This window comes from Paenibacillus sp. PvP094 (assembly GCF_040546835.1).
GTDB lineage: Bacteria > Bacillota > Bacilli > Paenibacillales > Paenibacillaceae > Paenibacillus > Paenibacillus illinoisensis.
Genome location: NZ_JBEPOM010000001.1, coordinates 2,295,687 through 2,757,059 on the forward strand (window position 1 = coordinate 2,295,687; position 461,373 = coordinate 2,757,059).

Consider the following 461,373-nt stretch of genomic DNA (forward strand, 5'->3'; position numbering starts at 1 on the left):
TCACGGTAGAAACGTTCATATTGCTCATCGGTCAGAAGATACTTGCTCTCATATCGGTTGAATACTTCAATCGCCATTTAAGATTCATTCCTTTCATCCATGGATTGTATGTTTTGTTTCATCGTGTATCGCTTCCATGTCTGTATCTTAGAGCGTCAACCTTGAATGAATCTTAAATGATTTTACATTCCGTTGATCTTTTTTTACCTTCCTATAATACTTCTCGTAAATTCAATGAATTAAGATTGATTCAAGGTTCCGCAGGTAGAATGATTGATATAATAAAAGAAAGTCGCGACGAACAATTCAAGGCAGAGGAATGAATAGATCATGAGAATATTAATTGCGGAAGATGAGGTTCATTTGGCAGAGGCCGTATCCCAGATATTGAAGAAAAACAATTACTCCGTGGACATGGTCCATGACGGCAGATCAGGACTCGATTATGCGTTAAGCGGTATATACGATCTGCTGCTGCTCGACATCATGATGCCGGAGATGGATGGGATCAGCGTGCTGAGGAAGCTGCGTAGTGAGGGAAACCACACGCCTGTCATCCTGCTGACTGCCAAGGGAGAGCTATCGGACAAAGTAACCGGACTCGATTATGGGGCGGATGACTATATTGCTAAGCCGTTTGCGACAGAGGAACTTCTGGCCCGGATTCGGGCAGCCCTTAGAAGAAAAGGCGAGGTTGTACCTGAGGATGGGTTGAAGTTTGGCGATATTGAACTGAACACAACGCAGCTGAAGCTGGCCGTGCAGGGCAAGGAGATGAAGCTTAATCTGAAAGAGAACGAGCTGCTGGAGCTGCTAATCACACGCAAACAGGCCATCACATCCAAGGAGCAGATCATCGAGAAGCTGTGGGGGTTCGATTCTGAAGTGGAGTATAACAATGTGGAGGTATATATCTCATTTTTGCGCAAGAAGTTGACCTTCCTGAATTCCAAGGTCCGCATTAATACCATCCGGGGTGTAGGTTATGTACTTGAGGTGACGGCCTAATGTTTAAGAGACTTCGAAACCGGTTTTTGGTCGTCAATCTGGTATCGATCTCCATCATGATGCTGGTTGCCTTTGCGACGATCTATGTCATTACGTACCAGAATGTGCAGCGGGAAACCAATATGGAGCTCTTCAAGGTATCCGATTTCTATCACAACCCATATAATTCGTCCAAGATGCCGCGTGGGGATGATGCAATCGCGGGTAATCCGCCAACGGACATGCAGCAGAACGGACCAGGCGGAGATCCCAATTCGCCGCCAGGGCGTTCGGTTTCGTTCATGGTTAAGACGGATAATGAGTGGAATATTACGGATTCACAATCCAGATTCAGCATGGAGGAACCATTTTACGCAGAGGCACTGGAGAAGGTGGACAAGGCTGATCATGCGGAGCGTAAGACCGGACAATTTGCGCTAAATGGAACGAACTGGGCGTATGTCATTGATCCGAGCAGCGATGGACATATGATTGTGTTCATTGATGTAACTGCCCAGCAGGGCATTCTTACGAATCTCATCTATACCTTTACCATCGTAGGCCTGTTCATGTTAATCGTCATTTATTTCCTGAGCCGTTACTTTGCCAATCGTTCCATTGCTCCGGTCAAGGAAGCGTTCGATAAACAGAAACAGTTCATCGCGGACGCCTCCCATGAGCTGAAGACACCTCTGGCCATCATTAATACCAACACCGACGTGCTGCTTGCCAATCGGGAGGATACTATTGATAACCAGTCCAAATGGCTGCATTATATCAAGTCGGAGACGGAGCGCATGTCCCGGTTGACAAGTGATCTGTTATATCTGACCGAGATCGATGATTCACGTTCCACGATGATCCACTCCAAGTTTGATATGAGCGATGCGGTAGAGACCATTATTTTGACGATGGAAGCTGTTATTTTTGAGAAAAATATATCTCTCGACTACAGCATTGAGCCGGAGCTCATGGTCCATGGCAATAGTGAACAGATCAAGCAGGTCATTCTGATTCTGCTGGATAACGCCGTGAAATATTCCAAAGCCAAAGGCGCGGTTAATGTTTCACTGAAGAAGCAAAATCATGAGGTAGTACTAGCCGTCTCCAATACAGGGGAAGGTATTGCGCCGGAGCATTTGGACCGTATCTTCGATCGGTTCTATCGTACGGATGCATCCAGAGCACGCAAGCATGGTGGACACGGTCTCGGTCTAGCGATTGCCAGATCGATCGTGGACCAGCACAAAGGTCAGATCTATGCTCGTAGTGTAGTAGGAGAGGGAGCGACGTTCTATGTTCGTCTAACTTAGATCTGAATAAGGCATGTCTGTTATGGGTTAACCTATGCTACAATGGCAACAGTATGTATGAACCAAGGAGCTGAACTGAACGTGACGGAAGCGAATTCGATTAATGAGCAGGAAATGATGCAATATATCGCGGACAAAACCAAAGCGAGCCAGGCGAATATTTCGCTTGTGCTGAAGCATGAGCAAGCCTATATCAACAAAGCGCATGAAAATGCCAAAGGCGAAGTGGACATCGACGGCGATGATCTGGCCGACTATATCCTGAGTCGCAAAGATGTGAAGCTCGATGAATTGACGGTAGAAGGTATCCTGGATGCCGAAATGGATTATCTCATGGAAAAAGGCCACGCTGGATACGTGGACTAAGATCTGAATTATTGTAGGTACTATCCACATCGTAAACAATGTACCCAAAAAAGACCCCAACCTCCACGTAACAGTGGATGTTGAGGTCTTCTTTTATATTACTGTGATGGGGTCTTTAATGGATAACCCGATCTTTATGGTAAAACATTCGTACAGCTTATTATTGACCCATCATGCCGCCATCTACAGTGTAGAGGGAAGCTGTTACATAGGAAGCTTCTTCAGACAAGAGGAAGTTCATTACAGCTGCCACTTCTTCTGGTTCGCCATAACGTCCCATTGGAATGCTGGCTACAGTAGCATCTTGATAGTTTTCCACGTCACCGGAGTTTGCTTCGATTTGACGCATCATGCGAGTGTTAATCGTTCCTGGCAATACCGCGTTTACTCGGATATTGTAAGGTGCAAGTTCATTTGCTGCAGTACGTGTGAGACCTACTACGGCATGTTTGGACATAATATATGGGGATACGGCTGGAGCACCCATCAGACCTGCAAGGGAAGATGTGTTTAGAATCGCACCGGATTTTTGTTTTTTCATTACTGGAATGACATTTTGCAGACCAAGGAATACACCACGAACGTTAACGTTATATACTGTATCCAGTGCTTCAACGCTGAGGTCTTCGATCAGGCCGGTAGGACCTTCGATACCCGCGTTATTGGCAAAGTAGTCGATTCTGCCAAAAGCATCGAGTGCTTTTTGAACATAGTTTTTCACGTCTGCTTCTTGGGATACGTTTGCTTTTACCGCAATCACATGCTCTTTGTCGAGGTTCAGTTCAGTGATTGTTTTTTGAATGGCTTCTTCGTTCAGATCCACCAGAACCAGATTGACTTTGCGTTCAGCCAGTCTGCGTGCCAATTCTTTACCAATGCCTCCGGCAGCCCCTGTAATAACTGCTGTATGTGTATAAGTACTCATAATATATTCGCTCCTTATTTATTATTGGCAGGTTTTTCTTTAAAAAAAGTTTCAACCTGTCGTCTATCTTTCCTGTCTCAATGTTAAGATATACATAACGGTGTGACAATAATCATTGACAGCGTATATGTCTGGTATCGGACACAGATGTAAGCGGTGTTCATTTAGGTTACAATAATGGACAAAGGAGGCGAAAATGTTGATTATCGAACACCCCCAGGACCGGAGAGCACGAAGAACGCAGGATGCGATTATCGCTGCGACGGTTTCATTAATATTGGAAAAGGGAGCCGACGCCGTCACCATTCGTGACATTACAGAGCGTGCAGATTACAATCGGGGCACTTTTTATTTGCATTTTCCTGGCAAGCCGGAACTGCTTGATTTCATTTTGGAGGATTTCATGCAGGGAGTGGGTCAAGCCTATGCCAAACCGTATGCTGAATTAACGGAAGTGGATATGACCGGATTGCTTCCTTCGACTATGCCGGTATTTGAGTATATCGAAGCTCATCAGGATGTCTTTCGCGCCTTGATGACCATGCATGGTGATATGGCCCTAAGGCTCTGCAATATGTTCCGGACTTACTTGACCGAGGATTTCGTGCTGGTAACTGAAGATAGTGAGTACACAATCAATTACGATATTATGCTGAGCTACCTGATATCTGCGACGGTGGGTGTCATCATGCACTGGGCAGAGATAGGATTCAAATATTCTGCGCATTATATGGGGGAGCAGTTGACGGCATTAATAAACATCAAACCGACCCGTCTGCTGATAGAACCAGGACAGAAGGGTCGGACCATTCACGAACGTATGCTGTTAGATTGAGAAAAGGGAAGCGGCAGCTATCCCGTCATAGAGGTGTCTGCTGCTTGCTGGAGCTGAATCAGTTGTTCGCGTACGAGAACGGCTTCGCCAATGATGATTAGCGCAGGATTATTAACCTTTTCCGAAAGGGAAATAGCGTGAAGCTGGCCGAGTGTGCCGGTAATGATTCGTTCGTTCGCGGTGGTTCCGCGTTCAATCAAGGCTGCTGGTGTACTGCTGCTCTTGCCGGATTGCAGCAATTCACGTTGAATGAGGGGTAATTGGCTGATACCCATGTAGATTACCAGTGTGTCAACACTATGGGCGAGCAGATCCCAGCGAACGGAAGATACACGGCCATCACTGCCTGTACCCGTGACACAAGCGAAGGTTGAAGCCACTCCCCGATGGGTTAACGGAATCAGGGATGAGGCGGATGTGCCCACAGCGGAAGTGATGCCAGGAATGACCTCAAACGGAATTCCGGCTTCAGCCAGCACGAGTGCTTCTTCACCGCCGCGCCCGAAGATGAACGGGTCACCGCCTTTGAGCCGAACCACCTGTTTGCCTTCAGCAGCGTGAGTAACCAGTAACCGACCAATCATCTCCTGACTCATGGAATGCAGCCCAGGGGCCTTCCCGCAATAGATCCGGAGTGCTGCTTCAGGAGCTTCGGCAAGCAAGTCATTATTCACCAGTCGGTCATACAGCAGTACATCTGCTGTTTGAATGCGTCTCAGAGCTTTCACCGTAATGAGCTCCGGATCCCCAGGTCCAGCGCCTACGATACTTACCAGGCCCCGGCTCATGATCGTGTCCCCAGTTTGGACGCAGACTCGGCATTTGCCAATCCTGAACGACCGCCATGGATGGTTGCGAGTTTGGATGCGGCCGGAATTGGGCTTCCCCAACGGTGTGCAGCGTACAGCCCTAACCCGGTAAATAGGGCACCACCAATGAAATTGCCGAGCAGCACCGGAATCTGATTCCACAGCCACCAGTCGGCAAGACTGACGTCAGCACCCAGCATCATGCCCGCCGGGATGACAAACATATTTACAACAGCGTGTTCGAATCCTTGAGCAAAAAATATCGTAATCGGCAGCCACATGGCCACGATTTTACCGAGTGTGGAGGTGGACGTCATCGCCATGACTGCACCTAGTGTCACCATCCAGTTACATAAAATAGCCTTAATGATGACCAAAACAATACCTGCGCCGCCCAGATGCTGATATCCGAGCGTCTTGGCTTCGCTGGTCTGAATCAGCGTTTGAACGAGGGGACTGCTCATATCGGTTCCCATCTTCGTCAGCGTGAGTTCATATAACAGAACGTAGAACAGGCATCCCAGTATATGGCCTGCAATTACCCAGAAGTAATTACGCAGCATATCCATCAGTGTGACTCTGCGTTTCATCACCGCGAGTGGTATCATGGCGAAGCTGCCTGTCACCAGCTCAAGTCCGAGCAGAATAATGATCACGAACCCTGCAGGGAATATCAGTGCACCTGCCAAACCAACGGAAGTTTGAGATACAGCGGTATATGCCAGCGTTGTTGCAAAAGCGAGAATCGCCCCGGCCAGAAAACCACGGATTAACATCTGCACCCGGTTCATTCTGGCTTTAGTCTCACCTGCGTCCACCATCGATTGCAGTACTTCTGCCGGTTTAACAAAATCCATCGTGCACACCTCCCTGATTCATGATGTCAGACATATGAAATGGTTAAAGACTAACCTGCAATGGTAATGTAGATCTCACCGCTGTGATCATCGACCTCGGTTTTATAGGTGTTCAGACATCCATCATCCGGCTCATGTACCTTGCCACTGCGAAGGTCGATTTTCCAGTCATGCAGCGGGCAGTGAACAGCCGTTCCGCATACCATGCCTTCTGACAGCCTGCCGCCCTTGTGAGGGCAGCGATTCTCTACGGCGTGCAGCGTTCCATCACTCAATTTGAAGACGGCAATCTCGGTATCCAAGACCGTAAACGTCCGAGCTCCCTTTTCGTCAATATCCGCCAGATGTCCAATTCGCAATCGATTCATCGCTGATCCTCCTCTTCTAGTGTGCTGCCGGCTGGGTGCCAGCGAGTGGGGTGAAGTTTTTACGCAATTTTTCGTCTTCAATAATTTCCTTCCAAGGGTCAACAGTGCGGCCCAGTGTCAGTTCAAGCCGTTCGACCAGAGCCAGGCGCTCTTCACGGTCCTCGAGTGCCTTCTTCACATGGTCCAGACCGACACGTTCAATCCAGGCTGCCGTTCTCTCATTCCAGCGTGCGTTTTCTCTATAATATTGAAGGTAAGCATAAGTCCACTCTTCGACTTCAGCATCGGTTTTCACGGTGCACAGTAATTCTGCTGCGCGGACCTTGACCCCGCCGTTGCCGCCAACGTGCAGTTCCCATGCACCGTCAATCGCGACAACCCCCAGATCCTTAATGGTGGCTTCCGCACAGTTCCGCGGGCATCCAGAGACTGCAAGCTTCACTTTGGCTGGAGCAACCATTTTGTCGAGTTTCTTCTCCAGACGAATGCCCATCTCAATGGAATCCTGAGTTCCGAAGCGACAGAAGGTGTTGCCGACACATGTTTTCACCGTGCGGAGTGCCTTCCCGTAGCCAAATCCGGAAGGCATATCGAGCTCTTCCCAGATCTTCGGCAAGTTTTCCTTTTGAACACCGAGCAAGTCAAGCCGCTGTCCACCTGTAAATTTCACCATCGGCACATCATATTTCTCGGCAACGGTTGCGATCTTGATCAGTTCTGCCGGGGAAGTGACACCTCCATAAATTCGCGGAATAACCGAATAGGTTCCGTCTTTTTGAATATTGGCGTGGTAGCGTTCGTTCGTGAACTTGGATACCCGCTCATCCTCGTACTCAGCTGGCCAGATCATGCCAAGGTAGTAGTTAAGGGACGGACGACATTTGGAGCAGCCCTCTGGTTCGTTCCAGCCAAGCACATTCATGACTTCCTTGACGGTTTTCAGCCCCATCTCTTTGATCTGGGCAACGATCTCATCGCGGTCGTAGGAGGTACAGCCGCAGATGCCTTCCTTCACCTGTTCCAAGGCAGCATCCCCTGCATAATGGACGAGCAGCGATTCAACAATGGGCTTGCATCCCCCGCAGGAGGCGGAAGCTTTGGTACAGGACTTGATGGCCCCAAGGGTGTTGCATCCTTTGTTCAGCACCGCGTCTCCGATGGCAGATTTGGTAACACCATTGCAACCGCAGACGATCTCATCGTCTGGCATGGCTGCCATCCGCTCGGCTACCGACGGGCCGGACCCTGAACCGCCGGCGGATACCCCGAGCAAAATTTCCTTTTCACGTCCACTGATATTCTTTCCACTTTTAATGAGGGAAAAGAGGGAGGCACCGTCTGAGGTATCTCCGAACAGTACAGCTCCGATAAGCTGTCCGTCCTTCATAACCATCTTTTTGTAAACCCCGTCTACGTCATCCTGTATACGAATGCTGCGGGTATCTGCCGCATCCTTGAATTGGCCTGCAGAGAATACATCCACACCGGATACCTTCAGCTTGGTGGACGTCACAGACCCTTCATATCCCTCTGTTGCTGCACCTGCCAGGCGTTTGGCCAGAACCATGCCCTGTTCGTACAGTGGGGCTACCAATCCATACGCGATGCCGCGGTGCTCTGCACATTCGCCGACTGCCGAGATGCCAGGAATACTGGTGTTCATGTAATCATCCACGATGATGCCGCGGCTCACATTCAGGCCTGCCTGACGGGCCAGTTCAACCTGAGGGCGAATGCCGACAGCCATAACAACCAGATCGGTCTCGAGCACTGTCTGATCCGTGAAGCGCAATGATTTCACGCGATGTTTGCCCGTAATTTCTTCCGTATGTTTGTTGAGAAGAAACTTCATGCCCTGCTCCTCAAGCTCCCGTTGAAGCATCAGGCCTGCAGGCAGATCCAGATTTCGGTCCATCAGATGTCCGTTAATATGAATCACCGTGACATCCATTCCCAGATTGAGCAGCCCGCGTGCGGCCTCCAGCCCAAGCAGTCCACCACCGATTACGGCGGCTTTGCGATACTTTTGCGAGGCTGCCATCATCGTCTCACAGTCCTTGATATCACGGAAACCGATGACGCCTTCCTTGTCTGCTCCGGGTAAAGGCAGAATGAATGCCTGTGATCCGGTAGCCAGAATCAGCTCGTCATATGAAGTACGGACACCAGCCTGGGACACCACTTCCTTGCGCTCGGCATCGATCCGAATCACGGGATCACCTGGGTGCACCCGAATGCCGTTATCCTCGTACCAGCTCCATTCGTTGATTACGATATCTTCAATGCTCGTGCCGCCTGCAAGTACAGAGGAGAGCATGATGCGATTGTAGTTGGGGTGCGGCTCAGCACCAAAAACCGTAATTTCATAAGCATGCGGAGCGAGTTTAAGAATATGTTCAATTGTACGAATACCTGCCATACCATTGCCGACCAGCACCAGTTTTTTCGTTGTACTCATTGTGATTAGCCCCCTTGGATCCATTCTGCGAACTGCTTCGCTTTTCGTTCCGGAAAAATAGAAAAAGCCTGTTATGCCTCGGAGGACTGCGCATATGCATACGCATGCCATGGATCCGAGATTGCAAAACAGGCTTCATTGCCGTTTCAACCAGCTACGCCGTTGTAACTGTGATCGTTTAAATATGGAGTTGTTATGGCCTAACTATAAAAGATCCTTCCATTCATGTCAATATAGTTAACACAAAAAAGTATTTGAAATTTGAAGTTAATTATGTTTACATGTGTGTAATAGAAACAAGAACTGAACGATGAACGAGCAGCGTGTGTACCATAACATGAAGTCAACAGCCGCAGCGGTTACAGGGAAGAAGAGGCATGCAACCCCTCGGCAACAACAAGAGACGGAGTTAGATAAGAACCCTATTTATCATCATGGAAATTAGCCCGGTAGGTTACCGACATGCATAATTGGTTTCAAACTTGTATATTTTCAACTTAAGATATTGTCAGGTTATATAACATGTTAACTTGATGAACTATTTTAGGTGCTTAAGCTAACCATTCTGCCTATGCATTAGGGAGGGATTGATCCATCATGCGATCATTATTGGTCATCCGTGTAGAACCAACGATAGCGGCCTCATCCGATGCAATCCCTCTAACTCCTGAGAGATTGCTGGGGGCGAACGGGTACCATGTGCAGGTGACAGACAGTGAGACGGAGGCTCTGAGGCTGGCAGCTGAAGCAGAGGCATCCATCCTGCATCTGTCGCTGGCCGATGTGGAATATTGGGTACGCTGCCTGGGAAAGGGGAAGGTGAACACCCCATTGATATGGTGGTGCGCACCGGATACAGCCTCTTCCTCGGTGGAATCCTGCGAGGTAGAGACTTCAATGGATGGAATACTGACCCCATCCATGATTGGGCCTGAGATACACTGGACGCTGCACTTTGCCGCCAAGCGTTATATGGAACGCAAGCAGTGGGAGCAGGAACGGAAACAGCTGCAGTCCCGGCTGGAGGATCGAAAGTGGATAGATATGGCGAAGGCCATTTTATGTGATCTGAAGCAAATCTCCGAGTCGGAAGCTTATGACTTGTTACGCAAGAGAGCCATGGATGAACGTAAACGGATGGTGGATGTCGCCACGGCAATCGTAAAGGCGCATCAACTGCTCCAGTCGTAATTGAAAGGAGGATGCATCATGGATATGTCTGAGATTCTCAGGGAGGTTGGACGTGGAAAACGTGGTTCACGTGATCTGAATTATGCCGAAGCGCTGGCTGTTGCCGAGCATATTCTGAGACAGGAGGTATCACCTGCTCAGACGGCCGCTTTTCTTATGGCGGAGCGGATGAAAATGGAGAATGTCGAGGAGCTGGAGGCCTTTGTCCACGCATGCCGGAACAGCGCAGATCGCCTGTCCGTATTCCAGGATGGACTGGACTGTGCAGGTCCGTATGATGGACGGACCAAATCGTTCATGGCTACCTTTCCGGTTGCCTTTGTACTGGCAGCAGCCGGGCTTCCGGTGACATTGCACGGAAGCGAACCTCTGCCGCCCAAGTGGGGGGTAACCCTGTCCATGCTGCTCAGGGAAGCAGGTATTGATACAAGGAAAATGAATCGGGAAGAAGCCAGAGTGGCTGCGCAAAGAACGGATGTTATGTACGTATCTTCCGAAGACTGGTGTGCTCCGCTTCGGCAGCTTAGACCGCTTCGAGAAGAACTTGGCTTTCGTACCGTGTTTAACACAGCGGAGAAGCTGATTGATTTTAACCATTCACCGTATCTTGTTTTTGGCGTATTTCATAATACATTTCTGGATCGGATCGCGAAGCTGCTAACCCGCTTTGGATACCGCCGTGCTTACGTGGTGCAGGGAATGGAGGGTTCGGAAGACCTCTATATTGATCGGCCTACACGTGTGTATGCTGTGGAAAACGGAGATACAAGACTGGAGCTGGTGGACCCTGCCGCTTATGAGCTGGATATTCCTGTACCCGAGATAGCATGGACAGCTGCGAAACAGCTTGAAGTGGCACAATCGGTGCTCAGCGGAGAGGGGCATATCGCTTTTGTGAATCAGGTGTTGTTAAATGGTGGCTTCCGTCTGTATGCGACAGGCCGCGTGGATTCAATTGAAGAGGGTATTTATACCTGCCAAAGTCTACTGGATAGCGGAGCAGCTTACCGGAAGTATCAGCAATGGACTGTCTCCATGGGTGGGGAACTACCGGATAGCAGAGCAGTGTCCACGTATCCGGCTACCTCCAGCTGATGTTGTAACTACTCCCAAGGATAGGTAACGGTAAGGAAGTCGGCAAATTTCTTGCTCTCTTCCCGCCGCTGCTTCCGCATGGCCGCCCGATCCGGAGCGGTCTCATATAGTTTCTTCTCTTCTTCCGTTTCCGGAATGAGACGGGGGACAATGAGTTTTCGATTATTTTCATCCAACGCCACAAAGGTTAAAAATGCTGTTGCCGCAATCTTTTTCTCCCCTGTCTTCAAGTCCTCACGGATTACCTTCACAAATATCTCCATGGAGCTGCGTCCCGTCCAGGTGGCAAAGGATTCCAGTGTAACGGAATCGGTTGGGTTAATGGGATACAGAAAGTCGACTGAGTCGGTTGAAGCCGTTACTGTATTGACCCGGCATAGTTTGGAAGCGGCAATGGATGCAATATCATCAATATAGGACATCAACTTGCCGCCGAATAAAGTGTTATGGTTGTTCACATCGGTCGGAAATACTCGTGCAGTCTTGAAACAGCGCGTCTCGCGCACATATTTTTTCTCCGCCTGTTCGAACTCCGTAGCTTTAGGTATCTCTCTCATGTTTCTTCCTCCTGACCCTCTGGCTGCTGCGTCTCTGAAGCATGTGCCAGGTCTATCGTCTATTCATGTTATTCCTAGTATAGGTGCCCACCAAGTTCATATTCCAATGATTGCATGATTGTCAAAAAAACCGCCAGGCGCGGACCGGCGCGCGGGCGGTTTGGTGCTGCTGTATATTAAGCCTTGGCTTTGAAAATGCCGGACGGTTTGCCGATGGGCAAAAACGTATAGCCAAAGTGAGCGTTCAGTACAGAAGCTCCTGTGCCGTAGAGCGACACGATACCGATACCCATTTCAGCATATGCTGCGATGGTATGGAACACGTGAGGAGCTACGCCGAAAGCATCGAACGTCAGGCCAAGGAACAGGAAATCAATCAGAATGAAAATGATGAGCAGTACTTTATTGGCTTCCACAGCGCCCAGTGTCATGAACAGGGTGAATACGAGGTATCCGGCAAAAGCAAATCCGAGCTGTTTACCGTCAGCCTGTTCTGCCAGGGTGGAGCCAAACACGCCCATTTTGATCAGCCAGTTGGCACCCATTGCAAACCAGAAGAATGCGTATGCGCCAAAAGCAGTCGTGCCAAATGTATTATTGCGTTTAGAATCTTGGATACAGGCGAACAACTGTGCAAATGCACCCAGGAAGATCGCCCATGGGATCGCATAGCTGAGCCCGTCTGTAATGCCAAGTTTCTGGGAGGATGCGACCAGGGTCACAATAGCCAGCCCAAATAATCCCATTGCGCTGGGATCGGCGTTTATGATTTTAACTTGAGTCCGTGAATCGGTTTGCATGGTGTTGATGAGCCTCCAATGATATCAAATCAGGATGTAAACAAGAATACAATCCTCTAGTAACTTTCGTATCCGCCGGGTCCGGACACACACATCGCCCTATTGTACCTGAATGGCCCGGTTATGGAAAGGAATTTGTTCACCGCACGAATCCGATATCCTGAACGCTCAAACACCCCTCAATAGCATGCAGGTTGGCCTCTTTTGCTCAGTTTGCCTGCCAAAGGGGTGTTTTTGTTGTTCATTTTCCAAAATACACAATAAAGACACATTCATACAAGAAGTAGGATAGGGGGAGAAAATATGGATGCGAAACATTCATCTCACTGTAAAAATGGCTTGGCAGCGCCACTTTTGCGGCATCCGGGAAAACATGGTCATTCATGACTTTCAAAAACTGGGGAAGGATACAAAACATCCATGCCGACTATGCCATATGTTAATCCAACTATAGATTGACAGTAAAAACTAAAATATAACACAGAAATAAGGAGGTCAAAGGCATGGTTATGAGTTTGGATTTAAAAAATCAAATCGAAAAAGCCAGACATAACCTTCATATGTTGGTAGAACATCACGAGGGTGGGCTTGGGCATCCGGATGTCATCAGACAATCCATGGCATTGGATGAATTGATTAATGAATATAATCGAATGAATCGAAACCAGACAAGAGCTTGAGGGATTCATATAATAGTAGGACAACCATAGATGAGTACATACGACGATGCGGGCATGAACATAACCGGAAGGACAGCTTTTTTCTCGAAGCTGCTTTGATTCCTGTTAATTCATGCCCGCATGTATTTTGGCAGCTGATCAGTGCAAAAGCCGCTTGGCTTCCATATACAGTACCTGAACAAATTTTTTGGTATTTATTCGAGTCTGGGACAAGGAAGGCTCCACATTGTTCTGCAGCTCCAGCATTTTCTTGCGAATTTCCGTGAAATCGAAGAATTTAGACGCATAGTTCTCGAATTTGGGATGTGTATAGTCGGTTAATCCCAGAGACACCACATGACTTAAGGTCTGAAATATCGCCCGGCGAACACGCTGCTCTGAGGCCTTGACCTCTTTGGTTATCTCGGTGGCCGAGGCATCCGTTCCCAGTTTGCGTATGGCGATATTCTGAAAAATATCCTTGAGCGACGGGAATGTATAAGGCGAGATGGTGTGATCTTCAGCTTCAATCTGTTCCAGATATTCGAGCATGTCCAGCAGATCCTTGCTGCCTGCTTCACCAATCATGCCCATTTCCGAGAGAAGGAAATGTCCTGCGGTGGCAATCGTTTGGTTAGGGGCAGGCACGGTTTGGCGTCCGGCAGATTGAATGCCGGTCAATCCCTGCAATGTCCGCTGAATATCCTGAATGGACTGCTGCATCCGCAGACGTTCTTCGACCAGACGGAGAACGGATAGAATCTCCAGCCGATTAATCGGCTTCGTAATGTAGTATTCGATGCCTAACGAGTAGGCTTCACCGATCATGTTTTTCGATTCAATCTGGGAGATCATCACGATCTTGCCCTCGAATCTTCCCTCCAGTGCGCGTACGGTCTGAATTCCGTCCCGATGGGGCATGAGCAGATCAATCAGCAGTACGTCTACCTTCTGTAATTCCAGCAGCTCGGCATGAATGTGAGCTCCGTCCTCTGCTTCTCCGGCAATCTCACCCAATCCTTCATCTTCAATAATATCCATCAGCATGGAACGAACGCCAGGATCATCATCCACGATAAAATAACGCATATTTTCGGTATCCTCCTCTCCTCAGCGGATGTAATTGGGCCAATGTATGTTCAGACAGATGAACTGCCCTGAGTCGTGGTCAATTTAATTCCTATCATACTTCGTTGTTTCCTTTCTGCATAGAACCAGCCATGCAGTAATAAGCCAATATGTCAGATAACGTAACAGAGTTTCGCTGAAAACAGCCTTTTCATAAAAAAAATCCAATGTTTGTTGTAGGAAAGTGTCGTTTTTCGTAGATAGGACTGTAGTATAAGTAACATCTGAATGAGCTGGCTATGAATTGTGTGGAATGGTACAAATGCTAAACGGAACGAAAGATCATCATTCAGAAGTATGCCATGAGATTCTATATGCAATAGTATGGGAATTTTACGCTCAGACATGCAAATGGAATGGTGTTTAACAATAGTTGAATAAAAGGAGTATTGCCAATGGAGCAAACGATACAAGATATTGTCGTTGTTTTCAACGATTTTTTATGGTCCAAGCTGTTGATCCTATTGCTGGTAGTATGCGGGATTTACTTCACGACCAAGACCCGTTTCATGCAGTTCCGCATGATCGGAGACATGGTCAAGGTGCTGGCTGAGCCCAAGAGCAAGGAAGCGGATAAAATCTCGCCTTTTCAGGCGTTCTGTATTAGCATGGCTGCCCGTGTAGGTACCGGTAATATTACGGGAATTGCGCTGGCTATTGCTCTTGGGGGACCGGGTGCTGTGTTCTGGATGTGGATCATTGCAATTATCGGCTCAGCCTCCAGTTTCGTAGAGAGTACACTCGCACAGATCTATAAAGTGAAGGATAATGGGGGATTCCGCGGAGGACCGGCTTATTATATGGAACGTGGGCTAGGCAAACGGTGGATGGGGGTATTGTTTGCCATTCTCATCACACTCTCGTTCGGCCTTGTCTTTAACGCTGTGCAGTCCAATACGATCACTGTGGCATTCCAGAATTCGTTCGGCCTCGATCGGTTGACGGTAGGTATTGTAATGGCGGTGATCTTTGCCGGAATCATTATGGGCGGTGTGAAACGGATTGCCAAGGCTTCCGAATACATTGTGGTGGTCCTTGCTGTGCTGTATATCGGGGTTGCTGCATTTGTAGTGCTGGCGAATATCACCCAGCTTCCAGCCATGATCGTGCTAATCGTAAAAAATGCCTTCGGCATTGAGCAGGTCGCCGGCGGTACATTGGGTGCTGCGCTGATGAACGGCGTCAAGCGTGGATTGTTCTCCAATGAGGCGGGGATGGGTAGTGCGCCTAATGCCGCAGCTACGGCGGATACGACACATCCGGTCAAGCAGGGACTTATTCAGGCTTTTGGCGTCCTGACCGATACACTTGTCATCTGTACAAGTACGGCCATGATTATATTGCTGTCCGGAGTCTACGAAGGCTCCAATCTGGGGGGCATCGAATTGACCCAGGCGGCATTAAGTGTGCATATCGGATCTTGGGCATCAGGCTTTTTGGCTGTTATGGTATTCCTGTTTGCCTTCAGTACACTCATCGGGAATTATTATTACGGGGAGACCAATATTGAGTTTATCAAGTCCAATAAAATGTGGCTGTGGGTGTACCGGATTGGCGTTATCGCCATGGTGCTGTTTGGTGCAATAGCCAAAGTCCAGCTGGTCTGGGATCTGGCGGATCTCTTTATGGGGCTGATGGTCGTCGTCAATCTGATTGCGATCCTCATGTTGTCCAAGGTCACGTTTGAGGCGCTGAAGGATTACAAAAGACAGAAGGCTGAGGGGCGTGACCCTGTCTTTACCCGTGACCTTATTCGTATTCCGGGTGAGGTGGAGTGCTGGGAGTCTGAAGCGGGCGTAACAGGAACCCAAGAGATGAAGATTGCAAAATAGGATTAGTGAAGCTCGGGTGATAAGAGCCGGGTAATATAAAAAACAAAAAACAGGACACCGACGATGCCAATAGGGCGCGCGGGGTCCTGTTTCATTATTCGATATATTTTTAGTACTTATTGATCGCTCAGGATACCATTTTTACTTTGTATGAACAGAGTAACTGATCAGTTGATCCGCCAGCATCTTCATGCGGTTACCTGTTTCATTCAGTTTCTCAATGACATCGGTGAAGGAGGATACAAGGGTAGCTTGTTCCTGGGAAGAGGCAGCAATCTGTGAAACTTCCACTTCCATCTGTTTAATGACCTGTTGGACGTCTTTCAGACTTGCATCAATATCGGTTGTGGCCTGTTTGGCGTCCACGGAGAGCTTGCGCACTTCGGAAGCAACAACGCCAAAGCCTGCACCAGCCTCACCTACACGTGCTGCTTCAATAGCGGCATTGAGGCCGAGCAGATTGGTTTGTTCGGAGACTTCCCGGATGAATCCGGCAACCTTATTGATTTGAGCGGAGTTTTGGACTGCAAGGCGTGTGTTCTCCAGAATTTGTTCACTGGTCGCCTGCAATTCCTCGGCATGAGCTGCCACATGCTGAACCATCTCCACCAGGTTGCTATTAATGGTTTGATTTTCTTGTATAATGGCTTCTAGCTGATTCTGATTGGATTGATCGTAAGATATGCAGAAAATGGCGACAACTTCATTATTGTCATCAAAGATAGGAATGTTCAAAATATCCAGCTCTATTCCGTAGACTTCTGCGGGCAGTTTGGTGAGCGAAGGTTCGCGCCCGTTGGTCAGAGCTGTAAAGTTTTTATAATCATCCAGCAATGGCTCTCCTTTTTGAAAACCGAGATTGAATCTCTCAGTGGGGACTGCGTACAATACTTTCTCATGATCATACACGGTCAATCCGGCTGGTTCTCTAAGAATCAGGCTAATATAAGGCATAACTTTCAGAAGTGCATCTACAACATTCATGGGGTCGAACCATCCTTTCATTATTCCTAATTTGCGATTAAATTCATAAAACGTACATAATGCTTTAATTATCATCGGATAAGATTGCGCTATCATTAACTCCATTTTGAAATAAAATGATGACGAATTACGGACGAAATCTGAGAATTTTCCCATGTAAAATGATTTACTGGATATAAGTGCTAGTTGTAACTATTTTTATATCAGGATATTGGAGCCGTCTGATGCCGAAATTGGGACATATGTCCATTTCTATACGTTAAATACTTGGGTGGGGGTTACCGGGAATGAGAGAAATCATGGATTTTGGGCGAATGCGTCAGCTGGCACGGGAACATGGCTTGGATCAGGTGCTGGATGAGCCTGCACTTGCGGAATTAAGACTACTGGAAGCGTCCAAAGGTGAAATTATATGTGCGAAGGGAGAACGGCCGGAACGGTTCTATTTTCTTGTTGAAGGCAAACTGAAGATTTATACGACACTGCCAAACGGCAAGTCACTGCTGCTCCGTTTCAGCACGCCGCCAGCCCTCGTAGGCGATCTGGAGCTGGTCAATGGAAAGGAAGCCAAGAATACGGTTGAATCTGTCAACAAAAGTCTGCTGCTGGGCGTTAGCTACCGTTACCTTCAAAACACGTATGCAGATAATCCGAGATTCCTTCATTTCATGCTTAGTCATGTGACCCATAAACTGTATACGTTCTCCAATTTATCAAGCCTGAATCTGCTGTACCCGGTGGAAAGCAGGTTTGCCAGCTATCTGTTGTCAACGATGGAACAGGGCGAGCAGGTGACGGAAGAGATCCAAACGTCCAAGCTGACAGAGCTGGCAGATATGCTGGGGACGAGCTACCGACATCTGAACCGGGTAATTCATGACCTCTGTGATCGGCAGATTATCCGTAAGGAACAGCGCAAGATTGTCATCTGCCATCTGGAGGAACTGCGCGAGATTGCCGGAGGGAACATGTATGAATGAGATCGGTCCCATGGACGTGAAAGTCTCAAATGTAGCGCAAAGAGCACCCTATGCTTCAAGCAATGGGTGCTCTTTGCTATCTAAACAGTGTAATGATGGACGGTGCCGATGATTAAATGTCGCCGCGTTCTTCAAATAATTGAGCGATCCCCACGATAACCTGAGTGGCTTTCACCATGTTATCAACCGAAACATATTCGAATTTGCCGTGGTAGTTTTCGCCGCCTGTGAAGATGTTTGGTGTAGGCATGCCCATATACGAGAGCTGGGAACCGTCAGTTCCTCCGCGGATGGGGCGAATAACGGGCTCAATGTCCAGACGAGTCATGGCTTCATGCGCAATATCAACAATTTGGCGCACAGGTTCGATCTTCTCACGCATATTGTAATATTGATCATTCAGCTGAACGGTGATGCTCTTCTCGCCATACTTGCCTTGGAGTTCTTCCGCAACCTTCATTACATAGGCTTTGCGCTCTTCGAACTTCGCCCGGTCAAAATCACGAATGATATAGCTGAGCTGCGTTTGCTCAACATCGCCTTCAATGGATATAAGATGGTAGAATCCTTCATACCCCTCCGTGAATTCGGGAGCTTCTTCCGCAGGCAGACGGCGGTTGAATTCCATGGCGATTTTGGCCGAATTGACCATTTTGTTTTTCGCGGTTCCAGGGTGAACATTCGTACCTTTGACTGTAATTTTGGCTGCAGCCGCATTGAAGCTCTCATATTCAAGTTCTCCCAGTGGTCCGCCATCTACCGTGTAGGCATACTTGGCTCCAAAAGCAGGCACGTCGAACTTATGCGGTCCGCGTCCAATCTCTTCGTCGGGAGTGAAGGCAACCCTGATCTTTCCGTGTTTGATCTCCGGGTGATCGATCAGATAGGCCATTGCCGTCATGATTTCGGCAATACCTGCCTTGTTGTCGGCACCCAGCAATGTTGTCCCGTCTGTTGTTATGAGGGTGTGGCCCTTGTATTCACGCAGTTCGGGAAAGTCAGTGGTAGACAGTACCACATCCAGCGCCTGGTTCAACACGATATCCTGACCATCATACTGGTCGATGACCTGTGGCTTTACATTTTTGCCAGTGAAGTCTGTCGCTGTATCCAAGTGAGCCAGGAAGCCAATTACGGGAACCTCCTTGTCCGTGTTGGAAGGCAGAGTAGCCATGACATAGCCATTCTCATCCATCGTTACGTCCTGTAAACCAATGGCTTTGCATTCCCCTACAAGGTATTCGCCTAAGGCGAGTTGGCCCGGTGTGGAGGGGCAGGTTTCACTGTTTTCATCGGATTGAGTATCCATTTGAGCATACGTTGTCAGTCGCTCGATTAAAATATCTTTCACCATCATCGCTCCTTCAGTTGGGTTGATATATAAGTTATCACTAATCTTGGAACGAATCACTACGAGGTCAGAACAACCCTCTGATCGCAGTTATCCCCAGATTTTTTGATTAAATATAAAGGTGAAAATCCGGTTATAAAGGCGATGTGTATGCTTCCGACGCAGCTTTCTTTCAGAAAGCTTTTAGCTTCGCTTCTACAGGTTGTTTCTGCCCTCTCCGTTTTCGTCTAAGGGTTAGATACAACTTATATTATAGGTTGGGTATATTATCTCCTGTGTATGAAAGTATCATATCATGTTTTGGATCAACTTCGTGTAGGGACTGAAAGTGCAGTTGGAGTAGTTATAGGTATAAAAAAGGGTACTATGGCACAAAAATGTACGTACTTGCATTCAGGGGAGGCTGCTTCATAATAGAGAATGGTCGTCGGATTGATGAGAAAGACTGACAAGATTGGGTAACTGTTTTTCATGTTGAAAAACAAGCGATTGCCTCAACATATATCAATATATTGAATAGGAGATGTAACCATATGTCAGAGAAATTATTTTCCCCCTATCAGTTCAAGGGGCTTCAACTGAATAACCGTGTAGTTATGGCGCCAATGTGCCAGTACTCGGTAACGGCCAAGGATGGCATCCCGAATGATTGGCATCAGGTTCACTATGTAAGTCGTGCGGTTGGGGGTACAGGTCTGATTGTTATCGAAATGACAGACGTTGAACCGGATGGCCGTATTACCGATAACGATCTGGGCATCTGGTCGGACGAGCATATTCCGGCTTTTGCCAAGCTGGTGGATGGCATGCATGCCCATGGCTCGAAAGTGGCGATTCAAATTGCACATGCTGGGCGAAAAGCGGAGGATGCAGAGCAGCCGGTAGCTCCATCCGTGGTCACTTTCCCGGGTGAAGACTTTAGGGAGCCTCGTGCGTTGACTACCGAAGAAGTAGAAGCGATGGTCCAGAAATTTGCGGACGGTGTTCGTCGCGCAGTGCAGGCTGGAGTGGATGCCATTGAGCTGCACGGAGCACATGGATATCTCATTCACCAGTTCCATTCCAAGCTGATGAATCATCGTGAGGATGTATATGGACAGGATCTGGCTCGATTCGGCGTCGAGATTATTCGTGCAGTGAAAAAGGAAATGCCGGAAGACATGCCGCTCATCATGCGCATATCTGCAGTTGAATACGCTGATGGCGGCTACGATATTGAGCACACCTTGGATATGGCTCGTGCCTATCAGGCAGCAGGTGTAGACATATTCCACATCAGCTCTGGCGGAGAAGGACCTGCAGGACAACGGAAGCCGGGTAACTACCCAGGTTATCAAGTTCCATTTGCCCGTCGTTTCCGCGAAGAACTGAACATTCCGGTGATTGCAGTAGGGCTGCTGGATGATCCAGCTCTCGCTCAAGCCGTTATTGGCAACGGCGATGCCGATCTGGTTGCAGTGGGCAGAGGCATGCTGCGCGATCCGTACTGGGCTAACCATGCGGCTCTGGAGCTTGGTGTCAGCAAGGATAAGGCAGCGATTGCGGAGCAATATTCCCGCGGTTATTAATTTTATCTAAAACATATATCAGCTCGTAAGACAGGCCGCGGCAAGGGTGAACCTTAGCTGCGGCCTGATTTTGCATTTTGATAGCCAATCGGTGACGGTTGGGATTCCATCGTTCAGTGCAGACTAAGACGGGAGTTACACATCTTTTATATATGCGTTTCAAGATGAGGTTCGTTTAAGAGGAGATCCAATGCTAGATTCGGTTGTTAAATGAATTCATTTGACACCTATCTTCATATCCCGAACAATGAGTAATATCTATTCAAGGAGGCGATGGTTATGACATCATCATCGAGCGCACTGCCGGACATTCGGCAGCAATTGGTGCTTCGTGCACCGCTGGAAAAGGTATGGGAGACCGTCTCAACAGCAGAAGGCATGGAGGCCTGGTTTATGCCAAGTAATCTGGAGCCGGTGGAAGGACATGAATTCGTGCTGGAGGCTGGACCTTTTGGCAAATCACCATGCCGGGTTACGGAAGTTCAGCCGCTTCATAAGCTATCCTTTCAATGGGGCAAGGATTGGGCACTTACCTTCGAACTACAGGAACAGCAAGAAGGTACGGCATTTACGTTGATTCACAGCGGTTGGGATGCCGATAAACTGACTGAATTTGGACAGGCTCATGCCATCGTGCGCGAGCGAATGGAGCAGGGCTGGTCAGGCATCGTGCAGAAGCTGGCACAGGTTGTAAGCGAGTAAGAGAGGATTGTCAGTTGCGATCAGGGTCATTTCCTGATTGAACAGCTGGCAGTCCTTTTTTTATTTTTTGAGCTTTTAATGGAGGGTTCACCCGAGATGGTGAACCGCCTTAAAAAATGTGATTCTTTTTAGTTTCCTTCTATTTCCGTGGGCAGCAGAAACGTGTAACATGGATCATGAAGATAAAACGACAAAAAGTGACGCCTATCGTCACGTGTCAGAAGGATTTCATCGATGAAAAAACACTGGATTATGCTGACGATTAGTTTCATTTGTATTGTTGTCTTCCCTGTGGGGTGGATTGTGCAGAGTATTATAACTGAACGCGGGAATCCGGTAGTTAAACAAGGCCTAATCGATTTGACCACATGGGATTTCACCAAAAAGGGTGCAGCCACATTGGACGGAGTCTGGGACTTCTACCCGAACCAATTACTGACCCCGATTGATTTTGAGGCTGATGTGTCCGGACGCAAACCACTTGGGCCACCTGCAGCTCTTCAAGTCCCGGCCAGGTGGAATAAGACGATGGGTGAAGCTCATGGCTACGGAACATATCACCTTCGTGTCAAACTCAGGCCCAGCTCCGAGAAGAATGACTATGGCATTCGTACAAAGAATATTCGTATGGCACACCGTATTTTTATAGATGGCAAAGAGATCGGAGGCAAGGGACTGCCTGGCGAAACAAGGGAAACGGATCTCCAGTACAACTTGCCGTTCACCGGGTTTACCTCGATTGAGGGAGACCGTGCAGATATCATCATTCAAGTTTCCAACTATACATACTCTTCCGGAGGAATCGTAGCTTCACTGTTATTTGGAGATGAGCATAGCATTCTGTACAGCCAGCAGTGGGACTGGCTCAAGGATCTGATGACCCTTTTCGGATTTATCCTCCCTGCGGCGTTTTTCCTGCTGCTGTTCAGGCTGCGCCGAAGTGAGAAGGAGCTTCGTTACCTGGGCTTGTTCAGTCTCTCCGGAGCCATGTATGCACTGACGCATGGGGAGAAACTGCTGGGCACCTTTGTACCGTTTCTACCGAATACTGAAATTTTAAGGCTTCAATTAATAAGTTCAGCACTAGCCTATTACTATTTGCTTCGCTATATGGATGCGCTTGTTCCGGGTGCAATTCACAAATGGTACGTACGCCTGGGAATTACACTGGTGATTCTGCAATGCGCTATCGGCCTTACTTTGTCACCGGTACTATTCTCGCAACTGGAGCCTCTAATGCTGATGGTGTCGCTTAGCGTCATTGTATACACTCTTCGAGCGATGTTTTATTGGTTGAAAAAGAGGCCCAATGACAGCCATTACGTGCTGATCAGCATGATGAGCATCCTCATGGTTGTTATTTTGTATACCATCGGCGCATTCACGACGCAGGATACGGCCTTTCTCGCCCTGTATGAGCTATTGTTATTTGTTTTTGCTCAGATGATTCTTACGGCGATCCGGTTCGCGCAGTCCTTTCGTGAAGTTGAGGCATTATCCGAGCGCTTGCTTGTGATCGATAACCTGAAGGATGAATTCATGGCCAATACGTCGCATGAACTGAGGACCCCGCTGCATGGCATCATTAATATTGCCCAGTCCATGCTGGAAGGAGCGGCAGGGGCTGTGACGCCGAAGCAGGCCAGAAACCTGTCCATGATCACGTCTACCGGTAAAAGGCTCTCACTGCTGGTCAATGACATTCTGGATTTCTCCAAGCTCAAGAATAGTGAGATCGAGCTGAAGCGGGAAGCGGTGGATCTGGAGTCCGTTGCCCGCACCGTGGTTGAAGTATCGGGATTTACCTTCGGGGATAAGCCTATTGTGTTAATACAGGACTGGCCTCCATCCATGCCATTGGTCGAAGCAGATGAGGATCGGTTACGGCAGATTCTCTATAATCTGATTGGCAATGCATACAAGTACACGCAGCAAGGCGAGATACGGCTATATGCAATTGTGCAGGGGGATCAAATCCGAATGTCTGTGGCGGATACAGGGGTTGGCATTGCTCCAGAGAAGCTGGAGGATATATTCCAGTCCTATGAGCAGGAGAATGGTACAAGTGGAAGAATTAACGGCGGGACAGGGCTTGGTCTCAGTATTACGCGTAAACTCGTAGAGCTGGGCGGAGGCATGATCTGGGCCCAGTCAGAACCGGGTCAGGGGTCTATTTTTCACTTCACCCTGCCAGTTGCCAAAACGCCGCTGCTTCATACTGTTTCCAGACCGACTGCAGCGAGCTACGTGCCTGCCGAGCGTGCTAATCCATCTGGAGGGCTTCCTACAGAACTCGATGAATCAGAAGAGGGCCCTGCAGCAGAGCATACGATTCTGATTGTGGATGACGATCCGGTAAATCTCCAGGTATTGTATAATCTGTTGTCAACAGAGCGATACCGGGTCATTTCTGCCGATAGTGGTGCTGCAGCCTTGAAAATGCGAGAACAACACCCTGGAATCGACTTGGTGATTACCGACTGGATGATGCCGCAGATGTCCGGAATTGAATTATGCCGCAAACTGCGTGAGCGTAATACCCTGTCCGAACTGCCGATCCTGATGCTGACGGCGCGTGGATTGCCTGAGGATATCAGGCTGGGTTTCCAGGCTGGTGCCAATGATTTCCTAAGCAAGCCAGTGGATGCGGGGGAGCTTCGTGCGAGGGTTCGCACCCTGATTGAAATGCGGGCCTCCGTTCAAGGCGCCATTCGGACAGAGATGGCTTTTTTGCAGGCACAGATCAAGCCCCACTTTTTATATAACGCACTTAATGTCATTATCGCTACTTGTGCCGTTAACCCGGACAAAGCTACAGATTTATTGATCGAACTGAGTCACTATCTGCGTGGGAGCTTCGACTTTCAGAACCGGGATCAGCTGGTGCCGCTGACCAAGGAACTTGAGCTGGTGGAGTCCTATGTACATCTGGAACAGGCCCGGTTTGAAGAACGGCTGGTGGTCAACTATGAAGTGGAACCGGACGTTCGGATCTATGTGCCGCCTCTCAGCATTCAGCCACTCGTTGAAAATGCCATTCGTCATGGTGTGATGGAGCGGGCTGCGGGTGGAACCGTGACTCTGAAAATTGCCAGAGAGAATGATCGTATCATCGTTCAGGTTGAAGATAATGGGGTGGGCATCCCTCCGGAGCGTTTGGCCCAGGTTCATTCGGGAAGGACGGAAGGACCGGGAGGGGTGGGCCTGCAAAATATCAACCGGCGTTTAATGTCCTTATATGGCGAGGGATTGAATATTCAAAGCCATGTGGGCAAAGGAACGCAAATTCGTTTCCGTATTCCTCTGCCCAGAGGTTAATTATCCCAGAATTGTGCCGAGACCGATCATAATGGTTAACAGACTAATAAGTTGATAAAGTCTATTCTGTAATTCCTTTGATATAGAACGAAGAAGAATAAGTAAGGGCAGGAGGCTGGAAGAACAGTGAGAGCCATTGTAATCGATGACGAGAAGCCGGCGCAGCTCCACCTGGAGCGCCTGTTATTGTCGGACGGACGGATTACACCCGTGCAGTGTTTTTCAACAGCTCGTGATGGACTGGATTTTCTGGCAAAAGAACGTGCCGATGTGGTGTTTCTGGATATTGGCATGCCAGAAATGAACGGACTGGAAGCGGCTGAGTATATACAGCAGCTGGATAACAACATTCGAATTATATTTGTAACAGCGTACGCCGATCATGCAGTCGAAGCATTTGAACTGCATGCACTGGATTATGTTCTGAAGCCGGTAAGCTCGGCAAGATTGGGCAAAACCATTGACCGGATTGCTGCTTGGAAGTCTGCTATGCCGGAAATGGCAGCGGCTGCTGAAGTAAAGGAACCCGTTTCCAATGCTGCCGAGGATGACATCCAGTTACCGGGACTACTCACCTTCAAACATTTGGAGATCTATAGAAGCCTGAAACCGGAGGCAACCAAGCATAAATGGAGGACGACCAAATCCCAGGAGTTATTCGCATTTCTGTTTCACCATCGTGGAGAATGGGTAAGCAAAGAGATTCTGCTTGATAAATTATGGGCCGATGTCACCTTGGAAAAAGGGTTAACCCATCTGCATACATCCGTATACCAGATTCGAAAACTGCTGAAGGAATGGAGTATGACAGGCAAATTGGAATACAACATGAATCGTTACCGTTTGCTGCCCGGCAATCTGGTGAGTGACGTGGAGCAATTTGAATTGGGAGCGGGATATGCAGAAGTCACTTCTACCAATGTGGAAGAGCTGCGGGAGATCATGTTGTTATATCGCGGAGATTATCTTGAAGAGCATGACTACCCTTGGGCACAATCGAAGGCCCGTGAGCTAAGACGAAAATATATACGATTGGTCATGGACCTGGCTGAATGGAACATGAAGCATGGACGCGGCAAGGACGCCATTGAGCAGTTACTCGATTTACAGGAAAGAGAGCCTTATGCTGAAGAGATTTGCCGATTAATGATGAGGGTGTATGCATCCATGGGTGATGGATCAGCCATACTCCAATTATATTCATCATTTGCCAAGACACTCTTGGAGGATTTGGGGCATCAGCCGGAACCGGAAACGAGCCGCCTCTTTCAGGAACTAACGGCGAAGTAGGCACAGGCCGGGCGGGAGGATTGTAGTGAAATTATTCATACATCGCAAGGATTTGCGTACGGAGGATCTGCACGCTTTTGATTATTTGCAGAACCAGGAAGATGAGAGTTTGCACCTTTTTATCTACGACCCCTTTTTGCTTCGTCAGGGACGCGATAAGGAACACAGCGGCATCAACTTTCTGAGGCATGCAGCCGGGCTTGCCAGACAGTACCAGGAGGCAGGCGAGCTGCTGCATGTGGCACATGGCAACCCAGCAGAAGTTGTCGATTACATATTGGGCCACACGGAAGAAATCATCGATGAAGTGGTAGTTCACCGGGATATGACACCTTACGCGATCGAAAGGGATCGCAGTATACGCAAGGTTGTAGACAAATACCAGGCCAAGTTCACACAGCTGACGGATCATCTGCTGATCGATCTTCCGCGGTTCGCTGACTTTACAGGCAAATCGGAGCCCTATAAAGTATTCGCGGCTTTTCACCGACGCTGGGTGGAGTTTATGAATGAATTCCCAAACCCTCCTTCGGTACTAACGGTAGCTGATCTTAAGATCAGTAAGCTGTCCATCGAGTTTCCTGATTCGTTCAGGGTTCCCGCAGCGCTTATGGATGTCGACCCCGCAGAAGAGCCTTATGGGCTGCTCGATGCGTTCCTGAAGGAGCGTATTGCCGAGTACGGGGAGCAACGGGATCAATATGAAGCATACGAGCCAAGCCATTTGAGTTCCTATGTGGCGGTAGGAGCCATCTCGATCCGCAGAATGTACGATGCGGCTTACCGGGCAGAACAGCCGGACGAATGGATTAGACAGCTGTGCTTCCGTGACTTTTATCTGTACCGTGCAGTATATGAGAGTCACTTTTTTACATACGAAAAGGTATACGATCTGTCACCGTTAAGTGATTATCACTTCGAACGCTGGTGCAAGGCAGAGACGGGAATACCGATTATTGATGCTGCGATGACCGAGCTGAATGAGACGGGGCGCATGCCCAATCGATTGCGTATTCTGACGGCGATGTTCCTGACCAAAAACCTGCAGTGTCCGTTTCCCCTGGGTGAGGCCTACTTCAGACGCAAGCTGCTTGATTATGACAACATTCAGAACCGGGGGAACTGGTTATGGTGTGCATCCCTTGGTGAAAATGCTGCTCCGTATTTCCGGGTAAACAATCCGGTAACACAGTCGGAGAAGTATGATCCCCAGGGAGATTATATCCGGAAATGGCTGCCTCATCTGAAGGATCTGCACAGCAAGGATATCCATCAACCACGCGAGGGTGCGATTGTGGATCTGAAGACATCCAGGCAGGCGGCTATAGAGGTCTATAAACAAATTCTGGCGAGTCGTCAGAAGGATTAGAAGGAGACAGGATGGAACAATCCCGGCCTGATTAGGGAGACCCAAGATGTGTGTTCACACAGACAGGGAGCCCGAGTTTACCATTTTCATCCCAGTGAACCAGAAATAAATACTGCCGAGGCAGCATTGCTCGAAGACCGCATTATAGCGGTCTTTTTTACATTTATAGACATGAAAATAGTGTGAAATCCACTGAAAATTTAGGAATTGTTAAGAAAATGGACTACCCATCTTAAGCATTATGCCTTTTAATAGATAGTGAGCTTATCGTACTAAGTCATATCTGACATATTGACGAACACATTAAGGAGAAACGCTAAACATGAGTGAGACATTGAAAAGAGAGCGAATACCGGAGCTGAACCTGGTACGTGCCATGGCGATTATCGGCGTGCTGTGTGTGCATTCCACGTCTTATGCGACAGTGGACATGACGGGTTCGGGCTACTACTGGCTGTACAACTTTATTAATATCTTCATGAAATATGGTACGCCAACTTTTATTTTCATGAGCAGCTTCGTGTTGTTCTATAACTATTATTCACGTCCCTTGGACAAGAAATTGGTCAGCAATTTTTATAAAAAGAGATTCGTTTACATTCTGCTGCCGTATTTCCTGTTTTCCCTGTTTTATTTTGTTATTCTGCATTTCACCCATTATCAAGGCCGTCCGTTTGGTGAATCTGCCATCAGCTTCATTACCAAACTGTTCACGGGTAAGGCATATACGCATCTGTACTTTGTATTCATCAACATGCAATTCTATCTGTTATTCCCGCTTGTTCTGTGGCTGCTGAAGAAGTATCCTACGGTGGTAAAGTGGTCTGTACCGATTGGCCTGCTGATCCAGTGGGCATTTATCGTAAGTAACAAATACGGCTTCCAGGTGCCGAACAAGGGAAGCTGGGCCTTCTCATACTTCTCCTATTTCATGCTGGGAGCGTTCATCGGGGTCTATTTTCCAAAGATCAAGCAATGGTTTGTCATCAGCCGTGAAAATGCAACCAAAGGTCGCGTAGCATCCTGGATTCTGCTGTGGGCAGTCTGGATTGCTGCCGGACTCGGACATGTATATATTTATTACCTGCTTCGTATGAAGATTGCCACGTATAACACACTGTGGTATGAGTTTTTCTGGAATTTGCATACCTTTGCTTGTGCGCTCGTACTGATTCAGATTGCATACCTGTTGTATCGCAAGGGGCCTGCATTGATTGCCAAGCCGCTTAATCGACTTGGTGCGCTGTCCTTCGGAATTTATCTGATCCATCCATTTTTCCTGCTGTTGTATCGGGAATTCCCACCGCAAACCGGGGTGTCCTGGCTGGTTCACCTATGGTATGCCGGAGGCTTTGCTGTAGCGCTGTTCGCTTCATGGATTGTAGTAGGGCTGACTGCAAGGTTTGTTCCGTTTGCCTGGGTCATCTTCGGCAATCTGCCGAAACCAAAACCACGGGTGATCCCGCAATCCAATTCGGGCCAGCTCGATGTTCGTTAATATTTAATTGCCATTATAGGAATAATAAGCCGTTTCTTGGTCGACCTTAGGGTTGAGCGGGGAACGGTTTTTTTCATGCGATCAATGAGCATCATGTGGGAACGAATGTTTCTTTTGGAGCTGCCAGGGGTAATGAGAAGGCGGAACACAAATCAAAATGCAGAGACTTACAGAACAGGATCAAGGTGAGATGAATGAAAACATGTGAACAATGCGGGAAACCGATGCAAGATATATTGGAATATGTAGAGCACATTCTTCATGAATGCAATGGACAGACAACAGAGTACAGCGCAGATGGCTATCCGGCACAGACACAGGGGTATGAGTGCGTCCGCGAGCAGATGTGATACAATAGAAAGAAACCGGATTCATACGGAACCGAGGTGACAACATGGAGACGGGCTCAGCCCCTTTCCGGCAGGATATGACGGAACATGAAGCGCAACAGACCAAGGTATGCATGCATTGCGGGCAACAGCGTCCGTTGTCTGAATTTCGGCGCAGAACCGGAAAGAGGGCGGGTCCCGGTTCCAGACGAGGAGCCTGTCGTCGCTGTCGTCAGCGCAGTGGACAGGCTGACGTTAGCGGCATCCCGGTGCAGCAGGGTCAGAGTCTGCACATACGGATGCCAAGACCGGAGAACATTACAAATGAGTCGAGTGCTGCAGCCAATCAACAGGTGATTCAAGAGACAGTGGATGAAGGTTCTCAGAAACAGCACAGTGAAGCTGAGCCTCTATCTTCATCCTCCTCGGAGCCATCAGGTGATCGGAAGAAAAGGAGACGGAGACGAAAGTCCAAACCGCAGCAGGCACAGCCAGTCCTTGAGCCGTCTGAACGGATCACGGAATCAAGCGCCGCAGGCCAGGAAGATCGTGATCCGAAGGTTGGTGGACGCACCGTATCCAATGTGCGTGCTGAACAGGCCGCCGCGCAGGCTGCTGTGGCGGCCAGCGAGGCTTCGCTGCCGGAAGAACCGCAGGATCCGGCAGCGGGAACAGCAGCTGCGGGTCAGCAGACCGCAGCGGGGCGCAAGCGCAAGCGGCGCCGCAAACGCTCGGCGCCGCCTGGCGCTGGCACTGGACCGGACCGCATCGCGGTCAAGTCCGAGGTGCCAGCAAGCGACCGTGGGGCTGCGGCCACGGTCGACGGGCCTTTGGCGGCAGCTGCACAGCCTGCCGCTCCAGGGCTGGACCCGGGCCAGGCAGCTTCTGCTGCGGCCGGGACAGCCGAATCTGCTCCCATGCGGCCACAGGGTCCGCAAGGGAGCAGGGCGCGGCCAATGCGCAAAGAACGTGCGCATAAGGCCGCCAGTGAAGACGGTGCCCGGGCAACGACTTCCGGGCACCGTCCCCATTCCCATCATGCCCGCAGCCGAAGCGCGGGCGCAGATGGCCGGCCGCGCCGCCAGACTCCGGCGGTTCCGGCAGCCATTGATCCGGAAGATCCGACATCGCTCCGTACGAACAGGCAGGGCATGGTCCGCATGCGTGGCAAGACGGATAAAGGCCGCCGCTGGCATCAGGAGATTGACATGGAGCTTGCGGTCACGCTGGTCAAGGAAAAAGCCGCAGTTGTTGTTAACCGGTACACCATTCGCCGATTATTCAGCAACAAGGATTTCAAACGGTACATCATGACCCGGGATCAATATACCTGCTACTTCTGTGGATCATATGGTGATACGATCGATCATCTTCTGCCTCGGGCCAAAGGCGGTCATACAACTCCGCTAAACTGTGTATGTGCCTGCAATCTGTGCAACCAGTCCAAAGCTGCAATGGATGCAGACGAGTTCATGCGGTCCGGCATACCTGAATGGAATGCCGCTCATCAGGAGGAACTGAACGAACTGCAGATACAGGAAGCTCAGCTGGAATAGAATATGTTTATTTCTTCTCCTGTTAGGGGGAGGGATACCAATATAGCAAAGCACATCAAGACTTGTTGTACAGGTCAGGGTGTGCTTTTTGTTATGTTGGTCTCATCTGTGAATATTTCTTCAAATTAACAACGGTTTGGTGTGGATTCGTACGTTATACTGTGAGAAGAAGATGAACTGTACCCAGATCATTCGAGCACAGGAATTGTGGTGTAAACGGATGGAGACTGAATAGATTGGAAGGATGCACATGACCCCGGTACCTCTGGACATCATGTCCTATTTTACGGAAGAGAATATTCGTTATTGGCTGGAGCAGTTTCGTTCCCTGGGGCCGCTTCCGGGTATACTGCTTACCTTTATGAAGTCCTTTGTGCCACCGCTACCAACCCTGCTGATCGTGGGGGTTAATGGGGCGGTGTACGGACTATGGGCGGGATTTTTGTACTCGTGGATTGGGATGGTGCTGGGTTGTACCCTGACCTTCTTGCTGGTCCGAGAGATTGGGAAATCTGCCTTCGTGGAACGATGGTCCAGCAAACCGCGTGTTCAGCGGAGCATGGTATGGATTCGGCGGAATGCCTTCAGTTATGTATTTTTGCTGAGCATCTTTCCGGTCGGACCGTTTGTCATCATTAATGTGGCGGCAGGTATTGCCCGAATGAGACTCATGTCTTTCCTGCTCGCCGTAGGGTTTGGTAAGGGCATCATGATATTCTGCGTGACCTACATTGGCTCCAATGCGGCCCAATTCCTGGAACATCCTATAAGGTGGATCGGTGTATTGCTGTTTATCGCTGTATCATTGTGGGCCAGTCGGAAGCTGGAGAGACACTTCACCCGTTCATCGTCCGAGGAGAAACGGAACGAATCCAATCCCTCTTCAGGGAATACCATTTCTTCCTGATCAGCAGCATGCAACACGGTTCTACGGTATCCGGTTACGCGCATAAGCTAAACAGACTGTTATCGAGGATATGATTTTTCTCGTTAACAGTCTGTTTTTCTGTTTGGTTCACTCATATGCAGGCACCCTCTTATTTGCCTTTATTCCATAATTCCAACAAGGGTCCCTCGTTCCCGTAGACTGGATCTGTATCAGGGAGGGGCACACCCTGAATCTCCCGGAGCACTTCAGGACGTTCTCCCGGATCACCTGTACGGGTATTGTAGCTTGTGCCGCCAGGGTAAGCACCTGCTATACGAAAATCAGAGCTGGCTTCCAGACGCTTATGTCCTGTTCCTGCAGGAAGCACAACAATATCTCCCGTTTGCAGATAAACTCGTTGTCCCTTTTCCCCGCCCAGAATCAGCTGAACGAAACCGCTAACCACTGCTAGTGCTTCATGGGCATTGCTATGAAAATGATGATAGTCAAACACACCATTAATCCAGCTGTTTCCCCATTGATTTCTGTTCAGCAGCGACTCTGCTCGGGACGGGTCTTTTGCCCATACGCCCTTATACAACAGTACTGGCAAGTTTGGATTGTTGGGAATCACGCCATCGTCTTTGAAGTAAAAGGTCTCTATATTCTCTCTGGGTTCATTCATTTTCATCACCTCACTGATTATTACCCTCATTAGCTGTCTGCTCTGCGGAAAGAAAAATAAAAAATGAATGGAAAATGATACAAAACGTATCAATTTAAGGTTATACTCAATACATACGCTCGCCTCAAGAGCCTGCCTGAGTAAAAATCCAAGGAGGAATGGTTTGGTGAACATTGTCATTACAGGGGCTTCCGGATTTGTGGGATTCAATCTTTCTCATTATTTGGCGCAAAAGGGCCACTGCATTACCCTGATCGACCGGGATGACTATTGTCAGAGACTTGTTCACAGCTCCCCGCTGCATGAGATGACCTTCACTTGTTGTGACCTCGCTTCAGACCGCTTCAGCTTGCCCCAGGGAACCGATTATATTATTCACCTGGCAGCCATGCCGCATGTGGATTATTCCTACCATCACCCAGGAGAAGTGTTTCGTAACAACACGCTAAGCACACAGGCCGTTTTGCAATATGCAGCCGATCATCGTATTCCGGTTGTACTGGCCTCCTCGGTAGAAGTCTATGGAGGCGAGTTTGGCAGAGTGTACTCCGAATCAGACGTATATGCTCCAGTATCACCCTATTCGGCATCCAAAGTAGCCTGTGAGACGCTGGCTCATTCCTATGCCCAATGTTACAACCTCCCCGTCAAAATCTTCCGCTTAACCAACCTTTATGGGCCATGGCAGCTGCCTGACCGAATCATTCCCCGCAATTTTGGCCGGATGATGGATGGCTTGCGGCTGGATATTCAAGGATCTGCTGTACGTGATTTTCTGTATATCGATGATGCAATGAAAGCCATTGAACAGATTATGCTGCATGGACAAGATCGGCATACGTATAACATCTCGACAGGACAAGGCACAACGATGCAGGAGATCGGCGAGCTGCTGCTATCACTGCAGCGCTCCACAGGAGATGTCGAGATTCGGGATCAGGAACCGACCCAGTCCAGAGGCTCCAGTTTGGTCGTTTATTCGGGCAAGTTAAGAGAAGAACTGGGCTGGAAACCGCAGATTACATTGGAACAGGGGCTGGAAAAGACATACCGCTGGTATCAGGAGCATCCGGATTGGGTGCGACAATTCAGCAGACAGTATCAAACATCGAGAGGAAGTCATGAGTTTATCGTGGATATGGCTAGATATGTGGCCCCAGCGATTTGATACAACGTATTACAATCAAAAAAAGCCAGGGAAGGGTGATTGGAATAGCACCTTCCTTGGCTTTTTCCTGCCCCGTAGGTACAGGCATGTTCATGCTGTATGTCTACGGGCCGACATCATGACGTATATAGTGCACGACTTGATCGTGCGAAGCATATGAGACCAAATCCTAGTGGCGATCTTTTACATCGGCAATTTTATCTTGAACCGCGCCTTTCGCCTTGTCCTTTTTACCCTCAGCCTGAAGGGATCTGTTGTTTGTTGCGTTACCGATCTGATCCTTCACTTCGCCTTTAGCTTTATTCACGCCTGCTTTGATTTTATCGCTAGTTGAATTACTCATATCGAACATCTCCTTCATTTCTGGTGTAGTCCTTATTAACCGGGTTCCTGTAATTTTAAACTTCGTCTGTCAGAAGAAGCGGTCGTAAGGGCCTGAAATAAGGTCAAGATTCTCATCGGGAAGAATTGAGCGAATAGGGAATAAGCCAGCATGACAAGCTGCATAATAACGATAGTGACCAAATTCGTTGCATGGAATTCATGATTTTGGAAAACACTTCCTAAAAATAAGACTGAAAAAATCCTCTATATGTACTTTTTCGCACATATGGACGTATGTGATCTTGTCTTAATACCACATGTGGTAGGAATGCAGATCTGGAACAGAACGATAAGCGGTTACATTCCGACCGCGAAGCTTGACAAAAAAATCGGATTTGTTACAATGTTCACAATATCTTCACAAGTGTAAAAAATTTCTTTTTCATGTTCATGTGTAAGAGGTGTAATATAAGGGTATAGAGTTCGGTTTCGGCCTGCTTGTCGTTTTGCGTCAACACATGTTGTCCGCAATAGACCCAATACAATACATGATCCGAGAGCGGCCCTTGGGCTTCGCTCTTTCTATTGTGTGAAATTTGGTACATTTCAATGTATCCCTTGTATTCGTGGTTCGGCTCTGCTCTTGACAGGCATCATGAAAGTCGCGGACTTCTATCCCAAAGTAAAGGAGGACTTTCTCTTATGTCACAATCGCCTACTCAACAAGAGGTGCCAGTTACAGAAGGTGCCAACGTTTCCGAGCGCCAGTCCTTGGACGTGCTCGATCAACTGATGAAGCCTGAGGTACAGGAGTCTCTGACCGTTCTGGTTGAAAACCTGCCTAAACTGGCTGAAATGGTTACTGCCATGACCAAAGCTTATGACTTTGCACAAAGCGTAGCTACAGACAAAGTTCTGATCAGCGACACAATGAGCGCAATGGGTGAATTCGCTAAACCAGTTGTAGACAAAGCCAAAGGTGTAGCTTCCGCTGCAATCGAAGCAAATGACCGTGCGCAAGCAGAGCAAACTTCGGTTGGTCTGTTCGCTATGCTCAAAATGCTTAAAGATCCAAACGTACAACAAACGCTGCGTTTTGCTCAATCATTCCTGAGCATTCTGAACGAGCGTCAACAACAGCAACGTTAAGATTAGAAGAACGGAGGATGGATATGTCGAAGCAAATTTTGATCTTGGGCGGAGGTTACGGTGGTCTTTTGACTGCGCTGACTGCGCGTCAATACCTGACACCGGAAGAAGCGACAATTACAGTCGTTAACCGTTACCCTACGCACCAAATTATTACGGAACTGCACCGTCTTGCAGCAGGAAGCATTGCTGAAAAGGCAGTTGCTCTTCCGCTTGAAAAATTGCTGCGTGGTAAAAACGTGAACTTGAAAATCGATACGGTGGACACAATCAAGCCGGACGAGAAAAAAGTTCTGATGACCAGCGGCTCTACTTACTCCTATGATGCACTCGTCGTTGCCCTGGGTAGCGAAACGGCATTCTTCGGAATTCCGGGATTGCAGGAGTACAGCTTCACGCTGAAATCCGTTAGCGATGCTAACCGCATTCGTGCACACGTTGAAGCACGTCTGGATGCTTACAAACAATCCGGCAACAAAGCAGACGCAACGTTTGTTATTGGCGGCGGCGGTTTGACAGGTATCGAGCTTGTCGGCGAATTCGCAGACCTTCTTCCAGGCGTATGCCAAGAGAAAGGTATCGATTTCAACGATATCTCCCTGTACACAGTTGAAGCAGGTCCTTCCATCCTGGCAGGATTCCCGCCAGAACTGGTTGACCGTGCAAAATCGAGTCTCGAGAAACGTGGCGTTAACTTCATCGTTGGCGTAGCGATCACAGAGATGAAAGAAAACGAAGTATTGCTGAAAGACGGCAGCTCGATTCCTACGAACACACTCGTATGGACAGGTGGCGTACAAGGTAATGCGGTTGTTGCTAACAGTGGAATTGAAGTGGATCGCGGCCGTGCTAAAGTTACGGAAGTTCTGCAATCCACATCCCACAAAGATGTGTTCGTTGCTGGTGACAGCGCAGTGGTCTTCCCTAGCGAAGGCGCTCGTCCATATCCTCCAACTGCACAACTGGCTTGGCAAATGGGTGAAACCATTGGTCACAACCTGGGCGTAATGTTCAAAGGTGGCGCAATGGAATCCTTCACACCAGTATTCTCCGGTACACTGGGAAGTCTGGGTCGTAAGGATGCTGTCGGCATGATCGGTGGCAACCAGACTCGTCTGAAAGGTCTGCCAGCAACCATGATGAAAGAAGCAAGTAACATCCGTTACCTGTCTCACATCCACGGATTGTTCGCACTGGCTTACTAATTTAGTAGCTATCCATATAAGGGTGCCCCTAGGGGCACCCTTTTTGTGTTGCTTCAGCCAGGGTTGAAGGCTTAGGAGTAAGTGAGGTTAAAAGGGCTGCAGAAATGGATAAACATCGTCAGGTATAGACAGTACAGGGTGTATGGTATATTAAGATGTATATGGAAGCAGTATTCATGCGCTGACAATGCGCTAAACGGATGAGATCACAGCAGCCGGCGCTTAGAAGCGCCGGCTTTCGTTTAAATTAAAGACAAGTCCAGAGAAGGAAAAAACTACACGGGGATACCCGTTTAACCGAGAGGAGCATGACATATGAATGTATTGGTTATTGGAGCAAACGGACAAATCGGCAAGATGCTTGTGGAACAGCTCGCCCAGGAAGGCAAGCATCAGGTGACGGCAATGATTCGCAAACCGGAACAGGCAGATGCACTGAAACAGCTGGGTGCAAATGTAGTCATGGGTGATCTGGAGGGCAGCGTGAATGATCTGGCTGAAGCAATGAAGGATCATGATGCCGTCGTATTCACGGCAGGATCCGGTGGTTCTACAGGTGCAGACAAGACACTCCTTATTGATCTCGACGGGGCTGTAAAAACAATGGAGGCTGCGCTGCAGCAAGGTATTTCCAGATACATTCTGGTCAGTGCTTTTGGTGCAGATCAGCGGGAGAAATGGTCGGATGCCATCAAACCATATTATGTGGCGAAGCATTATGCCGATCGCGCGCTGTTTGCGAGTGAGCTGAATTATACGATTATTCGTCCTGGCGGCTTGAAAAACGAACCAGGAACAGGCAAAATCGCCGTAGGAACAGACTTGAAACCAGGAAGTATACCGCGTGAGGATGTGGCTCGTGTTATTGCGGCATCCCTGCAGGAAGAGAAGACCTATCGCATGGCATTTGATCTGATTGCAGGGGATGACCTCGTGGAGGATGCATTGGGCAAACTGTAGAGTTCTATTGTAAGATATCGGGAGAATGGAACGAGGGGGAACTCGGTATGAATGAAGCCGTGCTGGTGATTGAAGATGAACCCAAAATCGCACGCCTGCTTGAACTTGAATTACAGTATGAGGGGTATCAGGTGGGTAAGGCAGGGAGCGGTACGGAAGGGCTCGAAATGTATCATGGCGGCCAGTGGGATCTGATTCTGTTGGATATTATGCTGCCAGGCCTGAGCGGAATTGAGGTGTTGCGGCGAATTCGTGCCAGAGATGCCTTGGTTCCCATCCTGATGCTGACAGCGAAGGATTCGGTAGAGGACAAGGTGTCGGGACTTGATCTCGGTGCTAATGATTACATTACTAAACCTTTCCGAATCGAAGAACTGCTTGCCAGAGTACGGGCAGCGCTCCGGCTGAGTGCCGCAGCTGCTTCTTCATCTGGGTTAGTACGACATGCCAATCAAGACACAACAAGCCAAATGACTGAAGAAGAAACAGGCTGGCTTACTGCCGCTGGATTGAGGTTGAATGAGGGGACAAGGGAGGTATCCCGGGATGGAATACCTATCGAACTTACTCCACGTGAGTTCGATCTTCTCGTGTATCTGCTGCAGAATCAGCGTCAGGTATTGAGTCGTGACCAGATTGTACAGGCCGTTTGGGGTTACGATTATTATGGAGATACCAATGTCGTGGATGTGTATATCCGTTATGTGCGCAAAAAGGTAGATAACGGATTCACTCCACCCTTAATACATACCGTTCGTGGTGTTGGATATGTCCTGAAGGAGCAATCATGAGTCTGCGGAGCAAAATCTATGGATACTCCTCCGTATTGTTTGCGGTACTGCTCATCGCTGTAAACCTGTCCGTGTATATCGTATTTGAACGAATTTCAATGTCTAATGAGATCAAGCGTGTCGAAGCTGAGGCCGGCTCGATCGTAACAGGAGTGCGGGATTCTGCCGAATCCATTCCACCGGATGATCTGCTGCGTGCTTATGCGCCGGTGGAAGGAATGCTGCGCATTGTCAATGAGGATGGTACCAGTTCCGATCCGGTAACGACAGCGACAGAGCCCCAATTGAACGAGATGCTAAGCAAATTGCCCTATAAGTACGAGAGCCAAAAGAAATCAGAGTATACCCGGGTTGGAGAGCTGGAGTATGTCTGGGTGTCCGTGCCCGTAATCTGGCCTGATGGTGAAGTGGTGAATGTACAAGTCACCGAAAGTGTCGCAGATACCGAGAATGGCCTGTCTGTACTGCGTACGGTTCTGGTCGTTGTAACGATTATCGCATTGATCCCTGCGATTATTTCGAGCCGGATTCTGGCCAACCGGATGACAAGACCGATTCAGCAGATGACGCGCACCATGAGTGATATTCAGTCAAGTGGCCAGTTCAAGCGGCTTCCGCTGGCTGCCCAATCGAAGGATGAACTGAGTACCATGGGGCAGACGTTTAACCGCATGATGGATTTGCTGGAATCCAACTTCGAGCGGCAGGAGCGTTTCGTATCGGATGCCTCGCATGAGCTTAAAACGCCGCTGACGATTATTGAGAGTTATGCCAGTCTGCTGCAGCGACGGGGCAAGGAGCGACCTGAGGTGTTCGATGAGGCTGTTGAAGCCATACTGTCCGAATCCGTTCGCATGCGGGAGATGACCGAACAGCTGCTCTTGCTGGCCAAGCAGCCAGAGCAATGGAACATACAGCTGGAAAGGCTTGATATCACACGTTTGGCTCAGGAATCCACTCGAGCTTTCCGGGAAGCCTATCACCGGGAAGTTTATTGTGATGATCCAGGCAGTATCTGGGTGATCAGTGATGAAAGTAAGCTGAAGCAGATGTTGTTTATTCTGCTGGACAATGCCCGTAAGTATAGCGAGGATGCCATTGAAGTCAGACTGGAATCCAGAGGACAGGAGTGCCGGATATGCATCGTTGATACGGGGATTGGAATGCGGGAGGAAGAGCTAACCAAAGTATTTGACCGTTTTTACCGTGTGGACCCGGCAAGAACCCGCAGCGGCGGAGCAAGTGGATCGGGCTTGGGATTGTCTCTCGCGAAGGACATCGCAGGGGCTATAGGGGCACGTGTTGAACTGAAGAGTGCCGAAGGTGTAGGCACCGAGGCTTCGATTATTTTGCCAGTATCCGTTCAGACGACCCTGTTCTCATGAAATTCTCATTCTTCTCTTGTATACTGATGCCAAGAGTGTCACGGGAGCAGATGCACGTGTGAAAAGGGGGAGGCAGATTGGAAAAGTCAAAAGTACCACCGGAAATGAAACGGGAACAGCAGCAGACGAGCGGAAGGTCAAAGCGACCGATATGGTGGGGAGCAGGGATTGTGGCTGTGCTGCTTGTCGTAATCGTAGGCTGGTGGCAGCCATGGCAATCCAGCCGTGTGATGCTGAGTGAGGATGCAGCGGCTCAGGCCGTATTGGAACAATACCCTGGAGAAATTGTGAATTCCACGTTGAAGGACGGTACGTATATCATGCAGCTTCGATCCGAAACGGGGCTATATGATGTACAGCTGGATGCGGTAACTGCTGCAGTCAATGCCATCAAGCGGCTGGAATCCAATCCTGAGGCTGAAGAAAAAACACTGCTCAGCCGGGAGCAGATCAAGACGGAGTTACGGAAGCAAACCGATGAGCAGCTGGTATCCCTGGAACTGGTGGAACAGCAGGGAAGTCCGGTTTATCTGGCTGTATTGAAAATGAAGGATAATCGCCGGGAGCAGTGGACGGTTGATCCATATAACGGGGAGAAGCAATCTTCCCAGACGCTGGATGCTCCAGCTTCGGAACCGGGAAAAGAGAATGATACTCCGCAGTTTCTTAGTGAGAAGGAAGCTGAGCAAAAGGCACTTGCCAGAGTTCCCGGGGAAGCGGATGACACGGAGCTTCGTGGAACGAATAGTGGGAATCCCTATTACCTGGTTGAGATTGATCTGGAGGACGGCAGGGAAGCTATCGTGCAGGTGAACGCTATATCCGGAGCGATCCGGTCCGTGACCTGGGATGAAGACGAAGAAGATTAAGTAACTTCAACAATAGAGATGCAATAATGCAATAATACTGTGAATGTTCGTCTCATTTTCTCATCAAATTCTAATCTGACTCTCGCTGATCTCTCATACGCACAGGTTATTCTATAACTGTAGACGAGAACGAGAACAACAATGAGGAGATGAAACATGATGATGAACAAACACAAACTATGGATTGGCAGCATTTCGGCAGCGGTACTTCTTGGAGGGTCGGCGGTAGCAGCGAGCAGCAGCGTAAACGGACAGTCGGTACAAACCACACCATCATCGACTTCGCAGTCGGTCACACAGGATCAGAGCAGTACTGGCAAATTGCTGACTGGAGCGCAAGCCAAAGCAGCGGCATTAAAAGCGGCTGAGGGTAAAGTTGACGATATTGATCTGGAGCGCAGAAACGGCCAAACGTTCTACGAAGTCGAAATTGACCGCAAAGGAAGCAATGACGTTGTGGTACGTCTGGATGCCTACACAGGCAAGATCCTGGCGGTTGTGGATGATGAAGACTATGACGACGATGATGATTATAATTACAATGGCTCTGCCACAAGTACTTCCAACCAGTCTGCCGCAAAACAGGTTAAATTGACCGAAGCACAAGCCTCTGCGATTGCCCTGAAGCAGGTGACAGGTGGAAAAGTAACCGAAATTGAGCTCGACCATGATGACGGACGTTATGTCTATGAGATCGAGATCAGAACCGCGGATGGGGAAGCAGATGTTGATGTGGATGCCAATACAGGTAAAGTGCTGTCCTTTGACCAGGATTTTGACGACGAGGATTAAATGAAGGACCGTTAAGACACCGATAAAAATAAATACAAGTTAGCATGCTCACACACCTTAAGAGAACATCTCTGGAAAGCTGCATGCTCATGGTAAAGGACGCTTCATATGAAGCGTCCTTTTTGCTGCCTTTTCATCATAATCTTAGAGTTCTGTTGTTAGATATGATATTCATCCAGATCACAATATCCTAAACTGTGGTAAACTAGTAGAATTATAGAAAAGGATAGAGACAGGAGCTGGATAACGAAGTGAACGAAGAACAAGTACTTTCCATTGAAGGCTTGCGGATGCGTTATAACGGACGTTATGTCCTGAACGGAATTGATCTTGAGGTGAAGCGGGGAGAGATGATCGGGTACATCGGTCCGAATGGGGCCGGCAAAAGCACCACGGTCAAAATCCTGCTGGGACTGGTTGAAGGATATGTGGGCAAGGTTTGCATCTTTGGCAAGGATATCGCAGATGGTGATACGGAATATAAACGCAGAATCGGTTATGTACCTGAAGTTGCAGAGCTGTATGAACAACTTACGCCAGCAGAATACCTGACGTTCATTGGAGAACTGTATGGGTTGTCTTATGCGGATGCCGATTACAAGGCGAAGCTGCTGATGGATTGCTTTGGACTCGAAAAATCCTATCATTCCCGCATTGCCTCTTTCTCGAAGGGGATGCGCCAGAAGGTGCTGCTCATCTCAGCATTGCTGCATGATCCGGATCTGCTGTTTTTGGATGAACCGCTCAGTGGGCTCGACGCCAACAGCGTGATGGTGGTCAAGGAGATTTTGTCGCAGCTGTCGGCCAAAGGTACAACCATCTTCTATTCCTCGCACATCATGGACGTGGTCGAGAAGATCAGCAGCCGGATCATCCTGATTGCGGAAGGAAGAGTGATGGCAGACGGAACATTCAGGCAGCTGCAGCAGCAGTCCATGGAAGGCACGCTCGAAGAGGTGTTTAACCAATTGACGGGCTTTAATGAGCATAAGGCGATTGCTGAACGCTTTGTATCGATTGTGCAGGAGGTGTATTGATATGGCGGAATCCTCCGAATTCCGTACGCTGAAGATCCTGGATCATTTTCGCCATATCATTGCCAAGACAGGGGCGGATTATGATGTGCTGTGGCTCATTTTGCGGGTGAAATTTCAAATGGATCAGCGCAGGGTACCGACAGTATTGTCGTCGCGCAGTGGTAATAAGGAGCAGAAGGAAGGTAACCTGTACCTTCGATCCCTCTGGTTGTACGGATTGATGGGTTTGCTTCTGGTGCCATTTGTCGTCTGGGATACGGGTCATTATATGCTCCAGATGGGTCTGGTCACCGCTGTGCTGATGTTTATCATCATGACATCCATGATCTCGGACTTTTCCTCTGTGCTGCTGGATATCCGGGATCGGAATATCATTATGACCAAGCCGGTGAATGCCCGTACGGTTGGCATGGCCCGGGCTATTCATGCCGGAGTGTATTTGCTGCTGCTGACAGGTTCCCTGACAGCCGTACCACTGGTTGCGGGCTTAATCACACATGGCATCGGATTCTTCCTGTTATTCATCGCGGAACTCATTCTGATCAATATGTTCATTCTGGTCACTACATCTCTAGTTTACTTGTTCATGATGAAGTTTCTGGATGGAGAGAAGCTGAAAGACATGATCAACATGGTACAGATTTTGTTATCCGTTGGCATCGCTGTTGGATATCAGCTGGTTGCACGGTCATTCAGTATCATTGATTTTGACATGGTCTTCACGCCAGCCTGGTGGCAGCTCTTACTTCCTCCCGTGTGGTATGCAGCTGTATATGAATGGCTGTTCGCTGGTGGTGGGGATGTATGGCTGTATACCTTCAGCACGTTGGCTGTTGTTGTTCCAATGATCAGTTTGGTTATCTATGTGAAGCTGATGCCTTCCTTTGAATTGTATTTGGAGAAAATGGCCTATTCCGGATCGACCTCGGGACGAAGAAAAGGGTTGTGGGATCGTACACTTGCCAGGGTATTCTGCCGTTCCGGGGAGGAGCAGGCCTGCTTCCGGTTGTCAGCAAGCATGATGCGAAGTGAACGGGAATTCAAGCTGAAGGTATATCCATCCATTGGATTATCCTTTGTTTTGCCTTACGTCTTCTGGTTCACCCAGCTGCAGTCATCCACGTGGGCGGAACTTAGAGAGAGCTCGTTCTTTTATACACTGTACATCATGCTGATTCTCGTGGTTTCGGTAATCATCATGCTAAAGTATTCGGGCCATTACAAGGCATTCTGGACCTTCCGGGCTGCCCCGATTGCGAATGAAAATGTGCTCTATAAGGGTGCACTGAAGGCATTTATGTGCAATATGTTCTTGCCTGTTTTTCTGCTGAATGCCATTGTATTTGCCTGGACATTCGGGCTGCGGATTCTGCCTGATCTGGCTGTGATCCTGCTGGTGGGTACGGCGCTGATTCCGTTAACAAGCAAGCTGTTATTGCGCAAGCCGCCGTTCTCTCTATCCTTTAGTATTGCCCAGCAAAGTGATGGCTGGTTTGTATTCGCGGCATTTCCGGTGATTGCCTTGCTATGGGGGATCCATGTTTTCTTTCGTACGCTGCCAGGAGGCATCTGGATCTTCGGTGGAGTTCTGATCGTGGCTAATTTTCTGCTCTGGAGCATGTTATACCGGGTCAAGCGGGTGAATGTTCAGGTTTCAAGTGAGTGGGGAGCAAGCAAGGAACAGAACAATTCACGATAGTACACCATAAGAATGAAGGCCAACCCGTTCATCTGAACAGGTTGGCCTTTTGCCTTTGAAGATCATTCGGTAAAGAAAGAAGAAGGAGAATTCATGGCTGAGCAAGTCGGGCCTCAGCCATCCGGTCTGCTGCATCAGCAGTGGAGATGCTTGATGCTGCAGCTAGTTGGTAGACCTGGGTGAGTGTATCCGCGATTTCCGCCACCCGCTGGCGGATCTGGTCCGGCCCTTCACCCTCCAGCTCGTAGGCGGTGCTGATGATGCCGCCTGCGTTAAGCACATAGTCAGGCGCGTACAGAATGCCCCGCGCCTGCAGGCGGCGAACAACCGGCTCCCGCTCGCTGAGCTGGTTGTTCGCCGCCCCGGCAACAATGGAGCAGCGCAGCTCCTCCACCGTTGCCGGGGTCAACACGCCCCCCAGTGCACAGGGGGCGAACACCTTGCAGTCAGCGGCGTGAATATGGGCCGGATCGGCCGGGGTAGCGCCGCTGAACTGCACAAGGGCACGTTGTACACGTTCCGGTACAACGTCTGCCACAATGAGCCGTGCCCCGGCTGCATGCAGGTGGCGGCACAGGGCATGCCCAACCTTGCCCAGTCCCTGGACGGCAACGGGAATGCCCTGAAGAGAAGTGACCCCCTGATGCTGCAGCGAGGTCACAATGCCTGTATACACCCCGTAGGCAGTCATCTCGGCGGTGAAGTCATTTTGTGCCCCCAGTGACCCGGTCGTATCCGTCACATAGGTGGTCTCCAATCGGATCTGGTCCATGTCCGCTGCCGTAGTCCCCAGATCAAGGCCTGTAACATAGCGTCCATTCAGCCGTTCCAGGAAGCGTCCCAGCGAGCGGAAGATATGCGCACGTTGTGAGACACTCAGGTTCAAGCTGTTATTGCCTGATGGCTCCACTCCCGATACTCGCTCTGCCGCCGGCAACTCCCAGACCACGGCTTTTCCGCCGCCATACGGCAGATTGGAAACGGCATTCTTGTAGGTCATGCCTTTGGCCAGCTTGATTGCATCGCGTATGGCCTCTTCCTCCGAAGCATACGCCCAGTAGCGGCATCCTCCCAGCGCCGGCCCGAGCACGGTGCTGTGGATGGCAATGACAGCCTTTAGCCCACTTTGCGGATCATGACAAAATAGGAGTTCTTCCAGGCCTTCACGCTCCATCTCCTGCCATAGCTGCATGGCCCTTCCCCCTTATGTCACCTTGTACCCATCTTGTCGTCTTAGCATTTGCTCTCCATTTATTGACCCTTCATTCTATTCACAAAAATCTGGTTTCGCCCCTGGGTCTTCGGCCGGGTTGATAATCGGGACAAACGGTTCTATAATGGCAATTCCAGTGTGTCATTCGACAGGAAAGAACCGAGATTTGCATTTAACGGTTTAAAATGATCGCATAACGTCCAATGATGGAGATATGGAGAAACGTACAGGAAACAGACCGAAGCTTGTATAGAGGGTCCAACCGGTGTGCGTGCCAGGAAAGAGGGATTGCCATTGCTTAAAATATTGTTGTTTATCTTCTTGATCCAAATCGTCTATGTGTCGGCCTATACACTGCGGATGATTCTGACGCTCAAAGGACAGAAATATATCGCTGCGCTCATCAGCATGGGCGAGATCGTCATTTATGTGCTGGGGCTGAATCTGGTCCTCAAGTATTTGACTCAACCATCCGCACTGATCGTTTATGCCGTGGGCTACGGCCTGGGTGTATTGCTGGGTGCCTGGATCGAAGAAAAAATCGCGCTCGGTTACGTTACGGTTAAAGTGATCTGTAATCAGATGGGCGGGAACGTAGCCAATGCTCTGAGGGATAAAGGTTATGGTGTCACCGCATGGGTGGGCAGTGGACGTGACGGAGATCGTTTGGTCATGGAAATTCTGGCGAAACGGAAAAATCAGAAACTGCTCTACCAGACCATTCTGGAACTGGATCCGAAGGCATTTGTTATTACCGTAGAACCGAAGCAGTTCCATGGCGGATTTTGGACACGCTCGATCAAAAAATAGGATAAGACAGGCATGCCGTGCTGCAGGCCTGTTTTTTTTTGTGAGCAGTTTTGGTTTCTTTGCTTTTTCCTTACCCCTGAAAAATATTCCTTAGAAGTTAATTGCGTACGATTGGTGGTTGCCTAGAGTACACTCCATGCAGCATCCATGCAGCTCCGACAACGGTTATCACGAACCTAAAATAGGGATTATTGTTGTAATCGCTTCCAGGATGTACATTGTGGACATGTTCTTCATGAGATGTGCTGGCAGCAGTGGAGGAACATATCATTATAATTCAGGGAGGAATGGTTTGATGAAAAGCAAGATTCGAACATGGTGCAGTGCCGCACTGGCTCTTACATTGGGGCTGACCCTACTGTCTGGCCCAGCAAGTGTACAGGCAGCAGGAAACGCAGATTACAATCTTACAGGTTTCTCCCAAGGGAACACGGGCGGGGGTTTCATCAGCGAGTCGGATACGTCCAAGTATAAAAAGGTCTATAATGCAGCGGATCTGGCTGCGGCGCTAAAAAAGAACTCCGGTGTCAAAGTCGTCGAGATCATGAACGACCTGAATCTGGGGTGGAACGAAATTCCGAGCGCCGCCCAGACTTCCCCTTTTGCGAAGCATAATGATGCACTAACTCACCCGGTACTGAAACAGACGGGCGTCAGCAAGCTGACGATCGACAGCTTCAATGGCCTAACCATTTTCTCCGCTAACGGGGCGAAGATCAAACATGCAGCCATCAGCGTCAAACGCAGCTCCAATGTTATCATTCGTAACCTTGAATTTGACGAGTTATGGGAATGGGATGAAGCAACCAAGGGCGATTATGACAAAAACGACTGGGATTATATCACCCTTGAAGAGAACAGTAACGTGTGGATTGACCACTGCACATTCAATAAAGCCTACGACGGGCTTGTTGATTCGAAAAAGGGAACCAGTGGTGTGACCATTTCCTGGTCTCTCTTCAAAGGGGATGACGGCAGCGCGAACAGCTGGGTTACCCAGCAGATCAACGAATTGGAGGCGAACAAGGCTTCCTATCCAATGTACAACTACCTGCGGAGCAGTGCGGTTGGACTCAGCAAAGCCGATATCATTGCCATTTCGTCCCCTCAGAAAAAAGGGCATTTGGTCGGCTCAACGAGCTTCGAATCAGCGAATGCCAACCTGTCCATAACCCTGCACCATAACCTGTACAAGGACATTCAGGATCGCATGCCACGCCTGCGTGGAGGGAACGCACATGCCTACAATATCGTGATGGATGCGACAGGGGCGCGTGCAGCCAAATCCAAAATCACTTCGGCGATGGCTGCTGCGATCTCGTCCAAAGGCTATCATTTTGATATCATCAGCAACGGGGCCATCTCCACAGAGAGTGGGGCGGTGCTGGTGGAGAAATCGGTGATCCAGGACGTACAGTTCCCGGTCCGCAATAACCAGACGGATCCGGCCGATGCCACGTATACAGGCAAGATTCGGGTGACGGATACGATGTATTCGCTGGATGGAAGCTCATTCCGCGGCAGCAGTGATACTTCAGGCAGTCCGCTCAGCCCGGTACCGGCTGCAGTGAAGAGCTTCTCATGGAACGGATTTTCGTCCCTTCCTTACAGCTACACTACGGATGATCCGGCGACGCTGAATGCCCGACTAACGGGATCAAGTGGAGCGGGTGCAGGCAAATTAATCTGGTCTAAAGACAACTGGCTGAAGACGAGCTACTAGATAACCCAATGCAGCAGGTAATGAGATGTGTGACTGAGCGGAGGGGGGATGTCAACCGCTCCACCGCTTATAAACAAAGAGTGCTCCTGCAGCCACCATGGCCGGGAGCACTCTTTTTAAGCAACAGAAGTCCTTAGTTAAACCAATCCATCATCCTGAGAGGCAGGTGCAGCACTCACGGAATCACGATAAATGATGTTGCCCTTCACGTGTACGCGGCCGAAGCTGCGACTTGGGTTATCAATCTTTTTGAGCATGGATTGAACTGCCGTGCGTGCCATCTGTTCCACGTCAACCTCAACCGTAGTTAATTGGGGATCGGAGAGGGTCGCATAGATATCATTATCGAACCCAACCACGGAGCATTGTGCGGGCACCTGTATCCCCAAGGAGGTCAGTTTCTGAACGAGTAAATGAGCGACCTGATCGCAGTTGCATACAAAAGCCGTTGGCAGCTGCTCTGGCAGATCGATCTCAATGAACGTACCCCGCTCATCACGGTCGTTAAGCACAAGCTCCTGATTCATCGGCAACCGATGCTCAAGCAAGGATTTATAATATCCAAGGAATCGATCCTGAATGCTGCTTGTAGAGTACAGATTCCCGACATATGCAATCCGGCGGTGTCCCTGCTGGATCAGAACGTTGGTCAGCTCGTACGCAGCGTAAAAGTTATCGGTAACGACCGAATCGATATCCGAGTGCTCATCGTAGAAATCGAGAAACATTTTGGGAACGTCCATCGATTGCACCAGTTCAATATACTCTTTGCTGATCTGCCCAAGCACAATGAAACCATCCACTTTGCTATCGCTGTATAGCTTGGGCAGTGTTAAATCTTCTTCGTCCTGACCATTCAGAATGTGCAGAATACCATAGTATCCTTGGTCCTCCAAATGCTTGGTGATGCGCTGGAATACACGTACGTAGAACGATTGGGTAGGACCGGTAAAACGCTCCGGGATAATAACGCCTATATTATGAGTCAAGCCTTCCTTCATCGAGCGGGCTGCAGCATTATACCGGTAGCCCATCTGGACGGCAAGCACTTTGATTTTTTCCTTCAATTCGCCACTGACGCCATCTTTGTCATTTAATGCTTTCGAGACCGTCACACTGCTAACTCCGAGCTTGTCGGCGATATCCCGCATGGTGATATTGTTCTTCAGCTTTGGTCGCCTCCTTCAAGCCGGTTTAAGTACAATGTGCAGCCATTATGATTAGCGCTTACTTAACCATAATAACCATCCATATTAGTATACATCGTTACCCACATGGAATAAAGGCATTCTGGCTAGGCTAGCGCTAATTTTTCAGCATGCTGCACTTTGCGGTCGAAGGCTGCTCTTCACATTAAACCAGTTGTTTTTGCAGGAGCTCTTCATTCCGCTGGATCAGGTCACCACGCTGGCTGGCACAATCCAGGGAACGATACGGATCGGCCGGTGTATTAAAGGTGTAATCGACCAGTTGATCAAGCGTTGTAGTGGCCACATGACAGCGGGTATCGCTGGATGCGTAATAGATGAAGACCTTGCCTTGTTCATTGACCACTGCACCGTTGCAGAAAATAACATTGGATACATCGCCTACGCGCTCGTCGTCATAAGGTGCAATGAAATGCCCGCTCGGCTTGGCGATGATTCGTGCCGGATCATTCAGATCCGTGGCGAATGTGTACAGTACATAACGCAGACCTGCCGCCGTGTTGCGTACCCCGTGCGCAATGTGAATCCAACCGCGATCTGTCTTAAGCGGGGCAGGTCCCTGGCCGTTTTTCACTTCGTATACCGTATGATATTTGCGCTCATCGATAATGGTTTCTTTGGCAATGACCGGATTCAGAATATCATCGCATAGACCGAAGGCGATCCCGCCGCCGCTGCCGGTGGAGATGAATCCGTCCTGTGGGCGAGTGTAAAATGCATATTTGCCATCTACAAACTCCGGGTGCAGAACTACATTCCGCTGTTGTGGTGAGCTTGTCGTAATGTTGGGCAGGCGCTCCCAGCTAACCAGATCGCGTGTGCGAACAAGACCTGCCTGCGCCACCGCGCTGGACGTATCAAATGCCGGAGCTTCGGGATCTTTGCGCTCAGAGCAATAAATGCCGTAAATCCAGCCATCTTCATGCTGCACCAATCGCATATCATATTGGTTGGTCTCTTCTGCATCGATGTCTTCCCACACTAATGGCTTGCCCGTGAAACGGAACCCGTCGATGCCGTTGTCGCTCTCAGCCAAAGCAAAGATCGATTTGCGGTCCAATCCCTCGGTTCGGATGACCATCACGTATTTGCCATTGAAGTAGATGGCTCCCGGATTAAGTGTAGCGTTAATGCCCAGGCGCTCCATGAAAAAAGGGTTAGTCGTTTCGTCCAGATCGAACCTCCAGTGGAGCGGGACATGGTGGCGAGTAATCACCGGATAACGATATCGATCATATACACCGTTGTAGAATGTAGGATCGATCTCATTTTGGCGTGTAAGCAGCTGCTCCTGTTGCTCCAATAACTCCTTGTATTTGGGGTGTATCATCGTTATCCCATCCTCTCGATTAGTTCAATACAAAACCTGCTATTGTGATACGGGCATTTCCATGGTCCTGCAATTTCACTCTGATCCGGAACGCCGTCCCCATCCACCGACCAGTACCACTCCCCGCCAGCACGGTGATCAATAATATGTTCCTTCGTATATGTCCACAAGCGGTTCACTCTCTCCAGAAACATAGGGTCGCCTGTACGCTGATAGGCGTTATAGAAGCCGACCATCGCCTCTGCCTGCACCCACCATATCCGTTTCTCATCCACATGAGTTCCCTCTTGTTCGTTCATAAGAGAGCCGTCGGTCTGTACGGCCACATTGGAGATGTTATAGGCAATATCCGTCACCATCGCGGAGTACTCCGGGTGTTGATCCAGCCCCAGCACTCTCAATGTGTCGTCAATTAACCAGCTGGCTTCAATGTCATGCCCGAAGGATTTCAGATCGATAATGGATTCCCATGCCTTGTTGAAAAATACCCCGAGAAACTTCGTGTCCTTGTTATACACGCGTTCATATAAGATGCCGAGCAGGCGTTCCAGTGCCGCTCTCACCTGCTGATCCGGCCACACTCGGTAGAGGGTGGTGTAGGCCTCCAGCACATGGATATGCGTATTCATCGTGTAATCGGCAATCACGCCGTTCTCGCTCAGCATTTCATTCGGCTGTTCATTCCAGAAGCGGTCGAATTGTTCCTTATACGCAGGTAATTCGGCATTCAGGCCTTGATCCTCAATCAGGACAAAAAGCGTTTTCGCTAATTCCAATGCAGAGGTATCCCCTGTTGCGCGGTAGTACTCGCTGAGTGAATACACACCGAAGGATTGCGTATAGACATGTTTGCTTGTATCCAGTGGTTCTCCTTTGGCATCAACCATCCAATACATACCGCCGTATTCCGTATCAATGATATGGCCCGCAAGAAAACGGTAGGCGTGTTCTGCGTGATCGCGCCAGACTTCATTTCCGGTCACCCGGTAAGCTGCTGCAAAAGACCACAGCTGTCGTGCTGTAGCGATGCCGCCTTTGGGAGCGAGAGGGTCAACCTGAAGATCATTGCCGACCCACCCGTAGAATCCGCCGTGGTTATGGTCTTTGAGGGCAGACCAGAAGGGCAAAATATGTCCTTCCCAGTGTTCTTTTATTTCAGTCCGGATGTCACTGCTGTTCGTCATAAGTAAGCGCCCCTTCGAAATACAGGATCAAGTTTAGTTAAGTTATCGGTAACTTTATTTAATAATATTAGATTCGGATATAGACGTTGTCAACGAATCGTTTGAGAAAAACTTTTGTTAAGTAATAAATAATTTAATTGACAGGTAAGCGTTACCATAATAAAATCCATTTTGTAACCTTAACGATAACTTAAATTAACTTAGCAAAGGGGTCGAATCGATTGAAGAAAAACAAAGGCTGGATGCTTCTGCTTACCATGCTGCTCATTACTTCTCTACTCGCAGCTTGCTCTTCTGGAGGCGAATCTTCACAGGCAGGGGAGGATATCAGCACAGATCCTGCGGATATCAAGGGTGAAATTACCGTTTTGACACAGCGTACGGATATTGTTGATACCGTATTCAAGGATTATGCAGCAGCATTTAACAAGGAGTATCCGGATGTCAAAGTTAACTTCCAGGCACTGGCCGATTACGAGGGCCAAGTGAAAATCCGGATGAGCACCAAAGACTACGGTGACGTGTTGATGATTCCGACCAGCGTACCTATCGCAGATATCCCGGACTTTTTTGAACCGCTTGGCACGTATGACGAGTTGAAAGACAAGTACACAGGGATTGAAGAACGTATGGTCGATGGCCAGGTATATGGTATCCCTACAGTTATCACGTTCTCTGGAATTATCTATAACAAGCAGGTATTCAAGGATGCCGGCATTACGGAAGTGCCCAAGACGCCTGAGCAGTTCCAGGCAGCCCTCCAACTTGTGAAAGACAACACGGATGCAATTCCTCTGTACACCAACTATGCGTCCGGTTGGGCTTTGACGCAGTGGGAATCCGATCTGGCGACGGTTGCAGGCAGTGTGGACTACGTTAACATTGATCAGCCGAACACGGATGAGAACTTTATGGCTGGTAAGCCGCATTATGAATTGTACAAAGTGCTCTATGATGCAGCCAAGAATGGCCTGATCGAGAAGGATCCAACCACAACCGATTGGGAAAGCTCCAAGGCTGACCTTGCAAATGGCAAAATTGCAACGATGGCGCTGGGATCATGGGCGATTACGCAAATCCAGGGCTTGACGGATACACCGGATAATATTGGATTCTTGCCATTCCCTACAAATGCAAGTGATGTAGTCGTTCCGCTCGCTGCAGACTATAACATCGGCATGAACGTGAATAGCGAGAACAAGCCTGCTGCGAAAGCGTGGATTGACTGGTTCCTCGCGAAATCAAACTATGCGGTTGAGCAAGGCGGAGGCATGAGTGCAGACAAAAGTGCGGAGCTGCCACCCATTTTGGATCAATACAAGGACGTTACATTCTCCACATTAACCCCTGCCAAAGAAGGACAGGAAGGCCTGGTTGATAAAATCGACAATGAAGGCGAGATCGGCCTCTGGCAGCCAGACTTCAAGAAACGCATTATCGAAGCAGCCATCGGTAACCGCAGCGAATCGTATGATGACATCATGAAGGACCTGAATGACAAATGGGTGAAAGCGCGAGCAGAACTCACGAAGTAAGCAGTTTGCAGCAGATGCAACGTTGTCACTGCAATACGTACGTCTGACCAACCGTTGACATACAGCGAGGCATTGCACACGGACTGAAGGAAGAAGGGATTCCCTTTTTCATCAAGGCATTTTGCATCTGATTAACGGATGTGAAATGCCGTCTTCAGTAATGTATTTATCAGCGTAATTGGGCGGGAGTCTTTCGATATAAAAGCGGCAGAACCGCTTGGAGGTGTGGAGAGCATGAAATACTTAAAGATTTCGAATTGGGGTTATTCAGCACAGCGCATATTTATCATCTGTGCCTTCTCAATTATTCCGTTGGCACTGCTGTTCACGTTTGCCTATTTACCTGTCATTAATATGTTCAAATACAGCTTCACCGACTGGAACGGATACAGCAAAAGATTCGACTATGTTGGGTTTGAGAACTACACTCGGATATTCAGTGACCCTGAATATTTTAAAGTGTTTATTGTCAGTCTCTACTATTTTGTTGCCACGTTCATACAAATGGGCCTGGCCCTTTACTTTGCAACAATCCTGAGTTTCAAAATTCGAGGCAAAAACTTTTTCAAAGGGATATTATTCTTTCCCTATCTGCTGAATGGCGTAGCTATCGGATTTATCTTCCTCTTTTTCTTCAAACCGGACGGAACCCTCGATACGCTCATGCAGGCGGTTGGACTTGGGCAGTATACCCAGCTCTGGCTGGGGAATCCGAACATTATTAACGTTTCACTTGCAGGCGCATCCGTATGGAGATACATGGGCTTCAACTTCATCATCTTCCTCGGTGCGATCTCTTCCATACAAAAGGATGTCTATGAAGCTTCGGATATTGACGGGGCCAATCGCTGGCAGCAGTTCCGCCATATTATCCTGCCGAGCATTACGCGTATCCTGCAGCTCAACCTGATCTTGGCGATTAGCGGCGCAATCAGTGCGTTCGATATTCCATACATTATGACCGACGGCTCCAACGGAAGTGAGACCTTTGTCATCCAGACGGTCCACTTGGCATTCAAGTACGGCAAACTGGGCTTGGCATCGGCAATGGCCGTTGTGCTGCTGTTCATCGTCATTCTCGTTACGCTCGTTCAGCGTGTCACCATGAAAGGGGAGGAATGAACGTGCATCAACTCAAATATACCCTTGCGAGTCTACTCAAATATGCCTCACTTATTCTTGCCGCGTTCATTGCGCTTGTACCCATCGTTGTGGTGCTGTTTGCATCGCTTAAGACCAACGCCGAATATGCAACGAGCAGTCCGCTTGCCCCGCCAGCCAACTGGCTGAACTTTGCGAACTATACCAAGGCTTTTGTGGACGGCAACATGCTGGTCGGTTTCAAAAATACGATTATTATCCTGATCATTTCCATCGTGGGTGCGACTTTAACGGGCTCCATGATCGCTTACGTGCTGGATCGTTTCAAGTTTAAAGGTAAAAAAATCATGGTTGCCGCGTTCCTGCTCGCTACCCTGATACCCAGTGTTACGACACAGGTCGCCACGTTCCAGATTATTAACGCCCTGGATCTGTTCAACACCCGCTGGGCAGCCATTGTGATGTACCTGGGGACAGATATCATTGCGGTGTATATTTTCCTCCAGTTCCTGGGTTCCATCTCCAATGCACTGGATGAATCCGCCATGCTTGATGGGGCCTCCTACTTCACGATCTACTGGAAAATCATCTTGCCCCTGCTGAAACCGGCGATTGTTACGGTCATTATCGTAAAAGGGGTCAACATCTACAACGATTTCTACACGCCGTTTCTGTATATGCCCAAGACAGACCTGCAGGTGATATCCACGGCCCTGTTCAAATTCAAGGGGCCATTTGGTTCCCAGTGGGAGGTCATCAGCGCAGGCATCATGATCGCCATCATTCCAACAATGATCATCTTCCTGCTATTACAGAAGTACATCTACAACGGCTTCGCACAAGGCTCTGTGAAATAAGTTGCGAAGGTTGTACGAAATGGTATGGACATGCATAGGAACGGAGAGGGCAGAAAAAACCTGGATAAACGTAGTGTTCGCCTTTATCACCGAAGGGAGAAATGAAACGATGACAGTAGTTAATACGAAAAACGTACACATTGTTGGAGATGCCTTGTCCCATATGCCTTGGGAGGATAAACCGGAGGGGACAGAAGGGCCGGTCTGGAGACATTCAGCCAATCCGGTCGTGCCGCGTAACCCGGTCAAGGGGGTTGCCCGCATTTTCAACAGTGCCGTTGTTCCTTATGAAGGAAAGTTCATTGGTGTGTTCCGCGCCGAAACGATTAATGGCCGTCCGCACCTGCATATGGGTTCGAGTGAAGACGGTCTTACATGGACCATTGAAGAGGAGCGTATTTCTTTCGTAGATGAGAATGGCGATCCCTTCATGTCGAACTATGCGTACGATCCGCGTCTGGTTAAGGTGGAAGACACGTATTATATCATCTGGTGTACTGATTTCTACGGTGCAGCCCTAGGCTTGGCCAAAACGGATGATTTCAAAACGTTCGTGCGCCTCGAAAACCCGATGCTGCCGTTTAACCGAAATGGCGTGTTGTTTCCACGCAAAATCAATGACAACTACGTCATGCTGTCCAGACCAAGCGACAGCGGCCACACGCCGTTCGGCGACATTTTTCTGAGTGAAAGTCCGGATCTTGTGTACTGGGGCAAGCATCGCCATGTCATGAGCAAGGGCGGCCAGGGCTGGTGGCAATCGGTCAAGATTGGCGGCGGTCCTGCTCCGATTGAAACATCTGAAGGCTGGCTGATGTTCTACCACGGTGTCACCGGAACGTGCAACGGTTTTGTATACAGCATGGGTGCAGTCATTCTGGATCTGCATGAGCCATCGAAAGTGAAATATCGTTCCTCCAATTTCGTACTTACACCGGAAAAATGGTACGAGGAGCAAGGTTTTGTGGACAATGTCATCTTCCCATGCGCCACACTGCATGATGCGGAGACAGGACGAATCGCCATTTATTATGGAGCTGCTGATACGTATGTTGGCGTGGCGTATACCACCGTGGAAGAGATCGTACATTACGTCATCGAGACTGACGAAGTCATCGCCGGAGACCGTGAGGAAGGCAAGCTGTAATTGAACATTTTTATAGATTGAAAGGGGTTCTACAAGGCTATGCAAATGGAGTACATTAAGGGGTTTACATTTGGCTGGATGAGCGGCAGAGGGGAATTCCGTAAACCGGAAGCCAAAGAGTCCCTGCGCCTGATGGCTGAACGAACGGGCAGTTCGCATGTCATTTTTGCACTGGCGGCACTTCAGGATCACCCGCAGGCGGTAGAAGTCAAGTATCGGGGAGAGCATATGGTGGAGGATGACGAATTACTGGATATGATTCGTTATGCTCGCACGCTTGGGCTGCGCGTGATTTTGAAACCAACGGTTAATTGCACCGATGGCACGTGGCGTGCACACATTAACTTTTTTGATATCGATGTGCCGTGTGAGCCGAAGTGGAAGGACTGGTTCCGCAGTTATACCGCTTATCAGAAGCACTATGCAGCCATTGCGGAGCAGGAGAAATGCGAGATGTTTATCGTTGGCTGCGAGATGGTACAGTCCGAGCGTCGAAGCGCGGAATGGCGCGAGGTGATTGCAGCTGTACGTGAAGTATACTCCGGACTTGTGTCGTACAATACGGACAAGTATCAGGAAGGTCATGTGACATGGTGGGATGCGGTGGATGTGATTTCATCGAGCGGATACTATCCCCTCGGAGACTGGGAAGCGCAGCTGGACCGGATCGAACAGGAGATTGCCCCTTACGGAAAACCGTTTTTCTTCGCGGAAGCAGGCTGTCCCAGCCGCAGCGGTTCGGCGCAGGTGCCGAACGATTGGGGCCTGGAAGGTGCGGTCAGTGCGGAGGAACAGGAGCGTTTCTACGAGGCCATGTTTAGGCATGCCAGCCAGCGGGAATGGGTGCGGGGATTCGGTCTATGGGACTGGAGTGCGAGCCTGTATCAGGAAAAGAATGCCCTGACCGATGATGGTTACGGCGTGTATGGTAAACCGGCAGAGCGTGTTATTCGTCGCTTCTATGAAAGGTTGTCGGTCGAAGTTTAGCCTCTCTAGCTATAGGGAAGTCACGAACTGCGGCATTGATGATGAAGCAGAGCGAGCAATGACGAAGAAAAAGGCGTACATGTAGATAATCTTGGATTATCCTCATGTGCGTCTTTTTTTGTTTTCCTTAGGGGCAAGAGTACTTCGTTTCACGCTTGCGGGCATGTGCGCAGCAACGTATGATGGATAGAACATATTAATGAGCAGGTACGGAAAGACGAATGGACGGTGTTGATCATGAACAAACATGCACATGGCTGGGTCACGGCTGAAGGGACCCTGAATGAACAGGCTATAACCAGCCGGGAGCAACTCTACAAGGGGATGAACGGCAGATATGTGGAGCGATTTACGGTCCACACCGGAGAGAGTTACATTTTCAAACCACTCACGAATCTGGGACAGCATGGGCGTGAACGGTGGATATCCATGCATGTGCTGTCCTTACTGCCTTCCATTTATCCGAGGCTAATAGACTCCTCTGACGAAGCCATCGTTCCGGAACAGAGCTGGCTGATCTACGAGGACCTGGGGCCGCTTGTGCATGATTTGCAGGAAGGTGCGATGCTGTCCGCAGCTGTACATATGGCGGAATGGCACACGCTCTGGGCACCCCAATGGGACGAGCTGCCGCGTGTGGGCCAGAAGCCGTCCATTGGCAACATGCTGCAGGAACTCCGGGATGCCCAGGAATCAACGGATGAATTGCTGTCCAAGCTGGGAATGACGCTCTCTGCACCTGCTTGGGACGAGATCAGGGCGCTTATTCAAACAGCTGACCAAGAACTTCCGCTTGTCCTGTGTCACGGGGATCTGCATCCCGGCAATATGGCCGATGTGAATGGCAGACTGGTCATTATCGATTGGGAACATGCTCATCTGAATACACCCCTCTGGGATGTATATCATCTGGCGGATCTGTCTCATCCGCTGTTTCCGAGACACGTTACACCACAGCTTCGGGAGCGGATCATTCAGACGTATCTGAACGAGCTGGAGCAGCGCGGGCAGCGGGTCGAAAGAATTCCTTTTCGAAGATGGTATGCCGCGTATGCCATTGTATTCTCGCTCTGGATGCTGCGCTTGATCGATTCGGATCTGCAGAAGGAAGACTGCGTATGGCCGGAGGAGCAGCTGCGCAATCAATGGAATGAGACGGCAACCACGTTGGAACAGTGCATGAACCAGCTATTTACCGAATAGACATGAGGGGGCAGAACATGCGTAAAGTAGGACTCGTTATGCGCAAAATTCAATTCACCGAGGCGCAGGGCCCACGCGTATTCGCTGATCGGCTGAAGCAGATCGGTCTGGAGCTTGGGGTAGATATTGTGTTTATATCGCCGGAGCGCCATGTGAGCGGGTATGACTGGCTGCCCGGTTATGAACACGAGAAGGGAGATCTGGTAAACTACGATATCGTGCTTGACCAGATATATAGCCAAAATATAGAGCATGTCATCTACACGGTATCCGGGTTTACGTTTTTGAAGATGTTTTTGCCCAAAAGTGTACTGTTTCCGCACAGCTTCCCTGACCCGGCACTGACGGGGTATGAGATGATGAAGCCATTCTATAGCATGGTGGATAAAGCCATTGTGCAGACAGAGTTTTTGAAAACAGAACTCGGACGCAACTTCGGCGTACATGACGTGAGCGTCATTCCGATCGGCTTCAATGAGGAACTGGCACACCGCCATTATGACCCAAGTCAGGTCGTGCACAACCGCGTGCTCTGGATCGGCCGGGATGAAGCGAATCGTCGCCCGGATCTGGTGCTGGAATATGCCCGGCAGAACCCGGACAAGGAAGTGTACATGGTATTTGGCGGACGGCGTTATGAGGAGAGCATGAAGAAGTACGACATACCGGACAATGTGAAACTTCAGTTTGCATTGACCCAGGATGAAGTCTTTACTCTGATGAACTCTGCCAAGGTGTATTGGAGCTGCTCTGCGTTTGATACGTTTGCGATGCCCCTGACGGAAGCGATGGCTATGGGCAAAATGATCGTGAAGCCGGAGCATGCATGCTACGGCCATATTCGTTCTACACATGCCTTTGCAGGCAATGAGGATAACTGGTTTGAACTGGTGAACATGGCTGCGGCAGCCCCGCGCAGTGTATCGGAGGACAACCGGGAGTATGCGTTTGGAGCCTTTTCGCGCACAATTATGAAAGAAGGGTACCGGAACTTTTTTGCAGACTGGTTGAAGTAAGGGACTGCGGTATTAATATCCGATCGTAAGGAGAGGATTTTGTGGATATCGTTATTCTGTGGACGGTTGGCATGTGGTTGGTGCAGCTGCTGATAGAATGGATGGTGTATCGGATGCAAGGGCGCAGAATGACGTGGATTCAGTCGATCCTGCCGTGTCTGACGCTGCTTGGCGGGGCCGTTGTCATCATGATCAGCATCGATATTGGTGGATGGAATGGTATCGGATATGCACTGCTTGGTGCAGCTCTGGGTACATCGGGCTTATTGACGTTGATCACGGTCGCCATTACCGCTCTTGTGCTGCAGCGTCGGAGAAGGAAATGATCAGGTCTAGGGGGAAAGAGCCACGGACTTGATGCAATAACTGAAAGGATAACATAATGAACAGTCTAATCATGAAACACTGGTCTGCTGAACAACGTGAGTTACCCGGAATGAATTGCATTGCTTTTGCAAATGGAGACATCATCATCTTAAATATCAGCAAATATTACAACCCTAACAATAATGAGCGCACAATCTCCTGTACTCCCCTGTGTGATACAACCATCGAGAGCATTGTTAAATATAACGATGATTATTGGACCGCAGTTGATGCTTGGACAAGTATGGACTATCAGGGTGGAAAAATCTATGGCGGGGATGGCCAAATGGGGAATGAAGGCTTCATTGCCTGCACAGACGCAAACGACAGTTTGATCTGGAGTATTTTTTTGGATGAAACCAATCCTATAAAAAAATTAAGTGTTAGAGGTAAAACGTTGATTGCCATTAATGAACATGAAGACATGAGTATTGAAATAAATTTGGATTCCCTAGTTGATATTAAGATGACATATCTTAGGTAATAACTGTAGCCGTCTGAGGTGACGTCTACAAAAGGGACGAGGATGATAGGCGCATGACATGGTTGCAGAGATGCAATCGTCTGTGATATATTGGCATTAATTATGACAAGGGAGGTGAAGACAGGTGAATCACGAGATGCTTAACAACCGTATTAGCCAGCTGCCGATTGCTATGGCTGGCATTGTTCACACTTTTCGCTACAACGGGAGAAGTCTGTCCAATTTTGAATATACGGAAGTTAACCATTGCGAGAAGATGCCTGCCTTGACCTCATTCGGACGATAAGCGATTAAGCTTGAATTCTGAAGGGCCGCGGAGCTAACCTCTGCGGCTCTTTTTGTGTTGCGGTCAGGATCTTCCATACCATAGGAGGAACCTTATTATGATGATCATTAGCGCGCAACAACTGACTCAATATCACGGAGCACATCTGGTGCTGGACGGCATTACTTTTGAGATTATGGAGGGGGACAAAGTCGCCCTCATCGGCCGCAACGGAAGCGGCAAAACGACACTGATGCGTCTGATGGCCCGGCTGAATCAGCCGGACGAAGGGCAATTAATGATCAAAAAAGATACACGGATCGGCTATGTAGCGCAGGTGCCGGAGGGACTGGATGATTATACGGTACTGGATGTGCTGGCTCTGGGATTCAAAGCGCTTATGGAGTGCCGCAGCCGCATGAAGGAAATGGAGCAGCAGATGTCTGATCCAGACTATGCAGCAGATCCAGACCAATTGGAACGCTTGTTGAAACGATATGCCGCACTGCAGGAGCAGTTTGAACGTGAGGGCGGGTATGAGATGGACGCACGGATTGATCAGGTGGCGGACGGGCTGGATATTGCCAAAGCACACTATGGCTGGAGGTTCGGTTCCCTCTCCGGAGGAGAGCAGACCCGCGTCGTACTTGCTTCGCAGCTAATCGTCCGTCCAGATCTGCTGCTGCTGGATGAGCCGACCAATCACCTTGATCTGGAGCGGGTGGAATGGCTGGAAGGCTATCTACGGGAGTACACAGGCACGATCGTGCTGATCTCCCATGACCGTTATTTTCTGGACCGGGTGGTGACCCGAACGCTGGAGCTGGAAGATGGCGAAGCGCAAACGTCAGCAGGCGGTTATACGGAATACATGAAGGTGAAGGAACAACGGCTTCTGCAGCAATTTGAGGAGTTCAAGGAGCAGCAGAAGGTCATGAAGAAAATGAAGGAAACGATCCGTCAGTTGGAGGAATGGGGACGCATTGGCGGGAACGAGAAGTTCTTCCGGCGGGCCGCTTCGATGCGGAAGGCACTGGAGCGGATGGAGCAGGTGAAGCGCCCTGTGCTGGAGCGGCGCAATGCGGATTTTGATGTGCGTCCTACAGACCGCACGGGCCGCCGCGTGGCGGTAATTGAACAGGTGGAGAAGGCTTACGGAGAACGTCCGATCCTGCGCGGCGTTTCAGCGCTACTGGAGTTCGGAGACAAGGTGGCCCTGATTGGCCGTAATGGCTCAGGCAAGACCACATTGTTCAAGCTGCTGCTGGGAGAAGAGCAGGCTACTTCTGGTCAGCTTGAATGGGGAGCCCGCGTGGATGTCGGCTATCTGGCACAGCAGGAGGAGCCTTCCAATCCGAAGCTAAGTGTGCTTGAACATTTCCGCCTGGAGGCAGGTGTGGAAGAAGGCGAAGCACGTGGCATTCTGGCAAGGTACCTGTTCTATGGGGCAGATGTATTCCGCTCGGTTGGGCAGTTATCTGGCGGGGAGTGGACCCGTCTACGGTTATCCCTGCTGGTGCATCGGAAGCCGAACGTACTGCTGCTGGATGAACCAACCAACCACCTGGACATTGCTTCAAGAGAAGCACTGGAAGAATCCTTGGTTGACTTTGAAGGCACGGTGCTTGCGATCTCTCATGACCGCTACTTCGTGAACCGTGTGGTTTCACGTGTCTGGGAGCTGGAGAATGGTGAGATGACCACCTATCTCGGGGATTATGAAGCCTATCGGGAGAAAAAGCTTGAACTGCAAATGCGAGCAGGTGAAGCGGCCCAGCATGCCGTTCCTATTCCGGCCCTTCCTCGTGAGCGTGCCGAATCTAAGGAACAACGTAATTCTCGCCAAGGAGAGAATGGAACGGGGAAACGACAGTCGGCCGAGCAGCTCGAACAGAAGCTGGCTCGTCTGGAGGCACAGATTCAGGAGCTCGACCACCAGCTTGAAATGCAGGCGAGCTCTGCTGAGCTGGAACAGCTGTGGAATGAACGTGAGCAGCTGTCGGGTGAATACAACGAGCTATTGGCCCAATGGGCTGAATTATGATCGTTCGTCAAAGCAAGGACGAACTTGAAAGGTCGGAGAATGGTCTCCGGCCTTTTTGTTTTCCGGATGGTGAATCCAGTCATCCTACACTGCAATAGGCTTCAAAAGGTGCATTGCGAATGTCCTTATTTACATGTCATAGGGAATAGTGTAACTTTTTCCCTTCTCATGCGTTAAATACGTTTGTATGATTTGAAGCGGCTCAACTTAGAGCTACACAAAAGGGAGGTTATCGTTATCTATTACGCATTGACTTATCGAAGCTGGTCGGACGATCGGCAGGCTGAGACCGGGCAGCTGGAGCACGTATCTGTTACCCGGGATGAACTGTTTATGCGCAAGCTGGTGGATGCAACCCTGATGAAAAACAAACTGTGGGCCCACCTGTCCAATGAATGTGAGGATCTGCGGGATCATGCGATCTATGTGACTGCGTACGAAAGCCAGATGCCTGCAGATTACGGTACAGCGATTGCGGACGCTGCACTGGCCATGTGCAAAATGTCCTCGATGTACAGCGCAGAGTACATGCTGTGGAATGGAAAGGCATTTCAGGAGTTGGAACTCGCAGACTCTTCCTCGTACACGATGGAACTCGCCGAACGGCTGCTGGACCATTATATGGTTCGTAACGGAACGACGTATGAATTCGTGTATTCGGTGCTGGATGCGGATCGCCGGAAAGTGTTGTTTTTTATGAAGGAGGTAGACCTGTAATGACAGAAGAAGAGCGGCACCATTCATCAAAACCCGGATCAAAGGCAAAGCTGGTTGCCTTTTCCCTGATGCTGGCTGTACCTGCGGTATTGTCGGGCTGCGGCAGCAATGACGAGTGCGACCCGGATTATGACACCGGATGTGAGTATGATTCCAGCAGTGGGCATTATTATTATGGCGGTTCATACGGTGGAAGCAGCAGTAGTAGTAAGAACAGCTCGTATAGTAACTCGAAGTCCAAATCGAGCGGATTTGGCAGCTTCTTCCGCAGTTCGGGAGGCTAAAGGATATGAGGCATATTCACTCATTGCCCTATGGTCATGAAGAGGTGTTTGCGGGCGAGGCGGGGAAGCATGTGTCGTATCACCGGATGTATGGCAAGCAATATTGTGTACCCTCACTAACCCTGTATACTCCAGAAGAGATGCAGGAATTGCAGCGTGCAGTTGAGCTGATCGACGGCATATACTGCAAAGTCATGCGGTTCATCCAGCAGTATATGCCGGATAGCTTTTTGGAACAGCAGCTGGGTATTCATCCAGGGCTCATTGCAACAGCCAGGATGGAGACAGTGACTGGGGGCATTACGCGTCAGGACTGGATTATCGGTGAGGCCGGGTTCAAGTGTATCGAAAATAATACCGACACCCCAACTGGTATACCCGAAGCAGCGATTCTGGAGCGCATTTTGGTAGGCATGGCTGAAGATGATGCATACACTGCGCCGTCAGCGGACATGAATGCCTGCATCCGGGAATGCTTCCGCAGGTGGCTGGAGTCTTATGCCGAGCAAGGGCTGCGAGGACCAGTGACATTTACCTCATTTGGTGAGCATGTGGAGGATCGGACCAATACGGAGTATCTGATGAGACGCTGCCAGGAGGCTGGATATGAGGTGCGTTATGCTCCTCTGGAGGAACTTGAGATTGTTCCCGGAGAGGCACTGTATCATGATGGGCACGAGATTCAGCTGCTGTATCGTCTGTATCCGCTGGAGTATCTCGTTGATGATCGGGATGAGACAACAGGTGTGGACATCGGTGCAGCACTGCTTGCACTGGTACAGGAAGGCCGGCTTGGGCTGATGAACCCCGTTCAGCATGTCCTGATGCAGAGCAAAGGCTTCATGGCTGCGATCTGGTCACTCTATGAGCGCAACGAACAGACGCCAGAGTACTGCGGTTTTCGGCTGTTTACTAATGCGGAACTGGATTCGATTTCCCGGTATCTTCTGCCCACCTATTTCGAAGCAGGCCCTTTTGAACTGGAGTCCACTCCCTATGTGGAAAAAAGCTACTGGGGTCGTGAGGGCCGGGGCACTCAGCTGCTGGGTGAAGGAACGGAGAGTAGCGCGGCTGGAGCAGGACTGGACGAGGATGAAGATATCGCGGCTTACTATAACAACCAACCAAAGATTTATCAGCAGCTGGTTCCGATGGAACAGGCCAGCATCGTGACAGAAGACGGGGAATATAGCGGTTATCTGCTGACAGGCGTGTTTGTCATAGGTGGACGTTTTGCCGGTGTACTGCCCCGGATTGGGGAGAAAGTGACCGGAGATATGGCCTATTATTGTGCGGCCGCAGTAAATGGAAGTAATGGATGATGAGGAGGAGTAGGAATGGATAATTTGGGTTTGAACCTGCTGAATGTAGCGGTAGGCGTCGGCATTCTGCTGGTTGTATTGGTATGTGGGTATTTTGCTTTTAGCAAATTAACCCGGTATAACGATAGTGAGGAAATCGCCAAAGGTAACGAAGCGGCGGGAATGTATATGGGCAGCAAGCTGCTGGGACTGTGCATCATTGTCGGTATGGTGTCCTTCTCCACGCATTCATGGCTGGATATGCTGTTATGGTCTGTACTGGGAATCATTATTCTGTGTCTGGTCTATATTATATTTGATTTCCTGATTCCCAGAATGCGTGTATGCGATGAGATTGCAAGAGGCAATCTGGCGGTAGCCCAGCTGCTGCGATCCATTATCATCGGCGTTTCCATCGTCATCGGTACATTTTTGATGTAAAATGTACCCTAGCGATAAATGATAATTTAGAGGGAATATAATAATTACACATGTACGAAGAGGACAGAAAGAATCTGGAGAAGCGAAGCGTTCGCCTTTATCATCGGATTTTCACCTTTTCAGAAGGTATAAAAAAATCTGAGGATAACAGCGATCGTAAGATTGTTCTGTACTTGGAGTGCGAGTGTGTATTTCTTATATGTTCGTTCTAAATGAATTTCAAACTGAAGAAGGAGCGCAGCATCATGAGAAAAGTCATCATTGATACAGATACAGCAGGAGACGATACGATTGCGATCCTGACGGCACTGCACCACTTTCAAGTGGAAGGCATCACCATTACGGGCGGTAACGTCCAGTTTGACCAAGAGGTTGAAAATGCCCTGTACACCGTGCAGGTTGCTGGACATGGCGGCAAGGTGCCTGTGTACAAAGGATGCGAACGACCGCTGATGGCCTACGGGCAGGCGCAGCACCGCACAGTGGAAGATGTGCATGGCGACGACGGCATGGGCGGCGCGCATTTCCCCAAGGCAGATCAGCGTCCCGAAAGCGGCCACGCGGTTGATTTTATTATCGAGAAGGTTCATGCCAATCCGGGAGAGATTTCTCTTCTGGCGATTGCACCCCTGACCAACATTGCGATGGCGATTCAAAAGGACCCGACGATTATTCCGGAGATTGCTCATCTCTACATTATGGGCGGTACGAATAATGCGCTGGGCAACATTACGCCAGCGGCAGAGTACAACTTCTACGTTGACCCCGAAGCAGCTAAAATTGTACTGCATGCCGGCATTCCAACAACGATGGTTGGCTGGGAGATGTGCACCCAATACTCCGTCATGGATGATGATGATCATGCAGAGATAGCAGCGCTTGGAACATCCGGGGCTGATTTCTTCACAGCGATCAACAAAGTCGTTATGCAGTTCAACAAGTCGGTACATAAGCTGAATGGAACCACACACCCGGATACACTGCTGATGGCGGTAGCGGCAGACGAATCGCTGATGACGAAGTCAGGCCAGTATTACGTGGATGTGGAAGCCGCAGGAGAACTGACGCGTGGATACAGCGTGGTGGATATCAACGGACGTTTCGGCAAGGAACCTAACGTGCGCGTATGTGAAGCCATCGATCGGCCGAAGTTTAAATCCATGCTGTTGGATGTTTTGTCAGCTATTCAATGAACCAAGGAATGATCTAAACACGGCAAGCCCACCTGGGTCCGCAAGGACCAGGTGGGCTTTTCTTGTTACATTTCGTTAGCCTTGCTGCAGCAAAAATGAACGGATTCCAGTGGTGACCAGGTCGTGGTCTTCCTCATCGGGCAGACCCGATACCGTAATTGTTCCGATCTGTCCCTGACCCTCCACAATCAATGGAAAGGCACCACCAGCCAGTACAAAGTCAGAGGAAGGCAGGCTGAAATCCTGCTCAAGCGTTTTATTCTCGCTGCGCAGACGTAGAGCGGTATGCCATGAACTGGAGGAGAAGTGGTTTACCACGTTGTTTTTACGCCGGATCCAATCCTCGTTGTCCGGATGAGTGCCTTCCATGGCATGCAGGAAAAGGCGATGTCCACGGAGGGTAATGTCGATGGTTACGGCCTGTGAACGACGTTTCGCCTCCTCGATCAGATGGAGTCCAAGCTGTAGGGCCAGTTCAGAGTCAAATGTACGGAATACCAAGTCCTTTTCTTCCTGCTGCATTTCCTTTAATCTCTCTGTCATCGTCAGGTTCAATTTACAGGCAGCCCCTTTTCATGTGTAGTTCATATCTACATTCGACATAGGGTAGGGTGGTCCCTCCCGGATGCAGTGGGTTATCGTTTGGCTCTAAATATGCCTTTCACCGGAGCCCATTTGGAGACACGACTTCGGCTGTGGTAAAGTGAAGGGAACGTAACTTTGGACATTCCACAGGTTTACATAGGATAGGGCAAAACGAGTTGGGCAGGAGGAGAGACAATATGCTGTTTTATTTTATAGCACTACTGGTTACGCTGGTGGATCAGGGTACCAAGCTGGCCGTGAGAATGTATATGGAAGTCGGCGACATGATGAGACTCGGTGACTCGGGCATGCAGCTGCAGCATTATGAGAATAGCGGGATGGCGGGAAGCATGTTTCAGGGAAATGCGCGTCTGTTCGGCGTTGTCGCCATTCTGTTCATTGCCGGCATTCTGTATTATCGGAGAAAAGGTGAAATTCGCGGTTTCTGGATGCAGGCAGGAGCAGGCTTCATGGTCGGTGGAGCCTTGGGAAATGCAATTGACCGTTTTGTATTTGCAAAAGTAACGGATTTTCTAGTATTTCCATCTGGCCGGGGCATTCTCAACCTGGCTGATGTAGCGATTAACATTGGGGTGATACTCTTGGTGATCGGAATGTTAATCCGTGCATTTAAGAGCTACCGGGCCAAGCGATCGCGCAATGCCTTGCCCAAAATTGAACGTTGGTAATGCGACATTAATCAAGTGTTGCAATTACGCACAATGGAAAAAAGAAGGACATTGGATATAGGCCGATGTCCTTCTTTTTGTTGTGCAGCAAGCAGTGCTGGAAAATAACGCCGTGATTCATTTTTATCGAAACCGTTTTAGAAATAATAAAGGGTTGAATAGCCCGCCCTTATGTCATGCTCCACGTGGAAGAATTAACCAAATGGTTATTCCACCAATTTAATGGGTATATCTTTACTTATATAATGCTGAGGGAGGTACAACATGAGAACATCGCTTACCAAGGCACTCGGGACAATGTTGCTATGTGGATTAATGGCTGTGCTCCTATCTTCTTGTACAAGCGGGGAGAGCGCAAGCGGCAAAGTGCAAATCGAATTCTTCCAGAACAAACCCGAAGCCAAAGGAACCTTTGACGAATTGATCAAGACATTCAATGCGGAGCACTCCGATATACAGGTCACTCAGGTGAATCCGCCAGATGCGGAGACGGTGTTGAAGACTCGCGTAGTCAAAAACGATGTGCCTGATATTATGGCCATGGGTGCAACCGATACATATTCGATACTGGCCCAAAGTGAAATTTTCGCTGATCTGACGGACAGCTCGCTGACCAAGACGATTGATCCGAATTACATACAAATGCTGAAGGATGTCACAGGCATGGAGGAAGTGACAGGCATTCCTTACGCAACAAATGCAAACGGCATCATGTACAACAAAACGCTGTTTAAGGAAATGGGACTCGACGTTCCCAAGACATGGGACGAGCTGATTGCTACTGCTCAAAAGATCAAGGACGCGGGTAAAATTCCGTTTTACTTCACGTACAAGGATGACTGGCAGACGAATCTGCCGTTCAATGCTCTTGGACCTAACTTGGTTGGTATCGATTTCTATCTGGATCGTCGCGAGAACAAGGTGACCTTCAAGGATAAATATCGCGAAGTGGCAGAGAAACAGCTTGAACTGATGAATTACGGTCATGGCGATAATTTCGGTAAGGCCTATTCCGATGGTAACCGGGCTTTTGCCAACGGCGAAGCATTCATGTATATCCAGGGAACCTGGGCGATCTCCGAGATTCGCAAAGCCAATCCGAATGTGGATATCGGCTTCTTCCCGTTCCCGACCGGAAATGATCCAAGCCAGATCAAGCTGGTGAACGGCATCGACTCCCTGTTTACGATCTCGGCAGATACGCCAAACCGGGAACAGGCTGAAGAGTTTATCGCATTCCTGCTGGAACCCGAAAATATCGGGAAATACATTGAAGAGCAAACGTTGTTTGCGGCGGTCGAAGGCGTTGAACAGGACGACCCTGCGGTGCAGGAGCTGACGCCATATATCGAGCAGGGCAAAGTTATTGATTTTGCCGATCACTATATTCCGGCTGCGGTGCAGCTGAATTCCATCGTACAGTCCTTTTTGCAGAACAAAGACATCGACAACTATCTGGATACACTCGACAAAGAATGGGACAAGGTTGCAAACCGGCGTTAAGCCTTGTCCGAAGGAGGATGGAGTATGAACAAACGTATGGCACCCTATTACTGGATGACGGTTCCGGCGGTGGTATTGTTCTTCGTGTTTATGACGCTGCCGGCTCTCCAGGGGATTTATTATTCCTTTACGAACTACAACGGTTTTGGGAAAAGCTATGATTTCGTCGGTTTCAAAAACTATTTCAACCTGTTTCAGGATGATAATGTCGGCAATGCCTACTGGTTTACATTCAAGTTTGCGATTGTGGTGACCATTCTCACCAATATTCTGAGCCTGCTTATCGCTCTCGGGCTGAATGCCAAGATCAAGTTCCGTAACTTTTTCCGCGGCATCTACTTCCTGCCCAATATTTTGAGCGTATTGATTGTAGGTTACATATTTAACTACCTGTTCTCCAATGTATTCCCGATCTGGGGGCAAAATCTAGGCATCAACGCGCTATCCACGAACATACTTGGTAGCGAAAGTTTGGCATGGATCGGGATCGTTATCGTAGCCGTATGGCAATCGGTAGCACTCAATACGATTCTCTATCTGGCCGGACTGCAAACGATACCAACAACGCTGTACGAGGCATCCAACCTCGACGGTGCAGGCAAATGGCGTGAATTCTGGAGTATTACCTTCCCGCTGATTGCACCATTCTTCACCATTAATATGGTACTGGCTATGAAAAACTCCCTGATGGTCTTCGATCAGATCGTTGCCTTGACCAATGGTGGACCCGGACGGGCGACGCAATCCATCTCTCACCTGATCTATACGGGTGGATTTGAAGGTGGAGAATACGCGTATCAATCTGCGAACTCGGTTATTTACTTCATCGTGATTGCGGTAATCTCGATTCTGCAAATCCGGTTCCTGCAAAGAAGGGAGATGGATCTGTAATGAGAAGTCGTACACGCACCAACTGGCTCGTTATGCTGCTCGTTATTCTGGGTACATTGTTTATCCTGTTTCCGCTGTATATGACGGTTACGATCGCATTGAAAAATCCGGAGCAAATGGCCCAGTCGGTATTTGCCTTCCCGACCGAATTGCACTGGGAGAACTTCGCAAGCGCCATCGACATGACGAACTTCTTCCAATCGTTCCGTAACAGTGCTGTCGTTACTGCATCAACCGTCATTTTGACGCTCCTTAGTAACTCCATGGTAGCTTACGCTATCGCGCGCAATATGGAGAAACGCAAGTTTTTCAAAGGGCTGTATTATTACTTCGTCAGTGCGATGTTCATTCCGTTTCCGATCATCATGCTGCCGATTGTCAAACTGACATCTTCACTGGAGATGACGAACCTGCTTGGCTTGACCTTATTACATACGGTGTATGGACTCGCCTTTAACGTCTTCGTGTATGTCGGATATATCCGGTCCATTCCGGTGGCACTGGAGGAGGCAGCTTTTGTGGATGGAGCAACAACCTGGGGCACATTCTGGAAAATCATTTTCCCGCTCATGGCACCAATCAGTGCTACGGTTGGTATTCTGACATGTCTGTCCACCTACAATGACTTCCTGCTGCCGCTCATCATTATCAGTGATCCGGCACAGTACACGCTGCCGCTGGTGCAATACGTCTTCCAGGGTCAGTTCAATACCGACTTTAACCTGGCGTTTGCATCCTACCTGCTGGCCTTGCTGCCGATGATTATCATCTATCTGTTTGCTCAGAAGTGGATCATTAACGGGGTAACCCAAGGTTCTGTAAAATAAAGCTTTGTGAATATAGAGAGGTGGACCTAAGAGTCCTCCTCTCTTTTTTATTTCAAGGATGCACTACGAACGTTTCGAACGGATTGATTAACCCGGGAAACTGTGCTATTTTTTATTCGTTAGTTTAATCATTAAACAAAGAAAGCGAGCGTTGTCTTTTGCAAGCGCTTTAATTAAATAAGTGAATGAAACCAGCATCGGTGTACTCAATCTCAAGAGCAAGGGAGTAGGATGGTGGTTTTTTTACATGCAGAAAGGAGAATGGACAGAGTTGCAGGGGAAACCAGGGCGCTATAACTCGCTTCGCAATCAGATCTTTGTCGGTTTCGTCATGGTGATGCTTATTGTGCTGCTGCTCGCAGGTGTAACGGCCTATGACCGGGTGGCTGCGTTGCTAAAGAGCAATGCCGAGAAACATATCCATCAGACTGCAGTGCAGGCCAGTGGTCGATTGGACGCGCTCATTGCACAGGTGAACTCGTTGACGGCCCAAGTCGCGGATGATTCGTATGTGCAGCGTCTGCTCAGTGACGAGAAGCATGGTAAACCGGCCACCTTCAATCAACGTCAGGCACTGCTTCAGATTGCAGGCAGCTATCAATCTTTTATTAACGGGGCGCAAAGTATGGAGATCTACACAACCGGATACAACCGTATATTCCCGATGGATGACCGATCCCTGGATCTCCGAGTGGAGCGCAGCTGGATCACCCAAGCGGATGAAGGCAAAGGCAGATTAGTGTGGGCAGGCTCTGACCCTGAAGACCCGGGTGTACTTCTCGCCATTCGTCGAATCAACCTGCTGGAGCATTCTTTTGAACATGGGGGCTATGTTGTGGTGCGGATGCAGCGCAGTTTTTTCCAACTGAATGATTCGAATGAGTCAGAGGGTTTGCAGGATTCCATCCTGCTGCTGGACGGCGATGGTGAAGTGGTGACTTCCAATCTGCAGATTAACCTTGATCCCAAGGCCATTTTGGACAGTGGGTCCGTCGTTCAGAATGGAGAGGAATCCTATATCGTTGTTCGACATAGGTCCGAGCTGACGGGATGGACACTTGCTGTGCTGACACCGCTAGGAGAAACAACCGAAGGTGTATCGATCCTGAGAACGGCGCTGCTCGTTTCGGGAATCATTGGTGTGGGGCTGTTTCTTGTGATGTCCTTTTTTCTGTCCACCATGATCACACGTCCGTTGATTCGGCTGATGCGGGCCATGCGCGGGGCACAGCCCGGAGCGATGAGACCGAATCTGATGGTCAGTTCCACCATGGAGATCAATGAGCTGAATGATGTGTATAACCAGATGGTGTACAGGCAGAACGAATTGACACGTGTGGTGCACGAGAAGGAAGTCATGCAGTCCCGGGCCGAGCTGAAGGCGCTACAATCGCAGATTAATCCGCATTTTCTGTTTAACACCCTGGAGGCATTCTATTGGTCTTTGGAGGAAAAAGGAGAAGAGGAGCTGGCACTTAGGGTTATTGCCATGTCCCGGTTATTTCGCTACATCATCCCGGGTCCTCATCAGGATGAATGGGTCACGATCGCGGACGAACTGGAGCATGCGGAGCGGTATTTAAACATTATGCAGATGCGGCTGGGCGAGAGAATGCAGTGGGAGATCAGGCTGAGTGAGGAACTGCGCAGCGTACCTATCCCCAAGCTGCTGATCCAGCCATTGGTGGAAAACGCGATACTGCACGGGATTGAAAACACGTTAAAACCGGGAAAGGTGGAGATTCGTGTTGAACCTTCCTCGGTAGAAGGTCGTGTACGCGTCAAGGTCCAAGATAATGGGCCGGGCATGGATGAGGGACGTCTGCTATCCATTGTTCAAGCTCTGGACGGCGGGCCTGCTGCATCCACCAAGGGAACGGGAGTCGGGCTGATCAATGTGCATCGCCGGCTGAAAGTCTACTTTGGCAGCCAACTGGGCGATGCAGCCAAACTTGTGGTGGAGAGCGAAGTAGGGAGAGGGACCATCATATGTTTTGAAATTCCGAGGGAAACGGGGGCTGCACATGATTCATGAGAAAACCATTCTGATTGTGGATGACGAGCCGCGTACAAGAGAAGGCATACGCAAAACACTTGAGGCCTGGTCTACTGGGCGGAACCGGATTCAGACGGCCGCAAGCGGTGTTGAAGCCAGGGATTGGCTCGCCAGTCAGCCTGCAGATCTGCTGATCACCGATGTTCGCATGCCGGAATTCTCGGGCTTGTCGCTGGTGGAGGCCATTCAGCATTTTCCCAGCAAGCCGGCTGTCCTGATTATGTCGGGGTATGCGGACTTTAATTATGTCCACCAGGCGATCAAGCTCGGTGTGGTCGATTATCTGCTCAAGCCGATTGACAAAGAACAGCTGCTCCAGACGGTACAGAAGGCACTGCACGTCCATGAACAGCAGCGGCGCATCCAAACGATACAGGAGATGGTTGATCCGAAGCTGTTCGAGGTCAAGGAGCGAGAACAGCAGGGCAATACCCCAATTGGCGAGGCTTTGGCGTACATTGAGGCACATCTGGGTGAACCGATGACCATGCGTGAGCTTGCCGATTCGCTGCATCTGAACTCCAGTTATTTCAGCGTGCTGTTCAAGGAGCAGGTCGGGCTGAATTTTAGTGAGTATCTCATGCGTAAACGGGTACAGCGGGCCAAGGAATTGCTGGTGCAGACAACGATGCCCATCTCGGAGATCGCGGAGAGCGTTGGCTACCAGACCGATAAATATTTTATCAAAGTCTTCAAAAGCCTGGAGGGGCTCAGTCCAAGCAAATACCGTCATGCCGTAAATGAAAAGAGTTAACAAGTTCACCTTAAAATAGTGGAGTTTTACCAAATCGTCCTGACCTTATAGCGTGATGATGCCCGTGCTACAATTTTAATAAAGCGGTTACATTAACCGAAAAACCACTATTGGGGGCTGGGATTATGAGCAAAAAAACGCTGGCAATGCTTCTGTCATGGACGCTGGTTCTCGCTGTCATATTGTCGGGGTGCAGCAGCACGGGTTCCGGTGGAGATAACGAATCCGGCAGTAATGGCGGCGGAGAGGGCGGTACCACAGACGGAAAGGTCACGCTGAAATTTATGCATCTCTGGCCGGCTGGCAGTTCTGCACAGCAGAACAAGCTGGTCAATGATATTATCCAGCAGTATCAGACGGATCATCCAAATGTGACGATCAAGCAGGAAGTACTGGAGAATGAACAATACAAGAACAAGCTGAAGATTCTGTCCGCATCCAATGAACTTCCCGATGTCGGGGTAACCTGGGCCGCAGGCTTCCTGGAGCCTTATGTAAAGGGCAATCTGTTTGCGCCGCTCGATGAACTGCTGAATGGATCCCTTGGTGAGAAGTTCATCGCCGGAACGACAGAGGCTTACGCGGTAGACGGCAAAACCTATGCGCTTCCGATTGAGCTCAATATCTCACCCATTTATTACAACAAAGCGATCTTTGCCAAATATAATTTGCAGCCGCCAGCCACATACGATGAATTCCTGAATGTGCTGAAGACGCTGACTGAGAACGGCGAAGTGCCGATTGCACTCGGGAATAAAGACCGCTGGACCGGTTCACTCTGGTATATGTATCTGGCGAATCGTCTAGGCGGGGATGCGCTGGAGAAAGCGATTAGTGGATCAGGCAAGTTTGAAGATCCTGCCCTGACCCAGGCTGCGGCAGAAGTGCAGAAGCTTGTCGATATGAACGCATTCAACAAGGGCTTTAACGGGTTGTCCAACGACGAAGGCAAATCCGAATTCATGAATGAGAAGGCTGCCATGTACCTGATGGGAACGTGGGAACTACCGAACTTTACTACGAACCCGGATATTCCGCAGGAATTCAAGGATAAGGTTGGATTTTTCAAATTCCCGACGATTGACGGCGGCAAAGGGGATATCAACAGCTGGGTAGGCGGACCGGGCGTAGGCCTGTTTGTGGCCCAGAACTCCAAAGTGAAGGAAGAAGCGCAGAAGTTTGTGCAGTATTTTGTGGAAAAATGGGGTGAAAGCTCCGTGACCGAAGCCGGGGTCATTCCGGCAACTAAAGTCGATACGGCGGCAGTACAGCTGCCACAGCTCTATATCGATCTGCTGAACGAGTTGAATCAGGCAAGCAGCCTGACACTCTTTGCAGATGTGCAGATGAAACCGGCTGCTGCTCAGGCGCACCTGGACATGATTCAGGCATTGTTTGGCAAGGCGGTCACTCCTGAAGACTTTGTGAAGAATCATCAGGCTGCAATTGATAAAGGCAACTGATGTACACCTCACCTAGACCATTTGAAGGTTTGAACGTATGAAGGGAGGATCACGTCTTGGACAAAGTCATGTCGAACCGTCTGGTTGCTGCGCTGTATGTGCTGCCTGCGCTGCTTCTGCTGCTGGTTCTGGTCTATATCCCGATTGTGCTCACCGGATATTACGGTTTGATGCAATGGGATGGGATTGGGGCGATGACGTTTATTGGTTTGGATAACTACGCCAGATTGATTCAGGACAGTACGTTCTGGCAGAGCGCCAATCATACTTTTTTGCTCGCCTTGTTCTCTGCGCTGAGCCTGATTGGTTATCTGATGATCGCACTTGTGCTGTCAGGCAAGATCAAGGGCGCGAATCTATTTCGAAAAATATATCTGATCCCGATGCTGCTGTCTTCTGTTGCGATTGCCCAGTTATGGCTGAAAATTTATCATCCCAGCAACGGTGTATTAAACAGCTTTCTGGAAGCGATCGGATTCAGCAATCCGCCGGCCTGGCTGGCGGAGCCATCGCTCGTGCTGTATGCACTGTTCGTGCCGATTCTGTGGCAGTATGCGGGCTTCTATATTCTGATCTATTATGCCGCGCTGAAGAACATCCCGGAATCTCTGGTCGAGGCTGCCCGAATTGATGGTGCGAATCCGTGGCAGATTGCCTTTCGGATCAAGCTGCCACTCATCACGGAAGTCATCAAGGTAACCGTGGTGCTCGCCGTGGTGGGTTCGCTCAAGTATTTTGACCTCATCTATGTGATGACCGATGGGGGTCCAAATGGCTCCAGTGAAGTTATGGCCTCCTATATGTATCGTCAGGCTTTCCGAAGCTTCGACTTTGGTTACGGCAGTGCTGTAGGGTTTTTCCTGCTCTTGATCTGTCTGGTGGTCACATGGTTGCTCCGCAAGGCGACGGCTTCCAAAGATACGATCGAGTATTCCTGACGTGAACGTAAAATGAAAGGAGGTCTATCCTGGTGAAGACGGATACGGCTGTTCGGCTGCCCGTACATCCGGAGACGGGCCAAGGCTCAGCATGGTTAAGAAGGTTTGGATATGTGCTGCTGTATGTGCTCTTGTCTCTGGTGGCTGTGCTTCAGATATTGCCCTTGGTCTGGCTGCTGTTATTCTCGCTCAAAAATAATCAGGAAGTATTCGACATGGCTCCTTTTGCCCTCCCGGCTACGCCGCGTTGGGAGAACTATGTCAAGGTATGGACGGAAGGTAATATCAGCTTATACTTTTTCAACAGTGTATGGATTACGGTGGTTTCTGTAGTGTTCACGGTTCTGTTTGCCAGCCTCGTCACGTTTGCCATTACACGGATGCGCTGGAAGGGACGTTCGCTGGTGCTGGGGCTGTTCATGGTGGGTCTGATGATCCCGGTGCACTCCACACTGATCCCACTGTTCAGCCTGTTCCTGAAGCTGAATCTCACAGACCATCCGTTATCGGTCATTCTGTCTTACATTGCATTTAATATGCCGATCACGATTATGATCCTGCTTGGATTCTATTATTCACTTCCGAGAGAGGTCGAAGAGGCCGCGGTGATGGACGGTTGCTCCGTCAACCGAATCTTCTTCCGCATTGTACTGCCGATGACCGCTTCCGTAATTGCGACAACTGCCATCATTAACATGATCTATGACTGGAACGAATTTATTTTCGTCAATACCTTCATTAGCTCGGATGCGTATAAAACGCTGACGGTTGGTGTACAGAACTTTATTGGGCAGTATACCACCGATTGGGGTGCCATTGGGGCTACGCTGATGATCAGCATCCTGCCGATCCTGATTGCATTTCTGGTGCTGAGTGAACGGATTGTCGAAGGGATCGCGGCCGGTTCGGTCAAAGGATGATGGTCCGGTAATTGGTCCGGTAATGCCCTTCTATTAGACGCATCGTCTGCGTTTAATAGAAGGGTTTTGCTATGTCTCGGCATGTCTACAGAGCAATGTGGCGGTGACTGCAAGACAGGTTTTATGAAACAAATAAATCCCTTTTTCTGGTATTTCAAAAATCTTTCAATTATTTTCACAAAACTACTGCATTTTCAAATTACCTGTGCTAACATACCCTATGAAATCAAGCCCACGTTAGAAAGGTGAGAAAATGACAGCAATATCCTCGACCAAAGAGTCCCTCCGTTCAGATGCCAAGGATCTGAAGCTGATTCGGCTGACCTGGCCGATTTTCCTGGAACTCTTCTTGTTTATGTTGATGGGGAGCGTAGATACGCTCATGCTTAGTTCGGTATCAGATAATGCAGTCTCCGGGGTGGGCGCAGCCAACCAGATTATCTCGATTGCCATTCTTGTACTCGAAGTCATCGGACATGGTGCTGCGATTGTCGTAGCCCAATATATAGGTTCCAAAAAACTGAGTGAAGCAGCACAGGTTACAGGGAATGCGATTACGCTGAACCTTATGGTTGGGCTGATCCTAAGTGTTATTTTTCTGGTGTTTGGTGGACATTTACTGACACTTCTGAATATTCAAGGCGAAATCTACGATTACGCCCGTTCGTATATAAGCATTGTCGGGGGCGGGATTTTCCTGCAGGCTCTTATCAATGCGCTGGCTGCAACCATTCGTACACACGGGTATACTAAGGAAACGATGTACGTATCCGTGTTTATGAACGTCATCCACGTGATTGGTAACTATGCCCTGATCTTTGGACATTTTGGCCTGCCCAAGCTGGGCGTGGAAGGGGCAGCGATCTCGACGGTGGGAAGCCGTTTCATCTGCCTGCTGATCTTCTTCTGGCTGTTGTACCGTGTGAGTGAGGTTCGGGTAGAGTTCGGTTATTACATTAAATTGTCCAAAAATTTTATCGGCAAAATTCTGCGAATCGGCATTCCGTCTGCGATGGAATCCATGGTGTATCATTCCTGCCAACTCATATTTACGTTGTACGTGACCTATCTTGGTGCGGAAGCCATGGCAACCAAGCAATATGCCGGCAATATCTCCAGCTATATTTATCTGTTCAGCATGGCGATCGGCATGGGAACATCCATCATTGTTGGTCGTCTCGTGGGTGCACGCCGCAAAGATGAGGCATACAAACGGGTATTCGACAGTGTAAAATGGGCCCTTCTGGCCACCGTTATTATTGACGTGATCATTATTATTTTCCGCGTACCATTAATGGGCATCTTTACGGAAAACCCGGAGATTATCAAGCTGGGCGCTCAGGTACTCCTGCTTAGTCTTTTGCTTGAAACCGGACGTACCTGCAACATTGTCATTATTGGTTCCCTGCGTGCGGCAGGGGATGCCAAGTTCCCGGTATATATGGGGCTGATCTCGATGGTATGCATGAGTCTGCCTCTCGGATATCTGCTGGTGTTCCAGCTTGATCTGGGGCTGGCGGGTGTGTGGCTTGCCATTGCGGCAGACGAATGGACACGTGCAGTCATTATGTACTTCCGCTGGAAGAGCCGGGCGTGGGAGAAACATGAACTGGTGGAGCATGATGAGGACGAGGTTGGTGCAGAGCCGGTTCCGGCTGTCTGATTCGTTTGCCACGATTGGATATACAGCACTCAAGAAAGAGTCGGTCAAGGACATGGTTGTCCCTGATCCGGCTCTTCTTTTTTATATTTTCCGCAAAAATGATCAAAACGGCCGATTGGCGAACACGTATAGTAAGGATATGGAAGGGGGTTAATCTCCACTTGAGCCGTTATCAGGAGATGATTCAGGACAGCTTGTTCTATATTGAGACACATCTGCATGAGGAGATTGGGCTGGAAGAGGTGGCGTCGGAGGCTTTGTTATCCCCGTATCACTATCACCGGGTATTTCGGGATGAGGTGGGCATGACCGTTATCGATTACATTCGTCATCGCCGGATGAGTTTGGCCTCTACCGCACTGCGCTCCACGGATGCAGGCATTTTGGATATTTCTCTCGCCTGCGGCTTCGAAAGTCAGGAAGCATTCACCCGGGCCTTTCGCAAAATGTATGGCATGCCGCCCGGTCGTTTTCGCAAGGTATTCAATCTGAAACTATTTACCGGAAAAACCAGAGGAGGAGAAGTACAGATGAATTCTGCAACTGCAATCAAAGGCTGGATGTTAACCGGAAGCCACCCGCAAAATTATGAGATGGGCATTGACCCTGCCGAAGTCCATCATGGGAAGGCCTCGGGGTATTTGAAGGCTGTAACACCCATGGAGCCGAATGAGTTTGCCACGATGATGCAGCAATTCCGTGCAGACAAGTATGTAGGGAAACGGATGAAGCTGTCCGGCTTTGTCAAAACCGATCGTGTGGACGCATTCTGCGGATTATGGATGCGTGTGGATAATCATGTCCAGGACGTGCTGCAGTTTGATAATATGCATGACAGGCCGATCACGGGGACACAGCCCTGGAATCAATACAGCATTGTGCAGGATGTTCCCGCAGAGAGCGCAATAATCTCGTTTGGCGTGATCCTGAACGGTAAGGGCAAGGTCTGGGTAGACAGCTTCCGCTTCGAGGAAGTGGACCTGAATACACCCTTGACCCATATGGAGACGGAAGCTGAGATGTCGGACGAGCCGATGAACTTGTCGTTTGAAGAATAGTTTGATCGTTCGCATGCTTGTAAGCTTAAAAATGGTAGAAGACGAAGGCCGATCCATTTCCAGGTGAGGTCTTTTTGCCTTGTACGGGTATAAAAAAAGTGGAGCGAAGTCCAAGCTTAGAGAATACGGCTTGTTGTATAAATCATATCGTCCTCCATGGATTATCCGGCCAGACCTTGTTAACATAGATCCAGGAATAATGAACTTATGACATCAATAAAGAGGATGAATCCGATGACTAAAAAAGTGCTTGTGGTCGATGACGAGTCAAGCATCGTCAGTGCCATTGCTTATGCGCTCCGGCGCGAAGGATATGAAGTAGAGACAGCAAATGATGGCGAGGAGGCACTGGTCAAGGTGGCGTCATTCCATCCGCAGGTCATGATTCTGGATGTCATGATGCCAAGGCTCGATGGATACGGCGTATGCCGCAGACTGGAGGACCGCGAGGATATCGGTATTATTTTGCTGACCGTGAAAAATGATATCGTGGACAAAATCGTCGGACTGGAAATGGGCGCCGATGATTACATGACCAAGCCGTTCGAGATTCGCGAGCTGCTAGCGCGGGTGAAAGCGCTCATGCGCCGGGTGGAGAAGAGCAGTCCACCGCCAGATGAGCAGAAGAATCAGGCCATCGTTAATGGGGACTTGCGCATTCATGTGGCTCACCGAACGGTGACGGTAAAGGAAGAGAAGCTGGATCTGACGCCCAAGGAGTTCGACCTGCTCACCATCCTGATGTCCAATCCGGAGCGGGTGTACACCCGTGATGATCTGCTGGATCGGGTATGGGGCATGGAATACGCAGGAGGCACACGCACAGTGGATATTCATATTCAGCGTTTGCGCAAAAAAATCGGGGATACGGATCAGCAAAAGCTGCAGACGGTGTACGGCATTGGCTATAAAGCGTCAGCTCCTGACCCCGGCGGTTCGGCATGAGGGTCAGCATCAAGCTGAAATTCAGCGTGTTTCTCGCGGCATTGCTCATCTTGACCGTTGTGGTGCTCAGTTCCCTCGTCCTGCGAGGTATTGAACGCAACCAGCAGTCACAGATCGAGGGCATTTTGTCACAGCAGACGCGTCTGGTCAATCTCAATGTGCGTCAGGCCTACTATACGGAAGCCATACGGCTGGAGACGGATGCCTTTCTGAAGCAAAATGGCCGCAGGCTGGCCCAGGAGCTGGCGAACTCCACAGGACTGCCCATTGCGCTTTATGACATGAATGGGACACAGGTAGGCTCGTCCATTACACCGGGTGAGAGTCTGGAGATCCAGAAGACGCTGAACTATGCTCTGCAAAATAAAATCGCCTACCGTGAACAGGGTGACACGCTGCTCTATGCAGCACCGCTGGATGGTCCCGATGGTCAGATGGGTGCAATATGGATGCAGTATTCGGTCCAGAGCTACCATGAATTCTACGCACGCATTTTACAGTTGTTCCTATGGGCGGGAATTGCCGTCGTTGTCTTGAGCTTTATTCTCGGGTACCTGTTCTATAATCGCTTCGCAGTCGCGATAACCAAGCTGAAGAAATCAGCGGATTCCATTCGGGAAGGCGAGTATATCACCGAATCCCCTGTTAAACGCAAAGATGAACTGGGCGAACTGGGGCAAGGCATTTATTACATGAGCACGTCGATTCAGCAAAATATTACGGACATGCATGCAGAACAAGAGAAGCTGCAGCTGGCCATTAAGAAGCTGCAGGCACTGGAGCAGCAGCAGAAACAATACATCGGCAACATCAGCCATGAATTCAAAACGCCGCTCACCTCGATCAAGGCCTATGTGGAACTGCTTGATATGTATCGGGATGACCCTCAGCTGCTGGAGGATGCATCGAGCAACATTGGCAAGGAAACGGAACGGTTATACGAGATGGTCGAGAAGGTGCTGCATTTATCGGCATTGGAGAAATATGATTTTGAGAACCAGGCGGAGGATGTAGAGGTTGGTGCGCTGCTGGAGGACGCCTGCGGACGCATGCGAGGCAAAGCCGAGAAGTTTGCGCTTCGCATGGAGCTGGACATTCAGCCTGCCGTTATCCGCAGTGATCGGGAGAGCCTCATGCATATCTTCATTAATCTGCTTGATAATGCGATCAAGTATAACGTGCCTGGCGGCGTCATTCGGGTACAGAGCGAGCAGCGGCCACAGACGCGTGAAGCGGTGATTCGCATCTTCAACTCGGGTCTGCCGATTCCGGAAGAGGCAAGAGAGAAGATCTTTGAACCTTTTTATACCGTCAATAAGGACCGGGCGAGAAAAACAGGCGGAACCGGACTCGGTCTGTCACTCGTGAAGCAATTTGTAGAGAAACAGGGCGGGACGATCACCCTGCTGCCGGGTGAAGTGAATAATGAGGAAGGAACAACATTCCAGCTTGTTTTCCCGCTCGCCGATTCAAGTTTACAAGTTGGAAACAAGTCTGAATAACTTTGGAAGTATGGCATGTGTATGCTTGGTCTATAGCAGAGAAACCAGGGGGGACCATGATGAATTGGAAACAGGCGGCATTGGGTGCATTAGGAGCGTTAGCTCTCTTGTCGGCAGCGGCTTGCGGGGGAAGCACTGAACCGGAAGGGAATGCGGGAAGTGGGAAAACGGGCACAGATATTACGGTAAAAGACAATACCAATACATCGGTGTATCAGAGCTTCAAACTCGAGAAAATTGATAAATTGCCCAATATGCGCGGCGTGGCCTGGCTAAGTGATGACTGGATCGTATCGGACAAAGAGAACACGTCGATGAAACCCGTCATGGTTGAAGGCCAGGAGAGATACCCGCATAACTTATATATGTACGATCTGGCGAAAGGAACCGATACACCGCTCAAGGAGAGCGAAGTCAGTCTGAGCTCGCCGATGGTCTCACCGGATGGGCAGTACCTGTTCTACCGTGAGCCGGAGGAATCGACAGGCAAAGGTTTCATTTTGAATTTGCACAACGGCGAGTCGGTGAATGCGGGTGAGGAAGATGGTTTCGTTCAGGAAGGCGCATGGCTGGATAATGAGCATGTTGTCTTTCCGAATATGAAGGGAGAACTCGTCTCAGCCAGTATTGATGGAACAACCAAGGTGTTGGTGGAGACCGGCAATTTCAACGTGCGCAGCGTCAGGGTTTCGGGCAGTATGATCTACTATATTACCGGTGAAGACGGACAATTGAATGCCTATGATACAACTACAGGTGATGTAAAACAGGTCCTGAAGAGCGTGGAGTGGGTCATTCCGTCCAATGATGGAACCAGGCTGGCCATTGTGAAAAAAACAGCGGATACGAAACGGGCGCTGGTGCTTACCGATCTGGAAGGCAACGAGAAGGCGACGCTCGCCAGAGGCACCCAGATCTTCGGGACCAGTTGGTCCGGGGATGATTCCAAGATCGCGTACACCATTAACTCGGAGAGCGATGATGAGAAAGGGCTGTTCGTCTCCAATACGGAATCAGCAGAGCAATTCCAGATTTCGGCCGACATGGACGACATCTCCGATCCGCTTGCCTGGAGCCCGGAAGGCAATAAGATTCTGCTGTCCCAAGCGGTGCTGCAGAATGAATCATATCACTTTGTCACCTCTGTTATTACGATCTCGGAGTAACGGGTGACTATACAAGAATGAGCCTGTTCCCAGGAGGAACCAGGCTTTTTTCTTATGCACTTTTTGAAAAGATAGAAATACGCTGTTCCTTACGGAGAAGCATCGGTATGTAGAATAACGGATAGATCATCAAGTAAAGGTTGGGAACCCACCAGCCCCAATCGAGCTCTCCACGGAATGACCAGAACGCAATCGCTTGGAGCCCGGAACAGAAGGTCAATACCAGGGAGATAAGGGCGATCATCCGCGAGCGTTGATCCGAACGGCGAAGAAGGAACAGACTATAGAATCCTGTAGCGGAAATGAGCAGATCAAGCGGAAGAAACGACAGGTTCCAAGCGACCAGCAGAGGGTTAGTATAGTCCTGATATAAGTATTCCTTAGGAATCCATGAACCCCAAGTCACCGCCCAATACAGAATAAAGCCGATATCTGTGAGCAGGAATAAGGTTTTTAACGAACGACTCAATGTTATCCCTCCTTATCGGGTTGGAATTCAGCACCATGATGCAGTGAAACATCCTGTGCCAAAACAGAAGGTGAGTATTCTGCTGCCAGCTGAAGAGACCCGTTACTCGGTACTTTCGCTTCTGTGCTTCCCATACGTAATCCAGCCACACCAAGGATAATCAGCAGCAGGGATCCGGCTTTCAGCCAAGTCATCGGTTCCTGAAACGCGAACAGCCCAACCACAGCCAGAATGGTGATCCCAGCTCCAGACCATATGGCATAGGCGATACTGACTGGAATTTCTTTTAGCGCAAGACTCATGACCCCAAAACTAATCAGATAAAAAATACCCATAAGTACAGCGAGCCCGGGTTTACTTAATCACTTCTTTAATGCTGCAGTAAGTTATACTGAAGAGACGAGAAGTGAAGGGGGAAGTGTGCCATGGATGAAAAGGACTGCCGTTTACTGCTAAGCGTATCCGAAGAGAGCAGTCTGACCCGTGCTGCGGAGCGCATGTTTATGACCCAGCCGGCCTTGACTTACCGATTGCAGCAGCTGGAGAAAGAGTTTGGCGTACCGCTCATCGACAAAACGCTGAAAGGGGCCAAATTTACACCGGAAGGTGAACATCTAGCGATCTATGCCCGGAAAATGCTGCGTGACCTCCATCAGGTGAAAGAGCAGCTCTCAAATATTCGCAATGAAGTCAAGGGAACGCTGCGCCTGGGGATCGCCAATCATTACTCCTTGTATAAGCTCCCGCCTTTGTTAAAACAATTTCAGGAGCAGTATCCTGAAGTGAAGTTTGCCGTTACCTGTGCACTAAGTGTTGAAGTTATTGAACTGCTGACGCGTGATGAAATTCAGGTAGGGGTGATTCGGGGAGAGCATCCCTGGTTTGATTGCAAGCATCTGCTGCACGATGAAGCAGTCTGTATCGTATCCAGGGAACCGATAGATCTGGATGAACTCCCCGGTCTGCCGCAAATCGCTTTTCAGGAACCTGTAACTAAGGCAGGAGGAGTGGCGATAAGTCCATTTCGTGAGGCGGTAGCCTCTTGGTGGTATGAACGTTATGATCGTTCACCTACGGTGGCGATGCGGGTGGACAGCTATGAAACCTGCAAAGAAATGGTGCGCTATGGCCTTGGTTACGCGATTATCCCGGGGATCTTCGTTACAGATGAGGACGGGCTTCACCAGCAGGAGCTCATTCGTCTTGACGGTCAGGGCGTGAGACGCAATACATGGCTGGTTTATAAGAAAAGTGTGCTGCAGCAAGCTACAGCAGACCGCTTTATCGATTTGATGAGATCGGAAAGGACTCAGGCTGATAGGGGTGTAGATAATAGTTAAACCTCAGGTGATATGTGCATGATATATATGCATAATTATTCGGATTGATTTGGAGTTGAACGGCGTCTCTTGCAGGTTGGTATGGTATGGGGATTACGCATGTTCTTGTTTTAAAGGGATGTGGATACGGCTGGATTGCTCATTAAGCAACTCCATATGGATGTTGAAATATTCCGTTTATGCTTACACATCATAATATCCATATGTGAATAATCCAGGCCCATAAAATTTTTTATGGGTTTTTCCTTAATTTTTTTGAATTTACTAATGGCATAGTCACACATACAATATATGAAAATCACACTGTATATTTATTCAGCAGAATTGAATATATAAATATGTTGTTCGGAGAAAGGTGGTAAGCATTCATGAATCATGACCATGCCCATATGAAGCAGAGCATAAAGGACATTGTGGATCAGCTGGACCCTCAGCTGCGGGAGCTGTCCCTTCGTATTCATGCCAATCCTGAGCTTAGTTTCGGGGAAGTTCAAGCACAGCAGTGGTTAACAGAACCACTTGAAGCGGCCGGATTTCAGGTGGAAAAGGGGATTTCCGGACTTCCGACTTCGTTTCGAGCTGTATGGGAAGGCCAAGCAGATGGGCCTACCATCGCTCTGCTGGCCGAATATGATGCTTTGCCTCGTATTGGACATGCCTGCGGACATAATCTGATCGGCACTTCGGCAGTAGGTGCCGCCATGGCTCTTAAGAAGGCTTTTCCTGAACTGCCTGGGCGAATCATTGTTCTTGGTACTCCGGCTGAGGAAGAGGGCGGCGGTAAGATTATCATGGCGAATGATGGTGTATTTGACGGGATCGATGCTGTCATGATGTGCCATCCGCAGCAAAAAACGATGGTACTCCGGGGAGCACTGGCTTGTGTGGACGCAACCTTTACGTTTCATGGCAAACAGGCGCATGCAGCTTCTTCTCCCGAAAAGGGAATCAGTGCGCTGGATGCACTGGTAAATGCCTATGCGGGCATTAACTCGCTTCGCCCCTATTTGAAGGATGACGTCCGGGTAAACGGGATTATCACCAAGGGTGGAGATGCACCAAACGTTGTGCCTGAGCTGGCAGAGGCGGTGTACATTATCCGGGCAAAAACAGTTGAGGAACTGAAGACGGTTATGGATAAAGTGTACCGCGTCGTGCGTCATGCTGCCGAGGGAGTTGGTGCCACGGTAGATATTTCGGAAGGACTGATCTATGCCGAGCGCAATAACAACAAGGCGCTGGCGAGCCTGTTTCAACAGAATCTGGAGGACATGGGCATTGAGGTCCATGATCCGCCGCAGACAGGTGGAGTGGGTTCATCGGATATTGGCAATGTAAGCCAGGTAACAGCAGCGATCCATCCATACATCCGGTTGGGAGATGCAACGACCCATACCCCTGAGTTTGCCCGGCTTGCCGGAGCGGAAGAGGGCATGATTGAGCTGAATCTTGCAGCCAAGGCGCTGGCACTGACAGCGTACGATCTGTATGCGGACAGAGCTGCTTTGCAGCAGGTGCGGAATGAATTTGAAGAGTGGAAACAACAGAAGGACGAGGGATGATCAATTGGAAAACATAACAAAACCACCACAACAACCACGCAAATGGTTCAAAATGCCGCATACCTTCGTCATCTTGTTTATTCTGGTATTGGTTGCTACCGTACTGACGTACATTATTCCCGCAGGGGAATTCGACCGGGTGAAGGATGAGGCCACAGGCAAATCTCTGCTCGTTCCGGGTTCATATCATCATGTGGAGGCCAATCCGACGAGCCTGTGGGATATTCCCAAATCTATCGTCCGCGGGCTGGTTGATTCCGCTGACGTCGTATTCTTTATTTTCATCATTGGCGGGGCATTTCAGATCATTACAAGCACGGGTACGATTGAGGCACTGACGGGCCGGGTAGCGCGTTCGTTCGCCAACAAGGGATTGTGGGTCATTCCAGTGTTTATCACCTTATTCTCTGTGGGTGGGTTTACAATGGGGATGTCTACAGAGGTCATGGTTTTCGTACCCATTGGTATCGCTATTGCTCGGGCACTGGGATATGACGCACTTACCGGTACAGCGATGATCTCGCTGGGAGCCTCTTGTGGTTTCACCGCTGGATTGCTGAATCCGTTCAATGTGGGCCTGGCTCAGGCCATCGCCGAAGTTCCGATTTTCTCCGGCATGTGGCTCCGTGCGATCATCCTGGTATGCTTGATTGCTATAACAAGTATCTATATCATGCGTTATGCTTCGCGGGTGAAATCTGACCCGACTCGAGGGTTGGTTCACGAGCTTGAGCTGGAGCAGGCTGCGGATACACCAGCCGTGGATCTGAACAAGCTGCCAACCATTCGCATTACACATATCCTTACAATCTTTACGATTGTTGCCGGGTTTGCCCTGTTGATCTGGGGCGTATCGACAGAAGGCTGGTGGATGGAGGAGCTTGCGGCCCTTTTCCTGAGCATGGGCGTCATTTCCGGACTGGTTTCCGGATTCGGACCGAGCCGAATTGCGAGTGAATTTGTTAAAGGGGCAAGTGGTATCGCGTACGGAGCCTTTATCATTGGTCTGGCCAGAGGTATTATGGTTGTTCTGGATCAGGGGAATGTTATCGATTCGGTTGTGTACGGAATGTCTACTGCAGTGAGTGAACTTCCGTCATCTGTTCAAGTATTGGGCATGTACTTCTTCCAAAATATAATGAATGTCTTCATTACATCGGGTACAGGCATGGCGGTAACAACGATGCCGATCATGGTTCCACTATCCGATCTGCTCGGCATTACCCGTCAGACTGCCGTGTTGGCATTCCAGTTCGGTGATGGTTTCACCAACATGATTCTGCCAACATCTTCTGCATTAATGGGCAGTCTTGCCGTATCGGGTATTCCGTATCAAAAGTGGGTTAAATTTTTCTGGCCTCTAATGGTAATGTGGATAGCACTGGGGATCATCTTCATGCTAATCGCAAGTACCATTCAGTATTCCTAATAAAATAAAGAGCCTGTGTTCTGAGGCAGCTCCTCTCCAACTGTTTATACAGTTCAGAGGGGCTACCGCCCGAACACAGGCTTTATTTATGGAAATTTAATTGGGCATACTCATGAGCAGCTTCACTGCTTCGGCACGCGTCGTGTTGTCTCTTGGAGCAAAGGTGTTCAATCCCTTACCATTCAACAGCCCGGACTGTTGCATTCCAGCCACCGCTGCTCTCGCCCATACAGGAATCTGTTCGTTATCTGCAAAGGTTGAGCTGGTTCCGGATCCTGCCTTCAATTGCAGGGCATTCGCTACCATCACGGCCATTTCTGCACGGGTTACGGCATCATTCGGACGGAAGGCACCGCTCAAGTCCCCCTGAATGAATCCGGCCTGCACGGCACGGGCTACAGCAGACTGTGCCCAGGTGCCTATGTTTGAGCGGTCGGTAAATGATAAAGGTGCTTCTGCATAATCGGTTTGCAGTGCATTCATCAGCATTACTGTGAACTCGGCACGTGTAACGGATGCGTTTGGTTTAAACGATCCATCCACATATCCCTTCACGATGCCATCACGGACAGCCTGCTGAATGAGCTCTTCCGCCCAGTGACCTTTTATATCATGTAATGCGACTTCTACTGGGGCGTTAGGCTGATCAACCGCAAATACAGCAAATTTGGTGAAATGATCTACGTCGACTTGGATCAGATCGCCATCCATAGAGGATTTTCCAGCAGAAAGCCATTTCTTTTCTTGTTCATCAAAATAAAATAGTTCAGCCCGCTGATTGCTTCGCAAGCTTGATCCGTCGAAGGCCATCTTCAAGGTTACGGGTTTGTCGAAATTCTGAGTCACATTCTTGAGCAGTTCATATACCGGGCTTAGCAGCTGGGCTTGATTGGTCAGCAGATCGAGTGAATCTTCAACCTGGTCGACGGTGATCTTCAGTTCCTGATTCATTGCCCCGGCAGGGATAATTAATGTCATGCCATTTCCTAAACTTACTTGACCGGCCTGCCCCGCTGCCAGCGTTAAACGGCCGTTTGTTGATGAGTTCGCCGAGTTGGGTGACGAGGAATTATTGCTCGATCCGTTGCTGTTCTGGCTACCGGAACCATCGCTGTTATTGCCATTGCCGCCTGATGGTGGAGAAGAAATCACGTTCCATTTCGCATATAAAGTAAGATCGGCGATAATCTCCGTTTGATCAAAGTCGAACGGTGTCTTCAACTCAGGATCGACGTACCATCCACTAAACGTGTAGCCTGAACGGCTTGGTGAAACCGGAGCTGTAAGCTTATTTCCGTGCTCAACCGATACATCATCTACGGCAGATCCACCAAGAGTATCGAAGGAGATGGTGTATTTGTCAGCAGTCCATTTCGCATACAGAGTAAGATCGCCAGTTACAGTTGTGTTGTCAAAGTCAAAAGCCTGACTCAAACCTGAATCGGTGAACCACCCAGCAAAAGTGTGTCCCACTTTGGTTGGATCAGCAGGAGCCACTGCCAACTCGCCATATTGAATAGACTGGTCATCAACCGCCGTACCGCCATTAGAGTTGAAGTTGACAGTGTAGGAGTTGATCGTCCATTTCGCATATAGGGTGAGATTGCCAGTTACAGGTGTATTGTCAAAGTCAAAAGCCTGACTCAAACCTGAATCGGTGAACCATCCAGCAAAAGTGTGTCCTGCTTTGGTTGGATTGGCAGGAGCCGCTGCCAACTCACTATATGGAACGGACTGGTCATCGACGGCCGTACCGCCATTAGATTTGAAGTTAACGGTGTAGGAGTTGATCGTCCATTTCGCATACAGGGTAATATCGCCGGTTACAGGTGTGTTGTCAAAGTCAAAAGCCTGACTCAAACCTGAATCGGTGAACCATCCGGCGAATGTATGCCCATCTTTGGTTGGGGCATCAGGAGCCGCTACCAACTCGCTATATGGAACAGACTGATCATCGACCACTGTACCGCCGTTAGAGTCAAAGCTGACGGTGTAATTGTTGATCGACCATTTTGCATAAAGAGTGAGGTCACTAGTTACTGTTGTGTTGTCAAAATCAAAAGCCTGACTCAAACCTGAATCCGTGAACCATCCAGCGAAGGTGTGTCCAGCTTTGGTTGGGGTATCAGGAGCCGTCGCCAACTCACCATATTGAATCGATTGAGTATCGATCGCTGTACCACCATTGGATTCAAAGTTAACAGTGTAGGAGTTGATCGTCCATTTCGCATGCAGGGTGATATCGCCAGTTACGGCTGTGTTGTCAAAATCAAAACGCTGACTCAAACCCGAATCGGTGAACCATCCGGCGAACGTGTGCCCAGCTTTGGTTGGGGCATCAGGAGCCGTTGCCAACTCGCTATATGGAACGGACTGATCATCGACCGCCGTACCGCCGTTAGAGTCGAAGTTGACAGTGTAGGAGTTGATCGACCATTTCGCATACAACGTAAGATTGGTAGTTACAGATGTGTTGTCAAAGTCAAAAGCCTGACTCAAACCCGAATCGGTGAACCATCCAGCGAACGAGTGCCCAGCTTTGGTTGGATCGGCTGGTTTGGTAGATTGGTCACCATAATTCACGTATTGTTCAGGTACATCCGAACCGCCATTACTGTCAAAATGGATCGTCCGTGGAGCATAAAAGCTAAATTGAATTGTTGTCGTGTTGCCTGCACGATCCGTAACAATCAGGAGTTGCTCTCCTTCGGTTTGGACCGTGCCCCCATTATTGAATGGGAAACCATTGAGGGTCGCTGTTCCTTCATTAAAGGTGATTACGGGACTAACGTTATAGACGCCGTTCTGGGTCACGCCTGTGACAACAGGGGGATGGGCATCTACCGTAAAGTGAATCGTTGTTGTACCAATGCTATTGGTAACTGTCAGGGTATAATCTCCATCTGCCGTGACGGTAGTGCCACTTGTAAATGCAGCGCCATTCAGCAGCGCCGTACCACTATTAAAGCTAGGTGTGACGGCTTGATTGTACACTGTGCCTTCAACTACACCGCTAATGATTGGAGCTGTAGTTTGCTCAATAGTTATGGAAACTGTCACCGGAACACTGGTGCCCCATTCATTGTTAGCACTATAAGTGAAACTGTCAGTTCCTACATAATCAGTCATCGGAGTATAAGTAAACGAGCCGTTGGCATTCATAACGAGTGTTCCGTACATCGGCCCACTCCTCAAGATAGCAGTAGAAGCATCCCTATCATTGGCTAGCAAGCCTGGTGCAGGAACAACCAAAGCGGCGTTTTGGTTGGTGGTATAGGTGTCTTCGATTGCTTCCGGCAGCTGTCCGAAGTCCAGAATGGGGAATTCGCCCCCATTTACAATATAATAAACCAAAGTTGATTGGTTTCGGTTGAGATCAGGTACTTTAAAATTCACCTGGCCATCACCACCAAACTTGGTGCCGAGTAGACTAAATAAAACCTGATTCTGGTTGATGGTCAATGTTGATCCATCGGCTGGTATCCAACGGGTTGTCGGAAGGCTAACCAGCATGGGAATGATCTCGCCTGAATACTCGCTACCAGTCCCATTCTCGGCACGTCGGGTTGGATCCGTGGATATGACATAGTTAATATTGTTTTGTATTTTAGGTAAATTCGGAAGTTGAAATGAGGTATTCTCGTCACCGCTGTAGGTCGTGCCAATCATCTTATATAAGTCACTGTATGTAGATGTGGAGACCTCCTGACCATTCGCAGCTACCCAGCCCGGAGGGGTAAACTGATACGGAAACAGACGAACTTCTCCAAGAACAGATGGTCCCGCGCCATAAATACTCTCATCACGCGAAGGGAAAATTCCGTTTAACGCTATGTAATAGCCCATGCCATCAGGTGCAGCACCGGATAGATTGGGCAATGAGAAGGTTGTTTTTCCATCACCCCCAAAATTCAGACCCAGCAGAGAGTAAAGAGCGGTATTCTGAGTGATAGACATGGTCTGTCCTCTGGCAGGCATCCATCCTCTGGGTGTTGCATTGTATGGAAATAATTTGATCTCACCAAGATAGGGTTCTACTGCTGCCGCGTTAGCCCGTTCTAGACTGAAATTATTCCACAGACCACTCAGTCCAATCAGGAATACCAACCAGATGATACTGACTTTCTTGAATAAAGGTAGACTCACAATTTCATCCCCATTTTCCTCATGTAATATATTCACGTTATGCTTATCCCCATCCACTGCACTTTCGTGTTTTACAGTGGTAAGCCATATAATGATGAGCATAGTGTACTGGATACGAAGGCAAAAATGAATATGATTTTTCTTCAAATTTAAAATAAATTTTGATATCTTCCAGAGACAACTCAATTATGGTTGAAATGTTCCATAACTTTCATCCCTTTCTATACATTTATATTGACTAAGCCCTTCCGATTCCGATAAACTAGAGTGCAGGAATAAAAGTCGTATGTTGGGCAGCAGTTCGAGACGATGTTTCGGGCGGCTGTTTATTTTCTTTTTAATGAGCAAGGTTGCAACGTTGTAGGCTTGTCGGATGATCCGGCCAATATCAACATGGAATAGGAACAGGTGATACACATGTGTAACAGCGCGTACCGCGTGCTTTTATATTATAAGTTCGTGAAGATTGAAGACCCCGAGACATTTACTCAAGAACATCTGCAATACTGCAAGGACCTGGGTGTAAAAGGCCGTATTCTAATTGCATCGGAAGGTATTAATGGTACGGTATCCGGCACGCCGGAGCAGACGGAGCAATACATGAAGGACATGCATGCCAATCCGCTGTTCAGCGATATGGTGTTCAAGATTGATGACGTGGAAGAGCATGCATTCAAAAAAATATTCGTTCGTCACAAAGCGGAGCTGGTAACCTTCCGCGTGGACGAAGAACTGGACCCGAACGTGACTAGCGGCAAACGTCTATCGCCAAAAGAGTTCCACGAGCATTTGCAACGGGAAGATGTCATCGTCATCGATGGCCGCAATGACTACGAATATGAAATCGGTCATTTCCGCGGAGCCATTCGTCCGGACGTTGAGTCGTTCCGCGAGTTTCCGGAGTGGATTCGGGAGAACTTGGGCGATATGAAGGACAAAAAGATCATTACCTACTGTACTGGCGGCATTCGCTGCGAGAAGCTGACCGGTTTCATGATCAAAGAAGGTTTCCAGGATGTGGCTCAACTGGAAGGTGGCATCGTAACCTACGGTAAGGACCCTGAGGTACAAGGTCGTCTGTTCGATGGTAAGTGCTACGTGTTTGACGAACGTATCTCCGTGCCGATTAACCGGACAGATGAGGATATCGTTATTGCCAGCTGTTATCACTGTGGAACGACACATGACCGATATATTAATTGTCCAACCTGCAACCTGCAGCATGTGTGCTGTGAGGATTGCGAAGAGACGCATAACCGCTTTTGCTCGGATGCCTGCCGGGAGGCAGCACCGGTACACGCATAAGCAGGAGAGCAGGTGCTGCACGTGAAGCGTGAAGACGAAATGACGACGCGTGAACGGATTTTGTTCATGCTGAAGCGGCAGGGCACGATGACCGCAAGAGAAATGACGGCCGAACTTGAACTGACCGGCATGGCGATTCGCCGTCACCTGACGGCACTGGAGCAGGATGGACTAATTGAAGTCCGGGAGGCTCGGGCCACAGCTGGACGTCCATCTTCGGTGTACCATCTGACCGCACGCGGAGATGGTTTTTTTCCAAAATCCTACCCGTCGCTTACGCTTGAATTGCTCGAAGAACTGACGGAGTCTGCCGGTGAAGGCATTGTAGACACGCTCTTCGAGAGTCGGCGCGACAAGCTGCTCCGGAGCAAATTGCCCCAGATGGAGGGCCAGGATCTGGCCGGGCGTGTGGAGGAATTGGCACGCATACAGAATGCTAATGGCTACATGGCTGACGCATCGAGAGAAGAAGACGGTTCTTATGTGCTGACAGAGCTGAACTGCCCCATTGTACAGGTGGCGAGCGTATATCGTCAGGCTTGCCGCTGTGAATTGGATCTTTTCCGTTCCTTGCTACAGGCAGATGTCGAGCGCACGGAATGTTACGCTGAGGGCGGCAAGAAGTGCACATACCAGATTCGCGAAGCCGCGGGAAATTGATGAACGTAAGGAGATTGTTTCGATTATTCGAAACAGTCTCTTTTTTTGTTATATAAGACGTAAAAACGTTACTATTACGGTTGAATACACATTGTGATTCACTTAACATCCGGTAAAGTTATATCAGTTCACGATATTTAGGAGAAGATCTTATCGTACATGAACACTTGACACATGAATCTTATAATAATAACATTCGTTATATAACAAGTGTTATTTTTGATGGAGGGAGAATGTAATGCCACCAAGATCCGAGATCACGCAAGAAAAAGTGTTAGCTGCCGCATTTGAGCTTGTGCGGGAGCAGGGGCTGGAGGCGATCACTGCGAGAAACGTCGCTCAGACACTCCAATGCTCTACCCAACCGATCTATAGCCTCTATAACAACATTGAAGAGCTGAAAGCAAGTGTCTATGACAAAGCTGCCGAATTTGCTCGTAATAGCATGCTGGATTATAAGGACAGCGATAATTCTCCTGCTCTGAACCTGACCATCGGTTTTCTGTATTTTGCGCAAAACGAGAAGCAGCTGTTCAGAGCCTTGTATCTATCAGGTTATCGGCAATACCATCCACACACTGATCAGTTTCTGGGGGAAGAGCTGACCACATCTTATATGCGATACAGCAAGCGATTGCAGGACATTTCCTACGAGCAACTCAAGCGCATTTTCTTAAAACTGACGATTTATTTAATCGGCATTGGAACGCTACTTAACTCTCACACCTTAGAGCTGGACATGGACGATGCCACCGAGATGATCCGGGAAATGTATGAGATGTTACTGCATAAAGAAGGTCTCACTTATTAAATCCGAATAGGGAGTGTGCATAGTGGTCCATGGGCTCGGTAACAAAATTGGAGAAGGCGGATGCGCTGAAGTGTTTGAATGGGAAGATGGAAGCAAGATCATCAAGTTGGCTAAGCCAAATACCATTCCGGCTGCTTTACAGGCTGAACTGCACCATTGTCGAACTGCTTGGTCATGCGGGCTGCCAGTTCCGCGACCCTACGATTTGGTGGACGTTGAAGGTCGATCAGGTGCTGTATTTGAACGAATTTATGGCGAACCCATTATGAAGAGATTCGTAGAAAGAGCAGTAGAGCAATCCAGACTGCAACAACCCATGGATATCATGGACGATTACATTGATGCGAAGATCACGGCACAACTTTTTCACCAGATTCATTCTCATTCAGTGGCCAATATGCCGAGTCAGCGGGAGAATATCAGAAACGATATTAATAGAGCCCAATATTTAACAGAAGCGGAGAAGGCAGCCGTTATCGCCGAACTGGATGACTTACCCATCAAGCAGCAGCTTTGTCACGGAGACCCAAATCCAGGCAATATACTGCTTAGAGATAACGACGCCGTCATTATTGACTGGAACAATGCTTCTACAGGAAATCCGGAAGCTGACTTGGCTGAATATGTAATTATGATCCGCTATGCGATCTTACCCCCACATTTGCCCAATGAGGCCAGTGTTCTTCTTGATGCTACAAGGGAAACCTGCATTAACTTGTTCATGGAGGAGTACGAAAGATTATCTGGCATCCGTTCTGCAGACGTTGAACCTTGGATCCTCCCTATGGCAGCACGTAAACTGGTTGCGGATGGGATCTCCGAAGAGGAGAAGTGTTTGCTTATCAACGAGATTAGAAGAAGGCTCCACATTTGTTAGGCAAATTAAAGTATGATAAACGCGCCATCGGCAGAAATATTGTGGATGGCTTTTTTTATTTTGTGTAATGTTTTCTATCATGCTTAAGGAATAAACCAAATTGGAAGCGGTACAACCATTGACGGGAAAGAAGTCGCACCTTAATATTAGAGAAACACAAAATGACCAACACGAGTCATGGACTTCAGTCGCATGAGGAATGTCTATGTTTGTCTGCTTTTGTCGATAAAAGCAACAATGCGTTGAAGCGTTCGCTTTGTCCCGCCCTATCGTGCCACTAGGATGAGGAGATGGGCAACACATTTAGAAGATGGAGAGGGGTTCTCACATGAAAAAGAAATTCTGGATGTCACTGATGATGGTTGCCTCAATGATTGTAGCCGCAGGTTGCGGAAATAACAGCAGCACGGGTACGGGTACGGAATCCGAAGGATCCGGTACTACAGCAAGCGAAGGGACTGCAGAAAAATCCTACCGCATTGCCATCTCGCAAATTGTGGAACATCCATCCCTGGATGCAACACGTGAAGGATTCATTGCGGCACTGAAGGAAGCGGGAATCGAAGAAAACAAAAACCTGACTATTGACTACAACAATGCACAAGGTGATTCAACCAACAACCTGTCCATTGCCCAAAAAATCGCAGGGGATTCGAAGAATGACCTGGTGCTCGGGATTGCTACCCCATCTGCACTGGCACTGGCTCAACAGGTCAAAGAAAAGCCATTGCTCTTCGCAGCAGTAACGGACCCGCTGGGTGCCAAACTGGTTAGTGACTTGGACAAGCCAGGCGGCAATGTCACTGGTGCATCGGATACGAATCCGGAAGCAATTGTGCAGTTGGCTGATTTTATCGCGAAATACATGACCGACGTAAAAACAGTAGGTTTGGTCATTAACGAGGGCGAGCCGAATGCTGTTGTCATGGCCGACAATGCCGAAAAAGCACTGGCAACACACGGAATCAAGCTGGTCAAAGCTCCAGTTACGAATACATCTGAAGTTAAACAGGCAACAGACTCTCTGGTAGGCAAAGTGGATGCCTTCTACATCACACTCGACAACTCGGTTGTCAGTGCAGTGGATACGATCATCCAGACAGCAAACAGCAACAAGATTCCGTTCTTCTCCAGTGACCGGGACACGGTTGAAAAAGGTGCTTTTGCTACCGTAGGTTTTAAATACTATGACCATGGATATCAAGTCGGCGAAATGGCTGCAGATATTTTGAAGAATGGTACGAAGCCTGGCGATATGAAAGTAACCGTTCCGGACAAGCTCGATCTGATCCTGAATCTTAAAGCAGCTGAAGCTCAAGGCATCACAGTTACCGACGAGATGAAGGCGGAAGTGCAGGACCAGGATAACAACATTATTCAATAATCTGACCGGATGACAACCGGCAGTACGGATGCGAGGCGGACGTGCAGTGGGTTCGCCTCATTCTTTTCGATAGACAGGGAGGAAGTAGCGTGAGTATAAGTTGGAATTCAATCGAAGGGGCAATCGAGCTCGGTCTGTTATATGCCCTCATGGCCCTTGGTGTATATATTACGTTCCGGATTCTCGATTTTCCCGATCTTACCGTAGACGGAAGTTTTACAACAGGAGGCGCAATCGCGGCGGTTATGATCTCCAATGACTTTTCTCCTTGGCTCGCCTGTTTGGCGGCAATGGCTGGAGGAATGATAGCTGGAGCCTGTACCGGTCTGCTGCATACCAAAGGCAAAATCAATGGATTGTTATCCGGGATTCTCATGATGATCGCCCTCTATTCCATTAATATGCGCATCCTTGGTGCGCCGAATAAATCCATTATGGGAATGGATAATCCATTCTCGGGCGAGCATGTCATGGTGCTGATCATCATTGTCGTGCTGGTATTTAAAATCATGCTGGACTTGTTTATGAAAACCGATATTGGACTGGCATTGCGCGCCACAGGCGACAACAAACGCATGATCCGCAGCTTCGGTGCAAATACCGATGTAACGACCATCGTCGGCGTCAGTTTGTCTAACGGACTGGTTGCCTTGTCCGGGGCATTTATTGCCCAGCAATCAGGCTTCGCAGACATTACGATGGGAATTGGTATGATCGTAATCGGATTGGCTTCTGTTATTATCGGGGAAGCCATTCTGGGTGCAAGAACGGTATTCTGGGCAACGCTCGCAGCTGTAGTCGGTTCGATTATTTACCGGATTGTCGTTGCGCTTGCTCTTCAGGTCGAATGGTTCGATACCTCTGATCTGAAGCTGATTACCGCGGTAATCGTCATTATTGCTCTTGTCTTCCCAACCATGCAGCGCTCCATGAAGCAGAAGAGCCTTGCTCGCAAACGAACGGAAGAGCTCATGCGATCCACGGGTCAGCAAGCGAAGGGAGGCATGTGATCATGCTGGAGATTTCACATGTGACGAAGCTGTTCAATCCGGGAACGACAGACGAGAAGACAGCACTGGTTGGCGTGAATCTGACGATGAATCCGGGGGATTTTGTAACGGTCATCGGCAGTAATGGTGCGGGAAAATCTACGTTGATGAATATCATATCTGGTGTAATGAAGCCGGATATGGGAGATGTGCTGATCAATGACCGGTCCATCAAAAACCTGCCTGAGCATAAGCGCAGCAGCTGGATCGGCCGGGTGTTCCAGGATCCGATGGCAGGAACGGCTCCGCATATGTCGATTGAAGAAAACATGGCGATGGCGTATAAACGCGGTAAAGGGCGTGGCCTTGGCTTCGGGGTTACCCGGGCAAGACGGGAGATCTTCAACGCCCAGCTGCAGAAGCTGGGGATTGGACTTGATAAACGTCCCAATGCCAAAGTGGGTCTTCTCTCTGGGGGGGAGCGCCAGGCACTCAGCCTTCTGATGGCAACCTTTACCCAGCCCCAGATTCTGCTGCTTGATGAACATACGGCTGCACTTGACCCTTCACGTGCCGAATTAATTACCGAGCTGACCGAAACGCTGGTCCGTGAGATGAAACTAACGACCCTGATGGTAACTCACAATATGGAACAAGCGATTCGTCTGGGTAACCGTCTGATCATGATGGATAAGGGCAGAATCATTCTGGACGTCAGTGAAGAGCGCAAGCGCACATTGACCGTACCTGAGCTGCTGGGTGAATTCGAGCGCATCAGCGGCAAAAAGATGGCAGACGACCGCGTGGTACTTGGCTAGGCCAGGCCATACGCTGGGCGTATTATACAGAAAACCTTTTGCGTACCCGCAAGAGGTTTTTTGTGGTATGTTGTTTTCTACATGAACGAATATCAGGTTTAGTTTTTATCACATTATGTATGAACCCAAACAAGGGATAAGCAAGCATATACAGGGGGACCAGGCATGTCATTGCAATTTGATGAAGGTACATATACCGTAACCCGGCGTACGGATTCCATCCAACTGCTCGCGAAGGAATTCGCGCTTTTTCATTTTCTATATGAAAACAAGGAAAAGGCATTTACCCGCAGCCAGCTGCTGGACAGTGTATGGCCGCTGGAGTATCCGGTTGAACGCACCGTGGATGACCATGTGTATCGGCTGCGCAAGAAACTGAAACATTGGGAAGAAGTTTCGCTGGATACGGTTCGGGGTTACGGTTACAGACTAACCATACGGACGAATATGGCAGCGCTGCCCGCCAACCCCTCCGCACACGATCTGGAGATGCGGGAAGTGATCCATGGATTGTTCCGCAAATATCATTTGTTTGGACAGGGGAAATCGATGCTAACCTTGTTTGATCAGCAGGATGCTCTGGGTATCCAGATTGATTCGTTCTATCAATTGTATATCCATTTTATCCAGGGGGATCTGGAATGGCTAATTACTACTGAGGAATTCCCGTTTGAGGAGCGGTTGTACTGGCTGCTGATTTTTGTACACGCGCTGATTGAACCAGCGGAGAGTTTGCGTTTGTATGAGCAGGCACTGAGTTCACCTGCATTGTCTGCGGATCAGCTTCGGGAGCTCCGTATCTTGAATATTGTCGAGGTTTATGCAGAGGTTGGTCAATATCGGCGAGCCAAAGCACAGTTAGTAGAGACATATCGCGTCATTGAGACAGACCATCTGCTCAACTTCAAGCTGCCCGTATCCCTGTCGGAGTTGTACGTAGAGTTGTGGGGCGGCAGTGGTGAAAGAGTTGAAGAACAGATGAGCATGTTACGTTCGAGTCTGAAGGAAGCGCCATATTTGCGTGAGATCGGGCGGTTCCAGGTCATGGAGGGGCTGTGGCTGCTGAGGCAGGGGAGAGCTCGAGAAGCAGAGCCGAGAATGGATGACGGGCTGGCTGTTCTCAAAATGACATTGAACGCACCACTATACATCAATTCGGCGAATCAGATCTTGTTATTCATGGCACATCACCGAATTGAGGGACGTCTGGTTCACAAATATCGTCAAGTCTATGCTGAAATTGCCAAAGAATACGGTGTTCCTATGTATGGGCAGCGTATTACGAATGAAGTCCGCGCGTATTTATCCTCATTCCCTCCAGCGTCTGATCTTCCTCTGATATAACTCTCGTATGATTACAGCCAAGGAACATGTAAGCCTGGCAACAAGGCTGTAATCAGAGGAGTAGGAGGAAACCCCACAATGAATACTGTTTCAAATGAATCTCATCAGCCATCACCTTCGTCCCCAATGCCGCCCACAAGTTTGTGGACCAACTTCCGCTTCATGCGTATGTTTATCGCGTATGCGCTCGCTACCTTCGGGGATTGGTTTGATGCCCTTGCCATTCAGGTATTGGTGGCCTATCGATGGGGTGCCGATCCACTGATCATCGCACTGATTCCCGTCTGTATGGCTGTCCCGGGTATCCTGCTGGGTTCGGTGGCGGGTACCCTTGCGGATCGTCTGCACAAAGTAAAGATCATGCTACTCTGTGATGTAATCACCGTTGTGCTTACGGTTGCCATTTTGTTCGCGCCAAGCGCGGCATGGCTGCTTCCGCTTCTGGCCTTGCGAGCCATGATGGGCGTATTCCACATTCCGGCCCAGCAGGCGCTGACGCGTCAAGTGGTGGCCGAGGAGCATCTGTTTCAGGCATCGTCTCTGAACGGTTTTGTCGGACAATGCTCCAAGGTGGCCGGACCGCTTCTGGGTGCCGTCATCCTGGCGGTATTCTCACCTCAGATTTGTATTGTGATCAATGCCTGCACCCGTCTAATATCCGGGTTGGTGCTATGGCCATTGCGACGGTTAACGGAGAAGTCGGAACATTCTATAGGTGAGGAGACGCAAGATCAGCAGGAGCAAGCAGAGACTGAATCGGTGCTGAGGCAATGGACGAAAGGGTGGAGCTTTATACGAAACAGCCGGGCCATTCTATGCACGCTGTTGTTTGGCTGTTTGGGCTTAATGGCGATTCTGATGATTGATTATCAGTTCGTAACGCTTTTCCGCAGCATCAAGCCGGGGAATGAAGCTTTGATCGGGTGGCTGGGCTCATCGGCAGGTGCAGGTGCTGTTATCATGATTCTGCTGCTGAACCGACTGCCTCGAGTCAGTTATGGATGGGGGTTAGGTGGAGGTTTTGTCCTTATTGGCGCAGGTATTGCTGCTCTAGGCTGGGTAGTTCCCCATACCCCGGATGTATGGATTATCGTTTGGGGGCTGTGCATTGGCCTCGGAAACGGCCTCTCTATGGTGACTCTAAATTATTTGTTGCAAAAGGAAACCCCTCCTGCTTATGTAGGACGTGTCTTCGGCATCCAAAATTCGATGTCCAGTGTCGTGCTTGTTGTTGCCCCGCTGGCAGGTGGTGCGCTGATTCATATTATGGGGCCTGGCCTTACCTTTCAATTCATCGGCATTGCTACGCTGGCTATTGGAGTGGCAGGCATCGTATTGCAGCGTGTATTGTGGGGAATCCGGGAATCACATGGCACTGTCCTGAAGGAACACGTATAACATCTATATCTGGTGTGAAAAGAAATACGCTAAAGCCGCTTCCGGTTCGCCGGAGGCGGCTTTGACCATTTGGAAAGGTAGAGGTGGTCATTAGACCTCCCACCAAGCAAAGTAGGCTGTGGACGCCAGCAAGCCTCCAACGGAAAGAGAACCACTGACCGTCAGATTAATGGCCTGACCTGGCGGGACGACATAGCTCCCAAATACGCTGGATGAAAAGGGCCCCGCCTGCAAAGGCATCGTCATTAGCGAAGTTGCTCCGGTAGGCGCCGCGGTGGAAAATCGCACGATGGCAACACTGGTATTGGTGCTGGACAGATTGCTGTTCACGGATGGTAATGTACTCGGCGAGGTCAGCGTTCCATTAGCACTCAGTACCATGGAACCACTGAAGGAAGACAGGAGATTGAGTGCAACCGTAATTCCACCGGAAAGCTTGGATACATACAGCGTTCTCCCACTTCCCACAGGGTTGCTCAACTGGACCGTCGCGATAACGCTGCCGCCCAATAACCCCAGGGTGGTGGAGTTGGTTGTACCGGAATTGAATAGTCTTCCCACGTTTCCTGCATCGCTTTCCGGTGGGGTAATAATGCCCGGAGACTGATAGGTATTGGTATTAGACGTATACACAGGCTGAGTCTGCGGGTTAAACACGTTATTGTTGGGCAAGGTATTCACCACCTTTTCCTTCATGGTTATCTGTCAGAATTCCCACCAGAACAAATTAATGGCTGCCGTCTGATTCCCAATACCCACGCTAACGGATAACGTCTGTCCTGGTGGCACGATAATCGAACCGTTGAAGTTCATCCGAAACATGCCAGCGGTCAGTGGGAGACTTAGCAGGCTTGTAAACGCACCGCCCAGCGTTCCGGTATTTTGCCTAGCGGTGACTACACTGGTATTCGTGCTGCCAAGCAATGTATTGACTGGGACGGGTGTACTTCCTACCGTAACGGTACCCCCGGAATATACGACAAGCGTAGCCGCTGCGGTTGCTCCTCCCGAAATGCTGGAGATTCGCAAAGTTCTGCCGCTGCCAGCGGCATTAATGATCTGCAGCAGAAGATTCTGGTTGTTAGGAAGCAGAGTGTTGTTTGTGGTCAATGCATAGAAACTGCCGGCCGCGGCTGCACCGCTCTCTGCCGAAGCCTCAATTCCGGGGGCGGAAAATGTATTGGTAAGCTGGGTAAACAGGGGACCGTTAGATTGGTTGAACACGTTATAGTTCGTTATTTTACCCACCTCCGATTTGATTGAACTGAACTGACTTTTTGGTACACAAATGTATACTCTTATCCTTGTACTTACAGTGTATGTACAACATGGAGGAAGCGTTTGGGGCAAGAACGGCAAAATCAAAAATAGCGGCAGATGCCGTGCCCGTATTTTAAGTCCGGGCATACGATGCGGAAGCACATTTTTTAAGGGGAATCGAGATGAGTCGAACAGCGAAGCGAAGCAAGAAGAGATTGAGACCAACTAAATATGTGAGCCGCCGCCGACTCCGCCGATCCTGCCGCGCTAAACTGCTGAAACCTCCTTGTTCCCGGATTACTCGTCCCCGGGTCAAGCAGGGTCGTCCCTCACGCACGATACTCCCTGGTGCTACTCACTGTTTTACAGAGCATACCTATGTCGGGGCCGAAACCAGCAGTTCCACCAGTGCTCTTCCTGCTCAGGATACATCATCGCTCAGCTTGTACACATATGGCATTGTGAACCGGGGCAAGAATCCGGCTCTTGTACAGATCCAGATTAGTCCCAATGCAGTGGATTATGCGGTGGACAGCCAGGAGGTGATTGCGGGGGGCCAAACCAAAGCTTTGGTTCCGCAGCGGTTCCTTCGATATACCCGGCTTGCGATTCAATCGGTGGAACCGGATCAACCCACCAGGCTGGATGTTTACTTTCAGGCACAGCGCATGCCCTAAGGTGAAATAACATGACTGATTTCCAGGGAGGAGGACGGGGCTCATGCCTAACTTCACAACGTTTAACACGAATCCGGACAATCTGCGGACCCTGATCTTTGGTCAGGATGCTACCGGTACGGCCCAGCCCGTCAGAACGGATACGAGTGGTAATGTTGTCGGGATCATTTTGGACGGAACGATCAGTAACATCTCGGGTTTGACGACGGTCACCATTAATGCAGGTACCATCACCAACCTTCTGAATGGTACCCTTACGAGTGTACTGGGGGCCACCATTACAGCAGGTACGATTACCAGTGTGCTTGGAGCTACGGTGACAGCGGGGACGTTGACGAACTTGCTGAATGGTACGATCACAAGTGTGCTTGGAGCAACCATCACTGCCGGAACCATAAATAGCGTGCTTGGAGCCACCGTGACAGCGGGAACGTTGACGAACCTGCTGAATGGTACCCTCACGAGTGTGCTTGGCGCGACCATCACGGCAGGCACGCTGACGAATTTGCTGAATGGTACGATTACAAGTGTACTTGGAGCAACCATCACAGCTGGAACCATTACAAGCGTGCTCGGGGCCACCGTGACAGCGGGAACGTTGACGAACCTGCTGAATGGTACCCTCACGAGTGTGCTTGGCGCGACCATCACGGCAGGCACGCTGACGAATTTGCTGAATGGTACGATTACAAGTGTACTTGGAGCAACCATCACAGCTGGAACCATTACAAGCGTGCTCGGGGCCACTGTCACAGCGGGAACGTTGACGAACCTGCTGAATGGTACGCTTACGAGTGTACTCGGAGCCACCATCACAGCCGGAACCATAACGAGTGTTCTCGGGGCCACGGTAACCGCAGGCACATTGACGAATCTGCTGAATGGTACAATTACGAACGTACTCGGCGCCACAATCACAGCGGGAACCATCACCAGTGTGCTTGGTGCGACGATTACTGCCGGAACAATCACAGGCATTCTGGGAGCGACGCTTACTGCCGGAACATTGACGAATCTGCTAAATGGTACCCTCACGAGTGTACTAGGTGCGACCATCACGGCGGGCACGCTGACAAACTTGCTGAACGGAACCATCACCAGTGTACTTGGTGCAACGGTCACGGCCGGAACATTAACCAACCTGCTTAACGGTACAATCACTAATGTGCTTGGGGCCACGATTACGGCAGGCACATTGACGAATTTGCTAAACGGCACGATTACCAGTGTACTCGGCGCGACCATCACAGCCGGAACACTTAGCAGCGTAACGTCGATTTCCCAAAAGAGCTTCCAGGAATCGCAGCTGATCAATACACCCACTGCCAATACGTTCACGCCTCTACCAGCGGTGACAACCAGTGTATTTGGCACATATTCCTTCTTTGTATACAACAGGGGGCCAGGGATCAATCGTGTGGATGCCCAGGTGGAAATCAGCGCCAACGGATCGAACTGGTACACGGATGTGACCACCGTAACGGGAATTTTGGCAGGCTCCGTGGATGTACTGGTTCCCCAGCGTTTCCTCAAATATACACGCCTTTCCTATCGTTCCAGTCTCATCGGTGCACCAAGTACAATCGATGTGTTCTTCAATGGACAAGGCACATAACCAGGTTCTCAATCATATAGGTACATGGAGTCTCATTTAATGGACTTTATGTACTTTTTTTGCGTTGGAGGTGACAGCATATGCAGAACAGGCTGCTTGGAATTCACATGATTGTTCAAAATGAGGAACAACAATTGCCCCGCTGTCTGAATAGTTTTAACCTGCCCGGCATTCAGTGGTTCATTACAGATACAGGCTCGGATGAGCGCACACCAGAGATTGCGAGACAGTTCGGGGCAACCGTACTTCATGCCCAGTGGGAAGATCACTTTGCACGCGCACGCAATATTAGCCTGCCGCTGGCAGATACCGAATGGATTCTGTGTGTAGACGCGGATGAATATGCCATAGATGGTTTGGAAGAGTTAATGAATTATCTGCCCACAGTCCATAAGAGCGTATCAAAGTTAAAAGTGACAATAGAGAATCGGATTGATGAAAAGACGGAAGATCAAGTTGTGTTTCAGCCGGTACGCCTGTTTCGATCGGGTTACGGATACCGCTATGAAGGTCGTATTCATGAGCAGCTGGTGTGTGATGATACGGAGAACATTCAGCGGGAGTGCGACCCTGTGGCTCCGCTGCGGCTCGCTCATGATGGATACCTTGCTTCCCAAATCGCTCAGGGGCGCAAACCTTTGCGGAATTTTAAGCTTTTGCAGCAGGAATTAAAGGAGCACCCGGATCAGCCTTTTCATCTCTACAATCTGGGAGTAACGTATTGCCAGCTGGGAGAGATGGAGAAGGCAGCAGATTCGCTTGCCAATTCACTGCGCCTCACGGAGCTTGGTGCACCGTATCGGTCTACACTCGTGTGCGATTATGCGAAGGTTCTTGGAGCCCTGGAACGCTATGATGAAGGCCGCGCACTTCTGGCACTGGAAACGCAGCATTACACGGACTACGCTGACCTTCACTTTCTATACGGTGAATTTCTTGAACAACAAGGTCTCGAGGAACGAGCTTATCAATCCTATGCAAGAGCAGTGGATACATCCGAAGTAGTCCGCAGGCAAACCGATTATGTACATGAACAAGGCACGGACACATACAGACCCTATACCGCCATGGCGCGTCTGGCACAGAAAAAGGGGTTCCTGCAGGAGTCGGCCCATCTGTATGGTCTGGCCTTGGATCACATGCCTGCATATCCCCCCACACTCCAGGGGCTCGCAGATGTATTGCAGCAATCTGGAGAATCGGATGAGGTCATTGCGGAGGCATTATTGCTTCGCTGGAAGAAGCGATTGAATTTAGGGGAGCAGAACTATACAGGAGAAGGTGCAGATGCGATCAGGAATATTGTTCATGCGCTTGCATCCTGCGGAGCATACGGGCAGGCATTGTCACTGCTTCAGGATGTGGCTCCAAATGTTCAGATTGACCCGGCAGTTCAGCTGCACTGGATGTTATGTACGGGCCGATGCCCGGAAGCCGTACAACTTGCAGAACAACTGTGGGGTGAACGTGAGGCGAATGTCGAACCTCTCCTGTCCGAGCAGCGACTGAATTGGGCAGTTGCTTGTTGGGCCAGTGGATCGGGCCTTTCTCCTGCTTTTCTGGAGTCATCTGAGCAGGAAGATCGTGAAGTCTGGGGTACGGTGGACCGGTGGTTCAAAGGACAACAGGTGCAGGGGTGGAACCCCATGAGACAGAGTGGGGAAAGGTTGTCTGAAGTACTGCAATCGACTGCTCTTAACCTGATTCAGGACATCATGCAGCGATCTGTACAAACAGGGCAACTGACAGTGGCCCAGCAGTGGTTTGAGAAGTGGATGGATGGTTGCACGGAGAAGGACCAATGCATGGAATTTAGCAGGTGGCTTGCAGGCATTCTTTATCGCGAAGGATATACCCGGGCGGCCGCTGATCTCCTAATTGGCTGCATGACGGAAGGGAAGCTGGATGCTGAGGGTACCTTTTACCTCGGGGAAGCGTTGTTTGCCAAAGGGCATTACGATCAGGCTGTGACTCTATTTCAGCAGGCGCTCGAGCTGAATGCAGGATCGCATCAGGCGCGAGCCGGAGCTGCCGTAAGTTATTTGTATTTGGCTCTGGGCGTTATTCAAAAGGAGCTGAGTCGCTCTCCTTCTAACCCGGGCCTTGTAGCGGAGCAGGATGCCCTCCTTCAAAGGTTAAGGACAGCCCAAGGTATCCCTTGGCGTACAGATTGGCATGCCAACGAGAGGAGGAACCAGCTTGCCGAGCAACCGCATTTCGCTATGCATGATCGTTAAGGATGAGGAGGAGTGGCTCTCCCAATGTCTAGAGAGTGTCCAGGGAGCTGTAGATGAAATTATCATCGTGGACACCGGCTCTTCGGATCGGAGCAACGACATTGCGCGGCAATACGGGGCTAGAATAGTGCCCTATGTGTGGTGTGATGATTTTGCTGCTGCACGTAATGCAGGTCTGGAGCAGGCGACAGGGGAATGGATTCTGTTTCTGGATGCGGACGAGGTGCTGGATGCAGCAGCGCGGGAGCAGCTTCGAAGCTGGACGGCAGCCAGCCCATGCGACGGATTGTTTTTGAACATTCATAACTATACAGGTACGGGTCAGCAGGGAGCTACAGTGAATCCGGTATTACGTCTGTTCCGTAATGCTCCGGAGCATCGGTTTGAAGGGCGGATTCATGAACAGATTGCAGGGGCCATTTGCCGGAAGAATCCGGATGCTGCTTTTCATGTGACAGACATGATGATCCATCATTATGGTTATCAGACTGCGGTTGTGGAGCGCAAGGACAAGGTGAATCGGAATCTGAAATTATTGGAACAGGCTGTGAAGGAAGAGCCGGAGCAATCGTTCCATCATTATAATCTGGGCGTCGAGTACTTGCGTGTGGGGGAAGCGGAGCGCGCACTTCAGACCTTTCGTGTGGCCAAGGCAGGCATCGATCCTCTGGTGACTAGCTATGCCCACTTATTATTCAAGTATGAGGTACGATGCCTTCAACACTTGAGTCGCTGGCAGGAAGCATTGGACCACATTGAGGAAGCACTTGTGTTATTCCCGGATTATACGGATCTGCTGCATAACCGGGGAGTGTGTCAGGAAGCATTGGGTCACACGGAGCAGGCGGAGGATTCATTGCGTGGAGCCATTCAGTTGGGACCGCCGCCTCCTGTGTACCATACGGAAGAAGGAATGGGCACCTATCAGACTTGGTACGCCCTCGGGCGGCTGCTGGAAGGGCGGGCAGACCTTGAGGGTGCAGTCGATGCTTACGTGGAAGCGGTACGTGCCAAATCCAGCCTACTGCCACCGCTATATCGAATATTTCGTATTATGCGGGTTTCGGGGCAGCAATCGGTTATACCCTCACTGATTACCCATCGTTTCGCCCTGAATTCCGAAGAAGCCACTCACAAGATCATTGGCATTCTGGAGCAGAGTCGTTGTTATGATGCAGCGCTGGAGATGCTGCCAGGCGCAGCTTCGACACCTTCGAAGGAGATGAGAGAACGGCTGTCATTTGCTGAGGCGCTGCTTCATATCGGGCAGGGGAGATGGAACAAGGCGAGGCTCAAGCTGGACACCGTTCGGCGTAAAAAAGGTGAATATGCGCTCCAATCAGCCAGTTGGCTGGAGCGTGTGAACTGGCTGGAAGGGCGGGAGACAGCAGTATCGGATCCGTTAACGATGTGGCTGAATCACTGTGTGCAATCGGGGCCAGAACGGTCCCCAGGACGAGAGAAGGCCGTCTTGCATACGATTGCCAGCACCAATGCCAATGGAAGGCCTGGTGGTACTGAAGTAAAGACTGAAGGAGCAGCTTACGAGGGATGGCAGGCCTTGGGTCTGCTCATGGAGGGATGCGTACACTCCGGTAAATGGGCCGAGCTGCTTGGACTCGTTCAGATCTGCCAGCAGTTTTTGGGTGCGGAGGTCCGCTCGTCGGAAGAGCTCCATCAAGGGCAAGCGCTGAACTGGAATCCGAAATATGCGCAGGAACCTTTTGCCGGGGCTTTCGATACCGCTGCAGGATCGGTCTGGTTGGCGAAGAGTCTTGTAGATGCAGCAGATCATCATTTACAGGAGTTGGCCGGAGAACCAAATGGTGAACGTCATCGCTGCTGGCCAGTGATTCAACAGCTTCGGCTGGAATTGCCGGGACCGGATGGTTTTGAGATCTGAATCATTGACAGTATGGAGGGATGAGCTTGGAGCCTGGAATCAGCCTGTGCATGATTGTGAAGGACGAGGAGGATGGTCTTAGGCGCTGCTTGGAATCTGTCAGGGGAATCGTGGATGAGATAATCATTGTCGATACCGGTTCAGCAGATGATACGCTTCGAATTGCCGCCCTCTATGGTGCCAAGATCATTCGTGCAGAATGGAACGGGGATTTTGCTGCTGCTCGCAATCAGTCTCTTACCGCTGCAACCCAGCCCTGGATTCTGGTATTGGATGCAGATGAAGTATGGGGGCAGACGGAGCAAATGAAGACAGGGCTTACGCACTTATTATCCGGGAGTCCTGATCATGTCTGGGGATACTGGATCAAGGTGACAAGTCTCTTGGGACGGTCTGGTGAAGAACGGGTGACGGATGCGGTGTGCCGCTTATTCAGGAACGATCGCCGGATCACATTCAAGGGTAAAATTCACGAAGAAGTCGCATCATCCATTCTGGCTTTTGTTCCCGAAGGATTGGTGCATTCGGAGCTGGAAGTCCTGCATTATGGCTATCTGGAAGAGGCGATCGTTCGCAAAAATAAAACAGAGCGGAATATGCGTCTGATTCGTTCCGCTCTGAATGATGGGGCAGATGAGCAGCCGGAGCTGCTGTATGCGCTGGCTGTAGAATTGTTTCAGCAAGGGAAGTACAATGAGGCATTGCGGCTGCTGGAACCGCTGCTTGCCCGGCTTGGGCCATCCTGCGGTTATCATTCGGACCTGGTACTCAAAACAGCATATGCCTTAAGGGAAAGTGGGCGACCGGAACGGGCGCTGGCTGTTGTACAGGCGTGGACTACCGTATATGCTGACTTCGCGGATGTGCTGGAGCTTGGCGCGGTACTGGAGTTGGACCTCGGCAGAGAGGAAGCAGCGCTGGATTGGTTGAAGAAGGCACGATCCGCAGCGAAAACAACGGGGCAGTACACTTCCGTTTCAGGTGCCGGAACGTATCGAAGTCTAACGCTGGAAGGCATCGCACTTGAACGTCTGGGCCGCTGGGAAGAGGCTGAGGCAGCCTATATTGCTGCACTGGCAGCGCAGCCCGGAAACATGGCTGCGTGGCAGCGCCTGCTGCTGCTGGCCGCAGCCACCGGGCGGCCAAACGCCATTGCGGATGCGGCAGCGCGTGCACCGCTGCCGTCTGCTGCATGGCAGGCGATTGTTCCGGCCGCGCTGGATGCGCACCGGCCGCAATGGCTGCTGCGCCATGCGGCACCACTGGCGGCTGTGCTGCGGCAGCAGCCGCTCGCCGCCGGGCTGGCGCTGGCCCAGCTGGGCGAAGATGCGGCAGCGCGGGTATCGCTGCAGCCCTGGGCTTCGCATGCGCAGCTCGGGCCCGAGGCGTCGCTGGCGCTGTGGGCGCTCGGCTGCAAGCGCAGCGCGGGGCGCGCACTTGCACGCGCAGGCGCCCACCAGCCGCTGCACAGCCGCACAGCATGCGCGCTGCCTGCAGCGGCACATGCCGCCGATGCGCTGCTGAGCGGCTCCGCCCCGGGCAATGCAGCCGCAGGCAATGCTCCGCGCAGCGCAGCCCCTGCGCCACGCGCTGCAGCAGTTGCGCCACGCGCCGAAGCAGCTGCACCGCCGCAGGCCGTGCACGCTGCAGCGCAGGCGCTCGCGCGCGTAGGCGCCTGGGCCGCATGGCTGCGCCTGCTGCGGGCCCTGCCGCAAGGTGTCGCCCTGGCGCTGCTCGCGGCGCTTCCGCCTGCGGCACGCTGCGGGCTGCTGCGCGCGCCCGCAAGCGTCCGTGAAGGGCTGCTGGAGCTATTCGGCTTGCCGCCGGCAATGCAGCAGCCCTTCACGGACGAAATGCCCGCCACGGCTCGTGCCACAGAGGCACTGCTGGCAGGCACGCTCGCGCTGCTCGCCGGGCGGCAGACTGCAGCGCAGGAATGGGCCATGAGGGCCCGGCATATCGCGCTTCAGCCTGCCGCCTCTGGCCGCCCGGCGACGACTCTATGTTCGCCGGGGCTGCACACGCTGCTGCGCCTGACATCTCCCGGCGCAGCAGCCACCGAAGGCTTTGCATCTCGCTGTAAGATGCTATTCGTCCATCTCTGACGTACCGGGTTTTCTCTCACATAACAGCTAGCCCCATTGCTGGCGTTTGACAGCTTCATCCTTGCTAACGAAAATGGCTACCCTTTCCGAATGACCGCCCGGAAGCAGCGGATTGGCGTCCCATACATGTCGGACCAGATGGCATCATCGGGCTCTTCCACGATGAGCTGTCCATCAATGGTGAGACCGGTAACGGCCATGATGGTCTCGAGTAAATCGGGCCGCATCTCCGGCACATCAAAGGTTGCGATTAATTGTCCATCCGGCTTCATGACCCGGGCGAATTCGCGAAAGGCACGCAGCATCGTGCCTGTATCCAGATGCTCCAGAACCGAAATGCAGAATATACGGTCAAACATGCCAGAGGCATAAGGCAGCTGCGCCAGGTTCGCCTGAGCGCGATGCAGCCTGGTCAAGTAGTGCTCCGGTAAATGACGCGCAGCCTCTTCGCCGAAGTCGGAAGCAATATCCTGCCGGATTGCTTCCTCCGACAAGATGCGTTCATCCCAATCACAGGCGTGAGCTTCCCGGCAGTGTTCGGCCAGCCAAAACTTGAACGGATGGGAAATGCCGCAGGCTGCATCCAGTACCACGTCGTCTTGTTGGGCGAACTGGCGGGCCCATTCATATTCGTAAGGTCTGCTCCACCATGCCGGATGCAGTGGAAATACCAGCGTATCTGTTTTGGGATCGTTTTGCCGAACATATCTGGATACTAATGCTTCATTCTGATTAGGTGTGTCCATCATCCCCGTATCCCCTCTCTCAATCCTGCATCTGCCAAGAACGCCTCCAATACCGAACTCCACTTGCGCCGCCATCCGGACAGATCGTAGGCCACGGCTGTCTCCCTGGCATATATGCCGAGGCGCTCCCGTTCAGCTCTGTCCTCCAGCAGGCGTACCAGAGCAGCGGTGAGTGCGTCATCGCCCGGGGGCACAAGCAGCCCGTTAAACCCGTCCTGTATGAGATCGTTTAACCCGCCCACGTTGGAGGCAACGACCGGGATGCCGCAGCTCATGGCTTCCAGGCAGGCATAGGAGGTCCCCTCCGAGAACACCGTGGGAATCACGGCAATATCAGCCTGATGGTAGGCCTCGCGGATATCCCTGAAGTCGTACGTACGCTGCAAGATGCGATCCTGATGCGGATGAGTGCGGTGCCAATACCGAAATGCCCTGCCCACCGTGCTGCCTTCGACCAGTTCTCCGGCAAATTCAATCTCCAGATCCGGATAGGCACCCAGCAGCCGATCTGCCGCAAGCATCATGGGTATGATGCCTCGTTCCATACTGATCCGGCGCGGATACAGAATTCTCAGAGGACGGACAATCTGTGATGGAAGAACAGTACTGTGGACGCTGACAGCAGAATCAGCGATCTCGTTTGCCTGATCGGAATTGTCAGCGTTATCAAGCAGAACAGCTTCTTTTGCATTCCATCCCGAGATGGAGACCCCGGCTTCTTCTTCCTGGCTGGCGAGATCCTCCTTCCATGCAGACAGCCATTCCGCTTCCTGTTCCTGTCCGAACCTGGGTCTGGGGGGAGCGGGAGTGAAATAGGAGGTATCCACAGCATTGGGAATAAGGACAACCTTTCGGGGATCATCAAACGTGCATGCTGCCCGGCAAAAGGTCTGAAAATGGGAGTCCACCGATACGATGCGTACCAGTCCATCCAGTGCCAATTGGATGTGTTCAGCCACCTGCTGCTTGGTCTCCAGCGGCAATCCGGGACGATCCCAGTTAATGCCGTGGCAAATGCCCAGACTGCCGGGCTTGTAGCTGATGGGCTGCCAGAGACAGCTGGCATAGATGACAGGGCCGCGGGCTGCCGCCGCCATCCTCTCGAAGGCTTCAGGCACATCATCCATATCGTAGGCGTATCCGAATACATCTATCTGCTCCGTACGTGTCTGAAATGCTTCATAATATGACAACTGATGCACCTCGGGATTATGCCCCAATTCGCGGATCACACTGCACAGATCCAAAATATAACGTTCAAGCCCCCCTCCGAATACCCGTCCGAACTCCCGGTTGTATCCATCCGTGAAGCTGTGTGTCAAAATGCTGACCACACCCATCTCAATGCTCCTCCTTCCAGGGAACCAGCCGAGGTTCCGGGTCCAGGATGGATTCGTAATGTTCCAGACTGCCCCACTCGCCGCTGGGATCAATGCGTTTGTAACGCAGATACTTGCGAACCCGGTCTTCGAGGCTGCCCGCCCACCCAAGATGCTGTACTTTTAATTCCGTGCGAATGCCAGGCAATACCGAACAGGACAAGGGGAGACGGGGAACGTGATGGTTCTGCTGTGGGTAAAAGTAAGGATACTCGGGCATATAGCGGACAAGTGATGCCGTATGCCGTCTGTGCAGGCCCCAAAGTTCGTCATCCCGGTAGTGGGTCCGTCCACCCCACATATCGTAGAATCGGAATGCCACCCAGTCTGCATGGTCCTGGTTGATCAGATCACGTATTGCTTCCTTGGCCTCCGTACTGTACAGTTCATCCGCATCAACGGACAGCAGCCAGTCCGGTGAAGTACTTACAGCTGCTTGCCATAACGTATTGCGGAGCCGCCATTCCTCAGCAAATAGAGGCTTCTCCAGTTTCTCAAGCCGAATAACTTTTGGATAGGACCTGCATATATCTGGTGTTCCATCGGTACTCGCATCATCCACGATAACGATCTCATCCACGAATTCACTCAGATCACGGAGGACTTCCTCGAGGTATCGTCCGCGTTCATTACGGACCTGCAGCATGGCGGTCAGTTTGTTCCCCTGACTTTTGCGGACACGGCGGATAGAAGAAGGTGTGGGTCGTGAACCCTCGCTTTCCACTTCATTGCTCTTCGAGTCCATCTGATGATCCGCCAATGCTTCGGAAGAGGAGGGGTGAACTTCAATACGAATGTCAGGCTGCATGCCCAGCCCCTGATTATGCTGCGTGCGCTTCTTCGGGTCCAGCATCACGGCACCTCCCCAAGCAGCTGCTGTACAGCGTGGTCCAGCAGTTCCATCTCCACAATCCGGGCAAGAGCTTCCTCATTCTCCATCGCGGCTTCGAGAAACTGTCGTACTGCCCCGTGACGATCTCCCCGCAAGGCCATGGCAGTCCCTGATAACTCCTGATAATCCCTGCGGCTGGAACGATCCTGAATATCTGCCGCATGGACCAGAGCCAGAGCATCCTCCACACATTCGGTCTCCTGATATATCCGGAACTTCCAATGCCGGGCGGTTTCTCCTCCAAGCGCGTCCAATATCCCCAGCGCAGCTCCGTAATCATCGTTTAACCGCAGCAGCTCTGCCTGCACAAGCTGATTCTCCCCTGCCTCGAGCCAGCGGCACAGCTGTTCATAGTGATGCCGTTCCTGTTCGCTGCCTGCACTGATTCCGTAGACTTGCAGCGCAGATTCAACTTCTCCAGCTTTGGCATGAATGGCGGATAGAAACCGATAGTGTGATTGCACACAATCACTTCGTCCGTTCATGATCGCATGTGTAAAGGCCTCCTTCAGGGACGCTGCTGCACGGGAGTCGTCCAGCAAATATTCATAGGCTGCCAGCAAAAAGGAGATCGTCTCATGCGGCCCTGTTTTGGAACGGAGCTGGCGGTAATAGTCTGCACGGATGCTGCACTGGAGCGGAGTGATGGTGTCCGGTGCTTTGGTAACGGTTTGTCTGAGGGCATGAAGAAAAAGCAGCTCATAATCTCTTAGCGGAATTTCGAGATCATCCTTGTGTATGGAGCCAGCCGGAGCCTTGTCTTCACCGCCCAGCCAGACCGCGCGGACGCCCTGAAAGGCCAGCTTCATGTACCGTGTTTCCGAAGACGTGCCGATCAGATCGGCAGTACCAACCAGTCTGGATATACAACCCTCCCACAGCGGAGAGTTTGCTTCATCGCCTGCCGGTTCAGGAAGCAGCACAATGCTGATCTTCGGATGCAGCGATTGAACTGCTGTAAGCCAGTAGGGGTGTGCAATGACGGCTGCGGTGTGATTTTGCTGGAGCAGAATCTCAGCTTCTGGCAGGGTGATTACTGAAATGGCCGGGGGCATCTCTTCCGATCGTTCCTGACTGCTTACATATAAGACTTCTCCCTCGGCCGAGAGCAGGGCAGCGATGTCCGGATAAGGAAACGTGGACCATCCCCCTTTGCGGGGAAAAAGAATGTACCGATTAGGAGGGAATTTCCTGCCATCCTCATTTGACGCTGTTTTCCCGTTGATCTCCGGTATCGATTCGGGCTTATCCATAGGTCATCACCTCACTTTGACTGCATTCTAACGTTCCGCCTCCGCTTCCGGAGGTGTTCCATCTCTCCACATCATATGTACAGCCCTTAAGGCACTTCGCATGATATGTCTGACTCTAGCATATGGGCATGTTGTGCCAAACATGAGCAACTTCCCTGAATAGACGAAGCAGATAAGCCGCATATTAGACTGAATTTTATCCAATGTGTGACCATCGTCACATTTTTTTCGCAATTCTAACGTAGATTGTGATAATTGTCACATGTACAAAATAGGCAATCTGGCACAATACGTTCATCACGTATTTGGCGGACAGACAGCGAAGGTGCAGCTTCCATGCCAAATGCAAATCACTGCGATGTAAACAGAAAGAAGGGGTAACGGTATGGATCCGATTATGTTATCGCGTATCCAATATGCACTCACAACGATCTTCCATTTCTTTTTTGTACCGCTGTCCATCGGTCTTGTACTGCTGGTAGCCATTATGGAGACGTTGTACGTAGTCAAGGGCAAGGAGATCTACAAAACGATGGCCAAGTTCTGGGGCAAGCTGTTCCTGATTAACTTTGCCGTCGGGGTCGTGACAGGTATTCTGCAAGAGTTCCAGTTCGGCATGAACTGGTCCGAGTATTCACGCTTTGTCGGGGATGTGTTCGGGGCGCCACTGGCGGTTGAAGCCTTACTGGCGTTTTTTATGGAGTCTACATTTATCGGGCTCTGGATTTTCGGGTGGGACCGGTTATCCAAAAAGGTGCATCTGGCCTGTATCTGGCTCGTATTTGTCGGCACATTCCTGTCCGCATTGTGGATTCTGGCAGCCAATTCATTCATGCAGCATCCGGTCGGTTTCGAGATTAACAACGGCCGTGCCGAGATGAATGATTTCCTCGCGCTGCTTACCAATGGTCAGCTGCTGGTTGAATTCCCGCATACGATCTTTGGCGCATTAATGACAGGGGCCTTCGTGGTAACCGGCATCAGTGCGTACAAATTGATGAAAAAGCAGGATGTGGAGATTTTCCGCAAATCGTTCAATATTGCCATCATCATTGGTCTTGTTTCCTCATTCGGTGTGGCGTTCTCCGGGCACTTCCAGGCGCAATATCTGGTGGAGACGCAGCCGATGAAAATGGCAGCCAGTGAAGGAACTTGGACAACAACGGAAGATCCTGCGCCGTGGACGGTCATCGCAGCAATAGATCCTGACAAACAGGAGAACTCCGGTGAGATCAAGATTCCCGGATTGCTCAGTTATCTATCCTACAGCAAATTCTCCGGCAGTGTTCAAGGTATGAAGGAACTCAATGCCGAGTATCAGCAGACATATGGGCCAGGGAACTACATCCCGCCAGTACGGACAACGTTCTGGAGCTTCCGTATCATGATTGCTGCAGGTGGTTTAATGATTGTACTCGCCCTGTACGGTACATTTCTGGCGCTGCGCAAGAAGCTGGAGGTAGCTGGAACATGGTTTATGCGCCTGATGGTTTTTGCCATCTCCCTGCCTTTCATCGCCAATACGTCGGGCTGGATTATGACGGAGGTGGGACGGCAGCCTTGGACGGTATTCGGATATATGACGACCGAAGCCAGTGTATCGCCTAACGTGAGCGCAGGCCAGATTCTGTTCTCTACCATTGCGTTTACGGCGGCTTACACGCTTCTGGGCATTGTCATGGTCTATCTGTTCGTTCGTGAGATCAAGGCAGGTCCGCACGCAGTAGATAAGCCGGAGGAACACGATGAATCGGCCGATCCGTTCGGCATGGATGGGGGGTATTCCGTTGTCACTAAGTGAGCTTTGGTTTCTGTTGATCGCTGTATTGTTTGTCGGTTTTTTCTTTTTGGAAGGCTTCGATTTTGGTGTGGGAATGTCCACAGGCCTGATTGCCAAATCAGATCGTGAACGTCGTACCCTGATCAACTCCATCGGTCCGTTCTGGGATGGAAACGAGGTCTGGCTAATCACGGCAGGCGGCGCAATGTTCGCTGCTTTTCCGCATTGGTATGCCACCTTGTTCAGCGGTTTTTACCTGCCGCTTGTCGTTGTATTACTCGCATTGATCGGCCGTGGAGTCGCTTTTGAATTCCGGAGCAAGATGAAGCAGCAGCGCTGGCGCAAAACATGGGATATCATCATTGTCGTCTCAAGCAGCCTCCTGCCATTTCTGTTCGGAGTTGTCTTTGCAACGCTCATGAAGGGTCTGCCCATTGATGGGGAGATGCAGATGCGTGCGGGATTCCTGGACATCGTCAACCTGTATACCGTTGTTGGCGGTCTAAGTGTAACCTTGTTGTGTCTCGTTCATGGGCTGCTGTTCGCTTCCTTGCGGACCGTTGGCGATCTCAGGGAACGGGCGTTGAATATGGCACATAAATTAATGCTGCCGCTGGCCGCCATTCTTGCGGTGTATGCGGTGATGACCTACTTCATGACAGATGTGTTTGCCGTTCGCGGCTGGGCGCTCTGGATCATGGTGGTCCTTGGTGCCGTTTCATTGGGTCTCGCTGCTTACTTCGTACGGCATAAGCGTGAGGGCTGGGCTTTTGGCATGACCGGAGCCGTTATTGCCATCGCGTTTGCCTCTGTATTCATTGGCCTGTTTCCAAGAGTTATGGTCAGCTCCTTCGGCTCAGCGTTCGACCTGACCGTCTATAATGCGGCTTCCGGTGCATATTCACTGAAAGTGATGACGATTGTAGCCTGCACGCTGCTGCCTTTTGTCCTTGGATATCAGATCTGGAGTTATTACATTTTCCGCAAACGTCTGAACGAGCAGCATCACCTGGAGTACTGATATGGGACGGGGACTGCTGAAGCTGCCGGGGATCCGGCCTGTACTGGCGTTGGCTTCAGCGCTGGTATTGCTGCAGGCGATAACGATCATTATGCAGGCCAAATGGCTTGCCGAAGCCATAACGGCACTGTTCGAAGGGTCATCCATCGCAGAGCAGTACCCTGTGCTGCTGCTGTTCCTGGCTGCATTTGCTGCCCGGTATGCCATTTCCTTCTGGCTGCAGCTGGTGGCGATGCGATATGCAGAGAAAACGGGAACAGACCTGCGCAGGCAAATGGTAGAGCAGTGGTTCAGGCTTGGCCCGCGTTTTGCCAAAACGGAAGGAACAGGGCATCTGGTCACGTTGGCACGCGAAGGAACAGCCCAGTACAAGACGTATCTGGAGCTATTTATCCCCCGCATGCTGGGCATGGGATTTACCCCAATCATTATTCTCTTGTATGTGTTCAAGCTGGATATCATGTCCGGTGTTATTTTGACGGTGACCCTTCCCATACTAATTGTGTTTATGATTCTGGTCGGTCTGGCTGCACAGCGTAAGATTGATGGGCAATTCAAGTCATACAAGGCACTGGCCAATCACTTTGTGGATACGCTTCGCGGACTCGAAACGCTGAAAACGCTGGGCCAGAGCGGCAAGCATACAGACACGATTATTCGAGTCAGCCAGCGCTACCGAAAAGCAACGATGTCTACACTGCGCATGGCCTTTTTGTCTTCCTTCGCGCTGGACTTCTTCACTATGCTCTCGGTTGCCTCGGTCGCGGTTGGCCTTGGCTTGCGGCTAACGGAAGGACAAATGCTGCTCGGACCGGCACTGACGGTACTTATTCTGGCACCGGAGTATTTCCTGCCTGTGCGTATGGTGGGTGCAGATTATCATGCCACATTGGACGGCAAGGAAGCCGGAGAAGCCATTGTGCAGATGATTGAGCGGGGGAAGGCAGCCGAGCAGAGACAGCGGGAAGCGTATGCCACTACTGTTCTTCAGACACAGGCAGGGACGGACGGAGTGAGATCTGTACAGCAGTCTTCTTCCGAACGTAAACATGCCTCGACCATACGTGTTGTGTTGGATGATGATCGCACTGCCAGACAAGTGTCTTCAGCTTCATCGAAGCTGATCTGGAACAAGGGCAGCCGACTGGCGCTTACCGACATCCAAGTGCGTCATGAAGAGGACGGGGCCACCTCGCTGGAGGATGTCACCTTTCAGATTTCCGGTATGATCAAGGTTGGCATCATCGGTGCAAGCGGTGCAGGGAAATCAACATTGATTGACGTGCTGGCTGGTTTTCAACTTCCCACATCAGGACGAGTGTTGGTGAACGGTCAGCCCGTGTCCCCGGAGATGATGGAATCCTGGAGAACACAAACGGCTGCCATTCCGCAGTATCCGTATATATTCAGTGGGACCCTTGCTGATAACGTCCGCTTTTATATGCCGGAAGCATCGGATGCGGAGGTCGCAGAGGCAGCTAATGCAGCAGGCTTGAACCAGCTGGTCTCTTCCTTGCCAAACGGACTGTATGAGCGAATTGGAGCCGGGGGTAGACAGCTCAGCGGTGGGCAGGAGCAGCGGGTAGCCTTGGCCAGAGCCTTGCTAAGTGCACGGCCGGTACTGCTGCTGGACGAGCCAACCGCACATCTGGATGTAGAGACCGAGTATGAGCTGAAACAGACGATGCTGCCGTGTTTTGAAGACAAACTCATATTTTTGGCTACGCATCGCCTGCACTGGATGCCGCATATGGACCGCATCATCGTGATGGACAGCGGGACGGTTGCCGAGACAGGAACACATGAAGAGTTGCTTGCAAGACAGGGCGTCTATTACCAGATGATTCGGGCCCAGATGGAGGCGGTATAACATGGAAGCTGAACATGAGCAGATAGAAACGGTCCGAAACGGGCGTGTGAAAAGTAGCTGGATTTCTCCTTACGTGGTACAGTACCGCTGGAGATTTGCCGGAGTTATTGCACTGGGGACATGTGCTGCATGTTGTGCCGTGCTGCTGCTCTTTACTTCAGGGTTCCTGATCTCCAAGTCTGCGCTCCGCCCTGAAAACATTCTGATGGTATATGTACCGATTGTGGGTGTTCGTGCGTTCGGGATTTTCCGTGCGGTGTTTCGATATGCCGAGCGTCTGGCCGGTCATGATGCCGTACTGCGTGTGCTTGCCGATCAACGGGTGAAGCTGTATCGAATATTGGAGCCCCAAGCCCTGTTCCTGCGTTCACGGATGCAAACGGGGGATGTGCTTGGTGCACTTGCCGAGGATGTGGAGCGGCTGCAGGATATTTATCTGCGTACGGTTTTCCCGGCCATCACGGCACTGATCCTGTACGGTGCAGCAGTTATCTCTTTTGGAACCGTGGATCTGGGTTTTGCATTGTGGATGGGTCTTTACTTGTTATTCCTTATTGGGTTGCTGCCAGTCATCACGCTAAAGATTACATGGAAACAGAAAGTACGGTTGAAAAAGGAGAACAGCCACTTATATACGCGCCTTACTGACGGTGTGCTTGGCCTAGGAGACTGGCTGGCAAGTGGTCGGGCGGTGGAGTTCGTTCGTCTTCAGGAGGAGGGGGAGGAGCGGGCAGATTCCGTTCGGCGCAGCCTGCGAAGATGGACGCGCTGGCGTGACCTGATTGCACAATGTGTCATTGGACTGATGGTGGTGTCTGTGACATTGTGGGCAGGAAGCGAGGCTGCGGCAGGACAGTTGCCCGCCGTTATGATCGCGGCATTTGTATTGGTTCTGTTTCCACTTGCGGAAGCCTTACTGCCTGTGTCCGATGCTGTGGAGCGTATCCCCGAGTACCGCGAATCGCTGGATCGATTGCAGCATCTGGAGGGTAAGGGACACGCTCCAGGAGCCACATCAAGCAGAGATGAAACGGTGCAGGCGGCTGAAGCCCCTTCTGAATCAGTGGAGATGACGAATCGTTCACGGGATCAACGCATACGTCTGCGTATCCCTCCGAAGCTGAGAGCGGATATTCGAATGGATCATGTAAGTTACCGCTATGCTTCCGAAGATGCCCCTGCGGTACAGGATGTTTCTCTTCATCTGCCCCAGGGCAAACGGCTAGCAATTCTCGGGCGCAGTGGCGGAGGCAAATCCACACTGCTCAAACTGATTCAGGGCGCTCTGCTCCCTTCAGCCGGGGAAGTTCAGATCAACGATCAGCCTGTGCAGACGCTGGGAGAGAATGTATCTGATGTCATTGCAGTGCTAAATCAGAATCCACATCTATTCGATACAACGGTCGCGAACAATCTGAGAATTGGCCGTCCACACGCAACGGATGAGGAGATCAGACGCGTGGCCGACCAAGTCGGTTTGTCCCGCCTTATCGAATCTCTGCCGCAGGGGTACAATACCCCGATGCTGGAGACGGGCATGCGCTTTTCGGGCGGCGAACGGCAGCGGATTGCTCTGGCCCGGGTGCTGCTGCAGGAGACACCAGTCGTCATCTTCGATGAACCTACAGTGGGACTTGATCCTGTGACGGAACGCGCACTGATGCGCACCATTCTGAACAGCATGCACGGCAAAACGATGATCTGGGTTACCCATCATCTCATTGGTGCTGAACAGATGGATGAGGTCATTTTTATGGAAAATGGACAGATTGCCATGCAGGGTTCTCACGAACAGCTGCTGGCTCGGGAAGAGCGTTATCGACGTCTTGTCGAGCTCGACCGACCAGGATGGGCAGACTGGCAGAAGCCGGGGGTCCCCTTGCCGCCGGCAGCTTCCAGGTAGGTGTGGTTGATTTCGAGGATTGAGGACAGAGATTACGTGGATCGAAAGAAGAGAGAAGACTACTCCAAGTTATAAAGCTGATGGAAGGGTCATATCAGCCAAAAGACGAGCCCGTGGATACACGGGCTCGTCTTTTTTTATCTGTATGGAGCAATGTCGCCTGTCCCTACATTTCGACCAACATGAGAATGATGGAAGAGAGGCAGAGGCAGGTACTGATGAGATACAAGACGCCAACCACCTGCTTATGGTTCAGCCCTGCACGCAGGAGGCGGTAATGAGCCTGGCTTGCATCGGCCTGATAGATGGCTTTGCCTTGAATGAAACGTTTGATAACGACAAAGATATTGTCGAAGATCGGTACACCAAGAGCGAGAATCGGTATAAATAGTGATAGCATGGTGGCTTGCTTGAATGCCCCGTCAAGGGCAATGACGGCCAGAATGAAACCGAGAAATGTCGCTCCGGCATCACCCATAAATACTTTGGCCGGAGGTTTGTTGTATTTCAGATACCCAAGGGTTACACCGACAAGTACGATGGACATGAGTGCCGAATCGCTCTGGCCTTTGGCCAGGGCAACGACAAACAGCGTGACTGCCGAGATCGCTGACAATCCGCCAGCAAGCCCGTCCATGCCATCCGAGAAGTTAATGACGGTGGTTACGCCGAAGATCCACAGGATCGTCAGAATGAACTGCAGCCAGAACGGAAGCATGACGTATTCCGAGGTCAGTGGGTTAACAAACCCGGTGAATGCAATGCCGGAAGCAAATACCAGCACGGCCGCAGAGATCTGAATGATCATTTTGGGCAGAGCAGGAAAGTCTTTGCCTTTTGTTTTGTACCAGTCATCAATGGTGCCGATCGTTAATAGAAGCATACCGCCTGCAACCAGTGCGGCCGTCTCCATGGACAACTGCTTCGTAAAAGCAATGTATGTCAGGAAGAATCCGGTAAATATCGCGTAACTCGCCGTCAGTGGAATGGGCTGCCTGTGCAGCTTGCGTTCTACGTCCTCCCGTGGCTTGTCCACAAAATCAAGGCGGTGGGCCAGTCGGCTAAGCGGAGGAATGAGCAGAAGCACGACAACAAAAGACAGCAAAAAGGCCATTATGTATACCATAAAATTGCTTGATTCACTCCCATCTACCATTTTCCCCCTATTATACGAGCTAGAGCGGAAATCTGTCGATGTCATTATTGTAACCTGCATGATCGCACATGTTGGCAGAAAGCCAAAGTTCAGATCATTTATTGCAAATAAGATCCAAAGAAGTGGTTTGCTGTTTCCGCATGATAGCCGTCATCTCCTTGCCAGGTAGCGGCAAAGATAAAATCGCCGGAACCACCTTTGCCTCTTCTCGGCGTATCTCCAGGAATCAGCAGTCCAGCAGCAGCCCAGATCTCAATCAGGGCATCCCGCTCCTGTTTGCTCGAAGGGAGCAGACCTTTCCACAGCTTTTCAAGCGAGCGTGCACTATCCTTGGGATCACCAGTCTGGCAGGCTGCGAGAAGCTGTTCAAGGATGGCCTTGTCTTCCGAGGTTACCTCGTAGCTTGAATCGTTATCAAGAAGCAGCAGCTCCAGATCCATCAGACAGTAGAGCAGCCATCCATGACGGACCCCGCCCCATTTGATCCGCTCAAAATTCAGGACGTTCAGATCCGCGTTCACATACTGCTTGTCCGACTGTAACCTTAGGTAATTGCAATCCCCGCATGCACTGGTGTTGGCATGAAGCGCGGGCCGTTCCCCATAGGTATGCAGAGGTAAACGTGAGGTGAGTGCCCAACTGGAGAGCGCACTGCGCAGATATACTTTTTTGGTAGACAGGCTATGCAGAAAAGCCGATACGACCCTGTCCTTCAAGGTGATGTCCTGATGAATTTCATGCAGACGCCGGACAATCTCATCGTGGGTGGTGGTCTGCGGATCGAACATCACATGCTTGCTCTTGGCATATTCAAAATCATCCACGGAGAACGGTGCACGTTCTGTCTTCCAGCCGCCACCTCCCCAGAATGTGCTCAGCAGTATTTTTGCCGCTTTTTTATCCAACAATGCAATTAACCTCCTGTCGTATTCAATATTAATTCTACAAGACCGGGAAAACGACTGTTTAGATCATCCTTCCGCAAAGAGTAAAAATGCTGTTTGCCTTCAATACGTGGCTGGATCAGGCCTGCTTCACGAAGGATTTTGATGTGATGGGACAATGTTGATTTGGAAATATGGTCTACTTCGAAGGCGGAACAGTTTTTCTCGCCGGAGCTGGCCAGGCAGTGAGCAATCTTCATGCGCACCGGATCACCAAGTGCATTGCAGACCGTGGTAAACTCCATTTCCGAAGCCATGGGTATCGTAGGTGTTTTCATATCTATGACGGTAGCATATTGAAACGTCTCTTTCAATGTTTGATTTTTTTCGAACTGAGGGTTGTAAGGAGACTGGATCGTGTGATACATTGCTATTCAATAGTTTGAAATTATTCGAACTATAATTCACATCGATTGATGACCATCAGGAGGAACATCATGACTACCTTGTTAAACAACTATTTTCGTTTATTTGACGCTTCCCGTACGGATGCTCGTGCGATGCAGGATTTGCTATCTCTGTTTACACCGGATTCTGAGATTGTGTTAAACGGCACCAGCAGAAGAGGATTTGAAGGTTTTATGAAAGCATTCTACGAGTACAACATGGACGTCAAACATATGTGGGACGGGTGGGTCCTGCAGCCGGATGGCAGCTACCAAACGAACTGGGCTGTGTGTGGGCAAGCTGCTGATGGCACGGTTTATGCAAAAACAGGGATTGATATCGCCCGCTTGAATGATGAGGGACAGATTATGTATCTGGAAAATGTGCAGGACGACAAGGATGCATTCAGTAAATATAAATGAGTAGATTCCCACATAGGATTTTATAACCCGTAATGTCTGTACTCCCATTGGAGAACCCTTTTTCTTATCGAATTCCTCCCCTTCATATATTTGTTTGAAATTACCTATAATTGTTTGGAACTGGTTATAGAACTATTGAACAAAAGGAGGTAATTCAGATGAGGAAAAAGGAAAAAATGCTATCTGTTTGTCTATCATTGCTATTCTCCGGATTAGGGCTTATATACAATCGTCGCTGGATATCAGGAATTTTGTTCGGTTGTATTCACATTATTTTGTGGTTCTTTCTACTTCGTTATTTCGTTATCTACATTGCATATCATGTGACCATTGCGGATGGTGTGATGGGTAATGCACATATGGTATTTGGAATTTTAATTACTGCCATACTCCTTAATACAATAGGAAGTACTGTACTTAGCGCCCAAAGCGCGGGAGAATAGATGTTTACATCAATATAGAAGACCTACTGATATGTCAGTAGGTCTTCTTGTCGTTACATGAGTTAAGCTGATGATGTTCTGCAACTACTTCTGATGCATCGTTTTATTTTGAAAAGCAGCGATATCCGCATACTCTTCTTCAAACTTGCGGGAGATCCGAATGAAGATCGGCAGCAATTCCCGGTAGATGCGGACATGATCCGGGTCAGGCTGATGGCGATGTGTGGATCCAATCATGCCGGATACCGCACTCAGGGAATCAATTCGGCCAAGCGCATAGAGTCCCAGCACGGCTGCGCCAAGGCAGGAGCTCTCAATGCTTTCGGGAATAATCACATCCTGGTCGAAAATATCGGCCATCATCTGCCGCCATAATTCGGAGCGGGCGAAGCCGCCCGTTGCCTGAATTTTGGTAGGACGGCCGATCTTCTCTTCAATAGCCAGCATGACGGTATACAGATTGAACAATACACCTTCCAGGGCGGCACGGATCATGTGCTCCTTCTTATGATGAAGCGTCAGACCGAAGAACGAGCCGCGGGCATTCGGATTCCAGAGCGGAGCCCGCTCACCTGTCATATACGGATGGAAGAGCAGACCTTCCGATCCTGGCGGTACATTTTCCGCGACACGAGTGAGCACCTCATAAGGATCGATACCCAGCCGCTTCGCTGTTTCTACCTCAGATGCTGCAAACTCGTCCCGAATCCAGCGGAAAATGACCCCGCCATTATTCACGGGCCCACCGATCACCCACGCATCCTCGGTGAGCGCGTAACAGAAGAAACGTCCTTTCGGATCGGTAACCGGTTTGTCCACGACCGTACGAATGGCTCCGCTGGTGCCGATGGTTACTGCCACCACGCCAGGATCAATTGCGTTTACGCCAAGATTGGAGAGCACACCGTCACTTGCCCCGATGACAAATGGCGTCGTGTCTGCAATGCCCATTTCCTTGGCATACTCCGGGTTCAGACCTTGCTTGAGCACATGAGTGGTTGGCACAAGCCGGGATAAATGGTCTGGTGTAATTCCTGCCACATGCAGGGCTTCCTCATCCCAGTCCAGCTTCTCCAGATTCATCATTCCGGTGGCAGACGCCATGGAGTGGTCAATCACGTATTCATGGAATAGCTTGAAGAACACGTACTCCTTCATGGAGATGAATTTATGGGTCTGCTTAAAGAGTTCCGGTTGTTCCCGGGTCAGCCACATGATTTTGGTCAGTGGTGACATGGGATGAATGGGCGTTCCTGTTCTCAGATAAATTTCGTGACCGTTCATTTCGGTTTTGAGTGCTTCCGTCCATTCCGCGCTGCGATTATCTGCCCACGTCATGGCGCGCATCAGCGGTTTGCCGTGCTCGTCAACGGGCAGGATGCTGTGCATCGCCGAGCTGAATGATACAAACAGAATCTCATCCGGTTTGACACCTGCCTTGGCTGTCGCCTGCTTAACGGATTCTACAACAGCTTGGAAAATATCGTCCGCATCCTGCTCTGCAATCGCAGGAGTAGGAGTATACAGCGGATAATCGGCACCACCCTGAGCCACGATGGAACCGTTTTGTTCGAACAATACGGCCTTGGTGGATGTGGTACCGATATCTACGCCGATCATATAGGGTGAAGAAGCCATTTTGTTATCCCTCTTTCTCTGGAGCATCTGGTATTAATCTATAGATAAGAATATCAGACTTGAGGGATGGATCAAAATGCAGGAATATTAATCCTTCACGGCTCCGGCGGCAATGTCCGAAATGAACTGACGGCTGATGAACAGGAACATGATAATGAGCGGAATAACAGCCAGCAGAGTACCGGCGATAACCATCGCGTAATCCGTATTGTACAGTCCATTTAACTGTGAGAGGGCAATCTGCAGGGTATATTTCCGTTCATCTGTCAGGACAATGAGCGGCCACAGGTAGTCGTTCCATACTCCGATAAAGGTAAATGCGCCGAGAAACGCAAACGCAGGTCGCAGGATGGGCAGCGCCACATTCCAATAGAGACGGAAGAAATTACAGCCGTCGATCCGGCCCGCATCGAGCAGGTCATTCGGGATGGACTCCGTGGCATACTGCCGAATCCAGAAGATGCCGAAGGCATTCACCATGCCCGGGATAATCAGGGCCTTGAAGGAACCGACCCAACCGAACGTCGCCATGAGCACGAAGGAAGGAACGAGCGACAGCTGGGAAGGCACCATCATGGTGGCCAGCAGCAGGACAAAGAGCCACTTTTTGCCCGGAAACTCAAACTTCGCAAACGCAAAACCCGCTAATGAGTCGAAGAACAGCACGAGCACGGTCACCATGCCGGATACAAACAGTGTATTGACAAATGCACCCCAGAAGTCGATCTGCTGCAGAACCCGGCTGATATTATTCCACAGTTCTCCCCCGAACCAGAGCTGGGGCGGAAATGCGTAGATGTCGGACGTTGTCCGGGTGGACATTACAATCAGCCAATAGAACGGGAACATGGAAATGAGCATGCCCCCGATAAGACCGGTATACAATACGAGCGATTTGAGGTATTTGGACGTCATGAGCGCTCCCCCCTTGTCACATCAGGATGACTTGCCTTGAACAAGCTTCCAGTTCACGATGGAGAACAGGGCGATAATGAGGAACATGCCCCAACCCACCGCTGCACCATATCCGAAGTAATTGTTGATGAACGATTCACGGTAAAGGTACAGAACAATGGTCATCCCGGCTGCGCCTGCACCGCCGTCGTTGCCCACGAGGATCTGAGGTTCGGTGAACAGCTGCATGCCGCCAATCGTGGATGTAATCACCGTGAACAGAATTACAGGGCGCAGCATCGGAATCGTAATCCGGAAAAAGGATTGTATCCCGGATGCACCGTCAATTTTGGCTGCTTCATACAAGGTCTGCGGTATACTCTGAAGTCCGGCCAGATAAATGACCGCATTGTACCCTGTCCAGCGCCAGACGACCATGGAGGAGATCGCCACTTTAATACCCCAAGGCGCATTAAGCCATTCCACGACCGGAAGCCCGACCGACTGCAGGAGATAGTTGAGAAAGCCATAGTTGTTGGCAAACAGTGCACCAAAGATGATCGCCACGGCCACGATGGATGTGACGTTCGGCAGGAAGTAACCGACTCGAAACAGTGTACGGAACTTCACGAACGGCGCATGCAGCAGAAAGGCAACAATCAGGGCGAAGAACAACATGGGAATGGTCGAGTATATCCAGATCATGAATGTATTGCCTACAGCCTGCCAGAACTCGGCATCCGTCAGCATGTATTTAAAATTGTTCAGCCCATTGTAGGTCATTACGCCAATGCCGTCCCACTTATGGAAGGCCAGGTACAATGAAAAGCCGATGGGAAACAGGCCGAACACGGCAAAGAGAATATAAAATGGTGAGATCGCAGCATATAGGGCACGATGTTCCCAAATTTGGGACAGGAGAGATTTCTTCCGATCCAGGTCCGGACGCACGGCTCCGGGTTCGGGAGTGAGATGGGGTTCGGTTACAGCCATATGAATTCCTCCTTATGCAGATATCGAACACACACGTTCTTCAGGTTAACGCTGGAGTTCCCGCTCAACGCGGTGTACGGTATCGGTCCAGACCTGCTGGGGATCGGCATTTTGCTTCGCGACATCATTCAGGCGCCGGGTAATAATGCTGTGTACTGATGGGTAACGTTCACCAAAAAAAGCGTCTGGAACATGCTGTGCCGATTCGGCAAATACAGGCCCCGTCGCCTGTCCGCCGAAGAAGGGCTCCTCTTCTTTCATTGCGGGAGAGTCGAACACACCTGGAGCAGAAGGGAAGAGGTTCAACGTCTGATATTGCTCCAGCTGATTTTCCGGACTCTGCAGCCAGCGCACCAGCTCGAAGGCTTCCTGAGGGTGCTCACTGGACTTCAGAATGGACAGGAACGAACCGCCGTTATTGCCATCTCCGCCAGGAGCACGAGCCACCCGCCACTTACCCGATGTATCTGGAGCGGCTTCCTGTAGCACCTGCTTCATCCAGACCGCACCCACGAAGGATGCAATTTCCCCATTATTCATCGCTGCATTCCAGCCTGGAGTCCAGCCGTCTGCATTCGCCAGCAATCCCTTTTGCTTAAAATCAATGGCGGTATCCCAGCTTGTGCGTACCAGAGGAGAATCCATGCCGATAAACGAACCATCCGGGCGGAAGTAGCGCTCAGCTCCTTGGGACAACACTTGGTTGTAAACGCTTCCAATGTTATCGGTCAGAAATACCTTGCCCCCAAGTTTCTCCTTGATCTGTTCGCCTGCTGCGGCGTATGCTTCCCAGCTATTCAGCTGACGGCTTACATCCTCGGGTTCAGAGGGCAGTCCAGCCTCCTTGAAGAGGTCTGCCCGGTAAAAGAGAGCTGTCGGTCCCGTATCCATCGGGAAACCGATCATCTGTCCGCTGGGCGTGACGCCCTGCTTCCATTTCCATTCAAGATACTGGTCTTCGACGTCCCCAGCGCCGAGATCATACAGGTTATAAAAACGGTCTTCACTGGGGAAGAGCTCCATGATCCAGTCGTTTAGGGCCACAATATCGGGCTCGCCTGATTTGGCGGCCAGCGTTGTCTTGAGCTTCGCCTTGAAGTCACCGCCGATCTTCTGGGCAGTCAGTTCAATATTGGGGAACTGTTCCCTGGCCTTGGCAATCAGCTTATCATCAATGGAACGGTTCCAGTACCATAGTGTAAGCGCTACCTTTTTGTTGTTCGCAGAATCGTCTTGTCCTGGCCAGATGGAGCATCCGCTTATAAGCAGGACGCAGACCATCATGATGGCTGTCCAGCAGGTTCTTTTCCGGCGGATCATGTGCACAACCCCCTCATCGTTAAGTTCGAGGCATGAAGTACTTTGGACTACAACATCATTCTATGAGCAGTTTATAAACTCATACCCAATATTCCGAAAATGAAACACAAATTTGTGTCGGTTTCGTATCCTGATTTTATTAGTTACTTTAAAAACAAAAGTTACTTGACACAATATAATTTTTATTTTAAACTTGCTTACATAAAGTAACTAATGATGATGACAATAATATAGATACGTACTATAAACGTCCAGTGATCTTTTTTCGGTCTGGATACGAATCAATCTGTATATCAAATGGCTTAACAGGAGGAACGAAACATGATGATCAATTCACATATTATTCAACTACTTGCCCCCAAAATCCAGACTTTTCCGAGTGGAAAAGAATTTATATATCTGGTTGGACCGATTAAGCTCCCGGTCAATCTGGATGGAGAGACGCGTACATTTCAGTGGTACAGCTGGCTGAAATCGGATAAGGTCATGGAGAGCGGCGAGCTGATTGAATCGCTGGCTACTGCCGAACTGGCAGAACGTCAGCAGTCGAGTGTGCTCGTGTACGGCGATTTTGCCGAAGCGCAGGAAGCACTGATCCGGATGCACAGCATCTGTCATACAGGTGATATTTTTGGCAGCAAGCGCTGTGATTGTGGCTTCCAGTTGGAGCAATCCATGAAAATGATCGCAGCCCATGGAGCGGGAGCCTTGTTCTACCTGGCGAACCATGAAGGTCGCGGGATTGGGCTGTTCAGCAAAGCAATGGCGTACATTCTGCAAGAGGAAGGTCTGGATACCGTAGATGCGAACCTGCAGCTTGGCTTTACGGACGATGCTCGTAACTATGACGATGCCATTGCTGTATTGCGTGCACTGCGTTCTGCACCGGTTACGTTGATCACCAACAATCCGCGGAAGCTGGCTGCATTGCAGGAAGCGGGACTGAATGTGGGCGGACGTGTTCCACTGTGGGGCGATCGTTCGGCGTTCAATGAGAAATACCTGCAAACGAAAGTAAGTCGTTCGGGTCACCTGGGTGAGAACGATGGTTGGGCCGGGGCCGATGTGCTGCTTCCGCATGCACAGGCTTAAATCTCACTTTATGTGTTAAATCAGCGTTGATTCCAGTGAAGGTATCTTGCTGTACAATCGACAAAAAGTTTGGCTGTTGTTGTTCACTTCCTTAGGGGTGTATGACAACGGCCTTTTGGTGTTTACGACAGAACGATGAACACTATGGGGATGCTTCCTCGTGCCGGGCCCTGCTTGCCGATCTACTATACGGATTATACAATATAGGCAATCTGAATGATGCAGGAGGAACGATGGTGCCATTTGAGGGACAGAGCATGTTACCCGCTGCCAAGAGCATGAAGCAGTTCGAAGCGATTATTGATGGCCCTTACACCTATGGGGTTTTGCTGGATACCCACATTGCCCAACTGGAGAGCTTGCTGGATGAGGCAAGGCGGCGAAGCAAAAAAATTCTGCTGCATGCTGATCTGGTCCAAGGGCTGAAGAACGATGAGTACGCGGCAGAATATTTGTGTCAGCATATACGTCCTGCGGGTTTGATCTCTACACGGGCAACCGTGATTCAAAAGGCGAAACAAAAGGGGATCACCGCAATTCAGCGGGTGTTTTTGCTGGATACAAATGCGTTGGAGAAAAGTTATCAACTGCTGACGAAGACACAGCCGGATTATATTGAAGTGCTTCCTGGCGTTATTCCGCATATTATTACCGAGGTAGCGGAACGGACGGGGATTCCCATTATTGCCGGAGGACTGATCCGGTCTGCCCAAGAGGTTGAGCTCGCGTTGCAGGCCGGTGCAACAGCAGTGACCACGTCCAATTTTGACCTGATCCGACATTTTGGGGAATCGCTTACAGAACCGAAACAATAGCATTAATTTAATCATTATTGCATCTGTCAATCAGGCACCTGTGATATCGAATGATGCAATATGCTTACAGGAGGTTGTCGATATGGAAAAGTATATTATGGCTCTTGATCAGGGGACCACGAGTTCACGGGCTATTCTGTTTAACCACAATGGGGAGATTGTACATATTGCTCAGCAGGAGTTTCCGCAGTATTTCCCCAAACCGGGCTGGGTCGAGCAGAATGCGAATGAAATCTGGAGCTCCATTCTTGCAGTTATGGCTTCATGCTTGGCAGAGAGTGGAATTAAGCCTGCCCAGATTGCCGGAATCGGGATTACGAACCAGCGCGAGACAGTTGTGGTGTGGGATAAGGAAACAGGTCGCCCCATCTATAATGCCGTAGTATGGCAGTCTAGACAAACTGCTGATATCTGTGATGAGCTGAAGACGAAGGGACTGGCTAACCTTTTTCGTGAGAAAACGGGACTGCTTATTGATCCCTATTTTTCCGGTACGAAAGTCAAGTGGATTCTGGACCATGTGCCAGGAGCACGTGAACGCGCGGAGCAGGGAGAACTGCTATTTGGCACGATCGACAGCTGGCTGATCTGGAAGCTCAGCGGAGGTACCCATGTAACGGACGTATCCAATGCTTCCCGTACATTGATGTACAACATCTATGATCTGCAATGGGATGACGAACTGCTCCGTATTCTCGATATTCCAAAAGCGATGCTGCCGGAAGTGCGGGGCTCCTCTGAAGTGTATGCGCACACGATGGATTATCATTTCTTCGGCCACCGGGTTCCCATTGCTGGCGCAGCGGGGGATCAGCAGGCAGCTTTATTTGGTCAGGGATGTTATCACAAGGGCAGTATGAAAAACACATATGGTACCGGGTGCTTCATGCTCATGAATACCGGGAAAGATCCGGTAAAGTCGGACCATGGATTGATCACAACGATTGCCTGGGGTGTTAATGGCAAGGTAGAGTATGCACTTGAAGGCAGCATTTTTGTGGCGGGTTCTGCCATTCAGTGGCTGCGTGACGGATTACGGATGCTGCGTTCCTCCAAGGATAGTGAGGATTATGCTGCACGGGTATCCTCCACAGATGGTGTGTATATGGTACCGGCCTTCGTCGGGCTAGGTAGTCCGTATTGGGACAGCGAGGTCAAGGGCGCCGTATTCGGTCTGACACGCGGCACCACGAAGGAACATTTTATTCGAGCGACGCTTGAAGCGCTGGCGTATCAAACCAAGGATGTCCTGGCGGCTATGGAGTCCGATTCGGGGATTGCTGTCGATTCGTTACGCGTCGATGGCGGTGCAGCGGCCAATGACTTTCTGATGCAATTCCAGAGCGACATTCTGGGCATTCCGGTTGAGCGCCCAACGGTGAACGAGACAACCGCTCTGGGGGCGGCTTATTTGGCAGGTCTTGCTGTAGGATACTGGGAAAGTGCGGATGAACTGAAGAATCATGAGAACACGGAGCGCGTTTTCAATCCGCTGATGGAAGAGGATACCAGAAGTGATCTATACGCCGGTTGGCAGCGAGCAGTGAAGGCTGCGATGGCCTTCAAATAAGAAAGAATATGAAGATATAGCTATTTGTACTTTTTCATTAAACAAATTCAATAGATGATAATTACTGGTGGAAAATGATGCATAACTTACAGGGGATATTTTCCTGGAGAACGAAATCCATATATCCATGATTAGGAAAATAAAGAGGTTAGTGGATCAGTTTGAAATTACGTCCTTGGGCAGAACAACTTTTTGAAATTTTTTTGAATAATGTATCATTTCAGGCCTTCACGCCGCTCAAAATGTGTGATAGGATTAAGGCACAAGTTAAAAAATGATGTCTGGAGATCGGGAGAGACCACGTACCGCTCAGCAATTGCTGCAGCGAATGACGTGGTCTTTTTTTGTTCTTTTTTGAAGATGGATTAGCAAAAATAAAGGCAATGAATGGGAGGCAGACCGATGACTTCACCTTTCTCGGCAGCGATGCGCGGCGAGTATCTTCAATCCATGGCGAATGCACATTTTGACATATTAGTTATAGGCGGAGGGATTACCGGGGCAGGCATTGCCCTTGATGCTGTGTCCCGCGGACTGAAGACCGCGCTGGTTGAAATGCAGGATTTTGCAGCGGGCACGTCCAGCCGTTCAACCAAACTGGTCCACGGAGGGTTACGATATCTGAAGCAGTTTGAAGTGAAAATGGTAGCTGAGGTAGGACGCGAACGGGCAATTGTCTATGAAAATGGACCTCATGTGACGACACCGGAGCCGATGCTCCTGCCCATCTATACGGGAGGTACGTTTGGGCGCTTCAGCACCTCGATTGGTTTGATGGTGTATGACCGGCTCGCGGGTGTGAAGCGCAGCGAGCGCCGTACGATGCTGAACGCTGGAGCTGTCTCGGACAGCGAACCTTTGCTGCGCCGAGAGGGACTGCTGGGTGGCGGGTTATATGTGGAATACCGGACGGATGATGCACGGCTTACCATCGAAGTGATGAAAGAAGCGGTAAAGCGTGGAGCCCAAGCTGTGAATTATGTAAAAGCAGACGGGTTTGTGAAGGAAAACGGAAAGATCATTGGTATTCAGGCCACAGACCAGATCACAGGCGAGCGTGTTCAATTAAGGGCAAGCAAGGTCATCAATGCTTCGGGTCCATGGGTGGATGAGCTCCGCAAGGTAGACGGTTCAAGGCAGGGCAAGACGCTGCAAATGACCAAAGGCATTCATTTGGTGTTCGACGGATCAAGGTTTCCTCTTCGGCAAGCTGTATATTTTGATACGCCTGATGGGCGAATGGTTTTCGCGGTTCCGCGTGATGGCAAAACATACGTGGGTACCACCGATACTGTTTTCCGAGATGACCCGGCGCATCCTCTGATCTCTGAAGCAGATCGGGATTATGTAATCGATGCGGTAAATGGCATGTTTCCAGATGTACAGATTCGTGCCGAAGATGTGGAATCGGGCTGGGCTGGCATACGTCCATTAATCCATGAGGAAGGCAAGAGTCCTTCCGAAATCTCACGCAAGGATGAAGTGTGGGTCTCCCCTTCCGGACTGATCACCATTGCGGGGGGCAAGCTGACCGGGTATCGCAAAATGGCTGAAATGGTCGTTGATCTGGCAGCCCGGGAGCTCAAACAGGAAACAGGGAAATCGATTGGGCCATGCATAACGAAGAAGATGCCGATTTCCGGAGGGGACGTTGGTGGCTCAGCAGGATACTCCGTCTATATAGAGCGCAAGATTAAGGATGGGGTAGCGCTCGGACTTAATCGGCAAGCTGCAGAGCGGCTGGCTCGTACCTATGGATCCAATGTGGATTCCCTTTATGACCGGTTGCCTGATCCACGGGCCAAGGCCGAACTGCATGGCATGCCGCAGGAACTGCTGCTCATGCTGAATTATGCAATTGAGGAAGAAATGGCCGTAACCCCGGCAGACTTCCTGGTGCGACGAACAGGCGATTTATTTTTCCGAATTGACGAGGTGCGTCAGTATAAGTCGGCAGTTATCCAATACATGAATGATCGGCTGTACTGGACGGATGAGCAGAGAACAGGGTATGAACAAGAGCTGGACCGGCTGATATTGGGGGCATCTGGCAAAATATAATGCAGGATTTTGTATGATGGGGTCGAATGGAACATGTAAGCGCGTAACAAAGAGAGGGGATTACATCCATGACGTTACAGATCGGCATCATTGGAACAGGCTGGTTCAGCAAAGTACATGCAGATATTTTGGCACGAATGGAAGGCGTCCGTGTGGCAAGTGTGCTCGGGACCACCTTGGAGAAAGCTGAGGCGATGGCTTCCGTGTATGACGCAGCTGGCTACAGCGAGCTTGAACATATGCTGGATGGGGAGAAGCTGGATGCAGTTTACATCTGCGTTCCGCCAATGTCACATGGTACGATTGAATCGGAACTGATTCGTCGCGGCATCCCTTTCCTTGTAGAGAAACCACTAAGCACAGGGATGGATATTCCGCGCAACATTTTAGATCAGGTGAGAGATACAGGTTTGCTTACTTCGGTAGGTTATCACTTTCGCTATCAGGAAGCCGCCCAGGTGCTTCGGGAGGCAATGAAGGATCAGACGATCGGCATGGCACTTGGACGCTGGATGGGTGGTATGCCAGGCGTTGCCTGGTGGCGCCGTCAGGAAGGATCCGGAGGACAGTTTGTCGAGCAGACAACACATATTGTGGATCTGCTCCGATACTGTGCAGGAGAAGTTACTGAGGTATATGCTGCAGCAGCCCAGCGTGTGATGCATGAGAAGCACGATCATGTTACCGTGGCAGATGTAGCGAATGTTACGCTTAAGCTGGAGAGCGGTGCCATTGCGAGCATTGCCAATACATGCCTGCTGCCGGATGGAGAAGGCGGTGCCGGACTTCAGTTCTACACGGAAGCCGGAGTATGGGACTGGACACCGGACCGTCTGCTGCTGCCGAGTGCTGCTTCTCACGCAATGGCAGGTCAGGAGATTCCGCCAGGACATAACCCGTATGAACGGGAGAACGAGGCGTTCATTCATGCTCTTCGGACGGGTGACCGTACGCAGATTCTGTCTGATTACGCGGATGCCTGCCGTACACAGGAGATTACAACAGCAGCGCTGGCATCTGCCGATTCCGGTCTGCCGGTGCAGCTGAAGCCTATTCGGAACCTTTCACATTAAATTATTTAATAGTTAAATTGCAGTTCAAGAAAAAAGCCTGAATGGGAAGCTGATCTGGAGAAGATCAGTACCTATTCAGGCTTTTGGTGTTTTAGATTAGAGGGATCTGCATTGCTATCGTTTCAGCCAGTCGGAGGACCAGCCATAAATTTGGTTGATCACCGGCTCAATAGCCTTGCCTTTGGGAGTCAGCTCGTATTCAACCCGTGGTGGAATTTCAGGATACATATGACGGGTTACGATGCCTTCCATCTCCATTTCCTTCAAACGCTCGGATAACAGACGGCCGCTAATGGCCATTTCCGCTTCCAGCTCTGTGAAGCGCTTAGGTCCGGAGAGCAGCTGATACATGATCAGCAGAACCCACTTCTTACCAATAATGTCCATGGCTTGTGTGATCAAACAGGGACTTGGTGATTTTGCTTTTCTCAGCTTCAACGTGTTCACCTCACTTCGCATAACAATGTTGGAATAGTCTAATTGTCTTGTATATAAAAAAAGTGCCTGGCTTACCGCCACTCTGACGAAAAATAAGAAGCATTCATTCATAAAGGTTACGGCAAAAATCCATGCAACAACCCTTTTGTATGTATTATACACTATTTATCAAAAAATTACTTGAATAAATAATCTTATTATTATATACTCACTTCATAAAAGTAAGCCAGTATCCAATAATACCTAATAGATAGATATGGAGCACTTTATTCGTTCACATGTTGGCTTGAAAACCGAGTCGTCGCAAGACGGCTTTGACATAGATTTAGCATCTTGCAGATTTGATTTGAATGTGGCATGTGCAGCAGGCAAGATGCTCCAGCTTTTCTTTTCATCTAACCTTTAGATCAGTTACAGGAGGAACATACATAATGAGAGTTATTGGATATATTTTTCTGGTCGTGCTTGCAGGTGTATTTGTGATGACAGGACTGAACAAAGTGATGGGTGCAGAGATGATGGTACAGACGTTCGAGAGCTTCTCGTATCCCAAGTGGACGATGTATCTGCTCGGCGCGGTAGAACTGCTTAGTGCAGTAGGTTTATTGCTCCCGCGTACCCGCATGGTAGCAGCAGGTGTGCTGACATTTATTCTGATTGGTGCACTTGGAAGTCATCTGATCTACGGACAATACGGGGCTACTGCTCTTCCAGCGATCCTGCTCGTTGCCAATATTGTTGTTCTGGCGATCGGTATGCGCAAGCTGGAGGAAGAAGAGGTCCTGGAAATCATTCAGGCGTAACCTTATTAGAGCAACGTTAGATTGAATAACCAGAGAGTCAAAGAGGGCGGCTGTGATAACAGTTGCCCTCTTTTACGATGCCTTTATTTAATTCATTTTTCTTTAGGATAAAAAAAAGAAGAACCCACACATATACAGGGTTCTCTTGCAGTAGGACTTCCTCATCGGGAAGATCTCCTGATTATAAATAATAAAATGAAATCGTATTATAGCAATTTCTTTAATTGGGAGACGCGTCCTTGGCTGATGCCAAGCTTTTCCGCAATCTGCTGCTGAGCCAAACCAGGATTCTGTTCAACAATTTCTTTCATTTGTTGCAGCATGCGTGCCGTCTTGGGCCGCAGGTCAGGGTATTCAGTGCTGGCAGGTACAGTTCCTTCATCCCAAGTGGGGGAAGAGACTTTAGCGGAATCGGAAGCAGGACGCTCCACGGCTGCAGGAGCCTGTTTGTTCTGAGGAACGAACCATTCGGGAGAGTCATCCGGGTGTTTTAATTGAACAGCACACGTCCGGCAGATGAATTGCTCTTTGAAATACATTTCCGTATCCATATCACCGCAAAACACACACAACGTTGATTTGTACTTTCTCAAAATCAACTCTTTCCCTTCAATGAAAAACTCAAGCGGATCGCCGATATGGATTTCCATCGTATCCCGCATTTCCTTGGGAAGGACAATTCGTCCAAGGCGGTCCAGAGATCTCTTCATTCCGGTTCTTTTCATCGCATCTCCCCCGCAATATTCGCTTATAAAACATGTCCTTATTGTAAGGAAGAAAGGGCTTTAATACAACAATAATATTTCAAATAATAGGGACAATTCTATCTATTATGGGAAAATAAGTTTAGAAAGAATGGGAGCTACCGCCAGAGTGAACAATGCAGCGAGTACCATGGAGATACTGGAGATGGTTCCTGTCAGGGAACTGAGCTCAAAAGCTTTGGAAGTCCCTGTGCCGTGGGCACCCGTTCCGAGCAGGGTTCCGCGGGCAATCTCTCCATCAATACGGAGCATTTTAACGATAGAAGGACCCATAATCGCACCAAGCAAACCGGTCATGATGACAAAAACAGCAGTAACAGCGGGGATACCCCCAATGGTAGCCGAGACATTCATGGCAATCGGAGTTGTAATGGAACGCGGAATCAGGCTGTGAATCAGCCCGGAGTCCAGCTGAAGCCATTTGGCGAGCAGGGCTGACGAGAGTACGGCCACCACTGATCCGGTCATGACACTGAAAACAATCTCGGATATATGCTTTTTGAGCACATGGAAAAAGGTATAGAGCGGTACAGCAAAAGCTACCGTAGCCGGTTGCAGCAGAAGACTAAGCCATTTGCCACCGCTGCTGTAATCTGCATAATCCGTCCCTGTCGCAAGCAGCACGCCAACGACAAGCAGGGGCGTGATCAGCAGTGGAGACAGATAAACCTTGGGCAATTGGCGATACATGCGTTTGGCGACCCAATAAATACCGACAGTTAACAACAAGCAGAGAAATCCAATCATCCGGTGTGACGCTCCTTTCGTTTGGCGATTCGTGTGGCAACCAGGCCGGTGCAGACCATAACCAGAAATGTACTCAGCAGGACGATGAACAGAATCTGTAGTCCGTCATGTTCAAGCATGGGCATGTAGTTCATGATGCCAACGGCTGAAGGGATGAAGAACAGCAGCAGTTCTCCGAGCAGCCATGCGGCTCCGACTTCAATCCAGCGCAGCTTCACGACCCGAGTCTGTAGCAAAATAAACAGTACAACCATGCCGAGTATCGAACCCGGTATAGGCAAATGGAGAGCACGGGCCAACTGGTCCATGAGCAGTGAAAAGACCATGAGGAGAGCAACCTGCAATATACCAAGTCCCCATTTTTTCACTTCAATTCCTCCTTATATCAACGTGATTGATTTATTTTTTTATGAAAATGAATGGAAACACACTTTCTTGTTACAAATTTTACATCGCATTATCTCATGAGTAAAATGCATATTAAGAATGTTTTCTATTCCATTTATCTATGAGAGGCTGGAATCAGACGATGGATATCCGCCATTTGCAATATTTTCTGGAAGTCGCGAGGCAGCAGAGCTTTACCAAGGCAGCCGAGGTGTTATATATCACACAGCCAACCATCAGCAAAACCGTGAAAAGTCTTGAAGAAGAGCTGGGGGTTACGCTGCTGGATCGGTACGGCAAGAGAGTTGAATTGACCGATGCAGGGCATGTTTTTTTCCGGCAGGCACTGGAAATTGAAAAATCGTTTCGCAGCTTGTCGTCCGAGCTCGACGATCTGATGAACCTGAAGAAAGGACATCTGCGTATCGGACTGCCGCCCATGGTGGGCTCGAGCTTTTTCCCCATGATCATCGGTGAATTTCATAAGGCCTATCCGCAAGTGAGCATTCAACTGTTTGAGGATGGTGCGAAAAAGGTAGAGGCCGATGTCATCAGTGGTGCACTGGATATTGGTGTAGCTGTGCTGCCGACGGTGGATGAGCTGCTTGATCATTTTGTGTTCGTGGAAGAAAAGCTGAATCTGCTCGTTCATCCTTCGCATCCGCTGGCGGGCAAAGAATCGGTTGCCCTGCGTGAACTGGAGCATGATGCCTTTGTGCTGTTCAGGGAGGATTTTGCCCTGCATGATCGGATCATTGTGGCCTGTCAGCATGTAGGATTCCAGCCGAGGGTTGTCTATGAGAGCTCCCAGTGGGATTTGCTCAGTGCAATGGTTGCGGCCAATCTGGGGGTGGCATTACTTCCCGAGACCATCTGCCGTGAAGTGGATCATATGCGTGTACGCATTATGCCGGTTGTGGAACCCGTGATCCCTTGGCAGCTCGGCATGATCTGGCGCAAGGACCGATATCTTTCTTTTGCCACAAGGGAATGGATCGGTTTCACCAAGGCGATGTTGAGCGAAGAAAGGAAATAGAAATTACTTCATATCGTTGATACAATGAGAGCAGAATAATGATGGAGGTGGAGAAACATGAAATTGCGGGTATCCGCTGTACAGTACCAATTGCAAACCATCAGCTCCTTTGAGCAGTTTGCTGCTCAAGCCGAGCATTACATACGGACAGCCGACGAATTCGGAACTGAATTTGTGCTGTTCCCTGAATTTTTTACAACTCAGCTCATGTCCATAGGTGACGGTAAAGGCAACGCGCTGACCATTGAGGATCTGCCCGATTTCACGGAGCAGTATGAACAGCTGTTCACATCCCTGGCGGCGAAGTACAACATGCATCTGATCGGGGGAACTCATGTCATCCGTCGTGAAGGGAAATTGTATAATACCGCCCACATGTTCTATCCGGATGGCCGTATTGCACGCCAGGCCAAGATCCATATTACACCGACCGAAGTACAGGAATGGAACATGGCACCGGGTGATGGCCTTGAAGTTTTCGACACGGATAAAGGCAGAATTGCGATGCTGACCTGTTACGATATTGAGTTCCCGGAAATTGTGCGTATGGCAAAAGCCAAAGGAGCTGACGTCATCTTCTGTCCTTCCTGCACGGATGATCGGCATGGATTCTACCGGGTGCGCTATACGAGTCATGCCCGCGCGGTAGAGAACCAGGTTTATGTTGTACTGACCGGAACAGTGGGCAATCTGCCGACAGTGGACTTCATGCGTGCCAACTACGGACAGGCTGCCATCATTACGCCGAATGATGTCCCGTTCCCGCCGCGCGGCATTCTGGCCGAAGGTGAGATTAACGATGATATGATCGTAACAGCAGATCTGGATCTGGATTTGCTCTATGAAGTACGAGAGCGCGGATCGGTAACGACCTGGCGTGACCGCCGCACCGATCTATATACAGACTGGGAGTAGTCGGAGGCTTGAACTACCCGTATTGTCTGTTGGAAGGAGGAGATGATCAGCATGTATCAAAAAGAGATGTTGATTACCGGTCCGGATCGACATGGTAAGCCCGTAAAAGCTATCGTTCGTACGTATCAGGAGGCTGACTTCGATGAACTGATTCGCATCCAGGCCGAGAGCTTTCCTCCGCCTTATCCGGAAGAGCTGCTCTGGAACCATGAGCAGCTTGCCAGTCACGTAGCCAACTACCCGGATGGGGCTATCTGCATTGAGGTAGATGGTGAGCTAGCGGGATCGATGACCTCGCTGCGCATGCAATGGGACCCTTCACATCCGGCAAGCCACACGTGGGTTGAAGTGACCGATGATGGGTATATTCGCAATCATCAGCCGGGTGGCAACACGCTCTACATCGTCGATCTCTGCGTACGTCCGAAATTTCGCAAGTGGGGACTGGCACAGCTCATGATGCAGGCCATGTATCATCTGGTCATTGCACAGGGGCTTGACCGGCTGCTCGGTGCCGGAAGAATGCCCGGATACCATCTGGTGGCAGATGAAATGACAGCTGAAGCGTATCTGGAGCAGGTGGTATCCGGCGAGAAACGCGATCCGGTGATCTCGTTCCTGCTGCGCTGCGGACGTATGCCAGTGGGCGTGGCGACCGATTATCTGGATGATGAGGAGTCCTGCAACTATGCAGCCCTTATGGAATGGCGCAATCCGTTCAAGACATAATGCACATTTATTATTGGAGGTAGATGAATCCATGGAATTTAAACGAATTACTTCAATAAATGATCCTTTGTTTGCCCAAATGCACAAGCTGATGCAGGAGATTTTCCCGCCTGAGGAAGTGCTGGACTTCCCGCTGTGGCAGGAACCGCTGGAAGACCCCGGCATTCGCGTATTTGTGGCTGTGCATGAAGGGAACGTCGTGGGAGCGACAGAATATCGCTACTATGAGGACTGGAATGTGGCCATGACAGATTTTACGATTATCGGCCGCGAAGGGTTGGGCATCGGCAGTTTCCTTGCCAACCATCGCAAGCGTGACCTGCAGCAGCTTGCAGCAGCAAACGGCAAGGAACTGTTCGGCATGTTCGCCGAGATCTATAATCCGTATCTTAGCCAGGATCATGAATTTGGCGGCATCAAGCCCATGGATCCGTATGTACGGCGCGAGGTGCTGTCCCATCTCGGATATCAACGACTGGACTTCTCATATGTTCATCCTTCCTGGCAAGGGGACGGAGAAGCAGTGGGGGGACTTGACCTTTGCTTTATGCCGGGCAATGAGGAGCAGGGAGAGCTGCCAGCCAGCCTGGTGGCCGATTTCCTGAATCGCTATTATGCTGTCCTGCCGAATAAACCGCAGGAATGGCTTGCCATGGTAGATCAGCTGAAAGCTCGCACTTCGGTGCCGCTGCTGCCTTTGTAATTACGAGATTGAATATACAGCATGACACAGCCTGCGAACGGCTGGAAATGCATGAAGCCCATGAAGCAGGATATCCATTCCTGTATCATGGGCTTTTGTAATAGATTGAATGATTGCTTCTGGGGGCTACTTCTCTGTATTCCGGTCAGGCAGCTGTATTAAATAACTATTGGACAAATGCATAAGATCCAAAGCACGCTCATACTCGTCCTTGGTAATGTAACCTGAGGAAGACGATGAGCCGTCATCTGTTGTGGCGGTTGCCGGAACAGTATTCCCTTCCGGTGACTCAGGTTTAGGTTCCGAACGGTTCTCCACCTGCTTGATGTCCTGCCTTCCGGCATCGGCAAGCGAGTAATGGGTTCCGTCACCATAACCGGTTTCCGGAATGAATAATGAGGCATCATTAAGCACTGAACCGGTAGGCAGATAATAGCGTTCCGGCAGCAGATTGCCTGACTCCCGAAGCAGATCCTGCCCGAAGTGCAGTTGATCCTGGAGAGATGCCCCTGTGAGTCCGGCTATCGTTGGCAGAATGTCCACCTGTCCGCCGATCTGACCCAGCTGCTCTGCAGGCGTAACACCGGGAGCAGTAATGATGAGTGGAATGTTAATCATGTCGGCAGATGTATACTCCCTGCCGTAGATTTCCTTCATTAACTCTTTGTCGTCCTTGTCCAGCGAATAGATGGGCAGGCCGAGGTGGTCTCCGTATACCACCAGCAGGCTGTTTTCCCATAGTCCGCGTTGTTTTAAACCATCGATGAATTGTCCCACCGCCTGATCCGCATAATGCTGGGATACCAGATAATCGCCAGGCAGGGTGTCCGCGTACCGCTCTGGCAGCGTCAGGCTAACCTTTCTCTCTGGCAAATGGTACGGGTGATGCGCAGACATAGAGATGATCTGTGCATAGAATGGCGAGCCTTCTGCCTGCATTTCTTCCAATTTATCGAGCGTTTTGGAATACAGCACCTCATCCGATGCCGAGAAGGCAATAGAATCTTCGGTGCCAAAATAATCTATATCGTAATAGTGATCAAAACCAAGCGCTTTATACAGCTGATCGCGATTCCAGAAACGGACATCGTTTGAATGGAATGTAGCGGTCTGATACCCGTTTGACGACAATAGTTTGGGGAGACTTGGCAGGGCTTTATCGGCATAGACCGTAGATGCAGCTCCGTTTGGCGGTGTATAGAATGATGTATTGACAACAAACTCGGCATCCGATGTATTCCCTTGACCTACCTGCTGATAGAAGTTCGGGAAATACAGGCTTTCCTGTGCAAGCTGGTTGAGATGTGGTGTGACTTCCTGGCCATCAACCTTCAGACCAATGAGGAAATTCTGGAACGATTCCAGCTGGAGGACAATCACATTCCGGCCCTTGGCTGCTCCCGAATCCACAATGGCATCGAGCTCTGTCGTTTGTTTGATCTGATCGATGCGATCCTGATCAATCTCATCAAGCGGAACGGGCTTGTCAGGCCGATCCGCCAGAATGGTATAAGCCTCGTATCCGAGGATCCCCATTTGTTCCGCTTGCGTAATTTCGCTCATGCTTGCCCGGTTAGGGTATATATTCAGCATGCAGATTACTAGGGAAATCATCAGAATAACGGAGGCAACTCTGCGTCTGCTTCTGCGGTCCAGAGGTATCTTTCCCGGACGTTCGGTAACGCCGAGCTTGATCCGGCGCCGGATCAATATGCCGCCAATAATCAGAATATCCGCAAAAATAAACAAGTAATATGGGTCGAGCAGGGAGAACATGCTGCTCTTCACCGACGTCACCTGATTCACCTGCGCGAGCGCGTGATAATTGACGATAACCCCATAATATTTGTAGTACATAATGGCAGCGAAAAAAATGCCTGACAGCACCAGGTTCAGGACAAGATAGGCCCACATCCGTCTTTTGGCTGCAAACCACTCAATCAGACAAAAGCAGATCCAGATCAACGGCAGCTCCGTAAGCAATGGCTTCCAGACGGGGATATCATCGAAAATGACCATCCAGGCCAGGGAGCTTTTGATAATCATGATCACGGTAAACAATATAAACGGTCCGCTTAGAAACCGGGTGAGTGAACTGCGTGACAACATAACCGCCTTCCCTTCCGAAGTTTCATTTAACAAGTATTATGATACCTCATGGTATGTCGTGTCAAAAGTATGAAATAGAAACAGCCCCTCCCATTCGGGAAGAGGCCTTTGTGATCTGCTGCTAAGTAAAACTCGATGGGCGCTTGAGTCTATCAGGTTCCCATTATTCTATTGTATATGTCGTGACATAAGAGGCTCTTGGAAACATGGCTGGTTTCTGTGCGGTCAGCCCTTCACTTGTACTGCGATTGCGGTGGGCATGATTATAGGCCTGAGACTGCTGCCAGCTTTTGAAGTGATCCTCTGACTCCCACAGGGTAAGTACAACATACGTATCATCTTTCAGGGGACGGAGCACCCGGATACCGACAAAACCTGGCTCGTCCTCCACTTTGCGTGCACGGTTTTTGAACCGATCCTCGAAGTCACCGCGGCCGTCTTCCGTCACCGGGATATTATTCAAAACCGCAAAGCTGCCGCCTGTCCAGGAGCCTGCGGCATCAAATGCCTCATATGCGGCTACGCTATCATCCGACTCAATATGAAGCAGACGTTCAGACGTTTCGATGGCAAGACGAACCTGCTCTTCGCTCCGCAGGGTCAGATGCGGATATGCAGCGAGCACGTCCGGAATCGGGGAAGGAACCAAATAAATATACATGGAAGCTGCCTCCTTAAATGTACGTTCCTCTTCAACATAGCATATGGGGAGGGACGAGTCCAATCTGCAGAATGGCTGGTTTGGCCAGGTCTTTTCATGATAAAGTAGAAGGACTAAAACAGAACGGGTGATCGTATGACAAATACCATTCGAATATCAGTCAGGCCTTTGGTTGAATATGTATATCGTAGCGGCAGTATTCGTCCCGGATTCCGTTCCAATGCATCCATGCAGGAAGGAACCCGAATTCATCAGCGGGTGCAGAAGGATTATACGGAGGATGATCTGAAAGAAGTTGTGCTTGAAGCTGAAATCCGGCATGGAGACCTGGTTTATGTCGTTGAAGGAAGATGTGATGGTCTGATTCGTCTGGAGGGTCAGCTCACTGTGGATGAGATCAAATCAACAGCCGGCAACCTGGATGATCTGGGCGACGGACTTCCGGTCCACTGGGCGCAGGCTATCATGTATGCATATATGTATGCCGTTCAGCATGATGAGCCAAGAATGCAAGTGCAGCTTACCTATGTGCAGACCGTGAATAGTCAGGAGAGAAGATATCGGCGCATGCTCGAACGTGAGGAGCTTGAGCAATTTGCTGCTGAGGTCATTGCCGGATATGCTCCTTATGCCGAGATGATTGCTGCATATGAAGAGAAGCGCGATGTCACTGTTAAAGAACTACCGTTTCCCTTTCGCAAATATCGGGAAGGGCAGCGCAAGCTGGCAGGCGCAGTATATCAGACCATCCGTGAAGGCAAGGGACTGATGGCCAAGGCACCAACCGGAATTGGGAAAACAATGTCCGTCTTATTTCCCGCAGTGAAGGCGATTGGTGAAGGCGAAGCCAGTCGATTGTTCTACCTTACGGCAAGAACGACGACTCGTGTTGCGGCAGAAGAGGCTTTTGCCAGAATGCAAGCTGAGGGGCTGAACATGCATGTGATCAGCCTGACTGCCAAGGATAAGATTTGCTTCAAGGAAGAAGAAGCTTGTGATACCGGACAGTGCGGCATGTGCGAAGGGTATTATGATCGCATTAATGGGGCAGTGCTGGATATGCTGGAGCATGAAACATTGATGACACGCCCAGTCATTGAACAGTACGCGCGCAAGCACCGGGTGTGTCCGTTCGAATTTTCGCTGGATGCGGCATACGCTGCCGATGCAGTCATCTGTGACTATAACTACATTTTCGACCCGCGTATTTCCCTCAAACGCATGCTGGAGGAGCAGAAACGCAAGACGGTGCTGCTGGTCGATGAGGCGCATAATCTGGTTGATCGCGGACGAATGATGTTCTCCGCTGAGCTGGAGAAGGCTGTTTTTCTGGATGTCAAAAGGGAGTTTAAGACGCTGGGCAGCAGTGTCGCTGCCGCGAAGGCCATTACAGACCATGCGGGAGCCATCGATAAGTATCTGATTACCCTGCGTAAAAACGGAGGAGAAGAGGGCAAGCTGCTGCAGCAGGAAGCGCCGGAGGAACTGATTGAATTGCTGGAGCCCTTTGTCATGGTTGCGGAGCAGAATCTTGTGGAAGGCGGTTCGGGAAATGCCGAGACGGATCAACTGCTGCTGGATGCCTACTTCACAGCCCAGAACTTCCTGCGTATCGCCAAGCTGTATGATGAACGATTCGTCACGTATGCCGAATGTGTGCGAAGCGAAGTGAGAGTGAAGCTGTTCTGTCTTGATCCATCCGTCCTGCTCCGTCAGACAGCGAAGGGGTTCCGTTCCATCATTCATTTCTCGGCAACCTTGTCACCACTGGGTTATTACCGGGACATGCTTGGTGCAGAGGAAGAGGACTACACGTTGCGTATCCCTTCACCCTTTCAGCGGGAACAATTGGATGTAAGGCTGCTTCCCTTGTCCATTCGCTACAAGGACCGGCAGCGTTCCAGGCAGCCGATTGCGAGCATGCTGCATCAGCTCGTATCCGAGTGGCCGCGGAGCAACCTGCTTGTCTTTTTCCCTTCGTATCCGTATATGCGTGAAGTCTACGAGACTTACATGCAGCTTCCTGGTGAGGCCGATACGGTCATGCAGGAACAGGGCATGAATGAGCTGGAAAGGGAGGCATTCCTGAATGCATTCCAGCCGCATCCGGAACGAACCAGGCTCGTATTCGCCGTGATGGGCGGCGTATTTTCAGAAGGAGTGGATCTGCCGGGAGATCGTCTCAATGGGGTCGTTGTGGTCGGTGCAGGGCTTCCGCAGATTGGACTGGAAAACAACGTGCTTCGTGACTATTTCGACCGCTCAGGACGCAATGGTTTCAATTATGCTTATGTTTTTCCAGGGATGAACAAGGTGCTGCAGGCAGGCGGCAGGCTGATTCGGACGGAAGAGGATACGGGCGTACTCGTATTGGTGGATGATCGGTTCACCCAGGAGCCGTATCGTTCCCTTCTGCCCGAGGAGTGGCTGGACTACAAGCGCATCTCCCCTTCAACCGGAAACTTCTCTGCAGGTGATTGAAGCATAGGCCAAAAAGGGTATTACTTGGATAGCAAACGAACGAACAAGGGCGAATACATATCCGTTCCAACGTCCGCTTCGAAAGCAATCAAGGAGGTCGGTTTTTAATGAAAAGAAATCATACGATGATGCAGTTTTTTGAATGGCATTTGGCTGCAGACGGTAAGCATTGGAAACGACTGGCCCAAATGGCTCCGGAGCTGAAAGCCAAAGGCATTGATTCGGTATGGGTGCCCCCTGTGACCAAAGCCATTACCCCGGAGGATACCGGATATGGTGTCTATGATCTGTACGATCTCGGGGAGTTCGACCAGAAGGGCAGTGTGCGGACAAAGTACGGTACCAAACAGGAATTGGTGGATGCCATTGCAGAGTGTCAAAAAAACGGTGTTGCCGTCTATGTCGACCTGGTGATGAACCACAAGGCGGGTGCCGACGAGAAGGAAGTGTTCAAAGTCATCGAAGTGGACCCTAACGACCGGACGAAGGAAATATCCAAACCGTTCGAGATTGAAGGCTGGACCAAATTTACGTTTCCGGGTCGTGGCGACCAATATTCTTCCTTCAAGTGGACATCCGAGCACTTTAACGGTACGGACTTTGATGCTAAGTCAGAACGCAGCGGCATATTCCGCATTGCAGGAGAGAACAAGAACTGGAGTGAGAATGTCGATGACGAATTCGGCAACTATGATTATCTGATGTTCGCCAATATCGATTACAATCACCCGGAGGTCCGCAAGGAGATGCTTCAATGGGGAAAATGGCTGATTGATACGCTGCAATGCAGTGGTTTCCGCCTGGATGCAATCAAGCATATCAACCATGAATTCATCAAGGAATTTGCAGCAGAGATGATTCGCAAGCGGGGGCAGGACTTCTACATTGTAGGGGAGTTCTGGAATTCCAATCTTGATGCCTGCCGTCAATTCCTGGATACGGTGGATTATCAGATCGACCTGTTCGATGTGTCCCTTCACTACAAGCTGCATGAGGCATCACTGGCAGGCAGAGACTTCGACCTGTCCAAAATCTTCGATGATACGCTCGTTCAGACACATCCAACGCATGCCGTAACGTTTGTCGATAATCATGATTCCCAGCCGCATGAAGCACTGGAATCGTGGATTGGCGACTGGTTTAAACCCAGCGCGTATGCATTGACCCTGCTGCGCCGTGATGGGTATCCGGTCGTCTTTTACGGAGATTATTATGGTATTGGCGGTCCCGAACCGGTGGAGGGTAAAAAGGAGATTCTGGATATCCTGCTGTCTGCCCGTTATAACAAGGCTTATGGCGAGCAGGAGGATTATTTCGATCATCCCAATACAATTGGATGGGTACGCCGCGGCGTGGAAGAAATTGAGGGCTCCGGTTGCGCGATGGTGGTCTCCAACGGGGATGATGGCGAGAAACGAATGTTTGTCGGCGAACATCGCGCCGGTGAAGTATGGACGGATCTGACACACAGCTGCGAGGATAGCATCACCATTGAGAAGGACGGATGGGCTACGTTCCATGTGTGTGGCGGAGGTTTATCCGTATGGGCTTTGCCTGATGAAGAGAGTGCGACTGCGTAAGCTTGAATATAAATATAAACAAGTAAACCACCTGAAATGGCGATGGAATGCCTGCAGGTGGTTTTTTTGCTGGGTACAGCTTTTATTATTGTGCTAACGAAGGCAACCTCTATTCGGCTCCATTGGGGAACATGAATGAAGGCCACTCATCTTCTGGTAAAACGATGCTTCAGCTCCTGAAACTACTCGGAGCATTCCATACTTACCTTACTTCTCATCCAGCTCAAACGATTCCAGTGTGCCGACCATGCGCAGGTCATGCTCGCGGTTGAACCGTTCCCGGGTACTCGCATCTGCATATTCGTCATGATAATGCATTAAGACGGTCTTTTGCCTTACTTCCGCAGGCAGCTGTTCCAGTTCCTTCAGTGAGGTATGGGATTTGATCACTAGATCATGCATGTGGCATTCATGGAAAATCAGCTGCACATCTGCGGCAGCTCGTTCTACCCGTTCCTGATCCAGCGTGCTATCTGCACTGTAGTAGAAGTAGGGCTTCGCAACAATACCATTGCTGACCATGCCCGGAACGTGCTGTGTACGGAATGTCTCAAATGTCACACCGCCCAGTTCGAATGTGCCTCCATCCGGCAGTGGAACGATATCATAATAATCGCTCATTGTACGCTCGCCATCGGTGGTGTAGCGCATGCCTGGAGATAAGATGCTCCATAGCGGCTCAACCAGTTGTTCGTGGATAAACAGGCGCGGTTTGCGGTCACCTACAATTTGCGAATAGTATCCGAGCATCTGTACACCGTTAATGTGGTCTTCATGCAAATGTGTGATAAATACATTATGGATATCAGTCATGGGGAACCCAACCTCTTTGAGTGCTTTTGCATTCGATTCTGGAAAATCAATGACCAGATGTGTGCCTCCAAATTCGGCGAGCATGCTGTTGTGATACTGCTCTACGCTGAACATGTCCCCTGTGCCCAGAAATGTAATTTTCAACGATTTCATCTCCTTGTATGATCTTCAGATCAGCATATCGTTCATTAAAACCAGTATATCTTGTTCGGGGGCATATGCCTAAATCAACCTTTTTTGAATACGCTATCATTTTTTATTGAACTTTGGGAGGAAACAGTGTAGCGTAAAGATGGGAAGTGTACCCATATGAACGTAAACTCACCCAAAGGGAGCGTGCGAAGCGAATGAAGTCTTTTTTGGATGAACAATTTTTGCTGCACAATGAGACAGCCGTCAAGTTATATGAGGATTACGCCAAGGACATGCCGATAATTGACTATCACTGCCATCTCAGTCCACAGGAGATCTACGAGAACAAGACGTTTGGCAATATTACGAAAGCCTGGTTGTACGGGGATCACTACAAGTGGCGGTTAATGCGGGCAAACGGTATCGAAGAGCAGTACATCACTGGCGGTGAGGGCGTGACCGATTACGATCGTTTCCTGGCTTATGCCAAAACCGTACCCATGATGATCGGCAACCCGTTATATGCCTGGTCCCACCTGGAGCTGCAGCGGTACTTCGGGGTATATGAAGTGTTGAATGAGAGCAGTGCTCCAGGAATCTGGGAAAAAGTAAATGCCAAGCTGAACAGTGAAGGGTTTGGCGCACGTGACCTGATCACGAAATCCAATGTCACAGTTGTGTGCACAACCGATGATCCTTGTGATTCTCTGGAATACCATCTGAAGATTCAGGAAATCGAAGGCTTTGATACAGCGGTGCTGCCTTCTTTCCGTCCGGATAAAGGGCTTGAACTGAACCGGGATACCTTCATCGAATGGGTGGGCAAGCTGTCTCAGGCTTCGGGTACAGCAATCTCTGATTATGATTCATTCCTCTCTGCACTGGAATCCCGGGTGGAGTTTTTCCATTCCGTAGGTGGCAGAGTTTCCGACCATGCACTGGACTATGTGCCATATGGCAAGGCAACACGGGAAGAAGCGGCAGCCATTTTTGCCAAAGCACTCGCAGGTCATCACGTGAGCCGTGAGGAAGAGGATAAATACAAGACCGTTACACTGACATTCCTGGGCAAGCTATATGCGGAGCGGGGCTGGGTAATGCAGTTCCATATGAATGCAGCCCGTAACAATAACAGCAGGATGTTCGCTCAGCTTGGACCGGATACCGGATATGACGCGGTGAATGATACGCCGCTTTCTTCTGCGATGATCGGTCTGCTGGACGCACTGGAGCAGGAGAAGGCACTGCCCAAAACCATTCTATATTCCTTGAATCCACGGGATAATGAAGTGCTGGCTGCGATTGTCGGCAGCTTCCAGGGCGGCGGTATCCCGGGCAAAATTCAGCTTGGCGCAGCATGGTGGTTCAACGATACCAAGGACGGCATGCTCGCTCAGATGAGAGCACTGGCCAACGTCGGTTTGCTGAGCCGTTTTGTGGGAATGCTGACGGACTCTCGCAGCTTCCTCTCCTATACAAGACACGAATATTTCCGCCGTCTGGTCTGCAACCTGATTGGGGAATGGGTGGAACAAGGAGAGGCGCCGCATGATATGGAATTGCTCGGACAGATGGTTCAAGGCATTGCCTACAACAATGCCAAGGAGTACTTCCCATTCTCGGCTTCCCTCAAAACCGTATCTGCTTCGCAGTCCTGATTGACATTGAACTTTTCAAAACCGTGGCGAACTGCCGCGGTTTTTTTGTGGTGTCATTTACCTATTTGACTTCCACTGCTGACGAAAATATAATTAGGATACCTAATTAATTGATATACTATTTAATAGTGATCCTATGTTAATTGAGAATTCATTGAGAATGTAAAAAGGAGGAACCCTATATGACAGGTCTGGATCCAGTGGCCCAGAAGCTGCTGTATTCCATCATGCAGTTTAATAAAGGCAAATGGAGACAGCATAAGCCCCACGGTCGCAACCATAATGAAATTATGGTATTGGCCTGTTTGCTCCACGGTTCACATCCGGGAGAGCGTCTGGATTGGCGAGATAATCCTCCCGATTTCAACAGCGAATTGAATGAAGATCATCCAGGACTGAAAGTATCGGAGATCAGTGCGCTGCTGCGAGTAAAATCGCCGACAATCACCCCAGTCATTCGTGGTCTTGAGGACGAGGGACTCGTCAAGCGAACTATGGACCCCGATGATCGCCGTGCCGTACGCATTACGATTACGGAAGCAGGCCGTGATATTATTCGGGCTGCTCATGAAGAGCGCATGCAGATATTCAACAGATTGGTTGAGCATCTGGGAGAGGAAGACAGTACCCAGTTAGCCGAGCTGCTGACGAAAGTATATAGCTTTTTTGACTCGCTCGCGTCCATACAAAAGGAGCATTCAACAGAAGGAGATGATACGCCATGATGAAATTGTTTCGCATGCTCAAGCCTTATCGAATTCCCATTATCTTCATTTTGGGTCTGGTATTGCTGCAATCGCTCGCCGAGCTGTACCTGCCAACCTTGATGGCCGATATCGTCAATTTTGGTATCGTCAAAGGTGATGTTCCGTACATTTGGCAAATTGGCGGCTGGATGCTGGTGATTGCCATTGGGGGTACAGCGTGTTCCGTATTGGCCAGTTACCTGTCTTCCCGTACAGCAGGCGGATTTGCCAAGCAGCTGCGCAGCCGGGTTTTCCGCCACGTGGAGAATTTCTCGCTGCAGGAATTTGATAAGCTGGGCACCGCATCCCTGATCACCCGTACGACGAATGACATTACGCAGGTTCAGAACGTATTAACGATGATGCTGCGCATGATGATTATGGCTCCGATGATGTGTATCGGTGGTATCTTCATGGCGGTATCCCAGGACGCCAAATTGTCTACGATCTTCCTGGTCGTGCTGCCTGTACTGGCGGGTGCCATTGCACTGATTGGGGCCAAAGGTCTGCCGCTATTTAAACAAATCCAAAAAAAGCTGGACCGGCTGAATTTGGTTCTGCGTGAGCAATTAACAGGTATTCGTGTCGTTCGTTCCTTCAACCGCGGAGAACATGAACGCGTTCGTTTTAACGGAGCGAATACGGATCTGAGAGATGCTTCGATTAAAGTTAACGTTCTAATGGCGACCTTGATGCCTGTTATGATGCTTGTCATGAACTTCTCCATGATCGCCATTCTATACTTCGGAGGACAGCGCATAGACAGTGGAAACATGAATATTGGTTCCCTGATTGCGTTTATCCAGTATGCGATGCAGATCATGTTCTCGCTGATTATGGTTTCCATTATTTTTGTCATGATTCCAAGAGCTTCTGCATCCGCAGAACGGATCAACGAAGTGCTGGATATGCAGCCTGACCTTAGTGATCCAGAGCAGCCTCGTGGCATGAAATCCCTGCAGGGCACTATTGAATTCGACAATGTTACCTTCCGTTATCCGGGAGCAGAGAATGCGGCATTGTCGGCTATTTCGTTTACAGCCCGTCCCGGAGAGACCACAGCCATTATTGGCGGTACAGGATCAGGGAAATCCACGCTGCTCAGCCTTATTCCCCGTTTCTATGATGTAACAGAAGGCAGTGTACGGGTGAACGGTACGGATGTACGTGAAATTAGTCAGGAAGATTTACGAGCGAAAATTGGCTTTGTGCCACAAAAGGCAGTCCTCTTCACGGGAACGATTGCGGAGAATATCCGACACGGGAAAGAAGATGCCACGATGGAGGAAATCGTTCATGCAGCCCGGACGGCTCAGGCCGAGAACTTCATTTCCGAGATGAAGGACGGGTATGACAGCCTTATTGCTCAAGGTGGTAATAACGTTTCTGGTGGACAGAAACAGCGTTTGTCCATTGCACGCGCACTTGTTCGCCGCCCGGAAGTGTATATTTTCGACGACAGCTTCTCCGCTCTGGATTTCAAAACAGATGCCAAACTTCGTGCAGCGCTGAAATCCGAAACGACTGAAGCGGCGGTGCTGATTGTTGCACAGCGAGTAAGTACAGTAATGGATGCAGATCGCATTCTGGTTATGGATGAAGGACGCATTGTTGGTTCCGGTACCCATAAGGAACTGCTCGCGAACAATGAAGTGTACCGCGAGATTGTATCATCCCAGCTGACAGAGGAGGAGATCGCATGAGTGAGCGTACCGAACATAAAAGCAAAGCACCACGTTCCGGCGGGCCAGGTCACCCTGGTGGCGGTATGGGCATGCGTCCTCCGGGTGAGAAGCCGAAGGACTTCAAAGGTACGCTGCGGCGGCTGATCAAGTATCTCCAGCCACACCGTTATCGTCTGCTCGGTGTATTGGTAGCTGCAATCCTCAGTACCGTGTTCAGCATTATCAGTCCGAAGGTTATGGCTGAAGGAACTGATATACTGAGCCAAGGCGCCATTGCCATTCTGCAGGGCATACAGGGCGCGGGTATTGATTTTCCTGCATTAATGAAGGTGCTCTACCTGCTCTTGGGATTGTACCTGTTCAGTGCAGCATTTATGTATATTCAGCAATACCTGATGGCTGGTGTTGCCCAGCGAGTGGTTTATGACATGCGTGAGCAGATCAGCGCCAAAGTGGGCCGGCTGCCACTGAAATACTTTGACTCCCGTACCCACGGGGAGACGCTCAGCCGGGCGACCAATGATGTGGATAACATCAGTAATACGCTTCAGCAAAGTTTGGCACAGTTTATTACTTCTGTCGTTACCATTGTCGGCGTAATTATCATGATGCTGACGATTAGTCCATGGATGACACTGATCACCATTTTGACGCTGCCACTCAGTGTAATCGTTGTGATGTTGGTGGCATCCCGTTCACAAAAGCATTTTGCGGGACAGCAGAAATCACTGGGTGAGCTGAACGGACATGTCGAGGAGATGTACACCGGACACAAGGTCGTAAAAGCATTTGGACGCGAAGAACAATCGGTACAGCAATTCGAGAAAGTCAATGAAGAGCTGTATGAATCGGGCTGGAAGGCTCAATTTATCTCAGGGATCATCATGCCGCTTATGAGTTTTGTTGGTAACCTGGGTTATGTTCTGATCTGTGTCGTCGGCGGGATTTTTGTTACACGCGGCGCCATCTCGATCGGGGATATTCTGGCGTTTACGCAGTACTCTCGTCAGTTCACACAACCGATTAACCAGATTGCAAATATCTCCAATATCATTCAGTCCACCATTGCTTCGGCAGAGCGGGTGTTCGAGCTGCTGGACGAAGAGGAAGAGGTACCAGAGTCCAACCAGCCAGTACAATTACAGCAGCCCCAAGGAGCGGTTGCGTTCCAAGGTGTTAATTTTGGATATAAACCGGATGAACTGCTTATCAAAAATATGAATATTGATGTAAAACCGGGTCAGACCGTAGCCATTGTAGGGCCAACGGGAGCCGGTAAGACGACACTGATCAACCTGTTGATGCGTTTCTACGAAATCCAGGATGGAAAAATCACGATTGACGGTGTCGATATCCGGGACATGGAACGCGGCAAGCTGCGTAGTCTGTTCGGAATGGTGCTTCAGGATACATGGCTGTTTAACGGAACCATTCGCGACAACATCGCGTATGGGCGTGAGGGTGCAACCGAAGCAGAAGTGGTTAAGGCGGCAGATGCGGCCCATGCCGATCACTTTATCCGTACGCTGCCGGATGGCTATAATACCGTGCTGAACGAAGAAGCCTCCAATATCTCTCAGGGACAGAAACAGCTGTTGACGATTGCAAGAGCTATCTTGGCGAATCCGTCCATTCTTATTCTGGATGAAGCAACGAGCAGCGTGGATACCCGGACCGAGGTATTTATTCAGAAAGCAATGAATGATCTGATGAAGGATCGTACCAGCTTTGTCATTGCTCACCGCTTGTCGACGATTCGTGGCGCGGATCTCATCCTTGTCATGGATCACGGTAATGTCATCGAACAGGGCAATCATGAGGAATTGATGGCACAGCAAGGATTCTACGCGGATCTGTACAACAGCCAGTTTGCAGAGCAGCAGCCGCAGGCGATCTAAATGAAACGATGCATATAAAGATATAAAAATAAGCCGGGGCTCCTAACAGGGGAGTCCCGGCTTATTTGTTGTGCAGTATCCGTTGTACAGTATCCTTTTGCCGCAAATTTGAAAATAAATTACTTGTCTTTGGATTCCACCACAGCTGTACGATCTGCGTCATCACGGGAATCGACCTTCTCTTCGGGCTTTGCGTCCGTGTTCGCTTCTTGGAGAGCTGACGGGGCGGGTTCGCCCGGAATTTGCTCACGCTGTTCAAGCATGCGTTTCACGACCTCATAACAGTCATCGACATGTTTGTTACCCACATAACGCATGGCTGTGAAGCTGAGAGCCGCGGCTAGACCTTGGCCTGCAAGTGGAACGAACTTGGCCACGGATTTGGTGGCTACGCGTATTCCGACCCGTTTCAGTACCTGAACGACAAGCTCCTTCGTTACCATGCGTCCAATGACTTTGCTTCCGATGGACATGACGAATCCGTAAATCATGGATTTGGTTTCAGGGTCCATGCCGTCGAGCTGTTTTTGCGATAATCCGAATTTATTGTTAATGGCAGGCAATAGCTGCATCAGCATCCCCACATCAGCCAGTACGTCTGTACCAGGTAAAGGGACAAGTGTAGTACCAGCAGAAGCGGTTGCTCTCTTGCGGACCATCGTGCGGCATTCCTTGCGGACTTGCTCCAATTGTTCCAACGTTGCCGGAATCATAGGAAATCCCTCCATTCGTATATGGTATAGATATAACCGATTTAGCTCCTTTTGAATGGCGTTTCCCCAGTGAAGTGGAATATAGGGTGAGGAGTAACCTTTTCTCTCTATCGTGCGTTTAGTAAAAAAAGGAAAATACTCATTTCATGTACGATTTCTAGTTATTACGGATGTGAGGGGGATTACGATGCATACCCGGTTATATGTACAACTGTTATTATGTTGTGTATGTTGGCTGTTCATTACAAGCTGTTCAGAACAGGAGGGGAAGGACCAGATGGAATCCAGTACCAATCAGGAATTATCCGCTGATGAACGGAATGCACTTCTGAAGCAAATCGAGCCTAAACAAATTGAGGCGATGAACAGATTGGGGTTGCAGCTGATTAGAGAGCTTGGAGCGCAGGAGGCACCCAGTGAGAAGAATCTGCTGATCTCTCCTTACAGTATCGCTGCAGCTATGGGTATGGCATATCTTGGCAGTGAGGGAGAAACAAGGCGGGAAATGGCAGAAGCGCTGGGTTGGTCGGAATGGGAAGATAGGCAGTTAAACACGACGGATGCCGCGCTGCATCAATTGTTAATGCATCCAGGCTCTGGAATAGAGATGGGGATTGCTAGTGCCGTGTGGATTAAGAATGGAGTCACGGTAGAAGATGCGTATAAAGCTAACCTGCAGCAAACATTTGAAGCCGAAATCGAGTCATTACATACACAACCCGAACTGGCCAAAGATGAAATTAATCATTGGGTGGAAGAGCATACTCGTGGCATGATCCCTCAATTGTTGCAGGAATCACCTGCAGGGGAAACGCTCATGATACTGGTGAATGCCATAGCATTTGACGGTAACTGGACGAATGAATTTGAACCTGAGCATACAAAAGATGGCGATTTCCGGCTTGCAAACGGAAGCACGGTGTCTGTACCGATGATGCATCAGTCCAAGCAATTCCATTACACGGAAAATGAGGAATGGCAGGCCATTCGGCTTCCCTATGGGAATGAACAAATGTATATGCTGATTGTATTGCCACGGGACGGTCATACGTTGGAAGAAATCCAGCAGCAGCTGGAGGATCATCCCCAAAAGCTGAATGAACAATCTGACTTCAGATTGGTAGATTTGTCTCTGCCCCGTTTTCGAGCCGAGTATGGAGTTCATTTAAAAGAAGCCATGCAGCAGCTTGGTATAGAGAAGGCCTTTGATCCGTATACTGCTGATTTTACAAAAATGATCCCGCGTGGACCGGACTGGCAGGCCTATATTGGCCAAATTATCCACCGAGCTGTGATGGAAGTGAGTGAGCAAGGAACTGTAGCGGCTGCCTCTACACTCTTGGAGATGAGAGCCGGGAGTGCTCCACCCACGGATCGTGTCAAGATGGAGGTTAGTCGTCCATTTATGGTTGCTGTGGTGGATAATTCAACTGGAGCATGGGTTTTCGCTGGTGCCATCCAACAACCTGAACAGGTCGCTTCCCACTGACATCTTAGTAAGTAAAAGTATTGGCTCTTTCGTTACTGCTTCAACCATGACGGCTAAAGGGTAAACAAGCATTAGAATGGAGGAAGAGAGCGATGGCATTTAACAAAGCACTGTTAATTCATCACAATCATGCCGGAAAAGCGAATCGTGCGGATGCTGTAGGTACTGCAGCCGGAGTACTTGCGCCTGCTGTTCGTGAGCTTGTTGTTGTACGCACGGACGAACCCGGCGAGGGGGAAGCCTTGTGCCGGGATCGCGGGGAACAGTTCGATGTCGTTTTTATTTTGGGTGGGGACGGTACGGTGCATGAATGCGTGAATGGACTGGCGAGTCTGCAGAACCCGCCGCTGATTGGGATTTTGCCTGGGGGGACCTGTAATGATTTTGCACGTTCTCTCGGATTGTCACCGGATGTGGAGGTTGCCGCACGTCAGCTGCTTGAGGGTCATGCTGTTTCGATTGATATTGGGCAGGCCAATGATCGGGTATTTACGAACTTTTTTGGCATTGGATTAATCAGTGATACATCGCAGAATATTAACTCCAACCTGAAGGGTACGCTGGGTAAGCTGAGCTACTTCATCAGCACATTGCAGACCATTAGTAACACCGAGCCTTTTCATTACCGGATGGAGGCAGACGGCAAAACAATGGAAGGGGAAGCCGTCATGATCTACGCGGCGAACGGACGGTTTCTTGGAACGAATTCACTTCCATTTGCCCCAGATGCGCTGCAGGATGGCGAACTGGATATCCTCATTATCCATGAGACGGGCATTCCGCTGCTGCGAGAGATCCTGTCGCACAAACCGGAGGGAGAGTGGCAGCCTCAGAATGAAAGTATCAGTTACTTCAAGGCGTCAACCCTGCTGCTGGAGACGGATGCTCCGATGCCCGTTGATACGGATGGCGAATTGTACATGAAAACACCCGCCGAGCTGTCGGTGCTGGCGGGTCATCTGACTTTTTTGACCGGAGATGTGTACTAAGCACTTCTCTGGTTCTTTTTTTATATCAATTACCCTTGCCGCGCAGGGCCTGTCATCTGACCTGCGGCATGCCGTTCACGGAATTCATGCTCCAACATACTCATGAGAATGGCATCATGATATTGGTGGTTGTAGTACAGTGCATCTCTGCGGATACCTTCCTGCTGGAAGCCAAGCCTCTCATAGGTACGAACGGCTCGCTCATTGAAGGCATATACCTCAAGCTCGATTCGGTGCAGGTTGCAAATGCCAAAGCCGTAATCAAGCATCAACAGCAGCGCTTCACTGCCATAGCCCTTGCCTTGATGCTCTGCACGATCGATGCCTATTCGCAGGTGTGCACTGCGGTTCTTGGCATGCATGTCCATGAGGACAACCTCGCCGATGAGCTGATCATTTTCCTGTAAGGCGATGAGCAGCATGAGCCGGGAGTCGTCCTGACCTGCGTTCTCGACAAAGCGTTCCACTTGTGTACGGGTAAAGCTGTTCTGTGTTCCTGTAAGTTTTCGCATCTCAGGGTCAAACAGACCTGGAAAGTAGTCATCGACATCCGTCGTCTCAAACGGACGAAGATAGATGCGTTCTGTCTCCAGCAGACGGGGAACACGTGGGGATGATGTTGGTTGGGACATTCGTGATACCTCCTAAAAAGTCAAACATCTGGGGCATGACAAGTGGTCTGTCACTATCAATGCTAATGTACTAATCGTCACTGGATACGGACATGAGTATATCTCGTTAAATTATACTTCACTTTCGCTGAACGGCCCCATCCAGAAATAAGGAAACCAGCTCATGAGCCAAGTCTTCAATGCTTCCATGCATGCTGCGCACATCCTCCCGGTTCGCGAGCATGAGCAGGGAGGTGAATGCTTGGGCGAGCAGCATAGGGTTCGCAGAGCGCAAATAACCGCTGTCCATCTCCCGTTTGAAATGTGTGGCGAGAACATCGAAGATCTGAGTCTCGGCTTCACGGATCTGCGCAAGCTGGTCGGCACTCAGATAGGACTCGGCTTCACGCATCATGGTTTCCGTGTCCACATGGGACTGCTGCATTTTGGCTGCAGCAACACTCTCCAGCCGCTGCTGCAAGGAGCCGGGCTCTTCCAAACGAAGTGCAGTCTGCTGCCTGCCCATATCCATCATACGCGTTATGGCGACAGTGAAGAGCTCCGGTTTGCTGGAAAAGTGATAATAGATGGACGCCTTAGTCACATGGCATAGTGAGGCAATCTGCTGAAGAGAGACCGGTTCATAACCATATTCCATAAATAACTGCGAAGCAGTCATTAATATCTTGGACTGGACTGATGTCTGATCGGTACCTGCTTTGGGTCTTCCTGGTGACCGGGAAGGTGTAGTCTTTTTAGACATGCGGCATACCTCTTTACATAAAAAATTATCTTGGCATAAAGTGTTCAAAAAATTAGTATTGCAAAATTAACCTTACGGTATATATAATTAATTCGATTATACTATGACCCGTGGTTCATTTCTACAATTTATATACAAGACGGTTTCATAGAAACAGAACAGGAGATGAAGAAACGATGCAAGAAGGATCGGGCTATGGCCGCTGGGTTGCGGGCAAACGAACCAAATGGATTACACTGTTAGTATGGATTATTATTGCGGTTGTACTCGGTGTGGTATGGCCAGCCGTAGGCGAGCGCGAAACGAATAACGCACAAGACCTGAGTGATTCCAAACCGTCCGTACAGGCAGCAGCGATTGCCCAGCGGGAGTTTCCAGGTGGGGAAGGCCTCCCTGCATTAATTGTATGGCATCAAGCTGGCGGGTTGACGGATCAGCAGATCGAACAGATTCAGGCGCTAACCGAGCGGCTGGATCAGGATCCGGTAGAGCAGCAGCAAGCGGTTGTGCCGTTGTACCAATTGCCACCGCAGGCCATTCAAGGCCAGCTGTCGGAAGACGGAAGTACGCTGGTTATGCCGCTTTTCTTCAATGAAGGCGCAGACTCTGAACAGCTAAAGGAAGGCATCGAGGCAGTTGAACAGAAAACGGAGGACATTTTTGGTTCCAATCCGTTCGACGTAGCCATTGATGATGCCAAAGCATTAAGCGCACGGGTCACTGGACCGGTTGGTATATCCATCGATGCGAGCGGGCTTTTCTCATCGGCCGACGTATCCCTGTTGATCGCAACAGTGATTCTCGTTTTGGTATTGCTGCTGCTGATCTACCGTTCTCCGGTACTGGCGATCATCCCCATTATTGCGGTTGGTTTCGCCTACATGGTCACAAGTCCGATTCTTGGATTCATGGCGGATCAGGGCTGGATTACGGTTGATGCACAGTCCATTTCCATTATGACCGTATTATTGTTCGGAGCAGGTACGGATTACTGCCTGTTCATGATCTCCAGATTCCGTCAGATTCTCTATCATGAACCGGACAAAAAGAAAGCGTTGTTCCAGGCCATCACCGGATCATCCGGTGCGATCGCCATGAGTGGATTCACAGTCGTTGCAGCCCTGCTCGTGCTGCTGCTGGCTGAGTACGGTGCATATCACCGTTTTGCTGTTCCATTCAGTTTGTCCATTTTCATCATGTTTATTGCCAGCTTGACGCTGGTTCCGGCACTACTTGCCATCTTCGGGCGGGGATCATTCTACCCGTTCGTACCGCGTACGCACGAAATGGAAGTGGAGCGTGCCAAGAAAAAAGGAAAACCGGCTCCGGCTCCGCGCAAAATCAAGGAAAGCTGGATTGGTCGCACAGTTATCACCAAACCATGGACTGTACTGGCCATTACGCTGGTACTGCTCGGTGGACTGGCTGCCTTCTCCAGCCAGATCAAATTTACGTATGACCTGCTGTCTTCCTTCCCGGAAGACGTACCTTCACGTGAAGGATTTACGGTCATTGGGGAACAGTTTTCCGAAGGCGAATTGGCCCCAGCCAAGGTCATTATAGATTCAGAGGGCAAGGAAACCGATCTGAAGCAGCGTCTCGAAGCATTGGATTATGTAAGCAAGGTGGGTGAAGCTCAGCAGGGTGCGGAGAATGCTAACATCACCGCCTATGATGTCGAGTTTAACTTGAATCCGTACTCCATGGAGGCCATGCAGCATATTCCGGATTTGCGGGCGACGGCTGAGCAGGCATTAACTGACGCAGGAATTACCAGTGTGGACAGTCACGTCTGGATTGATGGCCAAACTGCAGAGCAGTACGACATCGAAGTGACCGGAGAGCGGGATGCGAGCATCATTATCCCTGTTGTCATCGGCATGATTACATTGCTGCTTTTGTTATACCTACGTTCTGTTGTAGCGACGGCGTATCTGATTGCCACAGTGGTGCTCTCCTATTTCTCGGCCCTTGGTCTCGGATGGCTTATCATCCATTATGGCTTGGGTGCAGATGCCATTCAGGGTGCGATTCCGCTGTATTCATTCGTATTCCTGGTCGCACTCGGTGAGGACTATAACATCTTCATGATCTCAAGTATCTGGCAGAAACGCAAAACGATGCCTTTACGCCAAGCGATCAAGGAAGGTGTAGGCGAGACAGGTTCTGTTATTACTTCTGCAGGTCTGATTCTCGCAGGTACGTTTGCTGTACTGGCAACACTGCCTATTCAGGTATTGGTGCAGTTCGGAATTATTACGGCAGCGGGTGTGCTGCTCGATACATTCCTTGTCCGTCCATTCATGGTACCGGCCATTACAACCTTGTTGGGCAAATGGGCATTCTGGCCAGGCAAATACAAGCCTGTCGCCGAGGAAGCAAGAGAGAAGCAAACGTCCTCCATGTAATTTGAAGTCCGAATTCAGACAGGATGGATCCATGCACCCTCGTGTGAGCAGCGCATGGACTTAGAAGATGCGGGCAGTGCGAACAACAGCACTGTCCGCATTTTTATGCCAACTCTGAGGGGATGGTTTACGTATAACAGGGTTTTGGGACATAATAGAGGGAACGTTGGTCCAGGGGCTGACGGATGAAAGTACATCAATGGGACAACCAGGGGAAGGATGAAAGTAAGTAATGACGAACCAACTTAATGTGTATTTTAACCATGACGGCGGCGTGGATGACCTCGTATCGCTGTTCATGCTTCTGCAGATGGATAATGTAAAAGTTACAGGTGTATCGGTCATTCCGGCAGACGGATATTTGGAGCCAGCGACCGATGCCAGCCGTAAAATTATTGATCGCTTCGGTACGTATTCCGTCGAAGTATCGAAATCTAACTCCAGAGGTAAAAATCCGTTTCCTGCAGCGTGGAGATTGCACTCCTTTTATGTAGATGCACTGCCTATACTGAACGAATCTGGCAAAATGGAAGCGCCTTTGTCAGCTGTTCCGGCTCACCAGCACCTGATTGAGAAGGTTCGTAACACAGAAGGCAAAACACTTCTTTTGTTCACGGGCCCACTGACAGACCTCGCACGTGCACTTGACGAAGCACCAGACATTGAAGAGAAAATCGACAAGCTGGTCTGGATGGGCGGTACGTTTGAAAAAGGAAACGTGGAAGAGCCTGAGCATGACGGCACAGCGGAATGGAACGTATTCTGGGATCCAGAAGCAGCTTACCGTGTATGGGAAAGTGGCATCCAGATCGACCTGGTTGCACTGGAGAGCACGAACAAAGTACCTCTTACACCTGCTGTGCGTAATCGCTGGGCAGCCGAGCGCCGCTTCGAAGGTGTGGACTTCCTCGGAAACTGTTACGCAGGATGCCCGCCACTGGTGTACAGTGAAACGAATTCCACATATTATCTGTGGGACGTGCTGACAACAGCTTCCGTTGGTCGCGAGGATATCGTGAAGAAGAAAACCGTGAATTGCATCGTAATTCCAGATGGTCCTAGCCAAGGCCGTACGGTAGAGCAAGCCGACGGACGTCCAGTGCAGCTGGTGTACGATACGGATCCGGATGCATTCTTTACTTATATGACCGATCTGGGTAAAAAGGCTGCTCCGCAGCGCTATTAATCCAGACAACCACAAGGTTTTCTTCTACTACTAGAAGATTATAAAAAAGCCGCAGGCAGAGCGCCCAGGATTTCTTCCGGGGTTCTGCCGTGCGGCTTTTTGTTATTTTGAGTCACACAAACATAGCTGCGCGTCAAAGCGTTCTCCGTGAATCCAGGATTCGACGGATAATGGAGCATCAACGATTACATCGTTCCGCCACCTTGGCGAATGGAAGGAGGAATTTTCTCTGGTCCCTGGTTAATATACCGGTTAATAAATGTACCGACTTTGGCATCGTCGAAGGTGTCCAGCTTCATCGTTTTGGTCCAGGCCGTCACGACGACTTCACTGCCCTCTGGAATATCCTTGTTTGGTACAGCCAGTATGCCGGCCCCTGCCTCACGGAACTTGGTCAGATATTTCAGATGCTCCTTCAGGTCGTCGCTGGCATCCTCACGATAGTAGATGATGATATCGCCATGCTCCAGATTGTGAACAAGATAAGGATATCCCGGGAAATCGGTGTAAAAGCCAAACTTGATGTCATGTGGGTTATGAGGCCCTGAAGTGGGAATGGTCATGTCGTAATCAATAGGGTCTTCCGTATGTTCTGCACCATAGTAAGGATCTTCCGTTACTTCAATGTTGGCGTTAGCGTTAAGATCAGCCACGTCATATTTGTCGAATGCACCTTGCGTGAAGAACAGAATAAGGATAATGACAGAGACGCCGAGCAATGTGTGTGCAGCCAGCCGGATGGACCGGCTTTTCTTTTTGATGGTGGCTCGTTCATCCTTCTTCATATGACTTAGTACTTTCCCCTGTGTACGCGACGCTAGGATATAAGCTGCGATGGAGAGCAGCAGCAGGACTGTTCCTACAATGAGCCAGACATAGGATGTTCCTGCCTCGTGGTTCATTTGCATATGATTCATATCGTGATTCATCGATAGATCCTCTTCTTTCTTTTCTAAAATGGAAATAGCCTTTAATAACACTACATCATGTAGTGTTTAACTGCGCCGAGAATCCTTCTTCAAGGAAACAGTGAAGTTCCCGGTACGTAAATTCAAACATAAGGTTTGCACTACACATTATAGTGTATCGAAGATGCCAGTGCAATCCTGGATCGGGAAACGAAAAAAGACTCTTCTGAACAAAGCAGAGGAGTCTTTTCGTAGATGTAGTTTTGAAATGAAAATCGGATTACAAACGACCAAATGGTGAAAGCATCATGCCCAGAATTCCAAGAATGGAGCCTGCGAGCAAACGGTACAAAATGTAGAGCAACACAACGTTGGCAATAAGGACGGTATACATGCTGTCGATGGCTGACTTCGTACGATTGAGCGGATGTTGGAACAGCACCGCATTCATACCTGCAAAAACAATGACATACGAGACAACTAGAAAGAAAATTGCGATCGGATATGAAATAAAGATAAACAAGTTCGCGAGCACGAGCGCTGCAACAGACGGAACAAGTAGGGTACCATACTGTGCTACCAGCGTTTTCGGACGAAACGTGATTTTCTCGATTTTCAGTACAGCGTAGATCAGTACTACAGCCACAAGCAGGATGATCGCGGTAAACAGCAGCGGGCGGATGAATCCAGCTACGAATAAACCACTCATATCTAACCGGCTGAAGGTAAGTAAAAAGTATGTAGAGGACAGGATTGCAATGAGAGCCATCGTAATTAATCCATTCAGCGCATGTTGATCACCGACGGTTTTCATCGTTTGGTAAGGACGGGCTAGGACGCTAAGAAAATAGGATATGTACTGTTTGCTGACTTCTTTGGCTTGCTGAACCTTCTCATTTTGCATGACATTGTTCCACTGATTGGCGTCACCTGCAGACGAGTGGTTATTCGGGCCGGAATTGTCATACGTCTGGTCATGAGGTGTTGGAGCAGAAGGTGTACGGGATGGAACGGATTGAGAAGGTGCTGCTTGCGTACTGGACCAACGTGTATATTCCGATTCGGCAGCAGCTGCTGATTCGTGGTCACGGGGAGTGGTAGAAGAAGATGGGGACTGAGTCAGATCTGTACCACACCTCTCGCAGTAATGTGCATTTCCATTTTCATGATTACATACCGGGCATTTCATAACAGGGGCCTCCAATTTCATATATGAAGTAATATAGACATTTTGTCTCATTTTAACGTTTGGTGCCAAAGTTTGTCTATGTTTACAGCGTAATTAATAACCGTAATTTCCCAAATGAAACAAACGGTGTATCAAAAATGATTTTCCAAGCAACAATATTATAGGAAGTCATCAGGTAGAGAGTTTTCGTTTACAGTGGAATTGGCATATGAATTTCGGTGTTTTTTTGGTCATCGTTCGCTTTTATGTGTTATTTGCATGTTAAGTATATCTTTTGGGTTGCCTCCTACCTCATATTTATGTATAATCAAACGTGTTAACACGTCGAATGTACGGTAGTAAATGATGAAGGTGAATTCATGGAACTGCTGGACAGTAATGAAAGCAAGAAAAAGATGTGCCAGTATTACAACGAAATTTCGAAGGAGCTATTCGGCTTCGGTACCACTCTCCTGAGAGTGACCGTGGATCAGAATATTGTGACCTTCTTTGCCAAGCACCGACGTTCGCCACGCTCTGACGCCCTGGAAGGGGAGGCCCCCGGCTTGAAGCTGGAAGTGGACTTCCGCATGTCTGTCTTATATAAGAAGAAATTCCGGGAGAAGCTCGAGCAGCACATGGGTTTGCCAATTGAAGCTGTACTAAGGGATTACGATGCGTCCACACAGTGGGCCATTACGAATATCATTCTGGAACAGGCATAACGTGGATCGACTGGTTCGATTCGGGTCATGCGCGCGTTTCGATTATATCGTCCCCAACAATTTCATATGATGGCGTCTAGTCTTCGGATTGATTCTGAAGCAGAAACCAATGATGTACCGGCAGCGGGTGTCGCTTTCCTTTGTTTACGAAGAAAAGTGTTCTTGTTCTTACAAGAATGCTTTTCTTTTTGTTTTTTTTATACACATCACACATTTCAGGAGGAATTCAGGATCATGATGAAAAAGTGGGTTAGCGGTTTGGCAGCAGTGGCAATGACATCGGTATTACTTGCAGGTTGCGGCAGCAGCACAGATGATGCGACAGGTGGATCAGGCAGCGAGGGAACAGCAGCGAACAAACTGGTGATCTCCACGTGGGGCTTCTCCGAAGATTTCTTCAATGAAGAAGTATTTGGTCCATTCGAAAAAGAACATAATGTGGACATCGTGCTTGAAGTCGGCAACAACGCTGAGCGTCTGAACAAAATCCGTCAAGGTACATCGAATGTCGATGTCATTTACCTCTCCGACTACTATGCACAACAAGGTATCGATGAAGGTCTGTTTGAGAAAATCGATCGTTCCAAAATTCCGAATGTTAATGATATTTACGATATTGCCAAAGCACCACTTGGCGAAGACTATGGCCCGGCTTACACCGTTGGACAGCTCGGGATTGCCTACAATCCTGACCTTGTCTCCAAAGAAGTGACTTCATGGAGTGATCTGTGGGATCCGGCATTTGAGAATAACCTGACGATCCCGAATATTACAGCAACAGCAGGCCCAATGGTCGTGGATGCAGCTTCCCGCGTAGCAGGAAACGATACATTTAATGAAGATGCGGCATTTACGAAACTGAAAGAATTGAGCGGCAATGTTGTTAAATTCTACAGCCAAACGTCCGAGTTCGTGAACATGTTCTCGCAAGAAGAGATTGCAGGCGGACCGATCATGGAAATGTATTTCAAGGACCTGAAAGCAGCTGTGCCCAATGCGAAGTTTGTTGCACCTAGCGAAGGCGCATATGCAGTCATGAATACAATCAACGTGGTGAAAGGCAGCAAAAACAAAGAACTCGCCGAAGAGTTCATTAACTGGCAGCTGAGCCAGGATGTACAAGCGAAGTCTGCCAAAGCAAAAGTGGATTCACCAGTAAACACCAAAGTTGAATTGACTGCAGAAGAAGCAGAAGGCGTGACGTATGGCGCTGACGTGGTTGAGAAGCTGAACAAGCTGGATATGGAATTCGTGAACCAACAAGCGAAAGCTTGGACGGATCGTTGGAACCGTGAAATTGCACAATAAGAAACATTGGATAGAGCTAGATAAGAACGACAGATAGCGACTTATCAGAATGAATAACCTTTGCAGCAAGCATGATGAATGGTAAGGAGTGGAGAACGTATGAGTGAGGCGTTACAACGTATCATTCTGGATGTAGATACGGGTATTGATGATGCGCTGGCCATTTTGCTGGCCGTCAAGAGCCGGAAGCTGGACATTCTCGGCATTACCACAGTCTGCGGGAACGTATCGCTCCAGCAGGCAACGGATAATACATGCAAGATTCTTGAACTGGCGGATGCGCCTGATATTCCGGTGATGGCTGGAGCGGCTAGTCCGCTCACCCGACAATCACATTATGAACATCGGGTACATGGACAGGATGGATTGGGCGGAGCACTGCCTGATCCGGCCGTGTCCAAGCAAGCGGAAGAGGGTTTTGCGCCGGACTATATTATAGAGCAAGCCAAGCTGTATCCCGGTGAACTCACGCTGATTATGACTGCGCCATTAACCAACCTGGCACTTGCCTTGCTGAAGTGTCCAGAACTGCCTTCTTTATTGAAGGAAGTGATCTTCATGGGTGGCGTTGTTCGCGGACATGGCAATATTACACCGACGGCAGAGTACAATACGTACGCTGATCCGGAAGCTGCACGCATTGTTCTGCATGCAGGCATTGAGAAGCTTACGCAGGTTGGCCTGGATGTTACGCGTCAAACGCTGCTGAATGAAGCTACAATTGAACGTCTCACAGATCCTGCGCTGCGTGCATACGTGGCTCAGAGCACAGAGATTTACATCAACCGTTACGAACAAATGAATGGTATCCGGGCTTGCGCTCTGCATGATCCGCTGGCAGTGGGCGTTGCCCTTGCACCTGAACTGGTAGGACGCAAATCGTATTACGTGGATGTCGAAACAGCCAGCCGCCTGTGCGATGGCCAGATGGTATGTGACTTTCAAAACCGTTTGGGCCAGCAGCCGAACACGCTTGTCTGCGAAACGGTGGACGCGGAAGCGTTCCTTGAACTTTTTATTAACGCATTAAATGCGTAGCTATGATCTTTACGAAATTTGGGTTCAGTCTAAAAATCAGTCCCTACGTATTTCGCTGCTAGTGGAGGGGACGGAATCGATTCTGTAGAAGCGAAGCGTTCGCCTTTATCCTTGGATTTTTCCTTCATAAGAAGGAGATCAAAAAAACCCAAGGATAACAGCGATCGAAAGAACGATTCGGACCGGAACGGTTGGTGCGATCAACGTAAAGCACTATTTTTGAAATGTGCCTAAATGGGACGTAGGAATAAAACCATTTTATAAGTCAGGAGTACCGCGATGAAGAAATCAGTAATCTACTGGCTATTGCTGCCGGGGTTCGTGTTTTTGGCGGCATTTATGATCATTCCGATTGTCCTGACGATCGGATCAACGTTTTTCCAGGAAAACTCCTTCACATTTGAAGGATACATGCATTTTTTCAGAGACCCTTACTTTTTGAAAATATTGCTTACGACGCTGCAGGTCAGCGTGGTCACCACCCTTGTCTGTGTGGTGCTCGGATTCCCGACAGCTTATTATATTTCGCAAAAAGCGCCGCGCCGCAAAGGTATCCTGCTGGCACTGGCCATTTTCCCATTGCTGACAAGCCCGGTTGTACGCTCGTTTAGCTGGATGATCATTCTTGGACGCAAAGGTCTGATCAATAATGCACTGGTTGGCCTGGGCATCGTGGATAAACCGCTGGATATCCTGTACACGCCGGCAGCCATGATGATTGGTCTGACTCACCTGTTCCTGCCACTCATGATCATCTCTCTGGTCGGTGTGCTTGAGAACATCGACAATGACCTGCTCAAAGCGGCACAAAGTCTGGGAGCTTCCCGTATCACGGCATTCCGCCGTGTCGTATTCCCGCTGGCTGTGCCAGGACTTGTGATCGGAGCCGTGCTTGTATTCGTCGGAAGCCTTACGGCGTATACGACACCGGCGCTTCTTGGAGGCAAGCAGCGTGTTATCGCCACGTTCCTGTATCAAAACGCCATGACCCTTAACGACTGGTATCTGGCCTCGGTCGTTGCCGCAATTATGATTGTCATCACGTTTGTCGTGGTAGGTGTCATGAACAAAATGGCCAAAACTTTAAATCCGAAGGGGTAGACACATATGCGGGAGAAACATATCGGGCTGGGCCTGTTCAGTCTGCTGGTCTTTATCTTTCTGCTGGGCCCGCTTCTGATCATATCGGTCACTTCGTTTGAACCGGGAACGGTACTCAAATTTCCGCCGGAAGGCTTCTCCTTCCGTTGGTACGAAAATATTTTCAACACAGGCGGTTTCCTCCGCACGTTCCAGACGTCCATCATCATTTCTCTGCTGGGGAACCTGCTGGCGCTGCTTCTCGGAGTACCGGCTGCCTATGCACTCAGTCGTTACGATTTCAAAGGCAAGTCATTGCTGAACGCTCTGTTCCTGTCCCCGGTACTCATTCCGGGAATCGTGCTTGGTTTTACATTGATGAAATATCTGATCGTGATCTACCATCTGCCGATGTATTTGGGTCTGCTGATCGGTCATACGATTATCATGCTTCCATTTATCATTCGCGTCATTGCTTCCAGTCTTTCGAGCTTTGACTTTGCCGTGGAAGAAGCTGCACTGAGTCTCGGCGCAGGGCGGGTAAGAACGTTCTTCCAGATCGTGCTGCCCAACATTCGTTCGGGGATTCTGGCGGCCGTGCTGATTGCCTTCCTGGAGTCGTTCAACAACGTGGATATCTCCGTGTTCATGACGGGGCCGGGGGTAAGTACACTGCCGATTCAGATGCTGACGTATGTGGAGAACTATTTTGACCCAACAATTGCAGCCATTTCCGTGCTGCTGATGGTACTGACCGGACTTTTAATGTTCGTGATCGAACGGATCATGGGCGGATTTTCATACTTTACTAAACGTTAATTGGAGGCGCAGAACGCTATGGCATTGCTGACATTGGATCGCGTATCGGTGGCTTACGATAACCAGACGATCCTGAAGGATTTTCAATTGGAGCTGGAAAAAGGTAAGCTGCTCTCCCTGCTCGGACCGAGCGGTTGCGGCAAAACAACTACGCTGCGCCTCATCGCCGGATTCCTGGAAGCATCGCAGGGCAAGTTTATGTTCGGCGGCAAGGACTATACGAAGGTTCCGGTAAACAAGCGGAACTTCGGATTTGTATTTCAGAGTTATGCGCTGTTCCCGCATCTGTCTGTCTATGACAACGTGGCCTTCGGCCTGCGGATGCGCAAGGTAAAAGATAAAGATATCTCTGCACGCGTTATGCGCATTCTGGAAGTGGTGAACCTGAACGGCTTCGAGAAGCGTTTTCCGCAGGAACTGTCCGGTGGACAGCGGCAGCGGGTGGCGATTGCACGTGCACTCGTAATCGAACCGGATCTGCTGCTGTTTGATGAACCGCTCAGTAACCTGGATGCCAACCTGCGATTGAACATGCGGGTGGAGATTCGCCGGATTCAACAGGAGCTTGGTATTACAACGCTGTATGTATCCCATGACCAGGAAGAATGCTTCTCGATCTCGGATCAGGTAGCCATCATGAACAAGGGCGTTGTCGAGCAGCTTGATCGCCCGGAGACCATTTTCAAATATCCGGCAACGGAATTTGTAGCCCAATTTATTGGATTCCATAACTTTATTGAATTTGCTGAACGCAGTGATGCTGGAGATCAGATCTCGTTGAAAGCAGGAGGTCGTCTGTTTACAGCGACAGCCCATCCTGGAACGGCACGTCCCGGCGCTCGCAAAGGCGCAATTCGTCCGGACGATCTGATTGTCAGTGGGGATACGTCAGCGGATCTGGCCAACGCGTTGCCAGGTATCGTGAAGGTGAGTACGTATCTTGGACGCAGCTATCAATATGTGATTGAGACCGAACTCGGTGATTTTACGGCAAACCAGGAGATGGAGACACCGTACCTCAGCGGGCAGCGTGTCAGCCTGATTTTCCCGCAGGACAAGCTTGTCCTCGTAGAATAGCAGCAATAATTGTGAATAGCAGCAGGAAGCAGAAACAGAAGCAGCAAAGGCAGCATGCTGCATGATTGGATATGCAGCATGCTCAAAAGAAGGAGATTATGCCCCATGCGTGCAGATCAACTGATTGTGAATGTAAATGTGTATAACAGTTATTATAAACGGTTTGAATTGAATAACGTCGCTGTACTTGACGGCAGATTCATGTATGTCGGATCCGGCGGTCCTGAGCTGATTCAGGCAGACGAAGTGATCGATGCGCGGGGAAGATACATGATTCCTGGCCTGATCGATATTCACCTGCACATTGAGAGTACCATGGTGACGCCGGCTACCTTTTCCCATGGCCTGATCCGCTGCGGGGTAACGTCCATTGTAGCGGAACCGCATGAGATGGCCAATGTGTTCGGACTGGAAGGTGTGCAGGAGATGATGGCTGCGAGTCGTGAGACCATGGTCAACATGTTCTATGCCATCCCGAGCTCCGTTCCGGCAACGCCAATGGAAACAACGGGCGGATCTATTGAGATTGAAGATATGGATGTACTTCTCGCAACCGGAGAGATCATCTGTCTGGGTGAAATCATGAACTATGTGGATGTCATCCGTGACCCGGAATGCAAGACCAACCAGATTCTCCAGCATATTCGCCAAAATTACCCGGATCTCGTGATCGAAGGTCATACACCGAAGTTGCTAGGGCTGGATCTGCACCGATTGATCTATGCAGGTGTGGACTCGGATCATACCCATCAGAGCATTGAAGGACTGCAGGCGCGGATATCGGCAGGCATGTTCATTGAGATCCAGGAGAAATCGATGACCCCTGAGGTTATGGATTTACCTGATTCAGCATGATGTAGCTCAGCATTTCTGCTTCGTGACGGATGACGTTATGCCGGACTCCCTCGTGGAACGAGGTCATCTGGATCATATTGTGCGTAAGGCCATTCAGATGGGCATGCGTCCGGAAGATGCCATTTACGCAGCAACGTCTACTCCGGCATCCCGAATGAAAATGACGGATCGGGGCAGCATCGCCCCAGGCAAGGTGGCGGATTACGTTCTGGTATCCAATCTGGAAACATTGGCGATTGATCAAGTGTACAAAAATGGCCGGAAAGCTTATGACGACTACGAACCGTATAAGCAGGAACGGATGACGGGGCAGTTCCCGCCCCATTTCTATAACAGTGTACAATTGGACAAGCTGACAGCAGAGGATTTCACGATTTCATTGAGCGATCCCAAAGTCAGGGATGCTGCTAATCAGGCGGAACAAGATTCATTCAACTGCCGTGTAATGATGGTGAAGGACGGCTCGACCTTCGTGGAAGAACATATCGCAGAGGTTCAGGCAGCGAGTGGCGAACTTCAGTGGGAAGATAGTGGATACGGACAGATTGCTACCTTTGAACGATATGGGGTGAACGGCAATCGGGCACATGGTTTGATCGGTGGAGATACGATTAAACGGGGAGCTATCGCGACGACATATTCACATGATAACCACAACCTTCTGGTCGTGGGTCGCAATCGTGAAGATATGATTCTGGCGGCTAACACGGTCATTTCGAGCCAGGGTGGATTCTGTGTGGTAGAGGATGGCAAAGTGCTGTCTCATCTTGAACTGCCTGTAGGCGGCATTTTGACAGAAGAACCGCTCGCGGTTGTGTCTCATCAAGTGAAGGAATTGCGGGCAGCCATGCTCTCCCTTGGTTATGTTCACTATAACCCGATCATGTCGATCAGCACCCATTCCCTTGCAGTGAGTCCTGCGCTGAAAATTACGGATCACGGTTTGATTGATGTAAATGCAGGCAAGGTTGTACCGTTGGTTGTAGAGTGAATGGATAGTTCTTTCAATTGAAGAACATGAATAGGTAGGTATACTGTAGAAAGAGTGCAGTATATCTACCTTTTTTGCAGTTGGTTTAAGGCGAGATAAACATCAATCTTTCTTTTCACGTTCAATGTTCATTTTTACTGCTTCTTCATTTTTATGAGCATGACTGCGTGGTACACTGACCTTATTGCACACCCTGTCATCGGGATTACGATTAACAGATAGCTGGAAGAGGGTTTGGCATCGTAAGTATAATAGGCGTAAACTAGTACAAATGCAGCAACCACGAAAAGAATGAGATTTAAGACTAAGCTATAGATATTTTGTTGTTTCTTTTCTTTCGGGTATGTGGAGAATGTCATGCAGTTTGGCTGCCTCCTTGCAAATTCGTTAAAAAGTTATTGTATCATTTATTAAAGTTGGTTCCCATAATATTCAAATCGCTTATTAATTTTATAAGTGAAATATAACTCACTTCATTGAAGATAGAGAAGGAGGTCCATTATGTTATCCAAAGACCAACCTCAAAAAGCCATATTTTTTGATGTGGATGATACATTGTATGACCACTTGCAGCCCCTTAGAGGAGCATTGCAGGAGGTTCTTGGTCTAGCCAATGATGTTCCTTATGCCGAGGTTTATCACCGATTCCGCTACTACAGCGACTGGTTGTCCGATCAGGAGGGTCTCTCTGCCGTTCCGGAAGCAGAAGCCGTAGAACGGATGCGCAGACGCAGATTTGAACTTACGATGAAGGAGTTTGGGGTACCCTTGATTGAAGGGCAGGCTGAAGCACTGCAAGCGCAGTATCTGAGCAGACAGTTTCAGATTCAGCCATTTGATGGTGCTTATGATCTGATGAGGAGCCTTATGGCAGACGGACACTTTGTAGGACTCATCACAAATGGTGAGGGAAGACATCAGAGACGCAAGCTCGAAGCACTGAATGTGTTTGACATCGTCCCGGAGGAGCGAATCTTCATCTCAGGAACCCTCGGGTATGCCAAGCCGGATCGGCAATTGTTTGAACATGTGAATAAACAGACAGGCACGGATACTCGCTCCAGTTATTATGTCGGGGACTCATGGCGTAATGATGTAGTAGGTGCGGTAAACGCCGGATGGAATGTCATCTGGTTCAACCATCGGAATGCTCTGCCAGAATCAAACCATCAGCCCCATCATGTGGCACGTGATTATAATGAAATAACTCGCATTCTTACATCCGAGTTTGTTCTACAATAAAGAGTCATAGTGTTTTAGCAGCCCTGTTTGCCATACTAAGGTAGGTAACAGGGCTATTTGGATTGTGGAAAATGTGAGGATAATCGCTGCACATCAAGTGAATCCGAGGTATAAATGTGGTGTGTAATCTGACAAGCAGCAAGATCTCGCTTCTATTAGAAGATGAAGTGGAACTTCATGGAATCTTCATTTGGAAGAGCAGGCAAAAGCCTTCACAAAGTAGGTAGGCGGTGTTATAATTAAAACAAGATTTAGATTAAGTCTAAATTAAAGAGAGCAACAAATATCAGAAGTCATTCATTGAATTAAAATCACATTATATTGTATTTGAGAGGGGAACCTATCCATGAGCACAATTCAAACAACTAACACTTTTACAAACCACACCGCAGCATTACAAGACGTCCTGAACCGCCAGATTGCAGGCTGGTCTGTATTGTATACGAAACTGCATCATTTCCACTGGTATGTTCAAGGACCCCATTTCTTCACACTGCACGCCAAATTCGAAGAATTGTATAACCTGGCTACTGCGAACATGGATGAAGTCGCTGAACGCTTGCTTGCTATTGGTGGACGTCCGGTAGCTACGATGTCCGAACAGCTTCGTTTGTCTCCAGTTGATGAGGCACAGGGCAAGTTGTCTGCTGAGCGTATGGTAGAGTCGGTGGTTGCTGATCTTCGCACCATGGTAGAAGTGATTGAGCAAGGCATCCATGCAGCTGGAGAAGCAGAGGATAACGCTACGGAAGATATGCTGATTGGATTCACAGCGGCATTGGACAAAGAAATCTGGATGTTAAACGCATTTCTGGGCAAATAAGCTAAGATAACCCGCATCCTGACAACGATATGTAGAGTCCGTGAACAAAGTCCCCGTTCGCTTACAAATCCGGTGTGCTTGCCGTATAATAGTGGCATTCGAGATGTACAGATTGGTGGAATGAATGATGCGGACAGACCTGGATCCATTGCAGGGAGAAGCTGAACGGTTTATATATACATGTTATGAAGAGCTGGGCCATTCGCGAGAAGACGCGGAGGCCCGGCTTATTGCTGTTCATCAGGAGATTGAAGATACGGGCACGTATGTGCATACGACCGAAGAACTGGAGCACGGCTGCAAAATGGCATGGCGGAACAGCAACCGCTGTATCGGACGATTGTTCTGGGACAAGCTGCGGATCGTGGATGCGCGTCATGCAGACACAGCCGGAACTGCTGCGGAGGCCGTGATGAATCACATCCGACTGGCATCCAATGGCGGTAAGATTATCCCGATGATCACGATTCTTCCGCCGAATGGGCCAAGCGGAGCTCCTGTACGGATCTGGAATCACCAGCTTATCCGTTATGCTGGGTACGAGACGGAACAAGGTATCATTGGAGATCCTGCATCCCTGGAACTGACCAAGGCAGCCATGTCACTTGGCTGGCAAGGGGCAGGGGGAGATTATGATGTATTACCGCTCATTATTCAGGCGCAAGGGCAAGCTCCCGAGTGGTATGCTGTACCCCATGAGGACATTATCGAAGTGAACATTGAACACCCCGAGCGAGCTGAAATTGCCGAACTCGGCATGCGTTGGTACGGTGTACCGATGATTGCGGATATGCGGCTTGAGATTGGAGGCATCTCTTATCCGGCTGCGCCGTTTAACGGCTGGTATATGGAGACTGAGATTGGTGCACGTAATCTGGCGGACACCTTCCGCTACAATAAACTGCCTGCAGTGGCGGTAGCACTCGGACTGAACACTTCCAGCGAAACGACGCTATGGAAGGATCGCGCACTCGTTGAATTGAATGTAGCCGTACTGCATTCCTTCAAGAAAGCAGGCGTCAGCATGGTGGATCACCATACGGCAGCGTCGCAATTTGCTTTGTTTGAGCAGCGGGAGGCAAAGGCAGGGCGTGAGCTGACTGGAGACTGGGTTTGGCTGATTCCGCCTGTTTCTCCGGCAACGACGCACATTTTCCACAGCTCCTATCGCAATGAAATCGTGAAGCCGAACTTTTTCCGTCAGGAATCAGCGTATACACTAGATGGAGCACCATCTGGAGCTGAACCAGAGAATGCTGAACAGCAGCATACGGATGTCAATTACCATCGGCCGCAGGCTGGAGATTCATCCCTGAGATGCCCGTTTGCACACTAGATGTGCGAGCGGGTTGTTTTTTTGTCTTTTTTCATCAGCTCAAGGTCTACAAAATAGGAAAGAATAAAGGAAAATTTTTCTCTATATGGGTATGTAAAACTCTCCTATAATGAGTCATGAATTTACATAGGAGGGGATAAGCGATGGGTTACATTGAAACGCTGCGGGGTATGATTGGCAATGCTCCTGTAATTTTGGTGAGACCGAGTATTCTCATTTTGAATAAGGCTGGTGAAATTCTGTTAGTTCGGTATAGTGATGATACCTGGGGAGTGCCCGGTGGATTCATGGAATATCGTCTCTTTAATAGGAAGAAAATAAAAGGATAAAGACCGCCCACTCATGTGAGCGGTTTTGTACGTTATCCCTGTTTCGCTCTGTACCTGCTCCGCATCACTGCCTGAACGGCAATAGCAGCAGCGATCAGGACGAGATTGAACACAAACACGGCGTAGAGCGAAACGTACTCTACAAGCAGCGCAGCAATCAGAGGGGAAACGATGGAGCCGATTTCGGCCGCAGAGACGATTTTGCCAATGACCTCGCTTCTGCCTGCATCAGGGATATGGTCCCCGATATGAGCAAAAAAGGAATCCATGTAACAGGCACCGCCAACCCCGCCAATCAGCATGCCAATGTAAACCCACGTATAAGAAGAGGTGCTTAGAAAAACAACCACTTCAATGCCAATCATCAGCATGCCGAGCATGCAGAGCAGCAGTCGATCACCCATCCTGTCGGATAGATAACCGGCTACGGGTGCAGCAGCGAGCGTGGAGATGCCAGCCACGGTAAAAGCCAGGCTGGTCGCAAATGGGTCCCAATGCATCATGTGGGCTGCATAGAGAGCGAAATACGTCAGAAATACCGCATAGGCACTCATTTCGAGGAAATGTACCGTACCGTAACCGATTAACTGCTGTCGCGGGGTTAACCTTGCCCGAGAGCCTGCATGGGTATGATCGGGAGCACTGGATGTTGGAGAAGCAGCAACCGTTTCGTGCACAGCAATATCGTTGATGGTGGTATCCTTAGAAGCCGAAGGGAGGAGTTTATTCTCATGGGCATGATTTATCGGAATGTCTGGGTCTGTCTCTGAGTCCAGATCTGGCATCTGCTTGCGCTCGTCGGTTGTAAACATCTGTTTAGCTTCTGACGTACTCTTGATCCCCATAGCAGTACCCATGGCTATCAGGCAGCATAGCGTAACGAGCAGAAATGGAACCGATAACGGCCAGTGCAGGGCAAGCCAGCCGCTAATCACCGGCCCAAGCACCATGCCTCCACCTTCACTGCTGCTGATATATCCATTGTACAGACCGCGGTTATCCGCATTGCCCCCATCCCCGATGATGGATCGGACAATGACGGTGAGTCCGGTGGAAGCGAGTCCCTGCAGCAGCCGCAGCAAACCAAACAGAAGTGCAGCAGAAGAGACGGCGAAGCCGCCCATACAGACAGCGAGAATGAACAGCATGACGATTAAGGCCCGTTGACCTCCCAATTTGCGGTAGAGTGCCGCAGCCGGAACCCCTCCAATGACTTTTCCGACATAAAAGAGTGCAAAAATAACCCCCATCATCCAGCCGGACAGGCCGAATTCCTCAATAAATAAAGGAAACAGGGGGAGGATCATGAAACCGCCCATCTGACTAAGAAAACAAATGATCATCAGCAAAGGCAGATTACGGCGAATGTCCACGTTCAGACTCCTTTCCTACGGACTCAGGTAAGCCCAAGAACCCTCCAATCGCTTTATAGAATGCGTAGATATCGACATATAAACGTAATGTATGCAGGATTTGTGAAAATAAGAAGAAAAGACATCCTGCGTTTACATCAAAACCATTGCGGATATAGCTGAATCATATATAATAGATGGGATTTGTATTAACGATGTGTTTATAGAAAGTGTACAGGGAAGTTGTACCTCAAGTTTAAGGGGGCGAGATGAAACATGTCAGATCAACAACCAATTATCCGGTTCGACCGGGTGACCCAGCAATACGATCAGGATGAAGCCGTATTGAAGGAAGTCAGCTTTGAGATTGAGCGGGGTAAATTTTATACGCTGCTTGGCCCATCGGGCTGCGGCAAAACAACGATATTAAGGCTGATCGCCGGCTTTGCGGAGCCGACTCAGGGCAGCATTTATTTTAACGGAGCATTGATCAACCGTGTCCCTGCCCATCAGCGCCAGGTTAATACCGTATTTCAGGATTATGCGTTATTTCCACATTTGAATGTATTTGAGAACGTGGCTTTCGGTTTGCGGATCAAAAAGATGAAAACGGCTGAAATACGCAGCAAAGTGTTGGAAGCCCTCAAATTCGTCAACCTGTCCGGGTATGAAAACCGCGAGATTGGCGAAATGTCCGGTGGACAACGTCAGCGGGTCGCTATTGCACGTGCGATTGTCAATGAACCTGAGATCCTGCTGCTGGACGAGCCATTGTCTGCACTCGATCTGAAGCTCCGGACCGAAATGCAGTACGAGCTGCGTGAGCTGCAGCAGCGTCTGGGCATTACGTTTATTTTCGTTACGCATGACCAGGAGGAAGCGCTGGCCATGTCGGATGAGATTTTCGTTCTGAACGGCGGCGTGATTCAGCAGAGCGGTACGCCGAATGACATCTATGATGAACCGATTAACCGTTTTGTGGCGGACTTTATCGGTGAATCGAACATCGTATCTGGCAAGATGAAGCAGGACTTCGTGGTGGAATTCGCTGGTGCACAGTATGAATGTGTCGACCAGGGATTGCAGCCGAACGAGCCTGTTGAGATCGTGATTCGTCCGGAGGATCTGGAGATTACGACCGAGGATCAGGGCAAGCTGAAGGTCAATGTTGACTCCCAGTTGTTCCGCGGGGTGCATTACGAGATTTCCAGTTATGACGATGCAGGGAACGAATGGCTGGTGCATTCCACGAAGAAAGCTGTCGTGGGCGAACGTATCGGGCTGTATTTTGATCCGGAAGCCATTCACGTCATGCGCTTCAACGAGACCGAAGAGGAATTCGACAAACGACTTGAAGCCTACCAAGAGGCCGTCCATGCAGAGTAAGGCGAGTACACGCAATGCGTATCTGATTCCATATGTATTATGGATGGTGCTGTTCGTTGTCGCTCCGGTACTGCTGGTTGTCTATTATTCGTTCTTTGATGTAGAGGGCAATTTCACGTTTGGCAACTATGCTCGGTTTTTCACGCCCGTATATATGCAGATGACACTGAGTTCATTCTGGTATGCCCTGCTGATTACGGTGTTTGCCCTGCTGGTTTCGTACCCGACGGCCTACTTGCTGACCCGGACGAAGCACAAGCAGCTGTGGCTGCTGCTTATTATTTTGCCTAGCTGGATTAATCTGTTGTTAAAAGCCTATGCCTTCATCGGCCTGTTCGGAACATATGGCCTGACCAACTCCTTGCTTGAAGTGATTGGCATCGGTTCCCAGCAGATTCTGTTCACCGATTTCAGCTTTATTTTTGTTTCGGTGTACATCTTCATCCCGTTCATGATTCTCCCGATCTTCAACGCGCTGGAAGAGATGAACCCTTCGCTGATCTACGCGGCGCGGGATCTCGGGGCTTCATCCTGGCTGACGTTTCGCCGGGTTATCTTCCCGCTGACGCTCACTGGAGTCAAATCGGGATGTCAGGCTGTATTTATTCCTGCGTTGTCGCTATTCATGATCACCCGCCTTATTGCGGGTAACCGGGTTATTACGCTGGGAACAGCCATTGAACAGCATTTCCTCGTCACCCAGGACTGGGGGATGGGGTCGACGATTGCTGTCTTTTTGATTATTGCGATGGCGATCATTATGTTTCTGACCGGATCAGGGAAGAAGGAGGTGCGTAATGGGAAGAAACGGAAAGCTGTCTAACGTTTATCTGGCTGTCGTATTTGCGATTCTGTACGCACCGATTGCGTACCTGATCTTCTATTCCTTCAACAGCGGCGGTCACATGCGTAACTTTGAAGGGTTCACACTGGAATGGTACAGGGAAGTATTTGCCGATACCCGGCTGCTGATCATTGTACTGAATACCTTTATTATTGCGCTGCTGTCATCGGCCATCTCGACGATCCTTGGCGTGGCCGGAGCCCTCGCGATCTATCATGTGCGGCGTAAACGGACCAAGAATACGCTGCTATCTCTCAATAACGTATTGATTGTAAGCCCGGATGTCATCATCGGTGCATCCTTCCTGATTTTGTTCACCATGATCGGGATCAAGCTGGGCTTCACATCGGTCCTGCTGTCCCATATCGCGTTCAGCGTGCCGATTGTTGTCATCATGGTGCTGCCAAAACTGCAGGAAATGAGCCCAACGCTGATGGATGCGGCGCGCGATCTAGGCGCAGGCTCATGGCAGATCCTCACACGTGTAGTACTGCCATACGTTAAACCGGGGATTTTTGCCGGGTTCTTCATGGCGCTGACGTACTCCCTGGATGACTTCGCGGTAACATTCTTTGTAACGGGGAACGGGTACTCGACGCTATCCGTAGAGATCTATTCCCGGGCGAGACAGGGTGTATCGCTGTCCATTAATGCGCTGTCGACACTACTCTTCCTGCTGACGGTGCTGCTGGTTATTGGCTATTACTTCATTAACCGCCGCGCTGCACGGACACCTGCCGGAAGGGGGCTGCGTCCATGAAGCAACTGGTACGGACATTTGCGATTGTCTTTGTGGCAGCCTTTGCCCTGATGATCCTGGCCTCCTATCTCAACAAGAGTCAGGGATACTCGGGCGGCAATACGCTGACCATCTACAACTGGGGCGATTATATCGACCCGGATCTGCTGACTGAGTTTGAAGAGGAGACAGGCATCAAGGTCATCTACCAGACGTTTGACTCCAATGAAGCGATGCTCACCAAGATTGAGCAGGGCGGAACAACCTTTGACGTAGCGATTCCTTCTGAATATGCGATTAGTAAAATGAAAGAAGAGAACCTGCTCGTTCCACTTGATCACAGCAAATTAACCAACCTGGACAATATAGATCCTGATTTCCTAAACTTGTCCTTTGACGAAGGCAATCAGTATTCCATTCCGTACTTCTGGGGAACGGTGGGCATTGTCTACAATCCTGAGCTGGTTGACGGATTGACGTTTGAGAGCTGGGATGACCTGTGGGACCCACGTCTGAAAAATCAAATCCTGCTGCTGGATGGTGCCCGTGAAGTCATGGGGATGGGACTGAACAGTCTGCATTATTCCCTGAATGACACCAATGAAGACCATCTGCAGGAGGCGCTGGCGAAACTGTCTACCCTGACGCCTAACGTCAGAGCCATCGTTGGTGATGAGATCAAAATGCTGCTGGCCAATGAGGAAGCGGCGGTGGGACTCGTCTGGTCCGGAGACGCTTCGGAGATTATGGATGAGAACGACAAGCTCGATTACGTGGTGCCTGAGGAGGGATCGAACCTCTGGTTCGATAATATGGTCATTCCGAAGACGGCAAGCAATATTGAAGGAGCACACCAGTTTATCAACTTTATGCTGGACCCGGATCATGCTGCACGTAATGCCGAATATGTCGGATACTCCACACCGAACGCCGAGGCACTCAAGCTGCTTCCAGAGGATATCTCCAGTGATGAGCGGTTCTATCCGGATGATTCACTGACAAGCAAGCTGGAAGTGTACGATAATCTGGGTAAAAAAATGCTTTCACATTATAACGACCTGTTCCTTGAGTTTAAAATGCACAGCAAATAACAGCTGATCGGCCATAACAGATGCCACACGAGCTGCATACTAGGCTGTATCACACCTGCATATATGCTTTTAAATCAAAATCCCCTGAATCCATTTAAAGGACCAGGGGATTTTTTTCTGACTACCCACACTCTAAGCAAACAGCTCAGGTTGTTGCCATAACGGGTTTACACATAACGGAGAGGACAGACAAACTGGAGAAGCGAAGCGTGCGCCTAAAAGCTTTCTGAAAGAAAGCTACTTCGGAAGCATAAGCTATTCCCGGATTTTTCCCTGTCCAAGGGGGAATCAAGGAAATCCGGGAATAACAGCGATCGGAAGTTGTCTGTCCTCGGAGTGGTTTAGTGTAAACGATATTTGGCCTACATGTTTCTTTTGCGACCCACAATTAACCAAGCCCCGCCCATAATCAGTACAATGGCCACGAACGGCTGAATAAAGGACATACTGCTCAGCATCGAACCGATGGACATAACCGTGAAGAAGAGCAGCGAGATCACCGTCAGGATGTTGATGGGGATGAGCAGCCACTTGTTTCGTCCGCCAAACCAGTACAATTCAAACAAACCTACAGCAACGGCAAGGATAAAGCCAGGCCACATGGTGCTCCAGTTACCAAAGAGCATGGCGATCTGGCTGACTACGCCGGCAGTCAGCAAAATACCGCCCGGTACAAGCAAGCCCACCCCTCTGCCAATCATGGAGAAGTACAGCCAGTGGAAGAACAGGCCGAGCGGAATTACGAACAGGGTAGGCCAGAAGTTGGCAAAGATCGTACCCGGACCGAGTGAACCTCCCTGGTTTAGGATCAGGTACACGCCCAGCAAAATGAGCACAGGCGCCAGGATCGTACGTTTAGCCATGATATCTCTCCTTTTCATCGTTTCATTAGAGTCATTCCGAACAGACATGTAGTCTTTTTTCTCGATACACACAGCATACCATGAATTGGAATTATCCATCCTCGGTCTTTGGCGTTAAAAAGAACCTAGACTTAAGTCTAGGTAGGGCCCCCATGATCTTGGCATCAACTAGCTGTTACCTCGTTATTCCCTGAGCAAAAGGCCTATGGAGATTCAGGCCCGTCCGGCCCGGTATTGCCCGGGCGTCTGTCCGGTCCATTTTTTGAAAGCATTCTGAAATGCACTTTGCTCGGAAAAATGAAGGGCATAGGCAATTTCACCGACAGAATACTGTCCTTCCCGCAAAAAATTCAGGGCAAGCTCCTTCCGTACCTGAACGGAGATCTCATGGTACGTCGTACCTTCTTCACGCAATCTGCTTTGAAGTGTGCGAATGCTCACGCCGAGATGTTCTGCGGTGTGTTGTAATGTGGGAAAGGAGGTAGGAAGGCTGTCAATTAGCCAGCGGCTGACCTTGCCAGAGAACGTATGAGAAGGCTGCAGCAGATCCTTGCTTTTCTCGGCCATCGTTTCAAACAGCTGCAGCATCTTGGCATCCGAATAGAGAACAGGCTGACTGAGAATGTCTTTGGGCAGACGCAGCAGATTATGGTCATCACCGAATTGGGGAGCTACGCCGAACATGTCAATGTATGGGCTGAGATTTCCCGTATTATCCGGAGCCTCATGGCTAAAATGAACCTCTTTTACCATCACCGGGCGATTTGCCAGTTTGCGGATAAGATACAAGACGGATACGGACATGTCTTCCACACAATGACGGGACATCTGCTGCGGCGATTGCAAAAACAGACGGAGAACCACATCCTGACCATCTATCTCCCAATCCAGATTAAATCCGCTGTACAGAATGATATTATACCGCTGATATGCAGCGAGGGCGTCACCGATCGTTTGGGAATGCATCATAACGTATCCGAGAATTCCCAGGTCCGCGAAGTCGAGAAGTAAGCCTTGATGTAAGCCGAAGTACAGATCATTTGAGTATGAAGAAGCCTTTTGTAACATTTGTTCCAGTTTCTCGACCGATATTCGGGCTTCAGCATGCTGCAATACAGCCGGGTCAAAACCGGCGAATTTGAAAAATCCTTCGACCTCATATCCTTGATGAACAAGGTTTTTCATGATGGGATACAGCAAAGAAATGGATACTCCGATATTGTGGTTGTTCATGTACCTCCATTTGCGCGAATGAGCAACATTTTCGGCGCCCTCGATCATTTGTTTCGATGTAAAGTCACCTTATGATAGGGATACGCCAGCTTCTTCGGCTTTCATTTATTATACAGGAGGAACCCAAGTATGAAATCCAATATTCTGGTGATTAATGGCCATCCTGATCCAGAGAGCTATTGTAGAGCATTATCCGATGCTTATATCCAAGGCGCCCGGAAATCCGGCAGTGACGTGAATTTGCTTGATTTGAGCCAAATGGAGTTTAATCCAAACCTCAAATACGGTTATCGTAAACGGACGGAACTTGAGCAGGATCTGGTCAAAGCCCAGGAATTAATCCGTCAAGCCAATCATCTGGTGTTTGTATATCCTTTGTGGTGGGGAGCGATGCCGGCTGTTCTGAAAGGATTTTTCGACCGTGTATTCCTGCCGGGCTTTGCCATGAGATACCGGAAAGGCTCTCCCCTGTGGGACAAATTGTTAAAAGGGAAGTCCGCGCAGCTCATTGTAACGATGGATACACCCCGCTGGTATTATCGTTTGATGTACAGGCAAGCCGGCCATCGGATCATGAGTTCAAATATTTTAAAATTTTCCGGTGTATCCCCGGTCCGCGTTACGGAGATTAGTCCGATCAAGGGATCTACCGAAGCATTCCGGCTAAAATGGCTGAGGAAAATTGAGGAAATGGGGAGTAAACAGGGAAAGAGATGATAAGGCACCTACCCCGGTGATAGGCACTAATTCTAATAGTTCAATTGAAGTCCTGAATCCAAAGGCAATGGTTGAAGATTGTTCGTTGAACACGCAGCAAGCCCACTCCTCCTGGAGTGGGCTTGGTCGGTTTTGTTATACATTGAAAAGCAGGTTATTTTACGACATCCGAGTGTTTCTTGCCCCAGCTTTTTACCCCATCATCTTCGATAATGGAAATGGCTGCATCGGCAATATCCGGATTGGTCATCAATTTCTCCTGAACACGGAACTTGATATCGTCGGCATCGGCCAGAGACAGTCCTTTGGTCAGCTCAATCAATCCCTCAACATGGTAATAACGACCTTCCTGGATAATGCGCATCATCTGGATATCGGCCACATGGGAGTCTGCCAGGATGGTCTGGGACACTTTGTCCTCAATATCCTGTGGTGCAGCTACCCCAATGAGTCCAATCATATTGTCGTATCCGACCCGGAAAGCTACGGCAATCATCAGACAGCCGATCAGGGTAGTCACAATGCCATCCAGCAATGCGAAGTTGGTCAACGCAATGACAACGACAGAGATCAGGGCGAGCGTTGCCCCGAGTACAGCTACCACGTCTTCGTAGAACACCAGTCGTGTTGGTGGTGCAGCACGTCCGACGTTTTTGATCGCTGCAGGAACTAGGGCGAAACCGGACGCCTTGGGTGCACGTGCTTCCACAAGAATTTCTTTCATGGCTTTGATCAGGATGGCGCCGTCAATCACAATGTTCAAGACGAGCACACCGATGTTGATCCAGAGGCCGCCTGAATGACCAGCAGGATGCTGCAGCAGGTGAATTCCTTCATGGATGGTTTCGTAGGCCATAATCGTAACCACGATAACGGCAATCATGCAGAAAATGTTGATGACCCGTCCGAATCCGGTCGGGAAGCGGCGTGTCGGTTTTTTCTCGGACAGCACACTACCGACGAAGACGAATCCCTGATTGATGGCATCAGCGAGCGAGTGCATGGCTGAGGCAAACATGGCCCCGCTGCCGCTGAATAAAAAGGCTCCTCCTTTGCACAAGGCAAGTACGGCATTACCTGCCATAGCTACGGCCGAGGACGTATTTCCTTTTTTGACGAGAGACATAAAGCTCTCTGACTTTGCTTGATCAGCCACGTTGATTGTTCCTCCCAGAAGATTTGATAGGTGTAAAATTCAAGCTTCTTAGTTACATCTTGTGCATTACCACTAAATGTTATTATAACCCGCTTTACATATCCCAGCATTATGCAAAAAAGGCCATATTATTATATGGACAAAATTCAGAATATTGAATACGAGTAATTCATCCATATTTGATTCCTAAGAAAGCCATGCAAAAAAGGCACTCCTTAAGAGTGCCGATCGATGTATTCCTTGCAATCCATATGAATATTTAATGCTCAGATTTAATCAAACTTCCAGCAGGACAAGCTTAGATTGCCATATTGATATGCTTTGAACAGCAAGGATGCCCTCTGGGTCTGATCGCCAGCTCCCATAGCCAGCAGCAGGGGGACAAAATGCTCTGGTGTAGGGACTGCAGCACGAGCGGATGGTGCCACCTTGTCATAAGCGAAGAGGGCTTCCGTATCCCACTGGACAAGCTTGTCCTCCAGCCATTGGTCAAACTCCATGGCCCAGGAGTCCACGCCGTTACTTTCCCAGTTCAGCTGGCGCAAATTGTGGACTGTGCCGCCACTGCCAATCACAAGGATATCCTGTTCGCGAAGTGCAGCAAGTGATTTACCGATCTGATACTGCTGCTCATTCGTCAAGTAGCGATTCACGGAAAGTGCAATGACCGGGATATCCGCATCCGGGTAGAGCAAGCGAAGAACAACCCAGGCACCGTGATCCAGCCCGCGCACGGAATCAGCCTCAGCGGGAATGCCAGCCTCCACAAGCAGACGAAGAACATCTGCAGTTGTCTCAGCGTGACCTTGAGCCGGATATTTGATCTGATACAGTTCCGGCTGGAAACCGCCAAAGTCATAGATTGTCTCATATTGAGCCGTAGAGGATACAAGTTGAGTTGCAGACTCCCAATGGGCGGAGAACAAGACGATGGCTCGCGGTTTGGGCAGATCCTGTCCGAGTTTTTGCAGGAATTCGGTATAAACATTCTCCTCCAGTGCAAGTGAAGGTGCACCATGTGCGATAAAGAAGGAGGGCATCATTATGCATTCAGTCCTTTCGTATTGACGGCAGCCAGTTCAGCATCGCTGCGAAGCCATAATTGGAATTGATCGTAAAGCTCTGCGGTGACGTGATGTCCGCCATGATAAGGAACGTAAGTTACACTTCTAGCATGTTTACGGAAATAATTCGCATTGTCTTCACCCAGTTGCAGGGGAAACATGTGGTCCTGGTCTCCATGGGAGATAAATACGGCTAACGATGTTCCAGGCTCTATAGGATATTCGTCTTTTACAAATTGCGGAATGTATCCGCTCATGGCTACAATTCCTTTGATAGCATCGCCCATGATCAAGGAGAGCGTCATCGCCATAATGGCACCCTGACTGAAGCCCGCAATATAACGTCGCTCCGGATCAATGGCATATTCAGAGGACAAATCTCCGATCAGCTGCTGCAACCCCTGAACCGAAGCGTCAAACAGCTCACGAACAGGATTACCAATGCTTTTGATTTGAAAATAGGCATAACCGCTGCCCTGAACAAGGGGTCCCCGAACAGCTACGATAATAAAATCGGATTGCAGGGGTTCCATTAGACGAAGCATATCCTGCTCATCCGAACCCATGCCATGGAGGGCAAAAATAACGGGATATTGCTGATCTGTATTGTAATTCGAAGGCAATCGAACTTCATAAGTAAATGATGTATTCATTGGAATCACCGCCTGAAGAAAGTTATATTATAGTAGTTCACTAATATGAAATAAATATTCTTATTTATGAACAAAATTTATCATGGATCCATTGTAGGGTCAATATTTTTTTTGTATTATGAAAATATGTTACGTATTAGAATATCTAAATAAATACTGAAATAACGTTGCTGATTGTGATGTTTATATTAAGCCCGAGGATGTGATCAGGATGCTGCAAGGGATCGTGCCTATTTTGAGAATATTTGATGAGGATAAGGCCAAAGAGTTTTACGTCGACTACCTGGAGTTTGTCGTAGATTGGGAGCATCGATTTGAAGAGGGGATGCCCTTATATATGCAGATATCGCTTGATTCCATTGTTCTTCACCTGTCCGAGCATCACGGCGATTGTACTCCGGGAGCTGCGCTGCGAATTGAAACGGATGATCTGGATGTGATGTGCAGCCGGCTTAATCAGAAAAAATATAAACATTCCAGGCCGGGGATCACGGATACACCTTGGGGAATGCGGGAAATGACCGTGACCGATCCATTTGGCAACCGGATCATTTATTATGAGTCTGCCAGCGGACAGACTGAGGATTTGGCAAGAGAAGGGTAGGAGAAGCATTATGGATATTGGCTTGGCCATTCGGACGATTCGAAAACAGAAACAGATTACGATTATGCAAATGTGTGAGGGAACGGGATTATCGAAAGGGTTCATCAGCAACGTGGAAAATAACAAAACATCACCCTCCATTGCTACACTCGAAAGTATAGCGGATTATCTGGAGGTTCCCCTGCCATACCTGCTGCTCGCACCTGAACAGCGAATGAACGTCGTACGCAAGGACGAACGTCAGGAAACGACTGCCGGAAGCGGGTCAATCAAGGTACAGCATCTGACGGCAAAGGGAGCCATGCGCATGTCGATTGTGGAACTGCCGCCTGGTGTTTCCACGGGGGTTAACAAGCATGCCGGGGAAGAGAGTCACCTTGTCCTACAGGGCAGGATTCGTGCAGCTCAGTGTGAGGACGTTGAGATATTGGAAGTTGGGGATTCGTTTAGCTGGAATGCCATCGTTCCCCATGAGGTAACGAATATTGGAGATGAGACAGCAGTCGTATTAATTGCGGTGTCCAAAGAACTGGATCTGGACCGTTTGTGGAACCAGTAAGGTAGGGGCATGCTTGTGTATTGCAATATGGAACAGACCGCCGGGACTTTCCGAGCGGTCTGTTTGCATTCCTCTTGGTTGTTTTACTGTGGATTGGTTGTCCAGATTCCTGCCGCTTTAACAAATACGCGGTCTGACAGCTTAAGCGTTGCCAGAGCAAGCTCGGCTACATCTTCCGCTTGCATCATGCGATCCTCGTCTCCGATTTTCAGACCTGCATTCGTAGCAAGCTCTGTATTTACCGTACTTGGTGTCAATGCCGTTACACGAATGTTGGATTTGCGTACTTCCTGCATCAGGGATTCTGTCATCCCGAGCAGGGCGAACTTGGATGCACAGTATGCCGAACCTGTAGCAAATCCGCGTTCGCCTGCAGTGGAAGCAATATTAATGATGCTGCCGCTGCTTTCTTTAATCATGCTCGGCAGCACGGCACGCGTGACGTAATATGTACCCATAACGTTGACATGCAGGATGCGCTCCCATTCTTCCGGCTCCATGTCGAGCAAGGTGCCGAAGCTGGCAATACCTGCATTATTGATGAGAATGTCAACCGCACCAAGCTCCATTTCTAGTGCTGCTACCGCTGCTTCGGCCTGTGTACGATCAGAAATGTCAGCTACAGCACTTGTGACTTTAATGCCATATGCCTCGCTTAACGTTTGCTGAAGGGCCTCCAGATCAGAAGCCGTACGTGCAATCAAGCCGAGATGCACACCTTCCTTGGCAAGTGCTTCGGCAATGGCGCGGCCAATACCTTTACCGGCGCCGGTAATGACAGCCGTTTTATTTTTAAGTTCCATGTGGGTAATTCCTCCTTATAGGTTGGACTGGCGTCTGATTATACTATATTACCCACAGTTCGGATATTTGCTTCATTACTATTTGGTGATTTTGATGCTGCCTGAAGTGGTACGGGCCTTGATGATTTCCTTGCTGTTCATCGGAGATTCCGGTACATTTACATCTCCAGAAGTGGCACGTGCGTCATAGACTCCTTCAAAATCTGTTGCAGCCTGAATATAGATATCACCCGATTGTCCCGATACATCCATTGGGGCAGTATGGGACTGTTCAATATGAATACTGCCAGAAGTGAAACGGACATTGGCGGCTCCGTTTAGCTGTGTGATTTTAACATCTCCTGATGATATTTCACTGTGCACATTACCTTCTAACTGATCTGCAGTGAAGCTTCCGGAGGTTTGAGTTACAGTCATGTCGCCATCAATAGTTGAAGCCTTGATGTCCCCAGAAGTGAGATCCAGATCAATACGCGGAGCCGCTATATTTTCCAGACGAATGGATCCCGAGGTATTGTTGAGCTCAAGTAGCTTGGCATGTAAACCGGCCAACTTCCAGTCGCTTGAGGATGAATCAAGTTTAACCTCATTTAATTGGTGACCTTCAGGCAGGGCTACGGTGATTTTGGAATCCCGATCATTCCAATACAGGGTAAGAAACTGTAATTGCTGACGTTCTGTCTGAACTAGCTTGAACGTGCCCCCTGATAACGTGGCCTGTTCGAAACTTTGGATGACAACCGGGTCCCATTTACCGTCTACCTCAATAAAACCATTGGAATCCGGGCTGACCACGAATTCGATATCTGCGCTAAAATTGGCATCCATAATTACATTTTGCAACTCATCATTTTTGAAATCCCACCGCTTGGAGTAAGCTTCCCGATCATCTCCGAACTGAACTCCATATATGGACGTTCCGAGCAAACCTATTCCGATACAGATGACAGCCACAGCCAACCACTTTTTTGTACTCATGCGGAAACGTCTCCTTTCATCGTCTTCTTGTTCCATCTAATGTATTGTAGCGTGACTGCTTTGAAGCCCTTGAATACCCGTTTCGCTGCGATAGCGAATAGGATACCTACACCAAATGCCCCGATCGCCACGAACAGCTCAGCTTTATCAAACTGACTAAGAAAGAGGAAATCTACAGCGGCAGCGACAGGGGCCAAGGCCAGCAAGGACATACTGGCGATAACAAGCCACAGCGACCAGAGGGTTAATCCCAGAGGAATGCCTAGAATCAAATTCAGAAAAATCAGGCCAACAGCCGTAAAAAAATTGCGAGCTGCCCGATTGCTGTTTCTTGGCGGCCGCATTTCACCATAAGTCGGGGCGTAGAAGGGATCTGAACCCGGCAAGTTCACGTCATAGCGGTCACCGAGTGCTTCCCGTGCAATCTCTTCCGGACGGCCTAACTCGAGGGCAATCTCCTCTTCGGTTCTTCCTTCCTGAAGCCCGAGCTCGAAGTGCTGATCATAGTCTGCGAGCAGCTCCGCGCGTTCCTGAGGCTCCATTGGCCGCAGATGGATTTCCATGGCCTGCATAAATTGTTGTCTATTCATTATGGGTTCCTTCCTCAATCAGATTTGCGACGTTGCGCACAAATTCATTCCATTCCGTAGTCAGTGCCTGCATGTAGTCACGACCTGTGTCCGACAGCTTGTAATATTTACGGGGCGGTCCCTCGCTTGATTCCTGCAAATAGGTGGTGCAGTACCCGTCTTGAACAAGTCTGCGGAGTAATGGGTACAGTGCACCCTCGGCAACTTCAATATGTTTGGAAACCGCCTGAGCCAGTTCGTAGCCATACCGATCCTGGCGGTTAATCAGCACCAGGACGCATAGCTCCAGCACTCCCTTTTTGAACTGGATGTTCACGTTCACACAGGTTCCTCCTTCATCCTTCATCAATCACTAGTGTATATTGTTCAGTAGTTGTGAAATCATAATAGCATTCAGTACTGTATATTGCAAGGTAGTGATTTTAAAATAGTTCCGGATCACGAATCGGCCTTGAATGAAGGCCAAGTGATGAGTGCTGCCTTATCGATTTCTCATAAGAACAGCATACGCAAAACCCGGGTATGATGCCTCCGTCTGAAGACGGAGGACCACCCGGGTCTGTAAACTGAATCTTTTCTGTTTATTCTGCAGCTTCAAGCACTTTAAGATCTTTGACGGCTGGTCCTTCAATCACTTTTCCTGCAAAGTCGAAGCGGGAACCGTGGCAAGGGCAATCCCACGAGCGTTCTCCTTCATTCCATTCCACTTCGCAACCCAGATGCGTGCAGGTTGTATCGACCAAAAACAATTTGCCGCTGGTGTCCTTGTAAGCACCGGCCCGTTTGCCGTTATGATGAACAACGGCACCTTCGTCATTGCCGATCTCGCTGACGTCCTTGTGAACGATGCCTACTTTTCCGGAGATCAACTCTTTCGCTACATTCGCGTTTTCGATGATAAAGTTTTTCATACCGGGATCTGTCTTGAATCTGGCTGGATCGAAGACAGCGGCATGGGGATTGTCACGACCGGTGATACGATCTGCCAGGATATGTCCGGCCATCGTACCAGTGGTCATGCCCCACTTGGCGAATCCTGTAGCGACATAGACTCGTTCATGCCTTCCGGTAATTGGTCCAATATAAGGCACCTTATCAATGGATATCAGATCCTGTGCGGACCAGCGGAATGGAATGCTGCGGATGCCGTATGTCTCCTCTGCGAAGCGCTCGAGGCGCTCATAATGACCATAGGTGCAGATTCCTTGTCCGGTTTTATGGTTTTCCCCACCGAAGAGGATGAGTTCCTTCCCTTCATGGAGCACCTTGCGAAGAGAACGGGCTGGCTCATCATCCGAGATATACATGCCGCCGGCATACGGCTTTTGAGGTTCTACTGCAACCGCATAAGAACGCTCGGCGTGCAACCTTGTGAAATAAAAACCGGGGTCATACACCGGAAAGTGGGAGGCAACAACAACATGTTCTGCTGTCACGGATGGACCATTACCATAAGTCCGTACATGAAGTGAAGCATCTTCTTCCACGTCGGTGACTGTCGTATGCTCATATATCTGAACGCCCTGCTTAACGGCAGAATCAAGCAAATGGTGTAAATAGGCGAGAGGGTCAAAGCGAGCTTGACCGGGCATCTTAATGCCTGCTCTCGATGGAACTTGAATCGGAAGCGGATCGACCCACTGGCCTGGAATGTTCAGCTTGCCGTAGGCGGTGAGCTCGATCTCCAGCTTTTTCAGATTATCTTCGGATTGAATGTACACATAGGCATCTTCTTCTGCCCACTGGCAATCGATCTGTTTCTCTTTTACGAGATTGCGCATCCAGTTGGCAGCCTCAGCATTGCCTTCATAATACATGCGTGCCTGTTCTTGTCCGAAGTGGTGAAGAAGTTCATCGAAAATGACCCCATGCTGCGCAGAAACCTTGGCTGTTGTATGTCCGGTTGTACCATCCAGTACTTTCCCGGCTTCCAGCACCACAACACGCATCCCGGTTTGGGCAAGCAGATAGGCTGTTGTGATGCCTGCAATCCCTGCACCAATAATGGCTACATCTGCACTGATATCTTCAGTAAGCTTCGGGTAGGCATCAAATTTATGAGTGGCCCTCCAGATGGATTCCGGTATGGGGGGCAGGCCCGTAGGGGGCTGTTGATTGTTGCTCATTCAATTGTCCTCCTTGATCTTTCTTCAGGTCAAAACTGAAATGGTTCGTATCCCACGTAAGCGCGAAGGGGATGTACTCCTATCCATGATTGCCACACTGCGTCAGAATATAACGAGGTGGCAGAGACTTTACTAATCATTGTTCACATTTTCCTGAAGAGGACCCCTATTTTTTTTGCCAGACATGCATTATGATAAGATTATCGAAACCGTTTTAGTAAATGTGAAAAGGTAACGTGTGCAGATGTGTAAACGCTGATTTAACAATGTTTTTACCTATATAAAACGAGTCGAAGATTTATCGGAGTGTACAGTGTTCACTACATTTTATGTATTCGCTATCATTAGCCAATAAACGATCTGAAGTGCAAAGGAGATTTCAACCCATGACTAATCAAACCAAATATCCATTTCAGGATACAACGCTCGAACTGGACGCAAGGGTTAAAGACCTGGTATCCCGTCTGACAGAAGATGAAAAGATCGAATCCATGCTGCAATACCAGCCAGCGGTAGAACGCCTGGGTATTGCTGCTTATAAACACGGAACAGAAGCCGCTCATGGCCTGGCATGGCTTGGCGAAGCTACATCCTTCCCGCAGCCTGTTGGACTGGCTTGCACATGGGATGCGGAACTTATGAAGGAAATCGGTTCTGTCATTGGGGACGAGGCGCGCGTGTTCTACAAACGCAATCCGGCTGTGAATGGTCTCACCCTGTGGGCACCTACAGTTGATATGGAACGTGACCCGCGTTGGGGCCGCAATGAAGAGGCTTATGGCGAAGATCCCGAACTGACTGCCGAACTTACCACAGCACTGGTTAAGGGGATTCAGGGAGATCATCCGAAATATTACAAGGCTGTTGCAACGCTCAAGCACTTCCTTGCCAACAATAATGAAGTGGATCGCGGAAGCGGCTCATCGAGCATTGATCCACGCAACATGCGTGAATATTATCTGAAGGCATTCGAGAAGCCGTTCAAGGAAGGCGGTGCGCAGTCGATGATGACCGCGTATAACTCCATTAACGGTACGCCGGCGCTGCTTCATCCTTTTGTGAACGAAATTGTCAAAGGCGAGTGGGGCATGGATGGTTTCATCGTCAGCGATGCAGGCGATGTGATGGGGATCAAGAACGATCATAAGTACTATGACTCCCATACACCGGGCACAGTGGAATCCGTAAAAGCGGGAATCGACAGCATTACCGATGATGCGGATCTGTCCAAGCAAGCGCTGCGTGAAGGCCTGGAACAAGGAACACTTACGATGGAAGATATCGACCAGGCATTGTTCAATACATTCCGTGTACGTTTCCGTCTGGGTGAGTTCGATCCGGCTGAAGGCAATCCGTATGCGTCCATTGGCGAAGAAGCGATGATGACAGAGAACGCGAAGGCCCTGTCGCTAAGAGCAGCAAGAGAACAGGTTGTATTGCTCAAAAACGATAAAGGCACTCTTCCGCTGGATAAAACAAAATCAGGCAAAGTGGCTGTCATTGGTCAGCTGGGTGGCACCGTTTACCGTGACTGGTATGCTGGCACCATGCCTTACAGTGTATCTCCGCTTGAGGCAATCAGCAGCAAGGTAGGCAGCGATAAAGTTGCGTTCAAGGATGGAAATGACCGGATTACATTGACTTCCGTAGCGAATGGAAAAGCAATCGGACTGGCTGAAGGCGAGAAGTCACCACTCATTGCATCGGGAGAAGCGGAGACATTCACGCTGACGGATTGGGGCTTCGGAAGTCTTACTCTGCAGGCAGAAAGCAATGGCAAATATCTGACCACGGACGAAGAAACAGTAACGGCTTCAGCAGATGAAGTGTACGGCTGGTTCGTGAAGGAAGTATTCCACTTGCTTCCGCAGGAAGATGGTAGTGTGGGTCTGACAACATGGAATGGCAAAACGGTTACCGCGCCAAATGGCGGAAACGATGCATTTGCCGTGTCAGAAGAGCTGAAGTCTTTTGGCGCGACCGAGACGTTTAAGAAGGACATCGTTGTGAACGGGCTGGATGAAGCTGTAGCAGCAGCGAAAGAAGCAGAAACGGCCATTGTATTTGTCGGGAACAATCCGCTTGTGAACGGGAAGGAAGAGATCGACCGTCCAAGTCTGGATCTGGCTGAATCCCAACAGCGTCTGGTTGAAGCTGTATACGCGGCCAATCCGAATACCATTGTAGTTATTGTGGGCAGTTACCCGTTTACATCCAATTGGGTTCAAGAGAACATCCCGGCTGTATTGTACACTTCCCATGCAGGACAGGAGCTGGGTACGGCTGTCGCCGACGTGCTTTACGGAGATTATTCGCCAGCAGGCCGTCTGAACATGACTTGGGTGCAATCCGCAGATCAGTTAACGGATATCAAGGACTATGACATCATCCAATCCGGACGTACGTATCAGTATTTTGAAGGTAATGTACTGTATCCATTCGGACATGGATTAACGTATGCTGCGTTCAAATACAGCAACCTGGAGTTGAATCCTGACCAAGCGGGAACAGAAGGAACGGTTAAAGTAACTGTCGACGTAACCAACACCGGAACCATTGCCAGTGATGAAGTGGTACAGTTGTATGTACGCGCCGGCAAATCCCGGGTGAAACGTCCACTTAAAACGTTAAAGGGATTCCGTCGTCTCTATGTTGAAGCTGGCGCAACAGTAAAAGTAAGTTTCAACTTGCCAGTACAAGAACTGGCCATCTGGGATGTCACCCGTGATCGTTATGTGGTGGAATCAGGAACGTATTCCATCATGGTCGGCAAATCGTCATCCGATATTCAGCTTGTTGCTGATCTGACGGTTGATGGTGAAACGATCCCTGCCCGTGATCTGAGCGTGGTGACACGTGCTGAGAATTATGATGCTTACTTTGGTGTAGATCTGGATGAGAGCAAAGAAGGTGGAACTTCTGTCCGTGTGACGGGTGAACAAGGATGGATTGCCTTCAAAGACGCCGATCTGGGTGACCACGCAGCAGTCATTGAAGCACGTGTATCGTCAGAACAGCCAGGTGCGACACTTGAAGTTCGTCTGGACGCAGTGGATGGTACACTGGCAGCACGTGTCGACATTGCACAAAGTGGTGCACAGCAATGGTCTACGGTAAAAGCGGATCTTCAAGGTGCAGCAGGTCAACGAGACATCTATATTGTATTGTCTGCGGGTGTACGCATAAGCCATTTTGAGATTCGCTAAACGAACGGATAGAATAAGCTTAAAATATATAATAGAAGAAAGCCTCCGAATCAAATTCGGGGGCTTTTCGACTTGAGCATTGATATGTATATTATCTGCCGTCAAACGTAATCAGTTTGTTCACGAATTGTTTGAGTTGCTGGCTGGTTTCATTCAGCTGTTCAATGGTACTCATGAAATTGTTGACGAGTTCCGCCTGTTCCTGCGAGCTGGCGGTAATCTCTCCAAGCTCATTTTCCATCATATGAATGGATTGCCGGACAGCGAGGAGGGATTCCTCAATTTGGGTAGTGGCTTGCTTGGTATCTACCGACAGTTTGCGGATTTCCTTCGCAACGACGCCGAATCCTGCTCCTGCATCACCTACACGGGCAGCCTCAATGGCGGCGTTTAACCCGAGCAGGTTGGTTTGTTCGGAGATTTCCCGAATGAAGCTCGCAACCTGAGTTACGTTTCCTGATTTCTGTACAGCTTGTTTGGAGTTATTCCGAATTTCCTCAGTCGTGGCGCTCAACTCCTCGGAATGTGCAGCCACATGCTGCACGCTATCAATAAGCTGATTGGTTAGATGCTCTGTCGCTTCCATGAGTTGTTGTAGCTGAGCCTGGTCATCCATGCTGTAGAGCAGATTGAAAATGGCAATGACCTCACCCTGTTCGTTTTTGATCGGCAAGTACGATACATCAAATGGAACTCCGAATAATTCCTTGGGGTAATGATCGAATTGCTTCTCCGTCGTGCCTTTCAGATCGGCAAAATTACGGTTGGGTTCAAGCAAAGGGTCTCCCGCTTTGAATTCCAATTGTTTTAAGGACTCTCCTGCAGAGAAGTAAAGGAACTTCTCCCGATCAATAATGGAAAGGGTTACATCCTGGCGTATGGTATCACGGAAAAATGGCATGCATGTAATGAGTGCTTGAATAATATCCATAATTGGGTAAATTCCTCCTAAAATGTTTAATATAGAAAAGTACCAAAGTTTATTTTAGTAACCACCTATATATTATATCGACATGCAATAAAGAAGTGAGTAGTGAAAACCGAAAAAAAATTCTCATCGAAAATACACGCAATTCATAATCTGCGTATTTTCAATGAGAATATCGAATGGCATCATGCTACAACGACTCCAGGCTCACTGTAACAATTTTTTGTTCTCTTAACGTCGCCTGCACATCCACCAAGCGCTGATTGCGGCTGCCCCGAAAAGGTAAGGACACATCCCGTTCGGCAGCCACGTAGGGGCCATCTACAATGACATCACACAGCCGAGCCAGTTCAGCCCGTACCGGATCTGCAACAAGCTCTTCATAGGTAAATCCCGTATAGGCCCACAACGTCCGGTCAGGGCATGCATCGCGGAAACGGCGAACCCAAGGGAGGCATTCCTCTGCTGAGAAAAAGGGATCACCTCCGCATAATGTAACCCCATCCAGCAGGGGATGGGCAGTTACCTCATGCAAAATCTGCTGCTGCCGCTCCTCGGTGAACAGTTCCCCTGCCCGGAAGCTCCATGAATCCGGACTGAAGCATCCTGGGCAGGCGTGGCTGCACCCGCTGATAAAGAGGACAGCTCGGAGACCAGGTCCTTCATTTATGGACTCGGGAATATAACCGTACAGATTCACCTGTGTTTCACCCGGTCCCGCACTTCTGCCTGTTTTGCAGAATTGAAGCGCACCTTGTAGTCACCGGTAAGATAACCGGTGACCCGGCGCAATCGCTGAAAGTGCACGTGGTCCTCGTGTGCTTCACACCCAGGACATACATCACCGATGACGCCTTCGTATCCGCATGCCGGACAGCGGTCAATCGGGTGATTAATGGAGAAATATCCGATATCCTGTGCGAGTGCATATTGAACAATACGCTGAAATGCACTGGTATTGGCCCGTACGTTCCCATCCAGTTCAACATAGGAAATGGCTCCGGCATTACATAGCGTATGGAAGGGAGCCTCCAGTTCAATTTTGCGATAGGCTGGCAGGGTGTAATAGACCGGAATGTGAAATGAATTTGTATAATATTCCCGGTCATTGACCCCAGTAATGAGGCCGTGCCGTTCGCGATCAATCTTGGTGAACTTGCCGGATAACCCTTCGGCAGGCGTGGCGAATAGCGTAACATTCAGGTTATGCTGTTCACTCATGCGGTCACAGAATTCACGCATGGTGCGGATAACGTTCAACGCTTCACGGTGGATATGAGGGTCCTGTCCATGGTGCCGGCCATACAGAGCGGTCATGCATTCGGCAAGCCCGATGAAACCAATGGACAAGGTGCCATGCTTCAACAGTTCGGCTACCGGTTCATCTGGTGCGAGCTGCTCACCGCCTTCCCACACACCTTCCCGCATCATGAAATCAGATGCCTTGGCAGGTTGTGCCGTTTGAATACGATAGCGGTGCAGCAGTCCGGAAGCAGCGCGTTCCATCACCTTTTCCAGTGCTTCATAGAATCCCGTACGGTCAGCGACGGCCCGTGCGCCCTGACAGATGCCGTGGTGAATGCCGAGTTTGACCAGATTGATGGTGTTGAACGAAAGATTGCCTTTACCGCTCTGCCGATTGCGCCCGAAACGGTCTGCCAGCGTACGTGTACGGCATCCCATGGTGGCGATGATGGTATCCGGATCTTCAGGACGATAATAAGGCAGGTTGAATGTTGCATCCACGTTGACAAAGTTCGGATACATGCGCCGGGAAGAGCAGGTCACGGCTAGACGGAACAAGTCGTAGTTGGGTTCCCCTTGAGCCTGGTTAATTCCCTGTTTGCACTGGAAGATATGCTGTGGAAACACGGGGGTCTCCCCGCCGCCAAGGCCGCGGATAGTTGCTTCCAGCAAGGAACGGGATACAAGCCTGCCTTCGGCTGAGGTGCATAGTCCGTAGTTCAGTGAGGTAAAAGGAATCTGTCCGCCTGCCCGGCTGCTCATGGTATTCAAATTGTGAATCAGGGATTCGGCAGCCTGTCCAGTCTCCAGTTCTGTTTCCTCACAGGCAAAAGCGAAAGCACGCGGGCATGCTTCCCGTGCCAATGAACTATCCAGATGCAGATGCTCGTCGTCAATCCGTGTGTGCTCTCCAAGCAAACGCTGTCCTTTGCGATAATGTTTGCGGAAGGAGCGCTGTACATAAGGAGCCAGATCCCAGTCAATTTTATTGGCGGATACCCCGCCGTACTGACTGTTTTGCTGTGATTGAAATATGATGGCGACGAGCGCCATTGCAGACATGATGGTCTGCGGCGTACGCACGGAGCCGTTACCTGTATTGAAGCCGGAGGCAAGCAGTCGATCAAAACGGGATAAAGATACAATTGGTTGTTCCAAGCGCATACTGATCCAGATCATGAACGTAGAGATCTCCATTCTCCACAGATGCAGCAAGCTCTTCCGGCAGCACATGACGAAGAGCATGCCACTTGGCGGTCTCCGAGCCGAGCCTGCTCATTTTGCCGCTGAACGAATCGCCATTGAGGTTAGCGTTCTCCCTCAGTGTGTCCGCGTCTTCTGCGCCAATAATTCGTCTTCCCAGGTCGGATAATAGATCGGATGCCGGTGGAGTGGCATACTCAAGCAGGTTCATGTGAGATTCCTCCCAAATATTGATTTTTATTATCGGTCATTTCAATTAAACACTATATGTAGACTTGCATTATCCATTTATAAACTATATGTGGATTTTTGGGTGTGATCATTCTCACACTGTAACCTTCTACAGGCAGGAACTGCTGCGGGTGGAGTGGATAAAGGTTTTCAAAGTGAACTGGGAAGAGTATAATTCCTATTTACGCTGTACTCGGGATAAGCTTGGATTTCATACACTATGATTCTCTTGGGCTTCTATGGTGTTAAACATATATGTACATGTTGTGACAGTTAATTCAAGAAATTTGACCCTCATATACAGGACAGATTCATTTTGAGATAGAGATGTAGACATACAGCTAAGATTTGAGGGGTGGATCATGGGAACGGCAGGGATTACGAGAGGCTTCTATGAAAATGTACAGGAAGCAGCGTCCCACATCGTGGACGTGTTAAGCGGTGTATTGAAGGTCAATACGATCTTTGTTGCCACCAATGACGGGATGACCAATGTCATTTTGGAAGCTTTCAATCGAAACGAGGAACTGGTTGTCAGTGGCAGTGAACTTCCATTGGATTCTTCCTACTGCAGTCTGGTACTGCGTAATACGAAAGAAAACCTGACCATAACGGATACTGCAGCACATCCGCTGACTTGCTCAATGGATGTAACCAAGGCGCTCGGTAACCGTTTTTTTGTGGGCATACCCATTATGCGGCGCTCGGGTGAAACTTTTGGGACGATCTGTTTAATGGACAAGCCGGGCTATGTAGTTAGTGAAACAGATATGAAGACATTGAACGCCATGGCTGTATTTCTAGGGTATGTCGTTGATTTAGAGAGTAATTTGCTTATTCAGAAACAGAAACTGAACGATACGGAGCAGCTGAAGCAGCAGCTGCAGATGGAGAAGGAACGTGCAGAATCGGAAGCGATGACGAAGGCGCAGATGATCTCGCTGATGAGTCATGAGATTCGCAACCCGCTCAATGGCATTCTTGGATTAACTGATCTGATGCGCACACCGAATATGCCCGAAGAGCATGTGGAATATGTGGACATGATCGAGACCAGTGGCAACATCCTCCTGTCTTTGCTGAATAATATAATGAACTTTAACATTAATGAAACAGGTAAAACGGTAGTTCATGATGATCCCTTTGATCTGGTTTCCACTATTGAGAGTACCGTGTATTTGCATGCCGGGCAGGCGCTGGAGAAAAGAATTGAGCTGGGCCTGAACCTTGAAATGAATATCTCTCAGGTATTCATGGGTGATGAGGTCAAGATCGGTCAACTGCTCGCAAATGTGCTCAAATATGCCATTGATGCAACACGTACAGGTTCCGTACTTGTTACGGCAGTCGTAGATGGTCAGAATGTGGATGAGGCGGGTACGTTACTGCTTCATATTAAATATACGGGTCGAATGCTGACATCTGACAAAAAACTGCAGGCGTTTAATACACTGGACGGAAATGTCAGCATTCAAAAGCTTGTGGGCACCAACCTCGGTTTAGCTGTCAGCCAAAATCTCGCCATTCTCATGCATGGCCGTATTGAGGTGACCAGCCTGGCTGAAGAGGAGACTGAATTTCAGATCAGGCTGCCCCTGATGAGGCACTGGGAACTTCCACAGCTTAAAGGCATACAAGAGCGATTGAAAGGTAAGACGGTATTGCTGGTCAAAGCTCCCGATATTCTGCAGGGGGTATCTTCCCTCATGCGCAGGTGGGAGATGGATGTGAATATGACATCAGACACAAGTCAGGCAAAACACTGGTTGGAAGATGGATTTGAACCTGAAATTGTGGTTGTTGATATGGGGTTAGAGCCAGACAAGGTCATGAAGTTTATTCAAGAATTAAAGGGAATGGCACAACAACTGCCCATCATCATCCTGGTCCCCTACGGCATGCATATGGCTCCTCAGGAGGCGGGGAGCGTTAATGCTGTCTTGACCAAGCCGGTTAGACAGTTGGACTTGCTGAACGCACTGAGCGCGACATTGCACCGGGCATAATAAAATATAAGCACAGCGTACCTAATCAGGTACGCTTTTTTTATTGTATACGCAAAGAGTGCACCTCAAATCCGATCGGTTTATTTATCCGTTTTCTTTTGTTAAATCCCTTTTCATCCACGCTGGTTACGATACAATAGAAAAGTAAGAATCATACTAATTAATCTAGAGGAGGATGTGCATTCAATGGAATACCGCAGATTGGGTGGAAGCGGACTGAAAGTAAGCGAGATCAGCTTGGGCAGCTGGCTGACGTACGGAGGATATGTGGAGCGTGAAAATGCGGTGAAGTCAATTGAAACCGCATTCGATGAAGGCATCAACTTTTTTGATACAGCAAACGTATACGAGCGCGGCGCGGCGGAAGAGCTGCTTGGGCAGACTTTGAAAGCATATTCCCGTGATTCCTATGTTCTTGCAACCAAAGTGTTCGGCAAAATGGGCGACGGTCCGAATGACCAGGGCTTATCCCGCAAACATATTAAGGAGCAATGTGATGCCAGTTTGAAACGATTAGGCGTGGAATATGTGGACATCTACTATTGCCATCGTTATCATACGGAAACACCGATTGAAGAAACGCTGCGTGCACTGGATGACCTGGTTCGTCAAGGAAAAGTGCTGTACGTAGGCGTAAGCCAATGGACTGCTGCTCAGATGGAAGCAGCGCTGGGTACCGCTGACCGTCTGCTGCTCGATCATATCGTGGTCAATCAGCCGGTCTATAACATGTTTGACCGCTATATTGAGAAGGAGATTATTCCACTTGGTGAGCGCAAGGGAATCGGACAAGTTGTCTATTCTCCACTTGCACAAGGCCTGTTAACCGGCAAGTACACCTCGGCTTCAGATCTTCCGGAGAACTCCCGTGCGGCGAAGCTCGGCTGGGATGAAGGCAAGATCAATGCAGACAAAATCGGAAAAGTGCGTCAGCTGATTGAAGTAGCGGACAAGCTGGATCTGAAGGTTGGGCAGCTGGCACTTGCTTGGATTTTGCGTCAAACCAATGTGTCCAGTGCACTTGTAGGGGCAAGCCGTCCGGAGCAGGTGAAGGAGAATGCTGCTGCTTCAGGTGTGAAACTCGATTCAGCTATTATTGAAGAGATCGAGCAGATCCTGTCTTAGTGGTTAGCAGCCTTTCAAGGTGTAATTATGCAAACTAAATCGTAAAAAGGATGCCCCGCAGGCGGATTAGGCTTATCTGCGGGACATCCTTTTTGGTTTTTTAAGCTAGAGCAAACGATTGCCAATAAGCACCTTGGATCGCTTCGGAATGGCGCAGACCCGATTTCTCCCGGTATTTTTGGCTTCATATAATGCACGGTCTGCCTGCTCGAAGAAGTCAGCGTCATCCCGCTCATCGCAATGATCCGGAAAGACGGCTACCCCGATCGAAATGGTCAGGCGAATTGTTGTGCCATCCGGCAGAGCGAAGAGATACTTTTCAACAGACTGGCGGATGGATTCAGCGATGGCCAGGGCTTGATGATTGCCGCAGTCCAGCAGCAGAATCGCAAATTCCTCACCACCGTTACGTGAGACCATGTCAGCTGATCGCGAATGTTCGATTAGCAATTGCCCCAGCTGTTTCAGAACAGCATCTCCAGCGCTGTGACCGTACGTATCATTCACTTTTTTGAACCGGTCGATGTCAATGACGAGCAGGGAAAGCTTCTGTCTGTTTTCCCGGGCACGCTCCAGCTGCAGTTCCAGGGATTTCTCAAACTGACGGCGATTGCTGAGATTGGTGAGGTGGTCAGTGGATGCTCTGCGTTCCAGAAGGAATAACATCTCATTCGATTTATTAATAAATTCGGCGATAAAGTATATAAAGATCCCACCGATAAAAGAAATCGTCATTTGTAACGGATATACTTTCATTAATGAATTCATGCTGCTGGAATTCAACACCAGAATCACAAAGATCAGTGTTATGCCCAGCAGGTTCATCGTTATGATTTTGGTTAATCTTGACCAGGAAGCATAGGCAAAATATACACCGGATAAACCGATTAGTGTCATGACGAAACCGGCATCAATCGCTGGAGACGACAAGCCAAACATGGCAATGCGCAGGATGGAGATGACAAGTCCAGAGATGACTGATGCCAGACCTCCCAGATACACTGCGGCTGTAACTATCGCAAGATGGCGCAGGTCCACAATGGTATCTTCATTAAGAGGGAAGGAATAGTTCATCAGCACAGTACCATAGATACCAAACAGGAAGCCGCCGATCATCTGCACACGTAATGAGGGGAACGGGACACGAATGTTATAGTATTTGGCAATAATTCCGGATATGTACATGAATGTGATCATGACACAGATATTAATAAAGAACGTGCTTAACAATGAACAGCCCTCCTTTAACGCACATTACTATATTTTATCTGAAAAAGAGCACAGTAGCGAACCATATTATAGCAAATGTGCAAGCGAATTGCTGGAAACGGTTTATTATTAATATAAGTTTTCTGGAAATGAACTCGTATTGACTTCATTATACATTAAGATTTATACTTAATCTAAATCAAAATGCGTTTCAACGTTTCTGGGAATCATAGCGATCGATGGATTGCTGTGTCATCGTATATATTTTGGAATGGATTAATAAAGGAGAATTGCCGTGAAAACTCTAAATCTGACGATACAAAGACAGGCCGTATATGATGTAGTACGCCACTCGGAAGACCATCCGACTGCAGCAGACGTGATGAACCGTCTGGTCGAACAAGGCTATAATCTGGCCTATGGCACCGTATATAATTCGCTGCGTTATTTAACGGACAAGGAATTGATCCGAGAGCTTAAGCTGGGTGAGACCGCCAGCCGGTATGATGCCCGTATGGATGACCACCAGCATATTATGTGTGAAGTCTGTGGCAAAGTGGATGAGGTTATGACAGAGGTCCCTTCGGCGTGGATGCAGCAGGTGGCCGAGGAAACCGGATATGCAATTGATCACGCTCATGTGGTCTTTGGAGGTGTCTGCGGGGAATGCAAAAACAAACGGATCAAGTAAAAATCAGGATGTCTGAACGTCGTTTACCGCTGCGGGTCAAGCCGGCTCTTGCTGATCCGGCTCCCTTTGTGGAAGCTTGTCCTGTCACACGGCGTGTCATTCTGATCAGTCCGATGCCAGGCCAGGTTCATGAACTGGTCAAAGCGTTGACGGACAGCTGCTTCGATGTATTGGTGTTTCATCGCTGGGAACCCGATCTCCATGAACGGCTGGTATTTGATCTGTTGATCTATGATCTGTCAGTGGCTGGAACGATTGATGCGTTCGCCGGTATCAGCAGCCGTTTGAACCGGGAGGCAGAGCATATGGCACCTTGCCTGTATCTGGTGGGCGAGAATATGATAGGGAGCGCGAGCGGACCCATGCTTCAGGAAGAGCTGCTGGTGTGGCCAGCCCGTCCGCAGGAAGCACTGTACCGGGTACAGCGCATGATTGGCAATAGTCCGGTTACGCCCAAGCGCGGCTTCTTGCCCGAGGAAGGACAACGGATCAGCTTCAAAGACTTGTGGCTGGACCGTGAGCGGATGAGTGTTCAGCGGGACAACGAACGGATTCACTTGACGAAGACCGAATACGATCTGCTGCTGAAGCTGATTGATGCCAAAGGAGCTGTCATTTCCCGGGAGGAGATGCTGAGCGATATTTGGGAGACCGATTTTACGGGTGGAAGCAACGTAGTCGATGTTCATATCAAAAGCTTGCGCAAAAAGCTTGGGGATAACGCAGCTTCCCCGCAATATATTGTTACAGTAAGAGGAGTGGGCTACCGCCTGGCGGATTAGTCCGCTTTTTTTTTATTTCCAGTTATTTATAACATAAGCAGATGTTCATCCTTCATTCATGAAACGATCAGGATACTCATGATAACCTCATGCGAAGCTCATGCAGACTTTCTATGGGACATGTTAGAATCATTTTAACAGTTAGATCAAGTCTAAATGTATATTTAAAGCATTGACGAATATGATTTAAATAATAGATACAGCAGGCATGAGGAGGATGCAGAAATGACAGAACGTATGACAACTAACCAAGGGGCACCCGTGGGTGATAACCAGAATTCTCGCACAGCAGGCAGAAGAGGACCCACTCTTCTTGAAGATTATCATTTGATCGAGAAGATTGCCCATTTTGACCGTGAACGTATTCCGGAACGGGTAGTGCATGCCAGAGGTGCTGGAGCTCATGGGGTATTCACCCTGGAGAACAGCATGAAAGAGTTCACCAAAGCAGATTTCCTGCAGGAGCCCGGAACGGAAACACCTGTACTGGTCCGTTTCTCCACGGTAATTCACGGGACGGGTTCGCCAGAGACTGCACGTGATCCGCGCGGGTTTGCAGTCAAGCTATACACGCGGGAAGGCAACTATGATATTGTCGGTAACCACCTGCCTGTATTCTTCATCCGTGACGCGATGAAATTCCCGGATATGGTGCATTCCCTGAAGCCTGCGCCAGATACGAATATTCAAGACCCTGCACGGTATTGGGATTTCATGACCCTTTCACCTGAGTCCACACATATGATGACGTGGTTGTTCTCTGATCTGGGTACGCCTGCGAGTTACCGTGAGATGGATGGATTCGGCGTGCACGCGTTCAAGTGGATCAACGCGCAAGGCGAAATCCACTATGTGAAGTATAAGTGGGAGTCTGCGCAGGGAGTGCGCGGCTTCTCTCGTCAGGAAGCGTCTGAAGTGCAAGGCCAGGACTTCAACCACGCTACCCGGGATCTGTATGACCATATCAAAAACGGCCAGTATCCGCAGTGGAAGCTGCAGGTACAGCTTCTGAAACCGGAGCAGATGGATGATTTCTCATTTGATCCGCTTGATCCAACCAAAACCTGGCCGGAAGATATCATTCCGTTTCAAACGGTAGGAACCATGACCCTGAATCGCAATCCGCAAAACTTCTTCGCCGAAGTAGAACAGGCGGCTTTCTCGCCAAGTGCATTGGTGCCTGGGATTGAGCCATCTGAGGATAAACTGCTGCAAGGACGCCTGTTCTCCTATCCGGATACCCAGCGTCACCGGCTTGGACCAAACTATCTGCAGATTCCGGTGAACTGCCCGTATGCACCGGTTCGCAACCATCAGCGCGATGGGCTGATGAATGTGAATCAGGATCCCTCTCCTGTGAATTATGAGCCGAACAGCTCCTCCAGCAGTCCACAGGAAGATCCGGCATACCGGGATAGTCAGATGCCGCTGCACGGTCATGTTACACGGGAGAAAATTGAGAAAACCGATGATTACACACAGGCAGGCGAATTGTTCCGTTCCTTTACGGCCGAAGAACAGAATAATCTGCTCGATAATCTGATTAATGACCTGAAAGGTGTTCCGGCACAGACGCAGATGCGTGCATTATGTCACTTCTTCCAGGCTGACGGACAGTTTGGTGGACGTCTGGCTCGTGGACTTGGTGTAGATATCTCGGCATACATGCCATCGGCAGACCGCAAATAAGAGACATTATTAATATATTTTCATAGCGTGTAGGAAATAAAATTAATACTGATAAGGCTGGGCATAACTGCAGGGAATGCAGGACTGTCCAGTCTTTTTGCTGTCTTTGCAGCCGAGCTGGCTTCTCATATACTCTCCCAGGTGATATTCTGAAATGGAAAACAAATTTACAAATCATTTACAATGAATAGCTGACATAGAGGTTGACTTCTCGTTTGAGGGCACTACAATGGGTAGTGTGAGGGGTGTCTGAACATGAAAATACACAATTTTAAAGTGGGTGAGCGTGGGCTGAATCGTTTTTTTGGCCCGCTGGAAGCGAAGATTATGGATATCTTATGGGCGCGTCCAGGCAGCAGCATCCGCGAGGTGCAAACAGCACTTGAACAAGATAGAGATGTTAATTTCAATACTGTCATGACGGTTATGAACCGGCTCGTGGACAAGGGACTGCTTCGCAAAACACAGAAGGGCCGGACGTCACTGTATCACCCTGTACAGAGCAAGGAGGAGTTTATGAACGACCAATCGAAGGAGCTGTCGCATGAACTGGTAGACGAATTCGGTGCACTTGCAGTGAGCCACATGCTGGATGCACTGGATGAAGCCGACGCGGGGTTGATTGAACGTCTGGAGCAGAAGATCAAACAATGGAAAAAGGATAGCGACTGATATGTGGAAGGCCCGCTCGAAACTGTTGTTTACTGTCGGGTTTGGCATTCCGCTACTTGTGTTTATTCAAATGTTTATGTACGCCATGTACAAACTGTTTGGCTGGGATATTCCCTTTAATCTGCTCTGGCTGTGCAATCACTGGATGAGCCGGATGGGCTGGTTGTCGGTAGGCCACTTTTTGATGCTGCTTGTCGTGCTAACTTTTGGAGGAACAGGCTGGCTGTTCATGCATCGAATGATGAAGACGCGAGCAGCCGTGCGCAAGCTCCATGCGATCGAGAACCAAGCAATGTCCAGAACCCTTGAGGTCAAGTATCGTCATCTCAAGCAACCGGGGTTCATCGTCGTGGACAAGCAGTCACCGATTGCTTTTACGATTGGTTTATGGAGGCCTTACATTGTTCTCTCGACGGGGTTGCTCGGTATGCTCGATGCTGAAGAAGAAGCAGCTGTTGTCTATCATGAAGTCCATCATCTATGGCACCGTGATCCGTTGAAGACAACGCTGCTGTCGGTGTTTGCCATGATGATGCCGTATATTCCTGTTTTGAAGCATACTTCGAAACAATATCATATCGTCCGCGAAATTTTAGCCGATAATGAAGCGATTGAACGTACGGGAAATGCAGCGGGAATTGGCAGTGCCTTGCTCAAACTGATCCGCGCTTGTCCTGAACCATGGCGGGTACGGGAGATGGCTGTGCAATCCTCGTTTGCCGATACGTCGGTTAATGTGCGCATCTCCCGTTTGCTCGATCCGGAACAAGATGTTGAGCTGGCTCTCCCGTGGTTTGCCATATTAATGTCGGCGACAGTGTTTCTGTTGATGTCTGTTTTGTTTGTTTGGTCGATCGGATAATTTGAATGCGATACACTTTAATGTCAAGGAGGAAGATGTAGATGAATAGTAGGAGCGTAGAGATTGGCTTGTTCTTCTTAAGAATCATGATCGGTCTCATCTTTGTATTGCATGGGTGGAGCAAGTTTGAAGGTGGAATCAGTGGTGCGGTAGGTTTTTTTGAGAGCATGGGTATCCCTGGGTTCCTCGCATCCGTTGTAGCCATAATTGAGCTGGCCGGCGGGGCAGCGATGATTCTGGGACTGGGAACACGTGTGTTTGCTGCTTTGTTTATTGTCTTGATGGCAGGGGTTCTGTTTACGGCCAAAGTAGGTCAGCCATTTATTGGTGGTACTGAATTTGATTACCTGACGCTGGCAGGTTCCCTGACCTTGCTATTCACAGGCAGCCGCTTCCTGGCGGTGGATCAGTTTATAGCCAGACAAGGTAAGGTTCGGAATGCAAGTTCATAAGACTCACCGTTTGTAAGCATGTATTTCATTAAAAGCAGGCTAGGCCTGCATCGAAGCCTTTTTCTGCTGGATTGGTTTGCGGGTAATTCTACTTGTGAACTGCTCTGGCAGGAGAAGGTTTTTTGTTTTGGACGCTAAGCCTAAATATTTGGTACAATGAGAATAAGTATGCTACTAAGAAAAAATAAGAACATCAAGGAGGATGTGCTTTATGATTAATGTCATTCCATCCGAAGCCCGTGCCAGCTTCGACCGGGGCTGGCTGCGCGGCAGTCACAGCTTTTCCTTTGGAGAATATCAGGACGCGGAGAACACTGCGTTTGGGCCGATGCGGGTAGCAAATGATGATGTGATTGCACCTGGACGTGGTTTTGGTGCACATCCGCATAGTGACATGGAGATCGTGTCCATCGTGCTGAGTGGCAAGCTTCGTCATGAAGACAATCTTGGCAATGTAGCTGTAACCTCGTTTGGTGGGATTCAGCGAATGTCAGCGGGCAGCGGCATGATTCACACAGAGCACAATGCGTCCGATACGGAAGAGGTACGTTTGCTCCAGCTCTGGTTCATGCCTACGACGAGGGGGCTGCAGCCTTCATATGAGACGACGTCATTCGATCCTGAGGCACTAACGGGAGCGCTCCTGCCTGTAGTATCTCCTGAAGGCGGACCGCGGGTTGCATCCATTCATCAGGATATGACCATATATCTAAGCCGTTTGACTAAAGGTGAGGCATTAACATATAAGCAGGATGAGGGACGCCGCCAGTATTTTTTTGTGATTGAGGGCAAGCTTGGACTGAATGGTGAGCACGATTTGACTGCAGGCGATACAGCGAGGGTAGAACAGACTCAGGTCATGGAATTGCAAGCAGGTGAGGATGCGTTCTTCATGCTCATTGATTTGCCTTAACTGTGTGGAACACAGCATTAATAGACACGAGCAATAAGGGAGGATATACGTCTATGGCACAGCAGGAATGGTTTATGGTTAAACATGGGGTAACCGGGCGAGGTCTGGCGAATAGCAAAACAGATTCCCTGTCCTATCGGTTCCAAAAAGAGGGCAAAGGCTTCATATTCACCGTTACGGGTTTGGATGAATCAATCGTGGAACAGATCATTGAGCTCAGGCAGGAGCTAAACGTCTTTCGATTCGTACAGCGCAAGGATCAACCTCTCCTGAAGCACTGGTACTATGTCCAAGGAGACCGGGTTGCATACGATAAGGATCGTGGTACCCTTACAATTACTGCAAAATCCGAGATTCGATATGTGCCTGAAGATTACTTTGCTGATTAATGATAATACTTAGATGGGTCTTCCATAACGGAAGGCCTATTTCTTTTTGTCTATTTCATATGGCATGTGATGTCTTTCAGGTTGTTTTAGGAAATCCCAGAAATTGCGAAGCCAAACAAGGTTGACATCTGGAAATTAATATAGATATAATTCATATCAATTGATAATGAATATCAATATCATAAGCTGAAGAATAGAGTCATTACGTTGTCTTAAGGCTATCGGTGAGGGGTTTAGTAGAGAGATGAAGTTAGGTTATATGTTGATCGCACTGGCTGTTCTGTCCATCGTTTACATATTTATCGGCAATTCGGACATTTCGCCCCTGGATATATTCCACTTGACCCCAGTGCAGCTGCAGGTACTGCAAGTCAGCCGGTTTCCACGTCTGATCAGCATTCTGGTCGCGGGCATCAGTATGAGCGTTATTGGTCTGATTATGCAGCAGCTGACACGCAACCGGTTTGTTTCGCCTACAACAGCAGGTACCATGGATTCCGCAAGGCTTGGAATTCTGGTGACCCTGATGTGGTTCCCTGGAGCGTCCTCTCTGCAAAAAATGCTGGTCGCCTTCGCCTTTGCCCTGGCAGGTACGCTGATCTTTATGCGAATTCTCGAGAAGGTCAAATTCAAGGACACGATCTACATCGCTCTTCTGGGCTTGATGTTCGGTAACATCGTTAGTTCGGTGACGACCTTTTTTGCTTACAAAAACGATTTGATCCAAAACATTTCCTCTTGGCTGCAGGGTGACTTCTCCACCATCATGAAGGGCCGATATGAATTGATCTATATCAGTATTCCGCTGCTGATTATCGTCTATCTCTTCGCCAACCGCTTCACACTGGCGGGGATGGGAGAAGACTTCGCAACCAACCTGGGCCTGGCGTATCGGAGAGTGGTGAACCTCGGATTGATTCTGGTAGCCATGGTCTCGGCTGTGGTCATTATCACCGTAGGAACCATCCCGTTTTTGGGTCTGGTCGTGCCCAACATTGTCACCCTGTATAAGGGAGATAACTTGCGTGACACGCTGCCCCATACGGCCGTGCTTGGAGCGATATTCGTTCTGGTCTGTGACATTCTGGGTCAATTGATTATTTATCCGTATCAGCTGTCCATCAGTTTGACAGTGGGAGTCGTAGGCAGTGTGCTGTTTCTGTATTTACTGCTTCGAAGAAAGGCAAATGGGTCATGAGAATGAAATATTCAGCGAATACTCTAAAGTTTGGCATCCTGATCGCAGCGGCGCTCATTCTGATTGGTGTGTTTCTGGTCATTCAGTCGGGGGGCAACTGGGACTACATCCTGCCGCGCCGGGGGAAAAAGATTCTGGCCATCGTGCTCACTGGAGCATGTATAGCATACTCAACGGCCATCTTCCAAACGATAACCAACAATCGCATCCTAACACCTGGCATCATGGGACTCGACTCCCTGTATATGTTGTTTCAGACGTTTGCGGTGTTTGTATTTGGAAGCAGTCATATCAGCTTTGTAAATAAAAATCTTAATTTTGCAGTGTCTGTCCTGCTGATGACCCTCTTTGCCCTGCTGCTGCATCAATTCATGTTCAGGCGGGAACGAGGGCGCAATATTTATCTGCTGCTGCTTGTGGGTCTGATTCTGGGAACGCTCTTTCAGAGCCTGTCCTCCTTCATGGAGGTCCTGATTGATCCCAATGAATTTCTCATCCTGCAAGGCAAAATGTTTGCCAGTTTTAACAATGTAAATACGGATCTGTTGATCATTTCGATGGCTTCCATCCTTCTGATCCTGCTGTATGCACGGAAATTCACCAAGTATCTTGATGTTCTGGCACTTGGGAAGGATCATGCGGTGAACCTCGGTGTGGATTACCACTATATCGTGAAACGGCTGCTGCTGGTTGTCATGGTACTGGTGTCCATCTCTACTGCACTTGTAGGTCCGATCATGTTCCTGGGATTGCTGGTGGTGAATCTGGCTCATCAGGTGTTCCGGACACACCGGCATACCGTGCTGATCTGGGGCTCGGTCATCATTGCCGTCGTTGCCTTGGTAGGCGGACAGCTGATCGTGGAACGGGTATTCACCTTCTCGACAACCGTAAGTGTCATTATCAACTTTGTAGGCGGTGTGTATTTCATCTATTTGCTGCTAAAGGAGAGTAAGTCGTGGTAGAAGTCAGAAATGTCTCAAAACAATACGGCGGCGTCCGGGTAGTGGATGACGTATCACTGAATATTGCTAAAGGGAAGATCACGTCCTTTATCGGACCGAACGGTGCCGGCAAAAGTACACTGTTATCCATGATCACCAGGCTCATTGGCAAAGACACCGGTCAGGTTCTGATTGAAGGCAAGGAAATTGAAGGCTGGAAGAGCAAGGAGTTATCCAAGAAAATATCCGTGCTTAAACAATCCAACCATATCAATATCAGGCTGACGGTGGAGGATCTGGTGGCGTTCGGGCGTTTCCCTTACTCACAAGGACGGCTTACACCGGAAGACCACCAGTGGATACAGGAAGCCATTGATTATATGGATCTTGGTCCGTACCGCAAAAGGTATTTGGACGAACTCAGTGGTGGACAGCGGCAGCGGGCGTACATCGCCATGGTTATTGCGCAGAACACCGAATATATCCTGCTGGATGAACCGCTGAACAACCTGGACATGAAACATTCGGTGCAGATTATGAAAGTGCTGCGCAAAATGGTGGACGAGCTTGGCAAAACGATAGTCATTGTCATTCATGACATCAATTTTGCATCCTGCTACTCCGATTATATTGTTGCACTCAAGGAGGGCCGGGTCGTTCAGGAAGGTAAAACGGAGGACATCATTGATACGGAAGTATTACAGCAGGTATATGACATGCATATTCCGGTGCAGGTGATCGATGGACGTAAGATTTGTGTGTACTTTTCGTAAGAAAGTAAAACCAATATAGAGAGTGAGAGGTGTCTATTTATGAAAAAGGGTTGGTTGTTTACGCTGCTCGTTGTATTGTCTGTGGTGCTGGCAGCATGCGGAGGTAATAAAACAGCGGAGAATGCGGGTGCAAGCACAGGTACAGGTTCAGAGGCCAATGCGGGGGCAGCACAGTCCAATGAGGAAATTGTTATCAAACATCAACTTGGCGAAACCAAAGTGAAGAAAAATCCGCAAAACGTGGTTGTGTTTGATTATGGCGTACTGGACACCCTGGATCAGTTGGGCATAGAAGTTGCCGGTGTTCCTCAAGAAGGCGTTCCTCCATATTTGGAAAAGTATAAAGACGCCAAGTACACCAACGTTGGTAGTTTGAAAGAAGCCGATTTTGAGAAAGTAAATGCGATGAGTCCTGACCTGATTATTATCTCGGGACGTTTGTCTGATTCATATGAAGAGTTGAGCAAGATTGCACCGACCATTTATATGGCGGTAGACACCGAGGATTACATGAATTCCCTGACGGAAAACGTGAAGACACTTGGTGAGATTTTCGGCAAGGAAGCTGAAGCGGAGCAAGCGTTGACTACCATCGAAGCCTCTGCTCAAGCATTGAAAGACAAAGTAACGGCTGCAGGCAAAAACGCACTGATCGTGCTGACAAACGAAGGCAAACTGAGCGCATATGGTGCAGGCTCTCGATTTGGAGTCATTCATGACGTATTTGGTTTTAAACCAGCAGATGCCAATATTGAAGTGTCAACTCATGGACAGAGCGTTTCCTTTGAATATGTGATGGAGACGAATCCGGATTACCTGTTTGTGGTAGACCGCAGTGCAGTGGTTGCAGGCAGTGGGGAAGCAGCTCCAGCTAAACAGGTCATCGAGAATGATCTGGTTAAGAATACAACAGCGTACAAAGAAGGACACATTGTGTACCTTGACCCGAACTACTGGTACTTGTCCGGTGGTGGCCTGGAATCCATTCAGGAAATGATCAAGGAAGTGGACGCAAGCGTCGAATAACTGAAGTATATAACAGCAACATATTGGAATTGGGAAGAAGGATCTCTGCGAATGCAGGGATCTTTTTTTGTTTTCCTGAAGACGGAAGGATGCATGGATTTTTGTAAATCGTCCACATAATTCCCGTTCATTTGGCACAAGCTACCTTGTATAAAAAAAGAGCGGAGGGACGGACATGGCCGACAGGACAACAGGAAAAGAAGCTGCCTCAAACGCAGCCGAAAAAAAACATATCCCCTTGGGGCTGCCATCTCCGCCCATATTGAAGCAGCCCATCGGATTAACACATGAGAGCCATATGCTTGCCCTGAAAGACATTTTCTCGGACAGTTCGGACGTGGTCTTCCGTGATGTCATGATTTCGGCTGAGGTTCAGGGACTCCTCGTATACATCGAAGGGATTGTGAACTCGGCTGATATCCAGGATCATATGCTTCGTCCACTAATCCGGGGGCTTGTCGAGCAGCGCACCGATGAGCCTGATGTGCCCATCGATGATACACGCATTGCGCTAACTCAGGTGAAAAAGGTGGACTCCTGGGCTGAAGCAGCCGATGGTGTGCTGGAAGCATCGGCACTACTGTTGATTAATGGAAGCCGGGAAGCCTGGCTCTTCAATGTCAAAGGCGGCGTGCGCCGGGGGGTAGAGGAACCTCAAACCGAATCGGTTATTCGGGGGCCCCGCGAAGGATTTACGGAGACACTGCGTGTAAATACAGCTCTCATCCGATTCAAGTTGAAGAATTCGTCACTCAAAATGTTGAGCATGACCATCGGGACAGAGACCAAGACCAATGTGGTACTAACCTATCTGGATGATATTGTGGATGAGAAACTGATCAAGGATGTCAAAAAACGCCTGAACAAGATCAAGATTGACGGCATTCTGGAAACGGGATATATCGAGGAATTGATTGAAGATCATCCGTATTCCCCGTTCCCGCAGATGCATTATACGGAACGCCCCGATACGGTCGTGGGGAACCTGCTGGAGGGCCGTTTTGCGATTCTGGTGGACGGCAGTCCGTTTGCCCTGATTGGTCCGGTGACCATGTGGCAGATGCTGCAGGCCAGTGAGGACTATTATGAACGGTTCTTTATTACCAATCTGGTGCGATGGATCCGGTTTTTGTTTGTGGCGATTGCCTTGTTTCTGCCAGCGCTATATATCGCCATCACGACTTTTCATCAGGATATGCTCCCGACAACGCTGATTCTGAGTATCGCCGGAGCCAGGGAAGCCATTCCGTTCCCGGCCCTGGTGGAAGCTCTTATTATGGAACTTTCATTTGAAGCCTTGCGTGAAGCGGGGGTCAGGTTACCGAAGACGGTAGGTCAGGCAGTCAGCATCCTGGGTGCACTCGTAATCGGGCAGGCCGCGGTTCAGGCCGGGATAGTATCGGCGCCCATGGTTATCATCGTATCCATGACAGGTATTGCTTCGTTTACCATCCCGCGCTTTAACTTTGCCATTACGGTTCGTCTGCTGCGGTTTCCGATCATGCTCCTCGCCGGAGCGCTCGGACTGTATGGCATTGTCATCGGACTGGTATTGATCTCGGTCCATCTGACGCAGATGACTTCCTTCGGGGTTCCTTATCTGTCGGGGCTGAGTCCATATCACAGAACGGATACCAAAGATATTGTAATTCGTACACCATGGTGGAGAATGATCAATCGTCCTTCCACGGTGCATCATGATAAGAAGCGGATGAATGCCAAGATTAATGGGTCGCCAGAAGCTGAGGAGGGATGGTAAGCTCATGCATTTCATGCATAAGTATCGCACCGTGGTGCTGCTTTTCCTGTGTACCCTCCTGTTATCAGGCTGTTGGGATCGCGAAGAGATTAATGATATTGCATTTGTGATTGGAATTGCAGTGGACAAGGAGAAGCAGGATTATAGGACAAGTTTGCAAATAGCGTTACCTGGTCAGTCTGGCGCTTCCGGAAGTGAAGGTGGCGGGGGAGGGACAAGTGGGGACAAATCCTGGTTCATGCTGTCCACGACAGCCAAAACATTTCGCGGGACCTCGCTTGAAGGGCAGAAGGCCCTATCCCGGAGGCTCTATTATGCACATCGTCGTACGCTTCTGATCGGAGAGGATCTGGCCAGGGAAGGCATTGCTCCGATGCTGGACCTATTAACCAGATATCCCCTGAACCGCCTGTCAGCCATGCCAGTCGTGACCAAGGGGGAAGCATTTAAGGTTCTTGATACAGACGCACCGATTGAAAAATTCCCTTCGGAGATGGTACGGGAGCTATGCTTCCTGAATATGCGGCATCCGCGTTCACTCAAATTGTTTATAGACTCCATCCTCTCAGACGGAATCGACCCCTTTCTCCCGATTGCTTCCGTTGCGGAAAATGTACCGAAGGATTGGAAGGATGTCAAAACCAATATCAAGCTGGATGGACTGGCCATCTTCAAAAAGGACAAACTGGTGGGAATGATTGAAAAGGCACCTGCAGATGCACTGATTTTGGCCATGGGTGAAGCCAATACGCCAGAGGTAATGATTAAGGCTCCAGAGGGAGAGGGGACGTTGTTCCTGAAGCTGAACGAAAACAATTCTTCGTTCAAGCCGCATATTCACAATGACAAAGTGAGTGTCACGATTCAACTATACGCCAAGGGAGTTTTGGTGGATAACGAATCGAATTATGGCGACCTGCGGGAACGTGAGATTTTGACGCTTACCGAAGCTATTCACAAAAAAGTGAAGGAAGATATCGAGGAGGGCGTAAGGCTGATCCAGCGAAAGTATAATGCCGATATTCTGGGGCTGGGTCGTTCCATACATCAGCAGATGCCGAAAGAATGGGATAGGATCAAGGACCGTTGGTATGACATTTATCCGAATATGGAAGTCGTGGTAGAGCCACATATCATCATTGAGAATGTAGGGATCACCAATAAACCGATTGGATTGACCGAGGAGGAGATCGTCCATGATTAAGCCGCTCGTGTTTACTTATCTGGCGATGGTCATCATCGTCATTATCATGGACTTTAAGCACCTGAGGCAGGCGGCGGCGATTAACCGTTGGTTATCTTATGTGGTGATAGCAGGCAGTACCGGAATTTGGTTCTATGTTACCCACTTAAGCAAAACGTTCTTTATTACGGTTTGGCTGACCCATTGGATCCAGCGGAATTTACCGCTGCCATAGATGTTTGTCACATATCGACATTCCGGTTGAGCAGGCAGAAAGGAGGTAATTTGATGAATCAGGCAGTGACTAGCCGGCAGCTTACGCTGCTAATCTTGCTGCTGAGTGTAACAGGTACGCTGATTCAGCCCCATGCACAGGCCATTTTCTATGCCGAACAGCATGCCTATCTATCCTATATCCCTGTGTTTCTCGTCACATTTGCATCCATGTGGATGTTAAATCGTGTCCAAAGCCGGTTTCCCGATCAGGACCTCTTTGAGTCTCTGGTCAAAAGATTTCCTTTCTTGGGACGGGTGACGGGCTTGATGTATATCATGTTTTTTCTTTTGATATTTGCTCGAGACATCCGGTTGATCGGTGACTATGTAAGTATAACCTTGCTTGAGACGACGCCCATTTCCATTATTGTGTTGTCTCTCTTGGTCATGGCTGTGTTTATTGTCAGAGGAGGACTGGGTTCCTTAATTGGGATGTCTGAGCTGTACATTACCTTATTTCTGCTCAACTCGGTCATTGTCCCATTCATGTTGATTCAACAAGTTAACCTGGATAATCTGATGCCGTACTTTGATATTGATGTAGAAGGTGTAGGCAAGGGAAGCTGGTACATCTTTTCCTTCTTTGGAGAGATGATTGCACTGCCTTTTGTAGTTAAGGGAAGCGACTTTCGTTTTAAACCGGTAACTTGGGGAGTAACGATAGCCGCCTTGCTGATGATGTTAATTATGATCGAGACCATCACCTCCATTGGTGTGCCAATTGCATCGAGGCTGGTATACCCATCATACGAACTTGCCAGACAGCTGCAGGTAAGTGACTTTCTGGACCGGTTTGACCTGGCCCTAGCTGCGGCTACCCTGCCTACCATGATTACGAAGATTGGGTTTGACTTGTATTTTATCTGTTGGGGTCTGAAACGGATCATTCCCAAAGTTTCCGGGAAGCTCATGACGGGTCCAGTCGCACTCCTTGGATTTGCCTGTGCATTCTGGTTCTTCAAAAATGCAATTCAGCTGTTCCGCTTCACGCGGGAATGGACATGGATTGCCATTCTGTTCGAAGTGCTCTTTCCGATCCTTCTTTTTGTGTTTCTTCGACCACGTAAAAAGGAAAGGGACTCCTCACGCCAAGGAGAGAACCATCGCGATACAACCAACAAACAGCATGAACAGGAGAAGAAAAGACGCGATTCTGGCCAGGAGGATGAAACAGGAAAGGATGAAATGCAGGGGGGCGAGCTTCAGCCTTCCTGATGCCAATCATAAAAAATCGTTATAGAAGAACACGCCAAATGACGTGAAACAAGGTTTCCCTCCATGAAACTACCCTGTATACTGTAGTCAAACGAATGACGTTCGGACGAACGAACTGGGGGGAAACATGAATGGCTCAACATTTGGCAGGTATACGTGTAGCACTGACGGGACCGCGTAAATCCAAGGAAATGGCGTTGTTAGTTGAGAAAATGGGTGGTATTCCACTCGTGCGGCCAGCACAGGGAACGGTATTCCTGGATGATCGGAACATACGCAATGGTCTCGTCTCCTTGATCTCTGATCCGCCCGACTGGGCGGTATTAACTACAGGCATGGGACTTGATGCCATATTTGAAATGGCAGAGGATATGGACATAGCTGGTCAACTGCTGGATGTCTTGGCGGAAGCTTCAATAGCAGCAAGAGGATACAAAACGGTGAACTCACTTCGCAAGCGCAAGCTATCACCGCTGGTTCGGGATGATGACGGCAGTACGGACGGGCTGATTCGAGAATTCGCGCCACATAATCTTGCCGGCAAAAAAGTCATGCTCCAGCTTCATGGAGAAACTGCGCCGAAGCTGGTCAACTGGCTGGAAGAACAGGGTGCTGAAGTAAGACAGGTTCTGCCTTATCGCCATGTACCGCCGGAAGAGGCCGAACTGGAACTGCTTTTGAATGAAATCGTGCAGCATGAGGTCGATGCCGTAGCATTCACCAGCGGCCCCCAAGTACGGTTTCTGGCAGCATACGCAGCTTCTCAAGGCAAGCTGGAACAGATGCAGCAGGCTTTCCGGGACGGTGTGATTCCTGCATCTGTAGGTAAAGTGACTGCAAACGCCATGCGTGAAGAAGGAATTGAAGTACTGGTTGTTCCGGAGGAAGAAAAGATGGGAGCACTCATCGTTGAGCTGGGACGATATATTGCTGCAGCACACGCAGATCAATCCTGATAAGCAGATCAGGATGCAGGTCTGTTAAAGGATCCGGTAAGATCGTTATGAGGGTTTCGCATATGGATATATCATTCAAGTTCTGATCTGTTCTGGATCAGAACTTTTTTCTGTTTTGTCTGAAAATAGAATCGTGGACAAACATCATAAGCATGGACATTTTTTCCTGAGCGGTGTTATGATGAAAGCAATATCATTCATGAAAACAAGCAAGGTGCTCTTGCGTCGAGCAAGAGGTAACAGGGAATCGGGTGCAAATCCCGAGCGGTCCCGCCACTGTAATGGGGAAGCCCTTTTCATCCAAGTCACTCGTACATCCGGGGAAGACAGAAAAGGAAGCTAATGATCCAGAGCCAGGAGACCTACCTTGCATGTGTCACCGAACCCTTCGCGGAAAGGAGTGGTGTACGAAGAATCAGGAAACGGGCGAACAACCGGTTCGCCTGGCAGGCCCTTTGCGGCCATGCAGCCACAGGTCTATCCTCAATAGGGCCGTGGACTGTCTTCTTGAGTGTACGTACATGCGTATCCCATCCGTTATAAGGATGGGATTTTTTTGTTTTTTACAGTCGATCCGGAACTGGATTTAATCGAACATGCCGCGAAGAAGAAGGTCGGTCAAGCCGTCCTTTTTCACTGTTTTGGAATAGCCCCGATAAGAAGGTTGAGCTGCACAGAGCAACTCAATAATCAAGAGCTGGCTACAGACCACGGCTGAAGAAGCGATGATATAGATGTGATTGACGTGCTAAGGGTGAACAGGGAGATGGAGGAGGAGAAGCAATGCAGAGTCAAGGAAAGCTGCTGATTATCGGATTTGGCCCAGGAGCGATGGAGCATATCACCACACGGGCATTGGAGGCACTACGGGAGAGTGAGGTCATCATTGGTTACAACACTTACGTTGATCTGATTCGTCCACTCCTGGACGGACAGGAGATTGTACGGACAGGCATGACCGAAGAGGTAAGCCGGGCACAGGAAGCGGTCAGACAGGCCGAGATGGGCAAAATCGTTGCAGTAATCTCCAGTGGCGATGCAGGTGTATATGGCATGGCCGGATTAGTGTATGAGGTGCTGATGGAGCAAGGCTGGAAGCCGGAAACCGGCGTTGGCGTTGAGGTTATCCCGGGTGTATCTGCCATTCAATCCTGTGCTTCCTTGCTGGGTGCACCCGTAATGCATGATGCATGTACGATCAGTCTGAGTGACCACCTTACGCCATGGGAGACGATTATTCGCCGAGTTGAAGCAGCAGCATCAGCTGATTTTGTCATTGCTCTGTACAATCCTCGCAGTGGACGCCGGACACGCCAGATCGTGGAGACGCAGGAGATGCTGCTGCGGTACCGTAGTCCCCAGACGCCAGTGGGGCTTGTAAAAAGTGCCTATCGTGAACGTCAGGATGTCGTGATGACCACGCTGGAAGACATGTTGAACCATGATATCGGCATGCTGACGACCGTGATCATTGGTAACTCCTCGACCATGATGTACGAAGGACTCATGGTCACACCGCGTGGATATCAGCGGAAATACACGCTGAATACCGTGGAACAACCGCTCAGACCACATGAGCGGCTCCGCACGGAAGCTGAGCCTTGGTCGCTCGGCGCGATGGAGGCCCGTTCTGCCGCTTCCGCAGATGCAGCAGGCACAGTCCGCGATACGCAGACCGCGCAGCCAGCTGTGGAACCAGCCCTGCGCGGCGCCAGCGCCAGTACGGGCATGGGACCGCAAGGGCAGCAGGGCGCTGGCATGCCTGCTGCTCAGCCAGCGGGCGGCAGCACCGCAGTGCTTGCAGCCGAGCGGCCTGCAGCGGTGGAAGGCGCACCGCGTGCTGCCTTGGCGATGCCGCGTGCCGGTGCGGCCGAACTGGCTGCCGAGGCGCTGACGCGGCTTGCGGCAGGCGGCAAGCTCGCTGGCGAAGCGGCCAGCCGCTGGCTGGATGCAGCCGGGTCAGGCGTGCCAGCCGCGACGCCGCAGACTGCAGGGGCAGCTGCTGTGCGGACAGCACCCGAGCCGGGACGCAAGGCACCGCTGTTCGAGATTGGCGTGTCGCCTGGCGTCGGCAACAAGAAGTTTACTGCAGCCCAGATGGCGCTGCTGGCACAATGCGCGAGTGAAGAAGGCGAGCTGGAATACACGCCGGAGCATCAGATTATTTTGCGGGTACCGACCTTTGAGCCGGATCAGCTGGTAGAAGAGCTGCGTGCAGCGAATTTTATCGTGGTGCCGATCGGTGACGTTATCAAGGTGAAGGCCTGTGACTTCTGCAACATGGAGAAGGATGATGCCGTTCCGATGGCCAATCATTTGCAGGCAGTTATAGGCGGACTTAGTGCGCCGAAAGAGACCAGTGTGGCTCTGAATGGCTGCGGCATGGCATGTTACGGTGCCGTGCTCGAGGACATCGGAATCGTCTACCGCAAGGGCGGATACGACCTGTTCCTTGGCGGCAAGAAGTTCGGACGAAACGCTCACCCTGCCCAGCCGGTAGCCGAAGGGATTCCAGGTGATCAGATTGGCGGGATAGTGGAGCGAATCGTAGCGGAGTACAAGGAAAAGGGACACCCGAATGAGAGGTTCCATAAATTTTTCAAACGCGTTGGAGTAATCCAAGGCTTCCGTCACGTCGATGCGCCTGTGACCGTGGAAGTAAACCCGGTATGCGGCGACTAGGGATTGTGCCAGTTTTGTTACCATCTGAATATTTTTTTAACCAGCGTTTGTAGTTATACCGGAAAAATTCCATTGCACTTTTTATATAGATCGAAATGATTGGGCAACCCCAGGTTACCCTGCGTGAAAGGCTCGTTTACCGAGTAAGCACAATCTAAAATTGAGATGCCTGGTCTATGGATCAGGCGGGGGAGGAAGAAGCCATGATGAATGCCATTTTGCTGGTTGGACACGGCAGCCGTGATCCAGAGGGAAACCGGGAGTTAATGGAGTTTGCAAGAGCGGTAGCGGAGAAAGCGCCGGAGAATACCGTGGTAGAGACCTGTTTTCTGGAATTAACAAGACCAAGCATTGCTGAAGGGGTTACGGCTTGTGTAGATAAAGGGGCAACGCGTGTCGTATTGGTTCCGATTATTCTGTTTGCTGCAGGCCACGCCAAAATTGATATTCCGAATGCCATTGACCGGGCCAAGATTCGTTATCCGCAAGTGGAATTTGTATATGGGCGTCCGATTGGCGTACATGAGAAGGTCGTTCAAATTATGCAGACCCGTCTGCAGGAAGCTCAGCCTGTCCTTGTTACCGCCAATCAAGGCGGCGCAGCAGTGGCGGCTCCGCCCGCTCCTGTCACGGATGAAGAGACAGCCGTACTTGTCCTTGGTCGGGGAAGCAGTGACCCGGATGCCAACAGTGACTTTTTCAAAATGACCCGGATGTTGTGGGAGAAACTCCCATATAAGTGGGCTGAAAGCAGCTTTATTGGTGTGACGCAGCCTTCATTCCCGGATGGATTGCAGCGTTGTCTCCTGCTCGGGGCGAAGAAGATCGTCATCATGCCTTATTTCCTGTTCACAGGTGTGCTGATCAAACGCATTGATGAGATGACTGCAGAATTTGCTGCGGCACATCCGGACATTCAGGTGGAGATCGGAGGATATTTTGGATTCCATCCAAAATTGGTGGAGCTGGTACTGGAACGTGCGAACGAAGGGTTGAATGGACGGGTAGCGGCCAACTGTGACAACTGCCAATTCAGACTTGAGGCTGCCAAACATCACCACCATCACCATGATCACGACCACGATCATGACCATGACCACCATCACCATCATCATGATCATGCACACGATCACAGCCATGACCATCATCATCATGACCACGACCATGGACACAGCCACGATCATCACGCCCATGATCACGAGCACCACCATGAGGAGCGTCATAGTCACGAACATGCCGTGAGCAGCCGTGAAGCATCGCTGGATTATCATCATGACCACGACGGGGAATTGCACCATTCGCATCATGACCACGAAGGTGCGTTGCATAATCAAGATGAAGAGGGCGGAGACGGAGAGAACACCTCACCAGAAGATGCAGGGCATGCTCAGATCGCAGCAGCTTCGGAGCGGGTGAACCGTCCATGATCTTGATGTTATGCGGTACAAGTGATGCGCGGGAATTGGCTGTGCAGATTCAGCAGCAGGGGATGGACGTACTCACATCGGTTGTAACCGAGAGTGCAGCGCACAGTCTGTCCGAGGCGGGGCTGCCGGTTCGAACAGGCAGGCTGACGATAGAAGCCATGGTCCAGCTTGTCCGTGAAAAAGGAAGCCGTGTCATAGTGGATGCAAGCCATCCCTTTGCGGAAGAGGCCCATGCCAATGCCATGGAAGCAGCCAGACAGGCAGGAATTCCTTATATCCGTTACGAGCGAACGGGACTTGCCTACGATGACCATCCGCTGCTTCATGTCGTGCCTTCCTATGAGGAAGCTGCTCTTAAGGCAAAAGAACTCAAAGGTTCTGTCATGTTAACGACAGGAAGCAAAACGTTGCAGATTTTCACCAAGCATCTGCTCGGTGATCCTGACATTCGTCTCGTTGCCCGTATGCTTCCGCGTCTCGACAATATGGAGAAATGCGGTGAACTGGGTGTGGAACAGCGCAATATTATTGCGATGCAGGGACCCTTTTCCCGTGAAATGAACGAAGCATTGTACAAGCATTATGCCACCACCGTTATGGTGACCAAGGAAAGCGGCAAGACCGGGGCTGTAGATGAGAAGATTCAATCTGCACTGGAGCTTGGCATTCAGGTTGTATTGATATCCCGACCAGAAGCCGAATTCGGAACGGTGTTTGATGAATTTGAAGGTGTACTCTCCGAGTTGAAGCGTGTATTGATGGAGTAGAACACCCGAATAGATCAAATTGGGATAGACCCATTTTGAATCATATTACGATTGAAGGAGTGAGTGCATATGGATTTCAAAACGGAATTTAAACCTTTAACTGTACAGCCCCAGGAGATTGAGGGAAAAAGCTTCGAGATGATTACCGAGGAGCTGGGTGAGCACCCATTCACGGAAGAGCAATATCCAGTGGTACAGCGTGTCATTCATGCCTCAGCTGACTTCGAACTTGGCCGCAGCATGGTTTTCCATCCGGATGCCATTCAGGCAGGAATTGCAGCCCTTCGTGCAGGGCAATCCGTCATTGCCGACGTACAGATGATCCAGGCTGGAGTAAGCAAGGATCGTATTCGCGGGTTCGGGGGAGATGTACACGTGCATATTTCCGACCCGGATGTGATGGAGGAAGCGAAGCGGTTGAATACGACGCGGGCCATTATCTCGACGCGTAAAGCAACCAAGGCCTATGAGGGCGGAATCTATGCCATCGGTAACGCACCGACAGCATTGCTGGAGCTGATTCGTTTGGTAAAAGAAGGCGAAGCCAAGCCAGGCTTGATCATTGGTATGCCTGTTGGATTCGTGTCCGCAGCTGAATCCAAGGATGAGCTGCGCAAGCTGGACATCCCGTTTATCACGAACATCGGCCGCAAAGGCGGCAGCACCATCGTAGTAGCTGCCCTGAACGCGATCTCGCTGATGGCAGTGAAGGCATAGTCGCTGTTTCAGCCTACACTGAGCGTACCTAGAGTGTACCTTAGCAGGGAGTACAAGGGCAGCGCTAACGAACCGCAAAGGCCTTATATCGCAGATAATCATGAGTTATAAACTCTAACAAACCTGAGTGAAGCTATTCTGCTCAAAGCCAGCCAAAAACGCTGGGAATATCGGCTCTAATTTGAAATAACATCGCTACGATTCGTTAGATTTTCAGTGTGTAGAAATCGGCTCGAATAGCACTTCCTATGTTCGTTAGAGTGTAGCAATCATCAACTGACGGAGCGAATGTTTGAGCATGTATGGTACAAAGTGCATGAGGTAGATTCAATCCCAAATCTGGAGACAACAGCGATCGGAAGAACGATCCGTACCCGTAGCGGCCACCCCGTATTTTTGGCATACGCGGTAAACCAAGTGTCATCTACTATGTAATGTGATAAGAAAGGACGGGAGGTTCAAAGCCATGGAAAAGAAACGCATGAAAAGCAGGGAAGCACCCGATCCGGACAAACCGATGCGTTCCGGCTTCACCACTGGAGCCTGTGCTACGGCCGTTGCCAAGGGGGCCACGCAGCTCCTGTTAACCGGGGTTACTCCTGCACAGGCTGTGGTTTCATTGCCCGCGGGCTTTGACCACTCGTTCGAACTGATCGAGCAGGAACTGATGACGGATGGCACGGCTACCTGTGCCACCATCAAGGATGCCGGGGATGATCCGGATGCTACGCATCTGGCGAAGATCATCGCACATGTATCCTGGCGTGAGGAGCCCGGTGTGGAGCTGGATGGTGGCATCGGGGTAGGTCGTGTTACCAAACCCGGCTTGCCTGTTCCTGTGGGCGAAGCGGCGATTAATCCCGTTCCGCGACGTATGATTACCGAGGCCGTGACCCAGGTGCTTGCCGAACATGGGACAGCCAGGGGTGTGAGGGTCGTTATTAGCGTGCCGGACGGCGAAGAGATTGCCAAGAAGACGCTGAATTCGCGTCTCGGCATTCTGGGCGGCATCTCCATTTTGGGCACACGTGGGGTGGTCGTTCCATTCTCCACCTCTGCATACAAAGCAAGTGTGGTACAAGCCATTTCAGTTGCGCAGGCGTCCGGCTGTGATCACATTGTGCTGACGACAGGCGGCAGCAGTGAGAAATATGCGATGAAAATGATGCCTGAATTGCCCGAAGAAGCCTTCATTCAGATGGGTGACTTTGTCGGGTTCGCCATCAAGCACGGGAAACGACTGGGCATGAAACGCATCAGCCTGGTGGGGATGCCGGGCAAATTTGCCAAAGTGGCTCAAGGAGTCATGATGGTGCACTCCAAGAGTGCGCCGGTGGATTTTGGATTTCTTGCGTCCGTGGCCCGCGAGACCGGGGCTGGAGATGAACTGGCGCAAGCGATCGAGGAAGCCAACACGGCGACTCAAGTGGCCGACATGATGACTGAGGCGGGGTATTTGCCCTATTTTGAAAAGCTATGTACATATGCCTGTAGGCACTGTCTGGAGCATGCCGGAGGCGGAGTAACGGTCGAAGTGGTATTGGTCACGATGAAAGGAATGGAATTGGGGAGGGCGGAAATCAGTGAACTGGACGACAGCAGCTGGAGCAAAGAATCATAGAATCCGTATCATCGGCGTAGGTGAAGAGGGTGCGGCAGGGTTGACGGCGGATAGCCTGAATCTGATTCAGGAAGCGGATGTGCTGGTGGGCGGCGAACGTCAGCTGCAGTACTTCCCAGCATTTGCGGGAGAGAAACTTACAATTAAGAGCGGATTAAGTGACTTGGTTGTGAAAATAAAAGCACTGCAGGACACGCACAACGTCGTTGTGCTTGCCTCGGGAGACCCGCTGTTCTACGGCATCGCCGGGTATCTTGCGCGTAAGCTGGGCCCGGATCAACTGGAGATCCGGCCTAATCTCAGTTCGCTGCAGCTGGCATTCGCCAAGCTTGGCGAGAGCTGGCACGACGCCGTGCTCGAAAGCGTGCACGGACGTCCGCTCAAAGGCCTCGCACAGCGCATCGATGGCAAAGCAAAAATTGCGCTGCTCACGGACGAGCATAACAGCCCCGCTGCGGTTGGGGCTTATCTGCAGCAGTTCGGCATGACCGAGTATGATGCCTACGTTGCCGAGAACCTCGGCGGGACAGACGAGCGTGCCCGCCATTACACCCTGGACGAGCTGGCGGCAGCTGAATGCAGCCCGCTGAACGTCGTCATTTTGCTGCGCCGCAAGGATGTGCCTGCGCCGCGCCGGGGATTCGGTTTTGCAGATGAGGAATTCCATCAGCGCAAACCGGAGAAGGGCCTGATTACCAAGCGCGAGGTCCGCACCTTCAGCTTGTCTGAGCTGCGACTTGGCGAGGACAGCATCGTGTGGGATATCGGCGCAGGTTCCGGCTCGGTGGCGGTCGAGTGCACGCGGCTTGCGCCGCGAGGCCAGGTTTTCGCCATCGAGAAGAACGAAGGTGACCTCGTGAACATCGAGGCCAACCGGGTGAAATTCCGGACGGACTTTACCGTCCTTCATGCCAAAGCACCAGCAGGGCTGGACGAACTACCGAATCCGGATGCGGTGTTCATTGGCGGCAGCGGCGGCGAGCTTGCTCAGCTGATCGCCCTATGCGCGTCCCGGCTGCGCCCCGAGGGACGCATCGTCGTGAATGCAGCGACCATCGAGACGCTGCATGACAGCATGAAGGCGATGCGCGATGCAGGCATGGACGCCTCGGTGACGTTGCTTCAGACGGCGCGCAGCAAGCCGATTCTGAACATGACCCGTTTTGACGGATTGAATCCGATTTACGTGATCACAGGCCAGCATGCCGCGACAGAGGAAGCGGTAGCTGGAGCGGAAGAATAACTTTTCAAGGACAGGACAAGGGGGAAAACAACATGAGTACGGCAGCAGTAGGTACGCTGTATGGCGTGGGTGTCGGGCCGGGAGACCCGGAACTGATTACGGTGAAGGCATACCGAATGATCCGGGAGTGTCCGGTGGTGGCATATCCGAAGAAACGCAAGGGCGGCAAATCGTATGCCCACGAAATCGTGGAACTGTATGTTAACCCGGAAGAGAAAGAGATGCTCGGCCTGATCTTTCCGATGACCAAGGACCCGGTTGTCCTTGAACGGGAGTGGGGCAAAACCGTCGAAGCCTGCTGGGGTGCGCTGAAGGAGGGGAAGGATGTGGCCTTTGTAACCGAAGGCGATCCGAACCTGTACAGCACCTTCATTCATCTGGCACGACTGATGCGTGAACTGCATCCCGAGGTACCGATTGCTTCGATTCCGGGAATTTCATCTGTACTGGGCGCCGCAGCGGCACTGGATATCCATCTGGCAGACGGTGATGAGCAGGTGGGCATTATCCCCGCGACTGCCGATAAGGAAGCGATGCGTCAGGCAATTGAGCATCACGATACAATTGTATTTATCAAAGTGGCGAAGGTGCTGGACCCGATGCTTGAATTGCTGGACGAGATGGGTCTCGGGGGTAAAGCCTCGGTCGTCACCAAAGTCACTTCTCCATATGAACTGGTCTGGCGCGATGCCCGTGAACTGAAAGGGCAGGAGCTGGAATATCTGAGCCTGATGGTGGTGAGCAAATGAAAACACTGGAACCGAAAGTATATATTGTAGGTGCAGGCCCGGGTGACCCCGAACTGATTACGGTGAAGGGCTCGAACATTTTGAGAAATGCGGATCTGGTCCTGTACACCGACTCCCTCGTGAACGATGAACTGATTGCGACGGCAAAGCCTGAAGCAGAAGTGCTGCAAAGCTCCGGCATGGATCTGGAGCAGCAGGTTGAACTCATGTGTGAAGCCACTCGTGCAGGCCGGAGCGTAGCTCGTGTGCATACCGGTGATCCGGCGATGTACGGCGCAATTCTGGAACAGATGGTACTGCTGAAACAGCAGGGCGTGGAGTACGAGATCATCCCGGGTGTTAGCTCGGTCTTTGCTTCGGCAGCAGCCCTTGGAGCGGAACTAACGGTGCCTGAACTGACTCAAACGGTTATTCTGACACGCGCAGAAGGACGCACACCTGTGCCTGAACGCGAGAAGCTGCGTGATCTGGCGTCACATCACTGTACGGTAGCCCTCTTCCTAAGTGCAACGCTGGCGAAAAAAGTCGTGGTTGAATTCCTCGCCGCAGGGTGGAGCGAAGATACACCGGTGGCAGTGGTGCAGCGGGCGACTTGGCCGGATCAGAAAATTGTACGGACTACGCTCGCCAATCTGGCTGCTGATCTGCGTGCCGCTGGTATTACGATGCATGCGATGATTCTGGCAGGCTGGGCGCTTGATCCCGATCTCGTGAATCGGGATGCCCACCGTTCCAAGCTGTATGACAAATCCTTCACTCATGGTTATCGCAAAGGAGTGAAGTCCGGTGAGTAATCCGTTTGCAGCCGTGGCCATCACGAAGCATGGCGTGGAGATGGTACGCAATCTGGCTGGACAATTCCAGGGTACGGACGTGTATTACATGAGCAAGTTCGCCCGCGGGGATGAAGAAGAGCTGGGTTATCAGCTGTTTGAAGGCTCGGTGAAGCTGATTTTGCCGGATCTGTTCAAGCGTTACAATGGTATCATTCTATTTATTTCTCTGGGTGCGGTAGTCCGCATGATTGCCCCGCTGCTGGTGGACAAAAAAGTCGACCCCGCCGTGCTGGTCATTGATGACCGCGGCGAGAATGTCATCAGTGTGCTGTCCGGCCATCTCGGCGGTGCGAATGAACTGACTCGTCAGGTCGCGGAAGTACTCGGTGCACGCGCAGTGATCACAACGGCTTCGGATGTCCAAGGGACGATTCCGGTAGACATGTTCGGACGGGAGCTGGGCTGGATCGTGGACAGCTTCGACAAGGCCACGCCAGTCAGTGCAGCGGTTGTTAACGAGGAGCCGGTTGCGCTGATTCAGGAGACGGGAGAGCGGAACTGGTGGCGATATAACAAGCCTGTCCCGGATCATATCCGCGTCTTCAGCAGCATGGAGGAAACCGAGTCGTTTCCGTTTAATGCGGCACTTGTGGTTAGCGACCGCCTGCTCACCGATGCTGAACAGACACGTTTTCTGACCAATGGTGTGTTGTATCGACCGAAGAGTCTCGTACTTGGCATGGGCTGCAATCGCGGCACATCCATGGAAGAACTGGAGCAGGAGATGCTCGCCACATTGGAAGAGCTGTGCCTTTCGGTGAAAAGCGTAAGAAACATAGCCACGATTGATCTGAAAAAGGATGAAGAAGGCCTGCTGGCTCTATGCGCCAAATACGGCTGGGAACTTGTGACGTATACGCCAGCCGAGCTGAATACTGTTAAGCTTCCGAACCCGTCGGAGACGGTATTTAAATATACCGGAGCTTACGGTGTAAGCGAGCCAGCGGCATTACTGTCTTCCGGAGCGGACCACTGGCTGCTGGAGAAGAAAAAGAGCGGAAACCTGACGATTTCCGTAACGCGAATCCCTTTTGACTAACAAAATTGAAATTATGCGCTTCAGCGATGAAGCAAATAGGTATTATGTAGGCCGCATCGTTTAGAGGTGCGGTTTTGTTATATCGAAGAAAGGTGGAAATCGATCATGAGCAGTTCAAATCAACATGCCAGACCACGGCTGATCATAGCCGGAACGGGGAGCGGTGCAGGAAAAACAACGGTGACCCTGGGCCTGATGAAAGCGTTGGCCCGAAGCGGAATGAGCGTACAGGGCTTCAAGTGCGGGCCGGATTATATTGATCCAACCTATCATACGGCTGTAACGGGCAGGGCATCGCGGAACCTGGATGCATGGATGACGTCTCCGGAGTATGTAAGAGAAGCATTTGCGAAAGCATCAGCGGGACATGATATTTCTATTATTGAGGGTGTCATGGGACTGTATGACGGCAAAGATCCCTTAAGCAATACGGGGTCTACTGCGGAGATTGCTCTCATTACACAGACTCCGGTCATTCTGGTCGTGGATGTCCGCAGCATGGCTCGAAGTGCAGCCGCGATCGTACTTGGTTTTCAGCAGCTGGAGCCGGAGCTTAACATCGCTGGTGTCATCGTCAATCGTTGCGGAAGTGCCAGCCACTACAGTATTGTGAAGAAAGCCATTGAGCAGATGTGCGGCATTCCTGTGGTTGGATGGCTGAAACGGGAGGAGGACATGTCAATTCCCGAGCGTCACCTGGGGCTGGTCCCTGCCATTGAACGGGGAGAGTTGGAGCCTCTGTTCGAGCGGGCTGCAGACGCATTGCTGGAAGGCACCGATCTGGATGCGATTATTGCCATAGCGAAGGCTGCACCTGCCATAGAAGAAGAGTTAATCATGAACCATGAGGATGTTTCACGGCAAAACACAGATCCAATGTGGGCTGGTGTCCATTTGAAGTGCAGCGAAGACAACACGTCTGGCGAGTCCGATGAACGCGGAACTTCGTCCAGTCCGGTAATAGCTGTTGCCCGGGATGCGGCGTTTAATTTCTATTACCCGGATAATCTGGAGCTGCTCGAAGCAGCAGGAGCCCGATTGAAGTACTTCAGTCCTCTTGCAGGGGATGGCATACCGACTGAGGCGGATGGCATTTATCTTGGCGGGGGCTTCCCGGAGGAGTTTGCGGCATTGATCGCAGATAACATCTCGTTTCTGGAGGGGTTGCGTGAGGCCGTTCGCAGTGAGATGCCTTTGTTTGCGGAGTGCGGCGGTTATATGGTGCTTGCCGAAACGTTAACAAACCGAGAAGGGCTAACTTATAACATGGCAGGGATTATACCTGCCAAAGTGCAGATGCAAGCGAAGCGTGCAGCACTCGGATATCGTGAGGCCAGAGCTGTAGAGGATTCCTTTTTGTTGAAAAAAGGAGAGGTGATTCGGGGCCATGAATTTCATTACTCTACCATGACCTACCAAGAGGAAGGAAACATTCCCTATGCTTATGAGACTAAGGGATTACGGGGCATGAAGCAGGAGGGATATGCCAGAGGTAACGTTGTAGCCGGGTATACCCATGTTCATCTCGGTTCTCATCCAGGTGCAGCAGGGAGATGGGTGCAGCATTGTCTGTCATACCGACTGAGAAGAAGTGGTCAGCATATATAAGTGTAGATTTTTCAGATGGAGTGACAGAAGAAAAGAGAATCCTGCATTCATCACATCATGAGACTTTGGTCGTGAAGTTAAGCTTTACTGTTTACATTTAAAGGTTTTTGCCTGACCATGTGGAATGAATTAAAAGACAGAGCAGCCTGGATAGGGAGGGGAAGCATGGTGAGAACCGTATGTGTGACCGGGGCAGCCCGGGGACTTGGATTGGCTCTGACAGCACAAATGCTGAAGAGAGGATATACTGTATATGCCGCAGGTCTGGATATGGAGAGCTCTGAGGGGATTCGTCTGCTCGTGCAAGCTTATCCGAAGCATCTTCGGGTCATCGAGCTGGATATTGCCGATGATCTGTCCGTTGCGTTGTTTACCGAGACCATCAAACTGGATACAGATCGTCTGGATATGCTGATCAATAATGCGGCTATACTAGGGAATATTACGGATCATGTCCGCGGGCCGTTAAACTTTGCCGAAATGGCGGAGGTATTCAACGTGAATACGCTGGGTTCACTGCGCGTAACTCACGCATTGCTGCCCCTCCTTCTTGCGGGCACGGGCAAGCTGATTGTGGACATCTCATCGGAGGCGGGCAGTATTGAGCAGTGCGACAGACATGGCTGGTTCGCTTACTGCATGTCCAAATCTGCACTAAACATGCAGGCTAGGCTTGTGCATAATGGGATCAAGGATGAAGGTGGGCAGGTCATGCTGATTCATCCCGGGTGGGTGCAGAGCTATATGAGCGGTGAATTGAACACAGCCGCAGACCTTACGCCAGAACAATCGGCTCAGCATATAGCAGCACTTATTGACCGCCACAAGGAGTTTAGGGGAGATCAGCCTGCCTATGTAGACTACAAGGGGGATGAGCTTCCCTGGTAATCTTGTTTATAAAGTGAGTCTACTTCTACACTATAACGGAGAGAGCAGAACCAATCTGGAGAAACGAAGTGCTCGCTGAAAGCTTTCAATAAGAAAGCTACATCGGAAGCATAAGCTTATCCCTAGATTTTCTCATTAATAAAAGAATACAAATAAATCTAGGGATAACAGCGATCGTAAGATGGTTCTGCAATCGGAGTGAAACGGTGTAGAAACTTTTCTCATTTTATATAGGTTTAACATGAAAGGAGTTTTATTAATGGACCATCGTAAAAAGGCGTTGTTGCTCGGCGATTATACACATCCGGACTGGCATCCGCTGCAGGATGTTGACGCGGAGATCAGCCGTATTTTTCATGATAGCATGACCGTGCAGTGCAGCGAGAATCGCAATATGCTGCTGCAGGAAAACATATCGGGATTTGATGTGTGTATCTCATATATGGACGATTGGAAGGGGAAAGTCTCTCCACAGCAGACAGCTGGATTGCTGTCCTATGTGAGCAATGGAGGCGGATTGGTCATTCTACATAACGGGATTTCGCTTCAGAATCGTTATGAACTCAAGCAGATGATTGGTGCGAAATTCCTGCATCATCCACCGTATGGACCGCTGGAATTTACCGTAACGGAACATAAACACCCTGTGACCGAGGGGATTACCGGATTCACCATGGAAGAAGAGCCTTACCTGTTCGAGTTTGGGTCGTTTGCCGAAACCACAATCCTACTTGAATACCAGACTGAAGACGGACCTAAGCCTGCGGCTTGGGCACATACTTATGGATTAGGCCGGATTGTATACCTCATGCCAGGACATCATGTGCCTTCTTTTGCACACGAATCCTATCGCCAGCTGATTTTGCAGGCAGGCAAATGGGCAGCACGATACGTGTAACCTGATCGCTTCTTTGTTGTGCTGGGTATAAAGGGTATAATATAGAGATCAACGAAGAGGAGGATGACAAGAATGAGCGATTTGTTCAAAAAGGCGATCTCATTAGGGTTGGGTCTTACCGTAGTAAGCAAGGAAAAAATCGAAAAAACCGTAGATGATCTGGTCAAACGCGGGGAACTTGCGCCAGGTGAATCCAAAGCCTTGGTCGAGCGTCTAATGGAACGAGGCGACGAAGAGCAGGGCCAGCTCAAGCGAGTGATTCATGAGCAGGTCAAGCGGGTGCTTCAGGAAGTAGGCGTACCTTCGGAGAGTGATGTGACCAGTCTGGAACAGCGCGTTGCTGTACTGGAGAAAAAGCTCGCCGAACTGGGCCACACACCACAGCTGCAACCAGATGTATCCCCAGCTCCACTTGAAGTTCCTCCTCCGCACAAAGGAAACGAGATCGAGTAGATGGCTGTGCGAATTAAACATGTCGGCAGATACCGGGAAATTGCCATGGCGCTGGTGCGTCATGGCTTCGGTTATATGGTCGAGGAATTGGGGCTTTTCCAGCTGCTGGCCATACCTCGGCGGTGGATGTCACGTGAAGCACACACGACCAAAACGCTGAGTGAACGGATCAGGCTTGTGCTGCAGGAGCTGGGGCCGGCTTTCGTGAAGCTGGGGCAACTGGCAAGCACAAGGGCGGATCTGCTGCCTGAGCCGGTCATTCGTGAACTGGTGAAGCTGCAGGATCAGGTACCCCCTTTCTCTTCGGAAACGGCACGGGGGATTTTGGAACAGGAATTGGATACACCGCTGGAAGAGATCTTTTCCCGATTCGAGGATACCCCTGTGGCTGCAGCCAGCATCGGTCAGGTGCATCTGGGCAAGCTTCGAAGCGGAGAGGCCGTCGCCATCAAGATCCAGCGTCCCGGCATCTCACGGATTGTGCAGCGGGATTTGGATATTTTGCGTGAGCTGACGGCGATGGCGGAGAAGCGTTGGGACTGGGTGAAGCAGTACCAGATTCCGCAGATGGTAGAGGAGTATGCCCAGGCGCTGATGGCTGAACTGGATTATACTGTCGAGGGGCGGAATACCGAGAAGATCGCCCAGCAGTACCAGCAGGATAACAAGGTCAAAATCCCGCTAATCTACTGGGATCAGACTTCCTCGCGTGTGTTAACCATGGAATACGTGGAGGGCATCAAGCTGAATGACCGTGACGAACTGGTCAGACGTGGACATGACCTGAATGACATTGCCCAGCGATTGGTAGATTCCTTGTTGAATCAGATCTTTATTCATGGCTTCTTCCATGCGGATCCGCATCCTGGCAATCTGATGGTGTTAAAAGACGGCCGACTGGCGTTTATCGATTTCGGCATGGTTGGCACTCTGAGTGATGAGATGAAGCAGCATCTGGCTTCGCTCATCATCGGGTTGATGCGCAAGGATACAGACAGCATGATCCGGGCGATTGAGAAACTGGGCATGATGCCTGATGACATGGATCTCCGTGGCCTCCATCATGACCTGGACAAGCTGCGCAGCAAATACTATGATATTCCCTTTTCCAAAATCAGCGTCGGTCAGGCGCTTAACGATCTGTTCGGAGTCGCGCAGAGACACCGGGTCATCATGCCAGCCGACATCGTGCTGTTGGGGAAATCGCTGCTCACAATGGAAGGCGTGATCGAACATCTGGATCCATCGCTCAGCATTGTGGATATGGCGGAACCCTTCGGCCGGAAGCTGATCAAGGACCGGTTCAGTCCGGGCCGAATCAAGAATCGGCTGTTCCGCAGTGCGGCAGACCTGGCTGAGAGTGTGATCGGACTGCCGGGGCAGCTCCGGCAGCTATCCTCCATTATCAGTAAAGGCAAGCTGCGGCTTGAGGTCAGCGTACCCGAACTGGACACGCTGATGCGCAGGCTGGACCAGATCAGTAATCGTCTGTCCTTCAGTATCGTGCTGCTCGCCTTTTGTATCATTATGGTCGGACTCATTATTGGTTCCTCAATCAGTCATCAGTCAACGATGCTGTGGGATATTCCGGTCATTGAGATCGGTTTTCTGGTTGCCATTCTGATGGTGGCCTTTCTGCTCTATTCGATTTTCAAATCGGGAAGATTCTAGTTACATTAAGGCAGGAAAGAGCTGTTAATGCTTCTTGGCGAAGGAGCGTTAACGGCTTTTTTGGTCTGGGAAATATTACATTAACTATAAAACAGATAAACAGAGCATGACCGAGATATATTATAAAAATAAGAGAAATCCAGGGATAATCTATCGTTTGCGAAGATATAGCCTGTTCGTATAAAAGGATCGCCCTGTCTATAATAATAGGTCAGTACATAACGGACCCGGTCTTTCTGAGAGGGGAAGACCAGTGACATCAAGAGTCGGCTTCTGATGTCTTCTTAGCTCGAACCTGAATGATGTAACAGAATCATGTGGAACGCACTGGAACGGATTAAGCAGGATAGCTGCGAATCTCGGACATCTTTTATTCCGGATGAAGAGCTTCTTATATCAACACGTACAGGTCATGATGCGGAGGGAGTGTTCCGCTGTTTTGTGCTGCCCTGTCGTGGTTGGTCAGTGACGTGCCTAGCTGCTGCATTTCAGGTAATCAACCCACGAGGTTAACGGTGTAGGAGGAACGGCAAGAACATATGAATACGTTAAAACAACAATGGTTCGGCAACATTCGCGGAGACGTGCTGGCAGGCATTACGGTAGCGCTGGCGCTGATTCCGGAAGCCATCGCCTTCTCCATCATTGCAGGTGTCGATCCGATGGTCGGATTGTACGCATCCATTACGATTGCAATTGTGATCTCGATTGCAGGCGGAAGACCGGGAATGATCTCGGCTGCTACGGGCGCCATGGCGGTACTGATGGTTGGCCTCGTCAAGGATTACGGCGTGGAATATCTGTTCGCGGCCACGATATTGACGGGAATTATTCAGTTTATTTTAGGGATTTTTAAAGTTGGGAAGTTCATTACGTTTGTGCCGCATTCGGTACTTACCGGATTCGTAAATGCCCTGGCGATTTTGATCTTCATGGCCCAGCTGACTCATTTTACAGGTGCGAACTGGATCATGTATGCAATGGTCGCAGGCACGCTGGCCATCATTTATATTTTGCCACGGTTTTTCAAAGGTGTTCCGGCCCCTCTCATTGCCATTATCGTCATGACGATTATTACGGTGGTGTTCCATCTGGATGTGAAGCAGGTAGGCGACATGGGGAATTTGACGAGTACCCTCCCGATGTTCCATCTGCCCAATATTGAGTGGTCCTTCAACACGCTGATGATTTTGCTGCCCTATTCATTTACGATGGCGCTGGTAGGTTTGCTGGAATCCCTGCTGACCGCTACGATCGTGGATGAAATGACGGAGACCAAAAGCAGCAAAAACCGTGAGGTGCGCGGTCAGGGGATTGCCAACTTTGTTAACGGATTATTCGGCGGAATGGGTGGCTGTGCAATGATCGGGCAATCCGTCATTAATGTGAAGTCCGGCGGCCGGGGACGGCTGTCCACCTTTACGGCAGGCGCCTTTTTAGCCATCCTGCTGCTGCTGCTCAGTGGAGTGGTAAAACAGGTGCCGATGGGTGCGCTGGTTGGTGTCATGTTTATGGTGTGTATCGGTACGTTTGACTGGAGTTCCGTCAAAAATATTGCACGTGTTCCACGCGCAGAGGCCTTCGTTATGGTGGTCACGGTGGTGATCGTCGTCATCACCAATGATCTTTCCATCGGTGTACTGGTCGGCGTTGTGCTTAGCGCCCTGCATTTTGGGTGGAAACAGGCCAAGATTCATGTTCATGCCAGCGAGGAGCAGGGTCAAAAGGTATATCGTGTTCACGGTCCGTTCTTCTTCGGCTCTTCATCCCGCTTCGTGGATGAGTTTCATGCCGAAACGGATCCGGAGGAGATCACGATTGATTTTGGCGGATCACATATCTGGGATAACACGGCCGTTGTTGCCATCGGCAAGGTGAAGTTCAAATATGCGAAACTGGGCAAAACGGTGCATCTCCGAGGCTTGAACGAGGAAAGCTCGCGTTTGCTGGAGAGAAGCGGGTTTGCGGTCTCACAGAGCCATGGTTAATGGAGATAAATGATCTCTGGAACATGAAATACAATAAAAGGGTGCCGGAACATGTCCGGTACCCTTTTGTTTTGCTGGACAAACGTGTAAACTACACGGTATGGAGAAAAAGAGCAGGCGGACTGATTGCTTTTTGAAAATCCATTTCATGGGGAAGAATACATTGAAATGGGCTTATCTAAATGAACATACAGAGGTGTAACGATTGGCAAACTTTGAACAACTGGGCATTCGCCCGGAATGGTGCGAGATCCTGAAACATCAGGGGATCGCCGTGCCGACACCGGTACAGGAGCGCTCGATTCCCGTACTGTTAGGCGGACGTGACATTATTGCTGAGGCACAGACAGGTACAGGCAAAACGCTGGCTTTTTTGCTGCCGATTATTCAGAAAATCAACGTATCGGACCGCTCACCACAGGCACTGATTATCGCCCCTACGCGTGAGCTGGCCCTGCAAATTACAGAGGAAGCGAAGAAGCTGACGGCCAATGACGATAAGCTTCATGTGCTAGCTGTGTATGGCGGACAGGATGTGGAGAAACAGCTGCGCAAGCTGCAAAATGGGACTCAGATCGTCATCGGTACACCGGGGCGTCTTCTGGATCACCTGCGCCGTGGCACGCTGAAGCTCGATAACGTGAAGAAGCTGGTGCTGGATGAAGCGGACCAAATGCTGCACATGGGCTTCCTGGACGATGTAGAAACCATTCTACGTGAACTGCCGCATAAACGTCAGACGATGCTGTTCTCGGCAACAATGCCGAAGGGTATTCGCAACTTGGCGAAGAATTACATGAAAGATCCCGAGGATGTAAAAGTATCTTCGAAATCGGTTATCCCGATCAATCAGATTCGTCAGCAGGTGCTGGAGTGTACGGATCGTGGCAAGTTCGATGCGCTTCGCGGCATGATTGATACGTATCGCCCGTACCTGGCGATTATTTTCTGCCGAACCAAGCGCCGTGCATCCAAGCTGAATGAAGATCTGCGCGAAGCAGGATACGAGAGTGACGAGCTTCATGGGGATCTGTCCCAATCCAAGCGTGAGAATGTCATGAAAGCCTTCCGCGATGCAAAACTGCAAATCCTCGTGGCTACCGATGTGGCGGCACGCGGACTGGATGTTGAAGGCGTAACGCATGTATTCAACTATGACATTCCACATGACGCAGAGAGCTATATCCACCGGATCGGCCGTACGGGTCGTGCCGGCGGAACGGGTCTTGCCGTGACGTTTGCAACGCAGCATGACAGACCGGAGCTAGCGCGTATTGAGGAAGGAACCAATCAGAAGCTGACCCGCATTCAGTGGACGAGCGAGGGTCCAGTGGCCTCTACCGGAGCAGCCAGACGTTCCATCAACAGTCAGGATAATGATGAACGTTCGGGTGGACGCTCTGCCGGAACAGGCAGTGCCCGTCGCGGCGCAGGCCGCAGCGGCCGGAGTGAAGGCGGTCGTGGTGGCCGTGGTTCCCGCGGTGGTGAAGGTGGACGCAGCGGTGGCCGTAGCAGCGGCCGCAGTGGCGATGAGCGCAGCGCAGGACGCGGATCGGCGCGCAGCAGCGACAGCAGTCGCGGTGCAGCAGGCCAAGGTGGCCGTGGCGGGCGCGGTGCAGGTCGCAGCGGTGATGAGCGCAGCAGCGGCTGGGCTGGCCGCATTGCGGACAAGCGTAATTCAGGCGGGCGCGGACCAGCCAAAAGTGACCGCCGCGATTCTCGTCGCGGACGGTAAGAACTTGTCGTCAGCACAGGGCAGCCGTGCTGGACGATGAGTTCGAACGCCATGCAGCTAATAGCGGCATGGAGAGAATACGAGAGGACTCGGGCACGGATGTACCGAGTCCTCAATGAAGGGTCGCGACGGAATCTCGTTGCGGCCTTTTTTGATATGCCTATACACTGCCGGATTTCCCTTACATCGTAATAACTTTTATGAATATGGTTGAAGCAACCAACGTGTAAATCATAAATGTTGCAGATACGGCATATGAGGGTATCCAGACAAAAATTTTCCAAACATCAAAACACCTCATCCTAGACCTAAGGATGGGGTGTTTTTTCATCGAAGCTTATATGATTACAATCATGCGTACAAGCCAGTCTCGAAAGGTATGCAGGGATACATCCATTTCAGTTCGTCTATATATGGGGAATGAGTTTGCACTAATTTACGTATGCAACCGACATGCGTTAGCTCTGGACATGAACATCTGCAAGGTTGTCCCTATATTTCTCGTTATATACTCTCCCAACGGATTCAGCCAAACCGCCACGTGCCTTGCCAGGATACAGCTCAAGCGTACGATAGAGACGCATGAACCGGTCTTTGGGCATAAAGCGCGCGTAACGGGTAATAAGACTAGGGAATAACTCAATATATTTGCTTTTGCGCACAGCCGCGGCTGCTACAGCAGTTAGAATCTGAATTCCGTTGTGCAACTGCAAAATATTAACTTCGTATGTGGCGATATACCGGATCGCATCTTCACGAATCAGCTCCGGCTTAAGGCGGGCGATTTCACCGATGTATTCGGCGAGCAGCCGCTCGAAGCTGCGCAGCAGCAGGGGCTGGAGCTGCAGATCCATATCACTTCGAAGCACGAAGGATTGCAGCAGGGCAACCTGCTGAAGGCGAATCCGGTCATTATAGACGAGCGATCCAATCTCGCGCAGCATCTCGTAAGCGAGCGCCTCGTCTTCTTTGCGGGCTTCGGCCACGAGAGCCCAGTTACGGTTGATCCCCTGACGGATCTCTTCCCGATCTTCGTATAACATGCGCTTCATCTGCCGGTTTCGCTGGGCAGGGAAAGTACGGTGATGCATGAAGATGAGCCATCCGATCAGCAGCAGGGTCACGGTGGCTGCCATCATGGTCTGATCCGTTGTTTCACCGAAGTAGGTGGCAGCGGTTCCGATTATAATTGCAAGGAACAGATCGCGTGCAATCCGGCGTTTCACTCGTGATCCGGCACGCTGCTGGACAGAAACGAGGGCGCTGCGGCCACAGGAGGTACACTCCTCCTCCCACAAGCAGGTATATTGTCCACAACGCGTGCAGACGTGCAGCTTCTCATAAGCATAGGTCGTTCGGTTAAAAGGTCTGATGGATACCACTCGTTTGGCACTCATGCTTAATCACGCTCACCATTCAGTATAGTGTACAGGGTACGGTCCGTATCTTCCCGTTTCACGGGTTTGCGGCCCTGGAAAAAGAGCGAGATTCCTTTTATAAGGACAAAAAGAAACAATATGGCGAGGCATCCGTATGTAACCATAATCGATTCCTTTCTAGGCGTAGTTGTTATGCAGAATAGTGTAAATCTGAAACAAGGTTTCGTTATATTGCAGTTTGCTGGCAATAACTATATCATATTTCCATAGTTGGAATTAAAATGCCAGTAGAAGCACCGAATAGGTCGATTTTTGTCAATCATTACAAAACTGTAACTCAAGATAGGGGTGCTTTTCAGAATATATTAGTAGACTGTTAAGATTTCCTTAAGGCTTGACGCCTATAATAAACTATTCCCATTTTAATCTCAAACGTGAAGGAGTACACCCAATGCTGCGGACACGCAAAATACGCTTGCTTAGCGGAACCCTGGTTCTGCTGACATTTCTAACGCTGCTGCTGCCTAAGGCGTTGCTGCCCCAAGCTGCAGCTGCTCAGGCACAGACGAGCGGGATCGACGCCGTACTTGTAGCCGATGTAAGTAACTCGATGAATACAAGTGACCGTGACAAGATCAGTAATGAAGCCATGAAAATGTTTATTGATATGCTGCCGGTCCAGGGGGACAAGGTAGGGATTGTTGCTTATACCGATCAGGTAGAGCGGGAAAAGGCACTGCTGGAGATTCAGTCCGATGCGGACAAGAGCAGCCTGAAGGACTTTATTGATCAGCTCGGCCGCGGGCCATACACTGATATTTCCGTCGGGGTGGCTGAAGCGGTGAATGTGTTGAATCATGGTGCAGATGCATCGCACTCACCCATGATCGTACTGCTTGCAGACGGCAACAATGATTTTAACAAAACCAAAGGCCGCACCCAGGCACAGTCTGATGCAGATCTGGCGAAGGCCGTTCAAGAAGCACAGGATCAGGGCATTCCGGTCTATACGATCGGATTGAACGCAGACGGCAAACTGAACAAGGATGCGCTAGCCGATCTGGCCAGTCAGACAGGAGGCAAGTCATTCATCACGGATACGCCGGATGATCTGCCGCAGATTCTGAGTGAGATATTTGCAGATCATGCCAAGCTGAATGTCGTGAAATTGCCTTCCATCACAGGCAACGGTAATTTTCAGGAAGTTACGGTCAACGTACCAAATGACAGCGTGCTTGAGGCCAATATCTCAATTATGTCTTCCAAGCAGGTAGAGATCGAATTGACCGATCCTTCGGGTAAAGCGGTGGATCTGAACTCGGATGCGGCCAAGCTCTCGACCTCCAAAAGTTATTCACTGGTCAAGCTGCTCAAGCCTCAGGAAGGCGACTGGAAACTTCGTGTAAAAGGGGCTCCGAAAGACAGCATCGATATCAACCTGCTGTTCAACTATGATCTGCAGCTCGTCGTGGACCCAATTAAGACCAAGTCCTATACAAAGGGTGACAAGGTAGATCTGACAGCCAAGCTGGAGAATGGAGGTCAGCCGCTCCAGGATAACGATCTGTATGCAGATATGAAGGCGACATTGGTCGTGAACGATCTGGATACGAACAAGAGTGAGGAACAACCGCTGGAGAATACAGGCAGCGGCTTTGCAGGCACCTTTGAAGTGCCGGACAATCATAACTATGAACTGGTGATTCGTGCGGAAGAGGACAGCTTCTACCGTGAAAGTGCGCCCATCACCATCAATGCAGGCGGTACGGCAGGTGCGGGAACACAGCCAACTACCTCAGGTGGTGAGCAGGACAAGCTGTTTCCATGGTTACCTGTGATTTTGGGAGTGATAGCCCTGATTGTGGTTGCAGTTGGTGCCTGGTTCCTGATGGGCTGGCTGAAACGCAAAAACCGCGGCTTTGTCGGCCAGATCATTGTCGAGATTCGGGATGAGAACACTGGAGACAAGTCCTATCCACAATACAAAAAACTCGCATCCTTCCGGGGCAGATTCCATCTGCACCAGCTTTTACAGCTGGATCCGGAATTGAAGGAAACCGAGAAATATATATTTACGCCCAGCAATGGGGACCGAATTATCATTCGCAATACCGCAGGCGGTACATTGGAGAAATCCGGACGTGCCGTGGATGCAAGCTCAGGCGTTGAACTGAAGAATGGTGACCGACTGAGCATCCCGCTGCAACAGGCGGATAAGACGATTTTGATTGAGTATCTGGTCTAAAAGGAATGCCAATAGAAGTTGGTACTAACCGTTTACACGAGAACGCAGAGGACAGAAAAAAGCTGGAGAAGCGAAGCGTTCGCCTTTATCCCCGGATTTTAACTTTGTAAAAGTGAATCAAAAAATCTGGGGATAACAGCGATCGGAAGGTTGTTCTGTCATCGGAGTGGTAAGTGTAATTATATTGTAGTTCCGACTGCGTTAACCAAAGGGAGGACATGGAATGAAACCAATTGTCAGAGAACATATTCAGCAGCTGGATGTATCGCTAGGCGGAGGGATTGTCAGCGAGAAGATCAGGGTCGATACAATCGATAACCCGATCCTGATTATCGGTCTTGGAGGAACGGGAATTGATGCGCTGCTGCGTCTTAAATATCAGATTAACCGCCGCTTCAAGCTGCCTCAGGACCCGGTATCCAAGAAAAAAATGGACAAGCCGGACAACGTGGAATTTCTCGCGTTTGAAACCAACGAGCAGGACCGTGCGAAGAAGTACAAAGGCATCGGGCTGGACCCGATTAACGAATTCGTCCTGCTGTCCAATGCCGAGATCGGTGGACTGCTGCAGAACCGCAGCGTGCTGGAGCCATATATTACGGACTGGCTGTCTCCGGAACTGAGCATCACGGACGGCATGAATGGAGCAGCAGGGGTACGCCAGGCTGGACGGTTGCTGCTGTTCACCAAAATCAATCAGGTCGTGCAGGCGATCGACAAAAAGATCAAAACATTATCCGTAGGCACCAACAAAAAGCTGATGGTGTTCCTGCTTACCGGTTTGTCCGGCGGTACGGGCAGCGGCTGTTTCCTCGATATCTCCTATATCGTGCGCGGTATCATTGAACGGGATCACGGTTCTGCGGGGATCGACCGCGTCAATACGCTGGGTTACCTGTTTACGCCAGACGTGAATCTATCGAACAAAAGTTTGAGTGAGCACACACGCGAATATATTCGCAAAAATGGCTATGCTGCGCTCAAAGAGCTGGATTACTGGATGAACGTCGACAGCCGCGGGGAGCGTTTCACGCAGAAATACGGCAATATCCTGAACGTTAATTCACCGCTGCCGCCGTTTAACCTGTGTCACCTGATTTCGGCAACGAATACGGAAGGCAAGCTGCTGGAGAATGCCTATGACTACTGCATGAACGTGACGGCCGAGAACATCACCAACTTCATGGCCAGCGAGGAGAAACAGTCGGGCGAAGAATTCGCGATTCACGATTATATCAGCAACATCCGTACCAACATTGCACAGATGAACAAGGCGTATCCGGCCAACTATGATTACAACATTATCGGTGCTTCCTCAGCGGTATTGCCGATTGAAGAGATGACGACGTATCTGGCATACCGGATGTTCGACAAAATGAGCACCATGTTCTCCAAAGCTCCGAACCAGGAGGATACGGAGAAGTTCGCCCGCAAGCTGGGCATCGATCTCGAAAGTGTCGTGAAGTCCTTCGAGTCCCGCGTGCCAGAGCCGCTGCCGGGTTATCAGAACAGTGAGCGTCTGTCCTACGGCAATGTCGTGAAATCACAGGTGGTGAACATGGACACCGAGCTGGAGCAGAACTTCCTGGCCCGTGCCCGCGAAGAATACATCAAGGCGAAGAAACAGCTGCCGGGCGAGATTGCCGGTCAATTTACCGAACAGATCCGGCGCATGTTTTTGCATCCCGAACAGGGTCCTTTCTACGTCTCCCGTTTGATCTACACGGAAAAAGGCTTCTGCATACTGAAGATGATCCAGTCGTATATCGAAACGCTGCGGGAGAATGCATTCCGGATTCCGCGTGACATTGAGGCTGCGCAGGAGCAATCGGAGGAGAAGCTGGGTGACGCGAAGAGTGCCTTTGTTTCCAAAGAGAAGAAAAAGAATGCATATATTGAAGCTAAAATTCATGAGTACTGGCTGCACGCCGACGTGGAACGCAACGATCAGATGATCGAGTTCTATGAGGATCTGTATGAACTGCTGAATCAGGAAAACAGCCGCATCTATAACGTATTTACCGAGACGCTGAATGCGCTCAGCTCGATTTTCTCCAAGAACGGAGATATTCTTACGCGCGGCGAAGAACAGTCCGATCACAAAGGCAACAAAACCTACTACTGGAACGTCGTTAGTGTACCGGATATTGTCAATGTGGTGGATGGGCTGCTGGACAAGCGTGACACAGATGACCTGATCCGCGATTTCTCCCGTGAGCTGCTGGAGAACTCCAACCAGTGGGTGAAAGAGAACGAAATTGACGTGGTCAGCTCCATTTCAGACTTCCTGACCGAGAAGTTCGGGGACCTTATTACCCGTTCCATGGAAGATTTCCTGGTGATCAAATACGGGCAGGATGAGTCTGTTGAGAAATTCGTGGAGCGCCACATCGCTGGCAAGCTGGATGATGAGGCCGTTCCGGTGTTCAATCTCAGCAACAGCACAGGCAGTCTGCATTTCCCGTCATGGGGATTCGTCTCTGTGCCGACACAGGCGCCAGGCATTCTCAAAGGGATTCGCAATTATCAGAACAATGCGGTGGGCAAATCCCACTTTACCGTCAAGGAAAGTGAAGTTCGCAACCGGATTTTCTGGCTGAATACGCGCAACGGAGTGCCGCTGTTTGTGTATACGCCGCTCAAAGTTTATGAGGAAAGCTATGAACGCACCATTTTGGACAAGGAAGGCATCGGGCGCCATCTGGTACAGACGGAGAAAAACAACTGGACCTACCTGCCGTCTCCGATTCCGGAAAAGTCCTGGGGTGATGTCTACGAGAATGCCCGGGTGAAGCAGTATAATGCGCGGGTACGTACCGAATTCGAGCAAGCGATTGGATACAACATCATTACGGCCAAAACAATCGATGAGAATACGAGCAATCGTTATGCCGTGGTTACAACGGAACCGTTTGACTTGACCGCGAAGCTGAATGCTTACGACATGCGTCTGACATCGACGACCCCGAATCTGGGTGAGGTAAAACGGGCCGTGACCGAACTGAAACGACTGCAATCCGAAGGACTGCCACGTGTAGGGGTCAAGGATATTTTCGGCAGTATTAATGAAGATATGGCCAAAGAAAACCTGGTACGTTCCCCGCAGCTTATCGCACGGGTACGTGAAGAACTGGCGAAGATGAATGCCATCTCGGCCAAAGTGGCTGAACTGGAAGGCATTCTTGCACAGCATCAGGATGAGGAACAGTGGTATGATCGCTTCATCGAAGCTCTGTATACCGACACCATCGTCAAGAAAGGCGCACTCTACGTCTACGACCGCGATCCGGAAGAGGATGCCTGGGAACCGTTCGCGAACCTGATGAAGAGCCGCAACTTTGCCGAGTACGAAGTGTTTGGCAACTTCCGCGGTTTGTCGGAAAAAGATCGCAGTACGTTGCTGCGCAAAGCTTCCCGCCGGGATAATGAACTAACGGCTTCAGAGGACATCGCTCCGCTGCTGGCCAAACTGGATGATCTGGCTGCCCTGTTCATGGAATCCCGTGACCGTCTGGAATATGAGCGCGTGGAGCTGGCAAACGGTGAAGACATCTATCAGTTCTACAGAACGATGTCGTCGAAGCTGAATGACATCCGCAGAAGGCTGAAGTAACATGGGTGCCGGGATGGAGTTCAAGCTGAACAATACCCTGAAGCGGGATCTGGATAAGTACGCAGCACAATATGCGGCAGAGCAGGAGCGGCAAGGCAGCCTGGGTGATGGACGAAGCAGCATCCATTACCCGGCCCTGTTTCTGTTTGTTGGTGACCTGGTCGAACCGGCCATGGCTGCAGTGCGCGAGATTAATCAGTTGAAGTGGGATAACGGAGAAGGTGTGGTGTATCTCCAGATTGGAACAGAGGGCCGGGAGGAACAAGGAGGACGGGAGCATCGTGACTCATTGGAAGACGGTCAGGTGACCCGTCATATCTTGCCTCTATCCACCGTACAGGCTGGACGTCCTTCAAAGACCTTGCGCAAGGATGTACACCGCAGTTTTCACGATTCGGAGCAGGCGCTCTTTGGTCTGAATCGCACGCTGCGCCGGGTGAGCAATCGGATCGCTGAATACGGCCGGTTGTATTCATCGTTTGACCGGATTTACGTTACCGTCGTGACAAGGGCAGATGATCCGCTGAATGTGCTTCTTCCGGAATTGACGAAGCTCACCGAGAACATTTTGGCCCAATCATTCAAGTCGGTTCAGACGGACCTGCATGTACTGGTCAGCGAGATGGAACAGGTGGATTCCTTCGGATATGCAAGTGCAGCCGGACTTGCCTTTTTGCGGGAACTGGATTATATGCAAGCACTGGACTATACGTTCAGCGGCAATCTGCTCGTAACGGAAGATGGGATCTCCATTCCCGTTGTGCACTCTTCTTCGCCTTTGTTTGATCTCGTCTATATCCTGTCTGACAAAAATGAGAGAGGAACCGGCGTGGCCGGGGGATGGATAGAGAATGCCGAGATTATCTGCCGCATATGCCTGCTGAAGAACCGGAAACAGGATCCGGATGCGCTCGGTGCGGTTGCAAGTACAGGGGCCAATACCTACAATAATACGGCGTTCAAAAACAACATTCGAACAACCTCGGATCAGCATGGCTATGCCAGTGCAGGTTTTGCCGAGATCAGACGGCCTAATCAACCAATTGCGCTCGCGGTATTGTATCATCTATACCGCTATCTGTTAGAGCTTATGCGACAGGAGCCGGATTGGAGCATGAAAGACAAGCTTGCTTTCTTCGGTCTGGACGCCTCATCCGTAGAGCGCAAGGTTGAAGGGCTGCTGCCTGAGCAGGATCTGGTGGGCGGCATGAGCGGCATTATGACGCATAACGTCAGCTTCTCCGATCTGAAGCCGCTATCGCTGCGTGAAGCGGAGCGAGCGCTATTCGGCCAGGGAGCTGAGGCGTACTTCCGTGACAACATGGTACGTCCGGCTGAAGAACGTTTGCGTCAGCGGAGCAGCGAGGGTTCATTGCGCCGGCAAGCGCAGCAGTCACGGACGGAGTACCCGGAGATAGGCTATTTCCAATGGGCTTCATGGAGTGACAGCAGCCCTGGGAGTGTACGTGAGACTTTGCTGGGACTCATTCGCGACAAATCGGTTCAGCTTGAATCGGCACGTGCCCTACTGGAACAGCGTCAGCAGGAGCAAGTGGAGGATCAGCCAATCAAGCGGGCGTTGTTCCGGGACAAGCAGAATGTACGGAATCTGATCGATTGTTTGTTGGAACGCGTGTATATGCCCAAGACAGAGTTGTTACGACTGGAAAACGAACTGCAATTGCTTCGCATCTACGATTCGGAGATGGAACAGCTCCATAGCTTCAGTCGCGATGTAACGACAGCACTCGAAGCGCTGGAACGCACGCTGCGTGAAGCGGCAGAAGAGCGTATCGCGGCAGCGGATGAATATATCGGACAGAATGTGATGGAGTATTACGGTAAGGTAACGGAAGCATTGATTGCCGATTTGGAGGCCAAGCGGGGCCGGGATGTTTGGTTTGAAGAGCGTTATATGGGAGACATTAACCGGCTTGCTGCCGAAGGCAACGAGCGTCTGCTTCAACGTCTGATGGAGGTATGCCATGCGCTGCTGCTCACAGCTGAACCACTGAGATTACCTTTTGAGGAAGAACTGCTGCAGCGAGCGAATGTAACGATTGCCTATGGTGACAAAAACGTATTGACCCGCGATGATCTGTTCCGCAGGTTATACCGTACGCTGGAAGATCAGGCGGTTGTGAGAATACGGGTATTCGATTATACCCAGGAACATCGGTATGAAGAAAAGTATTTCTTTGGCGATCATCACAGTGCTTTCATGGATTATGCGGCACATGCGGAGGAAACGTCCCGCATTTATAAGCTGGGCGTTGTGTACGAAGAACGCAGCAGTGGTGTGGAAAAGTTGAACCTGATGGGAGGGTTCCATCTGGAGGATCTGATGGTCTATCGCAACGGCAAGGTGTATTACGACTCGTATGCGGAGAACGGTTATGAGTTTCATCCAGCAGGCCTGGCTGATAAGCTATCACCTATGCGATAGAACAACAGTCATGATCGACTCCGGTATTAATTCAGCCTATGATGGGCTGGTTTGGAAAGGATGCATGCGAACATGCAGCGAAAAATCAATCTTCTCCTGGTCCTGTTCAGCCTGATTGGCGGAGCCGTGGGATTTGCGGCAGGAGAAATCATGCTGCATCAGTGGCTTGGGGAGATGCCTCGCCTTCTGCTGATGGGGTTATACTTCGGCGTGCTGGCGCTGAGCGTAGGTCTGTTCTGTCTGCTCGCCGAGATGATCTCGCCGAAACTTAACGGAGCTTCCTGGAAGCTGAGATATCTTGGCTTGTCGTGGAAACTGCTCGTTCCGGCAACACTGGTGTTCCTGTTTGTCGTTGGATTGGTCTTTCAATTGTTGTATCAGATCAATCCAGGCGGCGTGAAGCAGGTGAAGGACATTGTACTGATGATCGATAACTCGGGCAGCATGTCGGAAACGGACCCGGATAATGGACGTTTCGAGGCAGCCAAGACGTTAATCAGTCAGATGGAAAGTGACAAACAGGTAGCTGTTATTACATTTGATGATCAGCCGCAGTTATTGCAGCCTTTTACCGCATTAGATAGTGAAGCGGCAAAAGCAGAGGTAAACGGTAAGATCGACGGCATTGTCACAACATCGGGTGGTACAAACTTCGATGCCGTGCTCCGGGAAGCCATGGAGCAGATCCAAAACAAGCAGGATCCAAAACGCGGTACCGTAGCCATTTTGCTGTCGGATGGATTCAGTGAAGCAGATACTTCGGATATCTTATCCCAGTACGCGAACGAACAGATTGCCGTGAATACGGTAGGTCTGAGTCTGGTCGACCCATCGGGTACCGACTTGCTGCGCAGTATCGCTCAGCAAACAGGTGGCATGTACTATGACGTGCCGGATTCCGGTGGTCTCAGCATGGCATTTCAGCAAATTTACGATACGATTGATGAACGGACGCTGGTGACTGAACGTACAGGCATGATGGAACACAGTACCTATCTGGCCATCTTCCGCGTTGCTGCTATGTTGTTGATTGGTGTAGCACTGGGCGTATCGCTTGGGCTGGTGTTCGATAACCGCCATCTGGCAGTCAGCTTTGGCATCGGTGGAGCGGTGTCAGGCCTGCTAGCGGGCCTTTTGCTGGAGTGGGGACTGGACGGTTCTTCTGTAGGGGATGCATTGGTTAGACTGGGTGCCATGTTCATATTATCTGGGGTACTCACCCTGTTCACCTGGATTATTCCGGTCAAGGAGAATACACCGCGGAAGAGCAAGGGCCGCCGTGAGGCGGGCAGGGGAACTCCGACCGCAGACGGATTCGGTCAGCGGGGGAGAGACACACGCAGCAAAGGATTTTAAACATCGGGAGGTTGGCGACACATGCGATATGCAGATGCGGACCCTTCGGTACCTCTGATTCGCAGACTTACACTTGCTGTGGATGATGGTTACTGTACCCTGCGCTGGCTCTGGCCCGAAGGTGTAGAAGCCGTATACGTGGAGCGGTTGGAGCTGGAAATGGTCGAAGGTGGACAGAGCAGGGATCAGACTGTGAATGGCAAGCTGAAACTGTACACGAGAGAAGAATACAAGGCGAGTAACGGATATACAGACCGGATGACAGGATTTGGTGCCATCCGGTACACAATACATGTTTGCCGAATGGACGAAGACGGTCCTGTGCTGCTGCGTCAGCAGAATGACGAGAATACGGTCATCGCCAGTGCAGGCAAAGCGGATATCCGGTTCTCCATTCGTTACAAAAGCGGTTTTTTTCAAAAAAGGAAGACGGTTCTCATGACTGTGACGGCTGAAGTACCTGTGCCGAAGGAAGCTCTCTGTTATGTACGCAAGCAGGGCGGAGTTCCACTCAATAAGGAAGATGGCACGGTCTATCCTTTTGTCAGTGATTTTACTCCAGGGAGAAATGAGATGCCGCCCGTGGAAGTGGCCAAGGATGACTATGTGAGGCTGTTTTTCACGGACGGACCCAAATACGGAGCCGTTTACCGCCTAATATCAGACTAGATGAATGTGAGGCAGTTCAGTCTGCCTGAACAGGGAGGGGAGTGGCTATGAGCTTTTTTAGTCGTTTTTTGAAGAAACAGCAGCCCGTAGAACGGCCGCTGTTTTACGATATTGTCTGTCCATATTGCTTCAGCAAGTTTTCGCCGGAAGAAGTAGTGTTCCGGGCTGCGCATCACCGGGATGATGATGAGGATTATGCACTGGGGGAAGATGCGAAGCTTAATCGGTATCGTGAACGCTTTGGGTTGGACACGGTATTTGATATGGAAGCCGTTCTGGCTCCGCATGATGTGCCTGAGGAACATCGCATTTATTCGGATAACATCGTGATGGGACTGAACGACCGGTATGGTGTGGTTACACGGCGCCGGCTGTGCCCGCATTGTCATAATGAGCTGCCGGTAACGGCAGGCAAGGCACCAAGCAATATCATTTCCATTATTGGGGCATCCCAGGTGGGGAAATCGGTGTATATGACATCGTTGATTCACACCCTTCAGCATTATACGGCTGACCATTTTGATGCGGCCTGCATGCCGCTGAATGCGGAAATTAGCCGCAGATTCCGCGCAGATTACGAAGAACCGCTGTTTGAGCGGGGAGATCTGCTGGATTCCACGCAGAAGGAGAAGCTGCAGGAGCCGTTTATTTTTCAATTCGTATTTAAGGATGAAGATAAGGCACCGCTGACACTGGTCTTTTTTGATGTGGCGGGTGAAGGTATGGTCGAGCAGGATTATCTGGGACTGCATGGTCAGCATATCAAGAACTCAGCGGGTATTTTGTTTATGGTGGATCCGCTCCAGATTCGTTCCATTCGGGACAAGATCCGCATTAACCTCGGCAACGAGCCGGGCGAGTGGACGCCAAGGTATGATGAACCACGTGATGTTGTGCTGACCCTGTTCGGTGATTTTATCGCTTATCAGGATAAAGCCAAGACGAATATCCCTACAGCCGTTGTGCTGACCAAGAGCGACATGCTACATTCCCTTAAGGATGAAGAGGGGGATTACATCAAATCCAACAGCAATGTATTCCGCAATATGGTACACCGTGAATGGTTCGATCTGACCGAATTCGAGAATATCGACGGGGAGATTCGGCGCTTTATCGAGAAGGTGGACCGTCCGTTCAAGGGCACGATGGATGTGTACTTCAAGGATACGGCCTATTTCGCGGTATCTGCGCTGGGCAGCAATCCGGTGGATATGAAGCTGCAGGGCGTCGTGAGCCCCATCCGTGTGGACGAGCCCTTTCTATGGCTGCTGTACAAGCTGAAGTACATTGAGGGGAGAGTGGAATGATGCGTTCTTCCATGACCCCGCCCATTGAACAACAGATGTACACAAGAGAGCGGCGCGGGGTGTTTCGCACAACGGAGGGGTTCGATACGGTTGCGGCATCACCAGGACTGGACCCTTCCTTTATTAAAAAAGTACTTCATCCCTATTGCGTCTATGACGCTCCAGCGGAATTAACGGGTCGGGGTGAGAAGGACCAGGCGAAATTCCCGCCATCCATACATCTGATTCATCTGGAGAGCGGAGAGACGATCCTTGGTCAGAATGTGTACCAATCCGCTGATTTTACCGGGCTGCGCAGCGCCTTTTTTGCACACAACTATGTCCTATCTCCGGAACGCTCCGAGGAACAGATGAAGCAGGGGAACTGGCTGGATGCCGTATTCGCCACGTCATATGACATCGAACAAGGCACGGTTTTGCCTGCCCTGACGGAATTGCCGGGTGCACCACTGAATGGCCGAGATGCTGCGGCCGGAGCAGGAGCAGGCACAAGTGCCCGCTCCGTAGCGCCAGCTGATCTGCTGGCCGCACTGAAAATGAACGAAACTCTCTTCAAGCGCCTGCTCTATGCGGTCATGCAGGCTGTAGCAACCCGGCGGAAGGTATACATTGCGCTCGATCTTCCTGCCGAGGAGATCACAGCCGGAGCCAAGGAACTGCTTCGTTTGCTCTATGCCGCACTGCCCTATGCGTTTAGGCGGCAGCTCGGCTTCATGACATTTGCCAAGGAGCCTCAGGCCAAGAAGGGAGTTCATCTTCAGTTTGTAGAGCGGGGCACGCTTCGTCCAAAGGACAGGAATACGGAGAAGGACTTTACCTTCGACTTGGCTACGGGCAGGGTAACCCATGCGGAAATGTCGGTTGCCCAGCTTCCCTATGCGGAGTTTGCCTGGTCGCTTCTGCAGGAGCCAGGTGTGGCGGATGCGTTTTATACTTTTGCAGACGAGATGTTATCCGGCACCGAACCGGGACGCGAGCTTTCCATCCAGGCCTATGGGGAACTGTCCATGTTTTATCGTCTCGAGCAAGGGATGGAAGATCTCTACCTGAATGATAAAGGCGGGGTTCTGAGCGGGCTGCTTACCTATCTGAAACCTGAAGGAGGAGTACAACGACGTTCACGTTTGAACGAACTGTTCCTCACTCTGCTCAGCCGGGAACTGGACAGCGTCAAAAGAGAGAACGTACCTGAAGAGACGGTCGCCTCACGCATCGCAGAATATTTCCGCGTCGCTGCACCTGTCGTTCAATCCCGAATCGTGGATTATTTCATCTATGCGGTGAACAATGCCAGGTCTCAGAAGCGGATGAGGGCGGTACAGGAATTGTATGATCTGCTAGACCGCGATTCCGGGCTGAGTCGTGCATTCTTCGATAAGGTACTGGCCAATGAATCACTGACAAAACTGCTGTTTGAGCCCTATCTGGACAATCAGCTGAAACGTACCGAGACTGCTTCGGATGTGATCGGCGTAATCGAACGCTGGGTAACCACGCATGTATCTGCGGTATACAACAGCTTCCTGCTGGACCGGACTGCGACAGAGCTGCGTGAACGATTATGTTCGGCGCCGAATCCCGTTCATGCTGCGAGTGAAGCACTTAAGCGTGTGAGCGTGCTGGATCGTCTTTCTTCTGACATGCTCGTGGGTGATGGAATTAAGGCCCGAATTGGGCAGTCTCAGACCGTCACCCGATCCGCCCGTTCGAGTGGAGCCGAGTCAGCGGGATTATCCGCGTATCAGGAAGAACTGACACGCCTGGCTGACAAGCTGGCCTATGTCATTAACCTGTTTTTGATTCAGGATCTTGATCTGGAACGGGTGAACCGTGAGCAGTTACTGAGCATTGATATTTTGCTGCATGACAGCGAGGTGCGTGATTGGGCGGCGCGTCAGGGACAGGATGTAACGGCTCGTACGAACATGATGCTGGCAGCCAGAGCATGGCTGAGCGGCGAAGACCGTGAAGAAGAGGTGCTTGAATCACTTAGCCTTGCGGAGCGGAATGAACTTCAGCGTTGGGTACGCAGATGGCTCGCAGGGGAACTGCGGGATCAACCGGGAACACCTGCATATGAGGCGCTTCCGCTGGCTTTCTACCGGGGAGGAAGCGGCAGCAAACTGGACTATGCAGGGCTGATTGAGTTTGTCCGCAGCAGTGCTGGCAGTAAGGAAGTATTGTATTCATTTTTTGAATGGTCGGGAAGCCAAAGGTTATTCATACGGAGTTCCCAGGCGAGCAAAGCCTACTCAGATGCCATTGTAGCCTATTTCAAAGATCATGACCGTGAAGCGTTCAAGTCCAAATCGGCATTCAAGCCGTATTACGCGAGAGCGAGTAAAACAATGAAGCCGGTCTATGATCGGGCCAAGAACGAACTTTCATCACCGATTGTGCGCATGCTGACAGGCAAAAGAAAAAATCTTTTTCTAGGGTCGGTTATCATTATCCTGATCCTGGGGATCGCCGGGGTAACGTATGCCCTGACGAATAAGTCGGACGCGCCAGAAGAGGCTGCGCCATCGACACAGGAACCCGTGGTTCCGGCAGAGCCTGAGGTACAGTTAGCTGAGCAGATCGCCTATGTCATTCCGGGAGCCGAGGTGGATGGCACGACGACCGAAGCGCAGCTCGTGATCCGTTTCATGAATGAAGCGGACAGCAATGCGTTATTGCCTGGTCCGGTTCAATTAACTTTGCAGGATGGCACAACGCTGGAGATGGATGCCGCGTCGGATTGGGAGAGTTTTAACCGGAATGAGGACCCGGATACGGCAGGTTCAGCAGGCGGTACATCTTCTACGGAGGAAACCGATGAGGAACCATCCACCGGATCGGTGAATGACAATCAGCAGGTAGAGGAGTCTGTTCAGGGGACAGATTCGACCACCCCAGATGATTCTGCTGCAGATTCAGCGGAGGGCACAGAGTCGAGCGGGGATGCGTCCGGTTCTGCGGACACGAATGAAGATCTTGGAGAAGGAACAGGCACCACATCATCCGAACCTTCGGGGACAGCAGGCGAGTCGGGACGGTTCTCTTCAACGAAATTGACGCCTGCTGAGGCAGACCGTCTGTATCCTTACGGTCAGCAAGTGTCGCTGCCTGATGAGGTTAATCCGGAAGATATCGTAAGTGTCCAGAGTGGTACAATGGTTATCCAATTGATGCCAGAGCCTAAGCTTTAGGATTGTTATGATTTGTTTTTAAACCAAAATGAAATCATTGCAGGATGACCTTCGATTGTAAATCGGGGTCATCTTTTTTAATTTTCCCTGCTCCCAATCCTTTAAGGACGATCTTATTTGAGGAGATAATGCAAATCATGCAACTTTCCGGTTTCCTGGGGTGTCTGACAAGAGAGGGGCCAATTCCAAAACCAAAACCGAAGGAAAGCAGGGGACCATAATGCGTTCATATTTTATATTGATGATGTGCATTGTACTCTTTGGTTGTTCGAATGATGCAAGCAGGGATGCTCAGCCAGATCACATTCAGTTAGAAGATGGGGGCTCAGTGACCGCAACGAAACAAGTTGGGGAATACCTGCTTCGATTGGTCGTTCAGCCGGCAGGTAAGAACACGTATATGTTTCACTCAGGAATTAAGTATGTGGGGACAGATACGAGCCATACGATTGCTCACTCCAAACACGTGTTTATGGTGGATATACAGGCAAACGGGGAGTCGATTTTTCCTCCAAGAACAACAACGAATATAGGTCTTACAACGGAATTGACGAATGAGGATTGGTACACGGAACCGTATGAAATAACACTGACTCAAGCACAGCTCGAAAAGATGGATGGATCAGAAGCCGACATTGTGCTGCATGCCTATTTTCAGGGCGGACAGTCAGGTTATGAGGACGAGAAGAAGATGATTTTAAGTGGTTCCCAGGCTCTGCTGCAGGAAGAAGAGTAGATTCTTTCTTTTGTTCACAAATTAGACACAAGCTCTGGGTTCATCATTTTTGGATAATCCCCAACAGGGACCAACTGCACGTATACGTTGAGAAAAGCTCTCACATAAATGAGGCGAATTCCGATCGAAAAGTCCTCTGAACTGCTATATAATCGCTCCAAACAAGCAAGAAGTTTGGTATTTCTTATTGACAAATGATAATGATTATCAGTATCTTTGTTATAGAAGATTTGTTGTGCCGGAAATACGCTGAACATATAAATTCGTTTTCGTTATCGATAGCCGGAATACATAACCGGGATAAATGAGAGAGGGATGATCGCATGTTTCGTCTGGAGACGTCCAAGCTGGATATCGCTTATGAGGAAAGACTGATTGTTGAAGATCTGAATATTCAAATTCCCCAAGGAAAAATTACAGCGCTTGTTGGAGCCAATGGTTCAGGTAAATCAACCATCCTGAAGACGATGGCACGGATCATGAATCCAAAAGCAGGTAGTGTTTTGCTCGACGGGAAGTCCATTCATAAGCAATCCACCCGTGAAGTAGCCAAGCAGCTTGCGATTTTGCCGCAGAATCCTACGGCGCCGGAGGGACTCACAGTAACGGAACTGGTGTCCTACGGAAGATTTCCTTATCAAAAAGGCTTCGGTTCCATGCGTGCTGAAGACAAGCGCATGATTGAGTGGGCCATTGAAGTAACGGGCATGACGGAGTTCCACGACCGCCCAATTGATCAGTTGTCAGGCGGACAGCGTCAACGTGCCTGGATTGCCATGGCTCTTGCTCAAGAAACGGATATCCTGTTCCTGGACGAGCCGACAACATTCCTCGACATGGCTCATCAGCTTGAAGTATTGCAATTGCTGGAGATGCTGAACGAGACCGCGAATCGCACCATCGTTATGGTTGTGCATGATCTGAATCATGCCTCCCGCTATGCCCATCACATGATCGGCATTAAAAAAGGTAAAGCAATTGCTACAGGTTCCCCTGTAGAAGTCATGAACTGTGACGTCCTTCGCGAAGTGTTCAACATTGAAGCCGATATCGTAATTGATCCACGTTCCGGTGTGCCACTCTGCCTGCCATATGCACTTGTCGGCGAACGCCAGCAAACGGCTGTGCCAGAGCAAACGGCAGCACCAGAGCAAATGGTGATGAACGGTGCCATGATGAATGCTGCAGGACGCTCCGAACAACGTGTTCGTACCGCAACAGGAAGTTAATATAGCGGACCATTTGTGGTCTTGAAATATAGAATAAGCCGCTTTGCATTTATGCAGGCGGCTCATTCGCATTCATGGGAGGCATGCTGAGATGGGAGCAATCAACTATACCTGGTTACAGCAATATGGAAGAATCACAACCGTACCTGGGGATGAACCAGTTTGGGAGATTCACATGACCGAGCTTAGACAACCGGAGAAGGCGAGAGAGCTGCTGGATGTATATAATAAACATCTTCAGGCAGATTCAATCCGATCCGCAGCGGTATACTTCATGCATTCGGTGCGTGGGCTGATGCTGGGGATTCATTACATGACGGCACTATGTGATACATGGCTTGATCTTTCACTGGAGAACATGAAGCTGCAGCTCGAGGTTCAGGATGGCCGTGCAGCCTTTCGTTTTCAACTGCTGGATGGAACAGAACATCCTCACCCTGCACCAGTGAATCTCATAGATACAGCCCAATCCTTATGGCGAAAGGATATCCTGACCGCATACTACACGGAGCAGCTTCGTCCTTTGATTGAAGGGGTTGCTTCTGCCGGAGAAGCGAGCCTTGGTCAGATGTGGTCACAGCTTGCCTCCATGCTCCGTTGGTACAAGACCACAGCATTACAAATGAATATCGAAGAAGCTGAGCGAGAAGCGGTGATTGAAGGGTATGAACATGTCATTGCTCTACCTGCCAGCCTGCTCGGATTGAAGAAGAATCTGTTATCGTTCAAGCCGGTAGAGATTGATAATCCACATCAACCAGGAGAGACCATGCTGATGAAGCCGGTATGCTGTCTTCATCACCAAGTGTATGGAGGCCAAAATTATTGTTATAGCTGTCCCAAACTTAGTAAGGCCGAACGGCAGAAGCGTTATGATGACATCTTGGCAGCCATGTCTGGATAACAGGCAGGAAGGCCTCAAGGCTGAATTTGGTAATTGGTGAGCACCGGGTCTATAATATGGAGACAGGCGCTGTATTATGTTGTATGCATACAAGGTAATGACAGCTGCCGCAAAACCAACATCGATCATGGGAGGAATCAGTCATGTCCGTATATTCGTATCAGGCCGTAACGCCAGCCAATCAGGAAGTATCATTGGATCTGTACCAAGGTAAAGTTCTTGTCATCGCCAATACGGCCAGCAAGTGTGGATTGACTCCGCAATATGGAGAACTGCAGAAGCTGTATGATCGTTACCGCGATCAGGGTTTGGTTGTACTGGGTTTCCCTTGTAATCAGTTTGGAGGACAGGAGCCGGGTACAAGCGAGGAAGCCGAATCCTTTTGCCAAATAAACTATGGTGTGAACTTCCCTGTATTCGCCAAAGTGGACGTGAACGGTGAGGATGCACATCCTTTGTTCCAGTATCTTCGCGAGCAGCAGCCAGGGACAGCTGAAGACGACACGATTCAATGGAATTTCACCAAATTCCTGGTCAATCGTGAAGGTGAAGTGGTGGGACGATTTGAACCCAAAGAGTCTCCTGAAGCGATGACTGCAGAGATTGAGAAACTGCTGGGATAATCAAGTAGAACAGATCAAGCCTGCCTCCAGTTGGAGGACAGGCTTTTTTTAAAAGCTATTTTTACCAAGAAAGTTAAGGGAGCGGTTTGCTTAAATTGTAATATCCCTGATCCGAGGCAAGCTGCAGGAGATTACGGGCATAGTTTCCTGCCCAGGAATAGCCGTGTCGCCGCTCCTCGCTGATCTCCATAATATCCATGTACTTCTTGCCGTCGCGGTCCGCATAGAAGGGCACATCCTCATCTACATTGTAGAAACGGTACCATATCACACTGGACGGGTCAGGCTCGAAATACACCGGTCCTTGACGATTATATTTGGTTCCATCCTCTCGGACCTGATCAAACCAGCGGAGGGCGCTTTTGGCTGCGTGTTCAATCTCGGGTGTCTGAGGCCTGGACATAAGGAAAGCCGTGATGGCCACAGATTCGGATCCGGATTTGGATGCCAGTTCATAGGCTCTGCCGGATACAGGCGCGTAGGTTACCGGGTCATGCTGGGCACCCCAAACTGTAGGCACACCACCGTTTTTAATTTGAGCTTTCAATGTATATGCGATTCCTCGATTCAAGGCCGCCGCCAGCTTGGACCGTGTATCCTCACTCAGAATATCGTTGTTGAAGCCTTTACGCTTCTCAATGATGTCATCGATGAGCACCATGGTTCGCACCATGGCATTGTCATTATAGGTAACGCTGTCGGAGTAATTGCCCCGCTGTGGATAAACCTGAGGCCATCCGCCTGAAGGATATTGGGAGACGAGGATAAAATCCACCGCTTTGCGGACGCTGTCCCGGAAGAGGGGGTTGCCCGTCTTTTCATACATATCAGCCAGGAAGCGGATCTCGGTTGTAGTTGCGTCATTATCAAACGTTCCGAGCTCTACGCCTTTTGGGTCTTTCCAATCCGAACGCGGCGCTACCCCGTCCCAGGAGGACTTGTACTTCTCCTCCATTGCTTTGAAGAACCCACCATGCGGCAGCTGCCAGGATACAATGTTTAGCGCATAAGCGGTGTCCTTGGCCAAGTCTCCCGTAGAGAACGTGCTGTAATCCCTGAACTTATTCAGCAGTGAAGATACATCAACCCCTGCAGAAGTTTTGGAGGATAACACCTCGGTTTTAATGGTGACAGGCGGGGAATCGGCAAAAGCAACCACGGGCCTGGCGATATCTGCGGTCAACATGGCGATAATTGCAGAGACAGGAACCAGCGTTAATGAAACAGAGATGGAACGTTTCTTCAAATGAATGCCTCCCAACATAATTGGTATTCTATTCATATAAAATCCAAATAAAGGGTCAATAATATTGTAAGCGCTTTCTAATATAAAAATCAACTGATATGCTTAAAATTTTATAATTGTTATCGTTCAGCAATCAGCTGCCAGTATTACCATACGGTCAGGATGAAGGCCTTTTTTCTCCAAAAGGTTCAATAGCATAAACCGTTATTGCTCAGGGGACAATAGGTCTTAGAGGTTGAAGCAGCGGCTCGTCCACAGGGCGATATCCTATTTTTTAAATATTTTTTAAGAAAACACTTGTAATGTGAAAAAGATCACATTATAATGAGTACATGAAGTGAAATAAATCACAAAGTCACCAAGTTGGTAGTGAATATTTTCACATAATCGTTTAGTTTCATTAGTGAATGTATTCACAAAAAGAATGGAACCATTGTCGTTTTAAAGACCAGGAATCAAGCGCAGCTATTTGATAAATGAAGCACGGTTTAAATTTTATAATTTCAAGGGGGACCTTTATTATGAAAATCGCAGTTATCGGATGTACACATGCAGGAACCGCAGCCATCATAAATACCGCCAAATTGTACCCGGATGCTACCATCACGGTGTATGAGCGCAATGACAACATTTCCTTCCTATCTTGCGGTATCGCCCTTTATGTCGGTGGGGTTGTGAAGGATCCGGATGGACTGTTCTACTCTTCGCCAAACCAGCTGGCTGAGCTGGGTGTAGTCACCAAGATGCTGCATGAGGTTACAGCAGTGGATGCCGCGAATCATAAACTTCAGGCTAAAAACCTCAAAACAGGGGAAGAATTTGAAGATACGTTCGATAAGCTCATCGTGACAACAGGTTCATGGCCGGTCGTTCCAAAACTTGAGGGGATCGAGATGGAGAACATCTTGCTCTGCAAAAACTACAATCATTCCAATACGATCATCGAAAAAGCCAAAGAAGCCAAACGCGTTACCGTTGTCGGTGCAGGGTATATCGGTATTGAACTGGTTGAAGCATTCCAAATGAATGGTAAGGAAGTCACCTTGATCGATAGTGTGGACCGGATCCTCAACAAATATCTGGACCCCGAGTTTACAGATGCCATTGAGGACACACTGACTGAACGCGGGATCAAGCTTGCACTGGGTCAGACTGTACAGAAATTCGCCGGAGAGAATGGCAAGGTAACGAAGGTGATCACATCAAAAGGTGAATTCGAGACAGACCTCGTAATCCTGTGTATTGGTTTCCGTCCGAATACCGAATTGCTCAAAGGCCAGGTGGATATGCTGCCGAACGGCGCAATTATCGTGGATAAATATATGCAAACAAGCCAAAAAGACGTGTTCGCTGCAGGTGACAGCTGTGCGATTCACTATAATCCAACAGGCAAGGCTTCTTACATTCCACTGGCAACCAATGCCGTAAGAATGGGTACACTGGTAGCTCGTAACCTGGTTCGTCCAACAACGCCTTACATGGGTACACAAGGAACATCAGGAATTAAAATTTACGACCAGAATATTGCAGGTACAGGACTGACCGAAACATCTGCTACAGATGACGGGCTGGTCGTGGAAGCTGTAACACTTGAAGATGCTTATCGTCCGGAGTTCATGCCAACGGCTGAGAAACTGCTGCTCAAAGTCATTTACGAACAGGCTACACGCCGAATCGTCGGAGCACAAGTGATGTCCAAGGCGGATCTGACGCAATCGATCAATACGATCTCGGTTTGCATTCAGAACAACATGACCGTAGATGAGCTCGCCTTCATCGACTTCTTCTTCCAACCGCATTACAACAAACCATGGAACTTCCTGAACTCGGCTGGTCTTCAGGCTTTGCCTCCGGTGGAAGCGAAAGCACCAGCGATGGTGTAAAAATAAATAGAAATCCGAGAGCTGCCGCAGAAATGCGGCAGTTTTTTTATATAACTTGATGTAGTTGGTTCTGGAAATGGGTGCTATATTTAACAACAGGTTAGAGGTCAACCCATTAGATATGAACATGAAGGAGAGGTTCACAACATGCTTACAGATACAGTATCCGAGCTCAAAGTTTTGCTGCAATCCGTACCCCGTTCGTTTCTTGCACTGAATCCAAATGAACTTGTACAACCACGCATGGAAGGAAAATGGTCGCGTCTTCAGATTCTTGGTCATTTATGTGATTCGGCTCTTCATAACGTAAGCCGGTTTGTCCAAATGCAGCATCAGACCGAACCATTGTCTATAACACCTTATAATCAAGACCAATGGGTAGAGAGCCAACAGTACATCAGCGCACCGAGTGAAGAGGTGTTAAACCTCTGGATCAGTCTGAATCAGTCCGTCATTCGTGTTCTATCCAGCATGCCGGAGACAGGGGAATTACCAACGTGCGTCTTACCTGATGGAAGTGTGGTTACGATGGAATGGCTGGCACAAGATTACGTCCAACATCTGCAGCACCATCTGCAGCAAATTTTTGGTGAACATCATAATCTGGGAACAGAATAAGTAACCAACCAGCTGCACTCAAGCAAGAGAGCACGGAAGCTGGAAAAGGGGACTTTAAGGACTTTGTGATAAATGTAACAAACCTGCCGAGCCCTTCGCGATACAATGAACATATCAACGATGTAAGCTGATTTCGTTCATGAACAGTGAAGGAGAGGATGGCATGGCGGCAAAAACACCTCTTGAGGTTGCTCAATATACAGTGAACACGGGGATAAATAAAGCACAGAATCCGGTGTCCTCTGTGCTCGTTCTCAGTTTCCTGGCAGGGGCATTTATTGCGCTTGGGTTCCTGCTGGATATTCGCGTGATTGCCTCCGCGCCGGCGGAATGGGGCAGCTTGGTTAACCTGATCGGTGCAGCGGTATTCCCCGTGGGCTTGATCTTGGTATTGATTGGTGGGGGAGAACTGCTGACAGGCAACATGATGGCAGTACCGCTCGCCACACTGGCCCGTAAACTGTCCGTAGGCAGCATGCTGAAGAATCTTACCTTGGTCACGATCGGGAACTTTTTGGGTGCACTGTTCGTGGCATATGCGTTCGGGCATGTGCTTGGTCTCACAGGAGAAGGAGTGTATCTGACCAAGGTTGTGGATATGGCGGGACACAAGCTGCATGACGGCTTTCTACAGGCGTTTATATCTGGAATCGGGTGTAACTGGCTGGTAGCCCTGGCGGTGTGGCTATCTTACGCTTCGGATACAATGAGTGGCAAGGTGCTCGGCATCTGGTTTCCGACCATGGCCTTTGTTGCTATTGGATTCCAGCACGTGGTTGCCAATATGTTTCTTATTCCGGCTGCTATCTTCGAAGGGCATTACTCATGGGGGCAGTACATTATGAACTTCATCCCGGTATGGCTCGGTAATCTGACGGGAGGCGCATTGTTCGTTGCTGCTGCCTACTGGATGGTGTACCTGCGGAAGACCGAGACCGAGGTCAAAGCGGTTGTTCAGACAGTAGAGCCGGAAGCCAGACCGATCTGGAGCAAACAGGCATAATTGCCCGCACAATTTCAACTGAATATATTAAAGCGATCCCTTACTGCCTTGAGTTCACGGTGTATGTTATACCGTAAGCCGGCGAAGATGGGATCGCTTTTTTTACAGACAAAATAAATTCGCCATGACAAGGTTCGGGGGAACGAAACCTGTTCATGGCGAATTTCGGGAGTGGTCCATGATATGGCATGAGGAGGAAGTGGGGAAACACTAACCTAATGCCTTGTTTTTAATTTACCCCTGAATTTCGAGGATGAATCATGGGACCAAAACTTTTTTTGAATTAAAGGCATCAAGCCTGAGCGAACAAAACATGACTGTTCTCTTTACGTCATTACCTCCAAAATTATATGATGTAAGGATAGTTTTAAATGGGGAGGACTTGTACATATGATCGATCAGGAGAATGGCGTGTTCCCGGCGGTTTGCCCGCTTGACTGCCCGGATACTTGCGGCCTGCTGCTTCATAAGGAGAACGGTAAAATCGCGAAGGTGGCGGGCAACCCTGACCATCCGATTACGAAAGGCGCCATCTGCAATAAAGTCAGAAACATGGCAGAGCGGATATATCACCCCGAGCGGCTGCAATATCCGATGAGACGTGTCGGCGCGAAAGGTGAAGGCAAGTTCGAACGTATAAGCTGGGATGAAGCTATCCATGAGATTACGGGGAAATTCAAATCGATATCCGCGAAGTACGGCTCGGAGAGCATCCTGCCATACAGCTTCTACGGCAATATGGGGATCCTTGGGGTAGATGGGATGGATCGTCGATTCTTCAATGCGCTTGGTGCAAGTATGCTGGAGCAAACGATCTGCAATGCGGCAGGGAATACCGGATGGAAATATACGATGGGCGCCAATCGGGGAACGCTGCCTGAAGATACGGAGCATTCGGACCTTATTTTGGTCTGGGGAGGCAACATTGTAAGTACAAACATGCACCAAGTTGTCCTGGCTGAGAAAGCCCGCAAAAAAGGTGCCCAAATCGTGGTCATTGATGTTCACCGGAATCGTACAGCTCAATGGGGAGACTGGTTTATTCCGCTATACCCGGGGACAGACAGCGCACTCGCACTGGGACTGATGAATGTACTGTTTGACCGGGGCCTGACAGACGAAGCCTTTATGCAAAAGTATACTGTGGGCCATGAGGCACTGCGTGATCATGTCCGCGACTACACCCCTGAACGGGTTGCGCGCATCACGGGTGTACCGGAAGCAGATATCGTGAAGCTGGCTGAACTGTACGGAAACGCGCAGGCAGCACATATTCACATCGGCAACGGTCTTCAGCACCATGACAACGGAGGCATGAATGTGCGCAGCATTGCCTGTCTGCCTGCCATCACGGGACAATGGCTGAAGCGAGGCGGCGGAGCCGTACGCACCAACAGCTATGCGAGCACCAATAGCGACGCACTGGAGCGTCCAGAGCTTCGGAGCAATTCGGAAGCACGGGTTGTGAACATGAACCGGATTGGCGAAGCATTGCTGGAAGCGCAGCAGCCGATCCGGGCGTTAATGGTTTACTGCAGCAATCCACTGGTGGTGGCACCGGATACCGAGCGGGTGGAGCGAGGTTTTGCACGGGAAGATTTGTTTACCGTTGTGCATGATCTGTTCATGACGGACACGGCCAAGTATGCAGACATTGTGCTGCCGGCCAAGTCTTCGTTTGAAGCGACAGATCTGTATACGTCCTACTGGCATCAGTATGTTCATCTGCAGGAACCGGTCATTGCCCCAATGGGAGAGAGCAAGAGCAATGTGGAACTGTTTTCGCTGCTGGGACAGGCGATGGGATATGATCCTGAGATTTTCGGTGAGACGCCGGAACAGATGATTGCGGACGCCCTGGCGGATACAGGTAATCCTTATATGAATGGAGTAACGCTGGAGGCCCTTCAGGAGCATCGTTTTGTGAAACTGGATATGTCGTCGCATGATTCATTCCTGGAACAGCTGCCTACACCATCCGGGAAGATCGAGCTGTATTCGGAAACGATGGCAGAGAGGGGACTTCCGCCGCTGCCTACATATCGTGCTCTAGTTGAAGGGTATGACGGGGAACATCCGGCCGGACCTGATGATGTGCATCCACTTATGTTCCTGTCGCCACCGAATCACAATTTCCTCAATTCAACCTTTGCCAATACGGAGAAGCATCAACGTATGGAGAAAATGCCCATGCTGCAGATTCATCCGGAGGATGCGGCTCTCAGAAACATTGAAGATGGCGATGCGGTGGTCGTGTGGAATGACCGGGGACGGATCGAACTTACTGCCAAGGTGGGTGAATCCATGCTGCCGGGTACGGTTATTAGCCAAGGCTTGTGGTGGGATGGAAGTGGACGGAAACAGCGGGTGAATTCACTGACATCGGGTCGGCTGTCGGACATGGGCAACGGGGCAACGTTCTTCTCGGCCACTGTCGAAGTGAAGCGTCAATGAGTGTACTTGCAGATTGAGGCTTTTCAGGTAAGATGAACAAGGGATAAACCTTGAAGCAAGAATAAAAGGCAATGTTTATTTATACAAATAGCCTCCGCTCAGGTAGTTTAAGCCGCCGTGAGTGGAGGTTTGTTTTGCTCGTTTATGGTAGTAAGGAGAATGGATGAAGATGATGAGATGGTTGGATACCTATCCAAAAGAAGTCAAAGTATTTTTGCTGGCAAGTCTGGTTAACGCGACAGGCAGTGCCCTGATGTGGCCGCTGACCACGATGTACGTATTTGATGAACTTGGGCGGACGATGGCTAATGCGGGATTCGTCATTCTGATCCAGTCGCTCGGCGGTATCTTCGGCCAGCTGCTCGGCGGTGCATTATATCACAGAGTCGGCGTGAAGAAGCTGATCATTGGATCGCTTGCCCTTAATGCACTTGGGCTGTTTGCCCTGCCCTGGATTAGTGCGTACTGGGTTGTATTTATATGTGCCATGGGCTGGATCGGTTTGTTCAGTTCCTTGTCGCTGCCTGCGATCCAGGCCTTTATTGGCTTTCGGTTTGCGGAGCGGCGTGGAGAGCTGTTCAATATTATTTATGTAGCGAACAATATCGGTGTAGCGATTGGGACGGCACTCAGCGGTTTCTTGGCTGACTTTTCCTATCACCTCAGCTTTGTACTGAACGGCGTAACCTCTGCCGGATTTGCAGTCTTCTTCTGGTACTATCTATCGCGGGTGGAGCCGGATCAGGGAGAAGTGCATCTGACGAAACGCAAAAAGGTCCAAAATGGTCCCGGGATCTGGGCGCTGCTTGGCAACACCAGGTTATATCTGTTTATGAGCCTGGGGGTATTGTTCATCCTGTTTGGCAATTCCATCTGGAACACAGGCGTATCGCCGTATATCATCTCGGAAGGGATGGAGAAAAGAATGTACGGCCTGCTCTGGACACTGAACGGGGTTCTGATCTTCGTGGGCCAACCGTTCACGAGTTGGGTTAAACGCACCATGGCTCGTACCTCAACTGCGCAGATGGCAGCGAGTGCGATATTCTATGGATTGGCTTATATTATCATGATCACGATGTACAGCTATCCGGGCATGGTGTTTGCGATGGTGCTGGCGACCTTTGGAGAAATGCTGATCTCACCTGCAACCCCTGCCTTTATCTCTGACCATGCGGGCAGAGCGGCACCATTCTACATTGGAGTCTCCGGCGGGATCGGATCGATTGGTCGTGTCATTGGCCCTTATGTGATGGGTGTGATGTATGATAATCAGGGCCTGATCTCCGTAGCCTGGCTGGCAACAGCGATGGCTGGGGTGGCTCTGCTCGGTTTTGCACTTCATGCCGTCCTGAATCGCCACCGTGAGGTGAAGGAGTATGGGTTGGATACCTAGAGTCTTCTAGGCGGGAGTATCATTGGAACAGACATGTTGGACGAGTAGAAGATTTACCCAACATGTCTGCATGTTCCACAAAATTTTGGTTGACAAAAATGTGTTTTTATGCTATAATTTACATATTAAATCATTCCGTATATACTAAGGTTCTCCTGGCCAGGGGGACCTTATTTTGTTATGCGGGAGGATAAATATGAAGCCGAATGAATCCAGCATTACGTCTTTGATCTCGGCCTTTGGCCGCGCCTATCACAGCCAATATGACTCACCTCTGATTTTCGATGATCATCTAGCCAAGGCTCTGATTTCTCCACAGGAGTTTGAACAGATTCGGGAGCAAATGGTGCAGGGCATTCATTTTTTTAATCCCGAAATGGCCGATATGGGGAAGGAGGACCCCGATAAAATATTGAGGTGGATCACCCAAGTCCAGTTGTCTCCCATTGCTTTGGCGAGAGCAGCCTACTGCGAGCAGGTAGTGCTCCATGAAGTCAACCTGGGGGCCAGACAATATGTCATTCTGGGAGCCGGAATGGATACCTTTGCGTTAAGAACCCCGGAACTGAGCGACAGGCTGAATATCTTTGAAGTTGACCATCCGGCTACGCAGCAGTTTAAGAGTGATAGGCTGAGTTTGGCCAACCTGTCAATCCCAAGCAACCTGCACTTGATCCCAATGGACTTTGCGCATGGGTTTGCTTATGAAAATCTGACCAGCAGAGGTTTCAAAAATCAGAGAACGTTCCTCAGCCTGCTTGGCGTTTCGTATTACCTGTCCAAAGAGGTATTGTTCAATCTTTTGCGGCAGGCTTTCGCCAACCTTCCATCCGGAAGCTCGATGGTACTGGATTATGCAGATGAACGACTCTTTGAGGAGAAAGGCATATTTAATCGGGTAGAGAACATGTTGAAGCTGGCTGCGTCCTCCGGCGAGCCAATGCAATCCTGTTTCGCGTATCACGAGATCGAAGGCCTGCTGGCGGATGCAGGACTTCTCATCTATGAGCATTTGTCCCCTGAAGATATCCAGCAGCGATATTTCAACAATCGTACAGATGAATTGACTGCATTTGAGACGATTCATTTTATCCATGTTGTAAAAAAATAAGCGAATTTAGGGTGTAGCTTGGCATACTCTAAATTAGTAAAACACCCTTCCTCCGATAAGTCAGGGGGAAGGGTATTTGAGCTAACAATGTAAATGAAGCACTTTATCCGAATTGTGCCTGATGCAGTCGGCTATAGGAGCCTTCCCGCTCGAGAAGCTCATCATGGCTGCCCTGTTCGGCTACGCCACCGTTCTCTACGACAATAATGCGGTCCGCGTGCCGGATGGTTGCCAGTCGGTGCGCAATAACGAGCGTTGTACGTCCCTGAGCCAGCTCGGACAGCGCCAGCTGAATGGCAGCTTCTGTTTCGGTATCCAGAGCCGAAGTTGCTTCGTCCAGGATGAGGATGGGCGGATTTTTCAGAATCATGCGCGCGATGGACAGGCGCTGTTTCTGTCCGCCGGACAATTTCACGCCGCGTTCACCAATCATGGTGTCGAGTCCTTCCGGCTGTGAACGTACCAGCTCTTCCAATTGTGCCCGACGGATGGCTTCCCAGATTTCCTCATCCGATGCATTCAATTTGCCGTAGGCAATATTTTCACGAATGGTGCCATCAAACAGGAATATGTCCTGCTGTACAATGCCGATATTTGAGCGCAGCGACTCCAACGTCATATCTTTCACTGGAATCCCATCAATGGTGATATGGCCAGCATCCACATCATAAAAGCGCGGGATCAGGCTGCACAGCGTGGATTTGCCCGCTCCGGAGGGTCCAACCAGTGCAACGGTCTGCCCGGCTTGAATCTCCAGATTGACCTGGTCCAATGTAGGCTTATGTTCACCATAGGAAAAGCTAACATTATGGAAAGCGATATCTCCGCTTACGCTTGTGATGGGCTTGGCCTGCGGTGTATCTTCTACATCTGGCACAGCTTCGAGAAGTTCCAGGTACCGCTTGAAACCAGCAATGCCTTTCGGATAGGTTTCAATGACAGAGTTAATCTGTTTGATCGGACCCAGGAAAATATTCGACAGCATCACGAAGGCGATAAATTCCCCGTAGGTCATACTTCCTTGAATGACAAACCATGTTCCGCATACCAGCACAAACAGCGAGACGAATTTCATCAAAATAAAACTAAGCGAGGAGTTCCACGCCATAATGCGGTAGGTGATCAGTTTGGTAAGGCGGAAGCGTTCATTATTTTCAGTAAAACGACCAATTTCGTGATTTTCATTGGCAAAAGCCTGTACTACACGGATTCCGCTGACCGTGTTTTCGACCCGAGCATTATAGTCTGCAATATCGGCAAACATGCGTTTGAAGGCACTGGACATTTTGCGGCTGAAATACAGGGACAGGTAGATCATCAGCGGCACGATGATAAAGGTCAGTACAGCGAGCTGCCAATTGATGCTGAGCATGATGCCGAAGGCACCGGCCAGCGTCATCAGGGCAATAAATAAATCCTCCGGTCCGTGGTGCGCAATTTCCCCAATATCCATCAGATCATTGGTCATACGTGAAACAAGGTGGCCTGTCTTGTTATTGTCGAAGAAGCGGAAGGACTGTTTCTGTACACGTGTGAACAGTTCTCTCCGCATATCGGATTCAATGTTAATCCCCAGCTTATGTCCCCAATAGGTGACTGCAAAATGGAAAAAGGAACTAAGCAGATAGATGCCGAGTAAAGCGGCACATGCGGTTAAAATCATGGACCAGTTGCCCTCAGGGAGCAGCTTGTCCACCACCTGGTTTACTGCCAGCGGAAACACGAGTTCCAGCAGGGCAGCTGCAATGGCACAAGAGAAATCCAGAATAAAAAGTCCCCTGTAGGGGCGGTAATATGCCATGAAACGGCGAAGCATATGTATTTCTCCCTTCTATAACGCAAAAGCCCAGGCAGGCTTCAAGGCCTGTCCGGACATAGCGTTCAGTCATGATGGATATATTTTATAAATGCTATTTACTTGCGGTTCTGCTGTGCACGTTTCACGATCATATCAGCGAATTCTTCTGCTTGACCCTGGATTGCGATCGGATCAAAGTACCAGTAGCGATCCTCCTGTAGTTCGTACACCTGGTTGTTCTTCACAGCCGGCAGGTTCTGCCAGATAGCATCGCCCTGGTAATTGGCATTACCCTCACTCACGGTCAGGAAAATATGATCCCCTGCATAATCACCGATGACCTCTCGCGAAATTTCCTTCCACTGCGTATCACCCATGAGTTCTTTCTTGGTGATCTCGAGCGGTGCAAGTTCCAATGCACGATAGACGGCCTGTCCACCGCGGCCAAAATTATCCCCGTAACCATAGTAACTCTTGTCGGATACTTCAAGAATCGAGAACGTTTCCTCAGGCTTAATCACTGCTTTTACTTTAGCGCGGGAGGCTTCAATGCTCTCGTCATATGATTTTAGCCACGCTTCGGCTTCTTCGGATTTGTTCATCAGTTCCCCGAATCCACGGATTTCGTCATGCACATTGGTGAATGTGCCGTAGGGAATGACAACGGTAGGTGCTATTTTTTGATATTTTTCAATCTCTTCAGCATCAGCAGAATAGGTAATGATCAGATCCGGATTCAATTCAACAACCTTTTCAAGAGATACGGCGCCGCGGTCACCAATACCTTCGACGTCTGCGACCTGATCCGCATAGAACGGATTATCCAGGTAGTAATTAACTGCACCAACGGGCTTTACACCAAGAGCAAGCAGATCACTTACGTACATGTCGGTAACAATACGCTTGGGTTCGGCCGGGATCTCAACATCCCCGCTTAGGGATTTATAGATCCTTGTTGCACTAGCGGAAGTACCCGAATCGGTCGAGGACTCTGTGGTTGCCTCTGTTGAACCGGATGCAGATTCCGTTCCTGTGGCGGTCTGTTCTGCAGCACTGGAGCCTGCACCATTACTGCAGGCAGACAGGATCATGATTATGGCTAGCATAAGCAGCAAGCCGGAAAAGCGTTTTTTGACGGCAAACATCGGTAAGTTCCCCCTGTGACAATTAATAATGATTATTATTCTCATTAATAACATAGAGGAAGATTTGATATTTGTAAATGGACAACTATGATCAGTGTTCCATGGACAATTATGATGTGAGTTTATGCACTATAGTCTGCAGCTGTTCAATAACCGATAGTGGATCAAATCCGTAAAACATGTCAGCTTCAATCTCGTAGACTTGTCCATTTCGAACAGCGCCAAGGCTGCTCCATTGCCCCTGACTGAGGAGTATTTCCAGAGCCTGTCGCTCCTCTGGATCTGAAGGGTAAGCCATAAATATGTGATCAGCAGCATACAGATGAATGTCCGAAGTGGGCACATGTACATAACCTGTGAGTAACTGGCCATCCTTCTCCATACGTGCGGGGGGAGTGAAGCCCAACGATTGATACAGGATATGTGAGGCCCTGCCCCAGCCTTGGCCATATACATAGGCTCCGCTTTTGCCAGTCCAAAAGATGCATATGGCTGATCCTCTCGTGCCGATCGATGAGTCCAGCATATGATTGGCGTCTGCCTGAAGCTGATCATACCGACTTAGCAATACCTTGGCATTGTTCTCCAGGCCTGTAACCCGGCCCAGCTGAAGGAATTGCTCCTGCCAATCCATTTTCTCGAATGGCATCAGAATGGTTGGTGCGATCTGGCGCAGTTCATCCGTGCTGGAGTGAGGCGCGTAACCGATGATGACGTCAGCACCGGAGTCTGCAATCAGATCAAGCCGGGTAAACAGTTCATATTCGGAGTGTTGTATGAAGGATTGCTGTCCATTTTGGGCCAGTTTATCTTCCATCCAGGAGGGCACAGCTCCCATGTAGGGGGTATAGCCCAGTGCCAGCAGAGAAGCGGTATAGTTATAAGTTAGGGATACAATCTTCTTGGGCGTCTTTCGGTAAAGGGTTGGCGCGGTTCCAACCATCTGCTTGAATTTGCGGCTTAAATAGAAAATATCCCGGTAGCCTGTCAGCTGTGCGAGCTCCTGCAGTGTGGGATTGGCGAATAGCAGACGCTCTTGTGCCAATCGGATTCTAAGGCGGGTGACATATTCCACAAAGGTAAGACCGGTATGCTTCTTGAATTCCCGCGAAAAGTGTTCGGGGCTCACATTGGCATCCCTCGCCAATTGATCTCGTGTCAGTGGATGGTCAACTTTGTCATGAATGTGTCTGATGACAAGGTCCAGCCATGAATGCTCATTGCGGCTCGAACGGACAGAATGATCGTATAACGCATCAAGCAGCTGATAGAATAGCATGTGGGGTTTGAACAGGCCGGGCGCCTCACTTTTGGAACAGGCAAGCATCAGCTCGAATGCCATATCGGCAATCCCGCGGTTCGCAATGGATGCAGGTGTTCCAAACGGCCAGCGCGGCGATTCAATGTCGGTTCCTTCAAAAGCTATAGCAATCCCTTGTACCGGCGATAGAGAGCCGCGTGTCTGTTCATGCTGAATCAGGGTTCCGGCCTGCCGAACCACTACAGACCCGGTATTTACCGTCAAATTGCGATCCATGCTGATCAGCCTGGCCTGACCCGATGTAACGACATAAATCACATGCAATCTGTTCCAGTCTTCATCTGTGCGAGAAAAGGCCTCTTGGTCATGAAAATGAACCAGGTAGCGCAGCTTGTACATCACCGGTGGAAGGGACCGAATCTCGTGCATAGGCCCGTTTTGGGTTAGCGGATGTTGATCTTCACTTTGCTCTATATAGCTCATAACACAGGTGTCTCCTTACTTGGTTTGAATTAATATGCAGTATATACCATAATTGTTGAATGTGGTTACCTGGATTAGGAAGTCCATTTATTTCAGCGAAAATGAATAAAGAGGTTGAAATCGCTATCAACACCGACTATAATAAAAATGTCGAAACGTTTCAATGTCTTGCCAAGAAGCATGTCCATACAATTTTTGTAATGAACTGCCTGTTGGGTGAACATTGAAGGGTTTGTCTCGATGATAATGGATCCCCAGGTAAAGCTGGTCCGAATGAGCCGTTGGGCAAGAAGTCAAATGGAAGAATTTTTTTTGATATCGCTTCGAAACGTTTCGATTGAATAGAAACGGCTATCATTCAATGATATAGTATAGAATTTGGTGGTTGTCACAACCATTTACAGTATAAAATGTAGGTAACTTATGAAATTGGTCAAGTTAGAAGGAGCGAACGTGGAATGGCAACGATTAAGGATGTGGCAAAGCTGGCAGGTGTGGCGCTCTCGACCGCTTCCTATGCATTAAACGGGGACAGCAAGGTTAGCGCCAAGACCAAGGCAAAAGTGCTGGAGGCAGCCCGAGAACTGAATTATCGCAAAAACGGCTTTGCCATGGACCTGAAACGGAGCCGGACGAATACGATTGCGTTAATTCTGACTGATCTTTCGGGTCCGTATTACTCGGAGTTGATTCGCAGTGTTCAGGATGTGGCGCTTGCGAATGGATATGATCTGATTGCATGCAGTTCGATGGGTGGTCGTGATTCAACGGCAGTCCGGTTTTTGCGGGAAAAGAGAGTGGATGGTGCGATTGTACTCGCACACAACATCCATGATGACATTTTGGTGGAATCTGCGGGACAGCGTTTTCCTATTATTGTAATGGATCGTCATCTGTCGGGTGACCATCTGGTCAATGTGCTGGTTGACGGTGAACAAGGTGGATACCTGGCTACGCGTCACCTGATCAATGAGGGGCACCGGAAGATTGCCTATATTAGCGGTCCATCCAACTCGTATGATAATGCCCTGCGTTACCAGGGATATCTGAGAGCCATGAAGGAAGCAGGGCTTGAGGAGAAATCCAAATGGCGTCTAAGCGGCAATTTCGTTCGTGAAGGCGGGCATAGCGCAACCAAAATGATGATTATGCAGGGCGAGCTTCCAACCGCTGTATTTTACGGGAATGACGAAATGGCTATAGGTGGTTTGAAGGCATTGGAAGAGAGCGGCATATCCGTACCCAATGATATTTCGGTTATCGGATTTGATGACATTCAATTGTCTGAATTCGTTCGTCCTCCCCTCACGACGGTACGGCAGCCGAAGCACGAGGCCGGATCACTTGCAGGACATCTGCTGTTCCAGATGCTGAATGGTGAAGCCGTGAATCCATCGTATACGTTGACGATTGATATGGTGGAACGCGAATCTGTACGCTCTGTGCAGGCAGAGTCGGGTAACCAGCCCGCGTAAGAAGCAGCATTTGGATGGATATGGTTCCTGGTATGCCTGGAGCATAAGGGACCGTATCTTAAATAAATAATCTAATGATCCTTACGTAAATCTCGTTGAACAGGAGATGAAGCAATGGCTTTGATTCAATGCCAGTTGTTCGCCGAAAGTCTTAGCGTGTCTACAGACATTACCCTTATACTGCCTGAGCATTCACCGCTTCGCGCAAGCCGGAATGGAAAACTGCCTGTTCTGTATCTGCTGCATGGGCGCGGTGCAGACCACTCCGAATGGACACGGCATTCATCCATCGAACGATTGGCCGAGGCCCGGGGAATTGCGGTTGTGATGCCATCGGCAGGGCGAAGCTACTATATGGATATGCAGCAGGGCGGGTCTTATTTTACATATATAAGTGAGGAACTGCCTGCATTCGTGAAGTCGCTCTTTCCCATCTCGGACCGCCGTGAAGATACATTTGTAACAGGTGTTTCCATGGGCGGGTATGGTGCATTCAAGCTGGGTCTGCGTTTTCCGGAACGATATGCTGCGGCAGCCAGCCTCTCGGGCGGGCTTGATCTGGCAAGCAGGGTACGTGGCGAGGGGAACTTCACCCCTGCAGAAATGCAGAGCATCTTCGGGAGTCCGGAGCGAATTGAAGGCAGTGATGACGATCTGCTGGCTGTTAGCCGCAGACTGGCTGCGTCAGGGACGGCGTTCCCACAATTGTATCAATGCTGCGGGACAGAAGATTTTCTGTACGAAGCCAACCAGACATTTCGGCATACGATGAAGGAACTGGATGTACAGGTGACGTATGAGGAAGAGCCAGGTGGCCATGAATGGAGTTATTGGGATATGAAGATCAAGCGTGTTCTGGAATGGTTGCCTGTTCAGGTATAGCCAGCGTGAAAATAAAACCAGGGGTTCGTAACCGGATTGGCCTTGAACAGGTCGGTTTGCAGAGGAACCCTATTCTTTTTCGATCGATTCGAAACGTTTCGATTTTTACTAAATGAAGGAGTGAATGACATGACAACGATGATTAATGAACCGATCCGGCTTACTGCCGGGGAATTGACGTTTACCTTTTTGAACAGTGGGGACCTGTACCAGGCAACTTCCGGTACAACCATGCTGAACCAGCTGCTAAGCAACCAGATCGATGGTTCTCTGAACAATCTGTACCTGCGAGTACATGAGGGCGAGAACATTAGCTCTTTCCCGCTGCTGGGTGCACGTTCGAACAGTAAGGTGATTACAAGCAAGACTCAGCCAGACAATCAACTGATCTGGGAAGGCAGCATCCCATTGGAAGGACAGGAACAAGGCATTGGTTATCAGGTCGTGTTCACTGCAACATCGCAAGGCGTTTGGTTCTGGGATGTGAAACTGAAAGGGCAGCATAACGGAGTGGATATCGTCTACGGACAGGATGTTGGACTGGCTGATCCGGGTGCGGTACGCAGCAACGAGGCCTATCTGTCACAGTATATTGACCATACTGTCTTTGAAGATGGAACGAAGGGATATGTCGTTTGTTCGCGTCAAAACCAGCCTCAGGGCGGCGCATTCCCATATATGCAGCAGGGTTCTTTGACCAAGGCAGTCGGTTACTCCACAGATGGCTTCCAGTTCTTCGGTCTGTCCTACAAGGAAACCAACGAGCCTGAAAGTCTCAGCCGTAAAACGCTGGCTAATGAGACTTATCAATATGAGTTCGCCTATACGGCGCTGCAATCCGAGCTGTTGAACCTGAACGGGGAAGCTGAGGTTGTTTTCTATGGACTGGCGAAGTCCAATCATCCAGAAGGCATTTCTGCACTGGAGTATGCAGATGAAGTGACTGCGGCTTGGGACGCTGTACAGAAACTCGAAGTTCAGTACGGTGAAACACTCGAGCAAGTGAAGCTGTCTTCCAGCCTGGGCGAGCCGCTTGTGGCAATGGACCTGACGGAAGAGGAAATCAAGGAACTGTTCCCTGATCGTCATCAGGAAGAGCGTAATGAGGATTCACTCCTGTCCTTCTTCACAGGCAGCTACGAACATATCGTCCTGAAAGCCAAGGAACTGCTGGTGGAGCGTCCTCACGGTCATATCCTGATGAGCGGTGGCAACGTGAAGCTTGGAGCACAGGTCATTACAACAACATCTTATATGTACGGTATCTTCAACTCGCAGCTGGTTATCGGCAACACCAATTTTAACAAAATGATCAGTAACGCCCGCAATGCACTGAACGTGCCGAAGACCGCTGGCCAACGCATTTACGTAGAGATGGATGGCCAATATCGTCTGCTCACGATGCCGTCACTGTTCGAAATTGGCTTCAACTATGTGCGCTGGATGTACAAAACTGAATCCGATACACTCATCGTAACGAACTATACAGGTGCACATACAACCGAAGTGAGCATGAATGTTCGTTCTACAAGCGGTAAAGCCTATCGCTACCTGGTAACCAACCAGATCACAATGAACGTGAACGAATACGAATATCCGCTGCACATGACGCAGGATGGCAATACACTGGTCTTCAAAGCGGACCCAAAAGCAATCAGTGCTGGCACATATCCTGACTTGCAATATCGCATGTCTGTAGAGGGTGCCTCAATGAACGCAGGCGACGAGACGCTGCTGGCAAGCGGTATCCGCAGTGGATCGGCTTCGCTGGTTACGCTTAGCCTGGAAGAGAGTGCAGAGTGGACGCTTAAGGTTCAGGGTGTACTGGAAGGCCAAGTTGCTGAAGCTGGATCAACTCTTTCATTTGAAGAGGAAGTACAGGCTTATCGCGAATTCTTCGCGGGTGTAATGAATGGCTTCCGTTTGTCCCGCGGCGAAGGTCAGAGTGCTGAGGACCTGTTCAAAGTGAATGCCTTGGCTTGGTGGTACACACACAACATGCTGGTTCACTATTCCGTGCCTCACGGTCTGGAGCAATACGGCGGCGCAGCATGGGGTACAAGGGACGTATGTCAGGGTCCGGTTGAATACTTCATGGCTACTCAAAAATACGAGCAGGTACGCGATATTATCAAAATGGTCTACACGCACCAATACGAGGATGACGGCAACTGGCCACAATGGTTCATGTTTGACAAATATTTTGCCATTCAGCAGGAAGAGAGTCACGGCGATATCATCGTCTGGCCGCTGAAAGTGCTGGCAGACTATCTGACGGCGACGCGCGACTATGCGATTCTGGATGAGAAGGTGCCTTACACCGTCAAACACAGCTTCGGATTCACGGAAGACACAGCAACGGTACTGGATCATGCGAAGAAAGAGATCGAATACATTCGTTCGCACTTCCTGCACGATACGTTCCTGTCTTCCTATGGCGATGGGGACTGGGACGATACCCTGCAACCAGCCAATGCACAGCTCAAGCAGTTTATGGTGAGCAGCTGGACGGTAGCTCTGACGTATCAATCCGTCAACGTGCTGTCACAGGCTTTGAAATACAAGGATGCTTCCTTCGCAGAGGAGCTTGAAGTTCTGGCTCAGGGTATCCGTGAAGACTTCAACCGTTACATGCTGGGAACCGATGTTATTCCGGGCTTTGTGTACATGGAGGACGCGGATCAGGCGAAGCTGATGCTGCATCCGACCGATACAGAGACAGGTATTCAGTATCGTCTGCTGCCTATGACACGCAGCATGATCGGTGAATTGCTTACGGCAGAACAGGCTGAATCGCATTATGCATTGATTCGCGAGCATTTCCTGTGCCCGGATGGCGTGCGCTTGATGAATCGTCCAGCTCAGTATGCCGGCGGTGTGAGCACCCACTTCAAGCGGGCAGAACAAGCATCCAACTTCGGACGCGAGATCGGGTTGCAGTACGTACACGCCCACATTCGTTATGTGGAAGCAATGGCCAAACTCGGTAAGACCGATCAGGTATGGAATGGACTCGCGATGATCAATCCGGTTGGAATCGGTGAGGTTGTGCCTAATGCAGAGATCCGTCAAGCCAATGCGTACTTCAGCAGTTCCGACGGCAAATTCAACACACGTTATGAGGCGCAGGAGCATTTTGATCAATTGCGCAAAGGTACCGTACAGGTGAAGGGTGGATGGAGAATCTATTCCAGCGGCCCGGGGATCTACATGAACCAGCTGATCTCGAATGCACTCGGTATCCGTCAGGAAGGTGGAGATCTGGTCATTGACCCTGTCCTGCCAGCCGAGCTGGATGGCATGCAGTTCGAGTTTGAATATGCAGGCGAACCGGTAACGTTTATCTATCACCTGAACGAAGGATCGGTTAACCGCGTAACCTTAAACGGCAAGGAGATCCGCACAGAAGTTACGGCGAACCGTTACCGTCAGGGCGGAGTCTGCATCTCACTGGATGAGTTCAGACAGCTGCGTACTTCGGACCGTACCATCGTTGATATTTATATGTAACTCACTTCTTATAGCTTGATGCTTGAGTGTAATGAAAGGCCATCCTCCTTAACAGGCAGGATGGTCTTTTTTCATGAAACGTGAGAGACAATGGTCCATGGCCTATGTCAGATGGGGAGCACGCGCTGGCTAATCACCTTTATCAACGCAGCGGAACTGCCAGCATCGTCTGCAGCAGCTCATTGTGACGAACGGTTTTCGTAACATAGCCATGCGTCTCAAACCACCCGGTTAATTCATCCAGCAGGGGGAAATGGCGTTCTCTTATGGCAAGCAGCTGCTCACCGTTTCCATCTGCCTCAGCTTGTCTTATATAAGCCTCGCGGTGAAGTGCGTCCGCAAACATGAGATCGGTTAGACAGATTCGTCCCCGCGGGGTTAATACCCGCTGCATCTCCTGCAGTGCCAGCTGCTGCTGGTCCGGACTCAGATGATGGAAGGCGAAGCTGGATACAAGAAAATCAAAGGTCTGATCGGTAAAAGGCAGTGCCAGGAAGTTCCCCAGCTTTACATGCATCCCAGGATACTTGGTACGGCATGTACGCAGCATTTCTCTGGACTGGTCAATTCCTGTCATGATGGCTTGGCGTTCCAGTAACTTGCCAGCAAGATTGCCTGTACCTGTTCCGATATCAAGTCCGTGTTCACCGGGAACAGGGGAGATCCAATTCGCAGTCTGTTCCAGCGCCTCGTCATAGTTGTGATATAGATAAAAGGAAGACGATGGTGCCTTCTGGGTATCTGGGGGTTCTTCGGTGCACCCGGATTCGTTGTAAGGCATGCTACCAGCTTCTTCCGGGAAAGATGGGGAAGATACAGGGATGCTGCCGCTCTTGGCGTGAACACGCTCATCATGGATAGCAGCCTGGGTATCATAGTTCCAACGATCATGCCAGTTCTGGCGTGCTTCCCGCAAGCGGCGTGAACTGTCTGCGAGCTCATGGAGATGGCTAACATCCAGCGGCCCGTCTTGACGATTGAGATCAATCATGCGCTGGGTCGTATCCAGCATGCGTTTCAGTTCAACCCACTGGGCATACATGACGGCTTGCTGCAGCTCCAGATATTCCTCCAGCCGCTGCTGGTTGCCTTGATCAATCTCACTGAGCGCGTGAGTAATATCCTGAAGTGACATGCCGATCTCCCGCAGTGCGGCAATCGTCTGAAGCCGCCAGATGTCATTTTCCGTGTAGCTCCGGTATCCATTGCTGGCCTGCTTGGCGGGGAGAATTAATCCTTTTTCCTCGTAAAAACGGATCGCTCTGGGGGATATGCCAAGCCTGCTTGCCGCCTCTTTGATATTCAAGGGCCGCACCTCCTTCATGATAATCAGTATAAACGATGACGTAACGTAAAGGTTAAGGGGAGATCCCCATTTTAGTTCGGGCTTAGGGCTGTGCTACAATATAATCAGATGAGAAAAATGCGCTAGTGGCATCTATAAGCTATTATCCAAGGGCCATGTAACGCGCTGGAATAATGTAATTACCTGTATGAAAGGTTGAAATGCGATGCTTACCCGTCAAACGTATAAAATTCGGCCATCCGAGATGAAGGATGCACCCCAACTGATGGAGATGGATGCTCTGGTGTGGGATATACATACCTCTCCAGCGCCATTTCATTGGAAGTCCAGACAGCAATTTCTGCAGCATTGTCCGCCCGGCAGCCAGCTGGTTGCCGTTCAGGGAGAACGGGTCTGCGGCTATGTGGGCTTTTATCCGCCTACGGGGATGCCTGTCAATCGTCATGTCTACGAGATTAATATTGCTGTTCATCCCAATTACCGGCGCAGTGGGGTGGCCACGTCCCTGATGCATGCCATGAAAGAATATGCTCGTGAACAGGGGATTCATAAGCTGCGCCTTCGCGTGCTGTCGAGCAATCCGGGAGCGATCGCTTTTTATACCCAATGTGGATTTGAGACGGAGGGCCGACTGGTGTCGGAATTTTATATCGCCGGGAAGTATGTGGACGATATTCTCATGAGTTATTTTATCCGGAATGAACGGTAGTTCGATGACGAAGGAGGAACAATATAATGGATATGGGACTTCGGGGTAAAAAAGCGCTGGTGCTGGCATCCAGTCAGGGACTGGGCAAGGCGGTGGCAGCACAGCTGGCCGCAGAAGGCGCAGACGTGATGCTTGCGAGCAGGAACGAGGAGAAGCTCGCAGCCGTCAAACAAGAACTGCTGGAACTGGATGGCGGAGGACGCGTTGAATACTGCGTAACGGATGTTACACGCAAGGAAGACATTAACTCATTAATCCATAAGACAGGGGAGCTGTTCGGGCAGATTGATATTCTGGTGAACAACTCTGGCGGTCCTCCTTCGGGAACATTTGAATCATTGACCGATGAGGATTGGGAACGTGCATTTGAGTTGAATGTGATGAGCTATGTACGTATGATTCGTGGGGCCCTCCCTTATATGAAGACCAACGGCGGACATATTGTGAATATTGCTTCAACTTCGGTGAAACAGCCAATTCCGGGGCTGATCCTGTCCAATACATTCCGTACGGGTGTCTTTGGTCTGGCGAAGACGTTGTCACAGGAGCTTGCCCCTTATGGCATTCTGATCAATACGGTGGCACCCGGACGAATCGGAACAGATCGGATACGTGAACTCGACACTGCCCGCGCAGAGCAGAATGGAATTAGTGAAGAAGAGGTAGCCGAACAGTTCCGCAAGGAAATCCCTCTGGGACGATACGGCCAGCCCGAGGAATTCGCCAAAGCCGTAGTGTTCCTGTTATCCGGGGCCAATACCTACATTACTGGTACTTCGCTAGTGGTGGATGGCGGTATGGTACGAGCTCTCTAAGATGGAAAGGTCATTTGTCTGAAGAGTTCCGGTTATATATGGGAACGATGTAAAACCCTCTGTCACACCATGGGTGAAGACAGAGGGTTTTTGATCGAAAATATGCAAAAGTATACAAACGAGCTGGCACGATCCATCAAGCCGGATCCGTGCTGTTCGTGCTGGTGGATTCGACTGAGCTGCCTGAATCGGATTCAGTTCCTGATGCCTCGCCACGCTTGCCTCTGGAACCTTGTCGTGCTTCCGGCAGTACGCCGTTTACCAAGTCCGTCACCCGTTCGTTCAGGCCGGCTATCCGTTTGTCATACTGGGTCTGTGTGATATTCCCGTCAGACAGCTGCTGCAGCTCGCTCTTCCCGGCAGCGACTAGCTTGTCGATTACAGTCTGCACGTCTACATTATTACTGGCAGCGATCTCGGCAATCGTGCTGCCTGCCTTGCGGGCTTCCTTCAGCTTGTCTACTGTTACGCCGAGGGCGGAGACCAGTTCATCCGTGTATCGGCCATGCCCGGCTCCCTTGTTAGCATTTATGGATTTTGATGATTTCGATGTATGTGAATTCGTTGTGGGGCTGGCATTTTTCTTCTGAGCTGAAGTGCCCGCAGCCGGATCGGCACTCGCGGTGGTGTTTGCAAACCATCCTCCGCCAAGCGCGATCGTCAAAGCCATCGTGCTGGTAATCATCATGGTTCTTGATGTTCTGCTTCTCTTCATCAGCGATCATCCTCTTTCTCAGTATAGTTGTGTATGGCATGGGCCAAGAACCCACAACTTTATCTTAGGCGTCCAGGATGAAGAGAGGATGAAAATGACCTTAAGGGGCAGTAAAAGTTGAATTTGTCGGCCCCATGCAAAATGCCCCTTACCTGCATAAAGGTAGCTTCGTGCAGATAGGGGCATTCCATGTTGTATCCATATGTATGCGGGTTAGCGTAAAAGCTCCCATTCATGCTGCAGCATGCCGTACACGGCATGATTGACGTATCCCTTAGGCAGTTTCTCTGCCTGACGAATAACGCCTTCCAGGACAAATCCAAGACGCTCAGGGATGGCTCGGCTGCGCTTGTTGTTCGTAGCTGAACGAATCTCGACCCGGTTCAGGTCCAGGGTGACCAGAGCATAATCGACCAGGACACGACAAGCGCTAGTCATTAATCCCTGTCCTTCAAAACCCTTGCCGAGCCAGTATCCGATGCTTACCGAACGGTTGGTCCAGTTAATCTCATGGAATCCAATAATGCCGGCGAGTTCGCCCTTCAGCCATACACCCGCAGTGAAGCCTCCATTATCGGCAGCCTGCTTCAGCGCATTGTTGATAAAGTTTGAGGTATGTTCAATTTCTGTTACATGGTCCACCCATGGCAGCCAGTGTCTCAATTGATCGCGGGAGCGGTCCGTAAGTTCGAACAGCGGCTTGGTATGCTCTATAGAGAGTGGACGGAGTTCGGTATATTCATCCAATGAATAGGTAAACATGAGTGCAACCTTCTTTCTTTATAAGTAGTGGTTTAACGGGAAGCAGGTGGCAGTTTGCGCTCTAATGCAAACAGATCTTCTTCCATCGAGGCCATGCGTTGATTCACGGTGGTGCGAGCATCACTGAGAGCCTGATTATATATGTAGGGAGCGAGCTTCGTCATAAACAGATCGAGCACCCCCCAAGCGGCCAGATCGCCAAGTTCTTCGCCGCGTTCCTCTTGGAAATACGACTGGATCGTGCGAATGGCTTCATCCTGCTGTTCTTTGGTCAGTTTCAGCGTGTTCAAGTGGGAATCCCTCCCTATATTTTGTTTTTACTATCATGCTACATGATTCGTGCGAACCCGTCAAAATGGTTTTTGGCCTATCTTGCATACAGGCAATCCGGACTTTGGTGCCGTTCTTTATTGAACTCGTCTCCCGTTAAAGGTATATTTAGATGAAACACTTTGTAATTTCTGAAAGCTCCAATCAATTCATGAAAGGTTTGATACCTGTGGACAATCGTACAACCCCTCCTAACTTTATCAAAAATATTATTACCGAAGATCTCCGGTCAGGAAAAGTCCAGGAAGTCATTACCCGTTTTCCTCCGGAACCGAACGGTTATCTGCATATTGGCCATGCGAAGGCCATCTGGATCAACTTCACGCTGGGCGCTGAATTCGGCGGCAAGACGAACCTGCGCTTTGACGACACGAATCCGGTGAAGGAAGATGTGGAATACGTACAATCCATTCAGGAGGATGTCAAATGGCTCGGCTTTGAGTGGAACGAGAAACGTTTTGCCTCGGACTATTTTGACGAGATGTACAACCGTGCTGTCCTGCTGATCCAAAAAGGAAAGGCCTACGTCGACGACCAAAGCGCCGATGAAATTCGGGAAATGCGCGGCACACTGACCGAACCCGGCAAGAACAGCCCGTATCGTAATCGTGCCGTTGAAGAGAACCTGGATCTGTTCGCACGGATGCGCGCAGGCGAGTTCCAAAATGGAGAAAAAGTGCTGCGTGCGAAGATCGATATGGCTTCGCCTAATATCAACTTGCGTGATCCGGTCATCTACCGTATCGCTCATGCACACCACCACAACACTGGGGACAAATGGTGTATCTATCCGATGTATGCCTTCGCTCATCCACTGGAGGATGCCATTGAAGGTGTGACACATTCCCTCTGTTCCCTGGAATTTGAGGATCAACGCCCATTCTATGACTGGGTAATCGCTGAATGTGAGATGGAGAGCCAGCCGCATCAGTATGAATTCGGTCGCCTGAACCTGTCCCAGATGGTAACGAGCAAACGGAAACTGAAATTGCTTGTGGACGAAGGACATGTGGATGGATGGGACGATCCGCGCATGCCAACGATTTCGGGTCTCCGTCGCCGGGGCTACACACCGGAAGCGATTCGTGATTTTGTATTCGAGACAGGCATTTCGAAAAGTCAGGGCGTTATTGACCTGCAAACGCTGGAACACTTTGTCCGTGAAGATCTGAAGTTGAAAGCTCCGCGCACCATGGCGGTTCTGCACCCGCTGAAAGTGGTCATCACCAACTACCCTGAAGGGGAAGTGGAGTGGCTGGAAGCAGAGAACAATGTGGAAAATCCGGAGATGGGCAGTCGTAAAATTCCATTCTCCCGTGAGATTTACATTGAGCAGGACGACTTCATGGAGAATCCACCGAACAAATACTTCCGACTGTTCCCTGGTAATGAGGTTCGACTGAAACATGCGTACTTCATCAAATGCAACGATGTCATTAAGGATGCGGAAGGCAATGTGACGGAGATTCACTGTACGTATGATCCTGAAACGAAAAGCGGCAGCGGCTTCACAGGTCGTAAAGTCAAAGGAACCATCCACTGGGTGGAAGCAAGCCAGGCTGTACCGGCTGAATTCCGTCTGTACGAGCCTTTGATCTCAGCAGAAGCACCGGAAGCCGAGGTAGAAGCGGAAGTAGCCGGAGCAGAGATTGTGGAAGAGCAACCGGAAAAAACATTCCTGGATCAATTGAATCCGAACTCCCTTGAGATCGTTCACGGGTATGTGGAGCAAGAGATGCAGGAGGCGAAAGCACAGGATAAATTCCAGTTCTTCCGCCACGGATATTTCAGTGTGGATCCGAAGCACTCGGAGCCAGGCCGCCCTGTGTTCAACCGGGTCGTATCGCTGAAAAGCTCGTTCCAACTGCCGAAGGCGTAAGTAAGACAGACGTACAACAATAGGTAAAGCATAGGGTTTAAGGTCAGGCTGCAAGTTAGAGCCATAAACGTAAAAGGCGTCTCCGGGGCAACAAGCCCATGGAGACGCCTTTTTCTCTACTACAATTCTTAATCATTTGTTTGAATGTTTGAACTTTTTATATACACCATAACGGAGAGGACAGAATAAAGCTGGAGAAGCGAAGCGTTCGCTACAAGCTTTCTGCAGGAAAGCTAATTCGAAAGCATACGCTATGCCCGGATTTTCTCACTATATTAACAATTCATAAAAATCCGGGAATAACAGCGATCGAAAGATTGTTCTGTCCACGCAGTGGCCTAGTGTAGCTCCAAAGGTTCAACCTCTGCGAAACAAAACATTACCCATCCTCATCCATGCTGCCCATCTCGGTTAATACAATAGGCTGGTAGCCATTTCTGCGATTGATCAGCCACATGACGCCAAAGCCTGCCGCACCAATGAGAGAGAAGAAGACGCCAATGTTATACATAACCTCGGCACCGAAGCTCTGGAATAACCAGCCGCCGAACAAGCCGGCAATGACACCGGATATGCCGCCCCAGGCCATCGTATACACAGCTTGGCCAGAGGAACGATATGGTCTCGGAATAAACAGCATGGTCAGCTGGGTACCCACATAGAAGTATCCTCCAAATGTAATGGAGTGCATCAACTGAATGAATACAATCTCCAGCGGGTTAACGGCCTCGGCCATCAGCTGCCAACGAACGGCGAACAGCAGGCTGACGAGTACAAGGCTTGCAAGCAGCATGCTCATTTTTCGTTTCAAAAAGCGATCCAGCAGCAGGAAGACACCTACTTCAAGAATGGATGACGTGAAGATGGCCCACCCGACCATCTGTTTGTTGCCGCCCATCTCTGTAATATAGAGAGACATAAATGTACTGTTCATCGCATTCGGAACCGACACCAGTACACCCAGTCCGATAAACGTCATGAAATACGGATTGAACATCACTCTGCCGAAACGGCGGAAGGTCACTATAGGAGTGTCCGAAGCAATCGGCTGCCTTGGCAGAAACATGGCAAACGCAAATGCAATGATAATCAAGCAGGCAAACACAATCGAAACACTACCGACACCCAATCGGTCGATAAGCGGTCCTGCTGCTGCCGCAGTCAGAGCCCAACCGAGGGAGCCCCACAGCCGGAATGTACCGAATTTCTGTGTGGTCCCATCGATATACCCGAGAATGAGACTGTTGGTTTGGGCAAACAGCGGACTTTGGAAGAAATAAAAGAAGATCATGGCTCCATAGATCCAGGCATAGGTCGGCGCATGAAAGACCGCTTGGGCCAGCACGAAGGTGCCCCCCATCATCATCATCAGGATGATGCGAATATTGCGGGACTTGTCGCTCCAGAAGCCCCAGAACGGATTGGCAAATAAAGAGACAAAGGGGCCGATCGCCATCAGACTGCCGATTTCCAGCTTGGTCATGCCGATCTCCTGCAGATACAACTGGAGGAAGCCAGCGAAGATGGAGATGGCTCCGTATATGAAAAAGTTATATAGCTTCAGCGAAACCAAAGAGGGATTGCCTCTTCCGGGTGCATATCTGTCCAAATAGAGCCATTCCTTTCAGAATCAATATTCTACAATGTATCATTTGTTGAAAGGGGATTCAATGTATAGAATAAGTTTATTATATGAGAGCCGGAAGGGATGATAACCGTGGATATGAAGGAATGGACTGGCATTATACTGGCAGGGGGCTTATCCAGCCGGATGGGTTCCAACAAGGCACTGCTGCCGCTGGATGGCTCCATTGTGCTGGAGCATGTGGCTGCGGCTCTGGCACCTGCAGTATCCCGTGTCATCGTTGCTGCCGGACCCAATGCGGATGCTTATCAAGCGCTCGGTTATACGTGTGTTGAGGATGGCTACCCTGGAAAGGGACCGTTGGCCGGCCTGCATGCCGCACTTGAAGCATCGGAGACCGAGTGGAATCTAGTCTGTGCCTGTGACATGCCTTTGGTCCAGCCCTCCTTATTTACCACATTGCAACGGTTAGCTGTATCGGACAAGACACATCCCGCGATGGTACCACGCCTGGAAAGACGGATCCATCCACTGGTAGGCATTTATCATATTGATGTGCTTCCCAGCCTCGAGCAGTGCCTGATCGAAGACCGCTTGCGGGTCACTTGCTGGCTGGAGGAGATTGGGTGTCGGTATGTGGAAGCAGAGGATCTGGAAAAGGCAGGAATCCGGGATGCAGCAGCACAGTTAATCAATATGAACACCATGCAGGAGTATCAGGATCTGGTGGACAAGCGTCCGCCGAGCAAGTGAGCAGTATGCATTACATCTAGACGAGAACCCGCCTTTGACCATACAAGACCTCGTGAGACATACTCATGGTCCTGTGTGGTTATTGGTTATGATTCCAACAGCTTTCTGGCTGCTTTGGCTAACAGCTGCATTCCACGCTCCATCTCTTCTTCCGAAGCATACGCATAGGAGAGTCTGAGGTGGTCCGCATCGAGGCGGTCGTACAGAAAGCCAGGGTGAATGAGCACCCCATCCTGGAGGCAGGCATGGAACAGCTGGCGGATCGAAAGGGGGCCGGCAGTGAACCTGAGCCAGATGTAAAAGCCTCCGGCTGGTTTGTTCCACTCTGCAATGCTGTTGAAGTAACGTTCCAGCAGATCCAGCATAAAGTCCCTCCGGCGGCGAAGCTCTGGCCGCAGACGCTCCATGTGCCGTGTGTGATATCCTTCTGCAAACCAGAGTGTGGCCGCTTCCTGCGCCAGTGAACTGGTGCCATAGTCCGTTTGCATCTTGATGTCTGCCAGGCGGCGAATAACCGGCTCAGGTCCTACCAGCCAGCCCAGACGCAGACCAGGGCTGACAGCCTTGGACAGTGTGCCCATATGAAGCACGCGGCCATCCGTGTCCCTCACTTTTAACGATAGCGGCGGGGGCATGTCCAGCCATAGGTCCGTGTAGGCAGCATCCTCCAGAATGGATAGGCCTCCGGCACGGGCTGCAGACATTAACTCGTTTCGGCGAGTATCACTCATGACGGAACCCGTCGGATTGTGAAAACTTGGTATGGTGTAGAGCAGCGGCGAAGAATGTCCCTGATGAGTGCCTCCCTCGATCATATCTTCCAGACGCGGTATGTGTAATCCACCTGCATCCATGGGAACGCCATGCATTTTTAATCCGGCGGATTGAAAGGCATGTATGGAATAGAGGTAGGAGGGCTTCTCCAGCAGGACAGCCGACCCGCGGGGAAGCAGGCCCACCGATATCAAATGCAGCGCCTGCAGCGAGCCCGAGACAATTAGAATGGCACTGGGGGACGCCTGAATGCCGCAAGTCAGCAAATAGTCAGACAAGGCCTCACGGAGCTCCAGGCTGCCTTGAGGCTGAAGGTAGTTTAACGTACGGGAGCGTTCCGAGAGGGAGCGCAGGATGTCATTGAAGGCATCCTCCGGCATTAGTTCAGGCGCAAGCTCTCCGGTACCGAGCCGAATGATGCCAGGCTGGAACTCGGCACGGTTAATGAGCTGTACTTCAGGAAGGTTGGGGTAATACCAGCCTTCCTCAATGGCTTCATTCCAGTTGGGTGGTGCCCCGTGGGCAAGTGCATGCCAGCCGGAACCGGAGACGTAGGTTCCTCCGCCGCGTCTGCCTTCAATCATGCCGGCAGCGATCAGGTTATCCAGCGCAGCGACCAGTGTACTGCGGTTGACGCCCATGGACTGAGCCAGTACACGCTGGGAAGGCAGACGGTAGCCCGCGGTCCACTCTCCGGTCGTTATTTTTTCACGGATATATATTTCAATCTGACGGAATAGAGACAGGGGGATTGCAGGATCAGGTTTCCAGTCAATACCTTGTCTTGGATCGGAATGCTTCATGCTGCGCTTGCCTCCCGTGGGATAAGGTGATTCAGGAATTTATTTTTATACCGAATTTGTACACCAAAATGGTATACCGACAACTATATCATTTTGGTTGGTCTCCATGCCATCCTATTGGTTGGTCACACGGTAAGTCATCCCCTCTAATATAGAGACATATACAAGGGGGATGAACAATGAGTGTAATTATTCACGCTGTGGTACTTGCGTTTGGCCTGATCCTGCCACTTGGCGTGCAGAACGTGTTTATTTTTAACCAGGGGATGAGCCAGCGAAGTTTACTGCGTGCACTTCCGGCGGTAGTGACTGCTGGTATTAGCGATACATTATTAATTGGAGCTGCGGTCGGAGGGGTGTCCCTCATTTTGCTGCAGTGGCCGCTGCTCTCGGGTGTGTTGTATGCAGGCGGCAGTGCATTTCTGCTGTATATGGCATGGAGCATATGGAAGTCATCCGGAACCGTGAGTGGGTCAGCATCCGCATTGGGTGCAGGACGTCAGATTGCCTTCGCCGCTTCCGTATCCCTGCTTAATCCGCATGCGCTGCTGGATACGGTAGCTGTCATTGGCACCAGTTCACTTGAGTATGAAGGGATGGACCGGATTGCTTTTGCCATCACGGCAGCGGCAGTTTCGTGGATATGGTTCCTTGGACTCGCAAGTGCTGGAAGGTGGATGGGAAGAACAGATACCACTGGACGGATCAGTCTGGTCTTTAACCGGTTATCGGCAGTGGTGATGATCGTGATGGCGGTCATGATGTTGTGGAAACTAATTCGTATGTAATGTTCCGGAAATTTTTGCTCAGAAAAACCCCGCACGCTCTCGTGCGGGGTACATTGTGTTCCAAGCTGAGCTGCAGCCAGTCGTAACATCTGGTCATGCTGCTGTGTATCGTTATTCCGTCTTCAGAATCATGGATTGAATAAAGGACTTCAGTTCTTCACTCACACTGTTCAACTGGTCAATAACCTCGCTAAATTCCGTGACGAGCTCAGCCTGCTGCGTGCTGGACTGGGAGATGGATGCAATCTCCTGCTCCATCTGACGGATGGAATGCTGCACGTCCTGAAGGGAGCGTTCGATATTCACGGTAGCTTCCTTCGTTCCGGTGGACAGCTTGCGCACTTCGGAGGCCACTACACCGAATCCAGCGCCTGCTTCACCCGCTCGTGCCGCTTCAATAGCTGCGTTGAGGCCGAGTAAATTGGTTTGTTCAGAGACTTCCCGGATAAACGAGGCCACTTTATTGACTTCCGCTGCATTTTGAACAGCGACTTTGGTATTGTCCAGAATTTGTGAAGAGGAGGCAGTCAGCTCTTCGGATTGGGCCGCTACAGTTTGGACCATGTCCGTCAGCCTGCCGCTGATGCTGCTGATTAATTCGGTGAAATGTCCAAGCTGCTCTTCGTTTTTGAGGGAAAAACCAATGGCCAGGGTACCCACAATATTTCCCGCTTCATCGCGCAGAGGCGTAGCCGTAGAATTAAGGGCCGTTCCGTAATGCTGTGCTTCAATATGATTGGCAGAAGTTTCGCCGTTGATCAGGGCGCGGCGCAGTGTAGGATCCTCAAGTGAAACGGGGTCACCTGCCTTAATACCGAGGTCAAGATCTTCACTGGGTGTATAATACCAGAATTTCTCGGTGTCGGTTACAGCAATCATCAGATTATGTCCCTTAAGCATGATTTTGAAATATGGACTTGCTGCGACCATGGCTTCAACAATGTTCATCCAGTCAGCTCCTATGTGCGGTATATTTGTTTGGTTTTCATTGACTATACATCGTCAGGATCACGAAAATTATGAAGACCCAGAGGGCATTATATATAATCATCGTTTATTGTAACAATTTTAGTAGCAGAAAGGAAAAAGGAAGTCCTATTTTATAGTGATCCTCTTAGGATTTTATGAAAAAAAGCCGCAAAGGATATCTCCTTCGCGGCTTCATAACAAGCTAGTATTGGTAGCACAACGTGGGTTGAGCTCACTTAACATCCATAATTCCTTCATGTGTTCGTACCCATTATACGGTTTAAAAGAAGGCTTACCCGCCGATCTGGGACATGCGCCGTACGGTTGGGGTATGGCTTTGCATTTTTTGCTCGAGCGCCAGTGCCATCTCATGGTTCTTTGGCTTCGTGCCAAGTGCCTTGAGGAAGAGGGCAGCCATTGCTTCCGGATCATCAACATAGCGGCGAACATTGTACTCATCCGACCAGTACAGGCAGGCCTTGATATGTCCGTCTGCCGTCAGGCGCAGCCGGTTGCAATTATCACAGAAGTGATCGCTAACCGGGTGGATCAGGCCGAAGGTTCCCTGTGAACCAGCAATCTTCATGTTGCGGGAAGGACCATTCCCTGCCGGTCCGGATGTGCTCTCTACGGTCCAGCCTGCTTCCGCACACACATCGGTGACGGTTTCCAGCGGGAGATACGATTTGCGCCATGAATCTGAAGCATGTCCGATGGGCATGTATTCGATAAAACGCACATGCAGCGGTTGATCAATCGTCATCGCAATGAAATCCTTGATTTCATCATCATTGATGCCTTTCATCAGGACCACATTCAGCTTGATTGGCGCAAGACCGGCAGCCGTTGCAGCTTCAATCCCCTTGAGCACTTTATTGACGTCTCCTCCGCGGGTAATCATGGAGAATCGGTCCGCATGAAGGGAATCGAGACTGATGTTAATCCGGTTTAATCCAGCGTCTTTCAGTGCCTGGGCCTGTTTATCCAGCAGGAGCGCATTGGTTGTCAGCGCAATATCCTCAATCCCGTCGATGGCCGAGATCATGCCAACAAGTTTATGCAGATCCTTGCGTACAAGTGGTTCACCGCCAGTCAGGCGAACTTTGCGCATGCCCATCGGGGCGAGCACCTTGAGCACCTGGGTGATTTCCTCGTAGCTCATAATTTCATCATGCGGGGCGAACTCCATGCCTTCAGCTGGCATGCAGTACACACAACGCAAATTACAGCGGTCCGTAACGGAAATACGGATGTAGTCATGGATCCTGCCAAACGAATCCTGGAGCATTTCCATGCAGACCACCCTTTCATTGATTCAGATTGGAAAGCTTCTATAAAATGAACGATACGACAATGTCGAAATTCAAAAGAACAGTTGCATCAAATTTTAGCTATTTCTCCAATCCACGTCAACGATAACGTCAGGTGGCAGCAATTTTTTCGGGATGAGTCAGCTGGAATTGACCCACGATTTGCTGCAGAAATACGGTGATGGCTTCCACATTATGCGAAGACTGTTGAACATGCATCATGTCACTGAGCAGTGCCATCATCTCGGTCTCCACCTCTGCGGATGTGGAGCGGTTTTGTTGACTGATGGCAGCGATATTTTCCATAAGTCTAACGACTTGATCCACGACCTGTGTCCTTTGCAAATCTTCAGCTGACGCACTTTGCAGCAGTTGTGCAGCTGCTTGAACCAGCGTGCTGCCTTCAGCAAGTACCTGATCTCCTTCATGAATGGAGCGGGCCGCGGTATCGGCCGCGGTAGTGATATTGTTCAGAATCTGATGGATGTCTTCGGTAGAGGAACGGGACAGCTCAGCCAGCTTGCGAATCTCCCCGGCAACGACAGCGAAACCGCGGCCATGTTCTCCGACACGTGCTGCTTCAATGGATGCATTCAGCGCAAGCAGGTTGGTTTGAGCGGATATCTCATCGATGGCTGCCAGTGCACGGTAAATGTCCTGCATGGTCTCCATAAAGGAAAGAATCGTACGGTTGGTATCCTTGACGGTCCCCGAGATCTGCGTCATTTTGCCGCCAATGCGTTCCACTTCCTGACGTGCGACATCAATCTGTTCTGTGGCCGAGGCCTCCAGCTGCTGCAGGGTAAGACGCATATGATCGGCAGCCAGCTTGGCTTGGTCGAGATCCTCCAGCTGTTCACGTATGCCATGGATCATGGACCCAATCTTATGATTTACACGTTCGGTCGTAACTTGGGTCGTTTCGGTGGACGTGCGCATCTGATACTGGTTGTTCATTACATCCACGGTGGCAACCTGAACCTTGAGCATGATGCCTTCGAGCGAGTCAATCATGTTATTAATCCATTTTGCGAGTTCACCAGATTCATCCTGTGCAAAAGCGGATGGTTCCAACCGCTGGGTCAGATCGCCCTGACCCTCCGCGTTGATCCGAATAAACCGGCTGATGCGCCGCAAGTCCTCGTGCACACGTTGATTGTGTCTCCGTTGCAGCTGATCTGCTGTGACCAAACCCAGAATGATATTAAATGCCGCGAGAGCTGCTGCACTCCATGCACTACCTGATAAGGCAAATACGAGGGCAGCTCCCCCAATGCCTGATAAACCGATAAACAGGCTGTGAAGCTTGAACTGACGCCAGCCGATACTGCGTACCCGATATACTTCCTCCAGATCACCTTCGCACATCATGCCCCATCGATCGGGACAGTGGGGAAGCTGGAAGGTGATGCCTTTGCCGATAACAGAAATGTGACGGTAATCGGAATAGCCTGGATAGGCCGCAAACAGATTCGACCCGTTACGAATGGTATTCGCAACCCCAGGATGCAGCTCTCCAGTGGAAGGGTCGGTGAACATCAACTCCAGCTCGGTATGCTCTTTGACGGAAACAATCCCCCAATGGGTTGTGACACCATCCTTGAGATTTTCGCCATGTGTAAATGTATGATCCTCAAATCGGCTGCGAGACAGAGCTGTTCCTGGCTGCAGATGCGGGCGCAGTTTCGACTCGGCCATGAAGAGATAATTATCTCCCGAATCGGGATAGACGTGTCCGGACTCCCGTTGGATCAAGTCCCCGAGCACATCATTGGGGATTCGGCAGCACAGTGAACCGATGTAGCGTCCTTCCTGCAGCACGGGTTCAATGAACATGAGCGTGACATCATCGTGAAAAGAGGAGGAGCGGGGCCCGATCTCCATGGTCACTGGATCTGAATAGGGTCCATAGAGACATCTTTTCCCGGTCGCATCTGCTCTGGCATATTTCAAGCCTGGTCCAATGGTAGCTTCGTTATCTTCATAGATCTGTCCAATATGTTTTTTATATGTAGAAAATACAACCTGATTCTGTTCGTCCAACATAAAAATCTCCGTGCTATCTGCTGCCCGGATGTACGCAGCTTTGAAGCATGCATCCCATTTGCTGCTATTTGGTACGATGTGTGCTGTGTCCAGAAGTCCTGCTGACAGGATCTGGTACACGAATTGATCCATATGACGCCACTGTTCATCTGCCCAATCCAGTAGAAGCTGCCGCCTGGTTTCGGCAATTCCCTCAAAAATCTGCTCCACATCATTCTTGATATGTGCGTTCAACCGATACGACCGCCATAACGGCCACCCTTTTCTCCAGCCAAGCCAATCAAACATACAGACCACCCCGATCTTTGAAGTTGAAAGCTTAATTGCACAGCCCTTTCCTGATAAAACGATATGGATTCTGTCATTTCCAAAAGAAGTAGTATTCCTATCTTTTCCATATAAAACGTTATACAAGAAAAACGACAAGAATACGAGGGTATATGTCATATTTTCCGAATATTTATTCAATAAATACAAAGAAACATGCGCTTTTTAAGGAGGACAGGCATGCGAAGGACCTATATTATAGGTCTTAATGTACTGGAATCCGTACCCAGTTCAATACACATGCTCGAATAAGCCATCCATAAAGAACATTGAAATACAGGCTATCTATGCATATCGAATAACGTGATGTCAGATAAACCATCCATGGGCTGACATTGTTCTGAATGAGAATTTGTCTCATTTTACACTGTGTAACATGAACAGGCCCATACTCAAAACAGTCTGTATAATGTAATCTCCGCCCAATGATTTATAGTATTACCTAACCAGAAAAACCTGTTACGTTCGTGAACGCAAACCTTCCATTCGGCCTTGGTGTGAAATGAAACCTAACTTCCCCGCGAAAAGGAGAATGCCCATGTCATCCATGAACGTCCCCGAAGCTCGCCACATTGAAATTGATCATGTATCCGTCGTTTTTGGTACTGGAACCAAACAGGTCACCGCACTGTCTGATGTGACGTTCCATATCCAGTCCAATGAATTCGTCTCCTTGCTTGGTCCCTCAGGCTGTGGCAAGTCGACATTGCTCAGGCTTATAGCCGATCTGCTGCAGCCGACTTCAGGCAGCGTCAGGATTGCAGGCTCAGAACCTGAAAAGGCGCGCCTGCAGCGACAATTCGGTATCGTATTCCAGACACCAGCCCTGTTTGATTGGCGCACGGTACGTCACAATGTAGAGCTGCCGCTGGAGATCCTGGGCACAAGCAAAAAAGAATGCCGCCGCATCAGTAGTGAGCTGCTTGAGATGGTCGGGCTCACCCGATTTGCTGACCACTATCCTTGGCAGCTCAGTGGAGGCATGCAGCAGCGGGTATCCATTGCCCGCGCGCTCTCGCTGGATCCGCCGCTGCTGCTGATGGATGAGCCGTTCTCCGCGCTGGATGAATTCACGAAAGAGAAGCTTCAGCTGGAACTGCTTGAGATCAAGCGGTCCACGGGCAAAACCTTCCTCTTTGTCACGCACAGTATCCCCGAAGCCGTATTTCTGTCAGATCGCATTGTTGTCCTCTCGGCACATCCCGGGCAAGTACATTCCATTCACTCTGTGGCGCTGCCTTCGAATCGAACCAATGAACTGAGAGAGACCGAAGACTTCTACCATATGCTGACCACCATTCGCAATTGTTTTCATGAGGAGCGTGATCCGGGCCATGTCCCTGCGCTCACTTAAGCTGGATTACCGATCCTGGATCGTGATATGGATTCTATCCCTATTGCTGCTGTGGGAGGGTATAGCTTGGATTCTCCACATGTGGATGTCACCGCAGCAGGCTGCATCCCGTCTGCCTTATCTTCATGACGTTCTTGCCGCACTGGTTCGCTACTCGGGCACTCTCGCTGAGCAGGGGGCAGTGACGTTCGGCAATGCAGCGATTGGATTCGCAGGAGGAGCAATGCTGGGGTTGATGCTGGCACTTCTCATGAGTGCGGCCGTCTGGCTGGAACGGACACTATCTCCCTATGTTATCTCCTCGCAGATGATCCCAATTATCGGTCTCGCACCGATTGTGTACGGCATTATTCATCATGCCGAGTGGGCCAGGATTGTCATGGCGGCTTATGTTACATTCTTCCCCATTGTCATTCACACGTTAAAAGGGTTAAAGAGCGCCGCACCGGAGCATCTGGAGCTGATGCGTTCCTGCGGAGCCTCGCTGCCGGCCAGATATATCAAATGCCTGCTGCCTTCAGCCCTACCAGGACTGTTCTCCGGCATGAAAATCGCTGCCCCGCTAGCCGTCACTTCTTCCATCGTCGTCGAACTGATGGGTGCACCCGATGGACTTGGTGTCCTGATGGTCAGTTCCTTGTATTATGGCAGCGCTCAAGTCGGTATGTTCTGGGCTACGATCATGCTTAGCATCGGCATTGGCCTAATCTCGTATCTGGTCATCAGCCTGGCCGAACGCTGGTTAACGCCTTGGCAGCCCGAATTCAGAGCGAAGGGAGGGAACGCGGTATGAGCGAAGGGGTAATGGTGAACCGCAGCCGGGATGAGAACGGAACAGCTGCTGTGTCCGGCTCTGCGTCTTTGCCCGGTTCAGCTATGGCTGCTTCTGTCCCTAGCTCGGAGATTCAGGGGCAGCAGGGACAAGCAGAACAGGAACGGCCAGTCAGTACTGCGCGGAAAAAGTGGACCCTTTTGCATCTGCTCCCTTGGCTGGCCGGCCTATGTTTTCTCGCCTTGTGGCAGTTCCGGTTGTTTCATCAATTATTTTCACTCGAAAGCTATCAGCTTCCTGTACCTTCAGCCATTGCAGCTTCCATCCGGGATAATGCGGAAATGCTCTTTCGATATGCCCTATACAGTGGTACGGAAATGCTGGGAGGTTTCCTGCTAGGTTCCCTGCTGGGGGCGGTTGCAGCCGCTGGTGCTTCGTTCTTCCCGATCAGCGGCAAGGCAGGGATCGCAGTGATGTCGGCTCTTAACGCAGTACCGATTGTTGCGCTGGCACCGATCATGAATAACTGGTTTGGCGACGGCATCTGGTCAAGGATTGCCGTAGTGGCCGTCATTACGATGGCAGCCATGGCAGTCAGTTTGTTCAAGGGACTCACCTCCATACAGCCGCAGTATGGTGAGCTCCTGGATGGGCTCGCTGCAAGCCGCATGCAGGTTTTCTTGAAGTTGCGCTTGCCACACGCCATGCCGTCCCTCTTTGCTGGACTGAAGATCAACATGTCCACCAGTATTATCGGTGCCATTGTGGGCGAATTTTTTATCGCTTCCCAAGGTCTTGGATATCTGCTGTCGGATCAGATTCGCCTCGCCAACATGCCGCTAGCCTGGTCTTGTATCGTCATCGCAGCCGCTCTCGGCATCGTGCTCTATGAAGCAGTTGTACTGGCGGAAAAGCGGCTCATTCCATGGAACCGCGTGCGCACTAACGCATAACCCTCACCATCGTGCGGGAATACCACAGATCCGCTGCAGTACCTGATTGAATTCTTATATAAACAGGGGGTTGTTTGTATATGTACAAAACGTTGAAATCGGGTTTGATGGTCGTTGTGCTGATGCTCGCGGTTGCCTTGCTGGCAGCATGTTCCGCGAAGACGGAGCCGTCTGCCGAACCTGCTGCTGCAAGTTCAGGAGGAGACGCAGAGCAGTCCTTAACCAAAGTGAAAATTCAGCTTAAATGGGTTCCGCAGGCCCAGTTTGCGGGAATTTATGCCGCGAAGGAACAAGGTTTTTTTGAAGATGAAGGTATCGATGCAGAGATTATCCCAGGTGGCCCGGATATCGTCATTGAACAGCAGGTGGTGAACGGCGCAGCCGATGTCGGCATCACGGGGGTAGACAGTTTGCTGGTGAGCCGCGACAACGGTCTGCCGCTGGTCTCCCTTGCCCAGATTTCACAGAAGAGCAGCTATCGCTTAATCGCCAAGAAGTCAGCAGGAATTACTGATCCGGCCCAAATGAAAGGCAAAAAGGTAAGCACATGGTTCGGCAGCCAGCAGTTCCAGGTCCTCGCTTTTATGGAGAAGAACGGACTTGATCCGAAGAAGGATATTGAGCTGGTGAAGCAGGGGTTTACGATGGATCAGTTTTTCAATGACCAGGTGGATGTCGCGACAGCCACCATATATAACGAATATCACGTCGTGCTGGAGAGCGGTGTACAGGAGTCCGATCTGGATGTGTTCAACATTGAGGAAGCTGGCGTAGGCATGCTGGAAGATACATTGATCGCGAAGAAGGACTGGGTCGACGGCAACCGCGATCTTGCCGTTAAAGTCACCCGTGCCATTCTGAAAGGCTGGAACTATGCCATCGACAACCAGGAGGAAGCCGTGGATATCGTCATGAGCAACGTGACCGATGGCAGTACGACCCGTGAACATCAGGTTACGATGCTGGCGGAGATTGCGAAGCTGATTCGTCCGGAAGGATTTACGGAGCAGCAGGTGGGCAGTTTTGTGGATGAATCGTTTGCCCGTACAGCAGATATTGCACTGAATTATGGATTGATCAAGAAGGCAGCCAACCTGGATGAAGCGCTGGAGAAGAGCATTTACGAAGAAGCGGTGAAATAAGGGAGTCGAAGGAGGATGACGAATGAGCTCCGTGGATCAGCAACCTCAGCCGCTTGGCGGTACCAAGGAAGAATGGCTGGAGAAGGACCGTAAATATGTGTGGCATCACATCTCGCCTCATAATGATCATCCAATGATTGCGGTCAGCGGGGAAGGCAGCTGGATTACGGATCAGGATGGAACGCGGTATCTGGATGCCATGTCCGGGTTATGGTGCGTGAATGTGGGGCATGGACGGGAAGAGATTGCGAAGAGCGCATATGAGCAGATGAAATCACTCGCTTATGTGCCGATGACCCAGAGCCACGAGCCGGCGATTTTACTGGCAGAGAAGCTGAATGAATGGCTGGAGGGAGACTATCGAATCTTTTTCTCCAATTCGGGATCGGATGCCAATGAGGTGGCGTTCAAGATAGCCCGTCAGTTTCATCACCAGAATGGTGAGCCAACCAGACACAAGTTCATCTCCCGTCACCGGGCTTATCATGGCAACTCCATGGGCGCACTCGGTGCCACCGGGCAAGCTGCCCGCAAGATCAAGTATGAGCCGCTGGGCGTGGGCTTCTCCCATGTCCCACCCCCGTATTGCTACCGCTGTCCCTTTGGACGGAACAAGGAGGGGTGCGGACTTGAATGTGCAACCATCTATGAAGAGGTCATCCGCTGGGAAGGCCCCGAGACCGTGGCCGCGGTGATCATGGAACCGGTGATTACGGGGGGCGGCATGATTGTCCCGCCTCCGGACTACATGCGTACAGTGAAGGAGATCTGTGAGCGTTATGGTGTACTGCTGATCGTGGATGAAGTGATCTGCGGGTTCGGTCGTTCGGGACAGAAGTTCGGACACCAGAATTACGGGGTGCAGCCGGATATAGTCACCATGGCCAAGGGGATGACCAGCGCGTACTCTCCATTATCGGCTACAGCCGTGCGAGCGGATCTGTATGATACGTTCCGGGAACCCGGACCGGATGCTCACTTTCGCCATGTGAACACCTTCGGCGGCAATCCGGTCTCCTGCCGGGTAGCACTGGCCAACATCGAAATCCTGGAGCGTGAAAATCTGGTGGAGCGTGCGGATGAACTGGGGCGAGTCCTTCGTGAGAAGCTGGAGCCGCTGCAGGAGCTGCCTGGGGTCGGAGATGTTCGAATGTTTGGCTTCGCCTGCGGCATCGAGCTTATCGAAGCGGACGGCTCCCCGGCTGATGCAGGGAAGGTGGCGCACGTGCTGGCCAGTTGTAAGAAGGACGGCATTCTTATCGGTAAAAACGGGGACACGGTACCCGGTTTCGCCAACATTTTGACGATATCACCACCCTTTGTCACCACGGAGGATGAGCTGGAGCTGATTGCGGAAAGTTTGCTTAAGGCACTGCGGAGTGTGGAGGCAGGAAAGTGGATGGATAGATAATTCCAGGAATGACTCTCGTATGACTCGTTTGAAAAATAAATCATGTGGAGGCGAGGGAAGATGCAGACCACAACCGGAATAGGCATTAACCATCTTCGGTTGGAAGAACGAATTGAACAATTGTCCCGTATTGGACGAATCGGAGAGACGGGCGTTTGCCGGCTTGCCCTCACCCCTGAAGATATGGAAGGCATTATCCAGGTGCGTCTCTGGATGGAAGAAGCCGGATTGTTGACCCGTCTGGATCCATTCGGGAATCTGATTGGCCGCCTGGAAGGTGCTGATCCTGCGCAGCCCATTTTGATGATCGGCTCGCATATTGATTCACAGCCTTATGGCGGTCGATATGATGGTGCGATTGGTGTCCTGGGTGCACTGGAAGCTGTGCAGTGCCTGATGGAGAGTGGCCTTCAGCCTCCGATGCCGATTGAGGTCGTAGCCTTTTGCGATGAAGAGGGTTCCCGATTCAACAAAGGCTTGTTCGGCTCCCGGGGAATAACCGGGCAGTTGGAAGAGGGAGAACTGGAGCGTCAGGACAGGAACGGGGTGACTCGCCGGGAGGCGCTGGAAGCCTTTGGATGCTCGGTAGAGAAATTCACTGAAGGAGTCTATGCACCTGGCTCCATCGGCAGCTATCTGGAGCTGCACATCGAACAGGGCCCTGTGCTGGAATCGCTGGATGCCCCGGTGGGACTGGTCACGGGCATCTCCGGTCCGTTATGGCTCACGGTTACGATCAAGGGCATGGCAGGGCATGCCGGTTCGGTACCGATGGCCATGCGTCATGATGCGCTCGTAGGCAGTGCCAGAGTCATTGCAGCGTTTGACGACATGGTTAGAGCAGATCCGGTTGCCCCCACGGTTGGTACGGTGGGCAGCCTGAGGGTGTTCCCCGACTCGCGCAACATCATCCCTGAGGAAGTCAGCTTCACCTTGGACTTGCGCGATATGGAGATGGAACGCCGCAACCAGCTTGAAGCCCGGCTGATGAATGTGCTTGCTGAAGTATGCAGTCAGCATGGGCTTACCTATTCCGTGGCTGAAGATACCAATAGTGAACCGCGCTACTGTGCGGAACGAATCAAGGCAGCCATTCGCTCGTCTGCAGAGGAGATAGGCTTGTCCTTGCCGGAGCTCATGAGTGGTCCGTTCCATGATGCACTGGCGCTATCTTATGTGTGCGACTATGGCATGATTTTTGTCCGCAGCAAGGATGGGATCAGCCATCATCCGAGTGAGTATTCCTCCCCGGAGGACATTGCGCTGGGAACGGAGGTATTATACCGCACGATTCGGAAGATATGTAGTCTGCTGCCTGCTGACATTGAATCGGAGGGCTGATTCACCTTTTCTGATATGAAAAAGGAACCGATAAACGATCGGATTTATCTCTAATACATCCTAATCTGGGTAGAAGGAGGCGTTACTGGCGTATGGGGAAAATCAATATAGGCCTGATTCAGGCTTCGCATGAAGTGGAAGGATCGGCACCGGTTGAAGAGCACAAGGAGGCTGCCATCCAGAAGCATATCACCCTGGTCCGTGAGGCTGCAGCACGAGGAGCACAGATTATCGGACTGCAGGAGGTCTTCTATGGACCCTACTTTTGCACCGAACAAAATCCCAAATGGTACGCATCTGCCGAACCGGTGCCGGAGGGACCGACAACCAGGCGTTTTCAGGCGCTTGCGAAGGAACTGGGCGTGGTGATCATTTTGCCTGTGTACGAGGTGGAAGGCATTGCTTCGTATTACAATACGGCTGCCGTGATTGATGCCGATGGCTCCTATCTGGGCAAATACCGCAAGCATCATATCCCGCATGTGGAAGCAGGCGAGGGCACGAACGGCTTCTGGGAAAAATATTATTTCAGGCCCGGGAATCTGGGATACCCGGTATTTGATACAGCTTACGCCAGAGTAGGCGTGTACATCTGCTATGATCGACACTTTCCGGAAGGAGCCCGTCTGCTCGGACTCGCTGGAGCGGAGATTGTATTCAATCCGTCAGCCACGGTGGCTGGTACATCGGAATATCTGTGGAAATTGGAACAGCCTGCCCACGCCGTTGCCAACGGCTATTACGTGGCTGCCATTAACCGGGTAGGCGTGGAGGCGCCTTGGAATATGGGTGAATTTTATGGTCAGTCGTATCTGGTGGACCCGCGCGGACGAATGGTTGCCATGGGCAGCAGGGATCAGGATGAGATTGTCATCGGTGAGATGGATACCGAAATCATCCGTGAAGTGCGCAATGTATGGCAATTCTACCGGGATCGGCGCCCTGAGACGTATGAGCATCTGGTTAACCTGTAACTGGCATTTGAAAGGTTGTATTCAAAAAAGGACCCGGACCCTAATTCAATCCCTAGGAGGTGCATGTTCATGATAAACAGCACGGGAGCAGCGTTATCCGATTATGGATGGGAGAGCCATTTTGCCGAGATGAAACCCGCCATGACAGGCAAGGAAGCGATGGAGGAATCCAACCGCTGTCTGTACTGTTACGATGCACCTTGCATCAAGGCGTGCCCAACGGACATCAATATCCCTTCGTTTATCCGAAAAATCTCGACAGGTCATCTGAAAGGCTCGGCCCGAACCATTATGGATGCCAATCCGGTAGGAGCCAGCTGTGCAAGAGTCTGTCCAACCGAGGAATTGTGCGAAGGCGCCTGTGTACTGAACGAATCGTCCAAGCCCATTCGCATCGGTGATCTGCAGCGATATGCCACGGACTGGGCACGGCAGGCCAATGAACCTTTGTTTCAGGCAGCCCCCTCCAATGGCCGTTCCATCGCTGTTGTTGGCGCCGGACCTGCCGGTTTGTCCGCAGCCAGAGAGCTTGGCCGTGCAGGGTATGAGGTGACGATCTATGAAGCGAAACCCAAGGGTGGTGGATTAAATACGTACGGGATCGTCTCCTTTCGTTTACCGCAGGAAGTGTCCCTGTGGGAAGTAGAGCAGGTTGAAGCGCTGGGTGTACACATCCGGTACGGCGTACGTATAGGAGTGGATCTGTCTCCTGCACAACTGCTGGAACAGCATGAAGCTGTCATTCTGGCTTGTGGAATGGGTTCCGTTCCGATGCTTGGGATCGAAGGAGAGACCTTGGAAGGGGTGTACGATGCCATTGAACTGGTGGAATCCACGAAGCAGGGCGTACCGCCTGCGCTGAATGGTCTGAGAGTAGCCGTCATAGGTGCAGGCAACACGGCAGTGGATGCAGCCACCTGCTCGGTACGTCTGGGAGCAGAACGTGTACAGATGCTCTATCGGCGAGGAGAGGGTCAGATGACGGCCTATGCGTTTGAATATGCGTTTGCGAAACAGGAAGGGGTAGAGTTCAGGTGGTTTACGATGCCGAAGCGCATTATTGGCGATGAGAATGGGCGAGTCCGGGCTGTGGAGTGTGTGAAAATGGAGCTGGTCACGCCGCCAGGAGGCGGGCGTGCAATACCCGTACCCCAAGAAGGAACGGAGTTCATGATTGAATGTGACACCGTCGTCCGGGCGATCGGACAGAACCGGCTGCTGCCTCTCATTGAAGCCTTCGATCTGCGTCATCACTGGGGCGTTGTTGAGGTGGAGCAGCAGACCTACCGAACTTCTCATCCGCAGATCTATGCGGCAGGGGATGTGATTTTCGGCCAGGGGCAAGGCGAGGCCATGGTTGTCTCGGCTGCCCAGCAGGGGAAGCTGGCTGCAGCTGCCCTGATGAAGGCATTGCCTGGACAGGTGGAGGAAACGGCTTGAGGTGAGCTTGTGCTTCGTATGCTGTTCAGACCATGAAGCCATCGAGTGCAAAGCAAGACCATATATGCAAACAACACCAAGGAGGGATCGTTATGGCTGACTTATCGATAAATCTGGCAGGTATTCGATCACCCAACCCATTTTGGCTGGCATCTGCTCCGCCGACGAATACGGGATATCAGGTGCAGCGCGCCTTCGAGGCAGGCTGGGGAGGCGCGGTGTGGAAGACGCTGGGTGAACCGATCATTAACACGTCATCCCGTTTTGCTGCTGTACATTTCGGCGGACAGCGGGTAGCAGGCTTCAACAATATTGAGTTGATCTCCGATCGTCCACTGGAGGTCAATCTGCGGGAGATTGCCGAAACCAAGAAACGCTTCCCGGATCGCGCGGTCATTGCCTCACTGATGGTGGAGCCGAAGCGGGAGAAGTGGCATGAGATTGTCAAAAAGGTAGAAGCAGTAGGAGTGGATGGTCTGGAGTTAAACTTCGGCTGTCCCCATGGGATGGCCGAACGCGGCATGGGGGCGGCTTCCGGTCAGCAGCCGGATCTGGTTGAGCTGCAGACGATGTGGGTGAAGGAAGTCGCGACGACCCCCGTGATCGTGAAGCTGACACCGAATATTACGGATATTACGGCAACGGCCCGGGCCGCAGTGCGCGGCGGTGCGGATGCCATTTCTCTTATCAACACCATTAACTCTCTGGCAGGGGTGGATCTGGATTCGTGGAATACCGTGCCCCATGTAGGCGGCAAAGGAGCCCATGGCGGCTATTGCGGACCAGCCGTGAAGCCGATTGCCCTCAACATGGTGGCCGAATGTGCCCGCCATCCGGAAGTGGGCGTGCCCATCTCGGGTATTGGCGGCATATCCGATTGGCGGGATACGGCGGAGTTTTTGCTCATGGGAGCGACAGGCGTCCAAGTGTGTACGGCAGCGATGCATCATGGTTTTCGCATCGTGGAGGATATGATCGACGGGCTGAATGATTATTTGGATGAGAAGGGCCTGAGCAGTGTGACGGAACTTGTGGGCCAGACGGTCCCCCGATACTCGGACTGGGGTAATCTGGACCTCAACTACAAAGTGGTCGCCCGCATCAACCGTGATGTCTGCATTAACTGCAACAAGTGCCATATCGCTTGTGAGGACACATCGCATCAGTGTATTGATATGCTGACTGATCCTTCCGGCGCCTATCTGGAAGTGGTCGAGGAAGATTGTGTGGGATGTAACCTATGCTCGATTGTATGTCCGGTGGACGGGGCTATTGAAATGGTCGAGGTAGCACCTGAACAGACACCGTTAACCTGGAATGAACGTCAATCTGCGATTGCTGTACTGCAATCGATTAGAGATCAATCAACCAAGGAGGCGATATCATGAGTGGGCGCAAACTGATTCGAAACGGCGTATTGGTCACGGCAGCAGACACATTTGCAGCAGATATACTCATCGAGAACGGGAAAATCACGCAGATTGGCATAGGCATGGTGGCGGATGACCGAACGGAGATCGTGGATGCCTCCGGCTGTTATGTCATTCCCGGCGGTATTGATCCGCATACCCATCTGGATATGCCTTTTGGCGGGACAGTGACCGCGGATGATTTTGCAACGGGAACCGCAGCTGCAGCGTTTGGCGGAACAACGACAATCCTTGATTTCTGTCTGACCCAGAAAGGCAAACCGCTCACCGAGTCCCTGAAGGAATGGCATGCGAAGGCCAAGGGGAAGGCTGCCATCGACTATGGGTTTCATCTGATGATCGGAGAGATGAATGACCAGGTATTGGAGGAACTGCCGCAGGTCATTGAGGAAGAAGGGGTGTCTTCCTTCAAAGTGTTCATGGCCTATAAAAACCAGTTCCAGGCGGATGATGGCATCCTCTATCAGACGCTGCAAAAGGCCAAGGAGTACGGTGCACTGGTGATGGTGCATGCCGAGAACGGCGATGTCATCGATCTGCTTGTGCGACAGGCGCTTGCTGAAGGGCGGACCGAGCCGATCCATCACGCCCTTACCCGTCCTTCCATCCTGGAAGGAGAGGCGACAGGACGCGCTGCACGTCTGGCTGCCCTTGCGGATTCACAGCTGTATGTTGTGCATGTGACGTGTGCCGAAGCCGTGGAGCAGATTGCACGCATGCGCGACATGGGCTATCGAATTTGGGGCGAGACATGTCCGCAGTATCTGACGCTGGATCAGTCCATCATGGATCAGCCTGATTTTGAAGGGGCGAAGTATGTCTGGTCCCCGCCTCTCAGGGAAGCCTCCCATCAGGAGGTGTTGTGGAATGCACTGAAGAGCGGCCAGTTGCAGACCATTGGGTCCGATCACTGCTCATTTAATTTCAAGGGACAGAAGGATCTGGGGAAGAATGACTTTAGCAAAATTCCTAATGGTGGGCCTGTCATTGAGGACCGGCTTAGCATTTTATACTCGGAGGGAGTTGCCAAAGGACGCATTTCATTGAATCAATGGGTAGATCTGTGTTCTACCCGGGCGAGCAAGCTGTTTGGGATGTTTCCGCAGAAAGGGACACTTGCAGTCGGTACCGATGCGGATATCGTTATTTTTGATCCGTCCATTTCCCGGGAGATATCGGCGAGTACACATCATATGAATGTGGATTATAGCGCCTTCGAAGGCATGCAGGTACAGGGGTGTCCCGTTACCGTGCTGTGCCGGGGGGAGTATGTCATTAAGGATCGTCAGTTTGCAGGTGCGGCAGGATCGGGCCAGTATGTGAAGCGTGCCAAATACGATGCAGGTGCCCCGATGCCTGGGCGGCAGGCGGTTACGACAGTGACGGGAGGTTGAGGCGAATGATGGAGAATGAAGCATTTGAAGCGGAGAAATTGGCGATTGAACGAATGGTTGCGCTGGGATATCGGATCTATTCGGTTCAGGAACATCTGGAGGGTGCCAGTGTCGTGTGGGAACATCCCGATCATCCGGGTGAAATGAAAGAGCAGCATGTGGGTACAGCGTCCGGACGAAAGTGGTTCGTCCACTTTCTGATCCGGCAGCTTCAGGAACAGCTGGGGGCATAGTCCTCTTGCCATTTATGCAATTGGACCATGAACGTATTCATAAGCGTAGATGGCGAGTTCGATGGCGACGCGTTTCTCGGGGAGGATATAGTCTTCTCCGAGCAAAGCTTCGATTTTGTCGAGCCGGTGATAGAGGGTCTGTCTGACAATGAATAGGGCAGTAGCGGTCTCCTGTTTGGAGCAGCACAGCACAAAATATTGCTTGAGTGTGCGCAGCAGCTGGCCGCCTTTCTCTGCATCATGCCGGATGACGGGGCCGAGGTATTCCTCAATAAAATCCTCCAGATTACCGCTCTGCTTCATCCCGGCAATGATGCGGTAACCATGGAGATTGCTGTAAAACGGCTGCTGCATGGGTCCGGTATCCTTTTGAATGCGCAGCGTTTCCTTGGCCGTATCCAGGCTGTCCTTGAGTCGTGACAAATCGGCACAGCTGTGACCAATGCCCAGCAGACCGGAGAACAGACGGTGGGTCTGGTCCGTTTCGTGGTGCTGGAGCTGCTCTATGCAGCGCCAGAGATGGCTTTTGCGCTGAGGACCTGGCTGAGGATCGAGGATGATCAGGATGATCTGATGATTCAATACCGTGCTGAACAGGGAGAACCCTTCCCTGGAGAATACTGAGCGGGCGACGATATTGCGCTGTATAAGCAGCTTCTGCAGCTTGAGGCTGTCGGTATAATTCGGATTACTGTCAAACAAAACGACGGTGCCTTTGCTGGCAGCAAGCAGGGGGCTGGCGGACAGGTACTCTTGAATTTCCTTGGCCGTGTGATGTCCGTTCAGCCAGTCGATGACCCACATGTCTTCCTTGTAACGACGCTTCTCCTCCATGTATTTGGTTCGCATCCAGTCCTGTGCAATAGCGGCTGCACAGCGCTCCAGTGCCTGAACGACAAATTCATCAGTAGGTTTGTGACGCAGTGACTCAGGCTCGTGTTCAGGAAGTTTCTCCAAAAAGAGTACCAGGTCCGCGAAGGTGTAATCGAGCGCCTGAACAGGCAGGGTATAGGCATCCATGAGTTGCTCCAAACGATGGGAATTGCTTGATTGTCCTGACTCATGTGAATGGTTGCGCTGGGTTAACCAAGCCATTCTACGGTTCTCCAATTGCTCTGGCGGACAATAAGGAAATGCACTGGCTTCCCCCTCGAGTGGGTATAATGCAACCGGGCAGCCGGTTGTGCGTGATAACAAGCGAAGCAGCGGCTGTACGCCGTCTCCGTTTAGCAGGAGCTGGTTGAACGAGGTAGTCAGATTGTCGAGTTCGGCGAGCATCCGCTGATGACTGCGAATCAGGGCGAAGTGCAGGTCCTGTGTAATATCAATATAGCGGACTTGTTCATGGAACCAGATCAGCGGAAAGTCATCTGCTGCTGCGATTTCTTTCATCGCTCCAAGTTGGGACTTGGTGTGAATCCCCAGTTCGATACAGAGTCCAGCCGCACCACGGGCAATTAACTGCCGCAGGAAAGACAAACCTTGCTGCTCATCAGCCTGCCAGCCGATGCCGGTAGTCAGTACCAGTTCTCCTCCGTTTAACAGATCGCCCACATCCGGTACCTCCATAATATGGACCCAACGGACATACCTCTCCAGTGCCCGTTCACTGGCCAATACCTCTGCCTTGCGAAATACAGGCCGTTTCAACATGTCTCTCATCTGAAGTTGGAGCGTCGTTTCCCCCATACAACCACCGTCCTTCCCCAATTGCATGCCGATTGCAATCCTGCCTCATGATGCAGGTTTCTGAAGAGCGTCTGTTATGTTGTGATGTACGAGCTGGATGACCTGTCTAAAATCCGTTAACTTACATAATTAAGCTATATTATAAGTCTGTTTACCGATGATGGGCTGAAATCTAACGCTGATTTGTTTTATATCACAAAGTAGTCTCCTTTTTTTGTAATCTGGAATAATCCAGGTTCGGATTGGTGTTGTTTTACCTGACATTTAGGGAGGGAGCCCCTTAATGTCAAACAAAAAAACCTCCTGATCTCATTGAAATAGACAATCATTCCAATGGAGAAGCAGGAGGTTTATTATAATTCCGTTTTACCCTTTATGGACCGAAGTTCAATTGAGCAGCTTAATCTTCGATTCTTTTCTTCTTGAATTTCATCAGGAATTCATACACGATCGGCACAATAACCAGGGTAAGCAGCGTAGAGCTGATCAGACCGCCGATAACGGTAATACCCAGGCCTTTCGAGATGATTCCCGCACTTTCTTCCAGTCCAGTAACGAGTGGCAGCAAGGCGCCGATCGTTGCAAGTGCAGTCATCAGGATTGGACGCAGACGTGTTGCACCTGCTTCAAGCAAGGCTTCACGCGTAGACATGCCGTCCTTCTCCATGTGAATGACACGGTCGATCAGGACGATGGCATTGGTGACTACGATCCCGATCAGCATCAGTCCACCCATCATGGCAGAGACGTCAATGGTGCCGCCAGCCAGGAACAGACCTACCATGATACCAATAACGGTAAACGGCAGGGAGAACAGGATGGCGAATGGAGCGAGTCCGCCGCCAAATGTAACAACAAGTACAAAGTATACAATGGCGATGGCTGCCAGCATGGCAAGACCCAGTTGGGTAAAGGTGTCATTAATCTGCTCGGTTGTACCGCCAAATTTCACCTCAACGCCATCAGGCAGGTCCAGCTTGTCGATGTTATCCTGCAGGGTTTGTGAAGCCTTCTGCACATCGGAAGCCAGGATGGTAGCCGAAACTTGTGCTACGACCTTGCCGTCAATGCGCATGATCGAGTTCGGAGAAGTGCCTTCTTCAACGTTTGCAACATCCTTGATCGGTACTTGGATGCCGAGCGGAGAAGTCACTGTCTCATTTTCAATGTCAGTGATGCTGTCGAATGTCTTTTTATCTGTCTCGACATACACTTTATAGGTTTTGTTATCAATATCCACTTCCGTCAGTACCGGGCGTTCCTGTACAGGGCTCAGTGCCATAGCCAATTGGCCTGCAGTCAGACCGAGTGAGCTCAGCTTTTCCTGATCTGCAACGAGGGTATATTGACCATACGTGTCAGAGAGTGTGGTGTCTGCTTTTTCGAAGTTTTCGTTATCTGCTTCAACCAGCTTGAACACTTCATCCGTGACAGGCTTGAGCTGTTCCACATTGTCGCCGTAGATGGAGATGCTCAGGCTGCTGCCTCCCAGACCGCCGGACATATCCAGCTCACTCCAGGTACCTACGGGAACTTCTTTACGCAAACCTTCTACAAGCTGTTCCTTCACTTGGCTGAAATCTTTGGTGTCTTCATTGTATTCGATATAGAAGAGTGCCGAGTTTGAGCTTCCTCCACCCATGCTGCTCAGTGGATTGCTGCCGCCGATGGAATACTGCATTTTCTCCAGGCCAGGCTGCTTCAGCAAATATTTTTCAGCAGCAAGCGCTTCTTTTTCAACGTCTTCACGCAGGGAGCCAGTTTCCGGGCTGTATGTGATCGTCACATATTTGTCCTGCTGTTCTGGCAAGAAGCTTGCACCGATGAACGGATACAGGAACAAACTGCCGACGAGCAAGACCACGGCGATGCCGACGGTAATGATTTTGTGCGAAAGTGTCCAGTTCAGCAGGCGTTTGTAACCCTCAGCCATCTTCCCTGGTTTTTCCTCATGATTTTGCTTGTTCTTCAGGCCTTTGCGGAACAGGGTATGAGCCAGCATCGGAACGATGGTGATCGCCACGAGCAAGGATGCCAGCAGCGCAAATACCATGGTTAATGCAAATGGCATGAAGAGTTCGCCTACCATACCGCTAACCAGTGCCAGTGGCAGGAACACAGCGATGGTTACAATCGTGGAAGAGAGGATCGGAATGAACATTTCACGTGTTGCTTCCCGGATCAGATCACGGCCTTTCAGTTTCTCTCCCTTAAGGGTCAATCTGCGATAGATGTTCTCGATAACAACGATGGAGTCATCCACGACCCGTCCGATGGCAACGGTCATGGCGCCCAGTGTCATCATGTTCAGTGTAATGTCCATGAGTAAAAGCGCAGTCAATGCCATAAGCAAGGAGAGCGGGATCGAGATAATCGAGATAATGGTTGAACGAATATTACGCAGGAACAACAGGATAATCAGGATGGCAAACAGGGCACCAAAGACCGCTTTGCCAAGCATCGTATTGACGGAATCCTGAATCGGCTTACCTTGGTCAAGCAATACCGTCAGTTGGGCGTTTTTGAATTGCGACTGCAATTCTTCCGCTTTGTCTTTAACGGCATTCACGACATCCACGGTATTGGCGTCATTGGATTTCACAATGGAGATACCAATGGATTCCATGCCATCTGTCCGTGAAATGGATTCGGCCTGACCGATAACCTCAATGTTCGCGATCTCGCTTAATTTCACCGTAGGAATTCCTGCTGCATTGGCAGCACCGGAAGCACTGCCTGCACTTGCATTTCCACCCGCGGATGGTGCGGCAGACGGGGTTGACCCCTGTGCGGCATCCGGAGCTGTTGCTTGGCCTGCAGCACCACCTGCTTGAGCAGATGGATCTGCTGCTGCTCCTGCGCCGCTAGGTACCACAGGAATGGCAAGGTTCTTCAGGTCATCGAGATCAATGATATTACCATCAACCACAACGGCTTTTTGTGCTTCGTCCAGTTCGAACAATCCGAGTGGAACGCGGACAGAGGAACCTTGAACGATGCCGTTAACGGTATCCTCTGTAAGGCCGAGTTCATTCATTTTGTCCTGGTTGAACTTCAGTTGGACTTCCTTGACATACTGACCAGAAACCTGTACTTGGGCTACACCGTCGATATCTTCGAGTGCAGGCTGAATATCAGATTCAACGAGTCTGGTCAACTGCTCCAGATCTCCGCCGTCCTTATCGGACAAGCTCAGTGAGACAACCGGAAATGAATTGATGCTGAATTTGGAAATGGTCGGTTTCTGTACACCGTCCGGAAGCTGCACCTCATTTAGCGCCTCGCGAACAGCTGCAGTAGCATTGGTCAGATCTGTTCCGTAATCAAATTCGAGTGTAATAGAAGCAGCGTTCTCCATGGATGTGGATGTGAGTGTCTTGATTCCCTCCACATTGCGCAGAGTCTGTTCCAGCGGCTTGGTCACATCTTCTACGATACCTTCTGGAGCCGCTCCGGGATCAATCGCCGTGACACTTAGGAATGGCACATTGATGTTCGGGATGGTTTCCTGTTTCATCGTCAGTCCGCTGTACAAACCAGCGAAGGAAATGATAATGGTCAGGATCCAGATCGCGAACTTGTTGTTCAGTGAAAAATTAATGATTCCTTTCATACGATGGTCTCTTCTCCTCTCTGTTCTCCCTGTTTCTATTTGTTTGACGAGTCAGCCTGGATGAACCGGCTATACATGGCATCCAGAATATGCTGAAGCTCGGAGTGCAACGCTTCGATGGCTGGAATGTTCTCCAGGTTGTGCATCATGCCCAGGATAATAGCCCGGCGCGGCGTGAATTCCATCATTTCCTGCTTGAGAATGGCGATGGTTTCTAACGCATCATTTCGGGATTGTCCTGCAGCCAGATCGGTAGTAACGATATCCTGCATCTGTTTGATGATGTGAATGGGGTGACGCATCATGGTGGAATCCGATTTGGATTCACTGGTCCATGCCGGCCAGTTTTCCAAGCTAATCAAAGGCTCAGGTCGCTGATCCAGCAAACCGTACGCTGCATAATCCATCGTTTGCAGCAGATTCGCGGCCATTTTGGATACGGTAAGGGAAGGCATCTCCGTAAACCAGATCTTGATGTAGGACAGGAAAAGGCCGTGCGTCAGCAAAATAAGATCCACAGTATATGGCTCAATCTCGGGACCGTAGAGATCCTCCAGCTTATCCTTGAACCAGTGCAGGGTTCGGATCTCCATATCCCTGTGATGCGGGTCGCATTTCCTGCCGGGATGCTGCTGCTCATCATCCATCATCATGCTGCGCAGCTGCACCCGAAGGAATTCTTTTAATTCGGATACATGAAGCAGCAGCGTCTCAATCTGTTTGTGCAGACGTTCTCGTGATGTGAGGCCAGCCTCATGTTCAATCTGTGACATTTCATCCAGCAGGGTATAGATGCAGTACTCCATCGTACTGGCTTCCAATTCCTCTTTGGATTTGAAAATCAGGTAGAGGCTTCCCTTGGACATGCCGCATAGCTCCGCAATCTCCTGCATGGACGTTGCAGCACTGCCTTTGGCAGAAAACAGCTTGAGAGCTGTCGTTATAATGAGTTTTTTCTTCTCATTCATTTCATGAATTGGGTTCATTAACGATACCTTCACCTCATCTGCGGAACTTATGAGTTCTTGAATTGACTTCAAGGTCAAAACAAGTATAAACGAAGTGGAAGAGCAAATTCAAATGGGAGGGAATTGGAAATTCGAATAATTAGAGCAGTCCAGTTTTTCAAGAAGGAGAGAGAGGTGGAAGTGAGCACTGCCGTGGATAAACGTAAAAACGTGTAAAGAACTATGCTACATTCCCGAAGGCATGTATGGCCAGAATAATGATGGCCGTCAGTGCGATCAGATAAAATGCAGCCAGGAGGGCTAGGAATGAATAGCCTGCAAGCGTGCTGAGACGTACCAACCATTTCTTCATACAAGTCATCCTTTCCACATTCACAGCGTACATATGCCTATTTACATGATATACCAAAAAGGCGACTTCCAGATGGAAGTCGCCCTAGTTTTTACAGAATGAACACCATATTTACGTAATCAGTTTCAATCCGACTGCAGCCACCAGAATCATGGCAATGAACAGCAGCCTTTTGGCCTCCTTGCGCTCACCGAACAGGAACATGCCCGTTAATGTGCTGCCAACGGTACCAATGCCCGTCCAGACAGCGTAGGCTGTGCCCATCGGAATGGAGGTCATCGCATAGGACAGCAGCGAGAAGCTGAATACAAAGGAAATGAGCATAAGCACGATATAAGGCCAGCCCTTTTTAGTTGAAGCGCCGTTGATTCCGATTACGCCGAAAATCTCACAGATACCTGCGCCTACGATTGCTAACCATGCCATTATGCCACACCTTCTTTCGCTTCTTCTTGTTGATCCGTCACGAGCTTCAGTCCGATTACGCCGCAGAGCAGCAATCCGATCAGCAGGATTTTGGCCAGACGGAATGGCTCCCCGAACAGCAGCATTTCCGCAAGCACGGTGCCTGCGGTACCGATTCCGGTAAATACGGCGTAGACCGTGCCCACCGGCAATCTCTTGGAGGCTGCGATGATCAGGGCGAAGCTAATGATGATAGCTGCAGCGGTTAGCGCCCATTCCCATAGATTGGAGGCATGCTTCAGTCCGCTTACCCAGACAATTTCGATGATGCCTCCGATAAATACGTATAACCAATTGCGGTTCATGATGATGTTTCTCCTTCCGGCACGATGTTCTGTGCCTCTTCGTTCAAATGATGAATGCCATGCCAAAAAACAGGCCATGCCGCCTCAAGACGTCTATTGTAACGGCGAGAGCTTCCATAAATAATCTCCACGGTAATTCCATCGAGAGAAGTCATAAAGGCAATGGCAGCTTGTTTCGTTGGAATCGAAGTTAATTCTCCATGACGTACTGCTCGCTGAAGGAGCCGGTTCAGTGATCGCTCCATGCCATCAAGAAATGGATGTGCGATGTCCATCACTTCGTTGTACAGTCCGGGAGGGGGGAAGTAGGACATGCGCAGCATCAAGCGTGTTGAAGGGCTAGCGTTATATTCCTGTTCGAACCAGGGAAACACTCCCTTGAGTCTGTCTTCCAGGGGAAGTTCGGCATGATCGCGGAAATATTCCAATGTATGGCGTTTTACTTCTCGAAAAGCATGAGCCAGTGCCTGGAGGAACAAGTCTTCCTTGCCGCTGAAATGGGCATATATGGACGGTTTCTTAATTCCAACATCGTCAGCGATAGCCCGAAGGGATGCCCCTTCATATCCATCTCTGGCAAAGTGGAACAAGGCAGCATTACGTATGGATTGTGCTGTCATTTTATTCACCTTCCTAACGGTCGTTAGGAGACCATATTTTCATATTTCACATCAGATGTCAAGTCCATTCAAAAAAAGCCGCCTGCAGAAATTTCACAGGCGACCAATACACAACTCAGGGTAGCTTAGAACGTGGTAAATCCCAGTATGAGCTGCAGTTTATAGAGAATTCCCTTCAGGAAAGTGGTTTTCTCCTGGAATTCGTCCAGATTCAGAGTGAACTCGGCATCCTCATTATTCCACACGCGTTCAAAATAATCCGCCACGCTGCGACTAAACTCATTATCTGCAGGCGCAGCTACCCATAGTTCATTTTCAAGATTATAGTCATTCATGTTTCGAGGCGTAAGGTTGGTTGATCCGCCAAGCACAATATGATCCCCGGTGGCTTTGGCAATATATAACATTTTGGTATGATACTGCTCCTTGGTTGTGTTATACCAGCGGATTTGGATCTTGCCATCCGATTTATCATGCAGCTCGGCGGCTACAGGCCGATTCGGGATACCGATTTTCTCCTGACCAAATGCATTCTCGTTTGGATCAAGCACAAGCCGGATATCTACTTCTCGTTTGGAAGCATCAAGCAATGCGTCCAGTACTTTTGGAGAAGCAATGTAGAACATGCCCATCCACAAGGTATCTCCTTTTTCCGTCAGATTGATCTCATGCAATACGGCATCATTCACTTTTCCTTCGGTCAGATAGCGGATGCGCAGATCGCCTTGGTTTGGATCGGTGGAAGGTGCTGTGTAGGAAGGAACTTGACCTCCCCCTGATATATCCAGTACGGCTTGTTCCGAATGAAGAATATCTCCAATGACGGGTCCCGTAACTTCAAACGCCACATTGGAGTGGTAGGCACTAGCATCATGGATATTGCCGGAGGAGACAATCGCCTTTTTCTCACTGGCTACGACCTTGCGATGATTGGCCTTTACATTAAGCAGCTTAAGGTAAGAGCGCATGGTAACATCTGGGCCGTCACTTGCCATCAGATTCGGAATCCAGCCATCACCCGACTGGCCAAACCATTGGAAGAACGTACGCCAGACTGCCGAGTATACGGGCGTCGAATCCCGGAGTGGATCCACATTGGTAATCACAACTTCAATGCCGGCCTTCTTCATTCGCTCCAGCAGTTCATTGGGTGCCGAATTATAATTGGTGTTCACTTCATCCGTAATGAACAAAATCTGCATGTCAGGATGCTGCTTTTTTTTGGCGACCAGAGCATCTGTGAATTCTACGCTAACCGGTGGGAAATGCTGACCCTTATGCTGATAGTTGTTAAACAGGAACATATCCACCACAACAAATTGCTCCGCCTCCTCCACAATCTGCAGCATGCGCTGGAAAATCTGCTGCTCGTGTTCCATCTGCCCGTCTGCCGACGGATAAGTGAGATCATGAAGGAATGCGACCTCGTCTACGCGATATTCCGGGCTTTCATAGGAGATGCCTGCGGGCAGGGGCTTATAAGTTTGATATAACATGACGGCCACAAGCCATAGAATAAGGAGTCCAAGAGCTGTTCGTATGTATGGAAAACGACGTCTGGATGTTTGGTGTTCTGATGATGATCGCCTTGTAGTAAACAACGGCATATCCCCTTTCTGTAAACGTGCTGACTACTATTACCACTCTGTCATGAGCATTGACGCAGGCTGCGTAGGGGACAGAGAGAAATGTATTTTATCCATATATGATTTGCCTGAATGCAATCGACAGGTGTGTGACCGTTGTGTATAATGAATGTATTATTTTTGTAGAATGTTGGGATTTCCATATACCTGACAAGGACGGAGGAAGTATTCGTTAACCTATTGACGGTCGGGATATTTCAGAAAAGAGAGTAGGTAATCAAGTGTATTCCATCAAACAAGTCGCTGCCATGCTGGACATTCCAACGGTTACGCTCCGGGCTTGGGAGAATCGGTACAGTGCGGTAACCCCTGAACGGACGGAATCGGGTTATCGGTTGTACACGGATGAAAATGTTGAAGATTTGCGTTGGCTGAAGGAGCAGGTAGAACAGCATCAGACCAACATATCGGAAGCCGTGCGCATGTTAAAAGAAAACAAAGCAAAAACGCCAGAAGCGGTCATTCCGGGTCCGCTCACCGCGCCTGTTCCCACAATGGAAGAGGCCTACTTACGCATGACCGATCAGATATACGACTCGCTCTACCATTTCCAAGGTGAACGTGCCAACGGTTTGATTGATTTTGGTTTTACCATGTATGGATATGATTCGATGTTTTACCATGTGCTTGTACCCATTCTCGTTCGCGTGGGGGATGCATGGGAGCAGGGCAGAGCATCAGTCGCACAGGAGCATTTTATGACCCAGCTGATCTCACAGCGGTTCTATCAGTTTTTCCATCTGTTCCCGATCTATCCGCATCTGCCCAAAGTTCTGGCACTCTGTCCGGAGGGGGAGCATCATCAGGTGGGATTGCTGTTGTTCTCGTTGTTTATGCGTAAAAATGGAGCCGAAGTATTATATCTCGGTGCCAATACCCCTGAGGAAGGGGTGTTTCCTATTATCCGGGAGCAAAAGATCAAGCTGGTCTGTCTCTCCATTACGAATCCCGGCTTAAGCGAGCAGTGTGATCGCCTGATCGATCGCATTCAGTCCGAGTTTCCGCATATGCGCTTTATCCTCGGAGGCAAGGGTTATGAGCGCAATGAAAATGCAGCTTATCCGGAGTGGGTCATGCCGGAGGAATCATCCGACTGGCAAGCATGGCTTGAGCGCGAGTATCTGACCGACAATCCAACCCGAACACAGGGCTAAGTGTTAAGTTCATCGGCCGACAAGTGTATGTGACCGAAGAGTTGAATGAGCGAATGCTCTCCCATGATAAGGTATAGGCTATTCAAGAAAAGGCATCCTATGACGCAAGCGCGTTAAGGGGGGCCTTTTTGTGATATTAACGCTAATTTTTTTGATTATTTGACCCATGAGTCATATTTATGTTTACAAGTTCGTATAATATTTGTATTATATTTGTATAACGTTTTGTCTATTATCCGCTTCGGTGATTCTTCAATGGTTTAATAATAGGTTAGGAATGGTAAGAGTAGGTTTCGGACCATAAGAAAGGTGAGTGGCATGATATCTAATCAGCAACGTAAACGTGCGGCTGTAATTGGTGCGGGTCCAGGCGGGCTTGCAGCGGCCATGTTATTGTCCGGTCAGGGATATGAAGTGGACGTTTATGAGAAACAACCGGTGATTGGTGGACGTTCTGCCAGGCTGGAGCTCGGAGAATACCGATTCGACCGGGGCGCGACGTTTTTGATGATGCCCGGGCTGCTTGAAGAGATGTTCGAGTTGGTAGGACGCAAACTGTCCGATTACGTGGATCTGAAGGAACTGACGCCCTTGTATGCCCTGAACTTCGGCGATAAGGTGTTCACGCCTTCCCGTAATCGTGAAGATACTGCTGCTCAGATCAAGGAATTGTTCCCTGGTAATGAAGACCATTACCTGAGGTTCATGCAGGACGAGGAAGTCAAGTTTGGTAAAGTCATGCCTTTGCTCCGCCGGCCTTTCGGCAAGCTGACAGACTATCTGCGCAAGGATGCGGTAACGGCTCTTCCGAAGCTGGACGTGAACAACACAGTCTATGGCATCCTGTCCCGTTACTTTACTGACGAGCGTTTGCGCTGGGCCTTTACGTTTCAGTCGAAATATTTGGGCATGTCTGCCTGGGATTGTCCGGGTACATTTACGATTCTGTCATTCATTGAGCACCATTATGGGCTGTTTCATCCGATTGGCGGTGTGAATCGCGTATTCCAGGGCATGGCTGACATTGTAAAGGAATATGGTGGACGTATACATACATCCTGTCCGGTGAAGCAGGTCGTCGTCCGTAACGGCCGAGCCGAGGGACTACTGCTTGAGAACGGTGAACGCATTGAAGCGGATCATGTGGTCGTTAATGCAGACTTTGCCCATGCGGTGAACCATCTGTTCGAACCGGGTGTGCTTAAGAAATATACGCCGGAGAAAATGAAACGCAAGAAGTACTCCTGTTCTACAGCGATGCTCTATCTGGGAGTAGACGGCGAGATTGATCTGCCGCATCACTCGATTTACTTTCCCGAAGATTACCGATTGAACGTGGACGAGATCACGAAGCAGAAAGTATTGTCCGCTGACCCGTCTCTATATATTCATAACCCTTCCAAGCTCGATTCGACACTCGCACCTGCAGGAAAATCTTCATTATATGTGCTTATGCCCTCTCCGAACCTTACCGGGGACATTGATTGGGATGTGGAACGGGAGAATGTACGCGAGGCGATGATGCAGCGGCTTGAAGCGATCCCGGAGCTCGCAGACATTCGGAGTCGTATCGAAGAGTCCATGATGTTTACCCCGCTTGACTGGGAAAATGAACTGGATGTGTACCGCGGTGCGACATTTAATATGGCTCACAATCTGGGTCAGATGATGTATCTGCGTCCGCATAACCAGTTCGAAGAGCTGAAAGGGGTATGGCTGGTCGGCGGTGGAACCCACCCGGGCAGCGGACTGCCTACGATATTTGAGTCTGCTCGAATCAGTGTCAGGCTGATCCAGGAAGAGGATGCCAAAACCCGTTCGAACCGGTCTTCTTATGTGAAGACTGCTGAAGCCGGAGGTCATTCATGAAGCGGGCAGCCATTGTAGGAGCAGGCATTGGCGGGCTGATCTCGGCACTGCTGCTGAATCGGCAGGGCTGGGACGTCACCGTTTACGAACGGGGTTCCCGGGTTGGCGGACGCATCGGCTATGAACAAAACGGGGAATATCGCATTGACCAGGGTCCAACCATCGTACTTCTGCCCGACATGCTGCATGGCATTCTGGAGGAGGCTGGCGTGGATCGCTCCAAAGTGGAGCTGCTCCGCTGTGATCCGTTATACAGGGTTCACTACAGCAGCGGACGTGTCATGACCAAGATGACAGATCGCGGTCAGCAGGCCGACGAGATCGAGCGGTTATTCCCGGGAGAGAGCCGAGGGTTCACAAGATTCATGAAGGACATGGATACCCTGTTCCCGGCAGGACGGTCTGCTTTCCTGGAAAGAGCTTTTCCGCGGAAAAGGGATTTTTTCACACCGTCTCTCATGTCCCTGATGGGCAGGCTCCGTGCACACAAAAGCGTACGTAAAGCTGTAGGAGATTATTTTCATCATGAGGAACTGGTTGATGCCTATTCACTTCAGAGTCTGTATATTGGCGGTTCGCCATTCGGTACTCCGGGAATCTATTCCCTTCTTCCTTATGCAGAGCATGAATATGGAATCTGGATGGTGAAGGGCGGATATGCTGCATTACCGAAAATTCTGGAATCCGAACTGATCGCGCGTGGCGGGCGTGTTGTGCTGAATACGGAAGTAACGGGACTGCGAATTGAACATGGCGTTTGCCGAGGGGTAGAAACGGCTGCTGGTTCGGAAGATGTGGACGCAGTCATCTATAATGGCGATTTCCCTCATCTGACAGGTCTACTGGGCGGCATACCGGAAGCAGTGCGCAAAAAGAAACCCTATCGTCCCTCATCCGGGTGTGTGTTGATTTATGTTGGGGTCGACAAAACTTGGGAAGATGCAACGACGCATCAATTTTTCCTGCCACCCAGTCTTGATGGAAGCTTGCGGGAAGTATTCAATCAGCGCCAAATTCCGGAACAGTCTTCATTTTATGTATTTAACCCGGTAGCTGTTGATGATTCCGCTGCGCCAGCCGGTCAAAGTGTATTGTATTTCCTTGTTCCGGTGCCAGACGCAGAAGGTGTGGACTGGTCCAGGGAGAGTGGGGCTCTGGTGGAACGGGTGCTGGAGGAAGCGGAAGAACGTGGTTTCCCGGGACTTCGTGCAGCGATCAGGTGGAAGAAAGTACGCACGCCAGCAGATGCCGAGCGAGATGGACTCTACGGCGGTGGAAGTTTCGGTATTGCGCCGATTCTGTTTCAATCGGGTGTGTATCGGCCGCAGCCGCAGCCGTTTCCGACGATCCGCGGATTGTACGCAGCAGGAGCATCGGTGCATCCAGGCGGTGGCGTTCCGATCGTAATGCAAAGTGCACGCATGGCCGTCAATCTACTCATGAAGGAGATGGGAACATGAATGAAATGATTTTGAACAGGTGCGAAGAGTTGATGCAGAAGGGATCTTCTTCTTTTTATCAGGCTTTCAGAGGTTTGCCCAGTCCGCGCCGTGAAGCGGTATATGTGATCTATGCGTTCTGCCGCATCATTGATGACAGTGTGGATGAACCGGAGAAGTCGATGTATACCATACATGAGATTCGGGATCATTTTGAATACCTGGAAGAGGCGGAAGGTCATTTTATCTGGCCTGCACTGAGATGGTTATTCTCGAACTTCCCCCACCTGGACAAAGGACCTTTCTTCCGGCAGATGGATGGACAGATGACCGATCTCGAGGTAACTCACTATGCAACGATGAAGGATCTGGAACATTACTGCTATCTTGTAGCAGGAACAGTAGGGGAGATGCTGCTACCAGTGCTGCGTGATGACAATGGTGCAGAAGTGGCTGTAAACGGCATTGCTCTTGGCAAGGGCATGCAGATCGTCAACATTATTCGTGACGTGGGGGAAGATCGGGCAAGAGCGCGCCGTTATGTTCCGCTCGAAATCATGGAAAAGCATGGGTACTCCGAACAGGATTGGGCAGATGGTATTGTGGACGAACGGTTTGTAGCCATCATTCAGGAATTGAAAGCCTCAGCACTCGAATGGTTCCGTCTTGGCATGGATCGGCTGGAGACCTATCCTACAGAAAGTGCATTTGCCATTGAACTGGCGGCAGCCTTCTACTCCACCATACTACATGCGGTAGAACGTAACGACTATGACGTATATAACAAACGGGCATTTGTGACCGATGAGCTGAAATTGGAGATGCTTGGAGCCATTGTGAAACGTTATCCGGTACTCGCCTATCAGGCTTCCCGTACGGCGGTCTCCTGATGATTCAGGGTCTCTATTGGGCATGGTACATCATTGGAGCCACGCTAATGCTAACCATCGGAGTACCTGAACAATTATCGTTTTCCAACGGAATGTTTCTTGTGTTCTATGCACTTTATGTCGTGGAACTGATCTATCAGGGACGAAGAAGGAATGGAATGTCCGACCAGTCAGTCATATGGAAACAGCCAGGACTCTGGGTGTCTTCAGCCATTCTGTGGCTGGGTGGCATGGGGATCGAATGGATCGGTGTCCATACGAAATGGCCTTTTGGTGAATACGGTTATTCGGACTTCTTCGGCATTCATCTATTCAGTGTACCGGTCACCCTGGGATTTGCCTGGATTGCAGTCGTCGGAAATTCCGCTCTATTGAGCGGCGGGGGTTCGACCTTGAAGGGGAAGCTGATTCGGGCGATCAAGACCGGTTTCTGGGCCATTTTGCTTGATCTGGTGCTTGATCCGGTTGCGCACGCCAGAGGTTTCTGGCATTGGGAGGCCCCCGGTGGCTTCTATGGCGTCCCTTGGACCAATTACATCAGTTGGTTCATTATGGGTGCGTTCCTGTCGCTCTTTCTTCCAGCCATGCCTGCTGACCGCAGTTCGCTGCTGCGGGCCAAGTGGCTGTACCAGCTGTTCATCCTGTTATTCGGTCTGCTCGCATGGAAAGAAGGTATCACAGGCAGTTTCATCATTGCGCTTGTGGGCATGCTGCTAGCAGAAGGGAGCTGGTTCTATGATTCCCGCCGAAAAGTCAAAATCATTTAACCGAATGTTTTATTTATACAACCAGTATTACTTGCTGCGTCGTCGCTTTCGTTCGTTCACACTATCGGGGACACTGGATCCGCAGTTTGACGGCTATTCCGTCTCTCCGATTGACCCGAACCGGCCAGTTCTCTATTTCATGAATCATAGCTCCTGGTGGGACGGACTGCTGCTCTATCATGCATCCAGCCGTACTTCAACGGGGGACCATTACGTCATGATGGAAGAGAGGCAGCTGCAGCAGTATGCCTTCTTTCGCAAGCTCGGCGCATACTCCATCAACAAGGAGAGCGCTTCTGCAATCCGAAAGACCATGCAGTACACAACAGGGCTGCTTCAATCCGGCAAAAGGGTGTGGATCTTTCCGCAGGGTGAAATCCTGCATCAGGATGCAAGACCCATTCGGTTTCGCCCAGGCATCGGGTTACTACTTCGCCGCTCTCCGCAGACGCTAGCCGTTCCTGTGACCCTGTGTCATGGTATGGTTCAGCATGATATGCCGGAGGTTTCGATGCTCGCCGGTGCGCCTCTAATGGAAGACTGGCATGTATGGAAGAGCGAAGAGATTGCAGCCAGACTTGGCCTGGTGTTGGAACAGCAGTTAGACGAGCATAAGTCGGAGCTGGTTAGCATCGGACAAGGGAGTCTGCCGGGGGCCGTTTCCCTGATTCGTAACGGAAGATCCACAAGTGAAAAATACGATGCAGCACGAAAGCGGGGGGTCCGTTAACATGAGTGCATCCGAGATATTATGGATCATATTAACAACTGCACTCGGTGTGCAGTTGATTTTTGCTCTCTGGAATGCGACTTGTCTTCCCGGAATTCGCTCGTTCCCTGCAGAACGGCTGCTGCACCAGGATAAGCTCGTATCTGTCCTGATTCCGGCTCGGAATGAAAGACTACATATAGAAGGATGTCTGGAGAGTGTGCTTGCAAGCAACACAACCGGCTACCGGATGGAAGTGCTGGTACTGAATGATCGTTCCGAGGATGAAACGGCAGCCTTGATTCAGAAGATTGCGAATCGGGATGCGCGTGTACGTCTCCTTGATGGGGCGGAGCCACCACCTGGTTGGATGGGCAAGTCATATGCGTGCCACCAACTGGTTCAGGAGGCCAAAGGCGAGTGGTTTATGTTCGTTGACGCGGATGTAAGGCTTGAGCCAGAGGCTATTCGGCAGACCCTAGCTGCCGGCTGTGAGCTGGGAAAAGGTCTGGTGACAGGGTTTCCCTATCAGGTGGCCAAGACCTGGATGGAGAAGCTGGTCGTACCGATGATGGTATTCACGATCATCAGCCATCTTCCCATCTTCATGATACGCAGATCATCAAGTCCGCTATTTGTTGCAGCAACCGGAGCCTTCCTGCTGATTCATCGTTCGAGCTACGAAGCTTCCGGTGGCCATGCAGCCATTCAGGGAGATCTGGTGGACGACATGAGTCTGGCGAAGGCGGTCAAGCGTGCAGGTCATCCGGTTATGCTGGCGGATGTGCATGAATTGGTCAGCACGCGGATGTATCAGAATGGAACCGAAGTATGGAACGGATATAAGAAGAACATGTACGAAGGAACGGGACGCAGGGATGTACTCCTGCTGGGTACCCTAGTCATGTACACCCTAATGTACATTGTCCCTCCTCTTGGATTGCTGTTCGGTTTACTATCAGGAAGCTCTGCAGCCATCATGTATGGACTTATTGGTACACTGCTGGGCATGAGTGTAAAAAGGGTGGCGGATCAGACGGGCGGGCAACCCTGGTGGCTTGCATGTCTGCAATCTGTCAGCATGGCCTGCGTGATTGGTATTGGAATAGCATCCTGGCGAGCCGGTCGCTCAGGGAAAGGATACGTTTGGAAAGGCAGGCGGTATAGTTGAGCAGAAAAGTGGTCATTATTGGCGCGGGCTTCGGTGGCTTGTCCTGTGCCATTCGCCTTGCATCACAAGGCATACAGGTAACCATGCTGGAGCGTCAGACACATGTGGGTGGCAAGCTGCAGCAAGTGGAACGGAACGGATATCATTTTGACCGCGGTCCAAGTACGATTACGATGCCTTCCACCTTCCGCTCTGTCTTTGAGCATGCGGGTACCAAAATGGAGGATTACGTCCAGCTGTATGAGCTGGAGCCCCGAACACGCAATGTGTTTGCAGACGGTACCGTGGTGGATCTGTCCGGCAAGCGTGAATGGATGGAGGAACAAATTGCAGTGTACAGTCCGGAAGATGCCCTGCGCTACGATGCATTCATGGATGAATCTGCAGCACTTTATGCGGAAGCCGATCGTCATTTTCTTGGCAAACTGCTGCTAACCGCCAAAGACAAGTACAACCTCCAGATGCTTCGCAGTTTGCTGCGCGTTCGCCCGGCTGTGAAGCTTAATCAGCTCCTGCGGTCGTATTTTAGTCATCCCAACACCTTGGCGATGTTTGGCCGTTACGCGACCTACGTCGGCTCATCGCCTTATCAGGCTCCATCCATCTTCGCAATGATGGGCCATGTAGAGGCAGATGAAGGGGTATACGGTGTAAAAGGCGGAACCTATGAGCTGATCAAAGCCATGGCGAAGCTTGCTCAGGAAAAAGGAGTCCGGATAATGACTGGCATCGAGGTCCGGCAGATTGTCGTTCGTCATGGCAAGGTCATCGGTGTGGATACGGATCAAGGCTTCAATGAAGCCGATCAGGTGGTGGCCAACGGGGATGTGCTCAGTGTAAACCGTCATCTGCTTGCGCCGGAACATCGGAAGCAGATGAGTGATCGCAGGATTCGCAAATATGAGCCGTCCATTTCCGGTTATGTGACACTGGCTGGCGTGCGGAAGCAGTATGACTCCCTGCTGCACCATACTGTCTTTTTCCCGGATAGGTATGAACCGGAGTTCGAACATATTTTCCGTGAACGCAGGATGCCGCTGGATCCGACCATCTACATCTGTTATTCCGGTTATTCGGAGGCAGGCATGGCTCCGGAAGGAGCGAGTAATCTGTTTATATTGGTAAACGCCCCATATCTGTCGGATGCATGGAACTGGGAAGAGCAAACGGAACGCTACGGCGAGTTGGTACTGGATAAGCTTGCACAGCGGGGAATTACAGGATTAAGGCAATCAGATGTAATAATACGGTACACGCCACAGGATATTGAACGCGATACATTGGCGCATCAAGGTTCCATCTACGGGATTTCCTCCAATTCAGTGAGGCAGACCTTCTCTCGCCCCGGCAACAAAAGCAGGGATGTACAGGGGTTATGGTACGTGGGTGGAACGACGCATCCGGGAGGCGGGACGCCGATTGTAACGCTATCCGGACAGCTGGTGGGCGAGCAGCTTGCATCCATGCTCTTGTGATTCATCAGAGATGAGCGGGTGCGCCCTTTCATTAGCATGTCCGGAACGGTATACTGGGTAGAGTTGACGCGTGGAAGATATCACCGGCGACTCAGTAGGAATTCTATACATGCAGAATTGTGCGTTACATATAAGCAAAAAAGTAAGCAAAAAATGGAGTGTTTCAATTGAACGGAACCGGCAGGGGGTCCCTGTCCATCCGCACAATTTCTCACATAAGGAGGTCTCATCATGAATGAACAAGAGCGAGCCGGCAAGCGGCTGCTTCCCGAGGTGGCTACGGGGGAACGGAAGCTGGAGCATGTGCGCCTCTGTCTGGAAGAGAATGTGGCAGGAGAAGGGATCACGAGCGGAATGGAGCGGTACGTATTTCGTCATAATCCCCTGCCTGAACTGAATTTTGATGAGGTCAGTCTGGATACCGTTTTTATGGGAAAAGAGGTTCGTACACCGCTGCTCATCAGCTCGATGACGGGTGGAAGCCAAACGACTGGCGCCATTAACGAGCGGCTTGCCCGCGTGGCCAATGCCAGAGGCTGGGCGCTTGGCGTAGGTTCCATACGGGCAGCAGTGGAACAACCTGAACTGGCACCGACCTTCGATGTACGGCGCTGGGCCCCTGACATCCCGGTAATCGCCAACCTGGGTGCAGTGCAGTTGAATTACGGCTTCAACACTGCCGACTTCCAGCGTGCGGTTGAGATCGCTGGTGCGGATGTGCTGGTATTGCACCTGAACGGTTTGCAGGAGATCTTCCAGCCGGAAGGCAATACGGACTTCAGCGGGTTGTTGAACCGGATTGAAGATCTGTGCCGTACGCTGGATGTACCTGTTGGAGTGAAGGAAGTAGGCTGGGGCATTGATGGAATAACGGCACAGCGGCTGTATGATGCAGGTGCAGCATTTATCGACGTGGCCGGAGCGGGAGGCACCAGCTGGGTACAGGTGGAGAAATACCGGAACAACAACCCGGTTCGGAGGGCAGCAGCCGAGGCTTTTGCCGATTGGGGCATTCCGACTGCCGAGTGCATCCGGGAAGTCAGAGCACTGAATCCAGAAGGAGTACTGATTGGCAGCGGGGGGCTTCATCATGGGGTGGATGCTGCCAAGGCGCTCGCACTGGGTGCAGACCTGGCCGGATTCGGCCGCTCCCTGCTCGAATCCGCAGTAGCTTCAGATGAAGCGCTGGATGGGCGGCTGGAGCAGGTGGAGTTCGAACTTCGTACCGTCATGTTCGGTATCGGAGCCGGGCGAATCGAAGATTTGCAGCAGACAGAGCGATTGGTCGAGCGGCGTTAATACGGAAGAGGGGCAACCTTGTCATGTTCATGCTGATGACATGGGGGAAGCCCCTTTTTTATTATGAAAAGTAAGAAGGATTACCAACACTCTTCTTTTACCGTGATATTGTCGTTGGTTACGGTGACATAGGTATTGCCGGATAGATACTCCGTATAGCCACAGACGATTTTGGTATGAATTTCCCCTCGGCTATCCGTAAATTGCAGGTGGACAGAGGATTCCCCGGAAGGTCTAAGCCTAGGGGCAAACTTTACTTTTTTACCGCTGGGGATATCCTTCTTCAGCTTGTACACGGAGCCATCTCTTTCGCTGTTAACCGGGCCTTCACCTTGGACCAGACTTGCATTGACATTTGCAAGATCGAAGTCTGATTGATTGTGAATGGTGATCCTGAGCGATCGGAATTGGTCTATGGTGGGATACGCCATACCTATGATGATTCCAATGAAGATAACCACACCAGCCAAGAGAAAGATGATTTTCCTGGAGGCCGTTTGCGACGTCTGTTCATCTTATATCTGCTCCTCTCGTTATGGTTATTAAACAATGGAAGTCTGATAAAAGTTATGCAGATTTTTTTCCACTTCATGTATGATGAACAATAAATCGTTTCATTTAGATCAAGACTTAGAAAAATCGAATACGGAATTTGAACCCGGGAGGGAATACTATGGAGCTTATATCCATGAATGATCAGGAGTTTGCGAATTTCCGAAAGCGTTCTATTGCGGATTTTGCAGTTGAGAAAGTAGAAGCAGGGGCATGGGCGGAGGAAGAAGCGCAGGAGCTCGCTGAGGCATCTTATGATCGCTATTTGCCTGAAGGACTGAATACGCCTGGAGCCTACATCTATAACCTGGTGCATCCGGTAGACGGCAATGTGGGGTACATCTGGTTTAACATTACGGACAATCGCCGGGGTAAGGAAGCCTTCTTGCTCGATATTGTTGTCGAAGAAGCATATCGGGGCAAGGGGTATGGTACCGAAACGATGGAAGCACTTGAACAAGCGGCACGCCGTCTTCAGGTGGATCGAATTGGTTTGCATGTGTTTGGACATAATGTGCGGGCGAGCAGCTTGTATCGCAAGATGGGGTACGAGATTACTGATCTGACGATGTACAAGGAACTTAAACGGTAATCATGCAGAAACGAAACCCGAAGTTCCTTGATGCCTCCGGGTTTGTCATATATAATGTATAGGATTATCCATACCGAACAAGTAATGAATGAGGAGTTGTCATATACATGGCTTTGAAAGCTGGAATCGTGGGCCTGCCTAACGTTGGTAAATCCACTCTGTTTAACGCAATTACACAAGCAGGTGCCGAGTCGGCAAACTATCCGTTCTGTACGATTGACCCGAACGTGGGGATCGTTGAAGTACCGGACGAGCGTTTGGACAAATTGACAGAACTCGTTGTACCGAAGAAGACAGTACCTACAGCGTTTGAATTCGTAGATATCGCAGGGCTTGTGCGCGGCGCAAGCAAAGGCGAAGGTCTGGGTAACAAGTTCCTTGCCCATATTCGTGAAGTGGATGCGATTGTCCATGTGGTACGCTGCTTTGTTGATGAGAATATCACTCACGTAGATGGCAAAATTGACCCGGTAAGCGACATCCAGACGATTAATCTGGAGCTGATCCTGGCTGATATCGAGAGTGTTGAGAAAAAAATCGAACGCTCCAAGAAAAACATGAAGGGCGGCAACAAGCAGGCTGCTCAAGAAGTGGAAGTACTGGAGAAAGTGAAGGCAGTTCTGTACGAAGATAAGCCGGCACGCAGCATGGAATTGACAGACGAAGAGCGTCTGATCGTACGTGATCTGCACCTGCTTACCCTGAAGCCGGTTCTGTATGCAGCTAACGTAGCCGAGGATGAAATCGGTGATGTGGCGAACAATGCCTATGTGCAAAAAGTAAGAGAATTCGCGGCTGCTGAAAATGCAGAAGTGGTGCCGATCAGTGCAAAAGTCGAAGAAGAAATCTCCGAGCTGGAAGGCGAAGATAAGCAAATGTTCCTGGAAGAGCTCGGTATCGAGGATTCCGGTCTGAACTTGTTGATCAAAGCCGCATACAAGCTGCTGGGTCTGTACACATACTTCACGGCAGGTGTACAGGAAGTTCGTGCGTGGACGATCCGCAAAGGTACAAAAGCACCGGGCGCAGCGGGTGTAATTCATACGGACTTCGAGCGCGGATTCATTCGTGCAGAAGTCGTTTCCTACGAAGACCTGGTTGCAGCTGGTTCCATGAACGGTGCCAAAGAACGCGGACAGCTTCGTTTGGAAGGTAAAGAATATGTTGTCAATGACGGAGATGTTATGCACTTCCGTTTCAACGTATAAGCGTATAACCAATCAATCTAAGCAGTACATGATAGACACGAACAGCCCTGCTGTCTTCCCTGAAGATGGCAGGTTTTTTTATTTGGGATGAAGGGTTTAACGCGCAGATCAGAGGGAATAGGCGAGAATAGGAGGGAAGGATCCGTGCTGGCAACCCGCTTGTTCTGCTTATACTGGATTGTTTGCGCAGTGTGGATATAATAGAGGAAAAGGGCATGGAGGAGGCTGGACAATGGAGGATGCAGTATCTCGTATTCAATATGATGAAGCCTATGTAAAGGCGATACATTTACCGAAAGAGAGTAGCGATCTGCTTCTTGTTGAGGGATTACCCCAGTTTCGGGATAAGGGTAATGACCTGCTGGGTGTCCATTTTCGGTCCATGCCGGAACGAGGCTTGATTCAGGTACAACATGAAGGTGGCTTCATCAAACTTCTGCCGATCGGATATGTTTGGGAGGAAACGGCAGCCTTGCTCGGTGTGGAGACAGGAACGGGCGCAGTTTACTCGGTAGACGCATCATCAGGGGAACACGGGCTGATCAACACCAGTCTGGTTCGGTTTCTTGAATTTCTCCAACGTTACGCTCAATTCATTGAGAATTTCTCGGAAGTGCATGAGCCCAGTGTTATGACACTGGAAGAAGCCAAAGCCAAACTGGCAGCTTTTCAAAGGGGAGAGCTCACACCTGGAAAGGAAAAGATTCATGGTTCCGGCCGGAAAGAGGCCATAAGCGAACTCCGGGCATTCTTTGCCGAACAGGATCCGGGTAGTTTATCGAATGAAAAATGCTGGTGGAGCCTGGTGCTTGAGCAGCTTGAAGATGGCTTGTTGTAGTTGATATTCCATTGTAACATAATGTAATAAAGGCCATTGTCACTTGTGCCATAATCCAAAGCGAACCTGTAGGCAGATGGAAAAGCATCTGTTCAGGTTGAGAAGAATATGCTATAATTAAGAGTCGTGTACCTAGGTTGATTTAGCTCGCTTTTTATAAGACTTAAGCGGGACTCCGCATAAGGTACATGAGCTCTTTTATATAACTTAAAAGTAAAGGATTTGATGACGTTGTAGCGATGTTGCGTCGGTCATTAATGAATGTTACGGTCAGGGTTCGGTTTGGCTCAGAACCTATGCGTTATGAAAATAGATGAATAACTAATGAACATGGAGCCTGCCCGGAGAAAACGTGCAGCGCATCACCAAAAATAAATCGTGAGGTGACTATATATGTTGGATAAATTACAGGCATTGGCAGACCGTTATGACAAGCTTAGCGAGCTGCTCTGTGACCCGGATGTGGCAAGCGATAACAAAAAGCTGCGTGAGTATTCCAAAGAGCAATCCGATCTGCAGCCGACGTACGAAGCATACAATGAGTACAAACAGGTGAGTCAGGATCTCGAAGCAGCGAAAGAAATGCAAGGCGAGAAGCTGGATGACGAGATGCGTGAAATGGTCAAAATGGAAATCGAAGAACTCAGTGCCCGTCAGAAAGAACTGGACGAACTGATTCGTGTTCTCATGCTGCCCAAAGATCCGAATGACGACAAAAACGTCATCGTGGAAATTCGCGGAGCAGCGGGTGGAGATGAAGCGGCATTGTTTGCAGCGGATCTATACCGCATGTACACACGTTATGCCGATAATCAAGGCTGGCGCGTGGAATTGATGGATGCCAATACGAATGATGTCGGCGGATTCAAAGAGGTTATTTTCCTCATCAACGGCCGCGGTGCATACAGCAAAATGAAGTACGAGAGTGGTGCACACCGTGTACAACGTATCCCGACAACCGAATCAGGTGGACGGATTCATACTTCCACTTCAACGGTAGCCGTTATGCCTGAAGCTGAAGATTTCGATATCGAAATTCATGATAAAGACATTCGCGTGGATACGTTCTGTTCCAGCGGTGCCGGCGGACAGTCAGTTAACACGACGAAATCTGCTGTACGGGTAACGCACGTTCCAACCGGAATCGTAGCGACATGTCAGGATGGTAAATCGCAGAACTCGAACAAGGAAAAAGCGCTGCAAGTATTGCGTACCCGGATCTTCGATATGATGCGCCAGGAAGAAGAAGCGAAAATTGCAGGGGAGCGGAAGAGTAAAGTGGGTACAGGGGACCGCAGTGAGCGGATTCGTACGTACAACTTCCCGCAAAGCCGTGTAACCGATCACCGCATTGGTCTGACCATGCACAAATTGGATCAGGTCATGAACGGAGAGATTGAAGAAATCCTGTCTGCGCTGACGATTGCCGAGCAGACGGAGATGATGGATAGAGGAGAATAATGCTGTGACCCGCGCGCAGTTTGTGATGACGCCGGAACAGAGCTGTCGGGAAGCCTTCGTGGAGGCTTCCTCTTTTTTGGAAAAGAGCGGCGTGTACGAGCCGCAGAATAATGCCCGGCTGCTGCTGGAGCATGTACTCGGCGTCTATGGGGCCGCGTATTACATGATGCAGCCGGAACCCTTCCCCAGCGAGCTGCGCAGCCGCTGGGAGGACGCCGTCACACGCAAGGCTGCGGGTGAGCCGGCGCAGTATATTATCGGCAGCCAGGAGTTCTATGGGCTGCCGTTCGAGGTCACGCCGGCCGTGCTGATTCCGCGGCCGGAGACCGAGCTGCTGGTCGAGGCTGTGCTGCGCGAAGCCGACCGCGTGTTTCCCGGCGGCGCTCCGCTTGCCGTCGATATTGGCACGGGCAGCGGTGCGATCGCGGTGACGATCGCCTCGCAGCGCCCGCGCTGGCAGGTTGGCGCCGGAGACATCTCGGCGGCGGCGCTGCAAGTGGCCGCGCGGAACGCGGCCGCGAACGGGGTACAGATTGACTTCCGCGAAGGCGATCTGCTGGCCCCGTTCGCAGGGGCTCGGGTGGACATTCTGGTGTCCAACCCGCCATATATCCCGGCGGCAGATATCGCCGGGCTGCAGCCTGAGGTGCGCGATCATGAGCCGCGCACGGCACTGGACGGCGGTCCGGACGGACTGGCACCGTACCGGGTCATGCTGGAACAGCTGGTGCTGCTGCCTGCGCCGCCGCAGGTCATTGGTTTTGAACTCGGTCAGGGACAAGCTCGCGACATCGCCGCATTGCTTGAATCAGCCGGACACTGGCCAGAAATTATCATTGTTCCGGACCTTGCCGGGATCGAGCGGCATGTCCTGGGTGTTCGTACTTCGGAACAGGTGACGAAAATGTAAGGTTCTGCGGGTTTTCTTTTTGCCGCGAAATCCTCTACAATGGGATATACCGAAGATTGCTGAATGCTTGGGGGAACATAACTACATGCTGCATAAATTCAAAAAGATAGACTACTCGATTGTGTTCATCTTGCTGATCCTGATGGTCATCAGTATTTTGTCCATTTATAGTACGACCTTTGGCCGTCCGAAGCTGGAGGGGCTCACGAGAAACGCTGTTATCTTTTATATTTTAGGTTTCGTGATCTTTTTTGGAATTTCAATGATCAATTACAAGGTTATTATCAAAAACTATTTATATATTTATGGAGTAGGCATGCTGCTGCTTATTCTGGTTATGTTTATAGGTCAGGAATATTACGGCGCCAAGGGCTGGTTGTCCATTTTTGGCTTCAGTTTGCAGCCAGCAGAGTTATTCAAGCTCTGTCTCATTGTGTTCTTGTCGGCCCTTCTGGCTCGAAAGAAGAACCGACCGCTTTATTTTGGACGTGATGTCGTACCGGTTTCACTTTGTGTGCTGCCACCTTTGCTGCTCGTCTTGCTGCAAAATGACTTGGGGAACGCACTGAGCTATGTGATCATTCTGGTAGGACTGCTCTGGATTGGCAACATCAAATTCAGTCATGCCCTCATTGGATTTATGATTGCTGTGGCTGCTTTTGTTGGGGGAACACAGGCGTACATTCACTATCATGATGAAATCGTCAAATTCCTGAAGGAGATTGGTCGTTCTCACTGGGCGGATCGCTTCGACCCATGGCTCGTGCCGGATCAGACTTCCAGAGACGTGCTCTGGCAGACCTATAACGCGAAGCTGGCGATTGGTTCTGGTGGCATTAGTGGTAAAGGATACTTGGAAGGTACAACGATTCAGTCAAATCGGGTACCGCTGGCTTATGCTGACTCGATTTTTGTGCAGATTGGGGAGGAGTTTGGCTTTGTAGGTGCTTCAGTGCTGCTGCTGTTGTACTTTATTCTCATCCACAGGCTGGTCCTTATAGCCCTCGAATGTAAAGATCGCGCAGGGCCTTATCTCATCGTCGGCATTATCGCGATGCTGCTCTACCAGATTTTTGTCAACATTGGTCCGTTCATCGGGTTAATGCCGCTGACCGGGATCACGCTGCCTTTTATCAGTTCAGGGGGGACCTCGCTTGTGCTGAACATGATTAGTATGGGTATCGTGATGAGTATCAAGGTCCATACGGAAGAGAACGAGGATATTCTGGGCTCTGCAGAACAACCGGGGATTACGGATATCGTCCTCAAGTTGTTCAGAAGGAAACCGTCCCAGCAGGAACAGTAATTCCTTTTATTAGGTACAGAAAAAAAGAAGTCAGTCATAGAATCCTGGAAAGATCAATCCAAACCATTTGGATCTGGTGCTTCCAGGGTTTTTCTTTTGCCAGATTTTCTCTAATGGTTATGTAAGTTGAGATCCATCCTCCGCGCAGTGATTAAAATTTCCAATTTATCTCTCTATTTTATACAATGGAAATTATAAGTCAATTTGGAAAATGCGTATATAGGTACCCGGGAGGACGATTGCAGTTATGTTGAGAATGCTGAAAAAGATGGACGGTGTTATTCTTTTTGTATTGTTTTTGCTGATGATCGCAAGTGTGTTTGCCATTTATAGTGGTACGCAGACGGATGCCACTTTGGCCAAGCATCATATCAAAACCTTGCTGTTTTATATCTTAGGATTTGTCGCAGTAGTGGGCATCGGACTAGTGAATTACAAACTGTATGTGAAATATGCTTTTTATCTGTATGCCTTAGGAATCGTTCTGCTTGTTCTCGTCAACTTTGTGGGCGGACCTATCAATAATGCCAATGGCTGGATCAAGCTTGGGGAAAATCTTTCGTTTCAACCTGCGGAGTTGTTCAAGATGATCCTGATCCTGTTTCTTGCACATTTGCTTGTGAAGCGTCAGAGAAACACGCTAGGTTTCTGGAGGGATATCATTCCCATCGGATGTTGGGCGTTTGTTCCGTTTGCACTCGTCATGATTCAAAATGATTTGGGCAACGCGCTGGGTTACGTCGTCATCTTGGCCACGGTATTGTGGATCGGTAATATCAAGCTAAAACATGCAATCATTGGCCTTGTTATTGTAGCTGTCACTTTCTTTGGTTTCGTCAAAGCCTACACGACGTATCATGATGAAATCTTTACCTTTCTCGAAAAGATAGGCCGTGAACACTGGGCGGAACGGATAGATCCCTGGCTCGTACCGGAAAAGGCCACATCCAAGGCGACATGGCACACCAAAAATGCCGGCTTGGCTATAGGGTCAGGAGGCATTGTCGGTAAAGGGTATTTGCAGGGAACTTCCGTCCAAAGTGGACGCGTGCCGTATACCTATTCGGATTCCATCTTTGTCGTTATCGCTGAGGAATTCGGTTTTGTGGGAGCGTCAGTGCTGTTACTGCTGTACTTCATTCTGATTCACCGAATGGTTCTGATCGGTATGGAATGCAGGGATCGGGCGGGGCCCGTCATTATTGTAGGCATTATTGGCATGCTGTTATACCAAGTGTTTGAAAACATAGGTGCGTTCCTCGGACTGATGCCACTAACAGGGATTACCCTTCCGTTCATCAGTTATGGCGGGACTTCATTGCTCATTAATATGGCTTGTATCGGACTGGTCATGAGCATTAAATTATATGGAGATGAAGAGGAAGATGACCTGCTGCTTGGAGAGCAGAAGCCTGGTTTGCCAGACCGGTTACTGCATTTGCTGAGAAAAGAAAAGAGCGCGTTGTAATCATCGAATAGGGTTATGTATTAACAGTTGGGTTCGATAGGTCTCTTAAGCATGGCTGATGCACACCTGTAACAGGTGTGGTCGGCCTTTTCTTAATTCCGCTCAACCACGTTAAAATAAGAGAATGAATTTGCTAGATTTATGATTTTTGCTAGGTTTACTTCTGTCTCTTCCGGGCATACTGATAGACATGAGAGAGTTGCAGGGAACATGATCACGGGAGCCGAGGGGGAGAACGGGATGAGCAGAAGAACAGTGAAACAGATTGGACTTATTATCGTTTGTCTTATGATGATTATTATGATGTGGGAAGGTCAGAAGACGGATGCAGCTGTAGCCGCTACAGCAATTCCGGAGCAATCCATCCGTTTGCGGATTCTAGCGAATTCGGATGCGCCAGGGGACCAACTGGTGAAACGCGAGATTCGGGATGCTGTGGTTGCCCAGATGAGTGAGTGGGTTACAGAGCTGGATAATCCGCAAAGTCTGGATGAAGCACGCCATGTCATTCGTGAGCATTTGTCTGAAATCGAAGATCGGGTGGGAGAAGAGCTGGCCAGCCGTGGATTGGACTATCCATACCAAGTGGAGCTTGGTGTTGTTCCGTTCCCTACCAAACTATATGGAGGCACGGTATATCCCGCAGGTGATTATGAAGCAGTGCGTATAACACTGGGAGAAGGAAAGGGTCAAAATTGGTGGTGTGTGCTGTTTCCGCCGCTATGCTTCATTGATGCAAGCACAGGGGATGCGCTGGCGAATCCGTCTACGGTATCTGCAGCGGCTGCTGCTGAGCCTGGAGATGCTGAAGCATCTGTCCAGGGAGCAACACCGGAAGCGCGTTTTTTCCTGGTGGATCTGGCGGTTAAACTATGGGATTGGGTAGCCGGGTTGTTTGCATAATATCGTGGGAATGATAGGGAAGGGCAACTTCGATACAGGAAGCTGCCCTTTTGCCCCATTTTTCAATGAATGGCTGTCATGCTTAAGGGATGTGGTTTATAAGAGAGATAGCGAGCCCGTTCTTAGGTTGAACAGATATGCTATAATTATAGGTATTCGAAATGTAAGCAAGACAGCTACCGTCAAGGTCGAGGCCCCGCGGTTACTAACCTATTGAAGTTTAGGGATGATGGATATATGAGTAGAGAACAAGACCAATACCAATACACAGGAAACAAAGATTCGGGCAACCCAGAAGGATTACTTACCTCGGTGTGGGATGTCAGAGCATTGATGAGTGAGAAACAGCCGCATGTTGTGGGTAATTTGGTTATGGGTGAACCTGAGGGACAGGGATCTGATGAGAAAAAAAAGAGCGCCTATCAGCAGGCACTCGCTGACTTGCAGGCTGCCGCTGCCTGCATTCGTCAAGGCCAGACTGTTGCGTTTCCGACAGAGACGGTATACGGTTTGGGCGCGGATGCGCGCAGTACAGCCGCGGTAGAGGCTATATTTGAAGCCAAAGGACGCCCGTCAGACAATCCGCTTATTGTGCATATCGCACATCGCGATCAGCTGGATTCACTGGTTACGGAAGTGAATGAGGCGGCAGAAGCGCTGATTGAGGCCTTTTGGCCAGGTCCGCTCACCATTGTGCTGCCTGTTAAGCCAGGCGCCGTATCCCCGCGGGTTACGGCTGGCTTGGATACGGTGGGTGTCCGCATGCCGGATCACCCAGTTGCTCTGCAGCTGCTCGCAGCGGCGGCGTGCCCGGTGGCTGCGCCAAGCGCTAACCGATCCGGGCGGCCAAGCCCGACGCTCGCTTCACATGTAAGCGAGGATCTGGCTGGCCGCATCGGCGGCATCGTGGACGGCGGCCCCACGGGTGTGGGCGTCGAGTCCACGGTAGTGCAGGTCGGTGACGACGGTACCGTCACCATCCTGCGCCCTGGCGGCATTACGGCGGAACAATTGTCCGCCGTTGCCGCCCGTGTCGCCACGGACCCGGCGATTCTCGCGGGTGGGTCCGAAGGCGAAGGCAGCCCGGCGCCGCGCTCGCCGGGCATGAAGTACACGCACTATGCGCCCACAGGGTCGCTGTGCGTGGTAGAGGGGCCGCCGCCAGCCGTGGCGGCCTGGATCAGCGCCGCCCTCGCGGAGGCGGCGCAGCGCGGAGAGCGCACCGCGGTGCTGGCGTTCGCCGAGCACGCGGAGCAGTACCGCGCCGATGCCGTATTCTCGCTGGGCGATGCCAGCGAGCTTGAAGAAGCAGCGCGCCGGCTGTACGCCGCGCTGCGCAGCTGCGATGAGCAGGGCGCCACATACATTTTGGCTGAAGCCTGCTCGCGCGAAGGGCTGGGAGCAGCCGTCATGAATCGGCTGCTCAAGGCTGCTGGTCACCAACTTATACAGGTTGGGGACCAGTAACACCATGACCGGAGCTGACGACGTCTCTCCGGTCCACCTGATCGGCAGGCCGTGGCAGCAGGCACCACCAACCACGGCCTGCCGATTAGACCAATCCTCTTTTGACACGCCTGCCTGCATCTCTCTGACTATTCATTCTCTATCTCCCGTCATGTTTGTGTCCTTGTCCGCATATCGTGTACAAGAACCTTTACGTGACTTGGGGGTATGGGAATGTGGGATGTGTCTGCCCATCTGGGGCAGTTGGTAACCATTTTGATTATGGCCGTCGCCCTTGGGCTGGATGCCTTCTCGCTGGGTATTGGGATCGGCATGAAAGGCATTCGTTTGCGTGATGTGCTGCGAATCAGTTTTGTCACGGCCCTGTTCCATGTGATCATGCCGCTGATCGGTATGTACACGGGGAAATACGTCAGTTCACTTCTTGGGGACATCACGACGTATGCTGCAGGCGGATTGCTCGTTCTGCTTGGGGGTCACATGATTCTGAATGCATTTCGTGAAGGTGACACCAAGCTGGTGGACCATCGCTCCATGCTAGGTGTGATCTTATTTTCACTCAGTGTGAGTGTGGATTCGTTTTCCGTTGGGGTATCCCTCGGCATGTTTAGCAGTGATCTGGTACTGACGGTACTTGCCTTTGGTGCATGCGGTGGAATCATGTCCGTCATGGGTCTGCTGCTGGGAAGACGAGTGAGCCAGAACCTTGGTGATTATGGTGAAGCGATTGGCGGAGCCATCCTGCTTGCATTTGGACTGTTGTTTATTTTTTAATAGTCATAGAGCGCAGCAGTTGCAGCCCTTGAGCAGTCATAACGATACTCTTTGAATTTTCATCATTTAAAATTAAAATATTGCATCATTCGACAACATTTGCGAAATGGGGAGGCTATCACAATGAAACATATTTTGTTTGTATGTACAGGGAATACGTGCCGCAGCCCCATGGCGGAGGGGCTTTTGCGCAAGCTGGCAGCAGAACGCGGCATTCAGGTAGAGGTTCGTTCTGCAGGTGTGGCGGCAGCATCGGGAATGCCGATTTCCCGTCATGCCGAAGCTGTATTAAGAGATCACCAGGCGGAAGGGCCTGGGCATTCCACCCAGCTTGACGCGAGCCTGATTGGCTGGGCGGATTTGGTCCTTACGTTAACGCGAAGCCATAAACAGCATGTCATGCAGGTTTTTCCGGATTCGGTACACAAGACGTACACGCTGAAAGAGTATGTGGAAAATGATAATCAGGTTCTGAATGATCTTCAGGAACTGGACAGCCTGTTCGCCACACTGGAACTGAAGCGTGCACTCGGTCAGGAGATTCTGGCATCAGAGCGTGAGCGCGTGATCGAGATCCGCCAGCGCATTCCAAGCTTTGATATATCCGACCCATTCGGGGGCAGTCGTGACGATTATAATATAGCTGCTGCAGAGATCAGGACGGCATTGGATCGGCTTCTGGACAAGTTGGGATAAACCGGTGTTGTGCAGGGCAATGTAATTGGGCAGTGATGAACCATTTCCAAATTTATTTTTATATGCAAAAACGAACATGTAGTGTAAATTACCCGTTGATTTTAAGCGTGGGTTGTTTTATGATGAAGGGGAAAACAGGGATCCGGTGTAACTGGCGACGAAGTGGGCACAACCACAATGGAGCACCGGAACAAACGGCCGGTCGCCTGGGCAAAAGAGCAATTCTGCGATACCCGCAGACTGCTCTTTTTTTCGTCTTTCATCTGATTATTCGCTATAATAGTACCTGAGATGCCGTGCATGAATACAAGAGCGGGCTGCCGTGAGGAAGTCAGGCATGATTTTATCGGGAGGCGATAGGATGACTATTGAGTTAGATTCGGAACAACCCGGATTGCAGGAACAGACCGCATCCATTCTGCGTGAACTGGCACTTGCCGGAAAGCTTGGACCTGGACAGATTGTTGTGATCGGTACAAGCACAAGCGAGGTTGCAGGCCAGAAGATCGGTACGAGTGGTGCCGTTGATGTAGCACAGCAGCTTCTTGCAGGGATCCGCGAGGTACAGCAGGAATTCGGTTTCGAGCCTGTGTTCCAGTGCTGTGAACACTTGAATCGCGCACTGGTGATGGAGCGTTCATTGCTCACACGTCTTGGTTTGACTGAAGTGGGTGCCGTACCGGTTCCCAAGGCAGGCGGTTCCATGGCATCCGCAGCTTATCGCTCGCTGAGTGATCCTTGCCTGGCTGAACATGTGCAGGCTCATGCGGGAGTGGATATCGGGGAAACCATGATTGGCATGCACTTGCGGCATGTGGCAGTTCCCTTCCGTACAGCGCTTCGCTACATTGGGGAAGCCCGTGTGACGACAGCCTTGACCCGTCCGAAGCTGATTGGCGGCGAACGTGCGGTGTATCAGATGGAAGAGCAACCAGATTCGACATTTTGCGACTAAATCTTCAACCTACTATAAAGCGAAATTAATGTTTACACGAAAACGGAGAGTGCAGGACAAATCTGGAGAAACGAAGTGCTCGCCTAAAAGCTTTCTGAAAGAAAGCTACATCGGAAGCATAGGCTATCACCGGATTTCCCCTTTAAAGGGGGATTCAAAAAATCTGGGGATAACAGCGATCGGAAGATTGTGCTGCGTTCGGAGTGGCGAGTGTAACCTTTTAATTTTGCTTTATAACTTCACTAATATACTGGGAGGAATTTAAACATGGAACAATTGCGTAAGAATGACCCTGCAGTACTTGAAGCGATGAATTTGGAGTTGAAACGCCAACAGAACAACATTGAGCTGATTGCATCCGAGAACATCGTAAGTGAAGCGGTAATTGAGGCACTTGGATCTGTACTGACAAACAAGTACGCTGAAGGATACCCAGGCAAACGTTATTATGGTGGCTGCGAGCATGTGGATGTTGTGGAAGATATCGCACGTGACCGCGCGAAGGAACTGTTTGGCGCTGAGCACGTAAACGTACAGCCTCACTCGGGAGCACAAGCGAATATGGCAGTATATCTTGCAGCGTTGAAACCTGGTGACACGGTGCTGGGCATGAACCTTGCTCATGGTGGACACTTGACTCACGGTAGCCCAGTGAATGCATCTGGTTTGCTCTACAACTTCGTGGCCTATGGCGTACAGGAAGATACGTTCCTGATCGATTACGATGAAGTGCGCAAAGCAGCGTTCAAGCACCGTCCTCGTCTGATTGTTGCAGGCGCAAGTGCATACCCGCGTACGATTGATTTTGAAAAACTCGCTTCTATCGCAAACGATGTAGGTGCATTGTTCATGGTGGACATGGCCCACATTGCAGGACTGGTTGCTGCCGGATTGCATCCGAGCCCGGTTCCTCATGCCCATTTCGTAACAACGACAACACACAAAACGCTGCGCGGACCTCGTGGCGGTATGATCCTGTGCCGCAAATCCTGGGCAGCTGCGATTGATAAAGCGGTATTCCCAGGTTCCCAAGGTGGACCTTTGATGCACGTTATTGCTTCCAAAGCGGTAGCACTGGGTGAGGCCCTGCAGCCTTCATTTAAAACTTATGCACAAAACGTAGTGAAAAACGCTCAGGTTTTGGCTGAAACACTGATTGCCGAAGGATTGAACATTGTATCCGGCGGTACAGACAACCACTTGATGCTGATCGACACTCGCAGCGTGAACATCACAGGTAAGGAAGCTGAGCATGTCCTCGATTCCATCGGTATTACCGTGAACAAAAATGCAATTCCATTTGATCCGACCAGCCCGTTTGTAACGAGCGGCATTCGTATTGGTACTCCGGCAGCTACTTCCCGTGGCATGAACGAAGAAGCCATGGTTGCTATTGGTAAAATCATTGCCAAAACATTGAAAAATCCAAAAGATACAGCGAAACTGGATGAGGCTCGTGCGGAAGTAACGGCTCTGACAGACCAATTCCCGCTGTACACAGATCTGAAATACTAGTCCATCGACACATGGAATTATTGTACAACTAGAGCAAAAAGGACCGGAACATGCCAAGTTTCCGGTCCTATTTTTATAGTATTCGGTTTTCTGTAATGATTACATGTCCTTTGATGGTGTAATTCGGTGTAGGTGATGATATAATATACAGGATTTATCGGGCCTATGAATGATAATTAGGCATTATTGGTAATGCTGTACATGAAGAACTTACCGGAGGGACAAATTAGATGGGAAAATTAGTAATATGTGATCACCCCTTGATTCAACACAAACTGACGTTTATACGCGACATGCGTACGAATACGAAAGATTTCCGCGAATTGGTGGATGAAGTGGCCACGCTGATGGCGTACGAGATTACAAGAGAGATTCCGCTCGAATCTATTGATGTGCAAACACCTGTAGCTGAAACACAAGGGAAAGTCATCTCTGGACGTATGCTTGGTCTGGTACCAATCCTGCGTGCAGGTCTGGGAATGCTGGATGGCGTTGTTAAACTGCTTCCTGCGGCAAAAGTAGGACATGTTGGTTTGTTCCGTGACCCGGAAACACTGCAACCTGTTGAATACTACACGAAGCTTCCTACGGATGTTACGGAGCGTGAGTTGATTGTCATCGACCCAATGTTGGCAACTGGCGGATCTGCCATTGCTGCAATTGACGTGCTCAAAAAACGCGGCTGCACCCAAATCAAAATGATGAACCTTGTGGCAGCACCTGAAGGTGTAAAAGCAGTTCAGGACGCGCACCCGGATGTGGACATCTACGTGGCTGCACTGGATGATCGTCTGGATGATCACGGTTATATCGTCCCAGGACTGGGAGATGCAGGAGACCGTCTGTACGGCACTAAATAAGCATGCTGCATGCTGAATAGAAAAGGGGCTTTGCTTGAATGTCCAAGAAAATTAAAGTCATGACGATATTCGGAGTTCGTCCGGAAGCCATCAAGATGGCTCCGCTTATTTTGGAACTTCAGAAACATCCCGAATCTATCGAATCCATCGTCTGTGTGACCGCACAACATCGTCAAATGCTGGATCAGGTTCTAGAAGTGTTTAACATTCAACCGGACTATGATCTGGACGTGATGAAAGATCGCCAAACGCTGAATGAAATCACGATTCGTGTGCTTGGTGGCCTGGAGCCTGTACTGCGCGAAGCAAAACCTGATATCGTGCTTGTTCACGGGGATACGCTGACTACGTTTGTAGCCAGCTATGCAGCGTTTCTGCAGCAGATTCAGGTGGGCCATGTGGAAGCAGGCCTTCGTACGTGGAACAAGCTGTCTCCGTATCCGGAGGAAATGAACCGCCAGTTGACCGGCGTACTTGCAGACTTGCATTTTGCACCGACAGACTGGTCGTTCTCCAACCTTGCCAAAGAAAATAAACCGGAGTCTAGTACCTATGTCACAGGCAACACGGTAACAGATGTGTTTCAATATACAGTACGGCAGGATTACACACATCCGGTACTTAAATGGGCACAGGGCAAACGTCTTGTGCTGATGACAGCTCACCGCCGTGAATCCCAAGGCGAGCCTCACCGCAACATTTTCCAGGCCGTCAAACGGATTGCCGACGAGTTCGAAGATATTGCCATCGTGTACCCGGTGCATCCAAGTCCTGCTGTGAAGGAGCCGGCTCACGCGATTTTGGGGAATCACCCCCGTATTCAATTAATTGATCCACTAGACGTGGTGGATTTGCATAACTTTTATCCGCATACTCACTTGATTTTGACCGATTCAGGCGGTTTGCAGGAAGAAGCGCCTTCGTTTGGTGTGCCCGTGCTGGTTCTGCGGGATACAACGGAGCGCCCTGAAGGCATCGAGGCTGGAACGTTGGAACTGGTGGGTACGGATGAGGAACGTGTTTATGAACGGACCAAAGCTCTGCTTACAGATGAAACGCTGTATGCAAGCATGAGTCAAGCTGCCAATCCATACGGTGATGGACATGCATCGGAAAGAATTGTCAATGCGATTTTGCACCATTTTGGCGTAAATAGTGAGCGTCCGGAATCATTTCACAGAAAATTCAAAAAATAATTCGTTTTTTTCTGACTGAATCATAAAGGGTACAGCATACAGTTAAACTGTACGGTTTACGCGGGTTTATGGGCTCCCGGGGGCCTGTAAACCCGTCGTTTTACCCTTTAAAACGCTAAAATCAATCAATTGACAAAGGCTCTCATCATTCAGTAAAATTAACTGGGATTGCAAGGGTGGCGTGGAAAATGGCCGATTCGAACAAACCAAATTCATCCCGTAACCATGACAACAATGTATGGAAAGCGATGGGGCTCGTGACAGCTTTTGGGATCGAGATTGCTGTTCTCGCTGTTGCCGGATATTACGCTGGCTCCTGGTTGGACAAGACCATTGGAGGTAACGGAATATGGATCGCCGTAAGCGTTCTCTTTTTTCTGGCGGCAGGTGGAGTGAGCATCTACTTTATCGCGAAAAAATTCATGGGGGAAAGTGATGAGTGAACTAACCAGATACCGCAGATGGATGACTGTTTCCGTCATGTACTTTCTTATGATTTGTTTTCTCGCAGCGGCCTTTATGCCACGTGTGGAGACAATTGCTTTGGGACTGGCCCTGGGTACAGGAATTAGCTGGATCAATGCATTTTACTTGGGCTACAAAGTAAGGAAAATGTCTGATGATGCGGCAGAAGGTAACTTGAAGCGTGTGAACCTGGGATTTTTGACAAGAGCGGCACTCGCTGTGCTCGGTATATACATATCGATGCGCTTTCCGCAGTATTTCAATACATATGCGGTTGCAGGCGGTCTGGTCATTGCGCAATTTTCCTTACTGATTATAGGGATCGTCTATTCCCGCAGAGCAGAATGATGTTAGGTGCTGCAGCTTTCAAGTCGAGAAAGGGGTGAGAAAAATATGCATGAAGCTCCAATTATTATGCTTGGCGGATTTCGACTGGATTTATCGGTTGTGTTAATGTTGGTCGTTACAGGTGCCCTCGTTTTTATTTTTGCTGTCCTGGCTACACGGAGATTGTCCGTTGAGAACCCCGGCAAGCTGCAAAATTTTATGGAGTGGGCAGTCGAATTCGTCCGCAATCTGATTTCCAGCACGATGGATATGAAGAAAGGGAAACATTTTATCTCTCTCGCGCTTTCCATGATTATGTTCATCTTTGTCGGTAACATGCTGGGGCTTCCGTTCCAGGCAGTTACTGAAGTTACGGAGGTCAGCCAGGCACAGGTGTTCAATCAGCCGATCGTTACAGCGGTCGATGCGTTTGAAGAAGCGCATGCCAAAGATCCTGAAGCACATCCACACGTTGAGCTGGCTTGGTGGAAATCACCTACCGCTGACTTGTCAGTAACGATGGGACTAGCACTTGTTGCGTTCATGGTATCTCATGGACTCGGATTATTCCGCAACACGAGAGGTTATCTCAAGCACTACCTTCAGCCATTCGCCTTGTTCTTGCCCATCAACTTGATTGAAACGGCATCCAAGCTGCTGACACACGGTATGCGTCTATTCGCGAATATCTTCGCGGGTGAGGTACTGATCGCAACGATCCTGAAGCTGACCACGTTTAAAGTGTTTGGCGCAATAGCTGCCATTCCTTTGCTGATGGTGTGGCAAGGCTTTAGTATCTTTATCGGCGCGATCCAGGCATTTGTTTTTGTAATCTTGATGATGGTGTACATTTCACAGAGCATCGAGACGCACGACGAACATTAAGTTCCAAGCCCTACGAAGATTTCTTCACCAGGCTGAACAATAAAAAATTTGATTTATAATTTTAAGGAGGATATACAAATGGGAGCAATGGCATTAATCGCAGCAGCAATTGTTGCAGGACTGGGCGCGTTTGGCGCAGGTATCGGTAACGGTATGGTAATCAGCAAGACAGTAGAAGGAATTGCCCGTCAACCGGAAGCAAAATCCACTCTTCAAACAACAATGTTTATCGGGGTAGGTCTGATCGAGGTATTGCCGATCATCGGTGTGGTACTCGCGTTCATGTTCTATGGTGCGGCTTAATTAAATTGATAAGGTTTGGCGGGGAAGGCCATAGCCATCCGCGCCTTCTTTTTAGGTAATGTCCGTTCATGCGGATGAACGTTTCAAGGATACCTCCAGGAAGGAGTGAACAGATTGAGTTTCGTATGGGAAAATACGCTTCTTGCGATTATCGCATTTGCAATTTTATATTGGCTGCTTAGCCGTTATGCTTTCGGTCCTTTGTTCTCCATCATGGAAAAACGTCGTGAACTCGTGCTGACGCAGATGAATGAGGCTGCTCAGACTCGGGAACAGGCCATTGCCTATGTGGAGGAACAAAAACAAGCTCTGGAGCAAGCGCGCAAGGAAGCTCACGACATCATTGAACAGTCCAAACAAACGGGCGGCAAACAGGCTGAGTCAATTCTGGCTGACGCAAAAGCTGAAGCTAATCGTCTGAAAGACGATGCGGTACGTGAAATTGAAAGCGAGAAGAACAAAGCAGTTGCAGCGCTTCGCAGCGAACTGGGTACAGCTTCCGTTCAGATTGCTTCCAAATTGATCAAAAAAGAAGTTGAGAACGGTCCAGCACAAGAAGAGCTTGTGAACCAATACCTCAATGAGGTAGGGGGCCGACAATGAGCCGCGATACGATAGTTGCCAAGCGTTATGCGAAAGCATTGTTCGAAGTCGCTCTCCAGCAGCAGCAGGTACTTGAAGTTGAACAGGAACTGCGTGCGGTTGTCAGCGGATTGACTGGGGATACCGAGATCATCAAGTTCATCGTATCTCCTAACATCTCTGATGAAGCCAAGCGGAACGTGCTTCATGCGAGCCTTGAAGGTAAAGTGTCCGAACCTGTTCTGCGCACGGTTCTGCTCCTGATTGAGCGTGGCCGTGTTGAACTGCTGGAAGCTCTTTTGAGTGATTATCTGAAGATCGAGGGCGACTCGCTCGGCATTGCCGATGCTCGCGTTTACTCGACTTATGCATTGAATGATGAAGAAAAAGAAGCGGTAGCCCGTGAATTCGGAGGCCGTGTGAATAAAAAGATCCGTATCGAGAACATTGTCGATTCGACTCTGCTGGGCGGATTGAAAGTCGCCATTGGCGATACGATCTATGACGGCAGCTTGGCTGGCAAGCTCGAACGTCTTGAGCAGTCTTTTAACAGACGAGTACAGTAGATTGGGGTGAGGACACTTGAGTATCAAACCAGAAGAAATCAGTACATTAATTAAGAGCCAGATCGAACAATACAAGAACGATATCGATGTAGTCGAAGTCGGGACGGTTATTGAGGTTGGTGACGGTATCGCCCGTGTATACGGACTTGAGAATGTCATGTCCAACGAGTTGGTTGAATTCCCAAGCGGTGTTATGGGCCTCGCCATGAACGTGGAAGAGAGCAATGTTGGTGTCGTTATCCTGGGACCTTACTCTGACATCCGTGAAGGCGACCAAGTAAAACGTACAGGTCAAATCATGCAAGTGCCGGTTGGCGAAGCATTGATTGGACGCGTTGTGAACCCGCTCGGTATTCCTGTAGATGGCAAAGGGCCAATCGCTACAACGGAATTCCGTCCGGTTGAAGGTAAAGCACCAGGCGTTATGGATCGTAAATCGGTTCATGAGCCAATGCAAACTGGTATCAAAGCGATTGACGCAATGGTTCCAATCGGCCGCGGACAACGTGAGTTGATCATCGGTGACCGTCAAACAGGTAAAACATCGATCGCGATCGATGCTATCCTGAACCAAAAAGGCAGCGGCATGAAGTGTATCTACGTTGCTATCGGTCAGAAGCAATCTACGGTTGCTCAAGTAGTGGAAACTCTTCGTCGTAAAGGCGCAATGGAGTACACGATCGTCGTAACTGCAGCAGCATCTGATCCATCCCCGCTCTTGTACATTGCGCCTTACTCCGGTTGTTCAATGGGTGAGTACTTCATGTACAAAGGCGAGCACGTTCTCGTTATCTATGATGACTTGACTAAACAAGCCGCAGCTTACCGTGAGCTCTCCTTGCTGCTTCGTCGTCCTCCGGGCCGTGAGGCATATCCGGGTGACGTATTCTATCTGCACTCTCGTTTGCTGGAGCGTGCAGCGAAGCTGAATGATGAACTTGGTGGTGGTTCTTTAACCGCTCTGCCATTCATTGAAACACAGGCTTCCGACGTATCCGCCTACATTCCAACGAACGTAATCTCGATCACAGACGGACAAATCTTCCTTGAAGCCGACTTGTTCAATGCTGGACAACGCCCGGCGATCAACGTAGGTATTTCCGTATCCCGTGTCGGTGGTTCTGCTCAGATCAAAGCGATGAAAAAGGTAGCAGGTTCCCTGCGTCTCGACCTCGCTCAATATCGTGAGCTTCAAGCGTTCTCCCAGTTCGGCTCCGATCTGGACAAAGCGACTCAGGCCCGCCTGAATCGTGGTGCCCGCATGATGGAAATCCTGAAGCAGGGTGTAAACCAGCCTCTGCCTGTTGAACAGCAGGTTGTGAGCTTGTATACAGCGGTTAAAGGATTCCTGGATGAAATTCCAACAGGTGACGTTACTCGTTTTGAGCGTGAGTTCCTTGCGTTCATGGAGAGCAACCATCCGGAAATTCTCGGGTCCATCCGTGATACTAAAGAATTGACTGCAGACAACGAAAATGCACTGAAAGGTGCAATCGAGAAGTTCAGAAAGAGCTTCGCTGTCTCTGTCTAAATAGATGATTGCAGCTGCGGAGTTGTTTAACCGATTCCGCATGTCTGCATGTAAAACTTTGATGCTTTCAAAGTAAGATAATGCTTACGAAGTAGTTTTGACTATGTCAAAACTTGAAGGTGGTGAAATCATGGCAAAAGGCATGCGCGAAATTAAGCGGCAAATTAAAAGCGTACAGAGCACCAAGCAGATCACCAAAGCAATGGAGATGGTTGCAGCTGCAAAACTGCGTAAAGCGCAGGAAAAAGCTGAGGCAGCCCGTCCTTATTCGGAGAAACTGAAAGAAGTTGTGGCTAGTATTGCATCCAGCACGCAAGGCATCCAGCATCCGATGCTAGAGAGCCGTCCGGTCAAAAAGACAGCTTATCTAATCATTACATCGGACCGCGGACTTGCAGGTGGATATAATGCGAATATTCTGCGTCAGGTTAATCAGACACTGAAAGAACGCCATAACTCCCAGAATGATTATGAGTTGTTCGTAATCGGACGTAAGGGACGCGATTATTTCAGACGGCGTGAGATTGCGATGGCTTCCACGACAACGGATCTGTCGGATTCGCCTTCATTTGCAGATATCAAATCCATTGCACACGAAGCTGTTCGTGGATTTGAACTGGCTGAATTTGATGAATTGTACATTTGTTATAACCGCTTTGTAAATGCGTTGACCCAGATTCCTACGGTAGAACGTCTTCTTCCTATGGATACACCTGAGGTATCTGCTGCGAATGGACCAACTGCAAGCTACGAGTACGAACCGTCAGCTGAGGCTGTACTGGAGGTTTTGCTTCCGCGTTATGCGGAGACATTAATCTACGGTGCGCTTCTGAACGGTAAGGCGAGTGAGCTCGGCGCGAAAATGACGGCGATGGGTAATGCAACCAAAAATGCATCCAAACTCATTAATGATTTGTCATTGACTTACAACCGTGCCCGTCAAGCAGCGATCACGCAGGAGATTACGGAAATTGTGGCAGGTGCCAACGCAGCACAAGGCTAACCGTTATTTATTTAATGAAGGCTTGCACTGCAAAGATAAACGAACGGAACTTTATTTTTGTCAAAGTAGCAGGCTTGTAGGAGGGGAACGTTAAGATGAACAAAGGACGCGTTGTGAGCATCATGGGTCCGGTTGTTGACGTCGAGTTTGAACGCGGCGGTCTGCCGGAAATCCTCAATGCCATTACGATCACTACAGTAACCGAAAGCGGCGTAAGTGTAAGTCTTACACTCGAAGCTTCGAAACATCTGGGTGACAACCGGGTACGTTGTATCGCGATGTCCTCCACGGACGGTCTCGTACGTGGTATGGAAGCAGTAGATACAGGAGCTCCAATCTCTGTACCTGTTGGGGAAGCGACACTGGGTCGTGTATTTAACGTACTCGGCGAAGCAATTGATACTGGTGGTACTGTTGCTGCTGAACATAAAAACCCGATTCACCGCTCTGCTCCTGCATTCGATGAACTGACGACTCAAGCAGAAATGCTGGAGACAGGTATCAAAGTTATCGACTTGCTGGCTCCTTACGCCAAAGGTGGTAAAATCGGTTTGTTCGGTGGTGCCGGTGTAGGTAAAACCGTTACAATCCAAGAATTGATCAACAACATTGCCCAAGAGCACGGTGGTATCTCCGTATTCGCGGGTGTTGGTGAGCGTACACGTGAAGGTAACGACTTGTATCACGAGATGAGTGATTCCGGCGTTATCAACAAAACAGCAATGGTCTTCGGACAAATGAACGAGCCTCCAGGCGCACGTCTTCGTGTAGCCCTCACCGGTCTGACGATGGCGGAATATTTCCGTGATGAAGAAGGCCGTGACGTGTTGCTCTTTATCGATAACATCTTCCGTTTCACGCAAGCAGGTTCAGAAGTATCTGCCTTGCTCGGACGTATGCCTTCCGCGGTAGGTTATCAGCCTACGCTGGCAACAGAAATGGGTCAATTGCAAGAGCGTATCACTTCCACGAAAAAAGGATCGGTTACATCCATCCAGGCGATTTACGTACCTGCGGATGACTATACGGATCCGGCTCCTGCAACAACGTTTGCTCACTTGGATGCAACAACGAACCTGGAGCGTAAAATTTCCGAGATGGGTATCTACCCTGCGGTAGATCCACTTGCATCCAGCTCCCGGATCTTGGCACCAGAAGTTGTAGGTGAAGAACACTATAGCGTAGCACAAGGCGTTAAACGCATCTTGGCGCGTTATAATGAGCTGCAGGATATCATTGCGATCCTGGGTATGGACGAGCTGAGTGAAGAAGACAGAGCGCTCGTTTACCGTGCTCGTAAAATCCAACGTTTCTTGTCCCAGCCTTTCCACGTTGCTGAAGCATTTAACGGTATTCCGGGTAAATACGTTCCGGTTAAAGAAACAGTGCGCAGCTTTAAAGAGATTCTCGAAGGCAAGCATGACGATCTGCCGGAAGCAGCATTCCTCTTCGTGGGTACGATTGAAGAGGCAGTGGAGAAAGCTAAAACACTGGTATAATCTGAATCCAGGATTGTCCTTATGAAGCGAGCTATCCTTCGGATAGTTTCAGGAGGGATGGAATTGAGCACCTTTTTGTTGGAAATCGTAACGCCTGAGCGTTTGGTCTATTCGGCGCAAGCAGATAGCATCATCGCTCGTGGTATTGAAGGGGAACTGGGGATCTTGCCAGGCCATATCCCTATGGTTACTCCGTTGCAGATTGCACCGATTATTATCAAAAACGGAAAAGAGAACAAGCAGGTCGCTATTGGCGGCGGCTTTATCGAAGTCCGCAAAGATAAGGTTGTTGTTCTCGCAGAAAGTGCCGAATTCCCGGGAGATATCGATGTGGATCGTGCGCGTGCAGCGAAGGAACGGGCAGAACGCCGTCTCAGCAGCCAAAGCAACCAGGACCACTTTGATCACCGCCGGGCAGAGATTGCTCTGCAAAAAGCGGTTAACCGGATCAACGTATACGGCAAATAAACGATTAAAGGAAGCCCGGCGGCTTGGTCTGCCGGGCTTTTTTGCTGTGTTTCGCAGAAATGACTTCCATATTTATGTGAAGTAATCGTGATTTACTGGATGATTTTATGTAGATTCTCCGTTAATTTTTGTAAACAATGATCACCGTTGGTGTGATATTGAATATAGTATAGGACTATAGTAGTGGTGATAGTTACCACTAATAGACCCATTTTTGGCCACATCAAATCAAATTATTTCCGAGGAAATGACAAGATCGATATCGAAATAGCGCTCTTTTATGTCGTTTTAGTCACAAAATCCCGATGGTTTAAAATTAAAATATTTTCAAAGTGGAAATCAATGTAATTGACAATGTATGATGAAAGAGCCTATATTCCATAGAGTCAGCAGAGATTGCAGCTGCGAAGATGAATTCCATGATCATTCTCAGCCAGATTGTGCTGCTCGATGAATGGGCAACACGAAGGATCTCCATATGGGGTACTTCAGCGGTGAATCAGTTGTGTTCTGCTGGAAAAAACCATTCTTATGACTTTTAAATTAAGGATGACAAGCAAAATTACACTGGTTGCTGCAACAAATGTGGAGGTAATGAATATATGGATATTGATCTGACGAATCAGTTGAACCAGTCATTAAGCACAAATGGGTTAGTTTCGATTGTCGTTTCGCTATTGTGTATAGCACTCGCATGGTGGGCACTGCAAAACCTGAAGCTTGATCTGATTATCAGACAGCCGAAGGGTGCTCAAGGAAGATTGCTGCATTTGCTGCTTGCCATTATTCTGGGTCATGCCGTATCCGGGTTCGTTATTGATTATTTATCATGGACCCAAATGTTGCGTCATTTGTTTTAATGTTGAGATGGTTGGTTAATCATCTGTTAGGTTCTTCATGCAGCCTGATTGTCGAATAACATCGATTGATTGTGTCAACAATTAGAGTATGACCAACCTGTTAACAATTAAGAAAAATGTGTGACATGTAATTGGTTGAATTGAGATGTTTTATGTAAAAATGCTTGTATCGTACAATTCAAAAATGTTATGATGGAAGTTAGGGAATTAACTATTGTTTACTTTAACCTTAGGTTATAAACGGGATCCCCGGTAATTACCGGCTAATAATCATCCCAATCCGTCTGTCCTGATGTTTTGCTGACCTGTAAGCCTTAATTACAAGTTTGCAGGCAATCAGCACGGCAAGTGTTATCATCAATTTTGGATTATAAACCAATTCTTTTCTGAACAGACATCAGGCGTTTTTTGCCGGGTAATGTCGAAATTCCACACACAGCAACAGTCCTTTCTAACACAGAGGGCTTACGTATTCCGGAATGAAGAAAAGGGAATAAAAGCGCGGAGGGAACCATGATGAGCAAATTTATCGTCCGCGGTGGCAAAAGGTTGACCGGAAGTGTCAAAGTTAGCGGCGCTAAAAATTCTGTTCTTCCGATCATCGCTGCCTCTCTACTAGGGGAAGAAGGACAAAGCGTTATTATTGACGCGCCTCCTCTAGACGATGTGATGACGATTAACAAAGTGTTGGAATCGCTGGGAGCGGGTGTTACATACCGGGACGAAGTGATTACCGTGAATGCGGAAAAACTTACTTCCTGCGAAGCCCCGTATGAATGGGTAAGTAAAATGCGGGCGTCTTTTCTGGTCATGGGGCCTTTATTGACGCGTATGGGTCATACAAGAATTTCGCTTCCTGGTGGATGTGCCATCGGAACACGGCCGATTGATCAGCATTTGAAAGGTTTTGAAGCCATGGGTGCCGAGATCAGCTTGGGCCAAGGCTATATCGAAGCTCGCAGCCAAGGACGGTTGCGCGGTGCAAAAATTTATCTGGATGTGGCCTCCGTCGGAGCTACTCAAAATATTATGATGGCTGCTACTCTGGCTGACGGTGTAACCGTGCTGGAAAATGCAGCAAAAGAACCTGAGATTGTGGATCTGGCTAACTTCCTTAACGGAATGGGTGCCAAAGTCCGTGGCGCGGGTACAGGGGTAATTCGCATCGAGGGTGTGGAGAAACTCACTGGCGTGAAGCACACGGTAATTCCGGATCGGGTAGAAGCAGGTACTTACATGGCTGCTGCTGCCATTTCTGGTGGCGACGTGTACATCGAAGGTGCTATCTCCGATCATTTGGGTTCGGTTATTGCCAAGATGGAAGAGATGGGAGTGACCATCCTGCCAGATGGAGAATGGGGTGCGTGTTATTGCGGACCGTCCACTCAAGGCAGTAGATGTGAAAACATTACCATACCCTGGATTCCCTACTGACATGCAATCCCAGATGATGGCGCTCTTGCTGGCATCTGAAGGAACAAGTGTCGTAACGGAGACGGTGTTTGAGAATCGCTTCATGCATGTGGATGAATTCCAGTTGATGAATGCGGAGATCAAAGTGGAAGGCCGTTCGTCCATCATTACAGGTAATGCCAAACTGAAGGGTGCCAAAGTTACAGCTACCGATTTGCGTGCGGGTGCTGCACTCATTATTGCGGGTCTGGTTGCTGAAGGCACAACTGAAGTCGGCGGTGTTCATCACATCGACCGTGGCTACGTTCACCTGGCTGAAAAGCTGAATGGACTGGGAGCCGACATTTACCGTATTTCGGTTGAAGAACCGAAACTGGACGCAGCTAAGCCTGCAACCGAAAAAGCTGAGGAAGAAGTGCCGATGTTCAAGGTACAACCGACTTGGGCTTAAATCATGTTTTTAGTAAAAAGCTAAGCCATCTGGCTTGGCTTTTTTTATGCCCTTTTTTGACACTAGACTATTAAAGTGAGGCCAACAATTCAGTACCTGATTCTATTAATAGCTGGTCCTAATGGAAGAACTGTGGGTCCAACTTTTGAATATATACAATTGAATAAAAGAACGTCAATAGAGAATGCGGTGGATGGTTAGGCATGTCAAAAATGCCTGTATAGCGGCGGTTTATCCACTATAGCAGAGCAATGTTAATCTAACATTAAAAAGAAGCAGAAGCTCTTTCTTTCTCTCAAATCAGGTTCTATCAGATCGAAACAGCTCATACCCTAAACTATGGATTTGAACAAAAGGACCGGTCTATGACGGCCTATGTACAACGGAGGGTATGTCGAAATGAAAGAAGCTCGTATACAGGTTAAGGTGCCCCTTGTCCCCCGTCCAATGATGGAGGAGTCCAAGCAGACTTCGGATACCGGAATGGAGAAAGACAAGCCCACGGCGATGAGTACCAGAAATGCAGCTGCAGAGGCCAAAAGAACAATCAATCCAAACCCAACAGGAGCATCAGACCAGTCTGAGCGTGAGTCAAGGGGAATTCGCGGACCGGTCATAGAACTGGATCAGTTCCGCCCCGTAAAGAGACGCCGGATGAGGACATTCGGAAGAGGACGCAGGTGGTCAAACGGATCCAGGCGCTGGCAACCAGCCGCTGCTGTTTCAGGGCTCCTGGCGCTGGCACTCCTTATCCCTGCTATATTAGTGTGGCCCCGGACAAGTGATCCGGTGAAGCCGATCCCGGTTGCACCATCAACAGGAAGTGTAACGAACACGGTCCCCGTCCCAGCTGTACCAGTGACATACCCGGAACCCAATGTAAGAGTGTATCTGTCGGCAACGGGAACAACAATGAGTCTTCCGCTTGAGGAGTATGTGACGGGTGTTGTTGCTGCGGAGATGCCTGCCGAGTTCAGGCTTGAGGCACTGAAGGCACAGGCCATTGCCGCGCGGAGCTTTATCGTCAGAAGGCTGGCAGCGCACGATACCAGCGGTGTACCTTCAGGTGATGCAGATGTAACGGATACGGTCAGTCATCAGGTGTTTATTCCACCGGATCAGGTGGAGAAGGAGTGGACACGTTTGGGGAAAGCGGAAGAATGGGAGAAGTTACAGCAGGCTATCCACGAAAGCCGTGACGCCGTGATGACATATCAGGGTAAGGCCATTACTGCATCCTTTTTTTCTACAAGTAACGGTTATACGGAGAACGCTGAGGATGTATGGGGAAATGTCGTACCCTATTTGAAAAGTGTAGCAAGTCCATGGGACCAGAAGTTAGCTCCGGGATTCAAGGAGACCGTCACCATGAAGCGCAGCGAAATTCTCCAGAAGCTGAATTTGAGTGCCAGTGCTATCCCGGTCACTGCCCAGGAAGGTGGCTCATGGATGGAAGTGCTGTCTACAACAGAAGGTCACCGGATTAAGGAGATGCAGATCGCAGGTTCAACGTTCAGTGGACCAGAGGTGCGCAAGCTGCTTGGATTGAGATCCAGTCAATTCAGCTGGACGACAGAGGGTGACGAGGTTCAGATTACGACCTACGGTTACGGACATGGCGTGGGAATGAGCCAGTGGGGAGCGAATGGCATGGCGCAGGAGGGACACACCGCGACACAGATTCTGAAACACTACTACACAGGTATATCCTTTGGACAGGCATCAAAGATGCTGGCAAAACAATAGCGCCATGAACATTATTTGTACAACAGCAATTTAATAATTGAGCCATTCAATCATACCCCGCCTCATCTGAACCAAACTTAATAAATGGCTAAACATTCAGCAAGCTACCCATATATAGAATGAGGACGCGAGCAAGCAAAGAGTGCTACCCCCCTGAACCAATTAAAATGCTACGCTACGACATCAAACATGAGTGCAAACATCATAGAATTCTATCTCAAAAAGGTTCACTATATTTCATTAAGATTGGCTATTAAAACCAATCAACACTCTAAACCCCGCCCATTCCGGAGCTTTCAGAATTTAGCTATATATACGGAAAGTGAGAGTGTACGGGGAGCGCAGGGACAGAAAAGACCTGTAGAAGCGAAGCTAAAAGCTTTCTGAAAGAAAGCTGCTTCGGAAGCATAAGCTTGCCTTTACTCCTGAATTTCTCCCTTTGAAGAAGGTGATAGAAGAAATCCGGGAGTAACAGCGGTCGAAAGGTTGTTCTGCGCGCGGAGTGGCTCAGTGCAACTCCAATCGGCCTTATATAGCATTCTCTGAAACCTCCGTGAAAAAAATTAGAGTCGCGCGTGTATAAAAGAGTTGCACCCGGTAACACTTGTTACTGAGGTGATCAAGATGAATGAACAAAACAAAAAAACAGTCCAAGAAGAAACTCCTAAAACAACTCAAGGAGTACCGGCCAGCCAGCCCTCTTCATGGAAAAGAGCAATGTCCAAACGTTGGGTCTTCCCGGCAGCCTACATCGCAGCAGCAGGCATTATACTAACATTAGTGTGGGTCTATCAGGGTACAGGCGAGAAAACGCTGAACTCCGATCCTGCTAGTGGAGTAGTAGAAACGGGAGCATCGGGTACAGAAGAAACAGCAGTTGGTGGAGAAGAAAGTGTGGAAGTTGTCGCCCAGTCGGAAAGTTTTGCATGGCCAGTAGCAAGTCCGTCGGAAATCTCTGTTGTTAAACCGTTCTATGAGAACGAAGGCTCTACCGAAGAACATGAAGCCGCAATGGTGCAGTACAACGATACGTTTATTCCGAACACAGGCGTAGACCTGGCGCGTGGGGATAACAAATCATTTGAAGTAAAAGCAGCACTCGGCGGTAAAGTGACACGGGTGGAGCAAAATCCGCTGACGGGTCAAGTTGTGGAAATCACACACAGTGATAACCTCAAAACCGTATACCAAAGCCTGTCTGACGTCAAAGTGAAACAGGATGATGAAGTGAAACAGGGAGATGCAATTGCATCCGCTGGCGTAAATGAACTGGAAAAAACGCTCGGCAACCACCTGCACTTCGAAGTATACGAAGACGGTCAACCGGTTAACCCGCAAGGATATCTTCCGGAAAAATAAATGATTTTTAACGCAGAATGAAAAGGGCAGAGGGAAATCCCCTCTGCTTTTTTTGTGCTTTTCAGAAATTATTGGGACCTCCGAAGCTTGTCACACCTCTAAACCGCGAATATATAGGCATGCTCCTCATATAATGTACCAAACTATCCACACAGTAGGGAGGCGGGAGCGTGCACGATTACATCAAGGAACGGACCATAAAAATAGGTCGCTGCATTGTCGAGACGAGGAATACGGTCCGTACCATTGCCAAAGAGTTCGGCGTGTCAAAGAGTACGGTGCATAAGGACCTGACGGAGCGTCTGCCGGAAATCAACCCTGATCTTGCTGACCAGGTGAAACATATCCTGGAGTACCACAAGTCCATCCGCCACTTGAGGGGCGGCGAAGCGACCAAAATCAAATACAAAAAAACAAGCGGCAAAAAGCGTGAAGTACTGGCTTCCGCTAAATCGTAACCATCGCGAAAAGACGTAGGCCAAAAAGCTCACACATGGATTGAATCCCTCCCCTGAAGTATGATATGTTAAAAGCTGGTACAGGATCGAATTATGACATCTTATCAGCCCGATTTTTACATATATATGTTGCACTTTGTCGAACGAGCGGTGACGTGATAAGGGACTCTTTTTCACAGGATACGCTGACCAAATAATATCACTTTGGGGGCTCTTTTATGTTAAGCAAGGATATCGGTATTGATCTTGGCACGGCGAACGTGCTTATTCACGTGAAAGGAAGTGGGGTCGTCCTCGATGAACCTTCCGTCGTGACCATTGAAAGCGATACGAAGCGGGTCCTTGCTGTTGGGGAAGAAGCGCGTCGTATGGTGGGGCGTACTCCGGGTAACATTGTTGCCATCCGACCGCTGCGTGACGGCGTTATTGCGGACTTCGAAATTACGGAAGCGATGCTCAGACATTTTATTAATCGTGTGGGGGCGAGAAGCTGGTACAGCCACCCGCGTATTCTGATCTGTGCACCGACGAATATTACTTCCGTGGAGCAGAAGGCGATCCGTGAGGCTGCGGAGCGCAGCGGTGCCAAAGAAGTATTTTTGGAAGAAGAGCCAAAAGCGGCAGCCATTGGTGCAGGAATGGATATTTTTCAGCCGAGCGGCAATATGGTCGTGGATATCGGCGGCGGAACGACTGACGTTGCAGTCCTGTCTATGGGCGACGTAGTCACCGCCTCTTCTATTAAAGTCGCAGGGGACAAGTTCGACGAAGCGATTATCAAGTTTATCAAAGCCAAGTACAAACTCATGATCGGTGAACGCACTGCCGAGGATCTGAAGATTGCAATTGGTTCCGTAAACCCGGCTGGACGCCAAACCGAGATGGACATTCGCGGACGGGATATGGTATCCGGATTGCCTGTTACGGTAACGGTGTCGGGAAGTGAAGTACAGGAAGCGCTATGGGATTCCGTGCAATCCATTATCGTTGCAGCAAAATCGGTATTGGAGCGGACGCCACCAGAGCTGTCGGCGGATATTATTGACCGGGGTGTCGTGCTGACAGGCGGAGGCGCTTTGCTTAATGGGCTGGACGAGCTTTTGTCCAATGAACTGCATGTACCGGTATGGGTTGCAGAGGATCCGATGCATTGTGTCGTAAAAGGGACAGGCATTATGCTCAATAATTTGGATCAAGTGGTTAAGAAAAAGTTCTGATCTGCCGATATAAGTATCAAAGGTTCGCCTATGTTCGGCAATAGAACGGACAAGCATTGATCCTGCAGTGCAGGACAAGCGCTTGAGGAGAGGGGTTAATTCATGCTAAGAGGTTTGTACACCGCTACCGCGGGAATGATTACGCAGCAACGCCGCCATGACACAGCGACTCAAAATATTGTTAATGCGAACACGACGGGATATAAACAGGTGAACAGCGTAAGCCGTTCATTCCCGGAAATGCTCATTACGTTGGTCGGTGGAGATGCCAATGTTCCGACGAAGCGGCTGGGCAGGCTGAACACAGGGGTGTTCGCGGAAGAGAGCTTGTCAATGAATTTGCAGGGAGCGATTATGGAGAGTGGACAAAAGAGTGATTTTGCCATCTCGTCCAATCTGTCCGTTAATGATCCACAGACGGGACAACCTATCGCCTTTGACGGTTCAGGCAAATTTGTACGAGCTGATGGCACGGTGATCTATCAGCCTCAAGCGTATTTTACGGTGCAGGATGCGGAAGGCAACACAAGATATACACGTGATGGTCACTTCCAGGTTACCGGAACGGGAGAACTATTAAGCTCAACGGGAGCTCAGGTTCTGGATAATAATGGACAGCCCGTTGTGTTGACAGGCTCAGTGGACCAATTTAAAGTGGATGAGCAAGGCCGTCTTGTGGATGCAGTCACGGGTGCACCGACGGGGGTTACGCTTGGAATCAGCGTCATTGATCAGCCTAACCAATTGGTTCGTCAGGGTGACGGTAATTTTAGTCTGTATGACCAGGAAGGTGCTACAGCGCGGATGATGGCTGCGGGAGATAATGTGCAGATCCGTCAGGGCTACCTGGAAGGATCGAATGTCGATGCTTCCCAAGCTACGGTGGATATGAATGCCGCTTATCGTGCGTATGAAGCGAATCAGAAGGTTGTGCAGTTCTATGATCGAAGTTTGGACAAAGCTGTCAATGATGTAGGTCGTGTATAACGCGCGGCAATAGAGAGGATGAATTACTAAATGAATAATTCCATGATTAGTGCGAAGGTCTCCATGACCGCGATACAGCAACGTCTGGATGTCATTTCCGATAATATTGCCAACGTGAATACGGCAGGCTATAAAAGCAAGCAGGCGGCGTTCGAGGATGTACTGACCCGGGTGCAGCAGCAACCGGACAAGTATAAGCTCGATGGACGTTCCACCCCAATGGGATATAATCTGGGATTTGGTGCCCGTTTGACGAGTGTGACGAAGGATATGTCTCAGGGAACACTGAATGAGACAGGCAGTCCAACGGATTTGGCAATCGAAGGCAACGCGATGTTTGCGGTTGAAGCGAATGGTCAGAAAATGTGGACACGTCAGGGAGCATTCCATTTTGTCCCTGATCCAACACCTAACCCGAACCCCAATGCACCTCAGATGATGGTGCTGGTTAATGGGGAAGGCTACTTCGCGCTGGATCGTCAAGGTAACCGGATCACGGCTCCGAACAATAGTAAAGTGGCCTTCGACGAGAAGGGTAACCTATTGATTCGTCGCGGGAATGAAGCCAATGCAACAATTGGAGCCCAGCTGCAGCTTGTAGACATCGAACGTCCGGAAGGACTTGTGCAATACGCAGATAATCTGTTTGGTCTGGATGCCGGCTTGACCGAGGATGATGTGTTTGGCGCTAATGCGGCTACACGTGATGCAGTAGCTACGATTCGTGCGGGCTATCTGGAGCAATCCAACGTGGATCTGACACAGGAGATGGCACTATTGATGCAAGGACAGCGGACCTATCAGCTGGCAGCACGTGCACTGACATCAAGTGATTCGATGGCAGGTCTTGCCAACACTATAAGAGCATAAAGGTGAATGCGATGACAGATACACAGAAGCAGAACAGCAAGCCGGAGAAGAAGGAAGTCAAGAAGAAGAAAAAGAGTGGATGGCGCGTTGCCAGATGGTTCCTGATCCCGGTCTTGCTTGTTCTTGCCCTCGCTGGCGGCATGGTCGCTGGTTATGTGGTACTGGGCAAACAGGATATTGGCTCCGTGTTCCAGTGGAGTACCTGGAAACATGTATATGATCTGGTGTTCGCTTCATGATCGTGAAATAGCGAAAACTCCTGCGCAGGCAGGAGTTTTCTTTTTCGCGTTGAAAACAGTATAATGATGGATGACGTTTGACGTCAAAAGAGGCCTCCCCTGCGAAAGACGAATGTCATCGCGAAGAGAGACCCCTTATCTCAACCTTCACTACTGCAGTCATGAAGGATATTAGTAGTGTTAACCGAAAATGCGTTTTTCATACCAAATAAAAATAACTACATTTATATGAATTGATATTTTAAACTTTACATGTCAACGGAGAGGGCAGAAAAAACCTGAAGAAGCGTAGCGTTCGCCTTTATCACCGGATTTCCCCCTTGAATAAGGGGATCAAAGAAATCCGGGGATAACAGCGATCGGAAGGTTGTTCTGCCAGCGTAGTGAATGGTGTAAATTTTAATGGTTTAATTTATATAAATGACCCTGAAAGGAGATTACACTGTGCTCGATAGCAAACAGATTCAAGCCATTATCCCGCACCGTCCCCCGTTTCTGTTGGTGGACAAGATTGTAGAAATGGAGGATGGCAAACGCGCCGTTGGTCTGAAGAACGTAACGATTAACGAACCGTTCTTCATCGGTCATTTCCCGGAATATCCGGTAATGCCAGGGGTGTTGATCACCGAAGCACTGGCTCAAGTAGGCGCAGCAGCGATTCTTAACGTGGAGAGCAATAAAGGGAAAATCGGCTTTTTGGCGGGACTGGATAATTTCCGATTCCGTGGACAAGTCGTGCCCGGAGATACGTTGATGCTGGAAGTGGAAATTACACGTCTGAAGGGTTCGATCGGTAAAGGCAAAGCGACAGCCCGTGTGGAAGACAAAGTCGTCGCTGAAGGCGAAATCATGTTTGCCCTGTCTGACCCAAGCTGATTACAACCATGAGCATTTGCATCAGTCGGAATATGTATGTAACGGATTGATGCAAAATGCTGAAGCAGCTCAGCAAACCATTGAATTTATATAGACGGAAGGGGTTTATAGGAATGGAACAGTTAAGCGAAACAGCAGCACAGACGCTACAGCAGTGGTTGGAGGATGCTTCGATTGATGAAGCGACGAAACAGGAGCTTCGTGATTTGCAGGATCAGCCGAAAGAGCTGGAGGATCGTTTCTATCGAAATCTGGAGTTTGGTACAGGTGGATTGCGCGGGGTCATTGGCGCCGGAAGCAACCGGATGAACAAGTACACCGTTGGTCGGGCGACTCAAGGTTTTGCACGTTATCTGCTCGAACAGCATGGGGACAAGGAAGGTAGACCTTCTGTAGTTATTGCCCATGACTCCCGTCACTACTCGCCTGAATTTACGCTGGATGCTGCGTTGGTTCTTGCCGGAAACGGCATTGTAGCCAAGCTGTTCACATCTCTGCGCCCTACGCCGCAGCTGTCCTTCAGTGTGCGTCACTTGCAAGCGACGGGCGGTATTGTGGTAACGGCAAGTCATAACCCTCCGGAATATAACGGATACAAAGTGTACAACCACGAAGGTGGCCAACTGGTTCCGCATGAAGCGGAGAAAGTCATCCAATACATTCAGGAGGTTCCTTCCCTTGCCGATGTGAAAAAGCTGACCCAAGAAGAAGCTGAAGCGCAAGGCCTGCTGGTATGGCTGGGTGAAGAGGAAGATCAGGCATTTGTTGATACGGTTGCCAGCGTAAGTCTGAGTCGTGACCTGATTCAATCAGGCGTAGGCCGTGACTTCAAAATCGTCTTTACGCCACTGCATGGCACAGGAAACATTCCGGTTCGTCGTGTGTTGGAACAGATCGGTTTTGAGCAGGTCCATGTTGTGGCAGAGCAGGAACAGCCGGATGCTGAATTCTCCACGGTGAAGTCTCCTAACCCGGAAGAACGCGAAGCATTTACACTTGCCATGAAACTGGGTGAATCCGTAGGTGCTGACATTCTGATTGGTACAGACCCGGATGCAGACCGCATGGGTGCAGTTGTGAAAGACAATGATGGCAAGTATTTCGTACTGTCTGGTAACCAATCCGGTGCGATCATGGTGCACTACGTGCTGAGCCGTCTGCAAGAGACAGGCAAGCTGCCAAGCAACAGCGCAGTCGTCAAAACGATTGTAACGAGCGAGATGGGCGCGGTCATTGCTGAGCATTACGGTGCAGAAGTGATGAACACGCTGACAGGCTTTAAATATATCGGTGAAAAAATGAACCAGTTCGAAGCAACCGGCAGTCATACGTTCTTGTTCGGATATGAAGAGAGTTATGGCTACCTGGCAGGCAGCTATGCTCGTGACAAAGATGCCATCCTGGCTTCGATGCTTATTGCAGAAGCTGCTGCATATTACAAAAACCAAGGTAAAACGCTGTACGATGTCCTGCAGGAGCTCTATCGCCAGTTCGGGTATTTCCTCGAGAAGCTGGAGTCCCGTACGCTGAAAGGCAAGGACGGTGTAGCGCAAATCCAGGCAAAAATGACGGATTGGCGTTCGAACCCGCCACAAGAAGTAGCGGGTATCGCGGTACAAGATGTGCTTGATTACTCTCTTGGTTTGGATGGCTTGCCAAAAGAAAACGTCCTGAAGTTCATTTTGGCAGATGGATCATGGTTCTGCCTGCGTCCTTCCGGTACAGAGCCTAAGATCAAAGTGTACTTCGCAGTACGTGGTGAGAGCCTGGAAGATGCAGAAGCACGCATTGAACGTTTGGCTTCCACGGTAATGTCGCGAGTAGACGCACAATAAGTACGATCGTTGCACGAAGCACGAATGGTTAAAAGCCTCTCCGCACCGTAAGGTTGGTTGGCGGAGGGGCTTTTCTTTTAGGTGTGATTTTTTACAGAGGTTGAAACAGATTGATCGGATATTCGAAGGCTTGTTGACACAAGCTGTGTATATATCCGTTAATTATTTGAATGAATTACTTGAGCTGAACGTGGATTTGGTTCCAACACTTGAGGAGGTACATGTAGTGCGTCAAAAATGGCTTTATTGGAATACCGCTTCCCGGAAGTGGCTGTGGCTTGTTGTCATTATAGGACTGATCGCTTCCATCCCTGTCATCAGTGATCGTGTACAGACGGAATCGTCCGCCAAAAAGGTGGAGCTTGTATTCAATTATAGAGGTCTGTTGGATATATCGGCTTATCAAGCCCATCCCCAAGATTTTATGAATGAGCAATTGACTCGTCTGAAAGATGCCGGCGTAACAACGATGGCCGTATTCGAAAGTACGCTGGATGAGCTTAGAAAGTCACGGAAACTGACCGTATATAACGGGCAGGATGTTGCTAACCTGACTCAGAACGTGGTTTCTCCTAACGAGAACTTCACGTATGTGTTGTTCACATCCGTAGAAAATGCTCAAACCTATACACCCATCATTGAACAAACGTTCGCGGATCGTCAGATCCCGGTGGTACCATGGGAATTTGAAGGTCGTAGCGGCTTGATTTTGCAGACTCCTCCGGAGAATGCCAATATGCAGCCAATGCAGCCGGATCCGGTTGCCATCCAGATGCTGCGTGATAAAGGGTTTTACATTTTGCCAAGGATCGCAGATAGTGTGCCATACAGCCAGGAATCCATGGAGCGTCTGCTGACCTTCTTCGAAGAGAATGGCGTGAAACGCATCCTGTTTGATGGCGATGCAGTGAAAGGGTACAATGATAATGCGGAGATGAAGAGTCTCGATCAATTCGCACAATTGTTGAACAAACATGACATTGGACTTGCAGCCATTGAAAACTTGAAGAAACCTCAATCCGGATTTGAAACCCTTGCCTACAAAACGGACTACAACGTTGCTCGTTTGTATTCGTTAAGTGAGGGAGATGCCAATCTGGATGTAGACGTCATTGCGGACCGTTTTGTGCTCGCTACCAAGGACCGTAACATCCGCATGCTCTATTTGAATGCAGGGCCTAGCCGGAACACGGCCAAAGCCATGATTACGGATCCGATTGAGAACCTGATTAACAGTCTGGGTGAGCCAGGGCATGCCATTGAACGCATGGAGAAGCGCGGATTCGAGCTTGGACAGGCTGAGGCATTTACAGTAAAAGAATCTTCGATTCAGCGTTATGCCAAGCTGGTTGCGCTAGTTGGTGCAATTGCCATGATTACCTTGATGGTGTCATACTTCGTACCACTGTTGACCTTGCTTGTGTTTGTATTAGGTTTGGTTGGAAGTGCGGGCTTGTTCCTCCTGAAACCGACCTTGCTTGAGCAGGGGATTGCCTTGCTCGTTGCGATCTCCGCACCAACCATCGCGATGGTGCTTGCGGTGAGAACCGTGAATTATCAGCAGCAGCGTCAACCTAATGCATCCGCGGGTCGTCGATTGGCACAAACGTTGATCTTATATGTAAGAACGTCCATTCTGTCGTTCCTTGCCGTGCCGTTTATGATCGCATTGCTCAACAGCATTACGTATAGTCTGGTCATCAACCAGTTCAGGGGCGTGAGCCTGCTGCACTTTGCTCCAATGGGACTGGTAGCTATTTATATCTTGTTTTATCGTGGATCGGGTACGATTTCCATTAAGCAGCTCAAAGGAATTCTGCGTACACCGGTTAATGTACTGATGGTTGTTCTGGCGGTTGTTGCAGCCGCTGCTGGATATTATTATTTGACACGTACAGGGAACTCGGGTTCAGTAACCCCATTTGAGATGTTCCTGCGTACAACGCTGGAAGATACATTTGGCGTACGACCAAGGTTCAAAGAATTTGTGCTGGGACACCCGCTGTTTATCGTTGGCGTGTTCGCCGCTTTAAAATATCGTCAAGTCATCTTTGTACTCATTATTGCAGCGATTGGACAGTTGTCCATGGTGGATACGTTCGCGCATATCCATACACCGGCTGTATTATCTCTCATTCGCGGAGTGATGGGGCTGGGAATCGGCTTAATCTTCGGTATCATTGCTGTGGGTGTGTGGCAAGTAGCGGAAGGATGTTGGAAAAAATGGTCACCACTTCTCAAAAGTTAGTCATCTCGGGATATTACGGATTCCGCAATAGCGGAGACGAAGCGGTACTTAAGTCGATTCTGACTGCACTGGAAGAGGAGAGTCACAGATCTGGCGTCAACATTGAGCCGATCGTGCTCTCCATTGATCCAGAGTCGACGACCTCCATGTATGGGGTACGTTCCGTTCACCGTATGAAATTGAAGGAAGTTCGTGAAGCGATCAAGGAAAGTGACGGATTGATCAGTGGCGGCGGAAGCTTGCTGCAGGATGCAACCGGACTGAAATCCATTCCCTACTATTTGGGTGTAATCAAGCTGGCCCAGTGGCTCAAAAAACCTACGTTTATTTATGCTCAGGGAATAGGGCCCGTTAACCGTAAATTCTTCAATCCAATGATCCGATCTGTATTCAAGGGTTGTAAGTATATATCGGTGAGGGATGAACAATCCGCTGATTATCTGCGCGGACTTGGACTGCAGTGGAATCAGATTCATGTTGTGCCTGACCCGGTTATGGGACTGCCTTTGCCTGAAGGTAGTAGGGAAAAGAATGTTACGACGGGGACTGTGCCGGATCAATCGAGTGATGGTTCATCTGCGGGGCAAACCAAGCTTCCAGTCATCGGTGTATCCGTTCGTTTCTGGGAGTCCGATCGGAAGGAACTGACGGCGATTGCCTCAGGACTGAAGAAGCTATGTGCCAAAAAAGCAGTGCATCTGCGTTTTATGCCATTTCATTTGCCAAAAGATGAAGAGGCCTCCCGTTTTCTTATGGAGATGCTCGGAGACGTCACTAGTAAAGGCAGCGAGGTCAGCATAACTCCGAATCTCACTGATCCACAGCTCATGCTGGAGGAAGTCAGCAAGTGTGATGTTGTCATTGGCATGCGTCTGCACAGTTTGATCTATGCCGCATCGCAGTATGTGCCACCTGTGGCCATCTCATACGATCCCAAAATCGATCAGTTCATGCTCCGTCTGGATAGTGAGCCTGTAGGAAGCACGACTGCACTCGATGGGGACAAGCTGGCGAAGAGCGTAGCCTCTCTTCTGGATCAACGTTCACAGTGGTTGAAGGAAAACGAAGATCGCATTACCGAACTGAAGCAGGAGGCCAGAGTGCCTGCACAGCAAATTATTAACTATTTAGGCCGCAAAGGGTGAGATAAAGATGAATCAGACCGGACCAATACCTACCGTTTCGATCTATGGTATTCCTTTTTCCAAACTGACGATGAAAGAAACGGTGGAGACTCTCCGGGAAGCCGTGTTGTCGAAGAAGCCGCATCAGGTCATTACAGCGAACCCGATCATGGTGATGGCAGCACTGGAGAATCCGTCCATGATGCAAGTGATGCAATCTGCCGAGTTGATTGTACCGGATGGTACAGGCGTCGTATGGGCTGCCAATTATTGTGGTGATCCTGTAGCAGAGAGAGTACCTGGATTTGAGCTTTTACATGAATTGCTGCGGGTTGGAGAAAACTATCGTTGGGGCGTTTATTTGCTCGGTTCCACCCCTGAAGTGATTCAAGAAACGGCAGTTCGGTTACAACAGCAATATCCGGCGATCCGTATTGTGGGTTATCGCGACGGTTATTTTGGTCCGGCTGAGGACGAAGAAGTGGTTGCTTCCATTCGGGAAGCTGCACCTGATCTGCTGTTTGTAGCACGCGGTGCAGATACGCAGGAGCCCTGGATTCATAAGTATAAGGAGGCACTTCAGGTTCCCGTAACCATGGGCGTTGGTGGCAGTTTTGATGTCATTTCCGGTAAAAGTAAACGTGCCCCAAAACTGTTCCAGAAGCTAAGACTGGAGTGGTTTTACCGACTGCTCCGCGAACCAAGTCGTGCAGGTCGCATGCTTGCGCTTCCAAAATTCGCGATTAAAGTGATCCAGGACAAAGAAAACGTGACTAAAGCCCGTTAAATACAGGCTATTACGAGAAAAATGCACGTTTTTGCTAAAAATTGAGGTTGGCGTTTCGTGTGTGATCAGCGTATAATTCATTCCGGATTACATGTGTGCCAAAGAATGAATCAAACTTTTATTTGCACCGTGTCACTCCGACGTCAGAACAACCTTTCGATCGCTCTTATCCCCAGATTTTTCTGATATCCATCTTAATGGATAAAATCCGGTGATAAAGGCGAACGCTGCGCTTCTACAGGTTATTTCTGACTTCTCCGTTGTAGTGCAAGTGTATTCATTAAATACGGCTAACAATATTTCTTTATATATAAAAAAAGAGATCAGAGGATTTATAATTTCGTATGGGTATTATAATTGGGGGTCGAATGTTCAAATGGTAGCGATCTTTATCATTGGATTTATCGTGTCGATGGGACTGGCTCTTGCCCTGACACCGCTTGTCAAAAAGTTCGCGGTTAGAATAGGTGCAATGGACACACCGAATGCGCGTAAGGTGCACACTCGGATCATGCCACGTCTCGGTGGTTTGGGAATCTTTCTTGCTTTTATAATTACAGTAGCTGCACTTCTTCCTTTTGTATCTGCATGGTTTACAACAAGAGATATGAGCTTTGTCAGTGCCTTTCTGATTGGTGGTTCGATTATCGTTCTGATCGGGGCGCTGGATGACCGTTTCGAACTGTCAGCCAAAGTAAAACTGCTTGGGCAGCTCGTTGCTGCTGCTGTAGTCGTATTCGGATTTAATATCCGAGTGGATTTCGTCAACATTCCTTTTCAGGATTCGTATTCCTCACTGGAAGCTTGGGTATCCATTCCGCTGACGATTCTGTGGATTGTTGGTGTAACGAATGCGATTAACCTGATTGACGGTCTGGATGGTCTTGCTGCCGGTGTATCCGGTATTGCGATTGGTACCATTGCCGTGATGTCCTTCCTGATGGGCAATATGATGATTGCCTTGATGTGCTTAGTGCTGCTGGGTAGTATTATCGGGTTCCTGTTCTTCAACTTCCACCCGGCCAAGATCTTCATGGGAGATACGGGATCACTATTCCTTGGTTTCTCTCTGGCGATGCTATCCATGCTTGGGTTTAAACAAATTGCAGTCGTGTCCTTCATCACGCCGCTGATCATTATCGGTGTACCACTCTCGGATACCTTCTTCGCGATCATCCGTCGTGCGGTACAACGGAAACCGATTTTCTCACCGGACAAAGGTCACCTGCATCACTGCCTGCGTGAACTTGGATTCAGCCACCGTCAGACAGTGCTGATCATTTACGGTATTGCCGCATTCTTCGGTGTACTGGCGATCATTCAATCGTCGGCAGCCATGTTCGAAGCCAACTGGGTAACGTTTGTCGTGATCTGTATCATGATGTTCTTCCTGCAGGTTGGTGCAGAAGTCATTGGACTTGTAAGTAAAACCAGACGACCGGTTATTAATTTCCTGATGCGCATGCGTGTCAAAATTAATCCGGAGACTCGCTCGAAATCCTAAATAGATACGCTCGTTTACTGCAATTCTTGAATATTATCCAAGCCCCAAACCTTATCCAAGTGGATAAGGTTTTTTTGTTTATTTTGCTGTTTTTACTAAATAATTGGAACCTAGGCACCGATATAAGAGGTAACTGACTTAAAAAGAGGAGAGATGATTGCATGCAGCGTACGAAGAAGCCGATGATTTGGCTTATGATGGTGGCACTGGTTGTATCGTTGATACCGGCAGGCTTGACACCAGTCGCATCGGCGGCGGACAAACCAACGAGTTATTTTACTCCCGATATTTCCGAATTCAGAAATACGGTTGATTTGACATTGACAGCAGGGGCAAATCAGATAACACGAGATAAAGTATATAAAGTAACAGATGCTCAACAAGCGATTACGGGTACGTATACCAAAGTAACGGGTTCAACACTGGGTGCAAACATTCAATTGTTGAACTGGGACCAAAGCACAAATCGCTGGGTAGAAGATCCTGCACGTGTTGCTCCAGCGGTAGTCACGTTAGATACAGATAGACCGGATAATCGTTTCAAGGCAAATCTGACTCTTTATCCGGGTATGAACCGCATCACATTTACGGGAGCACAAGGACAGAATGAACGTTCTGAGACATTTTATATCTTGTTTGACCAAGTACCATACGTAGAAAAGCTACAAGTACTCGGTGGATCGGATAATCTGGACCTTAATGAAGGAACTCAAATTGTAGTAAACAAGGACGAGATTACGCTTCAAGGTAAAGCTGTCAACGCTACGAAAGTGACGGTTTCTGTAAACAATGGTCAAGCTTTGGCAACACAGCTTTTACAAGATTATTCATTCTTCTCTCCGCAGCTTAAGCTGAATCCCGGCGTGAATGATCTGAAGCTGGTAGTACAAAATGGTTCTGACACACTAACGTTCAACTATTCGCTATTTTATTATGATGAGAAAAATCCAATCGTGAAGTTGGATCTGTTAGATTCCAGTAGAAATGCACAAAGTTTGCTTGGTGTTGAACCCGTATTCACTGAAGATACGGATAATGCCAAAGTGCATGTACAAATGTTGATTCCCTATGACGAAGTAAATAAAAATAAATTCAGCGAAGGCGCTGAAATTTATGTAGACAACAACACAACAAAAGAGACACCAACCTTTACTGAAGAAGTTTTCATTCCAAGTCTGAAAGATAACACGCCTTCGTATTGGTTAGTTTCTTTTGATATCAATGCTGTGTATTTTAACAAGGGTACAAATGGCGAAATTTTAGAAGATCAAAATCATACATTGTCCGTAACTTACGGAACAAAGACTGTAAGCAAACGTATGGATTTCCAGTACATGAAAGGTCAGACCGTCATTACTGATCTGAAGTATCTCAAGGGCTATAGCGGAAGTGGGACTGACAATCTCCCGACTGGGGAGCCTTTGAACGGTGCTAAAGTGGACTCAGGTGACTTCTACATTATGGTCAACACGAACGGCAAACCAGCTAATCCGCTGACAGGATTGAAAGCCAATTACCTTCCACTCGGGACAAGTGGAATCACGGTTAACCATGTGGCTACAGTTTCAGATACCAGTTATATCTTCAAAGTGGTTGGATTAAAGAACGGTAACCAAACGGTTCGTTTTAACTACGATAGTTCAACAGCCTATAAAGATGTTACCATTTCATATGCATCCAAAAATTATATATATGTTGAAAATTTGACTGATGGTCAAACGTATAATGTGGATTCTGGGGCCAACAATACCCTAGCCGTCAAAGGACAATACATTGACTTTGAAGACACAATCAATAGTAATTATTTCGTTGCAGAAGTGTTTGCTAACGGTGTGAAGGTTAAATCAACGAACACTTCAGAGGGGCTTGACCCTACCTGGTTAAATAAAACCACCGGAGCTTTCAATTTTCCCCTGAATATTTCCTTAAAGGACGGACCTTTGGTCTTTGGGGAAAACAGAATTATTTTGACAGGTACAGGTAAGGATGAGAAGGGACAAGCACGTGAAATTCGCAAAGAACTCCGGATATATGTTGTAGATAATAATGTATCTACAATTACTAACTTCCAGCCTGCTGTAGGAAAAGATCGTCCTAGCTTTCCACCAAAAGAATTCAGTGCGGACAACCCGCAGCTGGCCCAGATTTTCAATCTTACACCTGATTTTATTTACAATGATAGCAAGTATACGACTAGCTTAAAGAACTACGATTTGGTTCTGCGTGGTAGCGGTGCAGTCAAGATGAATTTGAATATGGGAACCAAAAATATCCTGTCAGTTGACTTGCCGGCTAACTCGGTAAATAATGCAGTGGTGACTTTCGCAGGTGATCGCTACACTTATGATTTCGCAGGTGATCAAAAAGACTTTATTATGCGTGTTCAGGATTTGGTTGCAGATGCGCCAGGGACCTATGTATACACCTTGGAGCTAATCAATGAGACCGGAGCTAAAACATCGCAAAAACTAGAGATTGTCAGAGAAGTGAGTGCCTATCGCATTCTGTCTCCACAACCAACAGTTGGTAACCAAATTGTGGTAAACAAGAACTTTGTTCACTTTGACATTGAAGCAGAGGGTGCAACCGAAGTCCTTATTGGTAAAGATCCTGCTGTAAAACGTACAGATTTGGGTGAGAACCGTTTTGTATATGACTATGTAGGATTGAAACAAGACAAAGAAAATAAAATCAAAATCACAATCACACGTGCTGGTACAAGTAACACGGATACCATTGAGGTGTTCTATACAGGTACTGTAGGTGTAGATGCCCAGTACATGGCGCCGAAAGTGGCGACCAAATATACAGTATTCAACAAGGGACTTCAACTCAGTTTCCCGAAAGGTACTGTAATGCAAAGCACCAGCACAAGAGGTATTACGAAGTACTATCCCGATACGAAGCTTCTATTTGGTATTGCAGACCCGACTACGGGGATTGTAGAACGTCGCAATGACTATGGTAACATTATTGGCTTCCCTGGAACGGGTGAAAATAGTGGTGCTCCGGCTTGGAGTATTCCGGATGAGTACTTGCTTAACTTTGGATCAACAAGTGCATCAAGTAACTTTGGGGCAATTTCTGATATCTATTGGATTAATGGAGGTTTGGGTGAGTCGGGAGATCTGGGCTCAGCTACGTATGCAGCTCCAACGAATGGATTGACGCCTTACTCCGTGGAAGGGTTGTTTGGTAATCCTCAGACACCTACAGAGCGCAAAATTACACCATCACAGCGGGGAACTCTTACGCTCGCCTTTGATTCTAACGTGGTAGACGAAGCCGGTTCCACAATTACCGTATATCGGTATACAGCAACTCGTCAGTGGGAAAATATCGGTGGTGAGGTTGATACCAAAGCACATACAGTCACTGTGCCATTCGATGAATTCGGCTACTATAAAGTAATGAAGTTGAGTCGAAGCTACAATGACATAACGAATCATAACTGGGCTCGTAATATCTTGAATGGTCTCTATTCCAAAGGATTTATGAACAACTTGCGTTTCGAGCAATTTGGTACAGATGATCAGACAACTCGTGGTGAGTTTGCGACACTGCTGGTTAAAGGTCTTAATTTGCCAATTAACTCGGACAATAATCGTACGTTCGTGGATCTAGTACCAGGTGCACGTTCTGCAACATGGGATTACGACCGAATTGAGACAGCGGCAAGAGCAGGCATTGTAACGGGTCTGACGGACGGTGTGTTTGGACCGGATCAACCGTTGACACGTGAACAAGCAGCAGTCATGATTGCTCGGGCTCTGAAGCTGAAATTGGCAGCGAATGATAGTAAGATGGATGCTTCACTTGCTAAGGCATTTTTGGATTCAGGCAGCATTGAGAAATATGCAGGTCCATCGATTATGGCAGTATCAAAGGCTAAAATCATGGAAGGAGCCGCTGTAACGGTTCCGGGCCAGAAGAAGCCACAGTACAATTTCAATCCAAAAGGTAATTTGACTCGTGCAGAAGCGGGTAAAATTGCTGTTGAACTGCTCAAGAAAAGCACCAAAGTATTCCCTAAAAACTTGAGCTAATTCATCCAAGTTCATTTAAGCATTATTGGAAGGACCTGTCCCTTGTGCTAGAGGGGCGGGTCTTTTCGACTGTAAAGGAAACAGCAAAAGAACACTTTTATAATAGAAGAAAGATGTCTTTTACCAATAACTATTTTTGTAATTTGCTAGAGTTTAAGATACAATAACGGTAAATACACAATGATCTAGAGGGTGAAGTTAGCTAATGAAACCGATTTATTCAAAGGCCCAGTTGGGCTATATGAAGGCGAAGACACAGTTTGAGAAGCAGGCAGTCATTCTGGAGAAAAAGCTGGAAGATACACGCAAGACGCAAGACATCTCTCAAGAGGTTATGGAAGGGCTCGTACAGACGACTGGCTTCCATGATGCATATAACCAATTGGTGCTGGCTGAGAATGAATTGATTGAATGGTCTCACACCACCATGAAGCATGAGAAAACATACCGGGAGAACCGTTTGGCCATTGACGATATGTATCTGAAATTGAACAGTGATCCCAAAATGCGTGCTCAAATTATTGATCTTGCGATGAAAATTCGTTAAGCCATAGAACGAGGAATTACTTAAGGCATCCCTGTAGGGGTGCTTTTTATTTTTTTACATATCATACAAACTGTCGCTTCATGGAGGGAAATTAAGGGTATAAATAAACGTCTTCATCAAAATAAACACAGAGTAAAAGCTTAACCGCAGCTGATTAGATAAGGAATTCATAGGTTTTGAACTGTCCCAGACCCGCATTGTATCAATACATAAATTAGTTCAAAACTTTTTTTGAAGAATCCGCAACTTTTTGAAATCTACTGCGTTTAAGATGTAGAGTCGAAAACATTGGGCCTCTTACCAAGAATGACCTCGTGAAGAATCTTGTCTATTTATTAGAAAAAATTGCTTTACGACACGAGAGACCCATTGTATAATACGTAAGGTAGGATTAGGAAACTACTCTATTTTCGTATGGTTCTATTATTTCTCTAGTTTACAAGTTTCTGTGATAAGCTCACAGACATCATTTATATTAACTTGCTCATGACTCTGGAAAGGGGGTGCGACAATAGAATGAGGAACACGAGCGACCCTATTAAAGAAAATTCCCATGTTATGAACGCCCAAGGAGGAGAAAAAAAGGTTATGAAGAAAATTTTATCCGTCGCTTTGTCTACAGCAATGGCATTCTCGATGTTTGCATCTGTAGCATTCGGTGATACAGCAGTTACACCACAACAACAATTTGATGCATTGAAAGCTAAAGGTATCTTCAACGGTTACCCAGATGGCACAGCTGGTCTGGACAAAGAGATGACTCGCGCTGAGTTCGCAAAAGTTATCACTAAATTGCTCGGCTTGAAAGAGATCACTGGTGTGTACTCTTACAATGACAAAAACTACAACGCTAAAAACTGGGCTGCTCCTTACATCGAAGCAGTAACAGCTGCAGGCATCATGGAAGGTAAAAACGTTGAGAAGAAAATCTTCGACTTCAACGGTAAAGTAACTATCGCTGAGATGGCTACAATCCTGACTCGTGCACTGGATCTGGAAATCCCAACTGAAACTAACAACAACGCAGCAGCATGGGCTAAAGGTTATGTTCAAGCAGCGATCAACGCTGGTCTGATCGACGCTAACGCTAACTTTGGCGCTAACGCTTCCCGCGAATTGTTGGTAGGTGCAGCTTACTCTATCGATCAAGCTCAAAGCTTGAAAGTAGAATCTTACACAGTATCCGAAGCTGGTAAAGTAGTTGAATTCAAAATCAGCGACGGTGAAACTGTAAAAGTAACTTTGGATAAAGCTCTCGAAGCTAACAAAGAAACTGAAGTAAAATTCACTTACAAAGATAAAGAGTTCACTGAGAAAGTTACTTATGTAGTAACTGCAGCAACAAAAATTGAAGGTGCTACTGCTAGCAACTACAAAGAACTGGTTGTGAAGTTTGATGGTGAAGTTGATGCTACTACAGCTGAAAACACTGCAAACTACACTGTGAGCGGTCGTACATTCGAATCCGCAACTTTGTCTGCTGACAAGAAATCAGTAACACTTCTTGTTAGCGAAAATACAGGTAACCTGCCACAACAAAGAGATACAAACTTGGTAGTTAAAGGTGTTAAAAACGCTACAGCGACTAAAACTTTCGATGAGACAGTTAAATTCACTGCAGTAGATACACAATTGCCAGAAGTGAAATCTGTTCAAGGTCTGGGAACAAAAGCATTGCGCGTTGAGTTCTCTGAGCCAGTAACAAGTGCAACTGCTGGAAACCTGGCTAACTACAAAGTGAACGGTCAAGCAATTTCCGGGTTCGTTAAATACACTTACCCTAACATTGCTTTCATCACAACTGATCTTCCAGTTGGAGAGCACACTTTGACAGTATCCGGAGTGAAAGACTTCGCAGGATTTAGCGCATCAACTGCTGAATCTAAATTCACAATCGCTGAAGATACAACTGCACCAGAAATCACTAAAATCACTACCAACGATCTTAAGAAAGTTGTTGTAGAATTTAATGAGCCAGTTAAGTCTGTATCCAGCGCTTACCAAACTTCTAGCAACAAGAGTGCAACTGTATCCATCAAAGATAACGTTGTAACGTTGACATTCTCTGATGCAAACCGCCTGAGCTTGGGTGAGTCCACAGTTTACTTGAACGGTGTTACAGATTACAGCAATAACTCTGCTGATCGTAACGCAAAAGTGACTCCAGAACTTGACACAATTCGTCCAACAGTTACAGGTGTTACATCTAAAGCTGTTGATGGTAAAACAGAATTGACTGTTGAATTCTCCGAGAAAATCAGCACTGAAGACTACAATAAAGTTGATAACTATGTTCTGAAAGACTCTGCTGGTAAAATCTACACTGGTAAAGGATTCACTACTAAAGGTAACCCTTCTGTAGCTCCTAAATACGTTGTAGACAAAAACGGCAAACTTGATGAAACTAAAGTAGTACTTACTTCTGTTGGTGGAACATTGCCAGCTGGTAACTACACTCTTGAAGTTTCCGGAGTACGTGACCAAGCAGCTATTGGTAACACAATTATTCCTCAATCCGTACCATTCACTCTTACACAAACTGGTGCGTTGGAAGCAAATGCTGCATGGTTCAATGATGATGTAGCTAACAACGAATACCAAGTATATGTACAATTCAATAGACCTGTAGCAACTTCGGGTAACGGTAACGCACTCGATGTTAACAAATATGATTATGTTGTGACTAACGCTACTTACAAGCCTTTCCCAGCATCTTCTACTACAGTACAATTGTACAATGCTAATACAGTATTGTTGACTGTTTCTAAAGATGATGTGAATCTGAATGGAGCTACTGATTTGCGTGTAGTTAACGTTGCTGATACAAATGGTAACTTCGTTAATGGTGGTACAGTGAAGTTCACTTCCCAAAACGAATCTACAGTTGGAGTGGTTACAGATTCCGTATACGCAAAAGCTCAAAACAAAGTTGAAGTTAAATTCGATGGCGAATTGACATTTGTGAATAAAGATGACTTTAAATTCGCTGGTACTGACTCTGATTTCAATATTACTAACCAATCAGTAGTAGATGGTAAATCAGTTGTTGAGTTTACTTTCGTGAAAGATACAGCTATCCCTTACAACTCTGGCTTAACTCTGGCGACTGTAGCGAAAGAAGATATTAAATCTACTGATTCTGTTGGCCGCAAACTTAAAGCTTTGGCTAGCACACCTGTACTGGATGGTATCAAACCAGTATTCGCTAAAGACTCCAAAGATGCTAACGGTGCTTCAAATGCAATCACTGCAAATGGTAACAAAGTTACATTGAAATTCACTGAAATTGTGAAATCTAACTTTACACCAGCTGCTTACGTTGTAGTTGTAGATGGAACTAAAGTTAATGTAACAAATGCTGAAGCTAATGGATCTGATACTTTGACTTTGACACTTGATAAAGCAGTTTCTGCTGGTCAATTGGTAGAAGTTGAACTGGTTAACAACAGCACTGGTTCGTTCGTAACAGACGTAGCTAATAATGCTGCTGAAAACTTCTATGCAAGTGTAAGAGTGAACTAATCTTAATTTCTTCAGACCAACCCAACATAATTTCTGTTGGGTTGGTTTTTTATTTTCCGAAGAACTAATTTACGGGATCCTCTATTTAGTCGTTTAGTTAAACTCGGGAGATTAAACACAACAACATCGTAACTTTCTCTCCCTATTAAACGTTTATACTATAAGTGCAACAAGCAACTTATGGGAGGTTTGGAAGTGAATCAAAGAAAATTGTTTGTAAGTTTGCTCGCGAGCACCTTGTTGATTAGCTCAACCGCTGGGATTGCAATGGCAGCGAGCACAACCAATAAAACGTCAGCCAACAGTTCAAACAGCACTTCAACGAAGAAAGCGACAACAACAACGAACAAGGTTGTACATACATTAAGTAACTTATCCCCTGTTAAAGTAACATCACGCAGCACCGTAAAACTAACAGATGTAAATATCCTGTCTCAAGATGATGGCAACGTGGTTACGTATACATTAACTTACAAAAACAATGATAGCTCGCCACTCATGATGATCGATTATTGGAGCAAAGTGAAAACAAAAGGCGGAACGCTCTTCTCACCTAAACTGATTGCGAAGGATCAGGAGAAGAAAACAGTTGCCCCAGGATCCACCGTAGATCTAACGTACGTTATGAAAGTTGGACGTGAAGTAAAGCTAAGCGATCTGAACTTTCTCATCGTTAAATGGGATTTCAATCAAGCGAATTATGAACGAACGCTGGGTAAGTTCAATGTGCCCGCTTCCTATAGCATTACGACACCCGTTGGGAAAACGAAAACCGTTCGACTTAGTGACTCAGCTGTTAAGGTGAAAGTCGCCGGTATTAAGGTATTCCCAGGGGAAGATAAGAATCAGTATGTGAAAATTGGTGTGAATTTAAACAATATTAGTTATAAATTGCTTGAAAACCCGAACATCAAATGGATTTTGCGTACACCAAGTGGAACAAATTATCCGCTTACTCCAGATAAGGATAGTACAAGCGTGAGCATTCAGGCTCAGGCGAATAAAGCCCTCAGCTTAATGGCATCACTACCAACTTCGGTTAAATTGCAGAAATCCGAACTTCTTCTTGTTGAAGAACAGGGCGAGGAGAAATCAGTTTTACCTGTAGCTGCATTACAACTGCCAGAAGCCAGTAAAACGAACGTAGAGGTGGCTGCGAATCAGCCGAATATCATATCGGTTGAAGGTCAACGGTTGTCCACACTTCTAGAGTCGGCCAAGGTCCGAGTAGATGATGGAGCATACGATCTCAACATGCAGCTGGTGCTTAAGAATGAAGGTAAGAAAGCGATCAAAGTACCAACATATACATTTGAGGTCCGTACCACAGATGGAACGGTGTATCCAATAGAAACAAAAGCATTGGATGCTCTGAAGCTGAATCCTGGAGATATTAAAACGATCAAGCTTAATACGAGTCTTCAAGGAGACGGAGATACGAGCAAAATCAAGCTGTACGCGATGAGTCCGATTGATAAAAGCGAAAATACCGAATCAGCCACTCCGTCTAACAGTTTTGAATTTTCCTACCCTGTTGGCGTTTATGCCATCCCACAAGCTGTTTCGAGTGGTGATGGATTAAATACAGAAAGTGTGATTAAAAACAATAAAGGAACCTTTGGTGTTTCTTTAGGTTCTTTACAACGGCTGCCTTGGTTGGACAGTGACATTGTTGCAGCAAAAGTTACCATCCGTAATGCAGGCACCAAAACAGTACAGCTACCTGAGCTGGAAGCTATGTTTACCATTGATTCCGCTCAAGTTGATGGAGATAAGAAGCTAATCTATACACAGAGCGGCAAATTGTTGGGAGCGGGTATGACGACAGAAGCCTATCTGCTAACCAAGATTCCTTCTGAGCTTCGTATGAGCCGACTGGAAGTAAGTTTAATTGAGAAAGTTAGTGAAGAAGAAACAAATGAATGGATTACGTTGAATACATCAGGGCTGATTCAGCCGATTTCTTATGTTGGCTCAGGTAAGACATACACATCCGGTACAGCGGATAAAGAGACGGAGATGGGTGTACGAAGAACCATTCGTTATCCGGGCACTTCATCAGATATTGTGTATACCGAATTCGAGATGACGAATAAATCGCTCCGTCAGAGCGGTCTTGGCAAGCTAGTTGGATACTTCAAAACTTCGGACGGGCAATATTACCGAGCAACCGCAAAACAATCTGAACGATTACCTGGACCGGGGCAAAAGTCGATTGTTACGTTCTGGGCTAAGGTTCCGAAATCAGGCACATTCTCGGATATGCGTCTGATTGTAGGAGAGGGCATTGCGGATAGCAAGTTTGTTACAGGTGAAGGAGAGGCAACTGCCTACGTGAATGCACTGGCCTTTGAGGTGCCGCCAACGTCCATTAATGTATTGGGCACATTAACGAATATTGATCTCTATCCATATACCTTCACTGCGAACAGTGTGCGTGCATATCTGGCAGGCAGTTCGTCAGTTCAGGTAGAGATGAATTACAGCTTGTCGCGTAACGAGGAGATTGAAATGGGTGAGAATGAACACAAACTCATTTTTACTTTGACCGATCAGGCAGGTAAAACATTTGAGAAAGAACTGGCCATAGGGACAGATCTGAAAACTGGTACCAACCAAGCAATAAGTTGGAGTATTGAAGACAGCTTCTTCGAGAAAATGCGCGGTGGTTCCTATCGCTTGAACGTGTATGACCAGTTCCAGGGACAGCGTATTCGGCTGGCCGAGCAAGGATACGGATACGATATGTCCAAATTTCCAAAAGAAGAACCTGAAGATTTTAGATAAGTACCTAACCTTCTAATCTCGTATAATTAGATAAGCAAAACCTCGCTTCGTATCATTGGAGCGAGGTTTTGCTTGTCGCACTGGGTATTTTTCTCTATAGTAAATAATAGATAGATTACCAGAGGAGGAAGCAAAGCAATGAAACCTTATATGAAAGTATCCCTGGCTGCGCTGGCTATCGGTGTTGGCGTCTGGGTTGGGTCTGTATACAGCAACACAGCTATCGGTGCAGGAACAAGTCAACCAGGGACAGCGGATGATCCGGTTGTGACGAAGAGTTATGTAGATCAACAAATTCAAAAGGCCTTAAATGGAGGAACTAATGCCGACTCGGGAAGCTCCGCAGGCAATAATAGTGGATCTACAGGTACAGGCAACACAGGTGGTGACACCTCGCTTCCACCGGTGGTATCTGGAGCATCCGATGCCGTAGAGATCGTTACCGTGAAGCCGGGTCAACAGCTGATCGGTGCTTCTGGCGCGGAGTTCATCGTACGCAGCGGCAAGGCTGTGATCGTCAGTGAAGGTACGAACGGTGTTGCTGATCTGACGGACGGGGTTGACCTGACGAATGGACAGGCAGCGCCGACCAATCACCTGCTCTCTTTTCCAAGGGATGGACGGGGTATAGCGGTATTGGATGGTAACAAGTACAGTCTGACGGTCATGGTTCGCGGCGGATATTCTTTGAAATAGGTTAAGCAATTATTCGCATTTTTATTCATCTCATATGTGTAGATTAACCAGTTCTAACAAACATTTATAAGGCTAGCCATCAGGGTTCCTGCTCACTCTATAATTGTACAAAACCAATTAAACGGAGGTGCAGGAATCATGGCTAGAAGTAACCGCAGAGTGGTACCGGAAAGTCGTCAGATGCTGGATCAGATGAAATATGAGATTGCTGCCGAGTTTGGTCTGAATGTAGGGTATGGTCAAAATGCCCTTGCTGGTGCAGATACCGAGTTTGGTTCTGAGCTGGGAGCTGTGAGTGATCATTCCTATGGGCAGTACAAAGGCTGGGGTCATCTGACTTCCCGTGAGAATGGATCGGTTGGTGGCGAGATTACGAAAAGACTGATTGGTCAGGCAGAAAAGCAGTTATTATAAGGTTTTTCCTTATCCCACATGGTTTGACACGGCTTGACAAATGCGATAAGATGGCATTTGAGGTATGCAACCTTTTCCAGGAGGAAAAGGTTGATTTTTTGTTAAGGCAATTACCTGAAAAATCCTTATCTTCGTAACTGCGGACCCTGCGTCCTTATTCCGCCCGGAAAGCTTTCGAGGGTACAGTGAACGAATCACCGTAAATGTTTTGTTCGGGCAATCGCCATACTACTAGTTATGGGAGGTTGAAACTTCATGTCTGTTAAAGGCCGACATCTATTCACATCGGAGTCTGTAACCGAAGGACATCCGGATAAGATTTGCGACCAGATCTCGGACGCCGTATTAGACGCGTTTCTGGCGAATGATCCAAACGCTCGCGTAGCGTGCGAAGTTTCCGTGGCTACAGGCCTAGTGCTTGTCATCGGTGAAATCAGTTCAGCTTCTGAATACGTAGACATTCCGGCCATTGTACGTAACACGGTTAAGGAAATCGGGTACACACGTGCCAAATATGGTTTTGACTACAATACTTGTGCCGTTCTGACTTCTCTGAACGAGCAGTCTGCGGATATCGCGCAAGGCGTTAACGCAGCACTGGAGAACCGTGATCCGGCTCAAGTCGCTCGCGAAACAGAAAACATCGGTGCGGGTGACCAAGGTCTGATGTTCGGGTTTGCAACGAATGAAACACCAGAACTCATGCCATTGCCAATCGCATTGTCCCACCGTATTGCACGCCGCCTCGCTGAGGTACGTAAAAACGGTACACTGGATTACCTCCGTCCGGACGGTAAAACTCAAGTAACGATCGAATACGACGGTGACAAAGTAGTTCGTGTCGATACAATTGTAGTATCCACTCAGCACGCTGAAGAGACTACCCTTGAGCAGATTCAAAAAGATATTAAAGAACAAGTTATCCTGCCTGTCGTTCCGGCTGAATTGCTGGATGAGCAGACTAAATATTTCATCAACCCAACAGGACGTTTCGTTATTGGCGGACCTCAAGGAGATGCAGGCCTGACTGGACGTAAAATCATCGTAGATACCTACGGCGGTTATGCACGTCACGGTGGTGGCGCGTTCTCCGGTAAAGATCCGACAAAAGTAGACCGTTCCGCTGCCTATGCGGCTCGCTACGTAGCGAAAAACCTCGTTGCTGCAGGTCTTGCTGACAAAGTGGAAATCCAGCTCGCTTATGCGATTGGTGTAGCCAATCCGGTATCGATCAACGTGGATACATACGGAACTGGCAAAGTCAGCGAAGAGAAGCTGGTTGAGTTGGTACGTAACAACTTCGATCTGCGTCCAGCTGGCATCATCCGTATGCTGGATCTGCGTCGCCCAATTTACAAACAAACGGCTGCTTACGGTCACTTCGGCCGTACAGATCTGGATGTACCTTGGGAGCAAGTGGACAAAGCAGATGCTTTGAAAGCTCAAGCGGGTCTGTAAGTTAAATTGTGATAGATCAAAGCCTTTGGTTCCGATCAGGAATCAGGGGCTTTTTTGCGTACATAAGTAGTTGGCTAAGTAGGAGGTTTTATAAACGAAATAAGATTCCTTTTATTCCCTTTTGACTAAATAAAATGTCTGTTCTAACCGACATACATAATGAGGTCTGTTCATTAGACAGGAGAAGAAGTATAAGATGAGGGGGACGAATCGGTGCGTTTGAAACGAATAGCCAAAATGAGTACAATCGGGCTTTTAATCGTACTATTAACTGCCCAAGGTTGGCTAACAAGTCTGCTTGGAGTGGAAAACACGGCTTATGCAGCAGATGACTTAACTACGTTAGGGGTCACGGCAACGTTACCTGTAACAGGAGAGAAAAACGTAAATGGAGTAACCCCATTGGAGATCGAATTTGGCCAACCTGTTCGAAAAGCAGCGGGGACTGCCAGTGGATACATATCAATAAAACGTGTGTCAGATGATTCGGAGGTTATTCCACCGATCTTAGTGGACCCAACGGAATCAAGTAATATTAGCATTACGCCAGATGACGCCAGTGTTCCGGATGTAGGGAGAAAAGTGACGATTAATCATGCACCTCTGCCAGGAGGGACATATTATGTTCAAATCGATAAAAATTCATTTGTATACGCGGATGAGAATAATACTGCTTTCAACGGACTGAGCAAAGAATGGACGTTCCATACACAAGGTGTAGGCACAGCATCATTGGTAGAGAAGATTCCTGCGAATGCAGCAATGCAGGTATCGCCTTCATCTAATATAACGATGACATTTGATAAAAAGGTTTTTGCAGGTGCTGGGAAACTGCAGATTTTTCAAGGGACTACATTATATGAGGAAATACCTGTGAATGCAGGTTCTCCACGCGTTAATGGTCTGGGGACGAATTCCATTGTGATTGATCCGGAGAAAAACTGGAATAGTAGCAGCACATATTATGTTGTTATGCCAGAAGGTCTTTTAAGAGATGAACTGGGGAACGACATCAGAGGAATAACGGGAACCGAGTGGGGTTTTGGCGTAATCTCTGATCCTACTGCTCTCACCGTATCATCTGTTTCCCCAACAAACGGTACGACGAATGCACCTTTGACGGGAGAACTAACGGTTACATTTAATAAAGAGCTTGATACCAATTATCCAGGCAATGCAACGTTGAGAAAGGCCAATGGTGGAACCGTAGCTGTAACAACAACCATTAGCACTTCAAACAATAGACAGCTGCGAATTGTTCCGCAGAGTACACTGGAAAGCAATACGAATTATTATGTGGATATTCCTGCAAATGTGTTCAGGGACAAGGCTGGTAACCTCTTTACAGGATTGACAGGTACCAGTTCATGGGGCTTTAAGACGCTTAGCAGAGATACTACAGCCCCGGTTCTCAAAACAGTTAAGATGTATAGTAACAATACGATTCGACTTACTTACGATGAAAGTTTGTTTAGCGCGAATCCAGCTTATAGCAGCTTCACGGTAACAGTAAATGGGGAAGCGCGTAATGTCAGCACTGCATATGTATCAGGAGATAGCGTATATGTCGTACTCGATACAGGTGTTGCTGTAGGGCAGGTTGTCCGGATCGGGTATACGCCTGGACTGCGTCCTATACAGGATACTTCCCTGAACCCGGCTGCTTCGTTTGCAGCACGAGATGTGGAAAATACACTGGACTCCGTTATGTCCAAACCACGGGAAGGTACTGTATATTACAGTACAATTAATCTCTACTACCCGGAAACAGTATATATTAACTCCAGTGATGCAGCATCACAATTCAGTGTGACTGCAAACCAGTCTTCGGTAGGAATTAACAGCATATCATTAACCAATAGTTCAATGGTTACATTGAATCTGAGCCGTTCCATTACCGATGGGGAAGTGGTTCGTGTCTCGTATGCACCAGGCTCTTCTCCTGTAAAAGACAGTCGGGGACAAGCTCTTGCGGGATTCAGCGGCTTCTATGTTCGGAATAGCATCGATACCAAGGCGCCTGAATTTCAGAGTGCCGAAATAAGTGGCTCCAAGCTATGGATCCGTTATAACGAGCCACTTAGAACAACTAACAAACCGTTAAAAAGCCAGTATTCTGTCCTTGTAGATGGTAAGCCTTTATTTGTAAACGACACGGATATTGAAGATGAAACCGTCACGCTGACTTTGGCTTCAGCCGTAGGCACGAACCAGAATGTAACACTTTCTTATGTACCGGGTGCATTGCGTCTGACGGACCTAAACGGTAATCCTGCTGGTTATATCAACTTAACACCTGTAAGCTACACAGCGGGTAATGGTATGGTGAAATCAGCTATATTGCAAGGAGATACCGTGACTGTTACTTTTAGGGAATCTCTACAGTCACAGACACTGCTTACCCCATCTCAATTCGGTGTACAGTTGGGAGGCTCACAGGTAAGTGTGGTTTCTGCAGCATCAACTGGTGCAACACTAACTCTGAAGTTGTCCAGCTCGGGCACCAACGGACAAACAGGAACGGTAAGTTATGCACCGGGGATCATCCCGCTGCGCACGCTTGATAACGTCATTGTTGAGGCATTTGGACCTTTATCGATTAGCCAAACTCAAAGCACAGGTTCAACTACCAATACTGGAAGTTTAAGTGGAAATCTGCCATCATGGCTAACCGTATCGGACACATCGGCTTTTAACCAGTCCATGTATGTCATGAGCACGGATGCAGCGGCAACAACTTCCGCCCAGTCGCGCAATAGTCGCTCTACCCGTCAGTTTAATGTGGATGCTAGCAAGCTAAACCAGGCATTTCAATATGCAAGCCTAAGCAACAATTCAAGTCGAATGGTCGTATTTGAAGTTCCTTCAACAGAAGCATCAGCTTATGTAGGATTCCCAATAGACACGCTAAAAGAAATCGCTTCACGTGAACGTTTTTCATTTATTGGGGTGAAATATGGAGATCGTCTGTGGTCAGTGCCTTTGTCAGATTTGAATCCTTCCAGTATTGCACAAAGCGTGAATGCAGGTTCGGGCTCTTCATACTTTTATATTCAACTCGAATCGGTTCCTGTAACGGTCTCCGGTACAATGGACGGTATGCTTGCATCCGCCGGAGCACAAAGAGTATCTGACATTACGGATGTTTATCTATCAGCATATAATGGCTATAGTGGCCAGCGTGCAGAACAACTGGTGAAGAGTTCAATTGCACTCAGATTGCCTTCAACGACAACAGGACCGGTTACGGGTCTGGTCTACATTGATCAAGGTACTTCAGCTCTGGCTAATATTCCTCATCATTTCTCCAATGCAACTGGAGCGGTTATTATAACAGGACAGCTGAAAGGCAATCAGGCTATTGTGGCTGCATCCCATCCCGTTACATATCGGGATACTGCCTCACACTGGGCTAAGGACGTCATTGGTGAGTTGTCTGCAAAATGGATTATCAATGGACAAAATGGAACCTTGTATGTTCCTGATCAGCAAATATCACGAGCAGAATTTGCTACTTTAGTGGCAAAAGGGTTGGGATTACCAGGCGACTATGCTAGTGCTCAACAATTCAAAGATGTTCGTTATGGTGATATATCAGGTGCATATATTGGTGCAGCGGCTAAAGCGGGTATCGTCACTGGTAATACGGATGGTACTTTCAAACCGGATAGCCTCGTGACTCGTGAGCAGATGGCCATCATGATGGTTCGGGCTTTGGATTATGCAGGTCAGCCAACCGTTCTGAATACTTCGGCAGCTTCAACACTGTCCAAGTTTAAGGATAGTAACAAAATTCAATCCAAGGATTCTGTTGCCAAGGCTGTACAGGAAGGCATTATTCAGGGGATGACATCGAAGACGTTTGTACCACAAGGTAATGCAACACGTGCACAAGCGGCAGTAATGTTGAAACGTGTCCTGAACAAATTGGGTTATCTGTAGTCCGAGTCGGATTAAACTGTTCTATCTAGTTAATGTGGAGAGTGACAGTTTATCAGATTGATTTTCTCTTTTTTGGCAAGTTAGTAGCAGTATAAACAATAATCTATTATTTAACATGTGACTTCAAGTGTGGCCATTCCATGCCATGCTTGGGGTCTTTTTTTGTGCGGAATACCCTCAAAGTTGGCTGCGGGCGTAACTTTTTCCACGAAAAGCAGTCTATTAATAGTAGAGTATACTAGGGATCCGGCTGTTCTCTGCCATCTGGCGGCAGGACACGTGATGTCTAAGATTGATATACAAGATGGGAGAGACGTTTCAAACATGCTGGGGAAACACGGGAAACCGCTGGAAGACGTGAAGGGCAGCAAGGCGAAGAAATGGGCAATTGTGACACTGGCAGGTGTGATCTGGATTGCACCGGTTTTGGGAGCAGGGCAGCAGGTCTGGTCGGGAACGACGTGGCAGTCGGTAGCTGCTGCGGCATCTACAAGTACAAGCAAGTTAAGTGAGGAAATTCTGACTTCCGGCGCGAAGCTCATGAAATACAAATATACAACCACAAGATCCGGCTCGAAAGTGAATGTGCTGGCAGACGTAATTCAGGTAGATCTGCAAAACCCTTATGTGAAACTCGATGTGATGACAGGTAAGGGCGGCAACTTGAACAGTAAACAAAGCACAGGCGGCATGGCCAAGGAAAACGGTGCAGTTGCTGCCGTGAACGGTGATTATTTTAACGTATCCGGGGAGCTTGCTCCAATTGGTGGACAGGTCTCAGACGGTGTTCTGATCTCCACACCTTCGGAACTGACAGGTATGTATGCTCTCACCGTGACCAAGGATGGCAAACCGATGATCGACGAATACTCTTTCGACGGTACGGTGAAGGCCGATGACGGTTCTACGTTTGCTCTACGCGGAATTAACAAGGAAGACTATACGGTAGAGTCAGGCTCGGTCAAATACAGTCACGCCAACTCGATGTATATTTATACATCAGCCTGGACATCAACCAAACGTCCGAACGACCCTTCTACCACCCCGACAGAGGTGCTGGTGCAGAACGGCGTCATTACGCAAATTTCCGACAAAAAAGCATTGGACATGACGGTACCTGAAGACGGGTACATTTTGCGTGCACACGGAACGGCAGCTACCTGGATCATGACTCACCTCTCCGTGGGACAGACGCTTAGTGCGGACTACAAGCTCGTAGCCAAAACAACGGGACAATCGGTTGATCCGAGTAATCTCGAGATGATGATTGGTGGTCATACCATCCTTGTCAATGGAGGCAAAGCAGCTACGTTCTCCCGTGATATCGCATCTTCCGGTATTGGCGGAGTTCGGGCGAGAACAGCAGTAGGGTACTCCCAGGATGGTCGATATGTATATATTATTGCGGCAGAGAAAAACAGTAGCAGCAGCGGCATGTCGCTGACTGAATTACAATCCTTCATGACCAGTATCGGCGTATGGAAAGGCATGAACCTGGACGGCGGCGGCTCCACCACCATGGTGACACGTCCGCTCGGGGAAGAAAATGCTAGTCTGACCTTCAATACAGAATATGGCACAGAGCAGCGTCAGGTCGTAAACACGCTCGGCGTATTCTCTACCGCTCCGGAAGGCAAGCTGAAAGGCTTCGCTGTAAGTGGCAGCCAAACGCTGCTGGTAGGACAAGAAGGCAAGTATTCAGCCAAAGGGTATGACACGTATTACAATCCGATTGCGACCGGAGACATCAAGCTGACCTGGAAATCAAGCAACAATGGTATCGTCAGCGTAAGTAATGGTGTGATCAAGGGTGTTAAACCAGGGACGGCTACGCTCACAGCAACAAGCAACGGAGCATCTTCTACCATTAAAGTAACGGTGCTCGGTGGGAGCGAGCTATCCTCTCTGACTGCGGGTTCTGGTCTTGGCTCGCTGAAAGCGGGAACGACCATGTCCATCCCTGTGACTGCGAAGACGAAAGACGGACAAAGTGTAACCGTTCCGGCTGATTCGCTGACATGGGAATTTATCGGTTTCAAAGGTAAAGTGGCTGGCGATCAATTAACGGTATCTTCTGTAAATTCAGGAGCACAGGTTGGATACGCAATCGGTCGTTATGACGGCTACAGTACGGTCGTTGTTCTAACGGCTGCTGACAGCGAAACCACCTGGGAGAACTTCGAGAATGTAAGTTATCCTATCAACTTTACAACGAATGCCACTGGCGTAACTGGTTCAGCAGCCGTAACGGCGGGTACAGGTGAAAAGGCTGGCTCCAAAGTGCTTCAGCTGAGCTACGACATGACTGCAGGTACAGGGAAAATGTATGCTTATGCCCAATTGAACGGGACAACAGGCAGAGAAGTATCTTCAGCCGCAACGTCCATGTCGATGGATGTAATGGGTGACAAGAGCCTAAACTGGCTCCGTGCAGAGTTTACGGATGCCAATGGGAAAACCGTATATGCCGATCTTGCGAAGGCCATTGACTGGAGTGGTTGGAAAAAAGTGAACGTGGACCTGAGCGGTCTGAACATTGCATATCCAGCCAAGCTGAAACGTGTCTATGTAGTCAATGTAGAAGAGGGCCAGGATGAGCGCGCCATGACAGGTACCGTAGCATTTGATAACATTGCCTTCACCATGCCATCGAAATCCAGTGAAGTAGGACTGCCTACAGGAACAGCTTCCCTTGTACTTGGACAGAAGTCGATGACCGTGAACGGAACGAAAAAGGCAATTGATGCAGCACCCGTACTGAAAAACGGTACAACATATGTCCCAATCAAGCATGTACTGGATGCCTTTGGCGGACAGGCAAGCTGGGATAGCAAAAATCAGCGGATCACCGTTATTCGCGGCGGGAAACTGATTGATCTCGTTGTGGGACAGAAAGAATTCATCTTGAATGGAAAAAGACAGAGCGCAACAGTAGCCCCATATGTATCCGGAGGTAGGACTTTAGTCCCTCTTCGACTCGTTTCCGAGCAGCTTGGATTGACTGTAAAATGGGAACAGAAAACGAAGACCGTTACCATCTCATCGTGATATGGTATGATATATACCGGAAACGATAGAAATGGAGTCGAACTAACGTGGATTTACAAGCCGATGCCATAGACCGCGTCATTAAAAACGCCATACAAGTCATGGAAAACAGCAAATATCAAATGTTCGAAATCATGGACTCAACCCGTGAGGAGCTAAAAACTCTAAATGAGGAGTTGAAGTCGGTTCTGAAGGAGACGGCGGAAACGATCGAGAAAGTAGATCAATTGGAGCTCAACTACCGCCGCTCCCGGATCCGTCTGACTGAGGTTAGCCGTGACTTCGTCCGTTATTCCGAGCATGATATCAAGCAGGCGTATGAGAAAGCGACGCAGTTGCAGCTGGACCTGATGATTTATCGTGAGAAGGAAATGTATCTGAAGGCCCGTCGGGATGACCTGCAGAAGCGTGCCAAAAATGTGGAGGCTTCTGTGGAGCGTGCCGAAACGATTGGTTCGCAGATGGGGGTCGTACTGGAGTACTTGTCGGGGGAGCTGGGTCAAGTGACCCGGATCATTGAGTCCGCCAAGAATCGACAAATGATTGGTTTGAAAATAATTTTGGCCCAGGAAGAAGAGCGGAAGCGCATTGCACGTGAGATTCATGACGGGCCTGCGCAGATGCTCGCCAATCTAGTACTTAGGACGGAAATTGTAGAAAGAATGCTCATTAAGCAGGATTTTAAGATGGTCCAGGCCGAAATAATAGATTTGAAAGGCCAGGTTCGTTCCAGTCTTGAAGAAATGAGAAAAGTAATATTCAATTTGCGTCCTATGGCACTGGATGACTTGGGATTGATTCCAACGCTTCGGAAATACGTGCAGGATTTTGAAGTAAAAACAAAAATTCGCTCGATTTTTGAAACAAGAGGCAAGGAACACCGCTTGTCTTCTGCAATGGAGGCTGCAATCTACCGTCTCGTGCAGGAGGGTCTGTCCAATGCTGCAAAGCATGCTTATCCCACTCATGTTGTAGTGGAAATTACATACCAGGCTCAGCTCGTTAAAATTGTCGTTCAGGACAATGGGCTTGGCTTCAAACCGGAGCTTCTTGCGAAGAAAAGCAAGGATCACAACCATTTCGGTCTGATTGGGATGAGAGAACGAGTTGAACTGCTGGAAGGCAGAATAGAGATTGAATCCGCAGAAAATCAAGGAACCAAAATCGTGATTCATATCCCGACAAACGTGGATAAGGGAAAGGAGTAGCAGGATGGAAAACCGTGATACTGGTAATACATCAATTAAAGTTCTTTTGGCTGACGATCATCAGCTGTTCCGTGAAGGGCTAAAACGCATTTTGAACATGGAGGACGATATTGAGGTCATCGGCGAATGTGGCGATGGGATTCAGGTGCTTGAATTCTGCAACCAGGAGAAGCCGGATATCGTTCTTATGGATATCAACATGCCTGTGGAGAACGGGGTTGAAGCGACGGAGAAACTGCGTGAGCTGTTCCCGGATGTTAAAGTCATTATTCTATCCATTCATGATGATGAAAGTTATGTATTTGAGACTTTGCGTAAAGGTGCCAACGGATACTTGCTGAAGGATATGGAAGCTGAATCCCTAATCAATGCGATTCGTTCCGTTCATGAGGGGCATGCGTTCATTCACCCTAAAGTAACAGGCAAACTGATCATGCAGCTGCGTCGTATGACGTATCTTAATGAAACAGGTGCGATGAGCGAAGGTGCTTCAAAAGAAGCTGGGGTTAAATTTGTCGCTGGCGATAACAACCCGCTCACTCGTCGTGAAGCAGAAGTGCTTCGTCTGATGGCTGAAGGTAAGAGTAACAAAATGATTGGTGAATTCCTGTTCATCAGTGAGAAAACGGTGAAAAACCATGTCAGCAGCATTCTGCAGAAGATGGAAGTGGATGACCGTACACAAGCCGTTATCAACTCGATCAAGTATGGTTGGGTTACGCTCTAATACAAGTATAAGATTTCCTGTTAATAAAATAAGAATGGTACCATAGATCTCTGTTCACTCGCACCCTTCCCGATTGCCCGGATTGGTCTGCGGGTTAATGGACTTTATCACTGCATAGGAACAGAGTGTGAAACCGCGTGGAACAAATGTTCAAGCTGGGTATGAAGAGTGGATGAATGACCTGGCCTGTCGTTTCCTTGGCGGATGGCATCCAAAAGAAATATGGCGCTTGCAATGTGCAGGTGTAACCCTTTCGGGAGTACGGCATATACTGTCGTATACAGGGATGTTCGCCATGGGTGAGCATGACCTTCCGAGGAGGTGCAGTTGCCATGGTTGCTCATTTGACTATGATTCTGCTCATATACTTCCTGGCGGCAGTGGCCGTTCATGCCATGCACCAGCGTCATCTTTCTCGTCCGGAACCCGAGGGTTACGAGCAGATTCTGCTCATTCCTTCCAATCAGGAACAGCGGATCGAAGGCGTTGTAAGAGCACTTTGCCGGGAGCTGTTTTACCGTGGAAAGAGCTTCACATTGACAGTTGTTGCTGATCGTATGGAATCGGAGACGGTTCGGATTATTGAAAAGCTGATGCGCAAGCAGGGGTTGGAGCCTTCCTACCTGGCAACTGTACCACCCGATATGGAACGTCCAAAACCAAATGGAGATCGTACGTTTCGACTTATTGATCTGCGTGAGCCTGAGCATTAATTTTTATTTAAAGCCTGAATCGAATTGGTTTCCATAGATCCACATGAAGATTACAGCATAGCTGTAATCTTTTTTTTTTCATTGTAGTCAAGTCTGCTGTTAAATTAAAAATGGGTTTTTATGCAATCTATGGTTATTGTTTGGATGTTGAGCTGCTGAGTTTGATGTAAGAAGCAATTTGAAACCGTACATCTTAACTTAAAAGTATAGACGGTACCGATTGGAAAAAGTTTCGCACTTTATGAGATTGATTTGGGGTATTCGTTAAATTGGTAAAATGGGCCTAAAACATGAATTTTAGATTCCTAATGCTTGTCCTGCACGGGAGCAATTGATATAGTAAAAAGACAATAAGATAAGACATTGGATGAAATCAGGACATGAAGCACATGCTCCGGCAGAAAGCCGGGTAAGCGTGTGCTTTTTTTTTTGCGTTCAAATGGAAGTTCAGTTTGAGGAGGGGATGGGATGAGAGTTGCGCTCTATGTGTGCCGAGTCAGGGATAGGTGGAACATGCTATTGTCCTTGGATCTGCGGGTGGATGTCACTTGGTGGTTGGAAGGTGTGAGTGGTCAGCAGGTGCTTAGCTGGTTGTTGTTGGATGAAGCGTTGCCGCTAAGTCAGGCGTCATGGCTGGTTGAACATTTTGAGCCGGAGCGCGGAATGGATCAGTGGAATGAGAGACATTGGCTGGCATATACGCGCCGTAAAGTGGACGAGTATGAGAAGTTATCAGGGGAACACGCAGCCAGAAAAGAAGGTGCAGGCTTGGCGGGAGAAGCGGGGATGACTACCGCTGAACGTAGGGTTGGGAGAAGTGGGATGGCTGATACCTCAAGTGGAGCTGGGGTGCGCGGGATGCCTGCTGCTTATCCCGCCGAAAGGTGGGCTCAGCTGGAGCAGGGCGCAGCTCTGCTGGCTGAGCGGCTTCGCGGCCGCCAATTGCTGGCGGCCGAGGTAGAGGCGCTGCTGGCGGACACCGTCCCGCAGCTGGCCTCCTGGCGCGCGGCTGCGCAGCTCGCGCGCTTGCACGGGCGGCTGAACATCACAGCCGCCCTGGAACTGCCCACGCGCCGCGGGCCCGCGTGGCTCAGCGCGCAAGGCGCACCCCGCTGCCGCCGATGCGGCAGCGTTGCCAGGCAGCGCGTGCCCTGCGCTGCCTGCGGCCAGGCGGCGTGCGCCTACTGCGAGGCATGCCTCGCATTGGGGCGCAGCCGTGCCTGTGCGCTGCTGCTGCGCAGCACAGCGCCTGCGGCCGTGCGGGGCACGGCCGCTCTTACCACCGGCGGTGGGCTCGCCCGGTGGGGGCTTAGCGCAGCGCAGAGCGCGGCAGCTTCTGCGGCGCTGGCGTATTTGGCCCGGTCCACCTCCGCAGAGGATGGGCCGGGGCGGTTCTTGCTGTGGGCCGTGACCGGGGCCGGCAAGACCGAGATGATCTTCCCGCTGCTCCAGCATACGCTAGACCGCGGAGGGAGAGCGCTTGTAGCAACGCCGCGTAGAGATGTGGTGTTGGAGCTGGCGCCGCGTTTGGCCAAAGCCTTTCCAGACGTTACGCTGGCCACCTTATACGGGGGCAGTACCGAGCGCTGGAAAGACGCACAGCTCACCCTCGCGACCACGCATCAGTTGATGCGTTTTTACCAAGGATTCGACCTGGTCATCATTGATGAGCTTGACGCCTTTCCCTATCACAATGATCCCATGCTCGCTCATGCCGCGTCAGCTTCCTGCAAACCGGATGGCAATTTCATATATCTATCAGCTACCCCGCCAGCACGTTTACAAAAAGAAGTATCACAGAGGAAACTTGCTCATGCGAGGGTGCCGGTACGCTTTCACCGCTATCCCTTACCTGTGCCGCAGTTGATCAAGATACCGACTGTTGCTGAATGTATTAAAAAACGGAGCCTTCCCGCTGCCCTGAAGAATAGCATCCAAACCTCCTTGCAGCGTGATGCCCAGGTGTTTGTATTCGTAACGCGCATTGCCCAGATTGAGGCCTTTGTTAACCTGATGCGGCGCATATTCCCCCAGATCCATATCCAAGGGACATCATCCCAAGATACGGACCGGGCAAGTAAAGTCATGGCATTCCGCGAACGAGACATCCGTCTGTTGGTGACAACCACCATTCTGGAGCGGGGAGTGACCATACCGCGTAGCGATGTCTTTATTTTGGATGCAGATAATGGGCTCTTTGACGAAGCTTCACTGGTACAGATGGCGGGCAGAGCAGGTCGTTCCATGGATGACCCGGCAGGCAGAGTCGTCTTCGCATCCTCTAGGCGCACCCGTTCCCAGGTTAAGGCGGTGGCACAGATTCGGAAAATGAACACTATCGCCCATCGCATGGGTTACCTGCACCAGCAGACCAAACGATAAATCCGCTCCATTTAAGGAGGTACTGGCATTATGTTCAATCCGCTTAACAATATAACCGACTTTGTTCACAAACTGACCCATCGCATACATAACCTGTTTGCCCCGCCTGGGGCAACCTGCTTGACATGTGGCACTCGTGCCGTGCTTTCTCCAACCTACCCGGGTATTTGTGCACGCTGCGCTCAGCAGATTCCATGGATTCGCTCCATCCGCTGTCTGCGTTGTGGTCGGGCCATCGGTTGTCCGGACTGCAGCCGTCCACATATGGCCAATCGTTCGTTTATCTGCAACCGCAGTGCCGTTCAATACAATGCTCTTATGAAAGAATGGATCGGCATGTACAAATTCAGGGGCCACGAGCGCTACGCACCGCTTTTAACATCCCTTCTCATTCAAGCCTTTCAAGCCATGAGTGAAGAACTGAGTTTGGTTGCGGCAAAAGAAACCCAAGCTTCTGCGGCTCAATCTGCCACCTCTGCTCTACCTCCGGTGGATGCCAGCTTGCATCCACCGAATCCGCGCGCGTCAACTTACGCGCGCGTTCAGCCACCTGGCGCGCACGCATCAACAGCCGTGCGCACCAACCCTCAAGCAGCGACACGCCAACCGAAGTCGCTGCTCCCAAGCTCCAAGCCGCGATGGCGGCCTGACGTGGTGACTTACGTCCCCGTCAGCAACGAGCGCCTTGCCGAGCGCGGCTTCAACCAGGCCGAGCGGCTCGCTTCCGGACTCGCCGCAGCCTGCCGTCTACCCGTAGTTGATTTGCTGCAGCGCCGGATCAACACCACGAAGCAGAGCTTCAAGACACGTGGCGAACGGATTGAGACGATGAAGGAAGCTTTTTCAATAAGCCCCGGCATAATGGATACTTTAAGGGACCTATACATAGGCAAAGCAGAATCTAATTCTGCTAGAGAACATTCTTGTCCACTTAAATTGTTATTAATCGATGATATTTACACAACGGGCAGCACCATGGACGCGTGTGGTAAGGTTATTTTAAATGCAGCTGTCACAGGTGACATTCCAGTAGAGATCTATACACTCACATTAGCGCGATCATAGCAATATTTAAGATTACAGGAGAGTTTGAATTTTAGAGATGTAATAGATTATCATGAAATAAAAGAAAAAACCTTTTTCACAATGAGGAAAGTAGAGGAATTATTTAAATATAGCCATAAAATATTTTCTGAAAATTTGCGTATGTACGCATTCTTGCTCCTCTTGATGCGCAAATAGACTATGGACTTGGTGCGAGAAAATAAGGTAATGTATAGGTATTATCCATCGGAATGAGGAAGTTTGAGAGGGGCGTTTGAGCGATGAATCTGGGTAATTGTCCTCGCTGTGGTAGATTATATGCATTGAATTTTCGGGATGTTTGCTCGAATTGCATTAAGGAAATAGAACAGGAATATCAGACTTGCGTAGATTATTTGCGGGAAAATAAAGGCACTAACATACAGGAACTATCGGATGCAACGGAGATTTCCATCAAGCAGATCACCAAGTTCATCCGGGAGGGACGGATTTCCATCGAAAACGCCCCGAATATGATGTATCCTTGTGAGGTATGTGGAACGCTAATCCGGGAAGGGCATATGTGTGACTCATGCCGTAATCGCTTAACGAAAGACTTGGCTGGGGCAGCACGTGAGGTAGGTCAGAAGGATAATGGCAATATAGGCGGACGAGCCTACAATGCTGTCGACAAACTGCGGGATTCATAGGAACGAGGGCTTAAATGCAGTTCCTGCTATAACAAATGTTTTAGAACGTACCGATAAACTTATTAAAGATTATCGGTTTTTTTTTATTATCCGAATTGTTCGCTATGATAAAGATAATGTAAAAATCCAAAGGCGAAGGAAGTGTAGTTCGTATGAAAATCAATGAACCGAATAGAATTGGTGCTATTAACTCCTACCAAAGGAACATTGAATCCAATCAGCAGGCTGACGCTAAGAAAAGCCGCCGTAAGGACGAAGTATCCATTTCTCCGGAGGCGATGAAGATGCTTGAAGATCAAAGTCGTACACAGGATGCAGCACGTACGCAGCGCATTCAGGAATTGAAGGAACAGGTAAATTCGGGAACGTATCAAGTAGACAGCCAGAAGCTCGCTGAGAAGCTCGCTCCATACTTTAAGAACTTCCCTAATCAATAGGAGGACACATGGCAATTGAATCAATAATCGATGTACTTGAACAGCTGCAAGCCGCACATGAGGATATGCTGGTATTGGGAGAACAAAAGAAGGAAGCGGTTGTGGCCAACAAAGTCGAGACACTGATCGCTCTGATCAATCAAGAATCCAAATTGGCTAAAAAAATTGAATTGATCGAGCAGCAGAGACTTCAGGCCGTCCATCAGTTCCTGGAGGAACGTGGCATCAAGTCGAAACTGAATCTAACGATTAGTGAGCTAATGAGACTCGTTTTTGATGCGGCTGAGAAGAAGAAGCTTCTCCAGGCTCAAACCTCATTAACGGATGTGCTGCAAAAGGTGAAGTTTCTGAATGAAGCCAACCAACAGCTGATCAAACAGTCACTATCGTACATCGACTTCTTTATTGAGACAATGTCATTTCATTCTGAATCAGAGGCCACTTATCAGAATCCTTCAGAGAAGCCTTACGGTATGGCTCGCTCCGGACTCTTTGATACTCGGGCTTAATAATGGGGGAAAAACAACATGGCTTCAACATTCCATTCAATTGAAACGGCCAAACGCAGTTTAATTACGCAAACCGCCGCTTTGAACACTACAGGACATAACGTTGCCAATGCAAATACACCGGGTTATTCGCGTCAAGTCGTTAACATGACTGCGGCAGATCCGATTGACGCTGTGGCCTTTTATCGCACGACATCTCCAGGTCAGCTTGGAACAGGGGTTGAGTTTAACTCCATTATGCGTGTGCGTGAATCTTTTCTGGATGGCCAGTTCCGTAATGAAAATACATCACTTGGAGGCTGGACAATCCGGAACAGCACACTGGAAAAGCTCGAGACGATTATGAATGAGCCTTCGGATACGGGGATTCGTACCGTTCTGAATAACTTTTGGAACTCCTGGTCCGATCTTAGCCAAGACCCGCAGGATGTTACTAACCGCAAGATCGTGAAGGAAACAACGTTAGCGCTAACAGATGGTTTGAATCAGATCAGTCTCCAATTGGATGCACTGACTAACGATCTGACCAACAACGTTTCATTAAAAACAACCGAAATTAACTCATATCTGCAGTCCATCGCGGATCTGAATAACAACATTGTAAAAGTGGAGCAGCTTGGGGACAATGCCAATGACTTACGTGACCAACGCGATTATGCAGTAGACCAGCTGTCCAAGATTGCTGGCGTTCAGATAACAGAACTGGATAGCGGCTACCAGGTAACGATTGCAGGCCAAGTAGCCGTTACCGGAGCAGCAGTTGTTCCTGTAACAGCTGATATTTTGGAGAACGCCTATCAAGCGGGAACGCTAACGGGTGGCGAAGTTTACGGAATGATTCACTCCCGTGATCAATATGTGGCAGACTATCGCAACCAGATCGATCAGCTGGCGAATACGCTCGCAACCGGGGATATTGAGATTACCATTCCTGCTGGATCTGTATTGCCTAGCGGTACGGTTTTCAACAACGTGACCTATTCCGATGCCAATAACAATAGAACGTTAACATCTGATTTGAAGGTGACAGTTCAAGGGATTAATGGACTACACAAACTGGGTTATACGCTTAGTGGTAATACACCAACAGCTGGTGGAGACTTCTTTACAACCAAAGATGGTTCAGGAACGATCACGGCTGGGAACATTACATTAAGTACAGATATTCAGAATGATCCAAATAACATTGCAACTTCGATGCGTACGACCGGAACAGGTACGGGTGAGAGTGTAGTACTGGGGAATAACAGCTTGGCGCTGGCATTGGCTGGATTAAAAGATGCAAAATTTGATTTTGGCACAGGACTTTCCAAACCGACTACAGTAGATGACTTTTTTGGTGCTATTGTAGGACAACTTGGTGTGCAGACCCAAGAAGCCAACCGTCAGGCACAAAATGCTCAACTTCTCACAGAGCAGGTTGACTTGAATCGCCAATCCGTAAGCGGCGTATCTCTTGACGAAGAGATGAGTAACCTGATCAAATTCCAGCACGCGTATAGTGCAGCTGCCCGTTTCATGACTGCATACGATGAACTGCTAAACAAACTTATTAACAGCACCGGTGTAGTCGGTCGCTAAGATGTAGAGAGGAGTAACCAATAATGGCTATTCGCGTAACCTCAGGCATGATGAGCATGCAAATGCTGAGCAACCTGAACCGCAACCTGAACCGTATGGACAACATGTCCAACCAAATTTCTACTGGTCGTAAAATAAATAAACCATCGGATGACCCTGTAGGTGTGACTTACGCACTCCGTTATAGAGCAGATTTGGCAGCAAATGAGCAATACCAGACGAATACCGATGCAGCTGTGAGTTGGCTCGATGCAACGGATTCGAATATGCAGCAAGCACTGGATGTGACGAAAAGATTAAAAGAACTGGCCGTTCAAGGAGCCAATGGAACCTTGGCAGATTCGGATCTGGAGGCTGTCAACCTTGAAGTTGAGGAATTAAAGAAACACTTAGTCGATATTGGTAATACCCAAATTCGCGGGAAGTTTATTTTCAATGGTCAAACCTATGACAAAGCCCCCTATGAGTTATCGGGAACAGTAACGGACTATGCAGATGTGGAGCCGGATACACAAGGAGTGATGTATTCCATTAGTGAACAGGTCACTTTCCGAATTAACACCTCTGGATCGGATTTCTTTGGAAAAAAAGGCGAAGAAGATAACATTTTTAAAATCATTGATAATTTATCAGCTGCGTTAAATAGTGGTAGTCAGGCAGATGTAAACCAACAACTAGAGAACATTGAATCCCGCTCAACCAAAATGCAGGCAGCTCTGTCTGAGGTGGGTGCTAGAACTAACCGGGTCGAATTGGTACAGAATCGCCTGAACGATCAGAATTTGAACTTTACAACACTGCAATCGAAAACAGAAGATGCAGATGTGGCTAGCCTCATGATACAGGCTACTTCTGCACAGACGATCTATGAAGCATCACTCAAGTCATCTGCTCAGATTATGCAACCATCACTTATGGACTTTATGAGATAATATTTGATTTTGATTCGATACACACAGTAAGCTATGGACAGAGAATAGTCCGTAGCTTTTTTTACTAATTAGGGAGGTTTGACAAAATGAATCAACACAACAGAGCGGATACAACTGAAAAACAGATGGTAAAAGAGACATATACCTTTCATAAAGGAATTCCGGGTTTTGAAGAATTGAAATCTTTTGATTTGCAGCAGCATGACGAAGTGTTTAGTCTCTTCAGTTCCGTTGAAGAACCAGCAGCAGCCTTTGTGACCGTAAATCCATTTGATTTCCATCCAGAGTATGAATTTGAACTTTCTCCTGAAAATGTGGAGGAACTTGGTGTAATAAATCCAAGTGATGTTGCGGTGCGTTGTATTGTCACTTTACATGCTGATATTCAAAATGCAACAGCAAACTTGCTGGCTCCAATTGTATTTAATAAACAAAAGAAATTGGGTAAACAAATTGTCCTTCAAAATACAGACTACAAAACCAAACACGCACTATGGAGTGATGATAATTCTGAGGTTAAGGATGGTGAGATCTAATGCTGGTACTTACACGCAAAAAAGGTGAGTCCATTGTCATTTCAGATGATATTGTATTAACAATACTTTCTGTAGACGGGGAGAACGTAAAAGTTGGAATAGCAGCCCCGAGAGATATTGATATTTATCGTAAGGAAGTTCTGGATGCTATTGAGCAAAATAATCAAAATGCAGCGATGAGCCTAGACACATTACAAAAAACGATAAAAGGCTTTGGTAAAATACCCGATTAATATTGCAAAGTCGCTTCAGTCCTAAGAAATACAATAGAAAATAGAAAAAAAATTAAAATCACTATAAACAAATTATGGCATGTCGTCGATATATATATTAGAGCGGTAATCTTCAGGGCGGCCGACCTGTGAAGACGCTAATACCACATGGATGTGGGCATATAACCATTTCAGGGAGGAAATAAACAATGATTATCAACCACAATATTTCTGCAGTTAACACACACCGTAACATGGGACTGAACCAAGCAGCATCAAGCAAAAACATGGAGAAGCTGTCTTCCGGTCTGAAGATCAACCGTGCGGCTGACGATGCAGCAGGTCTGGCAATTTCCGAAAAAATGCGCGGTCAAATCCGTGGTTTGGAACAAGCACAACGTAACGTTCAAGACGGTATCTCATTCGCACAAACAGCTGAGGGCGCAATGAATGAAGTATCCTCCATGCTGACTCGTATGAAAGAACTGAACGTACAAAAAGAAAACGGTACTTACACATCTGGTGATAAAGGTAACATCAATGCCGAGTTGACACAACTGGGAACTCAAATTGATGCGATCATGTCAAACACGAAGTTTAATGGTATCGCGATCAAAGGTACAACTAGCATCTCTATTCAAGCGGATGATGCAGCTTTCAAAATCGACATTGATCAAATTAGCACAAGTGGATTCAGTGGTCTGAATTCTTCTACTAAGTTGTCTGCAATCACAGATGCGATCTCCAAAGTATCAACTCAACGCGGTAACTTGGGTGCAATCCAAAACCGTTTGGAATATACTTCTAACAACTTGGGTACAACCGTTGAAAACCTGACAGCTTCCGAATCCCGTATTCGTGATACTGACATGGCGAAAGAAATGGTTGCTCTGTCCAAAAACAACATTCTCTTGCAAGCTTCGCAATCGATGTTGGCACAAGCAAACCAAGCTCCACAAGGCGTTCTTTCCTTGTTGCGTTAATCACTGGCTTACAAGAGCTAATATTGATTTTTTCAGAGTCCTGCATATGCAGGACTCTTTTATTTTTAAGAATACATAAAATAATGATAGAACAATGCCGATATATAAGGTATTGAAATCGAAGAAGTTAACGAAGAGAACGGGAGGAAAACAGGATGAGTACAAATGCAACCCCAAATTCCTTAGGACCGAATTCGTCTTCATATGTGAAAGTAACACGACATGTACCTGAAGGAAGTTTAAAACCGCAAGATGTTAATCAGAGTGGATCTTCTCCCCGAACATCTATCTCACAAATTGCCGAAGATCGGGAACAAATCATGAAAGATTTAGAGTTTGCTATTCGCGCGATTCAGGGACCGCAAAGAACATTAGAAATTTCTGTGCATGACACAACACATGCCATCATGATCAAAGTAAAAAATCAAGAAACAGGAGATGTAATACGTGAAATTCCATCGGAAAAGATATTGGATGTTGTCGCCAATATGTTGGAACATGCAGGTATATTAATTGATGAACGTATATAGGAGGGGAAAACTATGGTTATGCGTCTAACAGGTCTAGCATCAGGGTTAGACATTGATACGATGGTCCAAAAACTTATGCAAGCAGAACGGGTGCCTCTAAATAAAATGAATCAGCAGAGGCAGCTGCTTGACTGGAAAAGAGAAAGCTATCGCGAAGTTAGCACTAAAATGGTTACCTTTTTGCAAGACAAAATTAAAGATACATTCAGCAAAGCAACTTCGTTGAATGCACAGAAAGCCACAGTGACAGGAAATACATCGGCAGTAACTGCTACAGCCTCCGCTACAGCAAGCGGGAATATGACAGTGGGTGTTTCAAAACTGGCTACGGCTGCTAATGTGATATTAACTGGACAGAGTGGCAAGCCGGAAACAACCAAGTTGACTGATTTAGGGATTACCGGTTCTTCCCTGCAAGTGGGAGGATCTACAGTATCCATTGATGAAAATGATACGATAGCAACTCTGGTTTCAAAAATAAATAATAATTCGGCTACAGGAGTCACTGCAATATACGACTCTACAGGTGGATTATCGCTGACAGCCACAGCTATGGGGACAGATGGTAAACTATTTAAAGATAATTCTGATCCCAAAAGTTCCACGCTGAACATAGATGCAAAGTTAATTGGTGCATTTTGGAGGAAAAATGGCGATGGAAGTGAGGCCGCTCAGACAACATCTAAAGCAGAAAATGCTGTGGTAACTGTAAATGGACTAACTATGGAGAAAACGTCAAACACGTTCACAATAAACGGAGTTACATTGACTTTGAATACAACCACTGGGACAGGCGGTACAACGAACATCGCCGTAGGCAAAGATACTGATGCTATCGTCAAATCTGTCCAGGACTTTGTGAATTCTTATAATGAGTTACTATCTCTAATGAATAGTAAAGTATCTGAGGAGCGTTATACGAAATATGCGCCACTGACCTCAGAACAGAAGTCAGAAATGAAAGAAGACGAAATAACAGAATGGACGGCCAAATCGAAAAGCGGAATGTTGAAAAATGATAGTATTCTGCAAGAGGCGATTTCCAGCATGCGTTCAGCAATTCTGGGAGATGTCAATACAGGAAACGGTACAGTAAACCTACTGCAAGGATTAGGAATCACCACAGGGAATTATCAAAGTAAAGGAAAGTTATCACTAGATGTGGATAAGCTCAAAGAGGCTTTGGAAAAAGACCCAAACGTGGTAAACAAAGTATTTAATACAAATTATGATAAAGTATATACGAGTGACAAAGTTGCTGAAACCGATGGTATTCTTGCACGATTACAAAAAATCACTACCAATGCTTTGAAAAGTATGAATACCACAGCGGGTACCTCAATTTCCAGTAGTGACATTGCGACTTCTTTTTTGACAAGTAGTGCAATTGGATCACAGTTGTCATCACTGGATCGCCGAATCTCTGAATTCACATCTAAGCTAAACACTATTGAGACCAACTATTTCAAGAAATTCACTGCTATGGAAACGGCGATCAATAAATATAATAGCACCGGATCAAGTTTATTCGGATGATCGTTTGAAAAGGAGGCTTCATTTTGATTCATTCCCCATATCAAAAGTATCGGCAAGCACAAGCGGAGACGGCTTCTAAGCCTAAATTGCTGATTATGTTGTATGATGGAGCGATTCGGTTTACAAAAGCGGGAATCGAAGGGATTAGTTCGCGCAACTATGAGTTAGCGAATAATAACCTTGTTAAATCTCAAGCAATTATTCATGAATTAGTATCGTCACTGAACTTTGATTACTCAATTTCAAAAGATTTAGTTCAAGTATATGAATATATGCTTCGTTTATTAATTGAGGCAAATTTAAAAAAGAAAGTTGGGCCTGCTGAAGAAGTATTAAGCCATCTTGTTGAATTACGTGAAGCGTGGGTTGAAGCAAGTAAGTCAGCAGTTGCGGGTAACTTGTGATGGTTCAAAGATTAGCAGAAGAGATTTTAGATGAACTGCAACTTATTACGGAAGAAGCAGTCGCTCATTTGAACTCATTAGAAGAGGTAGAGCTTTTGCAACTTTCGGAAAAAAGGGAAGAATTGGTAAATGAATTTCAATGTCATAAACCTAATCTGACTCCTCAAAACCGTCAGCAAATTGACTATATTTTAAGTTTTGATTCTTTAATTACCAAACGTATGCAATTTTTGAAAGATGAAGCTGGAGCTTGGTTACAGCGCCGGGGCTCGGCGAAGCAGCAACTAAATGCTTACCAACAGCAACATGCGGTGAATAGTTGGTTTATTGATCATCGGAACTGACTGGAAAAGAGCTCTCTGAAAACAAGAGGGCTCTTTTTGAAAAATTACTTGGATCAGTTGATATTTTTGAAATATAAAACACGACTTATTTAAAATAGAAAAATGTCATTGAGAGGTAATATGGATAATTACAATAAGAATTTAACCATAATAAAAGAGCGTTTTTACGAAAATTCCTCTAAAGATTTACTTCATGAGTTACAAGGCGATATGGAAATTGGAAGAAAGATGATTCAAGAGCATATTGAATATGATGCACATTGGATGCAAGCTGTAGAGCTCTCGGTTCAGAATATAGGGATTATTTTTGTTTATGGATTTGGACAAGGGATCGGACTATCGGATTTGATTGAAAAATATCCAGATCGTTTGTTTGTAGTGTACGAACCGAATGAGCTTTCTTTCCAATATGCAATGAAACAGTACGACCTGACTCCTATTTTAGAATGGTCGCGATTACTTTGGTTGTCCGTGGGAGAAAATCAGCTTAATTTATTGTTTTCAAAACTGAGTACACATTTAGAAGAAGAGCTAGCATTTGTTCCACTACGGTATTATCTTGAGAATGAAATTGAAGAACTGCACCAAACGAGAGAAAAATTCATGAATCATTATACTGCTTTTTTAACAAATCACAATACACGCGAGCATTTTAAAAAATTATGGTTTGAAAATACATTGTATAACATTAGTGAGTTCAGTAAGTATCCTGAAATTTTCGACTTGGAAAACCGTTTCTCCGGTGAGACTGCGGTAATTGTTGCATCCGGCCCATCACTTCAAGAAGATCTGGAATGGTTAAACAAAATCAAAAATCATGCTATTGTCATTGCAGCAGGCTCAAGCGTACAGTTCTTTCAAAAAAATCAAATCAAGCCTCACTTGGTCACCTTACTAGACGGAAATGAAATTAATGATCAGATTTTTTCTTCGGAAATTGCTAGCCAAACGCCTTTGATGGTAGTAACTAGGGGTTATCAAGGCGTAGTCGGTAAAAGAGATAAACATGTTGTTTATTCCCTTTTGAATCATGATTCCATTACGCCATATGTATTAGGATTAGACAAGAACCGTAAATATCTCCACTCTACAACTACAGTTGTAGGTACGGCAATCCAGACTGCGATTATATTGGGAGCCAAGCGCATTGTCCTCTTCGGGCAAGATTTATCTTTTCAGAATGGAAGTTATTATGCCCCTGGAGTGAATCACACTGCAGGAGAGACAAGCTCATCTGAACATCCTGAGAAGAAGCTTAAAGTGAAGAATGTAAAAGGTGGGTATAACGAAACGACTTTAAGCTTGATGTTGATGAAAGATGATATAGAAAAACTGGTTGAGTTATTCCATGATGTTGAATTTGTTAATACTACGGCACATGGTGCTGAGATTGTAGGTACTACGTGGGTGTCGGCGCAAGATATATACAAAAAGCTAGCGCGTGATCGAACACTGTCTGAGGATTTTTTGGAGAAAATTTTAGATCAGAGTAGTGCTTCGCCGTTGATTCATCTGCCTAAGTTTGAAGCAAAGCTTGAGTTCTTGATCGATGTATTACAGTTAGCCAAAGAAGAAGCAATACAAATTAAAAAGTTATTAAATAAAGGACGTGACCAATCTAGAATAAAGCCGGTAAAGGCTTGGGATCTGCTTGGAAAAGTTGAAGAAAGATGGAGTGAACTTACAAATCAAGAATGGTTTGATGTGATATTTGAAGCTTTTATTCCAGTTGCAATTATGAAGTTTGATAGGGTTCTCCCAATTATTGTTAATGAGCAAGATGTGCGAAAAAAATCGGACCTCATGCATGAACATCTGGGAGCACTATTGACTGCAATGGTTAATTCTATACCGGAATCTATTGAAATAATGACTGAAGCAATTAGACGATCAAGAATAGTTAGGGGAGAGGAATGTTAGATGGAACCATATATTCAAATTAACCACAGATTGATTGGTGCAGACTTTGACCCCGTAGTTATAGCAGAGATTGGCATTAATCATGAAGGATCCCTTGCTGTAGCAAAAGAGATGGTGGATGCTGCTTTTTCTGCAGGAGCCGAAATCATCAAGCATCAGACACATGTTATTGAAGATGAGATGAGTCAGGAAGCAAAAAAAGTAATTCCCGGAAATACAGATGTATCAATATATGATGTTATGGCTCGTTGTGCATTAAGCGAAGAAGATGAGAAAGAGCTTATGCGATACGTTGAATCAAAGGGAATGACATTTATCAGTACCCCCTTTTCTCGCGAGGCTGTAAACAGACTTGAACGAATGAACGTTGTTGCTTATAAGATTGGTTCAGGCGAGTGCAACAACTATCCTTTAGTGGAGTATATAGCGCAAAAGGGCAAGCCCATTATTCTCTCAACCGGAATGAATGATTTGGCGAGTATACGAAAATCTGTAGAAATATTCAGACGTTATCGTACACCATATGCTTTATTACATTGTACGAATGTTTATCCTACTCCTGCACATTTGGTGAGACTTGGTGCGATGAGTCAGATGAGGGATGAATTCCCAGATGCGGTAATTGGACTTTCCGATCATACGTTAAACAACCATGCGTGTTTAGCAGCAGTGGCATTAGGTGCCTCGATTTTGGAGAGGCATTTCACCGATCATTTCGATCGTCCTGGACCGGATATTGCTTGTTCTATGAACCCTGAACAATTAACCGAGCTTATACAAGGTTCCAAGGAGATTGCTATGATGCGTGGTGGAGAAAAAAGTGCTGTAGCTGAGGAGCAGGTAACCATAGATTTTGCTTTTGCAACGGTGGTAACGACAAAAGAAATTCAAAAAGGAGAAATATTGACCGAACAGAATATCTGGGTAAAACGTCCAGGTGCAGGGGAAATCAGAGCAGAGCATTACAATGATTTATTGGGGAAGAAAGTAACGCGATCCATCCAGCAGGACGAACATTTGAAATTTAGCGATGTCTCGCATGTGGAGTGAGAATGAATGAAAAAAATTGTCTTTCTAACAGGAACGAGAGCAGACTATGGCAAACTAAAATCATTAATGATGAAGATTGATCAAGACCCTGCTTATGAGTTGAACTTATTTATAACGGGAATGCATATGCATTCCCGTTATGGTTCTACATGGCGTGAGATTGAAAAGGATGGGTTTCGGCAAGTTTACCACTTTATTAACCAAAACCATAGTACGCCTATGGACTTAACACTAAGTAATACCATTAGTGGACTGAGTAATTATGTTTCTGAAATCAAACCAGATTTGATTGTGGTTCATGGGGATCGCTTAGAAGCATTAGCAGGAGCTATTGTAGGAGCATTTAATAACATTTTGGTTGCACATATTGAAGGAGGAGAGGTTTCGGGCACAATTGATGAATCCATTCGGCATGCGATTACCAAGTTTGCACATTTACATTTTGTAAGTAATGAAGAATCAAAACGTAGAATTATGCAGCTAGGGGAAAAAAGTGAACAGATTTATGTTATAGGCTCACCGGACATTGATATTATGTATTCCGAAACACTTCCATCGTTAGACAAAGTAAAACAGCGCTACGAAATCCCCTTTTCCACATATAGTATTGTCATGTATCATCCTGTTACGACGCAAGTGGATTTATTACCCGAGCATATCGAAGAATTCAAGAAAGCTTTGCTTCAGTCGAGTAATAATTATGTAGTGATTTACCCCAATAACGATAAGGGTAGTGACCTGATTATTAATGCGTTTCAGGAGCTGAGAGACTACCCTCAATTTCTTATTTATCCGTCAATTCGATTTGAGTATTTTTTAACACTTTTAAAACATGCTCAGTTTATCATTGGAAATTCGAGTGCCGGCATTCGAGAAGCTGGAGTATATGGGACACCCGCAATAGATGTTGGGACAAGACAGACGGGTAGATATAGTGCTGATCAAGCTCAAATGATTCAACATGTAGAAGAAGATCATCTGAAGATTTTGGAAGCTATAGCTAATGTTCCTCCACATGGAGTGATTAAACATTCTAACTCGTTCGGAAACGGGGGGAGCTCTGAGCGTTTCATGCAAATCTTGCAGTCGAATACAATTTGGGATACTCACATCCAAAAAACGTTCTTGGACTTAAAATAGGGGGAGCTTAAATGTTTCATGATAAGAAGATAATTGCGATTATTCCGGCTAGAGGCGGTAGCAAAGGAATTCCTAATAAAAACATTGTGGATGTGAATGGAAACCCGCTTATTGTTTATACAATTAATGCTGCGAAAGAATCCCAATACATTGACCGTATATATGTATCTACAGATAGCACTGAGATTGCAGACGTATGCCGTGCTAATGGTGTTGATGTAGATAGCTTGCGTCCGTGTTATCTTGCTACGGATGAAGCGCGGACCCTGGATACTCTGAAATATACCCTAAATTTATTACAATCGCAAAATGAGTATTATGATTATGTCATTTTGCTACAACCAACTCAGCCTCTGAGAAGCCACATTCATATCGATGAAGCAATTGATCTAATTGCTATTCATGAGAACGCGAGTATTATCAGTGTATCAGAAGTTGAGGACCATCCATTGTTTATGAGGAAAATCAATGAGAAAGGTAAACTTGAGTCGCTATTGCAAACATCAAGTACAGTAAGGAGGCAAGACCTGCCTGTTTATTATAAAGTCAATGGGGCCATCTATATAAATAAAGTTAGCGATATTGTAACGCAAGATATTAGTCTCAATGATAATCAGATTCCTTATGTAATGGGAAGACAATATGATCTTGATATTGATACATTAGAAGATTTAGAGAGATTGAGATGGCTTTTGAAGTAACGGGGTCACTCATGAAATGATTTATTTGAATTAATATACCAGAAGTTGAGCAATTAAAAATCATGCTGTGGCGGTGCTTCAACAGTTTTTGTATATGCAAGATTACAAAGTTCGTTTAAGCTCGTGGCAGGCCAGCACCAATGATAAGTAATAATACAGAATATGATCATATTTTATCTTCTTAACGTGGAACTCTACCTTAAAATTGGTAGAGTTTTCGCTATTATTCCTGTTCTCAAATGGTTTGATAAGATCAAGAATTGTGATCATTTTAAAGCCAAAGTGTATATAAAGTGATTTATTTTTAACAAAGTGACCAATCAATCAAAATTCCTCTAATTATTTGAACGTATTCTGTCGTTAAAGTAATTAAAGGATTGAATTTTATATGGCTTATATCCATTTAATATAGACTTCATTTTCCAATCTATAATAATAAATTCAACAAAATGGCTTAAGATTATGAGGAGTGTGCAAATGATTAATCAAGGAAGCATTTTTCGTATAAAGGAAACTGAAAGTTATGGTGTAGTTGCTTGTGCAATCAATGACGATACAGTTGAAATCTATCCAGTGGCGTTCTATCCCCCACATAAGTGTGAGGAAAAGTATATTATTGAAATGAATTTGTCAGTATTTGAGCAAACGGTATATTTAGATATCTGTAATAAGGACATATTAAAACCTGATAATCTTGTGACAATTGGTGAAGTTGATAAATTCTATCTCGAAAAAATATCTCGACTTGAAATACTCTCAAAAGTAGAAAACTATTACGATTTGTTTCATGCAGATAAGGGTAGAGATTTTAATCCAAATGTATCCACAGTTTCATATGGCGGACGTGTTTACGACGAAAAAGAAATGAGGAGCTTAGTCGACTCTTCACTGGACTTTTGGTTAACTGCTGGCCGGTATAATCAACAATTTGAGCAAGAGTATGCTCAGTTTCTGGGAGTGAGGTATGCCCTTCTGACCAACTCTGGCTCTTCTGCTAACCTTTTAGCTTTTTCTGCCCTTACTTCACCTAAATTGAAAGATCGCCAGATCAAGCCTGGAGATGAGGTGATTACAGTTGCGGCAGGATTTCCAACAACAGTGACACCTATTGTCCAGAATGGTGCTATTCCAGTATTTATAGATGTAGATTTGGGAACTTACAACATTTTGGTTGACCGGATTGAGGCTGCTATTACTTCAAAAACCAAAGCAATCATGATAGCTCATACAATGGGGAATCCATTCGAAATTGACCAAGTTATGGAAATCGCCTCTAAGTATAATTTGTGGGTTATTGAAGATAACTGTGATGCTCTTGGATCAACTTTTAAAGGTCAATTAACGGGGACTTTTGGGCATATCGGCACATCTAGTTTTTACCCACCACATCATATGACGATGGGAGAAGGTGGAGCGGTCTATACAAACAATGCACTTTTAAAATCTATTCTTGAATCGTTTAGAGATTGGGGAAGAGATTGCTGGTGCCCTTCTGGCTGCGATAATACCTGCAATAGACGCTTTGGCTGGGAACTAGGCTCGTTACCGTTTGGATATGATCATAAATACACATATTCACATATTGGTTACAATCTTCGAGTAACCGAAATGCAGGCAGCTATTGGAGTAGAGCAGTTGAAAAAGGTGCCAAGTTTTACTCAAGCCCGTAGATATAATTTCAGTCGTCTTTTTGAGGGGCTTAAGGATTTAGAAGAGTTTTTCATACTTCCAAGGGCTACGAGGGATTCGGATCCCAGTTGGTTTGGATTTATTTTAACCTTACGCGACGGAGTTAAGTTTACAAAAAATGAAGTCGTAGCTTATTTAGAAGCTCATCGTATTCAGACCCGCATGCTATTTGCAGGCAATTTAACTCGTCAGCCTGCATTCCAACATGTCAATTATCGAGTTTGTGGAGATCTAACTAATACAGATAAAATCATGAATGATACCTTTCTGGTAGGTGTCTATCCAGGACTTACAGTAGAAAAGGTAGATTACATGATAGAGACCATTCGTAGGTTCGTAATTGAGAAAAAATAGATTCGGAGGATCAGGTATGAAAGTTGTCATTTTAGCGGGGGGGTACGGCACCCGAATTAGCGAAGAATCTCATCTCAAGCCTAAACCCATGGTTGAAATTGGGGGTAAGCCGATTTTATGGCACATTATGAAATTATATTCCCACTATGGGTTCAATGATTTTGTTATCTGTTTAGGTTACAAAGGATATGTAATTAAGGAGTATTTTGCTCACTACTTTTTGCATGAATCTGATGTCACCTTTGATTTTACTACTAACAAACAAGTAATCCATCATATTCACGCTGAACCATGGAAGGTTACATTGGTTGATACAGGCGTAGGTACGATGACTGGGGGGAGGCTGAAGCGAGTAAGAGAGTATCTAAATAATGAACCTTTTATGCTTACCTATGGGGATGGAGTTTCTGATGTGAATATTAAGGAACTCGTTGAATTTCATCAGAGTCACGGAAAACAAGCCACAGTTACAACGGTTCAACCCAATGGTCGTTTTGGTTCGTTGGAATTAGATGGGGACTCAAATGTGCTTGGTTTCAAGGAAAAACCAAAAGGTGATAATGGATGGATCAATGGGGGGTTCTTTATTTTGAACCCGGCAGTTATGGACTATATTGAAGATGATCAGACGGTTTTTGAAGAAGAGCCATTGAGGAATTTAGCTTTAAATAGTCAGCTCCAAGCATTTAAGCACGGTGGTTTCTGGCAGCCTATGGATACTTTAAGAGACAAGAACTACTTAGAAGAGTTGTGGACGAAAGGGAATGCTCCTTGGAGTGAAGGGAAATTGAAGGTGGAAACTAAATGGTGAACAAGGGATTTTGGAAAGGGAAGAAAGTTTTTTTAACTGGTCATACTGGCTTTAAAGGGTCTTGGATAAGCATATGGTTAAGCTCACTGGGAGCAGAAATTACCGGTTTTTCATTATGGCCTGTAACGAAACCTAGCTTGTTTGAAATTTGCCAAGTCGAGAATTTAATTTATAAAAGCGTTATTGGGGACATTAGAGATTATCATGCCCTAAGTGAAGCTATGCAGATTTCCGAACCTGAAATTGTTATTCATATGGCGGCCCAACCCTTAGTGCGGGAATCTTATAAATCTCCGGTGGATACCTATATGACGAATGTTATGGGGACAGTCAATGTATTTGAAGCTGTAAGACAGTGTCAATCAGTCAAATGTGTTTTAAATGTAACTACAGACAAGTGTTATGACAACAAGGAATGGGTATGGGGTTACAGAGAAACGGAGCCTCTTGGTGGGTATGATCCTTATTCCAGCAGTAAAGCATGTTCAGAGTTGGTGACATCTGCTTACCGCGATTCTTTTTTTAATAATGAAAATAGAAAGGTAGCGGTAGCATCAGCACGAGCGGGCAATGTTATAGGTGGTGGAGATTGGGCCGCGGATCGTCTTGTGCCTGATTCTATTCGAGCCTTACTAACAGATGAAATTGTTCAGATTCGAAATCCGCATTCAATTAGACCATGGCAACATGTTCTTGAACCTTTGAGTGGCTACCTTATGCTACTAGAAAAGTTGTTTGAAGAGGGCTCGGATTATGCAGAAGCGTGGAATTTTGGCCCAGAAGAAACTGATGCAAAATCAGTAGAATGTATCGTTCAAATGTTGTGTACTAAATGGAGTGATTCTAACAAAGGATACGAGATTTCTGTTGGTGACCATCCACATGAAGCGACATATCTTAAACTAGATTGTTCTAAATCTAAAAAGCATTTAGGCTGGCAGCCTAAATGGTGTCTGGAAAAGACGATTGATCAAATAATTACCTTTTCAAAGGCTAGTCCAGACAAAGAAACTCTCCTTGATCTTTGTTTGAGTCAGATTGAAGAGCATCAAGTAACATAGTTTGGGGGGAAGGAATTGAAACTTTCTGATTACGTAGTTCATTTTATAAAAGAGCAAGGCGTTTCTCATGTTTTTGAGTTTATTGGAGGGGCAATAGTTCATCTACTCGATTCAATATCCAAAACTCCTGAGATTGAATGTATTTCAGTGAGGCATGAACAAGGGGCAGCATTTGCCGCTGAAGCTTATGCACGTGTGAATGGCAAATTGGGAGTTGCTATGGCAACCAGTGGTCCGGGGTCATTGAACTTGCTTACAGGAATAGGTAGTTGCTACTTTGATTCCGTACCTTGTTTATTTATCACTGGTCAGGTTAACACCTATGAATACAAATTCGATAAACCGGTTCGACAGTTAGGTTTTCAAGAAACTGATATTGTTAGTGTTGTAGAGTCCCTTACTAAATATGCTGAGCTAATTACTGATCCGAATATGATCAGATACGAGCTTGAAAAAGCAACTTATTTAGCTCAAAATGGACGCCCTGGACCCGTCTTAATAGATCTCCCGATGAATCTTCAGCGCGCTGATATTGAACCAGAGAAATTGCCAAGTTTTTTTAATAGCGATGAGTATGAACTTCTTAGGCAAGGTGCGGCATCGAAGATTATTGCAGAAGAAAAATTAAATGAAATTATTGATTTGATAAGTTTATCAGAAAGACCCCTCATATTAGCGGGTGGCGGAGTTCGAAGCGGTGGTGCTCAAGGAGAGTTGAAAAAATTTCTGAGTCTCACAGGAATTCCGGTTGTTAGTTCGCTGATGGGACTTGATGTTGTTTCTACGGAATATGATCGTAGCTTTGGTTTGATTGGTTCCTACGGGCACAGATATAGTAACTTAGCCGTGGCCAATTGTGATCTTTTAATTATACTGGGTTCGAGATTGGATAGCAGACAAACAGGTACTCGTCCAGACACATTTGCTAGAGCAGCTACCAAAATACACGTAGATATTGAAGCTTGTGAGCTAAATGCTAAAGTGCATGTGGACATTGCTATTACGGCTTCAATTAAGGTGTTTTTAACTGAGCTGAATACAAAACTAGCTAATCATAGAAAAAAATCTCTAGATTACTGGCTAAGCTTTATTAATGATCAAAAAAGCAAATATCCTACATTATCATTTGTTTCTGATCATGTTGAGGTAGAACCAAATCAATTTATTGAGAAGTTATCTTTAGAGGCAGGCCGAATTAAGACAATTTGTTTGGATGTTGGACAACATCAAATGTGGGCCTCTCAGTCATTTAAGCTTTCTTCCGGTCAGAGATTGTTGAATTCAGGGGGTATGGGAGCAATGGGATTTGCACTGCCTGCGGCTATCGGAGCTGCCCTATCCTCAGAAAAAGAAGTCCTTGTCATAGCAGGAGACGGAGGCATCCAACTAAATATTCAAGAACTAGATACAATTGTGCGTCTTAATTTACCAGTAAAAGTAGTTGTATTCAATAATCAATCACTTGGAATGGTTCGTCAATTCCAAGACTTGTATATGAATGGCCGGAAACAGTCCACGGTGAATCCAAATCCTGACTTTGGTCGCATTTTCCAAGCGTATGATATCCCCAGCTTCTCAATTACATCAATGGACGATATAGATGTAATGAAGAAGTTTTTTGATACCACAGGGCCAGCTTTTTTGGAGGTTTTGTTGTCAAGCAATTCTGAAGTATATCCTAAACTGGTAGTTAACAGGCCATTAGAAGATATGTTTCCATATTTAGATCGACAAGCACTTAAAGAGAGTATGTTGATCGATTTGGTAGATGAGAGTTATTCCTCTAGTTAATTTTTTAAATCACAAACTACAGCATTTAAGGGATTGTTTAATATGAAGGTTGTAATTACAGGGCCTACCGGCTCTATTGGAATAGCCCTAGTTCAATTGTTTTTGGAAAACAATGTGGAAGTACTTGCTATATGTCGTAAAGGATCTACAGGTATTAAATATTTCCCAAAAAGTCATTTAATCAAAATAGTTGAACTTAATTTGGACGAATATGCAACAGCAAATATTCAGGGACAATATGATGTTTTTTATCATTTTGCGTGGAATGACAGTGTTGGACCTGGACGTAATAACGTTGATACACAGAACAGCAATATTAGTTACACTTTAGACGCAGTGCGGTTAGCTAAAGACTTGGGTTGCCATATGTTTATTGGTGCCGGCTCTCAAGCAGAATACGGAAGGTCAACTTACCCTCTCACTTCCAAAACTGCGACTTTTCCTGAGAATAGTTATGGTATAGCTAAGCTAAGTGCAGGACAATTGAGTAGGATTCTTTGTGAACAGTTAGAAATTAAGCATGTTTGGGCACGGGTGCTAAGTGTATATGGTCCTTACGATGATAGCCAAACAATGGTTATTGACTCGATTAGAAAAATGTTATTAAAAGAAAGTATAGATTTCACTAAAGGTGAGCAAATATGGAATTTTCTTTATAGTAAAGATGCAGCTAAAATTTTTTATGAACTATCCTTAAAGGGATTGGATGGAAAAGTTTACTGTATAGGTAGTAAAGACACTCGTCCTTTAAAAAGTTTTATCGAGCAAATGAGAGATGAAGTTTCACCTTTACAGCCACTAAAGTTCGGTGGGATTCCATATGCCCCAAACCAAGTGATGCATCTTTCGGCCGACATTGCTGAATTGGAACAAGATATTGGTTGTATCGGACTAACAACATTCTCTAATGGGATTCGAGAGACGGTCGATTATGTGAGAAATCAATTGGAAAATTGAGAAATGAGGTTCAATATGAATGATTTCGAGTGGGAGCAGCTTTTGCAGTGGATACAAGAAGGGAATGTAGAACAAGCTGTTTTTAAACTCTATGAAATTTATGAAGATGTTTCAAACAATCCTGACCATCATTCAAATGAAAATAAACATCGTTTTTATAAATTTTTTGGAGAAGTTTTATTCGAATCAGGAGAATATCATCGGGCTATATCGATGTTTAAGATCGCACAATCATTGGAATTTTCTGAGGAGATAGACTATCTTATCCAACAGGCTTTTATTGAACCCAACATTCCTGAGTTTGAAATGAATTACATTGAGAATTTAAAGGTTTTAAAATTACCGGTTGATGGAAAAGAGTTCTCTGAGCTACTGTACTATTTAATTCCTACAGAAGTCGAAAACCAGTATTATTTTTATAACAAAAAGACAAAAGAAATAAATGATGCATTTACTTTATTTGAAACAAAAGCGTCATGCTATAAAAAAAATGAATTTGACTCATTCTCTTCTTTTTTGTATGTAGAAAAGTTTGAGATCGGTAATTCGTTATCTGCTGTATCCTCGATTGCTAAAGAGCAGCGTGAATGTTTCGTTCTAATTGAGGAGGAGGACAAATTCCTCGCAACACTCCAAGGCGGTTGCAATGCACAGTTAAAGCATCTTACGCTGTTCCTTTCTTATCACTCAATGAAAAGTTTTTTTGAACTCCGTACGAACTATATACCAAGAAACATAATAAGTTTCTCAACTGAAATAAAAAAATCTCAAGAGTATATTCAATATATTCATAATTATCGGAGAACATCACTAAGCAAGAATCGTGAGAACGTCTTACTGAGTATTTGTATACCTTCATACAATAGAGGTCATAGAGCGTTAGAAAACGTAATTCATTTGCTGAGTAGTAGTTATGACTATGAGTTAGAGGTGGTAGTTTCTAATAATGGATCTCAAAATGATACTTCGTGTTTCTACAGTGAAATAGAGGCCTGTACCGACAGCCGAATAACATATACTGAACTTCATAAAAATGAAGGGTTTTATGGTAATTTGGTGAATGTATGTAAGAAGGCTACGGGGAAATTTCTTCTTCTCCTAAGCGATGAAGACTCGGTGGATTTGATTACTTTAGAAAAAATAATATCATTCTTACGCTCTGAACCTGATTTGGCTATAGTTAAGTCAAGTACAACTAAACAGAGTAAATTTGAAGAAATTGTAACCTCACCAGGGACAGAGTCAATTTATCAATTTATGCTGACTTCAAATTATATGTCAGGTATTATTTTCAATAAAGAAATACTTGTAGAAAAACAAGTAATCGAAAAGGTTGAAACAATTCATTTATCAGGAAATGAAGCTACTTTGCACTATCCACATATGTGTTGGGAATTGCTGATGTGTGAATATGGAGCAGTGTATTCTACTTCTTTGCAACTCGTAAATGAAGGAATACCTGAGAAAATGGAAGCAGAGAATATCAAGATAATTAACAAACGTGGAGAAGTATCACAGTATGCAACAATCGAAAGTCGTCTGGAGCAACATCGTGGCTTTTTTGAAGTTATAAATTCCATGGAAATCTCTAACGATGAAGAAATTATGGGGAAAATGTATAAAAAACTTTGTGATAAGACTTTCTGGTTGATATACATATCATTAGAGTATTTTTATAAAAAATTTACTTCACAAGAGGAACTCTTGGAAATTATTGATGAGGTTCACCGATATTGCTCTGATTCGCATTATTTAAAACATTTTAGTGACCACAATGAAGTTATGAGGAGTAATGGAGTCTGGCGAGAAAATCTTAAAAAATATGTATTGCAACTCAGCTGAAGTTAACAATTCGTATAGAATAATGTCTCGACAGTAATTATTTAGTTACAAGGTTAAATGTTTCGACATTTTCTAGCATTTTATACCAATAAAACATTTTCTTTACCAATTGACAATGGATAAGTCTGGATGGTATAGTCTGAATTGTGGGCTAAGGTCTTGGCCAGAGCTTCACTTCATTTGATGACGAAGGGAATGTTAGTGCATGCAAGGTAAAGTAAAATGGTTCAACGCAGAAAAAGGTTACGGTTTCATCGAGACTGAAGATGGCGGCGACGTATTCGTACACTTCTCCGCAATTCAATCCGAAGGCTTCAAAACTTTGGAAGAAGGTCAATCCGTTGAATTCGACATCGTCGAAGGTGCACGTGGACCTCAAGCCGCTAACGTAATCAAATTATAATCATCCGGACAATCCGACCTACATATATGGTTAGATGGTTACCAATTGAATTATCGCTAGCAATAGACTCCGGTTTTCCGGGGTCTTTTTTTGTTTTTCTAATAGATTCATTTTAAGATATTACATAATAGATTGAGGAATGAGGAAAACGGTTAATTACATCATCAAGCGCCTAATATTAAAATCTTGTAAATACGAGATTTCGCCTAATTATGATGAAATATCGCGAAATATGGCGTTACGCGTAGGTGGGCAGATGTGGCTTGAACAGATGTCATGATTCGGTCACGGGGAGTTTTTACATGGCGCTTACATTCGTGTTATAATGAAGTGGCAAAGGAAAAGGAGGAGTGCCCTATGAATTTAAGTATTCGAGGTCAACAAATCGAGGTTACCGATGCTTTGAAAGATTATGTCGACAAAAAGTTGAGTAGACTCGAGAAGTATTTCGATGCACCCCTTAACTCTGACGGTGCTGTTACATTGAGCACGACGAGAGGCTTGCATACGGTTGAGGTGACGATCCCTTTGAAAGGCATTGTGCTCCGCGCTGAAGATGAGAGCGACGATATGTACGCTTCCATTGATGCTGTGGTGGACAAGTTGGAACGTCAGATCCGTAAACACAAAACGAAAGTTAACCGGAAGTTCCGCCAGGAAGGCAGCTTGAAAACGCTCTTTGTTGAAGATCCGACAGGTACAGTAGCTACTGCTGAACTGGATATGGATACAGAGGATGATGATTTGGAAGTGGTACGGACCAAGCGGTTTATGTTGAAACCGATGGACGTGGAAGAGGCAATCCTCCAAATGAACATGGTCGGCCACAATTTCTTCGTATTCTCGAACATTGAGAATGAAGAGGTCAGCGTCGTGTACAAACGGAACGATGGGAAATATGGTTTAATCGAGCAAGGTTAATCACCTATGTACGATGACGCTGAATGACCCATTAAAGGTTAAAATGAGTACTTACGAAAATTTGACTACAGGAGGACATCTTAGTATCCTGTATGATTAAATGAACAAACTAACAAGAGCCTCTGTCCCATACGGGATGGGGCTCTTTTCTGCATGGACGCAGCCGGGAAAATTGTGCAATTAAGTTTATGAAACTATTTCCCATGCAGCTGCGTCTAATAGAGAGTAGGAAGCAGGAGTGCTGCCCACTAAAAAGTTGAACTTTTACACTCTTAATGTGTAAATAATGGAGTTTTATGATAGACTCAGTAAACTGAGAAAAGGTTCCAATTTTACCATGAACATTTTCTTGAACTAACCATATGATCTGAAAATATAGCAGCGAAAAGAAAGGCTTCCGCTAACGGCTATGATTTTTTGCACTTAAACGTGTACGAAGAGGCTCCAGAAGTTCCAAGAAGTATGCCTCGGCGTGTTGCGGCGACCCTTACAAACTGTTACAATTTATGCAAGAGAATCATTGTCCTGATGAGGAATTGTCAACGAATGATCGCTAATCATAATCAATGACAGGCACAGCACCATGAACATGATTCGTAAGGTTTGGAATTGCCCTTATTATGCAAGGAGCGAGTCCGTGAATATCGAATCAGCTTCATGAGTAACCCTGGTCAAGCCTGGAGTTGATTCATCTATATTAATGTTTTATATCGTTTGTCACCCCCGGGCAAGTGGATGCACGTATCCATCCGATGGTGTCGCATGGCGGCAGCAGGGGGTCTATTCTGTTTTGCACGAAAGGGGTATACCATGCTAGGACTTGTCAAAAAGATCTTCGGCGACATGAACGAACGTGATGTTAAACGTCTGATGAAGACGGTCGATGTGATCAATAAACTGGAACCACAATTTCAGGCATTGTCTGATGAGCAACTGAAATCCAAAACCGAGGAATTCCGTGCCCGTATCGAAAAAGGGGAAACAACGGACGAGCTTCTGCCGGAAGCATTCGCAACGGTACGTGAAGCATCCCGCCGGGTTCTGGGCAAACGTCACTATGACGTACAGATGCTGGGTGGTATTGCTCTGCATGAGGGCCGCATCTCCGAGATGAAAACGGGTGAAGGTAAAACCCTCGTGGGAACTCTCCCGGTTTACCTGAATGCATTGATGTCCAAAGGGGTACACGTCGTTACCGTCAATGACTATTTGGCACAGCGTGACAGCCAGGAAATGGGACAGATCTACGAATTCCTTGGCATGACGGTAGGGGTTAACCTGAGCGGCATGGACCATGCGCTGAAACAGCATGCATATGCTTGTGATATTACGTACGGAACGAACAATGAATTCGGATTCGACTATCTGCGTGACAACATGGTGCTCTACAAAGAGCAAATGGTACAACGTCCACTGTTCTTCTGTATCATTGACGAGGTGGATTCGATCCTGGTCGATGAGGCACGTACGCCTCTGATCATTTCCGGACAAGCTCAGAAGTCTACGGACTTGTACTATGCAGCAGACCGTTTCGTGAAACGTCTGACGCCGGAAGATGACTTTACAGTAGATATCAAAGTGAAATCCGTTGCCCTCACTGAAGGCGGTGTGGCTAAGGCAGAGAAGGCATTTGGCATTGAGAACTTGTATGATCACGCCAATGTTACGCTTAACCATCACATCGTACAGGCACTGAAAGCGAACGTAATCATGCGTCGTGACGTCGACTACGTAGTCAGCGAAGAAGAAGTCATGATCGTCGATGAGTTCACAGGTCGTCTGATGGCTGGTCGTCGTTATAGTGACGGGTTGCACCAGGCGATTGAAGCGAAAGAAGGCATCGAGGTACAGAACGAGAGCATGACGCTCGCTACAATCACATTCCAGAACTACTTCCGGATGTACCGCAAGCTTGCGGGGATGACGGGTACAGCGAAAACCGAGGAAGAAGAGTTTAAGAAAATCTACGGCCTCGAAGTATTGCAGATTCCTACCAACCGTCCGAACAAACGGAATGACATGGCAGATGTCGTTTATAAGAGCATCGATGGCAAGTTCAAAGCTGTAGTTGAAGAGATCGTAGAACGCCACAGCAAAAACCAGCCGGTTTTGGTCGGTACAGTATCGATCGAGAACTCCGAGCGTCTCTCCGATATGCTGAAACGCCGTGGTGTCAAACACCAGGTACTGAATGCCAAGTACCATGCGGAAGAAGCAGAAATTATCTCTGGAGCTGGTCAAGCAGGTGCGGTTACGATCGCAACCAACATGGCTGGACGGGGTACGGATATTATTTTGGGTGAAGGCGTAGCCGAAGTCGGCGGTCTTCATATCATCGGTACAGAGCGTCACGAATCACGCCGGATTGATAACCAGCTGCGCGGACGTGCAGGGCGTCAGGGTGACCCGGGTTCTACACAGTTCTATCTGTCACTTGGCGATGAGCTGATGAGACGTTTCGGTGCAGATAATGTATTGAACATGATGGAGCGTCTTGGCTTTGAAGAGGACCAACCGATTGAGAGCCGCATGATCACCCGTGCAGTTGAGTCCGCACAGAAACGTGTAGAAGGAAATAACTTTGACGTACGTAAAGTCGTTCTTCAATACGATGATGTCATGAACCAACAGCGTGAAATTATTTATAAACAGCGCCGCGAAGTGCTTGAATCCGAAAATATTAAACAGATCGTTATGGATATGATCAAACCTTCCATTGAACGCATTGTTGAAGCACACTGCAGTGACGATATTCCAGAGAACTGGGAACTGCAGGAAGTGGCGGACTACATGAACAGCAAATTGCTGGACGATGGTTCGATTACCAAAGACGATCTGTGGGGCAAGGAAGCCGAAGAGATCATCGAGTACCTGTTTGATAAAGTGCAGAAGAAGTACAATGCACGTGAAGAGCGTATCGGTGAAGAGATGGTTCGTGAGTTTGAGAAAGTCGTTGTGCTTCGTGCAGTCGACAGCAAATGGATGGATCACATCGATGCGATGGATCAACTGCGTCAAGGTATCCACCTTCGTGCATACGGCGGTACAGATCCACTGCGTGAGTACCAATTTGAAGGCTTCGAAATGTTCCATCAGATGATTGCTTCGATTCAGGAAGAGGTAGCAACTTATGTGATGAGAGCTCAAATTGAGAGCAATCAGGAACGTCAAGCGGTAGTGGAAGAGAGCCAGATCTCGACTAGCGGAGAACCTGCTGAGAAGCGTCCGGTAAAAGTCTCCGACCAGATCGGCCGCAACGATCCTTGTCCATGCGGTAGCGGCAAAAAGTATAAACACTGCCACGGCCAAGAATAGTTAAACGATATTCGTTTACACCCTATAGAATACATGAACGGCTCCTTGCAGCCGGGCATTTCAAATGATCAAATGAAGGATGCATAACCGTTGATTGGTGCATAGTTATAACTATGCAGCCATAATCCAGGTGAAGAGAATTGCCGCTATAATGGTAATCTGGACACCGAGGTGAAGCATCTGACACCCGATCTGGAGAAGTGCCCGGTTTGCGGGGAGCTTATCTTAATGAAAAGAGGAATTGCACATGATTGATCCAAGCGTGAAGCAGGACCTGCGTGAAATAGGCAAGAAACTAACAAACCTTAGGGGGTCTCTTTGACTTAGATCTCAAGCAGGAAATGATTGAGAACTTTGAAGAAAAGATGTCGGCTCCCGATTTCTGGGATGATAATGAGAAGGCACAATCGGTCATTGCCGAGATGAATGCGGTGAAGGGATCGGTTGATCAATACGCCAAACTCCAGCAGGACTATGACGATGCCCTAATGATGGTTGAACTGGCTGATGAAGAAGGCGACGAAGATCTGGCTGCCGAGGTTGCCAGCAGTGTTACGGCAATCGTGAGCAAGTTGGAAGAGTTTGAACTTCAGCTTCTGCTGAATCAACCGTATGATAAAATGAATGCCATTCTTGAGCTTCACCCGGGTGCGGGCGGTACCGAGTCACAGGACTGGGGACAAATGCTGCTCCGGATGTACACTCGCTGGGCCGAGAAACGCGGCTTCAAGGTAGAGGTGCTCGATTATCTGCCAGGCGATGAAGCCGGGATTAAGAGCGTTACATTGTCCATCAAGGGACATAATGCTTACGGTTATCTGAAAGCGGAGAAGGGTGTTCATCGATTGGTGCGGATCTCTCCTTTTGACTCTTCGGGCCGTAGACACACATCCTTCGTATCTTGTGATGTTGTTCCAGAGATCGACGATACGATTGAAGTAGACATTCGGACAGAGGATCTGAAGATTGATACGTACCGTGCGAGTGGTGCGGGTGGACAGCACATCAATACCACCGACTCTGCCGTACGGATCACACACATTCCTACCGGAGTCGTAGTAACGTGTCAGAACGAACGTTCACAGATCAAGAACCGTGAGCGCGCGATGACGATGCTTCGTTCCAAATTGTATGAGCGTAAAATTGAAGAGCAGAAACAACAGCTGGATGAAATCCGAGGCGATCAGTCGGATATTTCATGGGGAAGCCAGATTCGCTCCTATGTATTCCATCCCTATAGTATGGTAAAGGATCACCGTACGAGCGTAGAGACAGGGAATACAGGTGCAGTCATGGACGGCGACCTCGATGCATTCATCGACGGTTATTTGCGCAGCCAGATTAAAGTAGAAACCGAGTAATCAAAGTTCCTGTATGGACCGGATACGTGTAGGCGTATGCTGGTGTATACAGGGGCTTTTTTTTGAGCCCAAATAGGGAAGAGAACACAGCAACATATCAGTCATATAAAAGGAGAGCACGACAACCATGCAAGAGCATCAGCATTTCGTTCCAAACCGCAAAAAGAGGTTAGCCACCCTTATCCCTCTGAACGGACCCTGGAGAAACGTAGTGGATACGGCATCCATTATTATTGGTTCGTTTCTCATTGCGGTAGCCTTTAACTTATTTTTATTACCTAATCAGATCGCTTCAGGTGGAGTATCCGGGCTGTCTATTCTCGGAAAGGAATGGCTGGGCCTTGAACCCGCATATACGCAGTGGGCCATTAATATTCCACTCCTCATCGCAGGCTTTCTGCTTATTGGGAAACAGTACGGGATCCGTTCGGTGCTCGGCAGTATTGTACTGCCCCTGTTTGTTTATTTGACGAAAGACTGGGCCATTCCCACGACGAATCCTTTGCTCGGATCTCTATATGGAGGTATCGGTGTGGGGCTCGGCATCGGTATTGTATACCGTGGAAGAGGTTCAACAGGTGGGATGAGTATCCTCGCCAGAATCGTACAGAAATACAGTGGGCTTAGTTACTCACTTTGCGTCGTGATCATGGATGCTACCGTTATTATTATGGCCGCGTTTGTATTGTCGTTGGAACAGTCACTTTATGCACTGATCGGGCTATACGTTACTGGTAAAGTCATTGATGCCGTGGAGATGGGACTTGGCTACTCGAAGGTTGCATATATTATCTCCAACAAGACGGAGCCGATCACCAAAGTCATCCTTGCCGATCTGGATCGTGGGTTAACGAAGCTGGAGGCGAAGGGTGGTTACACGGACGACCAGCGTACCGTATTGATGGTAGTGGTTGGGCAAAATGAGGTGCCGAGACTGAAAGCACTGATCCGGTCCGTGGACCCGCAGGCTTTTGTCATCATCAGTAATGCGCACGAAGTGCTCGGCGAAGGCTTTAAGCGAGACGAGGCATAATTACAGTGCCTGTTAAAGTTTCGCTATAAAATAAAAAAAGCAGGGATGTCCATTCAAGCCATTTTGGCGGAGGATGTCCCTGCTTTTTACGTTTTGAATTACCCTGTTACAAGATTGGAGAAAGCAAGCGGGAGATCGCTTCTTTGAAACGAATCTTCAGGCTACGCTTGTTGTACTCCTCCTGCGTCATTTCACGGGATACCTTAAGGTCATGCTCGAAGGTATCGACCAATGCCGTGGCAATGACCTCATCATACATAAAGGCATTCACCTCAAAATTCAGGCGGAAACTGCGGTAATCAATATTGGCGGTACCTACCGATGCGACCATGCTGTCAATAATGAGCGTTTTGGCATGGATAAAGCCGTTATCGTATATAAATACTTTTGCTCCGACTTTTAACAGCTCACCAATGTAAGACAGCGTAGCCCAATATACGAAGGCGTGATCCGGTTTATTGGGAATCATGATGCGCACATCGATACCTGACAGGCACGCGAGACGTATGGCTTCGAATACACTGGCATCCGGGATAAAGTAAGGCGTCTGAATCATGATCGAATGCTTGGCTCCATTAATCATCTTCAGATAACTGTTCTTGATGTGCTCCGTCTCTGCATCCGGTCCGCTGGAAACAATTTGCATTGCCGTCGTTCCTGTACCCTCAATATGCGGGAAATGTTCAGGAACATAAGGGGTGTCATGCTGCTTGGATGCCTCATTCCAATCGAGAAGGAAGCGCGTCTGAAGCGCATGAACAGCATTGCCTTGAATCCGCAGATGAGTATCACGCCAATAACCGAATTTGGAATTCAACCCTAGGTATTCATCACCCACATTAAATCCGCCGGTATAACCGAGGTTACCATCAATGATGACAATTTTACGGTGGTTGCGGTAATTCATGCGCAGGTTGATCAGGCTAAATTTCGATGGGAAAAAGACTTCCACCAAACCGCCTGCTTCGCGCAATTCTTTGAAAAAGCGATTCGACACCCGCCGCGAACCGAGCGCATCGTACAGCAGACGAACCTTGATGCCTTCCCGCGCTTTGCGGATCAGAGCATCCCGAATGCGTTTACCCAGCCGGTCGCCCCGGTAAATGTAATATTGCACGTGAACATGATCCTGCGCTGCTTCGATATCATCGAGTAAACGCTGGAATTTGTCTGTTCCATCCGTGATGATCTCTACAGCATTGTCTTCCGTAAGGAGAGCGCCGTTCTGTTTCAGATTCATATAGATCATGTCCTGGCTGCTTTCGGTGGCTCTGTTGTTGAATGGCGTCCGATTATCATGCAGCTGTTCGAGCTGTGCAGCGATACGTTCCTCCAGACCAAGCTTCTTTCTCTCTTTCCATTGGAACAGCCGGTAGCGGGTCAGATTCTGACCTGTTAGTAGATAAAGTACAAACCCAAGCACAGGAATAAAGTTCAATACAAGCAGCCAAGCCCAGGATGCACTGGCATCCTTGCGTTCGAAGAACACAACTGCTGCAGCGAAGATAATATTCAGGCCTAGGAGTACCATAAGTAAAATGGATTCGATATGCACTGTAGTCCCCCATGTCTCGTAATGACCAACGTGAATCCATTCATAAACCCTTCCTCGTGTAGAATTTGTTATGAATAAGACCTTGGTATGTAATGTTTCCTATAAAACGTATTTTAGCAGAAGTATTCGGGTTCGTCCGCAGATATTGGAAAGATATGTTCGGATTTGATAAGAATCCATGTGAAATTGATGGTAGAGTGTTGTATTTATATAACTAGAGTCGTATAATAATACACAAATATGCATAGAAGCGACGGAATTACCGTGTGAGGGCCGTTTGAGGGCGTGAGCATCGTATATATATCGCATACAACAGGATTGGGGGAGCGAGAGTGAGTAACAAATTGAGAGTGGCAATTGTCGGTTCCACCGGCTACGGCGGGGTGGAGCTGATTCGTTTTTTTCAGAACCATCCACAGGTTGAAATCACTTCGGTGATCTCTTCATCCAGCAGCGGCGAGTCTATTGCAGACGGATTTCCGCATTTGACGGATGTGATTCGCAGGCCACTGGATGGCGTAGTTCCGGCTGAGATTGCAGAACGTGCAGATCTGGTATTCACAGCTACCCCATCCGGAGTAAGCGCAAAGCTCGTTCCAAGCCTGCTCGAAGCAGGGCTGAAGGTAATCGATCTGTCTGGGGACTTCAGATTGAAGGATGGAGCCGTGTATGAACAGTGGTATAAACACCCGGCTCCGCCGAGTGATTTGCTGGAACAGGCTGTATACGGGATGGCCGAAGTGTACGGGGATGAAGTAAAAGGCAAAAACTTTATTTCCAACCCGGGCTGTTATCCTACAGCTACCCTTCTTGGACTTATTCCTGCAGTGGAAGCAGGATGGATCGATCCATCCACGATTATCATTGATGCCAAATCCGGCGTATCCGGTGCTGGACGGGGAACGGCTCTGGCATACCATTATGCAGAGATGAACGAGAATTTTAAAGCCTATAAACTCAACAAGCATCAACATATACCTGAGATTGAGCAAGTGCTCGGCAACATTACCGGAAGTCCGGTAACGGTGACGTTTACGACGCAGCTGGTTCCAATGACACGTGGGATCATGAGTACGATGTATGCCAGCCTGGTGGGAGATCACAGTGATCGGGACCTGGTGGACCTGTACCGCAAGTATTATGAGGATCGACCTTTTGTGAGGGTACGTGAACCGGGAATTTGGCCATCGACCAAAGAAGTGCAAGGGTCCAATTATTGTGATATTGGATTTGCAGTTGATCCAAGAACCGGACGTTTAACAATCATATCGGTCATCGACAACCTGGTGAAGGGTGCTTCCGGGCAAGCGATTCAAAATATGAACCTGATGATGGGATGGGAGGAAAACCTCGGGCTGAACATGACGCCGGTATATCCGTAAGGAAAGGGATCGGGAGCGCAGGCAGATGCACTTCCGGAGCCATTCAGGAGACCATCGGATTCGGGATTAGCAAGCGGTTAATCGGCATGCAGCCGAACGCACACGGGGGATAACATATGGGAACAAATGTGAAGCAACAGGCTTACACCGTAGTGGAAAACGGAACGATTGTAACCCCGCGCGGGTTCGCTGCTGGCGGACTTCATTGCGGTTTGAAAAAAACATCACGCAACGATCTCGGAGCGATCCGTTGTGAAGTGCCAGCCACGGCAGCGGCCGTGTATACGACGAACGTATTCCAGGCTGCACCGCTGAAGGTAACTCGCGAGAGCTTGAGCAATGGACGCCTTCAGGCCGTTGTTGTTAATAGTGGTAATGCCAATGCTTGTACTGGGCAGCAGGGCGAAAAGGATGCGTATGCGATGCGTTCGGCAGCAGCACGTGAACTTGGCGTAGCTGAAGAGGATGTTGCAGTGGCATCGACTGGTGTGATCGGTGAGTTGTTGAAAATGGACGCAGTACATTCGGGCATCAGTGCTTTGCCGGGAAGTTTGGGGCAGAATGCACATGAAGCGGAACAATTTTCTCAAGCGATCCTGACGACCGACTTGGTGAAAAAGGAAGCCTGCGTATCTGTCGTTGTAAACGGCAAGAACGTTACGATTGCAGGTGCAGCCAAGGGATCTGGCATGATTCATCCCAACATGGCGACGATGCTCGCATTTATGACGAGTGATGCAGTCATTGGTGCAGAGGCCTTGCAGCGTCTACTGCGTCAGGCAACCAACCATACGTTTAACATGATCACCGTAGATGGAGATACGAGCACGAACGACATGCTGGTTGCAATGTCCAGTGGGATGGCGGGGAACGAAGAATTGACCACGGACCATCCGGACTGGGAAGCTTTTGCTGCAGGATTCACTTATGTGTGTGAAGTGCTGGCCAAAGCGATTGCACGTGATGGTGAAGGGGCAACGAAGCTGGTCGAGGTGCAGGTTACGGGTGGAGTGAGTGATGAATCGGCACAGGCCATTGCCAAAACGGTTATCGGCTCCAGCCTAGTGAAGTCAGCGATGTTCGGTGCGGATGCGAACTGGGGACGGATTATTGCAGCCGTAGGGCGTGCAGGACAGCCGGTGAACCCGGACACCGTGGATATCCGTTTGGGAGATATCTCGGTACTTGAGCAGTCCCGTCCAGTTGTATTTGACGAAGAGGCTGCACTAGCTTACTTGCAAACTGATACGGTTCGCATTGTGGTGGATCTGCACCACGGCGAAGGAACGGCAACAGCATGGGGCTGTGACCTGACATACGATTACGTACGAATCAACGCGGCATACCGCACTTAATAAACTATCTTTAAACTATCTTGTGTTATTCAATATTAACAAGTGCAATTTTACATGTTAACGGAGAGGGCAGGACCAATCTGTAGAAGCGAAGCGCTCGCCCCAAAGCTTTCTGCAAGAAAGCTACATCGGAAGCATAGGCTATCCCCAGATTTTACCCTTAGAAAAGGGATCAAAAAATCTGGGGATAACAGCGATCGGAAGATGGTGCTGCAATCGGAGTGGCAAATGTAAAGGTTTGTTTTTATATAGAACAAAAACACGAAAGGAGTGCTCCTCATGAATTCAACATTGCAAAATGAGAGTGCCGGAGTGGAAAAAGGTACGGAAAAGCAGACGTTTGTCATGAAATGCGGAGGCAGCACGCTCGCGGCTTTGCCAGAATCCTTTTTTGCGGATTTGCGTGACTTGCAGTCCCAGGGAACTCAGCCCGTCATCGTGCATGGTGGAGGCCCGGCAATATCGGAGAATCTGGCGAAGCTGGGCATTGAAACCGAGTTCGTGAATGGACTCCGCAAAACAACGGAACCCGTGCTGGATGTCGTGGAGATGGTGCTGGCCGGGAGCATTAACAAACAGATCGTACGCCTGATAGAGCGCGTCGGAGGACATGCGCTGGGCTTGTCCGGCGTAGACGGTGGTTTAATCCAAGCTAAACCTGTGGCAAATCATGCAGAGATCGGCTGGGTTGGAGACGTAACTGGCGTTCAAGCAGAAATCATTCAAGGCATTGTGAACATGGGATACATGCCTGTGATTGCGCCAGTGGGCGTGGATGCAACCGGACAACGGTATAATATCAATGCGGACACAGCAGCAGGTGCGGTAGCTTCCCACCTCGGTGTAAGCCGGATGATCGTTGTGACGGATGTACCTGGTATTATGAAGACCGTTAACGGGGAGAAAAAAGTGCTCCCAACGGTCTCTGTACAGGAGATTGAGGACATGATCCAGACCGGTGAAATCTACGGCGGCATGATCCCTAAGGTACGCGCAGCGATTGCCTGCATTCATGGTAAAGTACGTGAGGTTATTATCGTGGACGGAAGCGAGCCACAGATCCTGAGCCGCGTGCTGAAGGGCGAAACGATCGGAACCCGAATTATCCGCATGCAATAAGGTGAATTTCAAGCAAACGGATAGATTAATATACTGTACGGATTTTATATAAGTTGAATAACAACGTTACACAAGAACGTAGAGTGCAGAACCAATCTGGAGAAGCAACGCGTTCGCTTAAAAGCTTTCTGCAAGAAAGCTACATCGGAAGCATAGGCTATACCCGGATGTTAACCTCTAAAAAAATTAGATCAAAAAAATCCGGGGATAACAGCGATCGGAAGATGGTGCTGCAATCGGAGTGGCTCTGTGTAGGTTGGTTTGTCTTATATGGAGTACCGGTATACTTACAAAAAGGAATAGGAGTGTGAAAGGTGATGGCAAAAGGCAATGAACAGCCAGGTTCTGGCACAGCAGTAGCGGGAGCAGCAGCAACAGGTGCAGCGGCACAGACGGAAAGCTCTCTTTTCCAAACGTATGCGCGTTATCCAATCAGTCTGGTCAAGGGTAAAGGCAGCTGGTTATGGGATGATCAGGGCAACCGTTATCTCGACTTCATGTGCGGACTCGCTGTAACGAGCCTTGGCCATGCACCGGAGAAAGTGGGAGCCAAGCTGAAAGCTCAGATCGATGAGCTGTGGCATGTCTCCAACCTGTTCCAGATTCCGGGCCAGGAGAAAGCAGCCGCGTTGCTGACAGCCAATACATGTGCCGATGCGGTGTTCTTCTGCAACAGTGGCGCGGAAGCCAATGAGGCAGCGATCAAGGTCGCACGTCGTTATCACCAGAAGGTGAAAGGGAACGACCGTTATGAAGTGATTACGTTTGCCCAGTCCTTCCACGGACGGACACTCGCAACACTGACTGCAACAGGGCAGGATAAGGTGAAAGAAGGATTTTTGCCATTGCCAGCGGGATTCGTGACTGTTCCTTTGCATGATATTGCAGCACTGGAAGCGGCGATTGGCCCTAAAACAGCAGCGATTATGCTGGAAATGGTTCAAGCAGAGGGCGGTGTATATCCGGTCGAACCGGAATTCATCAAGCATGTACGGAAATTGTGTGACGAGCATGGCCTCTTGTTAATCGTAGACGAAGTACAGACCGGAATGGGACGTACAGGCAAGCTGTTTGCACATGAACACTACGGCATAGAGCCAGATGTGTTTACGGTAGCCAAAGGGATTGGCAGTGGTTTCCCGGTAGGCGCGATGCTGGGTAAAGGTTTCCTGCGGGATGCGTTTACGCCGGGCAGCCATGCAACGACATTCGGGGGTACGCCACTAGCTTCGTCCGTGGTGATTGCCACGATTGAAACGATGTTGGAAGATCGCTTGCCTGAGCGCGCTGCTGAGATGGGTGACTATCTGATGAGCTCTCTGCGGAAGCGTTTGGCAGGCAATTCATTTGTGAAAGAAGTTCGCGGATTGGGGCTTCTGGTCGGAATCGAATGTGAAGAGCCAGTAGGCGACATCGTTTTGGCCGGACAGAAACGTGGTATCTTGTTCGTCAACGCAGGGCCGAATGTCATTCGTCTGCTTCCGAATCTGTATGTGAGCAAGGAAGAGATCGATGAAGCGGTATCCCTGGTGGCAACGTTGATTGAAGAGCACGTAGCAGCGAAGAAAGCCTAATCAATCCATTTTGACAAAATGAAAAGCATGCTGTACTAGGGCCTTTCATGGCCCTGGCGCAGAACTAGATGATGAATCCCTGTAGCCGCGCGGAGAACTGCGGAAGATTAAAGTAAGCGCCATAGGCTGCCTGAGCGTGCGCTGCCACGGCTGCTCTCTTCTGCCCGAGCGGGTGCAGGGAACCGGATATAAGGAGGACAACATTCACATGACAGCACAACAAACGGAGAAAATCCAGAAGATTGATCTTAGAGGCCGTGACTTTATTGAGTTTACGGATTACACAGCCGAAGAGATTCGCTACTTGCTGGACTTGGCCATTGAGATCAAAGGCAAGCAAAAAAACGGTGTAGCCTATCAACCGCTGAAAGGCAAAACGATTGGACTTATTTTTGAAAAGTCATCCACACGTACGCGTGTATCCTTCGAAGTAGGCATGTTTCAGCTGGGTGGACACGCACTCTTCCTGAGCAAAAACGATATCCAGCTTGGTCGCGGGGAAACAACCCACGATACGGCTAAAGTATTGTCCCGCTACCTGGATGGCATCATGATTCGTACCTTTGGACACCATAATGTAACTGAATTGGCGGAGCATGCCGATATCCCGGTCATTAACGGCCTGAGCGATGCCGCTCATCCGTGCCAAGTACTGGCGGACTTCCAAACGGTACTGGAGCACAAAGGCAAACTGGCTGGCCTGAAAATGGCTTATGTCGGTGATGGTAACAACATGGCTCACTCTCTCATGCTGGGTGCAGCGAAGATGGGAATGCATGTTGCTGTAGCGACGCCAAAAGGGTATGAGCCGGATAGCGGAGTGGTAGAGCAGGCGCGCAGCATTGCGAAGGAAAGTGGTTCTGAAGTGACTGTGACGTACAGTGCTCAGGAAGCTGTGAAGGATGCGGATATCGTTTATACCGATGTCTGGGCAAGCATGGGCTTTGAAGAGGAGCAAAAGGTTCGTGAGCAGGCTTTTGCTGCGTACCAGGTTGATGAGGAACTGATGAAAGGCGCGAAGCCAGATTACATGTTCCTGCATTGTTTGCCGGCACACCGCGGAGAAGAAGTAAGCGCGGGTGTAATTGATGGGCCTAACTCCCTGATCTTTGATCAGGCAGAGAACCGGCTGCATGCACAAAAGGCCTTGATGGCCGCGTTAATGAGCGAATAGCCGCTGTTTGCCTAAATGAGTTGATTTTAGGCGCAGGGTTAGCGATGATAGATTCATCTATTTATACTCTAAAATAAGATAAATTGGTGCATTCGCAGAAACGGAGAGACAGAAAAGACCTGAAGAAACGAAGTTAAAAGCTTTCTGAAAGAAAGCTACTTCGTAAGCATAACCTGCCTTTATCCCCGGATTTTACCCTTTAAGAAGGGATCAAAAAATCTGGGGGTAAGAGCGATCGGAGGGTTTTCTGGCTCGTAGTTTTTAGCAGATGCATAGCTTGTTTAACTTATTGGCAATTGAATTTGGGGAGGACCAACGAACATGGCTAAGGAAAAAATCGTACTCGCCTACTCCGGCGGGTTGGACACATCTGTAATTTTGAAATGGTTGAAAGAAACCTATGATGCAGAGATTATCGCATTTACTGCAGATATCGGACAAAAGGATGAGCTGGACGGCCTGGAAGAAAAAGCACTCGCTACCGGCGCTTCCAAAGTATATATCGACGATCTGCGCGACGAGTTCGCGAAAGATTTCATCTACCCGATGTTCCAAGCGGGTGCTTTGTATGAAGGACAATACCTGCTCGGCACAAGTATCGCTCGTCCGCTGATTGCTAAACGTATGGTTGACATCGCTCGTGCAGAAGGTGCTACTGCGATCGCTCACGGCGCTACGGGCAAAGGAAATGACCAAGTTCGTTTCGAGTTGAACGCGGCTGCGCTGACACCAGACGTTCAAGTCATTGCGCCATGGCGTTTGGAAGAATTCCGCAACCAGTTCCCGGGACGTGCCGAGATGATTGCTTATGCAGAGAAACACGGTATTCCGGTAACGGCATCTGCTGCTAAGCCTTACTCCACAGACCGTAACCTGCTGCATATCAGCTATGAGAGCGGTGTGCTTGAAGATCCTTGGTTTGACCCAAGCACGGACGAGAACAAAGACATGTTCCTGCTCAGCAACGCACCGGAAGATGCACCAGATCAAGCGGAATACGTTGAACTGGAATTCGAACAAGGCAACTGCGTAGCACTGAATGGTGAACGTCTGAGCCCGCTGCAAGTGATGGAGCAATTGAACGAGCTGGGTGGCAAACACGGAATTGGCCGTGTCGATATGGTTGAGAACCGTTTTGTCGGCATGAAGAGCCGCGGCGTGTATGAGACACCAGGTGGAACGATCCTGTTTACAGCACATCGTAAAATGGAATCCATCACGATGGACCGTGAAGTCATGAACCTACGTGATAGTCTGATCACCCGTTACAGCACACTCGTGTACAATGGCTTCTGGTTCGCACCGGAACGTCTGGCACTGCAAGCTCTGGTAAGCGAAAGCCAGAAGAACGTAACAGGCACCGTGCGTGTAAAACTGTACAAAGGCAACATCATTGGCGCAGGCGTGAAAAGCCCTGTCAGCCTGTACAACCCGGACATCGCTACGATGGAAGCTGATCCAACACAAGCATATGATCAAGGGGATGCAACCGGCTTTATCCGCCTGAACGCCCTGCGTCTGAAAGTTAATTCCGGCGTTGAACAAAACAAGAAATAATTCTTTTAAATAGCGTCATATCATGACCAATATCACTTTACAGGGCAGGCCGTTCTTGCACATCGGGCAGGGGCGGCTTTGTCCATGAACGAAAGGGGAGAACTCACCGTGAGCAAGCTGTGGGGAGGACGTTTTACCAAACAAACCAATCATCTGGTTGAGGAATACACGGCATCAATCAACTTTGACAAAGCTTTGGCTGAGGAAGATATCCAAGGAAGTCTCGCCCATGTAACCATGCTGGGCAAATGCGGCATTTTGCCTGCGGAAGATGTGGAAACGATCAAGGAAGGTCTGATTACAGTACTGCACAAAATTCGTGCAGGCGAAGTGGAATTCTCTGTTTCAGATGAAGACATCCACATGAATATTGAGAAAAACCTGATCGAAACCATTGGCCCTGTCGGTGGCAAATTGCACACAGGTCGCAGCCGGAATGACCAGGTGGCAACAGACATGCACTTGTACCTGCGTGAGCGTGTAGTTGGTTTTGTCGGTATGCTGCATGCGCTGCAGGAGGCGTTGATCGGACAGGCCAAGGACAACCTGGATACAATCGTACCGGGCTATACCCATCTTCAACGTGCACAACCGATTCTGTTCGCCCATCACCTGATGGCGTATGTCTCCATGTTCCAACGGGATGCAGAGCGTCTGATGGACAGCTACAAACGGATTAACGTTCTGCCGCTGGGTGCAGGTGCACTTGCAGGAACAACATTCCCGATTGACCGCCACTTCGTGGCCGAGCAGCTCGGCTTCGACGGTGTGTACGAGAACAGTCTGGATGCGGTTAGTGATCGTGACTTTATCGTGGAGTTCCTGGCAGCTGCTTCCCTGATCATGACTCACCTGTCCCGTCTGAGTGAAGAACTGGTGCTGTGGAGCAGTACCGAGTTTGGTTTTGTTGAGCTAGACGATGCGTTCTGCACAGGCAGCAGCATTATGCCGCAGAAAAAGAACCCGGATGTACCGGAGCTTGTTCGTGGTAAAACCGGACGTGTATACGGCAACTTGATCGGTTTGCTGACGGTTTTGAAATCTCTTCCTTTGGCTTACAACAAAGACATGCAGGAAGACAAGGAAGGCATGTTCGATACGGTTGCTACGCTGGAAGGCGCGCTGCAATTGTTCGCACCGATGATTGCAACGATGAAAGTGAACAAGGACCGGATGCGCCAAGCGGTGAACCAGGACTTCTCCAACGCAACGGATATTGCAGACTTCCTCGTGGGCGAAGGCTTGCCTTTCCGTCAGGCGCATGAAGTCATCGGTAAAACGGTGCTGTACTGCATCCAGAACGGCAAGTATTTGCTGGATCTGAGCATTGATGAGTTCCGTCAGTTCTCCCCGCTGTTCGACGACCGCATCTACGATGTGCTCCAACCGGAAGCGGTGGTTAACGCACGTAACGTCTATGGTGGCACAGCTTCCGGACAAGTGGCTGAAGCCATCGGACGCAGTGAAAAGGTGCTGGAAATTACGGCGCAATGGATCACAAGCCGCGGCTAACGCCACGGCTGCTATGCAATATTTATAAGGAAGGAACGCCTTCTTAAAACCCCTCAGGCTGGAGTGGGTAAGAGATTCTGTTACATGAACTCTTACCGCAAGACCTGAGGGGCTTTTTTTTCATTTCAGGAGATTATACACCCGTGTTTAAACTGAAGTTCCAGCAGAAAGGTGCATTCATCTATGTATGGTTAGGAAGGGAAGAGTGGGCTAGTATCTGTCATTCCAGGATAATGAATATTTAGAATTTGTGCTAAGTCCTTTAGTGACTTTGGAGCTGTGTGTTATATTCCTTTCCGAATTCTTGGATCTTTCAGACTCAGATAGCTCCATTAACAAGGTTTTCAGCGTGTTAAACGTTTGAAGTCCAATGTACTTCAGAAGCCGTATCTCCTTCTCACTTGCGTTAACAATGTCTTCAATGCAATCATAACCGTTCCTTCGCAGAATGTTGATTAACTTTTTTATTGTGTTTTCAGGAAATAATTCAGCATCAGCAACTTCCAACAGACATGAAATATCCCTGGATAGGGTTCTGTCATCTAACGATAATCGATCTCCTAATGTCACCATTTTCATCACCCGATGATTTCCTTTACAGTTATGGTCGTTGTTTTAGTCAGATCAAGGAAATCCTGATTATCTAGTGCGATTAAAGGGCGAGTTGGGTAATTTCTATCGACGAGAACGATTTTACCTTGTCTCCCATCAGATAACAAAACTTCACAACCAAGTTGGGATGCCATTAATGATTCCAAAAAGGTTAGCCCGATCTGCGATTCCAGACGATTATCCATAATTTCTTCGTGAATCATATGGACTACATTGAAGAAGGGGTGGGCTTCTCTGTATGGACGAGGGGATATCATGGCCATATAAATATCAGCAATAGCGACTATTTTGCTCAGAGGGTCGATCTGATCTCCTTTTAAACGATGAGGATAACCACTACCATCTTCTCTCTCATGATGCTCAAGTGCAACCAGTGCTACGCGAGGGCTTGCCATAGAGTTCTTCAACATATCATGTCCCCAGATCGTATGCTGTTTCATGATTTCATACTCGTTTGCATTGAATCTGGACGTTTTGTTCACTAAATCCGAAGGAAGTTTGGTAGAACCGATATCATATAGAGTTGCTGCAGTAGTCAATGTCTTTAATTCCTGTTCATCCAAGCGAAGTTGTTTTCCCAGCTTGGTTGCAATGAATGCAACCCCCATGTTGTGGGTATAGCGAAAATCCCGTGTTCCCTTTAGCTCTGAAAGGAGTCGAAACAAACTCGCTGAATTCGATGTGTCCATGATAACCGAAGTTAGTTTATCTTCAACTTCTTCAATATCCACTGTTCCGGTTAGGTCAAGGCTGTCTTTCATCCCTTTAAGATAGGACTCCGTTTGCTGAATAAGCTCTTTGGTTGGGATACAAGGGAAATGAATACGTGGCTGATTGATATTGTCTTGGTTGTGCGTATGTATCTTATCATTCGTTTCTTCATCCACTTCGTTAACTTCCAATGCCGACTCTACATCCAGAATATGAATGTTGAATTTTTTTAGTTTGTCTATATGTTCAGGAAGCAGAAGCGTACCCTTTGCTATGAGAAGAACACCTCTAACATCGGTAATATTTTGTTTCAAATGTTTCCCTACTAAGTCATCGTAATCCTTAAACTCCATGCAGACTTCCCCCGATTTTTATGTATTATATGTATGTGCTTCTCTCATCTATAGAAAAGAAAGAGATGCTAAATAACTTAATTATAGAGTATGCAGTAACTTTATTCGGTTTAATTTTATTAGTTAATATGGCTCATCTTATATCTTCGTCATAATCACATTTTTATGTTATGGTACTTTCGGTACATTTAACAACGAGAATCAATTGATACTAATTACTCACTTAAACCAAATATATGAGACGTTAGAAGGATGGGCTTAGTGACGTGTAGTTCTAGTGTCTTGTATATTTCAAGCCAAATACCCGCTTCCTTTAGTAAGAAAAGCGGGTACGCAAATTAAGATTATTAAATCTAGAACATACATTTTTGTTTAGTGGAAATAAAAGAGAATATGATTACATGTAAGCAGTAAATCCTCTTACTTTCTTTCATTGCTACGAGGCGCGCTCCCCTTTAGTTCCGTTCAGGCAGTGGCAGCCATCGAAGCACATTCTGAATCTTCTCATCCCAGTATGCCCAGTCATGTCCGCCAGGTTCTTCTTCATAGGTCAACTGAAAATCGGTCTGTGCACAAGCCTCACGGAAAGATTGGTTCTCCTCATACAGGAAATCTTCTGTGCCGCAGCATTGATAGAGAAGTGGACGTGGCCCCTGGCTTGCCTGACTCTCTTTTAGCAAATGAAGCAGATCATTCTCCGAGCCCTTGATCTCTGGTCCGAAGATACGCTCCATTTCGGTCTGCTGCAGTGCAGAGAGAATTTTGTTATCCATATGTGCAGCCATATCCAGAGCCCCTGATAAGCTTGCTGCTGCGGCATATTGCTCCGGTTTGCGCAGGGCCAGTTTGAATGCCCCGTAACCACCCATGGACAAGCCGGCAACGTAGTTGTCTTCCCGTTTGGAGGACAGCGGGAAGAAGGAGCGTGCCAGGGCAGGCAGCTCTTCGCTGATGAACGTCCAGTAACGTCCACCTTCGGCCATATCCGTATAGAAGCTGCGATGCACTTGCGGCATGACAACAGCGATTCCGAGGTTTGCCACATAACGTTCAATGGATGTCCGGCGCAGCCAGATGGAATCATCATCCGATAGGCCATGCAGCAAATACAGCGTAGGATGAAGTCCTTTGCCCGAAACGTTATCCATTCCAATCTGATTATGGGTCTGCTGTGGCAGAATAACATGCATGCTCGTGCTGAGTCCTAGCGTGTCGGAGTAAAAATCACATTTAATGAGTGCCATCTCTACAAAGTAACCCCTTTCATGAATTCATTAACTGAATGTCCTGCCTGAGTTGAATGCGGTCACAGTTAATGGCTCCTTCGTTTCTATCACACAGGTTATACCCAAACCTCGTCCATTGCAACAACAACATTCATAGCTAAAGAAAGTGATGTATTAACTAGGCTCACACAGCATTCATTTAAAAGTTAAGTGGGTAGCGGTTAATTGAGGTTCATGTTGAGCAAAATGATTTCTAGGCTTCACAACGTAACAATGTTATGTTACACTGACATCAACACAAAGGGGGACCATATATGACGGATGAATTGATCTCCAAAAAAGACTTGCTGGACCTTACGGGGATTTCCTATGGTCAGTTATACCGCTGGAAGCGGAAAAACCTGATTCCGGAAGAATGGTTTATTCGGAAGTCTTCATACACGGGTCAGGAAACTTTTTTTCCTAAACAGCAGATTCTGACGCGTATCGATAAGATCCTTAATATGAAGGATGGATTATCACTGGATGAGCTGGCAGATGTGTTCTCGCCCACACTGAGTGAGGTTGAAATGTCTGTGGAGCAACTAATGGATCGAAACATTGTTTCATTACCTTCGCTTGAATTGGTAAAAGAGGCAGGACGGGAACAACCCATGTATGCTCTGGAGCAGATTATGATGCTCTATGTCCTCGAGAAGCTGCTGCTTAGCGGGGATATTACCCGTCAGGAGGGCTCATTGCTGATAGATGTCATGTCTGAGTATTATTACCGTTTTGCAAACAGAGCAAGTGAGCTGCTGCTAATTCGCAAGATGGGCGTACCGACATTCATGCTTACTGGTTCAGGATCAGAGCTTTATTTTGATCAGAGCGTCAAAGTGGTACTGAGACTTCCGCTGGGCACGTTTATGGAAGAGCTGAAACTCAAATTGGGATAAAGGGGAGAATGGACATGGAAGAACGTCATTTGAGAAATGATCTGAATGTATCAGGCTTGAGTCAAACAGCAGGCGGAGCCTTTCACCGGGTTTCCATTGATGGCATGGCCAAAGTAAACGGCAATCTGGATTGTACCTCCTTGAGTGTGAATGGGACGTTGAAGATGCACGGAGCCTTAAGTGCGGAAAGTGCAACCATCAACGGCATGTGCACGCTGAACGGCCCCCTGAACAGCTCCCGTGTTCGTGTGGATGGCCTGACAACCATTCATGGAAACCTCATTAGTCCTGAGCTTGAAGTAAACGGCAAGTGTACCGTACGTGGGCGAGTGGATGGAGAACGCATCGATATTGGCGGCATGATCACGATTGATGGCGACGTACAATGTGAGTCCCTGAACGTACAGGGCAACATCAAAATTAGTGGCTTCCTGAATGCAGGATCCGTTGAGATCAAGCTGCACACATCTTCTTCAGCCAAAGAGATTGGTGGAGAACGTATTGATATTCGTCGAAAGGAGCAGAGTGGCTTCTGGAAAAGTATAGGTCTGGGCGGTACGCCCTCTTTCAAAACATCCTTAATTGAAGGGGATGAGATCGTATTGGAAGATACGGAAGCTGATATTGTTCGTGGAAGCAAAGTATATATCGGCCGTGGCTGCAGCATCAAGCTTGTTGAATACTCAGGCGAGCTTGAGATTGATCCGGATGCCAAGGTGGGTAGCAGCGAGCGGATCTAAGTGGGATTTATATAGAAAGGAATGGGATGCGACTTGAATAACCATAACGTTAGTCCATCAGACAAGAAAAATGACATCAGCATTATCGGTGAAGGAAGCTCCGCTGGCGGTGTGTACGGTAAGGTCAAGGTTGTAGGAGATTCCTCCTTTAACAATGACTTATATTGTGATCAATTCAAATGTACGGGCACGTCGGTCATCTACGGATCTCTTGAATCAGACGATATTAAAATTACGGGAACCCTAACTCTAACAGAAGGAGCTGTCGGCCCTGAAGATGAGAGTGGGAGTGGCGTATCCGGCTTACATGCAAAAGCTGAAAAAATGAAAGTGGTAGGTGAGTTTCATCTACCGGGTGACTGTCAGGCGGAGAATCTGAAACTCAATGGTCGTTTCACGGTCGGAGGTATGCTTACCGCAGAAGAAATGACACTTAAAATCATGGGTCCGTCTGAAGCGAGGGAAATTGGCGGTTCAATCATCTCTGTTAAGAGTGGCCGGGGAAAGCTGCTCGAAGGTTTATTTGCGAATAATCAATCGATTCTCACGGTAAACATGATTGAAGGAGATGACATTGAGTTAGAGAACACGGTAGCCGAGGTTGTCCGGGGAGATAAAATAAAAATTGGCCCAGGCTGCCGAATTGGTACAGTTGAATACCGTTCTTCGCTGCAGATCCATTCACAATCCGAAGTTTTGGTTCAGCGCAATCGGTCCGTGGACTGATTATTGGGGGCGGCTTTTCGGATATACTATTTCAGTCATATGAATAGAGCGTGAATGGAGAGATTGAGTACAATGGTTGCACGTAAAAACAGTATTGGATTGGTGCTGGCAGGGCTGCTGCTCAGCATACTGATGGCTTCGATGGATAACACCATCGTGGCAACGGCGATGGGGGATATCGTCGGGAAGCTGGGTGGCCTCGACAAATTCGTTTGGGTGACTTCAGCTTACATGGTCGCCGAGATGGCAGGGATGCCGATCTTCGGTAAATTGTCCGACATGTATGGACGGAAGAAGTTTTTTGTATTCGGAATTATCGTGTTTATGCTTGGTTCGGCGTTATGTGGAACAGCAACATCCATTGTGGAGTTGACTATGTACAGAGCCATTCAGGGGATTGGTGCAGGTGCCTTGGTGCCGATTGCGTTTACCATCATGTTTGACGTGGTTGCACCGGAAGCGCGGGGCAAGCTGGGCGGATTGTTTGGAGCTGTCTTTGGATTATCCAGCGTATTCGGACCGCTGCTAGGTGCGTACATCACACAGTACGCCACGTGGGAATGGGTATTTTATATTAACCTGCCGCTCGGACTGATTGCGTTTGTGTTTATTGCGTTTTTCTACAAGGAGTCTCACCAGCATCAATCCCAGCAGATTGACTGGCTGGGTGCAGTGACACTGATTGGTGCTGTAGTATGTCTGATCTTCGGCCTCGAACTTGGTGGCAAAACGTATGCATGGAACTCGTGGCAAATTCTCGGTTTGTTCGCCGGCTTTGCAGTGCTGGCGCTGCTGTTCGTATTTGCCGAATCAAGAGCGAAGGAACCGATTATATCCTTTAACATGTTCCGCAACCGCGTGTACTGGTCCAGTAATGTCATTGCCATGTTCAGTGGTGCGGCATTTATCACGGCGTCGGTGTACATTCCCATCTTCATACAGGGTGTGCTCGGGGGTAAAGCGACCAATTCGGGTCTTGTGCTGCTGCCTATGATGCTTGGGTCAGTCATCACCGCTTCGATGGGCGGGGTGCTGATGACCAAGATCAAGTATCGGAACATTATGATCCCGACACTGGCGCTGCTGGTGCTCGGCCTTGGGTTACTGACGACACTGGACGAAAGCTCGTCGCTCTGGACGATCCGCGTATTTATGGTGCTCGTTGGTCTGGGTGTGGGAGCTTCGTTCTCCGTGCTTAGCAATGCGGCCATGAATGCCTTCGAACCACAGAGACGTGGTGCCGCAAGTTCTACGCTTAACTTTTTGCGGTCCCTCGGGATGACGATGGGGATTACAATCTTTGGGATTGTTCAGAGCCAGGTATTTACGCGCAAAATGAACGATGCCCTAGCCGGTCCCGCTGCAGAAGCGGGCGGTGCAGGAGCCGGAGTGCCAGCAGGCGGCATGCCGGAGGGCTTAAATCTGAGCGACCCGCACGCCTTGCTCTCTCCGGAGCTTAGACAGGCCATTCCACCTCAGGTGCTGGAGGCGATCACTCATGCGTTATCCTCCTCGATCGTGCAGTTATTTGCCTGGGCGGCCATTCCAGCGGCACTGGCTCTGATTGCGGCTTTCTTTATGGGGAAAGAAAAGATGGTTATCGGCGAGGAACAGGGAGAATACACAGCAGGGCATTAATATGAAGTAAACAACAAAGACACACCATTCTATCTCCACGCGGAGCAATAGAGAGGTGTGTCTTTTACTTTGTCCAACTCTTATGGCTGTTTGGTATCACTCACACCGTCCTCAACAACAGAAGGCTCCTGCGGATCTGGCAGGCTGCTATGACCTGAACGTGCGATAAGGCGATCCTGAGCTTTGTAGGTATCTCGCGAAATGGTTTTGGACTCCACCACTTTGCCATCCACCTTCTTGATACGTACGGTTTCCACAATGTAGCCAGGCTGTCCGTTTTGCAAAACCTGCTGGGCACCATCCGGCAGCACATTGCTGGATACATACTTTACAGGGGCGCTTAGCGTTTCGATGGTGTGGGATTCGAGTGCGTAGCTGACATTCTCGGGAAAAGTACCAAAAAATTTGACGGTTAATTGGTGATTCTTCACTTCAGCAAGGATCAGCAGGGATTTGCCCGTATTGTTCTTGAAACGGAAATTGATAGCGCCGGAAGCAAAAGTGGCGTCCAGTCCTTTCGGCAAATATTTGACGGGTATCGAATGGTTGCGCCGCTCGACAATATCAAGTCCAGTTAACAAGGCTGCATTGTATACGGTACTGGACACCTGACATATGCCTCCGCCAATCCCGGGGGTGAGACGCCCCCTAACAATAACCGGGGCTTCGCGGAAGCCGTATTCCTTCTCGGCATGTCGAATGATCTTTTCATAGTCGAACATGCCGCCAGGCTCCAAAATCATGCCGTTCACGGATTGTGCTGCTGCACTGACATTATGTATGCGTCCTTCCGTGCTGCTTCCCAGCCCTGTGGAGAACTGGATGATCTTCCGCTCAATGCCTTCCTTGCGTAAAGACTCCACCGTGACTTCAGGCTGCTGGGTGTATAGCGGCAGCTGAATTAACAGTGCGGCAGGTTTGTCCCCATTGTCCAGCACGGTGAAATCGTGGGGAAGCTTCGCCAGCAGCCTGGCCTCCAGTTCATCCCAGGCGATCCGCCGGACGCCTTTCTCCGGGATGTACTGGACCTTGTCGTTTGCGGTGATTCGCCGGACAGCGTCTGCGGGGGTTCCGAAGGTTTCCTTTTCCCACTCAGGGCTCAAACGTGTTCTAAGGGATTGGATATTGTACCGTTGTTCGAGAGGCCATTCCTCCGCGAAATGATAACGGGCATACGCACGTTCCCACACATTCCCTTCCTCCAGCTTATGCACCGCTGCACGAAAGGCGTCCGCACTGTAATCCGCACCGGCTTCGATCGCAGTCATGTTCAGCGTCAGGGAGGGCTCATCCACCTCCAGCGTAACAGGCCAGTCCCCCAGCTTTTTCAAACGTTCGTCCAGTCCCAGCAGCGCCTCGCTCCGATTCACGCCGCCGACCTGCCAGCCGCCAACCTGCACCTTACTCGGCAAAGCGGGCTGGTTCACATACATATACAACAATCCGTAGGAAGCGGAGCCGATAAAGAGAATGGAAAACACGACAATGACGGCCAAATGTATTTTTTTCATATCCGTACGCTCCTTTTTACTTCTGATGTTCCGCATTTCGTAACACTTTCTATATATATGATCCAATGCAGGAAAACTTTCGGGTACTCAATAGGTAACAAATTTGTTACAATATATTTTATATGTTTCCATCCAGAGGATCGAAATAAGGGTAAAATGGATTGCTCCTGATGAAATTCAGGTCTTTTTAAAGGAATTGCCGGGATTGTGTCGAAATGATAATGGCTAACTATGTGAGCAGGAAGTGATGATGTGATAGAAATGCAGGACGTGTGGAAGACCTACGCCAATGGGACCCACGCATTACAAGGGGTGTCGGTGAAGATCGACCGCAATGAATTTGTGTATATCGTCGGTCCGTCCGGCGCAGGTAAATCAACATTTATGAAACTGATGTACAGAGAAGAAATTCCGACCAAAGGACAAATATCCATCAATGGATTTAATATCGGCAAGTTGAAACCACGCAAGATTCCTTATGTGCGCCGCAACATCGGTGTAGTGTTTCAGGACTTCCGTCTCTTGCCCAAGATGACGGCGTTTGAGAACGTGGCTTTTGCCATGGAGGTTATTGAGGCACCAAAGCGTCACATCAAGAAACGGGTGATGGAAGTGCTCGATCTGGTGGGACTGCGCAGCAAGGCGAATCGTGAACCTTCGCAATTGTCAGGAGGGGAACAGCAGCGTATTGCCATCGCACGGGCGATTGTAAACAATCCGTCAGTGATTATCGCGGACGAGCCTACGGGTAACCTTGATCCGGAGACGTCATGGGGCATTATGCAGCTGCTGGATGAGATCAATTTCAGAGGAACGACGATTGTCATGGCAACCCATAACAAGGATATCGTGAACACGATGCGTAAACGGGTTATCGCCATTGAGCGCGGCCAGATTGTACGGGATCAGATGAGAGGGGAATACGGTTATGAATTTTAGTACTCTCTTGCGCCATATGCGGGAGGGATTTAAAAACGTATTCCGCAATGGCTGGATGTCCGTGGCATCCATCATGTCGATCATCGTGTCGCTGCTGATCCTTGGCGTATTCATGCTGCTGGTACTGAATGTGAACTCCATGGCTAACCAGGTGGACAGTCAGGTAGAGATCAGTACGTTTCTGGAGCTGAATGTGGATGAGGGCCTGCGCAATACGCTGCAGCAGGAGATCAGTGCAATGCCGGAAGTGAGTGAAATTCGCTTTGTTTCCAAGGAAGAGGGACTCAAGGAGTTCCGTGAACGTCTTGGCGACAGTGCCAATAACGTGCTTGACGGTTTCGATGTGGATAATAATCCGCTGCCGGAGACGATTGAAGTGGAGGTCATTGAACCGGAAACCGTCACTTTTGTGGCGCAAAAAATTGAAGCCTTGAACGAAAAGCACCCGGAGAAGCCGATCATGAAAGTGAACTACGGCAAGGAAACGGTGGATGTACTGTTTAAATTCACAAGACTTGTCCGGAATATCGGATTTATTTTTGTAGGGGGACTGGCACTGATGTCCATGTTCCTGATCTCGAATACGATTCGCGTAACGATTTTGGCCCGCCGCCGGGAGATCGGCATCATGAAGCTCGTGGGTGCAACGAACACGTTCATTCGCTGGCCTTTCTTTATTGAAGGAGCACTTATTGGATTTATCGGTTCAGTGATTACGGTAGCCGTACTGTTCTTCGGTTACAGCCGCCTGCTGGCTACCATTGGTCAGGATGTATTCATGCAAATGCTTAATCTGATTCCGCTCAGCGACATTTGGTTGCTGTTTGGAACCCTTTTGATCGGGCTCGGTGTGCTGGTAGGTATTTTGGGAAGTACACTGTCCATTCGCAAGTCGCTTAAGGTTTGATGTTTTATTACTGAAATTGCAGAAATTGTCGAAATAGAATGACAAAGCAGGTTCACAATTGGACGCTGTTTGACGATATGTAGGGAAGACGCACTCTTAATTAGATGGAAGAAAGCATAAGAACATGATGTTCACCACCTGTGCAGGTTGCTTTCTTGTGAATTCATAGGATGGGGGATCAACATTTTGAAAAAAACAGCTTCGCTGCTGGCCTTTACGTTATTGGCCGGATTGACGCTTCAACCTTCGGACGGATATGCCAAGAGTAGCATTAGCGACATCGATCAACAGATTAGCCAGCTGGAGAGCAAGGCGGCTGCGGCCAAACAGGAACAGAAAAAGGCTGCTGCCAACAAGAAGGAAGCCCAGCATTACAAGAACAAAACCAATGCCTATCTGAAGGTTGTCATGGAGCAGATCAATGTTGTCAGTGATGAACTGGCCAATGTTTCCTTGGAAATTGAGAATACGGAAGAAAATCTTCGAACGACGAAAAAAGATCTCCAGGCTGCAGAGGAGCGCATTGTTGCAAGGGAGAAATTGCTGGAATCGCGTGTACGTCTGATGTATACCGATGGAGCAGTATCCTATCTGGATGTGTTGTTGTCTTCAACAAGTTTCTCGGATTTCCTGACCCGTGCAGATTCGCTGAAAACCATTGTGGATCAGGACCAGCATCTGCTGGATGAGCACAAAAAGGACAAGCAGCTCGTTGTCGACAAAAAGGCTGAACTGGACAAGCAGTATGCGGAAGCCAAAAGCCTTTATGCACAAAAGAAACAACGTAAAGCCCAGTTAAATGAAAAGGAACAGGAGAAGCAGGTGCTTCTGGCTTCCTATGATGCTAAAATTGAAGAGTCGGAAGAACTGACGCAGGAGCAGGAAGATATGTTGGTTCAGATCGCCAGCAAGCGTTCAGCATTGCTTCAGGAAAAAAACAAACTTCGTGAGCAGCAGGCAGCCGCCGCTGCCAAAGCAAAAGCTGCCGCAGCAGCTCGGGCTGCAGCCGCAGCGAAGGCGCCAACGAAAGTCAGCACAGGCAGCAGTGAAACCACGTATACAGCGGGAAATGGTATCTTCTCCAAACCGGTATCCGGCGGACGCATTTCCTCGCCATTCGGTCGTCGTACACACCCAATTACGGGTGAAGTAGGCAAGATGCACAATGGTACCGATTTTGCTGTACCTGTGGGAACCTCGGTTCATGCAGCATCAGGCGGTATCGTTATCATGGCGGAGTGGTACAGTGGTTACGGTTATACCGTTATCGTAGACCATGGTGGCGGACTCTGGACATTGTATGGTCACCTGCGTGAAGGCGGATTTAAGGTAAGCAAGGGTGATACAGTGAGCAAAGGCGACCTTATTGCCGAGTCGGGCAACACGGGTAATTCAACCGGACCTCACTTGCACTTCGAAGTTCGTGAAAATGGTACGCCAGTGAATCCGATGAATTACCTGTAATGGATTGACTGTGAAGGAATGGAAAAGACATATTCCGTACAAGCTAGACATATACTAAGCTGGCATGTTCAGGGAATGGATTCGGGCACATGGAATCTGACACGCTTCAAAACTAAAGGCGGTGAGCAAACGGATGATGAAGAAAAGATCGGCGCTGCTGCTTGCCATTGTAGCCCTCCTTGGAGGGAGCCTGCTTACGCTGGTACTGATGAGTTATCCCGGTGTGGCCAATCAGACCACCTCGGGTGAAGGCCTGCTGGCCAGTGTAACCGGCAATACGCAGCAGAAGAACGATTTGAAGAAGATTGAAACCGCAATGGATTTGATCTCAAGCAACTACTATAAAGATGTAGATAAGACCAAGCTGATCGATGGTGCGATCAACGGTATGATGGAATCCCTTGGCGATCCATACTCCAATTACATGGGACAGGAAACGGCTGCCCAGTTTGAGGAATCCATTGAAGGATCCTTTACCGGGATCGGGGCCGAGGTATCCTCGCAGGATGGAAACGTCGTTGTCGTTTCCCCGATCAAAGGATCACCTGCCGAGAAAGCGGGTATTCGCGCGAAAGACATGATCATGTCTGTGAACGGCGAATCTCTGCAAGGCCTTGAATTAAACAAGGCTGTTAACAAAATCAGAGGTCCAAAGGGCAGTGAAGCCAAGGTCCAAGTGAAGCGTGCCGGTTCTACAGAATTGATTGAATTTGTCATTGTGCGTGATGACATTGATCTCGAGACTATATATGCCCACATGGAGGATAACGGTGTAGGTGTCATTACCATCACCCAATTCTCGCTGAATACCGGAGAACGCTTCAAGGAAGAACTGGCCAATCTGGAGAAACAGAACATGAAGGGTCTGGTCATTGACGTTCGTAATGATCCGGGCGGCGTACTGCAAGTCGTTATCGACATTGCCGAGCAGTTTGTTCCGAAAGGCAAAGTGATCGTGCAGGTCGAGGACAAAAATGGCAAACGTGAGCAAAGCAAATCGAATGGTTCCAGCAAGTCGTACCCGATTACGGTACTGATGAACAAAGGAAGCGCAAGTGCGTCGGAAATTTTGGCCGGTGCATTGCAGCAGTCGGCAGGCGCAACGCTGGTTGGCGAAAACTCCTTTGGTAAAGGTACGGTACAGACGAGCTATGACAAGCAAATGGGTGATGGCAGCCTGCTGAAAATCACCATTGCGAAATGGCTGACTCCGAATGGAGACTGGATTCATGAAAAAGGCATCAAACCGGATATTGCGGTGAACCAGCCGGATTACTTCTCGGTGGCACCGATTAACAAAGAGAAATTACCTTTGAAATATGACAGCAATAGCACGGATGTGAAAAGTGCGCAGACGATGCTGAGAGGACTCGACTTCAAGCCAGATCGTGTAGATGGATACTATGACCAGAAGACGCAAGAAGCGGTCAAAGCATTCCAGAAGCAGAAAGGCATTGAGGCCACCGGCGAGATCGATGAGAAAACTGCTGAATCACTGGAAGCGGCTCTGATTGAACGTATTGCCAATCCTCAATATGATGCACAGCTGAAGCGCGCGATCGAAAATGTCTCAAAGGATATTTAGACCGTCGTGTCGAAGCCATTAAGAAGGCTGATTATCAGCCTTCTTTTTTTCTGAACCGGCTGAAAGAGAGGGGTGACGGGCCATCATGGAATGGGCTTGGCCATGGTTAACGACATTAGGGGAAGCAGTGCTGCAGTTGTTTACTCAGCCGTTTTATTATATTGCGGTCATTTTGATTGCACTGATCTATCATCGTCAATTATTACAGGAACGTAGGTTGTTCCATGTTCGTCTGCAAAGCTCCATCACCCAGACGATCCGTGCCTTACTCGGAGGGATCGTCATTGGCATCATCGTCTCGGTAATATCCATCTTCCTCGGGGCGCATCTTACACTTGCCAGTGTCATTTGCATATGGGCCGCCACGTTAATTCTGGCATTGTTCCGTATTCGCTATCTGTGCTTCGCCTACGCGGCAGGGCTGCTTGGCGTAGTGCAGTTTGGACTGAACCTGGCCTCAGGCTGGCAGCCGGCGGGATGGCTTGGCAGTGTCACGGAGGCATTGCGTGCGCTGGACATGCCTGCTTTACTAGTACTGGCTGCCTTACTGCATCTAGGTGAAGCGATGCTGGTTCGCTTGCAAGGGGTATCCATGGCTTCGCCATTGCTCTTTGAAGGCAAGCGCGGCAAGCTGGTCGGAGGATACCAGCTACAGCATTTCTGGCCGATCCCGATGCTAATTCTGGTCCCTGTAACGGGGAGCGGAGCAGAGCTCGCTTGGAGTCCTCTCTTGAATGCAGGAGGTGGCTATATGCTGATGGCTCTTCCGATCCTGCTTGGATTCGGCGAGGTTACGCAGAGTATGCTTCCTGGGCAAAAGGTACAGATATCCGCAAAGCGGCTCCTGCTCTACGGGACAGGCCTGCTTGTGCTCAGTCTCTTGGCGGCGTGGTGGTCACCACTTATGGTGGTTGCCGCTCTGGCAGCATTTATCGGCCATGAAATTCTGGTGTGGTACAGTGGGTTCGAGGAACAGCATCGCAGTCCGGTGTTTGTCCATCCGGTCCACGGCTTAAAGGTGCTTGGCATTATTCCAGATAGCCCTGCTGCAGAGCTGGGCATCGAAGCAGGAGAGACGCTGTATAAGGTGAACGGTGTAATGGTAGATTCACCGGAAGAACTGCATCGTGCACTGCGGATGAATCCGGCCTTTTGCAAACTGGAAGTTCGTAACCATCAGGGGGAGAGCAAATTTATGCAGCGGGCCATCTATGAAGGTGAACATCATCAGCTTGGGGTGCTTATGGCTCCGGTCAACCATGAAGCTTGGGCGGTGCAGCTCCGTCCGCTGACGTTGTTCCATATCATCACACTCAAATTGTTTGCCCGTCGCAAAAACAGTCGCAATGATGAGGCTCCGCTGGCTCTGCCGGCTCCGGCTCCGGCCGTGAACGAACAAGGATCGGTAGAAATGTAATAAATAAAGGGTACTTCACCGCTTGGACAAGCGAGGGAGTACCCTTTATGCTATGAGTTATAGCTATTTCTTCAACATAAAAATGGCGATCTGCGTCCGATCGCGCAGGCTTAGTTTGCCAAGAATCTCGGTGACATAGTTTTTGACTGTACCTTCACTCAAGAATAGTTTAGCCGCAATTTCCTTGTTGGACAGCCCCTCCGATATCGCTTCTGCAACGGCCAGTTCCGTTCGTGTCAGACCGTAAGTATCAAGAGGTGGTTGTGGATGTGATTGGGGAGCCGCAGACGGACGAAGCAGCCCCGCAAGCTTGCGGGCAATATCGGGGTGAATCAGCATATCACCGTTATGTACTGTTTTGATGCCTTGAATAATTCGGTCGGGGGGTACATTTTTGAGCAAATAACCACTAGCACCGTTCTGCAGAGCCTGGATAATGTATTCATCGTCGTCAAATGTCGTCAGCATCAGTACACGCATGTCAGGGAAGCGGGACTTGATGATACGGGTACCCTCCACGCCATTACAGTCCGGCATGCGGATATCCATTAATACAACGTCGGCAGCGGTTCCTGACTCCAGCAGTTCAAGTGCCTCACGTCCATTGGAGGCCGTGCCTGTGACGATAATGCCAGGATCAAGTCCGAGCAGGACCTTCAGGCTCTCGCGAATAAAAGAGTCATCGTCCGTGAGAATCAGCCGAATGGGCTGGATTTGATCAGCTTCTTTATGTTTATTTGTTTCCATTCGTTCAGACATGAGCAAAATCACTTCCTTTCTCAGATCAAATCAGCCTTCTTCATCATGGGCAAACGTGTAGTTACGGTGTAAGGGTAAGCCTGCCGGATCTCAAGCCGGCCTCCAATGGATTCTGTACGGAGTCGCATTCCTTCATGCCCCATTCCCGATGGACCCGAATCTGCTGCTGTGCTGCGGTTCGATTGCATGCCCTCAGGCCGGGCTCCTGCAGCCTGCTCCGTTCTGATTACTCCATCATTGCTGACGGACATGCAGACCTCGCGTTCTCCGAACTCCACTTCCACCATAATCGTACTGGCGTTGCCATGTCTCAGCGCATTGGTTAGCGCTTCTTTGGCATTTTTATATAGCACGATCTGCATGCTCGGATACAGCTCACGGGATGAGCCGCGGACTTCATAACTCGTCTTCACCCCAGTCTCCCTGCCTACCTCTTCCAGAAGAAGATCCAGTGCATAGGCTTCGGATACATACGAATGGGAACGCAGTTTGTGAAGTGTAGCACGCATGTCATCCATGCTTGCTGCCAATTGATCGCGTATTTGTCTTACCATTTCCGTACCTTGTTCGGTATCCAGGGGAAGGGTTAACAGGGCAGCCTCGGACATCATTTTCGTACGAATGAGGCGGTGTCCGATATCGTCATGAAGCTGCCTTGAAATCCGGGTCCGTTCTTCCTCCTGAGCCACTCCCTCAAGCTGCTTCGTGAACAGCAGCAGTTGTGCTCGAGCGTCTTGAAGCTCGTAATGTTTACTGCGAAGCTCATCATATACCTGTTCCAGCTGTCCGCGACTGCTTGCCATTCTGGAACCCTGCCAGGAGAGTGCGGCGGTAAGGACAATGATCAGGTTCCCCACCATTCTTCCTGCTATCTCCTCCGGAAAGGGAAATTTAGGTTCGGTAGAAACTGAGGCAAACCAAGGAAGCAGCTCTTGAGGCGGAGCGTATTGCCAATGTAATGCTATATTTGTGGCGACCAGCTGAGCCCCCAACATCAACCAGCGGGATGTCCCTTCAAGTCGATACATATACACATAGAGTATGGATAAGGACAAAAACAACATGAAGGGTCCGTATACAGCAATCAGCCAGCAGCTCCAGAGCATTTCAGCCAGGATGAGCAGCACATACCGAGTACGAGAACGGGCAAAGTCCTTGCAGACAGCGAGTCCCAGGGCAATGATGATATACAGCGTATATAAATCTTCCTGGTCCAAGGGCTGCATCAAAAGGTACAGGACCGCAGGAACGAGAATTAAACCGTATTGCAGAATACGCATCGGCATAAGTAAGAAACATCCTTTTAAAATAGAATGGGAAATTACGGGTATTGCACCCATGATTATAGCACAGCCTGCTTCTTATGCAGGAGGTGACTTAAGTCACCTTCATCTTATGACCTTTCGTACCTTCGCGGGACCATGGGATTCGATACAATACAGATATGAAATCTGGCGGCGGGATGCTGGAGTGGAAGAGGAGTGTATGAGCGATGGCTATTCTTGAAATGGAACATGTGGTCAAACGGTACGGCAGCAAACTTTCGGTGGATCACTTGAATCTTAGTGTGGAGCGGGGGGAGATATTTGGACTCTTAGGGCCGAACGGAGCCGGCAAAAGTACTACCATCAGTATGATTGCAGGTCTGCTCAGCATCGATCAGGGCGAAATCCGGCTGAATGGCATCTCAGTGAAGGAGCGACCGCTTGAAGTCAAACGCAAGATTGGACTTGTGCCGCAGGATCTGGCGCTGTATGAAGCGATGACTGCTGCGGAGAATGTCACTTTTTTTGCCAGACTATACGGACTTCGCGGGAAACTGTTGAAGGAGAGGGTGCAGGAATCGCTCGAATTTGTCGGGCTGCAGGATAAGGCGAAGGATGCCCCATCCACTTTCTCTGGCGGGATGAAACGCAGGCTGAACATCGCATGTGCCATTATGCACCGTCCGGATCTGATTATTATGGATGAGCCAACGGTTGGAATTGATCCCCAGTCGAGAAATCATATTTTGGAATCTGTGCGCACGCTTAACAAGATGGGGTCAACCATTATCTATACAAGCCATTACATGGAGGAAGTCGCGGCGATCAGTAACCGGGTGGCGATCATGGATCAGGGGCACATCATTGCCTGTGGCACCGAAGCGGAACTGAGAGAGCGGGTGGCGTCCGAGGAGAAAATCGTGCTAATCGCTTCGGGGATAGGACCCGGTGCCGTTGAGGAACTGAGGCTTCATCCGCGTGTACGTGCGGTAGAAGTGGCAGGAGATACCCTGACCATTACGCTGCCTTCGGCACAGCAGGACCTGCAGGATATCCTTTTCATCTGCAGCAAACACGAGATTGCCATTCAGTCGCTCAAGGTTGAAGAGCCCGATCTGGAGACATTGTTTCTCAATCTGACCGGTCGAACGCTGCGGGATTAGGAGGTAGCATGGATGAACATTTGGCATATTTGCATGTTTGAAATAAGGAGGATTCTGAGAATCCGATCTGTTCTCTTGAACCTGTTTGTTCTGCCGCTGCTGCTGATCTTTATTTTGGGAGCTGCGTTATCGAGTACGATGGATACGGGGAAGGACAACGTGCCTGGACAGGTACGCGTGGGAGTGATTCAGACAGGTTCGAATTCAGGTTCAGTCACAGAAGCCTTGAACGCATTTGTAGCGGCTCCGGCTGTATCCGAAATGATGAAAGTACAGCACTTTACGACTGAGGAGGAAGCAGAGCGTGATCTCCGGCAAGGTGAACTCGATTTTGCAGTCTTGATCCCGCCCGATCTGGAGGAACGGATGGCGAATGGGGAAGACGCCAAGCTGCAATGGATTCTGGGGAAAGACGGCACACTGAACATCGTAGGTGAGACGTTGTTTACCCGCTTCACGGATGAACTGAACAGGCATATGGCAACAGTGGAAGTGTTGGGACCGGAAGCAAGCATGGCCGTGGCATCCATGATTGATGAGGGTTCGGCCAATATCTCTTATGTTAACGTCAGCAACCCTGGAACATCAGGTACCTCATACAGTGCCTCTCAATATTATGCTGCATCCATGCTGGCCATGTTCATGTTATACGCAGGCATGACAACGAGCAGCAGCCTTTTTAGTGAGCGGGACAAGAAAACCTTAACCCGCCTGCAGGCTGCTCCCGTAGGCAATGGTGTCATTTTTGCAGGGAAAATTGCAGGCAACAGCCTCCTGGCCTTCATGCAGGCGCTGATTATTGTTCTGATGACCTATTGGCTATATGGTGTAAATTGGGGGTCACACCCTTGGCTGATTGTTCTGATCTGCGTACTGATTACCATATCTTCAATGATGATTGGCGTGATTGTGGCACTCGTGAGCAAAAGTGCGGCATCTGCAAGTGCGTTAATGCAGGGCATCATCATTGCCATGACGTTTATTAGCGGCGGCTTCACGCCGATTGCTATTGATTTTGTACAGCGGATTGGTGAATTTACGGTAAATCACTGGGCTCTGCAAAGTTTCCTGCGAATGATGCTGAACGCATCGATGAGCGAGATTATGCATAATATCCTCATGCTCGGTGTTGTGAGTGCCGTCTTGCTTGCCATTGCAGCTGTGATCTACGGGAAGGTGGGATACCGCTATGAATAGTCTGAATATTGCCTGGTTAATGATCAAACGCACCATAGGACGCAAACGGGGATTTATGGCTTTCCTGCTGCTTCCGTGCCTTGTTGTCACAGGAGCAGTTGCGTTATTTGGGAGTGAGCAAGCCACGCGGGCGGTTATTCCTTATGTAAACGAGGATCAAGGGGCAGCGGGTACGTGGATTGTGAATGAACTTAGGGGCAAGGAAGAATACCTGCTCAAGCCGATGAACACGGAGGCAGAACTGCGAGAAGCCATTACCCGGCAAAAGGGGAATGCGGGAATCATCATACCTGCTCATTTTACGGATGACTTGCTGCAAGGGAAGAACGTATCAATCGAGCTGGTTGAACTCCGTGTCAGTGAGAGTTCCTACACGTTGCGGGCTGCAATAGAAGGGATGGCTGCTGGCCTTCATCAGTCGGCCCAGGTTGTGATGGCGGCAATGAGTTCAGCTTCAAGTCAAGAACAGATTGCAGAATTGACAGCAACTCAAGAGCCATTCGAACAGCTGCTGCAGAAAACGGCGGAACATCAGATCTCCGGCGAAGCTACTGACCTGCAGATGTATCCCAAACCAGGACTGAACAATGTGACCGGATTTACGATCATGTTCATGATGGGGCTGCTGACCAGCGCAGTAGCTGTCATTATGGAAGACCGCAGGCAGCGGACGATGGCCAGAGTGTACACCGCTCCTGTTCGTGCATATGAAATTGCTCTCGGCAACTTCCTGGGCAGCTTTGCCATCGGCATGATTCAGATTTTACTGGTGCTTGGGATCAGCAGGTGGGTGCTGCACTATGACGCAGGTATTCCATTTGGCGTACATTTCCTCATCCTGG

The 461,373-nt window shown here is 49.1% G+C and carries 390 protein-coding genes, 4 pseudogenes and 2 riboswitches (2 of these 396 running past the window's edge); of the genes and pseudogenes, 304 read left to right on the forward strand and 90 right to left on the reverse strand.

Going from position 1 to position 461,373, the window contains the following annotated elements; translation table 11 throughout:
• A protein-coding gene (locus ABIC22_RS10665; protein WP_095290755.1) for a polyphosphate polymerase domain-containing protein crosses the window boundary here: on the reverse strand, positions 1 to 77 show its start. It extends 742 nt beyond the left edge of the window; the window shows 77 of its 819 coding nt (coding positions 1-77); it begins with the start codon at positions 75 to 77; the stop codon falls past the left edge of the window.
• A gap of 253 nt (positions 78 to 330) precedes the next feature.
• Between ABIC22_RS10665 and ABIC22_RS10670 the strand changes: the two genes are divergently transcribed.
• The 3 genes from ABIC22_RS10670 (at position 331) to ABIC22_RS10680 (ending at position 2,666) form a co-directional block, all read left to right on the forward strand.
• Complete coding sequence (locus ABIC22_RS10670; RefSeq protein ID WP_127537478.1) at positions 331 to 1,008, forward strand: response regulator transcription factor; 678 nt, start codon at positions 331 to 333, stop codon at positions 1,006 to 1,008.
• On the forward strand, positions 1,008 to 2,300 hold the full coding sequence (locus tag ABIC22_RS10675; protein WP_354480696.1) for a sensor histidine kinase: 1,293 nt from the start codon (positions 1,008 to 1,010) through the stop codon (positions 2,298 to 2,300). Before ABIC22_RS10670 ends, ABIC22_RS10675 begins: the two co-directional genes overlap by 1 nt.
• Positions 2,301 to 2,381: 81 nt before the next feature.
• Positions 2,382 to 2,666, forward strand: coding sequence for a hypothetical protein (locus ABIC22_RS10680; RefSeq protein ID WP_371859949.1), 285 nt, complete (start codon positions 2,382 to 2,384; stop codon positions 2,664 to 2,666).
• Positions 2,667 to 2,826: 160 nt separating this feature from the next.
• On the opposite strand, the gene ABIC22_RS10685 is transcribed toward ABIC22_RS10680, so the two are convergent.
• Positions 2,827 to 3,591 carry an SDR family NAD(P)-dependent oxidoreductase gene (locus tag ABIC22_RS10685; RefSeq protein WP_354480698.1) on the reverse strand — a complete coding sequence of 255 codons (765 nt, stop codon included), beginning with the start codon at positions 3,589 to 3,591 and terminating at the stop codon, positions 2,827 to 2,829.
• Between the two features lie 196 nt (positions 3,592 to 3,787).
• Between ABIC22_RS10685 and ABIC22_RS10690 the strand changes: the two genes are divergently transcribed.
• Positions 3,788 to 4,426, forward strand: a complete 639-nt coding sequence (locus ABIC22_RS10690) for a TetR/AcrR family transcriptional regulator (protein ID WP_127537476.1) — start codon at positions 3,788 to 3,790, stop codon at positions 4,424 to 4,426.
• Between the two features lie 17 nt (positions 4,427 to 4,443).
• On the opposite strand, the gene cobA is transcribed toward ABIC22_RS10690, so the two are convergent.
• From cobA to nirB, 4 genes are read right to left on the reverse strand one after another with little or no spacing between them, the layout of a single operon-like run.
• Positions 4,444 to 5,214 (reverse strand): uroporphyrinogen-III C-methyltransferase, encoded by a 771-nt coding sequence (gene cobA, locus ABIC22_RS10695; protein ID WP_354480701.1) that lies wholly within the window; start codon positions 5,212 to 5,214, stop codon positions 4,444 to 4,446.
• The gene (locus ABIC22_RS10700) at positions 5,211 to 6,092 is read right to left on the reverse strand and encodes a formate/nitrite transporter family protein (protein WP_354480703.1); all 882 of its coding nucleotides are present in this window, start codon (positions 6,090 to 6,092) and stop codon (positions 5,211 to 5,213) included. The genes cobA and ABIC22_RS10700 overlap by 4 nt, the downstream gene beginning before the upstream one ends.
• A gap of 50 nt (positions 6,093 to 6,142) precedes the next feature.
• Entirely contained in the window at positions 6,143 to 6,460 is a 318-nt protein-coding gene (gene nirD / locus ABIC22_RS10705; RefSeq protein ID WP_095360200.1) for a nitrite reductase small subunit NirD, read from the reverse strand.
• Positions 6,461 to 6,476: 16 nt separating this feature from the next.
• Positions 6,477 to 8,918 (reverse strand): nitrite reductase large subunit NirB, encoded by a 2,442-nt coding sequence (gene nirB, locus ABIC22_RS10710; protein WP_354480705.1) that lies wholly within the window; start codon positions 8,916 to 8,918, stop codon positions 6,477 to 6,479.
• A gap of 597 nt (positions 8,919 to 9,515) precedes the next feature.
• On the opposite strand from nirB, the gene ABIC22_RS10715 reads away from it, so the two are divergent.
• Both ABIC22_RS10715 and ABIC22_RS10720 read left to right on the forward strand, forming a co-directional pair.
• Positions 9,516 to 10,109 carry an ANTAR domain-containing response regulator gene (locus tag ABIC22_RS10715; RefSeq protein ID WP_127537472.1) on the forward strand — a complete coding sequence of 198 codons (594 nt, stop codon included), beginning with the start codon at positions 9,516 to 9,518 and terminating at the stop codon, positions 10,107 to 10,109.
• Positions 10,110 to 10,127: 18 nt separating this feature from the next.
• Positions 10,128 to 11,204 carry an anthranilate phosphoribosyltransferase gene (locus ABIC22_RS10720; protein WP_354480707.1) on the forward strand — a complete coding sequence of 359 codons (1,077 nt, stop codon included), beginning with the start codon at positions 10,128 to 10,130 and terminating at the stop codon, positions 11,202 to 11,204.
• A gap of 8 nt (positions 11,205 to 11,212) precedes the next feature.
• Here the strand turns inward: ABIC22_RS10720 and ABIC22_RS10725 are convergent, their stop codons facing one another.
• Entirely contained in the window at positions 11,213 to 11,761 is a 549-nt protein-coding gene (locus tag ABIC22_RS10725) for an acyl-CoA thioesterase (protein ID WP_127537470.1), read from the reverse strand.
• A 176-nt stretch (positions 11,762 to 11,937) separates the two neighbouring features.
• Complete coding sequence (locus tag ABIC22_RS10730; protein ID WP_127537469.1) at positions 11,938 to 12,561, reverse strand: acetate uptake transporter; 624 nt, start codon at positions 12,559 to 12,561, stop codon at positions 11,938 to 11,940.
• Between the two features lie 503 nt (positions 12,562 to 13,064).
• Here ABIC22_RS10730 and ABIC22_RS10735 point away from each other — a divergent pair.
• Positions 13,065 to 13,241 carry an aspartyl-phosphate phosphatase Spo0E family protein gene (locus ABIC22_RS10735; protein WP_127537468.1) on the forward strand — a complete coding sequence of 59 codons (177 nt, stop codon included), beginning with the start codon at positions 13,065 to 13,067 and terminating at the stop codon, positions 13,239 to 13,241.
• A gap of 138 nt (positions 13,242 to 13,379) precedes the next feature.
• Here ABIC22_RS10735 and ABIC22_RS10740 read toward each other — a convergent pair whose 3' ends face one another.
• Positions 13,380 to 14,309, reverse strand: a complete 930-nt coding sequence (locus ABIC22_RS10740) for a response regulator (protein ID WP_127537467.1) — start codon at positions 14,307 to 14,309, stop codon at positions 13,380 to 13,382.
• Positions 14,310 to 14,743: 434 nt separating this feature from the next.
• On the opposite strand from ABIC22_RS10740, the gene ABIC22_RS10745 reads away from it, so the two are divergent.
• On the forward strand, positions 14,744 to 16,180 hold the full coding sequence (locus ABIC22_RS10745) for an alanine/glycine:cation symporter family protein (protein ID WP_127537466.1): 1,437 nt from the start codon (positions 14,744 to 14,746) through the stop codon (positions 16,178 to 16,180).
• A gap of 141 nt (positions 16,181 to 16,321) precedes the next feature.
• Here the strand turns inward: ABIC22_RS10745 and ABIC22_RS10750 are convergent, their stop codons facing one another.
• Positions 16,322 to 17,164, reverse strand: a complete 843-nt coding sequence (locus tag ABIC22_RS10750; protein ID WP_127537465.1) for a methyl-accepting chemotaxis protein — start codon at positions 17,162 to 17,164, stop codon at positions 16,322 to 16,324.
• Between the two features lie 287 nt (positions 17,165 to 17,451).
• Here ABIC22_RS10750 and ABIC22_RS10755 point away from each other — a divergent pair, with 287 nt between their 5' ends.
• Positions 17,452 to 18,144, forward strand: a complete 693-nt coding sequence (locus ABIC22_RS10755) for a Crp/Fnr family transcriptional regulator (RefSeq protein WP_127537464.1) — start codon at positions 17,452 to 17,454, stop codon at positions 18,142 to 18,144.
• A gap of 112 nt (positions 18,145 to 18,256) precedes the next feature.
• Here ABIC22_RS10755 and pepT read toward each other — a convergent pair whose 3' ends face one another.
• The gene (pepT, locus tag ABIC22_RS10760; protein ID WP_354480711.1) at positions 18,257 to 19,495 is read right to left on the reverse strand and encodes a peptidase T; all 1,239 of its coding nucleotides are present in this window, start codon (positions 19,493 to 19,495) and stop codon (positions 18,257 to 18,259) included.
• A gap of 533 nt (positions 19,496 to 20,028) precedes the next feature.
• Here pepT and ABIC22_RS10765 point away from each other — a divergent pair.
• The 9 genes and pseudogenes from ABIC22_RS10765 to ABIC22_RS10805 all read left to right on the forward strand — a co-directional run bounded on the left by ABIC22_RS10765 (position 20,029) and on the right by ABIC22_RS10805 (position 32,032).
• Positions 20,029 to 21,063, forward strand: coding sequence for an NADH:flavin oxidoreductase/NADH oxidase (locus ABIC22_RS10765; RefSeq protein ID WP_354480713.1), 1,035 nt, complete (start codon positions 20,029 to 20,031; stop codon positions 21,061 to 21,063).
• A 279-nt stretch (positions 21,064 to 21,342) separates the two neighbouring features.
• Entirely contained in the window at positions 21,343 to 21,765 is a 423-nt protein-coding gene (locus ABIC22_RS10770) for an SRPBCC family protein (protein WP_483312537.1), read from the forward strand.
• Between the two features lie 234 nt (positions 21,766 to 21,999).
• Positions 22,000 to 25,083 (forward strand): ATP-binding protein, encoded by a 3,084-nt coding sequence (locus ABIC22_RS10775; protein WP_354480718.1) that lies wholly within the window; start codon positions 22,000 to 22,002, stop codon positions 25,081 to 25,083.
• A 126-nt stretch (positions 25,084 to 25,209) separates the two neighbouring features.
• Positions 25,210 to 26,373, forward strand: a complete 1,164-nt coding sequence (locus ABIC22_RS10780; protein WP_354480720.1) for a response regulator — start codon at positions 25,210 to 25,212, stop codon at positions 26,371 to 26,373.
• A gap of 25 nt (positions 26,374 to 26,398) precedes the next feature.
• Positions 26,399 to 27,742, forward strand: coding sequence for a cryptochrome/photolyase family protein (locus tag ABIC22_RS10785; protein ID WP_354480722.1), 1,344 nt, complete (start codon positions 26,399 to 26,401; stop codon positions 27,740 to 27,742).
• A 322-nt stretch (positions 27,743 to 28,064) separates the two neighbouring features.
• Positions 28,065 to 29,240 (forward strand): acyltransferase, encoded by a 1,176-nt coding sequence (locus ABIC22_RS10790; protein ID WP_127537457.1) that lies wholly within the window; start codon positions 28,065 to 28,067, stop codon positions 29,238 to 29,240.
• Between the two features lie 194 nt (positions 29,241 to 29,434).
• Entirely contained in the window at positions 29,435 to 29,590 is a 156-nt protein-coding gene (locus ABIC22_RS10795) for a hypothetical protein (protein WP_354480725.1), read from the forward strand.
• A gap of 1,097 nt (positions 29,591 to 30,687) precedes the next feature.
• Positions 30,688 to 31,125 (forward strand): annotated as a pseudogene (locus ABIC22_RS10800) (HNH endonuclease); the annotation flags it as partial.
• Positions 31,126 to 31,375: 250 nt separating this feature from the next.
• The gene (locus tag ABIC22_RS10805) at positions 31,376 to 32,032 is read left to right on the forward strand and encodes a TVP38/TMEM64 family protein (protein ID WP_483312538.1); all 657 of its coding nucleotides are present in this window, start codon (positions 31,376 to 31,378) and stop codon (positions 32,030 to 32,032) included.
• 130 nt (positions 32,033 to 32,162) lie between these two features.
• Here the strand turns inward: ABIC22_RS10805 and ABIC22_RS10810 are convergent, their stop codons facing one another.
• A complete protein-coding gene (locus ABIC22_RS10810; RefSeq protein WP_354480729.1) occupies positions 32,163 to 32,678 on the reverse strand; it encodes a cupin domain-containing protein in 516 nt (171 codons plus the stop codon).
• 166 nt (positions 32,679 to 32,844) lie between these two features.
• Here ABIC22_RS10810 and ABIC22_RS10815 point away from each other — a divergent pair, with 166 nt between their 5' ends.
• Entirely contained in the window at positions 32,845 to 33,846 is a 1,002-nt protein-coding gene (locus tag ABIC22_RS10815) for an NAD-dependent epimerase/dehydratase family protein (protein ID WP_354480731.1), read from the forward strand.
• A 169-nt stretch (positions 33,847 to 34,015) separates the two neighbouring features.
• Here the strand turns inward: ABIC22_RS10815 and ABIC22_RS10820 are convergent, their stop codons facing one another.
• Positions 34,016 to 34,189 (reverse strand): CsbD family protein, encoded by a 174-nt coding sequence (locus tag ABIC22_RS10820; RefSeq protein ID WP_082704104.1) that lies wholly within the window; start codon positions 34,187 to 34,189, stop codon positions 34,016 to 34,018.
• Positions 34,190 to 34,872: 683 nt separating this feature from the next.
• On the opposite strand from ABIC22_RS10820, the gene ABIC22_RS10825 reads away from it, so the two are divergent.
• The 9 genes from ABIC22_RS10825 to ABIC22_RS10865 all read left to right on the forward strand — a co-directional run bounded on the left by ABIC22_RS10825 (position 34,873) and on the right by ABIC22_RS10865 (position 44,057).
• Positions 34,873 to 35,319: a DUF1641 domain-containing protein gene (locus ABIC22_RS10825; protein ID WP_127537453.1), complete on the forward strand. Its 447-nt coding sequence runs from the start codon at positions 34,873 to 34,875 to the stop codon at positions 35,317 to 35,319.
• A 23-nt stretch (positions 35,320 to 35,342) separates the two neighbouring features.
• Positions 35,343 to 36,524 carry an NAD(P)/FAD-dependent oxidoreductase gene (locus ABIC22_RS10830; RefSeq protein WP_127537452.1) on the forward strand — a complete coding sequence of 394 codons (1,182 nt, stop codon included), beginning with the start codon at positions 35,343 to 35,345 and terminating at the stop codon, positions 36,522 to 36,524.
• Positions 36,525 to 36,839: 315 nt separating this feature from the next.
• Positions 36,840 to 37,484 carry an SDR family oxidoreductase gene (locus ABIC22_RS10835; protein WP_336782409.1) on the forward strand — a complete coding sequence of 215 codons (645 nt, stop codon included), beginning with the start codon at positions 36,840 to 36,842 and terminating at the stop codon, positions 37,482 to 37,484.
• A gap of 47 nt (positions 37,485 to 37,531) precedes the next feature.
• Positions 37,532 to 38,275 carry a response regulator transcription factor gene (locus ABIC22_RS10840; protein ID WP_354480734.1) on the forward strand — a complete coding sequence of 248 codons (744 nt, stop codon included), beginning with the start codon at positions 37,532 to 37,534 and terminating at the stop codon, positions 38,273 to 38,275.
• The gene (locus tag ABIC22_RS10845; RefSeq protein ID WP_354480736.1) at positions 38,272 to 39,660 is read left to right on the forward strand and encodes a sensor histidine kinase; all 1,389 of its coding nucleotides are present in this window, start codon (positions 38,272 to 38,274) and stop codon (positions 39,658 to 39,660) included. Before ABIC22_RS10840 ends, ABIC22_RS10845 begins: the two co-directional genes overlap by 4 nt.
• A 77-nt stretch (positions 39,661 to 39,737) precedes the next feature.
• The gene (locus ABIC22_RS10850; protein ID WP_354480738.1) at positions 39,738 to 40,529 is read left to right on the forward strand and encodes a PepSY domain-containing protein; all 792 of its coding nucleotides are present in this window, start codon (positions 39,738 to 39,740) and stop codon (positions 40,527 to 40,529) included.
• Between the two features lie 156 nt (positions 40,530 to 40,685).
• Positions 40,686 to 41,321, forward strand: a complete 636-nt coding sequence (locus tag ABIC22_RS10855; RefSeq protein ID WP_154894554.1) for a PepSY domain-containing protein — start codon at positions 40,686 to 40,688, stop codon at positions 41,319 to 41,321.
• Positions 41,322 to 41,572: 251 nt separating this feature from the next.
• Entirely contained in the window at positions 41,573 to 42,358 is a 786-nt protein-coding gene (locus ABIC22_RS10860) for an ABC transporter ATP-binding protein (protein WP_127537446.1), read from the forward strand.
• A gap of 1 nt (position 42,359) precedes the next feature.
• Entirely contained in the window at positions 42,360 to 44,057 is a 1,698-nt protein-coding gene (locus ABIC22_RS10865; RefSeq protein ID WP_354480741.1) for a hypothetical protein, read from the forward strand.
• Positions 44,058 to 44,148: 91 nt separating this feature from the next.
• Here the strand turns inward: ABIC22_RS10865 and ABIC22_RS10870 are convergent, their stop codons facing one another.
• Entirely contained in the window at positions 44,149 to 45,249 is a 1,101-nt protein-coding gene (locus tag ABIC22_RS10870) for a Leu/Phe/Val dehydrogenase (RefSeq protein WP_354480743.1), read from the reverse strand.
• 315 nt (positions 45,250 to 45,564) lie between these two features.
• Here ABIC22_RS10870 and ABIC22_RS10875 point away from each other — a divergent pair, with 315 nt between their 5' ends.
• Both ABIC22_RS10875 and ABIC22_RS10880 read left to right on the forward strand, forming a co-directional pair.
• Positions 45,565 to 46,080: a DUF5698 domain-containing protein gene (locus ABIC22_RS10875; protein WP_154894559.1), complete on the forward strand. Its 516-nt coding sequence runs from the start codon at positions 45,565 to 45,567 to the stop codon at positions 46,078 to 46,080.
• A gap of 295 nt (positions 46,081 to 46,375) precedes the next feature.
• The gene (locus ABIC22_RS10880) at positions 46,376 to 47,803 is read left to right on the forward strand and encodes a pectate lyase family protein (protein ID WP_354480746.1); all 1,428 of its coding nucleotides are present in this window, start codon (positions 46,376 to 46,378) and stop codon (positions 47,801 to 47,803) included.
• A 137-nt stretch (positions 47,804 to 47,940) separates the two neighbouring features.
• On the opposite strand, the gene ABIC22_RS10885 is transcribed toward ABIC22_RS10880, so the two are convergent.
• The 3 genes from ABIC22_RS10885 to ABIC22_RS10895 form a co-directional block, all read right to left on the reverse strand.
• Positions 47,941 to 48,954: a substrate-binding domain-containing protein gene (locus tag ABIC22_RS10885; RefSeq protein WP_154894562.1), complete on the reverse strand. Its 1,014-nt coding sequence runs from the start codon at positions 48,952 to 48,954 to the stop codon at positions 47,941 to 47,943.
• Between the two features lie 202 nt (positions 48,955 to 49,156).
• Positions 49,157 to 50,341, reverse strand: coding sequence for a glycoside hydrolase family 130 protein (locus ABIC22_RS10890; protein WP_354480748.1), 1,185 nt, complete (start codon positions 50,339 to 50,341; stop codon positions 49,157 to 49,159).
• Between the two features lie 2 nt (positions 50,342 to 50,343).
• Positions 50,344 to 51,525 (reverse strand): AGE family epimerase/isomerase, encoded by a 1,182-nt coding sequence (locus ABIC22_RS10895; RefSeq protein WP_127537439.1) that lies wholly within the window; start codon positions 51,523 to 51,525, stop codon positions 50,344 to 50,346.
• A gap of 221 nt (positions 51,526 to 51,746) precedes the next feature.
• Between ABIC22_RS10895 and ABIC22_RS10900 the strand changes: the two genes are divergently transcribed.
• The 16 genes from ABIC22_RS10900 to ABIC22_RS10975 all read left to right on the forward strand — a co-directional run bounded on the left by ABIC22_RS10900 (position 51,747) and on the right by ABIC22_RS10975 (position 66,466).
• Entirely contained in the window at positions 51,747 to 53,060 is a 1,314-nt protein-coding gene (locus ABIC22_RS10900; protein ID WP_354480750.1) for an ABC transporter substrate-binding protein, read from the forward strand.
• A 234-nt stretch (positions 53,061 to 53,294) separates the two neighbouring features.
• On the forward strand, positions 53,295 to 54,182 hold the full coding sequence (locus tag ABIC22_RS10905; protein ID WP_079348008.1) for a carbohydrate ABC transporter permease: 888 nt from the start codon (positions 53,295 to 53,297) through the stop codon (positions 54,180 to 54,182).
• Positions 54,179 to 55,018 carry a carbohydrate ABC transporter permease gene (locus ABIC22_RS10910; RefSeq protein WP_483312539.1) on the forward strand — a complete coding sequence of 280 codons (840 nt, stop codon included), beginning with the start codon at positions 54,179 to 54,181 and terminating at the stop codon, positions 55,016 to 55,018. Before ABIC22_RS10905 ends, ABIC22_RS10910 begins: the two co-directional genes overlap by 4 nt.
• 109 nt (positions 55,019 to 55,127) lie before the next feature.
• On the forward strand, positions 55,128 to 56,165 hold the full coding sequence (locus tag ABIC22_RS10915) for a glycoside hydrolase family 130 protein (protein WP_354480754.1): 1,038 nt from the start codon (positions 55,128 to 55,130) through the stop codon (positions 56,163 to 56,165).
• 45 nt (positions 56,166 to 56,210) lie between these two features.
• Positions 56,211 to 57,152 (forward strand): glycoside hydrolase family 113, encoded by a 942-nt coding sequence (locus ABIC22_RS10920; protein ID WP_354485927.1) that lies wholly within the window; start codon positions 56,211 to 56,213, stop codon positions 57,150 to 57,152.
• A gap of 237 nt (positions 57,153 to 57,389) precedes the next feature.
• A complete protein-coding gene (locus ABIC22_RS10925; protein WP_354480756.1) occupies positions 57,390 to 58,355 on the forward strand; it encodes a phosphotransferase family protein in 966 nt (321 codons plus the stop codon).
• 17 nt (positions 58,356 to 58,372) lie between these two features.
• The gene (locus ABIC22_RS10930; RefSeq protein ID WP_354480758.1) at positions 58,373 to 59,371 is read left to right on the forward strand and encodes a glycosyltransferase; all 999 of its coding nucleotides are present in this window, start codon (positions 58,373 to 58,375) and stop codon (positions 59,369 to 59,371) included.
• Between the two features lie 41 nt (positions 59,372 to 59,412).
• A complete protein-coding gene (locus ABIC22_RS10935; protein WP_127537433.1) occupies positions 59,413 to 59,697 on the forward strand; it encodes a hypothetical protein in 285 nt (94 codons plus the stop codon).
• Between the two features lie 56 nt (positions 59,698 to 59,753).
• Complete coding sequence (locus ABIC22_RS10940) at positions 59,754 to 60,221, forward strand: hypothetical protein (RefSeq protein ID WP_354480761.1); 468 nt, start codon at positions 59,754 to 59,756, stop codon at positions 60,219 to 60,221.
• A 124-nt stretch (positions 60,222 to 60,345) separates the two neighbouring features.
• Positions 60,346 to 60,507, forward strand: coding sequence for a hypothetical protein (locus tag ABIC22_RS10945; RefSeq protein ID WP_170948208.1), 162 nt, complete (start codon positions 60,346 to 60,348; stop codon positions 60,505 to 60,507).
• A gap of 97 nt (positions 60,508 to 60,604) precedes the next feature.
• Positions 60,605 to 62,530, forward strand: coding sequence for a ribosomal protection-like ABC-F family protein (gene abc-f, locus ABIC22_RS10950; RefSeq protein ID WP_354480763.1), 1,926 nt, complete (start codon positions 60,605 to 60,607; stop codon positions 62,528 to 62,530).
• A 183-nt stretch (positions 62,531 to 62,713) separates the two neighbouring features.
• Positions 62,714 to 63,247: a hypothetical protein gene (locus tag ABIC22_RS10955; RefSeq protein WP_354480765.1), complete on the forward strand. Its 534-nt coding sequence runs from the start codon at positions 62,714 to 62,716 to the stop codon at positions 63,245 to 63,247.
• On the forward strand, positions 63,247 to 63,531 hold the full coding sequence (locus tag ABIC22_RS10960) for a hypothetical protein (RefSeq protein ID WP_354480767.1): 285 nt from the start codon (positions 63,247 to 63,249) through the stop codon (positions 63,529 to 63,531). The genes ABIC22_RS10955 and ABIC22_RS10960 overlap by 1 nt, the downstream gene beginning before the upstream one ends.
• Before the next feature lie 5 nt (positions 63,532 to 63,536).
• Entirely contained in the window at positions 63,537 to 64,853 is a 1,317-nt protein-coding gene (locus ABIC22_RS10965) for a glutathionylspermidine synthase family protein (protein ID WP_354480769.1), read from the forward strand.
• A 15-nt stretch (positions 64,854 to 64,868) separates the two neighbouring features.
• The gene (locus tag ABIC22_RS10970; protein WP_127537428.1) at positions 64,869 to 65,273 is read left to right on the forward strand and encodes a DUF350 domain-containing protein; all 405 of its coding nucleotides are present in this window, start codon (positions 64,869 to 64,871) and stop codon (positions 65,271 to 65,273) included.
• Positions 65,274 to 65,518: 245 nt separating this feature from the next.
• A complete protein-coding gene (locus ABIC22_RS10975) occupies positions 65,519 to 66,466 on the forward strand; it encodes a nucleoside hydrolase (protein WP_095360156.1) in 948 nt (315 codons plus the stop codon).
• Positions 66,467 to 66,541: 75 nt separating this feature from the next.
• Here ABIC22_RS10975 and ABIC22_RS10980 read toward each other — a convergent pair whose 3' ends face one another.
• Positions 66,542 to 67,021, reverse strand: a complete 480-nt coding sequence (locus ABIC22_RS10980; protein WP_354480771.1) for a heme-degrading domain-containing protein — start codon at positions 67,019 to 67,021, stop codon at positions 66,542 to 66,544.
• 227 nt (positions 67,022 to 67,248) lie between these two features.
• Between ABIC22_RS10980 and lspA the strand changes: the two genes are divergently transcribed.
• The 15 genes from lspA to ABIC22_RS11055 all read left to right on the forward strand — a co-directional run bounded on the left by lspA (position 67,249) and on the right by ABIC22_RS11055 (position 83,426).
• Positions 67,249 to 67,740 carry a signal peptidase II gene (gene lspA / locus ABIC22_RS10985; protein WP_127537427.1) on the forward strand — a complete coding sequence of 164 codons (492 nt, stop codon included), beginning with the start codon at positions 67,249 to 67,251 and terminating at the stop codon, positions 67,738 to 67,740.
• Between the two features lie 297 nt (positions 67,741 to 68,037).
• Positions 68,038 to 69,243 carry an ABC transporter substrate-binding protein gene (locus ABIC22_RS10990; RefSeq protein WP_127537646.1) on the forward strand — a complete coding sequence of 402 codons (1,206 nt, stop codon included), beginning with the start codon at positions 68,038 to 68,040 and terminating at the stop codon, positions 69,241 to 69,243.
• 24 nt (positions 69,244 to 69,267) lie between these two features.
• Positions 69,268 to 70,134, forward strand: coding sequence for a carbohydrate ABC transporter permease (locus tag ABIC22_RS10995; protein ID WP_095290884.1), 867 nt, complete (start codon positions 69,268 to 69,270; stop codon positions 70,132 to 70,134).
• Positions 70,134 to 70,961 (forward strand): carbohydrate ABC transporter permease, encoded by an 828-nt coding sequence (locus tag ABIC22_RS11000; protein WP_127537426.1) that lies wholly within the window; start codon positions 70,134 to 70,136, stop codon positions 70,959 to 70,961. The genes ABIC22_RS10995 and ABIC22_RS11000 overlap by 1 nt, the downstream gene beginning before the upstream one ends.
• Before the next feature lie 247 nt (positions 70,962 to 71,208).
• A complete protein-coding gene (locus ABIC22_RS11005) occupies positions 71,209 to 72,996 on the forward strand; it encodes a cache domain-containing sensor histidine kinase (protein WP_354480774.1) in 1,788 nt (595 codons plus the stop codon).
• Positions 72,986 to 73,771, forward strand: a complete 786-nt coding sequence (locus ABIC22_RS11010; RefSeq protein ID WP_354480776.1) for a response regulator — start codon at positions 72,986 to 72,988, stop codon at positions 73,769 to 73,771. Before ABIC22_RS11005 ends, ABIC22_RS11010 begins: the two co-directional genes overlap by 11 nt.
• Positions 73,772 to 73,896: 125 nt before the next feature.
• Positions 73,897 to 75,234, forward strand: coding sequence for an extracellular solute-binding protein (locus ABIC22_RS11015; protein WP_354480778.1), 1,338 nt, complete (start codon positions 73,897 to 73,899; stop codon positions 75,232 to 75,234).
• 56 nt (positions 75,235 to 75,290) lie between these two features.
• Positions 75,291 to 76,172 carry a carbohydrate ABC transporter permease gene (locus ABIC22_RS11020; protein ID WP_336782369.1) on the forward strand — a complete coding sequence of 294 codons (882 nt, stop codon included), beginning with the start codon at positions 75,291 to 75,293 and terminating at the stop codon, positions 76,170 to 76,172.
• A 56-nt stretch (positions 76,173 to 76,228) separates the two neighbouring features.
• Complete coding sequence (locus ABIC22_RS11025) at positions 76,229 to 77,092, forward strand: carbohydrate ABC transporter permease (RefSeq protein WP_354485930.1); 864 nt, start codon at positions 76,229 to 76,231, stop codon at positions 77,090 to 77,092.
• A gap of 253 nt (positions 77,093 to 77,345) precedes the next feature.
• The gene (locus ABIC22_RS11030; protein ID WP_095360148.1) at positions 77,346 to 78,755 is read left to right on the forward strand and encodes an MATE family efflux transporter; all 1,410 of its coding nucleotides are present in this window, start codon (positions 77,346 to 77,348) and stop codon (positions 78,753 to 78,755) included.
• Positions 78,730 to 78,909 carry a hypothetical protein gene (locus ABIC22_RS11035; protein WP_354480781.1) on the forward strand — a complete coding sequence of 60 codons (180 nt, stop codon included), beginning with the start codon at positions 78,730 to 78,732 and terminating at the stop codon, positions 78,907 to 78,909. Before ABIC22_RS11030 ends, ABIC22_RS11035 begins: the two co-directional genes overlap by 26 nt.
• A gap of 7 nt (positions 78,910 to 78,916) precedes the next feature.
• The gene (locus tag ABIC22_RS11040) at positions 78,917 to 79,813 is read left to right on the forward strand and encodes a helix-turn-helix transcriptional regulator (RefSeq protein WP_354480783.1); all 897 of its coding nucleotides are present in this window, start codon (positions 78,917 to 78,919) and stop codon (positions 79,811 to 79,813) included.
• Positions 79,814 to 80,047: 234 nt separating this feature from the next.
• Positions 80,048 to 80,758, forward strand: a complete 711-nt coding sequence (locus ABIC22_RS11045; RefSeq protein ID WP_354480785.1) for a response regulator transcription factor — start codon at positions 80,048 to 80,050, stop codon at positions 80,756 to 80,758.
• Positions 80,755 to 82,260, forward strand: coding sequence for a sensor histidine kinase (locus tag ABIC22_RS11050; RefSeq protein WP_354480787.1), 1,506 nt, complete (start codon positions 80,755 to 80,757; stop codon positions 82,258 to 82,260). Before ABIC22_RS11045 ends, ABIC22_RS11050 begins: the two co-directional genes overlap by 4 nt.
• A gap of 59 nt (positions 82,261 to 82,319) precedes the next feature.
• Positions 82,320 to 83,426: a hypothetical protein gene (locus ABIC22_RS11055; RefSeq protein WP_354480789.1), complete on the forward strand. Its 1,107-nt coding sequence runs from the start codon at positions 82,320 to 82,322 to the stop codon at positions 83,424 to 83,426.
• Between the two features lie 52 nt (positions 83,427 to 83,478).
• Here ABIC22_RS11055 and ABIC22_RS11060 read toward each other — a convergent pair whose 3' ends face one another.
• Both ABIC22_RS11060 and ABIC22_RS11065 read right to left on the reverse strand, forming a co-directional pair.
• Positions 83,479 to 83,895 carry a YvaD family protein gene (locus ABIC22_RS11060; RefSeq protein WP_354480791.1) on the reverse strand — a complete coding sequence of 139 codons (417 nt, stop codon included), beginning with the start codon at positions 83,893 to 83,895 and terminating at the stop codon, positions 83,479 to 83,481.
• Positions 83,896 to 83,897: 2 nt separating this feature from the next.
• Positions 83,898 to 84,230, reverse strand: coding sequence for a DMT family transporter (locus ABIC22_RS11065; RefSeq protein ID WP_354480793.1), 333 nt, complete (start codon positions 84,228 to 84,230; stop codon positions 83,898 to 83,900).
• Positions 84,231 to 84,320: 90 nt separating this feature from the next.
• Here ABIC22_RS11065 and ABIC22_RS11070 point away from each other — a divergent pair, with 90 nt between their 5' ends.
• The 3 genes from ABIC22_RS11070 to ABIC22_RS11080 all read left to right on the forward strand — a co-directional run bounded on the left by ABIC22_RS11070 (position 84,321) and on the right by ABIC22_RS11080 (position 88,226).
• Positions 84,321 to 85,235 (forward strand): LysR family transcriptional regulator, encoded by a 915-nt coding sequence (locus tag ABIC22_RS11070; protein ID WP_354480795.1) that lies wholly within the window; start codon positions 84,321 to 84,323, stop codon positions 85,233 to 85,235.
• A gap of 368 nt (positions 85,236 to 85,603) precedes the next feature.
• Positions 85,604 to 86,797 (forward strand): M20 family metallopeptidase, encoded by a 1,194-nt coding sequence (locus ABIC22_RS11075; RefSeq protein ID WP_354480797.1) that lies wholly within the window; start codon positions 85,604 to 85,606, stop codon positions 86,795 to 86,797.
• Between the two features lie 4 nt (positions 86,798 to 86,801).
• Complete coding sequence (locus ABIC22_RS11080) at positions 86,802 to 88,226, forward strand: YfcC family protein (RefSeq protein ID WP_354480799.1); 1,425 nt, start codon at positions 86,802 to 86,804, stop codon at positions 88,224 to 88,226.
• A 96-nt stretch (positions 88,227 to 88,322) separates the two neighbouring features.
• Here ABIC22_RS11080 and ABIC22_RS11085 read toward each other — a convergent pair whose 3' ends face one another.
• Positions 88,323 to 92,408, reverse strand: a complete 4,086-nt coding sequence (locus tag ABIC22_RS11085) for an InlB B-repeat-containing protein (RefSeq protein WP_354480801.1) — start codon at positions 92,406 to 92,408, stop codon at positions 88,323 to 88,325.
• Between the two features lie 381 nt (positions 92,409 to 92,789).
• Here ABIC22_RS11085 and trhO point away from each other — a divergent pair, with 381 nt between their 5' ends.
• The 9 genes from trhO to ABIC22_RS11130 all read left to right on the forward strand — a co-directional run bounded on the left by trhO (position 92,790) and on the right by ABIC22_RS11130 (position 101,958).
• Positions 92,790 to 93,677, forward strand: a complete 888-nt coding sequence (gene trhO, locus ABIC22_RS11090) for an oxygen-dependent tRNA uridine(34) hydroxylase TrhO (RefSeq protein WP_127537412.1) — start codon at positions 92,790 to 92,792, stop codon at positions 93,675 to 93,677.
• A 21-nt stretch (positions 93,678 to 93,698) separates the two neighbouring features.
• On the forward strand, positions 93,699 to 94,337 hold the full coding sequence (locus tag ABIC22_RS11095; protein ID WP_095291272.1) for a helix-turn-helix transcriptional regulator: 639 nt from the start codon (positions 93,699 to 93,701) through the stop codon (positions 94,335 to 94,337).
• Positions 94,338 to 94,575: 238 nt separating this feature from the next.
• The gene (locus ABIC22_RS11100) at positions 94,576 to 95,148 is read left to right on the forward strand and encodes a TetR/AcrR family transcriptional regulator (RefSeq protein WP_354480804.1); all 573 of its coding nucleotides are present in this window, start codon (positions 94,576 to 94,578) and stop codon (positions 95,146 to 95,148) included.
• Between the two features lie 22 nt (positions 95,149 to 95,170).
• Positions 95,171 to 96,025, forward strand: a complete 855-nt coding sequence (locus ABIC22_RS11105) for a phosphotransferase (protein WP_354480806.1) — start codon at positions 95,171 to 95,173, stop codon at positions 96,023 to 96,025.
• 328 nt (positions 96,026 to 96,353) lie between these two features.
• Positions 96,354 to 97,409: an ABC transporter substrate-binding protein gene (locus ABIC22_RS11110; protein ID WP_095360141.1), complete on the forward strand. Its 1,056-nt coding sequence runs from the start codon at positions 96,354 to 96,356 to the stop codon at positions 97,407 to 97,409.
• 149 nt (positions 97,410 to 97,558) lie between these two features.
• Complete coding sequence (locus ABIC22_RS11115; protein WP_236146853.1) at positions 97,559 to 98,419, forward strand: ABC transporter permease; 861 nt, start codon at positions 97,559 to 97,561, stop codon at positions 98,417 to 98,419.
• 2 nt (positions 98,420 to 98,421) lie between these two features.
• Entirely contained in the window at positions 98,422 to 99,216 is a 795-nt protein-coding gene (locus ABIC22_RS11120; RefSeq protein ID WP_095290912.1) for an ABC transporter ATP-binding protein, read from the forward strand.
• Positions 99,217 to 99,381: 165 nt separating this feature from the next.
• Entirely contained in the window at positions 99,382 to 100,560 is a 1,179-nt protein-coding gene (locus ABIC22_RS11125; protein WP_354480809.1) for a winged helix-turn-helix domain-containing protein, read from the forward strand.
• A gap of 78 nt (positions 100,561 to 100,638) precedes the next feature.
• Positions 100,639 to 101,958: an MFS transporter gene (locus ABIC22_RS11130; protein ID WP_354480811.1), complete on the forward strand. Its 1,320-nt coding sequence runs from the start codon at positions 100,639 to 100,641 to the stop codon at positions 101,956 to 101,958.
• A 90-nt stretch (positions 101,959 to 102,048) separates the two neighbouring features.
• Here ABIC22_RS11130 and ABIC22_RS11135 read toward each other — a convergent pair whose 3' ends face one another.
• Positions 102,049 to 102,630 (reverse strand): hypothetical protein, encoded by a 582-nt coding sequence (locus tag ABIC22_RS11135; RefSeq protein ID WP_354480813.1) that lies wholly within the window; start codon positions 102,628 to 102,630, stop codon positions 102,049 to 102,051.
• 33 nt (positions 102,631 to 102,663) lie between these two features.
• Positions 102,664 to 103,182 carry a hypothetical protein gene (locus tag ABIC22_RS11140; RefSeq protein WP_354480815.1) on the reverse strand — a complete coding sequence of 173 codons (519 nt, stop codon included), beginning with the start codon at positions 103,180 to 103,182 and terminating at the stop codon, positions 102,664 to 102,666.
• Positions 103,183 to 103,400: 218 nt separating this feature from the next.
• Here ABIC22_RS11140 and ABIC22_RS11145 point away from each other — a divergent pair, with 218 nt between their 5' ends.
• The 5 genes from ABIC22_RS11145 to ABIC22_RS11165 all read left to right on the forward strand — a co-directional run bounded on the left by ABIC22_RS11145 (position 103,401) and on the right by ABIC22_RS11165 (position 111,755).
• Complete coding sequence (locus ABIC22_RS11145) at positions 103,401 to 103,895, forward strand: DUF6385 domain-containing protein (protein ID WP_354480817.1); 495 nt, start codon at positions 103,401 to 103,403, stop codon at positions 103,893 to 103,895.
• A 43-nt stretch (positions 103,896 to 103,938) separates the two neighbouring features.
• A complete protein-coding gene (locus tag ABIC22_RS11150; protein WP_354480819.1) occupies positions 103,939 to 105,510 on the forward strand; it encodes a DUF6385 domain-containing protein in 1,572 nt (523 codons plus the stop codon).
• An 80-nt stretch (positions 105,511 to 105,590) separates the two neighbouring features.
• Positions 105,591 to 107,747 carry a glycosyltransferase gene (locus tag ABIC22_RS11155; RefSeq protein WP_354480821.1) on the forward strand — a complete coding sequence of 719 codons (2,157 nt, stop codon included), beginning with the start codon at positions 105,591 to 105,593 and terminating at the stop codon, positions 107,745 to 107,747.
• Complete coding sequence (locus ABIC22_RS11160; RefSeq protein ID WP_354480823.1) at positions 107,710 to 109,650, forward strand: glycosyltransferase; 1,941 nt, start codon at positions 107,710 to 107,712, stop codon at positions 109,648 to 109,650. The genes ABIC22_RS11155 and ABIC22_RS11160 overlap by 38 nt, the downstream gene beginning before the upstream one ends.
• Before the next feature lie 26 nt (positions 109,651 to 109,676).
• Positions 109,677 to 111,755 (forward strand): tetratricopeptide repeat-containing glycosyltransferase family 2 protein, encoded by a 2,079-nt coding sequence (locus tag ABIC22_RS11165; RefSeq protein ID WP_354480825.1) that lies wholly within the window; start codon positions 109,677 to 109,679, stop codon positions 111,753 to 111,755.
• A gap of 77 nt (positions 111,756 to 111,832) precedes the next feature.
• Here ABIC22_RS11165 and ABIC22_RS11170 read toward each other — a convergent pair whose 3' ends face one another.
• Genes ABIC22_RS11170 through ABIC22_RS11185 form a run of 4 tightly spaced genes read right to left on the reverse strand, consistent with a single transcriptional unit; the run spans position 111,833 to position 116,025 of the window.
• Positions 111,833 to 112,504 (reverse strand): class I SAM-dependent methyltransferase, encoded by a 672-nt coding sequence (locus ABIC22_RS11170; RefSeq protein ID WP_354480827.1) that lies wholly within the window; start codon positions 112,502 to 112,504, stop codon positions 111,833 to 111,835.
• On the reverse strand, positions 112,501 to 113,841 hold the full coding sequence (locus tag ABIC22_RS11175; RefSeq protein WP_354480829.1) for a glycosyltransferase family 4 protein: 1,341 nt from the start codon (positions 113,839 to 113,841) through the stop codon (positions 112,501 to 112,503). The genes ABIC22_RS11170 and ABIC22_RS11175 overlap by 4 nt, the downstream gene beginning before the upstream one ends.
• Before the next feature lies 1 nt (position 113,842).
• Positions 113,843 to 114,733 carry a glycosyltransferase gene (locus ABIC22_RS11180; protein ID WP_354480831.1) on the reverse strand — a complete coding sequence of 297 codons (891 nt, stop codon included), beginning with the start codon at positions 114,731 to 114,733 and terminating at the stop codon, positions 113,843 to 113,845.
• On the reverse strand, positions 114,733 to 116,025 hold the full coding sequence (locus ABIC22_RS11185; RefSeq protein ID WP_354480833.1) for a hypothetical protein: 1,293 nt from the start codon (positions 116,023 to 116,025) through the stop codon (positions 114,733 to 114,735). Before ABIC22_RS11185 ends, ABIC22_RS11180 begins: the two co-directional genes overlap by 1 nt.
• Before the next feature lie 385 nt (positions 116,026 to 116,410).
• Here ABIC22_RS11185 and ABIC22_RS11190 point away from each other — a divergent pair, with 385 nt between their 5' ends.
• Genes ABIC22_RS11190 through cydC form a run of 4 tightly spaced genes read left to right on the forward strand, consistent with a single transcriptional unit; the run spans position 116,411 to position 122,599 of the window.
• Positions 116,411 to 117,826, forward strand: coding sequence for a cytochrome ubiquinol oxidase subunit I (locus ABIC22_RS11190; RefSeq protein WP_354480835.1), 1,416 nt, complete (start codon positions 116,411 to 116,413; stop codon positions 117,824 to 117,826).
• Positions 117,771 to 118,826 (forward strand): cytochrome d ubiquinol oxidase subunit II, encoded by a 1,056-nt coding sequence (cydB, locus tag ABIC22_RS11195; protein ID WP_354480837.1) that lies wholly within the window; start codon positions 117,771 to 117,773, stop codon positions 118,824 to 118,826. Before ABIC22_RS11190 ends, cydB begins: the two co-directional genes overlap by 56 nt.
• Position 118,827: 1 nt before the next feature.
• Positions 118,828 to 120,696 carry a thiol reductant ABC exporter subunit CydD gene (gene cydD, locus ABIC22_RS11200; protein ID WP_354480839.1) on the forward strand — a complete coding sequence of 623 codons (1,869 nt, stop codon included), beginning with the start codon at positions 118,828 to 118,830 and terminating at the stop codon, positions 120,694 to 120,696.
• A 1-nt stretch (position 120,697) separates the two neighbouring features.
• On the forward strand, positions 120,698 to 122,599 hold the full coding sequence (cydC, locus tag ABIC22_RS11205; RefSeq protein ID WP_354480841.1) for a thiol reductant ABC exporter subunit CydC: 1,902 nt from the start codon (positions 120,698 to 120,700) through the stop codon (positions 122,597 to 122,599).
• Between the two features lie 166 nt (positions 122,600 to 122,765).
• On the opposite strand, the gene ABIC22_RS11210 is transcribed toward cydC, so the two are convergent.
• From ABIC22_RS11210 to ABIC22_RS11220, 3 genes are all read right to left on the reverse strand, one after another.
• Positions 122,766 to 123,725, reverse strand: a complete 960-nt coding sequence (locus ABIC22_RS11210) for an MraY family glycosyltransferase (RefSeq protein WP_095360332.1) — start codon at positions 123,723 to 123,725, stop codon at positions 122,766 to 122,768.
• A 128-nt stretch (positions 123,726 to 123,853) separates the two neighbouring features.
• Positions 123,854 to 124,660, reverse strand: coding sequence for a hypothetical protein (locus ABIC22_RS11215; protein ID WP_354485932.1), 807 nt, complete (start codon positions 124,658 to 124,660; stop codon positions 123,854 to 123,856).
• Positions 124,661 to 124,668: 8 nt separating this feature from the next.
• Positions 124,669 to 125,013, reverse strand: coding sequence for an ArsR/SmtB family transcription factor (locus ABIC22_RS11220; protein ID WP_371859943.1), 345 nt, complete (start codon positions 125,011 to 125,013; stop codon positions 124,669 to 124,671).
• 123 nt (positions 125,014 to 125,136) lie between these two features.
• On the opposite strand from ABIC22_RS11220, the gene ABIC22_RS11225 reads away from it, so the two are divergent.
• A complete protein-coding gene (locus ABIC22_RS11225; RefSeq protein WP_354480843.1) occupies positions 125,137 to 125,508 on the forward strand; it encodes a nuclear transport factor 2 family protein in 372 nt (123 codons plus the stop codon).
• Positions 125,509 to 125,666: 158 nt separating this feature from the next.
• Positions 125,667 to 125,951: a hypothetical protein gene (locus ABIC22_RS11230; RefSeq protein WP_354480845.1), complete on the forward strand. Its 285-nt coding sequence runs from the start codon at positions 125,667 to 125,669 to the stop codon at positions 125,949 to 125,951.
• 84 nt (positions 125,952 to 126,035) lie between these two features.
• Here the strand turns inward: ABIC22_RS11230 and gntK are convergent, their stop codons facing one another.
• From gntK to ABIC22_RS11250, 4 genes are all read right to left on the reverse strand, one after another.
• Positions 126,036 to 127,589, reverse strand: a complete 1,554-nt coding sequence (gene gntK, locus ABIC22_RS11235) for a gluconokinase (RefSeq protein ID WP_354480847.1) — start codon at positions 127,587 to 127,589, stop codon at positions 126,036 to 126,038.
• An 87-nt stretch (positions 127,590 to 127,676) separates the two neighbouring features.
• Positions 127,677 to 128,504, reverse strand: coding sequence for a carbohydrate ABC transporter permease (locus ABIC22_RS11240; protein WP_095290931.1), 828 nt, complete (start codon positions 128,502 to 128,504; stop codon positions 127,677 to 127,679).
• 21 nt (positions 128,505 to 128,525) lie between these two features.
• A complete protein-coding gene (locus ABIC22_RS11245) occupies positions 128,526 to 129,476 on the reverse strand; it encodes a carbohydrate ABC transporter permease (protein ID WP_227779678.1) in 951 nt (316 codons plus the stop codon).
• Between the two features lie 45 nt (positions 129,477 to 129,521).
• Positions 129,522 to 130,796 (reverse strand): ABC transporter substrate-binding protein, encoded by a 1,275-nt coding sequence (locus tag ABIC22_RS11250; protein ID WP_483312540.1) that lies wholly within the window; start codon positions 130,794 to 130,796, stop codon positions 129,522 to 129,524.
• 324 nt (positions 130,797 to 131,120) lie between these two features.
• Here ABIC22_RS11250 and ABIC22_RS11255 point away from each other — a divergent pair, with 324 nt between their 5' ends.
• The 5 genes from ABIC22_RS11255 to ABIC22_RS11275 all read left to right on the forward strand — a co-directional run bounded on the left by ABIC22_RS11255 (position 131,121) and on the right by ABIC22_RS11275 (position 137,407).
• Positions 131,121 to 131,888 (forward strand): GTP cyclohydrolase II, encoded by a 768-nt coding sequence (locus tag ABIC22_RS11255; RefSeq protein WP_354485937.1) that lies wholly within the window; start codon positions 131,121 to 131,123, stop codon positions 131,886 to 131,888.
• Positions 131,889 to 132,124: 236 nt separating this feature from the next.
• A complete protein-coding gene (locus tag ABIC22_RS11260; protein ID WP_110758811.1) occupies positions 132,125 to 132,703 on the forward strand; it encodes a glycerol-3-phosphate responsive antiterminator in 579 nt (192 codons plus the stop codon).
• An 82-nt stretch (positions 132,704 to 132,785) separates the two neighbouring features.
• Positions 132,786 to 134,273: a glycerol kinase GlpK gene (glpK, locus tag ABIC22_RS11265; protein WP_127537391.1), complete on the forward strand. Its 1,488-nt coding sequence runs from the start codon at positions 132,786 to 132,788 to the stop codon at positions 134,271 to 134,273.
• 402 nt (positions 134,274 to 134,675) lie between these two features.
• A complete protein-coding gene (locus ABIC22_RS11270) occupies positions 134,676 to 136,334 on the forward strand; it encodes a glycerol-3-phosphate dehydrogenase/oxidase (RefSeq protein ID WP_354480850.1) in 1,659 nt (552 codons plus the stop codon).
• 68 nt (positions 136,335 to 136,402) lie between these two features.
• Positions 136,403 to 137,407 carry a Gfo/Idh/MocA family protein gene (locus ABIC22_RS11275; protein WP_354480852.1) on the forward strand — a complete coding sequence of 335 codons (1,005 nt, stop codon included), beginning with the start codon at positions 136,403 to 136,405 and terminating at the stop codon, positions 137,405 to 137,407.
• Positions 137,408 to 137,521: 114 nt separating this feature from the next.
• On the opposite strand, the gene ABIC22_RS11280 is transcribed toward ABIC22_RS11275, so the two are convergent.
• Positions 137,522 to 137,794, reverse strand: coding sequence for a winged helix-turn-helix transcriptional regulator (locus ABIC22_RS11280; protein ID WP_236146850.1), 273 nt, complete (start codon positions 137,792 to 137,794; stop codon positions 137,522 to 137,524).
• Between the two features lie 482 nt (positions 137,795 to 138,276).
• On the opposite strand from ABIC22_RS11280, the gene ABIC22_RS11285 reads away from it, so the two are divergent.
• Positions 138,277 to 138,648: a DoxX family protein gene (locus ABIC22_RS11285; RefSeq protein ID WP_354480854.1), complete on the forward strand. Its 372-nt coding sequence runs from the start codon at positions 138,277 to 138,279 to the stop codon at positions 138,646 to 138,648.
• Positions 138,649 to 138,854: 206 nt separating this feature from the next.
• Here the strand turns inward: ABIC22_RS11285 and ABIC22_RS11290 are convergent, their stop codons facing one another.
• From ABIC22_RS11290 to ABIC22_RS11300, 3 genes are all read right to left on the reverse strand, one after another.
• Positions 138,855 to 139,373, reverse strand: coding sequence for an AbrB/MazE/SpoVT family DNA-binding domain-containing protein (locus ABIC22_RS11290; RefSeq protein ID WP_127537386.1), 519 nt, complete (start codon positions 139,371 to 139,373; stop codon positions 138,855 to 138,857).
• A 105-nt stretch (positions 139,374 to 139,478) separates the two neighbouring features.
• On the reverse strand, positions 139,479 to 140,159 hold the full coding sequence (locus ABIC22_RS11295; protein ID WP_154894656.1) for a CidB/LrgB family autolysis modulator: 681 nt from the start codon (positions 140,157 to 140,159) through the stop codon (positions 139,479 to 139,481).
• Entirely contained in the window at positions 140,156 to 140,527 is a 372-nt protein-coding gene (locus ABIC22_RS11300) for a CidA/LrgA family protein (protein ID WP_153980303.1), read from the reverse strand. The genes ABIC22_RS11295 and ABIC22_RS11300 overlap by 4 nt, the downstream gene beginning before the upstream one ends.
• A gap of 161 nt (positions 140,528 to 140,688) precedes the next feature.
• On the opposite strand from ABIC22_RS11300, the gene cidR reads away from it, so the two are divergent.
• The 4 genes from cidR to ABIC22_RS11320 are packed head-to-tail and all read left to right on the forward strand — an operon-like array spanning position 140,689 to position 143,929.
• On the forward strand, positions 140,689 to 141,582 hold the full coding sequence (gene cidR, locus ABIC22_RS11305; RefSeq protein WP_354480856.1) for a cidABC operon transcriptional activator CidR: 894 nt from the start codon (positions 140,689 to 140,691) through the stop codon (positions 141,580 to 141,582).
• Between the two features lie 57 nt (positions 141,583 to 141,639).
• Positions 141,640 to 142,497 (forward strand): carbon-nitrogen hydrolase family protein, encoded by an 858-nt coding sequence (locus tag ABIC22_RS11310; protein ID WP_095290949.1) that lies wholly within the window; start codon positions 141,640 to 141,642, stop codon positions 142,495 to 142,497.
• A gap of 51 nt (positions 142,498 to 142,548) precedes the next feature.
• Positions 142,549 to 143,226, forward strand: a complete 678-nt coding sequence (locus tag ABIC22_RS11315; protein ID WP_354480858.1) for a GNAT family N-acetyltransferase — start codon at positions 142,549 to 142,551, stop codon at positions 143,224 to 143,226.
• Positions 143,227 to 143,257: 31 nt separating this feature from the next.
• Positions 143,258 to 143,929, forward strand: coding sequence for a GNAT family protein (locus ABIC22_RS11320; protein WP_354480860.1), 672 nt, complete (start codon positions 143,258 to 143,260; stop codon positions 143,927 to 143,929).
• Between the two features lie 126 nt (positions 143,930 to 144,055).
• Here ABIC22_RS11320 and ABIC22_RS11325 read toward each other — a convergent pair whose 3' ends face one another.
• Positions 144,056 to 146,038, reverse strand: coding sequence for an LTA synthase family protein (locus ABIC22_RS11325; RefSeq protein WP_354480862.1), 1,983 nt, complete (start codon positions 146,036 to 146,038; stop codon positions 144,056 to 144,058).
• Between the two features lie 163 nt (positions 146,039 to 146,201).
• The gene (locus ABIC22_RS11330) at positions 146,202 to 146,699 is read right to left on the reverse strand and encodes an antibiotic biosynthesis monooxygenase family protein (protein ID WP_127537380.1); all 498 of its coding nucleotides are present in this window, start codon (positions 146,697 to 146,699) and stop codon (positions 146,202 to 146,204) included.
• Between the two features lie 135 nt (positions 146,700 to 146,834).
• Here ABIC22_RS11330 and ABIC22_RS11335 point away from each other — a divergent pair, with 135 nt between their 5' ends.
• Together ABIC22_RS11335 and ABIC22_RS11340 are read left to right on the forward strand one after the other, a co-directional pair.
• On the forward strand, positions 146,835 to 149,180 hold the full coding sequence (locus ABIC22_RS11335; RefSeq protein ID WP_127537379.1) for a helicase C-terminal domain-containing protein: 2,346 nt from the start codon (positions 146,835 to 146,837) through the stop codon (positions 149,178 to 149,180).
• 107 nt (positions 149,181 to 149,287) lie between these two features.
• Complete coding sequence (locus ABIC22_RS11340) at positions 149,288 to 150,760, forward strand: alpha-amylase (RefSeq protein ID WP_354480865.1); 1,473 nt, start codon at positions 149,288 to 149,290, stop codon at positions 150,758 to 150,760.
• A 207-nt stretch (positions 150,761 to 150,967) separates the two neighbouring features.
• Here the strand turns inward: ABIC22_RS11340 and ABIC22_RS11345 are convergent, their stop codons facing one another.
• On the reverse strand, positions 150,968 to 151,717 hold the full coding sequence (locus tag ABIC22_RS11345) for an MBL fold metallo-hydrolase (RefSeq protein ID WP_354480867.1): 750 nt from the start codon (positions 151,715 to 151,717) through the stop codon (positions 150,968 to 150,970).
• Positions 151,718 to 151,920: 203 nt separating this feature from the next.
• Here ABIC22_RS11345 and uxaC point away from each other — a divergent pair, with 203 nt between their 5' ends.
• From uxaC to ABIC22_RS11365, 4 genes are all read left to right on the forward strand, one after another.
• On the forward strand, positions 151,921 to 153,363 hold the full coding sequence (gene uxaC / locus ABIC22_RS11350; RefSeq protein WP_354480869.1) for a glucuronate isomerase: 1,443 nt from the start codon (positions 151,921 to 151,923) through the stop codon (positions 153,361 to 153,363).
• A gap of 182 nt (positions 153,364 to 153,545) precedes the next feature.
• Positions 153,546 to 154,088 (forward strand): MarR family winged helix-turn-helix transcriptional regulator, encoded by a 543-nt coding sequence (locus ABIC22_RS11355; protein ID WP_154894668.1) that lies wholly within the window; start codon positions 153,546 to 153,548, stop codon positions 154,086 to 154,088.
• The gene (locus tag ABIC22_RS11360) at positions 154,085 to 155,812 is read left to right on the forward strand and encodes an ABC transporter ATP-binding protein (RefSeq protein ID WP_354480871.1); all 1,728 of its coding nucleotides are present in this window, start codon (positions 154,085 to 154,087) and stop codon (positions 155,810 to 155,812) included. Before ABIC22_RS11355 ends, ABIC22_RS11360 begins: the two co-directional genes overlap by 4 nt.
• Entirely contained in the window at positions 155,809 to 157,692 is a 1,884-nt protein-coding gene (locus ABIC22_RS11365; protein ID WP_354480873.1) for an ABC transporter ATP-binding protein, read from the forward strand. The genes ABIC22_RS11360 and ABIC22_RS11365 overlap by 4 nt, the downstream gene beginning before the upstream one ends.
• A gap of 119 nt (positions 157,693 to 157,811) precedes the next feature.
• On the opposite strand, the gene ABIC22_RS11370 is transcribed toward ABIC22_RS11365, so the two are convergent.
• Positions 157,812 to 158,405, reverse strand: a complete 594-nt coding sequence (locus ABIC22_RS11370; protein WP_127537372.1) for a hypothetical protein — start codon at positions 158,403 to 158,405, stop codon at positions 157,812 to 157,814.
• Between the two features lie 277 nt (positions 158,406 to 158,682).
• On the opposite strand from ABIC22_RS11370, the gene ABIC22_RS11375 reads away from it, so the two are divergent.
• Positions 158,683 to 159,894 carry a serpin family protein gene (locus ABIC22_RS11375; RefSeq protein WP_354480875.1) on the forward strand — a complete coding sequence of 404 codons (1,212 nt, stop codon included), beginning with the start codon at positions 158,683 to 158,685 and terminating at the stop codon, positions 159,892 to 159,894.
• A gap of 92 nt (positions 159,895 to 159,986) precedes the next feature.
• Entirely contained in the window at positions 159,987 to 160,883 is an 897-nt protein-coding gene (locus ABIC22_RS11380) for a diacylglycerol/lipid kinase family protein (protein ID WP_354480876.1), read from the forward strand.
• Between the two features lie 29 nt (positions 160,884 to 160,912).
• Here ABIC22_RS11380 and ABIC22_RS11385 read toward each other — a convergent pair whose 3' ends face one another.
• Positions 160,913 to 161,515, reverse strand: a complete 603-nt coding sequence (locus tag ABIC22_RS11385; RefSeq protein WP_127537369.1) for a GNAT family N-acetyltransferase — start codon at positions 161,513 to 161,515, stop codon at positions 160,913 to 160,915.
• Between the two features lie 118 nt (positions 161,516 to 161,633).
• Positions 161,634 to 162,257: a TetR/AcrR family transcriptional regulator gene (locus ABIC22_RS11390; RefSeq protein WP_354480879.1), complete on the reverse strand. Its 624-nt coding sequence runs from the start codon at positions 162,255 to 162,257 to the stop codon at positions 161,634 to 161,636.
• A 176-nt stretch (positions 162,258 to 162,433) separates the two neighbouring features.
• Between ABIC22_RS11390 and ABIC22_RS11395 the strand changes: the two genes are divergently transcribed.
• Together ABIC22_RS11395 and ABIC22_RS11400 are read left to right on the forward strand one after the other, a co-directional pair.
• On the forward strand, positions 162,434 to 164,665 hold the full coding sequence (locus ABIC22_RS11395) for an MMPL family transporter (RefSeq protein WP_354480881.1): 2,232 nt from the start codon (positions 162,434 to 162,436) through the stop codon (positions 164,663 to 164,665).
• A gap of 232 nt (positions 164,666 to 164,897) precedes the next feature.
• Positions 164,898 to 165,851: a nucleoside hydrolase gene (locus ABIC22_RS11400; protein ID WP_095290977.1), complete on the forward strand. Its 954-nt coding sequence runs from the start codon at positions 164,898 to 164,900 to the stop codon at positions 165,849 to 165,851.
• 185 nt (positions 165,852 to 166,036) lie between these two features.
• On the opposite strand, the gene ABIC22_RS11405 is transcribed toward ABIC22_RS11400, so the two are convergent.
• Together ABIC22_RS11405 and ABIC22_RS11410 are read right to left on the reverse strand one after the other, a co-directional pair.
• Positions 166,037 to 166,780 (reverse strand): thioredoxin-like domain-containing protein, encoded by a 744-nt coding sequence (locus tag ABIC22_RS11405; protein WP_354480882.1) that lies wholly within the window; start codon positions 166,778 to 166,780, stop codon positions 166,037 to 166,039.
• Positions 166,781 to 167,039: 259 nt separating this feature from the next.
• The gene (locus tag ABIC22_RS11410) at positions 167,040 to 167,948 is read right to left on the reverse strand and encodes a hypothetical protein (RefSeq protein ID WP_354480883.1); all 909 of its coding nucleotides are present in this window, start codon (positions 167,946 to 167,948) and stop codon (positions 167,040 to 167,042) included.
• A gap of 359 nt (positions 167,949 to 168,307) precedes the next feature.
• On the opposite strand from ABIC22_RS11410, the gene ABIC22_RS11415 reads away from it, so the two are divergent.
• From ABIC22_RS11415 to ABIC22_RS11465, 11 genes and pseudogenes are all read left to right on the forward strand, one after another.
• Entirely contained in the window at positions 168,308 to 168,652 is a 345-nt protein-coding gene (locus tag ABIC22_RS11415) for a Na-translocating system protein MpsC family protein (RefSeq protein WP_095290982.1), read from the forward strand.
• Positions 168,653 to 168,889: 237 nt separating this feature from the next.
• Positions 168,890 to 169,960: an ABC transporter substrate-binding protein gene (locus ABIC22_RS11420; protein WP_095360327.1), complete on the forward strand. Its 1,071-nt coding sequence runs from the start codon at positions 168,890 to 168,892 to the stop codon at positions 169,958 to 169,960.
• A gap of 99 nt (positions 169,961 to 170,059) precedes the next feature.
• Positions 170,060 to 170,998, forward strand: a complete 939-nt coding sequence (locus ABIC22_RS11425) for a nucleoside hydrolase (RefSeq protein ID WP_354480885.1) — start codon at positions 170,060 to 170,062, stop codon at positions 170,996 to 170,998.
• 279 nt (positions 170,999 to 171,277) lie between these two features.
• A complete protein-coding gene (locus ABIC22_RS11430; protein WP_095290986.1) occupies positions 171,278 to 172,099 on the forward strand; it encodes an ABC transporter permease in 822 nt (273 codons plus the stop codon).
• 6 nt (positions 172,100 to 172,105) lie between these two features.
• Positions 172,106 to 172,897, forward strand: a complete 792-nt coding sequence (locus ABIC22_RS11435; protein ID WP_127537362.1) for an ABC transporter permease — start codon at positions 172,106 to 172,108, stop codon at positions 172,895 to 172,897.
• Positions 172,898 to 172,915: 18 nt separating this feature from the next.
• Positions 172,916 to 173,974 carry an ABC transporter ATP-binding protein gene (locus ABIC22_RS11440; RefSeq protein ID WP_153980281.1) on the forward strand — a complete coding sequence of 353 codons (1,059 nt, stop codon included), beginning with the start codon at positions 172,916 to 172,918 and terminating at the stop codon, positions 173,972 to 173,974.
• A 105-nt stretch (positions 173,975 to 174,079) separates the two neighbouring features.
• Positions 174,080 to 175,820: pseudogene (locus tag ABIC22_RS11445) on the forward strand (adenine deaminase).
• A 501-nt stretch (positions 175,821 to 176,321) separates the two neighbouring features.
• Positions 176,322 to 177,062 carry an HAD family hydrolase gene (locus ABIC22_RS11450; protein WP_127537360.1) on the forward strand — a complete coding sequence of 247 codons (741 nt, stop codon included), beginning with the start codon at positions 176,322 to 176,324 and terminating at the stop codon, positions 177,060 to 177,062.
• Positions 177,063 to 177,408: 346 nt separating this feature from the next.
• Complete coding sequence (locus tag ABIC22_RS11455; protein ID WP_127537359.1) at positions 177,409 to 177,885, forward strand: Dps family protein; 477 nt, start codon at positions 177,409 to 177,411, stop codon at positions 177,883 to 177,885.
• A 127-nt stretch (positions 177,886 to 178,012) separates the two neighbouring features.
• Positions 178,013 to 179,221 (forward strand): nitric oxide synthase oxygenase, encoded by a 1,209-nt coding sequence (locus tag ABIC22_RS11460; protein WP_127537634.1) that lies wholly within the window; start codon positions 178,013 to 178,015, stop codon positions 179,219 to 179,221.
• A 143-nt stretch (positions 179,222 to 179,364) separates the two neighbouring features.
• The gene (locus ABIC22_RS11465) at positions 179,365 to 179,550 is read left to right on the forward strand and encodes an NUDIX hydrolase (protein ID WP_354480889.1); all 186 of its coding nucleotides are present in this window, start codon (positions 179,365 to 179,367) and stop codon (positions 179,548 to 179,550) included.
• A gap of 32 nt (positions 179,551 to 179,582) precedes the next feature.
• Here ABIC22_RS11465 and ABIC22_RS11470 read toward each other — a convergent pair whose 3' ends face one another.
• Positions 179,583 to 180,923: an MFS transporter gene (locus tag ABIC22_RS11470; protein WP_354480891.1), complete on the reverse strand. Its 1,341-nt coding sequence runs from the start codon at positions 180,921 to 180,923 to the stop codon at positions 179,583 to 179,585.
• 255 nt (positions 180,924 to 181,178) lie between these two features.
• On the opposite strand from ABIC22_RS11470, the gene ABIC22_RS11475 reads away from it, so the two are divergent.
• Genes ABIC22_RS11475 through ABIC22_RS11490 form a run of 4 tightly spaced genes read left to right on the forward strand, consistent with a single transcriptional unit; the run spans position 181,179 to position 184,962 of the window.
• Positions 181,179 to 182,288: an ABC transporter ATP-binding protein gene (locus ABIC22_RS11475; RefSeq protein ID WP_127537357.1), complete on the forward strand. Its 1,110-nt coding sequence runs from the start codon at positions 181,179 to 181,181 to the stop codon at positions 182,286 to 182,288.
• Entirely contained in the window at positions 182,278 to 183,111 is an 834-nt protein-coding gene (locus tag ABIC22_RS11480) for an ABC transporter permease (protein ID WP_095360087.1), read from the forward strand. Before ABIC22_RS11475 ends, ABIC22_RS11480 begins: the two co-directional genes overlap by 11 nt.
• The gene (locus ABIC22_RS11485; protein ID WP_095360086.1) at positions 183,086 to 183,892 is read left to right on the forward strand and encodes an ABC transporter permease; all 807 of its coding nucleotides are present in this window, start codon (positions 183,086 to 183,088) and stop codon (positions 183,890 to 183,892) included. The genes ABIC22_RS11480 and ABIC22_RS11485 overlap by 26 nt, the downstream gene beginning before the upstream one ends.
• Positions 183,889 to 184,962: an ABC transporter substrate-binding protein gene (locus tag ABIC22_RS11490; protein ID WP_354480893.1), complete on the forward strand. Its 1,074-nt coding sequence runs from the start codon at positions 183,889 to 183,891 to the stop codon at positions 184,960 to 184,962. The genes ABIC22_RS11485 and ABIC22_RS11490 overlap by 4 nt, the downstream gene beginning before the upstream one ends.
• Positions 184,963 to 185,324: 362 nt before the next feature.
• Here ABIC22_RS11490 and ABIC22_RS11495 read toward each other — a convergent pair whose 3' ends face one another.
• A complete protein-coding gene (locus ABIC22_RS11495) occupies positions 185,325 to 185,825 on the reverse strand; it encodes a hypothetical protein (RefSeq protein WP_127537354.1) in 501 nt (166 codons plus the stop codon).
• 213 nt (positions 185,826 to 186,038) lie between these two features.
• Positions 186,039 to 187,058, reverse strand: a complete 1,020-nt coding sequence (locus ABIC22_RS11500; protein WP_354480895.1) for an AraC family transcriptional regulator — start codon at positions 187,056 to 187,058, stop codon at positions 186,039 to 186,041.
• Between the two features lie 129 nt (positions 187,059 to 187,187).
• On the opposite strand from ABIC22_RS11500, the gene ABIC22_RS11505 reads away from it, so the two are divergent.
• Positions 187,188 to 187,775 (forward strand): NAD(P)H-dependent oxidoreductase, encoded by a 588-nt coding sequence (locus ABIC22_RS11505; protein WP_354480897.1) that lies wholly within the window; start codon positions 187,188 to 187,190, stop codon positions 187,773 to 187,775.
• A gap of 154 nt (positions 187,776 to 187,929) precedes the next feature.
• On the opposite strand, the gene ABIC22_RS11510 is transcribed toward ABIC22_RS11505, so the two are convergent.
• From ABIC22_RS11510 to ABIC22_RS11520, 3 genes are all read right to left on the reverse strand, one after another.
• Positions 187,930 to 188,901 carry a cation diffusion facilitator family transporter gene (locus tag ABIC22_RS11510; RefSeq protein ID WP_127537633.1) on the reverse strand — a complete coding sequence of 324 codons (972 nt, stop codon included), beginning with the start codon at positions 188,899 to 188,901 and terminating at the stop codon, positions 187,930 to 187,932.
• A gap of 302 nt (positions 188,902 to 189,203) precedes the next feature.
• Positions 189,204 to 189,974, reverse strand: coding sequence for a DODA-type extradiol aromatic ring-opening family dioxygenase (locus tag ABIC22_RS11515; protein ID WP_354480899.1), 771 nt, complete (start codon positions 189,972 to 189,974; stop codon positions 189,204 to 189,206).
• Entirely contained in the window at positions 189,974 to 190,648 is a 675-nt protein-coding gene (locus tag ABIC22_RS11520) for an alpha/beta hydrolase (protein WP_354480901.1), read from the reverse strand. Before ABIC22_RS11520 ends, ABIC22_RS11515 begins: the two co-directional genes overlap by 1 nt.
• Positions 190,649 to 190,859: 211 nt before the next feature.
• Between ABIC22_RS11520 and ABIC22_RS11525 the strand changes: the two genes are divergently transcribed.
• Together ABIC22_RS11525 and ABIC22_RS11530 are read left to right on the forward strand one after the other, a co-directional pair.
• Positions 190,860 to 191,252 (forward strand): glyoxalase superfamily protein, encoded by a 393-nt coding sequence (locus tag ABIC22_RS11525; RefSeq protein WP_354480903.1) that lies wholly within the window; start codon positions 190,860 to 190,862, stop codon positions 191,250 to 191,252.
• Positions 191,253 to 191,262: 10 nt separating this feature from the next.
• Positions 191,263 to 191,811: a helix-turn-helix domain-containing protein gene (locus ABIC22_RS11530; protein WP_127537348.1), complete on the forward strand. Its 549-nt coding sequence runs from the start codon at positions 191,263 to 191,265 to the stop codon at positions 191,809 to 191,811.
• 83 nt (positions 191,812 to 191,894) lie between these two features.
• Here ABIC22_RS11530 and ABIC22_RS11535 read toward each other — a convergent pair whose 3' ends face one another.
• From ABIC22_RS11535 to ABIC22_RS11555, 5 genes are all read right to left on the reverse strand, one after another.
• Positions 191,895 to 192,614, reverse strand: a complete 720-nt coding sequence (locus ABIC22_RS11535; protein WP_127537347.1) for a 3-ketoacyl-ACP reductase — start codon at positions 192,612 to 192,614, stop codon at positions 191,895 to 191,897.
• Positions 192,615 to 192,692: 78 nt separating this feature from the next.
• Complete coding sequence (locus ABIC22_RS11540) at positions 192,693 to 193,592, reverse strand: DUF4097 family beta strand repeat-containing protein (protein WP_354480905.1); 900 nt, start codon at positions 193,590 to 193,592, stop codon at positions 192,693 to 192,695.
• Entirely contained in the window at positions 193,589 to 194,182 is a 594-nt protein-coding gene (locus ABIC22_RS11545) for an HAAS signaling domain-containing protein (protein ID WP_127537345.1), read from the reverse strand. Before ABIC22_RS11545 ends, ABIC22_RS11540 begins: the two co-directional genes overlap by 4 nt.
• Positions 194,175 to 194,504, reverse strand: coding sequence for a PadR family transcriptional regulator (locus ABIC22_RS11550; RefSeq protein ID WP_127537344.1), 330 nt, complete (start codon positions 194,502 to 194,504; stop codon positions 194,175 to 194,177). The genes ABIC22_RS11545 and ABIC22_RS11550 overlap by 8 nt, the downstream gene beginning before the upstream one ends.
• Positions 194,505 to 194,763: 259 nt before the next feature.
• A complete protein-coding gene (locus ABIC22_RS11555) occupies positions 194,764 to 196,308 on the reverse strand; it encodes an FAD-dependent oxidoreductase (protein ID WP_354480907.1) in 1,545 nt (514 codons plus the stop codon).
• 386 nt (positions 196,309 to 196,694) lie between these two features.
• On the opposite strand from ABIC22_RS11555, the gene ABIC22_RS11560 reads away from it, so the two are divergent.
• Positions 196,695 to 199,514 carry a glycoside hydrolase family 3 C-terminal domain-containing protein gene (locus tag ABIC22_RS11560; RefSeq protein WP_354480909.1) on the forward strand — a complete coding sequence of 940 codons (2,820 nt, stop codon included), beginning with the start codon at positions 196,695 to 196,697 and terminating at the stop codon, positions 199,512 to 199,514.
• A 91-nt stretch (positions 199,515 to 199,605) separates the two neighbouring features.
• Here ABIC22_RS11560 and ABIC22_RS11565 read toward each other — a convergent pair whose 3' ends face one another.
• The 3 genes and pseudogenes from ABIC22_RS11565 to ABIC22_RS11575 form a co-directional block, all read right to left on the reverse strand.
• Entirely contained in the window at positions 199,606 to 200,445 is an 840-nt protein-coding gene (locus ABIC22_RS11565; RefSeq protein WP_183523418.1) for a methyl-accepting chemotaxis protein, read from the reverse strand.
• Positions 200,446 to 200,632: 187 nt separating this feature from the next.
• Positions 200,633 to 201,142, reverse strand: a complete 510-nt coding sequence (gene nrdG, locus ABIC22_RS11570) for an anaerobic ribonucleoside-triphosphate reductase activating protein (protein WP_354480911.1) — start codon at positions 201,140 to 201,142, stop codon at positions 200,633 to 200,635.
• Positions 201,139 to 203,101, reverse strand: a pseudogene (locus ABIC22_RS11575) (anaerobic ribonucleoside triphosphate reductase). The gene nrdG and the pseudogene ABIC22_RS11575 overlap by 4 nt, the downstream one beginning before the upstream one ends.
• Positions 203,102 to 203,483: 382 nt before the next feature.
• Here ABIC22_RS11575 and ABIC22_RS11580 point away from each other — a divergent pair.
• Complete coding sequence (locus ABIC22_RS11580) at positions 203,484 to 205,127, forward strand: GAF domain-containing sensor histidine kinase (protein ID WP_354480913.1); 1,644 nt, start codon at positions 203,484 to 203,486, stop codon at positions 205,125 to 205,127.
• Between the two features lie 186 nt (positions 205,128 to 205,313).
• Positions 205,314 to 206,252 carry an aldo/keto reductase family protein gene (locus tag ABIC22_RS11585; RefSeq protein ID WP_221805814.1) on the forward strand — a complete coding sequence of 313 codons (939 nt, stop codon included), beginning with the start codon at positions 205,314 to 205,316 and terminating at the stop codon, positions 206,250 to 206,252.
• Between the two features lie 105 nt (positions 206,253 to 206,357).
• On the opposite strand, the gene ABIC22_RS11590 is transcribed toward ABIC22_RS11585, so the two are convergent.
• Positions 206,358 to 207,482: a GGDEF domain-containing protein gene (locus ABIC22_RS11590; RefSeq protein ID WP_354480915.1), complete on the reverse strand. Its 1,125-nt coding sequence runs from the start codon at positions 207,480 to 207,482 to the stop codon at positions 206,358 to 206,360.
• A 274-nt stretch (positions 207,483 to 207,756) separates the two neighbouring features.
• Here ABIC22_RS11590 and ABIC22_RS11595 point away from each other — a divergent pair, with 274 nt between their 5' ends.
• From ABIC22_RS11595 to ABIC22_RS11755, 33 genes are all read left to right on the forward strand, one after another.
• Positions 207,757 to 208,152 carry a Fur family transcriptional regulator gene (locus ABIC22_RS11595; protein ID WP_127537336.1) on the forward strand — a complete coding sequence of 132 codons (396 nt, stop codon included), beginning with the start codon at positions 207,757 to 207,759 and terminating at the stop codon, positions 208,150 to 208,152.
• Entirely contained in the window at positions 208,128 to 208,934 is an 807-nt protein-coding gene (locus tag ABIC22_RS11600) for a winged helix-turn-helix domain-containing protein (RefSeq protein ID WP_354480917.1), read from the forward strand. The genes ABIC22_RS11595 and ABIC22_RS11600 overlap by 25 nt, the downstream gene beginning before the upstream one ends.
• 225 nt (positions 208,935 to 209,159) lie before the next feature.
• The gene (locus ABIC22_RS11605; RefSeq protein WP_354480919.1) at positions 209,160 to 210,623 is read left to right on the forward strand and encodes a catalase; all 1,464 of its coding nucleotides are present in this window, start codon (positions 209,160 to 209,162) and stop codon (positions 210,621 to 210,623) included.
• A gap of 255 nt (positions 210,624 to 210,878) precedes the next feature.
• Entirely contained in the window at positions 210,879 to 211,295 is a 417-nt protein-coding gene (locus ABIC22_RS11610) for a BlaI/MecI/CopY family transcriptional regulator (RefSeq protein ID WP_154894738.1), read from the forward strand.
• Between the two features lies 1 nt (position 211,296).
• Positions 211,297 to 212,157, forward strand: a complete 861-nt coding sequence (locus ABIC22_RS11615; protein ID WP_354480921.1) for a M56 family metallopeptidase — start codon at positions 211,297 to 211,299, stop codon at positions 212,155 to 212,157.
• A gap of 41 nt (positions 212,158 to 212,198) precedes the next feature.
• Positions 212,199 to 212,609 (forward strand): DoxX family protein, encoded by a 411-nt coding sequence (locus ABIC22_RS11620; RefSeq protein WP_354480923.1) that lies wholly within the window; start codon positions 212,199 to 212,201, stop codon positions 212,607 to 212,609.
• A gap of 211 nt (positions 212,610 to 212,820) precedes the next feature.
• Positions 212,821 to 213,522 carry a pirin family protein gene (locus tag ABIC22_RS11625; protein ID WP_354480925.1) on the forward strand — a complete coding sequence of 234 codons (702 nt, stop codon included), beginning with the start codon at positions 212,821 to 212,823 and terminating at the stop codon, positions 213,520 to 213,522.
• 53 nt (positions 213,523 to 213,575) lie between these two features.
• Positions 213,576 to 213,911, forward strand: a complete 336-nt coding sequence (locus ABIC22_RS11630; RefSeq protein WP_354480927.1) for a hypothetical protein — start codon at positions 213,576 to 213,578, stop codon at positions 213,909 to 213,911.
• A 244-nt stretch (positions 213,912 to 214,155) separates the two neighbouring features.
• Positions 214,156 to 215,109, forward strand: a complete 954-nt coding sequence (locus ABIC22_RS11635) for an ABC transporter permease (protein ID WP_095291052.1) — start codon at positions 214,156 to 214,158, stop codon at positions 215,107 to 215,109.
• Positions 215,110 to 215,111: 2 nt separating this feature from the next.
• Positions 215,112 to 216,074 carry an iron chelate uptake ABC transporter family permease subunit gene (locus ABIC22_RS11640; protein ID WP_153980249.1) on the forward strand — a complete coding sequence of 321 codons (963 nt, stop codon included), beginning with the start codon at positions 215,112 to 215,114 and terminating at the stop codon, positions 216,072 to 216,074.
• Positions 216,068 to 216,826 carry an iron ABC transporter ATP-binding protein gene (locus ABIC22_RS11645; protein ID WP_354480929.1) on the forward strand — a complete coding sequence of 253 codons (759 nt, stop codon included), beginning with the start codon at positions 216,068 to 216,070 and terminating at the stop codon, positions 216,824 to 216,826. Before ABIC22_RS11640 ends, ABIC22_RS11645 begins: the two co-directional genes overlap by 7 nt.
• A 39-nt stretch (positions 216,827 to 216,865) precedes the next feature.
• A complete protein-coding gene (locus ABIC22_RS11650; RefSeq protein ID WP_127537328.1) occupies positions 216,866 to 217,852 on the forward strand; it encodes a siderophore ABC transporter substrate-binding protein in 987 nt (328 codons plus the stop codon).
• Between the two features lie 175 nt (positions 217,853 to 218,027).
• On the forward strand, positions 218,028 to 219,611 hold the full coding sequence (locus ABIC22_RS11655; RefSeq protein ID WP_354480931.1) for a spore germination protein: 1,584 nt from the start codon (positions 218,028 to 218,030) through the stop codon (positions 219,609 to 219,611).
• Positions 219,612 to 219,615: 4 nt separating this feature from the next.
• The gene (locus ABIC22_RS11660) at positions 219,616 to 220,815 is read left to right on the forward strand and encodes a Ger(x)C family spore germination protein (RefSeq protein ID WP_354480932.1); all 1,200 of its coding nucleotides are present in this window, start codon (positions 219,616 to 219,618) and stop codon (positions 220,813 to 220,815) included.
• On the forward strand, positions 220,808 to 221,029 hold the full coding sequence (locus ABIC22_RS11665; protein ID WP_110758540.1) for a hypothetical protein: 222 nt from the start codon (positions 220,808 to 220,810) through the stop codon (positions 221,027 to 221,029). Before ABIC22_RS11660 ends, ABIC22_RS11665 begins: the two co-directional genes overlap by 8 nt.
• 53 nt (positions 221,030 to 221,082) lie before the next feature.
• The gene (locus ABIC22_RS11670; protein WP_354480934.1) at positions 221,083 to 222,285 is read left to right on the forward strand and encodes an endospore germination permease; all 1,203 of its coding nucleotides are present in this window, start codon (positions 221,083 to 221,085) and stop codon (positions 222,283 to 222,285) included.
• 131 nt (positions 222,286 to 222,416) lie between these two features.
• Positions 222,417 to 223,241, forward strand: coding sequence for a uroporphyrinogen-III synthase (locus ABIC22_RS11675; protein WP_354480936.1), 825 nt, complete (start codon positions 222,417 to 222,419; stop codon positions 223,239 to 223,241).
• 195 nt (positions 223,242 to 223,436) lie between these two features.
• Positions 223,437 to 223,625, forward strand: a riboswitch (cobalamin riboswitch).
• Between the two features lie 399 nt (positions 223,626 to 224,024).
• Complete coding sequence (gene cobJ / locus ABIC22_RS11680) at positions 224,025 to 225,923, forward strand: precorrin-3B C(17)-methyltransferase (RefSeq protein WP_354480937.1); 1,899 nt, start codon at positions 224,025 to 224,027, stop codon at positions 225,921 to 225,923.
• A gap of 206 nt (positions 225,924 to 226,129) precedes the next feature.
• Positions 226,130 to 227,350, forward strand: coding sequence for a sirohydrochlorin chelatase (locus ABIC22_RS11685; protein ID WP_354485941.1), 1,221 nt, complete (start codon positions 226,130 to 226,132; stop codon positions 227,348 to 227,350).
• On the forward strand, positions 227,347 to 228,117 hold the full coding sequence (gene cobK / locus ABIC22_RS11690) for a precorrin-6A reductase (protein WP_354480939.1): 771 nt from the start codon (positions 227,347 to 227,349) through the stop codon (positions 228,115 to 228,117). The genes ABIC22_RS11685 and cobK overlap by 4 nt, the downstream gene beginning before the upstream one ends.
• Before the next feature lie 69 nt (positions 228,118 to 228,186).
• A complete protein-coding gene (locus tag ABIC22_RS11695) occupies positions 228,187 to 228,834 on the forward strand; it encodes a precorrin-8X methylmutase (protein ID WP_127537321.1) in 648 nt (215 codons plus the stop codon).
• Between the two features lie 466 nt (positions 228,835 to 229,300).
• Positions 229,301 to 230,455 (forward strand): cobalt-precorrin-5B (C(1))-methyltransferase, encoded by a 1,155-nt coding sequence (locus ABIC22_RS11700; protein ID WP_354480941.1) that lies wholly within the window; start codon positions 229,301 to 229,303, stop codon positions 230,453 to 230,455.
• A complete protein-coding gene (gene cbiE, locus ABIC22_RS11705) occupies positions 230,418 to 231,698 on the forward strand; it encodes a precorrin-6y C5,15-methyltransferase (decarboxylating) subunit CbiE (RefSeq protein WP_354480942.1) in 1,281 nt (426 codons plus the stop codon). The genes ABIC22_RS11700 and cbiE overlap by 38 nt, the downstream gene beginning before the upstream one ends.
• Before the next feature lie 32 nt (positions 231,699 to 231,730).
• Entirely contained in the window at positions 231,731 to 232,447 is a 717-nt protein-coding gene (gene cobI / locus ABIC22_RS11710; protein WP_095291300.1) for a precorrin-2 C(20)-methyltransferase, read from the forward strand.
• A complete protein-coding gene (gene cobM / locus ABIC22_RS11715; protein ID WP_127537319.1) occupies positions 232,444 to 233,241 on the forward strand; it encodes a precorrin-4 C(11)-methyltransferase in 798 nt (265 codons plus the stop codon). The genes cobI and cobM overlap by 4 nt, the downstream gene beginning before the upstream one ends.
• Positions 233,234 to 234,322, forward strand: a complete 1,089-nt coding sequence (locus ABIC22_RS11720) for a cobalt-precorrin 5A hydrolase (protein WP_154894765.1) — start codon at positions 233,234 to 233,236, stop codon at positions 234,320 to 234,322. Before cobM ends, ABIC22_RS11720 begins: the two co-directional genes overlap by 8 nt.
• Before the next feature lie 105 nt (positions 234,323 to 234,427).
• Complete coding sequence (locus tag ABIC22_RS11725) at positions 234,428 to 235,930, forward strand: cobyrinic acid a,c-diamide synthase CobB (protein ID WP_354480945.1); 1,503 nt, start codon at positions 234,428 to 234,430, stop codon at positions 235,928 to 235,930.
• Between the two features lie 165 nt (positions 235,931 to 236,095).
• Positions 236,096 to 236,818, forward strand: coding sequence for an SDR family oxidoreductase (locus ABIC22_RS11730; protein WP_354480946.1), 723 nt, complete (start codon positions 236,096 to 236,098; stop codon positions 236,816 to 236,818).
• Between the two features lie 259 nt (positions 236,819 to 237,077).
• Complete coding sequence (locus ABIC22_RS11735) at positions 237,078 to 237,716, forward strand: ThuA domain-containing protein (protein WP_095291082.1); 639 nt, start codon at positions 237,078 to 237,080, stop codon at positions 237,714 to 237,716.
• A 72-nt stretch (positions 237,717 to 237,788) separates the two neighbouring features.
• Complete coding sequence (locus ABIC22_RS11740; RefSeq protein ID WP_127537315.1) at positions 237,789 to 238,169, forward strand: phasin family protein; 381 nt, start codon at positions 237,789 to 237,791, stop codon at positions 238,167 to 238,169.
• On the forward strand, positions 238,170 to 239,840 hold the full coding sequence (locus ABIC22_RS11745) for an ABC1 kinase family protein (protein WP_127537314.1): 1,671 nt from the start codon (positions 238,170 to 238,172) through the stop codon (positions 239,838 to 239,840).
• 539 nt (positions 239,841 to 240,379) lie between these two features.
• The gene (locus tag ABIC22_RS11750) at positions 240,380 to 241,828 is read left to right on the forward strand and encodes a SulP family inorganic anion transporter (RefSeq protein ID WP_354480949.1); all 1,449 of its coding nucleotides are present in this window, start codon (positions 240,380 to 240,382) and stop codon (positions 241,826 to 241,828) included.
• 205 nt (positions 241,829 to 242,033) lie between these two features.
• Complete coding sequence (locus tag ABIC22_RS11755; protein ID WP_354480951.1) at positions 242,034 to 243,563, forward strand: DEAD/DEAH box helicase; 1,530 nt, start codon at positions 242,034 to 242,036, stop codon at positions 243,561 to 243,563.
• Positions 243,564 to 244,021: 458 nt separating this feature from the next.
• On the opposite strand, the gene ABIC22_RS11760 is transcribed toward ABIC22_RS11755, so the two are convergent.
• On the reverse strand, positions 244,022 to 244,960 hold the full coding sequence (locus ABIC22_RS11760; RefSeq protein WP_354480953.1) for a hypothetical protein: 939 nt from the start codon (positions 244,958 to 244,960) through the stop codon (positions 244,022 to 244,024).
• A 433-nt stretch (positions 244,961 to 245,393) separates the two neighbouring features.
• Between ABIC22_RS11760 and ABIC22_RS11765 the strand changes: the two genes are divergently transcribed.
• From ABIC22_RS11765 to ABIC22_RS11815, 11 genes are all read left to right on the forward strand, one after another.
• Entirely contained in the window at positions 245,394 to 247,187 is a 1,794-nt protein-coding gene (locus tag ABIC22_RS11765; protein ID WP_354480955.1) for a vWA domain-containing protein, read from the forward strand.
• Between the two features lie 223 nt (positions 247,188 to 247,410).
• Positions 247,411 to 250,800 carry a tubulin-like doman-containing protein gene (locus ABIC22_RS11770; protein WP_154894771.1) on the forward strand — a complete coding sequence of 1,130 codons (3,390 nt, stop codon included), beginning with the start codon at positions 247,411 to 247,413 and terminating at the stop codon, positions 250,798 to 250,800.
• 1 nt (position 250,801) lies between these two features.
• The gene (locus ABIC22_RS11775) at positions 250,802 to 253,246 is read left to right on the forward strand and encodes a transcription initiation factor TFIID (RefSeq protein ID WP_354480957.1); all 2,445 of its coding nucleotides are present in this window, start codon (positions 250,802 to 250,804) and stop codon (positions 253,244 to 253,246) included.
• A 72-nt stretch (positions 253,247 to 253,318) separates the two neighbouring features.
• Positions 253,319 to 254,602 carry a vWA domain-containing protein gene (locus ABIC22_RS11780; RefSeq protein WP_127537307.1) on the forward strand — a complete coding sequence of 428 codons (1,284 nt, stop codon included), beginning with the start codon at positions 253,319 to 253,321 and terminating at the stop codon, positions 254,600 to 254,602.
• A 21-nt stretch (positions 254,603 to 254,623) separates the two neighbouring features.
• Positions 254,624 to 255,271 carry a beta-mannanase gene (locus tag ABIC22_RS11785; RefSeq protein ID WP_354480959.1) on the forward strand — a complete coding sequence of 216 codons (648 nt, stop codon included), beginning with the start codon at positions 254,624 to 254,626 and terminating at the stop codon, positions 255,269 to 255,271.
• A gap of 47 nt (positions 255,272 to 255,318) precedes the next feature.
• Positions 255,319 to 256,578 (forward strand): TRAFAC clade GTPase domain-containing protein, encoded by a 1,260-nt coding sequence (locus ABIC22_RS11790; protein ID WP_154894774.1) that lies wholly within the window; start codon positions 255,319 to 255,321, stop codon positions 256,576 to 256,578.
• Positions 256,575 to 259,769 carry a GAP1-N2 domain-containing protein gene (locus tag ABIC22_RS11795; RefSeq protein WP_354480961.1) on the forward strand — a complete coding sequence of 1,065 codons (3,195 nt, stop codon included), beginning with the start codon at positions 256,575 to 256,577 and terminating at the stop codon, positions 259,767 to 259,769. The genes ABIC22_RS11790 and ABIC22_RS11795 overlap by 4 nt, the downstream gene beginning before the upstream one ends.
• A gap of 220 nt (positions 259,770 to 259,989) precedes the next feature.
• The gene (locus tag ABIC22_RS11800; protein ID WP_354480963.1) at positions 259,990 to 260,505 is read left to right on the forward strand and encodes a hypothetical protein; all 516 of its coding nucleotides are present in this window, start codon (positions 259,990 to 259,992) and stop codon (positions 260,503 to 260,505) included.
• A gap of 323 nt (positions 260,506 to 260,828) precedes the next feature.
• Positions 260,829 to 261,734, forward strand: a complete 906-nt coding sequence (locus ABIC22_RS11805; RefSeq protein WP_354480965.1) for an ABC transporter ATP-binding protein — start codon at positions 260,829 to 260,831, stop codon at positions 261,732 to 261,734.
• Positions 261,735 to 261,825: 91 nt separating this feature from the next.
• Positions 261,826 to 262,638, forward strand: a complete 813-nt coding sequence (locus tag ABIC22_RS11810; protein ID WP_354480967.1) for an IucA/IucC family C-terminal-domain containing protein — start codon at positions 261,826 to 261,828, stop codon at positions 262,636 to 262,638.
• 143 nt (positions 262,639 to 262,781) lie between these two features.
• Entirely contained in the window at positions 262,782 to 263,261 is a 480-nt protein-coding gene (locus ABIC22_RS11815) for a glutathione peroxidase (RefSeq protein ID WP_127537301.1), read from the forward strand.
• Positions 263,262 to 263,334: 73 nt separating this feature from the next.
• Here ABIC22_RS11815 and pelA read toward each other — a convergent pair whose 3' ends face one another.
• Positions 263,335 to 264,507, reverse strand: a complete 1,173-nt coding sequence (gene pelA, locus ABIC22_RS11820) for a pectate lyase (protein WP_354480970.1) — start codon at positions 264,505 to 264,507, stop codon at positions 263,335 to 263,337.
• Positions 264,508 to 265,028: 521 nt separating this feature from the next.
• On the opposite strand from pelA, the gene ABIC22_RS11825 reads away from it, so the two are divergent.
• From ABIC22_RS11825 to ABIC22_RS11850, 6 genes are all read left to right on the forward strand, one after another.
• Positions 265,029 to 266,390, forward strand: a complete 1,362-nt coding sequence (locus tag ABIC22_RS11825) for an FAD-dependent oxidoreductase (RefSeq protein ID WP_154894778.1) — start codon at positions 265,029 to 265,031, stop codon at positions 266,388 to 266,390.
• Between the two features lie 147 nt (positions 266,391 to 266,537).
• The gene (locus ABIC22_RS11830) at positions 266,538 to 267,008 is read left to right on the forward strand and encodes a DinB family protein (RefSeq protein ID WP_354480972.1); all 471 of its coding nucleotides are present in this window, start codon (positions 266,538 to 266,540) and stop codon (positions 267,006 to 267,008) included.
• A gap of 163 nt (positions 267,009 to 267,171) precedes the next feature.
• The gene (locus ABIC22_RS11835; RefSeq protein WP_354480974.1) at positions 267,172 to 268,011 is read left to right on the forward strand and encodes a formate/nitrite transporter family protein; all 840 of its coding nucleotides are present in this window, start codon (positions 267,172 to 267,174) and stop codon (positions 268,009 to 268,011) included.
• Positions 268,012 to 268,401: 390 nt separating this feature from the next.
• Complete coding sequence (locus ABIC22_RS11840) at positions 268,402 to 270,465, forward strand: molybdopterin-containing oxidoreductase family protein (RefSeq protein WP_354480976.1); 2,064 nt, start codon at positions 268,402 to 268,404, stop codon at positions 270,463 to 270,465.
• A gap of 172 nt (positions 270,466 to 270,637) precedes the next feature.
• Positions 270,638 to 271,861 carry an MFS transporter gene (locus ABIC22_RS11845; protein ID WP_354485943.1) on the forward strand — a complete coding sequence of 408 codons (1,224 nt, stop codon included), beginning with the start codon at positions 270,638 to 270,640 and terminating at the stop codon, positions 271,859 to 271,861.
• A 196-nt stretch (positions 271,862 to 272,057) separates the two neighbouring features.
• Complete coding sequence (locus tag ABIC22_RS11850; RefSeq protein WP_354480978.1) at positions 272,058 to 272,972, forward strand: class I SAM-dependent methyltransferase; 915 nt, start codon at positions 272,058 to 272,060, stop codon at positions 272,970 to 272,972.
• Positions 272,973 to 273,075: 103 nt separating this feature from the next.
• On the opposite strand, the gene ABIC22_RS11855 is transcribed toward ABIC22_RS11850, so the two are convergent.
• From ABIC22_RS11855 to ABIC22_RS11865, 3 genes are all read right to left on the reverse strand, one after another.
• A complete protein-coding gene (locus ABIC22_RS11855; protein ID WP_127537296.1) occupies positions 273,076 to 274,788 on the reverse strand; it encodes an ABC transporter ATP-binding protein in 1,713 nt (570 codons plus the stop codon).
• 98 nt (positions 274,789 to 274,886) lie between these two features.
• Positions 274,887 to 275,915, reverse strand: a complete 1,029-nt coding sequence (locus tag ABIC22_RS11860; protein WP_354480980.1) for an iron-hydroxamate ABC transporter substrate-binding protein — start codon at positions 275,913 to 275,915, stop codon at positions 274,887 to 274,889.
• Positions 275,916 to 276,024: 109 nt separating this feature from the next.
• Positions 276,025 to 277,659: a helix-turn-helix domain-containing protein gene (locus ABIC22_RS11865; protein WP_354480982.1), complete on the reverse strand. Its 1,635-nt coding sequence runs from the start codon at positions 277,657 to 277,659 to the stop codon at positions 276,025 to 276,027.
• A 458-nt stretch (positions 277,660 to 278,117) separates the two neighbouring features.
• Between ABIC22_RS11865 and ABIC22_RS11870 the strand changes: the two genes are divergently transcribed.
• The 3 genes from ABIC22_RS11870 to ABIC22_RS11880 all read left to right on the forward strand — a co-directional run bounded on the left by ABIC22_RS11870 (position 278,118) and on the right by ABIC22_RS11880 (position 283,526).
• The gene (locus ABIC22_RS11870; protein ID WP_354480984.1) at positions 278,118 to 279,134 is read left to right on the forward strand and encodes a LacI family DNA-binding transcriptional regulator; all 1,017 of its coding nucleotides are present in this window, start codon (positions 278,118 to 278,120) and stop codon (positions 279,132 to 279,134) included.
• Positions 279,135 to 279,248: 114 nt separating this feature from the next.
• Positions 279,249 to 280,016, forward strand: a complete 768-nt coding sequence (locus ABIC22_RS11875) for an alpha/beta hydrolase (protein WP_127537292.1) — start codon at positions 279,249 to 279,251, stop codon at positions 280,014 to 280,016.
• A 129-nt stretch (positions 280,017 to 280,145) separates the two neighbouring features.
• Positions 280,146 to 283,526, forward strand: coding sequence for a GH36-type glycosyl hydrolase domain-containing protein (locus ABIC22_RS11880; RefSeq protein ID WP_354480986.1), 3,381 nt, complete (start codon positions 280,146 to 280,148; stop codon positions 283,524 to 283,526).
• Between the two features lie 142 nt (positions 283,527 to 283,668).
• Here the strand turns inward: ABIC22_RS11880 and ABIC22_RS11885 are convergent, their stop codons facing one another.
• Positions 283,669 to 284,841, reverse strand: a complete 1,173-nt coding sequence (locus tag ABIC22_RS11885; protein ID WP_483312541.1) for a methyltransferase domain-containing protein — start codon at positions 284,839 to 284,841, stop codon at positions 283,669 to 283,671.
• A gap of 196 nt (positions 284,842 to 285,037) precedes the next feature.
• Between ABIC22_RS11885 and ABIC22_RS11890 the strand changes: the two genes are divergently transcribed.
• Together ABIC22_RS11890 and ABIC22_RS11895 are read left to right on the forward strand one after the other, a co-directional pair.
• Positions 285,038 to 285,541, forward strand: coding sequence for a GNAT family N-acetyltransferase (locus tag ABIC22_RS11890; protein ID WP_354480990.1), 504 nt, complete (start codon positions 285,038 to 285,040; stop codon positions 285,539 to 285,541).
• Positions 285,542 to 285,567: 26 nt separating this feature from the next.
• Complete coding sequence (locus ABIC22_RS11895; RefSeq protein WP_354480992.1) at positions 285,568 to 286,356, forward strand: SDR family oxidoreductase; 789 nt, start codon at positions 285,568 to 285,570, stop codon at positions 286,354 to 286,356.
• 136 nt (positions 286,357 to 286,492) lie between these two features.
• On the opposite strand, the gene ABIC22_RS11900 is transcribed toward ABIC22_RS11895, so the two are convergent.
• From ABIC22_RS11900 to ABIC22_RS11910, 3 genes are all read right to left on the reverse strand, one after another.
• Positions 286,493 to 287,071 (reverse strand): hypothetical protein, encoded by a 579-nt coding sequence (locus ABIC22_RS11900; protein ID WP_354480994.1) that lies wholly within the window; start codon positions 287,069 to 287,071, stop codon positions 286,493 to 286,495.
• A gap of 213 nt (positions 287,072 to 287,284) precedes the next feature.
• Positions 287,285 to 287,833: a GNAT family N-acetyltransferase gene (locus ABIC22_RS11905; protein WP_110758574.1), complete on the reverse strand. Its 549-nt coding sequence runs from the start codon at positions 287,831 to 287,833 to the stop codon at positions 287,285 to 287,287.
• Positions 287,834 to 287,865: 32 nt separating this feature from the next.
• Entirely contained in the window at positions 287,866 to 288,123 is a 258-nt protein-coding gene (locus ABIC22_RS11910; RefSeq protein WP_154894790.1) for a DUF2164 family protein, read from the reverse strand.
• A gap of 191 nt (positions 288,124 to 288,314) precedes the next feature.
• Between ABIC22_RS11910 and ABIC22_RS11915 the strand changes: the two genes are divergently transcribed.
• Positions 288,315 to 290,042 carry a glutamine--tRNA ligase/YqeY domain fusion protein gene (locus ABIC22_RS11915; protein ID WP_354485945.1) on the forward strand — a complete coding sequence of 576 codons (1,728 nt, stop codon included), beginning with the start codon at positions 288,315 to 288,317 and terminating at the stop codon, positions 290,040 to 290,042.
• A 379-nt stretch (positions 290,043 to 290,421) separates the two neighbouring features.
• Here ABIC22_RS11915 and ABIC22_RS11920 read toward each other — a convergent pair whose 3' ends face one another.
• Entirely contained in the window at positions 290,422 to 291,651 is a 1,230-nt protein-coding gene (locus ABIC22_RS11920; RefSeq protein WP_354480996.1) for an MFS transporter, read from the reverse strand.
• A 99-nt stretch (positions 291,652 to 291,750) separates the two neighbouring features.
• On the opposite strand from ABIC22_RS11920, the gene mobA reads away from it, so the two are divergent.
• A complete protein-coding gene (mobA, locus tag ABIC22_RS11925) occupies positions 291,751 to 292,380 on the forward strand; it encodes a molybdenum cofactor guanylyltransferase (RefSeq protein WP_354480998.1) in 630 nt (209 codons plus the stop codon).
• An 86-nt stretch (positions 292,381 to 292,466) separates the two neighbouring features.
• On the opposite strand, the gene ABIC22_RS11930 is transcribed toward mobA, so the two are convergent.
• Positions 292,467 to 293,957 (reverse strand): aminotransferase-like domain-containing protein, encoded by a 1,491-nt coding sequence (locus tag ABIC22_RS11930; protein ID WP_354481000.1) that lies wholly within the window; start codon positions 293,955 to 293,957, stop codon positions 292,467 to 292,469.
• Positions 293,958 to 294,136: 179 nt separating this feature from the next.
• Here ABIC22_RS11930 and ABIC22_RS11935 point away from each other — a divergent pair, with 179 nt between their 5' ends.
• The gene (locus ABIC22_RS11935) at positions 294,137 to 294,745 is read left to right on the forward strand and encodes a LysE/ArgO family amino acid transporter (protein ID WP_354481002.1); all 609 of its coding nucleotides are present in this window, start codon (positions 294,137 to 294,139) and stop codon (positions 294,743 to 294,745) included.
• 111 nt (positions 294,746 to 294,856) lie between these two features.
• Here the strand turns inward: ABIC22_RS11935 and ABIC22_RS11940 are convergent, their stop codons facing one another.
• The 3 genes from ABIC22_RS11940 to ABIC22_RS11950 form a co-directional block, all read right to left on the reverse strand.
• Positions 294,857 to 295,693, reverse strand: a complete 837-nt coding sequence (locus ABIC22_RS11940) for a methyl-accepting chemotaxis protein (RefSeq protein WP_354481004.1) — start codon at positions 295,691 to 295,693, stop codon at positions 294,857 to 294,859.
• 313 nt (positions 295,694 to 296,006) lie between these two features.
• Entirely contained in the window at positions 296,007 to 297,008 is a 1,002-nt protein-coding gene (gene moaA / locus ABIC22_RS11945) for a GTP 3',8-cyclase MoaA (protein WP_354481006.1), read from the reverse strand.
• A 127-nt stretch (positions 297,009 to 297,135) separates the two neighbouring features.
• Positions 297,136 to 299,358: a methyl-accepting chemotaxis protein gene (locus ABIC22_RS11950; protein WP_354481008.1), complete on the reverse strand. Its 2,223-nt coding sequence runs from the start codon at positions 299,356 to 299,358 to the stop codon at positions 297,136 to 297,138.
• 577 nt (positions 299,359 to 299,935) lie between these two features.
• On the opposite strand from ABIC22_RS11950, the gene ABIC22_RS11955 reads away from it, so the two are divergent.
• The 11 genes from ABIC22_RS11955 (at position 299,936) to ABIC22_RS12005 (ending at position 311,841) form a co-directional block, all read left to right on the forward strand.
• The gene (locus tag ABIC22_RS11955; RefSeq protein WP_354481010.1) at positions 299,936 to 300,751 is read left to right on the forward strand and encodes an ABC transporter ATP-binding protein; all 816 of its coding nucleotides are present in this window, start codon (positions 299,936 to 299,938) and stop codon (positions 300,749 to 300,751) included.
• Positions 300,732 to 301,544: an ABC transporter permease gene (locus tag ABIC22_RS11960; RefSeq protein WP_354481012.1), complete on the forward strand. Its 813-nt coding sequence runs from the start codon at positions 300,732 to 300,734 to the stop codon at positions 301,542 to 301,544. The genes ABIC22_RS11955 and ABIC22_RS11960 overlap by 20 nt, the downstream gene beginning before the upstream one ends.
• Entirely contained in the window at positions 301,541 to 302,476 is a 936-nt protein-coding gene (locus ABIC22_RS11965; protein WP_354481014.1) for an ABC transporter permease, read from the forward strand. Before ABIC22_RS11960 ends, ABIC22_RS11965 begins: the two co-directional genes overlap by 4 nt.
• An 80-nt stretch (positions 302,477 to 302,556) precedes the next feature.
• Positions 302,557 to 303,618 (forward strand): ABC transporter substrate-binding protein, encoded by a 1,062-nt coding sequence (locus tag ABIC22_RS11970; protein WP_354481016.1) that lies wholly within the window; start codon positions 302,557 to 302,559, stop codon positions 303,616 to 303,618.
• A gap of 22 nt (positions 303,619 to 303,640) precedes the next feature.
• On the forward strand, positions 303,641 to 305,029 hold the full coding sequence (locus ABIC22_RS11975; RefSeq protein ID WP_354481018.1) for an aspartate aminotransferase family protein: 1,389 nt from the start codon (positions 303,641 to 303,643) through the stop codon (positions 305,027 to 305,029).
• Positions 305,030 to 305,089: 60 nt separating this feature from the next.
• Positions 305,090 to 306,370, forward strand: coding sequence for a M20 family metallo-hydrolase (locus ABIC22_RS11980; RefSeq protein WP_354481020.1), 1,281 nt, complete (start codon positions 305,090 to 305,092; stop codon positions 306,368 to 306,370).
• A 92-nt stretch (positions 306,371 to 306,462) separates the two neighbouring features.
• Positions 306,463 to 307,344 (forward strand): nitrilase-related carbon-nitrogen hydrolase, encoded by an 882-nt coding sequence (locus ABIC22_RS11985; protein ID WP_127537276.1) that lies wholly within the window; start codon positions 306,463 to 306,465, stop codon positions 307,342 to 307,344.
• Positions 307,345 to 307,413: 69 nt separating this feature from the next.
• Positions 307,414 to 308,784, forward strand: coding sequence for an NAD(P)-dependent oxidoreductase (locus tag ABIC22_RS11990; RefSeq protein WP_354481022.1), 1,371 nt, complete (start codon positions 307,414 to 307,416; stop codon positions 308,782 to 308,784).
• A 92-nt stretch (positions 308,785 to 308,876) separates the two neighbouring features.
• The gene (preA, locus tag ABIC22_RS11995; RefSeq protein ID WP_127537274.1) at positions 308,877 to 310,172 is read left to right on the forward strand and encodes an NAD-dependent dihydropyrimidine dehydrogenase subunit PreA; all 1,296 of its coding nucleotides are present in this window, start codon (positions 308,877 to 308,879) and stop codon (positions 310,170 to 310,172) included.
• Complete coding sequence (gene hydA / locus ABIC22_RS12000; RefSeq protein WP_354481024.1) at positions 310,169 to 311,608, forward strand: dihydropyrimidinase; 1,440 nt, start codon at positions 310,169 to 310,171, stop codon at positions 311,606 to 311,608. Before preA ends, hydA begins: the two co-directional genes overlap by 4 nt.
• 5 nt (positions 311,609 to 311,613) lie before the next feature.
• Positions 311,614 to 311,841 (forward strand): hypothetical protein, encoded by a 228-nt coding sequence (locus ABIC22_RS12005; protein ID WP_354481026.1) that lies wholly within the window; start codon positions 311,614 to 311,616, stop codon positions 311,839 to 311,841.
• Between the two features lie 12 nt (positions 311,842 to 311,853).
• Here the strand turns inward: ABIC22_RS12005 and ABIC22_RS12010 are convergent, their stop codons facing one another.
• The 8 genes from ABIC22_RS12010 to ABIC22_RS12045 form a co-directional block, all read right to left on the reverse strand.
• Positions 311,854 to 313,557 (reverse strand): PucR family transcriptional regulator, encoded by a 1,704-nt coding sequence (locus ABIC22_RS12010; RefSeq protein ID WP_354481028.1) that lies wholly within the window; start codon positions 313,555 to 313,557, stop codon positions 311,854 to 311,856.
• A 373-nt stretch (positions 313,558 to 313,930) separates the two neighbouring features.
• Complete coding sequence (locus ABIC22_RS12015; protein ID WP_354481030.1) at positions 313,931 to 317,143, reverse strand: efflux RND transporter permease subunit; 3,213 nt, start codon at positions 317,141 to 317,143, stop codon at positions 313,931 to 313,933.
• A gap of 35 nt (positions 317,144 to 317,178) precedes the next feature.
• Entirely contained in the window at positions 317,179 to 318,129 is a 951-nt protein-coding gene (locus tag ABIC22_RS12020; protein ID WP_127537269.1) for a TetR/AcrR family transcriptional regulator, read from the reverse strand.
• A gap of 202 nt (positions 318,130 to 318,331) precedes the next feature.
• Positions 318,332 to 318,463 (reverse strand): hypothetical protein, encoded by a 132-nt coding sequence (locus ABIC22_RS12025; protein ID WP_354481032.1) that lies wholly within the window; start codon positions 318,461 to 318,463, stop codon positions 318,332 to 318,334.
• Between the two features lie 111 nt (positions 318,464 to 318,574).
• Positions 318,575 to 318,889, reverse strand: a complete 315-nt coding sequence (locus ABIC22_RS12030; RefSeq protein ID WP_095291169.1) for a DMT family transporter — start codon at positions 318,887 to 318,889, stop codon at positions 318,575 to 318,577.
• Positions 318,889 to 319,233: a DMT family transporter gene (locus ABIC22_RS12035; RefSeq protein ID WP_110758598.1), complete on the reverse strand. Its 345-nt coding sequence runs from the start codon at positions 319,231 to 319,233 to the stop codon at positions 318,889 to 318,891. Before ABIC22_RS12035 ends, ABIC22_RS12030 begins: the two co-directional genes overlap by 1 nt.
• Positions 319,230 to 319,853, reverse strand: coding sequence for a TetR/AcrR family transcriptional regulator (locus ABIC22_RS12040; protein WP_354481035.1), 624 nt, complete (start codon positions 319,851 to 319,853; stop codon positions 319,230 to 319,232). Before ABIC22_RS12040 ends, ABIC22_RS12035 begins: the two co-directional genes overlap by 4 nt.
• Before the next feature lie 125 nt (positions 319,854 to 319,978).
• Positions 319,979 to 321,454 carry a phospholipase D family protein gene (locus ABIC22_RS12045; protein ID WP_354481037.1) on the reverse strand — a complete coding sequence of 492 codons (1,476 nt, stop codon included), beginning with the start codon at positions 321,452 to 321,454 and terminating at the stop codon, positions 319,979 to 319,981.
• Positions 321,455 to 321,720: 266 nt separating this feature from the next.
• On the opposite strand from ABIC22_RS12045, the gene ABIC22_RS12050 reads away from it, so the two are divergent.
• From ABIC22_RS12050 to fni, 9 genes are all read left to right on the forward strand, one after another.
• The gene (locus tag ABIC22_RS12050; protein ID WP_354481039.1) at positions 321,721 to 322,653 is read left to right on the forward strand and encodes a MerR family transcriptional regulator; all 933 of its coding nucleotides are present in this window, start codon (positions 321,721 to 321,723) and stop codon (positions 322,651 to 322,653) included.
• A gap of 318 nt (positions 322,654 to 322,971) precedes the next feature.
• Positions 322,972 to 324,522, forward strand: coding sequence for a phytoene desaturase family protein (locus tag ABIC22_RS12055; RefSeq protein WP_354481041.1), 1,551 nt, complete (start codon positions 322,972 to 322,974; stop codon positions 324,520 to 324,522).
• Positions 324,519 to 325,982 (forward strand): phytoene desaturase family protein, encoded by a 1,464-nt coding sequence (locus ABIC22_RS12060; RefSeq protein ID WP_354481043.1) that lies wholly within the window; start codon positions 324,519 to 324,521, stop codon positions 325,980 to 325,982. Before ABIC22_RS12055 ends, ABIC22_RS12060 begins: the two co-directional genes overlap by 4 nt.
• Positions 325,979 to 326,851, forward strand: coding sequence for a phytoene/squalene synthase family protein (locus ABIC22_RS12065; RefSeq protein ID WP_193723549.1), 873 nt, complete (start codon positions 325,979 to 325,981; stop codon positions 326,849 to 326,851). Before ABIC22_RS12060 ends, ABIC22_RS12065 begins: the two co-directional genes overlap by 4 nt.
• 47 nt (positions 326,852 to 326,898) lie before the next feature.
• Positions 326,899 to 327,618, forward strand: coding sequence for a carotenoid biosynthesis protein (locus tag ABIC22_RS12070; RefSeq protein WP_354481046.1), 720 nt, complete (start codon positions 326,899 to 326,901; stop codon positions 327,616 to 327,618).
• Positions 327,587 to 328,348: a lysophospholipid acyltransferase family protein gene (locus tag ABIC22_RS12075; RefSeq protein ID WP_354481048.1), complete on the forward strand. Its 762-nt coding sequence runs from the start codon at positions 327,587 to 327,589 to the stop codon at positions 328,346 to 328,348. The genes ABIC22_RS12070 and ABIC22_RS12075 overlap by 32 nt, the downstream gene beginning before the upstream one ends.
• A 1-nt stretch (position 328,349) precedes the next feature.
• On the forward strand, positions 328,350 to 329,498 hold the full coding sequence (locus ABIC22_RS12080) for a glycosyltransferase family 2 protein (protein ID WP_354481050.1): 1,149 nt from the start codon (positions 328,350 to 328,352) through the stop codon (positions 329,496 to 329,498).
• On the forward strand, positions 329,495 to 330,973 hold the full coding sequence (locus ABIC22_RS12085) for a phytoene desaturase family protein (protein WP_354481052.1): 1,479 nt from the start codon (positions 329,495 to 329,497) through the stop codon (positions 330,971 to 330,973). Before ABIC22_RS12080 ends, ABIC22_RS12085 begins: the two co-directional genes overlap by 4 nt.
• Before the next feature lie 231 nt (positions 330,974 to 331,204).
• A complete protein-coding gene (gene fni / locus ABIC22_RS12090; protein WP_354481054.1) occupies positions 331,205 to 332,272 on the forward strand; it encodes a type 2 isopentenyl-diphosphate Delta-isomerase in 1,068 nt (355 codons plus the stop codon).
• An 80-nt stretch (positions 332,273 to 332,352) separates the two neighbouring features.
• On the opposite strand, the gene ABIC22_RS12095 is transcribed toward fni, so the two are convergent.
• Positions 332,353 to 332,742 carry a hypothetical protein gene (locus ABIC22_RS12095; RefSeq protein ID WP_354481056.1) on the reverse strand — a complete coding sequence of 130 codons (390 nt, stop codon included), beginning with the start codon at positions 332,740 to 332,742 and terminating at the stop codon, positions 332,353 to 332,355.
• Between the two features lie 203 nt (positions 332,743 to 332,945).
• Between ABIC22_RS12095 and ABIC22_RS12100 the strand changes: the two genes are divergently transcribed.
• The 82 genes and pseudogenes from ABIC22_RS12100 to ABIC22_RS12505 all read left to right on the forward strand — a co-directional run bounded on the left by ABIC22_RS12100 (position 332,946) and on the right by ABIC22_RS12505 (position 430,152).
• Entirely contained in the window at positions 332,946 to 333,416 is a 471-nt protein-coding gene (locus ABIC22_RS12100; RefSeq protein ID WP_354481058.1) for a GNAT family N-acetyltransferase, read from the forward strand.
• Between the two features lie 107 nt (positions 333,417 to 333,523).
• Positions 333,524 to 334,624, forward strand: coding sequence for a redox-regulated ATPase YchF (ychF, locus tag ABIC22_RS12105; RefSeq protein WP_127537255.1), 1,101 nt, complete (start codon positions 333,524 to 333,526; stop codon positions 334,622 to 334,624).
• A gap of 232 nt (positions 334,625 to 334,856) precedes the next feature.
• Complete coding sequence (locus ABIC22_RS12110) at positions 334,857 to 335,462, forward strand: SUKH-4 family immunity protein (RefSeq protein ID WP_354481060.1); 606 nt, start codon at positions 334,857 to 334,859, stop codon at positions 335,460 to 335,462.
• Between the two features lie 393 nt (positions 335,463 to 335,855).
• Positions 335,856 to 336,923, forward strand: a complete 1,068-nt coding sequence (gene prfA / locus ABIC22_RS12115) for a peptide chain release factor 1 (RefSeq protein WP_095291198.1) — start codon at positions 335,856 to 335,858, stop codon at positions 336,921 to 336,923.
• Between the two features lie 25 nt (positions 336,924 to 336,948).
• Positions 336,949 to 337,833 carry a peptide chain release factor N(5)-glutamine methyltransferase gene (gene prmC / locus ABIC22_RS12120; RefSeq protein ID WP_354485947.1) on the forward strand — a complete coding sequence of 295 codons (885 nt, stop codon included), beginning with the start codon at positions 336,949 to 336,951 and terminating at the stop codon, positions 337,831 to 337,833.
• Between the two features lie 85 nt (positions 337,834 to 337,918).
• The gene (locus ABIC22_RS12125) at positions 337,919 to 339,139 is read left to right on the forward strand and encodes an FtsW/RodA/SpoVE family cell cycle protein (protein ID WP_127537253.1); all 1,221 of its coding nucleotides are present in this window, start codon (positions 337,919 to 337,921) and stop codon (positions 339,137 to 339,139) included.
• A 247-nt stretch (positions 339,140 to 339,386) separates the two neighbouring features.
• Positions 339,387 to 340,607, forward strand: a complete 1,221-nt coding sequence (locus ABIC22_RS12130; RefSeq protein ID WP_354481063.1) for an FtsW/RodA/SpoVE family cell cycle protein — start codon at positions 339,387 to 339,389, stop codon at positions 340,605 to 340,607.
• A gap of 240 nt (positions 340,608 to 340,847) precedes the next feature.
• Complete coding sequence (spoIIR, locus tag ABIC22_RS12135) at positions 340,848 to 341,510, forward strand: stage II sporulation protein R (protein WP_354481065.1); 663 nt, start codon at positions 340,848 to 340,850, stop codon at positions 341,508 to 341,510.
• 237 nt (positions 341,511 to 341,747) lie between these two features.
• Positions 341,748 to 342,977, forward strand: a complete 1,230-nt coding sequence (locus ABIC22_RS12140; protein WP_354481067.1) for an L-threonylcarbamoyladenylate synthase — start codon at positions 341,748 to 341,750, stop codon at positions 342,975 to 342,977.
• A gap of 4 nt (positions 342,978 to 342,981) precedes the next feature.
• Positions 342,982 to 343,227: a hypothetical protein gene (locus ABIC22_RS12145; RefSeq protein ID WP_127537249.1), complete on the forward strand. Its 246-nt coding sequence runs from the start codon at positions 342,982 to 342,984 to the stop codon at positions 343,225 to 343,227.
• Positions 343,191 to 343,751 (forward strand): manganese efflux pump MntP, encoded by a 561-nt coding sequence (locus tag ABIC22_RS12150; RefSeq protein WP_127537248.1) that lies wholly within the window; start codon positions 343,191 to 343,193, stop codon positions 343,749 to 343,751. The genes ABIC22_RS12145 and ABIC22_RS12150 overlap by 37 nt, the downstream gene beginning before the upstream one ends.
• Before the next feature lie 123 nt (positions 343,752 to 343,874).
• Complete coding sequence (locus ABIC22_RS12155; RefSeq protein WP_354481070.1) at positions 343,875 to 344,447, forward strand: low molecular weight protein arginine phosphatase; 573 nt, start codon at positions 343,875 to 343,877, stop codon at positions 344,445 to 344,447.
• A gap of 137 nt (positions 344,448 to 344,584) precedes the next feature.
• A riboswitch (ZMP/ZTP riboswitch) is annotated at positions 344,585 to 344,666 on the forward strand.
• 142 nt (positions 344,667 to 344,808) lie between these two features.
• On the forward strand, positions 344,809 to 345,402 hold the full coding sequence (locus ABIC22_RS12160) for a TIGR01440 family protein (RefSeq protein WP_127537246.1): 594 nt from the start codon (positions 344,809 to 344,811) through the stop codon (positions 345,400 to 345,402).
• A gap of 267 nt (positions 345,403 to 345,669) precedes the next feature.
• Entirely contained in the window at positions 345,670 to 346,917 is a 1,248-nt protein-coding gene (locus ABIC22_RS12165; RefSeq protein ID WP_095291213.1) for a serine hydroxymethyltransferase, read from the forward strand.
• 230 nt (positions 346,918 to 347,147) lie between these two features.
• Positions 347,148 to 347,777, forward strand: a complete 630-nt coding sequence (gene upp / locus ABIC22_RS12170; RefSeq protein WP_127537245.1) for a uracil phosphoribosyltransferase — start codon at positions 347,148 to 347,150, stop codon at positions 347,775 to 347,777.
• 38 nt (positions 347,778 to 347,815) lie between these two features.
• The gene (gene wecB / locus ABIC22_RS12175) at positions 347,816 to 348,973 is read left to right on the forward strand and encodes a non-hydrolyzing UDP-N-acetylglucosamine 2-epimerase (protein ID WP_354481073.1); all 1,158 of its coding nucleotides are present in this window, start codon (positions 347,816 to 347,818) and stop codon (positions 348,971 to 348,973) included.
• Positions 348,974 to 349,161: 188 nt separating this feature from the next.
• On the forward strand, positions 349,162 to 349,416 hold the full coding sequence (locus ABIC22_RS12180) for an AtpZ/AtpI family protein (RefSeq protein WP_153980168.1): 255 nt from the start codon (positions 349,162 to 349,164) through the stop codon (positions 349,414 to 349,416).
• Entirely contained in the window at positions 349,409 to 349,786 is a 378-nt protein-coding gene (locus tag ABIC22_RS12185; RefSeq protein ID WP_127537242.1) for an ATP synthase subunit I, read from the forward strand. The genes ABIC22_RS12180 and ABIC22_RS12185 overlap by 8 nt, the downstream gene beginning before the upstream one ends.
• Positions 349,787 to 349,831: 45 nt before the next feature.
• On the forward strand, positions 349,832 to 350,650 hold the full coding sequence (atpB, locus tag ABIC22_RS12190; protein ID WP_127537241.1) for a F0F1 ATP synthase subunit A: 819 nt from the start codon (positions 349,832 to 349,834) through the stop codon (positions 350,648 to 350,650).
• Between the two features lie 78 nt (positions 350,651 to 350,728).
• Complete coding sequence (gene atpE / locus ABIC22_RS12195; protein ID WP_090922866.1) at positions 350,729 to 350,953, forward strand: F0F1 ATP synthase subunit C; 225 nt, start codon at positions 350,729 to 350,731, stop codon at positions 350,951 to 350,953.
• Between the two features lie 114 nt (positions 350,954 to 351,067).
• The gene (gene atpF / locus ABIC22_RS12200) at positions 351,068 to 351,556 is read left to right on the forward strand and encodes a F0F1 ATP synthase subunit B (protein ID WP_095291225.1); all 489 of its coding nucleotides are present in this window, start codon (positions 351,068 to 351,070) and stop codon (positions 351,554 to 351,556) included.
• Positions 351,553 to 352,101, forward strand: coding sequence for a F0F1 ATP synthase subunit delta (locus ABIC22_RS12205; protein WP_354481077.1), 549 nt, complete (start codon positions 351,553 to 351,555; stop codon positions 352,099 to 352,101). Before atpF ends, ABIC22_RS12205 begins: the two co-directional genes overlap by 4 nt.
• Positions 352,102 to 352,117: 16 nt before the next feature.
• On the forward strand, positions 352,118 to 353,632 hold the full coding sequence (gene atpA / locus ABIC22_RS12210; RefSeq protein ID WP_153980165.1) for a F0F1 ATP synthase subunit alpha: 1,515 nt from the start codon (positions 352,118 to 352,120) through the stop codon (positions 353,630 to 353,632).
• 130 nt (positions 353,633 to 353,762) lie between these two features.
• Complete coding sequence (gene atpG, locus ABIC22_RS12215) at positions 353,763 to 354,635, forward strand: ATP synthase F1 subunit gamma (RefSeq protein ID WP_153980164.1); 873 nt, start codon at positions 353,763 to 353,765, stop codon at positions 354,633 to 354,635.
• Positions 354,636 to 354,730: 95 nt separating this feature from the next.
• Positions 354,731 to 356,134 (forward strand): F0F1 ATP synthase subunit beta, encoded by a 1,404-nt coding sequence (atpD, locus tag ABIC22_RS12220; RefSeq protein ID WP_127537240.1) that lies wholly within the window; start codon positions 354,731 to 354,733, stop codon positions 356,132 to 356,134.
• 63 nt (positions 356,135 to 356,197) lie between these two features.
• On the forward strand, positions 356,198 to 356,602 hold the full coding sequence (locus ABIC22_RS12225; protein ID WP_354481079.1) for a F0F1 ATP synthase subunit epsilon: 405 nt from the start codon (positions 356,198 to 356,200) through the stop codon (positions 356,600 to 356,602).
• A gap of 602 nt (positions 356,603 to 357,204) precedes the next feature.
• A complete protein-coding gene (locus ABIC22_RS12230; protein ID WP_095291312.1) occupies positions 357,205 to 357,462 on the forward strand; it encodes a DUF1146 family protein in 258 nt (85 codons plus the stop codon).
• A gap of 516 nt (positions 357,463 to 357,978) precedes the next feature.
• A pseudogene (gene murA, locus ABIC22_RS12235) lies at positions 357,979 to 359,326 on the forward strand (UDP-N-acetylglucosamine 1-carboxyvinyltransferase).
• 399 nt (positions 359,327 to 359,725) lie between these two features.
• Positions 359,726 to 361,072 (forward strand): stage II sporulation protein D, encoded by a 1,347-nt coding sequence (spoIID, locus tag ABIC22_RS12240; protein WP_354481081.1) that lies wholly within the window; start codon positions 359,726 to 359,728, stop codon positions 361,070 to 361,072.
• A gap of 624 nt (positions 361,073 to 361,696) precedes the next feature.
• Positions 361,697 to 362,431: a M23 family metallopeptidase gene (locus tag ABIC22_RS12245; RefSeq protein WP_095291317.1), complete on the forward strand. Its 735-nt coding sequence runs from the start codon at positions 361,697 to 361,699 to the stop codon at positions 362,429 to 362,431.
• 170 nt (positions 362,432 to 362,601) lie between these two features.
• The gene (gene spoIIID / locus ABIC22_RS12250) at positions 362,602 to 362,889 is read left to right on the forward strand and encodes a sporulation transcriptional regulator SpoIIID (RefSeq protein WP_024632710.1); all 288 of its coding nucleotides are present in this window, start codon (positions 362,602 to 362,604) and stop codon (positions 362,887 to 362,889) included.
• Between the two features lie 218 nt (positions 362,890 to 363,107).
• Positions 363,108 to 364,106, forward strand: a complete 999-nt coding sequence (mreB, locus tag ABIC22_RS12255; RefSeq protein ID WP_095291319.1) for a rod shape-determining protein — start codon at positions 363,108 to 363,110, stop codon at positions 364,104 to 364,106.
• A 102-nt stretch (positions 364,107 to 364,208) separates the two neighbouring features.
• The gene (locus tag ABIC22_RS12260; protein WP_354481084.1) at positions 364,209 to 365,093 is read left to right on the forward strand and encodes a flagellar hook-basal body protein; all 885 of its coding nucleotides are present in this window, start codon (positions 364,209 to 364,211) and stop codon (positions 365,091 to 365,093) included.
• 30 nt (positions 365,094 to 365,123) lie between these two features.
• On the forward strand, positions 365,124 to 365,963 hold the full coding sequence (locus ABIC22_RS12265; RefSeq protein ID WP_154894846.1) for a flagellar hook-basal body protein: 840 nt from the start codon (positions 365,124 to 365,126) through the stop codon (positions 365,961 to 365,963).
• Positions 365,964 to 365,974: 11 nt separating this feature from the next.
• Entirely contained in the window at positions 365,975 to 366,202 is a 228-nt protein-coding gene (locus ABIC22_RS12270; RefSeq protein WP_095291325.1) for a DNA-directed RNA polymerase subunit beta, read from the forward strand.
• 444 nt (positions 366,203 to 366,646) lie between these two features.
• Positions 366,647 to 367,078: a 3-hydroxyacyl-ACP dehydratase FabZ gene (gene fabZ / locus ABIC22_RS12275; protein WP_095291326.1), complete on the forward strand. Its 432-nt coding sequence runs from the start codon at positions 366,647 to 366,649 to the stop codon at positions 367,076 to 367,078.
• Positions 367,079 to 367,191: 113 nt separating this feature from the next.
• On the forward strand, positions 367,192 to 368,913 hold the full coding sequence (locus ABIC22_RS12280; protein WP_354481087.1) for a phospho-sugar mutase: 1,722 nt from the start codon (positions 367,192 to 367,194) through the stop codon (positions 368,911 to 368,913).
• Positions 368,914 to 369,139: 226 nt separating this feature from the next.
• Positions 369,140 to 371,161 carry a DUF5693 family protein gene (locus tag ABIC22_RS12285; protein ID WP_354481089.1) on the forward strand — a complete coding sequence of 674 codons (2,022 nt, stop codon included), beginning with the start codon at positions 369,140 to 369,142 and terminating at the stop codon, positions 371,159 to 371,161.
• The gene (csaB, locus tag ABIC22_RS12290; protein ID WP_354481091.1) at positions 371,137 to 372,306 is read left to right on the forward strand and encodes a polysaccharide pyruvyl transferase CsaB; all 1,170 of its coding nucleotides are present in this window, start codon (positions 371,137 to 371,139) and stop codon (positions 372,304 to 372,306) included. Before ABIC22_RS12285 ends, csaB begins: the two co-directional genes overlap by 25 nt.
• 7 nt (positions 372,307 to 372,313) lie before the next feature.
• Positions 372,314 to 373,072: a WecB/TagA/CpsF family glycosyltransferase gene (locus ABIC22_RS12295; RefSeq protein ID WP_095359951.1), complete on the forward strand. Its 759-nt coding sequence runs from the start codon at positions 372,314 to 372,316 to the stop codon at positions 373,070 to 373,072.
• A gap of 376 nt (positions 373,073 to 373,448) precedes the next feature.
• A complete protein-coding gene (locus ABIC22_RS12300; RefSeq protein WP_127537232.1) occupies positions 373,449 to 374,576 on the forward strand; it encodes a glycosyltransferase family 4 protein in 1,128 nt (375 codons plus the stop codon).
• Between the two features lie 161 nt (positions 374,577 to 374,737).
• Positions 374,738 to 378,622, forward strand: a complete 3,885-nt coding sequence (locus ABIC22_RS12305; protein WP_354481094.1) for an S-layer homology domain-containing protein — start codon at positions 374,738 to 374,740, stop codon at positions 378,620 to 378,622.
• A gap of 205 nt (positions 378,623 to 378,827) precedes the next feature.
• Complete coding sequence (locus tag ABIC22_RS12310; protein ID WP_193723524.1) at positions 378,828 to 379,169, forward strand: hypothetical protein; 342 nt, start codon at positions 378,828 to 378,830, stop codon at positions 379,167 to 379,169.
• A 588-nt stretch (positions 379,170 to 379,757) separates the two neighbouring features.
• Positions 379,758 to 382,691: an S-layer homology domain-containing protein gene (locus ABIC22_RS12315; protein WP_354481097.1), complete on the forward strand. Its 2,934-nt coding sequence runs from the start codon at positions 379,758 to 379,760 to the stop codon at positions 382,689 to 382,691.
• A gap of 195 nt (positions 382,692 to 382,886) precedes the next feature.
• Positions 382,887 to 385,478 (forward strand): hypothetical protein, encoded by a 2,592-nt coding sequence (locus ABIC22_RS12320; protein ID WP_354481099.1) that lies wholly within the window; start codon positions 382,887 to 382,889, stop codon positions 385,476 to 385,478.
• A gap of 138 nt (positions 385,479 to 385,616) precedes the next feature.
• Positions 385,617 to 386,174 carry a hypothetical protein gene (locus ABIC22_RS12325; RefSeq protein ID WP_354481101.1) on the forward strand — a complete coding sequence of 186 codons (558 nt, stop codon included), beginning with the start codon at positions 385,617 to 385,619 and terminating at the stop codon, positions 386,172 to 386,174.
• A gap of 138 nt (positions 386,175 to 386,312) precedes the next feature.
• Positions 386,313 to 386,588 carry an alpha/beta-type small acid-soluble spore protein gene (locus ABIC22_RS12330; protein ID WP_354481103.1) on the forward strand — a complete coding sequence of 92 codons (276 nt, stop codon included), beginning with the start codon at positions 386,313 to 386,315 and terminating at the stop codon, positions 386,586 to 386,588.
• A 255-nt stretch (positions 386,589 to 386,843) separates the two neighbouring features.
• Positions 386,844 to 388,046, forward strand: coding sequence for a methionine adenosyltransferase (gene metK / locus ABIC22_RS12335; RefSeq protein ID WP_175396646.1), 1,203 nt, complete (start codon positions 386,844 to 386,846; stop codon positions 388,044 to 388,046).
• A 213-nt stretch (positions 388,047 to 388,259) separates the two neighbouring features.
• A complete protein-coding gene (locus ABIC22_RS12340) occupies positions 388,260 to 391,988 on the forward strand; it encodes a SwmB domain-containing protein (RefSeq protein ID WP_354481106.1) in 3,729 nt (1,242 codons plus the stop codon).
• Positions 391,989 to 392,312: 324 nt separating this feature from the next.
• Positions 392,313 to 395,036, forward strand: a complete 2,724-nt coding sequence (locus ABIC22_RS12345; RefSeq protein WP_354485949.1) for a stalk domain-containing protein — start codon at positions 392,313 to 392,315, stop codon at positions 395,034 to 395,036.
• 47 nt (positions 395,037 to 395,083) lie between these two features.
• Entirely contained in the window at positions 395,084 to 396,244 is a 1,161-nt protein-coding gene (locus ABIC22_RS12350) for a sensor histidine kinase (RefSeq protein ID WP_095291353.1), read from the forward strand.
• A 4-nt stretch (positions 396,245 to 396,248) separates the two neighbouring features.
• A complete protein-coding gene (locus tag ABIC22_RS12355) occupies positions 396,249 to 396,971 on the forward strand; it encodes a response regulator transcription factor (RefSeq protein WP_095291355.1) in 723 nt (240 codons plus the stop codon).
• Positions 396,972 to 397,303: 332 nt separating this feature from the next.
• Positions 397,304 to 397,684 (forward strand): hypothetical protein, encoded by a 381-nt coding sequence (locus ABIC22_RS12360; RefSeq protein ID WP_354481109.1) that lies wholly within the window; start codon positions 397,304 to 397,306, stop codon positions 397,682 to 397,684.
• Positions 397,685 to 398,152: 468 nt separating this feature from the next.
• On the forward strand, positions 398,153 to 400,066 hold the full coding sequence (locus ABIC22_RS30140; RefSeq protein WP_483312542.1) for a helicase-related protein: 1,914 nt from the start codon (positions 398,153 to 398,155) through the stop codon (positions 400,064 to 400,066).
• A gap of 30 nt (positions 400,067 to 400,096) precedes the next feature.
• Positions 400,097 to 401,131, forward strand: a complete 1,035-nt coding sequence (locus tag ABIC22_RS12370; protein WP_354481113.1) for a ComFC family protein — start codon at positions 400,097 to 400,099, stop codon at positions 401,129 to 401,131.
• Between the two features lie 260 nt (positions 401,132 to 401,391).
• Positions 401,392 to 401,799, forward strand: coding sequence for a TIGR03826 family flagellar region protein (locus tag ABIC22_RS12375; RefSeq protein WP_095291363.1), 408 nt, complete (start codon positions 401,392 to 401,394; stop codon positions 401,797 to 401,799).
• A 152-nt stretch (positions 401,800 to 401,951) separates the two neighbouring features.
• Positions 401,952 to 402,236, forward strand: a complete 285-nt coding sequence (flgM, locus tag ABIC22_RS12380; RefSeq protein ID WP_076287615.1) for a flagellar biosynthesis anti-sigma factor FlgM — start codon at positions 401,952 to 401,954, stop codon at positions 402,234 to 402,236.
• Between the two features lie 8 nt (positions 402,237 to 402,244).
• Positions 402,245 to 402,745: a flagellar protein FlgN gene (locus tag ABIC22_RS12385; RefSeq protein ID WP_127541041.1), complete on the forward strand. Its 501-nt coding sequence runs from the start codon at positions 402,245 to 402,247 to the stop codon at positions 402,743 to 402,745.
• 18 nt (positions 402,746 to 402,763) lie between these two features.
• Positions 402,764 to 404,326 (forward strand): flagellar hook-associated protein FlgK, encoded by a 1,563-nt coding sequence (gene flgK / locus ABIC22_RS12390; protein ID WP_354481117.1) that lies wholly within the window; start codon positions 402,764 to 402,766, stop codon positions 404,324 to 404,326.
• Between the two features lie 23 nt (positions 404,327 to 404,349).
• Entirely contained in the window at positions 404,350 to 405,258 is a 909-nt protein-coding gene (gene flgL, locus ABIC22_RS12395) for a flagellar hook-associated protein FlgL (protein WP_354481119.1), read from the forward strand.
• An 86-nt stretch (positions 405,259 to 405,344) separates the two neighbouring features.
• A complete protein-coding gene (gene fliW / locus ABIC22_RS12400) occupies positions 405,345 to 405,794 on the forward strand; it encodes a flagellar assembly protein FliW (RefSeq protein ID WP_354481121.1) in 450 nt (149 codons plus the stop codon).
• A complete protein-coding gene (gene csrA / locus ABIC22_RS12405; protein WP_354481123.1) occupies positions 405,794 to 406,027 on the forward strand; it encodes a carbon storage regulator CsrA in 234 nt (77 codons plus the stop codon). The genes fliW and csrA overlap by 1 nt, the downstream gene beginning before the upstream one ends.
• Positions 406,028 to 406,215: 188 nt before the next feature.
• A complete protein-coding gene (locus tag ABIC22_RS12410) occupies positions 406,216 to 406,989 on the forward strand; it encodes a flagellin N-terminal helical domain-containing protein (protein ID WP_354481125.1) in 774 nt (257 codons plus the stop codon).
• Positions 406,990 to 407,144: 155 nt separating this feature from the next.
• Positions 407,145 to 407,519: a flagellar protein FlaG gene (locus tag ABIC22_RS12415; protein ID WP_354481127.1), complete on the forward strand. Its 375-nt coding sequence runs from the start codon at positions 407,145 to 407,147 to the stop codon at positions 407,517 to 407,519.
• A 12-nt stretch (positions 407,520 to 407,531) separates the two neighbouring features.
• The gene (gene fliD, locus ABIC22_RS12420) at positions 407,532 to 409,055 is read left to right on the forward strand and encodes a flagellar filament capping protein FliD (protein ID WP_354481129.1); all 1,524 of its coding nucleotides are present in this window, start codon (positions 407,532 to 407,534) and stop codon (positions 409,053 to 409,055) included.
• Positions 409,056 to 409,078: 23 nt separating this feature from the next.
• Entirely contained in the window at positions 409,079 to 409,459 is a 381-nt protein-coding gene (gene fliS / locus ABIC22_RS12425) for a flagellar export chaperone FliS (RefSeq protein WP_354481131.1), read from the forward strand.
• Positions 409,459 to 409,803 carry a hypothetical protein gene (locus tag ABIC22_RS12430; protein ID WP_354481133.1) on the forward strand — a complete coding sequence of 115 codons (345 nt, stop codon included), beginning with the start codon at positions 409,459 to 409,461 and terminating at the stop codon, positions 409,801 to 409,803. Before fliS ends, ABIC22_RS12430 begins: the two co-directional genes overlap by 1 nt.
• 120 nt (positions 409,804 to 409,923) lie before the next feature.
• Positions 409,924 to 411,723 (forward strand): motility associated factor glycosyltransferase family protein, encoded by a 1,800-nt coding sequence (locus tag ABIC22_RS12435; protein ID WP_354481134.1) that lies wholly within the window; start codon positions 409,924 to 409,926, stop codon positions 411,721 to 411,723.
• Positions 411,724 to 412,773, forward strand: a complete 1,050-nt coding sequence (gene neuB / locus ABIC22_RS12440) for an N-acetylneuraminate synthase (protein WP_354481136.1) — start codon at positions 411,724 to 411,726, stop codon at positions 412,771 to 412,773.
• Between the two features lie 6 nt (positions 412,774 to 412,779).
• A complete protein-coding gene (neuC, locus tag ABIC22_RS12445) occupies positions 412,780 to 413,913 on the forward strand; it encodes a UDP-N-acetylglucosamine 2-epimerase (RefSeq protein WP_354481138.1) in 1,134 nt (377 codons plus the stop codon).
• A gap of 11 nt (positions 413,914 to 413,924) precedes the next feature.
• Entirely contained in the window at positions 413,925 to 414,614 is a 690-nt protein-coding gene (locus ABIC22_RS12450; RefSeq protein ID WP_354481140.1) for an acylneuraminate cytidylyltransferase family protein, read from the forward strand.
• 477 nt (positions 414,615 to 415,091) lie between these two features.
• Positions 415,092 to 416,657, forward strand: coding sequence for a lipopolysaccharide biosynthesis protein RfbH (rfbH, locus tag ABIC22_RS12455; protein WP_354481141.1), 1,566 nt, complete (start codon positions 415,092 to 415,094; stop codon positions 416,655 to 416,657).
• A gap of 16 nt (positions 416,658 to 416,673) precedes the next feature.
• Positions 416,674 to 417,468, forward strand: a complete 795-nt coding sequence (gene rfbF, locus ABIC22_RS12460; RefSeq protein WP_354481143.1) for a glucose-1-phosphate cytidylyltransferase — start codon at positions 416,674 to 416,676, stop codon at positions 417,466 to 417,468.
• Positions 417,462 to 418,529: a CDP-glucose 4,6-dehydratase gene (rfbG, locus tag ABIC22_RS12465; RefSeq protein WP_354481145.1), complete on the forward strand. Its 1,068-nt coding sequence runs from the start codon at positions 417,462 to 417,464 to the stop codon at positions 418,527 to 418,529. The genes rfbF and rfbG overlap by 7 nt, the downstream gene beginning before the upstream one ends.
• Before the next feature lie 15 nt (positions 418,530 to 418,544).
• Positions 418,545 to 420,320: a thiamine pyrophosphate-binding protein gene (locus ABIC22_RS12470; RefSeq protein WP_354481147.1), complete on the forward strand. Its 1,776-nt coding sequence runs from the start codon at positions 418,545 to 418,547 to the stop codon at positions 420,318 to 420,320.
• A 42-nt stretch (positions 420,321 to 420,362) separates the two neighbouring features.
• Positions 420,363 to 421,277 carry an NAD-dependent epimerase/dehydratase family protein gene (locus tag ABIC22_RS12475; RefSeq protein ID WP_354481149.1) on the forward strand — a complete coding sequence of 305 codons (915 nt, stop codon included), beginning with the start codon at positions 420,363 to 420,365 and terminating at the stop codon, positions 421,275 to 421,277.
• Between the two features lie 15 nt (positions 421,278 to 421,292).
• Positions 421,293 to 423,119: a glycosyltransferase gene (locus ABIC22_RS12480; RefSeq protein WP_354481151.1), complete on the forward strand. Its 1,827-nt coding sequence runs from the start codon at positions 421,293 to 421,295 to the stop codon at positions 423,117 to 423,119.
• Between the two features lie 205 nt (positions 423,120 to 423,324).
• Positions 423,325 to 423,522 carry a cold shock domain-containing protein gene (locus ABIC22_RS12485; protein ID WP_024631599.1) on the forward strand — a complete coding sequence of 66 codons (198 nt, stop codon included), beginning with the start codon at positions 423,325 to 423,327 and terminating at the stop codon, positions 423,520 to 423,522.
• Between the two features lie 357 nt (positions 423,523 to 423,879).
• Positions 423,880 to 424,443 (forward strand): ribosome hibernation-promoting factor, HPF/YfiA family, encoded by a 564-nt coding sequence (gene hpf / locus ABIC22_RS12490; protein ID WP_127541020.1) that lies wholly within the window; start codon positions 423,880 to 423,882, stop codon positions 424,441 to 424,443.
• 810 nt (positions 424,444 to 425,253) lie between these two features.
• The gene (secA, locus tag ABIC22_RS12495; protein WP_354481154.1) at positions 425,254 to 427,758 is read left to right on the forward strand and encodes a preprotein translocase subunit SecA; all 2,505 of its coding nucleotides are present in this window, start codon (positions 425,254 to 425,256) and stop codon (positions 427,756 to 427,758) included.
• A 247-nt stretch (positions 427,759 to 428,005) separates the two neighbouring features.
• A protein-coding gene (gene prfB / locus ABIC22_RS12500) for a peptide chain release factor 2 (protein ID WP_354481156.1) occupies positions 428,006 to 429,119 on the forward strand; the annotation gives its coding sequence in 2 pieces (ribosomal slippage) (positions 428,006 to 428,077 and positions 428,079 to 429,119; 1,113 coding nt in all).
• 127 nt (positions 429,120 to 429,246) lie between these two features.
• A complete protein-coding gene (locus ABIC22_RS12505; protein ID WP_095359914.1) occupies positions 429,247 to 430,152 on the forward strand; it encodes a YitT family protein in 906 nt (301 codons plus the stop codon).
• A 106-nt stretch (positions 430,153 to 430,258) separates the two neighbouring features.
• On the opposite strand, the gene cls is transcribed toward ABIC22_RS12505, so the two are convergent.
• Positions 430,259 to 431,707 carry a cardiolipin synthase gene (gene cls / locus ABIC22_RS12510; protein ID WP_127541012.1) on the reverse strand — a complete coding sequence of 483 codons (1,449 nt, stop codon included), beginning with the start codon at positions 431,705 to 431,707 and terminating at the stop codon, positions 430,259 to 430,261.
• A gap of 332 nt (positions 431,708 to 432,039) precedes the next feature.
• On the opposite strand from cls, the gene argC reads away from it, so the two are divergent.
• From argC to argH, 7 genes are all read left to right on the forward strand, one after another.
• Entirely contained in the window at positions 432,040 to 433,089 is a 1,050-nt protein-coding gene (gene argC, locus ABIC22_RS12515) for an N-acetyl-gamma-glutamyl-phosphate reductase (RefSeq protein WP_354481158.1), read from the forward strand.
• 116 nt (positions 433,090 to 433,205) lie between these two features.
• On the forward strand, positions 433,206 to 434,444 hold the full coding sequence (gene argJ / locus ABIC22_RS12520) for a bifunctional glutamate N-acetyltransferase/amino-acid acetyltransferase ArgJ (RefSeq protein WP_483312543.1): 1,239 nt from the start codon (positions 433,206 to 433,208) through the stop codon (positions 434,442 to 434,444).
• 279 nt (positions 434,445 to 434,723) lie between these two features.
• Positions 434,724 to 435,563, forward strand: coding sequence for an acetylglutamate kinase (gene argB, locus ABIC22_RS12525; RefSeq protein ID WP_354481160.1), 840 nt, complete (start codon positions 434,724 to 434,726; stop codon positions 435,561 to 435,563).
• A gap of 317 nt (positions 435,564 to 435,880) precedes the next feature.
• Positions 435,881 to 437,137 carry an aspartate aminotransferase family protein gene (locus tag ABIC22_RS12530; protein ID WP_354481162.1) on the forward strand — a complete coding sequence of 419 codons (1,257 nt, stop codon included), beginning with the start codon at positions 435,881 to 435,883 and terminating at the stop codon, positions 437,135 to 437,137.
• Between the two features lie 208 nt (positions 437,138 to 437,345).
• Positions 437,346 to 438,311, forward strand: coding sequence for an ornithine carbamoyltransferase (argF, locus tag ABIC22_RS12535; protein WP_354481164.1), 966 nt, complete (start codon positions 437,346 to 437,348; stop codon positions 438,309 to 438,311).
• A 321-nt stretch (positions 438,312 to 438,632) separates the two neighbouring features.
• Positions 438,633 to 439,868: an argininosuccinate synthase gene (locus tag ABIC22_RS12540; RefSeq protein ID WP_095291411.1), complete on the forward strand. Its 1,236-nt coding sequence runs from the start codon at positions 438,633 to 438,635 to the stop codon at positions 439,866 to 439,868.
• A gap of 108 nt (positions 439,869 to 439,976) precedes the next feature.
• A complete protein-coding gene (gene argH / locus ABIC22_RS12545; protein WP_127541049.1) occupies positions 439,977 to 441,380 on the forward strand; it encodes an argininosuccinate lyase in 1,404 nt (467 codons plus the stop codon).
• Positions 441,381 to 441,958: 578 nt separating this feature from the next.
• Here argH and ABIC22_RS12550 read toward each other — a convergent pair.
• Positions 441,959 to 443,056, reverse strand: a complete 1,098-nt coding sequence (locus ABIC22_RS12550; RefSeq protein WP_354481166.1) for an HD-GYP domain-containing protein — start codon at positions 443,054 to 443,056, stop codon at positions 441,959 to 441,961.
• A gap of 455 nt (positions 443,057 to 443,511) precedes the next feature.
• Positions 443,512 to 444,300: an alpha/beta hydrolase gene (locus ABIC22_RS12555; RefSeq protein WP_354481168.1), complete on the reverse strand. Its 789-nt coding sequence runs from the start codon at positions 444,298 to 444,300 to the stop codon at positions 443,512 to 443,514.
• 296 nt (positions 444,301 to 444,596) lie between these two features.
• Here ABIC22_RS12555 and ABIC22_RS12560 point away from each other — a divergent pair, with 296 nt between their 5' ends.
• The 4 genes from ABIC22_RS12560 (at position 444,597) to ABIC22_RS12575 (ending at position 448,324) form a co-directional block, all read left to right on the forward strand.
• Entirely contained in the window at positions 444,597 to 445,220 is a 624-nt protein-coding gene (locus ABIC22_RS12560; RefSeq protein WP_354481170.1) for a YhbD family protein, read from the forward strand.
• A gap of 14 nt (positions 445,221 to 445,234) precedes the next feature.
• Positions 445,235 to 445,960 (forward strand): polymer-forming cytoskeletal protein, encoded by a 726-nt coding sequence (locus tag ABIC22_RS12565; protein WP_354481172.1) that lies wholly within the window; start codon positions 445,235 to 445,237, stop codon positions 445,958 to 445,960.
• A gap of 33 nt (positions 445,961 to 445,993) precedes the next feature.
• A complete protein-coding gene (locus tag ABIC22_RS12570) occupies positions 445,994 to 446,686 on the forward strand; it encodes a hypothetical protein (RefSeq protein WP_354481174.1) in 693 nt (230 codons plus the stop codon).
• A 72-nt stretch (positions 446,687 to 446,758) separates the two neighbouring features.
• On the forward strand, positions 446,759 to 448,324 hold the full coding sequence (locus tag ABIC22_RS12575; RefSeq protein ID WP_354481176.1) for an MDR family MFS transporter: 1,566 nt from the start codon (positions 446,759 to 446,761) through the stop codon (positions 448,322 to 448,324).
• An 80-nt stretch (positions 448,325 to 448,404) separates the two neighbouring features.
• Here the strand turns inward: ABIC22_RS12575 and ABIC22_RS12580 are convergent, their stop codons facing one another.
• Positions 448,405 to 449,835 (reverse strand): VanW family protein, encoded by a 1,431-nt coding sequence (locus ABIC22_RS12580; protein ID WP_354481178.1) that lies wholly within the window; start codon positions 449,833 to 449,835, stop codon positions 448,405 to 448,407.
• Between the two features lie 252 nt (positions 449,836 to 450,087).
• Here ABIC22_RS12580 and ftsE point away from each other — a divergent pair, with 252 nt between their 5' ends.
• The 5 genes from ftsE to ABIC22_RS12605 all read left to right on the forward strand — a co-directional run bounded on the left by ftsE (position 450,088) and on the right by ABIC22_RS12605 (position 456,147).
• Positions 450,088 to 450,774, forward strand: a complete 687-nt coding sequence (gene ftsE, locus ABIC22_RS12585; RefSeq protein WP_095291427.1) for a cell division ATP-binding protein FtsE — start codon at positions 450,088 to 450,090, stop codon at positions 450,772 to 450,774.
• Positions 450,764 to 451,681, forward strand: a complete 918-nt coding sequence (ftsX, locus tag ABIC22_RS12590) for a permease-like cell division protein FtsX (protein ID WP_354481181.1) — start codon at positions 450,764 to 450,766, stop codon at positions 451,679 to 451,681. Before ftsE ends, ftsX begins: the two co-directional genes overlap by 11 nt.
• A 186-nt stretch (positions 451,682 to 451,867) precedes the next feature.
• Positions 451,868 to 453,145: a murein hydrolase activator EnvC family protein gene (locus tag ABIC22_RS12595; RefSeq protein WP_095359897.1), complete on the forward strand. Its 1,278-nt coding sequence runs from the start codon at positions 451,868 to 451,870 to the stop codon at positions 453,143 to 453,145.
• A gap of 133 nt (positions 453,146 to 453,278) precedes the next feature.
• Positions 453,279 to 454,730, forward strand: coding sequence for a S41 family peptidase (locus ABIC22_RS12600; protein ID WP_354481186.1), 1,452 nt, complete (start codon positions 453,279 to 453,281; stop codon positions 454,728 to 454,730).
• An 85-nt stretch (positions 454,731 to 454,815) separates the two neighbouring features.
• Positions 454,816 to 456,147 carry a PDZ domain-containing protein gene (locus ABIC22_RS12605; protein ID WP_354481189.1) on the forward strand — a complete coding sequence of 444 codons (1,332 nt, stop codon included), beginning with the start codon at positions 454,816 to 454,818 and terminating at the stop codon, positions 456,145 to 456,147.
• Between the two features lie 63 nt (positions 456,148 to 456,210).
• Here ABIC22_RS12605 and ABIC22_RS12610 read toward each other — a convergent pair whose 3' ends face one another.
• Together ABIC22_RS12610 and ABIC22_RS12615 are read right to left on the reverse strand one after the other, a co-directional pair.
• Positions 456,211 to 456,906 carry a response regulator gene (locus ABIC22_RS12610; protein WP_354481191.1) on the reverse strand — a complete coding sequence of 232 codons (696 nt, stop codon included), beginning with the start codon at positions 456,904 to 456,906 and terminating at the stop codon, positions 456,211 to 456,213.
• 20 nt (positions 456,907 to 456,926) lie between these two features.
• The gene (locus ABIC22_RS12615) at positions 456,927 to 458,192 is read right to left on the reverse strand and encodes a sensor histidine kinase (protein ID WP_354481194.1); all 1,266 of its coding nucleotides are present in this window, start codon (positions 458,190 to 458,192) and stop codon (positions 456,927 to 456,929) included.
• Positions 458,193 to 458,398: 206 nt separating this feature from the next.
• On the opposite strand from ABIC22_RS12615, the gene ABIC22_RS12620 reads away from it, so the two are divergent.
• The 3 genes in view from ABIC22_RS12620 to ABIC22_RS12630 are tightly spaced (at most 12 nt apart) and all read left to right on the forward strand, a layout consistent with a single transcriptional unit that may run on beyond the window.
• Entirely contained in the window at positions 458,399 to 459,334 is a 936-nt protein-coding gene (locus tag ABIC22_RS12620) for an ABC transporter ATP-binding protein (protein WP_336782113.1), read from the forward strand.
• Between the two features lie 12 nt (positions 459,335 to 459,346).
• Positions 459,347 to 460,531, forward strand: a complete 1,185-nt coding sequence (locus ABIC22_RS12625; protein ID WP_354481198.1) for an ABC transporter permease — start codon at positions 459,347 to 459,349, stop codon at positions 460,529 to 460,531.
• Positions 460,524 to 461,373, forward strand: partial view of an ABC transporter permease gene (locus ABIC22_RS12630; protein ID WP_354481200.1) — the 5' portion only. The gene runs 335 nt beyond the window's last position; the window shows 850 of its 1,185 coding nt (coding positions 1-850); it begins with the start codon at positions 460,524 to 460,526; its stop codon lies off the right edge, out of view. Before ABIC22_RS12625 ends, ABIC22_RS12630 begins: the two co-directional genes overlap by 8 nt.

Excerpts from the sequence above, each read along its gene's own strand:
- ABIC22_RS10775 (WP_354480718.1), top strand. The coding sequence starts at position 22,000 with ATGAAAAAACACTGGATTATGCTGACGATTAGTTTCATTTGTATTGTT.
- ABIC22_RS10770 (WP_483312537.1), top strand. The coding sequence starts at position 21,343 with ATGACATCATCATCGAGCGCACTGCCGGACATTCGGCAGCAATTGGTG.
- ABIC22_RS12605 (WP_354481189.1), top strand. The coding sequence starts at position 454,816 with ATGGAATGGGCTTGGCCATGGTTAACGACATTAGGGGAAGCAGTGCTG.
- ABIC22_RS12550 (WP_354481166.1), bottom strand. The coding sequence starts at position 443,056 with ATGGAGTTTAAGGATTACGATGACTTAGTAGGGAAACATTTGAAACAA.
- ABIC22_RS12385 (WP_127541041.1), top strand. The coding sequence starts at position 402,245 with ATGGCAATTGAATCAATAATCGATGTACTTGAACAGCTGCAAGCCGCA.
- ABIC22_RS11955 (WP_354481010.1), top strand. The coding sequence starts at position 299,936 with ATGTCATCCATGAACGTCCCCGAAGCTCGCCACATTGAAATTGATCAT.
- ABIC22_RS12155 (WP_354481070.1), top strand. The coding sequence starts at position 343,875 with ATGAAACATATTTTGTTTGTATGTACAGGGAATACGTGCCGCAGCCCC.
- atpG (WP_153980164.1), top strand. The coding sequence starts at position 353,763 with ATGGCAAAAGGCATGCGCGAAATTAAGCGGCAAATTAAAAGCGTACAG.
- ABIC22_RS11280 (WP_236146850.1), bottom strand. The coding sequence starts at position 137,794 with ATGGACATTATTGGTAAGAAGTGGGTTCTGCTGATCATGTATCAGCTG.
- ABIC22_RS12005 (WP_354481026.1), top strand. The coding sequence starts at position 311,614 with ATGATGGAGAATGAAGCATTTGAAGCGGAGAAATTGGCGATTGAACGA.
- ABIC22_RS11420 (WP_095360327.1), top strand. The coding sequence starts at position 168,890 with ATGAAAAAGTGGGTTAGCGGTTTGGCAGCAGTGGCAATGACATCGGTA.
- ABIC22_RS12140 (WP_354481067.1), top strand. The coding sequence starts at position 341,748 with ATGAGTAGAGAACAAGACCAATACCAATACACAGGAAACAAAGATTCG.
- ABIC22_RS12015 (WP_354481030.1), bottom strand. The coding sequence starts at position 317,143 with ATGAAAGGAATCATTAATTTTTCACTGAACAACAAGTTCGCGATCTGG.
- ABIC22_RS10750 (WP_127537465.1), bottom strand. The coding sequence starts at position 17,164 with ATGAATGTTGTAGATGCACTTCTGAAAGTTATGCCTTATATTAGCCTG.
- glpK (WP_127537391.1), top strand. The coding sequence starts at position 132,786 with ATGGAAAAGTATATTATGGCTCTTGATCAGGGGACCACGAGTTCACGG.
- ABIC22_RS10990 (WP_127537646.1), top strand. The coding sequence starts at position 68,038 with ATGTTGCTATGTGGATTAATGGCTGTGCTCCTATCTTCTTGTACAAGC.
- ABIC22_RS11480 (WP_095360087.1), top strand. The coding sequence starts at position 182,278 with ATGCAGAGTAAGGCGAGTACACGCAATGCGTATCTGATTCCATATGTA.
- abc-f (WP_354480763.1), top strand. The coding sequence starts at position 60,605 with ATGATGATCATTAGCGCGCAACAACTGACTCAATATCACGGAGCACAT.
- secA (WP_354481154.1), top strand. The coding sequence starts at position 425,254 with ATGCTAGGACTTGTCAAAAAGATCTTCGGCGACATGAACGAACGTGAT.
- ABIC22_RS11240 (WP_095290931.1), bottom strand. The coding sequence starts at position 128,504 with ATGACGTCCAAATACCTCAAATCGCTCGTATTGTATACCGGTCTTATC.
- ABIC22_RS12040 (WP_354481035.1), bottom strand. The coding sequence starts at position 319,853 with ATGACAGCACAATCCATACGTAATGCTGCCTTGTTCCACTTTGCCAGA.
- hpf (WP_127541020.1), top strand. The coding sequence starts at position 423,880 with ATGAATTTAAGTATTCGAGGTCAACAAATCGAGGTTACCGATGCTTTG.
- ABIC22_RS11640 (WP_153980249.1), top strand. The coding sequence starts at position 215,112 with ATGAAATATTCAGCGAATACTCTAAAGTTTGGCATCCTGATCGCAGCG.
- cydD (WP_354480839.1), top strand. The coding sequence starts at position 118,828 with ATGGGACGGGGACTGCTGAAGCTGCCGGGGATCCGGCCTGTACTGGCG.
- cobA (WP_354480701.1), bottom strand. The coding sequence starts at position 5,214 with ATGAGCCGGGGCCTGGTAAGTATCGTAGGCGCTGGACCTGGGGATCCG.
- ABIC22_RS11870 (WP_354480984.1), top strand. The coding sequence starts at position 278,118 with ATGGCAACGATTAAGGATGTGGCAAAGCTGGCAGGTGTGGCGCTCTCG.
- ABIC22_RS12230 (WP_095291312.1), top strand. The coding sequence starts at position 357,205 with ATGGATATTGATCTGACGAATCAGTTGAACCAGTCATTAAGCACAAAT.
- ABIC22_RS11045 (WP_354480785.1), top strand. The coding sequence starts at position 80,048 with ATGACTAAAAAAGTGCTTGTGGTCGATGACGAGTCAAGCATCGTCAGT.
- ABIC22_RS12010 (WP_354481028.1), bottom strand. The coding sequence starts at position 313,557 with ATGCAATTGGGGAAGGACGGTGGTTGTATGGGGGAAACGACGCTCCAA.
- ABIC22_RS11745 (WP_127537314.1), top strand. The coding sequence starts at position 238,170 with ATGGCTGTGCGAATTAAACATGTCGGCAGATACCGGGAAATTGCCATG.
- ychF (WP_127537255.1), top strand. The coding sequence starts at position 333,524 with ATGGCTTTGAAAGCTGGAATCGTGGGCCTGCCTAACGTTGGTAAATCC.
- ABIC22_RS11585 (WP_221805814.1), top strand. The coding sequence starts at position 205,314 with ATGGAATACCGCAGATTGGGTGGAAGCGGACTGAAAGTAAGCGAGATC.
- ABIC22_RS12530 (WP_354481162.1), top strand. The coding sequence starts at position 435,881 with ATGGCAAAAGGCAATGAACAGCCAGGTTCTGGCACAGCAGTAGCGGGA.
- ABIC22_RS11225 (WP_354480843.1), top strand. The coding sequence starts at position 125,137 with ATGACTACCTTGTTAAACAACTATTTTCGTTTATTTGACGCTTCCCGT.
- cidR (WP_354480856.1), top strand. The coding sequence starts at position 140,689 with ATGGATATCCGCCATTTGCAATATTTTCTGGAAGTCGCGAGGCAGCAG.
- flgK (WP_354481117.1), top strand. The coding sequence starts at position 402,764 with ATGGCTTCAACATTCCATTCAATTGAAACGGCCAAACGCAGTTTAATT.
- ABIC22_RS11255 (WP_354485937.1), top strand. The coding sequence starts at position 131,121 with ATGATCAATTCACATATTATTCAACTACTTGCCCCCAAAATCCAGACT.
- ABIC22_RS12625 (WP_354481198.1), top strand. The coding sequence starts at position 459,347 with ATGAACATTTGGCATATTTGCATGTTTGAAATAAGGAGGATTCTGAGA.
- ABIC22_RS11775 (WP_354480957.1), top strand. The coding sequence starts at position 250,802 with ATGGGTGCCGGGATGGAGTTCAAGCTGAACAATACCCTGAAGCGGGAT.
- ABIC22_RS11830 (WP_354480972.1), top strand. The coding sequence starts at position 266,538 with ATGCTTACAGATACAGTATCCGAGCTCAAAGTTTTGCTGCAATCCGTA.
- ABIC22_RS10930 (WP_354480758.1), top strand. The coding sequence starts at position 58,373 with ATGCGTAAAGTAGGACTCGTTATGCGCAAAATTCAATTCACCGAGGCG.
- ABIC22_RS10755 (WP_127537464.1), top strand. The coding sequence starts at position 17,452 with ATGAGAGAAATCATGGATTTTGGGCGAATGCGTCAGCTGGCACGGGAA.
- ABIC22_RS11505 (WP_354480897.1), top strand. The coding sequence starts at position 187,188 with ATGAAATCCAATATTCTGGTGATTAATGGCCATCCTGATCCAGAGAGC.
- ABIC22_RS12600 (WP_354481186.1), top strand. The coding sequence starts at position 453,279 with ATGATGAAGAAAAGATCGGCGCTGCTGCTTGCCATTGTAGCCCTCCTT.
- ABIC22_RS11880 (WP_354480986.1), top strand. The coding sequence starts at position 280,146 with ATGACAACGATGATTAATGAACCGATCCGGCTTACTGCCGGGGAATTG.
- ABIC22_RS11915 (WP_354485945.1), top strand. The coding sequence starts at position 288,315 with ATGAAAGGTTTGATACCTGTGGACAATCGTACAACCCCTCCTAACTTT.
- ABIC22_RS11905 (WP_110758574.1), bottom strand. The coding sequence starts at position 287,833 with ATGTTTACCTATTCATTGGATGAATATACCGAACTCCGTCCACTCTCT.
- ABIC22_RS12065 (WP_193723549.1), top strand. The coding sequence starts at position 325,979 with ATGAATGAAATGATTTTGAACAGGTGCGAAGAGTTGATGCAGAAGGGA.
- wecB (WP_354481073.1), top strand. The coding sequence starts at position 347,816 with ATGTCCAAGAAAATTAAAGTCATGACGATATTCGGAGTTCGTCCGGAA.
- ABIC22_RS11750 (WP_354480949.1), top strand. The coding sequence starts at position 240,380 with ATGAATACGTTAAAACAACAATGGTTCGGCAACATTCGCGGAGACGTG.
- cobI (WP_095291300.1), top strand. The coding sequence starts at position 231,731 with ATGAGTACGGCAGCAGTAGGTACGCTGTATGGCGTGGGTGTCGGGCCG.
- csaB (WP_354481091.1), top strand. The coding sequence starts at position 371,137 with ATGGTCACCACTTCTCAAAAGTTAGTCATCTCGGGATATTACGGATTC.
- ABIC22_RS11210 (WP_095360332.1), bottom strand. The coding sequence starts at position 123,725 with ATGGTATACATAATGGCCTTTTTGCTGTCTTTTGTTGTCGTGCTTCTG.
- ABIC22_RS11810 (WP_354480967.1), top strand. The coding sequence starts at position 261,826 with ATGGGAGCAATCAACTATACCTGGTTACAGCAATATGGAAGAATCACA.
- ABIC22_RS11850 (WP_354480978.1), top strand. The coding sequence starts at position 272,058 with ATGAAGCCGAATGAATCCAGCATTACGTCTTTGATCTCGGCCTTTGGC.
- ABIC22_RS12435 (WP_354481134.1), top strand. The coding sequence starts at position 409,924 with ATGGATAATTACAATAAGAATTTAACCATAATAAAAGAGCGTTTTTAC.
- ABIC22_RS11180 (WP_354480831.1), bottom strand. The coding sequence starts at position 114,733 with ATGCTGGACCCGAAGAAGCGCACGCAGCATAATCAGGGGCTGGGCATG.
- ABIC22_RS10725 (WP_127537470.1), bottom strand. The coding sequence starts at position 11,761 with ATGAGAGAGATACCTAAAGCTACGGAGTTCGAACAGGCGGAGAAAAAA.
- ABIC22_RS11540 (WP_354480905.1), bottom strand. The coding sequence starts at position 193,592 with ATGAGTACAAAAAAGTGGTTGGCTGTGGCTGTCATCTGTATCGGAATA.
- ABIC22_RS11655 (WP_354480931.1), top strand. The coding sequence starts at position 218,028 with ATGGCCGACAGGACAACAGGAAAAGAAGCTGCCTCAAACGCAGCCGAA.
- ABIC22_RS11895 (WP_354480992.1), top strand. The coding sequence starts at position 285,568 with ATGGATATGGGACTTCGGGGTAAAAAAGCGCTGGTGCTGGCATCCAGT.
- uxaC (WP_354480869.1), top strand. The coding sequence starts at position 151,921 with ATGAAGTCTTTTTTGGATGAACAATTTTTGCTGCACAATGAGACAGCC.
- ABIC22_RS10925 (WP_354480756.1), top strand. The coding sequence starts at position 57,390 with ATGAACAAACATGCACATGGCTGGGTCACGGCTGAAGGGACCCTGAAT.
- ABIC22_RS12480 (WP_354481151.1), top strand. The coding sequence starts at position 421,293 with ATGAATGATTTCGAGTGGGAGCAGCTTTTGCAGTGGATACAAGAAGGG.
- ABIC22_RS11410 (WP_354480883.1), bottom strand. The coding sequence starts at position 167,948 with ATGAAATGCCCGGTATGTAATCATGAAAATGGAAATGCACATTACTGC.
- ABIC22_RS11635 (WP_095291052.1), top strand. The coding sequence starts at position 214,156 with ATGAAGTTAGGTTATATGTTGATCGCACTGGCTGTTCTGTCCATCGTT.
- ABIC22_RS11815 (WP_127537301.1), top strand. The coding sequence starts at position 262,782 with ATGTCCGTATATTCGTATCAGGCCGTAACGCCAGCCAATCAGGAAGTA.
- ABIC22_RS12185 (WP_127537242.1), top strand. The coding sequence starts at position 349,409 with ATGAGTGAACTAACCAGATACCGCAGATGGATGACTGTTTCCGTCATG.
- metK (WP_175396646.1), top strand. The coding sequence starts at position 386,844 with ATGTCTGTTAAAGGCCGACATCTATTCACATCGGAGTCTGTAACCGAA.
- fliD (WP_354481129.1), top strand. The coding sequence starts at position 407,532 with ATGGTTATGCGTCTAACAGGTCTAGCATCAGGGTTAGACATTGATACG.
- ABIC22_RS11485 (WP_095360086.1), top strand. The coding sequence starts at position 183,086 with ATGGGAAGAAACGGAAAGCTGTCTAACGTTTATCTGGCTGTCGTATTT.
- ABIC22_RS11535 (WP_127537347.1), bottom strand. The coding sequence starts at position 192,614 with ATGGAACTTAAAAATAAAACGGCTGTCATTACCGGCGCCGGTAAAGGT.
- fliW (WP_354481121.1), top strand. The coding sequence starts at position 405,345 with ATGAATCAACACAACAGAGCGGATACAACTGAAAAACAGATGGTAAAA.
- ABIC22_RS11155 (WP_354480821.1), top strand. The coding sequence starts at position 105,591 with ATGCAGAACAGGCTGCTTGGAATTCACATGATTGTTCAAAATGAGGAA.
- ABIC22_RS12345 (WP_354485949.1), top strand. The coding sequence starts at position 392,313 with ATGCTGGGGAAACACGGGAAACCGCTGGAAGACGTGAAGGGCAGCAAG.
- ABIC22_RS11295 (WP_154894656.1), bottom strand. The coding sequence starts at position 140,159 with ATGATTGGATTTCTCTGCTTGTTGTTAACTGTCGGTATTTATTGGGTC.
- neuB (WP_354481136.1), top strand. The coding sequence starts at position 411,724 with ATGGAACCATATATTCAAATTAACCACAGATTGATTGGTGCAGACTTT.
- ABIC22_RS10715 (WP_127537472.1), top strand. The coding sequence starts at position 9,516 with ATGCGATCATTATTGGTCATCCGTGTAGAACCAACGATAGCGGCCTCA.
- ABIC22_RS11395 (WP_354480881.1), top strand. The coding sequence starts at position 162,434 with ATGCAAGAAGGATCGGGCTATGGCCGCTGGGTTGCGGGCAAACGAACC.
- ABIC22_RS11975 (WP_354481018.1), top strand. The coding sequence starts at position 303,641 with ATGAGCTCCGTGGATCAGCAACCTCAGCCGCTTGGCGGTACCAAGGAA.
- hydA (WP_354481024.1), top strand. The coding sequence starts at position 310,169 with ATGAGTGGGCGCAAACTGATTCGAAACGGCGTATTGGTCACGGCAGCA.
- ABIC22_RS10940 (WP_354480761.1), top strand. The coding sequence starts at position 59,754 with ATGAACAGTCTAATCATGAAACACTGGTCTGCTGAACAACGTGAGTTA.
- ABIC22_RS10700 (WP_354480703.1), bottom strand. The coding sequence starts at position 6,092 with ATGGATTTTGTTAAACCGGCAGAAGTACTGCAATCGATGGTGGACGCA.
- ABIC22_RS11675 (WP_354480936.1), top strand. The coding sequence starts at position 222,417 with ATGGCTCAACATTTGGCAGGTATACGTGTAGCACTGACGGGACCGCGT.
- ABIC22_RS10960 (WP_354480767.1), top strand. The coding sequence starts at position 63,247 with ATGACAGAAGAAGAGCGGCACCATTCATCAAAACCCGGATCAAAGGCA.
- atpD (WP_127537240.1), top strand. The coding sequence starts at position 354,731 with ATGAACAAAGGACGCGTTGTGAGCATCATGGGTCCGGTTGTTGACGTC.
- ABIC22_RS11460 (WP_127537634.1), top strand. The coding sequence starts at position 178,013 with ATGCGGACAGACCTGGATCCATTGCAGGGAGAAGCTGAACGGTTTATA.
- ABIC22_RS11495 (WP_127537354.1), bottom strand. The coding sequence starts at position 185,825 with ATGGCTAAACGTACGATCCTGGCGCCTGTGCTCATTTTGCTGGGCGTG.
- ABIC22_RS11695 (WP_127537321.1), top strand. The coding sequence starts at position 228,187 with ATGGATTTCAAAACGGAATTTAAACCTTTAACTGTACAGCCCCAGGAG.
- ABIC22_RS10745 (WP_127537466.1), top strand. The coding sequence starts at position 14,744 with ATGGAGCAAACGATACAAGATATTGTCGTTGTTTTCAACGATTTTTTA.
- argF (WP_354481164.1), top strand. The coding sequence starts at position 437,346 with ATGACAGCACAACAAACGGAGAAAATCCAGAAGATTGATCTTAGAGGC.
- ABIC22_RS30140 (WP_483312542.1), top strand. The coding sequence starts at position 398,153 with ATGAGAGTTGCGCTCTATGTGTGCCGAGTCAGGGATAGGTGGAACATG.
- ABIC22_RS11070 (WP_354480795.1), top strand. The coding sequence starts at position 84,321 with ATGGATGAAAAGGACTGCCGTTTACTGCTAAGCGTATCCGAAGAGAGC.
- ABIC22_RS12375 (WP_095291363.1), top strand. The coding sequence starts at position 401,392 with ATGAATCTGGGTAATTGTCCTCGCTGTGGTAGATTATATGCATTGAAT.
- flgL (WP_354481119.1), top strand. The coding sequence starts at position 404,350 with ATGGCTATTCGCGTAACCTCAGGCATGATGAGCATGCAAATGCTGAGC.
- upp (WP_127537245.1), top strand. The coding sequence starts at position 347,148 with ATGGGAAAATTAGTAATATGTGATCACCCCTTGATTCAACACAAACTG.
- ABIC22_RS12310 (WP_193723524.1), top strand. The coding sequence starts at position 378,828 with ATGAAACCGATTTATTCAAAGGCCCAGTTGGGCTATATGAAGGCGAAG.
- ABIC22_RS11390 (WP_354480879.1), bottom strand. The coding sequence starts at position 162,257 with ATGTCTAAAAAGACTACACCTTCCCGGTCACCAGGAAGACCCAAAGCA.
- ABIC22_RS11800 (WP_354480963.1), top strand. The coding sequence starts at position 259,990 with ATGCGTTCATATTTTATATTGATGATGTGCATTGTACTCTTTGGTTGT.
- trhO (WP_127537412.1), top strand. The coding sequence starts at position 92,790 with ATGTGTAACAGCGCGTACCGCGTGCTTTTATATTATAAGTTCGTGAAG.
- ABIC22_RS10965 (WP_354480769.1), top strand. The coding sequence starts at position 63,537 with ATGAGGCATATTCACTCATTGCCCTATGGTCATGAAGAGGTGTTTGCG.
- ABIC22_RS11385 (WP_127537369.1), bottom strand. The coding sequence starts at position 161,515 with ATGTCCCAACCAACATCATCCCCACGTGTTCCCCGTCTGCTGGAGACA.
- spoIID (WP_354481081.1), top strand. The coding sequence starts at position 359,726 with ATGAAAGAAGCTCGTATACAGGTTAAGGTGCCCCTTGTCCCCCGTCCA.
- ABIC22_RS11175 (WP_354480829.1), bottom strand. The coding sequence starts at position 113,841 with ATGGGTGTGGTCAGCATTTTGACACACAGCTTCACGGATGGATACAAC.
- ABIC22_RS12075 (WP_354481048.1), top strand. The coding sequence starts at position 327,587 with ATGATTCCCGCCGAAAAGTCAAAATCATTTAACCGAATGTTTTATTTA.
- ABIC22_RS11615 (WP_354480921.1), top strand. The coding sequence starts at position 211,297 with ATGTGGAAGGCCCGCTCGAAACTGTTGTTTACTGTCGGGTTTGGCATT.
- ABIC22_RS11650 (WP_127537328.1), top strand. The coding sequence starts at position 216,866 with ATGAAAAAGGGTTGGTTGTTTACGCTGCTCGTTGTATTGTCTGTGGTG.
- ABIC22_RS11065 (WP_354480793.1), bottom strand. The coding sequence starts at position 84,230 with ATGGGTATTTTTTATCTGATTAGTTTTGGGGTCATGAGTCTTGCGCTA.
- ABIC22_RS12080 (WP_354481050.1), top strand. The coding sequence starts at position 328,350 with ATGAGTGCATCCGAGATATTATGGATCATATTAACAACTGCACTCGGT.
- ABIC22_RS12300 (WP_127537232.1), top strand. The coding sequence starts at position 373,449 with ATGGTAGCGATCTTTATCATTGGATTTATCGTGTCGATGGGACTGGCT.
- ABIC22_RS11125 (WP_354480809.1), top strand. The coding sequence starts at position 99,382 with ATGTCATTGCAATTTGATGAAGGTACATATACCGTAACCCGGCGTACG.
- ABIC22_RS11110 (WP_095360141.1), top strand. The coding sequence starts at position 96,354 with ATGAAAAAGAAATTCTGGATGTCACTGATGATGGTTGCCTCAATGATT.
- ABIC22_RS11415 (WP_095290982.1), top strand. The coding sequence starts at position 168,308 with ATGGAACTGCTGGACAGTAATGAAAGCAAGAAAAAGATGTGCCAGTAT.
- ABIC22_RS11625 (WP_354480925.1), top strand. The coding sequence starts at position 212,821 with ATGATTAATGTCATTCCATCCGAAGCCCGTGCCAGCTTCGACCGGGGC.
- ABIC22_RS12485 (WP_024631599.1), top strand. The coding sequence starts at position 423,325 with ATGCAAGGTAAAGTAAAATGGTTCAACGCAGAAAAAGGTTACGGTTTC.
- ABIC22_RS11010 (WP_354480776.1), top strand. The coding sequence starts at position 72,986 with ATGATTCATGAGAAAACCATTCTGATTGTGGATGACGAGCCGCGTACA.
- ABIC22_RS12280 (WP_354481087.1), top strand. The coding sequence starts at position 367,192 with ATGGAACAGTTAAGCGAAACAGCAGCACAGACGCTACAGCAGTGGTTG.
- ABIC22_RS10795 (WP_354480725.1), top strand. The coding sequence starts at position 29,435 with ATGAAAACATGTGAACAATGCGGGAAACCGATGCAAGATATATTGGAA.
- ABIC22_RS10825 (WP_127537453.1), top strand. The coding sequence starts at position 34,873 with ATGTCACAATCGCCTACTCAACAAGAGGTGCCAGTTACAGAAGGTGCC.
- ABIC22_RS12475 (WP_354481149.1), top strand. The coding sequence starts at position 420,363 with ATGAAGGTTGTAATTACAGGGCCTACCGGCTCTATTGGAATAGCCCTA.
- ABIC22_RS12160 (WP_127537246.1), top strand. The coding sequence starts at position 344,809 with ATGACTATTGAGTTAGATTCGGAACAACCCGGATTGCAGGAACAGACC.
- ABIC22_RS11440 (WP_153980281.1), top strand. The coding sequence starts at position 172,916 with ATGGCATTGCTGACATTGGATCGCGTATCGGTGGCTTACGATAACCAG.
- ABIC22_RS10840 (WP_354480734.1), top strand. The coding sequence starts at position 37,532 with ATGAATGAAGCCGTGCTGGTGATTGAAGATGAACCCAAAATCGCACGC.
- nirB (WP_354480705.1), bottom strand. The coding sequence starts at position 8,918 with ATGAGTACAACGAAAAAACTGGTGCTGGTCGGCAATGGTATGGCAGGT.
- ABIC22_RS11565 (WP_183523418.1), bottom strand. The coding sequence starts at position 200,445 with ATGGATATTATTCAAGCACTCATTACATGCATGCCATTTTTCCGTGAT.
- ABIC22_RS11475 (WP_127537357.1), top strand. The coding sequence starts at position 181,179 with ATGTCAGATCAACAACCAATTATCCGGTTCGACCGGGTGACCCAGCAA.
- ABIC22_RS11515 (WP_354480899.1), bottom strand. The coding sequence starts at position 189,974 with ATGATGCCCTCCTTCTTTATCGCACATGGTGCACCTTCACTTGCACTG.
- ABIC22_RS11315 (WP_354480858.1), top strand. The coding sequence starts at position 142,549 with ATGTATCAAAAAGAGATGTTGATTACCGGTCCGGATCGACATGGTAAG.
- ABIC22_RS12610 (WP_354481191.1), bottom strand. The coding sequence starts at position 456,906 with ATGTCTGAACGAATGGAAACAAATAAACATAAAGAAGCTGATCAAATC.
- ABIC22_RS11465 (WP_354480889.1), top strand. The coding sequence starts at position 179,365 with ATGGGTTACATTGAAACGCTGCGGGGTATGATTGGCAATGCTCCTGTA.
- ABIC22_RS12030 (WP_095291169.1), bottom strand. The coding sequence starts at position 318,889 with ATGGCATGGTTAGCAATCGTAGGCGCAGGTATCTGTGAGATTTTCGGC.
- cobK (WP_354480939.1), top strand. The coding sequence starts at position 227,347 with ATGATCTTGATGTTATGCGGTACAAGTGATGCGCGGGAATTGGCTGTG.
- ABIC22_RS11340 (WP_354480865.1), top strand. The coding sequence starts at position 149,288 with ATGAAAAGAAATCATACGATGATGCAGTTTTTTGAATGGCATTTGGCT.
- argB (WP_354481160.1), top strand. The coding sequence starts at position 434,724 with ATGAATTCAACATTGCAAAATGAGAGTGCCGGAGTGGAAAAAGGTACG.
- ABIC22_RS11900 (WP_354480994.1), bottom strand. The coding sequence starts at position 287,071 with ATGAAGAGAAGCAGAACATCAAGAACCATGATGATTACCAGCACGATG.
- ABIC22_RS12145 (WP_127537249.1), top strand. The coding sequence starts at position 342,982 with ATGACCGGAGCTGACGACGTCTCTCCGGTCCACCTGATCGGCAGGCCG.
- ABIC22_RS10885 (WP_154894562.1), bottom strand. The coding sequence starts at position 48,954 with ATGCGGGATATCGCCGACAAGCTCGGAGTTAGCAGTGTGACGGTCTCG.
- ABIC22_RS11275 (WP_354480852.1), top strand. The coding sequence starts at position 136,403 with ATGACGTTACAGATCGGCATCATTGGAACAGGCTGGTTCAGCAAAGTA.
- ABIC22_RS11980 (WP_354481020.1), top strand. The coding sequence starts at position 305,090 with ATGCAGACCACAACCGGAATAGGCATTAACCATCTTCGGTTGGAAGAA.
- ABIC22_RS11400 (WP_095290977.1), top strand. The coding sequence starts at position 164,898 with ATGACGAACCAACTTAATGTGTATTTTAACCATGACGGCGGCGTGGAT.
- moaA (WP_354481006.1), bottom strand. The coding sequence starts at position 297,008 with ATGGAAATGCTCCAGGATTCGTTTGGCAGGATCCATGACTACATCCGT.
- argJ (WP_483312543.1), top strand. The coding sequence starts at position 433,206 with ATGGGAACAAATGTGAAGCAACAGGCTTACACCGTAGTGGAAAACGGA.
- ABIC22_RS10820 (WP_082704104.1), bottom strand. The coding sequence starts at position 34,189 with ATGAGTAATTCAACTAGCGATAAAATCAAAGCAGGCGTGAATAAAGCT.
- ABIC22_RS11285 (WP_354480854.1), top strand. The coding sequence starts at position 138,277 with ATGAGAGTTATTGGATATATTTTTCTGGTCGTGCTTGCAGGTGTATTT.
- ABIC22_RS10845 (WP_354480736.1), top strand. The coding sequence starts at position 38,272 with ATGAGTCTGCGGAGCAAAATCTATGGATACTCCTCCGTATTGTTTGCG.
- ABIC22_RS12575 (WP_354481176.1), top strand. The coding sequence starts at position 446,759 with ATGGTTGCACGTAAAAACAGTATTGGATTGGTGCTGGCAGGGCTGCTG.
- ABIC22_RS11560 (WP_354480909.1), top strand. The coding sequence starts at position 196,695 with ATGACTAATCAAACCAAATATCCATTTCAGGATACAACGCTCGAACTG.
- ABIC22_RS11510 (WP_127537633.1), bottom strand. The coding sequence starts at position 188,901 with ATGTCTCTCGTCAAAAAAGGAAATACGTCCTCGGCCGTAGCTATGGCA.
- spoIIR (WP_354481065.1), top strand. The coding sequence starts at position 340,848 with ATGAGCAGAAGAACAGTGAAACAGATTGGACTTATTATCGTTTGTCTT.
- ABIC22_RS11425 (WP_354480885.1), top strand. The coding sequence starts at position 170,060 with ATGAGTGAGGCGTTACAACGTATCATTCTGGATGTAGATACGGGTATT.
- ABIC22_RS11050 (WP_354480787.1), top strand. The coding sequence starts at position 80,755 with ATGAGGGTCAGCATCAAGCTGAAATTCAGCGTGTTTCTCGCGGCATTG.
- prfA (WP_095291198.1), top strand. The coding sequence starts at position 335,856 with ATGTTGGATAAATTACAGGCATTGGCAGACCGTTATGACAAGCTTAGC.
- ABIC22_RS11985 (WP_127537276.1), top strand. The coding sequence starts at position 306,463 with ATGGGGAAAATCAATATAGGCCTGATTCAGGCTTCGCATGAAGTGGAA.
- ABIC22_RS10810 (WP_354480729.1), bottom strand. The coding sequence starts at position 32,678 with ATGAATGAACCCAGAGAGAATATAGAGACCTTTTACTTCAAAGACGAT.
- ABIC22_RS11270 (WP_354480850.1), top strand. The coding sequence starts at position 134,676 with ATGACTTCACCTTTCTCGGCAGCGATGCGCGGCGAGTATCTTCAATCC.
- atpE (WP_090922866.1), top strand. The coding sequence starts at position 350,729 with ATGGGAGCAATGGCATTAATCGCAGCAGCAATTGTTGCAGGACTGGGC.
- fni (WP_354481054.1), top strand. The coding sequence starts at position 331,205 with ATGAATGAACAAGAGCGAGCCGGCAAGCGGCTGCTTCCCGAGGTGGCT.
- ABIC22_RS12100 (WP_354481058.1), top strand. The coding sequence starts at position 332,946 with ATGGAGCTTATATCCATGAATGATCAGGAGTTTGCGAATTTCCGAAAG.
- gntK (WP_354480847.1), bottom strand. The coding sequence starts at position 127,589 with ATGGCTTCTTCACCCTATATGATCGGCGTAGATATCGGTACCACATCC.
- ABIC22_RS11145 (WP_354480817.1), top strand. The coding sequence starts at position 103,401 with ATGAGTCGAACAGCGAAGCGAAGCAAGAAGAGATTGAGACCAACTAAA.
- ABIC22_RS12060 (WP_354481043.1), top strand. The coding sequence starts at position 324,519 with ATGAAGCGGGCAGCCATTGTAGGAGCAGGCATTGGCGGGCTGATCTCG.
- ABIC22_RS10735 (WP_127537468.1), top strand. The coding sequence starts at position 13,065 with ATGGTTATGAGTTTGGATTTAAAAAATCAAATCGAAAAAGCCAGACAT.
- ABIC22_RS10790 (WP_127537457.1), top strand. The coding sequence starts at position 28,065 with ATGAGTGAGACATTGAAAAGAGAGCGAATACCGGAGCTGAACCTGGTA.
- ABIC22_RS12325 (WP_354481101.1), top strand. The coding sequence starts at position 385,617 with ATGAAACCTTATATGAAAGTATCCCTGGCTGCGCTGGCTATCGGTGTT.
- ABIC22_RS11935 (WP_354481002.1), top strand. The coding sequence starts at position 294,137 with ATGAGTGTAATTATTCACGCTGTGGTACTTGCGTTTGGCCTGATCCTG.
- ABIC22_RS11405 (WP_354480882.1), bottom strand. The coding sequence starts at position 166,780 with ATGAATCACGATATGAATCATATGCAAATGAACCACGAGGCAGGAACA.
- ABIC22_RS11455 (WP_127537359.1), top strand. The coding sequence starts at position 177,409 with ATGAGCACAATTCAAACAACTAACACTTTTACAAACCACACCGCAGCA.
- ABIC22_RS11685 (WP_354485941.1), top strand. The coding sequence starts at position 226,130 with ATGAATGCCATTTTGCTGGTTGGACACGGCAGCCGTGATCCAGAGGGA.
- ABIC22_RS11890 (WP_354480990.1), top strand. The coding sequence starts at position 285,038 with ATGCTTACCCGTCAAACGTATAAAATTCGGCCATCCGAGATGAAGGAT.
- ABIC22_RS10690 (WP_127537476.1), top strand. The coding sequence starts at position 3,788 with ATGTTGATTATCGAACACCCCCAGGACCGGAGAGCACGAAGAACGCAG.
- ABIC22_RS11665 (WP_110758540.1), top strand. The coding sequence starts at position 220,808 with ATGATTAAGCCGCTCGTGTTTACTTATCTGGCGATGGTCATCATCGTC.
- ABIC22_RS10905 (WP_079348008.1), top strand. The coding sequence starts at position 53,295 with ATGAAATACTTAAAGATTTCGAATTGGGGTTATTCAGCACAGCGCATA.
- ABIC22_RS11960 (WP_354481012.1), top strand. The coding sequence starts at position 300,732 with ATGTCCCTGCGCTCACTTAAGCTGGATTACCGATCCTGGATCGTGATA.
- ABIC22_RS12035 (WP_110758598.1), bottom strand. The coding sequence starts at position 319,233 with ATGAACCGCAATTGGTTATACGTATTTATCGGAGGCATCATCGAAATT.
- ABIC22_RS11785 (WP_354480959.1), top strand. The coding sequence starts at position 254,624 with ATGCGATATGCAGATGCGGACCCTTCGGTACCTCTGATTCGCAGACTT.
- ABIC22_RS12130 (WP_354481063.1), top strand. The coding sequence starts at position 339,387 with ATGTTGAGAATGCTGAAAAAGATGGACGGTGTTATTCTTTTTGTATTG.
- ABIC22_RS10880 (WP_354480746.1), top strand. The coding sequence starts at position 46,376 with ATGAAAAGCAAGATTCGAACATGGTGCAGTGCCGCACTGGCTCTTACA.
- ABIC22_RS12430 (WP_354481133.1), top strand. The coding sequence starts at position 409,459 with ATGGTTCAAAGATTAGCAGAAGAGATTTTAGATGAACTGCAACTTATT.
- ABIC22_RS12540 (WP_095291411.1), top strand. The coding sequence starts at position 438,633 with ATGGCTAAGGAAAAAATCGTACTCGCCTACTCCGGCGGGTTGGACACA.
- ABIC22_RS12505 (WP_095359914.1), top strand. The coding sequence starts at position 429,247 with ATGCAAGAGCATCAGCATTTCGTTCCAAACCGCAAAAAGAGGTTAGCC.
- ABIC22_RS11250 (WP_483312540.1), bottom strand. The coding sequence starts at position 130,796 with ATGATCCGCCGGAAAAGAACCTGCTGGACAGCCATCATGATGGTCTGC.
- ABIC22_RS12410 (WP_354481125.1), top strand. The coding sequence starts at position 406,216 with ATGATTATCAACCACAATATTTCTGCAGTTAACACACACCGTAACATG.
- ABIC22_RS12265 (WP_154894846.1), top strand. The coding sequence starts at position 365,124 with ATGAATAATTCCATGATTAGTGCGAAGGTCTCCATGACCGCGATACAG.
- ABIC22_RS10995 (WP_095290884.1), top strand. The coding sequence starts at position 69,268 with ATGAACAAACGTATGGCACCCTATTACTGGATGACGGTTCCGGCGGTG.
- preA (WP_127537274.1), top strand. The coding sequence starts at position 308,877 with ATGGCTGACTTATCGATAAATCTGGCAGGTATTCGATCACCCAACCCA.
- ABIC22_RS11875 (WP_127537292.1), top strand. The coding sequence starts at position 279,249 with ATGGCTTTGATTCAATGCCAGTTGTTCGCCGAAAGTCTTAGCGTGTCT.
- ABIC22_RS11770 (WP_154894771.1), top strand. The coding sequence starts at position 247,411 with ATGAAACCAATTGTCAGAGAACATATTCAGCAGCTGGATGTATCGCTA.
- ABIC22_RS12315 (WP_354481097.1), top strand. The coding sequence starts at position 379,758 with ATGAAGAAAATTTTATCCGTCGCTTTGTCTACAGCAATGGCATTCTCG.
- ABIC22_RS11190 (WP_354480835.1), top strand. The coding sequence starts at position 116,411 with ATGGATCCGATTATGTTATCGCGTATCCAATATGCACTCACAACGATC.
- ABIC22_RS11320 (WP_354480860.1), top strand. The coding sequence starts at position 143,258 with ATGGAATTTAAACGAATTACTTCAATAAATGATCCTTTGTTTGCCCAA.
- rfbF (WP_354481143.1), top strand. The coding sequence starts at position 416,674 with ATGAAAGTTGTCATTTTAGCGGGGGGGTACGGCACCCGAATTAGCGAA.
- ABIC22_RS11835 (WP_354480974.1), top strand. The coding sequence starts at position 267,172 with ATGGCGGCAAAAACACCTCTTGAGGTTGCTCAATATACAGTGAACACG.
- ABIC22_RS11335 (WP_127537379.1), top strand. The coding sequence starts at position 146,835 with ATGACAAATACCATTCGAATATCAGTCAGGCCTTTGGTTGAATATGTA.
- ABIC22_RS11000 (WP_127537426.1), top strand. The coding sequence starts at position 70,134 with ATGAGAAGTCGTACACGCACCAACTGGCTCGTTATGCTGCTCGTTATT.
- ABIC22_RS10835 (WP_336782409.1), top strand. The coding sequence starts at position 36,840 with ATGAATGTATTGGTTATTGGAGCAAACGGACAAATCGGCAAGATGCTT.
- cydB (WP_354480837.1), top strand. The coding sequence starts at position 117,771 with ATGAATCGGCCGATCCGTTCGGCATGGATGGGGGGTATTCCGTTGTCA.
- ABIC22_RS11030 (WP_095360148.1), top strand. The coding sequence starts at position 77,346 with ATGACAGCAATATCCTCGACCAAAGAGTCCCTCCGTTCAGATGCCAAG.
- ABIC22_RS11380 (WP_354480876.1), top strand. The coding sequence starts at position 159,987 with ATGGCATTTAACAAAGCACTGTTAATTCATCACAATCATGCCGGAAAA.
- ABIC22_RS12125 (WP_127537253.1), top strand. The coding sequence starts at position 337,919 with ATGCTGCATAAATTCAAAAAGATAGACTACTCGATTGTGTTCATCTTG.
- ABIC22_RS10740 (WP_127537467.1), bottom strand. The coding sequence starts at position 14,309 with ATGCGTTATTTTATCGTGGATGATGATCCTGGCGTTCGTTCCATGCTG.
- ABIC22_RS11360 (WP_354480871.1), top strand. The coding sequence starts at position 154,085 with ATGATGAAATTGTTTCGCATGCTCAAGCCTTATCGAATTCCCATTATC.
- ABIC22_RS12370 (WP_354481113.1), top strand. The coding sequence starts at position 400,097 with ATGTTCAATCCGCTTAACAATATAACCGACTTTGTTCACAAACTGACC.
- ABIC22_RS11500 (WP_354480895.1), bottom strand. The coding sequence starts at position 187,058 with ATGAACAACCACAATATCGGAGTATCCATTTCTTTGCTGTATCCCATC.
- ABIC22_RS11950 (WP_354481008.1), bottom strand. The coding sequence starts at position 299,358 with ATGTTTGATTGGCTTGGCTGGAGAAAAGGGTGGCCGTTATGGCGGTCG.
- ftsX (WP_354481181.1), top strand. The coding sequence starts at position 450,764 with ATGAATTTTAGTACTCTCTTGCGCCATATGCGGGAGGGATTTAAAAAC.
- ABIC22_RS12555 (WP_354481168.1), bottom strand. The coding sequence starts at position 444,300 with ATGGCACTCATTAAATGTGATTTTTACTCCGACACGCTAGGACTCAGC.
- ABIC22_RS11530 (WP_127537348.1), top strand. The coding sequence starts at position 191,263 with ATGGATATTGGCTTGGCCATTCGGACGATTCGAAAACAGAAACAGATT.
- ABIC22_RS10910 (WP_483312539.1), top strand. The coding sequence starts at position 54,179 with ATGAACGTGCATCAACTCAAATATACCCTTGCGAGTCTACTCAAATAT.
- ABIC22_RS11990 (WP_354481022.1), top strand. The coding sequence starts at position 307,414 with ATGATAAACAGCACGGGAGCAGCGTTATCCGATTATGGATGGGAGAGC.
- ABIC22_RS11765 (WP_354480955.1), top strand. The coding sequence starts at position 245,394 with ATGCTGCGGACACGCAAAATACGCTTGCTTAGCGGAACCCTGGTTCTG.
- mreB (WP_095291319.1), top strand. The coding sequence starts at position 363,108 with ATGTTAAGCAAGGATATCGGTATTGATCTTGGCACGGCGAACGTGCTT.
- ABIC22_RS11660 (WP_354480932.1), top strand. The coding sequence starts at position 219,616 with ATGCATTTCATGCATAAGTATCGCACCGTGGTGCTGCTTTTCCTGTGT.
- ABIC22_RS11670 (WP_354480934.1), top strand. The coding sequence starts at position 221,083 with ATGAATCAGGCAGTGACTAGCCGGCAGCTTACGCTGCTAATCTTGCTG.
- ABIC22_RS11805 (WP_354480965.1), top strand. The coding sequence starts at position 260,829 with ATGTTTCGTCTGGAGACGTCCAAGCTGGATATCGCTTATGAGGAAAGA.
- ABIC22_RS10855 (WP_154894554.1), top strand. The coding sequence starts at position 40,686 with ATGATGATGAACAAACACAAACTATGGATTGGCAGCATTTCGGCAGCG.
- ABIC22_RS11310 (WP_095290949.1), top strand. The coding sequence starts at position 141,640 with ATGAAATTGCGGGTATCCGCTGTACAGTACCAATTGCAAACCATCAGC.
- ABIC22_RS11100 (WP_354480804.1), top strand. The coding sequence starts at position 94,576 with ATGCCACCAAGATCCGAGATCACGCAAGAAAAAGTGTTAGCTGCCGCA.
- ABIC22_RS12415 (WP_354481127.1), top strand. The coding sequence starts at position 407,145 with ATGAGTACAAATGCAACCCCAAATTCCTTAGGACCGAATTCGTCTTCA.
- ABIC22_RS11115 (WP_236146853.1), top strand. The coding sequence starts at position 97,559 with ATGGCCCTTGGTGTATATATTACGTTCCGGATTCTCGATTTTCCCGAT.
- ABIC22_RS12150 (WP_127537248.1), top strand. The coding sequence starts at position 343,191 with ATGTGGGATGTGTCTGCCCATCTGGGGCAGTTGGTAACCATTTTGATT.
- ABIC22_RS11600 (WP_354480917.1), top strand. The coding sequence starts at position 208,128 with ATGCAAAAACAAACGGATCAAGTAAAAATCAGGATGTCTGAACGTCGT.
- ABIC22_RS11855 (WP_127537296.1), bottom strand. The coding sequence starts at position 274,788 with ATGCTTCGCCGTTTCATGGCATATTACCGCCCCTACAGGGGACTTTTT.
- ABIC22_RS10970 (WP_127537428.1), top strand. The coding sequence starts at position 64,869 with ATGGATAATTTGGGTTTGAACCTGCTGAATGTAGCGGTAGGCGTCGGC.
- ABIC22_RS12245 (WP_095291317.1), top strand. The coding sequence starts at position 361,697 with ATGAATGAACAAAACAAAAAAACAGTCCAAGAAGAAACTCCTAAAACA.
- ABIC22_RS11005 (WP_354480774.1), top strand. The coding sequence starts at position 71,209 with ATGCAGAAAGGAGAATGGACAGAGTTGCAGGGGAAACCAGGGCGCTAT.
- ABIC22_RS11435 (WP_127537362.1), top strand. The coding sequence starts at position 172,106 with ATGCGGGAGAAACATATCGGGCTGGGCCTGTTCAGTCTGCTGGTCTTT.
- ABIC22_RS12270 (WP_095291325.1), top strand. The coding sequence starts at position 365,975 with ATGACAGATACACAGAAGCAGAACAGCAAGCCGGAGAAGAAGGAAGTC.
- ABIC22_RS11970 (WP_354481016.1), top strand. The coding sequence starts at position 302,557 with ATGTACAAAACGTTGAAATCGGGTTTGATGGTCGTTGTGCTGATGCTC.
- ABIC22_RS11325 (WP_354480862.1), bottom strand. The coding sequence starts at position 146,038 with ATGTTGTCACGCAGTTCACTCACCCGGTTTCTAAGCGGACCGTTTATA.
- ABIC22_RS12260 (WP_354481084.1), top strand. The coding sequence starts at position 364,209 with ATGCTAAGAGGTTTGTACACCGCTACCGCGGGAATGATTACGCAGCAA.
- flgM (WP_076287615.1), top strand. The coding sequence starts at position 401,952 with ATGAAAATCAATGAACCGAATAGAATTGGTGCTATTAACTCCTACCAA.
- ABIC22_RS11150 (WP_354480819.1), top strand. The coding sequence starts at position 103,939 with ATGCCTAACTTCACAACGTTTAACACGAATCCGGACAATCTGCGGACC.
- ABIC22_RS12205 (WP_354481077.1), top strand. The coding sequence starts at position 351,553 with ATGAGCCGCGATACGATAGTTGCCAAGCGTTATGCGAAAGCATTGTTC.
- ABIC22_RS11795 (WP_354480961.1), top strand. The coding sequence starts at position 256,575 with ATGATGCGTTCTTCCATGACCCCGCCCATTGAACAACAGATGTACACA.
- ABIC22_RS11120 (WP_095290912.1), top strand. The coding sequence starts at position 98,422 with ATGCTGGAGATTTCACATGTGACGAAGCTGTTCAATCCGGGAACGACA.
- ABIC22_RS12620 (WP_336782113.1), top strand. The coding sequence starts at position 458,399 with ATGGCTATTCTTGAAATGGAACATGTGGTCAAACGGTACGGCAGCAAA.
- ABIC22_RS11130 (WP_354480811.1), top strand. The coding sequence starts at position 100,639 with ATGAATACTGTTTCAAATGAATCTCATCAGCCATCACCTTCGTCCCCA.
- ABIC22_RS11170 (WP_354480827.1), bottom strand. The coding sequence starts at position 112,504 with ATGATGGACACACCTAATCAGAATGAAGCATTAGTATCCAGATATGTT.
- ABIC22_RS11055 (WP_354480789.1), top strand. The coding sequence starts at position 82,320 with ATGAATTGGAAACAGGCGGCATTGGGTGCATTAGGAGCGTTAGCTCTC.
- ABIC22_RS11860 (WP_354480980.1), bottom strand. The coding sequence starts at position 275,915 with ATGTTTGCCGTCAAAAAACGCTTTTCCGGCTTGCTGCTTATGCTAGCC.
- ABIC22_RS11365 (WP_354480873.1), top strand. The coding sequence starts at position 155,809 with ATGAGTGAGCGTACCGAACATAAAAGCAAAGCACCACGTTCCGGCGGG.
- ABIC22_RS12055 (WP_354481041.1), top strand. The coding sequence starts at position 322,972 with ATGATATCTAATCAGCAACGTAAACGTGCGGCTGTAATTGGTGCGGGT.
- ABIC22_RS11760 (WP_354480953.1), bottom strand. The coding sequence starts at position 244,960 with ATGAGTGCCAAACGAGTGGTATCCATCAGACCTTTTAACCGAACGACC.
- ABIC22_RS11375 (WP_354480875.1), top strand. The coding sequence starts at position 158,683 with ATGGAATCCAGTACCAATCAGGAATTATCCGCTGATGAACGGAATGCA.
- ABIC22_RS11605 (WP_354480919.1), top strand. The coding sequence starts at position 209,160 with ATGACAGAACGTATGACAACTAACCAAGGGGCACCCGTGGGTGATAAC.
- ABIC22_RS12165 (WP_095291213.1), top strand. The coding sequence starts at position 345,670 with ATGGAACAATTGCGTAAGAATGACCCTGCAGTACTTGAAGCGATGAAT.
- ABIC22_RS11015 (WP_354480778.1), top strand. The coding sequence starts at position 73,897 with ATGAGCAAAAAAACGCTGGCAATGCTTCTGTCATGGACGCTGGTTCTC.
- ABIC22_RS10870 (WP_354480743.1), bottom strand. The coding sequence starts at position 45,249 with ATGCAGCTATGGCAGGAGATGGAGCGTGAAGGCCTGGAAGAACTCCTA.
- ABIC22_RS11725 (WP_354480945.1), top strand. The coding sequence starts at position 234,428 with ATGAGCAGTTCAAATCAACATGCCAGACCACGGCTGATCATAGCCGGA.
- ABIC22_RS11525 (WP_354480903.1), top strand. The coding sequence starts at position 190,860 with ATGCTGCAAGGGATCGTGCCTATTTTGAGAATATTTGATGAGGATAAG.
- csrA (WP_354481123.1), top strand. The coding sequence starts at position 405,794 with ATGCTGGTACTTACACGCAAAAAAGGTGAGTCCATTGTCATTTCAGAT.
- ABIC22_RS11330 (WP_127537380.1), bottom strand. The coding sequence starts at position 146,699 with ATGTATATTTATTTGGTTCCTTCCCCGATTCCGGACGTGCTCGCTGCA.
- ABIC22_RS11075 (WP_354480797.1), top strand. The coding sequence starts at position 85,604 with ATGAATCATGACCATGCCCATATGAAGCAGAGCATAAAGGACATTGTG.
- ABIC22_RS11700 (WP_354480941.1), top strand. The coding sequence starts at position 229,301 with ATGGAAAAGAAACGCATGAAAAGCAGGGAAGCACCCGATCCGGACAAA.
- ABIC22_RS10895 (WP_127537439.1), bottom strand. The coding sequence starts at position 51,525 with ATGACGAACAGCAGTGACATCCGGACTGAAATAAAAGAACACTGGGAA.
- ABIC22_RS12025 (WP_354481032.1), bottom strand. The coding sequence starts at position 318,463 with ATGAAGAAATGGTTGGTACGTCTCAGCACGCTTGCAGGCTATTCATTC.
- ABIC22_RS11735 (WP_095291082.1), top strand. The coding sequence starts at position 237,078 with ATGGACCATCGTAAAAAGGCGTTGTTGCTCGGCGATTATACACATCCG.
- ABIC22_RS10830 (WP_127537452.1), top strand. The coding sequence starts at position 35,343 with ATGTCGAAGCAAATTTTGATCTTGGGCGGAGGTTACGGTGGTCTTTTG.
- ABIC22_RS11580 (WP_354480913.1), top strand. The coding sequence starts at position 203,484 with ATGGGAACGGCAGGGATTACGAGAGGCTTCTATGAAAATGTACAGGAA.
- ABIC22_RS12110 (WP_354481060.1), top strand. The coding sequence starts at position 334,857 with ATGGAGGATGCAGTATCTCGTATTCAATATGATGAAGCCTATGTAAAG.
- ABIC22_RS12360 (WP_354481109.1), top strand. The coding sequence starts at position 397,304 with ATGGTTGCTCATTTGACTATGATTCTGCTCATATACTTCCTGGCGGCA.
- cydC (WP_354480841.1), top strand. The coding sequence starts at position 120,698 with ATGGAAGCTGAACATGAGCAGATAGAAACGGTCCGAAACGGGCGTGTG.
- ABIC22_RS11845 (WP_354485943.1), top strand. The coding sequence starts at position 270,638 with ATGAGATGGTTGGATACCTATCCAAAAGAAGTCAAAGTATTTTTGCTG.
- lspA (WP_127537427.1), top strand. The coding sequence starts at position 67,249 with ATGCTGTTTTATTTTATAGCACTACTGGTTACGCTGGTGGATCAGGGT.
- neuC (WP_354481138.1), top strand. The coding sequence starts at position 412,780 with ATGAAAAAAATTGTCTTTCTAACAGGAACGAGAGCAGACTATGGCAAA.
- ABIC22_RS11230 (WP_354480845.1), top strand. The coding sequence starts at position 125,667 with ATGAGGAAAAAGGAAAAAATGCTATCTGTTTGTCTATCATTGCTATTC.
- ABIC22_RS12580 (WP_354481178.1), bottom strand. The coding sequence starts at position 449,835 with ATGAAAAAAATACATTTGGCCGTCATTGTCGTGTTTTCCATTCTCTTT.
- ABIC22_RS10730 (WP_127537469.1), bottom strand. The coding sequence starts at position 12,561 with ATGCAAACCGATTCACGGACTCAAGTTAAAATCATAAACGCCGATCCC.
- ABIC22_RS11185 (WP_354480833.1), bottom strand. The coding sequence starts at position 116,025 with ATGGATAAGCCCGAATCGATACCGGAGATCAACGGGAAAACAGCGTCA.
- ABIC22_RS10865 (WP_354480741.1), top strand. The coding sequence starts at position 42,360 with ATGGCGGAATCCTCCGAATTCCGTACGCTGAAGATCCTGGATCATTTT.
- ABIC22_RS10685 (WP_354480698.1), bottom strand. The coding sequence starts at position 3,591 with ATGAGTACTTATACACATACAGCAGTTATTACAGGGGCTGCCGGAGGC.
- ABIC22_RS11555 (WP_354480907.1), bottom strand. The coding sequence starts at position 196,308 with ATGAGCAACAATCAACAGCCCCCTACGGGCCTGCCCCCCATACCGGAA.
- ABIC22_RS11780 (WP_127537307.1), top strand. The coding sequence starts at position 253,319 with ATGCAGCGAAAAATCAATCTTCTCCTGGTCCTGTTCAGCCTGATTGGC.
- ABIC22_RS11290 (WP_127537386.1), bottom strand. The coding sequence starts at position 139,373 with ATGAAAAGAACCGGAATGAAGAGATCTCTGGACCGCCTTGGACGAATT.
- atpB (WP_127537241.1), top strand. The coding sequence starts at position 349,832 with ATGCATGAAGCTCCAATTATTATGCTTGGCGGATTTCGACTGGATTTA.
- ABIC22_RS12565 (WP_354481172.1), top strand. The coding sequence starts at position 445,235 with ATGGAAGAACGTCATTTGAGAAATGATCTGAATGTATCAGGCTTGAGT.
- ABIC22_RS10675 (WP_354480696.1), top strand. The coding sequence starts at position 1,008 with ATGTTTAAGAGACTTCGAAACCGGTTTTTGGTCGTCAATCTGGTATCG.
- ABIC22_RS11520 (WP_354480901.1), bottom strand. The coding sequence starts at position 190,648 with ATGAATACATCATTTACTTATGAAGTTCGATTGCCTTCGAATTACAAT.
- ABIC22_RS11965 (WP_354481014.1), top strand. The coding sequence starts at position 301,541 with ATGAGCGAAGGGGTAATGGTGAACCGCAGCCGGGATGAGAACGGAACA.
- ABIC22_RS10670 (WP_127537478.1), top strand. The coding sequence starts at position 331 with ATGAGAATATTAATTGCGGAAGATGAGGTTCATTTGGCAGAGGCCGTA.
- ABIC22_RS11730 (WP_354480946.1), top strand. The coding sequence starts at position 236,096 with ATGGTGAGAACCGTATGTGTGACCGGGGCAGCCCGGGGACTTGGATTG.
- ABIC22_RS10920 (WP_354485927.1), top strand. The coding sequence starts at position 56,211 with ATGGAGTACATTAAGGGGTTTACATTTGGCTGGATGAGCGGCAGAGGG.
- ABIC22_RS12295 (WP_095359951.1), top strand. The coding sequence starts at position 372,314 with ATGAATCAGACCGGACCAATACCTACCGTTTCGATCTATGGTATTCCT.
- ABIC22_RS11865 (WP_354480982.1), bottom strand. The coding sequence starts at position 277,659 with ATGAGCTATATAGAGCAAAGTGAAGATCAACATCCGCTAACCCAAAAC.
- cobM (WP_127537319.1), top strand. The coding sequence starts at position 232,444 with ATGAAAACACTGGAACCGAAAGTATATATTGTAGGTGCAGGCCCGGGT.
- ABIC22_RS11630 (WP_354480927.1), top strand. The coding sequence starts at position 213,576 with ATGGCACAGCAGGAATGGTTTATGGTTAAACATGGGGTAACCGGGCGA.
- ABIC22_RS11355 (WP_154894668.1), top strand. The coding sequence starts at position 153,546 with ATGACAGGTCTGGATCCAGTGGCCCAGAAGCTGCTGTATTCCATCATG.
- ABIC22_RS12560 (WP_354481170.1), top strand. The coding sequence starts at position 444,597 with ATGACGGATGAATTGATCTCCAAAAAAGACTTGCTGGACCTTACGGGG.
- ABIC22_RS12070 (WP_354481046.1), top strand. The coding sequence starts at position 326,899 with ATGCTAACCATCGGAGTACCTGAACAATTATCGTTTTCCAACGGAATG.
- nirD (WP_095360200.1), bottom strand. The coding sequence starts at position 6,460 with ATGAATCGATTGCGAATTGGACATCTGGCGGATATTGACGAAAAGGGA.
- ABIC22_RS11610 (WP_154894738.1), top strand. The coding sequence starts at position 210,879 with ATGAAAATACACAATTTTAAAGTGGGTGAGCGTGGGCTGAATCGTTTT.
- ABIC22_RS11490 (WP_354480893.1), top strand. The coding sequence starts at position 183,889 with ATGAAGCAACTGGTACGGACATTTGCGATTGTCTTTGTGGCAGCCTTT.
- ABIC22_RS11740 (WP_127537315.1), top strand. The coding sequence starts at position 237,789 with ATGAGCGATTTGTTCAAAAAGGCGATCTCATTAGGGTTGGGTCTTACC.
- ABIC22_RS11450 (WP_127537360.1), top strand. The coding sequence starts at position 176,322 with ATGTTATCCAAAGACCAACCTCAAAAAGCCATATTTTTTGATGTGGAT.
- ABIC22_RS11245 (WP_227779678.1), bottom strand. The coding sequence starts at position 129,476 with ATGGCTGTAACCGAACCCCATCTCACTCCCGAACCCGGAGCCGTGCGT.
- ABIC22_RS12305 (WP_354481094.1), top strand. The coding sequence starts at position 374,738 with ATGCAGCGTACGAAGAAGCCGATGATTTGGCTTATGATGGTGGCACTG.
- ABIC22_RS12180 (WP_153980168.1), top strand. The coding sequence starts at position 349,162 with ATGGCCGATTCGAACAAACCAAATTCATCCCGTAACCATGACAACAAT.
- ABIC22_RS10915 (WP_354480754.1), top strand. The coding sequence starts at position 55,128 with ATGACAGTAGTTAATACGAAAAACGTACACATTGTTGGAGATGCCTTG.
- ABIC22_RS11545 (WP_127537345.1), bottom strand. The coding sequence starts at position 194,182 with ATGAATAGACAACAATTTATGCAGGCCATGGAAATCCATCTGCGGCCA.
- ABIC22_RS11430 (WP_095290986.1), top strand. The coding sequence starts at position 171,278 with ATGAAGAAATCAGTAATCTACTGGCTATTGCTGCCGGGGTTCGTGTTT.
- ABIC22_RS12330 (WP_354481103.1), top strand. The coding sequence starts at position 386,313 with ATGGCTAGAAGTAACCGCAGAGTGGTACCGGAAAGTCGTCAGATGCTG.
- ABIC22_RS11825 (WP_154894778.1), top strand. The coding sequence starts at position 265,029 with ATGAAAATCGCAGTTATCGGATGTACACATGCAGGAACCGCAGCCATC.
- ABIC22_RS10720 (WP_354480707.1), top strand. The coding sequence starts at position 10,128 with ATGGATATGTCTGAGATTCTCAGGGAGGTTGGACGTGGAAAACGTGGT.
- ABIC22_RS12355 (WP_095291355.1), top strand. The coding sequence starts at position 396,249 with ATGGAAAACCGTGATACTGGTAATACATCAATTAAAGTTCTTTTGGCT.
- rfbH (WP_354481141.1), top strand. The coding sequence starts at position 415,092 with ATGATTAATCAAGGAAGCATTTTTCGTATAAAGGAAACTGAAAGTTAT.
- ABIC22_RS11940 (WP_354481004.1), bottom strand. The coding sequence starts at position 295,693 with ATGAACATTGTTGAAGCCATGGTCGCAGCAAGTCCATATTTCAAAATC.
- mobA (WP_354480998.1), top strand. The coding sequence starts at position 291,751 with ATGATAACCGTGGATATGAAGGAATGGACTGGCATTATACTGGCAGGG.
- ABIC22_RS11930 (WP_354481000.1), bottom strand. The coding sequence starts at position 293,957 with ATGAAGCATTCCGATCCAAGACAAGGTATTGACTGGAAACCTGATCCT.
- ABIC22_RS12615 (WP_354481194.1), bottom strand. The coding sequence starts at position 458,192 with ATGCCGATGCGTATTCTGCAATACGGTTTAATTCTCGTTCCTGCGGTC.
- rfbG (WP_354481145.1), top strand. The coding sequence starts at position 417,462 with ATGGTGAACAAGGGATTTTGGAAAGGGAAGAAAGTTTTTTTAACTGGT.
- ABIC22_RS11840 (WP_354480976.1), top strand. The coding sequence starts at position 268,402 with ATGATCGATCAGGAGAATGGCGTGTTCCCGGCGGTTTGCCCGCTTGAC.
- ABIC22_RS10975 (WP_095360156.1), top strand. The coding sequence starts at position 65,519 with ATGAGAAAAGTCATCATTGATACAGATACAGCAGGAGACGATACGATT.
- ABIC22_RS11620 (WP_354480923.1), top strand. The coding sequence starts at position 212,199 with ATGAATAGTAGGAGCGTAGAGATTGGCTTGTTCTTCTTAAGAATCATG.
- prmC (WP_354485947.1), top strand. The coding sequence starts at position 336,949 with ATGACGCCGGAACAGAGCTGTCGGGAAGCCTTCGTGGAGGCTTCCTCT.
- ABIC22_RS10805 (WP_483312538.1), top strand. The coding sequence starts at position 31,376 with ATGACCCCGGTACCTCTGGACATCATGTCCTATTTTACGGAAGAGAAT.
- cobJ (WP_354480937.1), top strand. The coding sequence starts at position 224,025 with ATGCAGAGTCAAGGAAAGCTGCTGATTATCGGATTTGGCCCAGGAGCG.
- ABIC22_RS10765 (WP_354480713.1), top strand. The coding sequence starts at position 20,029 with ATGTCAGAGAAATTATTTTCCCCCTATCAGTTCAAGGGGCTTCAACTG.
- ABIC22_RS12450 (WP_354481140.1), top strand. The coding sequence starts at position 413,925 with ATGTTTCATGATAAGAAGATAATTGCGATTATTCCGGCTAGAGGCGGT.
- ABIC22_RS10890 (WP_354480748.1), bottom strand. The coding sequence starts at position 50,341 with ATGATACACCCCAAATACAAGGAGTTATTGGAGCAACAGGAGCAGCTG.
- ABIC22_RS11370 (WP_127537372.1), bottom strand. The coding sequence starts at position 158,405 with ATGATTCCGGCAACGTTGGAACAATTGGAGCAAGTCCGCAAGGAATGC.
- ABIC22_RS12020 (WP_127537269.1), bottom strand. The coding sequence starts at position 318,129 with ATGAACCCAATTCATGAAATGAATGAGAAGAAAAAACTCATTATAACG.
- ABIC22_RS11790 (WP_154894774.1), top strand. The coding sequence starts at position 255,319 with ATGAGCTTTTTTAGTCGTTTTTTGAAGAAACAGCAGCCCGTAGAACGG.